At 35.9% G+C, this 392666-nt stretch carries 399 protein-coding genes, 1 tRNA gene, 11 pseudogenes, 6 riboswitches and 6 other annotated features; of the genes and pseudogenes, 304 read left to right on the top strand and 107 right to left on the bottom strand.

Features of this window, described 5'->3' with window-relative positions:
* Positions 1-143: 143 nt before the first annotated feature.
* Positions 144-363 (bottom strand) — a binding site (T-box leader).
* Positions 364-595: 232 nt separating this feature from the next.
* Complete coding sequence (locus tag C568_RS0107615; RefSeq protein ID WP_371388987.1) at positions 596-931, bottom strand: DUF3899 domain-containing protein; 336 nt, start codon at positions 929-931, stop codon at positions 596-598.
* Positions 932-1086: 155 nt separating this feature from the next.
* Between C568_RS0107615 and C568_RS36390 the strand changes: the two genes are divergently transcribed.
* The 6 genes from C568_RS36390 to C568_RS0107585 all read left to right on the top strand — a co-directional run bounded on the left by C568_RS36390 (position 1087) and on the right by C568_RS0107585 (position 6991).
* A complete protein-coding gene (locus C568_RS36390) occupies positions 1087-1299 on the top strand; it encodes a hypothetical protein (RefSeq protein WP_029427038.1) in 213 nt (70 codons plus the stop codon).
* A complete protein-coding gene (locus C568_RS0107605; RefSeq protein WP_018781160.1) occupies positions 1296-2930 on the top strand; it encodes a peptide ABC transporter substrate-binding protein in 1635 nt (544 codons plus the stop codon). The genes C568_RS36390 and C568_RS0107605 overlap by 4 nt, the downstream gene beginning before the upstream one ends.
* A 126-nt stretch (positions 2931-3056) precedes the next feature.
* The gene (gene opp3b / locus C568_RS0107600) at positions 3057-3986 is read left to right on the top strand and encodes an oligopeptide ABC transporter permease (RefSeq protein WP_003195920.1); all 930 of its coding nucleotides are present in this window, start codon (positions 3057-3059) and stop codon (positions 3984-3986) included.
* On the top strand, positions 3983-4999 hold the full coding sequence (gene opp3C, locus C568_RS0107595; RefSeq protein WP_018781159.1) for an oligopeptide ABC transporter permease: 1017 nt from the start codon (positions 3983-3985) through the stop codon (positions 4997-4999). The genes opp3b and opp3C overlap by 4 nt, the downstream gene beginning before the upstream one ends.
* A gap of 20 nt (positions 5000-5019) precedes the next feature.
* Positions 5020-6063 carry an ABC transporter ATP-binding protein gene (locus tag C568_RS0107590; RefSeq protein WP_018764007.1) on the top strand — a complete coding sequence of 348 codons (1044 nt, stop codon included), beginning with the start codon at positions 5020-5022 and terminating at the stop codon, positions 6061-6063.
* On the top strand, positions 6056-6991 hold the full coding sequence (locus tag C568_RS0107585; protein WP_018781158.1) for an ABC transporter ATP-binding protein: 936 nt from the start codon (positions 6056-6058) through the stop codon (positions 6989-6991). Before C568_RS0107590 ends, C568_RS0107585 begins: the two co-directional genes overlap by 8 nt.
* A 351-nt stretch (positions 6992-7342) precedes the next feature.
* On the opposite strand, the gene C568_RS0107580 is transcribed toward C568_RS0107585, so the two are convergent.
* Complete coding sequence (locus C568_RS0107580; protein ID WP_018781157.1) at positions 7343-8734, bottom strand: MATE family efflux transporter; 1392 nt, start codon at positions 8732-8734, stop codon at positions 7343-7345.
* Positions 8735-9383: 649 nt separating this feature from the next.
* On the opposite strand from C568_RS0107580, the gene C568_RS0107570 reads away from it, so the two are divergent.
* Entirely contained in the window at positions 9384-11030 is a 1647-nt protein-coding gene (locus tag C568_RS0107570) for a peptide ABC transporter substrate-binding protein (protein WP_006093963.1), read from the top strand.
* 33 nt (positions 11031-11063) lie between these two features.
* Here the strand turns inward: C568_RS0107570 and C568_RS0107565 are convergent, their stop codons facing one another.
* Positions 11064-11267, bottom strand: coding sequence for a hypothetical protein (locus C568_RS0107565; RefSeq protein ID WP_018781155.1), 204 nt, complete (start codon positions 11265-11267; stop codon positions 11064-11066).
* 620 nt (positions 11268-11887) lie between these two features.
* Here C568_RS0107565 and spx point away from each other — a divergent pair.
* Positions 11888-12283: a transcriptional regulator Spx gene (spx, locus tag C568_RS0107560; RefSeq protein ID WP_000258267.1), complete on the top strand. Its 396-nt coding sequence runs from the start codon at positions 11888-11890 to the stop codon at positions 12281-12283.
* A 311-nt stretch (positions 12284-12594) separates the two neighbouring features.
* Here the strand turns inward: spx and C568_RS0107555 are convergent, their stop codons facing one another.
* A complete protein-coding gene (locus C568_RS0107555) occupies positions 12595-13266 on the bottom strand; it encodes a TerC family protein (protein WP_018764011.1) in 672 nt (223 codons plus the stop codon).
* 366 nt (positions 13267-13632) lie between these two features.
* Here C568_RS0107555 and mecA point away from each other — a divergent pair, with 366 nt between their 5' ends.
* The 4 genes from mecA (at position 13633) to pepF (ending at position 19147) form a co-directional block, all read left to right on the top strand.
* A complete protein-coding gene (mecA, locus tag C568_RS0107550) occupies positions 13633-14310 on the top strand; it encodes an adaptor protein MecA (RefSeq protein ID WP_003195931.1) in 678 nt (225 codons plus the stop codon).
* An 83-nt stretch (positions 14311-14393) separates the two neighbouring features.
* Positions 14394-15938 carry a cardiolipin synthase gene (gene cls, locus C568_RS0107545; RefSeq protein WP_018781154.1) on the top strand — a complete coding sequence of 515 codons (1545 nt, stop codon included), beginning with the start codon at positions 14394-14396 and terminating at the stop codon, positions 15936-15938.
* 94 nt (positions 15939-16032) lie between these two features.
* On the top strand, positions 16033-17274 hold the full coding sequence (locus C568_RS0107540) for a competence protein CoiA (RefSeq protein WP_018781153.1): 1242 nt from the start codon (positions 16033-16035) through the stop codon (positions 17272-17274).
* A gap of 46 nt (positions 17275-17320) precedes the next feature.
* The gene (gene pepF, locus C568_RS0107535) at positions 17321-19147 is read left to right on the top strand and encodes an oligoendopeptidase F (protein ID WP_018781152.1); all 1827 of its coding nucleotides are present in this window, start codon (positions 17321-17323) and stop codon (positions 19145-19147) included.
* A gap of 47 nt (positions 19148-19194) precedes the next feature.
* On the opposite strand, the gene C568_RS34645 is transcribed toward pepF, so the two are convergent.
* From C568_RS34645 to C568_RS0107515, 4 genes are all read right to left on the bottom strand, one after another.
* Positions 19195-19368 carry a hypothetical protein gene (locus tag C568_RS34645; protein WP_006093954.1) on the bottom strand — a complete coding sequence of 58 codons (174 nt, stop codon included), beginning with the start codon at positions 19366-19368 and terminating at the stop codon, positions 19195-19197.
* A 229-nt stretch (positions 19369-19597) separates the two neighbouring features.
* Complete coding sequence (locus C568_RS0107525) at positions 19598-20491, bottom strand: ClpXP adapter SpxH family protein (protein ID WP_006093953.1); 894 nt, start codon at positions 20489-20491, stop codon at positions 19598-19600.
* On the bottom strand, positions 20491-20889 hold the full coding sequence (locus tag C568_RS0107520) for a globin domain-containing protein (protein WP_003195936.1): 399 nt from the start codon (positions 20887-20889) through the stop codon (positions 20491-20493). Before C568_RS0107520 ends, C568_RS0107525 begins: the two co-directional genes overlap by 1 nt.
* Before the next feature lie 321 nt (positions 20890-21210).
* On the bottom strand, positions 21211-21789 hold the full coding sequence (locus C568_RS0107515; protein ID WP_006093952.1) for a CYTH domain-containing protein: 579 nt from the start codon (positions 21787-21789) through the stop codon (positions 21211-21213).
* A 144-nt stretch (positions 21790-21933) separates the two neighbouring features.
* On the opposite strand from C568_RS0107515, the gene C568_RS0107510 reads away from it, so the two are divergent.
* The 4 genes from C568_RS0107510 to C568_RS0107495 are packed head-to-tail and all read left to right on the top strand — an operon-like array spanning position 21934 to position 24693.
* On the top strand, positions 21934-22305 hold the full coding sequence (locus C568_RS0107510; RefSeq protein ID WP_018781151.1) for a hypothetical protein: 372 nt from the start codon (positions 21934-21936) through the stop codon (positions 22303-22305).
* A gap of 30 nt (positions 22306-22335) precedes the next feature.
* Positions 22336-22974: a GTP pyrophosphokinase gene (locus tag C568_RS0107505; protein WP_016113795.1), complete on the top strand. Its 639-nt coding sequence runs from the start codon at positions 22336-22338 to the stop codon at positions 22972-22974.
* A gap of 18 nt (positions 22975-22992) precedes the next feature.
* The gene (locus C568_RS0107500) at positions 22993-23790 is read left to right on the top strand and encodes an NAD kinase (RefSeq protein WP_003195940.1); all 798 of its coding nucleotides are present in this window, start codon (positions 22993-22995) and stop codon (positions 23788-23790) included.
* Between the two features lie 15 nt (positions 23791-23805).
* A complete protein-coding gene (locus C568_RS0107495; protein WP_029427027.1) occupies positions 23806-24693 on the top strand; it encodes an RluA family pseudouridine synthase in 888 nt (295 codons plus the stop codon).
* Between the two features lie 34 nt (positions 24694-24727).
* Here C568_RS0107495 and prpE read toward each other — a convergent pair whose 3' ends face one another.
* Both prpE and C568_RS0107485 read right to left on the bottom strand, forming a co-directional pair.
* Positions 24728-25468 carry a bis(5'-nucleosyl)-tetraphosphatase PrpE gene (gene prpE / locus C568_RS0107490; RefSeq protein ID WP_018764017.1) on the bottom strand — a complete coding sequence of 247 codons (741 nt, stop codon included), beginning with the start codon at positions 25466-25468 and terminating at the stop codon, positions 24728-24730.
* A gap of 75 nt (positions 25469-25543) precedes the next feature.
* Positions 25544-26704 (bottom strand): FtsW/RodA/SpoVE family cell cycle protein, encoded by a 1161-nt coding sequence (locus C568_RS0107485; protein ID WP_018764018.1) that lies wholly within the window; start codon positions 26702-26704, stop codon positions 25544-25546.
* 484 nt (positions 26705-27188) lie between these two features.
* Here C568_RS0107485 and fabI point away from each other — a divergent pair, with 484 nt between their 5' ends.
* Together fabI and C568_RS0107475 are read left to right on the top strand one after the other, a co-directional pair.
* Positions 27189-27965 carry an enoyl-ACP reductase FabI gene (fabI, locus tag C568_RS0107480; protein ID WP_018781149.1) on the top strand — a complete coding sequence of 259 codons (777 nt, stop codon included), beginning with the start codon at positions 27189-27191 and terminating at the stop codon, positions 27963-27965.
* A 478-nt stretch (positions 27966-28443) separates the two neighbouring features.
* A complete protein-coding gene (locus tag C568_RS0107475; protein ID WP_018781148.1) occupies positions 28444-29583 on the top strand; it encodes a glycosyltransferase in 1140 nt (379 codons plus the stop codon).
* A 279-nt stretch (positions 29584-29862) separates the two neighbouring features.
* Here C568_RS0107475 and pseI read toward each other — a convergent pair whose 3' ends face one another.
* From pseI to pseB, 6 genes are read right to left on the bottom strand one after another with little or no spacing between them, the layout of a single operon-like run.
* Entirely contained in the window at positions 29863-30912 is a 1050-nt protein-coding gene (gene pseI, locus C568_RS0107470; protein WP_018781147.1) for a pseudaminic acid synthase, read from the bottom strand.
* Between the two features lie 15 nt (positions 30913-30927).
* The gene (locus C568_RS0107465) at positions 30928-31506 is read right to left on the bottom strand and encodes a formyltransferase family protein (protein ID WP_006093945.1); all 579 of its coding nucleotides are present in this window, start codon (positions 31504-31506) and stop codon (positions 30928-30930) included.
* Positions 31507-31523: 17 nt separating this feature from the next.
* Entirely contained in the window at positions 31524-32609 is a 1086-nt protein-coding gene (gene pseG, locus C568_RS0107460; RefSeq protein ID WP_018764022.1) for a UDP-2,4-diacetamido-2,4,6-trideoxy-beta-L-altropyranose hydrolase, read from the bottom strand.
* 5 nt (positions 32610-32614) lie between these two features.
* Entirely contained in the window at positions 32615-33352 is a 738-nt protein-coding gene (locus tag C568_RS0107455; protein ID WP_003195950.1) for a cytidylyltransferase domain-containing protein, read from the bottom strand.
* Positions 33353-33372: 20 nt separating this feature from the next.
* Positions 33373-34566: a UDP-4-amino-4,6-dideoxy-N-acetyl-beta-L-altrosamine transaminase gene (pseC, locus tag C568_RS0107450; protein WP_018781146.1), complete on the bottom strand. Its 1194-nt coding sequence runs from the start codon at positions 34564-34566 to the stop codon at positions 33373-33375.
* A 55-nt stretch (positions 34567-34621) separates the two neighbouring features.
* The gene (pseB, locus tag C568_RS0107445) at positions 34622-35587 is read right to left on the bottom strand and encodes a UDP-N-acetylglucosamine 4,6-dehydratase (inverting) (RefSeq protein ID WP_018781145.1); all 966 of its coding nucleotides are present in this window, start codon (positions 35585-35587) and stop codon (positions 34622-34624) included.
* Between the two features lie 663 nt (positions 35588-36250).
* On the opposite strand from pseB, the gene C568_RS0107440 reads away from it, so the two are divergent.
* The 3 genes and pseudogenes from C568_RS0107440 to C568_RS0107430 form a co-directional block, all read left to right on the top strand.
* Positions 36251-38950 carry a glycosyltransferase gene (locus C568_RS0107440; protein WP_018781144.1) on the top strand — a complete coding sequence of 900 codons (2700 nt, stop codon included), beginning with the start codon at positions 36251-36253 and terminating at the stop codon, positions 38948-38950.
* A gap of 161 nt (positions 38951-39111) precedes the next feature.
* A complete protein-coding gene (locus C568_RS0107435) occupies positions 39112-40347 on the top strand; it encodes a surface carbohydrate biosynthesis protein (protein ID WP_018781143.1) in 1236 nt (411 codons plus the stop codon).
* 359 nt (positions 40348-40706) lie between these two features.
* Positions 40707-40841, top strand: a pseudogene (locus tag C568_RS0107430) (sugar phosphate nucleotidyltransferase); the annotation flags it as partial.
* A gap of 262 nt (positions 40842-41103) precedes the next feature.
* Here the strand turns inward: C568_RS0107430 and C568_RS0107425 are convergent.
* Both C568_RS0107425 and C568_RS0107420 read right to left on the bottom strand, forming a co-directional pair.
* Positions 41104-42069, bottom strand: coding sequence for a CgeB family protein (locus tag C568_RS0107425; protein ID WP_003206191.1), 966 nt, complete (start codon positions 42067-42069; stop codon positions 41104-41106).
* A gap of 28 nt (positions 42070-42097) precedes the next feature.
* Positions 42098-42337: a hypothetical protein gene (locus C568_RS0107420; protein WP_003203888.1), complete on the bottom strand. Its 240-nt coding sequence runs from the start codon at positions 42335-42337 to the stop codon at positions 42098-42100.
* Positions 42338-42968: 631 nt separating this feature from the next.
* Here C568_RS0107420 and C568_RS0107415 point away from each other — a divergent pair.
* From C568_RS0107415 to C568_RS0107400, 3 genes and pseudogenes are all read left to right on the top strand, one after another.
* The gene (locus C568_RS0107415) at positions 42969-43280 is read left to right on the top strand and encodes a MerR family transcriptional regulator (RefSeq protein ID WP_231398656.1); all 312 of its coding nucleotides are present in this window, start codon (positions 42969-42971) and stop codon (positions 43278-43280) included.
* A 684-nt stretch (positions 43281-43964) separates the two neighbouring features.
* The gene (locus C568_RS0107405) at positions 43965-44186 is read left to right on the top strand and encodes a hypothetical protein (RefSeq protein WP_018764031.1); all 222 of its coding nucleotides are present in this window, start codon (positions 43965-43967) and stop codon (positions 44184-44186) included.
* A pseudogene (locus C568_RS0107400) lies at positions 44170-44452 on the top strand (SDR family oxidoreductase); the annotation flags it as partial. The gene C568_RS0107405 and the pseudogene C568_RS0107400, both read left to right, overlap by 17 nt.
* A gap of 90 nt (positions 44453-44542) precedes the next feature.
* Here C568_RS0107400 and C568_RS0107395 read toward each other — a convergent pair.
* Entirely contained in the window at positions 44543-45748 is a 1206-nt protein-coding gene (locus C568_RS0107395) for a glycosyltransferase (RefSeq protein WP_050774449.1), read from the bottom strand.
* 548 nt (positions 45749-46296) lie between these two features.
* On the opposite strand from C568_RS0107395, the gene C568_RS0107390 reads away from it, so the two are divergent.
* The 8 genes and pseudogenes from C568_RS0107390 to rfbD all read left to right on the top strand — a co-directional run bounded on the left by C568_RS0107390 (position 46297) and on the right by rfbD (position 53311).
* Positions 46297-47223, top strand: coding sequence for an NAD-dependent epimerase/dehydratase family protein (locus C568_RS0107390; protein WP_018781139.1), 927 nt, complete (start codon positions 46297-46299; stop codon positions 47221-47223).
* 109 nt (positions 47224-47332) lie between these two features.
* A pseudogene (locus C568_RS35240) lies at positions 47333-47971 on the top strand (glycosyltransferase family protein); the annotation flags it as partial.
* A 21-nt stretch (positions 47972-47992) separates the two neighbouring features.
* Positions 47993-48664: a class I SAM-dependent methyltransferase gene (locus tag C568_RS35235; RefSeq protein WP_050774450.1), complete on the top strand. Its 672-nt coding sequence runs from the start codon at positions 47993-47995 to the stop codon at positions 48662-48664.
* A gap of 582 nt (positions 48665-49246) precedes the next feature.
* Entirely contained in the window at positions 49247-49921 is a 675-nt protein-coding gene (locus C568_RS0107380) for a glycosyltransferase family protein (protein ID WP_018781138.1), read from the top strand.
* Between the two features lie 260 nt (positions 49922-50181).
* The gene (locus C568_RS0107375) at positions 50182-50931 is read left to right on the top strand and encodes a sugar phosphate nucleotidyltransferase (RefSeq protein ID WP_018781137.1); all 750 of its coding nucleotides are present in this window, start codon (positions 50182-50184) and stop codon (positions 50929-50931) included.
* Positions 50928-51494, top strand: coding sequence for a dTDP-4-dehydrorhamnose 3,5-epimerase (gene rfbC, locus C568_RS0107370; protein ID WP_018781136.1), 567 nt, complete (start codon positions 50928-50930; stop codon positions 51492-51494). Before C568_RS0107375 ends, rfbC begins: the two co-directional genes overlap by 4 nt.
* The gene (gene rfbB / locus C568_RS0107365; protein ID WP_018781135.1) at positions 51491-52462 is read left to right on the top strand and encodes a dTDP-glucose 4,6-dehydratase; all 972 of its coding nucleotides are present in this window, start codon (positions 51491-51493) and stop codon (positions 52460-52462) included. Before rfbC ends, rfbB begins: the two co-directional genes overlap by 4 nt.
* A 6-nt stretch (positions 52463-52468) precedes the next feature.
* On the top strand, positions 52469-53311 hold the full coding sequence (rfbD, locus tag C568_RS0107360) for a dTDP-4-dehydrorhamnose reductase (RefSeq protein ID WP_018781134.1): 843 nt from the start codon (positions 52469-52471) through the stop codon (positions 53309-53311).
* A 96-nt stretch (positions 53312-53407) separates the two neighbouring features.
* On the opposite strand, the gene C568_RS0107355 is transcribed toward rfbD, so the two are convergent.
* Positions 53408-54376, bottom strand: coding sequence for a hypothetical protein (locus C568_RS0107355; protein WP_018781133.1), 969 nt, complete (start codon positions 54374-54376; stop codon positions 53408-53410).
* Positions 54377-54791: 415 nt separating this feature from the next.
* Positions 54792-55439, bottom strand: coding sequence for an exosporium glycoprotein BclB-related protein (locus C568_RS30510; protein ID WP_018781132.1), 648 nt, complete (start codon positions 55437-55439; stop codon positions 54792-54794).
* Positions 55440-55685: 246 nt separating this feature from the next.
* Here C568_RS30510 and C568_RS0107345 point away from each other — a divergent pair, with 246 nt between their 5' ends.
* Entirely contained in the window at positions 55686-56363 is a 678-nt protein-coding gene (locus C568_RS0107345; protein ID WP_018781131.1) for a CotO family spore coat protein, read from the top strand.
* 66 nt (positions 56364-56429) lie between these two features.
* On the opposite strand, the gene C568_RS0107340 is transcribed toward C568_RS0107345, so the two are convergent.
* On the bottom strand, positions 56430-56924 hold the full coding sequence (locus C568_RS0107340; protein WP_003195957.1) for a CotY/CotZ family spore coat protein: 495 nt from the start codon (positions 56922-56924) through the stop codon (positions 56430-56432).
* A gap of 201 nt (positions 56925-57125) precedes the next feature.
* Here C568_RS0107340 and C568_RS0107335 point away from each other — a divergent pair, with 201 nt between their 5' ends.
* Together C568_RS0107335 and C568_RS0107330 are read left to right on the top strand one after the other, a co-directional pair.
* A complete protein-coding gene (locus tag C568_RS0107335) occupies positions 57126-57485 on the top strand; it encodes a DUF1360 domain-containing protein (protein WP_018781130.1) in 360 nt (119 codons plus the stop codon).
* Between the two features lie 113 nt (positions 57486-57598).
* The gene (locus C568_RS0107330) at positions 57599-57796 is read left to right on the top strand and encodes a hypothetical protein (RefSeq protein WP_003195959.1); all 198 of its coding nucleotides are present in this window, start codon (positions 57599-57601) and stop codon (positions 57794-57796) included.
* A 232-nt stretch (positions 57797-58028) separates the two neighbouring features.
* Here the strand turns inward: C568_RS0107330 and C568_RS0107325 are convergent, their stop codons facing one another.
* The 5 genes from C568_RS0107325 to C568_RS0107305 all read right to left on the bottom strand — a co-directional run bounded on the left by C568_RS0107325 (position 58029) and on the right by C568_RS0107305 (position 62590).
* Positions 58029-58496 carry a CotY/CotZ family spore coat protein gene (locus C568_RS0107325; protein WP_006093972.1) on the bottom strand — a complete coding sequence of 156 codons (468 nt, stop codon included), beginning with the start codon at positions 58494-58496 and terminating at the stop codon, positions 58029-58031.
* 162 nt (positions 58497-58658) lie between these two features.
* Entirely contained in the window at positions 58659-60722 is a 2064-nt protein-coding gene (locus tag C568_RS0107320) for an ATP-dependent helicase (protein WP_018781129.1), read from the bottom strand.
* 101 nt (positions 60723-60823) lie between these two features.
* Positions 60824-61246, bottom strand: coding sequence for a GNAT family N-acetyltransferase (locus tag C568_RS0107315; RefSeq protein ID WP_018781128.1), 423 nt, complete (start codon positions 61244-61246; stop codon positions 60824-60826).
* A gap of 1 nt (position 61247) precedes the next feature.
* Positions 61248-61766: a YjcG family protein gene (locus tag C568_RS0107310; protein WP_018781127.1), complete on the bottom strand. Its 519-nt coding sequence runs from the start codon at positions 61764-61766 to the stop codon at positions 61248-61250.
* Positions 61767-61858: 92 nt separating this feature from the next.
* The gene (locus C568_RS0107305) at positions 61859-62590 is read right to left on the bottom strand and encodes an alpha/beta hydrolase (RefSeq protein WP_006093975.1); all 732 of its coding nucleotides are present in this window, start codon (positions 62588-62590) and stop codon (positions 61859-61861) included.
* Between the two features lie 366 nt (positions 62591-62956).
* On the opposite strand from C568_RS0107305, the gene C568_RS0107300 reads away from it, so the two are divergent.
* The 3 genes from C568_RS0107300 to C568_RS0107290 all read left to right on the top strand — a co-directional run bounded on the left by C568_RS0107300 (position 62957) and on the right by C568_RS0107290 (position 65472).
* Positions 62957-63868, top strand: coding sequence for a DMT family transporter (locus C568_RS0107300; RefSeq protein ID WP_018781126.1), 912 nt, complete (start codon positions 62957-62959; stop codon positions 63866-63868).
* An 11-nt stretch (positions 63869-63879) separates the two neighbouring features.
* Positions 63880-64065 (top strand): PH domain-containing protein, encoded by a 186-nt coding sequence (locus tag C568_RS32700; protein WP_331271559.1) that lies wholly within the window; start codon positions 63880-63882, stop codon positions 64063-64065.
* Between the two features lie 288 nt (positions 64066-64353).
* The gene (locus C568_RS0107290) at positions 64354-65472 is read left to right on the top strand and encodes a glycosyltransferase (RefSeq protein WP_018781124.1); all 1119 of its coding nucleotides are present in this window, start codon (positions 64354-64356) and stop codon (positions 65470-65472) included.
* A 41-nt stretch (positions 65473-65513) separates the two neighbouring features.
* Here the strand turns inward: C568_RS0107290 and C568_RS0107285 are convergent, their stop codons facing one another.
* Together C568_RS0107285 and putP are read right to left on the bottom strand one after the other, a co-directional pair.
* Complete coding sequence (locus C568_RS0107285; RefSeq protein ID WP_029427011.1) at positions 65514-65903, bottom strand: Ig-like domain-containing protein; 390 nt, start codon at positions 65901-65903, stop codon at positions 65514-65516.
* A gap of 177 nt (positions 65904-66080) precedes the next feature.
* Entirely contained in the window at positions 66081-67547 is a 1467-nt protein-coding gene (gene putP, locus C568_RS0107280) for a sodium/proline symporter PutP (protein WP_018781122.1), read from the bottom strand.
* A gap of 305 nt (positions 67548-67852) precedes the next feature.
* Positions 67853-68091 (top strand) — a binding site (T-box leader).
* Between the two features lie 49 nt (positions 68092-68140).
* Positions 68141-68386: a binding site (T-box leader), on the top strand.
* Between the two features lie 52 nt (positions 68387-68438).
* On the opposite strand from putP, the gene trpE reads away from it, so the two are divergent.
* The 9 genes from trpE (at position 68439) to scfB (ending at position 76783) form a co-directional block, all read left to right on the top strand.
* The gene (gene trpE, locus C568_RS0107270) at positions 68439-69854 is read left to right on the top strand and encodes an anthranilate synthase component I (protein ID WP_018781120.1); all 1416 of its coding nucleotides are present in this window, start codon (positions 68439-68441) and stop codon (positions 69852-69854) included.
* Complete coding sequence (locus C568_RS0107265; protein WP_018781119.1) at positions 69851-70438, top strand: aminodeoxychorismate/anthranilate synthase component II; 588 nt, start codon at positions 69851-69853, stop codon at positions 70436-70438. The genes trpE and C568_RS0107265 overlap by 4 nt, the downstream gene beginning before the upstream one ends.
* Positions 70435-71460: an anthranilate phosphoribosyltransferase gene (trpD, locus tag C568_RS0107260; protein WP_018781118.1), complete on the top strand. Its 1026-nt coding sequence runs from the start codon at positions 70435-70437 to the stop codon at positions 71458-71460. Before C568_RS0107265 ends, trpD begins: the two co-directional genes overlap by 4 nt.
* Positions 71461-72222 (top strand): indole-3-glycerol phosphate synthase TrpC, encoded by a 762-nt coding sequence (gene trpC, locus C568_RS0107255; RefSeq protein ID WP_018781117.1) that lies wholly within the window; start codon positions 71461-71463, stop codon positions 72220-72222.
* On the top strand, positions 72219-72827 hold the full coding sequence (locus C568_RS0107250; protein ID WP_018781116.1) for a phosphoribosylanthranilate isomerase: 609 nt from the start codon (positions 72219-72221) through the stop codon (positions 72825-72827). Before trpC ends, C568_RS0107250 begins: the two co-directional genes overlap by 4 nt.
* A gap of 2 nt (positions 72828-72829) precedes the next feature.
* Positions 72830-74023 carry a tryptophan synthase subunit beta gene (gene trpB, locus C568_RS0107245; protein ID WP_018781115.1) on the top strand — a complete coding sequence of 398 codons (1194 nt, stop codon included), beginning with the start codon at positions 72830-72832 and terminating at the stop codon, positions 74021-74023.
* A gap of 3 nt (positions 74024-74026) precedes the next feature.
* Positions 74027-74788, top strand: coding sequence for a tryptophan synthase subunit alpha (trpA, locus tag C568_RS0107240; protein ID WP_018781114.1), 762 nt, complete (start codon positions 74027-74029; stop codon positions 74786-74788).
* A gap of 308 nt (positions 74789-75096) precedes the next feature.
* A complete protein-coding gene (scfA, locus tag C568_RS30505; protein ID WP_016113838.1) occupies positions 75097-75246 on the top strand; it encodes a six-cysteine ranthipeptide SCIFF in 150 nt (49 codons plus the stop codon).
* Between the two features lie 127 nt (positions 75247-75373).
* Positions 75374-76783, top strand: coding sequence for a thioether cross-link-forming SCIFF peptide maturase (gene scfB, locus C568_RS0107230; protein WP_018781113.1), 1410 nt, complete (start codon positions 75374-75376; stop codon positions 76781-76783).
* Positions 76784-76954: 171 nt separating this feature from the next.
* On the opposite strand, the gene C568_RS35230 is transcribed toward scfB, so the two are convergent.
* Together C568_RS35230 and C568_RS35225 are read right to left on the bottom strand one after the other, a co-directional pair.
* Complete coding sequence (locus C568_RS35230) at positions 76955-77170, bottom strand: hypothetical protein (RefSeq protein WP_029427008.1); 216 nt, start codon at positions 77168-77170, stop codon at positions 76955-76957.
* On the bottom strand, positions 77094-77282 hold the full coding sequence (locus tag C568_RS35225; protein ID WP_331271558.1) for a DUF4240 domain-containing protein: 189 nt from the start codon (positions 77280-77282) through the stop codon (positions 77094-77096). The genes C568_RS35230 and C568_RS35225 overlap by 77 nt, the downstream gene beginning before the upstream one ends.
* 161 nt (positions 77283-77443) lie before the next feature.
* On the opposite strand from C568_RS35225, the gene C568_RS0107220 reads away from it, so the two are divergent.
* From C568_RS0107220 to C568_RS36385, 3 genes and pseudogenes are all read left to right on the top strand, one after another.
* Positions 77444-78940, top strand: coding sequence for an L-lactate permease (locus C568_RS0107220; protein WP_018781111.1), 1497 nt, complete (start codon positions 77444-77446; stop codon positions 78938-78940).
* A 100-nt stretch (positions 78941-79040) separates the two neighbouring features.
* Positions 79041-79724, top strand: a complete 684-nt coding sequence (locus C568_RS0107215) for a DUF2278 family protein (RefSeq protein ID WP_018781110.1) — start codon at positions 79041-79043, stop codon at positions 79722-79724.
* A gap of 504 nt (positions 79725-80228) precedes the next feature.
* Positions 80229-82098 (top strand): annotated as a pseudogene (locus tag C568_RS36385) (GMC family oxidoreductase).
* 175 nt (positions 82099-82273) lie between these two features.
* Here the strand turns inward: C568_RS36385 and C568_RS0107205 are convergent.
* A complete protein-coding gene (locus tag C568_RS0107205) occupies positions 82274-83116 on the bottom strand; it encodes a hypothetical protein (protein WP_081623622.1) in 843 nt (280 codons plus the stop codon).
* 173 nt (positions 83117-83289) lie between these two features.
* Between C568_RS0107205 and C568_RS0107200 the strand changes: the two genes are divergently transcribed.
* Positions 83290-84090, top strand: a complete 801-nt coding sequence (locus C568_RS0107200) for a zinc ribbon domain-containing protein (RefSeq protein WP_003206219.1) — start codon at positions 83290-83292, stop codon at positions 84088-84090.
* Positions 84091-84109: 19 nt separating this feature from the next.
* Positions 84110-85369: a TcaA 3rd/4th domain-containing protein gene (locus C568_RS0107195; RefSeq protein WP_018781108.1), complete on the top strand. Its 1260-nt coding sequence runs from the start codon at positions 84110-84112 to the stop codon at positions 85367-85369.
* Between the two features lie 326 nt (positions 85370-85695).
* Here C568_RS0107195 and C568_RS0107190 read toward each other — a convergent pair whose 3' ends face one another.
* A complete protein-coding gene (locus C568_RS0107190; RefSeq protein WP_018781107.1) occupies positions 85696-86127 on the bottom strand; it encodes a hypothetical protein in 432 nt (143 codons plus the stop codon).
* A gap of 636 nt (positions 86128-86763) precedes the next feature.
* Between C568_RS0107190 and C568_RS0107185 the strand changes: the two genes are divergently transcribed.
* The gene (locus tag C568_RS0107185; RefSeq protein ID WP_018781106.1) at positions 86764-88098 is read left to right on the top strand and encodes an FAD-dependent oxidoreductase; all 1335 of its coding nucleotides are present in this window, start codon (positions 86764-86766) and stop codon (positions 88096-88098) included.
* A gap of 186 nt (positions 88099-88284) precedes the next feature.
* Positions 88285-88695 carry a DUF3908 family protein gene (locus C568_RS0107180; RefSeq protein WP_003203224.1) on the top strand — a complete coding sequence of 137 codons (411 nt, stop codon included), beginning with the start codon at positions 88285-88287 and terminating at the stop codon, positions 88693-88695.
* A 268-nt stretch (positions 88696-88963) separates the two neighbouring features.
* Here the strand turns inward: C568_RS0107180 and C568_RS0107175 are convergent, their stop codons facing one another.
* From C568_RS0107175 to C568_RS0107155, 5 genes are all read right to left on the bottom strand, one after another.
* A complete protein-coding gene (locus C568_RS0107175; RefSeq protein ID WP_018781105.1) occupies positions 88964-90529 on the bottom strand; it encodes a SagB family peptide dehydrogenase in 1566 nt (521 codons plus the stop codon).
* Between the two features lie 22 nt (positions 90530-90551).
* Complete coding sequence (locus C568_RS0107170) at positions 90552-92501, bottom strand: TOMM precursor leader peptide-binding protein (protein WP_006094000.1); 1950 nt, start codon at positions 92499-92501, stop codon at positions 90552-90554.
* Positions 92501-94420, bottom strand: a complete 1920-nt coding sequence (locus C568_RS0107165) for a putative thiazole-containing bacteriocin maturation protein (protein ID WP_018781104.1) — start codon at positions 94418-94420, stop codon at positions 92501-92503. The genes C568_RS0107170 and C568_RS0107165 overlap by 1 nt, the downstream gene beginning before the upstream one ends.
* A 357-nt stretch (positions 94421-94777) precedes the next feature.
* On the bottom strand, positions 94778-96022 hold the full coding sequence (gene odhB / locus C568_RS0107160) for a 2-oxoglutarate dehydrogenase complex dihydrolipoyllysine-residue succinyltransferase (protein ID WP_018781103.1): 1245 nt from the start codon (positions 96020-96022) through the stop codon (positions 94778-94780).
* 156 nt (positions 96023-96178) lie between these two features.
* Positions 96179-99064: a 2-oxoglutarate dehydrogenase E1 component gene (locus C568_RS0107155; protein ID WP_018781102.1), complete on the bottom strand. Its 2886-nt coding sequence runs from the start codon at positions 99062-99064 to the stop codon at positions 96179-96181.
* A gap of 882 nt (positions 99065-99946) precedes the next feature.
* Between C568_RS0107155 and C568_RS0107150 the strand changes: the two genes are divergently transcribed.
* The 17 genes and pseudogenes from C568_RS0107150 to C568_RS0107070 all read left to right on the top strand — a co-directional run bounded on the left by C568_RS0107150 (position 99947) and on the right by C568_RS0107070 (position 116684).
* Positions 99947-100153, top strand: coding sequence for a helix-turn-helix transcriptional regulator (locus C568_RS0107150; RefSeq protein WP_018764075.1), 207 nt, complete (start codon positions 99947-99949; stop codon positions 100151-100153).
* A 70-nt stretch (positions 100154-100223) separates the two neighbouring features.
* Positions 100224-100550, top strand: coding sequence for a permease (locus C568_RS0107145; RefSeq protein ID WP_231398654.1), 327 nt, complete (start codon positions 100224-100226; stop codon positions 100548-100550).
* Positions 100551-100596: 46 nt separating this feature from the next.
* Complete coding sequence (locus tag C568_RS0107140; protein ID WP_006094007.1) at positions 100597-100782, top strand: DUF3976 domain-containing protein; 186 nt, start codon at positions 100597-100599, stop codon at positions 100780-100782.
* A 220-nt stretch (positions 100783-101002) separates the two neighbouring features.
* A complete protein-coding gene (locus tag C568_RS36070) occupies positions 101003-102406 on the top strand; it encodes a 3D domain-containing protein (protein WP_018781101.1) in 1404 nt (467 codons plus the stop codon).
* 316 nt (positions 102407-102722) lie between these two features.
* The gene (locus C568_RS0107130) at positions 102723-103376 is read left to right on the top strand and encodes a hypothetical protein (RefSeq protein ID WP_018781100.1); all 654 of its coding nucleotides are present in this window, start codon (positions 102723-102725) and stop codon (positions 103374-103376) included.
* A 445-nt stretch (positions 103377-103821) separates the two neighbouring features.
* A complete protein-coding gene (locus C568_RS0107125; protein WP_018781099.1) occupies positions 103822-106044 on the top strand; it encodes an arylsulfatase in 2223 nt (740 codons plus the stop codon).
* 49 nt (positions 106045-106093) lie between these two features.
* On the top strand, positions 106094-107338 hold the full coding sequence (locus tag C568_RS0107120; RefSeq protein WP_018781098.1) for an anaerobic sulfatase maturase: 1245 nt from the start codon (positions 106094-106096) through the stop codon (positions 107336-107338).
* A gap of 243 nt (positions 107339-107581) precedes the next feature.
* Entirely contained in the window at positions 107582-107851 is a 270-nt protein-coding gene (locus tag C568_RS0107115) for a DUF1292 domain-containing protein (protein ID WP_006094014.1), read from the top strand.
* 593 nt (positions 107852-108444) lie between these two features.
* Positions 108445-108720 (top strand): TIGR04197 family type VII secretion effector, encoded by a 276-nt coding sequence (locus C568_RS0107110; RefSeq protein ID WP_018781097.1) that lies wholly within the window; start codon positions 108445-108447, stop codon positions 108718-108720.
* A 40-nt stretch (positions 108721-108760) separates the two neighbouring features.
* Complete coding sequence (locus C568_RS0107105; protein ID WP_006094028.1) at positions 108761-109123, top strand: DUF3958 family protein; 363 nt, start codon at positions 108761-108763, stop codon at positions 109121-109123.
* An 8-nt stretch (positions 109124-109131) separates the two neighbouring features.
* A pseudogene (locus C568_RS34140) lies at positions 109132-110729 on the top strand (EndoU domain-containing protein).
* Between the two features lie 33 nt (positions 110730-110762).
* Positions 110763-111110 carry a hypothetical protein gene (locus C568_RS0107095; protein WP_018781095.1) on the top strand — a complete coding sequence of 116 codons (348 nt, stop codon included), beginning with the start codon at positions 110763-110765 and terminating at the stop codon, positions 111108-111110.
* Between the two features lie 584 nt (positions 111111-111694).
* On the top strand, positions 111695-112267 hold the full coding sequence (locus C568_RS0107090) for a recombinase family protein (RefSeq protein ID WP_006094033.1): 573 nt from the start codon (positions 111695-111697) through the stop codon (positions 112265-112267).
* 2031 nt (positions 112268-114298) lie between these two features.
* Positions 114299-114502 (top strand): hypothetical protein, encoded by a 204-nt coding sequence (locus tag C568_RS0107085; RefSeq protein ID WP_018781094.1) that lies wholly within the window; start codon positions 114299-114301, stop codon positions 114500-114502.
* A complete protein-coding gene (grrM, locus tag C568_RS0107080) occupies positions 114499-115623 on the top strand; it encodes a cyclophane-forming radical SAM/SPASM peptide maturase GrrM/OscB (protein WP_018781093.1) in 1125 nt (374 codons plus the stop codon). The genes C568_RS0107085 and grrM overlap by 4 nt, the downstream gene beginning before the upstream one ends.
* 443 nt (positions 115624-116066) lie before the next feature.
* On the top strand, positions 116067-116402 hold the full coding sequence (locus C568_RS0107075) for a hypothetical protein (protein WP_018781092.1): 336 nt from the start codon (positions 116067-116069) through the stop codon (positions 116400-116402).
* A gap of 93 nt (positions 116403-116495) precedes the next feature.
* Positions 116496-116684, top strand: a complete 189-nt coding sequence (locus C568_RS0107070) for a hypothetical protein (protein ID WP_018781091.1) — start codon at positions 116496-116498, stop codon at positions 116682-116684.
* A 119-nt stretch (positions 116685-116803) separates the two neighbouring features.
* On the opposite strand, the gene C568_RS0107065 is transcribed toward C568_RS0107070, so the two are convergent.
* Both C568_RS0107065 and C568_RS0107060 read right to left on the bottom strand, forming a co-directional pair.
* The gene (locus C568_RS0107065) at positions 116804-117202 is read right to left on the bottom strand and encodes a hypothetical protein (protein ID WP_018781090.1); all 399 of its coding nucleotides are present in this window, start codon (positions 117200-117202) and stop codon (positions 116804-116806) included.
* Positions 117203-117217: 15 nt separating this feature from the next.
* The gene (locus tag C568_RS0107060; RefSeq protein ID WP_018781089.1) at positions 117218-117529 is read right to left on the bottom strand and encodes a hypothetical protein; all 312 of its coding nucleotides are present in this window, start codon (positions 117527-117529) and stop codon (positions 117218-117220) included.
* Positions 117530-118008: 479 nt separating this feature from the next.
* On the opposite strand from C568_RS0107060, the gene C568_RS35210 reads away from it, so the two are divergent.
* From C568_RS35210 to C568_RS35205, 10 genes are all read left to right on the top strand, one after another.
* Positions 118009-118206: a hypothetical protein gene (locus tag C568_RS35210; RefSeq protein ID WP_018781088.1), complete on the top strand. Its 198-nt coding sequence runs from the start codon at positions 118009-118011 to the stop codon at positions 118204-118206.
* A 945-nt stretch (positions 118207-119151) separates the two neighbouring features.
* A complete protein-coding gene (locus C568_RS0107045) occupies positions 119152-119361 on the top strand; it encodes a helix-turn-helix domain-containing protein (protein WP_018781086.1) in 210 nt (69 codons plus the stop codon).
* A gap of 29 nt (positions 119362-119390) precedes the next feature.
* Complete coding sequence (locus tag C568_RS0107040) at positions 119391-120209, top strand: MarR family transcriptional regulator (protein ID WP_006094050.1); 819 nt, start codon at positions 119391-119393, stop codon at positions 120207-120209.
* 99 nt (positions 120210-120308) lie between these two features.
* Entirely contained in the window at positions 120309-121046 is a 738-nt protein-coding gene (locus tag C568_RS0107035) for a BRO family protein (protein ID WP_224795964.1), read from the top strand.
* Between the two features lie 95 nt (positions 121047-121141).
* Entirely contained in the window at positions 121142-121819 is a 678-nt protein-coding gene (locus tag C568_RS0107030) for a hypothetical protein (protein ID WP_018781085.1), read from the top strand.
* Between the two features lie 75 nt (positions 121820-121894).
* A complete protein-coding gene (locus C568_RS0107025) occupies positions 121895-122581 on the top strand; it encodes a hypothetical protein (protein WP_018781084.1) in 687 nt (228 codons plus the stop codon).
* 13 nt (positions 122582-122594) lie between these two features.
* On the top strand, positions 122595-123257 hold the full coding sequence (locus C568_RS0107020) for an HGGxSTG domain-containing protein (protein ID WP_006094060.1): 663 nt from the start codon (positions 122595-122597) through the stop codon (positions 123255-123257).
* 583 nt (positions 123258-123840) lie between these two features.
* A complete protein-coding gene (locus C568_RS0107010; RefSeq protein WP_018781080.1) occupies positions 123841-124935 on the top strand; it encodes a response regulator aspartate phosphatase in 1095 nt (364 codons plus the stop codon).
* The gene (locus tag C568_RS36065; RefSeq protein WP_018781079.1) at positions 124932-125066 is read left to right on the top strand and encodes a hypothetical protein; all 135 of its coding nucleotides are present in this window, start codon (positions 124932-124934) and stop codon (positions 125064-125066) included. The genes C568_RS0107010 and C568_RS36065 overlap by 4 nt, the downstream gene beginning before the upstream one ends.
* The gene (locus C568_RS35205) at positions 125047-125295 is read left to right on the top strand and encodes a hypothetical protein (RefSeq protein ID WP_158319619.1); all 249 of its coding nucleotides are present in this window, start codon (positions 125047-125049) and stop codon (positions 125293-125295) included. Before C568_RS36065 ends, C568_RS35205 begins: the two co-directional genes overlap by 20 nt.
* A 561-nt stretch (positions 125296-125856) precedes the next feature.
* On the opposite strand, the gene C568_RS0106995 is transcribed toward C568_RS35205, so the two are convergent.
* The 3 genes from C568_RS0106995 to C568_RS0106980 all read right to left on the bottom strand — a co-directional run bounded on the left by C568_RS0106995 (position 125857) and on the right by C568_RS0106980 (position 127961).
* A complete protein-coding gene (locus C568_RS0106995; RefSeq protein WP_006094065.1) occupies positions 125857-126639 on the bottom strand; it encodes a helix-turn-helix domain-containing protein in 783 nt (260 codons plus the stop codon).
* Positions 126640-126796: 157 nt separating this feature from the next.
* On the bottom strand, positions 126797-127717 hold the full coding sequence (locus C568_RS0106985) for a tyrosine-type recombinase/integrase (protein ID WP_006094066.1): 921 nt from the start codon (positions 127715-127717) through the stop codon (positions 126797-126799).
* 171 nt (positions 127718-127888) lie between these two features.
* Positions 127889-127961: transfer RNA gene (locus tag C568_RS0106980), tRNA-Val, on the bottom strand.
* A 304-nt stretch (positions 127962-128265) separates the two neighbouring features.
* Here C568_RS0106980 and C568_RS0106975 point away from each other — a divergent pair.
* The 9 genes from C568_RS0106975 (at position 128266) to calY (ending at position 134938) form a co-directional block, all read left to right on the top strand.
* Positions 128266-128808 (top strand): hypothetical protein, encoded by a 543-nt coding sequence (locus C568_RS0106975; protein WP_018781076.1) that lies wholly within the window; start codon positions 128266-128268, stop codon positions 128806-128808.
* 118 nt (positions 128809-128926) lie between these two features.
* On the top strand, positions 128927-129148 hold the full coding sequence (locus C568_RS0106970; protein ID WP_006094068.1) for a hypothetical protein: 222 nt from the start codon (positions 128927-128929) through the stop codon (positions 129146-129148).
* Positions 129149-129308: 160 nt separating this feature from the next.
* Entirely contained in the window at positions 129309-130577 is a 1269-nt protein-coding gene (locus C568_RS0106965) for a D-alanyl-D-alanine carboxypeptidase family protein (protein ID WP_018781075.1), read from the top strand.
* Positions 130578-130712: 135 nt separating this feature from the next.
* Positions 130713-131288, top strand: a complete 576-nt coding sequence (gene sipW, locus C568_RS0106960) for a signal peptidase I SipW (RefSeq protein WP_016113886.1) — start codon at positions 130713-130715, stop codon at positions 131286-131288.
* Positions 131289-131491: 203 nt separating this feature from the next.
* Positions 131492-131539, top strand: a complete 48-nt coding sequence (locus tag C568_RS36380) for a hypothetical protein (protein WP_371388584.1) — start codon at positions 131492-131494, stop codon at positions 131537-131539.
* 244 nt (positions 131540-131783) lie between these two features.
* Entirely contained in the window at positions 131784-132620 is an 837-nt protein-coding gene (locus tag C568_RS0106950) for a DUF4047 domain-containing protein (protein ID WP_231398652.1), read from the top strand.
* A 161-nt stretch (positions 132621-132781) separates the two neighbouring features.
* The gene (locus C568_RS0106945) at positions 132782-133372 is read left to right on the top strand and encodes a CalY family protein (RefSeq protein ID WP_006094072.1); all 591 of its coding nucleotides are present in this window, start codon (positions 132782-132784) and stop codon (positions 133370-133372) included.
* Between the two features lie 73 nt (positions 133373-133445).
* Positions 133446-134114 (top strand): TasA family protein, encoded by a 669-nt coding sequence (locus C568_RS0106940; protein WP_018781073.1) that lies wholly within the window; start codon positions 133446-133448, stop codon positions 134112-134114.
* A 230-nt stretch (positions 134115-134344) separates the two neighbouring features.
* A complete protein-coding gene (calY, locus tag C568_RS0106935; protein WP_003196030.1) occupies positions 134345-134938 on the top strand; it encodes a biofilm matrix protein CalY in 594 nt (197 codons plus the stop codon).
* A 96-nt stretch (positions 134939-135034) separates the two neighbouring features.
* Here calY and C568_RS0106930 read toward each other — a convergent pair whose 3' ends face one another.
* Both C568_RS0106930 and C568_RS0106925 read right to left on the bottom strand, forming a co-directional pair.
* Complete coding sequence (locus C568_RS0106930; protein WP_003196031.1) at positions 135035-135358, bottom strand: helix-turn-helix domain-containing protein; 324 nt, start codon at positions 135356-135358, stop codon at positions 135035-135037.
* Positions 135359-135440: 82 nt separating this feature from the next.
* The gene (locus tag C568_RS0106925; RefSeq protein ID WP_003196032.1) at positions 135441-135572 is read right to left on the bottom strand and encodes an anti-repressor SinI family protein; all 132 of its coding nucleotides are present in this window, start codon (positions 135570-135572) and stop codon (positions 135441-135443) included.
* 366 nt (positions 135573-135938) lie between these two features.
* Here C568_RS0106925 and C568_RS0106920 point away from each other — a divergent pair, with 366 nt between their 5' ends.
* The 11 genes from C568_RS0106920 (at position 135939) to C568_RS0106870 (ending at position 149782) form a co-directional block, all read left to right on the top strand.
* Positions 135939-138320, top strand: coding sequence for an immune inhibitor A domain-containing protein (locus tag C568_RS0106920; protein WP_018781072.1), 2382 nt, complete (start codon positions 135939-135941; stop codon positions 138318-138320).
* A gap of 328 nt (positions 138321-138648) precedes the next feature.
* On the top strand, positions 138649-140016 hold the full coding sequence (locus tag C568_RS0106915) for an aldehyde dehydrogenase (protein WP_018781071.1): 1368 nt from the start codon (positions 138649-138651) through the stop codon (positions 140014-140016).
* A gap of 235 nt (positions 140017-140251) precedes the next feature.
* Positions 140252-141235, top strand: a complete 984-nt coding sequence (potA, locus tag C568_RS0106910; RefSeq protein ID WP_006094076.1) for a spermidine/putrescine ABC transporter ATP-binding protein PotA — start codon at positions 140252-140254, stop codon at positions 141233-141235.
* Complete coding sequence (gene potB / locus C568_RS0106905; protein ID WP_018764143.1) at positions 141232-142077, top strand: spermidine/putrescine ABC transporter permease PotB; 846 nt, start codon at positions 141232-141234, stop codon at positions 142075-142077. Before potA ends, potB begins: the two co-directional genes overlap by 4 nt.
* A gap of 6 nt (positions 142078-142083) precedes the next feature.
* A complete protein-coding gene (gene potC / locus C568_RS0106900; protein WP_003206425.1) occupies positions 142084-142884 on the top strand; it encodes a spermidine/putrescine ABC transporter permease PotC in 801 nt (266 codons plus the stop codon).
* A gap of 35 nt (positions 142885-142919) precedes the next feature.
* A complete protein-coding gene (locus C568_RS0106895) occupies positions 142920-143969 on the top strand; it encodes a polyamine ABC transporter substrate-binding protein (RefSeq protein ID WP_003196038.1) in 1050 nt (349 codons plus the stop codon).
* 225 nt (positions 143970-144194) lie between these two features.
* The gene (locus C568_RS0106890) at positions 144195-144842 is read left to right on the top strand and encodes a phosphatase PAP2 family protein (protein WP_006094077.1); all 648 of its coding nucleotides are present in this window, start codon (positions 144195-144197) and stop codon (positions 144840-144842) included.
* 324 nt (positions 144843-145166) lie between these two features.
* Positions 145167-147362 (top strand): MMPL family transporter, encoded by a 2196-nt coding sequence (locus C568_RS0106885; protein ID WP_018781070.1) that lies wholly within the window; start codon positions 145167-145169, stop codon positions 147360-147362.
* Between the two features lie 283 nt (positions 147363-147645).
* Positions 147646-148062 (top strand): hypothetical protein, encoded by a 417-nt coding sequence (locus tag C568_RS0106880; RefSeq protein ID WP_003206419.1) that lies wholly within the window; start codon positions 147646-147648, stop codon positions 148060-148062.
* Between the two features lie 100 nt (positions 148063-148162).
* Positions 148163-149086 carry an RluA family pseudouridine synthase gene (locus tag C568_RS0106875; RefSeq protein WP_018781069.1) on the top strand — a complete coding sequence of 308 codons (924 nt, stop codon included), beginning with the start codon at positions 148163-148165 and terminating at the stop codon, positions 149084-149086.
* Positions 149087-149176: 90 nt separating this feature from the next.
* A complete protein-coding gene (locus C568_RS0106870; RefSeq protein WP_018764147.1) occupies positions 149177-149782 on the top strand; it encodes a DUF1648 domain-containing protein in 606 nt (201 codons plus the stop codon).
* 368 nt (positions 149783-150150) lie between these two features.
* On the opposite strand, the gene C568_RS0106865 is transcribed toward C568_RS0106870, so the two are convergent.
* The 4 genes from C568_RS0106865 to C568_RS0106850 form a co-directional block, all read right to left on the bottom strand.
* On the bottom strand, positions 150151-150981 hold the full coding sequence (locus C568_RS0106865; RefSeq protein ID WP_018781068.1) for a CAP domain-containing protein: 831 nt from the start codon (positions 150979-150981) through the stop codon (positions 150151-150153).
* A 458-nt stretch (positions 150982-151439) separates the two neighbouring features.
* Positions 151440-152768, bottom strand: a complete 1329-nt coding sequence (locus tag C568_RS0106860) for a (Fe-S)-binding protein (protein WP_018781067.1) — start codon at positions 152766-152768, stop codon at positions 151440-151442.
* Entirely contained in the window at positions 152765-154177 is a 1413-nt protein-coding gene (glcD, locus tag C568_RS0106855) for a glycolate oxidase subunit GlcD (RefSeq protein ID WP_018781066.1), read from the bottom strand. The genes C568_RS0106860 and glcD overlap by 4 nt, the downstream gene beginning before the upstream one ends.
* A 177-nt stretch (positions 154178-154354) precedes the next feature.
* Complete coding sequence (locus C568_RS0106850; protein WP_018781065.1) at positions 154355-155470, bottom strand: CdaR family transcriptional regulator; 1116 nt, start codon at positions 155468-155470, stop codon at positions 154355-154357.
* A gap of 137 nt (positions 155471-155607) precedes the next feature.
* On the opposite strand from C568_RS0106850, the gene C568_RS0106845 reads away from it, so the two are divergent.
* The 9 genes from C568_RS0106845 (at position 155608) to C568_RS0106805 (ending at position 163939) form a co-directional block, all read left to right on the top strand.
* Positions 155608-156579, top strand: coding sequence for a YncE family protein (locus C568_RS0106845; protein WP_018781064.1), 972 nt, complete (start codon positions 155608-155610; stop codon positions 156577-156579).
* Complete coding sequence (locus tag C568_RS0106840) at positions 156576-157250, top strand: response regulator transcription factor (protein WP_018781063.1); 675 nt, start codon at positions 156576-156578, stop codon at positions 157248-157250. Before C568_RS0106845 ends, C568_RS0106840 begins: the two co-directional genes overlap by 4 nt.
* A 1-nt stretch (position 157251) precedes the next feature.
* Positions 157252-158652 (top strand): sensor histidine kinase, encoded by a 1401-nt coding sequence (locus C568_RS0106835; protein WP_003206404.1) that lies wholly within the window; start codon positions 157252-157254, stop codon positions 158650-158652.
* 313 nt (positions 158653-158965) lie between these two features.
* Complete coding sequence (locus C568_RS0106830; protein WP_255258758.1) at positions 158966-159655, top strand: FadR/GntR family transcriptional regulator; 690 nt, start codon at positions 158966-158968, stop codon at positions 159653-159655.
* A gap of 171 nt (positions 159656-159826) precedes the next feature.
* Positions 159827-160546 (top strand): (Fe-S)-binding protein, encoded by a 720-nt coding sequence (locus tag C568_RS0106825; RefSeq protein ID WP_003206400.1) that lies wholly within the window; start codon positions 159827-159829, stop codon positions 160544-160546.
* A gap of 16 nt (positions 160547-160562) precedes the next feature.
* The gene (locus C568_RS0106820; protein ID WP_006094085.1) at positions 160563-161984 is read left to right on the top strand and encodes a LutB/LldF family L-lactate oxidation iron-sulfur protein; all 1422 of its coding nucleotides are present in this window, start codon (positions 160563-160565) and stop codon (positions 161982-161984) included.
* A complete protein-coding gene (locus C568_RS0106815; protein WP_018781062.1) occupies positions 161984-162694 on the top strand; it encodes a LutC/YkgG family protein in 711 nt (236 codons plus the stop codon). The genes C568_RS0106820 and C568_RS0106815 overlap by 1 nt, the downstream gene beginning before the upstream one ends.
* Positions 162695-162747: 53 nt before the next feature.
* Entirely contained in the window at positions 162748-163530 is a 783-nt protein-coding gene (locus C568_RS0106810; RefSeq protein ID WP_051091453.1) for a prepilin peptidase, read from the top strand.
* A gap of 64 nt (positions 163531-163594) precedes the next feature.
* On the top strand, positions 163595-163939 hold the full coding sequence (locus C568_RS0106805; protein WP_018781060.1) for a cyclic-phosphate processing receiver domain-containing protein: 345 nt from the start codon (positions 163595-163597) through the stop codon (positions 163937-163939).
* Here C568_RS0106805 and C568_RS0106800 read toward each other — a convergent pair.
* The 7 genes from C568_RS0106800 to phaQ all read right to left on the bottom strand — a co-directional run bounded on the left by C568_RS0106800 (position 163936) and on the right by phaQ (position 169570).
* On the bottom strand, positions 163936-164787 hold the full coding sequence (locus tag C568_RS0106800) for a formate/nitrite transporter family protein (protein WP_006094088.1): 852 nt from the start codon (positions 164785-164787) through the stop codon (positions 163936-163938). The genes C568_RS0106805 and C568_RS0106800 overlap by 4 nt on opposite strands.
* Before the next feature lie 314 nt (positions 164788-165101).
* Positions 165102-165899, bottom strand: coding sequence for a TerC family protein (locus C568_RS0106795; RefSeq protein ID WP_006094089.1), 798 nt, complete (start codon positions 165897-165899; stop codon positions 165102-165104).
* Positions 165900-165990: 91 nt separating this feature from the next.
* Positions 165991-166157, bottom strand: a riboswitch (yybP-ykoY riboswitch).
* 38 nt (positions 166158-166195) lie between these two features.
* Complete coding sequence (locus C568_RS0106790; RefSeq protein ID WP_006094090.1) at positions 166196-167515, bottom strand: TrkH family potassium uptake protein; 1320 nt, start codon at positions 167513-167515, stop codon at positions 166196-166198.
* A gap of 115 nt (positions 167516-167630) precedes the next feature.
* A complete protein-coding gene (locus C568_RS0106785) occupies positions 167631-167816 on the bottom strand; it encodes an alpha/beta-type small acid-soluble spore protein (protein WP_000241213.1) in 186 nt (61 codons plus the stop codon).
* A gap of 189 nt (positions 167817-168005) precedes the next feature.
* Positions 168006-168449: a MaoC family dehydratase gene (locus C568_RS0106780; protein ID WP_018764158.1), complete on the bottom strand. Its 444-nt coding sequence runs from the start codon at positions 168447-168449 to the stop codon at positions 168006-168008.
* A gap of 101 nt (positions 168450-168550) precedes the next feature.
* Positions 168551-169075, bottom strand: a complete 525-nt coding sequence (gene phaP / locus C568_RS0106775; protein WP_003196062.1) for a polyhydroxyalkanoic acid inclusion protein PhaP — start codon at positions 169073-169075, stop codon at positions 168551-168553.
* A gap of 42 nt (positions 169076-169117) precedes the next feature.
* Positions 169118-169570, bottom strand: coding sequence for a poly-beta-hydroxybutyrate-responsive repressor (gene phaQ, locus C568_RS0106770; protein WP_003196063.1), 453 nt, complete (start codon positions 169568-169570; stop codon positions 169118-169120).
* 198 nt (positions 169571-169768) lie between these two features.
* Here phaQ and phaR point away from each other — a divergent pair, with 198 nt between their 5' ends.
* The 5 genes from phaR (at position 169769) to C568_RS0106745 (ending at position 175040) form a co-directional block, all read left to right on the top strand.
* Positions 169769-170251, top strand: coding sequence for a polyhydroxyalkanoic acid synthase subunit PhaR (gene phaR, locus C568_RS0106765; RefSeq protein ID WP_006094092.1), 483 nt, complete (start codon positions 169769-169771; stop codon positions 170249-170251).
* 160 nt (positions 170252-170411) lie between these two features.
* On the top strand, positions 170412-171155 hold the full coding sequence (locus C568_RS0106760; protein ID WP_003196065.1) for an acetoacetyl-CoA reductase: 744 nt from the start codon (positions 170412-170414) through the stop codon (positions 171153-171155).
* A gap of 83 nt (positions 171156-171238) precedes the next feature.
* Positions 171239-172324, top strand: coding sequence for a class III poly(R)-hydroxyalkanoic acid synthase subunit PhaC (phaC, locus tag C568_RS0106755; RefSeq protein WP_003196066.1), 1086 nt, complete (start codon positions 171239-171241; stop codon positions 172322-172324).
* Positions 172325-172473: 149 nt separating this feature from the next.
* Positions 172474-173667, top strand: a complete 1194-nt coding sequence (locus C568_RS0106750; protein ID WP_018781059.1) for an NAD(P)/FAD-dependent oxidoreductase — start codon at positions 172474-172476, stop codon at positions 173665-173667.
* A gap of 23 nt (positions 173668-173690) precedes the next feature.
* A complete protein-coding gene (locus tag C568_RS0106745) occupies positions 173691-175040 on the top strand; it encodes a TrkH family potassium uptake protein (protein WP_018781058.1) in 1350 nt (449 codons plus the stop codon).
* 37 nt (positions 175041-175077) lie between these two features.
* On the opposite strand, the gene C568_RS0106740 is transcribed toward C568_RS0106745, so the two are convergent.
* The gene (locus C568_RS0106740) at positions 175078-175413 is read right to left on the bottom strand and encodes a DUF3905 domain-containing protein (protein WP_029426995.1); all 336 of its coding nucleotides are present in this window, start codon (positions 175411-175413) and stop codon (positions 175078-175080) included.
* Between the two features lie 173 nt (positions 175414-175586).
* Here C568_RS0106740 and C568_RS34640 point away from each other — a divergent pair, with 173 nt between their 5' ends.
* From C568_RS34640 to cbpA, 5 genes and pseudogenes are all read left to right on the top strand, one after another.
* Positions 175587-175739 carry a hypothetical protein gene (locus C568_RS34640; RefSeq protein WP_000240797.1) on the top strand — a complete coding sequence of 51 codons (153 nt, stop codon included), beginning with the start codon at positions 175587-175589 and terminating at the stop codon, positions 175737-175739.
* A 281-nt stretch (positions 175740-176020) separates the two neighbouring features.
* A pseudogene (locus C568_RS32670) lies at positions 176021-176540 on the top strand (2-aminoethylphosphonate-binding protein).
* Between the two features lie 28 nt (positions 176541-176568).
* Complete coding sequence (locus C568_RS0106720) at positions 176569-177351, top strand: DeoR/GlpR family DNA-binding transcription regulator (RefSeq protein WP_018781054.1); 783 nt, start codon at positions 176569-176571, stop codon at positions 177349-177351.
* 472 nt (positions 177352-177823) lie between these two features.
* Positions 177824-178453 carry a class II aldolase/adducin family protein gene (locus tag C568_RS0106710; RefSeq protein ID WP_003196074.1) on the top strand — a complete coding sequence of 210 codons (630 nt, stop codon included), beginning with the start codon at positions 177824-177826 and terminating at the stop codon, positions 178451-178453.
* Positions 178454-178576: 123 nt separating this feature from the next.
* Positions 178577-179200: a cyclic di-AMP binding protein CbpA gene (gene cbpA, locus C568_RS0106705; RefSeq protein ID WP_018764164.1), complete on the top strand. Its 624-nt coding sequence runs from the start codon at positions 178577-178579 to the stop codon at positions 179198-179200.
* A 41-nt stretch (positions 179201-179241) separates the two neighbouring features.
* Here the strand turns inward: cbpA and C568_RS0106700 are convergent, their stop codons facing one another.
* Positions 179242-180009 carry a divergent polysaccharide deacetylase family protein gene (locus C568_RS0106700; protein WP_006094099.1) on the bottom strand — a complete coding sequence of 256 codons (768 nt, stop codon included), beginning with the start codon at positions 180007-180009 and terminating at the stop codon, positions 179242-179244.
* A 552-nt stretch (positions 180010-180561) separates the two neighbouring features.
* Here C568_RS0106700 and C568_RS0106695 point away from each other — a divergent pair.
* Entirely contained in the window at positions 180562-180843 is a 282-nt protein-coding gene (locus C568_RS0106695; RefSeq protein ID WP_018781053.1) for an aspartyl-phosphate phosphatase Spo0E family protein, read from the top strand.
* A 29-nt stretch (positions 180844-180872) separates the two neighbouring features.
* Here the strand turns inward: C568_RS0106695 and C568_RS0106690 are convergent, their stop codons facing one another.
* A complete protein-coding gene (locus tag C568_RS0106690; RefSeq protein WP_018781052.1) occupies positions 180873-182369 on the bottom strand; it encodes a DUF3149 domain-containing protein in 1497 nt (498 codons plus the stop codon).
* A 238-nt stretch (positions 182370-182607) separates the two neighbouring features.
* On the opposite strand from C568_RS0106690, the gene C568_RS0106685 reads away from it, so the two are divergent.
* From C568_RS0106685 to C568_RS35200, 4 genes are all read left to right on the top strand, one after another.
* Entirely contained in the window at positions 182608-183054 is a 447-nt protein-coding gene (locus C568_RS0106685) for a MarR family winged helix-turn-helix transcriptional regulator (RefSeq protein ID WP_003206377.1), read from the top strand.
* 712 nt (positions 183055-183766) lie between these two features.
* A complete protein-coding gene (locus C568_RS0106675) occupies positions 183767-185461 on the top strand; it encodes a M3 family oligoendopeptidase (protein ID WP_003196081.1) in 1695 nt (564 codons plus the stop codon).
* 138 nt (positions 185462-185599) lie between these two features.
* Positions 185600-186133 (top strand): DinB family protein, encoded by a 534-nt coding sequence (locus tag C568_RS0106670; protein WP_006094103.1) that lies wholly within the window; start codon positions 185600-185602, stop codon positions 186131-186133.
* A gap of 276 nt (positions 186134-186409) precedes the next feature.
* The gene (locus C568_RS35200) at positions 186410-186526 is read left to right on the top strand and encodes a DUF6254 family protein (RefSeq protein WP_000018497.1); all 117 of its coding nucleotides are present in this window, start codon (positions 186410-186412) and stop codon (positions 186524-186526) included.
* Positions 186527-186534: 8 nt separating this feature from the next.
* On the opposite strand, the gene C568_RS0106660 is transcribed toward C568_RS35200, so the two are convergent.
* Positions 186535-187743 (bottom strand): ATP-binding protein, encoded by a 1209-nt coding sequence (locus C568_RS0106660; protein ID WP_026008420.1) that lies wholly within the window; start codon positions 187741-187743, stop codon positions 186535-186537.
* Positions 187744-188163: 420 nt separating this feature from the next.
* Positions 188164-188207: riboswitch (PreQ1 riboswitch) on the top strand.
* Positions 188208-188300: 93 nt separating this feature from the next.
* Here C568_RS0106660 and queC point away from each other — a divergent pair.
* Genes queC through queF form a run of 4 tightly spaced genes read left to right on the top strand, consistent with a single transcriptional unit; the run spans position 188301 to position 190692 of the window.
* On the top strand, positions 188301-188963 hold the full coding sequence (gene queC, locus C568_RS0106655) for a 7-cyano-7-deazaguanine synthase QueC (protein ID WP_018764167.1): 663 nt from the start codon (positions 188301-188303) through the stop codon (positions 188961-188963).
* Entirely contained in the window at positions 188963-189457 is a 495-nt protein-coding gene (queD, locus tag C568_RS0106650) for a 6-carboxytetrahydropterin synthase QueD (RefSeq protein WP_003196086.1), read from the top strand. Before queC ends, queD begins: the two co-directional genes overlap by 1 nt.
* On the top strand, positions 189450-190166 hold the full coding sequence (queE, locus tag C568_RS0106645; protein WP_018764168.1) for a 7-carboxy-7-deazaguanine synthase QueE: 717 nt from the start codon (positions 189450-189452) through the stop codon (positions 190164-190166). Before queD ends, queE begins: the two co-directional genes overlap by 8 nt.
* A gap of 28 nt (positions 190167-190194) precedes the next feature.
* Complete coding sequence (gene queF / locus C568_RS0106640; protein WP_003196088.1) at positions 190195-190692, top strand: preQ(1) synthase; 498 nt, start codon at positions 190195-190197, stop codon at positions 190690-190692.
* Between the two features lie 48 nt (positions 190693-190740).
* Here queF and C568_RS0106635 read toward each other — a convergent pair whose 3' ends face one another.
* Positions 190741-190926: a YkvS family protein gene (locus C568_RS0106635; protein WP_003196089.1), complete on the bottom strand. Its 186-nt coding sequence runs from the start codon at positions 190924-190926 to the stop codon at positions 190741-190743.
* Between the two features lie 232 nt (positions 190927-191158).
* Between C568_RS0106635 and C568_RS34635 the strand changes: the two genes are divergently transcribed.
* Together C568_RS34635 and C568_RS0106625 are read left to right on the top strand one after the other, a co-directional pair.
* Positions 191159-191317 (top strand): hypothetical protein, encoded by a 159-nt coding sequence (locus C568_RS34635; RefSeq protein ID WP_018781050.1) that lies wholly within the window; start codon positions 191159-191161, stop codon positions 191315-191317.
* A 94-nt stretch (positions 191318-191411) separates the two neighbouring features.
* Positions 191412-192014 (top strand): histidine phosphatase family protein, encoded by a 603-nt coding sequence (locus tag C568_RS0106625; RefSeq protein ID WP_018781049.1) that lies wholly within the window; start codon positions 191412-191414, stop codon positions 192012-192014.
* A 37-nt stretch (positions 192015-192051) separates the two neighbouring features.
* On the opposite strand, the gene C568_RS0106620 is transcribed toward C568_RS0106625, so the two are convergent.
* Complete coding sequence (locus C568_RS0106620; RefSeq protein ID WP_018781048.1) at positions 192052-192630, bottom strand: GNAT family N-acetyltransferase; 579 nt, start codon at positions 192628-192630, stop codon at positions 192052-192054.
* A 217-nt stretch (positions 192631-192847) separates the two neighbouring features.
* Here C568_RS0106620 and C568_RS0106615 point away from each other — a divergent pair, with 217 nt between their 5' ends.
* The 21 genes and pseudogenes from C568_RS0106615 (at position 192848) to C568_RS0106520 (ending at position 213977) form a co-directional block, all read left to right on the top strand.
* Positions 192848-193042, top strand: coding sequence for a hypothetical protein (locus tag C568_RS0106615; RefSeq protein ID WP_003196093.1), 195 nt, complete (start codon positions 192848-192850; stop codon positions 193040-193042).
* Between the two features lie 24 nt (positions 193043-193066).
* Complete coding sequence (locus tag C568_RS0106610) at positions 193067-193378, top strand: hypothetical protein (protein ID WP_003196094.1); 312 nt, start codon at positions 193067-193069, stop codon at positions 193376-193378.
* 545 nt (positions 193379-193923) lie between these two features.
* Positions 193924-194283 carry a class Ib ribonucleoside-diphosphate reductase assembly flavoprotein NrdI gene (gene nrdI / locus C568_RS0106605; protein WP_006094109.1) on the top strand — a complete coding sequence of 120 codons (360 nt, stop codon included), beginning with the start codon at positions 193924-193926 and terminating at the stop codon, positions 194281-194283.
* Positions 194270-194968, top strand: a pseudogene (locus C568_RS0106600) (ribonucleotide reductase N-terminal alpha domain-containing protein); the annotation flags it as partial. The gene nrdI and the pseudogene C568_RS0106600, both read left to right, overlap by 14 nt.
* 240 nt (positions 194969-195208) lie before the next feature.
* The gene (locus C568_RS34630) at positions 195209-196000 is read left to right on the top strand and encodes an HNH endonuclease (protein WP_018781047.1); all 792 of its coding nucleotides are present in this window, start codon (positions 195209-195211) and stop codon (positions 195998-196000) included.
* Positions 196001-196017: 17 nt separating this feature from the next.
* Positions 196018-197406 (top strand): ribonucleoside-diphosphate reductase subunit alpha, encoded by a 1389-nt coding sequence (locus tag C568_RS31735; protein ID WP_018781046.1) that lies wholly within the window; start codon positions 196018-196020, stop codon positions 197404-197406.
* Positions 197407-197587: 181 nt separating this feature from the next.
* Positions 197588-198556, top strand: coding sequence for a class 1b ribonucleoside-diphosphate reductase subunit beta (nrdF, locus tag C568_RS0106590; RefSeq protein WP_003196100.1), 969 nt, complete (start codon positions 197588-197590; stop codon positions 198554-198556).
* Positions 198557-198971: 415 nt separating this feature from the next.
* Complete coding sequence (locus tag C568_RS0106585) at positions 198972-200321, top strand: APC family permease (protein ID WP_018781045.1); 1350 nt, start codon at positions 198972-198974, stop codon at positions 200319-200321.
* A 223-nt stretch (positions 200322-200544) separates the two neighbouring features.
* A complete protein-coding gene (locus tag C568_RS0106580; RefSeq protein ID WP_006094111.1) occupies positions 200545-201843 on the top strand; it encodes a Glu/Leu/Phe/Val family dehydrogenase in 1299 nt (432 codons plus the stop codon).
* Between the two features lie 18 nt (positions 201844-201861).
* Positions 201862-202152 (top strand): SAV0927 family protein, encoded by a 291-nt coding sequence (locus tag C568_RS0106575; protein ID WP_006094112.1) that lies wholly within the window; start codon positions 201862-201864, stop codon positions 202150-202152.
* A 27-nt stretch (positions 202153-202179) separates the two neighbouring features.
* Complete coding sequence (locus tag C568_RS0106570) at positions 202180-202428, top strand: hypothetical protein (RefSeq protein WP_003196104.1); 249 nt, start codon at positions 202180-202182, stop codon at positions 202426-202428.
* Between the two features lie 137 nt (positions 202429-202565).
* Entirely contained in the window at positions 202566-204695 is a 2130-nt protein-coding gene (locus C568_RS0106565) for a sigma 54-interacting transcriptional regulator (protein WP_018781044.1), read from the top strand.
* Positions 204696-204898: 203 nt separating this feature from the next.
* The gene (locus tag C568_RS0106560; protein ID WP_018781043.1) at positions 204899-206392 is read left to right on the top strand and encodes an aldehyde dehydrogenase family protein; all 1494 of its coding nucleotides are present in this window, start codon (positions 204899-204901) and stop codon (positions 206390-206392) included.
* Positions 206393-207775 carry a putrescine aminotransferase gene (locus C568_RS0106555; RefSeq protein WP_003196107.1) on the top strand — a complete coding sequence of 461 codons (1383 nt, stop codon included), beginning with the start codon at positions 206393-206395 and terminating at the stop codon, positions 207773-207775.
* 99 nt (positions 207776-207874) lie between these two features.
* A complete protein-coding gene (locus C568_RS0106550) occupies positions 207875-209062 on the top strand; it encodes a CaiB/BaiF CoA transferase family protein (protein ID WP_006094115.1) in 1188 nt (395 codons plus the stop codon).
* 13 nt (positions 209063-209075) lie between these two features.
* Positions 209076-210293 (top strand): acyl-CoA dehydrogenase family protein, encoded by a 1218-nt coding sequence (locus tag C568_RS0106545; protein WP_018781042.1) that lies wholly within the window; start codon positions 209076-209078, stop codon positions 210291-210293.
* Between the two features lie 127 nt (positions 210294-210420).
* Positions 210421-210798, top strand: a complete 378-nt coding sequence (locus C568_RS0106540; protein WP_018781041.1) for a GntR family transcriptional regulator — start codon at positions 210421-210423, stop codon at positions 210796-210798.
* On the top strand, positions 210798-211496 hold the full coding sequence (locus C568_RS0106535) for an ABC transporter ATP-binding protein (protein ID WP_003206361.1): 699 nt from the start codon (positions 210798-210800) through the stop codon (positions 211494-211496). The genes C568_RS0106540 and C568_RS0106535 overlap by 1 nt, the downstream gene beginning before the upstream one ends.
* Positions 211493-212284, top strand: coding sequence for a hypothetical protein (locus tag C568_RS0106530; RefSeq protein WP_018781040.1), 792 nt, complete (start codon positions 211493-211495; stop codon positions 212282-212284). The genes C568_RS0106535 and C568_RS0106530 overlap by 4 nt, the downstream gene beginning before the upstream one ends.
* A gap of 14 nt (positions 212285-212298) precedes the next feature.
* Entirely contained in the window at positions 212299-213201 is a 903-nt protein-coding gene (locus C568_RS0106525) for an ABC transporter ATP-binding protein (protein WP_018781039.1), read from the top strand.
* A complete protein-coding gene (locus C568_RS0106520) occupies positions 213201-213977 on the top strand; it encodes an ABC transporter permease (protein ID WP_003196114.1) in 777 nt (258 codons plus the stop codon). Before C568_RS0106525 ends, C568_RS0106520 begins: the two co-directional genes overlap by 1 nt.
* Positions 213978-214007: 30 nt before the next feature.
* Here C568_RS0106520 and C568_RS0106515 read toward each other — a convergent pair whose 3' ends face one another.
* Positions 214008-215465 (bottom strand): alanine/glycine:cation symporter family protein, encoded by a 1458-nt coding sequence (locus tag C568_RS0106515; RefSeq protein ID WP_018781038.1) that lies wholly within the window; start codon positions 215463-215465, stop codon positions 214008-214010.
* Positions 215466-215693: 228 nt separating this feature from the next.
* Between C568_RS0106515 and C568_RS0106510 the strand changes: the two genes are divergently transcribed.
* Complete coding sequence (locus C568_RS0106510; protein ID WP_029426983.1) at positions 215694-216707, top strand: CPBP family intramembrane glutamic endopeptidase; 1014 nt, start codon at positions 215694-215696, stop codon at positions 216705-216707.
* Positions 216708-216766: 59 nt separating this feature from the next.
* On the opposite strand, the gene C568_RS0106505 is transcribed toward C568_RS0106510, so the two are convergent.
* Together C568_RS0106505 and C568_RS0106500 are read right to left on the bottom strand one after the other, a co-directional pair.
* On the bottom strand, positions 216767-216949 hold the full coding sequence (locus C568_RS0106505) for a DUF3913 family protein (protein WP_003196117.1): 183 nt from the start codon (positions 216947-216949) through the stop codon (positions 216767-216769).
* A gap of 96 nt (positions 216950-217045) precedes the next feature.
* Positions 217046-217504, bottom strand: a complete 459-nt coding sequence (locus tag C568_RS0106500; RefSeq protein WP_003196118.1) for an Lrp/AsnC family transcriptional regulator — start codon at positions 217502-217504, stop codon at positions 217046-217048.
* Between the two features lie 126 nt (positions 217505-217630).
* On the opposite strand from C568_RS0106500, the gene C568_RS0106495 reads away from it, so the two are divergent.
* From C568_RS0106495 to C568_RS0106485, 3 genes are all read left to right on the top strand, one after another.
* On the top strand, positions 217631-218053 hold the full coding sequence (locus C568_RS0106495) for a carboxymuconolactone decarboxylase family protein (RefSeq protein WP_018764186.1): 423 nt from the start codon (positions 217631-217633) through the stop codon (positions 218051-218053).
* On the top strand, positions 218053-218622 hold the full coding sequence (locus C568_RS0106490) for a cysteine hydrolase family protein (protein WP_018781036.1): 570 nt from the start codon (positions 218053-218055) through the stop codon (positions 218620-218622). The genes C568_RS0106495 and C568_RS0106490 overlap by 1 nt, the downstream gene beginning before the upstream one ends.
* A gap of 112 nt (positions 218623-218734) precedes the next feature.
* The gene (locus tag C568_RS0106485) at positions 218735-219133 is read left to right on the top strand and encodes an SseB family protein (protein WP_018781035.1); all 399 of its coding nucleotides are present in this window, start codon (positions 218735-218737) and stop codon (positions 219131-219133) included.
* Between the two features lie 353 nt (positions 219134-219486).
* On the opposite strand, the gene C568_RS0106480 is transcribed toward C568_RS0106485, so the two are convergent.
* Positions 219487-220395: a S66 peptidase family protein gene (locus C568_RS0106480; protein ID WP_018781034.1), complete on the bottom strand. Its 909-nt coding sequence runs from the start codon at positions 220393-220395 to the stop codon at positions 219487-219489.
* A 117-nt stretch (positions 220396-220512) separates the two neighbouring features.
* Between C568_RS0106480 and C568_RS0106475 the strand changes: the two genes are divergently transcribed.
* Positions 220513-221610 carry an NAD(P)H-dependent flavin oxidoreductase gene (locus C568_RS0106475; RefSeq protein ID WP_006094124.1) on the top strand — a complete coding sequence of 366 codons (1098 nt, stop codon included), beginning with the start codon at positions 220513-220515 and terminating at the stop codon, positions 221608-221610.
* Between the two features lie 17 nt (positions 221611-221627).
* Here C568_RS0106475 and dltD read toward each other — a convergent pair whose 3' ends face one another.
* The 5 genes from dltD to C568_RS0106450 all read right to left on the bottom strand — a co-directional run bounded on the left by dltD (position 221628) and on the right by C568_RS0106450 (position 225946).
* Positions 221628-222803: a D-alanyl-lipoteichoic acid biosynthesis protein DltD gene (gene dltD / locus C568_RS0106470; RefSeq protein WP_018781033.1), complete on the bottom strand. Its 1176-nt coding sequence runs from the start codon at positions 222801-222803 to the stop codon at positions 221628-221630.
* Positions 222800-223039 (bottom strand): D-alanine--poly(phosphoribitol) ligase subunit DltC, encoded by a 240-nt coding sequence (dltC, locus tag C568_RS0106465; protein WP_018781032.1) that lies wholly within the window; start codon positions 223037-223039, stop codon positions 222800-222802. Before dltC ends, dltD begins: the two co-directional genes overlap by 4 nt.
* A 70-nt stretch (positions 223040-223109) precedes the next feature.
* On the bottom strand, positions 223110-224276 hold the full coding sequence (gene dltB, locus C568_RS0106460) for a D-alanyl-lipoteichoic acid biosynthesis protein DltB (protein WP_018781031.1): 1167 nt from the start codon (positions 224274-224276) through the stop codon (positions 223110-223112).
* The gene (gene dltA, locus C568_RS0106455) at positions 224273-225787 is read right to left on the bottom strand and encodes a D-alanine--poly(phosphoribitol) ligase subunit DltA (RefSeq protein WP_018781030.1); all 1515 of its coding nucleotides are present in this window, start codon (positions 225785-225787) and stop codon (positions 224273-224275) included. The genes dltB and dltA overlap by 4 nt, the downstream gene beginning before the upstream one ends.
* 12 nt (positions 225788-225799) lie before the next feature.
* The gene (locus C568_RS0106450; RefSeq protein ID WP_006094128.1) at positions 225800-225946 is read right to left on the bottom strand and encodes a teichoic acid D-Ala incorporation-associated protein DltX; all 147 of its coding nucleotides are present in this window, start codon (positions 225944-225946) and stop codon (positions 225800-225802) included.
* Between the two features lie 314 nt (positions 225947-226260).
* Between C568_RS0106450 and C568_RS0106445 the strand changes: the two genes are divergently transcribed.
* From C568_RS0106445 to C568_RS34620, 5 genes and pseudogenes are all read left to right on the top strand, one after another.
* Complete coding sequence (locus C568_RS0106445) at positions 226261-227439, top strand: M20 metallopeptidase family protein (protein WP_018781029.1); 1179 nt, start codon at positions 226261-226263, stop codon at positions 227437-227439.
* Between the two features lie 246 nt (positions 227440-227685).
* On the top strand, positions 227686-227838 hold the full coding sequence (locus C568_RS34625) for a hypothetical protein (protein ID WP_018781028.1): 153 nt from the start codon (positions 227686-227688) through the stop codon (positions 227836-227838).
* A complete protein-coding gene (locus C568_RS0106435) occupies positions 227831-228277 on the top strand; it encodes a flavodoxin (RefSeq protein WP_016113977.1) in 447 nt (148 codons plus the stop codon). Before C568_RS34625 ends, C568_RS0106435 begins: the two co-directional genes overlap by 8 nt.
* A 23-nt stretch (positions 228278-228300) precedes the next feature.
* Positions 228301-229073: pseudogene (locus tag C568_RS31730) on the top strand (hypothetical protein).
* A gap of 97 nt (positions 229074-229170) precedes the next feature.
* Positions 229171-229332, top strand: a complete 162-nt coding sequence (locus C568_RS34620; protein ID WP_016113979.1) for a hypothetical protein — start codon at positions 229171-229173, stop codon at positions 229330-229332.
* Here C568_RS34620 and C568_RS0106420 read toward each other — a convergent pair.
* The 4 genes from C568_RS0106420 to C568_RS0106405 all read right to left on the bottom strand — a co-directional run bounded on the left by C568_RS0106420 (position 229329) and on the right by C568_RS0106405 (position 232241).
* Entirely contained in the window at positions 229329-230237 is a 909-nt protein-coding gene (locus tag C568_RS0106420) for an aminoglycoside phosphotransferase family protein (protein ID WP_018781027.1), read from the bottom strand. The two genes, C568_RS34620 and C568_RS0106420, sit on opposite strands and share 4 nt — an antisense overlap.
* A gap of 229 nt (positions 230238-230466) precedes the next feature.
* Positions 230467-230616: a hypothetical protein gene (locus C568_RS34615; RefSeq protein ID WP_003196135.1), complete on the bottom strand. Its 150-nt coding sequence runs from the start codon at positions 230614-230616 to the stop codon at positions 230467-230469.
* Between the two features lie 18 nt (positions 230617-230634).
* Entirely contained in the window at positions 230635-230808 is a 174-nt protein-coding gene (locus tag C568_RS0106410; protein ID WP_016113981.1) for a hypothetical protein, read from the bottom strand.
* Positions 230809-230882: 74 nt separating this feature from the next.
* The gene (locus tag C568_RS0106405) at positions 230883-232241 is read right to left on the bottom strand and encodes an MATE family efflux transporter (RefSeq protein ID WP_018781026.1); all 1359 of its coding nucleotides are present in this window, start codon (positions 232239-232241) and stop codon (positions 230883-230885) included.
* 193 nt (positions 232242-232434) lie between these two features.
* Here C568_RS0106405 and bacA point away from each other — a divergent pair, with 193 nt between their 5' ends.
* Positions 232435-233229, top strand: coding sequence for an undecaprenyl-diphosphate phosphatase (gene bacA, locus C568_RS0106400; RefSeq protein WP_003196138.1), 795 nt, complete (start codon positions 232435-232437; stop codon positions 233227-233229).
* 27 nt (positions 233230-233256) lie between these two features.
* On the opposite strand, the gene C568_RS0106395 is transcribed toward bacA, so the two are convergent.
* A complete protein-coding gene (locus C568_RS0106395) occupies positions 233257-233811 on the bottom strand; it encodes a thioredoxin family protein (RefSeq protein ID WP_018781025.1) in 555 nt (184 codons plus the stop codon).
* Between the two features lie 67 nt (positions 233812-233878).
* Positions 233879-234322 carry a YrvL family regulatory protein gene (locus tag C568_RS0106390; RefSeq protein ID WP_018781024.1) on the bottom strand — a complete coding sequence of 148 codons (444 nt, stop codon included), beginning with the start codon at positions 234320-234322 and terminating at the stop codon, positions 233879-233881.
* A gap of 509 nt (positions 234323-234831) precedes the next feature.
* On the opposite strand from C568_RS0106390, the gene C568_RS0106380 reads away from it, so the two are divergent.
* From C568_RS0106380 to C568_RS0106370, 3 genes are all read left to right on the top strand, one after another.
* Complete coding sequence (locus C568_RS0106380) at positions 234832-235251, top strand: MarR family winged helix-turn-helix transcriptional regulator (protein WP_003206336.1); 420 nt, start codon at positions 234832-234834, stop codon at positions 235249-235251.
* A 172-nt stretch (positions 235252-235423) separates the two neighbouring features.
* A complete protein-coding gene (locus C568_RS0106375; protein ID WP_016113985.1) occupies positions 235424-235579 on the top strand; it encodes a hypothetical protein in 156 nt (51 codons plus the stop codon).
* 715 nt (positions 235580-236294) lie between these two features.
* Complete coding sequence (locus tag C568_RS0106370) at positions 236295-237638, top strand: TrkH family potassium uptake protein (protein ID WP_006094139.1); 1344 nt, start codon at positions 236295-236297, stop codon at positions 237636-237638.
* Between the two features lie 33 nt (positions 237639-237671).
* Here C568_RS0106370 and C568_RS0106365 read toward each other — a convergent pair whose 3' ends face one another.
* Positions 237672-238034, bottom strand: coding sequence for an imidazole glycerol phosphate synthase (locus tag C568_RS0106365; protein ID WP_080740370.1), 363 nt, complete (start codon positions 238032-238034; stop codon positions 237672-237674).
* Positions 238035-238389: 355 nt separating this feature from the next.
* Here C568_RS0106365 and ytfJ point away from each other — a divergent pair, with 355 nt between their 5' ends.
* Positions 238390-238791 (top strand): GerW family sporulation protein, encoded by a 402-nt coding sequence (ytfJ, locus tag C568_RS0106360; protein ID WP_018764198.1) that lies wholly within the window; start codon positions 238390-238392, stop codon positions 238789-238791.
* A 115-nt stretch (positions 238792-238906) separates the two neighbouring features.
* Positions 238907-238996, top strand: a complete 90-nt coding sequence (locus tag C568_RS30465) for a hypothetical protein (RefSeq protein WP_016113989.1) — start codon at positions 238907-238909, stop codon at positions 238994-238996.
* Between the two features lie 351 nt (positions 238997-239347).
* On the opposite strand, the gene C568_RS0106350 is transcribed toward C568_RS30465, so the two are convergent.
* Positions 239348-239587, bottom strand: coding sequence for a YkuS family protein (locus C568_RS0106350; RefSeq protein WP_003196153.1), 240 nt, complete (start codon positions 239585-239587; stop codon positions 239348-239350).
* Between the two features lie 193 nt (positions 239588-239780).
* Positions 239781-240020 carry a DUF3911 family protein gene (locus C568_RS0106345; RefSeq protein WP_016113990.1) on the bottom strand — a complete coding sequence of 80 codons (240 nt, stop codon included), beginning with the start codon at positions 240018-240020 and terminating at the stop codon, positions 239781-239783.
* Between the two features lie 57 nt (positions 240021-240077).
* On the opposite strand from C568_RS0106345, the pseudogene C568_RS36210 reads away from it, so the two are divergent.
* The 21 genes and pseudogenes from C568_RS36210 to C568_RS0106245 all read left to right on the top strand — a co-directional run bounded on the left by C568_RS36210 (position 240078) and on the right by C568_RS0106245 (position 258732).
* Positions 240078-240274 (top strand): annotated as a pseudogene (locus C568_RS36210) (hypothetical protein).
* 157 nt (positions 240275-240431) lie between these two features.
* Positions 240432-241328, top strand: coding sequence for a branched-chain-amino-acid transaminase (ilvE, locus tag C568_RS0106340; RefSeq protein WP_003196156.1), 897 nt, complete (start codon positions 240432-240434; stop codon positions 241326-241328).
* Between the two features lie 16 nt (positions 241329-241344).
* Positions 241345-241573 (top strand) — a binding site (T-box leader).
* 73 nt (positions 241574-241646) lie between these two features.
* Entirely contained in the window at positions 241647-243347 is a 1701-nt protein-coding gene (gene ilvB / locus C568_RS0106335) for an acetolactate synthase large subunit (protein ID WP_018781022.1), read from the top strand.
* Entirely contained in the window at positions 243344-243856 is a 513-nt protein-coding gene (ilvN, locus tag C568_RS0106330; protein ID WP_016113993.1) for an acetolactate synthase small subunit, read from the top strand. Before ilvB ends, ilvN begins: the two co-directional genes overlap by 4 nt.
* 27 nt (positions 243857-243883) lie before the next feature.
* Positions 243884-244894 (top strand): ketol-acid reductoisomerase, encoded by a 1011-nt coding sequence (gene ilvC, locus C568_RS0106325; protein ID WP_006094145.1) that lies wholly within the window; start codon positions 243884-243886, stop codon positions 244892-244894.
* Position 244895: 1 nt separating this feature from the next.
* Entirely contained in the window at positions 244896-246416 is a 1521-nt protein-coding gene (locus C568_RS0106320; protein WP_018781021.1) for a 2-isopropylmalate synthase, read from the top strand.
* 85 nt (positions 246417-246501) lie between these two features.
* Complete coding sequence (gene leuB, locus C568_RS0106315) at positions 246502-247566, top strand: 3-isopropylmalate dehydrogenase (RefSeq protein ID WP_003196166.1); 1065 nt, start codon at positions 246502-246504, stop codon at positions 247564-247566.
* Positions 247566-248960 carry a 3-isopropylmalate dehydratase large subunit gene (gene leuC / locus C568_RS0106310; RefSeq protein ID WP_006094147.1) on the top strand — a complete coding sequence of 465 codons (1395 nt, stop codon included), beginning with the start codon at positions 247566-247568 and terminating at the stop codon, positions 248958-248960. Before leuB ends, leuC begins: the two co-directional genes overlap by 1 nt.
* Positions 248938-249516, top strand: coding sequence for a 3-isopropylmalate dehydratase small subunit (leuD, locus tag C568_RS0106305; protein WP_018781020.1), 579 nt, complete (start codon positions 248938-248940; stop codon positions 249514-249516). Before leuC ends, leuD begins: the two co-directional genes overlap by 23 nt.
* A gap of 351 nt (positions 249517-249867) precedes the next feature.
* The gene (gene hisZ, locus C568_RS0106300; RefSeq protein ID WP_018781019.1) at positions 249868-251130 is read left to right on the top strand and encodes an ATP phosphoribosyltransferase regulatory subunit; all 1263 of its coding nucleotides are present in this window, start codon (positions 249868-249870) and stop codon (positions 251128-251130) included.
* Positions 251106-251741, top strand: coding sequence for an ATP phosphoribosyltransferase (gene hisG / locus C568_RS0106295; RefSeq protein ID WP_018764206.1), 636 nt, complete (start codon positions 251106-251108; stop codon positions 251739-251741). Before hisZ ends, hisG begins: the two co-directional genes overlap by 25 nt.
* A gap of 14 nt (positions 251742-251755) precedes the next feature.
* Complete coding sequence (hisD, locus tag C568_RS0106290; protein WP_018781018.1) at positions 251756-253045, top strand: histidinol dehydrogenase; 1290 nt, start codon at positions 251756-251758, stop codon at positions 253043-253045.
* On the top strand, positions 253045-253629 hold the full coding sequence (hisB, locus tag C568_RS0106285) for an imidazoleglycerol-phosphate dehydratase HisB (RefSeq protein WP_006094150.1): 585 nt from the start codon (positions 253045-253047) through the stop codon (positions 253627-253629). Before hisD ends, hisB begins: the two co-directional genes overlap by 1 nt.
* Positions 253630-254259 (top strand): imidazole glycerol phosphate synthase subunit HisH, encoded by a 630-nt coding sequence (hisH, locus tag C568_RS0106280; RefSeq protein ID WP_006094151.1) that lies wholly within the window; start codon positions 253630-253632, stop codon positions 254257-254259.
* On the top strand, positions 254232-254951 hold the full coding sequence (gene hisA / locus C568_RS0106275; RefSeq protein WP_018781017.1) for a 1-(5-phosphoribosyl)-5-[(5-phosphoribosylamino)methylideneamino]imidazole-4-carboxamide isomerase: 720 nt from the start codon (positions 254232-254234) through the stop codon (positions 254949-254951). Before hisH ends, hisA begins: the two co-directional genes overlap by 28 nt.
* On the top strand, positions 254945-255703 hold the full coding sequence (hisF, locus tag C568_RS0106270) for an imidazole glycerol phosphate synthase subunit HisF (protein WP_018764211.1): 759 nt from the start codon (positions 254945-254947) through the stop codon (positions 255701-255703). Before hisA ends, hisF begins: the two co-directional genes overlap by 7 nt.
* Positions 255700-256005 carry a phosphoribosyl-AMP cyclohydrolase gene (gene hisI / locus C568_RS0106265; protein ID WP_016114006.1) on the top strand — a complete coding sequence of 102 codons (306 nt, stop codon included), beginning with the start codon at positions 255700-255702 and terminating at the stop codon, positions 256003-256005. Before hisF ends, hisI begins: the two co-directional genes overlap by 4 nt.
* A gap of 12 nt (positions 256006-256017) precedes the next feature.
* A complete protein-coding gene (hisE, locus tag C568_RS0106260) occupies positions 256018-256341 on the top strand; it encodes a phosphoribosyl-ATP diphosphatase (RefSeq protein ID WP_006094152.1) in 324 nt (107 codons plus the stop codon).
* 12 nt (positions 256342-256353) lie between these two features.
* Positions 256354-257376 (top strand): histidinol phosphate phosphatase domain-containing protein, encoded by a 1023-nt coding sequence (locus C568_RS0106255; RefSeq protein ID WP_006094153.1) that lies wholly within the window; start codon positions 256354-256356, stop codon positions 257374-257376.
* Between the two features lie 69 nt (positions 257377-257445).
* Positions 257446-257610 carry a DUF4025 domain-containing protein gene (locus tag C568_RS32645; protein ID WP_003196190.1) on the top strand — a complete coding sequence of 55 codons (165 nt, stop codon included), beginning with the start codon at positions 257446-257448 and terminating at the stop codon, positions 257608-257610.
* A 150-nt stretch (positions 257611-257760) separates the two neighbouring features.
* Complete coding sequence (locus C568_RS0106245; RefSeq protein ID WP_006094154.1) at positions 257761-258732, top strand: 2-hydroxyacid dehydrogenase family protein; 972 nt, start codon at positions 257761-257763, stop codon at positions 258730-258732.
* 30 nt (positions 258733-258762) lie between these two features.
* Here C568_RS0106245 and pssA read toward each other — a convergent pair whose 3' ends face one another.
* A complete protein-coding gene (pssA, locus tag C568_RS0106240) occupies positions 258763-259470 on the bottom strand; it encodes a CDP-diacylglycerol--serine O-phosphatidyltransferase (protein WP_026008425.1) in 708 nt (235 codons plus the stop codon).
* 379 nt (positions 259471-259849) lie between these two features.
* Positions 259850-261736 (bottom strand): LTA synthase family protein, encoded by a 1887-nt coding sequence (locus C568_RS0106235; protein ID WP_018781016.1) that lies wholly within the window; start codon positions 261734-261736, stop codon positions 259850-259852.
* A gap of 207 nt (positions 261737-261943) precedes the next feature.
* Here C568_RS0106235 and C568_RS0106230 point away from each other — a divergent pair, with 207 nt between their 5' ends.
* The 12 genes from C568_RS0106230 to C568_RS0106170 all read left to right on the top strand — a co-directional run bounded on the left by C568_RS0106230 (position 261944) and on the right by C568_RS0106170 (position 273384).
* Positions 261944-262336 carry a DUF3888 domain-containing protein gene (locus C568_RS0106230; RefSeq protein ID WP_018764216.1) on the top strand — a complete coding sequence of 131 codons (393 nt, stop codon included), beginning with the start codon at positions 261944-261946 and terminating at the stop codon, positions 262334-262336.
* An 88-nt stretch (positions 262337-262424) separates the two neighbouring features.
* Positions 262425-262607: riboswitch (Lysine riboswitch) on the top strand.
* Between the two features lie 331 nt (positions 262608-262938).
* Entirely contained in the window at positions 262939-264255 is a 1317-nt protein-coding gene (gene lysA, locus C568_RS0106225; protein ID WP_018781015.1) for a diaminopimelate decarboxylase, read from the top strand.
* 106 nt (positions 264256-264361) lie between these two features.
* Positions 264362-264470: riboswitch (SAM riboswitch) on the top strand.
* A gap of 69 nt (positions 264471-264539) precedes the next feature.
* Positions 264540-264683, top strand: coding sequence for a YezD family protein (locus C568_RS32640; protein WP_003196202.1), 144 nt, complete (start codon positions 264540-264542; stop codon positions 264681-264683).
* Between the two features lie 86 nt (positions 264684-264769).
* Positions 264770-265474, top strand: a complete 705-nt coding sequence (locus C568_RS0106210; RefSeq protein WP_006094159.1) for a phosphoadenylyl-sulfate reductase — start codon at positions 264770-264772, stop codon at positions 265472-265474.
* Between the two features lie 45 nt (positions 265475-265519).
* On the top strand, positions 265520-266656 hold the full coding sequence (gene sat / locus C568_RS0106205; RefSeq protein ID WP_018781014.1) for a sulfate adenylyltransferase: 1137 nt from the start codon (positions 265520-265522) through the stop codon (positions 266654-266656).
* A gap of 12 nt (positions 266657-266668) precedes the next feature.
* A complete protein-coding gene (cysC, locus tag C568_RS0106200) occupies positions 266669-267262 on the top strand; it encodes an adenylyl-sulfate kinase (protein WP_018781013.1) in 594 nt (197 codons plus the stop codon).
* Between the two features lie 11 nt (positions 267263-267273).
* Positions 267274-268896 carry a nitrite/sulfite reductase gene (locus C568_RS0106195; RefSeq protein ID WP_018781012.1) on the top strand — a complete coding sequence of 541 codons (1623 nt, stop codon included), beginning with the start codon at positions 267274-267276 and terminating at the stop codon, positions 268894-268896.
* An 11-nt stretch (positions 268897-268907) separates the two neighbouring features.
* A complete protein-coding gene (locus C568_RS0106190) occupies positions 268908-269120 on the top strand; it encodes a DUF3906 family protein (RefSeq protein WP_006094165.1) in 213 nt (70 codons plus the stop codon).
* A gap of 249 nt (positions 269121-269369) precedes the next feature.
* Positions 269370-270146, top strand: coding sequence for a uroporphyrinogen-III C-methyltransferase (gene cobA, locus C568_RS0106185; protein ID WP_018781011.1), 777 nt, complete (start codon positions 269370-269372; stop codon positions 270144-270146).
* A 1-nt stretch (position 270147) separates the two neighbouring features.
* Positions 270148-270900, top strand: coding sequence for a sirohydrochlorin chelatase (locus tag C568_RS0106180; RefSeq protein WP_006094168.1), 753 nt, complete (start codon positions 270148-270150; stop codon positions 270898-270900).
* A complete protein-coding gene (locus C568_RS0106175) occupies positions 270875-271492 on the top strand; it encodes an NAD(P)-binding protein (protein WP_018781010.1) in 618 nt (205 codons plus the stop codon). The genes C568_RS0106180 and C568_RS0106175 overlap by 26 nt, the downstream gene beginning before the upstream one ends.
* Before the next feature lie 176 nt (positions 271493-271668).
* Positions 271669-271914, top strand: a binding site (T-box leader).
* Positions 271915-272025: 111 nt separating this feature from the next.
* The gene (locus tag C568_RS0106170) at positions 272026-273384 is read left to right on the top strand and encodes a sodium-dependent transporter (protein ID WP_018764225.1); all 1359 of its coding nucleotides are present in this window, start codon (positions 272026-272028) and stop codon (positions 273382-273384) included.
* Between the two features lie 84 nt (positions 273385-273468).
* Here C568_RS0106170 and C568_RS34610 read toward each other — a convergent pair whose 3' ends face one another.
* Together C568_RS34610 and C568_RS0106160 are read right to left on the bottom strand one after the other, a co-directional pair.
* Entirely contained in the window at positions 273469-273633 is a 165-nt protein-coding gene (locus C568_RS34610) for a hypothetical protein (protein ID WP_006094174.1), read from the bottom strand.
* A 206-nt stretch (positions 273634-273839) separates the two neighbouring features.
* Positions 273840-275081, bottom strand: a complete 1242-nt coding sequence (locus tag C568_RS0106160; protein ID WP_018764227.1) for a murein hydrolase activator EnvC family protein — start codon at positions 275079-275081, stop codon at positions 273840-273842.
* 497 nt (positions 275082-275578) lie between these two features.
* Between C568_RS0106160 and gltP the strand changes: the two genes are divergently transcribed.
* From gltP to C568_RS0106115, 9 genes are all read left to right on the top strand, one after another.
* Positions 275579-276850, top strand: coding sequence for a glutamate/aspartate:proton symporter GltP (gltP, locus tag C568_RS0106155; RefSeq protein ID WP_003196226.1), 1272 nt, complete (start codon positions 275579-275581; stop codon positions 276848-276850).
* 65 nt (positions 276851-276915) lie between these two features.
* Positions 276916-277434: a DUF402 domain-containing protein gene (locus tag C568_RS0106150; RefSeq protein ID WP_018781009.1), complete on the top strand. Its 519-nt coding sequence runs from the start codon at positions 276916-276918 to the stop codon at positions 277432-277434.
* Positions 277435-277584: 150 nt separating this feature from the next.
* A riboswitch (SAM riboswitch) is annotated at positions 277585-277689 on the top strand.
* A gap of 94 nt (positions 277690-277783) precedes the next feature.
* Entirely contained in the window at positions 277784-279100 is a 1317-nt protein-coding gene (locus C568_RS0106145; RefSeq protein WP_006094179.1) for a Na+/H+ antiporter NhaC family protein, read from the top strand.
* A gap of 200 nt (positions 279101-279300) precedes the next feature.
* A complete protein-coding gene (locus C568_RS0106140) occupies positions 279301-279657 on the top strand; it encodes a lmo0954 family membrane protein (protein ID WP_006094181.1) in 357 nt (118 codons plus the stop codon).
* A 44-nt stretch (positions 279658-279701) separates the two neighbouring features.
* Positions 279702-280364 carry a PspA/IM30 family protein gene (locus tag C568_RS0106135; protein WP_003196232.1) on the top strand — a complete coding sequence of 221 codons (663 nt, stop codon included), beginning with the start codon at positions 279702-279704 and terminating at the stop codon, positions 280362-280364.
* 108 nt (positions 280365-280472) lie between these two features.
* Positions 280473-281213 carry a cell wall-active antibiotics response protein LiaF gene (liaF, locus tag C568_RS0106130; protein WP_018781008.1) on the top strand — a complete coding sequence of 247 codons (741 nt, stop codon included), beginning with the start codon at positions 280473-280475 and terminating at the stop codon, positions 281211-281213.
* Positions 281213-282265, top strand: coding sequence for a sensor histidine kinase (locus tag C568_RS0106125; RefSeq protein ID WP_003196236.1), 1053 nt, complete (start codon positions 281213-281215; stop codon positions 282263-282265). Before liaF ends, C568_RS0106125 begins: the two co-directional genes overlap by 1 nt.
* Position 282266: 1 nt before the next feature.
* Positions 282267-282899, top strand: coding sequence for a response regulator (locus C568_RS0106120; RefSeq protein WP_003196238.1), 633 nt, complete (start codon positions 282267-282269; stop codon positions 282897-282899).
* 270 nt (positions 282900-283169) lie between these two features.
* Entirely contained in the window at positions 283170-283433 is a 264-nt protein-coding gene (locus C568_RS0106115) for a DUF3992 domain-containing protein (protein ID WP_003196240.1), read from the top strand.
* Between the two features lie 27 nt (positions 283434-283460).
* On the opposite strand, the gene brnQ3 is transcribed toward C568_RS0106115, so the two are convergent.
* Together brnQ3 and C568_RS0106105 are read right to left on the bottom strand one after the other, a co-directional pair.
* Positions 283461-284816: a branched-chain amino acid transport system II carrier protein BrnQ3 gene (gene brnQ3 / locus C568_RS0106110; RefSeq protein ID WP_006094185.1), complete on the bottom strand. Its 1356-nt coding sequence runs from the start codon at positions 284814-284816 to the stop codon at positions 283461-283463.
* Between the two features lie 57 nt (positions 284817-284873).
* Positions 284874-285134: a binding site (T-box leader), on the bottom strand.
* Between the two features lie 43 nt (positions 285135-285177).
* Positions 285178-286716: a bifunctional metallophosphatase/5'-nucleotidase gene (locus C568_RS0106105; RefSeq protein ID WP_018764232.1), complete on the bottom strand. Its 1539-nt coding sequence runs from the start codon at positions 286714-286716 to the stop codon at positions 285178-285180.
* Positions 286717-287022: 306 nt separating this feature from the next.
* Between C568_RS0106105 and C568_RS0106100 the strand changes: the two genes are divergently transcribed.
* Positions 287023-287232, top strand: a complete 210-nt coding sequence (locus tag C568_RS0106100) for a hypothetical protein (protein ID WP_016114037.1) — start codon at positions 287023-287025, stop codon at positions 287230-287232.
* A gap of 35 nt (positions 287233-287267) precedes the next feature.
* Here the strand turns inward: C568_RS0106100 and C568_RS0106095 are convergent, their stop codons facing one another.
* Positions 287268-288044, bottom strand: coding sequence for a class I SAM-dependent methyltransferase (locus tag C568_RS0106095; RefSeq protein WP_018781007.1), 777 nt, complete (start codon positions 288042-288044; stop codon positions 287268-287270).
* A 126-nt stretch (positions 288045-288170) separates the two neighbouring features.
* On the opposite strand from C568_RS0106095, the gene C568_RS0106090 reads away from it, so the two are divergent.
* A complete protein-coding gene (locus C568_RS0106090) occupies positions 288171-289007 on the top strand; it encodes a hypothetical protein (protein ID WP_006094191.1) in 837 nt (278 codons plus the stop codon).
* A 53-nt stretch (positions 289008-289060) separates the two neighbouring features.
* Here C568_RS0106090 and C568_RS0106085 read toward each other — a convergent pair whose 3' ends face one another.
* Positions 289061-289258, bottom strand: a complete 198-nt coding sequence (locus tag C568_RS0106085) for a hypothetical protein (protein ID WP_016131282.1) — start codon at positions 289256-289258, stop codon at positions 289061-289063.
* 308 nt (positions 289259-289566) lie between these two features.
* Between C568_RS0106085 and hmpA the strand changes: the two genes are divergently transcribed.
* Positions 289567-290775: an NO-inducible flavohemoprotein gene (gene hmpA / locus C568_RS0106080; protein WP_018781005.1), complete on the top strand. Its 1209-nt coding sequence runs from the start codon at positions 289567-289569 to the stop codon at positions 290773-290775.
* Between the two features lie 21 nt (positions 290776-290796).
* Here the strand turns inward: hmpA and C568_RS0106075 are convergent, their stop codons facing one another.
* The gene (locus tag C568_RS0106075; RefSeq protein WP_018781004.1) at positions 290797-291309 is read right to left on the bottom strand and encodes a Crp/Fnr family transcriptional regulator; all 513 of its coding nucleotides are present in this window, start codon (positions 291307-291309) and stop codon (positions 290797-290799) included.
* Between the two features lie 373 nt (positions 291310-291682).
* Here C568_RS0106075 and C568_RS0106070 point away from each other — a divergent pair, with 373 nt between their 5' ends.
* Positions 291683-291907 carry a hypothetical protein gene (locus C568_RS0106070; RefSeq protein WP_018781003.1) on the top strand — a complete coding sequence of 75 codons (225 nt, stop codon included), beginning with the start codon at positions 291683-291685 and terminating at the stop codon, positions 291905-291907.
* Positions 291908-292199: 292 nt separating this feature from the next.
* Here C568_RS0106070 and C568_RS0106065 read toward each other — a convergent pair whose 3' ends face one another.
* The 3 genes from C568_RS0106065 to C568_RS0106055 all read right to left on the bottom strand — a co-directional run bounded on the left by C568_RS0106065 (position 292200) and on the right by C568_RS0106055 (position 294748).
* Positions 292200-293000 (bottom strand): sulfite exporter TauE/SafE family protein, encoded by an 801-nt coding sequence (locus C568_RS0106065; RefSeq protein WP_018764237.1) that lies wholly within the window; start codon positions 292998-293000, stop codon positions 292200-292202.
* Positions 293001-293117: 117 nt separating this feature from the next.
* Positions 293118-294116 (bottom strand): inorganic phosphate transporter, encoded by a 999-nt coding sequence (locus tag C568_RS0106060; protein WP_006094199.1) that lies wholly within the window; start codon positions 294114-294116, stop codon positions 293118-293120.
* 11 nt (positions 294117-294127) lie between these two features.
* Entirely contained in the window at positions 294128-294748 is a 621-nt protein-coding gene (locus tag C568_RS0106055) for a DUF47 domain-containing protein (protein ID WP_000231447.1), read from the bottom strand.
* Between the two features lie 312 nt (positions 294749-295060).
* Between C568_RS0106055 and C568_RS0106050 the strand changes: the two genes are divergently transcribed.
* Positions 295061-297100 (top strand): transglycosylase domain-containing protein, encoded by a 2040-nt coding sequence (locus tag C568_RS0106050; protein WP_029426973.1) that lies wholly within the window; start codon positions 295061-295063, stop codon positions 297098-297100.
* 70 nt (positions 297101-297170) lie between these two features.
* Here C568_RS0106050 and C568_RS0106045 read toward each other — a convergent pair whose 3' ends face one another.
* The gene (locus tag C568_RS0106045; RefSeq protein ID WP_018764239.1) at positions 297171-297608 is read right to left on the bottom strand and encodes a hypothetical protein; all 438 of its coding nucleotides are present in this window, start codon (positions 297606-297608) and stop codon (positions 297171-297173) included.
* Between the two features lie 146 nt (positions 297609-297754).
* Here C568_RS0106045 and C568_RS36060 point away from each other — a divergent pair, with 146 nt between their 5' ends.
* Complete coding sequence (locus tag C568_RS36060) at positions 297755-297883, top strand: hypothetical protein (protein ID WP_006094209.1); 129 nt, start codon at positions 297755-297757, stop codon at positions 297881-297883.
* Positions 297884-298008: 125 nt separating this feature from the next.
* Here C568_RS36060 and C568_RS0106035 read toward each other — a convergent pair whose 3' ends face one another.
* Positions 298009-299262 carry an ATP-binding protein gene (locus C568_RS0106035; RefSeq protein ID WP_006094211.1) on the bottom strand — a complete coding sequence of 418 codons (1254 nt, stop codon included), beginning with the start codon at positions 299260-299262 and terminating at the stop codon, positions 298009-298011.
* A 134-nt stretch (positions 299263-299396) separates the two neighbouring features.
* On the opposite strand from C568_RS0106035, the gene C568_RS0106030 reads away from it, so the two are divergent.
* On the top strand, positions 299397-300242 hold the full coding sequence (locus tag C568_RS0106030) for a DUF72 domain-containing protein (RefSeq protein WP_006094213.1): 846 nt from the start codon (positions 299397-299399) through the stop codon (positions 300240-300242).
* A 428-nt stretch (positions 300243-300670) separates the two neighbouring features.
* The gene (locus C568_RS0106020) at positions 300671-301804 is read left to right on the top strand and encodes an RNA-guided endonuclease InsQ/TnpB family protein (RefSeq protein WP_018781000.1); all 1134 of its coding nucleotides are present in this window, start codon (positions 300671-300673) and stop codon (positions 301802-301804) included.
* 391 nt (positions 301805-302195) lie between these two features.
* On the opposite strand, the gene C568_RS0106015 is transcribed toward C568_RS0106020, so the two are convergent.
* The 4 genes from C568_RS0106015 to deoD all read right to left on the bottom strand — a co-directional run bounded on the left by C568_RS0106015 (position 302196) and on the right by deoD (position 305869).
* On the bottom strand, positions 302196-302390 hold the full coding sequence (locus tag C568_RS0106015; protein ID WP_003206602.1) for a DUF3924 family protein: 195 nt from the start codon (positions 302388-302390) through the stop codon (positions 302196-302198).
* A gap of 131 nt (positions 302391-302521) precedes the next feature.
* The gene (locus C568_RS0106010; protein ID WP_018764243.1) at positions 302522-303052 is read right to left on the bottom strand and encodes a tyrosine-type recombinase/integrase; all 531 of its coding nucleotides are present in this window, start codon (positions 303050-303052) and stop codon (positions 302522-302524) included.
* A gap of 107 nt (positions 303053-303159) precedes the next feature.
* Positions 303160-304974, bottom strand: coding sequence for a sensor histidine kinase (locus C568_RS0106005; protein ID WP_018780999.1), 1815 nt, complete (start codon positions 304972-304974; stop codon positions 303160-303162).
* A 187-nt stretch (positions 304975-305161) separates the two neighbouring features.
* The gene (gene deoD / locus C568_RS0106000) at positions 305162-305869 is read right to left on the bottom strand and encodes a purine-nucleoside phosphorylase (RefSeq protein ID WP_000110708.1); all 708 of its coding nucleotides are present in this window, start codon (positions 305867-305869) and stop codon (positions 305162-305164) included.
* Between the two features lie 429 nt (positions 305870-306298).
* Between deoD and C568_RS0105995 the strand changes: the two genes are divergently transcribed.
* A complete protein-coding gene (locus C568_RS0105995; protein WP_026008428.1) occupies positions 306299-307081 on the top strand; it encodes a hypothetical protein in 783 nt (260 codons plus the stop codon).
* Positions 307082-307086: 5 nt separating this feature from the next.
* Here the strand turns inward: C568_RS0105995 and mprF are convergent, their stop codons facing one another.
* Positions 307087-309669 carry a bifunctional lysylphosphatidylglycerol flippase/synthetase MprF gene (gene mprF, locus C568_RS0105990; protein ID WP_003206592.1) on the bottom strand — a complete coding sequence of 861 codons (2583 nt, stop codon included), beginning with the start codon at positions 309667-309669 and terminating at the stop codon, positions 307087-307089.
* 219 nt (positions 309670-309888) lie between these two features.
* On the opposite strand from mprF, the gene C568_RS0105985 reads away from it, so the two are divergent.
* The 14 genes from C568_RS0105985 to C568_RS0105920 all read left to right on the top strand — a co-directional run bounded on the left by C568_RS0105985 (position 309889) and on the right by C568_RS0105920 (position 323610).
* On the top strand, positions 309889-310278 hold the full coding sequence (locus C568_RS0105985; RefSeq protein ID WP_003196277.1) for a hypothetical protein: 390 nt from the start codon (positions 309889-309891) through the stop codon (positions 310276-310278).
* A 23-nt stretch (positions 310279-310301) separates the two neighbouring features.
* Complete coding sequence (locus C568_RS0105980; RefSeq protein ID WP_018764247.1) at positions 310302-310793, top strand: DUF3907 family protein; 492 nt, start codon at positions 310302-310304, stop codon at positions 310791-310793.
* Positions 310794-311143: 350 nt separating this feature from the next.
* Positions 311144-312058 carry a superoxide dismutase gene (locus C568_RS0105975; RefSeq protein ID WP_003206588.1) on the top strand — a complete coding sequence of 305 codons (915 nt, stop codon included), beginning with the start codon at positions 311144-311146 and terminating at the stop codon, positions 312056-312058.
* A gap of 109 nt (positions 312059-312167) precedes the next feature.
* On the top strand, positions 312168-313289 hold the full coding sequence (locus tag C568_RS0105970; protein ID WP_018780998.1) for a D-alanyl-D-alanine carboxypeptidase family protein: 1122 nt from the start codon (positions 312168-312170) through the stop codon (positions 313287-313289).
* The gene (spmA, locus tag C568_RS0105965; RefSeq protein WP_016114058.1) at positions 313282-313878 is read left to right on the top strand and encodes a spore maturation protein SpmA; all 597 of its coding nucleotides are present in this window, start codon (positions 313282-313284) and stop codon (positions 313876-313878) included. The genes C568_RS0105970 and spmA overlap by 8 nt, the downstream gene beginning before the upstream one ends.
* Complete coding sequence (spmB, locus tag C568_RS0105960) at positions 313875-314405, top strand: spore maturation protein SpmB (RefSeq protein ID WP_018780997.1); 531 nt, start codon at positions 313875-313877, stop codon at positions 314403-314405. The genes spmA and spmB overlap by 4 nt, the downstream gene beginning before the upstream one ends.
* 288 nt (positions 314406-314693) lie before the next feature.
* Positions 314694-315422: a 23S rRNA pseudouridine(2605) synthase RluB gene (gene rluB, locus C568_RS0105955; protein WP_018764251.1), complete on the top strand. Its 729-nt coding sequence runs from the start codon at positions 314694-314696 to the stop codon at positions 315420-315422.
* A 186-nt stretch (positions 315423-315608) separates the two neighbouring features.
* Positions 315609-316130, top strand: a complete 522-nt coding sequence (gene resA, locus C568_RS0105950; RefSeq protein ID WP_003206580.1) for a thiol-disulfide oxidoreductase ResA — start codon at positions 315609-315611, stop codon at positions 316128-316130.
* A gap of 149 nt (positions 316131-316279) precedes the next feature.
* Positions 316280-317905, top strand: coding sequence for a cytochrome c biogenesis protein ResB (locus C568_RS0105945; RefSeq protein WP_029426968.1), 1626 nt, complete (start codon positions 316280-316282; stop codon positions 317903-317905).
* Positions 317906-317919: 14 nt separating this feature from the next.
* Positions 317920-319077: a c-type cytochrome biogenesis protein CcsB gene (ccsB, locus tag C568_RS0105940; RefSeq protein ID WP_018764253.1), complete on the top strand. Its 1158-nt coding sequence runs from the start codon at positions 317920-317922 to the stop codon at positions 319075-319077.
* A 355-nt stretch (positions 319078-319432) separates the two neighbouring features.
* Positions 319433-320149, top strand: coding sequence for a DNA-binding response regulator ResD (gene resD / locus C568_RS0105935; protein WP_026008430.1), 717 nt, complete (start codon positions 319433-319435; stop codon positions 320147-320149).
* Positions 320149-321924 carry an ATP-binding protein gene (locus C568_RS0105930; RefSeq protein WP_018780995.1) on the top strand — a complete coding sequence of 592 codons (1776 nt, stop codon included), beginning with the start codon at positions 320149-320151 and terminating at the stop codon, positions 321922-321924. Before resD ends, C568_RS0105930 begins: the two co-directional genes overlap by 1 nt.
* A gap of 415 nt (positions 321925-322339) precedes the next feature.
* A complete protein-coding gene (locus C568_RS0105925) occupies positions 322340-322912 on the top strand; it encodes a cob(I)yrinic acid a,c-diamide adenosyltransferase (RefSeq protein ID WP_018780994.1) in 573 nt (190 codons plus the stop codon).
* 83 nt (positions 322913-322995) lie between these two features.
* Positions 322996-323610, top strand: coding sequence for a peptidoglycan DD-metalloendopeptidase family protein (locus C568_RS0105920; protein ID WP_018764256.1), 615 nt, complete (start codon positions 322996-322998; stop codon positions 323608-323610).
* 29 nt (positions 323611-323639) lie between these two features.
* Here C568_RS0105920 and C568_RS0105915 read toward each other — a convergent pair whose 3' ends face one another.
* Positions 323640-324323: a hypothetical protein gene (locus C568_RS0105915; RefSeq protein WP_018780993.1), complete on the bottom strand. Its 684-nt coding sequence runs from the start codon at positions 324321-324323 to the stop codon at positions 323640-323642.
* 266 nt (positions 324324-324589) lie between these two features.
* Positions 324590-324727: riboswitch (FMN riboswitch) on the top strand.
* 163 nt (positions 324728-324890) lie between these two features.
* Between C568_RS0105915 and C568_RS0105905 the strand changes: the two genes are divergently transcribed.
* Positions 324891-325469 carry an ECF transporter S component gene (locus C568_RS0105905; RefSeq protein ID WP_018764259.1) on the top strand — a complete coding sequence of 193 codons (579 nt, stop codon included), beginning with the start codon at positions 324891-324893 and terminating at the stop codon, positions 325467-325469.
* A gap of 117 nt (positions 325470-325586) precedes the next feature.
* Here the strand turns inward: C568_RS0105905 and C568_RS0105900 are convergent, their stop codons facing one another.
* A complete protein-coding gene (locus C568_RS0105900; protein ID WP_003206564.1) occupies positions 325587-325835 on the bottom strand; it encodes a ferredoxin in 249 nt (82 codons plus the stop codon).
* Positions 325836-326154: 319 nt separating this feature from the next.
* On the opposite strand from C568_RS0105900, the gene C568_RS0105895 reads away from it, so the two are divergent.
* The 12 genes from C568_RS0105895 to C568_RS0105840 all read left to right on the top strand — a co-directional run bounded on the left by C568_RS0105895 (position 326155) and on the right by C568_RS0105840 (position 336263).
* Positions 326155-327216, top strand: a complete 1062-nt coding sequence (locus C568_RS0105895) for a helix-turn-helix domain-containing protein (protein WP_018764260.1) — start codon at positions 326155-326157, stop codon at positions 327214-327216.
* Positions 327206-328753 carry a RecQ family ATP-dependent DNA helicase gene (locus tag C568_RS0105890; RefSeq protein ID WP_018780992.1) on the top strand — a complete coding sequence of 516 codons (1548 nt, stop codon included), beginning with the start codon at positions 327206-327208 and terminating at the stop codon, positions 328751-328753. Before C568_RS0105895 ends, C568_RS0105890 begins: the two co-directional genes overlap by 11 nt.
* Positions 328734-329297: a CPBP family intramembrane glutamic endopeptidase gene (locus C568_RS0105885; RefSeq protein WP_018780991.1), complete on the top strand. Its 564-nt coding sequence runs from the start codon at positions 328734-328736 to the stop codon at positions 329295-329297. Before C568_RS0105890 ends, C568_RS0105885 begins: the two co-directional genes overlap by 20 nt.
* 22 nt (positions 329298-329319) lie before the next feature.
* Positions 329320-329802: a LysM peptidoglycan-binding domain-containing protein gene (locus C568_RS0105880; RefSeq protein WP_006094243.1), complete on the top strand. Its 483-nt coding sequence runs from the start codon at positions 329320-329322 to the stop codon at positions 329800-329802.
* Between the two features lie 137 nt (positions 329803-329939).
* On the top strand, positions 329940-330713 hold the full coding sequence (locus C568_RS0105875) for a metallophosphoesterase (RefSeq protein ID WP_006094245.1): 774 nt from the start codon (positions 329940-329942) through the stop codon (positions 330711-330713).
* Positions 330714-330742: 29 nt separating this feature from the next.
* Positions 330743-331642 (top strand): MerR family transcriptional regulator, encoded by a 900-nt coding sequence (locus C568_RS0105870; RefSeq protein ID WP_018764264.1) that lies wholly within the window; start codon positions 330743-330745, stop codon positions 331640-331642.
* A gap of 77 nt (positions 331643-331719) precedes the next feature.
* Positions 331720-332322: a genetic competence negative regulator gene (locus tag C568_RS0105865; RefSeq protein WP_006094247.1), complete on the top strand. Its 603-nt coding sequence runs from the start codon at positions 331720-331722 to the stop codon at positions 332320-332322.
* 259 nt (positions 332323-332581) lie between these two features.
* Positions 332582-333865, top strand: a complete 1284-nt coding sequence (gudB, locus tag C568_RS0105860) for an NAD-specific glutamate dehydrogenase (RefSeq protein WP_003196304.1) — start codon at positions 332582-332584, stop codon at positions 333863-333865.
* 124 nt (positions 333866-333989) lie between these two features.
* Positions 333990-334181 (top strand): hypothetical protein, encoded by a 192-nt coding sequence (locus C568_RS0105855; RefSeq protein ID WP_018764265.1) that lies wholly within the window; start codon positions 333990-333992, stop codon positions 334179-334181.
* Between the two features lie 140 nt (positions 334182-334321).
* Positions 334322-334558: a DUF3961 domain-containing protein gene (locus C568_RS0105850; protein ID WP_026008432.1), complete on the top strand. Its 237-nt coding sequence runs from the start codon at positions 334322-334324 to the stop codon at positions 334556-334558.
* A gap of 78 nt (positions 334559-334636) precedes the next feature.
* Complete coding sequence (locus C568_RS0105845) at positions 334637-335167, top strand: peptidoglycan recognition protein family protein (RefSeq protein WP_018764266.1); 531 nt, start codon at positions 334637-334639, stop codon at positions 335165-335167.
* A 112-nt stretch (positions 335168-335279) separates the two neighbouring features.
* Positions 335280-336263 (top strand): YpdA family putative bacillithiol disulfide reductase, encoded by a 984-nt coding sequence (locus C568_RS0105840; RefSeq protein ID WP_003206546.1) that lies wholly within the window; start codon positions 335280-335282, stop codon positions 336261-336263.
* Positions 336264-336291: 28 nt separating this feature from the next.
* Here C568_RS0105840 and C568_RS0105835 read toward each other — a convergent pair whose 3' ends face one another.
* Positions 336292-337266: an asparaginase gene (locus C568_RS0105835; RefSeq protein WP_003196313.1), complete on the bottom strand. Its 975-nt coding sequence runs from the start codon at positions 337264-337266 to the stop codon at positions 336292-336294.
* Positions 337267-337472: 206 nt separating this feature from the next.
* Here C568_RS0105835 and C568_RS34605 point away from each other — a divergent pair, with 206 nt between their 5' ends.
* The 5 genes from C568_RS34605 (at position 337473) to C568_RS0105800 (ending at position 341441) form a co-directional block, all read left to right on the top strand.
* On the top strand, positions 337473-337646 hold the full coding sequence (locus C568_RS34605) for a DUF5359 family protein (RefSeq protein ID WP_003196311.1): 174 nt from the start codon (positions 337473-337475) through the stop codon (positions 337644-337646).
* A 133-nt stretch (positions 337647-337779) separates the two neighbouring features.
* Positions 337780-338457 carry a (d)CMP kinase gene (cmk, locus tag C568_RS0105825; protein ID WP_006094252.1) on the top strand — a complete coding sequence of 226 codons (678 nt, stop codon included), beginning with the start codon at positions 337780-337782 and terminating at the stop codon, positions 338455-338457.
* 355 nt (positions 338458-338812) lie between these two features.
* A complete protein-coding gene (gene rpsA, locus C568_RS0105815; RefSeq protein ID WP_006094253.1) occupies positions 338813-339961 on the top strand; it encodes a 30S ribosomal protein S1 in 1149 nt (382 codons plus the stop codon).
* A gap of 12 nt (positions 339962-339973) precedes the next feature.
* A complete protein-coding gene (gene fni / locus C568_RS0105810) occupies positions 339974-341023 on the top strand; it encodes a type 2 isopentenyl-diphosphate Delta-isomerase (RefSeq protein WP_006094255.1) in 1050 nt (349 codons plus the stop codon).
* A 226-nt stretch (positions 341024-341249) separates the two neighbouring features.
* Positions 341250-341441, top strand: a complete 192-nt coding sequence (locus tag C568_RS0105800; protein WP_080740238.1) for a response regulator transcription factor — start codon at positions 341250-341252, stop codon at positions 341439-341441.
* 53 nt (positions 341442-341494) lie between these two features.
* Here the strand turns inward: C568_RS0105800 and C568_RS32630 are convergent, their stop codons facing one another.
* Complete coding sequence (locus C568_RS32630) at positions 341495-341629, bottom strand: YpzI family protein (protein WP_003206535.1); 135 nt, start codon at positions 341627-341629, stop codon at positions 341495-341497.
* A gap of 118 nt (positions 341630-341747) precedes the next feature.
* On the opposite strand from C568_RS32630, the pseudogene C568_RS0105790 reads away from it, so the two are divergent.
* The 31 genes and pseudogenes from C568_RS0105790 to C568_RS0105635 all read left to right on the top strand — a co-directional run bounded on the left by C568_RS0105790 (position 341748) and on the right by C568_RS0105635 (position 368928).
* Positions 341748-342358: pseudogene (locus C568_RS0105790) on the top strand (YphA family membrane protein).
* On the top strand, positions 342351-343244 hold the full coding sequence (locus C568_RS0105785) for a YIEGIA family protein (protein WP_003196321.1): 894 nt from the start codon (positions 342351-342353) through the stop codon (positions 343242-343244). Before C568_RS0105790 ends, C568_RS0105785 begins: the two are co-directional and overlap by 8 nt.
* Positions 343241-343426, top strand: coding sequence for a capping complex subunit for YIEGIA (locus C568_RS0105780; protein ID WP_016114087.1), 186 nt, complete (start codon positions 343241-343243; stop codon positions 343424-343426). Before C568_RS0105785 ends, C568_RS0105780 begins: the two co-directional genes overlap by 4 nt.
* A gap of 124 nt (positions 343427-343550) precedes the next feature.
* Complete coding sequence (gene der, locus C568_RS0105775; protein WP_003206531.1) at positions 343551-344861, top strand: ribosome biogenesis GTPase Der; 1311 nt, start codon at positions 343551-343553, stop codon at positions 344859-344861.
* Positions 344862-344879: 18 nt separating this feature from the next.
* Complete coding sequence (locus C568_RS0105770; RefSeq protein WP_006094267.1) at positions 344880-345902, top strand: NAD(P)H-dependent glycerol-3-phosphate dehydrogenase; 1023 nt, start codon at positions 344880-344882, stop codon at positions 345900-345902.
* A gap of 116 nt (positions 345903-346018) precedes the next feature.
* Positions 346019-346270 carry a stage VI sporulation protein F gene (locus C568_RS0105765; RefSeq protein ID WP_018764271.1) on the top strand — a complete coding sequence of 84 codons (252 nt, stop codon included), beginning with the start codon at positions 346019-346021 and terminating at the stop codon, positions 346268-346270.
* A 564-nt stretch (positions 346271-346834) separates the two neighbouring features.
* Positions 346835-347038: a DUF2768 domain-containing protein gene (locus C568_RS0105755; RefSeq protein WP_016114089.1), complete on the top strand. Its 204-nt coding sequence runs from the start codon at positions 346835-346837 to the stop codon at positions 347036-347038.
* Between the two features lie 109 nt (positions 347039-347147).
* Positions 347148-347858 (top strand): hypothetical protein, encoded by a 711-nt coding sequence (locus C568_RS0105750; protein WP_029426962.1) that lies wholly within the window; start codon positions 347148-347150, stop codon positions 347856-347858.
* 247 nt (positions 347859-348105) lie between these two features.
* Complete coding sequence (gene spoIVA, locus C568_RS0105745) at positions 348106-349584, top strand: stage IV sporulation protein A (RefSeq protein ID WP_016114091.1); 1479 nt, start codon at positions 348106-348108, stop codon at positions 349582-349584.
* A gap of 352 nt (positions 349585-349936) precedes the next feature.
* Positions 349937-350209 (top strand): HU family DNA-binding protein, encoded by a 273-nt coding sequence (locus C568_RS0105740; RefSeq protein WP_001043860.1) that lies wholly within the window; start codon positions 349937-349939, stop codon positions 350207-350209.
* Positions 350210-350331: 122 nt separating this feature from the next.
* Complete coding sequence (gene folE / locus C568_RS0105735; protein WP_003206523.1) at positions 350332-350901, top strand: GTP cyclohydrolase I FolE; 570 nt, start codon at positions 350332-350334, stop codon at positions 350899-350901.
* 383 nt (positions 350902-351284) lie between these two features.
* The gene (locus C568_RS0105730; protein ID WP_006094290.1) at positions 351285-352040 is read left to right on the top strand and encodes a heptaprenyl diphosphate synthase component 1; all 756 of its coding nucleotides are present in this window, start codon (positions 351285-351287) and stop codon (positions 352038-352040) included.
* 30 nt (positions 352041-352070) lie between these two features.
* On the top strand, positions 352071-352784 hold the full coding sequence (locus C568_RS0105725; RefSeq protein WP_006094292.1) for a demethylmenaquinone methyltransferase: 714 nt from the start codon (positions 352071-352073) through the stop codon (positions 352782-352784).
* A gap of 32 nt (positions 352785-352816) precedes the next feature.
* Entirely contained in the window at positions 352817-353779 is a 963-nt protein-coding gene (gene hepT / locus C568_RS0105720) for a heptaprenyl diphosphate synthase component II (RefSeq protein WP_018780988.1), read from the top strand.
* A 125-nt stretch (positions 353780-353904) separates the two neighbouring features.
* Positions 353905-354351, top strand: coding sequence for a nucleoside-diphosphate kinase (ndk, locus tag C568_RS0105715; protein WP_003206516.1), 447 nt, complete (start codon positions 353905-353907; stop codon positions 354349-354351).
* Positions 354352-354878: 527 nt separating this feature from the next.
* Positions 354879-356051, top strand: coding sequence for a chorismate synthase (aroC, locus tag C568_RS0105710; RefSeq protein ID WP_018780987.1), 1173 nt, complete (start codon positions 354879-354881; stop codon positions 356049-356051).
* The gene (gene aroB, locus C568_RS0105705) at positions 356051-357142 is read left to right on the top strand and encodes a 3-dehydroquinate synthase (protein ID WP_018780986.1); all 1092 of its coding nucleotides are present in this window, start codon (positions 356051-356053) and stop codon (positions 357140-357142) included. The genes aroC and aroB overlap by 1 nt, the downstream gene beginning before the upstream one ends.
* Positions 357139-357490, top strand: a pseudogene (gene aroH / locus C568_RS36205) (chorismate mutase). Before aroB ends, aroH begins: the two are co-directional and overlap by 4 nt.
* Positions 357491-357504: 14 nt before the next feature.
* On the top strand, positions 357505-358617 hold the full coding sequence (gene hisC / locus C568_RS0105695) for a histidinol-phosphate transaminase (RefSeq protein WP_018780985.1): 1113 nt from the start codon (positions 357505-357507) through the stop codon (positions 358615-358617).
* A 331-nt stretch (positions 358618-358948) separates the two neighbouring features.
* On the top strand, positions 358949-360232 hold the full coding sequence (gene aroA, locus C568_RS0105690; RefSeq protein WP_419763029.1) for a 3-phosphoshikimate 1-carboxyvinyltransferase: 1284 nt from the start codon (positions 358949-358951) through the stop codon (positions 360230-360232).
* 121 nt (positions 360233-360353) lie between these two features.
* Entirely contained in the window at positions 360354-361616 is a 1263-nt protein-coding gene (locus C568_RS0105685; RefSeq protein ID WP_018780983.1) for a tetratricopeptide repeat protein, read from the top strand.
* Between the two features lie 73 nt (positions 361617-361689).
* On the top strand, positions 361690-362226 hold the full coding sequence (locus tag C568_RS0105680; RefSeq protein WP_003206504.1) for a ReoY family proteolytic degradation factor: 537 nt from the start codon (positions 361690-361692) through the stop codon (positions 362224-362226).
* A 164-nt stretch (positions 362227-362390) separates the two neighbouring features.
* Positions 362391-362852 (top strand): YpiF family protein, encoded by a 462-nt coding sequence (locus tag C568_RS0105675; RefSeq protein WP_018764280.1) that lies wholly within the window; start codon positions 362391-362393, stop codon positions 362850-362852.
* Between the two features lie 139 nt (positions 362853-362991).
* On the top strand, positions 362992-363504 hold the full coding sequence (qcrA, locus tag C568_RS0105670) for a menaquinol-cytochrome c reductase iron-sulfur subunit (RefSeq protein ID WP_003196349.1): 513 nt from the start codon (positions 362992-362994) through the stop codon (positions 363502-363504).
* Entirely contained in the window at positions 363505-364179 is a 675-nt protein-coding gene (qcrB, locus tag C568_RS0105665; protein ID WP_000932700.1) for a menaquinol-cytochrome c reductase cytochrome b subunit, read from the top strand. It abuts the gene before it with no gap.
* 57 nt (positions 364180-364236) lie between these two features.
* Positions 364237-365004, top strand: a complete 768-nt coding sequence (gene qcrC / locus C568_RS0105660) for a menaquinol-cytochrome c reductase cytochrome b/c subunit (RefSeq protein ID WP_003206500.1) — start codon at positions 364237-364239, stop codon at positions 365002-365004.
* Between the two features lie 124 nt (positions 365005-365128).
* Positions 365129-365719: a DUF1405 domain-containing protein gene (locus C568_RS0105655; RefSeq protein WP_029426955.1), complete on the top strand. Its 591-nt coding sequence runs from the start codon at positions 365129-365131 to the stop codon at positions 365717-365719.
* A 27-nt stretch (positions 365720-365746) separates the two neighbouring features.
* Positions 365747-366433, top strand: coding sequence for a lipoprotein intramolecular transacylase Lit (lit, locus tag C568_RS0105650; protein WP_018780981.1), 687 nt, complete (start codon positions 365747-365749; stop codon positions 366431-366433).
* Positions 366434-366511: 78 nt separating this feature from the next.
* Positions 366512-367300: a sporulation protein YpjB gene (gene ypjB / locus C568_RS0105645; RefSeq protein ID WP_018780980.1), complete on the top strand. Its 789-nt coding sequence runs from the start codon at positions 366512-366514 to the stop codon at positions 367298-367300.
* A 104-nt stretch (positions 367301-367404) separates the two neighbouring features.
* Complete coding sequence (locus C568_RS0105640) at positions 367405-368088, top strand: zinc metallopeptidase (RefSeq protein WP_018764284.1); 684 nt, start codon at positions 367405-367407, stop codon at positions 368086-368088.
* 201 nt (positions 368089-368289) lie between these two features.
* The gene (locus tag C568_RS0105635) at positions 368290-368928 is read left to right on the top strand and encodes a uracil-DNA glycosylase (protein WP_018780979.1); all 639 of its coding nucleotides are present in this window, start codon (positions 368290-368292) and stop codon (positions 368926-368928) included.
* Between the two features lie 105 nt (positions 368929-369033).
* Here the strand turns inward: C568_RS0105635 and C568_RS0105630 are convergent, their stop codons facing one another.
* A complete protein-coding gene (locus tag C568_RS0105630) occupies positions 369034-369915 on the bottom strand; it encodes a YitT family protein (RefSeq protein WP_018780978.1) in 882 nt (293 codons plus the stop codon).
* A gap of 384 nt (positions 369916-370299) precedes the next feature.
* On the opposite strand from C568_RS0105630, the gene C568_RS0105625 reads away from it, so the two are divergent.
* The 17 genes from C568_RS0105625 to C568_RS0105545 all read left to right on the top strand — a co-directional run bounded on the left by C568_RS0105625 (position 370300) and on the right by C568_RS0105545 (position 385794).
* Entirely contained in the window at positions 370300-370641 is a 342-nt protein-coding gene (locus tag C568_RS0105625) for a nucleotide pyrophosphohydrolase (RefSeq protein ID WP_044880798.1), read from the top strand.
* Positions 370641-371441 (top strand): 4-hydroxy-tetrahydrodipicolinate reductase, encoded by an 801-nt coding sequence (gene dapB, locus C568_RS0105620; protein WP_006094307.1) that lies wholly within the window; start codon positions 370641-370643, stop codon positions 371439-371441. The genes C568_RS0105625 and dapB overlap by 1 nt, the downstream gene beginning before the upstream one ends.
* A 14-nt stretch (positions 371442-371455) precedes the next feature.
* Positions 371456-371851: a methylglyoxal synthase gene (gene mgsA, locus C568_RS0105615; protein WP_006094308.1), complete on the top strand. Its 396-nt coding sequence runs from the start codon at positions 371456-371458 to the stop codon at positions 371849-371851.
* An 11-nt stretch (positions 371852-371862) separates the two neighbouring features.
* The gene (gene bshB1, locus C568_RS0105610) at positions 371863-372567 is read left to right on the top strand and encodes a bacillithiol biosynthesis deacetylase BshB1 (protein WP_003196368.1); all 705 of its coding nucleotides are present in this window, start codon (positions 371863-371865) and stop codon (positions 372565-372567) included.
* Positions 372564-373709 carry an N-acetyl-alpha-D-glucosaminyl L-malate synthase BshA gene (gene bshA / locus C568_RS0105605; protein ID WP_018764288.1) on the top strand — a complete coding sequence of 382 codons (1146 nt, stop codon included), beginning with the start codon at positions 372564-372566 and terminating at the stop codon, positions 373707-373709. The genes bshB1 and bshA overlap by 4 nt, the downstream gene beginning before the upstream one ends.
* Positions 373696-374889, top strand: a complete 1194-nt coding sequence (locus tag C568_RS0105600) for a CCA tRNA nucleotidyltransferase (RefSeq protein ID WP_018780976.1) — start codon at positions 373696-373698, stop codon at positions 374887-374889. Before bshA ends, C568_RS0105600 begins: the two co-directional genes overlap by 14 nt.
* Positions 374874-375854 carry a biotin--[acetyl-CoA-carboxylase] ligase gene (locus C568_RS0105595; RefSeq protein WP_018780975.1) on the top strand — a complete coding sequence of 327 codons (981 nt, stop codon included), beginning with the start codon at positions 374874-374876 and terminating at the stop codon, positions 375852-375854. The genes C568_RS0105600 and C568_RS0105595 overlap by 16 nt, the downstream gene beginning before the upstream one ends.
* A gap of 383 nt (positions 375855-376237) precedes the next feature.
* Complete coding sequence (gene panB / locus C568_RS0105590; protein ID WP_006094312.1) at positions 376238-377074, top strand: 3-methyl-2-oxobutanoate hydroxymethyltransferase; 837 nt, start codon at positions 376238-376240, stop codon at positions 377072-377074.
* The gene (gene panC, locus C568_RS0105585) at positions 377074-377922 is read left to right on the top strand and encodes a pantoate--beta-alanine ligase (RefSeq protein ID WP_006094313.1); all 849 of its coding nucleotides are present in this window, start codon (positions 377074-377076) and stop codon (positions 377920-377922) included. Before panB ends, panC begins: the two co-directional genes overlap by 1 nt.
* A 13-nt stretch (positions 377923-377935) precedes the next feature.
* Entirely contained in the window at positions 377936-378319 is a 384-nt protein-coding gene (panD, locus tag C568_RS0105580; RefSeq protein ID WP_006094314.1) for an aspartate 1-decarboxylase, read from the top strand.
* Positions 378320-378688: 369 nt separating this feature from the next.
* Positions 378689-381481 (top strand): ATP-dependent DNA helicase DinG, encoded by a 2793-nt coding sequence (dinG, locus tag C568_RS0105575; RefSeq protein WP_018780974.1) that lies wholly within the window; start codon positions 378689-378691, stop codon positions 381479-381481.
* Positions 381482-381894: 413 nt separating this feature from the next.
* Entirely contained in the window at positions 381895-382065 is a 171-nt protein-coding gene (locus C568_RS32625; RefSeq protein ID WP_000412180.1) for a YpmA family protein, read from the top strand.
* Positions 382066-382072: 7 nt separating this feature from the next.
* The gene (locus C568_RS0105565) at positions 382073-382549 is read left to right on the top strand and encodes a cell wall elongation regulator TseB-like domain-containing protein (protein WP_003206481.1); all 477 of its coding nucleotides are present in this window, start codon (positions 382073-382075) and stop codon (positions 382547-382549) included.
* 19 nt (positions 382550-382568) lie between these two features.
* Positions 382569-383756, top strand: coding sequence for an aspartate transaminase AspB (gene aspB, locus C568_RS0105560; RefSeq protein ID WP_003206480.1), 1188 nt, complete (start codon positions 382569-382571; stop codon positions 383754-383756).
* A 144-nt stretch (positions 383757-383900) separates the two neighbouring features.
* Positions 383901-384608: a DNA replication protein DnaD gene (gene dnaD / locus C568_RS0105555; protein ID WP_016114116.1), complete on the top strand. Its 708-nt coding sequence runs from the start codon at positions 383901-383903 to the stop codon at positions 384606-384608.
* Positions 384609-384623: 15 nt separating this feature from the next.
* Positions 384624-385271 (top strand): endonuclease III, encoded by a 648-nt coding sequence (gene nth, locus C568_RS0105550; protein WP_006094317.1) that lies wholly within the window; start codon positions 384624-384626, stop codon positions 385269-385271.
* Positions 385272-385275: 4 nt separating this feature from the next.
* Positions 385276-385794: a YpoC family protein gene (locus C568_RS0105545; protein WP_018780973.1), complete on the top strand. Its 519-nt coding sequence runs from the start codon at positions 385276-385278 to the stop codon at positions 385792-385794.
* A 23-nt stretch (positions 385795-385817) separates the two neighbouring features.
* On the opposite strand, the gene C568_RS0105540 is transcribed toward C568_RS0105545, so the two are convergent.
* Positions 385818-388502, bottom strand: coding sequence for a PBP1A family penicillin-binding protein (locus tag C568_RS0105540; RefSeq protein WP_018780972.1), 2685 nt, complete (start codon positions 388500-388502; stop codon positions 385818-385820).
* Between the two features lie 65 nt (positions 388503-388567).
* Positions 388568-389170: a Holliday junction resolvase RecU gene (recU, locus tag C568_RS0105535; RefSeq protein ID WP_018780971.1), complete on the bottom strand. Its 603-nt coding sequence runs from the start codon at positions 389168-389170 to the stop codon at positions 388568-388570.
* Between the two features lie 103 nt (positions 389171-389273).
* Between recU and C568_RS0105530 the strand changes: the two genes are divergently transcribed.
* The 3 genes from C568_RS0105530 (at position 389274) to C568_RS0105515 (ending at position 391335) form a co-directional block, all read left to right on the top strand.
* Positions 389274-390299, top strand: coding sequence for a DUF2515 domain-containing protein (locus tag C568_RS0105530; protein ID WP_018780970.1), 1026 nt, complete (start codon positions 389274-389276; stop codon positions 390297-390299).
* Between the two features lie 433 nt (positions 390300-390732).
* Entirely contained in the window at positions 390733-390975 is a 243-nt protein-coding gene (locus C568_RS0105520) for a hypothetical protein (protein ID WP_003206610.1), read from the top strand.
* A 33-nt stretch (positions 390976-391008) separates the two neighbouring features.
* Complete coding sequence (locus C568_RS0105515) at positions 391009-391335, top strand: YppE family protein (RefSeq protein WP_006094321.1); 327 nt, start codon at positions 391009-391011, stop codon at positions 391333-391335.
* Between the two features lie 23 nt (positions 391336-391358).
* Here C568_RS0105515 and C568_RS0105510 read toward each other — a convergent pair whose 3' ends face one another.
* Positions 391359-391550, bottom strand: a complete 192-nt coding sequence (locus C568_RS0105510) for a YppF family protein (protein WP_006094322.1) — start codon at positions 391548-391550, stop codon at positions 391359-391361.
* 175 nt (positions 391551-391725) lie between these two features.
* Here C568_RS0105510 and C568_RS0105505 point away from each other — a divergent pair, with 175 nt between their 5' ends.
* The gene (locus C568_RS0105505; RefSeq protein WP_018780969.1) at positions 391726-392190 is read left to right on the top strand and encodes a YppG family protein; all 465 of its coding nucleotides are present in this window, start codon (positions 391726-391728) and stop codon (positions 392188-392190) included.
* Between the two features lie 151 nt (positions 392191-392341).
* Positions 392342-392666 (top strand): CotD family spore coat protein (locus C568_RS0105500; protein ID WP_018780968.1); only part of this gene is annotated, 325 nt, incomplete at its 3' end.

Genomic DNA, 392666 nt, shown 5'->3' with positions numbered 1-392666 from the left:
AGCTCCAGCGGCAAGAATGATGGGTGGCTTCGCGCCTTTCTGCGAGGCAAAAAACGCCTCTACATCAGGAGCTCCATCCCCCTCACATTCTAAGCGAGCCGCTTCCGCTTTTAAATACAAAAAAGCCCATTCATCCCAAATGATCTAGGGACGAATGGACCGCGGTACCACCCTAATTATTTCACAAATAGTGAAATCTCTTTTATCCATTATAACGCCTGGATATAACGCCAAAGCCTACTCCTAAGTTGTTTCGGTTTGGTGCTCAAAAGCCCATTCCATACTGTACAATTACTTGTTCTCACCAACCACAAGCTCTCTGAAATTGCTGCAATATGTACTCTTCTTTCTCATCGCATGCATATGAATTTATTATAATATGGCTCTGTTTTTAACAGCTGAGCGAGCCACTTGCGCTTTTTGAGTAATCCAGCTCCAGTGGCAAGAATACTCGGTGGCTTCGCGCCTTCCAGCGAGGCAAAAAGCGCCTCTACGTCAGGAGCTCCATCCCCCTCGCATTCTGAGCGAGCCACTTGCGCTTTTTATAACAAAATGTTTTGCAAGTAATTATATCATATGGAAAAACGTTTGCAAACTACATCAAAATAGTAAAGCTAATGATCGTAGAGATGAGGCCTAAAAGAACACCTGTAATGCAGATGGGGTATGTCCATGTGAAAGAATACGTTTTATATATTCTTTCTTTTTTATCTATTGCTGATTCTTCTTCTTCAATTAAAGATTCTACCTTTTTATTTGTTCCAAATACTTTTTGGAAAGCGTACATTGTTATGTTGAAAAATCCACTTTGAAATAGAAATAAAAAACCTCCTAAAATAACAAAAAATAATGCAATGTAAAACATGATATTGACAAAATTCAACAAAAATTGAGCTGAAAATAGGAATGCACCAATGCTAGAAACGATTATTGCTAACAATATTAATATACAAGTGTGAGAATAAAGTCTATTCAAAATGTTCCCCTCCGTCAAAATATTACTAGAATTATTATACTATAAAAGTTATAATGAGTACTAGGGATAATTATTTGAAAATTATACGCAATTTTGTATTTTCTTTCAATATGATGGGAGCAATGTTGAGTACCTCATTTACAAAAAATAAAAAAAATAAACATTTTATTAAAAATTTTAACAAAAAAACAAAAAACTATATTCACAATCGTCACATTATATGTATAATGAAAATTGTAGAAACTTGGAGATTATTCTTTCAATTCTGCTTTTTAGCAAGTGGGGGTACAGGAGGTGCAATTAGGGGAGGTAGTATAATATGAAGAAAAAGATACCACTAATACTTGCATCGACATTGACGGTCAGTATGCTTGGTGCTTGTAGTTATCAGCAAGAAGATACGAAAGCGAGTACGAAAGAAGGCAGTGCTTCAGGCAAACAAGTACTAAATTTACCTGAAGCTGCTGAAATTCCGACAATGGATACAACATTATCAACAGATGCGGCATCTTCTAACATAATGAATAACACAATGGAAGGATTATATCGCCTTGGAAAAGACGATAAACTCGTTCCAGGTGTGGCAAAGTCTTATGAGAAAACGGAAGATGGTAAGAAGTACGTATTTAAATTACGTGATGATGCGAAGTGGTCTAATGGGGAACCTGTAACAGCTAAAGACTTTGTATATTCTTGGAGACGAGCTGTCGATTCAAATACAGGTGCAAAATTTGCTTACATATTATTCGATGTAAAGAATGCAGAAAAAATTAATAAAAAAGAGTTGCCAGTTGAAGAACTTGGCGTAAAAGCAATTGATGATCACACACTAGAAGTGGAATTAGACAACCCTGTTCCTTACTTTGTTAGCTTAACGGTATATCCAACATTCTATCCATTAAATGAAAAGTTCGTAAAAGAACAAGGGGATAAATTTGGATTAGAATCTAATACGACGCTCTATAACGGTCCGTTCGTCTTAAATGAGTGGAAACATGAACAAAGTTTCCAGCTTAAGAAAAATGAGACGTACTGGGACAATAAAGTAGTGAAGCTGGAAGAAGTAAACTTCAATATTCTAAAGGATCGTTCAACTGCAATAAATTTATATGAAACAAATGCAATTGATCGTGTCGTATTGACATCAGAATTTGTAGATAAATACAAAAAAGATTCTGATTTCAAGACAATTAAGAAACCTTCCACACAGTTTATTCGTTTAAACGAAAAGAACATGTTCTTAGCGAATAAGAACATCCGTAAAGCAATATCAATGGCCTTTGAACGTGAAAATATCGGGAAAGTTATTTTAAACGATGGTTCACAGGGGATGTACGGTTTTGTTCCGAAAGGTTTAGCGAAAGGACCAAATGGAAAAGACTTCCGTGAAGAAAATGGAAATCTGATCAAAGAAGATATAAAAGAGGCTCAAAAATATTGGGAAGCTGGTAAAAAAGAACTTGGTGTTGATAAAGTAGATTTAGAGTTGCTGAACTTTGATACAGATGATGCTAAGAAAATCGGTGAGTATTTAAAAGGGCAATTTGAAAAGAATTTACCAGGCTTAACAATTTCAATGAAAATGCAGCCATTTGCACAAAAATTAAAACTTGAAGCAAGTGGAGAATATGCAATGTCGTATGCAGGATGGGCCCCAGATTATATGGATCCGATGGCATTCCTAGATATGTATACAACAGGAAATCCGCAAAACAAAGTCAACTATGCAAATCCAGCATATGACGAATTAATTAAGAAGGCAAAAGTAGAGACAGATGTACAATCTCGTTGGGATGCACTGTTGAAAGCTGAAAAACAATTGTTGGATGATGCAGCAATTGCTCCAGTATATCAACCAGGAAAAGCATATTTACAACGCAGCTCTATTACAGGGTTGCTAGAACATAAATATGGTGGCGAATTTAGCTACAAATGGGTTGAAGTCAAAAAATAAAAATGGTTTCCATCATGAATAAGGGTATATGCCTATGATGGGCATATACTCTTATTTAAAAAAATAAAAGTAAGAATATTTCAAACTATCTTATTGCTTTTGAGAAAAATGGGGAGGTGCTTGATTATGGGACGTTATGCATTAAAACGTTTCGTGTACATGGCTTTGACGTTATTTTTAATCACTACGCTGACATTCTTTTTAATGAAATTACTGCCGGGTTCTCCGCTTAAAAACCAAGAGAAATTATCTCCGGCGCAGAAAGAAATCATTTTAGAAAAATATGGTTTGAATGATCCGGTGCCAGTGCAATATGCGCGCTACTTAGGGAACTTAGTAAAAGGTGATTTAGGAGTATCATTCCAGTACGATAACCGTCCTGTAACGGATATGATTGTTGATCGTATTGGACCATCAGCACAGCTTGGTTTCCAGGCGATCGTATTAGGAACATTTATAGGTCTAATTTTAGGGATTATCGCAGCACTTCGTAATAATACATGGGTCGACTACGGGGCAACCATTATTTCTGTACTCGGAATGTCGGTACCATCCTTCGTATTCGCAGCGTTACTACAATATTTTGTAGGGGTAAAACTTGGTTGGTTCCCAGTTGCATTCTGGAAAGGTCCTGAATTTACAGTCATGCCAACGGTTGCTTTATCGATGGCAGTTACTGCGACAATTGCACGTTTCGCTCGTGCGGAGTTAATCGAAGTAATGCAAGCAGATTATATTTTAACAGCAAAAGCAAAAGGAATTAGTCAAGGTGTCATTATTATAAAACATGCACTTCGTAATGCATTGATTCCGGTTGTTACAATTTTAGGACCAATGGTTGCGGGATTAATTACAGGGACGCTTGTTATTGAGCAAATCTATGCTGTACCTGGACTTGGGGAGCAATTCGTTAAATCGATTCAATTGAATGATTATACGGTTATTATGGGAACGACAATTTTCTATAGTGCAATCTTTATTTTAGTAATTTTCATTGTTGATATTTTATACGGAATAATTGATCCTCGTATTCGTTTAGCGGGAGGGAAAAAATGATGAAAGACGTACAAAAATTATCTCCAGATTTATTTCAACCAGCCAATCGAAGCAATGTTGATAATGAAGTCATTGCCCGACCAAGCTTAACGTTTTGGCAAGATGTAAGAAGACGTTTGTTTAAACATAAAGGAGCAATGTTTGGTTTTGTATTGCTTGTCATCATTGCGCTTTTAGCAATTTTTGGACCGATGGTAAGTAAACATTCCTATAAAGACCAAGATTTAGGACGTGCAAAAATGCCGCCGAAAATTCCAGTGATAGAAAATATTCATTGGTTACCATTTGATGGTACAGATCAATATGGTGTTGATCAATATGAGAAACGTGATATTAAAGAGTATTTCTGGTTCGGTACAGATGATCTTGGACGTGACCTTTGGACAAGAACATGGGAAGGAACACGCGTATCATTATATATCGCTCTTTTAGCAGCGGCAATTGACCTAGTAATTGGGGTTGCATACGGAGGTATTTCAGCGTTCTATGGTGGACGAGTGGATAACATTATGCAACGTGTTATGGAAATTATTAACGGTATTCCATATTTAATCATTGTAATCTTAATGGTAATTATTATGGATCCAGGTATTTTATCAATTACATTCGCGATGGCAATTACAGGTTGGATTGGAATGTCGCGGATTGTACGTGGACAAGTATTAAAATTAAAAAACCAAGAGTATGTATTAGCATCTCGTACATTAGGTGCAACAAACACACAATTAATTGTGAAGCACTTAATTCCGAACGTAATGGGACCAATTATCGTTATGACAATGTTTACAATTCCTACAGCGGTGTTTGGTGAAGCATTCTTAAGCTTCATTGGTCTTGGTATTCAGCCGCCAACTGCATCACTTGGTTCTCTTGTAAATGATGGATATAAGTCAATTCAAACATATCCACATATGATGTTCATCCCTGCGGTTGTCATCAGTATGTTAATTTTAGCATTTAACTTAATGGCAGATGGATTACGCGATGCGTTAGATCCAAAAATGCGTAAGTAAACGAGGGAGGAGAAGTGAAAATGAAAACATTGTTAGAGGTAAAAGATTTACAAGTCTCCTTTGATACACATGCTGGTGAAGTACAAGCTGTTCGCGGAGTTACATTTGATTTGAAAAAGGGAGAAACATTAGCGATTGTAGGAGAATCTGGTTCTGGGAAATCAGTTACTTCGAAAGCGCTAATGGGACTCATCCCAAATCCTCCAGGACGTATTAAAAATGGAGAAATTGTCTTTGATGGTCGTGACTTAACAAAATTAACGGAAAAAGAAATGCAGCAAGTACGCGGGAAAGAGATTGCAATGATTTTCCAAGATCCGATGACATCACTAAATCCAACGATGACAATCGGTAATCAAATTATGGAAGGTCTTATTAAACACCAAGGGATGAGCAAAGCGGATGCGCGTAAAGTTGCGTTAGAACTGCTTGATCTTGTTGGAATTCCAAATCCAGAAGCGCGTTTAAAACAATACCCACACCAATTCTCTGGTGGTATGAGACAGCGTGTTGTTATTGCGATGGCATTAGCTTGTAATCCGAAACTATTGATTGCGGATGAGCCGACAACAGCACTTGACGTTACAATTCAAGCACAAATTTTAGAGCTTATGAAGGACATTCAACAGAAAACAGAAGCGGCGATTATTTTCATTACGCATGATTTAGGTGTAGTAGCAAACGTTGCGGACAGAGTTGCTGTTATGTATGCAGGTAAAGTCGTTGAAATTGGTACGGTTGATGAAATTTTCTACAATCCAAAACACCCGTATACATGGGGATTAATCGCATCTATGCCAAGTTTAGATGGCTCAGAAGCAGAGTTATATGCAATTCCTGGAACACCTCCAGATTTATTAAAACCGCCAAAAGGGGATGCATTTGCACCACGTAACCCACAGGCACTAAAAATTGACTTTGAAATGGAACCACCATTCTTTAAAGTTAGTGATACACATTATGCGGCAACATGGTTACTTCATGAGCAAGCACCAGAAGTACAACCGCCAGAAGTCGTTCAAAAACGAATTCTTCAAATGAAAGCAGGTGAACAACATGACTAATCAACGTGAAAAATTAATTGAAGTAAAAAATGTAAAGCAGCACTTCAACGTTAGTGGTGGTGTTGTAAAAGCGGTCAACGACATTTCATTTGATATTTACCGCGGTGAAACATTTGGACTTGTAGGGGAATCTGGTTGCGGAAAATCAACAACTGGAAGAACGATTATCAGGTTATATGATGCAACTGCTGGAGAAGTGCTGTTCGACGGTGAAAATGTACATGGTAAGAAATCACGAGCAGAATTAAAGAAATTTAATCGTAAAATGCAAATGATTTTCCAAGATCCATACGCATCATTAAATCCTCGTATGACAGTTGGGGATATTATTGCAGAAGGCATTGATATTCACGGTTTAGCAAAAAGCAAAAAAGAACGTATAGATCGTGTGCATGAATTATTGAACACAGTTGGGTTAAATAAAGAGCATGCCAATCGTTTCCCGCATGAGTTCTCTGGTGGACAACGTCAACGTATCGGAATTGCTCGTGCACTTGCGGTAGAACCGGAATTTATTATTGCGGATGAACCAATTTCAGCACTTGACGTATCCATTCAGGCGCAAGTTGTAAACTTACTGAAACAACTGCAAAGAGAAAAAGGCTTAACATATTTATTCATTGCCCATGATTTATCGATGGTAAAATACATCAGTGATCGCATTGGTGTTATGTACCGTGGACAAATTGTTGAATTAACAAGCAGTGATGAGCTATACGAGAATCCAATTCATCCGTATACCAAATCACTATTATCAGCAATTCCGCTTCCAGATCCGGATTATGAACGCAATCGTAAGCGTATCGTATATGATCCATCTCAGCATCAATATGGTAATGAAACGCCTACTATGCGAGAAATTCGCCCTGGACATTTTGTTCTTTGTTCAGAAGCAGAATACAAGAAATATAAAGAAATCTATCAATAATAGAAAAGAAGCGGCTGGAGAGGTCGCTTCTTTTTTATATACATACAAATAAGAAAACTGATATAAACCTTTTCTTATTGGATGGGAGAGAGGATTCGCCCAAGCATAGAAGCGGTCAGGTCCTTTTTTCGCCCCATGCCGAGTGAAAACAAAAGGAGAGAAGGAAAAGCTGGAGTAGAGATTTCAGCAATAGAGTGGGGGATGGAAAAATAGTAAATGAAATTTTATCGGCGCAAGTCCAAATATATCGACCGTTCCTCAAAATATATTGGCGTTCCGATAAAGAACAGCACAAAAACAGGTTGGAGAAGGCTTTCTCCAACCTGTTTTTTCTGAATATTAACATTAATATTAAGCTTGAACAGGAGCTGATTCTTCAGAAGTCTCCGGTTTAACAAGGGCATAATTTTCCCATGCTCTGCTTTTCCAGCGGAAGAACATAATGATGGCACGTGTCCATTCATCAATTGCAATGGCTAACCAAATGCCGGGCAGTCCCATGTGCAAATAAAATACAAAAAAGTAGCCAAGTGGTAAACTCATTAATACCATTGAGAATGCGCCAATTAAAACTGGATATTTTGCATCACCAGCAGCCCGCAAGGAATTAATGATGACAATATTCATCGTTCGGCCTGTTTCTAGTAGAATGCTTAATAAAAGAACGGTTGCGCCTAAAGCGATGACATGAGGATTATCTGTAAATAACCCCATTAACTGCGTGCGAAATGTTATGACGAGAATGACCATACATAACGTAACACCAATGGCCCACTTTACACTTTTCCATACACGTACATATGCTTCGTCTTTCTCATTTCCACCGACTAAACGCCCAACAATGATCGCTGTTCCCATTCCGATGGCGATAGCGAATAAGTAAGTAAACATTGAAATATTTGTTGCATACTGTCTTGCAGCTAATGATTCTGCTCCTAAGTATGTCGCATAATATAAAAAGACAATTTGACATGCTTGGTACATAACTTGTTCAAAAGCCGATGGAATACCAATCTTTAAAATCTTGCCGATATATTCTTTTGATAAGGTAATGTAGTAGTTCAACTTCACGCGATATTCCATGACGCGGTATAGTAACCAGAAGAAGACAATGAGTGCGATTAAACGGCTGAAAGATGATGATATAGCAGCACCTTGAACGCCCATTTCTGGAAAACCGAATTTCCCGAAAATAAGTACATAGTTTCCAGCAATATGAAAAATGTTCATTCCTAATGAAATCAACATTGCTTGTTTTGTAAATCCATGAACACGAATAATGGCAGCCAGTGAATTGATAATGGCTTGAAGAAAGATTGCTCCTCCAACAATTGATAAATAATTTTGTGCGTAAGTTAATACGTCACCTTGTAAATTCATCGCCATCATCATATTTTTCGAAAATAAAAGAAAACCGGCGCTTATGATGAGCCCGACTCCTAAGTTTAATGTTACCGCTAAAGCTGATATTTTGGATGCTTCCATATATCGTTTAGAACCAAGGTATTGAGAAACAACAATTGCGGCCCCGTTTCCGATTACTTCTAGTACTAATATTGCGATATGAAGGTATTGATTCGCTGCCCCAACACCTGATACCGCGTCATCTGATAGTGCACTTAGCATAAAAGTATCAGCAATCCCCATTAACATAAAAAGAAAAACCTCTAAAAAAATGGGCCATGTTAAGAAAAATAAATTTAATTTTTCTCCCTGCCCTTTTTTGGACGTAGTCACTGTCATATCATCCCCCACTTTACCGATATCCTTTTTGCAGCAAAATGTATCTTAACACACTTCAGCAACACTTGCATTCATTTTGCAGCTTGGTTATTGAACTACCCCCACCTTCACTTCATTTAGAGGAGGGGGTCTTCTCGGTTGAAATGATAAATATATATTTCGAAAAAATAGGACATATATAAGTACAAATTGAAAAATCAATAAAAATCCTTTTTTTGGTTGGGAGAGAGCGTCCGCTCATGCGTAGAAGCGATCATCCCCTTTTTTCGCCCCATGCCGCATGAAAACAAAAGGAGAAAAGGAGTGGAGATCTTCTTTTATTTTCAAAGCTGTGACTTATATGTTGAAAGATCAAAATGGTGCATATTAGAAGGGAATAATTATACAAAAGATATTATGTGATATAAAATTAATTATACTCTGATAATTTAGATAATTATTAAAACAGGTATATTTAGTATTTCAGGCAGGAAAATAAGTAATATAAAACGTTTACAGAAAATGCTATGGTAACAGAAAATTTTAATAAGATAGAAAAACAAATATACAAATAATATATTTATATGTATAATATGAATTATTAGAACATATAAATATTTCTTTCTGTTTGAAAATGAAAGGGCTAACATTTTTTTAGGGGGATGGAAGGATGAAGAAAAAAGTACCAGTTTTAGTAGCGTCGACATTAGCGATGAGCATGGTTTTAGGAGCATGTAGTTATCAAAAAGATGAGTCGCAAGCGAAAGCAAAAGGGGAAAGCGGCAATAATAATGCGAAACAAGTTATAAATTTAACTGAAACACAAGAAATTCCAACGATGGACACAGCATTATCAGCTGATGCAGTATCATCGCGAGTGATGAATAATACGATGGAAGGGCTATACCGCCTTGATAAAGGGGATAAACTCGTTCCAGGTGTAGCGAAATCAAGTGAAAAATCAGCAGACGGGAAAAAGTATACTTTTAAATTACGCGAAGATGCGAAGTGGTCAAATGGAGATCCTGTAACAGCGAAAGACTTTGTATATGCTTGGCAACGAGCAATTAATCCAGATAAAGCAGCAGTATCAGCATATATTATGTTTGATGTTAAAAACGCACAGAAAATTAATAAAAAAGAAATGACACCAGATCAATTAGGTGTAAAGGCCATTGATGATTATACATTAGAAGTAGAATTAGAGCATCCAGTTCCTTACTTTGAAAACTTAATGATTTATCCACTGTTTTATCCTGTAAATGAAAAGTATGCGAAAGAGCAAGGGGACAAGTTTGGTCTAGAGGCAAATACAACACTATATAATGGACCATTTGTATTAAGTGACTGGAAGCATGAAAGAAGTTTCCAAATAAAGAAAAATCCATCATACTGGGACAATAAAGAAGTGAAGCTAGAAGAAGTGAATTTTAATATTGTAAAAGACATGGCAACATCGATTAACTTATATGATACAAAAGCGATAGACCGTGCTAACTTAAGATCTGAGTTTGTTGATAAATATAAAGGGGATAAAGATTTTAAAACGGCAAATGAAGCTACTGTATCCTATCTTCGTTTCAATCAGAAAAATGAAGCTTTAGCAAATAAAAACATACGTAAAGCAATTTCTCTCGCCTTTGAACGTAAACCACTTGTTGAGACGATTTTAAACAATGGCTCTACTGAAGCAACAGGATTAATTCCAAGCAAATTTATTACAGGGCCAAATAAAAAAGACTTCCGAGCTGAAAATGGGGAGTTAGTAAAAGCAAACGCGAAAGAAGCGAAGAAATATTGGGAAGCTGGTAAAAAAGAATTAGGAAAAGATAAGATTGAGATTGAGCTATTAAATGAAGATGTAGATTTATCTAAGAGAACAGGGGAGTACTTAAAAGGAGAGTTAGAAAAGAACTTACCTGGTTTTACATTGAAAATTAAGCAGCAGCCATTTGCGCAAAAGCTTAAACTTGAAGAAAGTGGAGATTATGAAATGACATTTGCTTTATGGAGTCCAGACTTCCCAGATCCAGTAACTTACCTTGATATGTTTATAACAGATGGCACGCAAAATAAAATGAAATACTCTAATCCGAAATACGATGAAATTATTATGAAAGCGAAGACTGACGGTAGCGATGTACAAGCGCGCTGGAATAGTTTACTTGAAGCAGAAAAAATCCTTATGGATGATGCAGCAATTGCTCCTGTATATCAACGTAGCACGGCTTATTTACAAAAAGGAACAGTTAAAGATATTTATAAGCATAATTATGGCGGAGATTTAAGCTTCAAGTGGGCATCTGTCGGAAAATAATTTAAAAAGAAGCAGGGAATTTCCTGCTTCTTTTTAGTATGTTCGTTTTTTATAAATCCCTTTGCCGCCAACTTGCTTCCATCCAGATTGTACTTCCGCACTTTTATTAACAAATTTCATTTTCTCTTTCCCACCAAATAGCTTTTCACCGATGCTATTCGTAATGACACCAATCAATGCTGTAATTCCGATGACGAGGGCAGCGACAATTGCAAAATCAATAAAAAAAGCAACCATATGAAAATTCCCCCTTTGCCTGTCTGTATCATTATTGTATGAGAAAAAAAGTTAAAAAGAAAGAAAAGTTAGAAAATAATTATTTTACTTAAAAATAGTCTAGACAATAATAATGAGGTTTGATAAAATCAACAAGAACAAACGTTCCTTTTTCGTGGCTGTTTTACATAGCGGTAAGTCTTACATTTCACCATTGTTTTATCAGAAAAAGGTAATAAAGCGCTATCGGAAACATGTGGTGAAGTACATTATATGAAAGAGAGTCTATCAAAAAAATAGTTCTAAAGGCGTATACGAATGGGATATAGGGCTTATGTCTTCAAGTATTTATGCCAGCTTTACTGGTCCTAAGCAACAGTTAAAGACATATGGTGTTTTCCCTATTAATAAGGAAATTTACTGTGTATTTCTTTCTGAATCTATTGTATAATGATTATAGAAGTTACTTATTTAAAGTAATTGTTGTTTATTAAAAGTTGCTTGCTCATAAGTTGTTGTTTACATCGAAAGCAATTTTTCATTTTGTTGTAAGACAAGTCATAGTGAAGAATTGCTGGGAAATAGAAATTCAAACTGTAATTAGTACAGAATCTGTACTCTTTAAGGAGAGTGAGTCTTGTATGGTAACACTATATAGTTCTCCAAGTTGTACGTCTTGTAGAAAGGCGAAATTATGGCTAGAGGAAAATCATATTCCCTATACAGAACGTAATATTTTCTCAGATCCATTAACGATTGAGGAAATTAAAGAAATTTTACGCATGACAGAAAGCGGAACGGATGAGATTATTTCAACTCGTTCGAAAGTTTTCCAAGAGTTAAACGTTAACTTAGAATCTTTACCACTTCAAGATTTATATAAGATGATTCGTGACTACCCAGGCATTTTACGTCGTCCTATTATGATTGACGAAAAACGTCTTCAAGTAGGTTATAACGAAGATGAAATTCGTCGTTTCTTACCACGTACAGTAAGAACATTTCAGTTACGTGAGGCACAGCGTCTTGTAAATTAACAATAAAAGTTTTGTATATGAAAACCTTCTACTTTACAGTAGAAGGTTTTTGCATACATATATTCATTATTTGTCTCAGTATTTGTAGATAACTCCATTTTGATTTTTCGACATATTAGCTGCGGCTATGAAAACAAAAACAGTTCTCCACTTATTTCCTCTTTTTGTTTTTTACATGGTATGGGGCGAAAAAAGGAACTGACCGCTTCTATGCATGGCCGGATGCTCTCTTCCACCCAAAAAGAATGGTTTAATTTTGGTTTTTTAATTTGGATTTATATAAATCTATATCAAATCAAGAAATACAAGTTTTACTTTACATTCCCTAATTTGATATGCTGAACAATAAACCCGATTGTTAATACTGTGAAAATAAAGAGGAAGGGTATACTTGTTGCAAAGGCCGGGTTATGCTGGAAAAAGTTCGCAAGTCTCGCTTCATGGGTGATCATTCTGCCAGCCGTGTAAGCAAGAACTGCTCCTCCGCAATAAATGAGAAAAGGAAACCGCTCCATAAATAGTAAGATGAGTTTGCTTCCCCAAATAATAATAGGGATAGAAATTAATAATCCGATAATTACGAGTGTAAAATTCCCATGAGCCGCTCCAGCAATCGCAAGGACATTATCAAAACCCATAACGAGATCGGCAAATACAATTGTACGGATTGCTTGAAATAATGTCGTTTTTCCTTGTATAGAAGAAAGATCATTATTATTGTCGGTTAGTAAATTTACGGCAATCAGTGTAAGTAGGATGCCGCCAATAAGTTGTAAGAAGGGAATATCGAGTAAGTATACAGCAAGTATTGTAAGGAGAATTCGCAGCACGATTGCTAGGACCGTACCAATAAAAATAGCTTTATTCCGTTTAGATTCAGGTAAGTTTCGGCTTGCAAGCGCAATTACAATTGCGTTATCACCGCCTAGTACAACATCGATACCGACAATCATTAGTATAGATGTCAAAAAATCTAACTCCATCATTTTGCCTCCATTTATTCTGTTTTAATCAGTAATATAGGTGCAGTTGTATGTATGAAACGAAAAAGCTTGACCAGCTCTATTACAATTGTACGGCGCTAGGTGGAATTGTATGTCCGATTTTTTATTAAGAAGGAATGAGGGAATTTATATCGCAAGTGTATATAATGGAATATATAAGAGGAAGGAAGTATGATGTATTAGCATAGAATAATCTAGGCGAATGACTGTTTTTCTAAAATGAAACGATTTTATTTCCATTCTGGAGAATCTTATCATAAAATGAAAGTACAAGAATCTATTGATTTGTCATATGAGTGGGGAATCCCTTCATAACAATTCCGAATAGGAAGGGAGAGTTGGATTTTGGACATTGAAAGAATTAACGATCATACGATGAAGTTTTTTATTACGTACGTTGATATAGAAGATAGAGGGTTTAATCGAGAAGAGATTTGGTCCAGTCGTGAACGAAGCGAACAATTATTTTGGGAAATGATGGATGAAGCTCGCGATCATGATGATTTCTTTATTGATGGGCCACTATGGATCCAAGTACAGGCGATGGATAAAGGCATTGAAGTACTTGTAACGAAAGCACAGCTTTCAAAAGATGGACAAAAATTAGAATTACCAATAGGTCTAGATAAAATCATTGATATTCCTCTAGATGAGCGGATTGAATCACTATTTCAACAGGAGTTAGAGGAAGAGATGGAAGCGGGAACAAACTTTAACGAAGATGGAACATTTGGTTTTTTAATTAAATTTGATGATTTTGAAGACGTTATTTCGTTAAGTCATCGTCTTATATTTGAAGATATAAAAGATGAATTGTATTCGTTTGAAGACCGCTATTATGTATATGTTGAATTTGATGAAGTGCTACACGATGAAGAAGAAATTGACCGTATTTTAAGTATTATTTTAGAATATGGGGAAGAGTCTACTTTAACGGTTCACCGTGTAAGTGAGTACGGTAAACAGGTTGTTAAAGAACGCGCACTTGAGACGATTCGCAGTCATTTTTCTCCTAAAACGTAGGCCGATTTCAATATTATGAAATCGGCTTTTTATATGATGGGTATGATAAGAGTAGAAAAGCTATGTAAGTAAGGGGGGTAGGAATGAAAAATACATTAAAGTTACTTTTCTTTTTTCTAGGTTTATTCGCAGTGTTTGTTTCGTTACGAATGTTTATTGATGTAGCATTTTATTCGGATGTTATAGGCATAAAAGATATTTCGTTTTTAGGAATTATAAGTATTGTATTTACTATTTCTGCATTTTTAATTGGCTGTGTTATTTTCTTGGAAAATCGGCATCCATCTAAAACATTGACATGGTTAATTGTACTCGGTATTTTTCCTGTATTTGGTTTCTTTGCGTATTTATTGTTTGGACAAAACTTCCGCAGAAAACGAATGTTTCAAAAGAAGGCTCTTTTGGATGAACAAGCTTTCTTACAGTACAAAGGACATGAAGATTATCAAGAACGCATTTTACAGAATCATAAACATCAAGAACTGCTATTTCATTTAGCGGATCGGCTTGGTGCGTTAAATATTTCATTTCAGACAGAAACAAAAGTGTTAACGAATGGGGATGAAACGTTTCAAGCGATTTTAGCAGGATTGCAAAAAGCGAAGCATCATATCCATATGGAATATTATATTGTACGTGATGACAAGCTTGGTACACAAATTAAAGACATTTTAATTCAGAAGGCGCAGGAAGGTGTTACCGTCCGTTTTTTATATGATGCGGTTGGAAGTTTTAAGCTGTCAAATGCTTATATTGATGAATTAAACGATGCAGGTGTCGAGATGATTCCTTTCTTTCCAGTGCGTTTTCCGATTTTGAACGATAAAATTAATTATCGAAATCATCGAAAAATCGTTGTCATTGATGGGAATGAAGGTTTTGTGGGCGGACTGAATATTGGTGATGAGTATTTAGGGAAAAATAAATATTTTGGATTTTGGCGAGATACGCATTTGTATTTACGAGGTGAGGCCGTTCAAAGCCTGCAGCTCATATTCATACAAGACTGGTTTTATATGACAGGGGAAGCAGTATTAGCACCTGAATATTTACAGGCGGAAGCAGTGGATGGAGATCATTGGGGTGGTGTCCAACTTGTCGCAGGTGGGCCAGATAATAAATGGGAGACAATTAAGCATCTTTATTTTGCAATGATCGCTTCGGCAAGGAAGTCTATATGGATTGCTACACCTTATTTTATTCCAGATGATGATATTTTATCTGCATTAAAAGTAGCAGCTCTTGCGGGCATTGATGTCCGTTTATTAATGCCGAGTAAACCGGATAAACGAACGGTGTTTTATGCATCAAGGTCTTATTTTCCAGAGTTATTAGATGCAGGGGTAAAGGTATACGAATATGAAAAAGGTTTCCTTCACAGTAAAATTGTCATTGTCGATTCTGATTTAGCATCAATTGGGACAGCGAATATGGATATGAGAAGCTTTCATTTAAACTTTGAGGTGAATGCCTTTTTATATGATACGGATAGTATTCGAAAGCTTGTTAAGGATTTTGAGGAGGATTTACAAGAATCCAGTGAAATTCATGTGGATCATTTTCATAAACGTCGCCTTCATAGGCGAATTGTAGAATCGGCATATCGTTTATTATCACCTTTATTATGAGGAGGATGTTCTTACAAGGACGTCCTCTTTTTATCTAAAAAGGAATTTGTAATAAATTGTAGAATACAAAGCGTTATAGAAAGGATGTGGTATTATGTTTGTTGCAAGGAGAGAAAATGGAGGGAAAGTTCACCTTCTTGAAAGCTGCAATGAAAAGGAGCTACTTGCAATGCGAAAGAAGGAACGCTTTTTTTGCCCGATTTGCAGGCGAGAGGTGCAGCTCAAGTTAGGGAAGCAAAAGAGATGGCATTTTGCTCATAAAAAATTAAATCAGTGCCTCGTTTCATCTGAGCCTGAATCCGCTTATCATATGCGCGGGAAGGAACAGTTATATAGATGGCTCAAGTCGCAAGGATTTCATGTAAAAATCGAACATTACCTCCCAGAGATTCGCCAAAGACCCGATCTGTTTATTGAAATGAAAGGAAGACGGATTGCAATTGAATATCAATGTGCCTCTTTATCCATTGAGCAGTTATTAAAACGAACGCGTTCCTATTGGGAAATAGGGATACAAATCATTTGGATATTAGGTGGAAATCAACTGAAAAGGCACTCTGCTTATTGGATCTCATTATCCTCGTTTCATTTTCTCTGCATACAATCTTATCCTCAGCCTTCACTTCTCTTTTTTTGTCCAAATAAAAAATCATTTCTGAAATGCGAACTTCTTACCCCGTTTTCTGCAAAGGTTTATTTTTCACAGATCATGTATTTCCCGGTACGTACCGTTACTTTTGAGAAACTCTTTTGCCAAGCACCAATTACGAAAGAACGATTGGAGCGGGAATGGCAGAATAAAAAGACCTACTTTCGAACGAATGTCCTTCCAATATGGAATTATAGTCATAAATTACTTTTACATCTTCTATATCAATATCACCTTTCTCCCTCTTGTTTTCCATCTGAAATTGGTGTCCCTCTTCCATCTGCATTTGCATTTCAAACACATCCTTTTGTATGGCAGGCTTTTATTTGTATAGACTTTATTGGCAAATTTAAAATTGGAGAATATTTTTCATTACATGCTGTTTTTTACTATGTAAATAAAAAGCGTAGTATTCAGAGGCGCACGTTACCATATTTTTCGCAACATGTATGGCAATTGGCAATCATAGAGTATGTAACGTTTTTATGTAAAGCGGGAATGATTGAAAAGGTGGATGTGCATAAGTACCGAAAAATAAGGCGATTTATGATGCCGAAAACAGAAGGGGAAATCAAAGAATACGATGCGATTTGTTTGTCGCATGCGCTATCTTTATTCGAAACAAAGTACAACATGGGAAAAGGAAAAGCGGATATAATAAAGGAGTATCCTGAAGGAATTACATAAGCAGAATCGAATTGTACTAGTAGAGATTAAAAGGGGGTTTTTATTGATGTCTAATCAAAAAACAGCAAAAACATTGCCAGACCGCAGTGAGATTGAAGAAATGAACACATGGCGTTTGGAAGATGTTTTCCAAACTGATGAAGAATGGGAAAAAGAATTTCAAGCAGTAAAAGAATTACTACCAAAGTTAACTGAATTTAAGGGGAAACTTGGTGATTCTGCGGATTCATTATTAGCGGCTTTACAATATGAAGATGAAGTCTCAATGAGATTAGGAAAATTATATACATATGCTCATATGCGTTACGATCAAGATACAACAAATTCTGCTTATCAAGCGCTAAATGATCGAGCAACAAACTTATATTCTCAAGCGTCCAGCAGCATGGCGTATATCGTTCCTGAAATTTTAACAATTTCAGAAGAACAATTACAGTCGTTCTTACAAGAAAATAAAGAATTAAGTGTGTATGAACATGCGTTAGAAGAAATTACACGTCAGCGTCCGCATGTACTGTCAGAGGCGGAAGAAGCATTGTTAGCAGAAGCATCTGAAGTTATGAGTGCATCAAGTAATACATTTGGTATGCTTAATAATGCGGATTTAAAATTCCCATCTATTAAAGATGAAAATGGTGAAGAAGTAGAAGTAACACATGGCCGTTATATTCAATTTTTAGAAAGCGATGATCGTCGTGTTCGTCATGATGCATTCCATGCTGTTTTTGAAACGTATGGGAAATATAAAAATACATTTGCAAGCACACTTAGTGGTGCAGTGAAACGTAATAATTTCAACGCGCGCGTTCGTAAATACGATTCTGCACGCCAAGCTGCGTTAAGCAATAATAACATACCTGAAACAGTATATGACCAACTTGTCGAAACAGTAAATGATAACTTACATTTATTGCACCGTTATATTGATATTCGTAAACGTGCACTAGGTCTTGATGAACTGCATATGTACGATTTATATACACCACTTGTACCAGAAGTGAAAATGAATGTGAAATATGAAGAGGCACAAGAGATTCTGTTGAAATCTTTAAACGTCCTTGGTGATGAGTATGTTGAGATTTTGAAAGAAGCATATGAAAATCGCTGGGTAGATGTATATGAAAACAAAGGAAAACGAAGCGGTGCGTATTCATCTGGTGCATATGGAACAAATCCGTATATTTTAATGAACTGGCATGATAATGTAAATAATTTATTTACACTTGCACATGAGTTTGGTCATTCTGTGCATAGCTACTATACAAGAAAAACACAGCCACATGTATATGGTGACTATTCCATATTCGTTGCGGAAGTTGCATCAACTTGTAACGAAGCAATTTTAAATGATTACTTATTAAAAACGACAGAAGATAAGAAAGAACGTTTATATTTATTAAATCATTATTTAGAAGGATTCCGCGGAACTGTATTCCGTCAAACGATGTTTGCTGAATTTGAACATATCATTCATAAAAAGGTACAAGAAGGCCATGCAGTAACGCCAGATATGTTAACAGAGATTTACTATGATTTAAATAAAAGATACTTTGGCGATGCTTTAGTCATCGATAAAGAAATTGGTTTAGAGTGGTCTCGTATTCCGCACTTCTATTACAACTATTATGTTTATCAATATGCAACAGGATTTAGTGCGGCAACAGCCTTATCAAAGCAAATTTTAGAAGAAGGACAACCAGCAGTAGAACGTTATATTAACGAATTCTTAAAAGCTGGAAGCTCCGACTATCCAATTGAAGTATTGAAAAAAGCAGGAGTAGATATGGCATCACCAGAGCCTGTTAAAGAGGCATTACAAGTATTTGAAGAGAAGTTAAATGAATTAGAAGCGCTATTATTTGAAGGTAAATAATAGCGAAAGAGGGAAGGCGAGAGTGGAATTTCTCGCCTTCTTTCTTTTTAAAAACCTTTGAACCGCTTTCTATGATTGAAATAAGAGAGGCCAATAACAATGACTGCAAACAAAAGTGGCAAGGCAATCATCTTTGGAAATGCTTGTAATAGTGAAAGAATGTACAGAAAAAAAGAAATACAAATGCCAAATAGTAGAAAAAAGATATGTGTTTTTTTCATGAAATCCCTCCTAAAAAGCTTCTTTTCATAGCTTATTCAGTAATGAAAACGTTTAGAATGTGACAAAAGTGTGAAATTCGACAAAAAGGCTTGTCATCTGACGTCGAATCTTGTAATATAATAAGCGTGAACGAATTCACATACAAACATATACCCCTTTGTTTGAACGTGAAAATTTCTCCCATCCCCTTTAATATTTTTATAAGCCGTAAAGAAAAAGACCTGGTGTTTACACCAGGTCTTTTTCTTTTGCAATCCATTTCCAATAACGTTCGCATTTCACTTCAATCATTCGTACTTTTCTTTTCAATGACAATTTTTTTAGTTCTCGTTCTATTTCTTGCTCTGAGCAGTTATAAATAAATGCAATTTCTTTTGATGACATAAATTGGACCATTTCTAATAAGAATTCCAGTGGTGGTAAAGGTGCTGGCTCAATGTCACATTTTACAATTTCTTTTAAGAGTTGTACGTACACATCATACGAATAAATTCCTGCAATTTTAATGCCCTCTTCATCTGAATTTGCATGAAAGAATACGAGAGAAGGGATTTCGGTAATGTGCATTTCGTTTGTGAACTTTAAATCGCACTGAAATGCTTTTTTTGCACTAATCGAATGCAAATCTTTTTTAAATTCCTCTACATCAATGCCGCTTTGCTGTGCGCATGCAAGTAGTGATTGCAAATCTGGTTTTGATATATTTTCAAGAAAAATGTATTCTTGAAGTTTCCGTAAAAATTTCGAACCTGCTTTTCGACCTTGCAACTCAGCTGCTTTAATTGCCATAGAAACTAAATACGGTGTAGATGAGGCGTCCTGCATATGTACTTTTCCATCGCATGAAAAGCCGTGCAAACTTGTTGTCTTTTCCCACACAAATCGAATATTAGCAGGTTTATTCCATTTGTGTGGGGAGGCGATTGCCCCTTCCACTTTGCCGGTTAATATGTGCCGAATCGAAAAATATTTTCCGTATTCGAGCCATAATTTAATGATGACTGGTTCGATTTCCCAGCAATCTTTGCAAAGTGGATCAATAAACAAATAGGCTTCCACAGATTTATGTTCGCATTTGGAAAGAGAAGGAATGCGCATATGCTTTGCTTCCTGTTTATCCATTACGCTTCACCTGTTTCGTTTGGAGTGTTGACCATATGCTGCGCAGTTAATGCTAAACGTTCAAAAACAAATTCTCGAATCTGCCCTTGTACTCCTGTATCTTCCATTGCTTGCTCCATACATGCTAACCAGGCTTTCGCGCGCTTTGGTGTAATCTCAAAAGGGAGATGGCGTGCTCTTAGCATAGGGTGACCATGTTCCTCTGTATACAAATTCGGCCCACCTAAATACTGCGTTAGAAATTGCTTCTGCTTCCTGGCTGTTTCTGTCAAATCGTCTGGGAAGATGGGAGATAAGTCAGGGTGTTTACTGACATAGGAATAAAACGTATCGACTAATGCTGCAATGCCTTGTTCACCGCCAATTGCTTCAAATGGTGTCATCGGTTGCTTGTTCATCCTGTATAAACTCCTTTTTCCATCAAATGTATATCTATTGTAGCAATGGATTGTCACGAAGAGCAACTAAACAGCTCTTGTGTAATCCTTTGCCCATTTTTTCCTTAAGATAAAGCTAAATATAAGTGCAACATTGGTAAAGGTGAACCATTAGTAGGAAAAGCACCTACTGATGGAAGTTCCATTTTACCCAGCTACTCACAATCAGTAACCTTCCTTTTCATAGAAGAAAAAACAAAGAGGGAAGGACTGACCGTAAGAGCCCGATTGGTGAGGGCTTTCCATCAGTGAGAAAAAACTTCTACTAATGGAAGTTTCACTTTAGCGTGCTTTGTTTTGTTTGGCAAGAAAAAAGCGTTGCACTTTATTTTTTGTATGGCGAACAGGTATATGGTATTTGTTCAATAAATTGAGGAAATCAGCTTTGCCCGCTGCTTCATCTTGTACTTCATATTCAAGTTCATAATCATCGTGATTGTAATAGAAACTATGATCAAATACAAGTGTGCCGCCCTTAAATGTAGTTTCTGCTCGTTCTGTTGTTAAGCTTCCCATATAAGCTAAAGTAGAAACAGGGATTTGCAGGGCATGTAGTTGATCTGCTACAGGGCCTGGAATGAGCCCGTTTGTTTCCATCATTAGTTGTGCTTCTCGTGCTGTTAAAGGTTGATGAGTTTCCAGTAACCCAATTTCAGCTGGTTGTTTTAAAGTTAATGTATAAGCTCCGTCTTTATGACGAATACGAAGAGCAGAGCCTGCTGCTTTTAAAGAAAAATGAGGTGTTTCAAAATAATGATTCACTTGTTTTGTAAATGATTCGATAGAAAACACATCGCATAATGCTTGAAATTCTTCTTCTGTGACCATATTTTTAAATTCAATTTCAATTTCTTGTGTCATTGTATAAGCTCCTTCTTAAGAGTAATTCTTTAGACATTATCGCTTTTTCGCAAATTTGGTTCAATGTTTTATTTGTTTGCGTCTATGTTATGATACAATAATAGTGTGAAGTAAGACAGGAAGTTGATATGGAGGAGTTAGAGCATGCAAAATAAAATCCAAGTTAAGAGCGTAGAAGAAAGAGAGAATGCTCTTATTTTTTGTGCGGAAAATATTGAAATACAAGTGGAGGAGTTAAAGGTGCGTAATCACGTACTTGTAGACTCAGATCATTTATCATTTTTATATATTTTAGAAAACGAATCAGCATTCATTTATGTAAGTATTCCGCATACATGTTGGGAAGCAATGCACAGTGCAATGAAGAATGATAAAGCAATGTTTGTTCGTGTAAATAATACTGAAATTGAATTAGCACAATTGAAAGAAGAAGTGGAATATTTAATTGAAAATATTGAAGGTAATGCAAATTACGGAGAAGAACTTGTAACGACTGTAGAAAAGGTATTTCTATAAGCAAATGGATTGACTTTGGTGGTGGTTGAAATGAATCGTAATTGGGAAGAATTTTTAGCGCCGTACCACCAAGCGGTGGCAGAGCTAAAAGTGAAATTAAAAGGAATGCGTTCTCAGTTTACAATGTTAACCGAACACTCTCCGATCGAGTTTGTAACAGGTCGGGTAAAGTCGGTTGCAAGTATTATTGATAAGGCGGAAAAGAGAAATGTACCGCTTGACCGACTCGGAGAAGAAATGCAGGACATCGCTGGTCTTCGGATGATGTGTCAATTTGTTGATGAGATTAAGCCTGTTGTCGAATATCTTCGAAAACGAAATGACTTTGAAATTGTGGAAGAACGAGATTATGTGACGCAAAAGAAAGAAAGTGGTTATCGTTCATATCACGTTGTAATTAGTTATCCTGTTCAAACGATTTGTGGAGAGAAAAAAGTATTAGTTGAAATTCAAATTCGAACATTAGCAATGAATTTTTGGGCAACAATTGAGCATTCTTTAAATTACAAATATAGTGGGCGTTTTCCAGAAGATATTAAAGTGCGCCTTCAGCGTGCGGCAGAAGCAGCATTTTTATTAGATGAAGAAATGTCTTCGATTCGTCTTGAAATTCAAGAAGCACAAAAGGTTTTTTCGCGCAAACAAGAAGCGAAAGAATCCGAATCATAAACTAAAGGGTGTTGGGCGATGAAATTTGCAATTATGTCAAAGGGAGATCAATCATCAAACGCACTTGCAAGTACAATGACAGGTTACTTGCAAGATTTTGGGTTTACAATGGATGAGGCGGAACCCGATATTGTAATTTCTGTTGGGGGGGATGGGACGCTCTTATACGCGTTTCATCGTTACTATAATCGATTAGATGAGACAGCTTTTGTTGGTGTACATACGGGACATTTAGGGTTCTATGCAGATTGGTTGCCAACAGAAGTAGAAAAACTTGTGATTGCAATTGCGAAAACACCGTTTCAAGTGGTGGAATATCCGCTTTTAGAAGTCATTATTCGCTATGTGAATGGAAGTAAGGAATCACAGTATTTAGCAATGAATGAAGCGACAGTAAAAAGCGCAGAAGGAACATTAGTAACAGAGGTGGAAATTCGCGGAGAATATTTTGAAACGTTCCGCGGGGACGGTCTTTGTATTTCTACTCCTTCTGGAAGTACAGCCTATAATAAAGCGCTAGGCGGAGCAATCATTCATCCTTCGATTGAAGCGATACAAATTGCGGAAATGGCTTCGATTAATAACCGTGTGTTCCGTACAGTCGGTTCACCGCTTGTTTTACCGAAGCACCATACATGTGTTTTAAAGCCATCGGCAGGAATGAATTTACAAATTACGGTCGATCATTTAACGATGGTTCATCAAGACGTAAAGTCAATTCAATACCGCGTTGCAAACGAGAAGGTGAGATTCGTTCGTTTTCGCCCATTCCCATTTTGGAAACGTGTTCGCGATTCGTTCGTTGCGGGTGAATAGAGAGGATTTATGTATTTGAGAAGATTTACATTAAAATGGTGTATGACAGAAGCAGAGAAGGGAATGCTCATTCGGGAATTTCTAAAAACGAAAGGGATTTCTAAAGCTGCTTTGACAGATATAAAGTTTCAAGGTGGGGCAATTGAAGTTGACGGTAAGCATGCGACGGTTCGGCACGTATTACAGGCCGAGGAAGTATTGCAAGTGTTTTTTCCGGTTGAGGAGAGAAGTGAAGGAATGCTGGCTGAAAATATTCCACTGACTGTCCTGTATGAGGATGAATCCGTAATGGTAATCAATAAAGAACCATACATGTCAACCATTCCGTCAAGGGAACATCCGGCAGGAAGTGTTGCGAATGCGCTTCTTTATCATTATGACAGGCAGAATCTTGCAAGTACGGTGCATATTGTAACGAGACTGGACCGTGATACGTCAGGACTTATGCTTATTGCGAAAAACCGTTTCATTCACCATCTTTTATCAAAACAGCATCAGCAAAAGCAAGTGCAACGAACATATGAAGCAATCGTTCATGGAGAATTGCTAGAAGAGTCGGGAACGATTGATGCGCCAATTGGAAGAAAAGGCGATAGCATTATTGAACGAATGGTATGTGAAGACGGTCAAAAAGCAGTTACGCATTTTCAGGTGATGGAGAGATTTCCTGATAAAACAAGAGTCTCACTGCAGTTAGAAACAGGAAGAACACATCAAATTCGTGTACATATGGCATATTTAGGCCATCCGCTATTAGGGGATGACTTGTATGGGGGGAGTAAGTCGCAGATGAAACGACAAGCGCTCCATAGTACGAGTTTAACCTTCTATCATCCTATTTTAGAAAAACAGATGAAATTTCATGCGGATGTGCCAGAAGATATGAAAGAATTATTAAAATAAGCTGCCTTCACATGAGGGCAGCTTTATTTTTTAGTTATGTAATTGGACGAAATTTCTCAGGCACAAACGGCATCGAAGAAGGAACTGAAATCGTCTCCATCTCTGGATAACGCAGCCCTGTTAGTTTCCCGCCAAAAACAGCTCCTGTATCAATATTTACCGTATGATTGACAAAACGAGGTTCTGCCACAGGAGTGTGACCATACACAATCCAAGCTTCTCCTTCATAATGCTTCGCCCAATCACGGCGGACAGGTGAACCATCAGGATGTTTTTCTCCAGTAATGTCCCCATATAATACGAAAGTTTGGACTTTCTTATCACTTCTTCCGATATAATCTTGGCGAATACCAGCGTGACAGACGATGAGTTTTTTGTTATCAAGCACATGATAGAGAGGTGACTGTTCGTAAAGATCGATAAATTTTTTCTGTACTATTTTTTGTTCGCGAGTTTGAAGGGCTTCATATTCAGCGACGGTTGTTTCTAATCCGTGTGCGATTGTTACGTTACGTCCGATGAAAAATCGGTACAACTTATTACAATGATTTCCCGGAGCGTAATAAGCTTCTTTTTTATTTATTACAAGCTCCCATACAATTTCAATCATTTTTAGGGATGCCGGGCCACGGTCAGTAATATCTCCGACAAAAGCAAGTTGTCTCTTCTCTGGATGGACAGGAAGACCGCTATCCCAGTTATAACCGAGCTGCGCTGTTAATGTTTGAAACTCTTCTAAACAGCCATGGATATCTCCGATAATATCGTACTTCATTTCACAACCTCCATCTTATTTTTACTTAGTATACCTAAATTGGATATAGAAAAAACCATACCCGCTGGATATGGTCTAATCAAACATAAACGTTTTTGTTCGCGATCGTACGTTCAGTACAAAGCCAATCGCAATCATATATGTCAGTAAGGAACTACCGCCATAACTCATAAGAGGAAGGGTAATCCCTGTAATCGGAAGTAATCCAATTGTCATCCCAATATTTTGGAATACTTGGAATGTAAACATTCCAATCGTTCCTGCACATAAATAGCTACCGAATGGATCATTACTTTCTAAAGCGATATGAATCATACGATAAATTAATAGGAAGAACAGTGAAATAACAACGCTTGCTCCTAAAAATCCAAATTGCTCAGCAATGTTTGTGAAAATAAAATCGGTATGCGGTTCTGGGAAGTATACTTGACCATTCTCCCAGCCTTTACCGTGTAATTCACCTGATCCGGTTGCTAAAACAGCTTGCCTTAACTGATATCCTTGTGTTTCATATTCATAAGGTGCTAACCAGCCGTAGAAACGATCTAATTGATATTCTTTTAAAATATGTTCTTTAAAGAATGCTGTATGCGCAAAGTAAGTGTACGTTAACGCAGAACCAGCTGCTATAACAAGTGTAGCTAAACCGAAAATAAAGCGCCAGCGTATACCTGAAACTAAAATCATCGCGGCGAGCATCGCTGAAATAACCATTGTATTTCCTAAGTCTGGTTCTTTCGCAATTAAAAGTAGTGGTGGTAAACTTGCGCCAAATATTTTGCCGAGTAAAATGAGATCCTCACGCGGCGTCCGAAACGGATACTTTTCATTATGATTGACGATAATGCGGCCAACGACAATGATTAAAAATAACTTCATAATCTCGGAAGGCTGGAAGTTACCAAGGCCTGGAACACTGTACCAAGCAGTAGCCCCTTTAATTGTTACAGCTCCAGGAACTTTTAATTCAAGTCCAATAAGTAAAATCATCGCAAATCCATACAAGTACCAAGCGATTTGTTTATATCGGTCAAAATCAATAACCATAATCGCAAAAATTGCGATGGCCCCAATGAAATACCATTGAATTTGTTTCGCAACAAAGTTTACCTGTTGTAAAGCCGGTGGTAAAGATGGTTGTGCACTTGCGATAGCAAAACAACTCACAGCCCCGATTACGAGTACAATCAGGATTAATATGTAATCTATTCGATATTGAGAATTCTTATCTTTCAACGTACGTAGTCCTTTCTATTGCTCTTTGCGTAATACAAAAAAAGACGCTATTACCATATTAGCGGATTTTGGATGGTTTGCAAATATGTTGTTTGGATTTTGAGTGTGAGATGTTAGATTATATAGATATAAATTGAGAAACTGAGATAAAACCTTTCTTTTTTAGATGGGAGAGAGCGTCCGACCATGCATAGAAGCGGTTAGGGCTTATTTTCGCCCCATGCCAAGTTTAAAACAAAGGGAGGGAGTGAGAGCGGTTCCTTTTTATTCTTCATAGCCGTGATTTATCCAGCAAGTACTTTTAAATAGAGGAAATAAAGATTGAGCTTTCGTAGTAGCAGGAAAGTGAAAGAGCAAAAGAGAAGTAAAGAACCAGTTATACTAATAATTTTGTTTTGCCTTATTTTAAATTTGTGATATGATATAAATATATTACCAGGTACTAATAACTGATATTATTTAATAAATTTAGGGGGATAAATAAATGAATCTTCTCAACTTAAAAGGAAAAAACATTATCGTAATGGGAGTTGCGAACCAACGAAGCATCGCTTGGGGTATCGCTCGTTCACTACACGAGGCAGGAGCAAACTTAATTTTCACATATGCAGGTGAGCGTCTAGAAAAAAACGTACGTGATCTAGCAGAATCATTAGAAGGACAAAAATCACTTGTGTTACCATGTGATGTAACAAACGATGAAGATATCGCGCGTTGCTTCCAGTCTATTAAAGAAGAAGTTGGAGTTGTTCACGGATTAGCACACTGCATCGCATTCGCAAACCGTGATGACTTAAAAGGTGAATTTGTTGATACATCTCGTGATGGATTCTTACTTGCACAAAACATTAGCTCATTCTCATTAACAGCTGTAGCAAGAGCTGCGAAGCCATTAATGACAGAAGGCGGCAGCATCGTTACATTAACATACCTTGGTGGAGAGCGCGTTGTAGCAAACTACAATGTAATGGGCGTTGCAAAAGCATCACTAGACGCAAGCGTAAGATACTTAGCAAACGACTTAGGGCAGCACAACATTCGCGTAAACTCTGTATCAGCAGGACCAATCCGTACGCTATCAGCAAAAGGTGTTGGCGACTTCAACAGCATCTTAAAACAAATCGAAGAACGCGCACCACTTCGTCGTAACGTAACACAAGAAGAAGTTGGTAACACAGCGCTATTCTTATTCAGTGATTTAGCAAGCGGAGTTACTGGTGAGAACATTCATGTGGATTCTGGGTATCATATTTTAGGGTAATGAAGAATCAGAGTTGAAATTAGATGTAATATTTTAGGTGGAAAAGCACCACACATGTTCATCAAACTAAGATAAGCTTATATTCATATAACATAAAGAAAAAACGCTATCCTTTTTGCAAAAATATGCAGAAAGGATAGCGTTTTTCTATTATGCTTCAGATGGGAGAGCAAGTGTTGAGGAAGTAATAAAAAGGATTACTTAAATTTGATAATTGTATATACGTATGAAAAGTATAAAATGTCTAAGTAAACCGAACCGGATGTAGGTGATTTTCTCAAGATGACGGAAATAAACTTTAATAATCATTCATCTTATTGTAGCGGTTACTTGAAGCGAAAGGCATAATCTCGTCTTATTATTTTATGTGAAAATAAATGGTGAAATATTTTTGTTTGCGAAAATATATATTTATAAATTATTGAAGAAAACGAGTTGAAATGATAAGATGAAAAATTTAAATCAAGGAGGGAGAGCGGTGTCGAAGAGTGCTGGTGCTCCAAAAAAGAAAGGCGTTTTATTTGTGATGAATCCTATAGGTGGAGGAGTAGAACATTATCAAAATATGTATATTGAACAGAATCAGCATAAGTATAGAATTTATAAGATGACGTTTAGAGCTGGAATGTTTTGTATAGAAGATATGAATCAGGAACACCCCCTGTACTATGATTTAGAGTTACATAATTATGATGAAACGAGTTTTCGATCGCTACTCAAGTCAATGGATATTGAACTAATTTATATCAATCATCTCATTAAATTCCCTATATTTAAGTTTATAAACCTTATTCAATATTCTGGGATTGAGTATATTTATTTTATACACGATTTTTTTTGTGTATGTCCTCTAGTTAACTTGATTAAAAGAAATGGCCCTTACTGCAATAATGAAACAGATGTGAATATATGTAAGGCATGTTTGGATGGAGGGAGAGAAACAGATATTCAAACTTGGAGAAAAAATTTCGAGTTTTTTTTATCAAATGCCCAGAAGGTAATCGCTCCAAGCAACAGTGCAAAAGAAATTATAAAAAAACATTTTCCTGACATTATTATAGATGTACAGGAACATCCTTTATCTCCTAATATCTACCATACATATACCTCTGAATTTGCAAATGAAAAACAGCTTAATGTTGCCTTCGTAGGAAATATATACAAAAATAAAGGATCACACATTTTATATAAACTTAAAATGGAAATTGAAAGGAGGAAGCTACCTTTTTGTATAAAAGTAATTGGGTTAACAGATAGGCACAAAAGAAGATTTGTCAGTCCAAGCGGACATTTTGTTGTAACAGGACCATATGATAATAGGGAATTTTCTAATCTGTTGGCAACACATAAAATAGCTATCGTTATAACTTCTTCGATATGTCCAGAGACATTTTCTTATACAACTAATGAGGCTATGTTTTCAGGGTATCCTGTCATTGCATTTGATATGGGAGCGCCAGCGGAGCTAATCAAAAAATATAACGGGGGATGGATTTTGAAAGAAGTGAGTGGTAGGAGTATCTTACAATTGTTACAAAAGCTCTTAGTAAATCGCAGTGAGATTTTAGAAAAAGCGGGTAATCTATCAGTAGTCTGTCAAAATAAAGGGATTTTCTAATTTTTTCAAAAGATGCATTAAGATATTATCGTGTTTTGTAACTCGAATTCAAAAATGATAATTGTGTATGTAGAAGAGTCGCATTAAATCGTTCTATTGTTGATAAAGATGTTTTTAGATGCTTTTTTTAATCATATTAAGTGAAGGGGGCTGTTTTACAGGAAATGAGAATAGCCCCCGTAGGAAATATTTCATAGGTAAAAAAGAGCGATGAAATTTATGCGAGAATTTGATTTACAGAGATAGGAAGTTTACTTTATGTTTTTAAGAGGCTTTTCGTTAAATCAAATCCCAACTTACAGGTGTCCCCTTAGCAATATCTTTTTTTACTTTTTTTCCTAGTAAAATAGGGAGGTATTTTGGTGCTAAACCATAACCAGGTCGAATAGCTTTTATATTTTCTGTTGTTAAAAGATCCCCAGCTTTCATATCTTGTGCTACATATAGAGAACGTCGAAACTTTAATGAGCTTTTTTCCATATCAGTCGGTCCATAATAAATTTTTCCTAGTGACTTCCATGCCCTTTCTGTTTCAACAACAAGAGAATTTAGTTCATCAGCTTCCATTGAAAACGCGGAGTCTACTCCTCCATCAGCTCTAGATAAAGTGAAATGCTTTTCGATTACAGTTGCGCCCATTGCAACACTTGCGATTGCAGCTCCCACTCCTAATGTGTGATCTGATAAACCTACTTCACATTGAAATAATTCTCTCATATGGGGGATTGTATGAATATTAGTGTTTTCTGGAGAAGCAGGGTAAGTACTTGTACATTTCAATAAAATAAGATCTTTACAGCCCGCTGATCTGACAGTCGTGACAGTCTCATCTAATTCTGAAATTGTAGCCATACCTGTTGAGATAATAAGAGGTTTTCCGGTAGAGGCAGCTTTGCGGATTAAAGGAATATCAGTATTTTCAAAAGAAGCAATTTTATAACAAGGGACATTGAGAGATTCTAGAAAATCAACTGCTGTTTCATCGAATGGGGTGCTGAATGGGGTGATACCTAATTCTGTACATTTATCAAAGAGTGGTTTGTGCCATTCCCATGGTGTGTAAGCTTGTTGGTATAGTTTATAAAGTGTGTTTCCTTTCCATAAGCTGTTTGTATCTTCTATTTTAAAATCTTTGTTATCTATATCAAGTGTCATAGTATCGGCTGTGTAAGTTTGAATTTTTAGAGCATGTGCGCCAGCTCTTGCTGCAGCTTCAACTATTTGCAATGCACGTTCTAATGACTGGTTATGGTTTCCAGACATTTCAGCAATGATAAATGGTTGGTGGTTGCGACTGATTTTCCTTCCATTAATTTCAATTTCATTCATTTTATCTTCTCCTTTTTAACCATTCATTTTTGCTTTACCGATTATATCTTTTACTGACGTATTCCATCCATTAGTAAGTAAATGCAAATATATTTTTTTATCTTTTAATCTATGATAACTACCGCCAGAAGGTTGCGGTTTCCTCATAACTTTTCCAGAATAAATGAATTTCCAATTTTCAATGAAAAGTCGTTCTATTTCTTGGCATAGTCTATCGTAGGCGGTTTTTAATGTATCATTTTCTTTGTAGGGAACTTCCGATTGAGTGATAATATCGCCCGTATCTAACCCGTTATTCACATAATGAATTGTAACCCCTTTAGGTGTATCTTCAAGGAAACTCCATAAATTTGGATCAGCACCCTTATTCCAAGGAAGATAAGAGATATGCAAATTAATAATTTTGTTATTAAATTTCTCAATAATAGAAGGAGGAATCATATATCTGTATCCATAGCTGACGATAAAGTCAATATTAATAAGAATAGGTGAGTGAATGTCTATTCTATTTTCATAGAAAACAACACTATTTCCAGATGATTTAAGAAAACTGTACAAATTATTACATTTAGATCCTAATAATAGAATGTTCATAATATCTTCCTTAACATTTAATATTGTAAAATCTTTGATACTACACGTGTTTTTCCAAAAGCGTCTACAATCTCCAATGCTTTTCTAGAAGATCCCTCTAAATCAAAGTTTCCGCTCCTAACAATCTCAAGGGCATTACAAATATCCTTCTCGTAAATTTCTTCTGATTTTCCAATGTAAAAATCAATCCCTAAATCTCCTACTGTTTTACATATTTCAACTTGATTATGTGCTACTGAGATTAATAGTGCGGGTAATCCTAAACAATATCTTTCCCAAGTGGTTGAACCTCCAGCACATATGGCTAAATCCGCTTCATTCATTAATCTAGACATATAATCAATATTATGATGAAAGACCATATTTGGATGCTTTTTGCATAAATTTTGGATGAAATCTTTTTGAGGATTTGATCGACCGATAACTACATGAATAAGAAGCTGCGTATATTCTATTGCTTCTAGAGCTTTGATTACTTTGGAAGTTTCATTAGTGGGATCACTTCCACCAAAAAATATGAGTATTGTTTTAAGGGGATTTGTTCTTTTTCTTACATTTTTTCGTTCTTTTAAAAATTCGGATCTTAGCAATGCATATTTGGGGCCTAATAATTTTATACAATTTATAGGGATTAATTCTTCGTATCTTTGATCTATGTTTGCATAATAATTTTGATCTAGCAGTAGATCACATATATGTAACCTATCTGCTAAATCATCTATAACCATTATATAGTGGGCGAACTCCTTTAACTTTTCTTCCCACTTTTTATCTAAAGCATAATGATCTACAATGAGCCAATCAGCAAAGCGAATGCTTTTACGTATCATTTCTATTGTTTGTTGAGCATCAACTTCCCAGCTCGTTTGAAGCCATTGAGCATGTTTAGTATTACAATTATTTCTTACTAACTTCATTTTGGGTAACATATATACTGTGTGTCCCTGAGATTTTATAAAGTTACACATATGACCGTCCAATTCCCTAGATATAAAGGAGATCTGATGTCCTTGATTTTTTAACTCTTTTGCTAAGGTTAAACATCGCATAACATGCCCTGTTCCAATCTCTATAGAAGCGTCAACACGAATGAGTATGTTCATGTAAACTATATCCCTAATTTTTTTTGTTCTATATGGCTATTAATATAAAACAGGTCTGGTTCTTGTTTTAATAAATTTAAAATATCAATGAAAGAAAATTGGGGATTAACTGGATATAGTTTTGTAATAATTTTTTTTATAAAGATAAAGTCTTCTTTCGTATCTACAGTCCAGCGATGTTTACTTTCATCTAAGTGATTCTGGACATTGAACAGTTTAAACGTTTTAGGGGTGTTATATATATATGCAGTCACATGCTCGCGATAGGATGGCTGATTTGCTTCTTCATATGTTTGTTTTAAAATTCGGTAGGGCATAACTTCTGTATCTAAACCTCTTGGATAAGTACGGATTAATGTGTTAGATACATAATCATATTTATTTTGATGTTCTAAATAGCAATTAACTATCTTATCAATAATATCAGGATCAATAACGGGACAATCTGAAGTTAATCGAACTACAACATCTACAGAAAATTGTGTTGCAGCTTCATAATAACGTGATAATACATCATCTGCTGATCCACGATAATAAGGAACAGAAAGTTGTTCGCAAAGCTCAATGATTGGATTATCATTTTGATTTGTAGTAGTCGCTACAATAATTTGGTTAATTGTTTTTGCTCTTTTTACTCGTTCAATTTGATATTCTAATAGTGTTTTATCAAGAACTTTCTTCATTATCTTCCCCGGAAGTCTAGTTGAGCCCATTCGAGCTTGAATAATAGCGGCAACTTTCATTTCATCACCTTTTTATTCACTTATTTTTTATAGAAATTGATTACCTTTTTAACTGCTTGAATGACATCATTAGCGTCTTGTTCACTCATTTCTGAAAATAATGGTAGAGTAATGATACTTTCATATAATTTTTCAGCATTAGGGCAAATACCTTTTTGATAACCTAATTTTTGATAGTAGGGTTGTAAATGAATTGGAATGTAGTGAACATTGACACCAATATTTTCTTGCTGTAACGCTTGAAAGATTTCTTTTCGATCAACTTTTAGCATTGGTAAATTTAACTGAATGATATACAAATGCCAACTTGAATCAACATGATCTAATTGTTTTGGAAGAATAACTTCAGGTAAATCTTTTAGTGCCATATTATACATTGATACATATTGTTTTCTTTTAGCAATAAAAGAATCTAATTTTTGCAGTTGTGATAATCCAAGAGCAGCTTGAATATCTGTCATCCGATAATTATAGCCAAGAAATTGCATTTCATAATACCAAGGCCCATGATTTTCAGTTAGGTTATTAGGGTTACGGGTGATTCCATGGGTTCTAAACTGAAGAAGTTTTTGATAGTAGTATTCATTATTTGTTGTAATGATTCCGCCCTCGCCTGTTGTAATATGTTTGACGGGGTGAAAACTAAACATGGTCATATCACTAATTGAACCAATTTTTTTCTTTTTGTAAGTAGCGCCTAATGCATGAGCTGCATCTTCGATTACTGTTAGGTTATATTCTTGGGCAATTTTTGAAATTTTTTCAAGTTCAACTGGCTGTCCAGTAAAATGTACAGGTATAATTGCTTTTGTTTTATTTGTAATCTTATCTTTTATTAAATTAGGATCAATATTGTAAGTGTCGGATTTTATATCCGTAAATACCGGAACGCCACCTTGATAAAGGACACAGTTAGAACTGGCAGCGAACGTCATTGATGTCGTGATGACTTCATCATCATTGGATATCCCCGCTGCAAAACAGGCGCCATGTAGGGCGGCTGTTCCACTTGAAAATGCTACGGCGTATTTCGCACCTACATATGCTGCCACTTGATTTTCAAATTGTTTTATTGTTGGACCGGTTGTAATAAAATCACTTTTTAAAACGTTGATTACGACTTGAATATCATCTTCATCAATGGATTGCTTGCCGTATGGCAAATAATGATTCCGTACGGGTTTTCCTCCATGAATTGCTAAACAATACTTCATGATCCTTAATACTCCCTTATATGTTGTTTTGATTTATTTAGACTGTTTTTTTATCTTATTCACTAATTAACCGTTTTAACTCTTCTTTTGTTAACCAATGTTCATTTTTGTCGCTTGTATAACTAAAACCTGCTGGAAGCGGTTTGCCTTCACTTATATACGCTTTATCCCACCAATTAAATTCTGGTTGAATGATATAATAATCTTCAAATTCTAAAGTATGACGGGCATCATCTTCAGTTATCATAGCCTCATGAAGCTTCTCGCCTGGACGGATGCCTATAAACTCAATTTTACATTTAGGTGCAATTACTTTTGCCAAGTCTGTTACTTTCATGCTGGGGATTTTAGGGACAAAAATTTCCCCGCCCTTCATTCGCTGAAGGTTATCAAGAACAAATTGTACTCCCTGATCAAGTGTTATCCAAAATCGTGTCATACGTTCATCCGTTATAGGGATTTTCCCGGTTTTTTTTATGCTTTTAAAAAATGGTACTACACTGCCTCTGCTGCCTACTACATTTCCGTATCGTACCACTGCAAATCTGGTGTCCTTTTTCCCTGCATAAGCATTTGCTGCAACAAAAAGTTTATCTGATGCTAATTTCGTTGCACCGTATAAGTTAATTGGAGAGGCAGCTTTATCTGTGCTCAAAGCAATGACACGTTTCACACCACAATCCATAGCAGCTTCAATTACATTCTGAGCGCCATAGATATTTGTTTTAATTGCTTCAAACGGATTGTACTCACATGCACCGACATGCTTTAAAGCAGCTGCATGAACTACAATATCCACCCCAGCAAAAGCACGGTATAAACGAGCTTTATCACGTACATCCCCAATAAAAAAACGAATACGCGAATCTGTATACTCTTGAGCCATTTCGTATTGTTTCAATTCATCACGACTAAAAACAATAATCTTGTTTACACCAAGTTCTAGGGCTTTTTTTATAAATCTCTTTCCGAAAGAGCCTGTTCCACCTGTAACTAAAATTGTTTTTCCTGTTAAATCCATTTTTTTCACAGCCTTTTTTTATTGAATCCATTTTCACTATCTATTACTATGAATATTTCGGGAAAACGTTTGGGTATCATCTCTACATTTCCTTATAATTTTCCCGAAATGGTGAATAAGCCTAGATTGAAGTCTACTTTTAACTGTTTTGTGATTTATTTCTTGGTTCAGGAAATGATAAATATGTTAAATAGTTTTTTATATTATTGAGAGGCTAGAAATCAAAATCTTCGTTTTTAGATATAAGAGGTATCTTCAGGTTTTCTAATCAAAAAGTGTTACATGTTCATAAGCTGTTCAAGTTCAGAGAGGGATTATGTATTTAATATAGAGATAATGCACCATCTTTTTTCAAGCTAGACTATGTAACTATACAAAAAGACAAACAAAACATAGCATAGTAAAAGTAAAAGCCTAAATCTGCTTTCTATTGTTCGATCGCATAGTTTATACCACTAATTAGTAATTAATAAAAACATCGATCGTGTACAACTAGTTGATTAAAAACTTAAATAATAGAAATGTATCTTCAGTAATAAAAACACGTAATTCAAAGAACTTTGAAATAGATGTTGAATGGCGCAATTAATAAAAAAATATATATCTTTTAATTTTAATAGTTATTTTTTGGTTTTTTGAATTATATAAGCGAGGGTGAACAATGTGTTTCAAGGGTTTTTAAATTTTAAAGGGCAAGAAATAATAATGACCAAGGACTTGTTTAGAAATATTAAAAATGATTTCACCTATGAATTTTGGATAAAGCCTCAAAAGGAAATTCAATTAAATGAGGAATCGGATCAAGGAAAACATGGAATTTTTGGTCAAAGATATATTATTGGTCCAGGGCATCCTGTAATTGAACGAAAAGATGAATCGGGTGCCGGAGTATCGGTTGGAACGAATGGTATAACGGTATATGAACACAGTCACAATTATTTACCTCCTCTACTCACATATGAAATAAAAATAGACGATTGGACTCATATAGCTATTGTTTATGAAAATAAAACTCCAAATTTATATGTGAATGGAAGTTTTGTAAAAAGAGGATTAAAAAGTACTAAGACTAATGTCTTTGCCTCAGGAAGTATTGGAGGATGTGGAGCATACGGATATTTTGAAGGGAAAATGAATAGTTTGAGGATTTGGGGTTATTCAAAAAACGAAAAAGAGATTAAGCTCCATATGGATAAATGTTTAAATGGTGACGAACAAGGATTGATTTTAAATTGGAACTACGAAAAGCCAACATATATCCAATCTATTTCGAATACAAACGAGGAAGCTGATAAACCATCTTTTTTAAATGATTCTATTCGTAATCAATTTAGTTTAGAAACATTAAATGAATCAAATTATATTGAATATAATAATGAATTACTTGAAGATACTGAAGTGGATGTGATTATACCAATATATAATGGCTACGAATTTACAAAGAGATGTATAGAAAGTATATACAATAATATAGACATTCGTTGTAATTTATTTTTGATTAATGATGCTAGTACAGATCAACAGATATATCGTTTTTTGGAAAGCTTGAAATCTAACAAATTACCTCAAAGCTTAAAAAAATTAGTGGTTATACACAATGATAAAAACTTAGGATATGTACAAAGTATTAATAAAGGCTTACTTTTAACAACAAATCACCCCATCTTATTAAATAGCGATACAGAAATTCCACCTCATTGTTTTCGGCGCTTAATCAACCCTATTTTAGTAAATGATAAAATTTCATCCGTTACCCCTTTCTCAAATAGTGCTACGATTTGTTCCTATCCTAATTTTGTTCAAGATAATGAATTGCCATACAATATGACTGCAAATGAAGTCGATGCTTATTTTTCAAAATATGTCATTAACAAAGGGATAGTAATCCCAACAGGTGTAGGCTTCTGTATGGCATTAAATAGAAATGTTATTCATGATATCGGAATCTTTGATGATGAGGTTTTTGGCAAGGGGTATGGCGAGGAAAATGATTGGTGTATGGGAGCACGTCATAAAGGATATCAAAATATATTGATTCCAAATGTGTTTGTTTATCATAAACATGGTGTAAGTTTTAATCAAATAGATGGAAGTAAACAAGAGCTAATGTCAAGTAATTTAAAAAAACTACTTAACCGATACCCAGATTATAATAAAATCATACAAGACTTTATAAGGCTGGATCCAATAAAAAATATAAGAGAATTCATGAAAAGCATAATGGTTGCCGATAAATATTCTTATAGAAAGGGCAGATTATTTATCGATCATGGCTTAGGTGGTGGTGCCTCAATCTATCAAACTAACTATATAAAAACATTAGAAGATGATGAGAGAATATACACGTTAACACCTGGGACAGATTATGTGATTTTAACTGATCATAATCATTCCGAACCAATAAATTATAATCTTAAAATAAGTAAACTAACTGAAATGAACTTTAAAAAATTATTAAGTGCTCTAAACATTGATTTGATTTTTATTAATCATTTATTTAAGTATCCCATTGAAAAAATGTTTCGTTTAATAAAACACTCACTTGTGGATTATTATTTTTACATTCATGATTTTTATTGTGTTTGCCCAAGCTATAATTTAATAAATCATCAAAAGAAGTATTGTAATGCTGAAACAAATGTAGATATCTGTCAGGGATGTATTGCGAAAATATTTCCGAAAGAAGCTATTCATATTGAAGGTTGGAGAGAAGCGTTTTATTCTTTTTTAATGGGTGCGAAAAAGGTAATTACCCCTAGTCATAACACGAAAGATATTATTCTAAAATACTATAAAGATATTGAGATAGAAGTAAGAGAGCATGTTATTAATCCAAAAATATCATACTCCTTTAAGGAGGAGTTTTTAAATAAAAAAGTTTTAAATATTGCTTTTATGGGAGCCATTGATTATCCGAAAGGATCAAGTATTATATATGAGCTAAAGGATTTAATTGTTAAAGAAAATTTACCAATAAATATAAAGGTGATTGGTATAACAAATATTCATTTTAATCCACACAAAAGTGCTGAAGGAAAGTTTGAAGTCACAGGAAGATATCAGGTGGATAATTTATCTGATATATTAGCTCAAAATGAAATAGCATTGGTTATTAATCCGTCCATTTGCCCTGAAACATATTCCTATACAACAAGTGAAGCAATGTTATCGGGATACCCCATTATTACATTTGATCTAGGCGCCCCTGCTGAACGAGTAGAAAAATATCAGTGTGGATGGATTCTTGACAACATGAATAGTAATGAAATATTAAATTTATTAAAAAACTTATTAAAAAATAGAGAACAAATCCACGAAAAAGCAAAGAAATTAAGAGATTTGCGGGAAGGAAATGAATTTTAGGATAAGGTCCACATATCTAATAGATTTGTAGTGAAAATAGGGATCTTTTATGTAATAAATGCCATTATTGTCTTTGTGCTATCTTTTATAAGAAAGAATATAATAAATGATACTGAAGACAAGGTTATTTTCGATTGAAAAAATAAGAAGGGGTGATGGTTATGTCACAAAAGTTTCTCTACTTACCAATCGAATCAAAAACAAGGGAATTAGACGCAAAATTACTCTTAACCTATTATGCAATTAAAGGGAATTATCGAATTATTCTGGGAACGCACACACCTATTCTCTCTCACTTGGAGTTATTACCTAAGGGCATCATTTGTTCAAAGGGAACTCCTTATGGTGATGCAAGGAAAGAATATATGACTCGTGCATACAAACTAGGCTATTCTATTGTTGAATTGGATGAAGAAGAAGGATTATTCCTTAATAGTAATAATTATAGTCGTCTTGGAAAAGATGATACGTATGTTAAAATACTTGAGCATGTATATTGCTGGGGAGATGCTCATAAAGAAATAGTTACAAATACTTTTCCTAAATTTAAGGGAAAATTTCATTTAACTGGTCATCCACGGTTCGATTTACTCAAGAAAAAGTTCCGGGGGTTATATAATGATGAAGTGAAAATGATTGAACAGCGGTTTGGAGACTTTATTTTAGTAAATACAAGATTTACGCAATATAATCACTTTATAAGAGGGTTCAATCCTAACGAACATTATATAAAGAAAGTATACGAACATTTTATCCAATTAATTAAAGAATTAAGTGAGAAATATCCGAATCTCAATATTGTTGTTCGTCCTCATATTCATGAAAATGTAGATAGTTATCGAAAAGAATTGTCGGATTATAAAAATGTGTTTGTTGCCCATGATGGTAATGTGGTTATGTGGATTTTGGCCTCAAAAGTCGTGATACACAATCGTTGTACGACAGGCATTGAAGCTTTGTTACTTGATAAACCAGTCATTGCTTATATGCCAATTAATTATGAGAAAGAGAAGAAATATTTACCTAATGCAGTTACCTATAAATCAGTGAATAGTAGTGAAGTATTCAACTTAGTCGATTTCTGTTTATCTAAAGGAGAAATAGGTGAAGAAAAAAGGAGTCTATCAAAAAATTATTATGGGTCCATGGATGTAGAAAATTATGCTTATCAAAATATTATCCGTTTATTAGATACAATCAGTTTCACGGGTGAAAGTTCCATTGAGGAATCTTCAGTAAGAGCGCTCTCTACAATAAAAGGGGATCATACGTTGACTTCAGAGGAAGAAATAAAAAGTTTCTTTGAAAAATTGGATTTAATAGAAATGAATAAAAATGAAGTGAGTGTTCGAACATTAGCTCCTGATTTATTTGAAATAATATCTAATAACAGTTGAGTCCTTTTTTCTATGAGGCTTAACGTAACTTCCTTAGTTAGATAAAAACCCTTGGTAACAAGGGTTTTTATTATTTCATATAATGAAGAATCAAAGTTTCTAAAGCGTGTTTTTTTATAATAAATCAATCATAGCATTTAGTTTTGAAACCGTTGTTAGAAAGAAATTTACGATTGTTAATTCAATGAGCCCTAAAGAATTGTATTAATACAGCAAAGGAATTTTATTAGTACAATGGGGGTTTTGATGAGGGATACGGGAGATGACCTTTAGATACTTTGGAAATATGAATATTACTCTATTTTTACTTAAAACATCGGGGTACGTTTTAGATTGTTAGAGAAGAAGGGAGCAATTTTATGAAAGGGATTATTTTAGCTGGAGGTACAGGATCGAGATTATATCCTATCACTAGAGTGACCGATAAACATTTGCTACCTGTTGGACGTTATCCAATGATTTATCATTCAGTTTGTAAGCTAAAAGAATGTGAAGGTTGTATCTAAGTTTTTTGGTACATTTTTTATATGTTTGAAATCTTTTCGTTTATATATCCCGAGAAAGATAGGTTAATGAAATGCTTTATAAAAAGAAAAATCATCGATAATATAACCGATGATTTTTCTTTTTTATAATGTGGAAAGTAAGAATTGTCCCCAATAAATTTTGGTTTAAACACAGATTGTTTAGAGTGTAATGAATGGATATTAGATATTATTTTTTTTGATGAGTTATATTTGTTATAGAACATGATTTTTATGATTGAATAGTCTTCACCATTTCTTTTATTCTTTGGCAAAATGTATGCTGTCCTATAACTATTTTTTGAGCTTTTTGAGCAATAATCTCCTTCTTTTTTTTATCATTCATATAGGTAATCACTTTACACAGGCAATCTTCATAATCCTGATAAGATATCATTTCTTCTTCAGTAAAGAAAGAACGAAGATTAGGCTTTTCCTCTATTAATTGAAAAGCTCCACATGCTGCAATATCAAACGTTCGATTATTAATGCTTTCATTCATAACCTTGGACGTATTCTGATTATATAAGAAATTGTTACTTCGATGAGGGTTTAATACAATGCTAGCTCCGTTATAAAAATAAGAAACCTTTTCTGGATTCATCCATGTATCTTCAATCATAACCCTTGCGTTGTTTCTCCAGACCTTTTGTAGTCTATTACGCCATCCTTTTCCAATTAGTGTTAGGGCATAATTTGTATTCTTTAGAAGGAAATGAATAAGGTTTACCCTTGTCTGATATGGATATCCTACAAGAAGCAAGTCACTTTTATATACATGCTCTACTGAGCGCGGTTTAAAAATGGAATGATTCGTACCTAACGGTAAATAGTGGGCATTCTGATGAACGAGTTGGTACTGTTTTAAAGCTCCAGTATCGATGGTAAAGATATAGTCGAACCTATCAATGATTTGATAAGTCTTATCAAAATAATAAGGGTCTTCAGTCATCCAACAAGCCAATTGAATACCATTCTCTTTAAAATACTGGATAGCTTGTATAGAGAGATTGTCTCCTAATATTGTTAGGACTACTTGTGGCTGAAACGTGGTAACAATTGATCTTATATTTTCTATTGGCTCTGATGGATGAAAGCAGGTCCATTTATATCCGTTATCACTAAGCGCAGTTTTCATACTTTGATCTAAATAATCATAAATACCAAGATAACCAGAAGAAATATACAATAACTTCATTACATATCACCAATTGTATTCATCATTTTTAATCTTTTGCTGTTATGATGCTTTCAACACACTTACAATTAATTTGTATAACATTTGTAACGTTTGGAGATGGTAGAGCCTCTTCTTCTAATGTAACGATACCAGTTTTTTTATTAAAGTTTGTTAATTTGGCTGGTCCATAAACAAAACCTGATTTACCTACAACTGTTATAATCGTTCCAAGTGGTATGTTGGAGAATTGACGGCAGATGCTACTTTTACATATCCATAGAAACATAAATAAATCTTCCTCCTTTGTTAATATTTGATAACGTATATACTATTATATGCAAATAGATAGAGTTTCGTGAAAATAGTACTTTCATAAATTAAAACGTTTATTTTTAAGGATATATTCACTAGCATAGCGCATGAAAAGGTATGACTGGGAGCAGTATAATGTTCATTTGAGTAGTATAGGAAATTCAGCAGTTATTAATAAAAGGGGAAACGGGATTTTAAAATAAAATGAAGAAAATGCAAGAAATTGTCATAAAGTAACATGAAAAAGTAGGTAACACAGTGTTATTTCTATAAAATCCATATAAAGATTTATATGAAAAAATCCATTTTGATCAATTTTTTCAAAATGGATTCTTTTGATGCAATGTAAATAGGGGAAGGTGTTTTTGGTTACATTTTATTGAAAAGCTATATTGGTGTAAGATTTATGAATTCCGCAATCGGGCACGATTCTTAAATAAGAAGGCGTTTTATATGAAGGGCGTTATTTATATAAACAGCAAAAAGTTTAAAAAAGCTACTTGAACCTAACACGGTGTCAGGTTGTATAGTAATGTCGCCGGCAAAATTAACTCGTGCGAAATGAGGGGTTGATTCTGAATGGAAAAACCTGGAAAGTTGGAGAGTTGGCTAAGCAAACCGGACTTACGGTACAGATGCTCCATCATTATGATAAAATTGGGTTGTTTTCTCCCCCGCAGTCTTCTGATAAGGGACAAAGGCTCTACACTGAAACAGATATTGCAAAGCTGCAACAAGTTATGTCACTTAAACAGTTAGGTTTTGCTTTGGCTGAGATTAAAGAGATGATAGAAAAGCCAAATTTGAATCCGGTCGAAGTCATAAAAGTACAACTAGAAAGTGTAAAAGAGCACATTCGGATACAAGAACAATTGTGCAGTCTATTACGCCATCCTTTTCCAATGAGTGTGATTTGATAGTTAGTGTTTTTTTAAGGAAATGGATGAAAGTAAGTCCATTCATAGCCATTATTGCTTAGCTCAGCTTTCATACTCTGATCTAAATAATTGTAAATACCGAGTTAATCGGAAGAGATATACAATAGCTTCACTATACATCAACAATTGTAGTGGTCATTTTCTAATCACCTGTTGTTATGATGCTCTCAATATCGTCACAGCTAATTAGAATAGTAGTCGTAAAACCTGGAGATGGTAAACCTTGCTCTTCCAATGTAACTATGCAATTTCCTATATTAAGGCTTATAAACTTGGCTGGTCCATAAACAAAACCGGACTTACCTACAACTGTTATAATAGTTCCTGGCAATATGCCGGAGAACAACAGCAGGTGGCAGATACTACTGTTACATGCCATGGGAAAATATTCCCTCCTTCTTATTCATTAAGTTAATATTTAATAACACTTATACTATATGTTTATAGGTATATTTTTGTGCAGAGAACATCCTAGTGAATACACCCTCTTATACCAATTCAAATTTATGCTTTTAGTTTATATTACCTAATGCAGATAATTAAAAAGCGAGGGAGTATGTCTTTAACATGCCCTGCTAGTGGCTATATGTTTTCGGGAAAGCTTCATACACTACTAAAGAGTAAAAGTCCAATTGAGAGATTATATATATTGATGAATTCTATATGAATCAACTTACTATATACAGGATTGGTTTTGAATTCAAAGGTTGTAATCATTTTTACTTGTTAAACAAGTCTGTATTAGTAGGTAAAGCAATGGAAAGTGTACGTATTCAATCTTTAAATGAATGGGAACTTTGTATGATGGATGACAAGTCTAATAAAGAAACATTACATGTCATTAAACAATATTTGGGTGATTCAAGACTCGCTAGACACAAGTAAAAGGTATTTAGCGAACGACTTAGGATAGCATACATAATATTCGTGTGTCCCCTGTGGCAGTAGGAGAAATCCGTACGTTATCAGTAAAAAGGATTGGTGATTTCAACAGCATCTTAAAACAAATCGAAGAGCGCGCACCATTTCGCCGTAACGTAACACAAGAGGAAGTTGGTAATCCAGCTTTATTCTTATTTAGTAACTTAGCAAGTCGTGTTGCTGGTGAGAACATTCATGGGGATTTTGGGTATCATATTTTAGGTAATTAAAAATTAAATATAAAATATAAAATGATGAAAAAACACCTTCTCCCCCCCATGAAATGGGGTATAAAAGGTATTTTTTATTTCTTATATGAACTAATAAAATTTCGAGTTATTTTCAACAACCTCCGCTATATGTGGTGGTAATTGTTTGATTTTAGATTGGAGACGTTTCTGAGCAGCGCGACCTAAATTACGTTTATTTTCGATATAATACGCACATATGGAAATTTCATGATCAAAAAGGTAGTCGTAGACGTGGTAATCTACAAAAAGAATATCTTCTTTTGGGAATGGAATTTCTTTTCCTTGTAATGCATACATCAAGCTTAAATTATTTTTAGCTTTCAGTCGATACATTCTTGCAAGGTGGGACAAAGGTTCCGCTCTACAGGGTCTGTACTCCCAAGCATTCTGAAGATAAGTAGTAGCAAGAGCAAAAAATTGTTCCTCCTGATGGATGAAGGTATCTATTGTAGATTGATCAACTTTTGATTTATTTTTTTCTGACTCTGTAATTAATTGTTCACGTTGGAAAGAAGCCGTATTTGCCAAACGTTCATAACAGAGACCTATTCGTAAGAGGGCATAAAATACTTCTTCCGCCCATCCGCCCGCTTCAACTCTTTTTTTATACCATTTGATTGCTTCATCTAATTCATTGAGAATGGATAATGTTTGTGCTAAGTAAAACATGTATCTGATTTTTAAATCGGGCGGGGTTGCTTCATCGTGAATTCCTTCTAATAGCAACCGTTTATCTCGTTCAAATTTATCACTCTTACTCCCACCGTCTCCTTGGTCATTGATAATTAGACTATCGAGTTTTTCAACTGTATCAAAGTAAGTAACTTGATCAGCCTTTAATTTAGAACGATCTAAATCCCAATATTCATGTGTAACTCCAACGGATCGCCATGGCAAAGATGTCTTAAGTAGACGAGAAAGCCAATATTTTATTTGAGGATCATATTGCATAGTCAAATAATGGTCCTTATCTAACTTACATTTATCAAAATGTGGCTTAACTTCTAAGACCATATCAGCATCGAGTAACAGCAAATAATCTGCCTCTGGATAAGTTTTTTGCGCCAAAGATACAGCCAAGCTTCGATTATATCCAAAATTTTTAAAAGGTTCATGGTGCACAGTACCAGGTATGTTATTTTCTCTGCACCAGTTTTCAATAATTTCAGGTGTTCCATCAGTCGAACCCGTATCACAAATAGAAACAAAATCAATGATAGATTTAGTCGGATTTAAACATCTTTCTATAATTTTTGATTCATTTTTTACAATCATACAAAGACATATTTTCTTTTGCGATTTTATGTGTTTTGTTGTTTTTGATTTGTTTTTAGCCACTATTTTCCCCCCTATTTTTGTTCAAAAGGTTTTATTCGTTCAACAACATCTGATTTTATATACTTTGAACAAATGCTAATAAAGAGTTATAAATTCTCTAAAGTATTGCTAGTAACTCTCAGTTTTACAAATTCTCCTCATTTTAATCATTCGCCTTGCAAGCTAATGGGGCGCTATTGGGTATGTGCAACTTCATATACGTAATTAATTACAATAGTAAAGCATGTAAGTATTTTGTTTTACTTTATGTGTGAAACCATATTAGGCATGCGCTAGATTTATCATATGCAGTCGGATTTAATTTTGTGAGTCTCTTTAATTCGGCATTGAATAGTTATAAGGCTTACTGTATCAAAAAATATATAGTCAACATAAATTGTAACAACATTGATTTTATAGAAATAATCATTCAATTAATTGAATGAAATGAATATTTTCAGTTGTCTTATATGTAAGGGAATATAACTTTTTGGGAGGGGAAATATTTGAAAGTTTTAGTCACAGGTGGAGCTGGCTTTATTGGTTCACATATTGTTGAATTCTTATTAGAAAACAATATAGATACAGTGGTTGTTGATAATTTAGTTACTGGGCATAAGTATAATATTCCATCAAAAGTTGCTTTCTATCATTTTGATATAAGGGATCCAAATATCGATAAAATTTTCATGGTTGAAAAACCTGATTTTGTAATACATCAAGCAGCACAAGTATCTGTACAGGAATCTGTAAAACAGCCATTTTACGATTGCAGTGAAAATGTCATGGCTACTGTTAATATTCTTCAAGCTTGTATAAAGTACAATGTAAAAAAAATTATTTATGCATCAACTGCTGCTGTATACGGTAATCCCCAATACTTACCTATTGACGAGAAGCATGATCTTAATCCTGTATCATTTTACGGTTTATCAAAATTGACCAGTGAAGCATATATTCAATTATTTGCAAAGCTTTATGGTTTAAAATATACAATTCTCAGATACTCCAATGTTTATGGTACAAGGCAGAATCCAGATGGAGAAGCTGGTGTCATTTCCATTTTTATGGATCGCTTATTTAAGAATGATAGTCCAATTATATATGGTGACGGAAATCAGACACGAGATTTTATCTTTGTTAAAGATGTAGCACATGCTAACTTCTTGGCATTTAGAAATGCTGACAATCAAATATGTAATATTAGTTCGAATCAACAAATTTCAGTTAATGAACTGCTAGATACAATTTGCAATTTAATGAAAATAGAAGATAAAAGAATATACAAAGAGGAAAGACCAGGGGATGTTATTCATAGTTATTTATCAAATGATAAAGCTAGAAAATATTTGAATTGGCACCCGAAATTTTCATTGCTTCAAGGATTGGAAGAGGTCATTTCCTTATTTTGTAAAAATACAAGGATTGTATAAAATAAGTTAAAGTTCATTTTATATAGTATTAACTAATATGTTAATACAGGGGATTTTCATATCATGTATAAGGAATAAAATAAATTTTAACATACTAAGGGGTGATTAAATGAATGATAAGAAAATATGTTTCATATCTTGTGTTAACGATTCTATTGAATACAGTATAGCTTTAAAACATATCAAACAATTAGAAATACCTGAGGGTTATGAAATAGAAATTGTGACCATCGAAGGAGCTCAAAGTATGACGTCCGGCTATAATCAAGGAATGAAAAAAAGTGATGCTAAATATAAAGTATATTTACATCAAGACGTTTCAATTATTAATAAAAAATTTATATTTGATATAATTGAACTATTTAGGAAAAATGCTAAATTAGGAATGATAGGAGTAATTGGTTCAAAAACAGTACCAAAAGGAGTATGGTGGGAAAGTAATCAACCTTATGGAGTGGTCTATCATACTCCAGCAGGAAAAGGACAATTGTCTTTAACCGGAAGGTATAATGTAGAAAATGAATATGAAAAGGTAAAAGCGATTGATGGATTAATTATGGCTACGCAATATGACCTTTCTTGGAGAGAAGATTTATTTCAAGGATGGCATTTCTATGACATATCTCAATGTTTTGAATTTATTAATCATGGTTATGATATAGGAGTCCCTAAGCAAGATGCACCGTGGTGCATACATGATTGCGGTATTATCAGTTATGAGGGATTTGAAAAAGAAAGACAAATATTTCTTAAAAATTATCCGGACTTAATACATCATGAATGGAAAAAAAATAATAATGTTTTAAGTGAAATAAATAATTATAATCCTACTGTGATAAGCATGTCAGCATGGGCCGGACATCTGAATTTTGGATATGATTTAGTAAGATTTATGAAGCCTAAAAAAATTGTTGAATTAGGTACACACTATGGAGCCTCGTTTTATAGTTTCTGTCAGGCTGTGAAAGATGGAGATTTATCAACTAAATGTTTTGCAGTTGATACTTGGAAAGGTGATCAACATTGTGGTTCTTATGGAGAAGATGTTTATCAAACAGTTAAAGGAGTAGTCAATAAATTCTATCCTAATATAGCGACCTTAGTTCAGAATACATTTGATGAGGCTTTAGAAATGTTTCAAGATGAAACAGTTGATATTCTTCATATTGATGGGTGTCATTCTTATGAAGCAGTTTCACATGATTTTCAAACATGGTTACCTAAAGTAGCGGATAAGGGTATTGTTTTATTTCATGATATTGCTGTGATGGATAGGGAATTTGGGGTTTATAAATTGTGGAATACTTTAAAAACCCAATATCCTTCTATTGAATTTAGACATTCATTTGGATTAGGAGTTCTATTTCCAAAGGGACATAGTGAAATTTTTAAAACTGTCTTAGAGAACAAAGAAATATTACAGCGAAATTATGAAATGTAAAGTAGAATATATTTAATTACTGGGGCTTTCTTATATCTGATGAGAAAGCCCTTTTCCTATGATAGGTATTCTAAAACTTAGTAAATAGTTATTTTTTACATAACATGATGATGAAAAAACTTTCTTTATTTTCCGCTTTCAACTAGATTGCTTGTACGAAAGACATATATATGTAGGTAGTAAATATAATGTGTAAGGAAAATAAAAGATAGGAGTTGTTTAAAGGCATTTGGAGATCCATATGGTTATTCTGACGTAGGATAAGTTAGAGCGTAAAAAGCAGTGTGTAGCAAGTATTTTTCTTTATATAAAAGATGAAATTAAATAATTGTTTATCAAATGAAGCTAAATGATGGCTAGAACAATAGTCAGATCTAATTTCACAGTAATCAAGGTGTTGAAGTGGTTGAGGAGAATAAAAAATACTGTTTCTAAATAATAATGTAGCTGTTACACTCTGTTTACTTTCAAAATTACATGCAGCTTTAAACAGTGATGAAAAGTACTGAAGCTGTTGCTTCGGTACAAATTATATTTTCAACTGGCTCTTAAGCGGTAAATTTAAGGAGAGTGAATTGGATAATGAGTGAAAATACATTTTTATTTGTTACTTGTGTAAATGATGATCAACTATATGAAAAATGTAAGAGGCATATACAATGTTTGTACGTTCCAGAAGCGTATACGATAGAATTCTTAGCGGTTCGTAATTCTAAGAGTATGACACAAGGATATAATCAAGCAATGCTACATGATGCCAAGTATAAAATTTATCTACATCAAGATACATTCATTATTTCCCCCTATTTTTTATTTAACGTATTATCTTTATTTCAAAATGACTCTTCATTAGGTATGTTTGGAATGATTGGATGTAAAAATATTCCTGATAGTGGGGTATGGTGGGAGGGAAAAGAAATGGTTGGGAAAGTTATTGAGGAGAGAAGAGGAGCTTTTCGCACTCTTACGTTTGATCAGTACGAGCATCGTATACCTTATGTGCCCGTGCAAGCGGTAGATGGTCTGTTAATGGTTACACAATATGATTTACCTTGGCGGGAAGACTTGTTTACGGGCTACCACTTTTATGATATTTCGCAGTGTTTAGAGTTTATTAAGAAAGGATATAAAGTAGGGGTAGCAAGTCAATTAGAACCATGGTGTATACATTATTGCGGGGATGACTTTGATGCGCTTTCATATGAAGCGTATAGAAAGGTATTTATACAAGAGTATGCCTTTTTTATAAAACCATAGATAGCAAGAGCTTAAGTGTAAGTGTGCCAATATTTCAGATGGTAAACAGGGGAGTGTATAAGTTCTTGTTGTTTAGTAGTCCCTTAACAGAAAGTAATCAACTTTAAAGCAAGGAATTAGATAAAGAGGAATATAGAAAAGCATTATGCACATATATAGGGTATGCAGAGAGTTTACAAGGTTAAATTGATAATGTATGAAAATTGAAGGGTGTAGTGTATGAACCAAAAATACAAATGGTTTGAAGGGGGAGGGATAAAATGAAAGGGATTATCCTTGCCGGTGGAACTGGATCTCGATTGTACCCGATTACAAAGGTCACAAATAAGCATTTGCTTCCCGTCGGTCGCTATCCAATGATTTATCACTCGGTATATAAGCTTCGGGAATGCGGGATTACAGATATTATTGTCATTACCGGGAAAGAACATATGGGTGATGTAGTCAGTTTTCTTGGCAGTGGAGCTGATTTTGGGGTGGCCTTCACATATCGTGTACAAGAGAAAGCGGGAGGAATTGCTGAAGCACTTGGGTTATGCGAAACGTTTGTGGGAAATGGGAAGATGATTGTCGTTTTAGGTGATAATGTTTTTTCTGACAGCTTGAAACCGTATGTAGAAAATTACAGAAAGCAAGGGGCAGGAGCCAGAATTTTATTAAAAGAAGTAGATGACCCGCGTCGTTTTGGGGTTCCTCATATTCAAGATGGTAAGATTGTATGCATTGAAGAAAAACCGGCTTCTCCAAAGAGCAACTATGCTGTAATCGGAATTTATATGTACGATAACAGTGTGTTTTCGATGATCAGCCAGTTAAAACCCTCTGATCGAGGAGAATTGGAAGTAACAGATATTAATAATGAGTATTTGGCAAGAGGAGTACTTACCTACGATACGCTGAAAGGATGGTGGACGGATGCCGGAACGCACTCTTCACTGTATAAAGCGAATACATTAGCGCAACATGTAGATTTTGGTGATGAGTTTAATGGAGGGGGAGGGAAGAGTTGAAGACGATTCCTGCATCTCTTTCTGATGTTAAGTTCATTGAGCCGAGTGTGTTTCATGATGCGCGCGGGTATTTTAAGGAAAGTTATAATGAAAAGGTGCTGAGGCATCTCGGTATTCACCACAAATTTGTACAGGACAATACATCGTATTCAAAGGAAGCGGGTGTGATAAGAGGGCTGCATTTTCAGCTAGAACCAAGAGCTCAAACAAAGCTCGTACAGGTTATACAAGGTGCGATTTTCGATGTGATTGTGGATTTGAGGAAGGGATCTCCAACCTATAAGAAATGGCAATCATTTTTGCTAACGGGTGATAATCATCGACTGTTACTTGTACCAAAGGGATTTGCACATGGTTTTTGTACACTCGTTCCTCACACAATTGTACATTATAAAGTAGATGAATTTTACGAAGCGTCATGCGATAGTGGAATCGCATGGGATGATGAAGAATTTGCTATTTCATGGCCCGTTAGTAACCCAATTTTATCAGAAAAAGATGGCATGTTGCCTAAATTTACAGAAACAACTCATTACTTTCAATTTAAGGAGACATTGACATGAATGTACTAGTCACAGGAGGAGCAGGATTTATCGGTAGTAACTTTGTCCGTTATTTTCTCAAGAAGTATCCTGATTGCCATGTTATTAATTATGATTTGTTAACATACGCTGGCAATTTATCTAGTATCAAGGATATAGAGCCTCATAGTAATTATACCTTTATACAAGGGGATATAAGAGATGCTAAGAAAATTCAAGCTGTAATGCAAGATTACAAAATTGATAGTATTGTGCACTTTGCAGCGGAATCGCACGTAGACAGAAGTATACAGGGTCCTATGCAATTTTATACGACAAACATAGTAGGAACAGCTGTATTATTGGAAGCTGCTAAAACTTTCGGTATTCAGCGATTCCTTCACATTTCAACAGATGAAGTGTACGGATCTCTAGGAGAAAATGGTCATTTTACAGAAGAGACTCCTGTCTCACCAAATAGCCCTTATTCTTCTAGTAAAGCCAGCTCGGATTTAATTGCTCTTTCTTATTTTGAAACGTACAAACTTCCTGTAATTGTTACACGCTGCTCTAACAATTACGGTCCATATCAATATCCAGAGAAACTCATTCCGCTTATGATTACAAATGCAATGGAAGATAAGGAACTTCCTGTATATGGGACGGGACAAAACGTGCGGGATTGGCTTCATGTATTCGATCATTGCACGGCAATTGATTTAGTTTTGCATAATGGGAGAGACGGAGAAATATATAATGTTGGAGGCAATAATGAAAAGAGAAACATAGAGATTGTGGAAACGATTTTAGAAAAGCTCGGAAAATCAAAGAGTATGATATCATTCGTTCCAGACCGCCTTGGTCATGATTGGCGGTATGCGATCGGTTCGTCTAAGTTACAGGTGGAACTGGGATGGAAGCCGATATATTCGTTTACAGAAGGCTTGGAGGATACGATAGATTGGTATAGGAAGAATGAGCAATGGTGGAAACCACTGAAAAGTAGGTGAGATAAAGTGAAAGTACTCGTTACAGGAGCAGGAGGTCAGCTTGGTAAAGAATTTATTGCTTATTTTACAGAAAAAGGGGATACACTCTATAGTTTTACAAGAAAAGAATTAGATGTTACAGATGCAACATCGGTTTTCTCTACTATAAAAAATCTAAATCCAGATATCGTCATTCATTGTGCTGCGTATACAAAAGTAGATGCTGCTGAAGAAAGTTGGAAAGAAGCATATGCTGTAAATGCATTGGGGACAAGGAACATAGCGGTAGCTTCGGAAGCAATAGGAGCGAAACTTGTTTATTTTAGTACTGATTATGTATTTGATGGAATGCAAGCGCGTGATTATCACGAATTTGATCAAACAAATCCTCTTAATGTATATGGTGCTTCCAAGCTAGCGGGGGAAGAAGCAGTAAAAAACTTTCACAGTCGGTACTTTATTATGAGAACATCATGGCTGTATGGCGGGGAAGGTCCAAATTTTGTGCGGACAATGCAGACGTTGGCTCAGACAAAAAAGGAGATAAGTATTGTGTGTGATCAAATTGGGTGTCCTACTTATACAAAAGATCTAGTATGTAAAACCGGCGAAATGATACAAACGAATCAGTATGGAACCTACCATGTGTCAAATCGGGGGGAATGTTCTTGGTTTAAGTTTGCTACTCGTATTTTTCAGGAAATGGGAGCGGATGTTAAAGTCATCCCTGTGAAAACAGAAGAATATGGAGCGAAAGCAGAAAGACCACGCTATTCGGTTTTACAGCATCTGTGCCTAGAATTGAATGGTTTTGTTCCTATGAGGCAATGGGAGGAAGCGCTGAGAGAATATATAATAGAGATTTCATAATGACAGATGAAAAAGCATTCAAACACGAAACAGGCTGTGGAGAAGACTTTCTCCACAGCCCGGAAATGGTAGCTCTACTAAGGAGCCGTCATTTCGTTAATCCAGCCCGCATGGATCATCGCAAGGTCCGCCGGTAGGTTGAAATACGATATTGTCAACAAAGGCCGATGCTCCTGTTCCGCCTACTACAGCAGCGTTTTGGAAAGTGACACAAGCAGCGGTAGGATCTGTCAATCCTTTATCAGTAGGCACACATATAACAAGAGTGAAATGTTGGAAGCCTGATTGAGGTGCAGGTGAAGCTGGTACAATGTGTGGGATCTGCTCTGAAATAATTTCCGAAATAGTAGGTGGACAATCCTCAACAAGTTCTATGAAAGATACGGAGGCTACGAGTATTGCATTATCCCTTATATCCGCGGCAAAGGAAAGTGTATAGCAACACCCTGGGTGAACATCGATTCGTTGGTTGATAAATGCACCTGGTTCAAGTTGCACGGCTTGGATGCGGAGTGCTGGATTCTCAGCGTGTGGTTGACCACCGGTTGGTGAAAGCAAAATGCCGCTGTGAGCGTCTGACTTATTTACTACAAGGGCACCTGTCAGTGATTGATTCCAACCTGGAACCGGATCTACTTGCCCAGTCGGTGCATTATCAAATCCAGGATTGTTGAGTAAGTTATTACATGGACAACACCCTTGCCCCGTCGGTCCAGTCGGCCCGGTCGGTCCAGTCGGCCCGGTCGGTCCAGTCGGTCCAGTCGGCCCGGTCGGTCCAGTCGGTCCAGTATTACCTGTTCCAGCTTGCCCCGTCGGTCCAGTCGGCCCGGTCGGTCCGGTCGGTCCAGTCGGCCCGGTCGGTCCGGTCGGTCCAGTCGGTCCAGTATTACCTGTTCCAGCTTGCCCCGTCGGTCCAGTCGGCCCCGTCGGTCCGGTCGGTCCAGTATTACCTGTTCCGGCAGGTCCAGTCGGTCCAGTCGGCCCAGCTGGTCCGGTCGGTCCGGGTTGAGGTAAAGGGAATAAACAATTAAGTGGTATGCAATTATGTTGATTAAACCTATCCAAATTAATTCCTCCTAATCTTTTGTATGAAATTTAATAAAAATATAAACATCCATACATTGTATGAATAATAGAAGATAATGGTACTGGGTACTCTCTACGAAATAGGGGCGCTTTAAAAAAAATCATGTCTTAATCCGAAATAGTTCTAAATTACTTTGTTTTCTTGTGAGGTGACTAAATTTGATTGTTTTACAAGAATTACACATGCACTTTAGGAATATTGGAATCTTCGTAGCCTCTTGATTGTTCTAATCATAGCCACAGACAGCGATAAGAGAACAGATAAAGAAAAAAGCATCTCTTTTTTCATACCTACCCGCCAAGTCAATAGTTCAATCTTTACTGGATTAGAATCTCCCTCTTTTGTCGAAAAGGTGTAACGATGTCTTTTGATTTTGTTGGTGAGATGATTAAATTAAAGAATTGAAATGCCAGCACTTGCGTTGCCTGTAAGAAGAGAAGCAACAGAACCAGTACCGCCTAATAAAGAAAAGACCATTAGCAAACGATCTCCTGGATTCACCTGTAAATTTATTCCGGTTGCATTACCATCAGCATTTAAGAAAGCTCCAATTCCTACGATGTCTGGAACCAATGTCACCAAAGGCCCGAATGGATTAAATATGTTGGTATTCTTGTTGACAGCGCGATTGATGTATAATTGTGCTCGAACGGTTGCAGTAGAAGGCACAGTAAACCCTGTCGCGGTGTAGTTAGCAAATATTGAATCAAGAATTCCAACACGAGGTACGGTAAATGCTTCCTTGACTAAGCCCAACAGGTTTATATCATCACCTAATACGTTCAAACCAGAAATAGCAGTTCCAAATCCAATGAAACTCGGAATACCAATTAACCCAGGGCCCATAACAGTCATGTTAGCTGGCGTCAGTCCAGATGAAAATGCAACTATAGCACCACCACCAGTTGGCCCGGTTGGCCCCGTCGGCCCAGCGCCAGTCCCAGCCGGCCCCGTCGGCCCCGTCGGTCCAGTCGGTCCGGGTTGAGGTAAAGGAAATAAACAATTAAGCGGTATGCAGTTATGTTTATTAAACCTATCCAAGTTAGTTCCTCCTCATCTTTTGTATGAAATTTAATAAAAATATAAACATCCATACATTGTATGAGTGATAGAAAATAAGGGTACTGCGTATTCTTGAAAATAGGATGCCTCTTTTTGTCACATTGTAGCTTAAAATATTTCTATAAAAAATGATGTCTATTCCTTATTATTGATAAATTTAAAAGCAAGTTCTTCACTTTTGGGAATATACTTTGAAGAGAAGTGTTGTTGACAGGAGGGAGAACCTTGACTAAAAAACAAACTGAGGAGATAAAAAACCAGCCGCTTCTTTATACGGCGGAACCTAATTTGGAGAAAGGTAAGTTAAGTATACAACAAACGTTTATTATTAAATTGAATCACAGCGTTTCTGAACAAAAGGAGAACGTGCAAAATGTTGTGAAAGAAGACGAAGTAGAACAGTTGATTCAAGAAGAAACTGTTACATCGGATGAAGAGGTAGATCAACAAGTAAGCTCAGATATTGCAGAAAGTATTGAGTTAGCGGAAGTAGCAGAAGTGGAAGAAGTGGAAGAAGTAGAAGAAGTGGAAGAAGTGGAAGAAGTGGAAGAAGTAACAGAAGTAACAAATGTGGCAGAGGGACTAGAAGAAGCTGAAAAATTAACAGAAGTGATAGATGAGGAAGCGGAAGAAAAAAAGGATGGGAAATCTCAAGTTTTTTTTAAGGATTTGACGAGAAAATCGTTTAAAGATATGAACAATGAAGAGAAAATATATTTTTTTATGCATAGACCGCATTACATTCCAAATGTAAAATGCCGTGTCATAGCAGAGAAGGATATATACGTAGGATTTATTACCAATTACGAAGATGGTTATGTATCTATTAATTCACCACAAACATTTGAAACATTTCATGTGAAGTTTGAAGAGATTGTATCGATTCAAATTATGGGGATATAGAAAAGGTGGTAGTAATACCTACCACCTCATAGTTTTTTAGTTTTACAAATTGTTCTAATCAAGCGATTATACGCCTGGAACATTTACATCACGTAAACATTGAATAGCACAGAAACAATTTAAATCAACTGTGATGGATAAATTTGTAGAGATTAATTGTGGTATTGTTTGTTTTAAAAACGCACAAACAATATCCTCAGGTGTTTGGGACGTTTCTCGTGTAAGTGTAGGTGGAACTAATATCCGTAATACGGCACAGCAATCATCTACACTCTCTACGCGGAAAATAGGAGAACGTGCACAGATATCATCATTTGGTGTTGTAGGATCATTTTCTAGGAAGAATACTGAAGAAAAAAGTTCGCCTTCTGTAGTATATAACAAAAAAGGGCGAGTGTTTGCGAATTTAGCACCTTGATTTGCTCCTAAAAATGGAGCGTCACAGCCTGTCGGGCAAGCGGAAGAAGCACAATCTTGTAATTCATCGATAAATTTTACCACGTCACATACGCAGTTTGAGCGGTGATGGTGATGATCATGTCTTTCATCTTTACAACTCATGAATTTCACTCCTTATATTTAGTTTTCATTTACACTATTAGAGTATTGAAATAGGAGCAAATCGGTTACGGTTCATAGGATGTTTTTTTTTCAAGGATAAGCCTTTATTTGTCCTCATTTAAAGGAGAGTAAAATCTTCCGTTTGTTGGATACTGCGATATGCTTTATGTTTCGGTAAATGGAAATAAGGAGATGGGAAGAATGTTCTTCAATAGTTGGTTTTTATTCTTTATTTTTTCGTTAGCTGTGTTTCGGTTTACGCGTCTCATTGTATACGATAAAATTACCAGCTTTATACGCTCTCCTTTTATTGAAGAAGTACAAATTCAAGAACACGATGGAACTATGTCTACATATATGAAAGTGAAGGGGACTGGAATTCAAAAATGGATTGGTGAATTGTTAAGTTGTTATTGGTGTACAGGTGTATGGATTAGTGCATTTTTACTTCTCTTTTATCATTGGATTCCTAAAGTTGCAGAACCTGTATTAGCGTTGTTGGCACTCGCAGGGGCAGCAGCTATTATTGAAACGATAATTGGGAGATTTGTTGAAGAATAGGGATTTTTAACTGATGATTAGTCGGAAAATCGGACTTTAATAACATAAAAATAGGTGAACAGAAAGGAAAGGCTGTTCATATAGTGAATAGATAGAATTGCACAGCAGAGGAGATGTTTGTTATGGAAGATAACCTGCAACCAAATCCATATGATATGCAACAGTGGCAGCAAATGCAACAACAGTTACAGGAAGAACAAGCGCAGCAACAACAGCAAGCGCAGCAATTACAGCAACAAGGCTTCGTAAAGAAAAAGGGTTGTAATTGTGGTAAGAAAAAGAACATTTCTAATCAACAAAATCAAGGTTGAAAAAACACTCATGTTATCGTGAGTGTTTTTGTTTTGTATGAAAATATATGAAAAGGAATTTTTGTAATAAGACAATGAAGCTATATTGCATCGGAGAGTTATATACCTTTAAAGCAGGGCATATAGCGAAGGGTTAATTTTGCGGACATATTGAGATACTATGGTGAAGAATCGGGAAGTTAATGGACAAGAAAAATTATATGTTAAAAGGTTATACTATGCTGTTATATATTCAGCAGTTTGTAACAAATGCATCACGTAAACATTGAATACCACAAAAGCAATGCAAATCAACCGTGACACAAGAAGAGGTTGCACGTAATTTAGCATGCGGGATCGTTAAATAAGTACAGACGGAATTTGGGCTCTTGTCAGGTTCTTTACCTATAATAACGATTAATGCCCGAAGTACAGCGCAGCAATTTTCATCTACACTTTCTACACGGAAAATAGGAGAGTGGCAATTTTTATTTGCAGAAGGAACATATGCTTCAAATGGGTCTCCTGATTTTGTGAATAAAATAAATGGACGTGTGTTTGCTGCTTTTGCTGTATATTGCGGACGGAGGAATGGAGCATTATATTGTGATAAATAAGCAGTGGATGCACATTCTTGTAATTCATATATGAATTTGACGATATTACATACACAACTTTCATCAAAGTATGTATCATGCTCGTCGCTAGAATTACAGGTCATATTGTTCACTTCCCTATCCTCAAGTTTTTACTATTAGAATATGAGTCGAGAAGAGTTGATATTACGGGGGACAAAGGTGAGGTCTAGGAGATTTTTATAAATTGTGTTGGACAATAAGCAGATATTACTTGAGAAAGATATGAAAAAATCCAGCACCACATGTTAAGGTGTTGGATTTTTTGGTAAGTCTTTCCGGGCAATATATAAAAATCTCGATACATCTAATTTTTTTCCTCTAAAAAATTGCGGGGAGGAAATATAAAGTTCTTCTTTTGCACGCGTGATGGCGACGTACATAAGCCGTCTCTCTTCTTCTAACGCTTCAGATGTGTCAGTTACGCGGTCATTTGCATCTTTTAAAGAAGACGAATGAGGCAGTATGCCATCGCTTGCTCCGAGTAAAAAGACACACGGGAATTCCAGTCCTTTTGCATTGTGAATGGACATAAGAGATACGGCATCTTTTTGTTGCATTGTTTTTAATGCTTCCATTTCTTTTTGGCTTTGAATAGCTGCACTAATAAATTCTAAGTAAGCAGGAATATCAGTAAAACGAGTTGCTGATTCCATAAGTTCTTCAAGCATTTCTTCTTGGATGTCTTTATGCATCGTAAAGGAAGAACGGTCATTACTTTGTAAGTACTCTAAGTATTTACCTTTACCTTTAATAATTTCTTTTAGTGCTTTCTTTGGTTCTAATTCTTTAATGAATTTAATGAAGTCAATTCGTTCGTTTATTTTTTTGACTTGGAATGGTTTTAAACTCGGGTTCAGCAATAGAAAATGCAGGAGGGAAGGGAATCTTCCTTCGCCGTATTTCCATTGTTCACGTTCAATAAATGAGATACATTCATCACGGCCGATATACATCGTCGGCAATATGCTTGAGAGCGATTCGATTTGAAACGGTTCATATGCGAGACGTAGCTGATCGAGTACGGGCTTAATTAAAGAATGCTCATAGAACGATTGGCTTGCACCGTGTTTAATAAACGGAACTTTATGAATTGTAAGCTGGTCAAGTAAAGAACGGCTGACAGAATGTGTACGATACAGCAAACAGAAGTCTTTGTATTCTCGTTCGCCACTCGCTACTTTATCTTGAATGAGTTGCAGGATTTGATTTGCTTCATCAAGAGTAGTTGCAGGACGCGCATAAAATGGCTGTATACCTTCTTCATGAACGGAATATAATTCTTTTTTAAAGCGTTCTTGATTGAGTTTAATCACTTCGTTTCCAAGCCCCACGATAAAAGGATTAGAACGATAATTTGTATTTAACGCAATAATGGTTGTATTATCAAATTCTTTTGGAAAGGATAAGATAATTTGATGGCTTGCACCACGCCAGCCATATATCGCTTGATCGTCATCTCCCGCGATAAATAAATTATTTCGCGGCGAAGCTAACAGTTTTACAATCTCATATTGCGCATACGACGTATCTTGAAATTCATCGACTTCAATGTAATGGAATCTATTTTGTAATTGTGTTAATAAAGGTGCGTTATTTTCAAGCATATAGAATGTTTCTAGTAAGATATCGTCAAAGTCTATATATCCATATCTTTGTTTTACATCTTCATAACGTTCATACACTTCACGAAATTCTTGTTCAACGGGTGTTTTTGCTTGGACATCTTTTGGACGATTTAATTTGTTTTTTTCGAGTGAAATCATTGCGAGCATCGTTTCAGCGTCATAATCGTCTTTTAAGCGCAATTCTTTTAAGATTTTTTTTATCATAATTTGTTTATGTTTTTCATTTGCTAAGATCTGCTGGTTGTATCCTTGACTGCGAAGTAATTTTAAAAAGACGGAATGGAATGTACCTGCGACAACATAGCGGCTTGCAGCATGGTTCATACCAGGTAAGTTTGCTACACGGCTTCGAATTTCTTCAGCAGCTTTTTGTGTAAACGTAAGCAGTAAAATGTTGCGTGGATGAACATTTTTTACATTAATTAAATAGCCAACGCGAGTTGTTAAAACAGATGTTTTCCCGCTCCCAGCTCCAGCTAATGTAAGAACGGGACCTTCTGTCGTTCTGACTGCTTCTAATTGTTTTTCATTTAAATGGACGCCTTGCTGTTCCAAAGCACGGAAATAAGCAGCATCCGCATCCTTTTCCATAATTAAATGGGAAGAGGTTTTTGGAATATGATATGTTGCTTGCGGAACGTCAGCGTGTGTTAATGATTTTTGTGAAAACTTTTCTTGAGTCATATATTCACCTTCAAAACTATAGCATCAACTTTTAACTTTAGCGGAAGAAAAAGAAAATAGCAATGTAAAAAACAGGAGGGGGTTACCTCCTGTTTAGAAAATCATAATTCTTTTATCATAACAACATGTGGTATATCAGCTTCTATAAATACATCAGAAACGGTTTGATATCCGAGTTTCTTATAAAAGGATTCAGCCTGTGTTTGGGCATGGAGTTTCAATTTTGGTAGCGACTCTTCCTTCGCATATGCTTCGAGCGCGTCCATAATGATTTTTCCGATTCCTTTTTTGCGATGAGAAGAGAGGACGCATATCCGTTCTATTTTCCCGATGCGATCAACGATGCGAAAGCGACCTGCCCCAACTGGAATATCCTCATCATATATAACGATGTGTTTAGAAGTTTCTTCAAATTCATCGTATTCTTCTTCGGCAGACACATGTTGTTCTTCAACAAAGACTTGTTTACGTACAGAGAATGCATCTCTTAGCTGTTCGTCTGTTTGTACGATTTGTGCTTGCAAATTAGTTGTTCCCCTTTCCAATATGGAATGTTTCATATACTGTCCATGTTTCATTTTCTAATTGATATAGAAGGTGGAAACGGTCGATTGGTTGCTCGTAATAAAAGTCTTTCATACGTAAGCGGCCTAGTACATCAGCATGCTCTGCATCTGATAAGTGTTGTCCAATTGTTAAGTGTGGTACAAAAGCGTACTCGCGTTCTTGCGTGAAGAATCCTTTATGCATTTCTTCGTTTAAGAATGTGAGTTCAGGTGTTTTATCTACTTTAAAATAAATAACATTATTAACAGGTGCAAATGAGCTTACCTTTCCAACATGAAGGGTAAACGGATTTGTTTTGTTTGCAATTGCATGTAGTTCTTGTACAATCGTTTCTAATTGTTCATCTGGTGCCTCAAAGGGTGTTTTTAATGTGATATGTGGTGGAACCAATGCATAATGCGGATCGTAACGCTTACGCAATCCGTTTGCTTTATCTTGAATCATTTTTGATGGAAAAATCACAATGCCTAGTTTCATCTTTATATTCCTCCCTTTGTAAGTCTAGTTAGATTTCGAGAAAATAAATCTCTTTTTCTATTATATCAAATAATTCTGAACACTGCTTCCTATTATTTCATTGATAGAATATAAGAAAATGCTTTTGGTAAATCATTTTGCCAATATTTCCACGTATGATTGCCTTCAAATTCTTCGTAATGTGTGATGAAGTTTCTTTCTGTAAGTAATGCATGCAGCTCGCGATTTGGCTCTACAAAATCAGAAACTTGTCCATCCGTTCTTTTTACAGCGGTTTCTTCCGTCCCAATTACATGATAAATTTCCAATGCGTGTGGTTCTGTAAAATCTTTTGCGAGGCTAAGCACTGTTTCATCAACAAATGGTGATTGCATAACAACTTTCCCAAATGTATGCGGATACATAAGTGCTGTCATAAAGGACACTGTACCGCCTAGAGAATCCCCGATTAATACACGACCTTTGCCCATTTGGTATGTTGGATAATTTTCATCGATATACGGAACGAGTTCGTGGGCGAGGAAACGAATATATGCGCTGTTTTTTACATCGTTTGGAAAGTATTTTTCTTTACGATCGTGAACATTTTTATATGGAATACCGACAATAATTGTTCGGTCAATTTCTTCATTTTCACGAAGACGTTCAATTACGCGGTGCGCTTTACCAAGCTGAAAATAATCTCTCCCGTCCTGTGCAATTACAACGGTGTGTTTGTGCAGCGGCGTGTAATTAGCTGGTAAATAGACGAGAAGTGTAATCTCTTCTTGAAGTGATGTACTGTAAAATGAAAGTTCTTCTATTCTCCCTGTTGCTTGATTCATATATGATCCCCCTAAATAAAAATATGCTGTAGTTGCCCTGTGAGGGTAGCGCAGGTAGTGAAGATGTAAGGATGCATCTACTACTGTGCTTCTCATTTTCTATTTTACCATAATGGTAAGAAGAATCTAAAAAATTAGTATTTATATGATGGAAGAAAGATTGAGGTAAAAGCTTTTTTTTAGACGGAAGAGAGGGTCTGGCGCTGGTTAGAAGCGATTCAGCCCACATCCCAAGTGAAAACAAAACGAGGCAGTAAGTGTGGGTTCCCTTTTGTTTTTCGCAACGAAGATTTATATGTTGAAAGATTAAATTGGGTTTATATATAATGAAGTGGGGATTTTTAAAGAGAGAGGGGTAAAGCAACTTTGAAACAAGAAAAATCAATTGCACTACCATTAGCAGTTTCCATTATAGCTATTTCATTTGCAGCTGTTTTCGTTAAGATGTCCTCAGCACCATTTTCAATTTTAAGCATGTATCGGTTATGGATTATTGTAATCTTTATGCTTCCGATTGTTTGGAAAAAACGCGAAGAATTTCGCAGAATTCAAACGCGAGATTGGTGTTTTTTAATAGGATCAGGATTCTTTTTAGCACTGCATTTCCTTTTATGGTTTGCATCTTTAAAGTTTACAACTGTTGCTAGTTCGACTATCATTTTAGCGCTTCAGCCAATCGTATCATTAGTTGGAGGTTTTTTTCTGTTTAAAGAAAGAACGACGTATTCAGCCATTGCCACAATGGGGATTGCTATCCTTGGTGTAATGTGCATTGGATGGGGAGATTTAGGGTTAAGCAGAGAAGCGATATTCGGGGATATTTTATCCTTTTTAAGTGTAATTGCAGTTGTTGGTTATTTATTCATTGGGCAAACAACGGTAAAAAAAGTTTCGCACTGGATTTATAGCTTTACCGTGTTTGCATTTGCGGGAATATTTATCGCTATTTATAACGTAATCATGAGTGTGCCGTTTACAGGATATTCTACGTGGGACTGGTGGATTTTCAGTTTGCTTGCGATTGTACCAACCGCTTCACATATGATTAATAACTGGCTATTAAATTATGTGAATGCCACAACGATTTCAATGAGTATTTTAGGAGAGCCTGTTGGAGCATCGGTACTTGCGTTTTTCTTGCTTGGTGAGAAGTTAAATATGATGCAAATTATCGGAAGTATTCTCGTATTGTTCGGTGTATTTATTTTCTTGTTGCAGCAGCAAAAGCGCGTGCAGAAAGAACCAGTACACAGCGCAGCAGTTACGCAAGAGCTGTAGTGTATTTATAGATAGTTAGTAAGCTGCTAGGAGAATTCCTAGCAGCTCAGGCACTGTCTTTTGACAGACTTGAAATACTTCATGGTCCTCAATTTGAAACAGCCATTGTTTTCCCTCGAGATAAGCAACAATTTGTTTCTTTGCTAAAAAGCATTCATCCGCAAATTGAAGTAGAAAATCATATAATGAACGATTGATAAGAGTGGTCTCAAGGGCCACTCTTATTTTTATTCACTCAAGATACAGGGGAAAACGAGGAAGAGAGGCGGGGGATGAAGACTTCCCACTGATTAAAGTTTCACTTTATATTTTGATATTAAAACTTAATATTTACTGGCTATATGGGATGTGAAGTTGATACTTATATTAATTGCATGAAAAGTCGAATAACCAAAACGAAATTTTCATAAATAGTAAAAGGAATCATATTTGTCTTTTATGTAAAATTTATGTAATTTGTTCTCAGAAGGGAGAGCGGAAAGAAAATGGAATTAATTAGATGGGCTGTTGAACTAGGAGCTTCAGTACATGGTAATACACCCAATGAACTATTACCTGCATTAGAATATTATTATGATCGAGATCATTTGAAAGCCTTTTTGCTTGCAGGTATTCTTCTTGAAATGGAGTTGTCACCGAGTCAAAGAGAGGCTGTTGAGCTGAAAAAATGTATATCAGCGTACTATGCGGGATTGTATAAGGTTGGGAAAAAATATGCCGATAAACTTCTGGCTGAGCATCCTGAAGTAGTTCTTTACCAAAATAATGTGGAAGCATTTGAAGCGTATTTCAACAGTTATTATGACTATTGTCTTTACATATGGCCATATACGTATGGGAGTTTTATAGATGTTGCTAGAGCTTTAAAGTGGAAGTTAGAACAGCAGGGGAAAACGGCAATTATATCAGAAACATTATTAACAAACGCGAATAATACAATAGTTTTTGGTGCACATTCATATGTCCATACTCCTGTTAAGATTCCAGAAGATGTGATTATTTATAATTTAGAGCAGCTATATGATGGGTGTCCGTATGATAATATTATTTATCGTAATATATTAAAAAACAGGATAGTGTGGGATTACAGTCCTCAAAATATTGCTTGGTTGAAAAAGAAAGAATTAGGAAAAGAAGTGAAACGTGTCAAAATGAAGTATGCTCCTACTTTAAAAATTAAAACAGATACTTTTATAAAGCCTATCTCTGAAGATATTGATGTATTGTTTATCGGTGCTATGAATGGACGCCGTCAAGCAGTTTTTGATCAGTTAAAAAAGCTTGCACCAGATTTAAATATTATTTTTAAAAGCAATGTATGGGGAATTCTCAGAAATGAACTTATAGTAAGATCCAAAATTATTTTAAACATACACTACTACTTAACTGGTATTCTTGAAACACCGAGAGTTTCTCACGCTGTCGCGAATCATAAATTTATTATTTCTGAATCTAGTAGCCCTGAAGATGAAGTAGAGTGGCCGGGAATTGTTTTTGTTTCTCATGAGAATATCGCTGAGACCGTTCTTGATTATCTCCACAAGCCAGAGGAACGCAAGATGTTAGCAGAAAAGGCACATGATTATTTTAAATCACAAGACTAAATAAAATTGAACGCCCCCACTTTAATAAAGTGGGGGCGAGTTCAATTCGGATTTGTCATATAAGGCTGAACATGAACAACACATAAATCTCGAAATTTCCCTTCAGCAGTTGTTACAATCATGACTGCTCGTCCAGGGTTTCTTCCAGTTATGATTGCTTTGTCATCATCTGCATGGACTGTTATGACGTCAGGATTCATATTTGTCCATATAAGCCCTTGATTTGTTGCTTGAACTGGGAGAACAGAAGCAGATAATTCAGCGCTTTGTCCTACTTTTATTTTTAATTTATTTTTTTGTATATGCACACCAATTACAGATACAACAGAAGGAGCGAGTGAAATTTGAGGTTTTGACTGTATGTTTGGACAAGAAGAATTTGTAATAAGTGATAGTTTTTTTGAATTTTGGTGTTGTAGTGATGCCATTATTCTAAAGTCTCCTTTCTGTATAAGTGTTGATACTCATACTATAACGAAGTAGTGTTATGGTAGATTTAACGAAATATAAAGAAATTGTTAATTTCAAGGAGAGAATTGTCGAACAATGAATAAAAAAAGGAACCTCCGCTTTTATGATGAAAGCGGAGGTTCCTTTTTTAAAAAATATTATGCAGTTTTCTCAAATTCCTCGAACTGCTTTTCAACTTCTTTTGAAGGTTTTGTTAGTAAACTAACGATAACAATTGCTAGTAAGCTTGCTGTGAAACCTGGAATCATTTCATATAGGAAATCTTTTAAAAACTTAAATTGTGTCCACGTGATAACAGTTGCAGCACCAGCGATCATTCCAGCTAACGCGCCCCATTTTGTCATACGTTTCCAGTATAAGCTTAGTAAAACGACAGGACCAAATGAAGAACCAAATCCAGCCCAAGCATAGCCAACAAGCGCTAGGATTGTGTCGTTTTGTTTAAATGCTAATCCACAACCAATAAGTGCGATAACAAGAACGGCCATACGACCAACAAATACAAGCTCACGATCAGATGCAGAACGTTTAAAGAATGTTCGATATATATCTTCCGTTACTGCACTTGATGTAACAAGAAGCTGAGAAGAGATTGTACTCATAATAGCCGCTAAAATAGCTGCTAATAAAAATCCAGTAATTAGTGGATGGAATAAAATGTTACCTAGTTCAACGAAAATTGTTTCTGGGTCAGAGAGCTTTAATCCCGCTTTTGAATAGTAAGCGATACCGATAAGACCAGTAAACATAGCTCCTACTACAGAGAAAATCATCCAGCTCATACCGATTCGGCGTGCGCTTTTGATTTCTTTGACAGAAGAGATGGCCATAAAGCGAACGATAATATGAGGTTGTCCAGCATAACCAAGACCCCAGGCGAATAATGAAATAATACCTAATACGGATGTTCCTTTAAAAATATCTAATAGCGCTGGGTCAATAGATTTAATTGTATCAAATGCTGGTCCAAGGCCGTTTACATTCATAATTGTTACGACCGGAACAAGGATAAGAGCAACCACCATGATGATTCCTTGAACGAAGTCTGTCCAACTTACAGCTAAGAAGCCACCAAATAATGTGTAAGCTACAACAACGCTTCCAACAATAAGTAGTCCAACATGATAATTTAAGCCAAATGAATTTTCGAATAGTACAGCACCTGAGACGAATCCTGAAGCTACATAAAATGTGAAAAAGATCATAATAACAAGTCCAGAAACAAGACGTAGCATATGAGATGCATCATGGAAACGATGCTCTAAAAATTCTGGAATAGTAATAGAATTGTTTGCAATTTCTGAGTAGGTACGTAAGCGAGGAGCGACATAGATCCAGTTTGCGTATGCGCCAAGTGTTAGGCCAATCGCAATCCAGCTACTACTTAATCCAACGCTAAACATTGCACCGGGTAATCCCATTAACAGCCAGCCGCTCATATCAGCTGCTCCCGCACTTAATGCTGTTACTGCGGGGCCTAGTGTACGCCCGCCAAGCATATAATCTGTTAAGTTGGATGTTTGTTTATAGGCAAAATAGCCAATGACTAGCATCCCGAGCATGTAGATAGAGATAGAAATTAAAATTAACATCTGCGTACTCATGTAGTTCCCCTTCCTTTTGTAATGTCTTTTGATGAACTTTGCATAATTATAATCTATCATGATTATTTCAGAAAATCCATATACAAATACGAATTTTCTGAAATGTAAGCGTTTTTTGACATTGGTTCATTTTTCGAATATATAATTTTCTGACAAAAAACCTTAATTTTAATAGGGTATTTATTATATTTACATAGAAATAGGTTGTTTTGTCAATATAATATTGAGCTGAGAAATAAATAAAAATTTTTAAAAAGTATTGACTTATGAAAAAGGAACGGCATATAATGATTTCAACTTAAAAAATGCAAGCGTTGATGAAGAAGAGTACGTATTATGAACATGTCAGAGAGCTGATGGTTGGTGCGAATCAGTATGGAATTAATATGGAATGGCCTTCGGAGCTTCCAAACCGAACCGAAAGAAGTAGGCTTTGGCGACATGATCTCATCGATACAAGAGACACGTATTAACTTTTGATACGGCAAAGTGCGTTACATTTGTAACGAATTAAGGTGGCACCACGGGAGTACCCGTCCTTTCTATAGGATGAGTACTCCCTTTTTGTGTATAAAAATAAATGAACTGAATAAACTAAATCGTTTAAGTAAGAAGAGTACGTATATTGGAGACGTTCCAGAGAGCCGGGGATAGGTGGGAGCCCGGTGCGGTGCCATATGCGGAATGGGCTTACGAGAGGTATGCTGAACAGATTCTAAATAAGTAGGCAACCCGGGTTCCGCCGTTACAAGGATAAGGTATATATTTGTACCTGAATAAAGAGGGATGCTTCTGCATCCAATAAGAGGTGGTACCACGGTAAATTTATCGTCCTCTGCATATTCCGATATGCAGAGGACTTTTTTTATTTTCAATAGTGAGGTGACAGACATGATAACGAAAGAACAATTTAATATGCAAAAGAGACAAGGAAAATCATTTTTGGTAATTGATGAAGAAGAAGGAGATAGTGTAACGCCAATTGCTTTATATCGCCAGATGAAAGGTGAGAAAAAATTTTTACTCGAAAGCTCGCAGCTTCATCAAGATAAGGGACGTTATTCTTATTTAGGATGTGATCCATACGGAGAAATCAAAAGTAGTGGCGCGGCGGTAGAGATTACGATAAATGGTAGAACGAAGCAGATAGAAGAAAATGTATTACAAGCATTGGAAAAAGCCCTTGCGCCATCAGAGGTAGAAAGCCCATTTCCATTTTGCGGAGGAGCAGTTGGATATATTGGTTATGATGTTATTCGGCAATATGAAGACATTGGGGAAGAACTGTTTGATCCGGTCGATATTCCGGAAGTTCATGTATTACTGTACCGAGAGTTTATTGTATACGACCATTTACGCCAGAAACTATCGTTTGTATATGTATGCAGGGGAGAAGATACGGACTCTTTTGAAGAAGTTCACGAGAGATTGCAGGCATATAAACAAGATGTCTTACATGGAGAAGAACAAGTGAAAGAAATACAGCCTTCTCTATCCTTTACTTCTTCTATAACAGAAGAAAAGTTTTGCGAAATGGTGGAGAAGGCAAAAGAATACATTCGAGCTGGTGATATTTTTCAAGTTGTATTATCTCAGAGATTGCAAAGTGAATTTATAGGCGATTCATTTGCATTATATCGAAAACTTCGGATTGCAAATCCATCACCGTATATGTTTTATATTGATTTCCAAGATTATGTTGTACTTGGTTCCTCACCAGAAAGTTTACTTTCTGTACGAAATGAAAAAGTGATGACAAATCCAATCGCAGGAACAAGGCCACGCGGAAAAACAAAGCAGGAAGATGAAGAGATAGCAAAAGAGCTCTTAGCAAATGAGAAAGAGCGTGCAGAACATATGATGCTTGTAGATTTAGGAAGAAATGATATCGGGCGGGTGAGCGAAGTCGGTTCTGTTGGGCTAGATAAGTATATGAAAGTAGAAAAGTACTCACATGTCATGCATATTGTATCTGAAGTTTCCGGAACATTGCGAAAACAAATGGATTGTTTTGATGCACTAGCCTACTGTTTGCCGGCTGGCACTGTATCCGGGGCACCGAAAATTAGGGCGATGGAAATTATAAACGGATTAGAAACGGAAAAAAGAAATGTATACGCCGGAGCAGTAGGATATATGGCTTTTTCTGGAAACCTTGATATGGCGCTTGCGATTCGCACAATGGTTGTAAAAGACCAGACAGCATATGTGCAGGCGGGAGCAGGTATTGTCTATGATTCAGATCCAATTGCTGAATATGAAGAGACATTAAATAAAGCAAAGGCGCTTTTGGAGGTAATGAAATGATTGTACTCATCGATAACTATGATTCATTCACTTATAACTTGTATCAATTGTTAGGGGCATATGAGGAAGAGATTGTTGTACTGCGAAATGATAAAGTGACGATTCAAGAACTCGAAGAAATGAAGCCAAAAGCAATTATTCTTTCACCAGGACCAGGAAAACCAGAGGATGCAGGGATTTGCACCCAGGTGATTCAACATTTTTATAAACAAATTCCGATCCTTGGCATTTGCCTTGGACACCAAGCGATTGTTTCAGCATTTGGCGGGGAAATTGTAAGAGCAGAGCATATAAAACATGGGAAAACATCACGTGTAAAGCATAATGGCACATCGATATTTTCATATGTCACGCAACCGTTAACTGCGATGCGCTACCATTCACTCGTAGCGGCGAAGCATACGATTCCAAAATGTTTTGATGTATTAGCAACAGCGATGGATGATGGGGAAATTATGGCAGTTCGCCATAACTATTATCCACTCTTCGGATTGCAGTTTCATCCAGAGTCAATTGCGACTGAAGAGGGCGGAAAATTAATCCGTGCATTTTTATCCAGTGTGAAAGAGGAGGAGCGAGAATGAATAGTTATCTTCGGAAATTAGTAGATGGACAGAACTTAACGGAACAGGAAATGTATGAAGCAGGCCTTGTGCTCTTAAGTGAAGATATATTAGAAAGTGAAATTGCAGCTTTTTTAGCATTGTTAAAGGCAAAGGGTGAAACTTCTGATGAAATATATGGCCTCGTTCGTGCTCTTCGGGAAAAGGCATTACCATTTGCAAGTCATATAAAAGGAGCAATGGATAATTGCGGGACGGGCGGAGACGGTGCACAAACATTCAACATTAGTACAACATCTGCTTTCGTACTTGCCGGGGCTGGTGTGAAGGTGGCGAAACATGGGAATCGCGCGGTTTCTAGTAAAACAGGGAGTGCGGATTTATTAGAAGAACTTGGTGTCAATATTGCATGTACGCCAAGAGAAATTGACTACTTATTAGAAAAGGTTGGTATCGCATTTCTATTTGCACCAGCTATGCATCCAGCACTTAAACGCATTATGAAAATAAGAAAAGAGCTAAATGTACCGACCATTTTTAATCTAATTGGTCCTCTTACAAATCCGATTGATTTAGAAACGCAGTTTGTTGGCATATACAAACGAGATATGCTAATGCCTGTAGCAGAGGTATTGCAAAAGCTTGGTAGAAAACAAGCGCTTGTTGTAAATGGGAGCGGATTTTTAGATGAAGCATCTCTGCAAGGGGAAAATCATGTAGTGATTTTAAAGGATAACAAAATTATAGAAGAGAGTATTATTCCAGAAGAATATGGATTTTCTCGTGTGAGCAATGAAGAAATCCGAGGTGGAAATGCAAAAGAAAATGCGAATATTACACTGCAAGTACTAGAGGGGAAAAAGAGTGTATACCGTGATACGGTTCTACTCAATGCAGGTCTTGCACTTTTTGCAAATGGAAAAGCAGGGACAATTGAAGAAGGCATTCATATTGCAGCTCAAAGTATTGATTCTGGAAAAGCGTTATCAAAATTGAATCTATTAATTAGTGCAAGTAATAAAAGATTAGAGAGGGTGAATTAAATGGAAACCATTTTAGAAAAGATTGTTCAGCAGAAGAAAAAAGAGGTAGAAGCGTTGTATAAAACATATACGCCGGTGAAGAAACAACGGAAGTCACACTCTCTTATAGAAGCACTGCAGAAATTTACAGTGATTGCTGAAGTGAAGCGAGCTTCTCCATCTAAAGGTGATATTCATTTACATGTAGATGTACCAAAGCAAGTAAAAATGTATGAAGAGTGTGGCGCCGGAGCAGTTTCTGTTTTAACGGATGAACAGTTTTTTAAAGGATCTTTTCAAGATTTAGAAACAGCACGAGCAAATAGTAATATTCCGCTTCTATGTAAAGATTTTATTATCGATACAATTCAAATTGATCGGGCATATGAAGCTGGAGCGGATCTCATTTTACTTATCGTTGCTGCACTATCAGAAGAAAAACTACGAGAGTTATATGCATACGTGCAAAAAGTAGGATTAGAGGCAATTGTAGAAGTTCACAATGAGACAGAATTAGAGGTAGCACTAGCATTAAATCCTCATGTGATTGGAATAAACAATCGGAATTTGAAAACATTTGAAGTGGATTTGAGTACGACAGAAAATCTAGGGAAACGATTGAATGAAGAAAATATGCTTTGGATTAGTGAGAGTGGTATTCATACGGAAGAAGATATCGTACGTGTGAAGCGGGCAGGTGCAAAAGGAATTCTTGTTGGGGAAGCGCTGATGACTGCACCTTCTGTAGGAGACTTCTTTCAATCACTGAAGGTGACAACGTGAAAGTAAAGATTTGCGGCATTACCGATGTAGAAACAGCAAAGAAAGCGTGTGAATACGGCGCAGATGCTATTGGATTTGTATTTGCGAAAAGCAAAAGGGAAATTACACCTGAAAGAGCAAAACAGATTATTGATGAGCTTCCAGCTGATGTAATGAAAGTTGGTGTTTTTGTAAATGAATCGGTAGAAGTCATTCAGAAAATTGTAAATGATTGTGGTTTAACACATGTACAACTGCATGGGGATGAAGGAAATCATCATATCAGAAGATTGAATATTCCGTCTATAAAAGCGATTGGTGTACATTCGAGCGAAGATATAGAGCAATCACCAGACTATGAAGCTGATTTTCTCTTATTTGATAGCCCGAAAGAAAAGTTTCATGGTGGAAATGGCAAAATATTTTCATGGAAGTTGCTAGATGATATGCCAAATGAAATTCGTAAAAAGTGTATTTTAGCTGGTGGATTACACATTGAAAACATTAAAGAAGCGATTGAAACTGTTAAGCCGTATATGGTAGATGTCAGCAGCGGAGTAGAAACGGATGGCAAGAAAGATAGCGAGAAAATAAAACAATTTATTAGAAAAGCGAAGGAGTGTTAAACATGCAATATGCATATCCAGATGAAAAAGGTCACTACGGTATATACGGAGGACGTTACGTTCCAGAAACACTTATGCAATCTGTTTTAGAATTAGAAGAAGCGTATAAAGAAGCGATGCAAGATGAAGCATTTCAACAAGAATTAGAGCATTATTTACAAACGTATGTTGGAAGAGAAACACCACTTTATTTTGCTGAGAATCTGACAAAGTATTGCAGCGGGGCAAAGATTTATTTAAAGCGTGAAGATTTAAATCATACAGGAGCTCATAAAATTAACAATACAATTGGGCAAGCGCTTCTTGCAGTGAGAATGGGTAAGAAAAAGGTTGTAGCTGAAACAGGAGCTGGACAGCACGGGGTTGCAACGGCGACGGTATGCGCCTTACTCGGTTTAGAGTGCGTCATTTTTATGGGAGAAGAGGATGTAAAACGTCAAAAGTTAAACGTCTTCAGAATGGAACTATTAGGAGCGAAAGTGGAAAGTGTCGCAGCAGGTAGTGGAACATTAAAAGATGCAGTAAACGAGGCGCTTCGTTACTGGGTTGCACATGTGCACGATACGCACTATATTATGGGATCTGTTCTTGGACCGCATCCATTCCCGCAAATTGTACGTGATTTTCAAAGTGTAATCGGGAAAGAAACGAAGAGACAATATGAAGCGCTAGAAGGGAAATTACCAGAAGCAGTTGTTGCTTGCATCGGCGGTGGAAGTAATGCAATGGGAATGTTTTATCCGTTTGTACATGATAAAGAAGTTGCTCTTTACGGCGTAGAAGCAGCAGGTAAAGGGATTCATACAGAGAAGCACGCAGCAACATTAACAAAAGGAAGCGTTGGCGTCCTTCATGGTTCGATGATGTATCTCCTTCAAAATGAAGAAGGACAAATTCAAGAGGCGCACTCCATTTCAGCAGGGCTCGATTATCCTGGAGTTGGGCCAGAACATAGTCTGCTAAAAGATATTGGCCGTGTCTCTTACAACTCAATTACAGATGACGAAGCGCTAGCTGCATTCCAGTTACTAACGAAAAAAGAAGGAATTATCCCGGCATTAGAAAGTTCACACGCAGTGGCGTATGCATTAAAACTTGCGCCTACAATGAAGCAAGATGAAGGACTTGTCATTTGTTTATCGGGCCGCGGTGATAAAGATGTTGAAAGTATAAAACGTTATATGGAAGAGGTGTAAACGATGGGAGTAGAAAGAATTACAGCAGCGTTTCAAAATGGAAAAAAAGCATTTATTCCTTATGTAATGGGAGGAGATGGAGGTCTAGAGAAGTTAAAGGAGCAAATTCGTTTTCTAGATGAAGCAGGGGCGAGCATCGTTGAAATTGGGATCCCATTTTCTGATCCAGTTGCAGATGGACCAACAATTCAAAGGGCAGGAAAACGAGCATTAGATAGTGGAACAACGCTCGGAGGAATCTTTCAGGCACTAGCGGAAGTCAGACAAGAAGTAAATATTCCATTCGTACTTATGACATACTTGAATCCTATTTTAGCATTTGGTAAAGAACGTTTTATCGGAAGTTGTCTAGAAGCTGGTGTAGATGGAATTATTGTTCCAGACTTGCCATATGAAGAACAAGATATTATCGCACCGCACCTTCGTGATGCGCATATCGCACTTATTCCGCTTGTAACAGTAACGAGTCCAATCGAACGAATTGAAAAGATTACGAGGGAGTCACAAGGGTTTGTTTATGCGGTAACGGTAGCGGGGGTCACTGGGGTTAGACGTGACTTTAAGCAAGAAATTCATAGCTACTTAGAAAAAGTAAAAGCACATGTACATCTTCCAGTAGTTGCTGGATTTGGAATCTCAACGACTGAGCAAATTGAGGAAATGATTACGTTATGTGATGGAGTGGTTGTGGGAAGTAAGGTGATTGAGCTTTTAGAAACAGAAAAAGAAGGGGAAATTTGTGAACTGATTGCTGCAGTGAAATAAGAAGAAGAGGCTACCTGTTAAGGGGCCTCTATATTATATGAGCAAGTTTCAAGCCATTAAGACCTTGCACATTAGTGGGGGATTCTTCATCTCCCACTAATTATTAGTTGAGCGAATTGGCTTTTACGGTCAGTTGATTCCCCAACTGACATGAAAATATCAAGAATGATTGACGTAAACCAAAGGTGTTGTTAAAATTATTACTGGAATTAATGTGAAGTATTTCACAAATTGTAGTTTTAAATGTGAAAACATTCACAAAAGTTGAGTTTGTTTCTTAAAAATATTTTTAAAAGGAGTTATACGTCATGAAAAGAATCGTAACACTAAGTACTCGTAAACTGACAGATACAGTAAAACATGGTGGTTGTGGTGCATGTCAAACATCTTGCCAATCAGCTTGCAAGACATCTTGCGGAGTTGCAAATCAAAAATGTGAAAACATAATGAACAGATAGAAAATGAGAAACGTACCGCCCAACTGCTTCCCAGATGGGCGGCCATTTTTATCCCGCATGAACAAGAAGTAAAAGCCCCATTAACGGAAGTTTTACTTTATAGATAAAAGGAGTTTGATTATTAAATATGATTCATCAATATAAATTAAACGGATACAACATCGTACTCGATACCTACAGTGGATCAGTACATGTTGTTGACGACCTCGCTTATGAAATCATCACGCTTTATGAGACTACTGCTGCAGAAGAAATCATAACAATGATGCTAGAAAAATACGTACATGATTCCGATATCTCTGAGAAGGACATTCGAGAAACCATTGCAGATATCGAAGAGCTAAAAAATGATGGGGAACTCTTTACTGAGGATGAATATAAGAGTCTCTCAATTGATTTAAGAAACCGCCAAACTTATGTAAAGGCCCTCTGCCTCAATGTTGCACATACATGTAACTTATCATGCGAATACTGCTTCGCCAGCCAAGGAAAATACAATGGAAGCAGAGCGATTATGAGTTATGAGGTTGGCAAAAGAGCTATCGATTACCTATTGGAAAACTCCGGTCATCACCGAAACCTCGACATCGATTTCTTCGGGGGAGAGCCGCTCATGGCCTGGAAAGTTGTAAAACAGATTGTCGCTTACGCAAGAAGTAAAGAAAAAGAGTACAAAAAAACGTTTCGCTTCACCTTTACTACAAATGGCATGTTACTAAACGATGAAATCACTGATTTTTTGAATAAAGAAATGTACAATGTCGTATTGAGTCTTGATGGAAGAAAAGAAGTCCACGATCACCTTCGTAAAACGGTAACTGGAAAGGGGAGCTATGATTATATCGTTCCGAAGTTCCAAGAATTCGTCAAAAGCCGTGGAGATAAAGAATACTATGTGCGTGGAACCTATACTCATAACAACGTTGACTTCACCAATGACATTTTTCATATCGCAGATCTTGGTTTTGACAAGCTCTCGATGGAACCGGTCATCTGTAATCCACGGGAACCATATGCACTCACCGAAAAGGACCTTCCAGATATTTATAACCAGTACGAAATTCTCGCCAAGGAAATGCTAAAGCGTGAGGAGGAAGGTAATGGATTCACTTTCTACCATTACATGCTTGACCTCTCAGAAGGCCCTTGCATCCAAAAGAGAATTTCTGGCTGCGGCTCAGGAACCGAATATTTCGCTGTCACACCATGGGGCGAGATTTTTCCTTGCCACCAGTTCATCGGGGATAAAGAATACAGTATGGGAAACATCTGGGATGGGATTACAAAACAAGAGATGCAATGTCAATTTAAAGAGAGCAACTGCTATTCGAAGCCAGAATGTCAGGACTGCTGGGCAAAACTTTACTGCAGTGGCGGTTGCCCTGCTAACGCGCTGCACGCAACCGGCTCCATCAATGGAATCTACGATTTCAGCTGTGACATCTTCCGTAAGAGAGTAGAATGTTCCATGATGGTTAAAGTAGCCGAATCCATGGGAACTATGAAAAAAAGCAAACAAGCCGTGGCACAGGCATAAAGATATTATAAGGCTGAGAGATAAGTCAAAATTTGATTTATGCTCAGCCTCTTTGAAAATCTTCTTTTTCGTTTAGACAAAAAAAACCACTGATTAAAGTTTCACTTTATAAAATGGAATTCATTATGTAAATTACACCATTTCATATACAAGTATTTTGAATTTATTCAGTTAATAAAATAAAGGATTTTCACCAAAACGTTCCCAAAGTTTTGGAAAACGTTTTGCTAATCCTTCTTCATCGTCTTCTTCCCAATCGAACTCAATTTCAGGCATAGATGAATCATGTCCATTTTCATCTAATAAGGAATCAAATGTATCCCAAATATCGTCGTCCCATTCTGTATCTCCCGTTTCTTTTAAGAGCAGTTTGGAAATGGATTTCATAATCTGCAATTTCGCCCGTGGGCTGAGAAGTTAAGTGTTCCACCAGCCATTCGCTCGTTTCCTCTTTTTGATTCATTTCTGAAATCAGCTGCCAAAATTGTTCTTTGTTCATCGTTATCGCTCCTTTTAAAACGTAATTTTCTTGTAGTGTATCATTTTTTCGATCATTCACTTGATAAAGAATAGTGAAAAACTGTTATAAAACGAATTGAATATTCTGGCATCTGTTGTATAATAGTTACAATTGTATCTTATAAGAAACGAGATGATGGTATGGCTGTATGGTTAGCCCTTATTCCAATTATGATGATTTTCATTTGTTTATTTATTTTTAAACAAACATCGCTGAAAGCCTCGCTGATTTCTTATGTTGTATGTACTGGAATCGTTTTACTAACGCCAATGTTTCGACTGCAAATGGGAGAGGTCATGCATGCGACAATTAAGGGCGGGTTAATTTGTTTTATTGTAGGGTATGTTCTGTTTTTTGGTATTCTTTTATTTCACCTCATGAACAAAATGGGGTATATCGATCAAGTTGCACGTTTTATCGAACAAGTTACACATGATCGATTATTACAAATGCTCTTAATGTGCTTTGGAATTTGTCCACTTATCGAATCAGTGAGCGGATTTGGAATTGGTTTTATGGTGGCAGCTCCTATTTTTCTTTCGCTTGGTTATAAACCGTTCCAAGCAGTCTTGTTATCGTTTATCGGTTTATTGGCGAGTTCCTGGGGAGCGATGGCAACAGGGACAATTATTGGATCGCAGCTTATCAATATGCCATTAGTAAACTTAGGATCTAGTACAGCATTACTCAGTATTCCTTTTTTTGCATACTTTGTCTTACTTTCTTTGTATGTAGTTGGTGGTTGGCAAGCGGTGAAGGAAAAATGGAAGGAAGGGTTCGGTTTTTTTCTCTTATTTTCTATATCAATCTATCTGTCTAATGCATACGTAAGCGTTGAACTAGCCGGGATTTTAAGTTCCATCGTAACGATTACATTTGGCTTTCTTATCATTAAGATGACAGCGAGGCAAGGAAAGGGGTTTTTATCGGAGCATGCTGCCACGACGCAGCGAGAAGTTTCTATCGTGAAAATTATAAGCCCTTATTTATTTTTAACAGTTTGTATTTTACTTTCTCGTCTCATTCCGTCGTTACATAATATGCTACAATCTTACGCGATTCTTGATTTACCATCGTATTCTTACAAACTAGCGTTATTATATTCACCGGGATTTTGGCTTGGGGTTACATGTTTATTTACCATCGTTTTTTTCCGTATTCCTTCTTCTATTATAAAACAGTCTTTATCGCAAACGATTAAACAATGGATACCGTTTGCGATTACAACGACAATGTTCATTGCGATTTCAGAATTGATGGGTGCCGCGGGTATGCATACATTATTAGCAGAAGCAGCAGGAAGTACATTTGGAACATTATTTGTCTTCGTTGCCCCGTTCATCGGTGCAATTGGTGGTTTTTTAACGGGAAGTAACGCAGGATCAAATGCGATGTTTATTAAACTACAAATGCAAACGGCGCAGAATGTAGGACTTCCGTGGCAATATGTTACGACTTTGCAAAATACAGCATCATCCGTAGCGACAATTGCTTGCCCGTCACGGATTACGCTTGGGGCCTATTTATGTAATATTCCATTTCGTGAGAATGAACTACTAAAGAAGACAACGCTTGTGATTTTTGGAGCGGTGTTAATTGTGGTGGTGGAAGTTGCAGGTTGGTATGTATTGCGATGAAATATTTGATGAAATCCGCTACTTTAGGAGGATTTTTGTTTGTTAGTGGATAATTTATAAAAGAACAAGTGTTTCCATTACATGAAGAGGAGATGATCCCATGCCCTTAAAAAACTATGGCGTTTTAAAAGGTACCGCACTACAATCTATGATTGGAAAAGGGAAAACACCTCATTATCAAGTTCATTTGCAAGATGAATCGGGAGTAGATTACCGGATTGCAATTAATGTGAAATCGCAGAGCTATCCATCAGAAGTATTATATTTTGCAAGTGAAAATATTAAATCAGAAGCTATTACGATTTTACCGACATTACCTTTTGGTTTTACAGAAGTGAAAAATAATGAACCAAAGGTGGCTTTAGATTATGTGCAGGGAAATTTATTTGAATCAAAACAGATGATTCCTTTGCCGCCAGAAAAATCGGGAGCTGACAATGATTTAAATGAAAAAATAGAACATTATATGAAACGAGCGATAGAGGAAAAGGCAATTATTTATGCATTTGGAGAACGATGGGGTCCAGAAAATGATACACCTGATCGATATTTTCATTTTAAACCTGGTAATGGGATACATGATATTCATATGAATCAAGGAAATGTGGAAAAGTGGCAAGGGGATGATGGCACATGGCAAGATGGTGGCCTATTCATCCATTTTGAGAAAAAGCAGCAATGGGTTGGCATTTTCCTCGCATTTCAGTCGCAGTCTTGGTGTACAGACGAAGAGGGACATGCGCGGATTCCGGTGGAGCATTGCAACTATAAGAGCAAAAATTAATTAAAACAGCTAGTTCATCTCGAACTAGCTGTTTTAATTTTGTGGCAAATAAAGCTTATGATGTTTCAGTTATAAAGTGTATTAGACTGAACTTTATTGATACAATCATATTTTGCCGTCTATTTTCACCATATCTCATAAAATAAAAATTTAGATTCACTATTATATGTTACGAATAGATAATAGGTTGTATTAAAATATTAGACTAAATAGCGGATATGTTATTTTTATATGGGAATTAAGGACAATTCTGAGAAAGCATACTTAATAAAATAAGTATGTATACATGCTTGCATAAAGCTTTCAAAAGAGAAAAAGGGTTACTCCTTGATGAATAAAGGAGTAACCCTCTTTGCTTATTACGTATAATGATGTGCTATGTTAACTTCACATGAATAGGGCATACATTTATGCTTTTTTGGGGACAAGTAAAGACAATGGCACAAGAAAACTAGCTCGTTTTACATTTAATGTATTAAATACAATAAAGGAGCTTGATTATTCATGTCATCAAAAAATAGAAACTTCTTCAATCCTTGCGCATTTCCTGTTTCGATGTCACAACCGATCATATCTATGCCATCAAAAAATAGTAGTTTCTTCAATCCTTGTGTATTTCCTGTTCCGATTTCAGAACCTATAAAACCAACAAATCCTAACATATCTGATTATGTCGTGATTGGTGCTGGAACTGCCGGAGGGGTAATCGCCAAAGAATTAACGGATGACAATAGTACTTCTGTACTAGTGCTTGAAGCAGGAACGAATATGACGAATGAGCTAAGCAGTGGTTCCATTGAAAAAGCAATTAATTTAGCCAGTGATAATAAATTTACATTTAATATTACTTCTAATATAGAGCAAAGCATTAGACGTCCACTTCTTTCACAAAATGGTCGGGTAATTGGGGGAAGTTCAGAAATTAATGACATGTATGCAGTGCGCGGGAGTAAAGAACTTTATGACAAGTGGGCAGAGATCGTTGGTGACCAATGGAGTTACAACAAGATTCGTTCTTTATTTATACAAAATGAAACCTATACAGGAGCGACACAAAGCTCTAACGAGAGGGGATCTGAAGGTCCTATTTTTGTTAGACAACAACTTATTCCTCCTCATGGGCTGATTGAAACGTTGACTAACGCAACGGCACAGGTTTTGGGTATCGATATTGTTGAGGACTATAATACAGGTGTAAGAGATTGTACATTTTACAAATCGCAATATACCCAACAGGAAAAAGATGGTCAATTTGTCCGTTCATCAACAGCAACAGGATATTTAAATGACCATACAGTCAGTCAAGGAGACCAGTTCCATCCAGATGAGTTTGGAGTTGGTGGAAGAAAGTTGGTTATTTTAGCTAAAACAACCGTTAACAAAATCTTATTTAAGAAAAAAGATGGACTGAACATTGCGGTTGGTGTTGAATTTGTCAAGGACGGTGTTTCACATAGAAGGTTTGCAAGAAAAGGCATTATCGTCTCTGCAGGATTTTTTTCCTCAGTCATTCTACAACGCTCAGGAATCGGTAAATCGGACGATTTGGCTAAAGCAGGTATACCAACATTGATAGAGAGTCAAAATGTAGGTTACAATCTTCAAACTCAAGCTTATGTTGGATTGGGAGTTAGGGTAGACACATCCCAACTAGCACCTAGGGCAATTGGCTGATCCTGATCAGCCAATTGCCCTAGGTGCTTTTAAAGCAGAAAATCCAGAGAGCCTTGAAGGTCGTCGTCTCCAAATGTTTGGAGCGCCCGTAGCTTTATTTCTCCCTATTCAAGATGTGCTCAGAAATGGTTAGAATTTTGATATCTCCAGTGGTACCAATATCATGAGTTTCGGTATTTTAGATCTTAACCCGAAAAGCAGGGGTACGATTATGGCAGCACATAGCGATCCTGAAGCTCCTCCATCAGTTATCTTCAATCCGTTGCAAAATCGTGATGATATAGAATATTTGGTGGATCAATATATAAACACTTACAATATTGTTAAGCAGGCTCAAGTAACACCAAATAGTGGCATACATGAGGTTGTCTATCCTCCGGAATATATTTTTAATTTACCTGAATCAGACAAACGAAAGCAACTTGAGAATTATGTCCATGCGTCTTATTCGAACTTCTTTCATTTTGGAGGGCAATGTAAAATGGGGCGGACGATTCAAGAAGGGGTAGTGGATGGATTCCTCAATGTTTTTGGCACCCAAAATCTTAAAGTTGCTGATCTTTCCATTTCACCAATTTTACCAGATGGTAACACTTCCATCCCTGCTCAGATGATTGGTTTAAATGCGGTACGATTTATTCGGGAGGACCCTCATCCTTACGTATTAGATGATAAAGAATTTGAGGATTATAAAGGATAGCACTCATATTTTAACGTTTTTATACGCTAAGAGACTATCAAACCTCAATGAGAAAATAGGTTAGAAATATTTGTTGTCGTACATGAGGTCATTTAGAGGTCTTATCAAATAAAAAAGTACATCACAAAATATAGGAGTGATGTACTTTTTTCTATAATGTGCAACATGTCATAAATCAAAATGAGCTAGCTGTTTTAATTTTGTAGAAAATAAAGCTGATACATACAGCGATACATGAAAATAGTATGGCGATACTAGAGAAAGCAAGTACATACATATTATATTTCACTACATTTCCTATTAGTTGATTACTATCATAATGAAATAGACCTGCTATTGCATTGAAGAGGAAAAGAACGATACATATAGTAATTACACCGTCTAATGAACCTTCTATATCCGGCTTGCTCAAGGCAATATGTGCAGAGATACAAATCGCGATAAAAAGAAAAAGCCAAAACAAAGGATTAAATAAGTTGTTAACTGTAAAGAGACTTTTTAATAAGAGAATGGCTGATAATAAAATATTTTGTAACATATCGATATTGATAGAAGCGGTTTGAGTATTTGTTTCAAGAGCATGTATAAAGACCGAATAAGATTGTGGTACGAAATAATACATAAGAAGGATTAAGGCGGCCATTCCCGAGAAAATAGGAGCAATTCCGATGAAGAAATTTCCTATTCGTTGATATATACTTCTTTGATTATATTGATGCCTGACATAACCTAAATAACCGTTATTTGTATTGGTTGGAAAGAGCTGCATTGCCACAATTTGATGCCTAAATACGACACACATAATCGCATGTCCTAATTCATGAATAGGAACACCAATCCAAGCTGATAAAAGGAAGCCTTTTCTACCAAAAGCCCTCGTCCAATACGTTCGTGTAAGAGATTCTAAATATCCTAATAGAAAACCAACTAAAATGATAACACCAAGTAATGAAAATAATTGTATTAAGCTTGTAAGGAATATATGAAAAATTGAGTATGCTAGTTCCATATTCTTCATCCAATCTATGTATTTTACTACTGTTTATCATACCACTTTGTGAATAGATTACTAGAATAGATAGAGTGGAAATGTATAGCATATATAGCTTTTTCTTGTAGGCATGTTTTCTGTCCTTATACATATATTGAATTTGTAGCAGCTTAGAAGATACATGCAAGGGAGATGGTAGGATGATGTGTCCAGAGTGTAAAACTGAGCATGCAAGTGAAGCGAAATTCTGTGGTAATTGTGGACATTCACTTATGGAGCAAGCTGTAGAGCATCATGCAGAACAGGGAGAACAGCAGTTGTCCCAACCAGCACCTGTACAGGAAAACCGTTCGAATGAAACGGTAGAGCAAGCAAAGCAATTTGCAAGTGATTACTTTCAGTTTTTTAAGAATGCATTAAAAGCTCCAACAGCAATTATGAAAAGTGGACATATTGAGGTAAGGAATGGGATTACAAGTCTTGTTCTTATTTGTTTCTTTTTTGCTTGTATGTTTTACCGGCTGATGAGTGCAACGGCATCAATTGCAACTGGAATTATAAGTAGGGCTGGATTTGTACCTGAAGAACAGCCTTCTTTTTTTGGGGAATCAGCTAAGGTCTTTTTATTTTTATTAATTTTATTTCTATTTGTTGGGGGTATAATTTTTGTAAGTGGAAGGCTCATGAAATCATCTTTTTCTTTTTTAGAAGCATTAGGGGTATGGGGAACAATTTCAACACCGGTTGTCGCTATACTTATTCTTGCATTGTTATTTAGCTTTTTGTTAGGCTTCCTATCTCCACTATTTTTAGGATTCGCTGTAACAGGGATGACGATTTGCACAATTGTTTCCATATTAAAGTTAGACAGAGGTGGATTAGATCCAGTGTATACACTTATTATCGCAAATATTTTGATTTCAATTGCGAGCTGGATTGTGCTTTGGTCCTATATAAAAACAATACTTGATACCTTAACTGGAGGTTTAACAAACTTCTAATGAAAAGGTGGATGAATGGATGAACGTTTGTGCAAAATGCGGTTCACAGGTAATGGATGGCGTGCAATTTTGTCAAAAGTGTGGGGCTAGAAGAGATGAGCACCAGCGAGTAGGGAACGAAAAGGAACCACAGATACGAAAGAAAATGAGCAAGGGGAAGAAAATATGGATTGGGCTTGTGATTCTTTTTATTGTCGGTTTTGGCGGAGCATACCTGTATGGAACAAAGTATTATTCTGCAGAAGCACAAATTGATAGAATGGTTACGATTTTACAAGACAGAGATACGGAAAAATTCATTGATATTGTTACAACAGATGACCCACAATTTGTAGTAGATAAAGAGAGTGTAAGACCGTTGTTTTCGTATATAAAAGAATATCCGTCCTATGTTAATGATTTAAAAGCTTCTATACAACAGCAAAAGAAGAAGCAAAATGATGTAGAAAAAGTCGATTTTGTATTAACGAAGGATGGAAAATACCTCTTTCTATTTGATCGATATAAATTGAAAGCAAAAACCTATTATGCAACGCTCCTTACGAATGAAAAAGATGCGTTGTTAAAAATAAATGGAAAAGAGTTAGATAAGACAACTGATAAAATGTTTGAAAAGCAATATGGACCATTTTTCCCAGGTATTCAAACGTTTCAATCAGAGTTTAAAAATGATTATGTGAAGCTAACGCGTGAAGAAAAGGTTGTACTTATGAAACAAAATCAAAATAATGTAACAGTTGACTTATCGTTAAAAGGTCACTACATTACCATTCAAACAAATGTAGTGGGAGCAACATTATATGCGAACCAGAAACCGATTACGACATTGGTGGGGGAAGAGTTTAAGTGGGGACCAGTAGCTACAGATGGAAGCGTCTCTATTTATTTAGAAAAAGAAGGTGCAAATGGAAAAGAACAAACAAAGGTGGAAAATATATCAACAAGTCAATATTATACACTTTCGTTTCAGAAGAAGCCTGAAAAACAAGAAACATCTTCTTCTCCATCAACTGTGACAACAAAATATGTATATAACGGATTTTTCTTTCCTGATAGTCATATTCGTAAGTTAACAAGCGCAGAGCTAAACATTTTAACAAAAGAACAATTGCGGATCGCGAGAAATGAAATATATGCTCGGCATGGGCATGTTTTTCAAACGAAAGATATGCAATCATACTTTTTAAAGCAGTCGTGGTATCGTGAAAATCCGTATTATACAGGAGAGTTGAATGATGTGGAGACGTATAATATTGAGCTTATGAAGACAAAGGAGTAGGCATTATCACTTTTTATGTTGTAGAAATGAAAGGTACATCAGCGATAATGGTGATGTACTTTTTTTATTTATCCCGCATTAACGGGCAGTAAGACCACCACCTCAAGATTTAGAGAGAAACGAGGAAGATAGGTGGGGGGCCAACTGCCCGTAAAAGCCCGATTGATGAGGGCTAATAATCAGTGGGGGAAGAAACCCCCCACTGATTAAAGTTTCACTTTATGTGTTTGTATTTCATGTAACAAATCCTTTTATGTGTCATGGTAATGATTACATTATTCCGGTTGAAAAATATAGAAGAATTTAAAGGCAAGATTACCTCTTTGTTATTTCTGTAATGGCATGAGGGAAGTTCTAGCTGGTTCGCGAGAAAAAAAGATATGAAAGAGAAAATTGACTCTGCTTGCTCTGCCAGTTGTACTAGCCTGGACATCGGCTAAAGAACTGGAAGAAAGTATGGCTTCCGAATTCGGTGGAACTGTAATCTCCAGTCTACTGTTTAATTTTTTTGATGTTACAACTGTTATTGTGTCGTAAGAGAGGTTGATAATCTTTAGAATACCAAGTGGATAGACAGCATCGTCAGGCTGAGAGGTGGATGCAAACAGGGTGGATTTCCAAATTTCTTGAAAAAAGGTATCGCTATCAGCCGACCAAGCCTGTGCACCGTAAAGTGTTGCACTAATACTGAATTCTTGTTCCAGTGGTTGGACAACTTTGGGTTCAGCAGGAGTAGAGATAAGAAAATTACTGCACATTGATTCTTTTCACCTACTTTCCATTGCGATTGTTATAGCATATTAATAATTAGGTTTATGGGACACGACGCTTTACCTATAGTGTTCAAAGGATGTTTAAAAATATATGAATATAAATTGAAAAACTGATAGAAAACCATTCTTTTTTAGGTGTGAGAGAGGATCCGGCCAAGCAAAGAAGCGGTCAGAGCCTTTTTGAGCCCCATGCCAAGTGAAAATAAAGGGAGAAAATGAGTGCAAGGCTCTTTTTGTATGTATAGCCGCGATTTATATGTTGGAAATCAAAAATATATGAATACAAATTGAAAAACTGACAGAAAATCATTCTTTTTAGGTGTGAGAGAGGATCCGGCCAAGCAAAGAAGCGGTCAGAGCCTTTTTGAGCCCCATGCCAAGTGAAAATAAAGGGAGAAAATGAGTGCAAGGCTCTTTTTGTATGTATAGCCGCGACTTATATGTTGGAAAATCAAAATGTATATACAAAGGTATGCGTTATTATATTTGGACGAAGTGGTTTCATTTATAAACAAAAGGGAGAAAACATATACTTTGTATAAGCTACTTATAGAAAAAAGGATTTATTTACAGTGAATCTGGAGAATGTAAACGATAGAGACTGTACAAAGGAGTGATTTTGTGAACTATGTAATCATTGGCGGAGATGCAGCTGGCATGAGTGCGGCTATGCAAATTGTTAGAAATGATAAAGAAGCAAAAGTTGTAACGTTAGAAAAAGGTGAAATATATTCATATGCGCAGTGTGGACTTCCGTACGTTATTAGCGGTGTGATTGCTGCTACTGAAAAATTAATTGCACGAGACATTAGCACATTTCGTGATAAGTATGGAATTGATGCGAAAACACACCATGAAGTAACGAAAATTGATACTGAAAACAAAATTGTGCATGGTATACATACAAGTGAAAACGAGGCATTTCAATATAAATATGATCGCTTGCTAATTGCGACAGGAGTTAGACCTGTTATGCCGGACTGGGAAGGAAACAACCTGCAAGGTGTTCATCTTTTAAAAACAATTCCGGATGCCCATAGAATATTGGAGACCTTACAGGAACAGAATGTTGAGCAAGTAACCATTATTGGCGGCGGGGCAATTGGTCTTGAAATGGCTGAAACATTTGGAGAGCTTGGGAAAAAGGTGCGAATGATTGAGCGAAATGAACATATTGGCACAATTTATGATGCCGATATGGCAGCATATATACATGAAGAAGCAGCAAAATATAATATTGAAATTTTAACAAATGAAAATGTAAAAGCATTTAAGGGGAAAGAGAAAGTTGAATTTGTTGAAACAGATAAAGGAACGTATAAAACGGATCTCATTCTAGTATCAGTTGGCGTGCAGCCAAACACAGAGTTTGTTAACGGAACAGCGATTCGTACGAACAAAAAAGGGGCTATAGAAGTAAATGCTTATATGCAAACGAATGTGGAAGATATCTATGCAGCAGGAGATTGTGCAACGCATTATCACATCATAAAAGAAACGCATGATCATATTCCAATCGGTACAACTGCAAATAAGCAAGGGCGTCTTGCAGGATTGAATATGGTTGATAAACGAAGAGTGTTTAAAGGCACTCTCGGTACGAGCATTATTAAATTTATGGGACTCACTTTAGCGAGAACGGGTTTAAGTGAAAAAGAAGCAAGCGGATTGAAAATACCATATAAAACGGTGAAAGTAGATGCAACCAGTATGGCTGGCTATTATCCAAATGCAACGCCGCTTTATGTGAAATTAGTGTATCGTTCTGATACAAAACAACTATTAGGCGGACAAGTGATCGGAGAAGAAGGCGTGGATAAACGAATCGATGTTATTGCAATGGCGCTCTTTCATAAAATGAGCATTCATGATTTAGAAGATGTCGATTTAAGTTATGCACCGCCATATAACAGTGTTTGGGATCCAGTTCAACAAGCAGCGCGGCGAGCGGAATAGTACTTCTTATAGAAGTGCTATTTTTTTATTTCGAAAACACCGAATTATAAAAAATATATATAAAATCATATTTGTCCTTGAAAAATGTAGTACGTATCTATTATATTTTCATATAGTATTTATTTTTTACATACATAAAAATACGATAGAAACAAGCTAGTAATGAATGATGATGGAGGATAAGAAATGGCAATAAATATGAGAACAGTAGAAGAGTGGATTGCAGAGTCAAACGCAAGACATGAGGAGGACTTTGGAGAAATTGTCCAAGAAATAAAGGAACTATGCATTGCGATTGATAACGCTACATTAATTTACCCGAAAAATGTATTTTGCTTTGGAAAAAAAGCGGAAGTGTTCTTCTTTTTCCAAGATCATGTTGTCATTGGTCAGGTGCAAGAAGAGTATATTAAAGTTGAAAAATTAAAGTATGAGAATATTACAGATATAAGCCTAAAAACAAATGATAAAAATACAACATTAGAGTTGAAGTTCTCTAATGGGAATTCTATTATGCTAGATAGTTTAAATGATAACTGCGGAACGAAGAATTGGTTGTTTGCAAGACAGATTAAGAGTATCTTTAAAGTAATTTAGTAGTGAAAGCAGGTCTTATATAAATCCAAATTAAAAACGACAAAACCCCTTCTTTTTAGGTAGGAGAGAGCATCCAGCCATGCATAGAAGCGGTCAGATCCTTTTCCTGCCCCATGCCAAGTGAAAACAGAGGGAGAAAGCGAGTGTAAGGTACCTTTTGTTTTTCGTAGTAGCAATTTACATGTTGAAAAATCAAAATGGATTTATACAAAATTCCTTCAAAAACACGCCCTTTGCCAGCACAGTGTACTGAGCGCAGGGCGTGTTTTTAGCTATGCAAATATCCTTTTAACCAAGTGCGATGGCGATAGGGACCAACTGGAATTTGAATAAGGGTCGTTTTTCTTTTTGTATCAGTTTCATACAGTTTGTCACATAAGTTTGCATCAAATCCTAAGAGCGGGTGACCTCCCATATCCATAGCTGAGGCTGCTAAGACAAGTTTTTGGACGAGCATTCCAGCTTCCATTTGTTGAATTCGATATCCTCTATAACCTAAATCGTTTTTTAAATAATCTTTATTTCCTATTACATGTAAACAGAGTGGTACTTGAAAGAGATTTACATTGTCCATTGTCATACCGGATTGTAAAGGATAGCGGAGATCTCCTAATTGAATTTTTTCTAATGTATGAGCATTACTGTCGTAGGAATAGGCACCATTTGGCAAACCGTCTACGTTATAAAAGCATCCGTATAGTGAGACACGTGATTTTTTCTTTATATGTGCTCCGTCTAAATCATTTTGATAAGGAAAGGAAAGAGTTGCTTCTTGAAGCAAAGTAGCTAGTTGCGTATCGCTTATTTTCCTTAAGACAAAATCTAAATCAGGTGAATAACGTTTTTGACAAGCTGTTGCGAAATCGTATGATAATCGCTCTACTCTGGGGAGTGTCAAAGTTTGTGTGTGATGTGGAACAGTTGCCTCTTCTGTCACAGTTCGAAATTGTTCAGTTGAATCTAGCATAGATGCTGCATTCATTGTTGTTATTAGAGGGTGATCAGTAAAGTTCTTTGAGCGAACAAAATGTTCATGCTCTAAAATAGGAAGCTGCTGTGAGAGTTCATAAGAAGTAACGTTTGCGCCTGTATTATTTGGATGAAACCATTCTTCTGCAGGGTGGTTAGATAATGGGATAACTGCATACACACTTTCTTCTTGCTCCGATAGTCCGAGTAAATGATTAATGGCTCTATCAAGAAATTGAAAATATACACCAGATGTATAGCCGAATTGTTTAGAGACTTCTAGTAATTGGCCGATGAGGACACCAGTATCTAGACCTTGGAGACGATAGGAAAAGTTATTATATTTAAAGAAATTTTTCCAAAACATTGTTGATACAAAGGCGGTGCCGAAGCAAGCAGATAGATTGCAGCGATTTCCAAGTGCCTCCGTGAGATAAGAGTCAAAATTTCCTTCACGCAGTAATACGAGACGATGATGTGCTGCGTCATAATGATAGATTCCCTGTGGACAATGATACATTTTTAAATACAAATATAGTTCATTTGGATATAGAGCTCCTCCAGAAGGAATAAATCTTCGGTATATATTTGTTGTATTTTGTTCTTCTAAGCCGAGGGAAGGCTGACACAATTGAGTTAGGCCAAATGTATACCAGAGACAATGTCCGATTTGCTCGAGAGTGGGTTCTTTAGACAGATTTTGATCTCGCAATGTTAGCGGTACCTCTAGAGAAAGAGGAATGACAGGTAGATTACGGTATAGTTTATAGGGAAGGGGGGCATCAGCCCAGTTAATTTCCTTGTCTTGGGGCATGATTTCATCAATGGAAAAATGCAAATGGTGTAGAAATGTTTCTAGTTGCATCAATCTACCTCCTTATTGTGACTTATGGAAACGGATGAGGATGTGGATTAAGTTGTTCAAATGTAAGTGGCTCATTGGTATATCCAAGTTCCAGTGGTACGGTAAGTACTCTTTGTAGTCCTGTTGTGCGAGTAAGTTGATGTCCAAATGTCATTGGTAACATACCAGGAATTAGTACTTTCACACAATATAATCCGTTCTTTCGTATGAGAGGAACAGTTTGGTCAATGACGATGACTTCAAGGCCTGAGTGATGTAGTCGATCTAAAAGATGGCGAAGGTCCGAAGTTAGATCCCTATCGATAGATCTTAACTGATTCATTTGTTGAAATGTTTGTACAGACCGATTGTTATTCAATAAAAATTGAAGGCGTTCTTCGGCTTCTGGTAAACCATATACCATACTATGATCATCCATTTGGGTGACAAGATAGGGATCACGTAAACATTGTTCGTATTTTTGTTTACTTGCTTCAAATTTTTCATCCATTGTAAGTAACATACCCGCTAATTCATGGATAGCATTTTTAACAGCTCGCATTGGTTCCATGTGGGCACCACCTGCACAGACGAGATTCATTCCATCTTGTTTTGTATTTTTTGCAATTGCCCATATACTTGGAATACCATGCTCCATCGTTGCATCAAAAACATGTAAATCATAGCCTGTAATCGTGCGCATTCGTTCAATCATCAATTGTAGTTCCACGTCGTCCGCAGAAGCTAGATCAAGGCGGGGAAGTGGTAATTGTGCATACCAAGTTAGCAAGAAAGCATCGCGTTCGACTATTTCTAAAATGCCATGGAAAATCGCTTCTTCTAAACTACCTCCAATTGCACAGCCGTTTGAAGTTTCATAAACAAAAGCGTCCCTGTGTCCTAGGCTATAATATGCAATCGATTCTGGAACTAAGATGGGACGATTTTGTGATAAAGAATAACCCCATACCCAGTCTTGAGGATAATCAGGATCAAACGGTTTAAATGGGAAATCTGTTTTTTTATAATGTTCATCTGTATGTACACCGATTGTGAGAGGATTGATGGCTGTATCTTCTAACTCTCGGTAGCTACCATGAACATTTGTCCGTTTCCCGCGAGGGGTCATTCCACAATATCTCTCTAACCCTTCTAAAATAGCAGTTGCTTCGCTCGCCTTGAATGAATGTGTTCGGCCTGCAACTCCTTCATTTCCTAAAAGTAACGGCATATTTACAATAACATCAGCAAATGGTAATAAGGAATGCTGCATTTTCCCATTTAAAAGTCCAGTCCGATAATCTAAATAATCTTTAGTCAAAAATGTATTTAAATCTTCAATAGAACGACAACGATAACTGTCATTGCCAGTTTTAAAACTTGATTGGAGTGAAATGTAGGCATCCGTTGCAGTGTCATCAGGTAATGTGCTACACATTGGGCATAGAGGATCAGGAAGAAATGAATGACGTGAACATTGAAAGGTTTGCATGTTAAGTAAAATTAGTTCTTCAGCTAAAGAGGTATGCCCTTTTGTTACTATCTTCTCCGTTTCAGCATGAATAAGCTGACACATTTGTAGTAACCCAGTTTGCGTTGCACATACATCTCGCTGTATGGCATCATCTGTTTTTAAGGAATATTTCCGCTGTAGCTCCCACATTTCTTTTTGGTCAAAGCCAGCTATGAAACGCCGTGCATCAGCACAATGGGAGCACCCTGCCTTATCGGGTCTAACATAAGGACCAATGATACCCTCACCAAATGAAGTAAAGCCCCGAAGCCATGGAATGTTAGCGGAGCGAAATATTTCTTCAGCTTCATGATGTATAGAGGGAGGAGAACCATCGTGTAATACGAGAGCAAGATAGATATTTTCTGGGAGTTTTTCTTCAAGTGTATGTTGATGAATAATTGGATAGTGAGCGGATAATTGTTGATTTACATAGTCTGCTAGTATGCCATCTCCTATGATTAATATTTTTCGATTCATCATTCTACCTCCTCTTTGATTACCACACCAACTACACCGCCTAATCCTTCTTTTAAAAAGGGTTCAATTGCTAGGTCGAGGACGAAGGGATGAAGTTTATGCTCTTTTAAATTTTGTAAGGCTAATTGCAAGGATTCTAATTGTGGCATTTCTTCTTCTTTTTGTATTTCAACCCTAAACGATTCTGCACTGTGTAAAAGGATAGAGGAGTCCAATAATATATTGGATTTATAGGGAACTTCTTGATTTTGGACATGAAGTAGTACTTGTTGTAATGCATTTCTTAGTGCTAATGTTATATTTAAGTCAGTACTACCGTACCACTGGTTGTGTACACCGATCCAAACCACAGGAAAACCTAGCACATCTTCACCAATTCCTACCATTGGTTCCCCATGTATCGCGGAGAGTGCACGTAAATAAAATTGGCAGTGTTTGTCGTGAATCTCTGTTAATTGTAGTTGTGTAATTTCTTCTGTTTTGGTCAACTGCCTCATTTGTAATGTGTGTGTTAAATGATTTTGTAGTGCACGGTACACGCCCTCTAACATTGTTTCCCCAGCCCCAATTCCAATGAATCCATCTTGTTCAGGAATAAGGAAATGAACCATTTGAGTTACATATGTTTCAATTCCGGTTAGACCTGCTTCGCGGCGTGCTTCATCATGAGTCAATCCGCCGCAAATTATGGTAGGCAGGAGCGTAGTAGGTCCTTCTGATAATGGATTCGGAACTTGAGCATAGCACTGAGATAACGGTAATTGTTTTAGGTCTTGTTCATCCCATATGTGAAAAATTCCAGATTTGTTTGAGGTTAATTGGTCAAAAAAGCGAAAAAGTTCATTCGAAGGGCTTTGGTTTGAATGTCTTTTGAGAGTTTCATCAATGTCTTGTATCGTTTCTATTGTAAAGTTTTTTGTTGTTATAAGTGGATGTTTGATGAAAGTGTGCCAGCTGCCTTCTAGCGTTTCAAAATTTAGTAAAAAGAATTGTTTATTTTGCTCTCTATTTGAAGCGCCTGTAATATTTTTGAATAACTCAAAAACGATAATGTTTGCTAACATAGCCCCAGCGATTGGAGAGAAAGGCTCTAATAGTTGATCTTTTTGAAGGGCAGTCTCATGTACGCGTCGCCATGCAGATTCCCAGCATTCTTCAGATTCTGTAGTAATGACAGGACCAGCTAAGCCTACTTGCTCCAAACATAAAGCAGGAAGAAAGTTTTTCTTTTCTTCTCTACAAATCGCGTGGATCGCTCTTAATTTTTCAATATTTCCATTTTGAGATACATATAGAATCCAATCAAAATGTTGAAAAATTTCCTGCAAGGAACGATCTATCGTTGTATCTATTTCTTGAACAAGTACATTTTGATCAGCATCATGGGCTTTTTGTACAATCTCAATTAATCGAGAGCGATTTGTTGCGGTAGAGTCGGTAATAAGACAGTGAAACTCAGGTAAACCAGATTCAAGTAAAGAATAAACTAATGAAGTGAAAATAGAGCCAGATCCAATTGCTAAGACCTTCGCTTGTCGATACATTTGAAATTTCAAGGCACCTGAATGAGAGGAAGTCTCTAAAAAATCGATTTGCGATGCGTATCTCTCAAGTAAGGCATCCTCTAACTGGTGAGGGGAATCTTGACTTACATCACGTACAAAACCATTTTCGTGCAAAAGTTCTCCAAGCTCAAAAACTCTATTTTGATAAGGGAGGGGGAGTCCGCTTGTTAGTTCTTCCAAAGTATGTTCTCCATTAAACATAGGCATTAATTTTTCAATCCATTCATAGATACCATTACCTTGCATTCGGAATGAACTGGAGTTGTTTCGAAAATAGACACCCCCGTTTGAATCGGGGAGGAAAAAGGTATCCTTGTTCATTTTTAGCTTTGTGGAAGCTGTGAGAGTACTCATTGTGTTCCTCCTTATCAGTAAATTTGTTCTAGACATACGTTATCAGTGTATGTATTGTGAGTTGTCCTTTATGAGTTCTAAAAGATTATTAGTATTTTAGCGTATCCGTGTAATATATAAACTCATTTTGATTTTTCGATATATAAGTCGCTGCTACGAAGAAGAAAAGGGGATCGCTACTTGTTTTCATTTGTTGACATGGGGCAGGAAGGGGATCTGATCGCTTCTATGCATGGCCGGATGCTCTCTTCCCCCTAAAAAGAAAGGGTTTATGTCCGGTTTTTAATTTATATAAAAAAAGCTACATGAAAGAATCAATCGATTCTTTCATGTAGCCAGTATGATTTAGAAAGTCTATCAACCTTCTAATAATAATGATTTTGGATCTTCAAGCATCTCTTTAACAGCAACAAGGAAGCTAACTGCTTCTTTACCATCGACGATGCGGTGGTCGTAAGATAGAGCAATGTACATCATCGGACGGTTTTCCATACGTTCTGCATCGATTGCAACTGGTCTTACTTGAATTTTATGCATTCCAAGAATACCTACTTGTGGGCTGTTTAGGATTGGTGTTGACATAAGGGAGCCGAACACACCACCGTTTGTAATTGTAAATGTACCACCTTGTAGTTCTTTTAATGTAAGTTTGTTATCGCGTGCTTTTTTACCTAGTTCACGAATTTCGCTTTCGATTTCAGCAAAGTTCAATTGGTTTGCATCGCGTACAACTGGAACAACTAATCCATCTGGAGCTGCTACAGCGATTCCGATATCATAGAATTTTTTAATGATAAGCTCGTCACCTTGGATTTCAGCATTTAACAATGGGAATTGTTTTAACGCTGCAACAACTGCTTTTGTGAAGAATGACATAAAGCCAAGACGAACATCATGTTTTTTCTCGAATGAATCTTTACGTTCTTTACGTAATTCCATGATTGCAGTCATATCAACTTCGTTAAATGTTGTTAACATTGCAGATGTTTGCTGAACTTCTACAAGACGTTTTGCAATTGTTTGACGGCGGCGGGACATTTTTACGCGCTCAACTGGTTTTTCAAATTCAGTTTTTACAGCTGGTTTTGGACTTGTTTTTTCTTGTTTTGGCTCAGCTTTTGGTGCAGCAGCATGTGCTTGTACATCGTGTGGTCTTACACGGCCAAGTGGATCAGTGCTGCGTACTTCATTTAAGTCGATTCCTAATTCACGTGCCATTTTTCTAGCAGCAGGTGATGCGATAGGGCGATCTGTATTTGGAAGACCTTGTAAAGCTGTTTTTGGAGCCTCAGCTTTTGGTGCTTCAGTAACTTCTTGTTTTGGTTGTTCTGGAGCTGCTGCTGGAGCAGGTGTACTTACTGCAGCGCCGTTTGCATCTAAAATTGCAATGATGTCGCCAACTTCAACTGTATCTCCAGGCTCTCCTAGTAGTTGTGATACAATACCTGAATCTTCTGCAATGATTTCAACATTGACTTTATCCGTTTCAAGCTCAACAACGCTGCCACCTTTCTCAACTTTGTCGCCTACATTGATAAGCCATTGTGAGATAGTTCCTTCTGAAATAGATTCTGCAAGCTCAGGTACTTTAATTTCGATCATTTTAAATGTCCTCCCCTTATTTGCCTAACGGTGTGTGTTTTGTCTTCTTTTTTCTTCGGTAATCTCAAAGTTTCCAGCTTGATTGGGCAGAAATTCTTTACGTTCTCGGGTGTAAGGAACTCTGCCCGCATGAGCTAGAGCAAATCACTTTCGTTTTTAGTTGCTATAAACTTCTATTTCTTGTTTATCTTGACGAAAGTTATACTTTGTATCTAATGCGTGTGCAACGATAAGTTCTTGTTCTGCTCGGTGTGCATGTGGATCGCCACCTGAAGGACTTGAACGGTCTGGGCGTCCAATGTAGCCTGTTTTTAATTTATCGCCAGCAAGTTCAAACAGAATTGGAGCCATGTAATGCCATGCACCCATGTTTCTTGGTTCTTCTTGTACCCAAATAATTTCTTCTAAGTTTTTAAAGCGTTTCATAATAGATTGAACTTTTTCAGCAGGGAATGGGTACAATTGCTCAATACGAACAATATGAACTTCATCTAAATTGTACTCATGTTTCCCGGATTCAATCTCTGCCGCTAAATCAATTGCCATTTTACCAGTTGTTAAGACAAGACGTTTTACTTTGTTTGGTTTTATGCCAAGTTTTTCTTGCTCTAACGCAGGTTGGAAACGTCCTTCACTTAACTGGCTACCTGATGAAGCTGTAAGTGGGTGACGCAATAAGCTTTTTGGTGTCATGATTACTAATGGACGAACAGCCTCCGTACCAAGGATTGATGCTTGACGGCGCAAGATATGGAAGTATTGTGCCGCGCTTGTTAAGTTTGCAACAGTCCAGTTATTTTCTGCAGCTAGTTGTAAGAAACGCTCTGGACGTGCACTAGAGTGCTCTGGTCCTTGACCTTCATAACCATGAGGTAAAAGAAGAACTAGACCTGATTTTTGTCCCCATTTTGCTCTTCCTGATGAAACATATTGATCAAATAATGCTTGCGCAGTATTTGAGAAATCACCGTATTGCGCTTCCCACATAACTAAAGTTTCTGGAGCGAATACATTATAACCGTATTCATAGCCGACAACAGCAGCTTCTGATAACGGACTGTTATGAACAGAGAACGATGCGCGTATATTTGGCAGGCGATGTAATGGTGAATATGTTTCGTTTGTTTCTGTATCATGCAGTACGATATGACGGTGTGCGAACGTACCACGCTGTGAATCTTGACCAGTTAAACGAATTGGCGTACCTTCTTGTAAAATAGAAGCGAATGCTAAAGATTCAGCAAGTGCCCATTCAATTTTACCGTTCTCTTCAAGAGCATCTTTACGGCGCTCAAGAATCTTCTTCACTTTCGGATATACGTTAAAGCCTTCTGGCCAAGTTAAAAGCCCTTCGTTAATTGCGCGAAGTGTTTCAAGTGGAAGACCAGTATCAATCGGCTGAATTCCTTTCGCAACAACGTCTGGAACTTTAACGTGAATTGCTGCGTCACTTGTATCTGCTGGTGGTACTTGTGCATATTCAGCTTTTAACTCTTCTTGTATAAACTGAGTAATTGTTTCAACCTCATCTGCATTTAGAACGCCTGCAGCTTCTAATTGGCTTGCATATAAAGCTCTTACAGTTGGATGATTTTTAATTTTTTTATAAACTTGTGGTTGCGTAACTGCTGGATCATCCATTTCGTTATGACCGTAACGACGGTAACCGATTAAATCGATTAAGAAGTCTTTTTTGAACAGCATACGATATTGAATTGCAAGGTTAGCAGCAGCAAGACAAGCTTCAGGATCATCAGCATTCACGTGAACGATTGGAATATCGAATCCTTTCGCAAGATCACTTGAATATTTCGTAGAACGAGAATCATAGCTATCAGTCGTAAAGCCGATTGCGTTATTCGCGATAACATGAATTGTTCCACCAGTTTGGTATGCATTCAATCTGCTTAAGTTCAATGTTTCAGATACAATACCTTGCCCAGGGAATGCAGCATCACCATGAACTAAAATTACGAATGATTTTGAAACGTCTTGTTCAGGATAACCAGCTTGTTTACGATCTTCTTGAGCAGCACGTGCATAACCTTCAACAACTGGGTTAACAAACTCAAGGTGACTTGGGTTATTTGCTAATGTAACGCGTGTGCTAGCTTCTTCAGATCCGACAACTTGTTCTCTACCTAAATGGTATTTCACATCGCCAGTCCAGCCGACACTACTATTTATTACATCTTGTGATTTATCAGATTCAATAGTTGCATGTTTGAATTCTGCGAACATGTGACTATATGGTTTTTCTAATACATGAGCGAGTACGCTTAGACGACCGCGGTGAGCCATACCAATCATGACATCGTTTACGCCGCCTTTAGCACCTTCTAAAATAATTTCATCTAGTACAGGTACAAGCATATCAACGCCTTCGATGGAGAAACGTTTTTGGCCAACGAATGTTTTATGCAAAAATTGCTCGAAACCTTCAACAGCTGTTAAGCGTTTTAAGAGAGCAGTTCGTTTTTTATTTGTTAATGGTTGACGCAGGGAATTTGATTCCACCATTTGATGCAACCACGCGCGTTCTTCACTATCTTGTATATGCGAGAATTCATAGGCTAAAGATTTTGTGTAAACATCTTTTAATCTATGAATTACATCAAAAGCTGTGTGAACATCATTTGGTGCATCTGCCCATACTGTTTTAGCTGGAATCGCTTTCAAATCTGCATCGCTCAATTCATTCATTGCTTTCTCGATGAGAGATTGTCCATCAGCAGGCTCTTCCATTGGATTAATATGAGCCGATGTATGACCGAATGAACGGATATGCTCAACAAGTTGAACGACTTTAAGAATTTTTTCAATGTTTCCTGTGTTTTGAGGAGAAAAATTTGTTTCCTTGTTGTCCCCTGTTACGACATCTGCTTGGAATGGAGGAGCTCCAAAAGTTTCAAAAAGCTCTTGTAATTCCGGATCAACAGAACCTTCTCCTGTCACGTAACGATCATACTGTTCAATAACATAGCCAAGGTTCGGACCATGGAATTTGGCCCAAGGGTTTGTCGTTGTATTCTTCCTCGTCATTTGTTTAAACCTCCCAATGCATGTAATCCTTCTTTCATAATGCGAAAGAATGCATTTTGCTCTTTTCATAATTGATCAACCAGTAATGAATGTAAATGTTATCTTTACTCTTATGTTATTACGATAATTTACATAATACCAAACATTATTACTTATCCGTTTTGTAAAAAAACATTCACAATTACTTATCACCCAAGTTAATCTTTCATGTTATAAAGTAATTTTAAGGAAAAAATAGGTGATTTCATCTGTTACATCCGCACTTGGAACGAAATCTTCCATATGAAAATATAAAATGAATTGTAAGAATGTTTCGTTAAAATATGGTTTGATTTATGTATATTAAAATAATAAGCGCTTTCAAGAATATTATACAACAATATAACAGGATATAGTATAAAAAATAAAAAATTATGAATTTATTGTTAACTTTATTTCAATAGTGTTAAATATTGAAAGGAAAAAAGAAAAATTTGCTTGTAAGTGATGATTATGATTTGAAAATGGTTCATAAATCGTTAGTTTTTGCAAATATAGCAGAAAATAGCTTAAAAAGGGTAGCCAGCTTCATTCGTATAGGAGAAAAAATGTAATATTTTAAAAAGATAAAGTGCAGATAACAATATTAATTTTTCTCATTACAGAGGGATAAATATAATGAAAACCATCTATACAAATAAAGTTAACTATATGTTAGAGATGGAACATATCGTGATGTTCGCTCTCTATAGGATTCCATTTTAGTTATGACAATAGTCGTGATCAAAAAGAAAAGGCGGGAGTAAGAAGGGTTGGAAAAGTTATGTAAATAATGTAAAGGATACTTGACGTAAAGGTTGCTTTACATTTATACTCTGTTCAAGGAGGAGGGGGGGATTTTCCTTGGAAAACAAAATGGTAGAATACAGAAAAAAATTGGGACTGTCTCAAGAGAAGTTAGCCGAAAAACTTGGTGTTTCTAGACAGACGATTATTTCAATTGAAAAAGGAAAATATGATCCATCACTTCCTTTAGCATTCGAAATTGCGAAAGCATTTCAGACAACCATTGAGAATGTATTTATTTATGAAGGGAAAGAACGGGAATGATAGAGAAGGGGGAATATTAATGAATTATTCACAGAAGTACTTTTTGATTATTGGAATGTTTTTTTAAATTATGAGTGGATTCATGATATTGGCAGGGATTATGACACATTCTGCGCCGCCAACTCCGACTTATACATTAGCATCGATGATGATTATGTGCTTTTGTTTAAGTTATCTTCACCCACAATTTAAAGAGAAAGACGAAAGGATGAAGTTAATCCGTCAAAAAGGGATGTTTTATTCTTTCTTTGCATTATTGATATATTTCATTATTTTTTCAATTGGGTTACATTTAGAAATCATTATATTGACAGCTGGAGAATTACTTAATATGTTAGCTGCTTTAACAATTAGTACGGTTTTTATTTCGTTTGTTGTTTTATCTAAAAGATATTAAGTGGAAAATAATGAATTATAGGTCTTACATATAGGAAGGAGAAAAAATGCAATTTCTTTATGCGTTTGGTATAAGTATTATTTTAATGCTATTCATGTATTTCTTCGTTCGCAAAGATATTACGAAAGATAATACGCTGACAAAGAGAGGTTTTTATAAACTGATTGGATGTTTAGTGGCGATGTTTGTGGGGATTATTGTGTTGGTGGTATTGGTGAGTAAGAAATTATAAATAGAAAAACCCTGTTTTATAAGCTAGTAAAAGAGGTAGAAGATAGCAGGAATAAAACAGAATCAAGTCCAGTATGCAATAAGTTTGCATCTGGATTTCATTCTGTTTTATTTTTATTACATTTTTGTTACTACTCTTATTCTTATCTTAGAAACAATTATACTTATACATAGTATGACAATTTAGTCAATGGTCAAATTTAGGAAAAAGGAATGAATTTATGAAAAAACAAATTACAGCACTTTCTTTAGCTATGGTTCTGGGCTTCGGTTTCCAACCGATTGCTAGTTTAGCAGAAACATCAAATAACATAACGCAAGATTCTACTCAACAAGCTGGATGGAAATTAGAAAATGGTGAATGGTTTTATTATGAAAATGGTAGTAAAAAAACAGGTTGGTTGAAAGAAGGAACGAATTGGTATTACTTAGATGAAGCAGCTGGCGGAGCGATGAAAACAGGTTGGTTGAAAGAAGGAACGAATTGGTATTACCTAGATGAAGCAGCCAGCGGAGCGATGAAAACAGGTTGGTTGAAAGAAGGAACGAATTGGTATTACTTAGATGAAGCAACCAGCGGAGCGATGAAAACAGGTTGGTTGAAAGAAGGAACGAATTGGTATTACTTAGATGAAGCAGCTGGCGGAGCGATGAAAACAGGTTGGTTGAAAGAAGGAACGAATTGGTATTACTTAGATGAAGCAGCTGGCGGAGTGATGAAAACAGGTTGGTTGAAATACGGAGTGAATTGGTATTACTTAGATGCGGCAGCTGGCGGAGCGATGAAAACAGATTGGTTGAAATACGGAGAAAATTGGTATTACTTGGATGAAGTAGCTAGCGGGGCAATGAAGACAGGCTGGTTGAAAACAGGTGGTAGTTGGTACTACTTGGATGCGGCAGCCAGCGGAGCGATGAAAACAGGTTGGTTGAAATACGGAGAAAATTGGTATTACTTGGATGAAGCAGCTAGTGGGGCAATGAAGACAGGCTGGTTGAAATACGGAGAAAATTGGTATTACTTGGATGAAGCAGTTAGCGGGGCAATGAAGACAGGTTGGTTGAAAACAGGTGGTAGTTGGTACTACTTGGATGCGGCAGCCAGCGGAGCAATGAAAACAGGTTGGTTGAAATACGGAGTGAATTGGTATTACTTGGATGCGGTAGCTGGTGGAGCGATGAAAACAGGCTGGTTGAAAGAATGGAGTAGTTGGTATTACTTAGACGAAGCAGCCGGTGGAACGATGAAAACAGGTTGGAATAAGATTGACGAAAAAATGAATTATTTCAAAGATAGTGGAAAATGGATAGGAAATACGCGTGAGCTAACGGTTAGATCAACAGCATACTCAAACGACCCAGCAGAAAATGGTGCAAAGCCTGGTGAACATGTTTATACGAGTATGGGAGATGATTTAACTGCTAATCCAAATTTAAAAGTGATTGCTGTGGATACTTCAGTTATTCCACTTGGCTCGAATGTATATGTAGAGGGATATGGACCAGCTGGAGCTAGGGATACTGGTGGAGCTATTAAAGGGAATAAAATAGACGTATTTATACCTTCAAAGCAGGGAGTTTGGAACTGGGGAGTTAGAACAGTAAAGGTATATGTATTACCTTAAAGTCATTGTAGTTAATGTACATATTGTAAAAAATCATTATTACTATAGTAATATGTTTTTATTAGAAACAGCTTTTTCAAGCGAAGACTTGAAGAAGCTGTTTTGTTTAGTGTTGACGCACCAAATTCTCTATTTGTAAAGTCATAAGAAAATCAGGCTTCTTCGAAATATGTGCATTTTGTAGTTACAATCTTTTTCCTTCAAAATCTGATGAATATATTTTGAAGATTAAGAATATTCATAAAACTAACATCTCGTTTATCTCTGAAAATTAATAAAATATTAATATAAAAGATGAAAAAAGAGAGGATACCTTATGAAACTATTGAAATCAAAAGCATTATGGGGAGCGGTTGGAGCGATTGTTGTTGCTTCCACTATAGCTTACAATGTAGGTACGATTCCTGGTGATGCAGAAGTAAATGGTAAGGTTACTACATATAAGAGTCTAGTTAGTAATATCGAACAGAAAGAGAATTCACTGGATAAGACAGAAAAAGAATTAAAGACTACAAAAGAAGGTTTGGACAAGGTGAATGCAGAGTTAAAGCTTCGCTCTGCGGAATTCGAAGGGGCTAAAAAATTAGTAGAGAACAAGACAAACATCGAGAATGAAATTAAGAACAAGCAATCTGAACTGGATGGTAAAAAGTCAGAGATAAGCAAACTAGATGGTGATATCAAAGCTAAGAAAGCTGAGCTGCAGAAGCTTACGGAAGGTGTTGTATTGAAACAGCAAGAGCCTAAGAAACTTGGTGCAGGCTATTGGTCTGTAGGAAAAGATATTCCTGCAGGTAGATATAAGATAACTGGTAAGAGCAACCTCTTTGTATATAGTTCATCTGGAGGTACAAAGGTGAATGTGATTTTAGGTGGAGGAGACTTTGGACTAGAAAGTTATGTGGTTGCTATAGTCGATGGAGATATTATCGATACTCGCGGCGGTGCTACATTTCAAGCGATTCAATAATTGTGATCAGGAGAGTAGTCTCGTGGCTACCAATAGCTTACACTGAACGATATAAATCCTACGTAATGTGACTGTACCTCTTTTTCATGTTCTAGACAAAACAAAACGCCACTTATATTTATAGTTATCAATTTAACCTAAATAAGCCAGATGTTTTTCGACATCTGGCTTATTTGGGCATTCATTTTATGTTGGTATTTCACAATTATATACAGTAGTTGATGTGGTGAGCCGTACCATAAATAAGTGAGTTTTAACGGGGATATATTTAAAAGTACACGATGATTATCAGAATAAAAAAGGATAGTCGAAGGAATCGTCATGTAAAAAAAGCTTCTTTTTTTAGTAGTTACTCATTATGAAATCGTCCCCTTAATAAATTTCTTAATATATACTATTCATTGTTTACAAACCTTGTACTATGAAAGGATAGGTGGTAATGGGGATGAGGACAGGGGTTGAAAGTTCCGACAAAAAGGCTGCTCTCAATGTAATATATATTGTTCTAGATGATGTGGGTTACTCGGCTTTAGGTTGCTTTGGTTCAGAGATTGAAACGCCTAATATTGATTCGTTAGCGGAAAAGGGTCTGCGGTACAATAACTTTAATGTAACTCCTTTGTGTTCTCCTACTCGCGCTTGTCTTCTAACAGGTCGTAACTGCCACTCGGTCGGGGTCGGATTAATAACTGAAGTAGACTTTGGACCTCAATACCCGAATAAACGAGGGAGAATTTCAGATACTGCTGCTACTTTAGCTGAGATCTTAAAGCTGAATGGGATGGCTACATATATGGTTGGAAAATGGCATCTCGTTCCTGGTCATGAAGTGGCATCAAGTGGTCCTTTTGAAAATTGGCCACTTTCAAAAGGATTTCAACGATATTATGGCTTTTTATTAGCTAAGACTGATCAGTATGCGCCGGATTTAGTATACGATAATCATCGTGTACAGAAGCCTGATAAATCAAATTATCATTTATCAGAGGATCTGGTTGATAAAACGCTGGAATTTTTGATTGATCATACTTCTGTTACTCCAGACCGTCCCTTCTTTCTGTATTTAGCCTTCGGGGCACAGCATGAGCCTCATCAAGTACCAAGAGAATTTATAGAGAAATATAAGGGAGTTTACGATAAAGGATGGGATGAGATAAGGGAAGAGCGATTTGAGCGACAGAAGGAGATGGGAGTCATTCCGCCTTATACAGAACTCGTTGAACGCAATCCAGGGATTAAGCCGTGGGACGAACTGACAGCGAAAGAAAAAGAACTGTTTATCAAATTTCAACAGACCTATGCTGGCTTTCTAACACACACTGATCAGCAAATTGGTAGACTGCTCTATTTTCTCAAATTAAAAAACAAACTAGATAATACCATAATTGTTTTACTTTCTGATAACGGAGGTAGTCAGGAAGGAAGCTGGAATGGTTCTATTAATGATTCTGCATACTTAAATGGAATCCAGGAAAGTGTGGATACGATGTTTGATCATATAGATGAAATAGGAGGACCTTTCACGAGCCCCAATTATCCTAAAGGATGGGCGCAAGCTTGTAATACACCTTTTAAATATTATAAGCAAAATACCTTTTTTGGAGGGACGCATGTTCCCCTCATCATTCAATGTCCTCAAAGTATTCCAGACCCTGGATCAATTCGCTCCCAATTTTATCATGCTATTGATATTACTCCTACTATACTAGACCTCCTAGATATTGAGGCTCCTGAGGTGTATGAAGGTGTTCCGCAGATGCCGCTTCATGGTATAAGTATGCTAGATACATTTACAGAACCGAATGTCCCATCAAAGAGAAAAACACAGTACTTTGAAATGCTCGGACACCGGGCTATTTGGCAAGATGGATGGGTTGCCGTTACTTATCATGAAACAGGTATACCTTTTAATGAAGATCATTGGGAGTTATACAATGTAAACCAAGATTTTTCGCAAAAGTATAATCTAGCAAAAAAATATCCAAGGAAATTAAAAGAGCTTCAAACGATATGGTGGGAGGAAGCTAAGAAGTACGGTGTTTTACCATTAAATTACAATCCGTTTAGGAAAGGGTATGAAGGCTTGCAGGAAGGGAGAACAATATTTATCTTCTATCCTGGAATGGCTCATTTGCCATCAAGCACTGCTCCAAAAGTAACATTTTCTTCTTATTCAATTACAGTTCCAACCTTTCGTTCAAGTCGTACAACAGAAGGTGTATTGATTGCTCATGGAAGCTATTCAAGTGGTTATACAATATATATAAAAGATAACTACCTATTTTATGAATATAATTACGTTGGCACTGTCTATAAAATTCAATCTTCTGCCCAAGTACCTGTTGGATATTCAACTATACGATTTGAATTTAAAAAAGAACTATTAAATCAAGGAACGGGCATTCTTTATATCAATGATCAGCAGGTTGGCACACTTTATATGCCTCGTACATTACCATTTCTTATTTCTGCTGAGGGATTAGATATAGGCCGGGATCGATTAACAGCCGTGAGCTCTAACTACCCAGTGCCGGAATTTCCGTTTAGTGGACAAATCGAGAGAGTGGTCATTGAACTGCATGATGACCAAGAATATAGCCAGTTTTTTAAACAGAACAAAAGAGATTCCATCCATATTAATATAAATGGGAAAATTATTTCTCGTTAAATGACCTGTGAAGATTGGAAGTATCCATTTAGAGGAAAGAGGTAATGGAATGGGTAGGTGCAACAGTTTTCATATTCTGGTGAAACCAACGGGTCCGATATGTAACCTGGATTGTAAGTACTGTTATTATACTGAAAAGGAAATTTATTTTCCTAATGAGCATTCCTTTCGAATGTCTGATTCTGTTTTAGAGTCGTATATTAAACAGTATATCGCCTCCCAAGACACGCAAGAAATTGTCTTTGCTTGGCAGGGAGGGGAACCAACATTAATGGGATTAGATTTCTTTCATAAGGCTATATCTCTTCAAAACAAGTATGCGGACGGTAAACAAATCACAAATACGATTCAAACGAATGGAACATTATTAAATGATCGTTGGTGTGAATTCTTTTCAGTTCATCATTTTTTGGTTGGTCTAAGTTTAGATGGACCCGAGCATATTCATGATATGTACCGAATTGATCGCGGGGGGAAACCCACATTTGAATTGGTAATGAAGACAATTGTCATGTTAAAGAAACATGGCGTAGAATTTAACATACTTACTTGTGTTACGAGACATTCCTCTTATAGACCTCTAGAAATCTATCGTTTTTTTAAGCAGCAAGGCATTCAATATATACAGTTTATCCCTATTGTAGAAAGAGAGGTGAATCAAGGAGCGGCAGAGCTGTCTCTGCGTCATGCAACTCCTCCTTCTCTATGTAAGGAAGAAGCGCAACAGACAGTAACTCCTTGGACAGTAGAACCAGAAATGTATGGAGAGTTTCTAATTCAAATATTCACTGAGTGGGTGCAGCATGATGTAGGGGCGATTTATGTTATGAATTTTGAATGGGCATTAGCTTCCTGGATCGGAATTCCGTCACCAGTCTGTATTTTTGCAAAAGAGTGTGGTAGAGCGGTCGCTATGGAACATAATGGTGATCTGTTTTCTTGTGATCATTACGTTTATCCTGAATATCGATTAGGAAATATTACAGACGGATTAGTAAATATGATAAATTCCCCATCACAGCTTGCCTTTGGTAAGAAGAAGCGAGATACACTGCCCTTAGTGTGTAGAAATTGCGAGGTTCGATTCGCTTGTCATGGTGAATGTCCTAAAAATAGATTTCTAGTTTCAAATCAAAATGAGCCAGGATTAAATTATCTATGTGCATCCTATAAGAAATATTTTAAGCATATTAACCCTTATATGAAAATGATGAAACAGCTGTTACAAGATGGTTTCCCTGCTTCCTATATAAAAGAAATAATTATGGATCAAGGAGGTCTTTCGAAAATCTAAAATAGGATATTTCTAATTTTTTGAAACCGTTGGGACTTTAATTACTTTAGTTGATCCAATTATCTAATACGAAATATGTTAGTTTATATTCACGAATGATATCTTTTTGGATGGGTATTTACGCTGAAGCAGCAAGAATTTGTTGTTTTTTGCGCATTGATTTGATTTTTTATGGAAAGATATGTTAGTAGGTATGCGATTTGAACGCTCTATTTTTTAGAGTATGAAAGGAGGAGTACGCATATGGAGGAAATTGAAGTAGGCGAAATTTTTACCCTTAGCGATGAGAGTGATCAGGAGCAGGAAGTTGAAGTGCTGGGAACGATGAATGTCGAAGGAGCAGAATACATTGCTGTCGGCTTTGTAGAGGACCTTCAAAAGGAAACAGATGAAGACATTGATATCTTCTTTTTAAGAGTAGAAGATGATGGTGAATTGTCATACATCGAGAGTGACAAGGAGTTTGAAAAAGTGTCTGCTGCGTTTGAGGAAATGATGGATGAGCAAGATTAATATTGGTTGGACAGAAGAGAGGGATAAATATATGCCCTCTCTTTGTGTATATATGGTTGAAAAATATTTCCTAAATGGCTAAATCAACGAATAAATCATCGCATAAAAATAGCGTTCTACCAATTGGTAGAACGCTATTTTACCGTATTTTATGACCCCGGAGAGGCTCGAACTCACGACCTCCACCCTGTCAAGGGAACCTTTCAGTTAACTGTAGAGGTTTAGGATCAGTAAAACTTATATGTATCAAGGCTCTCAAGTTATTATCTTCATTGAGAACCACTTCAATTAGAGTTTCTTACGGAAAATACTAAAGGAGTTATATTCATTGGTCAAGTACTTTTTGCAACAACCTCCACAGGGGAAATTTTTGAGTTGTACTTCTCAGGTGATTTGTAGCTTTCTATGTAGATAGTATATTTATATTGGTTTCTTGTACAATACGTACTATTAAAGATGAAATAAAGAATCTAGGTGAAGAGGTTAGATTCACCTTAACTATATATCCTTTTTCATTACCAACATCATTCCTAATGGAGAAACTTAGAAAAATGGTATAATTCTCCATGAACATAGTAGAAAGGATTTAAACAATGGGACAATTTCAAAGTAATTTTCAAGCGGCACAACAAATCGCTACGCAGATGAGAGTAGCTTCGGATACAATCCAAAGTGCGACAAATCGTTCTATAAAAAAGGCGACGCGTACTACGCTATCTGTTAACTCCAAAGCACAAGAAGCGAACCAACAAGTTTTAGATTTAACGAAACAATTTTCTGCCGCCTTTCAACAAGCGGTTGATAATATTCATTCGGTAGCTAACGAGTTTGAGAGAATGGATAACGAACTTCAACATACTTTTCGCTAATGTGACAACCTACGTAAAGTAAAACGATAGGAGGAAAAAGATGAGTCAAGATATTGAAGAACAAATCCATCAATTAAATCAAAAATTACAAAGTATATTCGAAGAACAGGATCGGAATCAATCTGCGATTCAAACACAGGAACAAGCGGAAACAGATTTTCACGAATGGAAAAGTCGAAGCAATCGTTTATTTAATCGAATTTTCGAAACTTGGCATGGGGATAAAGAGTTATCTCATTTTTTTATGAATATGCGTCAAGAAGCAGGGCACATTGAGCGAAAACTTACATTCGAATTGGAAAACCAAAAAGAAACGTTGCTTAAAGAAAGACGAGACCTTAGTGATTTAGAAAACGACCTTTCCTATCAGCAACAACAATTAGCAAGGGAGGTCAATGCATGAGTTTAAATATGTATTTGGGAGAAGTACAAAGCCAAACTCAAAGCATGAACGCTGTATGTACCGCTACCATTCAAGGTATGGAACAAGCCATTCAGTCGATTGACGCTTTTGCAATTGATACTGTTTTACAAGGGCAGACTTATGATAGTGCGAAAGCATTTTTTGTACAAACCTTTCGTCCTTTAGCACAGGGAATCATTTACTTATGTGAAGAATTAATCCGTCAGAATGATGCCTTTCCAAGTCAATTTCAATCAAAGGTAGCTTCAACTGATGTAATTGAACAAGAAATATTAGAACAAATTCAAGAAATTGATCGAATGAAAGCAAGTATGGAAGCCATCATTCAAACTATACCAATTCCAGGTATGGACGCTATGGCGAATCTTTTCACTGCTATGAGGAAAAAACTGCAAGAAAAGTTAGATCACCTGTATGAGTTTAACCAAACATCTAGTAATAATTATAGTACAGCAATTCAATTAGCCGCTAGCATTGCGACGGGTTTGGCTGAAGTCCAAAGTGGGAAAGGTTTTAGTCCTGTAAGTGGTACATTTAGTACACAAGGATTGAATATGGAGTGGACAACCTCTATTCAATCGATTACAGAAGAAAGGGCACGTCAGGCTGAAAACCATCTAAAGAGTAGTTCAATTGAAGAAGGGGCAATGTGTGGTAAGTTACCTGAAAAATCTACTTTCCGAAAAGTTATAGATGGCACTATAGAAGGTGCAGGAGAAGCAATTGGAGACACCATAGAAGGATTTAAAGCGCTTGGTAAGCGGGAAACGTGGGAAATGCTGCGTTGCATCCTATTGATACCCTCAGTACCATGTATAATGTAGTGTCAGACTCATTTATTAATGATGTAATAAATGGAGATGCTGAAAGTCGTGCGAAATGGGGAAGTTATGCTTTAACACAAGTTGCAGTAGGTGTTATTGGCGATAAAGGATTAAGTAAAGCAAGTAAATTGGGTAAAGTGACAACTAAAATAGCAAAAGATAAAATTCCAGAAGTTATTTCTCATACTATTGGTAATTTACAAATGGGGGATCGTTTTGCTTTTGCTGGTGGAAATAATATACGTTCTAGATTTGCTATACCTGATTTTAAACAAACTGAAGAAAAACTATCCACTTATCAGTTCGCTAATTCTGGTGGAAGAAACCATACTCCATCACTCTCTAATAGACAAATCATGTCTAGCTTAAGAGGAACAGAAAAATTCACGAGAAGAGGACTTAAGCATATTCTAGAGGGTGAAATAAATGGCATTGGTAAAGCAGTTGGCTATCACACTGAAGCATTAGAGAATACACCAGGAAAAATAGTTGCGGGAACAGAAAGAACAGTAAATAATCAGGGAGTATATAAAGCTAAGGTAGAAGTAAATGGAGTCCCTAAGACTGCAAATAGGGGATACTCTACATTTTTCCCTAAAGATTGGAGTCCACAGAAAATTGTAGATAATATAAATGAAGCATACAATAATAAAAGACTTGTAATCGATAATACATATAAAGGAGTAGGTCTAGACGGTATAGAAATTATCATGTATATAGCTGACAACGGGAAAATTATCTCTGCTTTCCCAAAAGAATAAATTCTATTTTTAATATAAGGGAGTATGATAGAAATGAAATATAAATATACTTTTGAAGTGCTTGATGATGAAATATTAATCATGAGGGTACCAAAGGAAATTAAACTTGTTGGAACCTTTTTATATGTTGAAGTTTCTGCATTTGGAGATTGGATTTTAGAAGAGATACATAGTGTTTTAAACGGGGAAAAGGATTATGGAGAAGTAAATGGCAACATTTGTGGTTTAGAAATTCGAAGAGATACAACTATTGTCCTAGACAATTTAGCTGAAGATGGTAAAGGTGAATTTTGTGAGATAGAAACGGTTGAATTAGTACATTTAATTAATATTTGGCTGGACAAACAAAAAGAGTTTAAAAAAGAGAAAACACAGGAGTAAAATAATTTAAAAGGCTGACTTCATACAGAAGTCAGCCTTTTAAATTATTTTACATACCACATACTATCTATAGCACGGATTTTCCAGACACCCGGCGAACCAAAATCCCGAAAACCTCCCCCTCGATAAATTCACTTTTGTGTATAACGAATCAGGCCTGCATCTTAAACAAGAGAAGCCGATTAGAATAACTTCTAGGTCACTATATAAGTGATTTAAAGGTATTCTAATTGGCTTTTTATTACTCGTAGGACACTCACAGGTAATGTTCCGAGGTGTGTTAAATAGGTAAACTCCAACCTCGATGCGATCCTTTTTAGCTAAACTCATATCAGAACTATATAGTAACCAATGTAGTGATAGCTCTATGTTGTGTAAATCTGAGGTAGCCAGCTCTGTAGTATACTCCAAGATTACATAAAACGATAAATAAGTGTAATCATTTAACTAGGGAAGCAAACCTTACCGTTAAGCCTTTTGTATGTTACATAAAGTTATTACATAAAAGATTACATAAAACATTTACACTTAGTGATCTCTCATGTTACATTAAAAGTACAATAAATGTAAGGGGGAGAAACCTGATGAGAATCGCTTATGCTAGGGTTTCAACTGATGAGCAGTTACTTGATAGACAACTGGAAGCACTCAATAAGTATGGCTATGATAGATTAATCCAAGAGAAATATACAGGAACTAAAAAAGATCGAGCAGGACTAACCCAGCTCATGGATACAGTACGAGAAGGTGATACCGTTATTGTAGAAGCTATTAGCAGACTAGGGAGAAACACTCTTGATATCCTTACAACTGTTGAGGAGTTAAATAATATGGGTGTTACTTTCATATCATTAAAGGAAAATATGGATACTTCAACGCCGACTGGAAAAGCTATGTTCTCTATGATGGCAGTAATTAGTCAACTTGAAAGGGACTTAATAGCAGAACGAACAAAAGAAGGACTGGCAAGCGCAAAGAAACGGGGAGTTAAACTAGGTAGACCTCAACTCGATAATGACAAAATAAGGGTAGCTTTACAGATGTATGACTCTGGAGAATATTCCATCAAGGACATTGTTAGTCAAGTGGGGATATCTCAAGGTAAGCTATATAAAGAGATTAATAAGAGAAAATTACAAGAAGGAACTACGAGATAGGTGACAATTAAGTTGCTACCTCGCTGTTTCTTTTTTTGTTTGTATGCGAGTACGGACAATGTAGCTGCACCTCATAGTGGTAGGTATTGGCTACACAAGTACTGCTCATTAGACTACTTCTGAGAAGGTGACAAGTTGTCACTCTCTACTAGAGCTACACCTCTGTAGTGATCCTGCTGGCACATACCAATAGTTATACTCCTGTAGCTGTACCTTTATAGTGATACCACACGAGAGCGTACCATGTAGTTATACCATGAGAGAACGACACTATGTAGTCATCTTAGAAGGTAACAACATTTTACCATCTCATATGTATGTACTTGTGAGGTGAAACCTTGTGAAGGCTTGCCTCGTTAGTCCAGCTCGTGGAGAGGATCGTGTGAGGTTAAGGTTATTGGGAAAGGTTTGAGTATCGCCTCATCAGGTGCTCACCAGTTACCCATTCCACAAGGTTAATCTATATCCGGTTTGTTAAATATATAAATATCATAACATCCAGGTATGTATATATATTCGATAGTAGCCATATTTAGAAAGTATACCTATGAGTAAATTATATCGTATTTACTGAATGTGATTACAGAGGAGTACAACCAGTTAGTTTTTACCTCGTTAGCCGCCATTTGAGGGGGAACCTCTTGAGTTTTCACCTACCTTGCTTACCACCTAGAGTTATAGCTTATAAATTGAATTTTAGAGTTAAAAATTTTTTAGAACTAAATTTTCGAGTAAAACTTTGGTGATTAAAACAGGGAGGAGGAAGCATGGTAGAACACACCTCAGGGGATTTGTATAGTTTTGCCTACTGAATACCAGCTCAAGGGAAGACTAAAAAAGTTGTAGCCTCACAGTATCCTATACAGGAAACTAGAAGTTAAAGCTTATTGGTTGATCTAATTTAGTTAGTGTTCGTAAATAAAGATAAATAACTTACGAGCTGGCGCTCTTAGGTTAACCTAATTAGTGACTCTTAGGTGTATCTAATTATTTAAACCTATTAGTCCATCTCATAGATAAATAAATATAAATGACCTTATGAGGTGGACTAATTAGTAATACTCAGTAAACGAAAATAAAAAAGAACTACTGAGGTGACCAAGTTAGTTAAACTAAAGGATTTCGTCTCGTAAGATATTTGAAATATTTTATATATACGAGATGGGAATAAATTAGGATTAACTCCACAAGTAAGGCTAGTCGATTCTCGACAAGAAGTAACCTTGTGAATTTACCTTAAAGGCTTTCCTCCTCAGATATTTTATTTTTTTGTTTGAGGAAGTACGATCTACTTTAGTTGAACCCATATAAATTACATATGAGTAAAACTTGGAGCTGTGCTGATGAGTAAACTGTATGGTTTGCTTAGTTGGTATAGCTCTTTTTGTTTGCTACTTGAGATGGGATTAAGGAGGGGGAGTCGAATTAGGTACCACGAGATAGCTATGTAGTCTATAAGAATAAAGAAGGTTTTTCTGATTGAAATAGGGTTAAACCTTAGAGCTGCAAGGGATTGGTCTACTTTGAATCGACGCATTTTTTTTTCGCGTATTTGAAGAATCGACGCATTTTTTTTACATAATTAACTAGGTTAACTAATTTAATAAAGCTTTAATGCTACTATGGAAGATATTTATTTTCGTAAAATAAAACCAAATTGAATTGTTGAGAACATCCAAAGAAAATACATGAAGTTGTCCAAAAAAGAACTTGTACAACGCCTGAACCTTGCAGAAAATAATTCAAAATGGGTAGCGAAATATTTCGGAATTTTTAAGAGGTGATACAGGTAAAGTATCACCTCTTATTCAATTAAATGGCCCTTTTGTTGAATAAAAACCTCCAAATAATACCGGATATTTATATTATTTTTGTATGAGATTTTGAAGAAATGTACTTAAACTATAGAAGCAGTTTAATTTAAGTACAATACTTCACAAAGGTCGGTTCCTAATTAATTTCCATAGTTATACCATAAGGAAAAAGCACATAACATGGAGTAGTGACTAAAAAGGAAGGAGTGAATAAAACTTGGATGAAAAATTCTATGATCCAAACTTCCCTGTAAAACGTCGGGATGAATTACTTAAACAATTAGAGAAAATTAGTAAGGATAAGGGACTTTCATTTTCTTTTACGACTTCTTCGTATTCTTCAGACCCACGGTGGAGTAACTGGAACGATACTTTTACTGACCATGGCCACTGGTATAAAACATGGGGAAATTCTATATGACAGTTAATTTAATTGTCATTCAGCCTTCTTCGCTTTGTAATCTGAATTGTAGTTATTGCTATGTTCCCGAAAGACAAAATTCAATGATCATTGAAGATTCTACACTGGAAAATATATTTTCAAAAACTCTAAGCAGCACGATTGTTAGTGACCATATCGAGTATCTATGGCATGCAGGAGAACCTTTAACAGTAGGAATATCCTTTTATGAGAAAATAATCGATTATATTAAGAAGTATAATATTGAAAATCGGAAAGTGATCAATTCCGTTCAAACGAATGGCACTTTACTATCAGCAAAATGGTGTGAATTTTTTAAAGAGAACCATTTTAAAATTGGTATAAGTATGGATGGTCCTGAATTTCTACATAACCAAAATCGTAAGGATTGGTCTGGTAAAGGGAGTCATCATATAGCCATGCGCGGTGTCAATCTTTTAAAAGAGTACGGACTTGATTTTGGAGCAATATGTGTTCTTACTAAAGAAAGTCTCCATTATCCGGAGGAAATTTTTTATTTTTTTTATGAAAATGACTTTAAATGGGTCGGATTTAATGTAGAAGAAATTGAAAATAGTAACCATTCAACATCTCTTAACTCCGAAAAATTGGAAAATATTACTCGGATGTATAATTCTTTTATGTCACGTCTTTTTGACTTATGGCAACAACATCGTGATAAAATCACGATTCGAGAATTTCAAAATATGTGCTCTGCTATAAATATCAAACTCAAAGACCGTCATTTTTATTGTGTTCCTGACGAAATACAAAAGCTGCGTATCGTTACGATTCAAAAGAATGGTAGTATTACAACGAATTCTCCTGAATTTGCGGGTAGCAGCAATAAAGAACTTAATAATTTTATAGTTGGAAATATAAACAGTCTGGATTCTTTCGAGCATATTATAAACAATGATATTTATTTGAAACTACAAGTTGAAATTGAAAATGGCGTTAAGAACTGCGCTGATACATGTCTTTATTTTGATTTATGTGGGGGTGGATCTCCTTCAAACAAATACTTTGAGAATGGTTCCATCTCTAGTACAGAAACAATCACTTGCATCCTTCACAAGCAAATACTCGCTTCTGTTGTCATCAATAAGTTGTCGGAATGATCATTTATCCATGATTCCGGGAGACTTTTGATTTTAAAAACGAAAATGTAATGAGGTCATATGTTGTACAAAAAGGATAGATGAACAGGGATTAAACCTGCTTGCATCTATCCTTTTCTTTTTACCCTATATAATATGTGACATTATAATTGAATACTTAATTATAGGGTTTTGTAATTATCTTCCTGACTTTTAATAAAAAAATCAGAACGGGGTTATACGTGTTATAGGTTTTAAAACTAAATAACTTTATTATCATTTTACACAGTCATCTTCGTAACTTTTCGGCTATCGAGGTGTAAGATCCTCGGTTTGAACGAGTTTTTTCTATTAAATATTAGTGCAGTATTACCTCAGCAGACCAATCGTAAAAAATGACTATAAGGTTGTTTCTTTTTAGTTCAGACAACTCTATAATCGTTTATATTGGGAGGTGACATAAAGTGATTCCTGTCTTGGAATATGAAGATTTGTGGGGCACTACCTTAAAAGTTGAATATACATTAGGTTCAATAAACTTTTTTATTACTGATGAGTATAGGAGACTTATTCATCTTGTATTCTTAGAAAGGGACGCTCATAAATTTATAAGTATTCTACATGGTAATAAATCTATGGATCTTATAGATGACGAGGGAAAAATGATGAAATTTCAAGCGTTAAATGATGGTTGTTTTGGGATTTCTATAGTATCTAAGAAGACAAGAGGTGGATTTCGATTTAATAAGATTCAAACTCAAGGGTTAATAAATTGTTTTCAAAGTATATGTGATTTATAAGTATGACTGAGGTGACATCTAGAAAGGGATTCAATGCGGTACTTGTTCTGGATTTTATAAATAAACATTAAAATGAGAAAGGGAGTTTTAACTATGAAGAAAGTAAAATCGGTAGCGTTTAACATAGCAGATCCTATGGAGTTTGACCTATATCACTACGCAGCTAAGCAGCAGTATTTTAGCACTTACATAAAAAGATTAATCCAAAGAGATATGGAAGATGGAAAGAGAATCATGCTTGAGATGGAACAAGCTAACGAGATCTACTCGAAGAAAAACTAAGGAGCTTACCTATAGAGGTGGGCTCTTTTTTATACTCGAAAGAATCAGACAAGCATAATCCCGTCCTAAATTTAGAACGGGGTTAAAAATATAGTTGTTTAATTTTTGATGTAAACGGCTCACGGGAATGTGATTCCGCGAATTGTACGAAGCATCGCGGCAACCTCATTAACCATACTGTGGGTCTTTTCAATAGTGTTACAACTAGCCATTGTAATTTCTAAGAATATTTCATTTTCCATAGGAAAATGGGTAACGTAAAGCATGCAATCGTCTTTATAACCTACTACCCAACCTTTTTGAGGATAAACTGTTGGTGGAAAATGAAAATGAGGAGAATCACTTCTACTAACATTAGAAAATCCCATTTTTTCCAAGTTACCTGCAATAATACTCCGCACTCTGCCAACTTTTGTTTTACCAGAAAGTAATTGCCCAGATACTCCCGCCGAGGAGGGGGACGAACCGAAGCTACCAACATGCCGAGTCGAGATATACGTGATTAATGGTACTGCCATAGAATTCCCTCCTAGTTAATCAATAATATAGCTTGGATATTCTATTCGCCGGGCTATAAGCTCAACAGCATGAACCACACTTTGGGCATCTTCTAGAGTGTTTCCAGAACCAACCATAATTTGATAGTATCGATTTGGTCCTGAAACCATAAAAAATTGTATTATGACAGTAGCACCGTTTGTTTCGCTTTCACCAATAACACCTTGTTGATAAAAATTTACATTTGTAAATCTTGAACGCATCATCTCGTCTACAATCAACTGCTTAAATTTCATAAGGTCATGAAGTATAGGTCGTTGATATCCTTGAGGATATACTACCGGCATAAAATTCCCCCCATTAGAGTTTCAACTTTTCAATTGAATATATTCGATATGAAAGTACTTTATGTATGGATATGGCGTATTAGCCCATCCCTTTTGTTCAAGTAACAGGTGGTTTTCTTGAATGTGATTTGTATATTGATTTTCAACAATCGGGCGCTTTAATTCTAAGGTACAGCAAAGAAGATCCTTAGAGGGCTATTAGAAAAAACTGCTTAGGTGAGGGGGCACGATTCGCTCAGTCCTTACCGAAGGAGGTACTCAAGAGAAAGAGTACATCAACGAGGGGAACTTGAATCGCTTAATTATAAAGTCAAAACTACCTAGTGCATAACGCTTCGAAAGATGGGTATTTAATGAAGTACTACCAAGCTTACGACAAAATAAAGGTTATGTAGTTGAGACTAGCGAGACTGAGTTTATCGAGAAACACTTTACAGGGTTATCTGATAATCTAAAGAGAATGATGGTTATGGAGTTAAATGAGAATAAAAAGAAGTTACACGAAGAGATTAAGCAAAAGAACGATATCATCTCAGTATTACAGCCAAAAACAAACTTCTGAGTACATAATTCTTGAGTATAAGGGAGATCAATCGGTTAGTGGTGTCATGTTAATGTTCGAAGATGATATGTTAACTGGAAAAGATAAATACGAATTTGAGAAGGAGAGCCAATAGGTTCTCTTTTTTTTGCATTCTCGAGTGAACCACGAGGTGTGACTTTTAGGTTACCGCTGTTGAATTTCAATTACCGTATTTAGATTACTAATTCAAAACAGTAGAGCGACACGAGACAGCAACCTCAAAAGTTTTTCTCATATAGTTTCGCTCAGAGACCACTTAACGTTTCAAACACCTAAAGGCAATACATGAGTAAAACTATTCGAAAAGTTTTCAATAAGTATAAAACCAGTAGTACCAAAGGTTTGGCGATTCATGAGTCGGACGCAGAGGGTAAGTTCGACAGGGAATGACTTGAAAAATGTGACACTTGTAGTGATTACTGTATGAGGACAAAATTTAAGAGTTTTGTCACAGTTTTTCTATTTATATATATGAAGGACCAGAAAGAGAAAAAGCTATATCTCACAATATAGTATTCTCTGATATGCAACTCTTCTGGTAACTACAGTTATGAAGGGGAAAAATGAGGAAAATTATTTTCCTCCAAAGAATGCTAACTCTTTTGTCACACAAGACTCATATTAGTTTATGTAAGGTGAATTTAAGAGTCTTGTAACACTTTCCGTACATCTTTTATGAGGACAAAAATTTAAGAGTTTTGTCACAGTTTTGCTATCTACACTTATGAGGGCACAAAAAAAGACTTTTTCTAATTTAATGCTTCGAGGTGGATTCTAACTAGCTTATAAATAAATTATTTGTAGGTTGGTAGAGTTCATCTCTAGGGATATATTGAGTTGCTTCTTATTAGCGGATGCTGATTGAGGTTTATCACCTTTCTTCCTCATGAGTTCGCTGTGAAGCTTTTTGTTGTAAGTTACCTCCATTGCTTGGTTAGTCAGTTCGATCCCCCTTGAGCTGGCTCCCTTTTTGGAGAGTAGTTGGTAAACAAGCGAAACTAAACAAATTAACAACAAATAATATATAGGAGGCTACGAGATGGGATTCTATGTAGATATCAAAAGATTAACTTGCAAGAGAGGAATCACATTAGATCAACTCAGTGATAAAACAGGGATTCACAAGGCTAATCTTAGTAGAATGGCTTACGGAGAACCTGTAACAATGAGAACGGTCAATAAGATTGCTATAGCGTTAAACATTAAAGAAGCTAATGAATTGCTAACATTTAGAAAAGAAGAATACTAAAAAAGGGAAAGCAGGGAGGAGAAAACTAAATGGTTACTACAGAAATGACAGGTAAAGAATTAGTCGAAGCAGGATATGAACTTGTGAGTCTAGCTCAAAAGGAAGCCCGAAAGAAATACCTAAATAGTATGAGCCAACGAGATGGGAGACATTTTATCATGATGAAACGAGATAATTTCAAAGTAATCAAAGAGAATTTAACTTTACAGCAGCATGGAGTATTACTTTATTTAGCAACTTGTATGAAAATTAATCGAGGTGGGAAATTGTTCACTGAGAAAGGTGATCTACTAACAGTTAAACACTTGGTAGCAAGCTTAGATAAAACACGTTCTCAAGTTAATAAAACCCTATCAGAATTAGAATCTAATGGATTAATCACTCGTGAGACGGTAGGGAAAACAACTTATGTAAATATGACTGACGCAGTATTTGTTTGTGAGAAATTAAAAGAGGAATACAAGGTAGTTAAAATCTTCAAAGCTCACCTACAAGAGAAAGCAAAGTCTATCTCGTTAAATGCTCTAGGGTTGTTTGGAATGATGCTTTCTTATATGAGTTGGAATACTAACTTAATTGTTGAGAATCCTGATGAGGAAGAAACTAGTAGGATTGTACTCTTAAAGCGTAAGCACCTAGAGGGGTTGCTTGGACTGTCTCGGCCTACTGTTAAAAAGTTAATGGACGAGTTAGGGAAGAATCGCTTGATTGTAGAGATTAAGTCGGTCACAGAAGCTATCTGTTTAGATCCTAAAGCAGTAAGTCGTCAAGCTAAAAAGATTACTTTGGAGGAACTACTGGATAATATCGAGAAAGCCTCCTTCTCTAAAGATAACTTCAAGAAATAAAACTACAGAATTCATCACCGTAACATTACCACAGAGAAATTTCAAAAGTAAAACCCTAATAGTATCACCTTAAGGGAAAAACAAAGGAGATAAATCATGATGAATAACTTACTAGTGTTTGACCATGAAGAATTAGGACAAGTTAGAAGTATCAAACAAGGAGAAGAAATTTACTTTGTAGCTAAAGATGTATCAGACATTTTAGAGTTTAGGGACGCATACACCGCTACTAGAGGGCTGGACGATGATGAAAAGCTCTTACACACAATTTATGTAGCAGGTCAAAACAGAGAAGTAACACTTATTAACGAGTCAGGTCTCTACGGTTTAATTCTAACGAGTCGCAAGCCACAAGCTAAAGCCTTTAAGAAATGGATTACCAGTGAGGTGCTACCTAGTATCCGTAAAGATGGTGGCTATCTTGTAACAACTGAGGAAGATGATGAACAAGCTATCATGGCTAAAGCGTTATTGCTAGCTCAGAGAACACTCGAAAGAAAGAATGTACAACTTAAGCAAGCTGAGGAGACTATTAAGATACAAGTTCCAAAGGTTGAATACACTGACAAGGTTCTTTCCACAGAAGGATACTACACAGCAACCGAGGTAGCAAAGATATTTGGTATGCGATCACCTCAAGGGTTGTATAACAAGTTAGTGGATAAGAAAATTATCTATAAGAGCAGAAAAAAGAATTACCTCCACAAAGCAGAGTATTCATTCCTAAGAGATGAGAATTACATCAGATACCAAACTACAGCGTTCGGACTTCAAATGTTGTTCTCCGAGTTGGGACGCTATTGGATTGCTCAACAGTTAGGAATTATTACTCAGTAATCCCCACGTAGTACAACTTCTAAAATATTAATCCTCATAATTCCCCATGAGGTGGCGAACCCAAACTAATTAAAACTAAGGAGATGTGATCATTTATGGTAAACAAATTATTCGGCTCAAACAAAAAGGTTAAAACTGTAGAGGCTGCACAGAGCGATTTAAATAAAGTTGATGAGCTAGTTGTTTCCTTGGAAACTAAACGGAATGAGCTACAAAGTACTATCTCTAAAATCAACAATGCTATGAATATCATCGAGGCAACTATTCTGATTGACCCTAGCAACGCAAACTTAAATACAAAAGCAAAAGGTGAGAAGCAACTAGGGGAGTTAAACAACGAGGTTCAATCAGTGCAAGCTGAGCTAGATAAAGCTAGAGAACAACGCCAGGAAGCACAGCAAGCCTACGTACACTCAAAAGGTGAGCAAGTGAAGAAAGAACATATTGAGGCTTCTGCTAAGGATAAAGCTACTTATCACTTATCAGACTTTGCAGAGCGACTAGGTAAAGATTGCTTTGCAGGTAAAGGCTACGAGGATTTAGGCTTGGCATTCGGCTTTGGAGAAACTAAGTCATTCCATCCAGATAGTGAAGAGTTCAAGTACATTCAGGAGTTAGGTAAAGAGATTAATAGCGAGTCAGATAAGAAAGGTGAGGCGATTGTTATTGAAGCTCTACAAGCAATGTTGACCGTCCTCAATAAGCATGGCATTGAGTTAACTGAGAAGGGTAACAGCTTAATGAAACACTTTAAAGCAGAAACTAACAAATAATAACTGACAGCAACTCTGCCTTGCTGGTGGCACTGGTGAGGCAGGCAATCTATTAAACTACAGAGGTGAAAACACATGAGTTACAAACGACACGAATTGAATTTAATCGAGTCCTTTTCAGAAGGTATTAAACAAGGTGAAGACCTAGTGAAAGACGCTGAATTGTTCTCGGTAGGCACTCACAGAGGTCAAAAGTATGAGGTAGTAGATCTACAGAGGTTAGCCAATAATTTTAATGCTGAGGAGCAGATACCTATTCAGTTAGATCACTCAGAGTCAATCAAGGATACTGTAGGCTTTCTTGAAGAGGTAAAAGTTCAAGGGGATAAGCTTATTGGCAAACTGCGAGTAATCGATGAGTTCACTAAAGAACGTATCTCCAAAAAGTTAATGAAGAAACTCTCTATCTCATTCTACACAAACAATGAAGGTAAACCTGAGAAGATACGTGAGGTTCCTCTAGTGGCCTTCCCTCAAGTTAAAACCGCTCAACTATTCCATGAGAACGGCAACTCGATAGCTGATCTACAGCGTAAAGCTGATATTCTCTCACGAGAAGCAAATCTACTATTACAATACTCAGAGATACGAAATAAGGCTCAACGATTGGAGTTAGGGCTAAAACAGTTAACTAAGGAATTCAATAAGCGAGAAGCACCTAAGAAGCCGACAACTCGTGAGATTGAAGCTGCCAAGAAGGCTCAAGAAGAATTTGACAAGTTCTATGCAGAATACACAAGTAATCTACATTGGAGTAACTAACGAGGTGATACTAATGAATAAACCAGCACCAAGAAAAGGAGCTAGACCATCTAAATTAGATGATCCAAGACTGAAAGCTTTAGCTGAGAAGGTTGCGGTTGCCAAGGAGAAAGACAATCAGGAAGCTCTCAAGAAACTCCGTAGCCAGCTCAAGAAGGAACCGACTATATGCGGTGCTATCAAGGGTGACGGTAGGTTGTGCCTGAGAAAGCCACACATTAAAGAGGATGGTTCTACTAATGGAAAATGTCCGTTCCATGGCGGTAAGTCTACCGGGCAAAAAACTGAGGAGGGGAGGAAGAAAGCTATGGCAAATTTAAACCCCAGAGCTAACCTTATTCACGGAGCTTACTCAAAAGAATTCAAAGAGATGCTATCTCAAGGGGAGACTGACTTGTACAACGGGTTAATGGATTACTACATTGAAAACTATGAGGTCGATCCGTTTAACCTTGTACTCGTAGACCGATTTGCTATCAATACTGTTAAATCTATGAGAATGGACTCTAAGGACTTCTTGCGAGATAGCAAAGCTTACAACGATACTGAGGTAAAACTTATCCGTTTCGCTGAGTCCCTAGGATTGAACCAAAAGTTTAAGCAATCTAAGGAACATAAAGATAACGCTAGTAAAGTAGATCTTAATGCGTTATTTGACATGGGAAATGAACAGTAAGTAAATATATGAGATGGCGACCCACTAGGCACACTTTGCAGGTAGAAAAACAGTCGTCCTCAGTGTTAAATCCTAGGAAATTAGTGAATTTGACTACAAGAGAGAAGCTTTCAAGCCTCACAATAAATACAAACAAGCTACTAAGCGAGCTTAAGGAGGAGATGCTTATGAGCAGACACATTACTTACCTAGCTCTGAGGAGGATATCGATTCTGTGAAGCAAAAGCTACTTAGCGTGTATTCTAACATATTTAACTCTATAGTTATCCCGCTCAGATTAACTGTAAGTGAAGTAACTGAGCTAGAATACCAAGGAGGCCAAGCTGAGGAGAAAGCCAATTTACGTCTCCTAGAGAGTGAGTATGGAGAGTTGTAATGCTAAAGAGGAGAGCCTAAAAGGTTGCTCCTTTCTTTGTGTGCATGTGATCTTGGGGAAATAAGGTTTGTAGCTAAGGAGTTATATTTAAAAATATTTTATTCTGAATATTCTTGAGAAATAGAAATATAGCCTTTTTTGTTTATTCAAATTTTGCTATTGTTTATTATAGGGAGTTTTTATATAAAAAGGATGAGGAGGTTATTTATGAACGTTCAAACAAAGGGGAATGAGCAAGTAATCCAATTATTAAACGAATGGTATTTAGAGATTCGCTCGAGACATTTAGATAAAGCAAGGGATTTAAAATTAAAAGTGGAGGCGAAAGTTAATGAGGTTAAAGACAACTCAGAGTTATTGCAGCATTACTTACTTCTCGATTTTCGATACAATTACTTAATTGATAACTTGAGAGTATCTAAAGATAGTTTTGATGAAATCGACCTTTATGGTGTACCAACAAATAGCTCGCTAGCGTACTATTATCATTTTTTTAAAGCTATCCACTCTAATGCAATTGGTGAATATACTTTAGCTAAAGAGCACTATGAGAAAGCTGAATCTCTTCTAAGGAATATTTCTGATGAACTTGAACATGCAGAGTTTTACTATAAATTAGCTACATTCCGTTATCATGTTTATCAAGCGCTGTTAGCAATTACTCATGTAACGAAAGCTAAAGAGATATTCTCTAAACATGATGGCAATGAGTTAAATCTTGCTTTTTGTAATAACCTTTATGGACTAGCTTGTGTTCATTTAAGAGAATGGGAATTGGCTGAGGAGCATTTGACTTCTGCAATGAATACTTTTCAAAAGATAGAGGAAGAGCACTTTATCCTTATGGTTCGCCAAAATCTAGGTTTAATGTATGCAAGTCAAAACCTCTCTTCATTGGCTATTCGTTATTTATCTGAAGTTAATGAAAAAATGCCAACGAATTACAGAGCTCTATTTGTTGAAGCTAGAGAGCAATTTAAATTAGGTCAAACAGAAATTGCTTTGGAGCTTATCGAAAAAGGTTTAACAATATGTAAACAACTAGAAAACAATGAGTATCAGTACCGATTGATAATTTTAAAATCTATGGTTCAAAATATACCAGCTCAAGAGTTAGAAAAAGTAGTTTTAGCAGGAATGGATTACTTTAAAAGAGAACAACTATGGGAGTATGTTCAAGAGTATACTGAAGTAGTGGCTGTGCAGTACCACAATGAAGGTAACTTTGAACAAGGAAGTAAGTACTTTTATTTAAGTTATGAAGCTAAAAAAGAAGTTCACAAGAAGGAGGCACTAAAATGAAGAAAGTGATACTTGGTTTAATGGGAATTGTAACAATTTTGACGCTAACACTTGGAGTATATACTACAGTAGATGAGCAGCAAACTACTACCCTAGTGAAAACTATGGCAGATGGAAACACTGGAGGTTGATCTCTTTAATAAAGAATTAACAGAAGCAGGGAGAAATCCTTGCTTTATTTTTGTGCAAAATCAGAAGAGGAGTATCATTAAATTAGGATATCCGAGGGGGATTACTGTAGGTGAACGCTCCTTTGCTTTTGTTTGGTTTTCGGTTAATCTGTTAACTTCTTGCCAGCGTACATGTGAGTTAGCATTTTATCGATCTTATCCGCTTTGTCTATTGTATGTATCTTGTTGAGTTGAATAAAAGCGGTATAAAACCTTTTAGCGTCCTCAATTGTATCTAGTTCATAGAAGTCTTTGACTTTACCGTAAAACTTTTGTTGTTTACTTTCCAATGGCTCACCTCGTTTCCTTAGTGGCTTGAGTAGATCATAATCTAAAGGTTCTAGAACCATCAATAGATAATTGGAAAGTTTTTTAATTTATTTTCATAAGAATGATAAAATAGACGAAATTTTATTAGAGACATCTATAAGTTTGACTGTGGAGTTTTCTTTTGGTTGGATACAAATCGGTTGCTCTCATAAAGCGTCTTATAAGTCAATGTGAGAGGTTGTTCTCTCTGGTGTGGCATTCCAGCAGACAATGAAACGAGTACAAATATCCTTAGAAGCCGTACAAGCTCGAACAAGAACCTGATAGTTTACCACCCTTAGCATGCAATCAAGAATATACTTAATAGCACCACCTCAAGGGTTAATGCTGAGAAGGACAGAAACCAGTTGCTAGGGATTATTACTTATCAGTAATAACAATGTGTGAAACGCTAGTGACTCGATAGAGGGCGCTCTTCAGGTTAACCTTGTAGGAAATCAAACAGCTCACACTTAAGCCTTCTTTGCCCAACAGACATCATCTTTGCGAGAACGCCAAACAAGTAGCCTTTGAAGCCTTTTCTAATTTTGTTCATCTTCAGAGCAAATACAGATTGTTTAAATGCTGAGATTGCTATCTCGGTTGTATCAACTAAATCAGGTGCATACTTGTAAGCTGCCAATTTAACTTTTCCCCACATAGCATAGATTTCCTTAGCTGTATAAAAGAAAGGGGATACTGTATTGATAAATTCCATCGGTACACATGAGTTAGTCAAATAAGATACATCTAACTCGTCGATATTAACAGATGCGCTATTACGTATCTTTAATTCTTTAGAGCTTTTAGCTTTAAGTGTAATGGCTTCTTCTTCGTGAGATGGCTCCTCAAGTTGCTCAAGAGTAGGCTCAGCAACTTCTTTGCAAGATGCCAACGCATGGTGACGCTCGAAAGGATTAATTACACAGATAAACGCTGAGTAGCCACCACTAACAGGTTTAAACTGCTCAATACGAGTAATGATTCCTAATTCGCTGAAACGTTTGAGGGCACGCTGAACAGTACGCTTAGAGTATCCTGTTAGGTCTGCTAATGTATTATTCTTCAGGTAGCTAACTCCAACGAACTTACATGAGTAGTTTGATAGCTTTAGAAGTATCACTCGTTCGCTGTCCTTTAAATTATATTCCTTAAGAGTGCGATCAATAGTTTTGTCCATCTCAGCAACAGACTGAAAGCTTTCATATTGTCTTAATTTCTTCATGCTCTTTTCCTCCTATGTAATTAAGAAGGAACACCCCTTGAGCTAGTACCAATGAGCATGATACAATAGCAAACAAGGAAGCTCCTTCGAGTTTCTTTAGTAGCTGTAGAGAACCCTGTTCGGTCGCCAAACTAGCAGGGTTCTCTTTTTATTTGTCTTAAATCTCAAGTGAATTAAGTGGATTGAACTTATCGTTTTGCTCTCTCAAGGCTGTTCCCCAAAGAGAAAGATACCTCTCAGTCATTCTCAAATTGCTATGTCTTAGCATTCTTTGGAGAGTAAAAACGTCCATTCCAGCCATTAAGCAACGATGAGCAAAAGTATGACGAAAAGTATGAGCTGATAAGCGAACATCTGAGAAGTTCATTACTTGTTTGAGTCTTTTAAATATGAGCTTCACTGAGTTAGGACTCATCTGTTTCCCTTCTCGTGTGGTGAACACGTACTCGGGTAACCTGCCTAGTTCACGCTCCATGAACACTTTGTACTCACAAAACTCCTTTACAAGCTTGTTTGTAAGAGGGACAGTTTGTTGCTTGCGAGCTTTACCGAATAGGGTTACTGTTTGGTTTACTAAGTCCAACTCACTCCAGCGGATATTAATAAGCTCACCAAGCCTTGAGCCAGTTCCTAAAAGGAAGATAATAATGGTATGGTCTCGATAAGCATAGAAGCTTTTATTCCTAGTTTTGAGTCTCCTATAGTAGCGAAGCATTTGCTTGATATGTTCATCTTGGAAGACCTCAATTTTTATGTCCTCTTTAGCCAGTTTCATTTTACGAATAGGGTTTTCTTTCTCGCTGATAATGTCCTCATGTTGTAAATAATTAAAGAAAATCTTGAGATGGTGAAGCTTGGTATTTCTAGTTACTACGTTGTTCCCTCTTGTCTTTTGGCAATACATGAGGTAGCTCTTAACAGTTGCTTCTCTAATGTCTCGTGTATCAATGAGTTCACGCTCAGAGCAGAACTCTTGGAACTCATGTAGGGTAGCCATATAAGATTGAATTGTACGAGGAGACAGATTAGCGAACTCTTTTTCCTCTTTGAAATCCTTCATAGCAAACTTAAGTAGCATTTTCTTATCAGTCCTTTCTTAGTTTTATAGAAACAAAAAAGAGGACTACCTCTGAGCCAGCTGATTAGCTGACTAGAAGTAGTCCTCTTTTAACTTGTGGTGTCTGATGGAGACCTCCACAGTTTTAGCTTTTGAGAATGTCCTCTCAAGCCTTGATACTATTAAGTTTTATGATCCCGGAGAGGCTCGAACTCACGACCTCCACCCTGTCAAGGTGGCGCTCTCCCTGCTGAGCTACGGGATCATGATAAAAGTGATAATTCATATACGTCTGATAATTCTGTTGATTTTATTATACAAACTTAAGTGGCACCTTACAATAGTTTTTAACTACAATGTTTAAAATGGAACCTGGTAGAATAACACATTTATATTTTGTTTGGAGCACATTTTCATGTAGTTTAATAGTAAATAGTAAGAGAATTACTCATTCATGAAGCTGAAGTGATTTTTTGCGTTTCATCAAGTTAAATATTAATTTTATCCTATAATACAATTTAAAATTGATATAATTTAAAATAGGACATAATTTGAAGGGGCGTGTCACTTTGTTTAGAAGGAGCGGAAAAGGAATTATTCTTGTTGGGTATTTTGTTTTATTTGGATTAATATTCGGTGGCATTATGTTGTTTTATAAAACAGATAAGAAAGAAATGAATGCTGAAAAGACTGAGCAAATCGAAGAGGTAGATAAATCAAAAGATATTGGAATGAAGATAAGAGAAACGCATAGTGATTTAAATACGATTACTGGTTGGGAAAGGTATGAAAATCTAGAGAAGACCGATGCTCCAGATTGGGAAGTGAACGAATGGGGATTCAAGTTAATTGATACCACTTTAAAAGAAGCTGCTTCGTTGACTAAAGGCAATTTAAAGGAAGATTTAGACCGAGCTAGAAAATTGCTTCATATTTCAATTCAAAATCATGATACAACAGCTTTAGTATATGTTCACCGTATTTTACATGATCTTGATATCGGACAAAACAGATTGGAAGCGAGAGATGTGTTTAACAGTGCAAAAGCTGGTGCTGGTGATGCTAGTGCAATACCTACTTATGAGGATTATATTAAGCAACATAGCAAATAAATATTAAATTTATATTTGTTTTGGTAGGATCTTCTTTTTACAATTTCGTGGAAATAGGGTATAACAGAAACAGAAAATAGGTTTATAAATACTTTATAGATTAAAGAGGTATATACAAATGGTAAGAAAATCTTTCAAGATACGTGTATCTAGAAATAGAACGATCTCAATAAATGGTGCGATTCTTGATGTTGATGTCTCTCATGATGAGTTTTTAGATGAGTTTATTGAATGGGTAGATTCAAAAGGTTGGTCCTTCATGGGAATGACCGATGAGATTACAGAAGAGGAAGCAGGGAATAATTTAATAGATTTATTGGCTGATGAGAAGGACAAGTAAGAATGAGTCCTTCTTATTTTTATGCGTATGATTATGTCTTTTCTTATAAAATTATGATATAGTGAAAAACGGCAATTAATTTTCCATTTAAATACCAATTTAATGTTGGATTGGTAGAATTAGTATATAAAGCAAAAGAAAATAGAAAAGGGAGAGTCATATGGTAAATTGTAAGAAAATTTCGGTTTTTATTATGGTGATTTGTTTATTCTTTTTAACGCCTATGACATTGTACGCTGAAACTGGAACTGAACCAGTGCCGGCACCTGGTCCGGGTCCAAATGTGTTTGGGCAGTTTGCAGTTTCAATTGATGCAAAAACAGGGGATGTTTTGTATGACAAAAATGCACATCAGCATGCATTTCCGGCAAGTATGACGAAAGTATTGACTGCTATTTTATTAATGGAGCATACGAAGCCAGAGGAGCAATTTACGTTTTCACAACCTGCATTAGATCAGGAAAAGAGTAATTATCAACTTGAATTTCAGGTAGGTGAAACAATCAATCGTAATACAGCACTAACAATTTTAATGGTATTAAGTGCAAATGATGTTGCGTATGCAATTGGTGAACGTATTGGCGGAAGTATAGAAAACTTTGCGAATATGATGAACGAGAAAGCGAAGCAGTTAGGAGCAAAGGATAGTCATTTTGTAACGCCGAATGGTTTACATGATCCGAATCATTATACGACGGCATATGATATGGCAATGATCACGAGAGGGGTTCAACAATACCCTGAGATTTTACAAGCTATGAATACGAAACGAACAACGGTTACAACATCTAGACAAACGGTTTCTATTTTTAATAAGGCTACTTATTTCGAAAATCCATATAGTATTGGTGGAAAAACAGGTTTTACAAATGAAGCACACAATACACTTGTATTATTAAATGAGAAAGATGGTAATCGTATTGTCAATGTTGTGATGGCGTCACAAAGACCAGAGATTTACGAAGATATGCGTCAAATTGCAGATCATTCTTTCTCACAATTTGCTAAGCAAATGGTTTTAGATAAAAATAATTGGCATCAGAAAGCAACATATTTAGATAAAAATATAGATTGTGAACTTGAAAAAAGTGCAGAATTGATGTTGAAGAAAGATGAAGGTAAGAATGTAAAAGCAGTCTTTAGAACGGCTCCGGTTGATAAAGAAAAACTATATCAAAAGGGGATTCATCGCGGGGATGTAATTGGAATAGTAGACGTGACGAAAAACAATCAAAAGATTGAAAGTATTAATGTTCTTTCTAAGGAAGATGTTACATTTGCAATGCCGAAAAAAAATATAAAGCCAGCTGAACCTACGTATCCTTTTGGGTTGATGGTAAGTATTGGAGCTGGAATTATTGCTTTAATAATAATCGGTTTATATGTGGTAAGACGAGCTAAAAAGAATGCAGTTTCAGAAGTGGAATAGGCAATGATCAATTGCCTATTTTTTATTGCGTTTTTCATTCGTTCATTATAGTATTGACTTGAGTTCTTTTTTAAGAACAACTTAGGATATCCTAGTTTTTACGTGCATATACATAATAAAGAGGAGGAGATAATGATGAAACTAGTTTGGAAGATTATGAGTAACGTCATCTCATTTGTTTTATTTGCGTTAATGGTTTTTTTAGCGTTTATTGTCATCTCATCAAAAGCAAGCGGCGGGGATCCGACTGTAATGGGATATCAATTTAAAACAGTACTATCTGGATCGATGGAACCAACATTTTTAACAGGGTCAATTATTGCAATCGAACCAACGAAAGATGGATCTAAATATAAAAAAGACGATGTAATTACTTTTAAAGAAAGCGATAAAAAAATTGTAACTCACCGTATTATTGATGTGAAAAACGTAAATGGGAAAGTAATGTATGAAACGAAAGGTGACAATAATAATGGGCCGGATTTAAAACCAGTCTTAGCAGAAAATGTTATTGGGAAATATGGAAATATTACAGTTCCATATGTGGGGTATTTGTTGAATTATGCGAATTCAAAAGCAGGAGCAGCCTTACTTTTAATTATTCCAGGCATATGTTTACTTGGGTACTCTGCAATTTCTATTTTTAGTGCAATCCGTAGCATTGATAGCGAAAAGAAAAAGAAATCTGCAGATGTAGGACAATCTGTATAATTCCGTTATTTTCTTCATTTTAGAGATTATAAATATAAAGATATTATTGGGGAAACCTTCAATACCAGTTAATAATGATGCACTTTTGGAGTTATTAAAGGAGAAGGGAATTAAGGCGGGAAACAAGAATACATTTAAAGTGAAATTTGAGTTTGTAGATAATGGAAAAAAATTAAAATCGATTCCAAGGAGATACGCTTGAGCTGAAATGGACATTTGATGCACAGCAAACAGTTGGTAGCGAGAAATAATTATATAAATAGGCTATCAAATTGATAGTCTATTTATATATATTATTTTCGAACTATTATACGGAGATATGTATACGAGAGATTAGATTGATAGAATTAGGTTTTTTACCATGCAAAAAGGCCATATGCCACAAAAATGTAAAAAAATTCTATATTTTTTATTTGATTTTCGGATTTTATTCTATATAATGAAATTATGTTCTTTATAGAGAATTGAATGCGAGTAATGGGAGAGGTTGGAATGATGAAATCATCAAAAAAAATAAAAACAATACTCATGTTACCATGTATGTGTTCAATAGCTTTCTATATGGGATCACAAGTAGTTACGTATACAGAGGCTGCTTTTGTAAATGAGACAAAAATACATTCTACTGTTTCAACTGCAATTGTATTTCCAAAAACGATTGATACTTTGGTGAAAGAAACGCAACAGCATGAGAATTTGATTTTAAATGGAACTGAAGGAATGAATAAGGAAACGCAAGCTGATTCTGTAGAAGTACTCGAACAAAAAGCGCAGCAATGGAGAGAACAGTTTGAAAAAGTGAAAGTGGAACGTGAAGCCTTGCAACACATATATACAGAAATAGAAGATTATTATAAGCAATCAGTAGAAAATGTAAGAGTAAATGATAGCGATTCAAGTAAGCAAGTGCTTCAATATGTACAAGCGGGTTTTACTAAAGTAGGGAGTATTAAGGATAATGTTGATAAGCAAATATCAGTACAAAAAATGGAAGAATTTATTCTAACCCTACAAAAGAAAATAGAAGAGAAAAAAGCGCAACAGGTTAATAACACGTCTGGAAAAACAGAGCAAGAACAAGTCGTACCTTCTTCTGAGCAAAAAGAGTCAAACAGCCAGGAAGAAATAAAGCAACCATCAAACCCTACGCAAGAACAAGTCGTACCTTCTTCTGGGCAAAAAGAGTCAAACAGCCAAGAAGAAACAAAGCAACCATCAAACCCTACACAAGAACAAGTCGTACCTTCTTCTGAGCAAAAAAAATCAAACAAACAAGAAGAAATAAAGCAACCGTCAAACCCTAAACAAGAACAAGTCAATCAAGCTCAATAAGCGAAAAAGACCAATCCAGTATTATAACAGCCTGAAGAGAATAAAGAAGAAGTGCAGAAACAAGATTCAAGCGCTGTACATGAAAACCACTGATTTTTGGGTTATACCTTCTACAAATGTAGAGGTTAACATAAAAAAATGAAGTTCAGGGGGAATATGGAATGGGAATTAAGAAAAAATTAGGAATGGGTGTTGCATCAGCTGCGTTAGGACTATCTTTAATTGGTGGAGGAACATTTGCATACTTTAGTGATAAGGAAGTATCAAATAATACATTTGCAGCAGGTACATTAGATCTTTCTGTAGATCCAACTACGATTATTGATGTTGATAATATTAAGCCAGGGGATAAAATGACACGTGACTTTAAGCTTGTCAATAATGGTTCATTAGATATAAAAACTGTGAAATTATTAACTAATTATAATGTAATAGATTCAAAAGGAGATAATTCAGAAGACTTTGGTAAGCATATCCGTGTGAATTTCTTCTGGAATTGGGATAAATTAAGTGAGCCTATTTTCTCAACGACATTGGCAGATTTAAAGGCTATGTCTCCAGATGCAGTGGAAGAAAGTATTTTTGCAGGTTGGTTTGCTGAAAAGGGTGGTTTGAAGCATGGTGATTCCGATTATCTTTGGGTACAATATGAATTTGTAGATAATAAGCAAGATCAAAATCAATTCCAAGGTGATAAACTTGAGTTGAAATGGACATTTGAAGCAGAACAAACAGAAGGGTCAGAAAAATAATAGGATTGATAGAAAAAAGGTAGGTTTTTCCTGCCTTTTTTTCATACCAATTCTTGTTATATGAGGGATGCACATGAATAAGAAGTGGTTATTTATCATGAGTATATGTCTGATTCTAGTAGTTTTCATTGGTATTACAAAAAATATTGACCAAGTGTATGCAGAGGAGCGGCGAGAAATAGATATAAGTCTTGAGCCCAAAGAAGTACTATTTCATGTTTCAAATATGAAGCCAGGAGACTGGGCAAATCGAAGTATACGTATTAGTAATGAAGGAACAAAGAAATTATCATATAGTATAAAGAGCGAGGCTTCAGAGGGGTCTACGAAATTATATGAAGCTCTTACGGTCACTGTAAAAGATAAACAAGGAGTGCTGTACGAGGGAAGTCTAAAAGAACTTCAAAGTATGGAAAAGCGTACATTAGCAGTTGATAGAACTGACGAGCTTATCTATACGATACATGTTCCTAAAGAGTTAGGAAATGAGTATCAAGGATTACAAACAATAGTAAAATTTATTTTTTATGCAGAGGGACCAACCGGCAATGGTGAGGGTACCGAAAATGAAATGGGAATCAATCAAATGCAACCTCCTGCATCCATAAATTCTAATAGTAACTGGCAGCTACCACGTACAGGTACGCAGCAAAGCAGTATGATTTTAATAGGGTTTGGCTTAGTATGGTGTGGATTATATTTTTATAAAAAGTATATTCAAATGAAGTATCGGAAGGATTAAGTCTTTTTAAGGACGAATAGAGAATAGTTTCAAAATTAATATTATTTTATAGTTGCAATTACACCTCTACGTTCTTTATAATGAACATAAGGTAGCTTTTAAAGAACAGATAAATTCAAGGGGTATTGTACATACATTGGCCGTAGAAAAATAACAGGCGTTCTATTGGTTATACCTCTTATCCTACATTAAGAGATAACAATAAAAAAAATAGCTAGGGGGAATTTACAGTGAGTTTAAAGAAAAAATTAGGTATGGGAGTCGCTTCAGCGGCATTGGGATTATCTTTAATCGGTGGAGGAACATTCGCTTACTTTAGTGACAAAGAAGTATCGAACAATACGTTTGCAGCGGGTACATTAGATCTTACTTTGGACCCTCAAACAATTGTAGATATTAAGGACCTTAAACCAGGCGATTCTGTTAAGAAAGAATTCTTATTAAAGAACAGCGGCACGTTAGCAATTAAAGATGTTAAATTAGCAACGAAATATTCAGTTACAGATGCGAAAGGCGATAACGCTGGGGAAGATTTCGGTAAGCATATTAAAGTGAAATTTATTTGGAACTGGGATAAACAAAGCGAGCCTGTATATGAAACAACATTAGCAGACTTACAAAATGCTGATCCAGATCTTCTAGCAAAAGACATCTTTGCTCCAGAGTGGGGTGAAAAGGGTGGCTTAGAAGCTGGAACAGAAGACTACCTATGGGTACAATTTGTATTTGAAGAAAATGGTCAAGATCAAAATAAATTCCAAGGCGATAAATTAAACTTAGAATGGACATTCAATGCAAACCAAACTGAAGGCGAAGAGAGATAATCAATAAGGAAATAACAGACAAAAAAGCGGGGATTCCCCGCTTTTTTTGTAACTAAAAAAAGAGTGCCCCCCAGTATGCACTTCTTTTCGTATATATTATTTCTGATTTCTCTTCCATTTTGTAAACTCTAAAAATTCACGAAACTGTTCTTTTGATACACCGGAGTTCATGGCTTCTTTGACGAGATGTGTCCATTCCGAATCCAATTGATTTTCGGATGGTATTTCGTCATGAAGGAGCGTATCCACGGGAATTTGCAGAACATTAGCAATTTTTTCAAGAAATTGAATGGAAGGGTTCTTTTGTAAATTACGTTCAATGGAACTAATATAAGACTTTGCAACACCTGCTTTTTCAGCAAGTTCTGTTAAAGAAATCCCTCTTTGCAACCGAAGGCGTTTTATACGTTCTCCTATCATCTTTGTGCACCTTTCTGTAAGTATGTAGTCGGCTTATGATGTCATTATTATAACACAAATTTCGTTAAAAAGAACGCCTCTGCTAGTTTCTGGTAGGCTGGTTCATACGTTGGAAAAAGTGTTCGATATCTTGAATAGCAATCCCAGCATCTAAAGCTTCAAGCATTAAATCAATCCAATCCTGATCTAGCGTATCTGCCTTTTCTTTGTACAAAGTGTATTCCTCCCTAATATGTAATGAATCGTACAAAATAAACAACCTTTTAAACACATTATAATATTTCGAAAAGTTAATTTGGTAAAAATAATGTTAATTTATTGTATATTTTGTAGGTAAAATCAATAAAAAGTTATTGTTTTGTCATTCTATAAAGAAATTGTAATAGTTTTATCAAAAATTATCAATATCTTCAGAAATAACTGATATATGGAGAAATATTTTGTGGAAAACATGTAATTTTTACAAAAATGTTACGAAAGTTACAAAATAGCACAAAAACAAACAAAATATTGAAAAATTACTGAATTTTTATTATTATCTAAATATTGGTACATATTTTATTGGGGGAGGAAAAAAGGGATGAAAAAGAAACCGTTTAAAGTGTTATCAACACTTGCTGTAGCAGCTGTTCTTAGTTGCTCATTTGGGGCTGGTAGCCAGTCTGTTTATGCAGAAACACCTGCAGTACCTACAAGTCCAATTGATGATCATTTAATTCCAGAAGAGCGCTTAGCTAATGCTCTTAAAAACCGAGGAGTGATTGATTCATCAGCTTCAAATGAAGAAACAAAGAAAGCTGTCGAAAAGTATGTAGAGAAAAAGAAGGGTGACAAACCTGGAAAAGAAGAAACAACTGGGGATTCTGTTACAAAAGAAGCGTCTGATTTCCTGAAGAAGGTTAAAGATGCAAAGGCAGATACAAAAGAAAAATTAGAAACACCAGCAAATGGTAATGGAGCTGGAGCAGTTCCCGCTAAAGGCGCATTAAATGGTAAAGTGCCAACTACTTCTGCAAAGGCAAAAGAGTATAATGGAAACGTTCGTAAAGACAAAGTACTTGTTTTACTTGTAGAGTATGCTGACTTCAAACATAACAATATTGATAAAGAACCTGGTTATATGTATTCTAGTGATTTTAACCAAGAACATTATCAAAAAATGTTATTTGGTGACGAACCATTTGCATTAGATGATGGAAGCAAAATTGAAACATTTAAGAAGTATTATGAGGAACAATCTGGCGATAGCTATACAGTAGATGGAACAGTTACAAAGTGGTTAACAGTTCCAGGAAAAGCTGCTGATTACGGCGCAGATGCTGGAGATGGTCATGATAATAAAGGACCACTAGGACCTCGTGACCTGATCAAAGATGCATTAAAAGCAGCGGTAGATAGCGGTCTTGATTTATCAGAATTCGATCAATTTGATCAATATGATGTAAATAAAGATGGCAATCAAAATCAACCAGATGGCTTGATTGACCACTTAATGGTTATCCATGCTGGTGTTGGACAAGAAGCTGGTGGTGGCAAATTGGGTGATGATGCAATTTGGTCACATCGTTGGACAGTTGGTCAAAAACCATATGAAATAGAAGGTACAAAATCAAAAGTACCATACTGGAATGGGAAAATGGCAGCGTTTGACTACACAATTGAACCAGAAGATGGAGCAGTTGGTGTATTCGCGCATGAGTATGGTCATGATTTAGGTCTTCCAGATGAGTATGATACAAAATATTCTGGCGGCGGCGAGCCAGTTCAGTCATGGTCTATTATGAGTGGCGGTAGCTGGGCAGGTAAAATTGCTGGAACAACGCCAACAAGTTTCTCTCCGCAAAACAAAGAGTTCTTCCAAAAAACAATTGGTGGAAACTGGGCGAATATTGTGGAATTAGATTATGATAAGTTAAACCGAGGAATTGGTTATGCAACATACTTAGATCAAAGCGTAACAAAAACGGATCGCCCAGGTCTGATCCGTGTTAATTTACCGGATAAAGATGTAAAAGGAATTCAGCCTGCGTTTGGTAAGAAGTACTACTATAGTACAAAAGGTGATGATCTTCATACAACATTAGAAACACCTTTATTTGATTTAACAAATGCAACAAATGCAAAGTTTGATTACAAATCATTATATGAAATTGAAACAGACTATGATCTCTTAGAAGTACATGCAGTAGCAGAAGATGGGTCGAAAACATTAATCGATACAATTGGTAATAAAAATGTAAAAGGTGGTGCAGATACCACTCTTGGAAAATGGGTAGACAAATCTTATGATTTAAGCCAATTTAAAGGTAAGAAAGTGAAGCTTGTATTTGAATATATTACTGATGGTGGTTTAGCATTAGATGGATTTACTCTTGATAATGCAACATTAACAGTAGATGGTAATGTTGTATTCTCTGATGATGCAGAAGGTACACCAAAATTCAAACTAGATGGCTTCGTTGCTTCTACTGGAATTGAAAAGAAAAAGCACAACTACTATGTAGAGTGGAGAAACTCTGCTGGTGCTGATGAAGCGTTAAAATATGCTCGCGGTCCAGTATATAACACAGGTATGGTTGTATGGTATGCAGACTCAAGCTATACAGATAACTGGGTTGGCGTGCATCCAGGATACGGATTCCTTGGTGTAGTTGATTCTCATCCTGAAGCAATTGCAGGAACTTTAAATGGTAAGCCAACATTTAAAGATAGCACACGTTATCAAATTGCTGATGCAGCGTTCTCTTTCGATCAAACACCAGCATGGAAAGTTGTATCACCAACTCGTGGAACATTTGAATACAGTGGACTACCAGGTGTTGCGAAGTTCGACGATTCTAAAGCTTATATTAATAAGCAAATTCCAGATGCAGGACGCATTTTACCAAAACTTGGCCTGAAATTTGAAGTAGTTGGCCAATCGGATGATAAGTCTGCAGGTGCAGTTCGCTTATATCGTTAATTTATGAAGAAGCTGTTGAAGGTTTTCCTTTCAACAGCTTTTTTTATGAGCAAATGTATTTTATATGAAATGCAAACTCGTATATAATTAAACTTTAAGAATAGGAAAATGTTAAGTAAAAGGTGGAATATATATTGAAGAATCAATATACAACCTTTTTTTAAGGTGGTAGAGAGGATCCGTCCAAGCATAGAAGCGGTCAGATCTTTTTCCTGCCCCATGCCAAGTGAAAACAAAGAGAGAAAATGAGTGTAGGTCACTTTTTGTTTTCATAACAGTAATGTATATGTTGAAATGGCAATGTAAATATAGAAGGTGGGGATAGTAGATGGATATCACTTCTATTGTGAACGAGCAAAAGTCATATTTTTATAAAGGTCACACAAGAAATATAGAAGAAAGAAAGCAACATTTAAAAAGATTATATGAAGGGATTCAGCGTTTTGAATCTGATATTTTTCAAGCGTTAAAATTGGATCTAAATAAATCAGATCATGAATCATTTACGACAGAGGTTGGATACGTATTAAAGGAAATTTCATTTTTAGTGAAACATCTTTCTTCATGGAGTAAGCCGAAGCGCGTTCGTACCGCACTTACACATGTTGGTTCGAAAGGAAAAGTGGTTCCAGAGCCTTATGGTGTTACCCTTGTAATGGCTCCGTGGAATTATCCCTTTCAACTTGCGGTTGCACCCCTTGTAGGGGCAATAGCCGCTGGAAACACGGTTGTATTAAAGCCGTCAGAATTGACACCTAATGTTTCTAGTCTTCTTGCAAATATGTTACAAGAGTTATTTCCGGCTGAACTTGTTGCGGTTGTTGAAGGCGGTATTGAGGAGAGTACAGCACTGTTAAAAGAGCCGTTTGATTATATTTTTTTCACCGGTAGCGTTGGAGTGGGTAAAATTGTTATGGAGGCGGCAGCTAAAAGTTTGATTCCCCTTACGTTAGAGCTTGGTGGAAAGAGCCCATGTATTGTGCATAATGATGCAAAGTTAGAAATAGCAGCAAGGCGCATAGTTTGGGGGAAATTCTTGAATGCGGGACAAACATGTGTTGCACCTGATTACATATATGTTCATTCTTCTGTAAAAGAACAATTTATTGAAGCACTACGAATTGAAATTAAAAATCAATATGGCGAAAAACCACTGCAAAATGAAAATTACGTTCGGATTGTCAGTAAACGTCATTTTGAAAGATTATGTTCTTTCTTACAAGATGGTAGGGTTGAAATTGGTGGGAAATATAATGAGGAAACTCTGCATATTGAGCCTAGTATTATAACGAATATTACATGGCAGGATTCCGTTATGGAAGATGAAATTTTCGGTCCAATTTTGCCGATTATAGAGTATGAGAAAATAGAAGACATTATGGAAAGAATTCAGCGACAACCTAAATCATTAGCTTTATATGTATTTTCAGAGAGTAAAGAAATTCAAAGACAAATTACACGTAATGTCTCATATGGCGGTGGGTGTATAAATGACGTTGTATATCATCTTGCTACGCCATATCTACCCTTTGGTGGTGTTGGGAGCAGTGGATTAGGAAGTTATCATGGAAAACAAAGTTTTCGCACATTTTCACACTATAAAAGCATTTTATCCCAATCTACAGTATTTGATATGAAAATTCGTTATTCTTCTACAAAAAGTGCTTTAAAATTCATACGAAAGTTGTTAAAATGATGATGGTGTTTATCAGTAGGCGTAGCCGTATGATAAAAACCCCTTCTCGCCTGAAGGGGTTTTTCTGTTCGACATATGTATCATGCGAAAATGAATCAAACATACTACATAAAGAATAGATGAGGACGCTGTTAAACAATCGTTTTTGTTTGGATCGAAACAAAAGAATTGATAGAAAACTAATATTTATTCATGAATATAAAGATTAAAAATTTGAGGTAGATAGGACGGGAAAATGAAAAAGATTATTAAAGTTGAAGCAGTAGAAAAACATTTTGGAGATCAAGTGATTATACCACCTCTTTCTTTAGATATTAAAGAAGGAGAATTTTTAACAATTCTTGGACCGAGTGGGTGTGGGAAAACAACGTTACTTCGTATGATTGCAGGTTTTGAAACTCCTACAAAAGGGAATCTCTTACTTGACGAGGATAGAATTAACGATTTACCACCTTATAAGCGTCATATGAACCTAGTGTTCCAGCATTATGCATTATTTCCACATATGACGGTGGAGAAAAATATTTGTTTTGGTATGAAGATGCAAAAAGTATCAGCGGCAGAACAAAAAGAACGTGCAGAAGAAGCGATGCGCTTAACGCAGCTCCTTGAATTCCGTAATCGTAAGCCTGCAAAACTTTCTGGTGGACAACAACAGCGTGTTGCAATTGCAAGAGCAATCGTAAATAATCCGCGTGTGTTATTACTGGATGAACCACTTGGAGCGCTTGATTTTAAGTTGAGAAAAGATTTGCAGCGTGAATTGAAAAATTTGCAGCGTAATTTAGGAATTACGTTCATTTATGTAACACACGATCAAGAAGAAGCAATGAGTATGAGTGATCGAATTGTTGTTATGAATAAAGGACATATTGAGCAAATCGGAACGCCAAAGGAAATTTATAAAGAACCGAAAACGTTGTTTGTTGCGACGTTCATTGGTGAAAATAATATTATAAAAAATGGGGAAAGCTACGTAGCAGTGCGCCCTGAAAATGTAAAAATACGTTCGGTTGAGCAACCGATTTTAAAAGAATACCATCTTGGGCATATTGAAGATGTTGAATTTGTTGGAAATATGGAAAAGCTTTATGTACGCGATGAAAAAACATCAGAACTATTAATGGCATATCAAACTGCCGAAGAAGCAGCGCAGTGGAGTATCGGTGATAATGTATATGTAGGCTGGGAGCAAGAGGATGAGGTGACCTTAAATTGAAAAAAGGGAAACTACTCGCATTACCTACAGTTACATGGTTGCTAATCTTCTTTTTATTTCCGCTTGTATTCGTATTAGCATTTGCGTTCTTACAGCGTGGAGCATACGGGACAGTGGAAATGCAATTTACATTAGATAATATATCGCGCGTGTTTGATCCGTTGTATATGAATACATTATGGGAAACAGTGAAAATTGCAGTTATTACAACAGTACTTTGCTTACTCATTGGTTATCCATTTGCATATACAATTACAATTGTTGATCGTAAATATCGTTCTATTCTTCTATTATTAGCAACGATTCCGTTTTGGATTAACTTTCTTGTGCGCTCATATGCATGGATTGTTATTTTACGTTCACAAGGTCTTGTAAATACATTATTGCTGAAGTTAGGCATTATTAATGAACCTTTAAATTTATTATATAATACACCATCTGTAATATTAGGAATGGTATATTCTTTACTTCCATTTATGATTTTACCAGTGTATGCAGCGATTGAGCAGCTTGATAAACGTAAGTTAGAAGCAGCATATGATCTAGGGGCAACACCAATGAAGGCATTTTGGAATGTGACATTGCCAATGACGATGTCAGGGGTCGCTACTGGTTCGATTCTAGTATTTGTTTCATCTATCGGAATGTTTGTTGTATCAGACGTCATGGGTGGATCAAAAGTAGCATTGATCGGAAACGTGATTCAAAACCAATTCTTAGGTGCGCGTGACTGGCCATTTGGATCTGCATTATCAATTATTGTTGTTCTGTTCTCTGTTCTGTTAATTTACTTATATTATCGTGCGACGAAAGTATATAAATACGGAAACGGAGGGGAATAGACAAAGATGAAGAAGTTTTTAGTATCTTATTCTTGGTTGATTTTATTGTTCTTGTATTTTCCAATGATGGTTCTAATGGTATATTCTTTTAACGATTCGCGTATTAACGCAGAATGGGAAGGATTTACCTTCCATTGGTATACAGATTTGTTTCAAAAGCAAGATGTCATTGATGCATTTGTAAATAGTATTACAATTGCAATCGTGACGACAGTTGTGACAACGGTTCTTGGCGTGATTTTTGCTGTTGCATTACATCGTTATAAATATCGTTTTGAAGGAGCAATTAATGGTCTTGTATATTTACCGATTCTAATTCCGGATATCTTAATGGGATTATCATTACTCATTTTATTTAGTCAAATTGGGATGGAACTTGGACAAGTTACCATTATTATTGCACATATTACATTTAGTATTTCGTTTGTTGTTGTGATTTTAGCAGCACGTCTTTCTGGTATGGGACGTGATTTAGAAGAAGCGGCGAATGATTTAGGTGCAACCCCATGGCAAACGTTTCGTTATGTAACGTTTCCAGGAATTGCACCTGGGGTTATTTCAGCGGCATTATTAACATTTACATTATCAATCGATGATTTTGTGATTAGTTTCTTCGTGTCTGGACCAGGATCAACAACATTGCCATTATATATTTACAGTATGGTGAAACGCGGAGTAACACCTGAAATTAATGCTCTTTCTACAATATTAATTGTTGTTATTGTTGGATTAATGGTTGCATCGGAAATATTCCGTAATAAAGGTGCAGATGGTGAAGAAAACTCTGGAGGACATCTTCCATTATAAGAGAGAATTACAAAGAACGAGGAGGCAATGAATCGATGAAATGGATGAAAACAATAGCTGGTGCAGCAATTAGCTTTAGCCTTGTTGCCGGTGTACTTGCTGGCTGTGGTGAAAAGAAAGAGGAGCTAAATATTTATAGCTGGGCTGATAACTTTGATGAGCAAGTGTTAAAGGATTTTGAAAAAAAATATAACGTGAAAATTAACTATGATAAATACGCAAGTAACGAAGAAATGCTTGCGAAATTACAAGCTGGTGGTGCAAAATATGATTTAATTCAACCGTCAGATTACATGGTTAAAACGATGGCAAAAATGGATTTATTAGAGCCATTGGACAAGAAGAACATTCCAAATGTAAAAAATCTTGTTTCAAATTTTAAAACACCTTCATTTGATCCAGAGAATAAATACTCGCTTGTATACACTTGGGGTGTAACAGGAATTGCTTACAATAAAAAGTATGTAAAAGAAGCGCCAACAAGTTGGAGCGACTTATGGAATGAGAAATATAAAGGACATGTTACTTTATTAAATGATTCTCGTGAAGTGTTAGGAGTGGGTCTGAAAAAGAACGGATTTTCAAACAGCACACAAAATGATGCAGAGTTAAAGACAGCAGCTGCTGACTTGCAAAAATTACTTCCTAACTTACTTGCATTTGATACAGATAATATTAAACAAAAGTTTATTACAGAGGATGCTTGGATTGGAACAGTCTGGTCTGGAGATGCAGCGTTCATTGCAAAAGATAATAAAGATGTAGAGTATGTTGTTCCAAAAGAAGGCGGTACAATTTGGGCGGATACATTAGCAATTCCAAAAGGTGCGAAACATAAAGATCTTGCCGAGAAGTTTATGAACTACTTAATGGATGAAAAAGTAAGTGTAAAAAACTATGAATCCATTGGATATAGTAATCCAAATGAAAAAGCATGGGAACTTCACAGTAAAGAGTATCGTGATAATCATATGATTTTCTTATCGAAAGACGAATTAGCTCGTACAGAGTGGCTTGTTGATGTAGACAATAAATTAAAAGAGTATGATCGTTACTGGACAGAGTTAAAAACAAAAGGAAAATAGAAACAGAGAACTGAATCTTTTAGGTGGGAGAGAGGGTACGGCCGGGCATAGAAGCGGTCGGATCCTTTTTTCGCCCCATGCCGCGTGAAAACAAAGGGAGAAAATGAGTGGAGATTCCTTTTTATTTTCATAGCCGCGATTTATGTGTTGGAAAAACAAACTGGATATATAATAAAATGCGGTTTCTAAATAGGAACCGCATTTTTTCATAATAGGAGGAAAAATTTGAAACGAAAATTACATCGATATGGGCTTGCTTGTATTCTCTTGTTGTTTGCTGCATTTGCTCTCATTGCTTGGAGAGTACAAGCAGATGGTGTAACAACACTTGATATATATGTGAAAGATCTTGTAAGAGGATTACAAACAGAAAGTTCACTTGTGTTTTTTACATATTTTACAAAAATGGGATCTGCAATTGGGATTATAAGCACGCTTATTCTTAGTCTGTTCGTGTTTTGGAAGAAACGTTACTATGCCGCGATGATTGTGTATCCTACGGCCGTGTTAATGACACATCTTGTGAATAAAGGAATAAAAGAAATGATGAAAAGAGATCGTCCGAGCTTAAATGAAGCGCTTGATGCCCTTGGATATAGTTTTCCGAGCGGCCATGCTATGCTATCAATGATTACGTATGGATTTCTTGCTTATATCATTGCTGCAAACGTAAAAAATGTGGCTGGGAAAGTTGTTATTACGATTGCGATGGCATTGCTAATCATATGGATTGGATTAAGTAGGATTATTTTATCTGTACATTATCCGACTGATATTTTAGCTGGCTATTGTTTAAGTGGTATGGCATTAATTATCGCTATTTATTTTCATCGCTTATTTTCGGAGCGATTTGGAACGAATCAAGAGAGATGAGACACGTCCGAAAAGGCTCAGATTACTGGGTTTTTCGGACGTTTTTTTTCATACCAAATTCTCTAATTGATTATGGTAATATGTGCTAAAATATATATAAATCCAAATGAAAAAACCGACATAAACCATTTTTTAGGTGGAAGAGAAGATCCGTCCGTGGATAGAAGCGGTCAGATCCTTTTTCAGCCCCATGCCAAATGAAAACAGAAAGAGAAAACAAGTAGCGGTCACTTTTTGTTCTTCGTCGCAGCAACTTATATGTCGAAAAATTAAAATGGATTTATATAGAAAGATTCACTAATTATATAAAGTAGGTGAAGATGTGTGAAGACAAATGTACATAAAATAGATAAATGGGGGAATTTCGGTAGTTTTCTTTATCAACTTCGCTATACAGTCATAATTACATTAGTTGTGTTAGCGATAGCACTCGGCATTTTCGCACCAAAACTTCCAGGGGTATTAGGGGGCGATGGTTTCCAAACAAAAGGAGACTATCAAACGACAAAAGCAATTTTAGATAAAGATTTTAAACAGTCTCAAGATACGCTCCTTCTTGTTTTCCAGAAGAACAAAGGAATTTCAAAAGAGGATTTTCAAAAAAGAATCGAAGACATTACAACAAGAATTCAAACGAAAGAAACGTATGATTCATTCCATCATCCATTAGAAAATAAAGAAATGTTACAAGACGATATTGCGTATGCGACAATTTTATTTTCCGGGAAAACAAGTAAAGAACGGAATGAAAAGACATTACAATTTGCAAAAGAAATAGAAAAGGAAAGTAACGATACTTTGAAAGTATCACCAACAGGTTTTCCAAAGATTAATGAAGAAATTAATGAGCGGACACAAAATGATTTGAAAGTAGCAGAAATGATCGGATTGCCAATTGCCTTTCTTGTACTACTATTTTCATTCGGTAGCTTGCTTGCTTCCATCTTGCCGATTTTAAATGGGGCGCTGAGTGTTATTAGTACAATGGGCATTTTATATTTTATTGGTGTAGATAAAGAGTTATCTATTTTTGTATTAAATGTTGCACCTATGATTGGGCTTGCGCTATCAATTGACTTTGCATTGCTGTTTGTGAATCGGTTTCGAGATGAAGTGGCATATCGGACAGTAAAAGAGGCGATAGCTGTCACATATCAAACAGCGGGGCGTGCTATTGTATTTTCAGGGTTATGTGTTTTTGTTGGTTTATCCGGTTTGTTTTTCTTTGAAATTGATTATATTCAGTCTGTTGCGATTAGCGGGATGATTGTTGTTGTAATGAGTATGTTATTTTCACTTACACTTCTTCCGGCATTGTTATCGTTAATAGGGAAGCGAATCTTGAAAAGGGATCAAACTGCACCTCGCACTTCAAATATGTGGCGTAAGTTCGCTCAATTTGTTATGAAGCATCCTATTATGATGATTATCGTTGTTACATTGTTTATTATTGTCTGTTTGTTGCCGCTCCGTACTGCTAATCTGCAATTTCCTGGTGTAGAAGCATTGCCAGAGAAAAGTGATACACGAATTGCATATGAAAGGTATGAAGAGTCATTTAACAAAATTGTAAAAACACATGCTGATGTTACACTAGTACTAGAGATGAAAAGTAATGTCATAGAGAAAGAAAATTTACAGAAGTTAGAAGATGTTATTCAAAAACTGAAAAAAGATAAGCGTGTATATAAAGTAAAAAGTCTATATGACGAACTAAACGGTATGAAACCTGAACAGCTTGCTACATTGTTACAATCCCCACAGCGTACGCAAGTGGAACCTATACTGGAAGCATATACAAAAGGAAATAAAACAACTCTTCAAATTTCCTTGGATACAAAGCCGAGAACGGAAACTGCGAAGCAATGGGTTCGTGATTTTAAAGACACGTATAAAGATGACAGTATTACGTATTATTTAGGTGGTATGACAACATTTCAACAAGAGTTAGAGGATGAAATTAAAGATAAAGTTGTGGTTGGGATGTCTGTCATTTTCGGTTCCACTTTCTTTATTTTGCTCTTTGCATTCCGATCTATACTTATTCCAATTAAGGCCATTGTGATGAATGTACTTAGTTTAAGCGCAACCATTGGTATTGTGATTTGGCTATTTGAAGGTGGGCATTTTGGATTGGAAGAAAGTTCAGTTTTATTCGTGTTACCAATCTTTATATTCGGCCTTGTGTTCGGTTTAAGTATGGATTATGAAGTATTTCTTATTTCTCGTATTCATGAATTGTATGAAGAGACAGGAGATAATGATACGGCAACGTTAGAAGGACTTGTATCAACGAGTCGTATCATTACATCAGCTGCTCTCATTATGATTGTTGTAACAGGAGCATTTGCATTTACTGATATTTTACCAGTAAAGCAAATGGGACTCGGTGTGGCACTTGCTATTTTTCTTGATGCAACAATAATTCGACTTATGCTTGTACCAAGTTTAATGAAAATGTTCGGAGATTGGAACTGGTGGCTGCCGTTCCGAAAGAAAAAAGTAAAATCATCGGATTAAAAAAGCGCTCATCTTGTAGAGAGACCACTGAAAAACGGAAGTTTTTCAGTGGTTTTTTTTGATCCGCCATTCTTTCCATATATATTCATTTTGATTTACTGACATATCAATTGCAGATATGAATACAAAAGTGGATCTTCTCTCATTTCCTCTCTCACCCAAAAAGAAAAGTTTTTTAGCAGTTTCTCTTATAGGATGAGCGCTTTTTTTTTATGAATAGCATCACCCTCTTTTTGCAAATAGTATGTGGTAAGAACAATACATATAAAAGCAGGTGAAGACAATGTTTCGCTATTTTAAATTTAAGTTAAATGATACTGTACAGTTTGCAGAAAATGATGGGCACATGTATCGCATTGTCGGCTATAGACTAGAAAAAGGGTTTTACCCAAAAGATGAATGGACTCATATTATTTATGAATTACTGAGGGAATTTGATGGGTACACAATGGATGCTGAAGAAGAGGAACTTGTGAAAGTAATTCAAGTGGAGGAAGAATATTATAAAATACATGAGATGTCCGGTTATCGGTACCCGGTGAAAATGAAATCGAAGCCAAAAGTTTCTCAGGAAGAAACGATAGATGATTTATTAGATGCTTACAATGACTACAAGCGATTAGCAGATTTTTTTAAAGATTTATCTTATGAGCAAAAAGCAGAACAAATGTTACGAGAAATGAAGAAATTACGTGCTTAGAGGGCAGTCTATGCAATAGACTGTCTTTTGCTTTAAACAATGCATAATGAATCATTTTCCGTTACAATAGTAGAATCAATAGAAATAAGGTGGATAAAGCATGGAAATGAAAAGAAAGGGAGAATGGTGTGAAATTACGGTTCCTGCTAAATGGAGCGGTATCAGCATTGATTCTTTGTTAAAAGAAGAATGGGGCGTCCCAAAAAAACTATTACATCAACTTCGTATGGAAAAAGGTATCATCGTCAATGGAGAACGAAAACGATGGAGTGAACCTTTAGCAGAAGGAGATAAATTGCAAGTTCATATGTTTATCCAGGAAGAATATGGTGTCCAGCCGGAGTTCGGTGATTTAGAAATGATATTTGAAGACGATCACGTATTAATTGTAAATAAACCTGCGCATATGGATACGCATCCTTCTAGCAAAGGTGGAACAGGAACACTTGCAAACCTTGTTGCTTTTCATTTACAAATGCAAGGTGTGGAGACGAAAGTACGGCATATTCATCGATTAGATAAAGATACAACGGGTGGCGTTGTATTTGCAAAGCATGGGATAGCTGGTGCTATTATGGATCGGTTATTAACGGAGCGTAACATTAAAAGAACATATTTGGCATTGGTGGAAGGGAAAGTAAAAAAGAAGCAAGGGATAATTGACGCAGCGATTGGAAGAGATCGACATCATGCAACAAGACGCCGAGTTTCTTTAAAAGGCGATCAAGCGGTAACGCATTATCGGGTAGAGAAATATTTTAAGCATCAAGATGTAACGCTTGTAACGTTACAATTAGAGACAGGAAAAACACATCAAATTCGCGTTCATATGAGTCATAGTGGTCATCCACTAATTGGTGATACGTTATATGGTGGACAATCCACATATATGTCAAGTCAAGCCTTACATGCTATGCGGATTGCATTTTTACATCCAATTACAAAAGAAGAGATAACAGTAGAGGTTCCACTTCCTAGCTATTTAAATAACATCATGAAATCTTTCCAAACGTCGAACAAGTAAAGTTTTTTTGTTTAGTTGAGAAAGATATTTTTTGCAGGAAATTTTTTGTGAAAATCGAAGCCGTAAATAGAAAAGAGAGGTGAAGATTACTTGGTAAGATATAAATATATTATGGGTATATTTTTTGCTGGCCTTCTATTTACGTTGTTTCTATATCCAAATTTACCGAATTATCTAGCGGTGCACTGGAATCAGAATGGTGAACCAAATGAATATGCGAGGAAGCAAGTGGTGGTATTATTTATTCCTTATCTTATTGTTTTTTTTCATGGTCTGCTGTATATAATCTCACGTTACGTATATAAGTTTAATGAGAATGACCACTATATTGTGATGAGATTTAAAGAGAATGTATCGCTATTTTTATTGTTTATTCATATGTTTATTCTTGCTATTGGCACTGGAATAGATATACCATTTCAAACGGGTCTTATAATAGGGATTAGCGCGTTTCTTTTTATGGTTAGTAAAGGATTTAAAAAAGGAAGAAAAAAAGAAGAGGAGCCGATTGTGTTACAGAAAATACGTTTGTTTAGTCAGCGTATTTTTCAATACATGTCGCTTATCATATTAATTTGTTTGTTTTTGAAACTACAATGGGGATTGTATCTACTAATCGGTGTGATTAGCTGTGGGTCTATTGCTTTTATGTGTTGTATTTTGTATTCATATATACTAGAAAATTATGAAACATAAAGTAAAACTTTAATCAGTGGGAGCTTCTTTATCTCCCCCCGCTGATTATCGGCCCTCACCAATCGGGCTTTTCCGGGCAGTTGATCCCAAAACCTAACGTCTTGTTTTCGCTGAATTTTGAGGTGGGGGTCTTACTGCTCGCGAATAGAGGGAAAAAAGGAGTCTTCTATAATAGGAGACTCCTTATATATATAAATCCATTTTGATTTTCCAATATATAAGTCGCGGCTATGAAGACCAAAAGGAGACCTGCACCCATTGTCTCCTTTTGGTTTCACATGGCATGGGACAGAAAAAGGATCTGACCGCTTCTATGTGCGGCCAGATCCTCTCTCCCCCTCTAAAAAGAAAGGTTTTAATTCATATACTTACTTCGTAATAAATTGTTGTGTCCAGTAGTTTCCACTTTCAACATAACCAACACCGATGTGAGTGTAACCGCTATTTAAAATATTTGCACGGTGACCTTCACTATTCATCCAAGCTTGTACAACTTCTTCTGGTGTACGTTGGCCTTGTGCGATGTTTTCACCTGCAGATTTATAAGAAATACCGAACTTCTTCATCATATCGAATGGAGATCCGTATGTTGGGCTATTATGATCGAAGTAGTTATTTTTTTGCATATCTTCAGATTTAGCACGTGCAACTTTACTTAATTCAGCGTCAACTTTTAATGCTGGTAAGCCTTGTTTTGCACGCTCAGCATTTGTTAATTCAACAACGCGTTGTTCAAATTCGCTTAAAGAGCCTTTTGCTTCTTCAGCTGGCTTATTTTCAGCCGGTTTTTGTGCTTCATTGTTATTAGTATTGTTATTAGTATTGTTGTTGTTGTTTTCAGCCGGCTTTTGAGCCTCTGGTTTTGCTGTTTCTTCAGCCGGTTTTTGTTCTACCGGTTTAGTAGTTTCAGGTTTAGTAACCTCTGGTGTAGTAGGTACGTTTGGTTGCTGACCAGGAATGAAGCAGTTCCCTTGTTGGAATTTTACTTGATTCCATTGTGCTAGAGAGTTAATTCCCATAGATTGTAAGTATTTTTGTAATTCTTGTTGATTCATATGTTGCATAAAGACTTTAGAATGCTGAATATTTTGAACCTTTATTGTAGATGGTTGTACCGTTGCTGCCTCGGCACTAAGAGTAGATGCTCCGAATGTAAATGCAGTTGCTGCTGCTACAGATAATAAAACACGCTTTTTCATGATATGTGTCCCCCTATGTAAAAGTTTTTTAACTGTTCTCACACAGATTTATTTTTGACAGCCTGTCCGACTGACAAATTCATCGTAGCATACAAATTGCCGGAAAAAAGATGGAAAAAAATACATAGACTATAAAATTACCTATTTTATCCTAGATTTAAATAAGAGATGAAATGCGAGAAAACTAGATTGTAAAAGGAAATTTCAGCATTTTCTGCCTTGCTTATAAAGGTGATATTTTGGGTGAAATTACCTATTTAGGAAAGATGAAAACCATTCACACCAAGGGTTTTACCATTTTTTTGAGGAATATAATGGATGCTTTTTTACAAAGTTGTAATCTTTTTGTTGTTCTTTTTTTATAGACGGTAACATATTTTTAATCTTGTAGCGAATAAAAAAGCGGCTATCTCTTTACATAGAAGAAAGAGATAGCCGTTTTCACATCGTTACATATATTACGAGTTTGATTCAATTGCTTCTAATAATAAATCTACAATATGAATACCTCTCATTTTATGAGAAAGCTTTTCACGTTCAATGCCGAGTTTCATTTGTAGTAAGCACCCTGGATTTGCAGTGACAATTGTTGTTGCATCGGTTTCATGAACACGTTCCATTTTGTAATCTAAAAATTCCATGGATAATTCCGAATGTACAATATTATAAATACCAGCAGAACCACAGCAACGATCCGCTTCTTTCATTTCACGATATGTCACACCTTGAATTGCTTGTAAGAGCATACGAGGTTGAGAAGATGTCCGCATGACATTACGCAAGTGACAAGAGTCTTGATACGTAATAATTTGCGGAGGAAGGCGTAAATCAGTTCGTTTATGAAAATCTAATTCTACTAAAATAGCAGTGATATCTTTTATTTTCGTAACAAATTGTTTTGCGCGTTCTGCCCATTTTGGATCATCTTTTAATAAGTAGTCATAATCTACGAGATACGCGCCACAACCACCGGCGTTTGTAATAATATAATCAATTTTTAAATCTTCAAAGGCTTGGATGTTTCGTTTTGCAAGCTCTTTTGCGCCACTTTTTTCCCCAGCATGACCATGTAGTGCTCCGCAGCAACTTTGTTCTTTTGGAATCACAACATCACAGCCAGCAAGTTGAAGGAGTTTCATCGTAGCGTTGTTTGTTTCCAAAAACATTGTATCCATTAAACAGCCAGTAAAGAAAGCAACACGTTTTTTCTTTCTTGTTTCAGCTGGTAAAAATTCAGGGCGATTTTTCATTTCTTTCATCTTAGGTACTTTTGGTAAGACGAGATCCATTGTTGCGAGTGTTTCTGGGAACAACTTCATAATGCCTGTTTTATGTGTTAACGTTTGTAAGCCAGAGCGTTGATAAAAACCGATTAGTCCTGTTAATGTTCGCATGCGGTTTTGGTGCGGGAATAAGCCTTCGAATACAATTTTGCGAACAGCTTTGACGGGCATAGAGAACTTTTTATTTTGATTCATAATATCGCGTGCTTCTTCTAATAAATGTCCGTAATTTACGCCAGATGGGCAAACAGGTTCACAAGCGCGGCACCCAAGGCAAACATTTAATGTATTTTCAATATCTTCATCCGGCTCAATTAATCCATCGACAACGCCCTTCATTAAAGCGATACGACCACGCGGGGAATGAGACTCTTTATACCCAGATTGAATATAGGTAGGACAAGTTGGTAAACAAAATCCACATCGCATACAGTTTAATAATTCATCTTCATTCAGGCGTTCTTTAAATGCTTTTTGAATCTGTTCCTTATTTAATGTTGTCATCTTTCTACCACCACTCTTTTACGAGAGTCCTTGGCAAACATTTTTCCAGGATTCATAATGTTATGTGGATCGAAAGCTTGCTTAATACCTTTCATAGCAGCGATGCCTTCTTTTCCTAATTTCAACTCTAAATAAGGAGCTTTCATGGCACCAACGCCATGTTCACCTGTAATGGTACCACCAAGTTCAATTGCCTTTTCGAAAATTTCTGCAAAGGCTTGTTCAGCACGGTGCATTTCTTCAGCATTACGAGCATCGGTCATACATGTTGGATGTAAGTTTCCATCACCAGCATGCCCAAATGTACAAATAGAAATATCATATTTTTTAGCGATGGCATTAATTGCTTCAACCATAGGAGCAATTTGAGAACGTGGTACAGTAGCATCTTCTAAAATTGTGGTAGGTTTCAGTCTTGCTAGAGCAGAGAGCGCACTGCGACGCGCTGTACGGAGTGCATCTGCTTCTGTTTCATCCTTTGCAATACGAACATCAACCGCATGCATAGAACGGCAAACTTCAGCCATTTTTTCAATATCGCGGTTCACAACTTCAGGAGAGCCATCTTGTTCGATTAGGAGAATTGCTTTTACATCTGTTGGTAAACCAATCTGTGCAAATTCTTCTACCACTTCAATTGTTGGTTGATCTAAAAATTCAAGTGTTGCTGGAATAATTTTATTGGCAATAATTGCTGATACAGCACGAGCGGCTTCATTGATGTCTTGATATAATGCAAGCATTGTTTTCTTTGTTTCAGGCATTGGAACAAGTTTTAAAATGGCTTCTGTTACAACACCAAGTGTGCCTTCAGAGCCGATGAATAGGCGAGTTAAATCATAGCCAGCTACATCTTTTGCTAATTTACCACCGGTGCGAATGATATCACCATTTGGCAAGACAATCTCAAGGCCCATAACATAATCTCGTGTTACACCGTATTTTAAACCGCGTAAGCCACCGGAATTTTCATTGATATTCCCACCGATTGTAGAAATCTTCATAGAGCTTGGATCTGGTGGATAAAATAGCCCTTTTTCTTCCACTGCTTTAATAATATCAAGTGTAATGACACCAGCTTGCACGGTAATTGTTAAGTTTTCTTCATCTATTTCTAAAATATGATTCATATGGCGGAAGATAAGAACAACTCCGCCTTCAAGTGGACATGTTCCTGCGCAAAGATTTGTTCCAGAGCCTCGTACGTAAACTGGAACTTTATGATCGTTACATACTTTTAATATTTCAGCTACTTCGTTCGTGTTGCGTGGTGCGACAACCGCATCGGGCATCGCTTGGAAATTTGGAGTTGCATCGTAACTATACGTTAAACGTCCCATGTTGGACGTATCTACATTATCTTTGCCAACAATGGATACGAATGAATCAATAATATGTTGTTCTAACATTAGAAAATCCCCCTCAAACTGTTAACTTGTTTATCCTATTCATAAGAGTTTGACTCATTTCATCATTCAGTGACTATTTACTGAATGATGAAAATAAGAATATACACGTTGTAACAGTGTTTTCATTATAATCATAAAAAAGTAGGGGATTTCTTTCTATGTATAATCAACTGAAGATTAATTGTTTTTGCTGTCTTTTTTTGTATGATTATCTAATAAAAGAAGTGCAAAGTATAAAATAATTAAATCTTTAAATTGTTTTGGGTCAAGTCCTGTATAATCTTCTATTTTTTTAAGTCTGTAATGTAATGTATTAATATGAATGTGTAACAGTTCTGCTGTTTGTTTATAGGATTGATTATGATCGATAAATAAGCGTAGTGTTTGCATGAGTTCAGTTGCAGGTAGCAAGTGATAAATGGTGCGTTGAAGAAATTCTTCACGAGTGTTAGCGGTAATATCTTGTAAACACATTTCTAAACGTAAATCTTCATTAAATATAATGCCTTGTGTTTTAAAGGCAACCGAAAGCGCACGCAATGCTTGTTCGTATGATACATGCATTTCATTTGGCATTACTGTTTGTCCAATACCAATATATAGTATAATCGGAAATAAAGATTCACAATCGTGTTTCAATCTCTTTAAAAATTGAAAAGTTCTTTTCTTTGCTTCCATTGTTGTAAACAATATAAAACGGTCATTTCCCCAGCGTACAAATAGTTCCTCTTTAGCTAACAAGTTACGAATATGCTGCCAAATTTTCCGTTGTAGCATTGTATCATCTTGATCAAATGAAAATAAAATAAGTTGTTTTTTCTTATGTAAATCGATACCGAGTGTTTTCGCACGGTCGAGAAAACTAGGAGACCAATCATTGCTTTGCAACCAATCAAAAACAAAAGCTTCATAGGAACGTTGCTCGAGTTCTAGTTGTTCTAAAAAATAATTTTCATGAATTAATAATTCGGTCATTTTTCGTAATATTTCCCCGTATTGTGAAATGTTTTCGGGTTCACCTGTAATGCCAATAACGCCAATTACTTCATCATGGAAAAGGAGAGGCAGATTCATTCCTGCTTTTACCCCTTGTAAATATCGTTCATCTTCTTTTGTAATGATGACAGTTTTCTTTTCTTTCGCACAGCGAAGGGCGCCTTCATGAAATTGTCCAATTCGTGCTGGATTTGTGCTAGCGATAATTGTGCCTTGTATATCAATAATTATAATATTTTCAGTAATTAGCCTTCGAACTTCACGGACAATTTTGTTTGCTAAATCGGGAAAAAGCATAATTTGCACACCTCTATTTCTATTTGTTGTACATTATATATGTAGTTTTATTAAGACTAGGAAGATTTCACACTTTCCTCACAAATATTTGCTATTTTACAATTATAACGAAATCATCTAAAGATGGAGGGAATCTTTTGAAGAAATACTTTTTTCTGCTATGTTTTTTGTTTCTGTTAGCAGGATGTCAGGGGAATTCATATACACCGATTGCTAAAAATAAAAGTATCATCATAACAACAAATATTAAAGAAGGTAGCGTTAGTTTTATTGATGAAAAGTCGAAAAAGACATTAACAACATGGGAATTAAAAGAACCTATTACAGGAATCGTGCTGCTGCCAAGTGGGGAAGACATACTTGTATATGGTAAGCAGTTAGAATATGCATATATATACTCGTTAACAGAAGGAAACGAAGTGAACAAATGGAAAACGGGAAAAGGAATTACGAATGTCATCGTATCAAATGATGGAAAACAATTATTTATGGCTGATCAAAATGAACAAAAAGTACGATTATTTACAATAAATGGAAAAGAGACAGGGAGTGTTTCGGTAGGGAAAGGCCCGCTAACAATGGTGCAGAATGATAAACAATTACATGTATTAAATTTTTATGATACACAGTTATCAACAATTGACTTAGACCAAAAGAAAGTTGTGCATTCATTTATGGTACCACCAGCATCAACAGGGGCAATGGTCAGCGCTGATGGAAAGGAAATATGGATTGGTGGACATGGAGATGGGAAGCAAGTGAATGAGAAGGTATTGGTTTATTCTTTAGCAGATGGACAGATGGTTCGCTCTTTACATGCACCATTTATGCCAGTTAGTCTTGCGGGAGATGAAAAATTCGTGTATGCATTAAGTCATGGATCAAATACATTAAGAAAATTTGATGCGCGAACATATCAAGAAGTAGGAGCTCTTGAGGTAGGATCTAATCCATTTGCTTTTTTGAAAAGTGGGAAAGAAGGTTATGTAGCTAGCTATGATAGTAATGAAGTGTATGTAATTGATATTCAGAAAATGAAAGTGAAACAAACGATTGCGGTTGGAAAGGGACCGTTTCAACTTACGCAGCGAGAAGGGAGAGAGAGATGAACAAACATAAAGTATTACTTGTAGATGATGAAAGTGATATGAGACAGCTTGTTGGCATGTATTTAGATAATTTCGGATATGAATGGGGAGAAGCAGAGAACGGAAAAGATGCGCTTCATATGCTTGATACAGATCATTACGATTTTGTTATTTTAGATATTATGATGCCACAGATGGATGGAATTTCAGTCTGTAAAGAAATTCGAAAAACATCGGATGTACCAATTATTTTTTTAACAGCAAAAGGAGAAGAATGGAACCGCGTTAATGGTTTACGGATGGGAGCGGACGATTATATTGTAAAGCCATTTAGTCCAGGTGAGCTCATTGCTCGTATGGAAGCTGTATTAAGAAGATATACGAAGCAAGAACAACAAGAAGAAGAACTTCAATTTGGTCCAATCGTAATTAACGAAAAAAGTCGTCGAATTGAAATAGACGGAGAGCCTATTTCTCTTACTGTAAAAGAGTTTGATCTACTTTATTTTCTTTGCGGGCATAGTGGACAAGTGTTTAGTCGTGAGCAATTACTTGAAAAAGTATGGGGATATGATTACGCAGGAAGTACGAGAACGGTAGATACACATGTGAAAACGATGCGTTTAAAACTTGGAGAAAGTGGAAACTACATTCAAACAGTTTGGGGTGTAGGTTATAAATTTGAGGTGTAACATGTTTACGATGGTACAAAAGCTTTGGCTTACGGTGGTATGTGCAGTATGTGTGACAGTTTCTTTTCTTTATTTCGTGTCCTTATATTCATATGAAAAGTTATATGTTCAAAACATTGAAGATTCGTTAGTAATGGAAGGGAAAAGGCTCGTATCTCAATATAAAAAGGACGAGGGTACGTTAGCGTTTGGAGAGAAAGTTCAGGCATTTGATCGTATCTCGAGTGCGGATGTACTTTTCGTTAGTAATCCTCGTGATTTAAGTGCTTGTATACCTTTTGATGTACATCATCATTCCCTTATTAGTGAGAGTGATAGACAAACATTGTTAGATGGAAAGACCGTTACGAAGGTTGGATATGAAGAACATTTCGAGCGTAATATTATGGGAGTTGTTATTCCTGTTTTAGAAGAAAAGAAATTAGTTGGGATTGTGTACTCATATATTCCATTAAAGAGTATTAAAGATTTAATCTATGATATGGGACTTATTTTAGCTCCATTAGCTTTCGTTATGATTTTACTTACAATATGGATTGGTAGAAAAATTATTATTGCGATTACAAAACCGCTCTCACAAATGGAACGAGTTGCAAATCATATGGCAACAGGAGATTTTTCTGAGCGTATTACGATTTCGTCGGAAGATGAAATAGGACGTTTAGGGAAAGCGTTTAATAAAATGGCAAATTCATTAGAAATGGAAGATGTCAAACGTAAGGAATTTTCAGCAAATGTTTCTCATGAACTGCGGACGCCGCTAAGTTATATTAAGGGGTATAGTGAAGCGATATTAGATGGAGTTGCAAAGGGACAGCAACAATCAAAATTTACACAGCTCATTCATAGAGAAGCTGGTCGTATGCAACGGCTTGTTCATGATTTATTGGATTTGGCGCAACTTGAAGGAGACCATTTTCCATTAAAAAAACAACCGATTGTATTTGCGCAGCTTATTGAAGATGTATTAGAAACGTACGAATTGAAATGTATGGAAAAAGAGCTGTATATTTCAACGGATCTTGATCCAGATATTATTGTAACGATTGATGAGGATCGGATGCAACAGGTGCTTCATAACTTGCTAGACAACGCTATTCGTTATACAAATCAAAATGGAAACATTTCTATACAATTGAAGAAAAAAGATAGGCAGTGTGAATTAAAAATAAAGGATACGGGAATTGGTATTGATGCTGAGCATTTAGAGCAGCTTGGCGAACGTTTCTATCGGGTTGATAAAGGGCGAAGTCGCAGGCATGGTGGAACAGGTCTTGGTCTTGCGATTGTCAAACAAATCGTGCATATCCATGATGGAGAATGGCGAGTCGAAAGTGAAAAAGGAAAGGGAACAACGGTTATTATAAAATTACCTGCGAATGAAGAAGGAAGTATGTTTTAGTTGTCAATTTCCCCACTTAAACGTAACACGTTTTGAAGTGGGGGTCTTACTATCCGTGAATAGAGGGGGAAATAGGAAATGAAGGCGAATAATACCAGATTAAATACCAGTTACAACCCGCTACTGGGTATAATAACCATCAATTTCCTCTATATAACAAAAATTTGGCTATTTTATGAACAAAACATTTGTACTTCTTACTAATTCGTTCTAAAATGGTTATGGATGCTATGTTCTTATAAATCGTTTGAATTGTTGTTTGGATGATACTGAGGTGATTTAACTGGAGTACAAATCTATTAAGCCGAAAAAAATTTACGAAGAAGTATCTGAAGCCATTTTAACGATGATAAAAAATGGTACATTAAAACCTGGTGACAAACTTCTTCCTGTTCATCAATTAGCCGAGCAGTTTCAAGTTGGCAGATCTGCAGTTCGTGAAGCGCTTAGTGCCTTGCGAGCTATGGGGTTAATTGAAATGAAACAAGGGGAAGGAACATATGTGAAGAACTTCGATTCTTCAGCATTGACAAAACCTTTAAATAACATGTTGTTAATGAAGAAGGAAGATATTTTAGATTTATTGGAAGTACGAAAAGTGCTTGAAGTCGGGGCAGTTCGGGCAGCAGCAGTAAAACGTACAGAAGATAATTTGAAAAATATGAAGCATTGGTTAGATGAAATGGAAAAAAGCATGGGGAATGAAAGGGCTGGTGAAAAAGCGGACTTTCATTTTCATATGGGAATTGCAGAATCTTCACATAACAACATCTTACTCGAACTTATGAATCATGTTTCGGAAATGATTGCTGAGACGATTGGTGAGTCGAGACGCATTATTTTATATGGTGAACAAACAACAGCAGAACGACTTTTAGAAGAGCATCAAGTTATTTATGATGCGGTATTGAAACAAGATGTGGAATCTGCACAGCAAGCAATGCTAAATCATTTAACAAATGTAGAGCATATTGTCACAGGTAGACAAGATATAAATTCGTGATTTAGTCTTTCAAAATTTCATTTTTCTGATAGAATAGAGAAAGATTGAGTAAGCGTTTTCTTTTTAGGGAGAGGTTTAGGTAGGTCAATTATGCCTAGCTTCTTCTTTCTGTTAAGTCATCTGATGACCATATGATTGTTGGCGAAGTTGTAATGAGGGGGAATTATAATTATGAAAGTTACTTTGTTTGTTACTTGCTTAGTTGATATGTTTGAAACAAATGTTGGTAAAGCAACGGTTGAATTGTTGGAGCATTTAGGGTGTGAAATTGAATTTCCAGAAGCTCAAGTTTGCTGTGGACAACCAGCATATAACAGCGGTCATGTAGAAGCAGCAAAAGAAGCGATGAAGCATATGATTGAAACTTTCGAAGATGCAGAATATATCGTTACACCATCTGGTTCTTGTGCGACAATGTTTCATGAGTATCCACACGTTTTTAAAGATGATCCGAAATGGGCACCTCGTGCACAAAAAGTAGCAGATAAAACATATGAATTAACACAATTTATTGTTGATGTGTTAAAAGTTACAGATGTTGGTGCGCACTTAGAAGGAACAGCGACTGTTCACAAATCTTGTCATATGACACGTTTGCTAGGAGTAAAAGAAGCTCCAGGGATTTTACTATCAAATGTAAAAGGGCTAACTGTAAAAGAACTACCAAACGTACAAAATTGTTGTGGTTTTGGGGGAACGTTTTCAGTTAAAATGACACCAATCTCTGAACAAATGGTAGATGAGAAAGTGGATAGTGTGATGGAAACAGGTGCTGATTATTTAATTGGTGCTGACTGTGGGTGTTTGTTAAACATTGGCGGACGTATTGAGCGCTTAGGTAAAGAAGTAAAAGTAATGCATATTGCTGAGGTATTGAATAGTCGCTCATGAAGGGGGAACATAAGCTATGTCTATGAAAATCAGTGAGAAAAAATTTAATGATCGCGTTGGCGATGGAATTCAAGATTCATTTATGCGCGGGGCAGTATCTTCTGCACAAACGCGTTTATATACAAATCGCTTAAAAGCAGCCGATGAATTAGGAAACTGGGAAGAATGGCGTGAACTTGGTGAACAAATTCGTCAGCATACGTTAGAAAACTTAGACTACTATTTAATGCAACTGAGTGAAAATGTATCTAAAAGAGGCGGGCATGTTTTCTTTGCAAAAACGAAAGAAGAAGCAGCACAGTATATTCAAGAGGTAGCAAAGAAGAAGCAAGCAAAAAAAGTTGTAAAATCAAAGTCGATGGTAACGGAAGAAATTAGCATGAACCATGCACTTGAAGAAATTGGCTGTGAAGTATTAGAGAGTGACTTAGGTGAGTACATTTTACAAGTAGATAACGATCCACCATCTCATATCATTGCACCAGCACTTCATAAAAACAGAACGCAAATTCGTGATGTGTTTAAAGAAAAGCTTGGGTATGAAAATTCTGATGATCCATATGAAATGACAAAGTTTGTTCGTAAACAACTTCGTGAAAAATTTATGGATGCTGAAATTGGGGTAACGGGATGTAACTTTGCAGTTGCAAATACAGGCTCTCTTTGTCTAGTAACAAACGAAGGAAATGCTGACCTTGTTATGTCTATTCCCAAAACACAAATCGCGGTAATGGGTATGGAACGTATGGTTCCAACTATGGAAGAACTAGATGTTCTTGTTGGTTTACTGTGCCGCAGTGCGGTTGGTCAAAAATTAACAAGTTATGTAACGGTAGCAGGACCGATTCAGGAAGAGGAAGTAGACGGACCAGAAGAATTTCATTTAGTTGTTGTTGATAATGGACGTTCTACAATTTTAGGTTCTGAATTCCGTCAAGTGTTGCAATGTATTCGCTGTGCAGCTTGTGTAAACGTATGTCCTGTATATCGTCATGTTGGGGGTCACTCTTATGGATCCATCTATTCTGGTCCAATTGGGGCAGTATTAACACCACTTTTAGGTGGATATGATGATTATAAAGAGCTTCCGTATGCTTCTAGTTTATGCGGAGCGTGTACAGAAGCTTGTCCGGTAAAAATTCCATTGCATGACTTGTTATTAAAACATCGCCAAGTCATTGTTGAGAAAGAAGGGCGAGCGCCACTTGCAGAAAAATTAGCAATGAAGATGTTTAGTATGGGTGCGTCTTCCGCATCTTTATACAAAATGGGATCTAAAATTGCTCCGGCTGCTATGAGTCCATTTACGTCTGGTAATCGTGTAACGAAAGGTGTAGGGCCGCTGAAAAACTGGACGGATATTCGCGAGTTCCCAGCTCCAAGTAAAGAAAGATTCCGTGATTGGTATAAAGATCATAAGAAAGGCGGGAATGACTGATGACAGGGACAATTCAAAACCGTGATTCCTTTTTAGACAACATTGCGAAAGAACTTGGGCGTGCGCGTAAAACAGAAGGAGTACAGCGTCCAGTATGGAAGAATAATGTAAACGTAGAAACGTTGAAAGATTATTCAGAGGAAGAATTGTTAGCAGTATTCAAAAAACAATGTACCAACATTCATACGACTGTAATTGAAGCAACAAAGGATGAACTGAGTGCAGTAGTTCGAAAAGTAATTACTGAAAACGGCGGTGGACCTATTTTATTATCGGGGGACGAACGTTTTGATATGTACGGTTTGAATGCTCTATTTTCTATAGAACTTCCGAACGAAAATGTTGAAGTAAACACTTGGGATCCAGAGAAAAAAGAAGAAAATATTCGCTTGGCTGAAAAAGCAAATATCGGTATTGCTTTTAGTGATTACACATTAGCAGAATCCGGTACAATTGTCGTGCAAAGTCATAAAGGACAAGGTCGTTCTTTACACTTCTTGCCTACGATTTATTTTGCAATCATTCCACGTGAAACAATTGTACCACGTATTACACAAGCGGTTCATGATATGAATACGCGTGTAGAGAATGGAGAAGAAGTTGCATCTTGTATTAACTTTATTACAGGTCCAAGTAACTCAGCTGATATTGAAATGAATCTTGTTGTAGGTGTACATGGACCATTAAAAGCATATTATTTTATAGTGTAAAATGGGGAAAAGCAGGCTAAGAAATGGCCTGCTTTTTTATTAGAACAAAGATAATGCGAAATGGAAGTGTCGCTCTCTTTTTGCTATATTCTTTTGGGGAAGGAGAGGATGGTGTGATATTTTATTTATATGCTTTTTTAATAGGAACGGTGCTAGGTTCTTTTTATACGGTTGTAGCAGTACGCATTCCTATTGGACAATCTATTATTGCTCCTCGTTCTTATTGTGACTATTGTCGTCATACGCTAAGGCCGAAAGAGCTTATTCCAATTATTTCTTTTTGTTTACAAAGAGGTCGCTGCATTCATTGTAAAATGAAAGTACCCTTTATTTATACATTGTTTGAGGTGATAACAGGGGGAGCATTTCTTTTTTTTACGTATGTGATTGGAATGGATAAAGAACTAATTCTTATATGGACGTTACTTTCTTTACTCATTATCATTACAATGACAGATTTGTTCTATATGTTAATCCCGGATGTAATTTTATTCTCTTTTGCTTGTTTATTTGTAATAGAACATATTTTTATTTCACTCGTTCCTTGGTGGGAGGGCTTGATTGGTGCAGGAACGATATTTATTGTGTTATATCTCGTTCAAATTCTATTTCCGAATGGACTTGGAGGAGGTGATGTGAAATTACTTTCGCTACTTGGATTTATAATAGGGGCGAAAGCAATTTTTATTGTGCTTTGTTGTGCCTCTAGTTTGAGTCTTTGTTTCTTTGGAATTGGTATGTTACTCAAGCGTATTACATCAAGACAACCATTGCCATTCGGACCGTTTATTGCACTTGGAACAATATGTTATTTGGCTATGATATATCTGGAATAAAGTGAAACTGTAATCAGTGGAGGTATTACTGTCCGCAAATAGCGGGATAAAGGAGAAGTAGAAAATGAAAGTGTATATGGATGATCAAAGACCTTGCCCCTTCGGTTATGTCTTAGCGACAACAGTCGAAACTGCTTTGAATTTTTTGCACAATTCTGATGTAGATATTATATCGCTCGATTATAATATGGGATGGCGTCAGAAAAATGGTTTGGATTTTTTAGAAGTTTTTTGTACGGAAGGCCTTTATGTACAGGAAATTCATTTACATACAAATGATTCAATTGGTATGCAGTACATGTTAGAACGGATAAATAAAGGAAAAGAAACGAGAGAGATTTCCTCAAATATACAGGTGAAATGCACTGGAAGTAAAAAAGCTCCAAGGGGATCCTTGGAACTTTTTTAGTGTTTCATCTGTGCTTGTAAAGGGATGATTTCTTCTTGTTGAACTGCTTCTAAGTTATCTTCTGCCGCTTTAGGTTCTGGATTTTTTTGAGTTAAATAATGATATACCATACCAACGAATACGGATCCGCCTATAATGTTGCCAATTGTAACCGGAATTAAGTTATGGATAGCACCAGCGAAAGAAATTGTATCAGGATGTGGTGATACTAAAGATAGTGCAAATAATGATAAGTTTGCAATACTATGTTCATAACCGGATAAGAAGAAAGTAAAGACAAGAAACATCATAATAAGTATTTTTGCTGTATCTCCTTTTACTTGAGAAGGTAGGAAACATGCAAGGCATACGAGCCAGTTACATAAAATCGCTTTGAAAAATAATTGCATTGTAGGTGTTCCCATTTTTACTGCAACGACTGTACTCATTAAATGTCCATGATTGATTGATTGGAAAATACCAGTTGCGTAAAATAACAATGCAAAAAATACTGCACCTGCTAAGTTACCTACATAACAAGCGATCCAATTACGAAGTGTATCGCCAATTGTTGTTTCCTTTCGCAGAGTTGCGACTGTAAAATACATTGTATTTCCTGTAAATAATTCAGCTCCGCCATATATAATTAATATAAGTGCAATTCCAAAAAACATAGAAGATGCTAAATATGTTGCGGGTGAATTTACAACATTGAAGAAATTCCCTAATTTAAAACATAGTACAATAGTAAAACCAATATAGATGCCAGCTAGTGCAGCGCGAATGAAATATTGCATTGGATTTGCATCCAACATTTGTTTCTTTTTCTGCGCAAGTTGTACAACGTAAGCTAATCCTTGTTCTAGCATAATAATACGCTCCTTTAGTACATTGTCTATAAGTACTCCTCATATGAATAAGGTACACGTATTTACTCTTAGTTTCAATAAGTTTGTGCAATATTTCACAAAAAGGACATACCTTCTGAATGAAAGCGTTAACAAATCGTGGTATCATATCATATGTTTGTAAAAATAGAGGGAAATGGCAACTTTTTATGTAATAAAATGAAACTTCTATCATTTGGGTGTTATCTTTCAAGGATGGCAAATGGATTAGTTATCCTCTATCTATTTTTGAAGGGGGGACTATTTAGTGTCAGGTAAATGAAAAAACGCTGTTGTTACAGCGCTTTTTCATCCAAATTCTTTTGTGTATTTTGGACACTTGTATCTTTAGATAAGAACCAACCACCCATTGCAATTCCAATTAGTACAATCCAAAATCCAATTTTCCATGGTGCTGATTCTGGGAAACTGTGTGGAATAACATTTAAAGCAGGGTGTGCTAACGTATAAACTGCTAGTTTCACACCAACCCAACCAACAATTAAGAATGCAGCAGTTTCTAACCCTGGTTTACGTTTTAATATTTGTACGAAAGCAGATGCAGCAAATCGCATAATGATTAAACCAATGAGCCCACCTGTAAAAATAACAAGAAATTGTCCTGTATCAAGACTACCAATTGTACCAAGGCCTGTTTTTGGTAAAGTCATCGCTAATGCAACAGCTGCTAAAATAGAATCAACGGCAAACGCAATGTCGGCAACTTCAACTTTAAATACTGTCCACCAAAAGTTTTCTTGTTTTTTCTTTGTTTCTTTCTCTTCAGTTTCTTCATGTGTATTCTTTTTAACATATGTTTTGAATAAATGGTTACCAGCGATAAACATTAAATAAATCGCCCCCAGTGCTTGCACTTGCCATACGTCGACTAAGAAAGAGATCATAAACAATGATCCAAAACGGAACACGAAAGCTCCTGCTAATCCGTAAAATAATGCTTTTTTTCGTTTGTCTTCTGGTAAATGTTTTACCATAATGGCAAGGACTAGAGCGTTATCTGCTGCTAAAATTCCTTCTAGTGCAATTAAGATAAGCAATACCCAACCATACTCCAATAATAATGATACATCCATGTACATTCTCCTCTCAATTGTATAAATCCTAAACAAGTGAAGAGGTTTCCCCACTGTTTAGTTTCCCCATACTCCAACCTATCAACGACGGAAGGAATTGGAAAAGAATACAAAAAAGACCTCTGCCGTTGATAGGCAAAGGTCTTGCTAGACATATGTAATAAAAATGCCAACAAAGCCGGAAGAACTGAGTTCTACGTAATGACGACTTTGTTTCCAAGAATATATTCTTGGACGCTACTCCCCTTTGGAAATATGCTATTGTATTTTCATTATATGGATAATGTAAATGTTTGTCAACCTGTTAAAATGTCTTCGTTTGGATATTTTATCTTTCTTTGTTTTTTATGTGCAAAAGAAAATGCTAATGTTAAAGGACCCATTTTTCCAAAAAACATCATAAAGATAATGGTTATCTTTCCGATTATTGTCAATTTTGAGGTAAGTCCCATACTGAGACCAACAGTCCCAAATGCCGAAAATACTTCAAAGGCACTCATTAAGAGGGGAACTTGTTCGGTGATACTTAAAATTAATATGGCGAAAAAAATAAATGAGATTGAAATGACTACAATGGCAAGTGATTTTACAATCAAACCATCTTTTATTGATTTTTTAAAGATGACAATGTCATCTTGCTCTTGTAAAAATTTAAGAACCCCGAGTAGCATAATTAAAAAGGTTGTTAATTTAATGCCGCCACCTGTTGAAGCACTACCAGCTCCAATGAACATGAGCAACATCATTAGTAAAAGAGATGGTTTTGTTAATTGTGCCATGTCTACAGTATTAAAACCAGCTGTACGTGTGGAAACAGCTTGGAAATAGGCTGCTAGTCCTTCTTCAAACGGTGTAAATCCTTTCATAGAAATTGGATTATGGAATTCAAATATAAAAATTAAAATTGTAGCAGCAATATTTACAATAAGAGTAGATGAGAGCATAAGTTTAGAGTGTAATGTAAGGTTCTTAAAGTTGCGTTTTCTTTTTATATCCACTATGACTGTGAAACCAATTCCGCCTAAAATAATGAGAGAGGAAATGACTATGTTGACGAGTATACTATGAGATTGTGACATTAAATTATCAGTCCAAATGGAAAATCCGGCGTTGTTAAATGCTGAAATGGCATGAAAAAAACTATAATATAGTCCGTTAAAAACACCGTATTTTGGAACCCATTCAAAAGCAAGAAGAAGAGTAGCGAAACATTCAATGGTAAAAGAAAATAGAAATAATGATTTTGCGAGACGAATCACTCCGCCGATATTTGTTTGATTTAATGCTTGCTGTAGTAAAATTCGATTTTGGAGACCGATTTTTCTCCCGAGCATAATCGCGATTAATATAGCAAAGCTCATAATGCCGAGACCGCCAACTTGTATGAGTGTTAAAATGACAAGTTGCCCAAATAGGGTGAACACTTTTCCGGTGTCAACAACGCCAAGTCCTGTAACTGTAAATGCAGAAACAGTTGTAAATAATGCATCTAGCCAAGAAATTGAAGTTGTAGTGGAGATAGGCAGTTTTAATAGGCATGTTCCGATAATGGATAGTGCAATAAAAGATAACGTAAGTACACGAGGAGGACTCATTTTAATATTAATCCGTTTCATAGTATATACCTTTCCTTTCGGCTTGCTCTTTGTAGTATGTCAAAAAGAATTACAATGTATGTTGAAAAGGAAAAGAGGCAGAATATATCTGCCCCTGAATCAATTATTTATAGAATTATCCACGTAATTGTTGTTGTGCTAAGGAAACGAGACGTTTTGTTACTTCGCCACCGACAGATCCGTTAGAACGAGATGCTGTATTCGAACCTAAGCTTACACCAAACTCTTGTGCAATTTCATATTTAAATTGTTCTAGCGCTTGCTCAGCACCAGGAACAAGTAATTTATTTGTTTTTACCATTGATAACACATCCTAATTTATATTCCAGTTTATTTGTTTTTAATGAGCAGTAAAGGAATGTTTTGCTGATACAAGCTAGCTCACTGTATAAACTGGTATCGTTAGTGTATGTGTTATATGTTTGGTCATACACGGAAGTAATCGGTGAGATTAGAAGTTATTGGATACGAAAAAAGAGTAGCATGTGTGCTACTCTTTTTTCATTATTGTTGCTGTACCTTCGACAACTATATCATTCCATTGATTATATACATTTGTTTGCAACGTAATAATTTTTTTATCATCACGTTTTTTGATAACTTCTGCGACTACGCGTAAGGTATCACCAATTTTTACAGGTGCACGAAATGATACATTTTGTGATAAATAAATTGTGTTTTTTCCTGGTAATTTTGTTCCGAGAATGGTCGAAATAAATCCTGAAACAAGCATACCATGTGCAATTCTTTCTTTAAACATTGTTGTTTTTGCAAAAGAGTCCAGAATATGAATTGGATTTACATCCCCGGTCAGTTTTGCAAAAGTGATAATGTCTTCATTGGTAATCGTTTTTGTTAAGGATGCTTGATCGCCAACTTGAATCTCATCATAATGAAGCTCTGGAACAGACTGCGCTTCTTGAAATGGATTCATTTTTTCCTCCTTCTTTTCCATATCGAAAAATGTAAGCCATCTTGATGCAATGGGAGGAAGAAAGAGTTTAGTTTGTTCTGCGGTAAGCTGCCACATTTTCCTTACTTGATGGAAGTAAATAGATTTTTTGAGTTTTCCTCGAACTTTTTTACGAGTTCCAGTTGTGTAGATTTGAATTCTTCCAAAAAACCTTCTAATTGTTTTTGACCCTCGTCACGTTGAAGTTGTTGTTGTTCAATGAATTGTTTTGTTGTTTCTTCAAACTTGCCGTTCGTTTGAGTAAGAATCGATAAAGATGTTTTTGTTGGAGACACAGTAAGTTGATGAATATGATTAGAAAGTTCGTTCCATTTTTCTTGCCATTCGTTAATTTGTTCATTTAAGGAGTTGCCTGTGAATTGCTTCACGTATTCTGTATATTGACTATTAAATTGAGTAGTGAATTGTTGTAGTTCTTTTTCGAGTTCATCTACTCCTGCTGTTAATTTATGCAAAGCATCCTGCTGTTGTTTTAAAGTTTCTAAAGTAAGTTGCTCCAATTGTTTCCCTGCTGAAGAGAAAAGGGAAAGAGAATGTGACCAATTTTTCCAAAATGCATCGACCAGTTCGTATGGTTTAGTTTCCATGGTTTGACCTCCAAATATTTTTTTGCATATTGTGAACGCAGATTATTCTGCTGTACCACCAGGTGAAGATGAAGATTTTTTTTCATCCTTTTCTGGAGAAGTAGAAAATGGAAAGAATGCATTGGTGTATAACGTGAAGAATGTTCGCAACATATTTTGGTAATGTTCAAAAGAGGTCGCGCATGTTGCTAAATATTGCTCTCCATATTCTGTTAAAGAATAAATTCGCTTTGCTGGCCCTCCTTCACTTGTATCCCAAGTGGAAGATATGAGGTTTTCTTTTTCTAGCTTGCGCAAGGTTCTATAAACATTACCTTGGTCAACGGAAGAAAAGCCAATATCCATTAGCATTTGAATCAGTTTGTAACCGTGAAGACTCCAGTCTTTTAGACAGAGAAGTAAGAAGGGAACTAAGAAGTTTTTTGGCATGGAGTTTGGTTGTTTCGCTTGGTTTGTTTCCAAACTTTCTTGTTGTTCTGGTTCATTATGTAGCATGATTGTGCATCACCTCATGAATCAGTTAAATGGAATTTTTTGCTTATAAGTGCAATTTACACCTATCTGTTTTCTATGTCAATACATTTGTTGGAATATAGAAAAAAACAAAATACAGACTTGAAGTTTTATTCAGAATATTGGAAAATAGTGAATAGGTTGAATTGTTTCAAAAACGAATAGAGGAGTGTAGGAGAAGTGATTGATCAAAAATTCGATCCACTACAAGCATGGAAAGAAGCTTATGAACAGACCGAAACATTTTGGGGAAAAACGCTCAATGAAACAATCAAAACAGAAGAATATTCTGCTTGGATGGGAAGCGTTCTAGATTTGAATTTGTTTTATCAGAAGATGTTGAATGATGCAACAAAAGGCTATTTAGAAAAAGTGAACATGCCAACCCAAGACGATATCGCAAGAGTAGCTACGCTTGTTATTAACTTAGAAAATAAAGTTGATAACATCGAAGAGTTTTTGGAAGAAAAAGCAGATTCTTTAGGACAATCTCCTACGCTAAAACGTGATGTAACAAAAGTGAAACAAGATATTCGTACATTAGAAGATAAAGTGGATAAGATTTTAGGATTACTTGAAAAACAAAATGAAGTGTTAGCAAAATTACAGGAACCAGAGAAAGAAGTGGCGAAAGCGCCTCTGAAACCAGAGAATAAAAAGTAGTTAAGAAGTGTTGTTTATACGTTCAAAAAGGGAAAGGGAGAACCTCTTTTACGAATGGTATGAACAGCTGAAAATAGTTTGTATGTAGAATATCGTTTTAAAATATGTATCAAGGTGATGCATTCTTATATCTAACAAATTCAATAAAGGGGGAATAGAAATGGTTCAATTAAATGGTAAAGTAGCAATCGTAACAGGTGGGGCAAAAGGAATTGGTAAAGCGATTACAGTAGCATTAGCAAAAGAGGGAGCAAAGGTTGTTATTAACTATAATAGCAGTAAAGAAGCGGCTGAAAATCTAGTGAATGAATTAGGAACAGAAGGTCATGATGTATATGCAGTTCAGGCAGATGTTTCTAAGCTAGAAGATGCGAAGCGCCTTGTAGATGAAGCTGTGAATCATTTTGGTAAGGTAGATATTCTTGTAAATAATGCTGGTATTACAAGAGACCGTACTTTCAAAAAATTAAACCGTGAAGATTGGGATCGCGTAATCGATGTAAACTTAAGTAGTGTATTTAATACAACGAGTGCGGCACTTCCTTACATAACAGAATCAGAAGAGGGTAGAATCATTAGCATTTCTTCTATTATTGGACAAGCTGGTGGATTTGGACAAACAAACTATTCAGCAGCAAAAGCTGGTATGTTAGGATTTACAAAGTCATTAGCGCTAGAACTTGCGAAAACAAATGTAACAGTGAATGCGATTTGCCCAGGATTCATTGATACAGAAATGGTAGCAGAAGTGCCGGAAGATGTTCGTCAAAAAATCGTTTCTAAGATTCCAAAGAAACGTTTCGGACAAGCGGATGAAATTGCAAAAGGTGTTGTATACTTGTGCCGTGATGGAGCGTATATCACTGGTCAACAGTTAAATATTAACGGCGGATTATATATGTAATGAAGCAAGGAGAAAGTGCATATCCATAGCAGGAGTGCACTTCTTTCTTGAAGAAGGAAATCAGTTAAAAAGGAGATAGGAAAATGACTACATTCGTAACAGAATGGGAAAAGCAATTGGAACTATACCCAGAAGAATATCGAAAAGCATATCGTCGTTTTAAAAGAGCGAGTGAAGTTTTACTGCGTGAACCAGAGCCACAAGTTGCTTTAACTCCAAAAGAGGTCATTTGGACGAAAAATAAAACGAAGCTGTATCGTTACATTCCAAAGCAGGAAAAAACACATTCAGTTCCCATTTTATTGATCTATGCGCTAATTAATAAACCATATATTATGGATTTGACACCAGGAAATAGTTTGGTGGAATATTTAGTAGATCGTGGTTTTGATGTGTATATGCTTGATTGGGGCACATTCGGTTTAGAAGATAGTCATTTAAAGTTTGATGATTTTGTGTTCGACTATATTGCAAAAGCAGTTAAAAAAGTAATGCGAACTGCAAAAGCGGACGAGGTATCTCTACTCGGATATTGTATGGGTGGTACGCTAACATCCATTTATGCGGCACTTCACCCACATATGCCGATTCGAAATTTAATTTTTATGACAAGTCCATTTGATTTCTCTGAAACCGGATTATATGGTCCATTATTAGATGAAAAGTATTTTAACTTAGACAAAGCAGTTGATACATTTGGAAATATACCGCCGGAAATGATTGATTTCGGAAATAAAATGTTAAAGCCAATTACAAACTTTGTTGGTCCGTATGTTGCTTTACTTGACCGCTCAGAAAATGAGCGCTTTGTTGAAAGCTGGAAGCTAATTCAAAAATGGGTTGGAGATGGTATCCCATTCCCAGGTGAATCGTATCGACAATGGATTCGCGATTTTTATCAAAATAATAAATTGGTTAAAGGTGAGCTCGTGATTCGAGGTCAAAAAGTAAAACTTGAAAACATTAAGGCAAATGTCTTAAATATTTCTGCAAAACGTGATCATATTGCATTGCCATGCCAAGTAGAGGCGTTGCTGGACCATATTTCTAGTACAGACAAACAGTATGTGTGCTTGCCGACAGGACATATGTCAGTTGTATATGGTGGAACGGCTGTAAAACAAACGTATCCTACAGTTGGAAATTGGCTTGAGGAACGCTCTAATTGAAGTGGAAAAGTGATTAATATGGCTTGAACACATATCTTTTTTGTTCATACGAATGAAATGGAAAATCCAGCTAGCATAGGCTAGCTGGATTTTTTTATGTAAAATAACAAAAAATAAAAGGGAGGAAATTCAATTGTAGGAGAATAGTTATGAAATTAGCATTAGGGAAGTTATACTGGAATGAAGAAGCTTGTATGCCTTGTTATCCGATATTAGAAAATGATATGATATGTGATGTGCTTATGGTTGGAAGCGGAGAATCAGGCGCTCAAATTGCATATTTTTTAACAAAATTAGGAATGAGTGTCACGTTGATTGATAAACGAAAAATTGCACACGGAAGCACAGTTGCTAATACAGGATTACTACAATTTGTTCATGATAAGTCATTGACATCTTTGATTCATACATTTGGGGAAGCAAAAGGGGTGCGAGCTTATCAGCTTTGTTACGAGGCACTGCGAACATTGGAACAGGTTGTTCCAATGTTAGATATTGATCCTTGTTTTATTCCGAGAAGAAGCTTATATTATGCAAGTCAAAATGAAGATATTTCATTCCTTCAAGAAGAGTATCGTACATTACAACGTTACGGATTTCCTGTTGAGTATTTTACAGAATCTGATATTAAGAAACGATATTCATTTACAAAACCGGCAGCATTATATACAGGGGGGGATGCAGAAGTGAACCCGTATATGTTAGCTCATGGTCTTATACATAAAGCAAACCAGCTAGGTGCTTCTATTTTTGAAAATACAGAGGTTGTGCATATTAAGCCTGTTCAAAAAGATTTGGTTTCTTACACAAAAATAGGTAAGAAAATTGTAGCGAAAGCAGTGATTATGGCTACAGGATATGAAACACTATTTGGGAAAAAAGAAGCAAATACAACGGTAGAAACCTCTTATGCTATTGTTACAAATGAGCAAGAGCATTTTAATGGGTGGCACGAACAATCATTAATTTGGGAAACTGCTCGGCCGTATTTGTATTTTCGTACGTACAAAAATAGAATTATTGTAGGCGGATTAGATGAAGCGATGCAACTTCAGAAATTTGGTGATACAAAGTTATTGCATAAACGAGAATTGCTAACTAAAATTATACAAGAGATGTTTCCAAATATTTCAAATACAAGAGCTGAATATTATTGGGCTGCTGCATTTGGCGGAAGTCATGATGGTCTTCCTATTTGTAAAGAAGATGATAAAGTCTCTAATTTGTATTATGCATTACCGTATGGGGGAAATGGAACTGTATATGGAATGGTATTTGCAAAACTATTTCAGCAGTTATTTACAAATAAAGAAAATGATGATTTTTCTTTGTTTAATCGATAGAAAAAAGGTAGCGAAGTGATGGGATGAGAGATATAAAGAAATTTTTGCAAAAATTGCGTCCGGTACAGCTTATTGTTTTATTTTATTTCATAGCAGTAATTGTTTCTGTAATTTTATTAAGTTTACCATTTGTCATTAAGCCAGGTGTAAAATGGACTTTTATAGATGCGTTATTTATATCTGTTAGCGCTGTTAGTGTTACGGGGCTTTCAGTGGTTTCTATTCCAGATACGTTTAATACGGCAGGTATTATGATTTTAGCGCTCGTATTACAATTAGGCGGTTTAGGAATTATGGCACTTGGTACATTTGTTTGGATGATAACAGGTAAGAAAATAGGTTTGCAGCGAAGACGATTAATTATGGCAGATCATAACCAAGGAAATTTATCAGGGCTTGTTGAGTTGATGCGGTCTATTTTAATTTTGATTATTTCGATAGAAGTGGTTGGGGCGCTTCTATTAGGAACAAGATTTTTACTCTATTTCCCAAGTTGGAAAGAAGCGTATTTTCATGGTTTTTTTGCCTCTATTAGTGCAACAACGAATGGTGGATTTGATTTAACTGGTCAGTCGCTTATTCCATATCAGAAAGACTATATTGTACAAATAATTCATATGCTTCTTATTATTTTAGGAGCAATTGGCTTTCCTGTGCTAATGGAAGTAAAACAGTATTTGAGTAAGGAAAAACATCAATTGTTTCGTTTTTCACTATTTACAAAATTGACAACAACGACATTTTTCTCGCTTATTATTGTGGGAACAATCGTTATTTTTTTATTGGAGCGAAATCAGTTTTTATTAGGGAAATCCTGGCATGAAACGGTATTTTATACGTTGTTTCAATCCGTTACAACGAGAAGTGGTGGATTAGCGACAATGGATATACGTGACTTGTCACAGCCGACGCTTTTATTTATGAGTGTTTTAATGTTTATTGGTGCTTCTCCAAGTTCAGTTGGAGGGGGAATACGTACAACGACGTTTGCTGTGAATATTCTTTCCCTATATACGTTTGCAAAAGGTGAAAGAACGGTACGTGTTTTTAAACGGCAATTGCATGAGGAAGACGTTTTAAAAGCGTCCGTTGTTATGACTATGGGGATTTTATTATGTGCTTCTGCTTTATTTATTTTATCGATGACTGAAAATGCACCATTTATGAGTTTAATTGTTGAAGTATGTTCTGCATTTGGAACGACTGGGTTATCAACAGGTATCACTTCTGATTTAACAACTGCTGGAAAACTTGTATTAATTGTTCTCATGTTTATTGGTCGTGTTGGTATTTTAACATTTATTTTAGCAAGTGGTGGAAGGGAACAACCACCTCGCTATAAATATCCCAAAGAGAGAATTATTATTGGATAACATGAAACCATTCTACCTATAAAGGTAGAATGGTTTTTTAATCGTTAATACCAAATTGAGGGTGCATAAATGAATCTTCAACCCCGTCTGTTTTGTTTCGTAACACTTCTTGATTTTCTTCTGAAATCCATCCGATATCATTTGTTGGATGGATCCATTCTTCGCCAGCCATAATGGCCGGATCAACTTCATCACTCCAATTGTTAAGTGGGCTATTTTTAGAATTGTATTTACTATCTCCAATTACAACATCGTATTGATTAATAAAGGGGTGTTGCATTTGTTTTCCTGTTCCTTTAAAGGAGGGGAAATTCATTTGATGCGGCAAGGTTTCATCTAAAATGGGTGAATGAATTTGTTGTTTTTTCTTCAAAGTAATCGTTCCTTCTTTATTATAGTAGGAAATATGAATTTCCTGTTCAGATATAGTGTTTCCATATATACGTTGCTTTGTACTTGTTAACACTTCCCATCAATAATTTTTGAAAGTTTTCTCAAACTAATATAGAAAGTAAGATGTCATTACAGTGAAGGAAGGTATTGTAAGTGGTAAAACGAAAAGTAAAACAACATGCGGCAATGAATCATAATAAAACTCCAAAAGAAAGCCTACCGGATGCGGAATTTGCGGTAGAGTATGAAAATGAAAATCCAGCGAAATATGCAAATCGCAATTCAAAAAAGGGTAAGCAAAAATGAGGCGTTTTTTACAAACGCCTCATTTTTTTGTGGAATTTTTAATCTTTTCTTAATTAATTGTAAATTTTCTGTTTTTTTGTTGTGAAAAAATATGAAAAAACATTGAAGTAGCAACGTATTACACAAAAACAAACAACAAACAAAAGATTAATGTTAGTTTAATACTGTTTTTACACTTGGCGTTTATATTGGAGTTGTACATAAGAAAAATAAAAGGAGAGAGAAAAAGTGAAAAAACACTCTGTAAAGCTGTAGCAACCGGGGGAATATTTTCTTTATTAATGGGATGTGGTACTAAGAAAGAAGAAACTGCTGGGGCGAAAGTGAAAGATGACAAACTGTCTGAATCATTAGCAGTTTACACAGCAATTGAAGAAGAACTTGTACCTATTTATCTTGATTCCTTTAAAAAGAAATACCCAGATGTGAAATTAAATATTGTTCGTGATTCAACAGGGGTTATTACAGCGAAATTGTTAGCAGAAGGGAAAAATACACAAGCAGATGTTGTATGGGGAACAGCAGCTTCTAGTCTTTTAGCTCTAGAAAAGAAAGAAATGTTGAAAGAATACTCTCCAAAAGGTGTAGATCGTGTACTTCCGCAATTTAAAGATGATAAAAAGCCAGAAAAATGGATTCGCGACGATTAAAAATGATTATAAACTTCCGGATGGTTTCCCAAAAGATGTAACAGACAAGTTATATAAAAATAACGATTTTAAATGGGCGGCTGATAATCGCGATAAAACTTTAGAACGTTGGGAAAAAGAATTTGGGCAAAAAGCAGAACCGAAAAAGTAAGTGGGAGAGAGAAAAATGAGGTGAAGTTATGTCTATTGTTGGAGAAGAGAGAAAGCGTAGTATTCTTGAAAAAGTAGAGTTTAAGGGAAAAGTGAAAGTTTCAGAGCTAGCAAGTGAATTTTCAGTATCAACAGAAACCATTCGCAGATATTTAGAAGAGCTTGATCGGGAAAAGAAGTTGAAGAAAGTATACGGGGGAGCGGTTCAACTTCCGGGAGCAGGGATAGAGCCCCCTATGCTAGAAAGAGAAATGCTATATATTGAGGAAAAGAAAAGAATTGGCTATAAAGCAGCAACTTTTGTAGAAGATGGAGATGTCATTGTTATCGATGATGGAAGCACGCCCCTGCAAATGGTCCCGTATCTCGTTCATCGGAAAAACTTAACTGTTGTGACGAGTTCATTTCCTGTTGCAACCCAATTCATTTCTTCTATAAATAAAAAAATGTTTGATGGTGAAGTATTATTTATTGGAGGAAAGGTATCTCCAAAACACTGTCGTGTATCAGGAGCTATTTCACAGCAAGTCATTCGTCAGTTTCATTTTCATAAGGCGTTTATTTCAATTGATGGATTGTTACCTAGTTTTGGAATCTCGAGTTTTGAATTGGAAAAAGCTAAGTTATCAGAAGCGATGATTCAATTAGCGGAAAAGGCGTTTATTTTATGTGATCATACAAAACTGGGGGTAAAAGGAAATTATCGAATCGCCGGTTTTTCTGATATTGGGCACGTAATTTGCGATAAAAAAATGCCTCATAGTTTTGAAGAATTTATTACAAAAAATAATATTCGCTGGACGATTAGTTAAATATAGATTTCCAATCCGAAGGTTGTAGGGCCTACTGTTTTATTGATTTACACATAGATGAGAGAGGTACTTTGAAAAGTTTTGTATCAGTGCAAAAAAAATGGACACATTTTTCGGTTTCCTTCATATAATTTACCAACAGAAAAAAAGTTGACTAGAGGAAAGAAGGGGAAAAGGTGTCGGAACGCTTGTATAATAAACTTATATTGTATACAAATATGTTACAAAAGATCGGCATTATTAATGAGCAAGAGAAGAGTGAGATGCTTCAAATGATGAACAAAAAGGCTCTGTGAAAGAGCTTTTTTTGTTGTGTAACACGTGCCTAATTTTCAGGTAGATGAAGAAATTGTATTGACAAAAAGAGATTCTCATGTGATAATTCAATTAAATTTTTGGAATAATCAAAAAATACTTCTTTTACATAGAAATGGCTAAACCATTACAGTAATATTCTCATGGGGGTGACGAAATGTTATTTTTTTTAAAGAAGTGGAAAGAGTTAAGAGATGTAAAAATGGAATTGGCTCTCCGTGATTGGTTTTATGGTACAAAAATTAGTTTATCTATGCGGACATCACAAGAACCATTAACATTTTTAGTAAATATTGAAGGAAGAGACAAAGGGTTATTTGCAGAAGAGGATTTTATTGTAGTAAATAGTATGTGTGAGCCTGTCTTTGCAAATGATGAAAAACCAGCAGTTGAATCGTTTATGCATGCAGATATTTATAAAAAAGGTAATGCGGAGTGTATTTTGCAAGTTCAAACTGTAGATAGTCATTTAATATCAGAGTTATATGGAAAAGAAGGAGCAGTTACATTTGAAAAACGCACTGTAGAACGTGTTTTTGGAAAAGAAGGAATTACAGAGATTACGATTCCGATTGTAGAAAATGAAAAGAAGTTTGCTGATTTATTAGAGAATCATGTTCCTAATTTTATAGAAGGTGGCGGTGCTATACTTGTTCATAATTACGGAATGATTGTATGGGGAAACTCGCCAGAAGAGACGAAAAAATGGCTAGAAGGGTTAGAGTATTTAATGAATTATCACGTGAAATTATTGATGATTAAAGGAACTAAGAGTTCAGTTATATAAAGAGAATAATTCGTCACGTGCAAACTAATAAATGAAAGCGTTTTAAAAAATAATTTCACTCATAAAATATGGGTCTCCTTATTATATATAGATTACATGTCGTCATGTGAGGAGGAACGTATTTTGCGAGTTAAATATCATTTTCTGCCGAAACAACAGGTGACATTTTGTAAGGATAATGATTCGGGGGAACAGGCGTTAAAAATTATGGACGTGAAGGGATATAGAGCAATCCCTGTACTTGCAGAAGATGAGAAGAGATTTAAAGGGATCATTTATAAAGTAGATATTTTAGAACGTAAATGTAATGAGGGTTTAGAAGATGTATGTGTGAAAGATATTATGGAAGATAAATCTGCATTTATTTTTGAAAAGGATTCTTTTTTTCGAGCCTTTTATGTAATTAGGCGTCTTCCATTTTTAGCTGTATTGAATGAGTACAATGAATTTGTTGGCATTTTAACACATTCTAATATATTTGATGTCATTGAAGATTCATTTGGGATGCAAACGGGTGGTTATATAATAACAATCGCAACGCAAGATTGTAAGGGGACAATTAAGGAGTTAGGAACGTTGCTCAGGTCTTATCATATTGGTGGATTATTTACATTGGACAATGGTGATCAATATATTCGTCGTGTTATTGTGAACATTACAGATGACTTAAGTGAAAAAGCATTAGAATCATTAATTGCAAAAATAGAGAAAAAAGGATTTCGCGTGAGTCATGTAGATTATATATAAGGTAGTAGTATGAAAAATAGAGAGCAGCATATAGCTGCTCTCTATTTTTGTTTGGAGACAGGTGGTGGTGAGAGGACAAGGTCGGATAAGAAAATAAAGTCTGCATGTTCACGTACTTTAGGAATGGTGGACTCAATAACACGAGAAGTAATTTCCCCAGGAGGGCCGACATGACCAATTGCTACTACGACAGGTTTTTCTTTAATTTTTTGTAGAAGTAACTGTGCTTGCTTTGTAATATGAGATGATGTATAAACATCATCAAAGAATAATTGATTTTCTACAATAGGAACTCCTAATTCCTTTCCGATTTTTGGTACTACGCTATTGGGATTTGTTTTACTATCTAAATAAAATAGGCCATGTTTTTTACATACTGATAGTATGATTCGCATAATTCTTTCATCAGCTGTTACTTTAGAACCCATATGATTATTCATCCCAATTGCATGTGGTACTTCTTGAATCGCTTGTTCGACCCGACTTTCAATTTCATGATCACTTAAATCAGTTGTAATGGCTTTAGGACCAAGCCATTCTTTTTTTCCTTTAATAGGCTCCATTGGCATATGAATAATAACTTCATGCCCTTTTTGATGTGCAGCTACTGCATCTTGTTTTGTAGATGGAAGAAAGGGCATAACAGCTACAGTAAGTGGAATGGGAAGTGATAACATCCTTTCAGTTCCCTTCATATTATTTCCAAAGTCGTCGATTACAATGGCAACTTTATTTGTATGGGCATACGTTTGAAAAGGAAAAATGACAGTAGATAATAAAATGAAAAAAATAATGATATGTTTACGCATATAAAAAATTCCTTTCTGAATGGGTGATTTGTTATAAATAAAGCTTTATCAAATTTCTAGTTAGTGAAACAAATTAGATATGTAATTTGCATGAACTGCACTAAAATCCTGATTGGTAAGTGCTAATAATCAGTGGGGATGAAGAAAGTTCGCACTGATTAAGGTTTACCTTTATAGAAAATTTATCTTTTTTAATAAAATAAGGTACTGTATTTGTGAAGATGGAAACGCAAATCTATAATTATGATTTGCGTTTTTTACATAAATTAAACGAGAAAAATGTCGAAGTACTGGAAATCAAAAATGTAAAAGTAGAGTTTATTTGTCGTTTGGAAAAAATACCATGAAAAAAATGTCTATTATTGCGAATGTATTTACAAAGATAGAATAATTTGTAATAATTCTCAAAGTGAGGATAAAGATTTGTAAATTACAGGGAGAAAATGTTAGAATTTCTGAGTATTCTAATTCGGTTACAATATACATTTGTAGTCTGAATGTATGGAGTGAAAATGAAGTAGAGAGTATGGAAGAATAATGAGGGGGATATGGATGTTTACAGCAAAACGGGAGTACACAATGGAAAAACTTTCGCGTGATATTCATATGAAGCGTGAAGAAATGATTCATTTAGGTTTAACAAACGGATTAAACAGTACTGAAACAATTCAAGTGAGTCAAGAATTGGACAAGCTTATTGTACAGTATCAACGATATAAAGAACAAAAAACACCAAGATGGTTAGCATTTATGAAGGTACCCTTTTTTCAAATAGAATATGAAGGAAAATCAAGTGCTTTTTGGAAAATGTTTGTGACTGCTTTTATGAAATAAACATAATTACCCTCCGCAGAGAAGGATAATTATGCTGAATCTAATGGAAGCTTTATATGAACTGTGGTTCCTTTATTTTTTGTGCTATCAATCACAATTTGTCCATCATACATTTCTATAATTCGTTTGCATATGACAAGACCAAGACCTGTTCCGGTATCTTTACTGGTAAAGAACGGATGAAAGAGGTGTTTTTGAATATGCTTTGGAATACCCTTTCCTGTGTCAATAATGTGTAATTGTGCGTGCTCTTTATTACTGGTTACCTGAATTGTTAATACATCACCAGATGACATAGCTTCAATTGCATTTTTTGTAATATTTAAAACCACTTGTTTCATATGATCTTTTGAACAACGGATATGAACAGGATGGTCTGGTAACTGCAAGGCGAATATAATATTATGCAAATTTGCTTCGGATCGAATAATTAATGAGACCTCTTTGATAATATCCCTTACATCATACTTTTTTTCGATAATCGCTGTTGGTTTACCAAGAATAAGAAATTCGCTAACAATTTCATTGATACGTTTTATTTCTTGTTCGATAACAGAAAAATAAAATTGGTCTTGTTCTTGTATATGTTTTTCCTTTAAGAGTGTTACAAGACCTTTAATTCCAGTAAGTGGATTACGGATTTCATGAGCTGTACTAGCTGCAAAAGTACCAACTAATTCAATTTTTTGTATTTCATTTTGTTGTCTCTCCAATCTTGTTTGTCGTTTCAGCAAAATATATTGAACGAGTAAAAATAAAATTGTCATTAAAAATAAAGTAACCAGACATTCTACCGCAACGGTTTTGTATAAAGTTGTTTTATGAATAGGTAATGGAGAAACAGCAACTTTCCATTTTAATTTTTGTAGTGGAGTAGAAATTTTGTTTGTATGTTGCCCAGTTGGTTCGTTATTATCATCTGTTAAAAAGACTACATCATGCTCATCGGTTACTTCAAAATGATATTGTGGTTTAATAGCATTTAAAGCAGACGATATATAATCAAAGCGTAAACTAGCCAACAATAAACCAGAAATTTGTTTGTGTTTTGTAAAAATGGGTGTGGCAATCATAATAGCTTGGTGTCCAAGAACCCGATCTGTAATGACAGATGATACAGTTGTTTTTTTTGATTTAAAAGCTTCTGCTATATAATACCGATCTGCAACCTGAATTGGTGTTGTTAAACCTTTTGATGCTACAGTAATTAGGCCGTTTTTATTTGTATAATATAATCCAGAAAAACGCTCGTCTTTTTCATCGGTATCGTGTAATATTTGCTGAATTCCGTTTGTATTTTCTGTTTCTGTATTTACGACCATAGCAAGCATCTCTAAGGCGGAAATTGCTTCGCCAATACGGTGATCTAAGTAGTCCTTATATAAAAATAAAACAGTATGAGCAGCTTGTTTGTTTTCCTGTTGCATTTGGTAGGTGTGATAAGAATAGAAAGTTGCACCGATTCCCAGTGTCGGTAATATAACAAGCAGTATATAAAAAGTTATGCTTCGTAATTTTCCATTCAAGATTGCTACTCCTTTTTTTTATTATCATTATATATAAACTGTGTTAAAATTGTCATGTTTTTATTTCATGTGTGAAAGTTAGTACTTAGCATGTGGGAAAGAGTAAAAATGAGAAATGATTGAGCGATCATTCGGAGACAAAGATGAACCATTGATAGCTATTTTGCTTTATGGAAAAACTTTTTATTTGGTAGATTGTCTCGAATTTTTGTGAATTTAAGTGAAGGGTTGAAATCGTATGAAGTTGAATGATGAGAGGGAAGAGATTTCTCAATCTTTGAAATTGTTTATTGCATTATCGCGTGTGCACCGCTTTGTTATGGATGCTACAAATAAATCAATACAAAGTAACGGACTAAATCCAACTGAGTTTGCTGTATTAGAATTGATATATCATAAAGGTAGTCAGCCGCTTCAACAAATTGGAGAGCGTATTTTAATTGCAAGTGGAAGTATTACGTATGTTGTTGATAAGTTAGAAAAAAAGGGGCTTGTGAAACGAATTCCATGCCCGAATGATCGCCGTGTTATATATGCACAGTTAACAGGAGAAGGAGAGACCTTCATCGCTTCTATTTTTCCAAAGCATGAAAAAGTTATACAGGATTCCTTTGGAATGTTAACAAAAGATGAGAAAAATGAGCTGTTATCTTTGCTTAAAAAAGTTGGGAAATATGAAAAGTGATAGAAAACCTTTCTTTTTTGATGGGAGAGCGCGACCGGCCATGCGTAGAAGCGGCCAGATCCTTTTTCAGCCCCATGCCAAGTGAAAACAAAAGGAGAAAATGAGTAGTAATTTCCTTTTGTTGTTCATAGCCATGACTTTATGTGTTGGAAGTTAACAAAGGGTTATCTCGCAAAGTCCCGAGTAGTGATGGGAATTTCAATTTATATAAGTACAAATTGAAAAAACGGCAGAAAACCTTTCTTTTTTTGATGAGAGAGAGCGACTGGCCATGCGTAGAAGCGGCCAGATCCTTTACCTGCTCCATGCCAAGTGGAAACAAAGAGAGGAAAAGAGTGCAGGTCATCTTTTGTTATTCATAGTAGCGATTTATATGTCGAAAAATCAAAATGGTTTTATATAACATGTTAAAAAAGCTTTCGATGTAAAATGGTCAAAGGCTTTTTTGATTATCCCGCTATTTACGGGCAGAAAAACCTCTTCCTCAAGATTCAGAGAGAAGCGAGAAAGATAGGTGAGGGTTTGAAGGATAAAGAAAAAACTCACGGATGGAAGTTTCATTTTATATAGGTAGTAATTTCATTCACCGTTCTACAAGAAGTATGGATGGAATGTTACAGTTTCTAATGGATTCTGTTGAAGAATAAAAGGAGATTCAGAAAAGGAAATGGAATTATAGTAAGGGTACATATAATTGAGAGGAGGCATATTCATGTCATTTAAGAACTATGAATATACACGCCCAAATACGGAAGAGTTGCAAGAAAAATTCACTGTAGCTTTAGAACAGTTTGAGAATGTAAAGACGATAGAAGAGCAAAAGCAAGTAATTGGTGTAATTAATGAGATTCGCAATGATTTTGGTACAATGGGAAATATTTGTTATATCCGCCATTCTGTTGATACAACGGATCCCTTTTATAAGGAAGAACAAGATTTTTTTGATGAGTATTCTCCGATTGTACAAGGCTATGTAACGAAATATTATAAAGCATTGATGAATTCTCCGTTTCGTGATGAACTGGAGGCTTATTATGGGAAACAATTATTTGCTTTAGCAGAATGTAATTCAAAAACATATTCAGATGAGGTTGTGAAAGATTTACAATTAGAAAATAAATTATCTTCGCAATATACACAACTTTTAGCGGCTGCAAAAATTGATTTTGAAGGAGAAGAGAGAACATTATCACAACTTGGACCTTTTATGCAACATACGGATAGAGATATGCGTAAAAGAGCAAGTGAAGCTTATTATGGTTTTTTAGAAGAGCATGAAGAAGAGTTAGACAGTATTTATGATGAACTTGTAAAAGTAAGAACGAAGATTGCGAAAACACTTGGTTTTAAAAACTTTGTTGAACTTGGATATGCAAGAATGTATCGCACAGATTATAATGCGGAAATGGTTGCCAATTATCGTAAACAAGTACTAGATTACATCGTTCCAGTTGCGACAGAATTACGAAAAAGGCAGCAAGCACGCATTGGTGTAGAAAAGCTTGCTTACTATGATGAGAATTTTGAATATGCAACAGGTAATCCGACTCCAAAGGGAGATGCAGAGTGGATTATTAATCATGGGAAGACAATGTATAAAGAATTATCAAAAGAAACAGATGAGTTCTTCAACTTTATGTTAGATAATGAATTATTAGATTTAGTTGCGAAAAAAGGAAAAGCTGGTGGCGGTTATTGTACATACATTGAAAATTATAAAGCTCCGTTTATTTTCTCGAACTTTAATGGAACATCAGGTGATATTGATGTGTTAACACACGAGGCAGGTCATGCGTTTCAAGTATATGAGAGTCGGAAGTTTGAAATTCCAGAGTACAATTGGCCAACGTACGAAGCGTGTGAAATTCATTCTATGAGTATGGAATTTTTCACGTGGCCATGGATGAAATTATTCTTTGAGGAAGATACGGATAAATATTATTTCTCTCATTTAAGTTCAGCACTTCTATTTTTACCATACGGTGTATCTGTTGATGAATATCAACATTATGTATATGAAAATCCGGAAGCATCTCCAGAGGATCGCAAAGCGGCATGGCGTAATATTGAGAGAAAGTACTTACCACATCGAGACTATGAAGACAATGATTATTTAGAACGTGGTGGTTTCTGGCAGCGTCAAGGGCATATTTATAGCTCACCTTTCTACTATATTGATTATACATTGGCTCAAATTTGCGCACTGCAATTTTGGAAGCGAGCAAGAGACAATAGACAAGAAGCGTGGGAAGACTATGTGAACCTTTGTCAAAAGGGTGGAAGTCAATCCTTCTTACAATTAGTAGAAATTGCGAATTTGACATCTCCATTTACAGATGGGTGTGTGCAAGGCGTAATCACTGAGATTCAAACGTGGTTACATGCAGTGGATGACACAAAATTGTAAAAATCAACCTTGTTTTTTTCACATTTTGTAATCGACACATTCATAAAACAATGAGATAATATAAGAAAATTCAGATTTATTCAAAGGTGTTTCTAAGTTGGAAACACCTTTTTTTACCAAAAAAGAGGGGGGAGAATTATGCTTCAATCTAATATGAATATTAGTTTGGAAACTTTGCTGCAATCGTTACAATCTACAAGAAACACACTATTATCAGAAATTGAGATGTTAAATGATACGGAAGTGAATGTAAAACCGCGCCGTGATAAATGGAGTATCATTCAAATTATGCATCATCTACACCTAATTGAACAATCTGTCACTTCATCCCTTGTGTATGCTTTACAGAAAAAAGACAAAAAAGTAGTTCCACTCAAAGATCTCCAACTTACTCTTGATCGAACATATAAACGAGAAGCACCTCAACAAATGCAACCAACAGAAACATTAATGAAAAGACAACAAGGAATTCAATTACTCGAACATTCACGCGCAGAATTATTGCATACGCTGCATAGTATTATAGACGAAAAAGAATTGTTCGAAAATTCGTTAAAACATCCTGTGTTTCAGGAGCTTAATCTATATCAATGGATTCAATTCCTTGATTTACATGAACAACGCCATCTTACACAGTTAAAAGAAGCAAAATATGCGATTTTGCAAAGGTAAAGAAAAATTCCCATTTACATGGGAACTATATTGAATAAATAAGAAGAAGCGAGGTAGTAATTATCTCGCTTCTTCTTATTTATCCCTGCTTTTCGAGGGTAGTAATATCCACTCCTTAAGATGCAGAAAAAGAAGATGGGTAGGGGATAAACCACTTATAAAATCCTAATTAATGAGGACTAATTATTAGTGGAGGATGAAGAAACTGGATTGATGCATATTTTTATCTTTTATTTTGGAATAATACATAAAGAGAACATAGAAGGAGTTGAAAGCATGTCACACAAAAAGAAAGAGCAAGAGCGTAGTTGGAAGGCACGAAAAGAAAATCAAAAACCGCATGGGAAAGTAAAGACTTTTGCGGAACTTGTTGATGAAACGGAAAAAACGTGATGATTCCATCACGTTTTTTGTATGAGTGGGAAAGTTAATAGAAAGGTTGTACCAATGTCTTTTTCACTTGAAATATCGATTTTTCCACCCATTGCTTTTACGATGCTGAATACGACCATCATCCCAAGTCCAGTGCCTTTTTCTTTCGTTGAATAGAAGGGAGAACCAAGACGTTTCAGTTGTTCTAGATCCATGCCAATACCAGTATCTTTTATGGCTAACTGTATCTGTGTATGACTCGGTATTAATGTGAGAATAAGATCTCCCCCTTTTGGCATGGCTTCAATACAATTTTTTAAAATGTTTAATAAGCATTGGTTAAATTTTTGTTTTTCTCCAGAAATACAAAAGATGTTGCTTTGCTTTGTGTAAGTTATACGAACATTTGTCAAATTAGCTAGTGGAGTAATGAGAGATACAGCACGAAGTAATTCATCTTCGATTTGTAATACTTGTTCTTTTTCTATACTTGGTTTTGCAAATGTTAGATAATCTGTGAGTACGTGATTTGCTTGTTCAATACCACGTATAGCAATTTCTGTATATAATTTTCGATCTTCTTCAGAGCATTCTTCGGATTGTAGGAGTTGTAAAAAACCTTTCGTTGAAGTTAAAGGATTACGAACTTCATGAGAGATAGAGGCAGCCATTTCTCCGATTAGGTGAAATTTTTCAGCGTTAATTAGTTCTTCTTGTAGGCGTATTTGTAATTGTAGTACGTTTAGTAAATAAAGAATAAGAATGGTACCAATGATGGTACATAATTCATACACAATAATATGAGGGAGGTAATATTCAGTGCTAGGAACTTCAGCAAGGAAAAAAGGAATCCAGCTAAATACGTATACAAAACTATATAAAATAGCAAGTACTACTTTTATATGATTGCTCCCTCTTTGAAAGAGTCTGTATGTGGCAAGGAGAATAATATATAAGCAAATGGAAGCTATAATAGATGGAAAAACTCCTATGCCTCCTAACAAAAAACGGTATATGTTTAATACAGCTAAAATCGATCCACCCGCAATAGGACCTCCTGTTAACGTACCGACAATTAATACAATATGACGCATATCAAATTGAAATCCATTATCCATCCTTGCTGCAAAAGAAATACAAAGAATTGTTGCAGCACTGCAAAATAATATAAATACGGTTGAATTTAACTTAGGTGAATGTTTCCCTTTTTGATTCCAAAATGAGTGATACATTAGCATCATAACGAGGATGGATAATATGTTTAAAAAGAGATAAATAATAAAGAGTTTCAGGTTTATCTCCTCCCTATTCTCATATGTATGGTGTTATATAAGTACAAATTGAAAAACCGACATAAAACCTTTCTTTTTAGGTGAGAGAGCATCCGGCCATGCATAGAAGCAGTCAGCGCCTCTTTCTGCCCCATGCAAAGTGAAAACAAAGAGAGAAAATAAGTAGCGGTCACCTTTTGTTCTTTATAGCAGCGACTTATATGTTGGGAAATCAAAATGGATTTATATAAGTATAATCATACTATTAAAATACAAGAAAATGAATCTTAAACTTACAAAAAAGACAGAAAAATCAGATGTTTTTCTGGATATGTGCAGTATGTTACAATATGTGTTGTTAATGAAAGAAGAAATTCCATGTATAACATGGGAGAGGTTCGCGAACTCCCTCTATAAAAAACTATGGAAACAACAATATCCTTAGGTATTGTTTTGTTTTTTTATTGTGACAGTTCAAGAACGTTCTTTCTTCTTATTCGTAGTAGAGAAGGAGAATGAGTGAGATGAAAAAAGAAAAAGCAGTTGTCGTTTTTAGTGGTGGCCAGGATAGTACAACATGTTTATTTTGGGCAATGCAGCAGTTCGCAGAAGTTGAAGCTGTGACATTTAATTATAATCAACGTCATAAGTTAGAAATCGACTGTGCAGCTGATATTGCGAAAGAGTTAGGAATTAAACATACAGTACTTGACATGAGCCTATTAAATCAACTTGCTCCAAATGCGTTAACGAGAACGGATATGGAGATTACACATGAAGAAGGTGAATTGCCATCAACATTTGTAGATGGACGAAATTTACTATTCTTATCATTTGCAGCTGTGCTAGCAAAACAAGTTGGAGCACGTCATATTGTAACGGGCGTATGTGAAACAGATTTTAGCGGTTACCCTGATTGTCGTGATGTATTTGTGAAATCGTTAAACGTTACTTTAAATTTATCTATGGATTATCCATTTGTTATTCATACACCACTTATGTGGATTGATAAAGCAGAAACATGGAAATTGTCAGACGAACTTGGCGCATTTGAGTTTGTTAGAGAAAAAACATTAACATGTTATAACGGAATAATCGGTGATGGCTGCGGTGAATGTCCAGCTTGTAAACTTCGTAAAGCAGGTTTAGATACGTATTTACAAGAACGCGAAGGAGCGAACGCATAATGGAACAGAATTTTTTTGGATTTCGCATTGTAGAAAATTTACAAAAAGTGGACAAGGACATTCAACGTGAACAACTGAAATATCATAATAAACGAGTGATGGTAAGTAAGGAATTTACATTTGATGCAGCGCATCATTTGCACTGTTATGAGGGGAAATGTAAAAATTTACATGGTCACACATACAAAGTTGTTTTTGGAATTAGTGGATATGTAAATGAGATTGGACTTGCTATTGACTTTGGAGATATAAAAGAAATTTGGAAAAATGAAATAGAAATTTATTTGGATCATCGTTATTTAAATGAAACATTACCAGCGATGAATACGACAGCTGAAAATATGGTCGTTTGGATATATGAGAAGATGGCAGAGGCACTTACAAAAGAAGACCGTGCAAATGAATATAAAGGAGCACGGGTTGAATTTGTTCGTCTATTTGAAACACCAACAAGTTATGCAGAAGTAAGACGGGAGTGGATGATCGGTGAGTAAAATTCCTGTTCTGGAAATTTTTGGGCCGACCATTCAAGGTGAAGGAATGGTTGTTGGACAAAAGACGATGTTCATTCGTACAGCAGGTTGTGACTATAGTTGCGCGTGGTGCGATTCGTCCTTTACATGGGATGGATCAGCGAAAGAACAAATTCGGCAAATGACTCCCGAAGAGATATGGAGTGAGCTTGTAGAAATTGGTGGAGAAAATTTTTCACATGTAACGATTTCAGGTGGGAATCCAGTGTTGTTGAAAAATATAGATGATTTTCTGTCTTTATTACAAGAAAAACAAATTCGCACCGCCATTGAGACGCAAGGAAGTAAATGGCAGGAATGGTTGCTTCATATTGACGAAATAACAATTTCGCCAAAGCCCCCAAGCTCACAGATGAAAACTGATTTTATTATGCTGGATTCTGTTATTGAAAGATTAGCAGGAAAAGATTTTAGCTTAAAAGTCGTTGTATTTGATGATCACGATTTTGAATATGCGATAAAAGTGCATGAGCGTTATCCGCATGTACCGTTTTTCTTACAAGTTGGAAATGATGATACGAAAACAGTGGATGATGCAATTCTTATTAGGAATTTACTACAAAAATATGAATGGCTCATTGAAAAAGCTGTTCATTGCAAAGAAATGAATGACGCAAAAGTATTACCTCAGCTTCACGCGTTAGTGTGGGGAAATAAACGAGGCGTATAAGGAATCGAATTGAAGGGATGTATGAAAAATGGCAGGAAGATTAGATGAAGATTTAAAAGATGTAACGTTACTTGGAAACCAAAATACAAAATATTTATTTGAATATAGCCCAAAAATTTTAGAGACATTTGATAATAATCATCCAAACCGTGATTATTTTGTAAAGTTCAACTGTCCTGAATTTACAAGCTTATGTCCAAAAACAGGACAACCAGATTTTGCAACGATCTATATTAGTTATATTCCAGAGCAAAAAATGGTAGAGAGTAAATCATTAAAATTGTATTTATTTAGTTTCCGTAACCATGGAGATTTTCATGAAGATTGTATGAATGTCATTATGAATGATTTAATCAAATTAATGGATCCACGTTATATTGAAGTGTGGGGGAAATTCACACCACGTGGTGGTATCTCGATTGATCCATATTGTAACTATGGTCGTCCTGGTACAAAATATGAAAAAATGGCAGAATATCGCATGATGAATCACGATTTATATCCTGAAACAATCGATAATCGTTAATGAAAAAGGATCTGTATGATACATGCAGATCCTTTTTTTTCTATTATATTACGCATGTTGATTGATAACTGTATAGTTTTTGTGATTTACAACTGTAAGAGGTTCCATATCTAGTTCTCTAAAATTCTCCATGATTGTTATATCGACAATAACGGAGTTTTTATTTACTTTTTGAACACGGCCTTGCATTCCACCTTTAAATTCGATAATATCTCCAGTTTCTGCGGTTTTCATAAGCAACTCTCCTTGTTACAGTTTTACCAAAAAAAGAACAATGTTGTTCTTTTTTATTTCCCTTTATTTTGAACTATATTCCCCTGTTTGTAAATGTTTCCATGAGAAAATTTCAAAAAATAGTCATTTTTCATAAGAAATGTATAAAGTATTTTTCTATTTTAGGAGAGGGAATTGATAAAAAAGTGCTTATATCAGTATATAGGGGTATAATAAACTGGGGGCGGTAAAAATGTTGTTTAAAATTGTTGGAAGTTTTATAATGATCCTTTTATTCTTATTTTCATATAAGCAATTAAAAATAATTCGTATCCATGAAACAGATGCATATTTTGATGGATTAGATGGTATGCATGCTTCTGTCACTCATGAGAGCGGTGCGGATATGTAAGGAAGTATGACTTTCTCTTTCTCCATGGTATGATGATAACAAGAAAAAGTGCATAATAATATAGGTGATGAGCGGTGAATGGAGAGTGGAGAAGATGCGAATTTCTTTTATTCGTCACGGTCGCTTGAACAATGTTACAGAATCAATGACAGTATCATCGTTCCACAAATGGATGGAGCGGTACGATTTAGACGGTATGGAAAAAAGTATGGACATACCAATTGAGACGGTTGAAGTAATCGAATCTGCGAAGCTTATTGTAACGAGTGATCAAAAACGTGCGGTACAGTCAGCAGCAGAATTAACGAATTCACTTTCTTTTATACAAAGCTCCCTTTTTCGAGAGGCAGAAGTACCATCTAGTTTCTTTGTTCCGAAATGGGTGAAGTGCAAACCGGAAGTATGGACATTTATTGGGCGTACATTATGGATGATTGGATATTCTAAAGGTGTTGAGTCTTATCGTGAAGTACAAGGAAGAGCGAAGCAAGCAGCTGATACATTAGTCGGATATGCGTTAGTACATGGGCAAATTGCGCTCATAGGGCATAGTTATTTTAATACGATGATTGGGGCTGAGCTACGTGCTAGAGGATGGTCTGGTCCGCCTATTTTTCATGGGAAGCCATGGAGTTGTACAGAATATACATTTCATGAAGCAATGAATGGAAATATATTGAATACGAATTTAACATAAAAGCACACGATTACAATAAAGAATCGTGTGCTTTTTTTTAAGAAACGAAAGCTTTTTTATATAGTGGTTTCACTAAATGAGCATATGGCTCTCCAACAAGCATAACCGTTTTATCCTCTTGGTAGCCAAGTTTTTTATATAAAGAGAAAGCTCGCTTGTTTTCTAAATTTACAAGTAATGCGATTTTCTCATAGCCTTTTTCATAGGCATCATTTTCTGCTGCTTTAATCAATCTTGAGCCGATCCCTCGTCCGCCATATGTGTTTGAAACGGATAATGTGTCAATATAATATTCATCGAGCTCAGCTTCTTTTTCTAGCGTAATAGATGAATCATGATGGATTTTTCGTAAGTGTTTTACAATGGGAGTATCTAGTTGTTTTGCATGGCTGCCATGATAGGCTACGATGATTCCAATTGCTTGTCCATCTTGTTCTTCAACGAAACAGTTCTCGTAGCTAAGTCGATTTTCTTTTTTTGAAAACCAAGTTTCAAGCCCTGTCAAGACTTCTGTTCCTGTTCTCCCACCTGTGATTTTTTCAGCAATTTCATGCAGAGCGTTATACAATAAAGGAGATATTGCCTTCGCATCTGTCTTTTTTGCTTTCCGAATCATATTATCCCTCCTAGTTGTCATTCTTATTGTAACATAAAATAAAGTTTCAACCAGTTATTCATCAATTTCTTGAATTTTATAGGATAAGCTTGAATATCGAATTGATTCAGTATAGATGAACCGTTATGGTAGTATATGATACTTGCTGTGAATGTAAGAAATTTAACATTGTCGACTTGTGAAAGATAGGATAAAATATTGCAGAGAGGTGAAATACATGGATAAACAATTAGCAAATACAATTTTAGATCAACTGAAAAATGGAGAGATAGAAGAGTATATTGTAACTAAGGATGTATTTTATACGTTTCGTGAGGTTGTAGTAAATCGAGAAGATTTTAAACATTTCAGTGGGAATGCACAGCACGGCGGGAAAATTATTTATACATATATAGAAACACCGCGTTCTTAATAGAAGGAAAAGGAGAGGAGAATTATGGGAGAATTTAAACAAGGTATTTTACCGCACTGGGACTACATGTGGAAAGATGGTACAGGAAAACGATTCGTAGGAATGGTTATGTTTCCTGAGAAACGTACAGAAGAAGTTATAGAAAAATTGAAAGTAGCATATGAGCAAGAAATTCACATTCGAGCAACTGTGAAATTTCAGCATATGAATCAATATGTAGAGGGAATGGTTGTATATTTTGATGAAGAAGCGCCAGTATTTACAATGCAAGATAAAGATGAAAATTTTCATCATTTATTTATAAAGGATATTTTACGTATTGAACATTGCGAATGAGCGGTGCTTTGTGTACAGTCTTTTTAAAATTCTCATCACACTAACGAATAAATTGGTGTGCCATAATAATTGTCCTTTTCATTACAATAATATGTTTTATTGTGTAACAAAAAAGAAAGTATATGTACTCGATTTAATAAATGTTTAATCCACAAGAGAGAGAATTCCTTACTTGTGTGATCTGAATAATGTGTAACCGGTTTCGAACAGATTATCTCGTGAATTCTGTTCTTTTTTATGTGATGCTGGAGAAATATATTTCTCCAGCATTTACTGTTTTTTGACAAAACATATTGATAACATTTTTGTAAATATGATTAAATTCGTTGACAACTTTTTCGAAAAGCACTTTATTGACATGAGTTTTAGAATGTTGTTTCATAGTCTTTGTATTGAAAAAAAGGACTTGTCATGTCGAAAAGTAAAAGTTAAAAAAAGAAAGAATTTATACATATATCTTGTGTCTTGTTTTGAAACGTAATACAATATATAGAGAAATCACGAAACGACATCTAGATATTAAAGAAAGAAGGGGAGGGTCGGAAATGTTAGTTGCATATGATTCTATGACAGGAAACGTGAAGCGTTTCATCCACAAATTAAATATGCCGGCCGTTCAAATTAATGACGATCTAGTATTAGACGAAGATTTTGTTCTTATTACGTATACAACAGGTTTTGGAAATGTGCCGGAACGTGTTTTAGAATTTTTAGAACGCAATAATGCAAATTTAAAAGGCGTATCTGCAAGTGGCAATCGCAACTGGGGAGATATGTTCGGAGCAAGTGCAGATAAAATCTCATCCAGATACGAAGTACCTATTGTATCAAAATTTGAGTTATCTGGAACAAATAAAGATGTAGAATATTTTAAAGAAAGGGTGCGGGAGATTGCGACACATTGAACTGAATAATGAAATCACGCAAATGCAAGACGGTTTCTACCAGCTTCATAAAGATAAAGAAGCATTAGAAGTCTTTATGGAAGAAGCGAGAGCGAATACCGTTCATTTTGATAGCGTGGCAGAGCGAATCGAGTATATGAACAAGCACGATTACTATTACAACGTTCTGGACGAGTATAAGTTGGAGGAAGTAGAGGAAGTATACAACGTTGCATACGGTGAAAACTTCGAGTTCCAATCTTATATGGCGGCATCTAAGTTTTATAAGGATTATGCATTAAAAACAAATAATCAAAAACAATACTTAGAAAGCTACGAAGATCGTGTATCAATTGTGTCATTATACTTAGGACGCGGTGATGTTAATAAAGCAAAACAATTTGCAAGCATGATTGTAAAACAAAACTACCAACCAGCGACACCAACCTTTTTGAATGCAGGAAGAAGCAGAAGAGGAGAAATGGTGTCTTGTTTCTTGTTAGAGATGGATGATAGCTTAAATTCGATTGGATTTAATATTAATACGGCGATGCAGCTATCAAAAATTGGTGGCGGAGTCGCTTTAAACCTTTCTAAGCTACGCGCACGCGGTGAGCAAATTAAAGGTATTGATAACGCAGCAAGCGGTGTTGTACCAGTTATGAAATTGCTTGAAGATTCGTTTTCATATGCGAATCAGTTGGGTTAACTTATGGCTCAACTATAAAACCGGGTCAATTGCTGGAACGCCTGAGTATATCTAGGTAGGATACTACGAAGAAATTACGTAGCGCCCCCTAAAAATCCAAGATTGCAGGAAATCAGCAGCCGAGCTCCTAAGTCTATTAGATAGGGAGAAGGTTCAACGACCAAGTGGCTATGTAGGTGACTATATAGCTCGAACCTGGCTTCTCAAACCAACCGAATTCAAAGGGTGTATCCAGTTATGGGGAGAAAAAAGAGCTTTATAACAAAAATATGTCCTATTTGTAAAAGTAAATATGAGGTTAATCAGAATAATAAAAGAGAGATGGAACGATCCAAAACGTGTGGAATATTAGAGTGTCGGAAGAAGCTTGCACTTATTAATACAAACTATAATTTAATATGTTTTGGATGTGGAAAATCATTTGTAGGAAAAAGGATAAATCAAAAGTTTTGTAGTAAGAAATGTCAAACTAAAAGATATAAATTAGTTTGTGTTATATGTGCGAGTGAATTTTATTCTGATAAAAGTGTAACAAAAACATGTTCGCATGAGTGTAGGTGGACATTGAATAGAAGTCAGCTTGTAAATTTAATATGTTCTTACTGTGAAAACCCTTTTTCTAGGCCAGCATATACTGTTAGAGATTCAAAAGTTTTTTGTTCAAAAAGTTGTAATAATAAATTTTTTGTGGAGCTGAATTACGGCACAACGAACAAGTATGGGAAAAACTGGTCCAGGATGCGAGAGTATATGTTTGAGTTTTATGATTTTCGTTGTCAAAGGTGTTTAGAAAAATATGATATAAATACACTAAGATTACATCACATTATTCCATTCCGTTTTTTTGAAAGCTTTAATCAAGCAAACCTTATAATGAATTTATTGCCACTTTGTGATTTATGTCATATTCATGTACATCAAAAATACGATGAGTGGTTAAACAAAGAATTTGGTGAGAAGAAGATATGGTCTGAACTCTATAGCGATATAGAGAGGATAGCAGAAATGACTATCCCCCATACGTTTTAAAGGTATGGAGTAACAATATGCAAAGAAAAGGTGCCGGAGCAGTATATTTAAACATTTTCCATTGGGATATTATAGAATTCCTCGATACAAAAAAAATAAATGCCGACGAGAAGAGCCGTATTCAGTCCCTATCAATCGGTATTATCGTTCCGAGTAAGTTCTTTGAGCTTGCAGAGAAAAACGAACCATTCCATGTTTTCGCACCTTATACAGTATATAAAGAGTACGGAAAACATTTAGATGATATAGATATTGATGAAATGTATGATGAACTGATGAGTAATCCGAATGTGAAGAAGAAGCCACTTGATATTAGTGCACGTGATATGCTCATTAAAATTGCTATGATTCAGCTTGAGTCTGGTTATCCATACTTAATGTTTAAATCAAATGCGAACAAACAACATCCGTTAAAGGATATTGGAACTGTGAAGATGTCAAACCTTTGTACGGAAATCTTCCAGTTACAAGAAACATCTGAAATTAATGACTATGGTACAGATGACATTATCCGCCGTGATATTAACTGTAACTTAGGATCATTAAACATTGTAAACGTAATGGAGAATAAAGAAATTCGTGAAGCAGTTCATGCAGGAATGGAAGCATTAACAGCTGTTTCTGATATGACTGTTATTCCAAACGCGCCGACTGTGAAAAAAGCAAATGATGAGCTTCATTCAGTTGGACTTGGTGCTATGAACTTACATGGATATTTAGCGAAGAATAAAATTGCTTATGAAAGTGCAGAAGCGAAAGAATTTGTTCGTACATTCTTTATGATGTTAAATTACTACTCCATTGAAAAGAGTATGGGTATTGCGAAAGAAAAGGGCGAAACATTTAAAGACTTCGATAAGTCGGATTATGCAAATGGCTCATACTTTGAAAAGTATGAAACAACAGACTATAGTCCTGTAACTGAGAAAGTACAGCAGTTATTTGAAGGAATCTATATTCCAACAAAAGAAGATTGGACAAGTCTAAAAGAGGAAGTACAGAAGCACGGTTTATACAACTCATATAGATTGGCTATCGCTCCGACACAATCGATCAGTTACGTGCAAAATGCAACTTCAAGCGTAATGCCGATCGTAAGTCAAATTGAGTCAAGAACGTATGCAAATGCGACAACATATTACCCAATGCCGTATTTATCAAAAGATACGTTCTGGTATTATAAATCTTCTTACGATATGAATCAGTTTAAACTAATTGATTTAATCGCAGAAATTCAAGAGCATATTGACCAAGGAATTAGTACAATTCTTTATGTAAATAGCGATATTTCTACGCGTGAATTAGCACGTTATTACATCTATGCACATAAAAAAGGTCTAAAGAGTTTGTATTATACAAGAACACGTAAGTTAAGCGTGGAAGAGTGCGTTGCTTGTACAGTTTGATGCAAACTATAATTGATTGATATACAAAATAAAGAGTAAGACATCATGAGCAGGGTTTTTCTGACCCTGCTCATGCTTAGTTATAAAATTTAAGACGTCTAACATGCGGTTAAGTTTTCATTACAAACTGAAAGCTTTACCGCATGTTAGAAAAGCTTATTGATAGAGAAGGGGCGATTCAATGCGCGCGGTAAACTGGAACAAAAAAGAAGACGATTTTAGTTTAATGTTTTGGAAGCAAAACATCGCTCAGTTTTGGACAGAAGAAGAAATTGCGGTATCTTCTGACAAAAATACTTGGGTGCAATTATCAAAAGAAGAGCAAATTGTGTATAAGCGTGTATTAGGTGGTTTAACACTTTTAGATACAAAGCAAGGCGGCGAAGGGATGCCACTTGTACTTGTTCATCTTGAGAATTTGCAAGCAAAAAGTGTATTAGCTTTTATGGGTGCTATGGAAGAAGTACATGCGAAGAGTTACAGTCATATCTTTACGACACTCGCAACGGAAGAAGAAATTGATGAGATCTTTGAATGGGTAGATAGCCATCCATTACTTGAGAAAAAAGCAGGTATTATTACAGGTTACTATCGTCGTTTATTGAAGCCACAAGTAACGAAAAAAGAATTATACATGGCTATGGTAGCAAGTGTATTCTTAGAAAGCTACTTATTCTATAGCGGATTTTTCTATCCGCTTTACTTAGCAGGACAAGGAAAATTAACAGCGAGTGGTGAAATTATTAACTTAATAATTCGTGACGAGTCAATTCACGGCGTATTCGTTGGTATTTTAGCACAGCAAATCTTCGCGGAATTTTCTGCAGAAGAACAACAAGAGGTGCAAAAAGAAACACAAGAGTTATTGATGGAACTGTATGAAATTGAAATGGCATATACAGAAGAAATTTATACATCCATTGGTCTTGTTGAAGATGTAAATCGCTTTGTTCGTTACAATGCGAATAAAGGGCTTATGAACTTAGGATTAGAACCACGCTTTGAGGAAGAAGAAATTAACCCAATCGTATTAAACGGTTTACGTACAGATACGAAAAACCATGATTTCTTCTCTGTAAAAGGGAATGGTTATGTAAAAGCAACAAATGTTGAAAAGTTATCAGACGATGATTTCGTATTCGATTTTTAATAGATAAGATTGAAAAAGCTGTCTTTCATATAAAGGCAGCTTTTTTGTTATGAATAGTTTACATAATGTTATTATCTCATGATAAGTTTTTATTCGCCGAATGATTAAAGTTTCACTTCATTTGTATTTATTGGTATGAGAGATTGAATAAGTTATGTCAAAATGAATAGAAAATTAACGAAGCAATTAGAAAAATAATCCCACCTGTAATTTCATTGGAGCATAAAAAAATATGGCTGTTTAGTAAATTTTTTAATAAAGACAATTTTGGCTTAAAAATTGCATGAATATTTAAAAAATAAAGAAAGGGGTTTTGTAATGCATTATATGACATATACGGTTCGTTGAAAGCGTTTTCTGTTTAGTTATCAATCTGTACATGAAAATTAGATAGAGAAAGTAGGAGGAATGATAGGTGGGAAAAGGAGTTGGGTTAAAACGTTCATTAGGACTTTGGTCAATTGTTATGCTAGGCATTGGGTATATGACACCAATGGTAGGATTTGATACATTTGGAATCGTTTCTGAAAAAACGGGTGGGCATGTTCCTGGAGCTTATCTTATTGCATTAGCAGGGATGTTATTTACAGCTGCAAGCTACGGAAAAATGGTAAAGGTTTTTCCTACTGCTGGATCTGCTTACACTTATACACAAAAGACAATTAGTGCAAGGCTTGGGTTTCTTGTTGGATGGTCAGCATTATTGGATTATTTGTTTTTACCAATGGTGAATGCACTATTAACAAGAATTTATATGTCGGCACTTTTTCCAAGTGTTCCAGATTGGGCATGGGTCATTGGTTTTGTTCTACTTATTACACTTATCAATATTATTAGTGTAAATGTTACTGCCAATTTCAACACGTTCTTAGTAACATTTCAAGTGCTAGTAATGGCTGTGTTTGTAGTTCTCGTTATAAAAGGATTGATAGCAGGAGAAGGAACTGGAGAAGTCTTTTCCATTCAGCCGTTTTTTCAATCAGATATACAAATATCACCGTTAGTTGCAGGGGCAACAATTCTTTGTTTTTCATTTTTAGGTTTTGATGCAGTAACTACATTTTCAGAAGAAACACCAAACGCAAAGAAGACGATTCCTCGAGCTATTTTTCTTACTGCTTTAATTGGCGGAATTTTATTCATTGTCACTACGTACTTTACACAATCCTTTTTTCCAGATGCATCCGTATTTAAAGATCAAGAATCAGCAGCTCCAGAAATTGCATTATACGTCGGAGGAAAATTATTTCAAACTTTCTTTTTAGTAGGAACATTTATGGGAACAATAGCATCAGGCTTAGCTTCTCATACAAGTGTATCGCGATTATTATACGTAATGGGGCGAGATAATGTAATTCCGCAGAAGATATTTGGATACATTCATCCTCGCTTGCGAACTCCAGTATATAACATTATTTTTGTGGGAATTATTGCGCTCTCTGCTATGTTTATTGATTTAGAAACAGCAGCATCTCTTATTAACTTCGGAGCGCTTATTGCATTTACATTTGTTAATTTATCTGTAATTGCCTACTATGTTATAAAGAAAAAAAGATATAAAACAACAAAAGATTTTTTAAATTTCTTAGTTATGCCTATTTTAGGTGCAGGTACAGTGGCTGTGTTATGGTTTAACCTCAATATTCATTCGCTTATTCTTGGACTTAGCTGGGCTGCCATTGGAATCGGTTATCTTTTATATATTACGAACATGTTTCGTTCAGCACCTCCGCAAATGCACTTTGAAGAAGTGCAGGAAATGTAAAATAATAAAAAACATCGGGATTTATCCGGTGTTTTTTATTTTGTAGAGGCTACAATTATGCAATAATGCATAAATCATTCAACTATTCATAAAGAACGTGAGACATTTTGTAAATAAGAGAAAGAGTTGAGGTTGAAACGATAATATAAACATTATATTTCCAGTTGGCACGATTATTGCTTTATAAAACTAGTAAAAATAAATAAATAAATGAGGTGTTATCGTGGCAATTCAATCAGAAAAAGAGGATGTAATACAATCTATTCAAGAAAAAGTTGAGTCGGAAAATGCTTTAGAGGAATTTCAAGCCATATTAAAAGAAGCACTCCATGTTTTGCATTATCCAGAGGAAGTATTCGAGTTTCTTAAGAAGCCGATGCGTTTTTTAGAAGTAAGTATTCCTGTTCGAATGGATGATGGAACAACAAAGGTATTTCAAGGATATCGTGCTCAGCATAATGATGCAGCAGGGCCAACAAAAGGTGGTATCAGGTTTCATCCAGATGTTACAGCAGAGGAAGTAAAAGCGTTAGCCGGATGGATGAGCTTAAAATGCGGAGTTACAGGACTTCCATATGGAGGAGCAAAGGGCGGAATTATTTGTGATCCGCAGAAGATGAGCTTTAGAGAATTAGAGTTACTTAGCCGTGGCTATGTAAGAGCAGTGAGCCAAATTGTTGGACCTACTAAAGATATTCCAGCTCCTGATATGTATACAAATGCTCAGATTATGGCTTGGATGCTGGATGAGTATGATCATATTAGGGAATTTGATTCTCCTGGTTTTATTACTGGAAAGCCGTTAATGCTAGGAGGATCACAAGGACGAGAAACAGCTACTTCTAAAGGGGTATTATACACGCTCCAATTAGTAAGTGAATTAAAACATATTCCAATTCAAAATATGCGGGTAATCATTCAAGGGTTTGGAAACGTTGGAAGTCATTTGGCAAAATATTTATATGATATTGGTGTGAAAGTAGTAGGAGTATCTGATGCTTTAGGTGGCATTTATAACTCAGACGGTCTAGATGTTCCTTATTTATTAGAGAATCGAGATTCTTTTGGTGTTGTATCGAACCTCTTTAGTAAAACAATCTCTAACCAAGAGTTGCTAGAAAAAGAATGTGATGTACTCATTCCAGCAGCAATTGGAGGAGTAATTACGAAACATAATGCAGAAAGACTTGGGTGTAAGATTATCATTGAGGCTGCAAATGGTCCGACAACGAAAGAGGCGATAACAATATTAGAAGAGAAAGATGTTTTAGTTGTTCCGGATATTTTAGCGAACTCTGGAGGTGTTATTGTTTCTTATTTTGAGTGGTGCCAAAATAACCAAGGATATTATTGGACAGAGCAATATGTAGATCAATGTTTAAAAGAAAAAATTACATCTAGCTTTTCTGATGTATTTAACACTTCAAAACGGTTTGGGGTAAATATGAAAATTGCTGCTTATATAGAAGGGGTTCGTAAAATTGTAGAAGCGTCGCGTCTAAGAGGATGGTTGCATTTTTAAGCTAAAGGGAGGAATCAAATGAAACTGGACATTTTATTAGAACAAATTGAAAAGCAACCAATAGGTTATTACTGTATTATGTCGAATCATCATCGCTATGATATAGCAGTCACGTATTCACAGCAATTTTTTGGAAAAGCAATGGTCACATCTATTCAAAATGGAAGAATGATTTTATTAAGTCAGGAAGATATCGAAGAAGAGCAATACTGGGCACCTAAGCTAGGAATTGAAATAGAAGATGTAGAAGATTTTCAAAGCTTTTTTCATATGATTCTCCAGTCACAAATGTTGGCAGAGCAATATTAATAGAATAAAGGAAGGGAATGATTTATTTTGTATTATGAAATAGTTACGAGTCCATGCTATGGAACAGTTGAAAAAGTTGCTATTGATAAGGACTCTCGAATTTATGAATGGGAACCACTGTTTGCGATTAAAAATATGAATGGCAAGTTGGAAGTAATTAAAATGGGATGTAGCGGAGAAGTACAATCTTTAGAAGTAGAGGCAGGAGATAAAGTAATCCCAGGGATGGTATTAGCGTATATTCAAGAAGATATTTTAATTAGTGGTAGTGATTAATTTTAGGGAGGAAGATGGAACTATCCATCTTCTTTTTTTATTAAAGTAAGTAAAAAGTATATATTATCAGATTAATTAAAAAAATCCGATTTTAATGATACAATACAAGTTAAGCAGTTTAAAGGAGGAGTAACAAAATGTTTTCCATTGCTCATGATAAAATTAGACCTATTGTTTCCATATCGATCGATCAATCTGAACAGGAATGGAATATAGACACTGAAAATATGAAAGAATCTTTTCTGTTTTTAAAAAGAGAAGATCAATTATCTGCATACGTCCATGTTAAGGAGCTGCTATCAAGAAGTGAGCGCTTAACGACTAAAATGTTACTTTCAAATGCTGTTTCATTAGATACAATATGTCATCTTAGCAAAAATATTTCCTTAACAGCTCTCTTTCAAATTATTGGGGCACCTATTGCCATAGTGAAAAATGAAAGAGGAGAGTTAATGGGATACATAAGAAGAGAAGATGTTTTTGCAGAACTATTTAAACAAGAAAATAAAAGTGTGGATCTACTGAAAATTATTTTAACTTCTATTCCAATGGGGATTTTTGTAGTAGACCGTGAAAAGAAAATTGTAAATTGTAATGAATCTGGTTTGAAGATGATTAAATCTACTCCTGAAAAAGTAATGAATGCACCAGCAGAACAGATTTTTAATGGGGAACATATTAACAATGTATTTGCAACAGGAAAAACGATTTTAAATCAATTACAAATAACAAATGAGATGGGAGTATTAGTTGACTACAGTCCTATACCAAGCTTCGATCAAAGAATCGAAGGAATGGTCATTATTGTGCAAGATTTACCGATGGTTGAGGATATGGCTATGGAAATTGAATATATAAAGGATTTAAATAAAGACTTACATGCAATTTTATCTAGCATTTATGATGAAATATTAGTAGTTAATCATAAAGGGGAATTAATCCGTTATAGTGAAACCGTTATCAATGATTTTTGGGGAAGAGATTTGAAGGATCTTTTAGGAAAAAATTTGTTAGACTTAGAGAAAAAAGGGTTATTTAGTCCATCAGTTACACGATTAGTGTTGGAACAACAAAAAAAGGTATCGATTGTACAAGAGACAAAAAAAGGTAGAAAGATATTAGCCGTTGGAAATCCTGTGTTTAATGAAAATGGAGAGCTTCATCGTATTATTATTGCCTCAAGAGATATTACAGAAGCAACGCGATTAAAGACGGAATTACATGAGATAAAAAAGATATCCGAACAATATAAGAAAGAGTTGGACAGTTTTAAAAATAAAGATCGCTTTCTTAAGAAACTTATTTATTGTAGTCCGAAAATGGAGCAAATTATTACTCAAGCAAAAAAAATAGCTGATTTTTCTTCAAATGTTCTTATTTCTGGAGAATCAGGTGTTGGGAAAGAAGTGATTGCACAAGCGATTCATCAACTTGGAAACAGATCTTCAAAGCCATTTTTAAAATTAAATTGCGGTGCGATTCCAGAGACATTGTTAGAAAGTGAACTGTTCGGCTATACGAAAGGTGCTTTTACTGGTGCTGATAAAAATGGAAAAGAAGGGTATTTTAAGCGGGCGGATCAAGGAATTTTATTTTTGGATGAGATTGGAGAAATGCCTTTACATCTGCAAGTAAAATTACTCAGAGTATTGCAAGAACAAGAGGTAATTCCAATTGGAAGCACAATACCTACGAAAATCAATGTTCAAATTATTGCCGCGACGAATAAACGTCTTGAAAAAATGGTGGAAGCGGGCACGTTCCGGGAAGATCTATTTTATCGCTTAAATGTCATCCCACTGCAAGTTCCACCGCTTAGAGAACGAATGGAAGATGTTCCACTACTCGCGTTTCATTTTTTACAAGAGTTAAATGAAAAATATAATAAAAACTATCATTTAACTCCTGATGCACTAAATTTACTAGAGTTTTATTCATGGCCAGGAAATGTAAGAGAATTACAGAATATGATTGAACGTTTAGTAGTATCGGCAGATGATTCAGTCATTGATGCTGAATTTGTTAGTAAATTCCTTAATCCTGGATATGATTTTAAAAAATCAAAGCCAGTGATTACAAGAGTTTTGCCACTACAAGAAGCATTGCATTCTGTAGAAGAACAATTAATTTTACTTGCAATGAAGCAGTATAAAACGACAACAAAGGCAGCAAAGGCTCTTGGGATAAGCCAGTCTTCTGTTAGTCGTAAATATCAAAAAATCATGAATGAAAAGGAAATAGCAATTGATACAATTTCGTATTTTTAAAGGAGAAAGGGGGGAGTCTACATAGACTGCCCCTTCTCTTTGTTGTAATTATGCAAAATGTAATAATCTATGCAAAAATGCATAACTTTGTATAGGTTATTTAAGGAAATCGTCAGTTTTTGTATGATTGCTTCGTATTTCAAGTGTTGGCACAATTATTGCTTATATAATATATGAATGATTGACAAAGGGGGCTATATACAGTGCTAGATTTAAAAATGTATCTAAACGGTGAATGGAGAGATTCTAGTAATCAAGAGAAAAGACCGATTATTAACCCTGCGAATGGCAAGGTTATCGCATATGCACCTGAAGGAACGATCGAGGATGCGAAATACGCGATTGAAGTGGCAAGAGCTACTTTTGATAGCGGAATTTGGTCAGAAACTTCTGCTGCGGAAAGAGCATCTTATTTATTTAAAATAGCAGATGAAATTGATAAAAATTTGAAAGAACTTGCGCGTCTTGAAACAATGGATAATGGAAAAACATATCGAGAGGCAGAAGGAGATATTGGAGATGCGGCAGCTTGTTTCCGCTATTATGCTGGGTTGATTACAAAGCCAGACGGACAAACGTATCATGTAGCTGATCCGATGCAAGCTATGGTAGTGAGAGAGCCAGTTGGTGTTTGTGGTTTAATAGTTCCTTGGAATTATCCGTTACTAATGAGTGTTTGGAAAATTGCACCTGCTTTAGCAGCTGGAAACACAATTGTATTTAAGCCTTCTGAGGTTACACCAATCACTGCAATGAAATTATTCGAAATAATGGAAAAAGTAGAATTGCCAAAAGGTGTTGCCAATATGGTAATGGGCGCCGGGCCAATAGTAGGAAATGAGATTGCAGCAAGTAATAAAGTTGATATGATCTCCTTTACGGGCGGAACAAAAACAGGAAAGCACATTATGAGAACAGCGGCAGATAATATGAAAAAGATTTCGCTAGAACTAGGCGGGAAATCTCCAAATATTATTTTTGCAGATGCAGATTTTGAAACAGCTGTTGATTATGCTCTGTTTGGTATTTATGCAGGTGCTGGACAAGTATGTTCAGCAGGATCAAGAATTCTTGTAGAAGAAAGCGTTTACGATAGATTTGTTAATCGTTTCGTAGAACGAGCAAAGCAAATTAATGTTGGACCTGGTGATAACCCAGAATCAGAGATGGGGCCACTTGTAAGTCAGGAGCATATGGAAAAAGTATTACGCTATATAGAGATTGGAAAAGATGAAGGAGCAGAAATTGTTTGCGGAGGAAAGCGTATACTGGCGGATGGGAAAGGTGATGGCTTCTTTATTGAACCAACGGTCTTTGTCAATGTAAAACCTGATATGCGTATTGTGCAGGAAGAAATTTTTGGTCCTGTTGTAGTAATCCAAAAATTTAAAGATGAACAGGAAGCAATTGAACTAGCAAACGGTACAGATTACGGCTTAGCTGGAGGTGTATTTACAGTTGATGGTGCTAAAGCGATGCGTGTAATCCGCAAGCTTCGTGCAGGAATTACGTGGATTAATAGTTACCACCCAACATACAACGAGGCGCCTTGGGGCGGATATAAACAAAGTGGTATCGGTCGTAGCTTAGGAACGTTTGGTTTAGAGGAATTCCAAGAAATTAAGCAGATTAATATAAATCTAGAAGTAGAACCAATTGGTTGGTTTGCAAATAAAAAGACTGTAGAGGTGAAATAGATGGAAACGAATGTGAAAAGTAAATCTAATGAACAAGATGTGAAGAATACGAGTGTAAATGATTATATTACAAAAGTACTGCAACTAATTGAAAAAGAGAAAGTTTCTGCAGAAGAGGCGAACTGGATCCAAAAAGAAACAGTAGATGGATTTAGAGAACACGTAAATCCTGGCTTCCTCGCATATAGAAAAACAGTAACAAAAGATGGGCAATTTGCAGCAGTAGAATGGTCTGATGAAGGATCTTGCTTCATGGATATCAATGGAAAAAAATATATTGATTGTTTAGGTGGATTCGGGATTTATAATGTTGGACACCGTAATCCGAAAGTTGTAAAAGCTGTAACGGATCAATTAAAGCGTCAAGCACTGCATAGTCAGGATTTACTAGATCCACTTCGTGCGATTCTTGCAAAAATTTTAGCGGATATTACACCTGGTGATTTGAAATATGCTTTCTTTACAAATAGTGGGACGGAAAGTGTGGAGGCAGCATTAAAACTAGCAAAAATGTACAGTGAACGAACAACTTTTATTTCCACAACACGTGCTTTCCACGGTAAGAGTCTTGGTTCTTTATCTGGAACAGCAAAAGGAATGTTCCGTAAACCATTCTTACCATTAATTCCAGGCTTCCGTCACGTCCCATTTGGTGATATTGATATGATGAGAAAAACATTTGAAACATGCGCTTTAGTTGGAGAAGATGTTGCAGCTGTTATTTTAGAACCAATCCAAGGAGAGGGCGGTATTATTTTACCTCCAGAAAATTATTTGAAACAAGTGAGAGAGCTTTGTGATGAATTCGGATCACTACTTATTTTTGATGAAGTACAAACAGGAATGGGACGCACTGGGAAAATGTTTGCTGCAGAATTATATGATGTTGTACCGGATATTATTTGTCTTGCAAAGGCATTTGGCGGGGGCGTAATGCCAGCGGGTGCAATTGTTGCTAAAGAAAAAGTATTCAAAAGCTGGTTTGAAAATCCATTCATGCATACAACAACGTTTGGTGGAAATCCACTTGCATGTGCTGCTGCAATTGCAACAATCCATGTATTATTGGAAGATAAATTACCAGAACGAGCTGCGGAAGTTGGGGAGTATTTCTTAAAAGGGTTGAAAAAGGCAGCGGAAGGACATGAAGACAAAGTATTTGAAATCCGTGGCCAAGGTTTAATGATTGGGATTGAATTCCATAAGGATGAAATTGGTTATGAAGTATCGAAGGCGATGTTTGATCAAGGAATTCTTGTTGCAGGAACGTTAATTAATTCGAAAACAATTCGTATTGAGCCATCGCTTACAATTAGTTATGAAGAAGTAGATACAGTAATCAATGCATTTAAATCAGTGTTGGCACAAGTAAAAGTACAATAATTTTTTACACAATAGCTTGTAAATACAAACCAGTAAAACCAACATGTCTCCTTTTTTTCTCATTGGTTTTGCTGGTTTTTACTATAGGAGGAGAAGGAGTTGGAGGGAGCACTACAAGGGATTACAATTATTGATTTATCTCGGGTTCTTGCCGGTCCTTTTTGTACAATGATTCTCGGTGATTTAGGAGCTGAGGTAATTAAAGTTGAGAATATAGGAAATGGTGATGATACAAGAGGATGGGGACCGCCTTTTGTAGAAGGAGAAAGTGCTTATTTTCTTTGTGCGAATCGCAATAAAGAGTCGCTTACATTAAATTTAAAATCAGAAATGGGAAAGGATATTTTGAAAAAGCTTGTTTCTCATGCTGATATCGTTGTGCAAAATTTCAAGCCTGGGACACTTGAAAGAATGGGACTTGGTTATGATGTGTTACAAGAAGTGAAGGGAGACATTATTCTAGCTTCTATTAGTGGGTTTGGTCAAAAGGGTCCTGCTTCACATCTTCCTGGCTATGATTATATGATTCAAGCAATGAGTGGGCTTATGAGTATAACAGGAGGAAAGGATGAAGAGCCTGCAAAAGTAGGGGTTGCAATTTCAGATGTTCTCACAGGTCTTTTTACGTGTATCGGGATTTTAGCGGCTCTGCAGCACCGAAATAGAACGGGAGAAGGGCAAGAAATTGATATTTCTTTATTTGATTCCCAATTAGCAGCATTAGTAAATGTAGCGAGCAATTATTTATGTACAGGTGAATTACCAGAGAGACTTGGCAATCAGCATCCGAATATTGTTCCGTATCAAGTATTTGAAGCGGAAGATGGTGATCTTGTTGTTGCGGTCGGAAACGATGAGCAGTTTCATAAGTTTTGTTTGTTGCTAGGTAGACAAGATTTATCCAGCTTAGAACGTTATAAAACAAATGCAAGTCGCCTTCAGCATAAAGATGAGCTCGTCAATATGATTGCTATTGAAATGAAGAAGAAAAAGAAAGAGGAATGGAAACAACTTTTGGATGAAGCAGGAATTCCAAATGGACCAATTCTTAATGTGAAAGAAGCGCTAGAAACAGAGCAAGCCGTGGCGAGAGATATGACGGTTCATATGAAACATCCAACAATTGAAAATCTTAAACTTGTAGGTTCACCATTAAAGCTTTCAAGGACGCCAGTACAGATGCAAAAATATCCACCACTCCACGGGGAACATACAGAAAAGATTTTGCGAAAATTAGGGTATTCTCAGGAAATCATTACGAGAATGACAAAAAATCAATGGATATAAGGAGGCAGTACAAATGAATTTTTCGTTAACAGAAGAACAACAAAGTGTTAGAAAAGTAGTGAGGTCCTTTGTAGATAATGAAATTATTCCATATATTAAAGAATGGGATGAAAAAGGACATTTTGAACAAAAAATCTTGAAGCGTTTAGCAGAACTGCAATTTATGGGCGTTTGTATCCCAGAACAATATGGCGGCGTGGGTATGGATTATAATACGCTGGCTATTGTTTGTGAAGAATTAGAACGCGGTGACACAGCTTTCCGTACAGCTGTATCTGTACATACAGGTCTAAATAGTATGACACTTCTGCAATGGGGAACAGAAGAACAAAAACAAAAGTACCTTGTTTCACAAGCGAAAGGTGAAAAAATTGGGGCTTTCGGTTTAACAGAACCAAATGCAGGGTCAGATGTCGTTGCGATGCAAACAACAGCAGTGAAACAAGGTGATCACTATGTATTAAATGGATCTAAAACATGGATTTCGCTATGTGATGTTGCAGATCACTTCTTAATATTTGCGAAAACAAATCCAGAATTAAAGCACCGAGGTATTTCTTGTTTTATCGTAGAACGAACATTTCCTGGAGTATCGACAAAAACGATAAAAGGAAAGCTTGGCATTCGAGCTGGCAACACAGGTGAAGTATTTTTAGATGAAGTAAAAGTACCAGCGGAAAACCTTCTTGGAGAAGAAGGTGAAGGGTTTAAAATTGCAATGGCTTCATTAGATAATGGACGTTTCACAGTAGCAGCAGGTGCGTGCGGACTGATTCAAGCAAGTTTGGAGGCAAGTGTAAAGTATTGTGAAGAGAGAAAAACATTTGGGAAAGAAATTGGGAAACATCAGCTTGTGCAGCAAATGATTGCGAAAATGTCTGCAAACCTTGAAATATCACGTTTATTGGTTTATAAAGCTGGGTGGTTAAAAAATGAAGGGAAACGTAATACACGTGAAACTTCTTTAGCAAAATGGATCGCTTGTGACGCTGCATTTGAAGCGGCAAATGATGCAGTGCAGGTGCACGGGGCATATGGATATTCAAATGAATTTCCAGTAGAACGATATTTGCGAAATGCAAAAGCTCCAGTTATTTACGAAGGAACACGTGAGATTCATACTATTATGCAGGCAGAATACGCACTGGGTTATCGCTCTGATAAGGAACTCCGTAATATGTTACCGAAGTGGCCTTTTGAAGAAAGTGAAGCAGAAATGGTAACGAAATAAAATAGGAAGGTAGTGCAACGAAGGTTGCACTACCTTTTTTTGTTATATTTTTAACTTACAAGTATTTACATCCCTTTTGTCTTAGTGTACTATTTAACTAGTACACTAAGACAAAAGGAGGGGAGAAATGAAAATTGAGTTTTCTCCTAACATACCGATTTATATTCAGATGATGGAATACATAAAAAAGGAAATTGTAACAGGTCATTTATTACCTGGTGACAAAATTCCCTCTGTACGTGAATTAGCGAGTGAGTTACAAGTCAATCCAAATACAATTCAGCGTACATTTCAAGAACTAGAGAGAGAAGGTATCGTTGTAACACGCAGAGGGATGGGGAGATATGTAACGAGTGAAGGGGAGAAAATTATGGAGCTGCGCAAAGATATGGCAAAAGAACTGCTTCATTCATTTATAAATGGCATGGATAATTTAGGATTTTCAGAAGAGGAAATTCTCTCGATTCTTCGTTCTTCATTAGATGAGAAAAGGGAGGGGAACTGATGACAGAGCTATTAAAAATAGAGAACTTATGGAAGCGATATGGTTTAAAAGCAGTGATTCGTGAGCTAAACATAGAGATTACAGAAGGAAAAATCGTTGGTCTTGTTGGAGATAACGGTAGTGGAAAAACAACATTATTGAAAATGATCTCAGGTTTGCAGCACCCTTCGGAAGGAAATATCACAATAGCAGGTGAGAAAGTAGGTTTAGAAACAAAAAAGATTGTTTCATTTATGCCTGATAGACCAGTATTTGATGAATGGATGACTGTAAAAGAGGCTTTATTTTTCTATAGAGACTTTTATCAAGATTTTGATATTCAAAAGGCGGTTGATACGATAGCTGAATTTAAAATACCGCTAGAAGAAAAAATTACAGTACTGTCAAAAGGAATGGTTGAAAAGCTACAGCTGATTTTAACATTTTCGAGAAAAGCAAAACTTTATATATTAGATGAACCACTTGGCGGAATCGACCCTGTTTCACGGGAGCATGTGCTAGAACTTATATTACAATTCTATCGTGAAGATTGTACTATCATCATTTCGACCCATTTAATTGGCGAAATTGAAAACATTTTTGATGAGGTTATCTTTTTGAAGGATGGTGAGATTGTACTGCATGAGAATGTAGAAGAGCTTCGTTTTCAGAGGGGAAAAGCTGTAAATGAGTTGTTTAAGGAGGTGTTCAGGAAATGAGTTCACTTCTTCGATATTTATATAATTGTAATAAAAAGAAGGTATGGATAATTTATTTTGGATTTATTACTATTTCATTAATTTTATTATTTAATATGAAGGGGTCCTCAGGGATAAGGGTTTCAAATAGACAAGATATAGCATTAATCATATTTATATTCTTATTTTGTATGACTGCATTTTCTATCTTCTTATTGGCGATCTCTTCTTTCAGAAAAATAGTAAGAGGGTCTATGATTCAATATGTTGCCATCCCATCAAAGAAATATATATATGCGAATTTATTATTTTTTATAATAATGTTTACTTTATTGTCGTTAATAGGAATTGCTTTTTTACATCTTCTTTCTATCAATATATATGAGAATAAAGCAAATGGAGGGGTACAACAAGCCATTAATAGGTTATACAATTATGGGCTTTTACACCATTTGTTCTCTATCTTCTTATGGATTATAGATTTAGTGAGTACATTAGTTTCTCTGTATTTCATAATCATAGTTGTAAAACTATTTAATGTGAAATCCTCATTAAATAAAATGTTATTTATAATTTTCTTTGTTGTTTTCGGTGGAATCCAGTTTGTTATAACTAATATGCTAGACAAAATAAATATATATGTATTTTCGATAAAAAATGTTGGAGTTATAGATAAAAATGGTTTTTTTGAAACATCTTTTTATTTTAATGATGCTTCAAATATTTCTTATTTAATTTTTAGTTTATTATTAACTTTTTTATTGATGGTAATAACAAGTCATATCATCGACAAAAAACTAGAAGTCTAAAGGAGGAACAATCATTGGGAAACGTAGTAGTGAAATTAGAAAACGTCCATAAAAAAATAGGGAAAAATGAAATTATTCGTGGTCTTTCATTTGAGGTTCGTGAAGGGGAAGTATATGGATTTCTTGGACCGAATGGAAGTGGGAAAACGACGACAATTCGGATGATGACTGGTCTGATTTCAATGACAAAAGGCGATATTACAATTTGTGGTCATAGCATTCAGACAGAACGTGAGAAGGCGTTAGAACAAATTGGGGCGATTGTCGAGAATCCGGAACTCTATGACTATATGACAGGAATGCAAAATTTAAAGCATTTTGCAAATATGGCAGTTAAGCCGATTAGTAAAGAACGAATTACTGAAATTGTAAAACTTGTAGAATTAGAACACGCTATCCATAAGAAAGTGAAAACATATTCACTTGGAATGAAACAACGTCTGGGGATTGCGCAAGCGCTTTTGCATAACCCGAAAATTTTAATTTTAGATGAACCGACGAACGGATTAGATCCGGCTGGTATTCGTCAAATTCGTGATTATTTACAACGATTAGCGAAAGAGGAAAATATCGCTGTCATCGTATCGAGTCATTTATTGAGTGAAATTGAATTGATGTGCGATCGTGTTGTTATTATTAAGCAAGGACAGTTTGTGCAAGAGTATAACTTACATGAGCAAGCAAAGCATGGTGAAACGGTTGTAGTGGCATTTGAGGTAGATCAAATTCAGAAAGCGAATGAAATTATTAAAGGTAAGGCACAAGGGAGCGTAGTTGAGACATCTGTAGCGAAAGAAAAGATTCCGCAAATTGTAAAACAACTTGTGCATGCTGATGTACTTGTATATGGCGTTACAGTACAAAATAAAACGTTAGAAGATGAGTTCTTAGCGATTACAGGGGGAGTGAGAGCGTAATGTTTAAATTAATTCAAAATGAATTGCTAAAATTACATGCAAAAAAAGGTATGTATATTTTAATAGGTGTAATTGCTGCATTAGAAATTTTAGGTGTCCTCGCAATATTAAAATGGGGTGAAGCTAAAGATTTTAATGGAACATATTTAGATTTTACGAAGTCAGATATTAGTTTAGTTATTTTATTTGCAACAATTTTCGGTATTACGATTGCTTCTCGTACGATTACAGAGGAGTTTCAAAAAGGAACGATTAAGCAATTATTAATTCGTCCGAGAAAAAGAATTATGATTTTATTTTCTAAATACATTTCTGTATTACTAACAATGTTATTTGTTGTCTTTGCTGGTATGTTAATTGCAATGATTATCGGTGCAATTGCAATGGACGGAGGGAAAACAGATTTAACGTTAAGCATATTGCTTAAATCAATCTCATATCAACTTCTTGCACCGTTCTTCTTTGCAACACTTGCCTTTTTCTTGGCAAATGTATTTAGAAAATCTGTGTTGCCATTAATTATTACATTGTTCCTATTTTTCCTACAAGGGCCAATTAAGATGGCACTTATGATGTTTGGAAAAGGTACTGTGAAATTTGTTGTGTTTTTCCATTTGAACTTAAGTATGTACGACAGCAACAAATTAATTAGTGGCGGCGCTGAACCACCATTTACAGAATTTAATTTCACAACATCTTTACTGCTAGTACTTGCTTATTTTGTAGTATTACTCGTTGCATCAAGTACATTATTCCAAAAGCGTGATGTACTATAATAGAAAAATCCCCGCTCGCGGGGATTTTTCTTAACCAACTTTTTCTTCTGTTTTTTCACGATCCCAGCATTCTGTATTTTCTAAACCAGGAATGCTGTCGGCGTAGAAGACAGGATCTTTTCCAGCCTCTTTTTGCTTCATATAATCTTTTAATGCTGCAAATGCGTATTTGCTTAAGAATATGATTGTAACTAAGTTGAAGATTGCCATAACGCCCATAAATAGGTCGGCTAAATCCCAAACAACTTGAATGGTTGCAACAGAACCTAGGAATACCATACCAATTACAGCGATGCGGTAAATCATAAGTGTTGTTTTGCTTCCTTTTAAGAACTCGATATTTGTCTCACCATAATAGTAATTTCCGATTAGAGAACTGAAAGCAAACAAGAAGATTGCTACAGCGACAAAGATTGGAGCCCAAGGACCAATATGTGCTTTTAACGCTTCTTGTGTTAACTGAATACCGTTTAAATCTGTTCCAGTATGAACGTCTGATAAAAGGATAATAAAAGCAGTACAACTGCATATTAATAATGTATCTGTAAAGACACCAAGTGTTTGAATAAAACCTTGTTTAACAGGGTGTGTTACATTAGCAGTCGCAGCTGCGTTTGGTGCACTACCCATACCAGCTTCATTGGAGAATAAACCACGTTTGACACCAAGTAAAACAGCTGCACCAAAGCTACCGCCCGCGATTTCTTTTATGCCAAATGCGTGTGCTAAAATTTCTTTTATCATTTCTGGAATCAATGTAATATTTGTCACGACAACAAATAGTGCAACTGCAACATAAATGATTGCCATAACTGGTACAATCATTTCTACAACACGTGCGATTCGTTTTACGCCACCAAAAATAATAACAGATAATAGAGCAGCTAATGAAACTCCAACTATTTTTGGATCGATATGAAAAGCACCATCGAATGCAGATGTTACGGTATTTGCTTGTACAGCGTTAAAGACTAAACCGAAACTAACTGTGATTAAAACGGAGAAAATCATACCCATCCAGCGTTTGTTTAAACCTTTTTCCATGTAGTATGCTGGTCCACCACGGAATGTTTTACCGTCTTTAATTTTATAAATTTGTGCAAGTGTACTTTCAACGAAAGCAGATGCGCCGCCAATCATAGCGATAAGCCACATCCAAAAGACAGCACCTGGTCCACCCGTAGAAATAGCAATTGCTACACCAGCTAAGTTACCTGTTCCAACACGTGATGCTGTACTCATGCAAAACGCTTGGAATGAAGAAACACCATGCTTTTCTTTTTGTGCTTTACGTGTAGAGGGGCTTGCGCCATCGCCTAGCAAACGGACCATTTCACGAATGTGACGGAATTGAACAAATCCAGCTCTTATTGTAAAATAACAACCTACAGTGATTAACAATGTAATTAAAATATAACCCCATAAATATTCGTTTGTTGTTGTAATAAACTTATGAATCGGAGTAATGACATTTTCAAAAAAATCCATGTGCGTAATCCTCCTTATTCCTATCATGATAATGTGTTTTGAAAAAACAGGTATAAAAAGCGACGTTTAACATTATAACAGAAAATCTTGCAAAGAGGAAATTACAAAATAGATTCCATATTATATATTTTAATAGGTATAGTATTTAAAGGCGAACTGAGAAAAATAGGAAGAATTTTAATGATATTCATATTAAAATATAAATATATCATCTTGGGGGTGTTTTTTATTCAATACGCATTTTCACGTATACGACTTCGGAATTTTTTTGCATGGATGATTTTGGGTATAGTAGTAATGGTGCTACCGCTATCCTTTGTGGGCGCTTCAGAAAATGTCATGGATGTTGCAGTGCAAATTTCGGTGTTTTTTGTATTTCCACTACTATGGTTATATTTAAAAACACGAAAAAATAATGTTATATTTACTAGCTTCTTTGATAAACCATCACGGTTAAACTGGAAGATAATCATAGTTGCAACCGCAATGGGAATGATTTTTGCATTCGGTGTATCTTTTATTCAATTTTACATATTAGCACATCTTGTTCCAGATTTCTTAATGGGTGTATTAAGTGATGATAGTGTAATTGATATGAGTAGCACATATACAAAAATCTTTAGCTTTATTTCAGCATGTATTTTTGCACCTATTATGGAGGAAGTTATCTTTCGAGGTTTCTTTTTACAGCGTATGACGTTTAAGTGGGGGATAAAACGTGCTGTAATTGTGTCCTCTCTTATTTTTGGTTTAGGACATTTTGATGTAGTCGGTGCTTTTGTATTTGGTGTTGTCATGTGTCTTCTTTACATAAAAACGAAAAATATATGGACGAATATTGCTGTTCATGCGTTGAATAATTGTATAGCAACTACCATCCAATTAACGAGTGGTGAAGGAACAGATGATGTCATTTCGATTGCTGAATTACAAGGACAAAGTAATTTATGGATTGGACTCGTTGTAATTCTGATCAGTTTATTATGGTTGGCACCTTTTATTCGTAAAAATTGGCGAACTGTAAAAGAAGTGGGGGTACCACCTCTTCGTTTTATCAATGAAGATAAGGCAGTTGTACCATTACAACAAAATAAAATGTATAGTCAAGTCATTTTAACGGATCAACTTATGGCTGTAGAGTTGCCAGATGAGGCTGTGAATCAGTTGAGATTAGAAGAGAATGATTATGTAACGGTTGTAGTAGAGAATGAAAAAATTATTATAACAAAGGCAGAACACTGATAAGAGTATAGGAAATGAAAAAGAGCAGCTCTCCAATATAAATGAGGAGAGCTGCTATTTTAATGGATAACAATTTCAACGTGGAAGTTGTTTCCGTTTTTTACATATTTAATATCTGTGACTGTACGAACCATTTTTAAAATTTCCACCTTTTCCCCAATTCGAGGGATGGTGGGAACATTATCCCAAATTCCAAGTAAATCATCTTCTTGTATCGTTTTTTCGTAAAACCAAATTTTCAATGTAATGCCCCTTTCTCGAACTTTATGTATTTTAATACATAATAAAACATTTTTATTCTTTTTGTAAGGGGTTTTTTATTATATTTTGAATAAAAATTAATTTTGTTCTTCTGGAAAAATATGTTCGATATCAGGAGTAAGGGATACTTCCGATAATACGATATGAGAAACAGTTGTTGCATATGAAGAAACATCATTAATAAACTCTTCAAGTTCAACTAATGAAGGAACAGAAATTTTAACGATATAACAAAGACTTCCAGTTACGCGATAGCAAAAGCTTGCCGATGGATACGATTGAATAAATTGTTGCATGCGCGTTGTATCACCATTTTTTAAGGTGATTTCTAAAATACAATCTAAGACGAGCCCGGCTTTTTTATAATCAATATCAATTGTATATTTTTGAATGACTCCTTCATTTTCTAACTTACGAACACGTTCTGCAGTAGAAGGCGCGGATAAGTTTACGCGTTTTGATAATTCTCGCATAGAGAGGCGACTATCATTATATAATTCATTTAAAATTTTACGATCTACACGATCTAATTGCATATGTAACTATACCTCCAGTAAAATAATAATTTTTGTAAAGAAAATATATAAATAAAGATTCATATGAAATGTGAAAAGGCTATACTTTATTTTACAATAAAACAGAAAGGAATAGGAGGAGAAATGATGGAGAGAATTTCATTATCAGATGTAGGAGAAACAAAGTTTCAAAAATTATTAGGGCATTGTCCAGATATACTACATACTTGGAGTGTATTAGAAAATACATTATATGAAAAAGGGGCACTTTCTGCAGAATTAAAAGAACAAGTACGTAGAACACTTGCTTTTGGAAATGAGTGTTTGTATTGCATGGCAAAAGGAAAGCCAGATGATGTGCAAAAGGTAGAAGAGATTAGTACTGCTGTAACCTTTGCACATGTATTTGTACATAATCGTTCAGCGATAGATGATAAGATGTTTGATGTGTTGAAACAGTATTGGAGTGAGGCAGAGATTGTAGAGCTCTGTGTATATATTTGCTTTATTACTGCTTCACAACAACTTGGATTTTTATTTCAATTACAGCCAGGAGAGGAGAAGGAATAATGCTGAAACAGTCAGCACTTGTTATTATTGATGTACAAAAAGCGTTTAATCTACCTTATTGGGGCGAGCGAAATAATCCTTTTGCAGAAGAGAATATGAAAAGTTTATTAGAAGAGTGGAGACGAAGAGATTTGCCGCTTTTTCATATACAACATGTAAACAAAGAAAATATAGAATCGATGTTTCATCCAAATGCAGAAACAAGTCAGTTTAAAGAGGAAGTACAGCCATTACAAGGGGAGATAGCTATTCAAAAGTGTGTGAACAGTGCATTCATGGGAACAAATTTAGAAAAGCAATTAAAAGAGAAGAACTGTAACTCGGTTATTATTGTTGGGTTAACGACGAATCACTGTGTGGAAACAACAACACGGATGGCTGGAAATTTAGGCTTTTCAACGTATTTAGTAAGTGATGCAACAGCTACATTTAATCGAAAAGGGCCGGATGGTTTACAATATTGTGCAGAAGAAATTCATAATATGACCCTCGTAAATCTTCATGAGGAATTCGCTACCATCGTTACAACATCGGAAATATTAGAGAAGGTAAGATTGGTTCAGTTGTAACGATGAATGATTGATACTATTTCAATAAAATATTTGAATAATTATGTAGAAAAAAATAAGAATATTTCGTATAATTAAAGTATAATTATTTTGAAAATAGGGGTGGCAGCATATGGAGCAAATTCCAGTAAAGAAAATAGAAACAGTACTCGTTTTAGCAGAAGAGGATAAACAAAAACAAAAGGAATTTTATGAATTGTTGCTAACAACTCATTTTTATGTTGCTGGATCTATAGAGGCGGATGATTCTGCATCAGAAGGAACACTTCGTTTGCGTTATTTCCAAGGAGAGGGTAGATGGATCGTACCGTTCTTTACACAATTGGAATTTGTGAAAGATGTGTTACCGGAAGAAACGCCCCTTATTACGATACGTGGGAAAGAATTATTTGAAAATCTAGATCAAGAAGCGACGGCGGTATTGAATGTTGGTACAGAGCTTAGCAAAACGTTTATTCCAGAAGAGGTTGCGGATATAGCATCTGGGTGTATATTTAATTATTATCAGTAAAAAAATTGTTGTCAGCACTCCTTATAGTCAACTCGGTATAAGGAAATATATATAAATACAAATTGAAAAATCGACATAAAACCTAATATGTAGGTGGAAGAGAGCATCCGACCATGCATAAAAGCGGTCAGACCCTCTTCCTGCCCCATGCTAAGTGAAAACAAAGAGAGAAAGTAAGTGCGGGTCACCTTTTTCTTCATAACAGCGACTTATATGTTGAAAAATCAAAATGGATATATATAGTAAAAAGGAAAAGCGATACACGCTCTTCCTTTTTTTGCTGTGAATGAAAAATTATATAGAGTATTTCCTTCTAACCTAATATAAAGTGAAATCTTAATCAGTGAGGATGATTAAAATTTCACACCTGAAGGGATAGAAAGTGTATTTCTTTCCGTGTCCATTGTGGCAGTAACACCGAGTGGTATTCCGACATTTGGCTGTATATGCCCGATAGGAAGGCCGAATAACACAGGAATATTGTATGGAGCGAGATAGTTATACAATATGGTTTGTAATGATAGAGACTGCTTTGAGGCTATACAATCATGGCAGCTGGTGAATACAACTCCTGCACATTCATTCAATTTTCCTGCTAAATGTAATTGATTGAACATGCGATCAATACGATACGGTTCTTCTTCAATATCTTCAAGTAATACAATTTTATTCGCTGTATAGATTTCATAGGGGGTACCCAGTGTACTTACTAAAACGGTTAAATTACCTCCAACTAATGGTGCGGAAACTGTACAAGTAGATGTAGTGGTAATGCATTCTGCTGCTGGTAAAATAGTTGAATACGGATAGAATAGTTGATTGAAAGAAGATGAAGAAAGAGAATTCACTCCTTTTCCTAATTCTTCAATCATAGGTCCATGGAATGTAATGAGTCCTACATATTGTGAAAAGGCAATATGTAAAGCAGTAATATCACTATATCCCCAAAAAATCTTCGGGTTGTTTCGAATGAGTTCATATTGAATATGAGGAAGGAGACGACCACTTCCGTATCCACCTCTTGCGCAAAAAACGGCTTGCACTTCAGGATTGGAAAAAGATTCATGTAAATCCTGAAGGCGGATTGCATCATTTCCAGCTAGATAGCCGTATTTCTCGTAAACACTTTGACCAATTATTACGGATAGGCCCATTGTTTCTAATACTTTTTTTCCTGCAAGAACGTGTTCTATTACTGGAGGGCCTGCTGGAGCAATAATCATTACCGTATCACCTTGTTGTAAGACATTTGGCTGAATCATTTAAATCTCCTCCTTCGTTTTCAATATATTCGTTTATAAGCAGTTCGATCCTTTTAAAAGAAGGGAAAAGTTTGTTGAGTCGAGAAGATATAAGAGGGCATAGGGAGGGGGAGAAGGATGTTTACAAGCAGAGTAAATGATGTATTACAAATAAAGTATCCAATTATTCAGGCTGGTATGGCAGGTGCAATTACGACACCAGAGCTTGTTGCGGCTGTGTGTAATAGCGGCGGCCTAGGGACGCTCGGGGCTGGTTATATGAGTCCGGAACAAATTCGTCAATCTATTTATAAAATAAGAGAGTTAACAGATAGACCGTTTGCAGTAAATTTGTTACTTACGAAAGAAATACAAATTGAGGAAGAAAAAGTACAAGTAGCAAGAAATTTATTAGAGCCGATACGAAAAGAATTAGGTATAGATGAGTATAATCAATCATTACAACTTCCGAAAAGTTATAAAGAACAATTGCACGTGTTAAAGGAAGAAAAAGTTCCGGTTATAAGCTTTGCATTTCACACGTTAGAACAAGAGGAAATTGTATCGTTGAAGAAAGAGGGCATAAAGATAATTGGAACAGCTACAAATGTGGCAGAAGCGAAGGTGCTTGCTGAATTAGAGGTAGATGTAATTGTTGGACAAGGTAGCGAGGCTGGAGGACACCGCGGGACTTTTATTGGGAAAGAAAAAGATTCTATGATCGGTACATTTGCATTAATTCCACAAATGGTAGCCGCAGTATCAAATATCCCAATTGTAGCGGCAGGAGGCATTATGAATGGACAAGGTCTTGTTGCAGCAATGGCACTAGGTGCAGAAGGCATTCAAATGGGAACAGCATTTTTAACAAGTGAAGAAAGTATTACACATAATGTACATAAAAAAGCGGTACTGCATAGTACAGATACGAGTACAACTGTAACGAGATCATTTTCTGGAAAATATGCAAGGGGGGTTCGAAATACATTTATAGAACAACATGAAGAAAAAGAAGAAATGCTCCCAATGTATCCAGTTCAAAATGTATTAACCGCTAAAATACGTCAAGAAGCTGCAAAACAAAACAAAGGGGAATATATGTCACTCTGGGCTGGACAAGCTTCTTCATTAGCAAGAAAAGAATCAGCTCAGCAAATTGTTGAACGAGTGTTGGGAGAAGTAAAGGTAACCGTAGAAAATTTACAAAGCATATATACAAAAAGACCACTTGAATAATTCAAGCGGTCTTTTTATTAGTTTGTTTTATAAAATTGCTGGATCGCTTCGTCGATGTATACCCAGCCTTTCCAGCCTAAGTGCATATGATCTTTTAAGAAGTATTTGTCATACTCATGGTTTGAAAAGTCAGCAATTGGATAGCCAGCTTGTTTAATTTGCTCATGAACTTTCTTATAGTATAATTCGCGTCGTTCTTTCGGGAATCCAGCATAATCATACCAAGGACCTTTTACAGGAACAGAAATGAAGAGTGGTTTTGCACCAGATTGTTTTAATAAATCGAGCGCAATTTGTAAATCTTCATATTCTGGAGAGTGATCATAAGCGTCATTTTTTAAGTAATCTTTGCGTTGCTTCAATTTCTTTTTAATTTTGCTATTGAAGTAATCATCTTCGATACCATACTGATTTGATTTTGATTCTAATTCACCAGTTTGATCCGCGTGTTTACGTGCTTCATTCCAGTTCATTTGTTTCAATGCTGGATCAAGTTGTTCTTTATGCGGTTTAATATCGAACATCACTGTAAATATGTCTTTGCGATCTAAAATATTACGGTAAAGATAAGCAAATGGTTTCGCTGCAATTGCTTTTATCTTATGTTTAGTATCATCATAGACAATGCCTTCTAAAGATGTTTTTAATAACGTCTCTTTTTTTACAATTTCAAAGTTCAATAAACGTTTTGCAATTTGTTTTTTCATTTCAGGCTTTAAATCATTGTTAAAAATGAAATGGTAGCCTTGTTGTTTTGAAAAGTTAGGTGCAAAGTGTGTTTCATCAATGCCTTGTGGTACAAACCATTGTGGTGAAAGAACAAAGACCATTTTTTTATCTTTTAATTGATCCATTGTAGATGCAAAGTTTAGCACATGGATAAGGTCTTGCGTTCCGCCACGACCAAGAAGAAATGGTGTGAATCCTTCAGGTTTTACCTTAAAGTAATTGGATGGATGAAAAGCATCCATTCTCGCAAATTCCGATGAACCATACATCGGAAGGTATTTCGGATCTTCTAACATTTTTTGCTGTAAAATCATACTTTGTATTTTCTCTGATTTTAGAGAAGTTGCCGCCTCTTCTACTTTCTTATCACTGACAAGCGGAAGTAGAAAGCGTGTTGGAATAAGTAAGAATACAGCAAAAAGGGCCAATGCTAAGAGCATCGGTCCAAAAGTTGCTTTTTTCATCGGATTTCTTCCAACTTTTTAATAATCATGTTTGGTGTTGCCCACTCATCACGATCAAAATCAGAAATAGATACTTCGATATCTAGACGTTCTTGGAATTCTACTAATAAAGATACTGTATCGAAAGAATCAAGGATACCTTCTTCAAATAATTGTACATCTGGATTTTCTTTTACAATATCATTTTCACAAACTTCTTCTAAAATATCTAATACTTGATCTTTAAATTCTGCCATTTTTAAAATCTCCTTTATATCCGAAATATATTATGTGTAACTTCTTAGCTGTAAGAAAAGAAGCTATTCATTAAAAGTATCTGTTAAGGTGACCAGAGAAGATTAGGAAACCGAAACATACGAAATGGAACGTAATCACTACTGCAAGAACATGCATGAATTTATTGTTTGGCCAAAATTTATGTTTCTTGTTTTTTCGTTCGAAAATATCAAACGAAATAAACAAAACAGTATGGTAAAGGCCGTAAATAATGTACTGGTAAACATGTTCACCTAGAATATGCCAAACGCCCATAATGAAAAAGTTTAAAAATGCACCGATATATGAAATCGTGTAGCGATTTTTAAGTAGCTTTTTCTTTGTTGCGAAAAAGACAAAGCGCATATAAATAAAATCACGGAACCAGAATGATAAGGTCATGTGCCAACGGTTCCAGAAATCTTTAATGTTACGACTAATAAATGGTTTATTAAAGTTTTCTGGTGTTTTAATACCCATCATATAACTGACACCAATTACGAATGCACTATAACCTGCGAAGTCGAAGAATAGGTATAAACTGTAACTATACATATAAATCGCATTAGAGAAAATGGTATCTTGATTCGCAAATACTGCATCAACAAAATGCTTCTGCAATAAATAAGCGATAATAAACTTATACAGGAAACCTTGGAAAATACGATTAATACCTGTATAGAGTAACTTTTGATATTCTTCAGCACTTGGTGGCTTTTGAATATCTTTTTGGAATCTACGATAACGATCAATAGGTCCAGTCGAGATAGCTGGGAAGAACAGAACAAATTCCCAGAAATTAAAGAATGAGAATTCTTTAATTAAACCGTCACGAATCTCAAATACCATTTGTACTGCTCTGAATGTTACATAAGACATACCAGCAAATACAATGAATTTTAATTCATGTACAAATGGTGCGATTTTTGCCAGAATTAGTGGCAAAATCGATAAAATAACAGCCATGTAAAACATGGACGTATTATTATTTTGTTTTCTTAATAATAAATAGCCTTTAATAAGGATGTATTGCCAAATGATAAATGCTGCTAACATCATTGCTTGCTTCGGTTTGTCAGAGAAAATAAGTGCAAGCATTACTAACGTTAGAACGGCATTATATTTACGCAACATTTTACCTTTTAATCCAGCTATGATAGTAGGTATTAATAAAATGCCCACTATAGCGAAAAAATAAAATGATCCATATGCGGTCATGCTGTAACCTCACTCAATAATTTTTTGCGATCTACCTTTCCATTTGGTGTCATTGGAATAGAAGATTGATACATGAATTTACGTGGAATCATGTAGTTTGGTAATCGCTCATTGAGTTCTTTTTTGATTGCAGATGTCAATTTGAATTCTTTTTCAAATGAATGCTCTCCAGGAACAACAACCGCTAATAAATAATCGTATTTTTCACCTTTTTTAATTGGAACAACAACTGCTCCTTCTACGTAAGAACACGCGCGAAGGTGATGTTCGATTTCTTCTAATTCCATTCGATAACCGTGAAGCTTAATTTGGAAATCAAGACGACCATTATAGAATAGAAGACCATTTTCTACATAGCCAGCATCACCTGTTTTGTAGGCGCGCTCACCATCAATCATTGTGAATACTTTTTCTGTTAATTCAGGGCTTCCTAAATAACCAACGCTTACGCTTGGACCGACAATTACGATTTCACCTTTTTCACCATCTGGTGCAATCGTGCCATCTTCTTTCATAATAAGAAGGCGACAGTCTGATTTACAGTAGCCAACAGGAAGAGATTTATATTTATCAACAACTTCTTGTGTAACGTGAATGCCTGTTACAGCAACAGTAGCTTCTGTAGGACCGTACGTATTCATAATTGCTGCTTTCGGGAAGCGCTCAATTAATTTTCTAGCTACTTCATTTGGTAATACTTCACCGCAGAATAAGAATGTTTTCATGTTTGGTAGCATACTTTCAGAGAAAGAAGCTTCCATTAAACACATTTCTGCGAAAGATGGTGTGGAAGTCCATACTTGAATATCCGATTGCTCTAAAGAAGCAAACAAGTCTTTTGGACGTGCAATCATATCTTTATCGATTGCCCAAAGTGTACCACCTGTTACTAACGATGGGTAAATGTCCATTACAGATAAATCGAATGAGAACGGTGCTTGGTTTAAGAATACTTGTCCTGTTTGTAAGTTGAAATCTTGGGCAGCCCATTTTGTAAAGCTAACAAGGCAATTATAAGTAATCTGCACACCTTTCGGGTTACCTGTGCTCCCTGATGTGTAAATAATGTAGAAGTTCTCATCATCTTTTACCGCATGCTCAGGGTTTGGCGTTTGCCCTTTATGAGTAAAGAAAATGTCTTTTAAGTTGTCTTCACATACGATGCGAACTGGTAAGTCAGTTACAGCAACTTCTACCGGAGATAGAAGTAATTTCGCACCAGAACTTTCAGCAATACGTAGCACACGATCAGCTGGAATAGATAAATCTACAGGAATGTAAGCATGTCCAGCTTTCACACACCCTAAAAAGTTGATGATCATTTCAGGTTGCATATGGCCATAAACCATAATTGGTGAACGATCATCTGGATACTCAGAAGAAATCCAGTGCGCCAATGCATCAGAATCTTCCTTTAATTGTTTGTACGTAATTTTCGCATCTCGCCAAACGAAAGCGGTTTGATCAGGCGTTTCTGTCGCCCACTTTTCGATTTGTTCTAATAACTTCATAACGTTCCCACCCTAAAATTCATTGTAAATAAATGTACTTGTGTTTGTATCATGGAATCCATACAACCAAAGTAGTGCAAATAAAATTGCAAGGTAATAAACCGTCTTTGCAAACCATTGTGTGAGTGGTCGAGACCATATCTCTTTTAATCTTTCCATGTCTTTCCCTCTCTTATGAAATAGTAACTATATGTAGGTATCATGTCCTACATCATTGTGAAAAAAACAAAATTCCACATTTTAGGTAAAATTAAGACAAAAAGGCTCTTTTTTGATAGTAGCACTAAATACTAAAAAAGAAAATCCCTAACTTAGCAATTATATTACATTCTATATGAATTTGTAATGGATTTGTCTTTTTTTAATGAGTTGTGAGTGTATAAATCGATTTTTTGAAAATGAAAATCTTACAAGGAAATTAAATAATCACAGTGAAATAAGAAATGTGAAGAATGAAAAGGAGGTTGTCAGGAATGGAGCGTTTGAAAAAGGTATGGCAGACATATGTGTCAGAGGAAAATATTATAAAGTGGCGGAGACATTTTCACCAATTTCCTGAACTATCATTCCACGAGGAAAAAACTTCACAATTTATATATGATACATTATGTTCATTTTCAGCTTTCGAGGTGACAAGACCGACGCGGTATAGTGTGATGGCAAAGAAAAAAGGAAAGAAGGCAGGCAAAGTAATAGCAATTCGTGCAGATATGGATGCCCTGCCAATTCAGGAAGAAACGTCTAAACCATATGCATCAGTTATTTCAGGGGTTATGCATGCATGTGGGCATGATGCACATACCGCTATTTTATTAGGTACAGCAGAAGCGATAGCAAATAAGAATGAGGATTGGGAAGGAGAAATTCGTCTTTTATTTCAACATGCTGAAGAAGTGTATCCTGGTGGTGGACAGGAAATGGTGAGAGCTGGTGTGATGGATGATGTGGATTATATTATCGGCCTACATGTAATGTCTGGATTAGAAACGGGGAAGGTTGGAGTTGTATATGGGCCTATGATGGCTGCTCCCGATGTATTTACGATTGAAGTAAAAGGAAGAGGTGGCCATGCTGCTAGGCCGGAAGAAACAGTAGATCCGATAGCAGTTGGTGCGCAAATCATTACGAACTTACAACATATTGTATCTAGAAATACAGGCGCTTTTATGCAAAGAGTTGTTTCCATAACACAATTTCACGGGGGAACAGCAGATAATATTATTCCTGATACAGCATATTTAATGGGAACAGTCCGGTCCTTTGATCAAAAACTAAGGAAAGAATCGGAAGAGATGATTGAACAAATTGCTAAGGGGATTGCAGAGGCACATGGTGCAGCGTATACGTATACATATCGCTATGGATATGACCCGGTTATCAATGATACGTTTATTACAAAAATAGTAGAAGAAAGTGCGGTAGAGTTGTTTGGAGAGGAGAGAATTGTAAAGCTAGCTCCTTCGATGGGAGGGGAAGATTTCTCGGCATATTTAAAAAAAGCGCCAGGCTGTTTTATTAAATTAGGAACTGGAAATGAGAAAATCAAAACTTGTTATCCTCATCATCATCCAAAGTTTGATGTGGATGAATCAGCTTTAATTAATGGGGCAGAGTTATTTTTACAGGCGACAATGAATTTACTAAAAGCTTAAGAGAGTACAAAAAAAGGCAACTGCGCTTATCGCAGTTGCTTCTATTTCTTTCCGTTAGAGAGGGCTGAGAAAGAACTATGCTCATTTATAGTATATGAATAGCTGGCGGACAAGCTTGTACCTTTTCATTATTTTTCAAAAATATAGTTATTGACTTTGATAATCATTTTCATTTAATCTAAAAGCATAGTTGAAATTGATAATTATTATCAATGTATTCGCAAGTGCAGAATGGATGAGGGAGAGATGAAAAAGATATTTCGCCTTAGGCAAAGGGAAATTAAAAATAAAGATATAAAATGGCAACGGCGTGTAATTCGTGCTGAATATGTAGAGGAGAGGAAAGGAAACAAGGAAGAAGAAGCGATACATAATCAAGGGAGAGATTCAGTTGAATAAATTTGTAATGATTTTTGCAAGTATGAGTGGAAATACAGAGGAGATGGCTGATCATATAGCTGGAGCGATTCGTGAAACAGGCAATGATATTGAAGTGATTGATATTATGACGACGCCAGAAGCGTCTATATTAGAGGAATATGATGGGATTATTTTAGGAGCGTATACGTGGGGAGATGGTGAGCTTCCTGATGATTTCTTAGATTTTTATGACGAAATGGAAGAAATTCATTTAGCAGGTAAAAAAGCAGCAGTATTTGGATCTTGTGATTCTGCTTATCCGAAATACGGGGCAGCTGTTGATATCTTAATAGAAAAGTTACAAGAGCGCGGTGCTGAAGTTGTAATGGAAGGGCTAAAAGTAGAACTAACGCCAGAAGATGAAGATGTAGAGAAATGTCTTCAGTTTGGTGCTGAATTTGTAAAACACCTTTCTTAATGGTGAGAGGGAGATGAAGATGGGTGCAGGGGAAAATATCAATTAAAACGATGACAGATTATCATTTATATGATTTTATGCGTTGTCCACATAAGTTTTATTTTCGCTATATAAAAAGAAGAGAACCTTCTTCGTTTGAATGGAAACAAATGGTTCAATCGATTGTAAATCAAATTATTATTGACTATTACACATCACCTGTAGAAAAACAAACAACAATGCTGTTGTTAAAACGATTAGAGAAACACTGGGATAAAGTGCGTATTGGAATGTTCGCTTCTAAAGCAGAATATTATATTGTTCTGGCAAAGTTAACGGACCATCTAATACAGTTTGTGAAAAATGATGCGGGTAAAACACCACCTTTATTTTTATATGAGAAGTTACAAACATATATGGACGAGTTAGGTGTGCACATTTCATTAACGTTTGAAGTGGGTGAATGGTCTACACAATCGTTTGTAATTAAAAAGTATGTTGTTGATGCAAATGAAGAAATGCTTGCTCTTTTTCAAAAGCTTACGGCAGTGTTTAGCTACAAAGTTTTTGGATTCTTCCCGAAAGAATTGAAGTTGTTAATTTAATAGAAGGAACTAGGTACGAATCTGTTCCAAAAGAGCAAGATATTATGGATGGAATGAACGATTTATATAGAATGAAAGAAATGTTACAGCAACCAGAATATTACACAGAACGTACATTTTGTTCTGAATGTATTGGATGTGCTTTTCGTAATGAATGCAAAGTAGACGAGATGCAAGATGCATTGATAGCGAAGAATACTATACTACATTAAGGGGTGCAAATTTGCATCTCTTTTTGGTATTGACATGAAAAGCTTTTCATCATTTACGGTATATACGTAGGGGAACTTATGATGGGAGGAATACTTAATGGGAAATGGAGTAAAAGTATTTCAATGGTTAAAAGAACAACAGGCTCCTTTTTGGGTCCAATTGCAAATTTTGCAGGCGTTTCAAATGTATAAATTAATTGTAGAAATGGATAAAAAATTAATGATATACGAGGAAAAGAAGAATAGGGAAAGAAGTTAACTCCTTCCCTGAAGTATAGTTTGTAAATGTTTTCGATTCTTCTGTATCTCCTGTTCGTTATTTGTTTCAAAGTTATAAACAAGGTTATGGAGTAATGGACTATACTGATAAAATTGAATGACACGCTTAAAGAAAGATAAATCATGATGGGGAGTGAGAGTACAGTACCGTTTATATATGGCATTTGTAAATTCACTACCAAAATTGTTATATAATCCAGCGAAGTCAAAGGCAGGATCTCCAATTTGAGCATCACCAAAATCGATAATACCAGCAATGCTTCTTTTCTCCCCATCAAATAAAATGTGATGATGTGTAAAGTCAGCGTGGATCATTGTTTTTTGGAAATTAGATGCATACATATGTTCAAAAAAATCCTCGAATAAACAATCAAAAGCTTTTTTTTCTAACAATGTAAGTGTGCAAGCAAGATGAACGTGTAATTTCGTTTGAATCTGTCGCCAATATGAGATAGATTTCTCAGTATCAAACCCCCATTTTACAGCATGTTCTATTGGGATGGTATGTAAAGAAGCGAGAAAGATAGCAAGCTGCGAGATAACTGTTTCACGTTCTTTTACAGTTAATCTTTCTATTGTTTGTACTGTTAATGGCTCCCCATGAATGAGTTTATAATAACTACAAAATGGAAGTGAATCTAATTCATTTTTATATAAGATGTGGTATTTTGGGACCTTTATCTCTTGTAACGATTGAGCAAGTATTTCGCATAGTTCTTTTTCGCGAGGTATTCGTTTTGCATACTGGGATTTACGTGGAAAACGGAAGAGCCATTCATTGTTAATGATAATGGCTACATTATCCCAGCCATTATCGTTTTGTTCATAAGAGTGTATAGGAATATTGGGTAGTGATTGCTGGATATCTCGCATATAAGATGTCATATGATTCTCTCCTTTTTTGTGGATATATGCATTAATATTATCAGAATTTTTAAACTCTGTGATAATATGGAATAAATATATTGAAAAAAGAGAGGGACATAATGTTTAAATGAAATGCAGTTAAGTTATAGAATGAAGATTATAAAAGAAGATAATACGTTTAAAATTGCGAAGCAACGGCAACGTGTAGAATAAAAATGTCCCCGAAAAGTGGGGACATTTTTTGTATTCACAGGTTCTCGTTTTGTTGCCCAATTTCTTTTTTTGCAATTTCTAGATTGCCTTGTTCGACTTGTTTATGCACATTTATAGAATCACCAGCATAACCTTTTTGTGTTTTTACAACTCTTTTAGAAAAGAGTGAGGATTGTTTAGTCATAATATAGTTCCCTTCCCATTAAAAGTAGACGAAAATGATGAGTACAAGTAATATTGTCCCGAAAATACCAATCCCAACTAAAAAGGAAGTATTTTTATATTGAGGCGGTTTATGAATATCTTGCCTGTATCCAGGTGAGATTTCAGGAGCAAACTCTTCATCGTAGGGCTGCTGTTTTTTCTTTTCATCCATAGATTTACACCTTTCTTTTTTATTATGTTACACGTTTAAAGAGGAACTATGCATGATGAAAAAAGCCGCTAGGATTAGCGACTCTTTTGTGATGTATATTTACGTTGTACTTGCAAGAGACGAACAAGCAGAAAGGTAGCTCCAAATGCTAGCCCTATAATAAGACCAATCCAATAACCTTTAGCTGCCCAAGAAGTATAGGTTGCTAATATATAACCTAGAGGTAGACCAATGATCCAGTAGGCAATAAGTGTCATAATCAAGGTAACATTCACATCTTTATAACCACGGAGTGCACCTTGCACTGGAGTAGCAATTGCATCGGAAATTTGAAATAAAATCGCAAAAATGAGAAACTCTTTTGCTAAATCATGAACAGCAATATCTGTTGTATAAATAGATGCAATTTGATCGTCAAAGAAAAAGAGTAAGATAGAATATAACAAGGCAAAAGCAAGTGCCAAACCAATTCCAATAAAACTGTATTGTTTTGCGTTTTCACAGCGATTTGCTCCAACTTCAAAACCAACTGCAATTGTCATAGCCATTGCTAAACTTAAAGGTGTCATATATAAAAGGGAAGCAAAGTTCATTGCTGCTTGATGTGCAGCGATTGTTGTTGTGCTAAAATTACTCATCATGAGTGTTACGGCAGCGAAAATACTCGTTTCAAAAAAGATGGCAAATCCGATAGGTACCCCAAGTTTTAATAATTCTTTCCAGCTTGAAATAGAAAGTCGGTATAAGCGCCTGAAGATACCAAAAGATGTAAACGGTTCTTTCGTACGGATAATAATAATCGTAATAAATAAAATGCACCAATATGTTGCGGTAGAAGCAATTGCTGCACCAACGCCTCCTAGTTTCGGAAAGCCGAAATGACCGAAAATAAATACATAGTTTAAAATGATGTTAATAGGTAAGGAAAGTAATGTAATAATCATTGTTGTACGTGTTTTTCCTAATGCATCAATAAACCCACGTAATACAGTATAGACAAATAAAGGGATGATACCAATTGCAATAATGCTTAAAAATTGAGAAGCAATGTGTTCGACCTGCTCTTCTAAATGCATGCCTTTTAGAATTGGTGAAACGGCAAAGAAACCAATGAGAATAACAAGTAAACTAACTCCGATTGCCAAATACACGGCTTGTATCACGATATGAGGAACATCCTCTTTTTGTTTTGAGCCAACAAGTTGAGCGATAATAGGCGTGGTAGCCATTAAGATTCCTGTTAATCCCGTACTAATCGGAATCCATATACTTGTTCCAATTGCGACCCCTGCTAAGTCAGTAGCACTTGCATGCCCTGACATTGTTGTATCAAAAAAACTCATTGCAAATAAAGACATTTGCGTTACAAAAATCGGGAAAAATAGTAATACAAATTGTTTTATTTTTTGTGAAAATGAATTGGTTTCTTTCATAAAAGCTCCTTTCTATGTAGGACCAAACTCTTTCTATCATACAATTTAATAAGAAAATAGAAAAGAAATACACATATGTGAATGTATTGTTATATTTTGAAAGAATGAAAAAAGAGATGCACTTTGAAATTGGATAAGGTATTATGATAAGGTGTGAAAAAAGTATATATAAGGTATTAAGGAGGCACTACTCGTGGCTGATTGGTTAATTGGTTTAATCATGGGAGCTGTTGAAGGATTAACGGAATTTTTACCGGTTTCATCAACGGGACATATGATTTTAACAGGACATTTAATTGGATTTGATGATGATAGAGCAAAAGTATTTGAAGTTGTCATCCAATTGGGATCGATTTTAGCGGTTGTCGTTGTATTTTGGAAACGTTTATGGTCATTAGTTGGGATTGGCAAGGTAACACAAGGACCATCTTTAAATTTATTACATATCATTATCGGTATGATTCCAGCAGGAGTACTTGGTGTTTTATTCCATAGTAAAATTAAAGAAGTTTTATTTGGACCAGGCCCCGTTGTTATCAGTTTAATCGTTGGTGGTATTTTAATGATTGTTGCTGAGAAATTTTCAAGACCAAGTACAGCGAAAACATTGGACGAGATTACGTATAAACAAGCATTCACAATTGGAATGTTCCAATGTTTAGCACTGTGGCCAGGATTTTCACGTTCTGGATCTACAATCAGTGGTGGATTATTAGCTCGTGTATCTCATACAGCCGCTGCTGAATATACATTTATTTTAGCGGTACCAATGATGGTTGCAGCATCAGGGTTAGATTTAATTAAAAGCTGGGACGTATTAAGTTCAGCAGATATCACATTATTTGCAACTGGTTTTATTACGGCTTTCCTTGTAGCAATGCTTGCGATTGTTTCATTCTTAAAATTATTAGCTCGTGTAAAGTTAACACCATTTGCTTATTATCGTTTTATTTTAGCTGCGGTGTTCTATTATTTCTTCATTATGTAATAAAAAAACTGCCATTTGGCAGTTTTTTTATTTTACTATTTTTTCAATCATATTTTTCATCACATGTTCCCAAAGTGAAGTGTCGTCAGCTAATGTAGCACGGAAATTAGCATACATGTCTTTCTGTTTTTCTTCAAATTGTGGATCATCTTTTTCAGGTAATGTAGCACGCATAGAAGTTACTAATTCTTGCACTTTTGGAGCACGTGGTCCCCAAACCGCTTGTTCTTTTCCATCCTTATCAATAAAAATAAAGATTGGAATGGCACGGGCTGTTCCATTTGTTAAATATTGATCCATTAACTCTAAATTTTCATCACGGATGAGTAATCTCATTTCAATATTGGAAACTTCGCAAATACGTTTCATAACAGGTACGCAAAGAAGAGCATCTCCGCACCAATCAGCGGATAGTACAATAACACGCCATCCGTCGTTTTGACGTTCTTCTAAAACAGGAAGCAATTCGTTCGGAATTAAAAAGTTATTATAAATATGTAGTAATTCATACTGGTTCACAGTCATGTTATTTACGTATGTATCAAAGGACATACCTTTATCAGCCCATTGTTGTAATGTCATATGTAACACCTCTTTAGTATATTTTTGTTTTTATTGTATCAATTTTTATCGTGAAATGCTTGTAATCTTACTCTTTCTTTTTGTTATCAGTAGGCCATACCTTATCCAAGATAAAAAAGAAAAGGACAATAAGTAGTTCAGCTTTATTGGAGATCGTTACACTTTCTATCCAATCATCTGCAGTATGAATAACGAGCCAATCAAGCGAGATTTCTATGAGGGAAAGCAGTAAAAAGGATAGCCATTTTGACATGTGCGTGAGCAGAGGGGTTAAAAGTACTTTGAAAAATAAAATCAAGAAACTACTAATTCCATCTAGTATAAGGGCTAATAAAAAAAAGAGAAGTAGTGCAGTTCGTGATGTATATTCTACACCAATGAGACGAAAAACTCCGACATACATAAAGAAAATGAGTGCAAAAGCAATAATTATAAGAAGGGTAATACTACTAATAACAATCGTTTTATCTTTTCCACTTAGATCTGAAAACTTTTCTTCGTCTGGATTCATGATATCCCCCCAAAAAGTTCATCTTATAAAGTGAAACTTTAATCAGTAGGGGGCTTCATCCCCCACTGATTATTAGCCCTCATCAATCGAGCTTTGCCCTCACCTAACTTCTTTGCTCTCGCTGAATTTTTGAGGTGGGGGTCTGACTGCCCGTTAATGCGGGATAAAAGGAAAAAAATTCATATTTTATTATATCATGAATACTTGATGGGAAGTGAAAACAAAAAAGGTGCGACGAATCGCACCCTTTTTGTGGCTGATGTAAGTTTCAGCATGTTAGAAAAGCAACCTGTATCATTTATTTCCAAATAGATAATAAATGATACGTGCTCTAGCGAATAACGGAGATTTTTTACTATTGGGTTTTGTTTTGGGAGTGTATCTATCAAATAAGTGAATACATTATGAGTGATTGTATGGGAAAAAAAGATGACAAAATGTAAAATATAAGGTAATATAATTCATAATGTTTTTATTTAACTATATGAAATAAAAGGGAGATGTAAACGGTGTCTCATAATCGCGAACAATTAATGGAGGATCTATCTGCAAATGTTTTTGCCATGTTTCGTTCATTGCGGAATGATATGGGAAAAATTTTTGGAGATTACATACCATGGAATGAATTTCTCGTGCTCCGTATATTAAATCGTAATGAAAAAGAGATGGTTTCTCGCGTAGCAAATGAACTACATGTATCAAACAGTCATATTACAGCTGTTACAGAAAAGCTAATTAATAAAGGTTTTGTAACGCGTTCACGTTCTACATCTGATCGTCGTGTTGTATATTTGGAAATTACGGAACAAGGAAAAGAGTTAGTTGCAAAAATGGAATTGGCAAAAAAACAGTATTTAAAAGAAAGGTTTTCGGCCCTATCTGAAGAAGAAATGCATCTAATGATATCTATTTCGAAAAAACTTATATAGAAAAAAAGCCAGATGAACTATGGCTAATCGAGAATCCTTCCTTGTTTTAGGGAGGTTTTTTTATTCATACTAAAATGAAAAATTGAAATTTGTTACATAGAAGAATGCGATGTGTATGATTGGGATAGGAAAGACATACTAACAATGATGGAAGATGAAAGGAGGAAGAAAGATGACGAATCGCAACGGGAGTCAAGGAAGTGGAAATCAAGGTTCACCAAAAACAGGGCAGTTTCAACAAGAGTTTAGTTCGGAGTTTATAACTGGTAATGATAATAAGGGAAAAGAATATCGTTCGAACAAAGGAAGTAAGTCAAAAAAGGAGTGAATAGATTCACTCCTTTTTTGTTAGGAAATTTGAATTGTATTTTAAGATAAGAAAATAGACCATCTTGTTAATACAAGATGGTCATGGAAGGGGACAATTTATGTCAATTTTAATTAGGGATGGAAAGCTGTTCGAGACACTGGGGAATGTCTCATTATTAGGGAGGAACAGCTTCGATAGATATAATATAAAAGATAGATGTGACCTCAATGTGAACTTGAAGTGAAAGGTATGGGAATTTTAAAAATTTCCCTCTTTTTAAATAATAGAGGGAAGGTAGAACATAGTTAGAGGTCCCATAGTCTAATGAATAGTGGATAAAAAATAGACCATCTCGTTAATACAAGATGGCCATGGAAGGGGACAATTTATGTCAATTTTAATTAGGGATGGAAAGCTGTTCGAGACACTGGGGAATGTCTCATTATTAGGGAGGAACAGCTTCGATAGATATAATATAAAAGATAGGTGTGACTTCAATGTGAATTCGAAGTGAAAGGTATGGGAATTTTTCAGTTGAAATCTATGGAAAAAAGGATTATGCTCAACTATATTATGAGATTATAAAGATTTATCCAAAATAATGAGTTTGCTCTAAAAGTATGAGGAATTGAAAAAAGTTAGGTGAAAAATTACTTTCCGTAAGATTTGGTTCGGTCAAAACGAACGATTAGTGTATGGAAAGAGGTTTTACTTTATTAAGGGAGTTAGTGATATGGAAGCAACAAAAAAACAAGGATTTTATAATCGTTTTATACGATTAAGTCCGCCGCAAATTTTAGCAATGGGCTTTTTTTGTTTAATTGTTGTCGGGGGAATGTTATTGAAACTACCATTCGCGACAAAAGAATCAATTAGTTGGGTAGATGCGTTTTTTACAGCAACCTCGGCAGCGACAGTAACCGGTTTAGGAGTTGTAGATACTGCTAGTACTTTTACAATGTTTGGTCAAATTATCATTATGTTGTTAATTCAGACAGGTGGTCTTGGATTAATGACAATCGCAATTTTAATTGTATGGGTGTTAGGGAAAAAAATTGGTTTACGTCATCGATTATTAATTGGAGAAGCGTTTAACCAAACGAATATTGGTGGTCTTGTAAAATTAGTGAAGCGTGTCTTTATTTTTTCTATTTGTATTGAATTAGTAGGAGTTGTTTTTTTATCCATTCGATTTATCCCGGAATTTGGTTTCGGCAAAGGTTTATATTATAGTATTTTTCATGTTATCGCCTCTTATAATAATGCGGGATTTGCACTATGGCCAGATAATTTAACAAGATATGTAGGAGATCCTATTATTAATATTGGAATTTGTTCTTTAATTGTTATAGGTGGTTTAGGTTTTACGGTGTTAATTGATATATGGTATAGCCGTAGTTTTCAGAAACTATCACTTCATTCGAAAATTATGATTGTTGGAACAGTAGCGCTTAATGTTATTGCGATGATTGTGATTTTTATATTGGAGTATAATAATGTGAAAACATTAGGATCACTATCTTTAGGTGAAAAGATATGGGCTTCATTTTTCCAGGGGATTACACCGCGTACAGCAGGATTTAATACGGTTGATTATGGAGGAATGGAAGAATCATCAATATTGTTTACGATGATTTTAATGTTTATCGGTGCAGGAAGTGTGTCGACAGGTGGCGGAATTAAGTTAACAACATTTGTGATTTTAATTACATCGGTTATTTCCTTTTTTAGAAAGAAGGAAGACTTTGTTTTATTTCATCGTACAATCAAAATGTCAACGGTAACGAGAGCGTTAGCGATTGTAGTTGCCAGTCAAATTCTTATTTTTACAGCAGTATTTTTATTAATGCTTACAGAAAACTTTAGTTTTATTCAACTTTTATTCGAAACAATTTCAGCGTTTGGTACAGTGGGGTTATCAATGGGAATTACGGCTAAGTTATCTGTAATTGGAAAATGTATCATTATGTTTGTTATGTTTTGTGGGTTAATTGGTCCGTTAACGCTTGTATTCTCTCTAGCGCGACCAGCTAAACAAAAAATTCGATATCCATCAGAAGATGTTTTCACAGGATAAGGTATCTCGCAAAAAGCGAGATACCTTTTTTCTTTAAAAAAGTGAGAACAATAAACCGATGATTGCAGCGCGGAATAACAGAGCAACAATAGCAGCAATGCCGCCCATAATAGCAGCGATGCCACCGGTTACAGTAGCTCCACGATTATAGGCATAAATACCTAGTAAAACAGAAACAAGTCCGAAGAGTGTAGGAAATGTAAAGAGTGATAATACAGCAAGAGCAAGAGCGATAAACCCTGCTGTGGATCCTGCTGTTTTTGATTTTACATCGTCTTTATCGTTATAGTTGATATGCTGAGGAGCAACCTCTGCTGCGTACTCTTCTTTATAGTCCCCTTCTTCGGTTCTATGTTGTTCATTAATTTTATCAGTCAACGTAAAGTCTCCTTTCATAGCAAGGTTCATTAGTAGTATGTATATCTTTTTCTTTTTTATCCGGCAAGAAATAGATAGGCATATCATTACTTTATTTCGCTATTTGCAGGCGGTAACACTCCCACCTCAAAATTCAGTGAAAGCACAGGAGTTAGGTGAGAGATAAACTGCCCGTAAAAGTCTGATTAGTGAGGGCTGATTAAATTTTCACTTTATCAGACTGAAGTGAAGGATATGTATATTGTTTTTAGATTCTAAGCTGAAGAAAGTTGATAATGGAACAGTGTTTTTTCATGAATTGTAAAACTTGGTATGAGTTCCTCTATTTTGGAAAGTATAAAAAAGAATTAAGAGGAAAAAGGTGGTTTAAATGATGGAACATCCAATTGAAAACTTAATGAAAACGGCAATGACAAATTTAAAAGAGATGGTCGATGTAAATACAATTGTCGGAAGCCCTGTTTCAACAGCGGACGGAAAGGTTGTTTTAACTGTTTCAAAAGTTGCCTTTGGTTTTGGCGCAGGGGGAAGCGATTTTAAAGGGGAAACGTCTGTAGGGAAAAGTTTGGCAGGACAAGGACAACAAAAAGAGGCGAAACAAGGGCATCCGTTTGGAGGTGGAAGTGGTGCAGGAGTTTCAATTGATCCTGTTGCGTTTTTAGTAGTAGGATCTAGTGGTGTACAAGTGTTACATTTACATAGTGGCACACACTTGATTGAAAAGGCTTTGAGTACAGTTCCAAGTACTATAGATAAGTTTGTAAACGGTCGTTAAAAAGTAAACTTGCATTTTTTAGGAATTATGATATATTAGAAAAAGTGTGTTCAGAAACGACAAATATAATTGGAATGTAAATATATATGATTTATGAAATAAGGGAGAGGTAGTTATGATTAATATCAAGAATTTTGCTGTCGGCTTATGTATGTTAGTAAGCGGATTTGTTGTGTATGTAGTAAAAGAAAAGGCTCCATTCTAAAACAGACAGATTGTGATGTCTGTTTTTAATTTGTTAAAATAAATATTGACGAATTTATTTTTAAGTGTTATGATGACATTTCGTGTCTCGGTTACAGCTAGTATATATTGGATATTTCTTGTAAATGCAATATGAAAAATTTGCGAAAGATCGGGTAATTTTACCAACAACTTTTGTGAATAGACCCAAAAAGTTGTATTTGTAAGCTTATACACATGCTAGTGTATCAGGAGCGGTCAGAGGAACCGTGTTGATGAGAGAGAGGTAGGGCTTTCATCCAGTATATGTTACTTTCCCGTTTAGGTGAATATAAAAAAAGAAGTCTCCTTGTTATAAGGAGGCTTCTTTTTTTTATAAACTACTTTCAATTCGTTGACAAATTTCATCGGTTGTTAAGCCACTTGCTTCAATAACGGGCCCTTTTATTACTGCATTACTAATTCCCATTACATTAGAATCTTGTCCAGTTACGACGCAACAATCGCACCCTTGCACGTCATTTTCAGAACGTAGTGAAATTACTTCATGTCCTTGTTGTTCTAAAGCTTGTTGAACATCGGTTAAAGAATTTTCAACACCAATTTTCGCCATACTCTTCACCTCCTACCATCTAGTAATATGCTCCATTTTTTAGGAAATATTTATGTTTTTAAGGAAAATATGGTAGAAATGTTGATGTATTTAATATTTACGAACAGGGAAATCCCCCTCCTAAAACAAAGAGGTGGGGGATAGCTGCTCAGAAAAGCCCGATTAGAGAGGGGAAGAAAAAATACGTAATGTATTAGTCGTTATATACACCTGTGAGCATTTGACTTACAAACTGATCATTTAATTGATCTTGAGCAGATTCATCATTTGATTGAATGTCAATTGAGGCAGTGAAGTTGTTATTCTGCTCTTCATTTGGAGATACCTCTACGTAATTGTTAAATTTACACAAACCTTTCGTATCCATTAAATCAAATAGTTGTAACATTTCTACTACCTCTTGTCTCGTTCCTTTAATTTGTACACATGCCATATTATTTTCCTCCTTCATTTGACAATTTGTTTTTTTAAATAGGATTATGAAAGCTGCATGAAAAATATGATTGTTATTTTTATACAATGTTATTTTGCTTATTTTCCTCCTTTTCAATCAAAAGTCGTTTTTATTCCCGAATATACGAAATCGGACGCCCGTTTATTGAATACAATAGATTCGCATCATTTGACAAAACTCCTTCTTTTAAGCAAATATTTTTTAGGATGAAAAATGGCGAAAAAAATTTTTGACATTTTGTAAACGTTAACAATGTTGATAAATCAATATAAACAAGGGTATATATAAATTAAAAATTATAAATTTTCTAAAAATTGTCTTGATTTATTTAAAAAGGAGAGTAAACTAGGAAACAATAAAAAATTCATAGAACATAGGGGGCGCTTTTAAGTGAATGAGCAATGGATTTTCTTAAATGGAGAATTTGTTCCAAAAGACGAAGCAAAAGTTTCAGTATATGATCATGGTTATTTATATGGCGATGGAGTGTTTGAAGGGATTCGTGTCTACAGTGGCAATGTCTTCAGGCTCAAAGAACATCTTATTCGTTTATACGAGTCAGCAAAATCCATTATGTTGGAAATTCCATATACGTTAGAAGAAGTGACAGATATTGTTGTTGAAACGATTCGTCAAAATAAGTTATCTAACGGATACATTCGTTTAGTTGTATCACGAGGTGCTGGGAATCTTGGGCTAGATCCTGATTCTTGTTCGAAACCGAATGTAGTTGTAATTGCGGAACAGTTATCTTTATTTCCGTCGGAATATTACGAAAAAGGTATACCGGTTGTGACAGTTGCCACACGTCGTAATCGCCCAGACGTATTAACACCACAAGTAAAGTCTTTGAACTATTTAAATAATATTTTAGTTCGAATTGAAGCGAAGCTTGCTGGTGTGCAAGAAGCACTTATGTTAAATGAACAAGGTTATGTTGCAGAAGGGTCTGGCGATAATGTGTTCATTGTAAAAGGAAATAAATTAATTACACCACCAAGTTCTGCAGGGGCATTAGAAGGCATTACAAGAAACGCTATTTTGGAAATTGGAGAAAAGCTTGGATATGACGTAAGAGAAGAATTATTTACAAGACACGATGTATATGTAGCTGATGAGGTATTTTTAACAGGAACTGCAGCTGAAGTTATTGCAGTTACGACAGTTGATGGAAGAACGATTGGGCTTGGGAAAACGGGTCCACATACAAATCGTTTATTAGAAGAGTTCCGTAAATTAGTTGTAGAAGATGGAGAGAAAATTTACGAAGAAAATAAAGTTGGATGATAACTCATTATAAAGTTGTAAAGCGTTGATAGGGAGGAGTAGTTGATTGTGAAGCCTCACAGAGAGTCGGTGGTTGCTGGAAACCGATGGTTCACATCGACGAACATCGCCCTTGAGTGCTAAACTGAAGCATTTGCCTAGGTTTAGACGGTAGCTCCGTTATTAGCTAGACTCATCCCCGAGTCACTGAGGCAAGAAGTATTCTTGCGAAGAAGGGTGGTACCGCGAAATCTTTCGTCCCTTCAGCACATAGCTGGAGTGTGGACGTAGGATTTTTTTATTGTAAAAAAACAATTTTAAAGGAGGTTCGTAAGAGCAATGTCTTCAAAAACGGAAGAAAAGATGGCAACTGGTGCACAGCTGTTGTTAGAAGCGTTAGGAAAGGAAGATGTAGAAGTTATTTTTGGTTATCCAGGAGGTGCTGTATTGCCGCTCTATGATGCAATTTATGATTGCGAAATTCCTCATATTTTAACAAGACATGAGCAAGGAGCGATTCATGCAGCAGAAGGGTACGCGCGAATTACAGGAAAACCTGGCGTTGTCATTGCAACAAGTGGTCCAGGTGCGACAAATGTGATTACTGGTCTTGCAGATGCAATGATTGATTCTTTACCGCTTGTTGTTTTTACAGGTCAAGTAGCTACAACGTTGATTGGAAGTGACGCTTTTCAAGAAGCGGACATTATGGGACTTACGATGCCGGTAACAAAACATAATTATCAAGTGCGCAAGGCATCAGATTTACCAAGAATTATTAAAGAGGCATTTCATATTGCGAAAACGGGTCGACCAGGACCGGTCGTTATCGATCTTCCTAAAAATATGGTAGTAGAAAAAGGTGAGCGATGTAGTAACGTGCAAATGGATTTACCGGGATATCAACCAAATTATGAGGCGAATCCATTGCAAATCAACAAATTATTACAAGCGATTGATACTGCTGAAAAACCGTTGATTTTAGCCGGAGCAGGTGTACTTCATGCGAAAGCTGCAAAAGAATTAACAGATTTTGCACGAATGTATCGTATACCTGTTGTTCATACACTTCTTGGACTAGGTGGATTTCCGCCAAATGATAAATTATTTCTTGGAATGGGAGGAATGCATGGTTCTTATACAGCGAATATGGCTTTATATGAGTGTGATTTACTCATAAATATCGGAGCAAGATTCGACGATCGTCTTACAGGAAATTTAGAGTACTTTGCTAAAGAGGCTACAGTTGCACATATCGATATTGATCCAGCAGAGATTGGAAAAAACGTTCCTACAGAAATTCCGATTGTGGCTAGCGCGAAACATGCTTTGGAGGCACTGGTCTCCTGTAAAAGAGGAAAAGAAAATCATAGTGCATGGCTATCGCTTTTAAAAAGCAGAAAAGAACAATATCCATTTTTCTATGATCAAGATTCTGAAGTGATTAAACCACAATCAGCAATTGATATGTTGTATGAAATTACAAAAGGAAGAGCAATTGTCACGACGGATGTTGGTCAGCATCAAATGTGGGCTGCTCAATATTATCCACTTGAAGACCCAGATAAGTGGGTAACATCAGGAGGGCTTGGCACAATGGGATTTGGATTTCCAGCTGCCATTGGTGCACAAATGGCCAGACCAAGAGAATTAGTTGTAGCGATTGTTGGTGATGCGGGTTTTCAAATGACATTACAAGAACTTAGTGTATTGAAAGAACATTCCTTACCGGTTAAAGTTTTGATTTTAAATAATGAAGCTTTAGGGATGGTAAGACAGTGGCAAGACGAATTTTATAATCAAAGATATTCTCACTCGTTGCTCTCTTGTCAACCGGATTTCGTAGCGCTTGCCCATGCATACGGCATAAAAGGGGTGCGAATTGAAAATCCGTTACTTGCGAAGGGACAGTTGCAAGAAGCGATTGATTTGCAAGAGCCTGTTGTAATTGATTGCAGGGTACTACAGTCTGAAAAAGTTATGCCGATGGTTGCTCCTGGAAAAGGAGTTCATCAAATGGAGGGGGTGAAGGGACAGTGAAAAGGATTGTTACGGCGACAGTTCGAAATCAAAGTGGGGTTCTGAATCGGATTACGGGTGTTATGACCAGGAGGCATTTTAATATTGAAAGTATTTCGGTTGGACATACAGAGTCGTCTGATATTTCACGGATGACATTTGTTGTTCATGTTGAAAACGAGCAACAAGTGGAGCAACTGATCAAGCAACTTCATAAACAAATTGATGTGTTAAAAGTATCTGATATAACAGAAGAAGCAATGATTGCAAGAGAGTTGGCTCTTATTAAAGTAGCGACAACAAGTGTATCGAGAGCAGAATTATATAGTTTAATTGAACCGTTCCGAGCCGCTGTAATAGATGTTGGAAAGGATTCCATCGTCGTACAAGTAACGGGTACACAAGAAAAAGTAGAAGCTCTTATAGAGCTAATGCGTCCATATGGTTTAAAAGAAATTGCAAGAACAGGTGTTACTGCATTTACGCGGAGTATGAAAAAACAAGATAAACAAATTATGTTAATTCATTAATCATTTTAATATAGGGGGAGAAAGAATATGACAAAAGTTTATTATGAGAAAGATGTAGCGGTAAATGTATTAAAAGGGAAGAAAATAGCGATTGTTGGATATGGATCACAAGGTCACGCTCATGCACAAAACTTACGTGATAATGGTTTTGAAGTAGTAGTTGGACTTCGGAAAGGAAAGTCATGGGAAAAGGCGAAAGAGGATGGTTTTTCTGTATATTCAGTGGCAGAAGCTGCAAAATCTGCGGATGTAGTAATGATTCTTTTGCCTGATGAACTACAGCCAGAAGTGTATGAAACAGAAATTGAACCGAATTTACAAGCTGGAAATGCACTTGTGTTTGCTCATGGATTTAACGTTCATTTTAATCAAGTTACACCACCAGAAGATGTAGACGTATTTCTAGTAGCGCCAAAAGGACCTGGACATTTAGTACGTCGGACTTTTGCTGAAGGCGGAGCGGTTCCAGCGTTATTTGCTGTATATCAAGACGCAACAGGAACAGCCATTGAAAAAGCATTATCCTATGCAGATGGAATTGGAGCAACAAGGGCTGGAGTATTAGAAACTACATTTAAAGAAGAAACAGAAACGGATCTATTTGGAGAACAAGCTGTACTTTGCGGAGGTGTTACTGCACTTGTAAAGGCGGGATTTGAAACATTAGTAGATGCTGGTTATCAGCCGGAACTTGCCTACTTTGAATGCTTACATGAACTAAAGCTCATTGTTGATCTTATGTATGAAGGCGGACTTGAAAATATGAGATATTCCGTTTCTGATACAGCGCAGTGGGGAGATTTTGTATCAGGACCACGCGTTGTAACAGAACATACGAAGAAAGCGATGGATGAAGTGTTAAAAGAAATTCAAGATGGCACATTTGCAAGAGGGTGGATTGCAGAGCATAAAGCAGGAAAACCGCATTTCCATGCAACGAATGCTAAGGAAAATGAACATCAAATTGAAGTTGTTGGGCGTAAATTACGTGAAATGATGCCGTTTGTACAACCGAAAGTAAAGGCGGGGGTTAAATAATATGAAACAGATTTTGTTCATGGATACGACGCTTCGTGATGGCGAACAATCACCCGGAGTCAATTTAAATGAACAAGAAAAGTTACAGATTGCCAGGCAGTTAGAAAAACTCGGGATTAATGTGATGGAAGCAGGATTTGCAGCAGCTTCTGAAGGTGATTTTCGCTCAGTAAAACGAATTGCGGAAACGATTCGAAATGCTTCCGTTATGAGTCTAGCAAGGGCGAAGGAAAGTGATATTCAGAGAGCGTATGAAGCATTGAAAGGTGCAGCATCTCCGCGGTTACACGTCTTTTTGGCAACGAGTGATATTCATATGAAATATAAGCTTTGTATGTCAAAGGAGGATGTATTAGATAGTATTCATCGCTCTGTAACTTTAGGGAAATCCTTATTTCCTACAGTGCAATTTTCGGCAGAAGATGCAACGAGAACGGCTCGCCCTTTTTTAGCAGAAGCTGTGGAAGTTGCGATTCGAGCTGGAGCGGATGTTGTTAATATTCCGGATACAGTAGGTTATACAAATCCAGAAGAATATTATTCTCTTTTTAAATATTTACAAGAATATGTTCCTTCTTATGAAAAAACTATTTTCTCTTGTCATTGTCATGATGATCTTGGTATGGCAGTAGCAAATTCATTGGCAGCCATTGAAGGTGGGGCACTGCAAATAGAAGGGACGATGAATGGGATTGGAGAGCGTGCAGGTAATGCTGCTTTAGAAGAAGTAGCAGTTGCTTTGCACATTAGAAAAGACTATTATGAAGCCGAGTCTTCTATAACACTAAAAGAGATTAAAGCAACAAGTACATTAGTAAGTCGGTTAACGGGTATGGTAGTTCCAAAAAATAAGGCGATTGTTGGAGCGAATGCATTTGCGCATGAATCAGGTATTCATCAAGATGGTGTATTAAAAGAAGTAACGACATATGAAATTATTGAGCCAGAACTAATTGGAGAAGCACAAAATTTATTTGTACTTGGAAAACATTCTGGTCGCCACGCTTTTACTGAAAAAATGAAAGAACTCGGTTATGAGTTTACGGAAAAAGAGCGAGATATAGCATTTAGTGCATTTAAGAGATTAGCAGATCGTAAAAAAGAGGTTACAGAAGAAGATTTACGTGCATTAGTATTAGGAGAAACAGCATTTTCAACACAGCAGTATAACATTAAACAATTACAAGTGCATTTTGTATCCAACAGTACACAATGTGCAACAGTTGCACTGGAGGATGAGGCAGGTAATGTGTACGAAGATGCAGCAACAGGAGCAGGTAGTATTGAAGCGATTTATAATGCAATTCAAAGAATTCTAGGACTTGAGTGTGAGTTAGCCGATTATCGCATTCAATCCATTACACAGGGACAGGATGCACTTGCTCATGTTCATGTTGAATTGAAAGAAGGAACACATCAAGTTGCAGGTTTTGGTGTTGCGCAAGACGTGTTAGAAGCATCAGCTAGAGCCTATGTACATGCAGCGGGAAAACTAAAGGCTTTGTTATTCCTTGCAAAGTAATGTTTCGATAAGTGGGGGGATACCCCTACTTATCGAAAGTGAATTCTGAATAATCAGTAAAATTATAAAAAAGGGGTGCTGATCATTGGAAAAACGTATTGTTTGTTTAGCGGGTGATGGTGTTGGACCAGAAATTATGGAGAGTGCCAAGGAAGTTTTACACATGGTAGAAAGGTTATATGGTCACCGTTTTTATTTACAAGATGAACAATTTGGAGGCGCTGCGATTGATTCGTTTGGGCAACCATTGCCGTCAAGAACATTAGCAGCATGTTTAGCGAGTGACGCTGTATTACTAGGTGCGGTTGGTGGACCTCGCTGGGATGAAGCGAAAGAAAGACCGGAAAAAGGATTGCTGGCGCTTCGAAAAGGGCTTGGTGTATTTGCTAATGTTCGTCCTGTCACTGTAGATGCAGCAACTGCTCATTTATCCCCATTGAAGGCGGCTGATGAGGTGGATTTTGTTGTCGTTCGTGAGTTAACGGGAGGGATTTATTTCTCCTTTCCAAAAGAAAAAACAGAAGAGGTAGCAACAGATACACTTACTTATCATCGTCATGAAATTGAGCGCATTGTTTCTTACGCTTTTCAATTGGCAAGTAAACGTCGTAAAAAAGTTACTTCCATTGATAAAGCAAATGTTTTAGAGTCGAGTAAACTTTGGAGGGAAGTAACAGAAGAAGTAGCACTTCGCTATCCGAATATTGAACTTGAACATATTTTAGTAGACGCAGCTGCTATGGAGTTGATTCGTAATCCGGGCCGGTTTGATGTCATAGTAACTGAGAATTTATTTGGGGATATTTTAAGTGATGAAGCCTCTGTATTAGCAGGGTCTTTAGGGATGCTTCCATCGGCGAGTCATGCAGAGAATGGACCTTCGCTATATGAACCAATTCACGGATCAGCACCAGATATTGCAGGGAAAAATAAAGTGAATCCAATTGCAATGATGCGTTCAGTTGCAATGATGCTTGGGCAATCTTTTGATTTAAGAAGAGAAGGAGAAGCGATTGAAGAAGCAATTTCTGCTGTTCTCCGATTGGGGAAATGTACAGCTGATATAGGTGGAAATGAAACAACATCGTCTTTTACAAAATATGTACTACAAGAAATGGAAGAACAAGCGCTAGTAGGGAGAGGGAGATAATGGCAAAAAGGTTACTAGATAAACTGTGGGAGAGACACGTTGTTACAACAAATGAAAATGGGTTAGATTTATTATATATTGACCTTCATCTCGTGCATGAAGTAACATCACCGCAAGCCTTTGAGGGCTTGCGGCTTGCAAATCGGAATGTTCGGAGACCAGATTTAACATTTGCAACGATGGATCATAATATTCCAACAAAAGATGTTTGGAACATTACAGATCGTATTGCTAAGCAACAATTAGATACGCTTCGTGAAAATTGTAAGCAATTTAATATTCCGTTGGCGGATATTGATGATGAAAATCAAGGGATTGTTCATGTTATTGGTCCAGAGCTAGGACTTACACAACCGGGAAAGACCATTGTATGTGGCGATAGTCATACGGCAACACATGGAGCCTTTGGAGCGTTGGCGTTTGGGATTGGTACAAGTGAAGTCGAGCATGTATTAGCAACTCAAACATTGTGGCAGAGCAAGCCGAAAGCGCTGGGGATTGAATTAAAAGGGAAATTACCTAAAGGAGTATATGCAAAAGATATAATTTTACACCTTCTGGCTACATATGGGGTAGCAGTTGGAACTGGATATGTGATGGAGTTTTACGGAGAAGCAATTACAAATATGGAAATGGAAGAGCGTATGACACTTTGTAATATGGCGATTGAAGGTGGAGCAAAAGCAGGGATTATTGCGCCGGATGAGAAAACATTTGCTTATGTAAAAGGGCGTGAGTATGCGCCGGAAGAGTTTGACTTGGCAGTGGCGAATTGGAGGGAATTCTATACTGAGCCAGATGCAATATATGATACTTATATTTTGGTAGATGTTGCTGAACTAGCGCCATATGTAACATGGGGAACAAACCCGAGTATGGGTATGCGTATTGATGAACAGTTACCAGAAACACGTGATAAAAATGATGAACGAGCTTTTGCATATATGGGGCTTCAGTCAGGACAAAGTGCATTTGAAATTCCAGTTCAGCATGTATTTATTGGTTCCTGTACAAATTCCCGTTTATCAGATTTAGAAATTGCCGCAGCTGTTGTAAAAGGAAAGAAGGTAAAAGAAGGAGTGCGAGCACTTGTTGTACCAGGATCCAAACGAGTACGAAAAGCAGCGATGGAAAAAGGACTGCATCGTATATTTGAAGAAGCTGGATTTGAATGGAGAGAGCCTGGGTGTTCTATGTGTCTGGGGATGAATCCAGATCAAGTGCCTGAGGGAGAGCATTGTGCATCTACTTCCAATCGGAATTTTGAAGGACGACAAGGGAAGGGTGCGAGAACACATTTAGTCAGCCCTGCGATGGCGGCCGCAGCAGCGCTTTATGGTCATTTCGTTGATGTGAGAAAGGAGAGTTATGATGGAGCCATTTCATATTCATAAAGGTACTGTTGCTGTACTAATGAACGATCACATTGATACAGATCAAATCATTCCAAAACAGTATTTAAAGAGGATTGAACGAACTGGTTTTGGGAAATTTTTATTTGATGAATGGCGTTATGAGGACGACAGAAAAGAGAATCCAGATTTCCCACTAAATGCACCTGGACGAAAAGGAGCAAGCATATTAATTACAGGTGAAAATTTCGGCTGTGGTTCATCAAGAGAGCATGCGCCATGGGCACTTGCTGACTATGGATTTCGTGTTATTATCGCGGGGGGATTTGCAGACATTTTTTATATGAATTGTACGAAAAATGGTATGCTTCCTATCATTATGGAAAAGGAAATGCGTGAAAAGCTGGCAGCTGTGGATCCAAGAGATGTGATAGAAGTTGATTTAGAGAATGAAGTGATTACAACTCCGCTACATCGTTTTCATTTTACAATCGAAAAGATGTGGAAAGAAAAGCTATTAAGTGGTTTAGATGAAATCGGAATCACGCTTCAATATGAACAAAACATTGAAGAATATGAACGAGAAACAGCTCGCTAATTTGTTTAGTGAGCTGTAATAAAAAACACAAAAAAGGTTTGAATTTTGTTTACATTCTGAATTCTGTGTTATATACTATGTGAAAATAAGAGGAGAAAGGGAGTAAGGATAATGTTTACATTACAATCTATCAATATGCTTACACAACTACATCATCATACATAAACCCTTGAACCTAGCGTGAACAACGTGTAGGTACAAGGGTTATTCCCGTTGTACCTACATCCTATGAAGGGGCCTTGTAGGTATTTTTTCTACAAGGCTCTTTTTATTTTGTTCGTGATTGTTCTAGTGTGCATACACTAGAAGGGGAAAGTTTGGTGAACAGAATTGAAAGGAGTGTAAAGCAGTATGACAAAATGGAAACGAGCAAATCCAGATGGAACAAGAGATTATGTATTTGAAGAGTGTACATTAATAGAAGAAGTTGAACAAAAATTACGACGTACTTTTTTAGAAAGAGGCTATGAGGAAATACGAACGCCTACGATTGAATTTTATGATGTCTTTTCTTTTCGGAATCGGCCGATAGATGAAGAGAAAATGTATAAGTTTTTTGACCAACAGGGACGCATTATCGTGTTAAGGCCTGATATGACAATTCCACTTGCAAGAGTAATAGGAACCCACGGTGAGGAAGCGCCTGTAAAATTAACATACAGCGGGAACGTGTTTCGAGCGAATGAATCACTATCTGGAAAATACAATGAAATCATTCAAACAGGTATTGAAATAATCGGGATTGATAATATACGTGCTGAAATTGAATGTATCGTAAGTGCAATTCATGCTCTTCAGGCTGTAGGGATTCAGGCTTTTACAATAGAATTAGGGCAAGTTCAGTTATACAAATGTATTGTTAAAAAGCTGTCATTTGGAGAAGAAGAGGAGTCGCTCTTACGTACGTATATTGAAAGTAAAAATTATGCAGAGTTATCCCGTTTTTTACAAGAAAAGAATTTAGATCGACGTGATGAAACTGTACAGTTACTTGAAAAATTACCAAGATTATTCGGAAAACTCGAAGTAATTGAAGAAGCGGAAAAGCTTGCTTCAAACTATGAGATGAAGCAAACGATCGCGCGGGTAAAAGAAATCTATAAAACGATTGAAAAATTAGGATATGGTTCGTATATATCAATTGATCTTGGGATGATTCAACATTTGCATTATTATACAGGAGTTATTTTTAGAGGTTATATATATGATGTTGGGGGAGAAATTGTTAGTGGCGGAAGATATGATGAATTGCTTGGTAATTTTGGAGAACCGATGTCAGCAGTCGGCTTAGCTGTACAAGTAAATCAAATTGTCCGGACATTACAAGAACAGCAAAAACAATTCAAACGAAAAAAATTAGATATGATCATTCATTATTCTTTGGATAGGATAGCAGAAGCAGAAAGACTATGTGGTTTACTTCAGAAAGATGGGTGGAAAGTGGAATTATCTATGTTTGAGAATTTGCAAGATACATTTCAGTTTGCGAAGAAGAAAGGGATTATAAAAGTGATCGAAGCGACTGGAAAAGCATTAGTGGAATATGTGTGGAAAGAAAAATGGGTGATACAGAAAGAAGGGGAAACTTCATGCGTAACATTCAAATTGCGTTAACAAAGGGGAGGCTTGAGAAACATGTCATTCCACTGTTTGAAAAGATTGGGATTGATTGTTCGGAACTGATGGATAAAGGAAGAAAGCTTGTATTCCAAAGCGCTAGTAGGAATGTTTCATTCATTCTAGTGAAAGCAGTAGATGTTGCAACTTATGTGGAACATGGTGTTGCAGACATTGGTATTGTTGGAAAAGATATTTTAATGGAATATGAGAAAGATATATATGAAATGGTGGATTTAGAAGTAGGATGTTGTAAGTTTTGTGTCGCTTCTATCCCAACATATAATCCGAAAGGCTATCGGAAAAAGAGAATTGCTACAAAATATCCGCATATTACTTCCACTTATTTTCGTGATAAGGGAGAAGATGTAGAAATTATTAAAATAGAAGGTTCGGTAGAAATCGCTCCACTTCTTGGATTAGCAGATGCGATTGTTGATATTGTAGAGACGGGAAAAACATTACAAGAAAATGGATTGATTGTATTTGAAGAAATGTATTCAATATCAGCTCGCATGATTGTAAATAAAGCTGCTTTAAAAACAAAAAAAGACGAAATATTCGATATTATCAATAATATGGAGTGTGTAATCACTGCAGATAAATAAAGGAGGGACCCTGGGTGGAGGTAATATCTGAAAACTACACGGAAGCGCTGAAGAGAATAAAACAGTTAAGAGAACAGGCTAATATAATAGAAGAAACTGTACAGATACGCGTAAGAGAAATTGTTAAGCGGGTGAGAGAAAGGAAAGATGAGGCGCTATTTTCTTATACAAAAACTTTTGATGGAATTGAATTACAAAAGTTACGTGTTGCAAAAGAAGAAATTGAAAAAGCGAGTGAATATGTAGAATCTTCATTTCTAGAAGCATTGCAATGCGCAAAGAAAAACATCATCTCATACCATGAAAAACAAAAAAGGCAATCCTTTTTAGATTGTGAAAACGAAGGTGTGATTCGTGGGCAACTGATTAGACCATTGCAAACAGTTGGTGTATATGTACCGGGAGGAACTGCATCTTATCCGTCATCGGTACTCATGAATGTATTACCTGCTAAAATTGCCGGTGTTCAGAAAGTTGTAATGGTAACACCACCAGGGAAAGAGGGAATAGATCCACATATTTTAGCAGCTGCTGAAATTGCCGGTGTAGATGAAATTTATACCGTAGGTGGTGCACAAGCTATAGCGGCATTAGCATATGGGACGGAATCGATTCCGAAAGTCGATAAAATTGTCGGTCCAGGGAATATATATGTGGCTTTTGCAAAACGTGAGGTATTTGGAGCTGTTCATATCGATATGATTGCTGGACCATCTGAAATCGTTGTAATTGCTGACAAAACTGGAAATGCGTCTTTTATCGCAGCAGACTTATTATCTCAAGCTGAGCATGATGTGAGGGCAACAGCGATTTGTATTACAACTTGTGTAGAACTTGCTAAAGAGATAGAAAGAGAAATAAAGCAGCAACTTCGAGTATTACCAAGAAGTGAAATAGCTCGTGAGTCGATAGAAAGAAACGGAGCAATTCTCGTTGTTCCTTCGCTAAATCACGCGTTTCAATTGTCGAATGAAATAGCACCGGAGCATTTAGAGTTGCATATAAATGAGCCGATGAATGCCTTGGCATATATTCAGCATGCGGGTTCGATTTTTATTGGACCGTATGCCCCAGAGCCTCTTGGAGACTATTTTGCAGGACCGAATCATGTACTGCCAACAAGCGGAACAGCGCGTTTCTTTTCGCCGTTATCAGTTGATGATTTTGTGAAAAAATCGAGCTTTGTATCATATACAAAAGAAGCGTTACAAAACGTTCAACACCATATTACAACGCTCGCCGATAAAGAGGGATTACACGCGCACGCGAGAGCAATTCAAATTCGATTTGAGGAGGAGAAATAATGCGTGAGGCAAGTCAAGTACGGGGAACGACAGAAACAAAAATTAAACTGAGTTTACACTTAGATGAAAGTACAGACGTTTCAATTCAAACAGGGGTTGGATTCTTTGATCATATGCTAACTTTGTTTGCGAAGCATGGCAGATTTGGTTTGCAAATTGAAGCAGAAGGTGATGTGTTTGTTGACGCTCATCATACTGTTGAAGATGTTGGGATTGTGCTTGGAAACTGTTTGAAAGAAGCATTGCAAAATAAAGAAGGTATTAACCGCTATGGAGCAGCATATGTACCAATGGATGAAGCATTAGGTTTTGTAGCGATTGATATAAGTGGACGATCTTATCTTGTCTTTCAAGGTGAATTGAAAAACCCTAAGTTAGGAGATTTTGATACAGAACTGACAGAAGAGTTTTTCAGAGCGGTTGCTCATGCAGCGAATATAACACTACATGCTCGCATTTTATATGGCAGTAATACCCACCACAAAATTGAAGCGTTATTTAAAGCGTTTGGACGTGCACTGCGTGAAGCGGTAGACAAAAATGACAAAATTGTTGGTGTAAACTCTACGAAAGGACTGTTGTAATTGATTGCAATTGTAGATTATGGAATGGGGAATATTCGCAGTGTTGAACAAGCGTTAACACGTATTGGGGCTGAGCATATTGTAACAGATGATAAAGAGAGGATATTACAAAGTGACGGTGTGATCTTACCAGGAGTTGGGGCTTTTCCAAAAGCGATGATCGCTTTGCAGGAAAAAGATCTTGTTTCAGTGATTCAAGAAATTGGAGTGCAAGGAAAACCACTCCTTGGCATTTGTTTAGGGATGCAGCTTTTATTTGAAGAAAGTGAAGAAATAGAGAGAACGAAAGGGTTAGGTTTGTTGCCAGGACTAATTCGAAAGCTGGAAGTTCCTTATAAAATCCCGCATATGGGTTGGAATCAATTAAAGAAGAAACGAGAAATTAAGTTGTGGAATGAAGTAGAAGATGGTTCATTTGTGTATTACGTTCATTCCTACTATGCAGATTGTCCAAGTGAGATTGTATGTGGCAGTAGTGACTATAAGATTGATATTCCAGGGATTGTTGCGAAAGGAAATATATTTGGGGCACAGTTTCACCCTGAAAAAAGCGGTGATATCGGAATACAAATGTTAAGAAATTTTAAAGGAGTGGTAGAATCATGGAAATCTTCCCAGCTATCGATTTAAAACAAGGACGGTGTGTTAGGCTTTATCAAGGAGAATTTAATAAAGAAACAGTTATGAATGAAGATCCAGTTGCTCAAGCATTATTGTTTGAAAAATTAGGAGCAAGAACATTGCACATTGTTGATCTAGATGGAGCGGTTGCAGGTCAATCAATGAATCTTTCCGTAATTGAGGATATATGTAAAGCAGTTCGAATTCCGGTTCAAGTAGGCGGAGGAATACGTTCTCTCGAAACGGTTGAAATGTTACTGTCAGTAGGAGTGAAAAAAGTCATTTTAGGAACGGCAGCATTATATGATCGTCCTTTTTTAGAAGAAGCAGTTCGTTTATATGGAGAAAACATTATTGTTGGTATTGATGCGAAAAACGGTTACGTTGCAACGAGAGGCTGGTTAGATGTATCTGAAATTTCTTATATCGACCTTGCGAAGAAAATGGAAAGTGTCGGCGTACAAACAATCATTTTTACAGATATTGCAAAAGACGGTACGTTAGAGGGTCCGAACTTTGAGCAATTGCAATTACTACAGAAGGCGGTGGCAATCCGTATTGTTGCATCAGGCGGCGTATGCTCATTGCAAGATGTACAGAAGTTAAACGATATGAATGTATATGGCGTTATTATTGGAAAAGCGCTATATAAAAAAACAATTGATTTAGAAGAGGCATTGCAGGTGACAAAGATATGTTAACGAAGCGAATTATTCCATGTTTAGATGTGAAAGGCGGCCGCGTTGTAAAGGGCGTGAATTTTGTAGGATTACAAGATGTTGGTGATCCTGTTGAAATAGCTGCTTTGTATAATAAAGCAGGTGCAGATGAAATTGTTTTTTTAGATATTACGGCGACGCATGAGGGGAGAAAAACAATTATAGATGTTGTAGAGAGAGCGGCGTCGAAAGTGTTTATTCCGCTTACAGTAGGTGGCGGGATTGCAACTGTTCAAGATATGTATGCCTTGCTAAGAGCAGGCGCGGACAAAATTTCACTTAACTCAGCGGCAGTACGAAATCCAAATTTAATTGAGGAAGGTGCCGAACATTTCGGTTCTCAATGTATTGTGGTCGCAATTGATGCAAGGGAAGTAAAAGAAAATAAATGGAATGTATATGTAAACGGTGGACGGATTGATACGGGAATCGATGCTGTACAATGGGCAAAACAGATAGAACAGTTAGGAGCTGGTGAAATTTTACTTACGAGTATGGATGCAGATGGGACGAAGGATGGCTATGATATTCGTTTAACAGAAACAATTTCAGAAGCTGTTTCGATTCCAGTTATTGCGTCAGGAGGATGTGGAAGCGCAGAGCATATTGTAAAGGTGTTTCAAAAAACATCGGTAAATGCAGCATTAGCAGCCTCTATTTTTCACTATGGTGAGGCAACAGTGCAAGAGGTGAAGCGAAAATTACAAGAAGCGAAAATTGAGGTGAGAATATGACACCTGATTTCTCCAAGGGATTGTTGCCAGCTGTTGTGGTAGAAGAAGAAACAAAAGAAGTTTTGATGCTAGCATATATGAATGAAGAAGCATATAAAAAAACGTTAGAAACGAAGAAAACATGGTTTTATTCACGTTCGCGGCAAGCGTTATGGAACAAAGGAGAAACGTCTGGGCACATGCAGTATGTTCAGTCTCTTTATTTAGATTGTGATCAAGATTCGATTGTAATTATTGTTAAGCAAGTAGGACCAGCTTGTCATACAGGAGAGAAAACATGCTTTCATTATAAAATTATATAGGGGGACCTGAGGATGGAAGACGTACTGAAGTCTTTATATGAAACCATTGAGCAGCGTAAAGAAAGTCCAATTTCGGAATCATATACAAATTATTTATTTACAAAAGGTGAAGATAAGATTTTAAAAAAAATAGGGGAAGAGTGTACAGAAGTGGTAATCGCTGCAAAAAATGATGATAAAGAAGAACTTATAAAAGAAATGGTCGATGTGATTTATCATTGCTTTGTTTTACTAGCCGCAAAAAATATTCCATTAGAAGATGTGTTAGAAGAAGTGAAAGAGAGACAAGGAAAGCTCTCAAAAACAGGAGAGCGTAAAGAAATTGATACGTTATAAGGGGGGGAAACTATGAAAGTGGATTATCACCTTCATTTAGAAGAGGGGCCGTATTCGCTAGGGTGGTTGGCGAGAATAAATCAATCAATAGAATATTATCAACCGTTAGAAGAAGAGCGGCATTCGATTGAATGGCTTATGAAAACACAAGAACGCTTGCAAAAAAGAGTACAAGAGGGTCCATTTACAATAGAGTGGATTGATTTCTATTTAGAAGAAGCACTGCGAAAAGGAATAAAAGAAGTTGGTATTGTTGATCACTTATATCGTTTTTATGAGGCGAAGGAATATTATGAGAAATATGTAGACATTAGTGAGTCAAAGCTCGGTCGTCTGCAGAAAGAATGGCTAGATCAAGTGCGAGTAGCATCGATTTCTGATTTTACAAAAGCAATCCAAGAGGCAAAGGAGCGCTGGAGAAAAAGAGGAGTAGTACTGCGTCTAGGGATTGAAGCTGATTATTTTATGGGTGGGGAAGATGAATTACAAAAATTATTGGCATTAGGAGATTGGGATTACGTAATTGGTTCTGTGCATTTTATTGATGGATGGGGATTTGATAACCCAGATACGAAAGAATATTTCGAAAACCATCAGCTAAGTACATTGTATGATGTATTTTTCACAACAGTTGAAAAGGCCGTTCGTTCGAGAGTGTTTGATATTGTAGCGCATCTTGATAATATAAAAGTATTTAATTATCGATTAGATGAAAATGTACAGATTCCACATTACGAAAGAATTGCTAAGGCATTAATAGAAACAAATACAGCAACGGAAGTAAATGCTGGATTATATTATCGTTATCCTGTTCGAGAGATGTGTCCAAGTCCACTTTATTTACAAGTGTTGGCAAAATATAAAGTGCCAATTACTCTTTCATCAGATGCTCATTACCCAAATGATTTAGGAAATTATGTCCAAGAAAATGTGAAAACATTACGTAATCATGGTATTTCTCATGTTGCTACATTTGAAAAACGGGTGAGGAAGATGCAACTGCTTGAAGAAGAATCGGTAATTGTTTCAAAGTAAAACATGATTTCGTGATGAAAACCTTTCTTTTTGCTCAAAATAATAAAGAATGATAAAGGAGGGTTTTAAATGGTAAAACAAAATAATAAACAGAGTATGAAAGTGACGAATCAAAGTTATACTTCCCAAACGAACGAGGAAGTTGATTCTGTAGTACAAGAACAAATTAGTGATACGGTAGCAGAGGGAACGATTGATGCAAAGCTGGGAAAACAATCTAGTGAAGAACAATAAGTAAAAGGGGAGATATCCATCTCCCCTTTTCTTATGAGAAAAAGTGTCGATTTTCAAAACTGTAATCAAATTTCTTGGCTTTTTTGACATAGATTTCTTACAATAAAATGTAAGGAAGTTCTCATTTTTAAATAGAAGAGGTGCTTAGTAATGGCGAAAATATTAGTAGCAGGAAATATTCCAGAAATCGGATTACAGTTATTACAAAATCATGAAATAGAAATGTATGACAAAGAAGAGTTAATCAGTACCGAAGAATTAGCAAAGCGAGTTAAGGATAAAGATGCACTGTTAAGTTTACTTTCTACAAAGGTAACAAAAGAAGTGATTGATGCAGCATCAAATTTGAAAATTATTGCCAACTATGGTGCAGGTTACGATAATATTGCTTACAAGTATGCAGCAGAAAAAGGAGTTGTAGTTACAAATACACCGAAAGTTTCAACAGAAGCAACAGCAGAGTTAACATTTGCTATTCTTTTAGCGGCTGCAAGACGAATTCCAGAAGGAGATACACTATGTCGTACAGTGGGATTTAATGGCTGGGCACCACTCTTTTTCCTCGGCCGAGAAGTATATGGGAAAACAATTGGAATCATCGGTCTTGGTGAAATTGGAAAAGCAGTTGCGAAACGTGCAAAAGCATTTGGAATGAATGTGATGTATACAGGTCCAAACCGTAAGTATGAGACAGAAAGTGAAATAGAAGCAACATATGTAACATTAGAAGAACTATTACAAACAGCAGACTTTATTACGATTAATTGTGCGTATAATCCAAGTCTTCATCATATGATTAATGAAGAACAATTTAAAATGATGAAGAAAACAGCATATATTATAAATGCAGCACGTGGTCCAATTATGAATGAACTAGCGCTTGCTCATGCGTTAGAGACAAATGAAATTGAAGGGGCAGCTCTTGATGTATTTGAGTTTGAACCGAAAATTACAGAGAGATTAAAGGGACTGAAAAATATTGTCCTTACTCCGCATGTTGGAAACGCAACATTTGAAACTCGTGACGCTATGGCTGAAATGGCAGTGCGTAACATTTTAGCTGTATTAGAAGGAGAAGAACCATTAACACCTGTAAACCAAAAGGAATTTGTTACAAAATAGAAAGAACCCTTCCAACTGGAAGGGTTCTTTCTATTTTTCTTTATTTGCTCGTTTTTTATGAGAAGGTCTTTGCCTAATAAATTGAGATAACATAAACAAAATATAAAGTGGAATAGCAATGAATAGAAATACTGAAATGTTGCCAAAACTTGTTTTATACATTGTATAAATACTGCCAATTAAAAATAGTGTAACAATGATACTGTATCGTGGAATTGGCACATCTTTTAAACTTGGGATGCGAATACGGCTTACCATTAAAAATGCAAACGTTACAAATACTGTAATGAGGACAATTTTTGGAATGGTATGTGAAAACAATGTTAAGAAGGCAACAAGTCCTCCTGCTGCAGTAATAGGAACGCCAGTGAAATATTTCATAGAAGTAGAGGAAGGCGTTACATTGAATCTTGCTAAGCGATATGCTCCGAACAGAGGGAATAGGCCTGCTATGTATAGTCCGATAATTCCGTAATTGGAAAAGGAAGTGTAGTACATTAAAACTGCAGGCGCAGCACCGAATGTTACAACATCTGCGAGTGAATCAAGTTCTTTTCCCATTTGTGAATCAACACGCAATAAACGAGCAACCCGACCATCAAGACTATCTAACATCATCCCGATTAGTACTAAAATAGCAGCTGGTTTATAATACCCTAAAGATGCATAGCCGATTGATAAAAATCCACTGTATAAATTTCCGAGCGTAAATAAGTTTGGAATTGCTGCTCTATACAAAATCTGATCCCTTGCTTTCTGTAATAAATTCTTAATTAGTGTATGAAAGTTTACTTGTTTTATCATAACATAAATTTCTTTCCACGTACGAAAAAATTCCCATTTTGTGAAAGATTTCATCAAGTGAAATCGTATTCAGTGATGTGGTTCATTAAGGCAGGCTTTCATGAGTAGTTTATCCCTTGTCTAACTTTTTTATCATTTTAACCGAGAAGACCCCCTCCTCTAAACGAAGTGAAGGTGGGGGGAGTTCAATTCTACTGAGCTTTGAGTTGGGGAGAGATTTTGTTAGATAAGATCATCATGTTTATGAAAGGGTAAAAATTTAATTAAGAAATAAGCAACCTCAAATTGTTATCATTTAAGGTTGCTTTTAGGGTTATTCAAATTCAGTTATCATTGTTCCCGTTTTGTATTTATTGTTAGGATCAAATCGTAATAAATCGCCATAGATAAGTTTATCAGAATAACTTAATTCTGTTTTTGATTTTTCAATATATGGCTGGCAAATTGCTAAATCAATAGATTCACCTGTGCTTTTTTTATAGCACATATTTTTTGTATAAACATAATCGTTTGTTACGAAACTACCATCACGCATAATCATAAGTGGATGCTCATTTTTTGCAAATAAATCGGTACCAAACTCAATGGATTGGTTTGTTTTGACACCAAGTAAATGGAGCAATGTTGGTTTTATATCGATTTGTCCAGATACTTTAGAAATAACTTTTCCTTCTTGACCAGGTACATGAATAATAAGTGGTACACGTTGCAATTGCATCGAATCAAATGGAGTTATGGATTCTTTACCGAGAAATTGTGCCATAGCAGCATTATGATTTTCAGAAATACCGTAATGATCTCCGTAAATAACAATAACTGAGTTATCGTATAACCCTTCATCTTTTAATCGATTGATAAATAGTTTCAGAGATTCATCTGTATAGCGAACGGTTGGGAAATAACGATTTAGTACACCACTCTCAGAATTATACTCATTAATATATTGATCTTCTGGATTTAAAAGAAATGGGAAATGATTTGTTAATGTAATAAATTTTGTATAAAACGGTTGTGGTAAAGATTTAAGCTTGGAGATCGATTGTTCAAAGAACTCTTTATCTTTTAGTCCCCATCCAACAGACATTTGTTCTGTTCCTGTATAATCATTTAGGTTAAAATAACGATCGTATCCGAGTGCTGGATACATTACATCACGATTCCAGAAAGTTTTATCATTCGAATGGAAGACTGCGGAATAATACCCATATTTTTTTAACTGCTCAGGAGTTGCTGTGTACTCATTGTTTGCATGTGTAAAGAATACAGAGCCACGGTCTAATGGATATAATGAATTTTCTACAATAAATTCGGCATCGGATGTTTTTCCTTGTCCAGTTTGATGATAAAAGTTATCGAAGTAATAACTATCTTTTATAAATTGATTTAAAAATGGAGTAATTTCTTTTCCATTTATTTTTTTGTTGATAACAAAATTTTGTGTAGATTCCATTGAAATTAAAATGACATTTTTTCCTTTTGCAACTCCAAATAAACTTTTATCAGCTTGTTTATTTTTTGAATTCACGTAGTTTTTAATCTCAGAAAAACCGTCTCCACTTGCAAATACACGCTCTGCAGAAGATTTAGACTGAAGTGTAATGTCAAATAGATGATATGTGTATAAACCAAGATTTTTCACAACGGTTTGACGATCAAAAGAGTGTGAAAATAACTGCGGTTTATGAACGATAGAAACAATAACTTGCAATGCTAACAGAGCTGTTATACCACTAAAAAAGCTTTGTTTTTCAGAGCGAGATAGTGGCGTATTATCACAAAATTTCGGGAACTTACGTAAAATAAACATTAGAATAATTGCATCCGCAAATAGAAGTAATGTCTTGTACGTAAATAGTTCTTTAATACTGGTTCCTAAATCAGCCATGTTATTTGTTTGGAATAAAACAGGGAATGTGACAAAGTCATTATAAAAACCGTAGAACATCGCGTTTCCAAATAAAATAAATGACAGCAAAAAGCTGATTCCAATAATAATTCGATTTCGATACTTTGATGCTAATAAAGCTAGACCAAAAAATAAAAGCAATGAAGCAATTGGATTAAACAAAAGCATCATTTCTTCAAAGAAGCTATCAATTTTAATATCGAAGGCTAGCTTGTACACTATATATGTTTTTATCCATAATAAAACGACTGCAACAAGTGCAAATCGTAATTTTGGAAACAAATGTTGTAGCATAACATACTCCTCTCCTACTGTAAGTGACGGTTCTAGTGATTGTAGTTCTAATGATAGAAGTTTCACTTTAAATATACGAACAGTCGTATATCTTTATGTACTATTATACGAAAACAAAGCAGAATTGTGGATAATTTTTATAAGAATTGGTTAGAAAAAGAGAAAACGGAGACAATAACCATATCGCATTTTGATACGGAGGTTATGATGAAAAAGTTATTTTGTTTCATATGTAGTGGTTTTTTATTCTTTTCTACCCCTACAGTTTTTGCTGCACAATATGATGCGCCATTATTAGAAGATGCTCTTTATTCCGTTTTGTTTCCGCAAATAAATGTAGCGATTGAGAAGCATTATGGGAAACAAAAACCGTATGAATGCCCGAAGATTGTTAGTTTGAAAAAAATGTATAGTGGTACATATTTATTTCAAGCGGTAATTGAAGTGACGAAATATGAAGCCATAGGTGGGAAAGTACTTCCGCCATTCGAAAAAATAAGAATTACGTTTAATAATGATGAGGGAGAATGGACTGTGAAAAAAATAGATATAAAGCGCTTACCAGATGATACGAAATTAAATTGTAAAAAAACAATGTGAAAAATTGTTTGACAAATAATTTATTCGTTTGGTATTGTTAATACCAATATAAGATGTTTGAAAATTAAATAGACTTACCTCATCTACTCTCAAAGGTAGAGGCCGCGATAGGAAAGAGTAAGCTATGGGAGATTTAGTGGAATCTGTGATCATAGATTGAAAGGGACTATTGCCGAAATATAAGAGTGACCACGTCATTCATATATTGGGACTGCATTGAATAAATGTAGTACTGTCATAAGATTTTATTTTATGGAGAGCTATTTGGAGATGTTGATGCGGTTTCTTATTTGAGAAGATAACAACTCGTTTATTTTTTCATGATACATTATTCCTAATAAGAAACGCGTGTGAACATTGTTCCGCGCGTTTTTTGTTTACCCCGCTTTAACGGGCAGTAGGATCTCATATCTTAACATTCTGAGAAAACAAAGAAGTTAGGTGGAGGATCAACTGCCCGTAAAAGCCCGATTGGTGAAGGCTAATAATCATTGGGGATGAAACTCCCACTGAATAAAGTTTCACTTTATCTAAAAACGCGCTGCAATGAATAGAAGAAGATTGGGGTTATGAGTTTTAGAGGAAATAAGGGAGGAATTCAAATGTATTTACACGGCACAAGCCGAATCAATGAGCAAGGACACTTAGAAATTGGAGGATGCGATACAACGCAGCTAACTAAACAGTATGGGACCCCACTTTATGTATACGATGAGGCTTCTATTCGGGAAAAATGCCGCGCGTTTCATCGTGCTTTCCAGGAAAGTGGATTCTCTTACCAAGTAGCGTATGCAAGTAAAGCGTTCTTGTGCATGGAGATGTGCCGAGTAGCTCGTGAAGAAAATATGTCTTTAGATGTTGTTTCTGGGGGCGAATTGTATACTGCTTTGCAAGCTGGTTTTCCTGCATCACGCATTCATTTTCATGGTAATAATAAGACCGAAGAAGAGATTGTCATGGCGCTGCAAGCAGATATTGGCTGCTTTGTGGTAGATAATTTCTTTGAAATGGAAATATTACATGACTTAGCACAGCAGTATGGAAAAATTGTAAATATATTAATTCGAGTTACACCTGGAGTAGAGGCGCATACACATGAATATATTACAACAGGGCAAGATGATTCGAAATTTGGTTTTGGAGTTTCGGCTGGTCAGGCAATGCAGGCGATTCGAATAGCGCTAGAGAAATCAAATTATAATGTGTTAGGTATTCATTCACATATTGGGTCACAAATTTTTGAAACAGCAGGATTTGTTCGAGCGGTTGAAGTATTGCATAATTTTTTAGAAGAGATAAGGGAGCAGACTGGTTATGTTGTAACGGTGTTAAATGTTGGTGGAGGTTTTGGTATTCGTTATACGGAAGCTGATACACCACTTACCCTTGAAACATATGTGCATGCTGTAACAGATGCAGTGAGAGAACAATTTACAAGAAATAATTATCCACTTCCTGAAATATGGATTGAACCAGGTCGTAGTATTGTTGGGGATGCAGGAACAACAATTTATACAGTAGGAGCTGTAAAAGATATCCCTGGCATTCGTAAATATGTGTCAGTCGATGGGGGAATGACAGATAATTTAAGACCAGCTTTATATGGAGCTCGTTATGAGGCGATGCTAGCAAATCGAGGGAAAGAAGAGGCTGAAGAAGTTGTTTCAATTGCTGGAAAGTGTTGTGAGAGTGGAGATATGCTTATTTGGGATATAGAACTGCCGCAAGTTGCTACAGCAGATTTGTTAGCGATCTCTTGTACAGGAGCATATGGATATTCTATGGCTAATAATTATAATCGTATTCGCAGACCGGCTGTAGTATTTGCAAAAGGTGGGGCATCACAAATTGTTGTTGAACGTGAAACATATGAAAATATAATTGGGAACGATCGCATACGTATAAAAGAGCTTGTGTAATGATAAAAGGAGTTGTTCAAATAGAGCAACCCCTTTTTAAAAATATAAAATATATCGGAAAACTAGGATTGAAAAAAATCAGAATTATGATAAAATACAAATACAAAGCTTATCAAGAGAAGCGGAGGGAACTGGCCCTACGAAGCTCAGCAACCTGCTTATAAGAAGCAAGGTGCTAAGTCCAGCAAAATGGCATCCATTTTGAAAGATAAGGTAAATATATTACCGAACAGTCTTTTCGAAATGGAAAAGATTTTTTTTATGAATAAAAAGGGGGGCTGTTCGTGGGAGTGCGTGGACATTTTGACGAAGTAGCTGAGAAAATTCAAACGATGCTTGCGGATATGAAATATGGTTCTATTACAATTGTTGTGCAAGATGGAAAAGTGATTCAGCTTGAAAAAAGTGAAAAGGTACGCTTAAAGTAAAAAGCGCTGACTAGAAAAACTAGAGGCGGTTTTAATCTATTTTATTAGGTTAAAACCGTCTTTTTGCGTTACAGGGGGGGGAGAACATGCTGACGTATGAAACGTGGAAAGAGGATTTCGTTTCTTTTTTTGAGAAAGATGAAACAAAAGGAGCGTTACAAGTATTAGAGTGGGCCTATAAACATTATGAAAATGAAATTGTATACGCATGTAGCTTTGGTGTAGAGGGGATGGTGTTGTTACATCTTATAAACCAAGTAAATCCATCTGCAAAAGTTGTATTTTTAGATACAAACGTTCATTTTCAAGAAACATACGATTTAATTAAACGGGTGCGCGAAAGGTTTCCGGATCTTGAAATTATTGAAAAGCAACCCTTGCTAACACTTGAGGAGCAAGCAAAAAAGCATGGGGATCGTTTGTGGGAACATAATCCGAATCTTTGTTGTAAATTAAGGAAAATTTTATCACTTGAAGAATCTTTATCGAATGGAAAAGCGTGGATATCAGGGCTAAGAAGGGAACAATCTGAAACGCGTAAACATACAAGGTTTATAAATCAGGATCACCGCTTCCAATCTATTAAAATTTGTCCGCTTATTCATTGGACGTGGAAGGAAGTGTGGCGTTATGTATATAAGCATGATTTGCCTTATAATCCATTGCACGACATGGGTTACCCAAGTATAGGGTGTGAAAAATGTACGTTGCCTGTGGGAGAGGGGCGAGATTCAAGGGATGGACGATGGGCTGGAAAGATGAAAACGGAATGTGGCCTTCATGATCAATAAGGACATGGTTGATTTTAAATATATGTGAAAGAGGCGGACAGGGGAATGAGTAAAACCAAAATATTAGTAAATCGTATTGATGAAACATATGAAATAAAGGGGATTACAAAAGAAATTGAATTGGACAAAATTGCTTTAAGTGATTTAGAGCTTATTGCAATAGGTGGTTATAGCCCGCTTACTGGATTTTTAGGGAAGAAAGATTATCAATCTGTTATAGAAAACATGCGTTTAGTAAGTGGTGATGTATGGAGTATACCTATTACACTACCAATAACAGAAGAGAAGGCGAAGCAATTAAAAATTGGTGAAGAGGTTCGTCTTGTCAAAGAAAGGACCACATATGGTGTGATTCAAATAGAAGATATTTTTACACCGGATAAAGACAAGGAAGCATTGCTTGTTTATAAAACGACTGATACTGCCCATCCAGGTGTGAAAAAGTTATATGATCGACCAAATGTTTATGTTGGAGGAACAATTACGCTTGTGAAGCGTTTTGAAAATGATAAGTTTGCTTCTTATCATTTAGATCCAAGTGAAACACGTGCAGAGTTTGCAAAACGTGGCTGGAAAACAGTGGTAGGTTTTCAAACGAGAAATCCTGTTCATCGTGCACATGAATATATTCAAAAGTCTGCACTGGAAATTGTAGATGGCTTATTTTTAAATCCGCTCGTTGGTGAAACGAAATCAGATGATATTCCAGCTGATGTACGTATGGAAAGTTATGAAGTGCTTTTGAAAAATTATTATCCGAGTGACCGTGTCTTTTTAAGTGTTTTTCCAGCAGCAATGCGCTATGCGGGACCACGTGAAGCGATATTTCACGCACTGGTTAGAAAAAACTTTGGTTGTACACACTTCATTGTGGGACGTGATCATGCTGGGGTAGGGAATTATTACGGTACGTACGAAGCGCAAGAGATTTTTACGAATTTTACAGTAGAAGAGTTAGGGATTGCACCACTCTTCTTTGAACATAGTTTTTACTGTACAAAATGTGAGGCGATGGCCTCTACAAAAACATGTCCGCACAGTAAAGAAGAACATGTTATTTTATCAGGGACGAAAGTAAGAGAAATGTTGCGAAATGGAGAAATTCCACCAAGTGAATTTAGCCGTAAAGAAGTTATAGAAATATTAATTCGTGGTTTACAAAAAGAAGTCGTTACAAAATAAGGAGAGAGTAGGATGGAAACAAATATCACTTGGCATACAGCATCTGTTTTAAAAGAGGAAAGACGAAAGAAAAGTGGTCACCACAGTTTTGTCCTTTGGTTCACAGGTATATCAGCTTCTGGAAAATCAACAGTAGCAAATGCGGTTGCCCGAAAATTATTTGAAAAAAATATTGGTAATTATGTACTCGATGGCGATAATATTCGTCATGGTTTAAATAAAGATTTAGGATTTTCCGAAAGTGATCGGACAGAAAATATTCGTCGTATTGGTGAAGTGGCGAAGTTATTTGTAGATCAAGGGACAATTGTATTAACAGCATTTATTTCTCCATTTCGAGTGGATCGCCAGCAAGTAAGGGATATTCTTGAAAAGGACGAATTTCTCGAAGTGTTTGTAAAGTGTCCAATAGAAGAATGTGAGAAACGTGATCCGAAAGGGCTCTATAAAAAAGCGAGGCAAGGTGATATTAAGCAATTTACCGGCATTGATTCGCCATATGAAGAGCCGTTTGGAGCAGAAGTGGTTGTAGAAACGCAGCTTTATTCGATTGAACAATGTGCAGAACAAATCATCGGTTACTTACAAGAGCGTAGCTTTATATAGGGGGAATAAAAATGAGTTATGACAAAGTGTGGGCAAACAATGAAAAGTTAAATGCTACAGAGAAAAAGAAATTAGAAAAAGATGGCTTAGAAATCTTTAAAGCTATTCCGTATTATGCTGAAAATGGATTTGATTCTATTCCGAAAGAAGAGTGGGATTCATTTAAGTGGGCGGGGTTATATTTACAACGTCCAAAAGAGGCAGGGTATTTTATGATGCGCGTTAATATTCCTTCTGGTATTTTAACGAATGAACAAGTGGAGGTATTGGCTTCAATTGCGGAAGATTATGGTCGTGATGTTCTTGATATTACTACAAGACAGGCGATTCAATTCCATTGGCTTGAAATTGGTCAAATACCAGATATTTTTAACCGCTTAGAAAAAGTAGGATTATCATCAGCGGGAGCTTGTGGTGATATTACAAGAAATATTATTGGGAACCCCCTTGCTGGTATTGATGGTGATGAACTATTTGATACAGCATCAATTGTAAAAGAGGTATATGATTTCTTTCAACATAATGAAGAATTTTCAAACTTACCTCGAAAGTTTAAAATGTCGATCAGTACAAACGTATATAATGCAGCAAATGCTGAAATTAACTGTGCTGCCTTCATTCCGGCTACAAAAGAGATGGATGGAAAAACGGTGGAGGGATTTCATTTACGAGTAGGCGGGGGGTTATCTGCCCGTCCGTATTTAGCACAAGAACTAGATTTATTCATACTTCCTGGGCAAGTGAAAACAGTTGCGATTGCAATTGCTACTGTTTTCCGTGATTTTGGATATCGTGAAAAACGACATTTGGCACGTTTGAAATTCTTAGTTGCGGATTGGGGACCGGAAAAATTCAAAGAAAAATTATTAGAATATACAGGACATTTACATGATAAGGGGAAGGGTGCTTTAAAAGGATGGAATGCTGGATATTTCTACGGTGTTCATAAGCAAAAACAAGGGGATTTATCATACGTTGGTTTTAACGTACCGGTTGGTCGCTTACACTCTGAGGAGTTCTTTGAAATTGCTAGAATTGCGAAACAGTACGGAAATGGTGAAATTCGTACATGTAACTCACAAAACCTCATTATTCCGAATGTTCCGAAAGGTAATGTAGAAGGACTGTTAAAAGAACCTTTATTTGAATCTATTTCTGCAAGTCCAAAATCTTTCATCGGATATGCGGTATCATGCACAGGTATTGAGTATTGTAACCTTGCATTAGTAGAAACGAAAGAAAGACTACGTAATATTGCAGATTATTTAGATACACAGTTTGCTTTAGATGTTCCGGTTCGTATTCATATGGTAGGATGTCCAAATTCATGTGGACAAAGACAAATTGCGGACATTGGTTTGCAAGGGGTGAAATTGAAAACGAAAGAAAAAGGAATTGTTGAAGCATTTGAAATTTATGTAGGTGGTACGTTATTAGATGGTGGTGTCTATAATCAAAAATTAAAAGGAAAGATTGATGGAGAAGACCTTCCCAATGTTCTTGTATCGTTTTTAACATATTTTAAAGAACATAAACTGCCAGCTGAAACATTTTATGAGTTTGTAGGACGCGTTGGTATAGAAGATTTACAAGGGGCCTTAAATCATATTTTAGAAGAAGTGATTGCATCTTAGGAGGGAGCAATATGGATTTGTATCGTTTTGAAGCAGTATTGGCAAATGGTGTTGTTCCTGTAGTGGTTGTTGCGCAAAGTGAAGAACAGGCTTTTAAACTTGTGGAAGTAGAATTAGAGAAGTATTTTTTACCGCTTCCAGAAGTGAAGGAAATCTCTCTATATGAAAAGAAGAAGATTCGAAAAGGTGCAGCATTTGTCATTCATGAGCAGGAGACAGTGTAATACAAATTGAAAAACCGATATCAAACCTTTCTTTTTAGGTGGGAGAGAGCATTCGACCATGCCTAGCAGCGGTCAGCTCCTCTTCTTGCCTCATGTCGAGTGAAAACAAAGAGAGAAAACGAGTGCGGGTTACCTCTTGTTCTTTATAGCAGTGATTTATATGTTGGAAAATCAAAATGGATTTATATAGTAACTTCTATTCGTAATAGGGATGGAAGTTTCACCTTATAGTAGAAATGAGGAGAGATGATGGGAAAAGTATATATCGTTGGTGCGGGGCCGGGAGATCCAGAGTTAATTTCTGTAAAAGGGGTAAAGTGTATCGAACGAGCGGATGTCATTTTATATGATCGTCTTGTAAATAAGGAATTACTTTCTTATGCAAAGTCAGATGCAGACTTAATATATTGTGGGAAGCTACCAAACTATCACACCATGAAACAAGAAACGATTCATGCTTTTCTTGTTAAATATGCGAAAAAAGGAAAAATTGTAACCCGTTTAAAAGGTGGAGATCCATTTGTATTCGGAAGAGGTGGTGAAGAAGCGGAAGCGTTAGCAAAGCATGGTATTCTGTTTGAAATTGTACCTGGTATTACAGCTGGGATTGCTGCTTCAGCATATGCTGGTATTCCTGTTACACATCGGGACGCGAGCGCAAGTTTCGCTGTTGTGACAGGGCATCGGAAAGAGGGGGCTGGAGAAGAAGTGAAGTGGGAAAGCTTAGCGAAAGGTGTTGACACGCTTGCTGTTTATATGGGAGTAAGCAATCTTCCTTATATATGTGAACAGCTTTTGAAACATGGAAAAGGAGAAGATACGCCAGTTGCTATTGTGGAGTGGGGAACTACATCATCTCAGCGAACCATTACAGGAACGTTAGGAACAATTGTAACGATTGCTGGAAAAGAGTGGATTCAAAATCCGAGTATGATTGTGATTGGAGAAGTTGTTCGTTTTCGTGAAAAAATTCATTGGTTTGAACGCCAGGCTGACATTACGTATCCAGTAAGCGGAGTGTTATAAAATGAAAGCTGTGTTATATATATGCCATGGAAGTAGGTTGCGAGAGGCGAAAGAGGAAGCGATAGACTTTGTTTCTTCTTGTATGAATCGTGTATCAGCTCCTATTCAAGAGCTATGTTTTTTAGAGTTAGCAAAGCCTTTTATTTCAGAAGGCTTTGCTGCTTGCGTAAGAAGAGGCGCAACAGAAATTGTTGTTGTTCCGGTCTTTTTATTAGCAGCAGGGCATGTGAAAGAAGATATCCCAAATGAGTTAAAAAAAATGAAAAATAAATATCCTCACATTGTAATGACTTACGGGAATCCGTTTGGTGTTTCGGAATCACTCGTATCGGCTGCGTATAAGGGAAGTGGCATTAAAGAGTATGAAAATGAAGTGACCCTATTGCTTGTTGCAAGGGGGAGTAGTGATCCTGAGACGTTACAAGGTATTAAGCGTATTGCTTTTTTGTTTGAACAAGAAGAGAAAGTTGGAAAGGTAGAAGTATGTTATTTAGCTGCAGCGGAGCCGCGATTTGAGGAAAAGTTAAAAGCAGTTGTAAACCGAGCTAATGAGAACATCGTTGTTCTTCCTTACCTACTATTTACAGGATTGTTAATGAAACATATTGAACGAGAGGTTCGCAATTATAGTTATTCGAGTATACATGTATGTCCTTATTTGGGGAAAAATCATGTATTTCAAGAAATGTTGATTCAGAAAACGGAAGAAATTTTAAGGGGAGATGAGCGTGTACCCACTTACAGTTCGAATTAGAAATAAACGAGTTGTTGTCATTGGTGGTGGCCGAGTGGCATCATATAAAATCGCGCCTTTACTAAAAGAAGGAGCGAATATAGTAGTAGTGAGTCGTGGTTTAGATAAGAGTTTAATGAAGCTTGTAGAATCAAAGAAAATTCACTGGTTTCAAAAAGACTATGAAAAAAGTGATCTAGAAGATGCATTTTTAGTAGTAGCAGCTACAAGTGATGCAATATTAAATGAGCATATTGCACAAGATGCATCATTAAACCAGCTTGTGAATGTGATTACTAATCCTGAAAGTGGAAATGTTCATTTTCCAGCAACTATGCATAGAGGAAAGCTCAATGTTGCCGTTTCTACTGGAGGTGCAAGTCCAAAACTTGCGAAAAAAATTCGGGATGATATTGCGATGAAATATGATGAGACATATGAAGACTATCTTGATTTCTTATATGAAGTAAGGATGAAGGTGAAACAATTACGACTAGAAAAAAGACAACAGAATATTTTATTGCAAGAAGTGTTGAAGCTTGAGTATATTCGAAACCAGCAGAAAAGAGGAAGGTTTTTACAAGAGTTAGCTGAAAGAGTATGTGTAGAATAGAATACACGTATTGCTTAAAATATAAATTGAAAAACTGAGATAAACCTTTCTTTTTAGGTGGAAGAGAGCATCCGGCCATGCGTAGAAGCGGTCAGATCCTTTTATATAGCCGGACAAATTAAATTCCTCTTTACAAATATAGCAATCTACTCTATAATCACAAGTAACTTCAATAGATGAAATCGATGAGCAAGAAGAGTACGTATATTTGATGCGTTCAGAGAGCTGGGATAAGGTGTGAGCCTGGTACGATAAAATATACAGAATGGGCTTGCGAGAGGTATGCTGAACTATTTAGTAGGCACCCCGGGTTCCGCCGTTACAAGGATAGGGTATCGGAATTTTTCCTGTACCTGAACAAGTGGGATTGTTTAATCCAATCGAGGTGGTACCACGGTATTATTACATATATCGTCCTCTACATGCATAGTAGCGTGTAGGGGGCTTTTTTATTTTCTAAAGGAGGTGTGCGAGTATGAAATGAAAGTGTATAATTAAGAAAAGTGGAAATGTTCAGAAAAGGAGAATTTACAATGAAAGAAACACAGCAATGGACATCGAAAATAGGTTTTGTACTCGCAGCAGCCGGAGCCGCAGTAGGACTTGGAGCGATATGGAAGTTTCCGTACGTTGCAGGTAATGGCGGAGGGGGAGCGTTTTTTCTAGTCTTCTTATTATTAACTTTATTTATTGGTATGCCTCTTCTTTTAGCAGAGTTTGTTATTGGTCGTAGTACACAAAAAGAAGCGGTTACTGCATATAAATTGTTAGTACCAAATAGTAAATTATATCCATGGATTGGTCGTATGGGTGTTGTCACTTGTTTTAGTGTATTATCCTTTTATAGCGTCGTAGGTGGATGGATTTTATTATATTTATATTATAGTGTGACAGGAAGCTTTTGGAGTGGGGCAGTTGAATATGGAAAATTGTTTGAACAAACAATTTCGAATCCTGCTAGCGCAGTAGGTGCTCAGTTAATCTTTATGCTTTGTACTATTTTTGTTGTAAGTAAAGGTGTAGAAAAAGGAATCGAAAAGGCAAGTAAGTATATGATGCCGCTATTATTTATTTTGTTTATTGCTATTATTATTCGTGCTCTTACACTTGATGGTGCATGGGCTGGTGTAGAGTTTTTCTTAAAACCGGATTTTTCAAAGCTAACAGCCGATACGATTTTATATGCGATGGGACAATCTTTCTTTTCACTAACAGTAGGTGCTTCGGTAATGGTAACATACAGCTCATACTTAAAGAAAGAGGAGCATTTAGCGAAATCAGCAACATCAATTGTAAGCTTAACGATTTTTATTACAGTGCTTGCGGGACTAGCAATTTTCCCGGCGATTTTCGCATTAGGGGTTAAACCGACAGAAGGACCAGGTTTATTGTTCATTATTCTTCCAGCTGTATTTGCGAAAATACCATTCGGACAATTTTTCTTTATTATGTTTTTAATTTTATTCTTCTTTGCAACCTTAACTTCTGCAATCTCGATGCTTGAAATTGTTGTTGCATCTGTAGCGAAAGATAATGAGAAAAAACGTCCTTCGGCATCATTTGTTATTGGATTACTAATTTTTGCGGTTGGAATTCCATCTGCACTATCATTTGGAATTATGAGTGATGTAAAAGTTTTCGGAAAAACATTTTTTGACTTAGTGGACTTTACGGTAAGTAATGTATTGCTGCCGTTAGGGGTACTAGCAATTTCATTGTTTGTACCGAATAAAATGAGTAAAGATTTACTAATGAAAGAATTAGAAGTTACAGAAACAAAGGGAAAAACATTATTTAACATTTGGTTTTTCTTACTACGTTATATAATTCCAATTACAGTAGTAATCGTATTTTTAAATGCAATTGGTATATTTAAGATGTTTGCAAAATAAAAAGGCGAGGGGAGATTCCCCTGCCTTTTTTATTTTATCCCGCTATTCACGGACAGTAATACTCTCGCTGATTAAAGTTTCAATTTATTGTGATGCAGATGTTTTTAATAAACGAGTATATGTTTTATAAGCTGTAGCAATTGATATAACGGAACCAATTAAAAATAGGATCGCACTACCAAGCGTAAATAATCGGCCAACATATGTTTCTTGGGCTTCTTGTAGTTCTGCTTGTTGTTCTGTATTCATGTGTATCCCCCCTAGATGAATAGGCATTTTGTTTTAGTTTATGTAAAATGCCTATAAAGTGTTAAAAATAATTTTGGGGACAAAACCATTGCTTTCGGGATAAATAGAAGACTCGGTATGTACCGAGTCTTCTATTTATCCGCCAGTAAAACCCATGCCTCAAAATTTCCACATGCGGAGGAAAAAACAATGATTAAAGTTTCACTTTATAATCCGATATAACTAGAAGGATCAACTGCATTTGTTTTACCCACGTTCCATTCGCCAATATGAAGTTCAAAATGTAAATGTTGTCCGAAAGATTGACCGGTGTTTCCCATAAATCCTAATTGTTGACCTTGTTTTACAGTTTGTCCATTAGATACAGAACGGCTGCTCATATGAGCATATACTGTTGTATAAGTTTTTCCGTTTATACGATGTGATAAGTAAACGACGTTTCCATAACTGGATGATAATTCGGAACGAATAACAACACCGTCTGCAGCGGCGATAATTGGAACTGTTCCAGCGGCTGCGATATCAATGCCTTTATGATTATCTAGGGAACGAGCGCCGAATCCAGAAGTTTTTGAACCAGCGGCTGGCTTAATAAATCCACCTTTGTTCGTATCTTGCGGTGTTGGTGCAGATTGTTTTTTTGCGTCCTCTGCCTTGCGTGCCTCTTCAGCTTTACGAGCTTCTTCCGCTCGTTTTTCTTCTTCAATTGCTTTTTGAACCGCTTGTCGTTGATTTTCTAAAATGCTTTTCGATTCTTCTAATCCCTCAATCTCAGAATCTACTTTGGATACTTTCGTATGTAAATCGTTAATGAGCGCTTGTTGCTGCTGTTGATTCGCTTGCAATTCTTGTTGCTTATGTTCTAATTTTTGTTTGGATTCCTCTAATTGCTGTTCCTTTTTCTCAACAGCCTCTTTTTCTGCTGTTACAGCCTCTTGATCACTTGTTTGTTTTTTTACAATATCGGTATCATTATTTAAAATCAAACTTACGGAATATATATTGTCAACAAGATCTGCGATGTTATTTGAATTTGTTAACACTTCCGTAATGATATTTGTGCGAGGTTTTTCTTGCATAGATTGCAGTCGTTGTTTAATGACATCTTGACGTGTATCTATGTTGATTTGTAATTGCTCAATATGTTTCTTTTTCTCAGCAATGACTTGTTGAGTCTTGCTAATTTCTTTCTTTGTATCATTTAAATCAGCTTCATTTTTATTAATAGAAATAGTTAGTTCATCAATCTTTTTTTGTAATTCTTGTATTTCTTTTTCAATTTGTTCTTTCTCTGCTGATTTATTTTGTAAGTCGCTTTGTTGTCCTTCTAATTCTGATTCAATTGTAGATAATTTATCTTGATTTGTTTCCGCGTGTACTGGTGAAAGTAACGGAGAAACAAAAATAGTTCCTGCTGCTAAAACGCTGAAAGTTGCAAATTTTTTCATTGTTGTCTAGCTCCTTTCCCTATGAATGTATATATCATAAGAAGAAGAAGGGTGTCTATTGTTGTAATCATACTGTAAAGAAAATTTTATAAAATTGCTAAGTATTGTCGGAATTAAGAATATTTTAGGAGAGTTTGTCGTCTAATTGTAAAGTTGAAATTGGTATTAAGAATCGAATTTTTTAATTTTAGCAGCACATAAAATGAATAAAAATGATTTCATTTTACACAATAAAGCTTTGTTTTAAAATCTATAAGTGAATAGTGAGGAATCGTTCTCATGTTAGGTTTTCTGACATGAGTTTTATTTTTGTCAAGAAAATTATTTGTATTCACACAAATTTATTTTGTTGTCAGATTTCATTTTTTGATTTATGATTTTTAACAGGGACAAAATGTAGTGAATTGTCGAATAATATGTAATACTCTTAATTTCTTAGTTTCATAGAACAAGAGAAGGGGAGAGTTAATGCATCTAAGAAGGGGGTTGCAGCAAGTATGAAAAGGATAGGACTTGCATGGCAAATTTTAATAGGTCTTGCGCTTGGTATTGCAGTTGGGGCGATTTTTTATGGCGATAGCACAGTGGTAGGATACTTAAAACCAATTGGTGATATTTTCATCCGATTAATTAAAATGATTGTTGTACCAATCGTCGTAGCGAGCATCATTGTTGGGGTTGCAGGAGTTGGTGATGTTAAAAAGCTAGGTCGATTAGGCGGAAAGACAATTATTTACTTCGAAATTATTACAACGATTGCGATTGTTGTTGGCCTACTGGTAGCGAATATTTTTCAACCAGGAAAAGGCGTGAATATGGATCAATTAACAAAGACTGATATTTCTAAATATGCAGAAACGACAGCTCAAGTGCAAAGTCATTCGTTTGCAGATACATTTGTAAATATCGTTCCGACGAATATTATGAAATCATTGGTTGATGGCGATATGCTTGCCATTATTTTCTTCTCTGTACTATTTGGTTTAGGAGTTGCGGCGGTTGGTGAAAGAGGACGACCGGTTCTTCAATTTTTCCAAGGCGTAGCAGATGCAATGTTTTACGTAACAAACCAAGTTATGAAGTTCGCACCATTTGGTGTATTCGCATTAATCGGTGTTACAGTTTCTACATTTGGTTTAGCTTCATTAATTCCGTTAGGGAAATTAGTAATCGTCGTTTATGGATCCATGATTTTCTTCGTCGTAGTTGTATTAGGACTTACGGCAAAATTATTCAGGATTAATATTTTCCAATTCTTCAAAATTTTAAAAGATGAGCTGATTTTAGCGTATTCTACTGCGAGCTCAGAAACGGTTTTACCGAAACTGATGGAGAAAATGGAGAAATTCGGTTGTCCGAAAGCAATTACATCTTTCGTTATTCCAACTGGTTACTCGTTTAACTTAGATGGATCGACGCTATACCAAGCGATTGCGGCAATTTTCTTAGCGCAAATGTACGGTATTGATTTATCCATTACACAACAAATTACATTATTACTTGTATTAATGGTTACATCTAAAGGGATTGCCGGTGTACCAGGAGTATCATTCGTTGTACTATTAGCGACACTTGGTACAGTAGGTATTCCAGCAGAAGGTTTAGCATTTATCGCAGGTATTGACCGTATTTTAGATATGGCTCGTACAGCAGTTAACGTTGTAGGTAACTCTTTAGCAGCTGTTGTTATGTCTAAGTGGGAAGGTCAATATGACGATGCAAAAGGACAAGCCTATTTAAAAGAGATTTCAGAGAAACAAGCAGCGTAATAATTGTCGTAAAAGCCCTCACATAAGATGTGGGGGCTTTTTTGCATAGTAAAGGAGAGAGAATAATGAAACGGAAATACGGAGATGGTTCGTCCTGGGAACGGCTAATAGAGAAAACATATGAAGTGAAGATCATAGAGCAAGGAATGTTAGGGATACTGCATACGCCCAAAGTGACAGAGCCTAGTTACAAGCAATATAATAATCAAGAACTTTGCATTGTAAATGATGGATACACATGGGTGCAGTATTTTATAAATGATAAGAACTTTGCGATTACAGCTATGCTCGATGAAAAGAAGAACTTAGTGCAGTATTATATTGATGTGGCAAAAAAATTTAGAATAGATGGGCGAGGTATGCCCTATTTCGACGATTTATATTTGGATGTAGTGTTATTACCTAACGGTGAGGTATATTTACTGGATGAAGATGAATTAGAAGAAGCGTATATAGCTGGAGATATTTCTGAAGAAGAACATAATGTAGCGTGGGATACGGCCAAATGGCTTATGGAGGAAATTGAAAAAGAAAAGCTTCCTTGGATTGCAATTTTAGAAAAAGAAATTCAAAAATTAAAATGACTATTTTCCTTTCTTTATGCTGATTTATTCGTGTTTTTGTATAAATATCAAAAAAATACCAACTGTTTTTATACAAATAATAATTGACTTTTGATTTGTAAGCGAGTAAAGTTAGGAAAGAAATTATTATTAAAAATAAAATATGAAACCTTCTTATAAAGAGAGGCGGAGGGACTGGCCCTACGATGCCTCGGCAGCGGACTCACGATGGAGTGCTGTGCCAAATCCAGCAAGCATGTGCTTGAAAGATGAGGAGAGTGTTTCTTATAGAATTATAAGACCTCTTCTTTTCGGAAGAGGTCTTTTGTTATTGAATAGAAAAGGTTTAGAAATAGGGAGAGATGTTATTTTGAAACAAACGAGAGGGAATGGTTTGGCGTTATTACCGCTTGGAATATTTTTGGGGCTATTTATTGGTTCTGGCATTATTACAGGTGATTTCTATAAATTGCCGATACTTGTTGCGATTTTAATAGCTGTAGGAACAGCGTTAGTGATGAATCGTAAGGAAAGCTTTACAGTGAAAGTTGAACGGTTTGCCAAAGGGGCTGGTAATCCGGATATTATGATTATGGTGTTGATTTTTGTACTTGCTGGTGCGTTTTCTGAAACAGCAAAAGGAATGGGTGGAGTTGACTCTACAGTTAATTTAGCACTGTCTATTTTACCGCAAGGGTTTATCGTTGCTGGGATTTTTGTTATAGGGGCCTTTATTTCACTAGCGATGGGAACTTCGATGGGAACTATTGCAGCGTTAGCACCAATTGCTGTAGGGATTAGCCAGCAAACAGATATTTCTATTGCGTTAACGATGGCAACAGTTGTCGGTGGGGCAATGTTTGGTGACAATCTATCATTTATTTCTGACACGACAATTGCAGCTGTTCGTTCGCAAGGAACAGAAATGAAAGATAAGTTTAAAACGAACTTTTTAATTGTACTGCCAGCTGCAATTATAACGATTGTACTATTAGTAGTTATTACATTAGGGAATCATACAGAAATTAAAGCTCATATGTTTGATTGGGTGAAAATTTTACCATACGCAGGTGTACTTGTTACAGCGTTGCTTGGATGGAATGTGCTCATCGTATTAACAGGTGGAACTGTATTATCTGGCATTATCGGCCTAATAGATGGAAGTTATACATTAGCGAGTTTCTTTAAAAGTGTAACGACTGGCATTGGCGGTATGATGGAGTTAGTATTACTAGCAATTTTAATCGGTGGAATGGTTGAACTCATTCAATATAATGGTGGTATTCAATATTTAATGGATATATTAACACGTAATATTCGTTCGAAAAAAGGCGCGGAGTTTGGAATCGCCGGTTTAGTGAGTATGACGAATATGTGTACAGCGAATAACACAATTTCTATTATTTTCACAGGACCGCTTGCAAAAAATATTGCCGATCAATATGAAATTGATCCACGAAAATCAGCGAGTGTGTTAGATCTTTTCTCTTGCTGCATACAAGGATTAATTCCGTACGGTGCACAAATGTTAACAGCAGCAGGATTTGCCGCATTATCTCCAATTGAACTGTTACCATATGCGTTTTATCCAATTTTAGTTGGAGTATGTGGTATAGTCTCCATTTTAATTGGTTTTCCGCGGTTTTCGAAGGTAGCGGAAAAAAAAGAATATCATAAAACAGCGTAAAGAAGAGGATGTCTTATATAAGGCATCCTCTTTTCTTTATGAAGCGTATATACGCTTTGTTTAACTTTATATGCATCTTAATGTAGGGCTGACCCGGAATAGGTCTTAAGTCTGATTCGAAAACGGTTCTTAAGCTCGTTATGGAAAGTCAAAAAAATAGTTAAGATAAGAGTATCAAATCGAAGGGAGGCAAGCACAAGATGAAACAATTTTTAGCGTTTATCGCGGCCGGTATTTTGGCTTTGATTGCTCTTGGTAGTCTTGCTGGTATTGTAGGATTCGCAATTGGAGCAGGGATTGTGTACTGGAGCTATAAATCATTTGTGCGAGCACAATCATTTTTTGGAAAGTTAGTTTGGGGTATTGGCGGTTTAATCGGCTTGTCAATTGCCCTTTCCCATTCCCCAGCATTAATCGGTATCGTAGCATTAGTAGTTCTATACTATGGATACCGTGAGTGGAAAAAAGAAAAAGATGTAGTAGTTGATTCTGCTTCAGAAGGCTCTAAACGATATAGCAACTTTGAAGATGAGTGGAACAAGTTAATGAAAAACTAATATAAAACAATTTAAATCATAAAGTAGAAGAGAGGAAGATTATAATGAAACAATCTTTATTCGGACGTGTACGCGATGCAATTTTAGCAGATTTTCATAATGTTTTAGATGAGAAAGAAAGAAAAAATCCAATCGCTATGTTAAATCAATATTTACGCGATAGCGAGCGTGAAGTAACAAAAATTGAAAAATTAATTCAGCGTCATAAAACACTAAAATCTAATTTTGCTCGTGAACTTGAGCAGGCTCGTTATTTCGTAAATAAGCGATCAAAACAGGCGATAATTGCACAAGAAGCAGGGGAAATGCAATTGCATGAACGTGCATTAGAAGAAGTAGCATATTATGAAGGGCAAGTAGCTCGACTAGAAGAAATGTATGCAGGTGTAGTGGAGCAAATTGATGAGTTAGAACGACGTCTTTCTGAAATGAAAAATAAACTAAAAGAAATGAATGCAAAGCGTATGGAATTAATGGCACGTGAAAACATGGCTCATGCGAACCGTCGCATGAATACAGCTCTTCATAAAATGGATGAGAACAACCCATTCTTACGATTTGAAGAAATTGAAGATCACATTCGTGATTTAGAACTTCGCATGAATGAAGATCATGAGCGTGATACATTTGATATGAAAATTGCAAAGCTTGAGCGTGAAATGAAAGAAAAGGATGAAGTATCCTTAACAAAAGAAGTAACAAAATAATTGTAGTACATTATAAAACGAGCTTATGATATAGTGATAGAAGAAAAGGTGTTGGAAAGCAATACCTTTTTCTTCTATTTATATGTGACAAGAAGGAGGGGAGCTGAAATGAAGAAACAATTTTCAAAATCACAACTAGTGGGGATGCTCCTCATCATATTTGGATTTGGTCTTTTTCTTGATATGATTCTCGGACATTTTGAACCGGGTGCTCTTATTTTTGCATTTATTATGATTATGTTCGGAAGACATTATCGGAAAAAGAATCGCTATGTGAGAGGTAATGTGTTTTTATTTGTCGGAGGACTTATTTTTTTATTCTTCCTGTTTTCATCAGCAGCCTTCGTACTTGTTGTAGTTACTTGCTTAGCTTTCATCGGTTATCAGCTTATACAAGGACAGCAGAAGCCAAAAACTGTACAGGTAGAAATTAAGGAAAAAGGATATATAGATGAAGAAAAACAAATCTATCGTACAGAACCATATCTTAAAAATATGATGGTAGGTAACGTAAGAATGATGGATCATATTTATGAATTAGAGGATATTAATGTCCAGTACGGAGTCGGTGATGTTGAAATTGACTTGACGACGGCGATGATTCCTGAAGGAGAAACGATTATCGTTATTCGTGGCGTTATTGGTAACATTCGTTTGTATGTTCCGTACGATATTGAATTATCTTTAAATCATTCTGTTATTGTTGGTAGAGTATTACTTCCAGGACATGAAGAGACAGGATTTAATCGAAATGTTACATTCAAAACAGAACAGTATAGGGAAGCTCCTCGGCGTATTAAAATAATTTCTTCGCTTGTCGTAGGCGATACGGAAGTGAGGAAAGTATAATGAAAAAGCAAAAGAATATTTCATGGATGTATATTCGTTACTCTATGTTATCTTCTGTTAGTATTGCAATTATTTGTACGATTGTATATGTATGGAAAAGTAGAGAAGATGTATACGATTTATTGTGGAAAGAATCCATTGCTTCTGTTCCAATTAGCTTGTTCATTATGAGCACAAGTCTTCTTATTGGAGGAATTGTTGGATATGCAATTGGTTACTATATGCAGCAGCGTATTCAAGGTTTAAATACTTTTTTATTTGAAGTAGAGCGAGGTAATTTTCCAAAAGACGTTTCGTTTACTGCAGAGGATGAATTTCATGAAGTAGAGAGAAAGGTAATTGCGCTTGCTAAGCGATTAGAGGAACAAGCCGGATTATTTCAAAAAGTAACGAATGAACGAGCTCATTGGAATGAAGAGATGAGACAAGAAGCTATTTCTCAAGAAAGGCATCGATTAGCTAGAGAACTGCATGATTCAGTGAGTCAGCAGCTTTTTGCAATGTCTATGATGATGTCAGCTATTAATGAACAGGTGGCTCAAATTCCAGAAACAACAAAAAAGCAATTGCAGCTTGTGGAAAATATGGTCGTAAATGCACAATCAGAAATGAGAGCATTGCTGCTTCATTTACGTCCTGTACAACTTGAAGGTAAAAAATTAACAGAAGGTATAGAAGAGTTACTAACAGAGCTTTCAAGAAAACAGCATATGAAAATTGAATGGTTGATTGAGCCAATTCAATTGAAAAAAGGTGTGGAAGATCATTTATTCCGTATTGTGCAAGAAGCTTTATCCAATACGTTACGGCATGCGAAGGCAAAGAAAACAGAAGTTCGTCTTCGTCAAATCGATCAATATGCAATTTTAAAAATCATTGATGATGGTGTTGGGTTTGAAGTAGGTGTCAATAAAGCTGGATCATATGGTCTGAGGTCTATTCAAGAGCGTGTTCATGAAATTGGTGGAACACTAAAGGTACTAAGTTTTCCGAATAAAGGTACACAAATTGAAGTGAAAGTACCAATTATAATAGAGAGAGAGGGGGAGTAGCATGATTAAAGTACTGCTTGTAGATGATCATGAAATGGTGCGGATGGGTGTATCAGCGTATTTATCAACTCAGCCGGATATCGAAGTGGTTGGCGAAGCTGAAAATGGGAGAAAAGGTTCAGAATTAGCATTAGCATTAAAGCCAGATATTATTTTAATGGATCTTGTTATGGATGAAATGGATGGTGTTGAGGCAACGCGTGCCATTATTCAAGAATGGCCGGAAGCAAAAATAGTTGTCGTGACAAGTTTTTTAGACGATGAAAAACTATATCCTGTTATTGAAGCAGGTGCAACGAGCTATTTATTAAAAACATCAAGAGCGAGCGATATCGCAGATGCAGTACGAGCGACTTATGATGGGGAAACAGTACTTGAGCCGAAAGTTACTGGGAAAATGATGTCCCGTATGCGTCAAAAGAAAGAACAGCCACTTCATGAAGATTTAACAGAACGAGAGTTTGAAATCTTATTATTAATTGCAGAGGGAAAGAGTAATCAAGAAATTGCGGATGAGTTATTTATTGCATTAAAAACCGTAAAGACACATGTAAGTAATATATTAAACAAGTTGAATGTAAGCGATCGTACACAGGCTGTTATTTATGCATTTCGACATCAATTAACGAAATAAAATGTGGCTTCCACTGTATATGACTTGTTTCATTGGTGGAAGTTGCCTTTATTTCGCTATTTACGGGCAGTAAGATCTCCACCTCAAAATTCAGTGAAAGCAAAGAGGCTAGGGGTGGAGCAACTGCCCGTAAAAGCCCGATTGGTGAGGGTTAATAATCAGTGGGGGATGAAGAAAACCCCACTGATTAAAGTTTTACGTTATTGATGCATTCATTTGTAAGCGTTATCATTCGATTAGAAATAGTACATATAAAGGGGGAGATTGTGTATGTTAGTTCAAACAGTATTTGAAATGGGTAAAAATAAAAAGTTAGGAAACTACGTGAATGCATTGCAAGCACTTAAGGTGCAATACGATATTGAAACAGGTTGTATTGCGATAATTGAAGCGACAGAAGAATATTATTTATTTCTAGTAAAACAAACAGATTGCTATGATGTTGTGAAAGTAGAAACAGTTGATACAAACCTTGAGTATTATACGAAAGCGTATAAAATAAGTAGTTTCAATCATACTTCCTACCAAGTGTGAAAAACTCCCTTAATCGGGAGTTTTTCACTAAGACACTTTAGGTTCAGAAGGAGTTTCAGTTAGTGGTATTGGTTTTGTGCTCTTTAATTTTGCGACTACAAGCCCGATTGTTGCTCCAGCAATCGCTGGTAATAACCAACCAATTCCTTCATTATAAAATGGAATGAATTCAAAGTAAGAGGTAATGAATGTAACAGATACATTTCCTTGCTTTAGCCCATCAAACATACTTATTACTGCAGCCCCGATTAAAGCACCAACATAAACAGAACGGTAACCACCAAAGTACTTATGGAGTAATGATAATAGTACGAGTACGATAGCAATTGGATATACAACTAGTAAAATTGGAACAGAGATTGCAATGATTTTTGTTAAGCCTAGGTTTGCTACTAGAAGTCCTAATACACAAATGATACCTGCTATCCCTTTGTAAGAAAATTTTGTAAATAATGTTGAGAAATATTGGCTACATGCTGATACAAGTCCAACGCATGTTGTTAAACAAGCCAGTGTAACGATAACCGCTAATAAGGCAAGGCCATATGGGCCGAATAACTGTTGTACAATAACAGTTAGTAATTGACCGCCATTTTTTGCATATCCAAGTGAAACACTAGTTACACCTAGCCAGCCAAGTGCTCCATATACGAGTACGAGCCCTGTAGCTGCAATAAGTCCTGCTTTTGTCGTTGCAATTGCAACAGCTTTACGATCTTCTACACCTTTTGAGCGAATTGCATTCACGACGATAATCCCAAATGCAAGTGCCGAGATTGTATCCATTGTTAAATATCCTTCCATAAATCCTTTGAAAATAGGAGAAGTTTGATACTCTTGCATCGCTGGACCTGAATTTCCAAGTGGTGTGAAAACACTTTTTGCAAACAATAAGAAAATAGAGAATAGTAAAATAGGTGTTAGCACATTTCCGATACGATCAACGAGTTTAGAAGGATTTAAGCTAAGCCAAAATACGATAGTGAAAAAAATGACCGTATATATAAATAAGGATAAGCTACTAGTACGAATTGTTTCTGGTAAGAAAGAACTAACACCCATTTCGTAAGCGACGTTAGCGACACGTGGAATTCCCATGGAAGGGCCAATTGCAATATATACAACTACTGTAAATAAAATTCCAAATAAAGGGTGGACATGACTTGCAAGTTGTTGCATTCCATTTCCTGAAAGAGAGATTGCAATAACAGTTAATAACGGTAAGCCAACTCCTGTTAGTAAAAACCCGAGCATTGCTGGCCAGAAGTTTTCACCAGCGTTTTGTCCAAGCATTGGAGGGAAAATTAAATTACCTGCTCCAAAAAATAAAGAAAATAGCATAAGACCTGTGAAAAAAACATGTTTTTTTGATACAGTGTTCATTGTGTTTCCTCCTTTTATAAAAATTCATTCGTAAGAACACAAAAAACTCGCCCCTTAAAAAGGGACGAGTTATATTTACCCGCGATACCACCCTAGTTCATACACGTAGAAATACATCTATATGTATGCGGCTTTGCAACGTACAACATGATACGTGTTCCTTGTAACGGGGGACGACCGGTAAGAACTTACTACATCCTTCGGTTCTACTTCTCGGAGATGATTTTCGGTTACGAGCTGTACGTTGGCTTTCAGCAAGATGCCAACTCTCTGGGGAACAGCTTTATATAACGTACTCGTTCTCGTCAATGAATTTTGTTCAAGTATTCTGACAGTATTTTTACATGTTTTTTTCATAAAGTCAATAGATTTTCTGTAAAAAATTTTGAGGGAGTGTATCTATATGAGAAATAGAACGAATAAAATTTGCAAAAGCTTCCTGATCTGTCGGGCCTTCGGAGCGATTTCTGCCCTCTTTAAATGTCAAAAATTTATCTCCTCCATTTGCTAAGAAAGAATTGACTACTACAGAGTATATTTGATCATCGCGTAATGGTGTTCCGTCATCTAATGAAATTGTTTGGACGATGTTATTTTTCCAACTATAACGAATCCCTGAAATTTGTAGCATGCGAGTTTCTTCTTTCCATTGCTCTTGCAAGACGTTTCGAATTTCTTTTCCAGACAAATACATTTTAATTAATTTGTTGCCGAATGGTTGTATGAGGAAGGTATCTTCCCATGTAATTGTTCCTTTTTTTAAATTATGCCGGATGCTCCCAGGATTTACAAAAGCAATATCCGCCTGCATAGTTTGGCGCTGGGCTATTGCGAGAACTGTTCCTAAATTTGATTGGCCGTGTTCATTTTGATTACGAGTTAACTCATGGTCCGTTATTCCGAGTTGTTCCTCTACTTTAGATTGGATTTTTGAGGCGTAAGAATCTATCCAGTTTCTTGTGTGTAAATCAGGAGAAATTGCATTTTGATAGACAGGGACAATTGTTGCCGCTTTTTTCGTAATATCTTTCGTTTTACGATTTAATGTAAAGGTGACGTTTGAAAATGCTTTTCCGTATGAGTAGGCTTGAACAAGCAATTTGCCGTTCACATTTCCATTTATATAGGAGTGGGTATGGCCACCAAAAATGATATCAACATCAGGATCTATTTGATTAGCTAAATCAGCTAAAGGTCCATTTGTATTACTTTCTGTCGTATTACCACCTAGGTGGGCAAGAATAACAAATGCATGAATGCCTTTCTTTTGTAGTTGATACACATAAAGATTAATCGAAGAAGCTTCATCTAAAAAACGAATAGAAGACATATCGTTGTACATTGTTAAAAAAGGAGTATCGTTTGTAGAAACGCCGATGAAGGCGATTGGAATCCCATCAATCCATTTAATTATATAGGGGGGGAAGAGTGGTTGATTCGTTTCACTGTATACAATATTTGCGGATATATAAGGAAAGGAGCTACCTGAAAATGAACTTGTTTGTGTAACGGATTCGCCATTAATTAGTTGTTGCAGAGCAATGGGACCCCTATCGAACTCATGGTTTCCTATTGTACCAACATCAAATTGAAGATTATTTAAAAACTCCATCGTTGGTTCATCATGAAAAAGTGCTGAAATCGGAGGACTCCCACCAATCATATCTCCTGTATGAACAAGTAAGGTGTTAGGGTTTTTATCGCGGTAGGATTGAATGTAAGCAGATATGTAATCAGCACGCCCTACAGCTTTATCGTGCAACGCTGAAGTCGTATTTAATTGGCCGTGGAAATCATTGAGGCCGAGAATTTGCACGGATACGTCGGTAGGTGGAGAAGAAGGGGATAGAAAAGAAAAAATTAGTTTGATAAGAAAAGGGAGTAATAAGAAATAGTTCATATTGACACTCCTCAATTAAAATTATTTTAGGGTGTGGATTTTTACTTACTGCCCGTAAAGACCCGATTGGTGAGAGTTGATAATCAGTGAGGGATGAAGAAAAGCCTTACTGATGGACGTTTCACTTTATTGTATGAGAAGTGGAAGGGAATCTTTTGTAAAAAGTACGTAAAAGTATAGAGGTTATGTAAAATTTTTTTGAGAAATATGACAATTAGAACAGGAAGGCAGGAATCTTTTTTATTAATAGAGAATAATACTACAATCCACTTGCTGGAAAGAACAAACCAAAAAGAGGTGACGGAAATGCTTGCGATGGGTGTATTGTTCGGAATTATAGTAATTTGTGGTTTCATATGGTTATATTATTCGCGGTCATTTAAACAAGCAGAAGTGTTACTTTTTCAAAAAGGAAGTTTGTTGACAAGTCAATCCAGATACTTAGTATGTCCAAAGTGTGGAAGTGCACAGGCCAGAAGTGGAGGGTATCAAGAATGTTGCAAAATTAGGTTATGAAAGGAGAAAGCCTCATAAAATTATGTGAGGCTTTCTTAAAATTTTGTGGCACTCCAAATAGTCCAACGATCTTGTTCAATAATCGGAGCTATATTGTTTAGTTTAGAGTGAATGTGATGGAGTAATTGAGAAAGTTCATTGTCTGTTAATTCGTATAAAATGGATCGGCCTGTGCGTGGTGATAAATCTTGTAATAATGTTTCAATAGAATCATGGATTTTTCGCACTTCCCACATTGTTTGAAGGGGAAGTGGATACATGCCGTTTTGTGCGATTAGTTGTTGTATGTGCGTTGCTTTTGGTCTTCGCTTTTCCTCTATTTGAATGAGTTTAGGATAGATGGAGAAGAAATACCCACGAATATGTTCTGGGCTTCCAGGAATTGTACAATCTTCAATGGTACGATCTTGAAGAATGAGCATTCCATTTTTCTTTAAGATACGTGAGGCCTCTTGTAAAAATTTCGGGATGTCTTGTAAATGATGGATAACAGCACGAGAAACCACAATATCAAAAGTTTCATTAGCAAATGGCATATGGTGGGCATCACCATGAATAAATGAGATGTTTGGGACGGAAGCGCAATTTTCTGTTGCCGCTTGCAACATTTTTTTTGAGAAATCGAAGCCGATGACTTTGCTAGCTCTCATAAGAGCCAGTTCTTTCGTATAAATACCACCACCGCAGCCGATATCAATTATGTTTTTACCACTTACATCAATTATATTTTGAATCATTTCACACCAAGAGGAATCTGCTTTTCGCGTGGCGTAGGTGTACTTATTATGAGCATCATGAAAATTAATGGACATGTGAAAACCTCCCTTCGTATTTAGTATATCTTATTTCATCATACATAACGTTTTTGTTTCATTTTCAAGAACAATAAGCTTTTCTTATTGTTCTAGATAGGAGGGAAAAAGTTGAAAAGAAAATGGATGTTTTTCTTACTATTTTTTTTATTAGCATCGTGTAGTCAAGTTGAACAAAAAAAGGAGAAAAAACAAGTAGAAGAGACGGTGAATCCTATGCAGGAAAGTATACAAGTAACAATTATACAAAAAGGAAATCTTGAAAAGGTTTTAAAGCAAGAGGAAGCAAAGAAAGTGGTAGATATTATTAATAAAGCTGAGAAACAACAAATAACAGGGGGTTTTGGAGAACCAGAGTACGAAATCCAAATTGAGAAAAACGGAAAGAAGAAAATATATCGTGCATGGCTAAGAGGGGAATCTCGCCAAGGGTGGCTGCAGGATGAAAAAGAGACGTATATGCTTACAAAATCTGATACAGAGCAACTTTTATCTATACTTCCAGGTGCTACTGAGCAACAAAATGATGATACAAAAGTGAACGCTTTAATAGAAGTGACAAAAAAGGACATGCAAATTACTGCTTTTCATATTAAAACAGATGAGAAAAAAATAAAATACACAGTATTTTATACAATCTCGGATTCTTTATATAAAACTTTAGAAAAAGAAGGGGAGTATTATTTTCAATTGATCTTTCCTGAAAAAATGCAACAGGTAGTCGGAAAGAAAATGAGTGAAACTATTGCAGGAGAAAAAGTTAGAGAAGGATATAAACAATATGAAGTGAATCTTACTGTACCTATAGAGGGGGCATCAACTTCCCAGTTAAAAGCATTAGAAACTTATTATGATCATTATGATTTACAAGTATTGAATCATAAAAAAGAAAAAGTAGGTACGTTTCAAAATATTATTCAAATTGTAAAAGAGTATGGTGAAAAAATGAATTTGCAAAGATAGTCAAAAACTTTCCTAGGAAATGATAATAGAGTGAACCTAAAAGGTTCACTCTATTATTTTGTTTTGGTAGACGGCTCATTTAACGATTTTCGTGTAATAAGATAGGAAATCATAAGAGCAGAAAGAATAATAAGAATAATAAAGAGATGCTTTGGTAACAAATCTAATAGTAAGACATAGCCAACTGTATAAAAGATTAATGCCGAAGCTAAAAAAGAAAGGGCACTAATCATGAAAGATTGTAATCTCATTTTTGTCTACCTCCTTTCGTTATTAGTTTTGGCTAAAATTGGATGAAATAAACGTCATTTTTAATAATTGAACACGCTCTACAAAAAAAGAAATAAGCTATCCAAAATTTTGGTTAGCTTATTTCTTTTTTGGAAAAATATAAAGGTGTATATTTAATTCGTTAGTTTAGTAACAAATAGCGGGATAAATCTAAATCGTTCATATATTTTTCACAAAAACACCATGTTTATAGTGATTAAAATCACAACCTTCCATTTTGGCTTCGTTTACAATAACAATAGACAAGGAAATAGAGGAGTGGGATACAATGTTAAGTGAAAAAACAATGGAAATTGTAAAATCAACAGTACCATTATTACAAGAAAAAGGTGTTGAAATTACGACACGCTTTTATCAAATTATGTTCTCGGAACATCCAGAATTATTAAATATTTTCAACCATACAAATCAGAAAAAAGGAAGACAGCAACAGGCTTTAGCAAGCGCAGTGTATGCAGCAGCAACGTATATTGATAATTTAGAAGTTATTATTCCTGTTGTAAAACAAATTGCTCATAAACATAGAAGTTTAGGAATTAAAGCTGAACACTATCCAATTGTAGGGAAATGTTTACTACAAGCAATTAAAGAGGTTGCAGAAGCACCACAAGAAGTGTTAGATGCTTGGGGAGAAGCGTATGGTGTAATTGCTGATGCATTTATTAGTGTCGAAGCAGGAATGTATGAAGAGGCAGCGGAAAAAGAAGGTGGATGGAAAGATTTCCGTAACTTTATCGTTGTAAAAAAAGAGAAAGAGAGCGACGTAATCACATCATTTTATTTAAAACCAGAAGATGGAGGGAAGCTATCTTCATTCTTACCTGGTCAATATGTAACGATCCAATTAAATATAGAGGGTGAAACATATACACATAATCGTCAATACAGCTTATCAGATGCTTCTGGCAAAGACTATTATCGTATTAGTGTAAAACGAGAAACAGCTACAGAGACACCGGATGGAAAGATATCTAATTATTTACATGATCACATCCAAGAAGGAGATATTCTTCCATTAAGTGCACCAGCAGGAGATTTCGTATTAGATATGGATTCAAACTTACCGGTTGTGTTAATCAGTGGCGGTGTTGGTATTACGCCGATGATGAGTATGTTAAATACATTAATTGAGCAAGCTTCAAATCGTAAGGTATACTTTATTCACGCAGCATTAAATAGCAATGTGCATGCGATGAAAGAGTATGTACAGCAAGTAGCGAGCGACTATGAACAAGTAGAAGCATACACTTGTTACTCTTCGCCAACAGAACAAGACCTACAAATGAAAAACTTTGATAAAGAAGGTTTTATTGATTTAGATTGGCTGCAATCTATCATTCCTACGTCTGAAGCAGAATTTTACTTCTGTGGCCCGGTACCATTTATGAAGCATATTAATGCGGCTTTAGTAGAATGGGGAGTTTCACCTGAACACATTCATTATGAATTTTTCGGACCGGCAGCAAGCTTATCATAAGGCAAACAAAAAAACGAGGTGTTAGTTTACCTCGTTTTTTGTTTGTTCTCGTAACAAGCGATTTACTGTTTCACGGCGTACACCGATAAGTTGTCCAATTTCTGTTTGTGTTAATATTTCATAAATAAGAATTTCTCCTAAATAGAGTGCGAACCACTCTTGTAGACGGTGGAGACGTTCTTTTGGAGAAACAGTTGTTAATTGATCGATTCGTTGCTGCATCATTCGCAATTTCGTTTGTAGTTGCATGGCGATGTCAGCATATAATTCTGGATTCTCCTGTAGTTTTTCGTACCATGTATTACATACAATGGGCTGGACCTCTGTCTTAATTAAAGCGATGGCTGTACCATGATATTCTTTCGGTGAAATTAAAGAATGGTGAGGAATTGTCTCACCAGGAACGATAATATTAAATAAAAATGGCGTTCCGTCTTCTTGTAACCGAACGACCTTTAATAGACCAGTTTTAATAAAATATAAAGGTCCTTCTTCACCTTGACGAAATAGTATATCCCCTTTATGTAGAATCAATGTTAGCACCCCATTATTTAGTTCTATTAGTTTATTGTAAGTGATATACATATAAATTTAAATACAAAAGGTGATGTATATATCCATTTTGATTTTCCAATATATAAATCGTTGCTATGAAGAACAAAATGTGACTGCACTCGTTTTTCTCTTTGCTTTCACTTGGTATGGGGCAAGAAGAGGGGCTGATTGCTTCTATGCATAGTCGGATGATCTCTCTCACTTACAAAGAAAGGTTTTATGTCAGTTTTTCAATTTGTATTTATATTGTTATAAACAGCAATTTTATTGACGAAACGTATGCTATTACAGTAGTATACTATTTAGTGTGTAATAGTACTAGCAATGAATACGCTGTAGGGGGTTTAGTATATTGTTAGATGCGAAAATGACTGATATGAAAATTCCAGCTAATGCTGTCATACATGTGGAAGAGATGAAAGGTGGAGTCGTTCTATCAGTTGAAATAGATAGTCAAATTATTTATACAATGGCTTATGACGAAGAAACGGATAGCTACGCTGAATTGTATGATAGAAATGATAAACGAGCACGTCAAGTCCATGAAGATTTTATGGGGTGGTCACTCCTTCACTAAAAGATGTCAATATGACATCTTTTTTTTGTTGAATCGATTGATTATACGAATTTATGTAATAAATAGATAAAGTTTGTAATAATTGATTTTGCATTGTTAGCATATTGTAAAGGCAAAGTGTCTTTTTTTTCGCTATCATAGGGGTAACAGCCCAGCTATAGGAGTGTGATCACCATGGACAAATTACATGTTTCAAATTTGATGTTGTTGTGTGTGTGTACAGTATTATGTTTTATTTTAGGGATGTTTTTGTATTCCTGCGTATGAAAAAACGCATTCTAAAAAGAACGCGTTAGAGGAAAGAACTGATAATCAGTTTGGTTCCAAGAATAATTAATGTGATACGCAATAAATTGATAATCGCATTACCGCTTAATTTTGTATTAATGTAAGCTCCGATTTTTCCGCCAATCCAAGCGCCTGGAATAAGAATCAATGCATAAATCCAGCTTACATTGCCAAGAGAAATATGAGTCAAAGAACTTACAATTGCTGATAAAAAGACAATAAACATTGAAGTTGCAACAGCAATTTGTGCAGGGAATGCAAAAAGAAGCATCATTGCTGGAACGAGCAATACACCGCCACCAATTCCAAATAATCCAGATATGAAACCAACTACAAATGCGATAATAATCGAAAGAAACGGTGGGAATTGATAATAAACGGTTTTACCTTCAGAATCCGTGAAAGATCGTTTAATAACAGTTGCATTTGAGAGGGAAAGAGGTTTCAATTTATCACGTAACAAAAGAAGGATAGATACAAAAATAAGGAAAATTCCAAAATATAAAGAGAAAGAATCCTGATTCAAAAATTTGTTTGCCCACGATCCAATAATCCCTCCAGGACCGCTCCCTATAAATAAAATAAGTCCACTTTTATAATCTACTCGCTTATGTTTCATATAAGTAAGAGTAGAGGAGAGACCAGTGAAAACTACGGTCACAATTGATGTTCCAACTGCGAGTTGTGGTGATAAACTATGCAGTCCAATTAGTAAAGGGACGATGATAATTCCTCCGCCAAGTCCTACTAGGCTTCCGACTGTTCCTGCGATTAATCCAATGAAAAGTAACATGATATATTCCAAAATTGCCAACTCCTCTGTATAACTAATCCAACATTCATTATACACACTTTTTGAAAAGAAATAAGATTGTTCACAAAAAAGTCGTCTTCCTAGAAAAATAAGGAAGACGACTTTTGATTAGAAAATTAAATGTAATAGATAATAGAATAGAGCAGCTAATGAAGCTGAAATTGGAAGTGTAATCACCCAGGTAATTAACATGCGCTTTGCAGTTCCCCATTTTACACCTTTTACACGATGTGAAGCACCTACCCCTAAAATAGAAGAAGAGATAACGTGCGTTGTACTAACTGGTAAATGAATAAATGTTGCTCCGAAAATGACAAGAGATGATGATAAATCAGCAGCTACACCGTTTACAGGACGAATTTTCATAATTTGTCCCCCAACAGTTTTAATAATTTTCCATCCACCGACAGAAGTACCAAGACCCATTGCAAGAGCACATGAGAATTGAACCCATAAAGGAATATCTCCAGAATTATGAAGGCCATTTGTCATTAATGCCATTGTAATAATACCCATTGCTTTTTGAGCATCGTTTGTACCATGTGTATAAGCTTGTAGTGCTGCGGTAAACACTTGGAATAAACGGAAGTTTTGATTCGTTTTCGTTAAATTAAAGTTTTTAAAGACAACTTTAAAAATACTATACACGATAAAACCAATAACAAATGCAACGATTGGTGAAATAATTAAAGCTTCAATAATTTTAATAAATCCTTTGAAATTAATTGCACTTAGACCAGCAGCAGCAATTGCAGCACCTGCGATTGCACCAATAATTGCATGCGAAGAACTACTTGGGATTCCATAGTACCAAGTAATTAAGTTCCAAACAATTGCAGCAAGCAGAGCGGCTAAAATAACATATGATCCATGTTCTAAAGCAAAAGGATCAACAATGTCTTTTGTAATTGTTTTTGCTACACCTGTAAATGTCATTGCACCTAAAAAGTTCATAATAGCTGCCATGATAATGGCTTGTCGTGGCTTCAAAGCTTTGGTAGAAACAGCTGTCGCAATGGCGTTCGCTGTGTCATGGAATCCATTAATAAAGTCGAAAGCTAAAGCACAAATGACTATTAAAACAGTTAAAATCAAGACTGTATCCATGATCAAACTCCTTACGCGTTCTTCATAATAATTGTTTCTAATACGTTTGCAACGCTTTGACAGCTATCAGCAACTTCTTCTAGCTCTTCATAAATCTCTTTGAATTGAATGATCTTGATCGGATCTTTTTCACGAGAGAATAAATGTTTAATGGCGTGACGACGAATATCATCACACTGTGATTCGTAATCCTTAATTTTAATTGCATTTGTGCGAATGTCCACTAATTTCTTATTCGACATAAGTTCAACGGAATTTGCAATTTCAATCGCACATTGATTAATTGCCTCCACAAATTTAATCATGTATTCATCTGCCTCTGTAATAGAATACATTTCGAATAAACCTGCACTGTGGTCTAATCCGTCTAGTACATCATCCATGCTCATTGCAAGTTGCAGGATGTCTTCACGTTCAATAGGAGTAATAAACGCTTTGTTTAGCTCCATAATGATTTCATGAATAAATGAATCACCTTTTGACTCATATTCTTTCATGCGCATAGAAAATTCTTTTAAATCGCTAGCATTTTTAATTTTATACTCCACGAAAAATTGCGCGCCTTCTTTTAAATTTTCAGAAACATTCATTAACATTTCAGAAAATTTATCTTTTTTAGATTTAAATACCATTATTGTTACCCCCACGAAAAGTAATATATGTAAAATATATTGGCTAGTCAATTCTAACAAAAAACTGTCGGTTTTTAAAACATTTTATCGAAAAGTTTACAAAAACTTAACATAATACATATTGATGCATTAATAATATTAATAACGACTAATGAATATCTTACTTGTAGAATGTCCTTTTCTTGCAAAAAGTATGAATGAGAAAGAAATACTTTACACTTGAAGAACTATTACGTTATTATAATAAATTCAAAAGGAGGGAGTTTCTTCCTTTTCCTGATGAAAGTGTAAATAAATGAAGGAAGTGAATAAATGAAATTGAACAACACTCATTTCAAGAAAATGCTTGAGTGGTTCAACAAGAGGAAGAAATTGCGCAATATATTATTAATTTTTGGCGGTTTTTTCGTTACCCTATTTATTGCGGTAAATATAATGATCTCCATTCAAGACATATCTGCATTAAAACAGGCTGTTCCGCAGCCAACACTTATTTATGATACAAATAAAGAAGTGGCAGCAAAGCTATCTTCTTCCAAGGCGGAAGGTATTAAAAGAAAAGATATTCCCGATATTATGATTCAAGCGGTTGTAGCAGTAGAGGACAAAGAGTTTTTTAGCCATCATGGTATTGACTATAGTGGGATTATGAGTGCCCTATTAAAAAATATTACGGCGGGAGAAGTAGTTGCTGGTGGCAGTACAATTACACAACAGCTTGCGAAAAATGTATTTTTAACACAAGAACGTACATTTTCACGGAAGTTTAAAGAGTATTTTTTGACGAAGAAGATAGAGCGTACGTATACAAAAGATGAAATTATTGAAATGTATATGAATCAAATTTATTTTGGTGAAGGAGCTTGGGGGATAAAAAAAGCAGCGAAATCATATTTCGATAAAGAAGTAAAAGATTTAACAATAGCAGAAGCTGCGACAATAGCAGGATTAATTAAGGCACCATCAACCTATTCACCATATAAAAATTTTAATAAGTCAATTGAAAGACGGAATGTTGTTTTAGCACTAATGAAAGAGCAAGGGTATATTACAGAAAATCAATACAAGAAAGAGCAAGAGACAGGCCTTGCATTACGACGAGGTGTTGATGATAAGTATAAAGGAAAATATTCGCAGTATGTGGATTATATTGTACGTGAGGCAATGGAGAAATATGAATTGACGCAAAATGAAATTTTAGCTGGTGGATATCGTATTTATACAGAACTTGATCCGAAAAAACAACAAGCAGTAGAAGATGTTGTGAATAATGATAATTATTTCCAAGGGAGTAACGCTGATCAGCTTATGCAAACGGGCGTTGTTTTGATGGACCCGAAAACTGGTGGTGTACCCGCACTAGTCGGCGGGAGGGGGACGTATCAATTTTTGCAATTTAACCATGCAACGCAATTAAAAAGGCAACCTGGTTCAACCCTAAAACCTTTTGCCGTATATGTACCAGCATTAGAACAAGGATATGAAGTGTATGATGTTTTAAAAGATGAGCCGCTTAATATAAAAGATTATGCGCCCCAAAATAGTGATCATGCTTTTCATGGTGATGTTACAATGTATGAAGCGATTGCTAAGTCCTATAATGTACCAGCTGTTTGGTTGTTAGAACAAATTGGATTGGAAAAAGGTTTGAAGTCATTAGAGCGTTTTGGTATCCCACTACAAGCAGAAGACCGTACTCTTCCTATTGCTTTAGGGGGAATGCATACTGGAACTTCTCCGTTTGTAATGGCTCAAGCTTATGCTACTTTTGCTAACGATGGTGTACAAGTTGAAGGGCATGCAATCCGGGAAATACAGAATGCTGAGGGAGAAACAGTTGGGAAATGGTATAAAAAAGAAACCCGTGTAACGAGTGAGAAAGTTGCTCAAAAAATGACGTACTTATTAAAGGGTGTTGTTGAAAAAGGAACGGGTGAAAAAGCAAAGGTGAAAAATATTGATACTGCTGGAAAAACGGGAACCACTCAGCTTGTGGATGGTCCAAGCAGCGGAGCGAAAGATTCTTGGTTTGTTGGCTATACACCGGATTTAGTGGGAGCTATTTGGATAGGATATGATAAAACAGACAGTGAGCATTATGTGCCAGGTGGTAGTCAAATTACAACGACAATGTTTCGAGATATTATGAAAAAAGCTGATGAAAACCCTAGTCAAAAAGCATTTCAATTATCACTTATATCAGAGGCTGACTATTCGAAACAATTAAAGACAATTGAAGAAGAAAAGAGAAGAAAAGAAGAAGAGAAAAAGCGTCAAGAAGAAGAAAAACAGAGAAGAGAACAACAAAAAGAATGGATTGATAAAGTAAAAGAGTGGATTCCATTTTTGTAAAAATAAAAAGAGGCGAATGATTATATTCGTCTCTTTTTTTATGAAGGGAAAAAAATTTTTAGCAGGTGTATTATTGTTCATTGAGACGAATGATTACGTTGGAATGGGATTGTGAAGTGTAAATAATGGAAATTGTTCCTTTGCTAATTGGCTCATAAGGTAGGTCTTCTTCGTATTTTCCAATATTTTTATTGTGAATGGATAATGTAATTTCATCGATTTTCTGATTTTTATATTGTTCTTTAATTTTTTTAGCAATCTGATTCAGGTCATGATGGGAAGCAGCTTTTGTAATAATCATTCCTTTGATAACTTTTTTTTCTTTAGATGAGGAAGAAGATAGAGGGACTGTATTTTGTTTTGCATATAGTAGCTCATATGGAGCTATATTGCTGTTTTCTGCTGCTTTTGATGTAGCCGTATATTCTAAAGTTAAAAAGAATGCTGAGCATAAAAATATACATGACATAAGGGAAATCCAAAAGCGTATTGACAATAAGACGTTCATTTTCATCCCTCTTTCATATCATTGTCTTCTTTACCTATCATACAAAATAAGCGTTAAGCTAGAGTAAATTTGAAGTAAAGAAACGTAAAGAAGGAAATCAAATATTTAAGATGAGATGAATAGCATCTAGTTATTCCTTATTGTGTATGTATGTTAGATTTGGAATGGAGGAAGAGACAGCAGTTAGAAAAGTGAAAAAAGAAACAGGAATAGACATCGAACGAATTAAGCTTTGTGGCATTTCTCATGAAAGAGGAATAGATAATACATATTGATTAGGGGAATGGATTGGCGGAGAGCTAATGACGTGTGCTGAAAGTTTACAAATCGCATATTTTGAATATATTTATTTGATTATATCAGTGGGGCTTCATCCCCACTGATTATTTTTAGGGAGATGCTATAAGCCAGCCCCTTTTTGTGCTAATGGAATTGAGATGATAAATGTTGTTCCGTTTTCATTACTAGAAACTTTTAAAGTTCCATTGTGATTTTGAATGATTTTTCTTGTTACTGATAATCCGAGTCCAGTTCCTGCATCTTTTGTAGAGAAGAATGGATCAAATATATAGTCTTGAATCGCTGGAGGAATACCAGTTCCATTGTCTTGGAAAGTAATGCGAGCAAAATTATCCAAACGATGACTAGTGATTTGAATGGACAAAGGTTTATCGCTTTTTGCATCCACAGCATTTTGAAATAAGTTTAGGAAAACTTGAACGAGCTCATGTCGATCAATATTCACTAATATGTCTTCTAAATCGGAGGATAAATTATATTCAATAGAAATGTTATGCAAAAATACTTCACTAGCTAGTAGCTGTTGGATATATTCACGTAAAAAAGTATTGATGGGAAATGGTTCTCTTTTAAATTCGTGTGCTTTTGAAATAGATAAAAATTTCGTGATGATACTATTGGCACGATCTAATTCAGGAATGAGTAAATTTTGAAAAAGCTCTTTATTAGAAGGTGAAACACTTTCTTGTAAAAATTGTAAATAACCGCGTACTGTTGTAAGTGGATTACGAACTTCATGTGCAATTCCAGCTGCAATTCGACCCGCTAATGCAAGTTTTTCAGCATCACGTTCGGTATTTAAATAATGAAAGACACTAATCACACGGAAGATCTCTCCATTATAGTCACGAATAATTCGGTTATTAGAAATTCCATAATTTGTATCTAACACTTCTTCGTTATAAATTTCTTTTCCGCTTCTTAATGTTTCTAATGCCTTAATTTTTTCTTCAGGTAGGTTTAATAACTGTTGAATCGGTTTGCCGATGATATCGCTCCGTGATATTCCCAAATCATCTACTGCAGATTGATTACATAATGTAATGATGCCTTTATTGTCAATAAAGGTGACATGATGCGAAAATGCATCAAAAATATGAACAAAGTGCTTTTCAAGTTGCTCAAATAGAAATAAGGAATCGCAAGTTAGTACAAGGTTTGATTCTCTCTCTTGCTTTGGTATGCGATTGATGGAATGAGAAGTCCCTTTTTTATGTAACTGTAAACCTAGTTGTGAGTTTTTATATGTAAAATGATGTGGTAGTTGATTCACCAACTGCTCATAAAACTGTACTTTTCTTTCTAATTCTTTTATTTGCTTTTCATGAGATAAAGTAGTATCCTCTTGAATCATAAATAAATAACTCCTCAATTTAAAAATTCTTCCATCTAGTATATCATATTTTATAAAGATGCTCTTGAAGAAGATTGAAACTTTGTTAATTAGGTGTGTACAGATTTATAGAAATGGGATAAGGAGGGGGAAAGGTGATTTCTATTGGATTAACAGGATGGGGAGATCATGATTCTTTATATGCAGATTCCTATGAAAATAGAAATAAATTGCGAACATATAGTGAGTATTTCCCTATTGTTGAAGTAGATAGTTCATTTTATGCTATGCAACCGGTTCGAAATTATATGAAATGGGCGGGGGAAACGCCAAAAAATTTTTCGTTTGTTGTTAAAGCGTATCAAGGGATGACGGGACATATGCAAGGAGAGATTCCATTTTCAAATATTGATGAGATGTTTGAAATATTTAAACAATCGATTATTCCGCTTCAAGAAGCGCATAAATTAAAGGCGATATTATTCCAATATCCACCTTGGTTTGATTGTCAGAAGAAAAATGTAGATTTACTTCGTTATACAAAAGAAAAGATGGAAGGCTTACCGTGTGCCATAGAGTTCCGAAATCAAACGTGGTTTCATCCTAGTATGCATGATAAAACGTTGCAATTTTTAGAACAGGAAGAATGGATTCATACGATCTGTGATGAACCACAAGCTGGCATTGGTTCTGTTCCACTTGTATTAGAAGCAACTCATCCTGAAATGGCACTGATACGCTTTCATGGTCGTAATATTCATGGATGGCTTGATAAAGGAGAAAATTGGCGAGCAGTTCGCTGCTTATATCGTTATAATAAACAAGAGCTAGAAGAATGGACAGAGCGATTACATACATTGCAGAAAAAGACAAAAAACATATATGTACTATTTAATAATAATTCAGGCGGGGATGCTGCTGATAATGCAAAACAACTCATGGAGATGATGCATATTACATACGGCGAACCAAAACCGGAGCAACTCAATTTATTTGAATAAACGCAAAAAAGAAAAACACTGTACAAACAGGGGGAATGTACAGTGTTTTTCTATATGAAAAAGAGGGGTAACAATGTTACTGAGCGTTTGGTTGATTCATCAATTGTTGGCTTCTTAATAAATGATAATGGTTATCATTATCGTTGTCAATATTTTTTCGTAAATAAAATAAAAAACTTGATGTTTATGCGGAAATAGCCTGGTGTGGGTTTTGAATAAAGTTTAACAGTACTCCAACAGAAGTCCCATTCCTCAAGCACGTGTAGGGCATAGCCCGGGTGGTAGGGAGGGGATGAATGTTGGTCGTGCATAGCACGAAGTTTCTATTTCCTTTTTATGTAACTTTGTGTATACTAGCAGAAAAGGGAACGTACATTCTGTTTCGTGTTTAGGAATCTGAAAAACTATATCGAAAAAAGGGGGAGGGGATGACAATGTTGCTAAGCCAAAAATACGAGATTTTCCCAACCAAAGAACAAAAAGAAACGTTAGATCGTTGGCTACAATATTGTCGTCAAGCTTATAACTCTGCTTTTTTAGATAAACAAAGAAAATATAAGGAAAACAAACAATTGTATACACGTTCTGACATGCAAAAACAACAAGTCATCGATAAGAAGAGGTATCCTTTTCTAAAAGAAGTGCCATCACAGCCTTTACAAGAAGTATTTTTACGACTCAAAAAGGCATATGATGGCTTTTTTCGTGGGGATGTGGGTTATCCAAAATTGAAACAGTATAAAGACTATAATAGTCTCACTTTCCCTCGATTTGGATTCAAACCGAATGGGAAACACCGCTTTGCGATGTCATTTGCAGAGAACGGAAAATTATATAACAAACGATTAGGGGAAATGGATATCCATCTGCATCGTCCAATAGAAGGAACCATTAAACAATTGATTATAAAACGCCAATCTAAGAGATGGTACGCTATTTTTAGTGTCGAAAGACAAGTTGTACCTTCCTCTATTACGATAGAAAGTGCGATTGGTATAGATGTGGGACTGAATAAATATGCTGCTCTTTCCAATGAAACTGTATTTGAAAATCCAAGATTTCTTCTGCAAAAAGAAAAGCTACTGAAGAAAGCGCAGCGTAACCTTTCGAAGAAAAAGAAAGGCTCTGCGAACTATAAGAAACAAATAGAACGGATTCGGAACCTTCACGAAAAGGTAACGAACCAAAGAAAAGATTTTTTGCATAAATTAAGTTATCATCTAACGCAAGTGTATTCGGTGATTTGTATAGAAAATCTCGATATCCGAAATATGGTTCGGAATCGGAAAGTATCGAAGTCGATTTCGGATGCGGGCTGGGGTGCTTTTCGCAGGATGCTTTTGTATAAGTGCAAGAAATTTAGAGGCCTACTTGTGAAAGTAGATCCAGCATACACATCGCAAGATTGTTCTGGTTGTGGAAATCGTGTGAAAAAATCACTTTCTATTCGGACGCATATTTGTGCAAAGTGTGGAACGGTATTAGACAGGGATCATAATGCAAGTCTAAACATGTTGCGAAAAGGGTTAGAACAATTACTTGTGAGAACGACTGAAGACTGAAACTGTAGGGCAAGGTTGTGTCCAAACAGTATAAACGACGCCTGTGGAGAGTATGTAAGACTGCTTGGATTCTCAAGCAGCAAACACTCTATGAAACAGGAAGCCCCTTCTTCAAACGACTCGTAAGAGTGTTAAGGAGGGGTCATTCACTTGAAAGTGGTAAACAAGCTGAAGAAATATTAAGGAATTAACGTGCAGACGTAATAGCAACCGGAAGGCCTTTATTAGTAAATCCATTTTGGAGCGTCAACGCATCGAAAAGTTTAAAAGTTTAAAAGTTGAAATAGATGGTCCTGGTGTATATAAGAAGTATTGGTACGCTTAATGTGTATTTAAAACAAAGCTTAACCGTTTGCAATAAAGTTGTATGGTTTATAAAAAAGAACAGCGATTAGCGCTGTTCCTTTTTTATTACATATTGTTGTAAATCAAAAGGAGTGATTTCTTGAATAAACTCCTTCGAGATAAGTGATTGAACGAGTGTACTTTCTGAGATTGTAGCACCTGTTTTCTTTTGATAAGCCTGTTTTAATAAACCAAGTTTTTCTGCTATTTCTTTTGGTAATTCAATTGTTAATGTGTTCATAATTTCTCCCCCTTGTTATTAGAGTACCACTACAATATAGGAGAAACAAGAAAAGAGAATATGAAACATAAAAAAGGTTACCAAGTTTAAAGTTGGTAACCTTTTTTATGTATAAGAACCATGGCTGTTTTTTATGCAATACCGATATATTTTAAAGTTTTTGATGGGGTACTATGATCAAAGAAGTGTTGTAAAAATGCAATATCAACACCAGATTTATATGCACAATATCCCCAAGTTTTTCGAAGTGTATGTGAGCTAATCCCTTCTAAACCAACTTCTTTTGCAGCTTTGTTTAAAATATACCATGCATGCTGTCTTGTAATGGATTTTGTTCCTTTTTGAGACTTTAATAATGGTTCATTTCGTTTCCATGTTTTACGTTCTCTCATATAATCTTCGATTGCATGCTGTAAGTCTTCGTTTACAGCGAACCATTTATGTTTTTTAACTTTTTCATTGTAAAATAAAATGGAGTGACGAACATTTTCATTCTCATCGATGACATCACCAACTTTTAATTGTAAAATCTCGCTTACTTTTAGACCGGAATTTACAGCTAATACGAATAATAAGCCATCACGTTTCGAAGATTGTAAAAGTATATTTTTGATTTTTTCTAATTGTTTTTCGTTTTGAATAGGTTGTCCTGCTTGTTTCATTTCACGCACTCTCCTCTTTTATATGTGTAAAGGAAAGGATTAACTTGTTTACTACTATAAAGGGAGAGTGTGAATTTCATGTGAACTCCTCGTGAAATTAAGACAAATTATTTGACTTCTTTTATTTTTTGTAAATCAAAATAAAAGACGACACTATCATTGGTATTATATACACCATATTTGGCATGGTGTAGTTCCAAAATGTTTTTTACAATTGATAAACCAAGTCCAGTTCCTCCAGTATGGCGGCTACGGGAAGCGTCTAGACGATAGAAGCGATCCCATATCTTTTGTAAACTTTCCTCTGGGATTGGATTACCGGTATTCTCAATTTCCACTTTTACTTTTTCTTCATTTTCTATAACACGAATACGAATTTCTTTACCATCAGGTGTATAGCGAATTGCATTGCTGAGTAAATTCACAACAACTTGCTCAATGCGATTGCGATTTGCTTCAACATATATAGAGGGATTTGCATCGATTTCTACTTGTAATTGTTTTTCTTCCATACTAAATAATAGCTTCGTATACACTTGTTGGACAAGTTCACCAAGTGAAAAAGTATTCATTTCTAGTTTATACGTGCCAGATTCTAGTTTTGCTAATTCTAGCATTTCGACGATGAGTCGATTCATGTTTTCTGTTTCTTCTAAAATAACATCCGTATAGTATGTGTTATCTTTGCTGACGCCATCTTTAATACCTTCTGCAAAGCTTCTAATAACACTCAGTGGTGTTTTTAATTCATGAGATACGCCAGAAATAAATTCTTTTCTAGTTTTTTCTAATTGGCGTTCTCGTTCGATATCTTGCTGTAATTTTGTATTCGCAATGTTTAATCGATCGATTCGATCTTTTAAGTTTACTGATAATGTATTAATACTACTAGATAAACCGCCAATTTCATCATCTACTGAAACGGGTAACTTTTCGGTGAAATCAAAATTAGCCATTTTTTTTGTGACTCGGTTCATTTTAATAAGCGGTTTAACAATGATTTTTGAATAATAAAAGGATAATAAAATAATAACGAGAAATACGACAATTAAGGCATAAACGTAATAATCTTTTAAAACGAGCATTGCTTCATTAACAGGCTGTAAGGAGGTCATCGTAAAAGCAAATTCTTTAATTTTACCTTTTTCAATAACTGGCTTTACAAAAACTTGACTTTTTCCATTCTCCTCTTCTCCGATTGTAAATGTTGTCAATTCATTTGAATTTGTTTTACCTAGTATCACAGATAGTTCCCAGCGCTGAATTCCTTGCAATGTCTCTAAATTATTTGCGAGACGAAGGTCGTTTTTGGAAGGAAGGTGTATTTTGGATACAATCCCTTCAAATGTATGGACGACAGGTTTTATGTCTTTTGCATATTTATTTTTCTTAGCGTTTGTCCAATCAATATTGAATAATTCAAAGTCAGAAATGATGTTATCATTTTTCCATGTATTATAACGAGTCGTAATCTTAACAGGTATAACTATATCTTTTTTGAAAATTCCATCTATGAGAATAACATCATTACTTTTTAACTGTAAATTCATAAACTTCGTATATTCATCGATTGTTAAAATATTGTTGAGTGGAATGGAATACGATTTATTTGATTTATCCACAATCTCAATATAGTAATTATTTTCATCTTTTATAATTCCATTTGGATCTAATAAAACGACGTCAGCGTTTGTTTTTTCATGAAATTCTTGTTTGAGTTTTCTTATTTCCTCAAATGTTCCCTCACTTTTTTCATAACTTGATAAAAACTTTTCAAAGGCAGTTTGGACAGTTTGAACCTTTTTATTAATATAAAATGTTTCTAAAAACAATGATTGCCCAACGAAAAAAAGGAGGAAGGTAACAGTAAATAATGTTGATGTTAATAAAAATAGTTTAAAGACAATGCTTCTTTTTTTCACTTCTTCACCTCATAAAAGAATACTCGCATAAATATTTTCTCTATTATAACAAACGATAAAAGAAAGTAGATGCTGAAAATCTGTCTCTATCTGAAATAGTTTTTTATTAAAAGTCATATAAAGTAATTATTTGATTTAGAAAACAATAAAAAGAACTCGCCAGACGTATGACAAGTTCTTTTGTGTATTATTGTTGAATTGCCGCGTCTAAAGCGATTTCAATCATTTCATTAAATGTAGTTTGACGCTCTTCAGATGTTGTTTCTTCTCCAGTGAAGATGTGGTCACTTACTGTTAATACAGATAATGCATTTACACCGTATTTCGCTGCTAATGTATAAAGAGCAGTTGTTTCCATTTCTACAGCTAACACACCGTATTCACCAAGTTTTTTCACCATGTCCATGCTTTCACGATAGAATACATCTGCCGTTAAAACATTACCAACGCGAACATGTAATCCTTTTTCTGTTCCTGCATCATATGCTTTCTTTAAAAGATCAAAGTTTGCAGCTGGTGCAAAATCAAATCCAGGGAATGTTAAACGGTTCATGTTAGAGTCTGTACAAGCCGTCATTGCAATAATTACGTCACGTACTTTTACATCTTTTTGAATCGCGCCACATGTACCTACGCGAATTAAGTTTTTCACTCCATAGCTTTGGATTAATTCGTTAACATAGATAGAAATAGAAGGAACACCCATGCCTGTCCCTTGAACAGAGACACGTTTTCCTTTATAAGTTCCAGTGAATCCTAACATACCACGTACATTGTTATAGCAAGTTACATCTTCTAAAAATGTTTCTGCAATATATTTTGCACGTAGTGGATCACCAGGTAGTAAAATAGATTCAGCAATTTCACCTTGTTTTGCTTCAATATGAACGCTCATAAAAATCCTCCTTGTTATGTATAGATATAAATCAACATCACCTGCATTATACACTAGGAATCCTACCAATTAAAATCTTTTTCTTATTTGTAGTATATGCAAGATTCAACGTTTTCAATAGGTTGTTATTTATTACATAGCGGATTTTTGTAAAAAAGAAATATATAAATACAAGTTGAAAAACCGATATAAACCTTTTCTTTTTAGGGGGGAGAGAGCATCCGACCATGCATAGAAGCGGTCAGACCCTCTTCCTGCTCCATGCCAAGTAAAAACAAAGAGAGAAAACGAGTGCGGGTCACCTTTTATTCTTCATAGCAACTACTTATATGTTGGAAAATCAAAATGGACATATGTAGAAAGAAGATGTAGCAATGTTCTTTTTATAGGTGAAATAGTCAGAATTATGTTACAATTTATAAAAAAAGTATGGCAGGTGATTGTTTGAAAAATCTTGTCATTGGGCTAATTGCGTTACTATTTATTGTAGCTGGTGGATTTTACATGCAAAAGTATAAAGGAACGACAGAAACAGCAGGGGACATTCGAGAGGTAAAATGGGATATAAAAAATAGAAAGGGAAATGAAAAAATAGATATTACATTTCAACTGTTTAATAAAAATAACAACGAAATTCGTGGAGTTAATGATCGTATTAGAGCTATTATCGTGGACGAGCAGTTAAAGGGAATTCAGCGAATCACTCCTGCATTTGCTGGAAATGGTTCATATAAGCTATCCTCAGGCAAAACGAAAGATAAAGCATATACGATTTTCTTATATGAGGATCATGGTAAAACAGAACAGTTCTTTTCTAGGAAGAATTTTGGGGAAGAGGAAAAAGAGAAGAAACAAAAGAATGTAATAGAAGATACAGTGCTCACCAAAAAAATTGGTGATTACCAAATGTCGCTTTTATTTGGAGCGCTACATCCAAATGAAGCAGCTACATTGACATTTCAGCTGCAAATAAAAAAAGGAGAAAGTGTGAAATTTAATTCCAATACTGGAGAACAAGCGACGCTTTATATAATCGATGAAAAACGAGAACATTTTTTATATGCAGTCCCTGTAAATGAAGAAGAGCAATTGCAATATCGTATTACATTCCCAGAGCAAGGGACGTATAAAATATGGGGAACATTTTATATAAACGGAAAAAAGTATGAAAAAGAGTTTATACTCCAAGTTCAGAAACGAAAAAGCAGCTAGTGATGCTAGCTGCTTTTTCGTTTTCCTATTAATTTTGTTACGGCAAGCATTGTAATTGGCAAGGAATGATTTTTCCGGAATGCTAAATATTTTCCACTCCACGCCGGTTTATATTTTTCTTTAAAATGCCGTAAACCACTAAAACTATATGTATAACGAACGTTATTGAAAATTGCTGCAGCGACGCGCTCAGACCAAAAGGATTGTGTGGATAAACCAACATTAGAGAGCGGGGCCATACCGATGTTAAAGGAATGATAACTGTTTTCTTTTGCCCATTGGAATAAATGAATAAAGATTGCATCCATAATCCCGCCAGGTGCATCTGGATAATAACGCATTAAATCGATAGAAAGTTCACCAGTTTGATAAACAGGCATAAACGTTGTAAATGCAATGATTTTTCCCTCAGCATCAGATAAAGTTGCAATAGGGGCGCGACTTATATACTCACGATCAAAGTATCCAAGAGAAAAGCCTTTTTCTTTTTTTCCCCCAAGCCAAGCGTCTGAAACATTTTTTAATTCTTCATATAACTCGTCTGAAAATGGTGGTTGATGAATGGAAAAGGTATAACCTTCACGTTCAAAACGGTTAAAAGTTGCACGTAATCCAGCACGCTTTTTCCCTGATATAGTAAATGTATTTAAATCAACAACAGCTTCTTCACCAAGTTTAAAGAAGTTATAGCCAAAATCATGGTATAAACTCATCCATTTGCTTTCAATTTGATAGAAAACGCAAATATATCCAAATCGATCCGCTTCAGCTAAAAATTCTTGTAGTACGTTACGGAAAGAAGACGGATCCCCAATTGGATCGCCGAGTACAACAAGTCGTTTTCCTGTTGTTGAAAATAAAAGAAGTGCTTTTCCATCACTACTAAAGAAGAATTGTTTATCTCCTAAAAAACCTAAATGACTTAGTACATTTCCGCCATATTCATCTAAGAAGTTTTGCAGACGTTTATCGTTTGCTGATTGCTCAGGGAATACACTACGATAGCGATTCGCGATAAGAGAACCGATGAGTAAAAAAGTTGGAACAAAGAAAGCAGCTGCAAGTGCACTTCTCTTTACTTGCGTAATATTACGAACGACAAAATCGGGCTTGAAAGCTTCTTTTGCTCCTGCGAATAGGATGCCTAAGTTTTTATACAAGTATAATGTTAGTAGTAAAAATATAAATACTTTTACTACATCGGAAAGCGAAACTGACATTTTTTCACGTACAAATCTTTTGCGAAGCATATATAATACGGCTAGCACGATTAGTAAAATAAAGGTTTCTTCAATATCGATTCCTTTCAATGTATTAAAAATGGCTGCTCCAATTAAAGAAACAATAGTCATATAGTAGGAACGTTTTGTTCCATAATAAATACCTCTTGATAGAATAAGGAGCAGAATTCCAAATGTTAATGATAAGCTAAAAGAAAATTGAATAAGATGTTTTGGAGCTAAAATGTGTAATGCGTGAGCACGATTTATACTCGTCGGTAAAATGGTCGATAAGATGACCATTAGGCCGGTAAAGACTGTTAAAGCAGCTGATGCCCATGGACCTAGCTTTCCTAAAAAATCACGTTGTAATGTCCAAATGACACCTGTTGTTTCTAAGGCGGGTGCAATAAATGGTTTATCTTCAATCTTTTTTAGGGCAGCTCCGGTCATTTCAAAAGCGGCAAAAATTAACCCAAGACAAAATGGTAAAATATAGTATACGAGGCGGTATAATAACATGGCAGGTAATAATACGCCTGTATCGATACCGTATTGTCCTAATCCAGTTAAAAAGACAAGGTCAAAGGAACCAAGACCACCGGGTACAAGACTAACAACCCCTGCTAATGCTGCAATAACATAAACCCCTAAAAATTTCCGGAAATCGATGTCAATTCCAAATAATATTAAAATAACATACATGACGATGCCGGCAGAAAGCCATTCCACTAATGAAACAAGTGAATATAGAACGGTTGGGTTCTTCTCTTTGATTTCTTCCTGTCCTTCTATGTGTTGCTTTTTTCGATTTTTAATTTTGGAAAATCCAATATATAGCGGTACAAAAAGAGCAAAAAAGATGAGGACAGGCCATAGCCAAGGTTTTTCATGTAAAATAAAACTTGTATCTAGTATTCCTATGAGACCGAGGAATGAGAGAAGGGATAATCCATTTATAAAAGCAGTTGTCATCCAAGCGATGCTTTTGATAAGTTTACCATTCTCTTTTACGTGAGGCCGATATAACATTGTCCGTATACCTGCTCCAACAAGTCCACCAAAACCGATAAATCCATTTAAGGTGTTAGCAATCCAAGAAACACGGAAAATCTTTTGAACAGGTACATCTGCTTTTAAATAGCGGAGCATAACAAAGTCATAAAAGAACATTGTTGAAACAGCAAACGCACCGAGCGTAATAGCTAAAAAGACTCCTCCAGTCGGAATGTTTTTAATTGTTTCAATTGCTTCTCGAAATGAAATACCTGACAATTCTTTCCGAGCTTGAAAGAATACAATTGTCAAGACAACAAATGGGAAAATAATTTTTCCGATTTGTAAGAAACGTTTCCACGAAAACGACATAAATACAACTCTCCTTGCATAAGAAAACTGAGACAATATTCTTATTATGACAAACTTCATGAAAAATAAAAAGGTAAATTGCAGGATATAAAAACTATTTTTTATATAAATATAGAAATGTTATATATTTTTTTGCTAAGAATTAATAATAAATTAAAGTTTTGTTTATTCAGAAAAGTGAGTTAAAATAGAACGAAATAAGGAAGAGGGGGAAAGCGGATGGTTATAGTAGGTTACGCAGGCCATGAGCTAGAAAAAGCACAACCTAATACATCAGAAGATTTCTTTAATCGATCCGAAGTAACTTATATTTTGGGTGAACAAGAAAAAACATTTTCTGTATTATATGTCCGTTATTTTGAAGAAATTTTACAAGGAATTACTCCGTTTGAAGGAAATCCAGTTTTTAAAATAGAAGAACAAGACATATATTTACGTGATATCGTTGCTCTAGCTTGTTTTATTAAAAATAAAGAATTTCGTGGGCAAAAGCGTGTATATATTAACAGGATAGAAGATTTTCAAAAAAATTTTGATGATAAAACAGTGGTAAAAGTACAAGACATAATGGCTGAGTTACATAAAAATAAAAAAGTAGAAATAGCGTAAAATGGAAAAGGAGAGAAAAGGATATGTCTAATTCAATGGTTGAAAATCAAACGCATCAAGTTTCTGAATTTTTAGAAGAAGTTATTGATTTAATGACTGATTTTGTTAATTATCATACATTACCTTCTTTATTAGAAGAGTCACCAGAAGGGAATAAACATTATTATGAAGGTTTATTATCATCATTAAGACGACTCCTTGTATTTTGTGAAGAAGGCTTGGATGCGTGCCTTGTTTTATTGAGTAGTCAACCATTTCGAAAAACGGCTGCTGAGAGAACATTATATAAAATCTATCATCAAGTAATTGCTGAATTCTTTTCGCCAAAAAGTGATCAGTGGTATGAAAATAGTCGCTCGGCATATACAGGGAAAAATTCCATTGCTTTTCAACAAATACCGCCTAGCTCAATTGAAAAAGTAATGCAAGAATTAGAAGGAAAGTTTCAAACAATGCGTGAGGAGCTGGAATATTACGAAACGGACTATCAAACAAAGATGTTACACAAGTATTAATAAAACCATTTTCTTTAGGTGTGAGAGAGGATCCGGCCATGGATGGAAGTGGTCAGATCCTTTTTCAGCCCCATGCGAAGTGAGAACAAAAGGAGAAAGTGAGTAGGGGTTCCTTTTTATTTTTATAGCCGCGACTTATATGTTGGGGAATTAAAATGGATGTATATAATAAGATGAGGGAACTACTGTCTTTGATTGTAGGGATGAATAGCTCTAGTATATGTTTTATATAAGTATTAGAGAATACTCAAAGAAGCTAGAGAAAGACTAGCTTCTTTTGCTGTTTTGTACGGTATATACGATGCGGGCGCTGAATATAGTTAAAGTGGATAGCATAGAGGAGGTGTCGTATGAATCAGCAAGGTGTATTTACGGATTATTTTCATGAAGTAGAAAATTGGTGTGAAAGCGTTCTTCACGTATTAGATAGTCGTGCAACTGAAGTTTATGACGTCCATATGCTTGCTTATAAAATTCAAATGCTATTAGACCGTATGAAAGAAAATGAGTATGAAACAGATGCTGAATTCCTGTATGAGATAAGTGATGATGTGGAACACATCCAGAATCATTTACAAGAAGTATTTATGCAAGAAAATGAGCAATATGAGTTATATGAAAGAACGTATACTGAGAGATCTGTTCCAATTGGGGGTCACACGCTTCCTCCGTTACCCTATCCATATAATGCACTGGAACCATATATTTCTCGAGAGATTATGATGCTACATCATGATAAACATCATCGGAGTTATGTGGAAGGGCTGAATAAAGCAGAAAAAATGATGGAAGAAGCAAGGAAAACAAATAAGTTTGATTTAATCAAGCATTGGGAAAGAGAAGCGGCTTTTCACGGTTCAGGTCATTATTTGCACACGATATTTTGGAATAACATGAAAAAAGATGGAGGGGGAAGTCCAAGAGGTGCATTATCTCGAGAAATCGAGAAAGATTTTGGGGGTTTTTTACGTTTTCAAAAGCATTTTACAGAAGCTGCATCGAAGGTAGAAGGATCTGGCTGGGCTATTCTTGTGTGGGTACCTCGTTCGGGAAGATTAGAAATTTTACAAAGTACCCTTCATCAATTATTCACACAGTGGGATACGATACCGTTACTTGTGCTTGATGTATGGGAACATGCATATTATTTGCAATACCAAAATCGGAAAGATGAGTACATTAAAAATTGGTGGAATGTTGTGAATTGGTCCGATGTGGAAAAGCGATTTGAAAGTGCGAAACAGCTTGAGTGGACACCGTATTAGACGCATATTTGTGCGTCTTTTTTGCTGGTATAGAAAAGAATATTTCGTTCATATTTTAAGGGGCCAAGCATACACTTGTACAAAAAGTGCCAAAAGGACGTGGGGGAATATGAGACGAACTTGGATTGTAATTGCACTTATTATAATGTGTGCAAGTGTTATACCGATTCATACATATGCACAAATGAATGATGTAAGCGCCCATAATGCCATATTGATGGAAGAACATTCAGGACGTGTGTTATATGGAAAGTTAGAACATGAATCACAAAAAATTGCTAGCATCACGAAAATTATGACTGCCTTACTCGCTGCCGAATCAGGGAAAATGAAAGAAGTTGTACCTATTAGCGATAAGGCTGTTCGAGTAGAGGGGTCGGCAATTTATTTACAACCTGGAAAAAAAGTACCGCTAGAGGATTTAGTTTATGGTTTAATGCTTCGTTCCGGTAATGATGCAGCACAAGCAATTGCTGAAAATGTTGGGGGAAGCATAGAGGGGTTTGTTTATTTGATGAACGAAAAAGCGAAACAAATAGGAATGAAAGATACACATTTTTCAAATCCACATGGTCTAGATGGGGATGGAACGCACTATTCGTCTGCATATGATATGGCACTTTTAACACGTTATGCAATGGGAAATGAAACGTTTCGGAAAATTTTTGGAACAAAAACATATCAATCGAAAATGTGGGATTATCCATGGAAAAACAAGCATAAACTTGTAACTTCTTATTATGAATTTGCAACAGGAGGCAAGACGGGATTTACAAAAAAAGCAGGGCGTACACTTGTTACAACAGCTTCGAAAGATGGATTAGATTTAATTGTAGTGACACTTAATGCGTCTAATGATTGGGACGACCATATGTATTTGTTTGATCAAGGGTTTAAGCAATATGAGTTAACGAAGGTTCTAGGGAAAGGAGCGCTCTCTGGACTGCAGGAAAAGAAGTATACAAATCATGTTTATATAAAAAATGATTTCGCTATACCGCTAACGAAAGATGAGAAGAAACAGGTTATCCTAAAGGTTGAACTTGATAGGAGTGCAAAATTAGTAGATGGAGAGAAAGTCGGTAAGACAATAGTTTATATTAATGAAGAAAAAGTAGGGGAACGTAATTTGTTTTATAGTAAGCGAAAGTTGGTTGCTACAACTGGAGTATATTGGAATGATGTGATAGAAATCTTCTCTCATATGTTAGGTGTTGGAACAGATGGTTAACCTCGTATGGGTGGCGATGGCGGTTATTGGGATTGTATATGCGATGATAAACGGAACGATGGAGGAAGTGAATAAAGCAGTCTTTGAAGGGTCAAAAGATGCAGTAACCATTTGTATTGGGCTGATTAGTGTTTTAGTCTTTTGGCTAGGGTTAATGAAGATTGCTGAAGAAGCGGGCTTATTAAAGAAATTAGTCTCATTTTTTATGCCAGTTGTAAAAAGATTGTTTCCAGAAGTACCAAAGGATCATCCTTCGATGGGATTTATTTTGTCAAATATGATGGCAAACTTTTTTGGGTTAGGAAATGCAGCGACGCCACTTGGTATTAAAGCAATGGAACAACTTAAGGAACTGAATGGAGGAAAGGATTCAGCAAGTCGTTCTATGGTGACATTTTTAGCTTTGAATACATCTGCAATTACATTGATACCGACTACTGTGATTTCAATCCGAATGACGTATGAATCGGCGAATCCGACTGAAATTGTTGGTGTTACGTTTATTGCACAAGTACTATCGATGATTGGGGCTATTTGGATTGACCGCTATTTTTACCGCAGACGGAGTAGAAAGGGGCGGAAAAAGTGAGTATTGTTAATACAATTTCATTATGGGTGATACCTTGTGTGATTGGTTTTATTCTATTATATGGCACGATAAAAAAAGTTCCAACGTACGAATCATTTGTAGAAGGTGGGAAAGAAGGAATCCAAATTGCTATTTCTATTTTACCATTTATGGTGGGGATGCTCGTATCCATTTCTATTTTCAGGGCATCTGGGGCTTTAGATGCCATGATTTCTGTAATGAAGCCAGTGTTGGATATGATTCACGTGCCAGCAGAAATTGTACCACTTGCGCTCATACGCCCCATTTCTGGTTCGGCAGGATTAAGTATTACTACAGATTTAATTGCTACATATGGACCAGATTCATTTATTGGTAGGCTCGCTTCCACAATGCAAGGAAGTACAGATACAACGTTTTATATTTTAACAGTGTACTTTGGAGCTGTTGGTATTCGTAAAATGGGTGATGCTTTAAAGGTAGGGTTGTTTGCAGATTTAATTGGGATTATTTGTTCTATTGTGTTTGTTTCTTTATTGTTTCAGTAATCGGTATTCATTTTTTGAGTTAATTCGCTTATAATACGTATACGACCACTATTAAGGGTAGGCTTAATAGTGGTTTTTTTGTGGAATATTTTTGACAAAATAATGAACTTTTGTTGTGAACAACTATATGAGGGTAAACAATAAAAAAGAATTGAAACCGAATTCGGCCTTTATAAGTTTAGAAACATAGCTATGTTGTTTACGATATGTTAGGCTGGCTGCTATATGTTCTGGCGGTTGCCAACTCCTTCTAATGAAGGTAAGATAAATTTGAGGTGAATAATGGAAATGGAACGATTACAAAAAGTGATTGCGCAAGCAGGAATTGCATCAAGAAGAAAAGCTGAAGAACTTATTCAGCAAGGAAAAGTTAAAGTTAACGGTAAAGTAGTGACTGAGTTAGGAACGAAGGTAACTCCTCAAGATAAAGTAGAAGTAAATAATATCCCTCTTGAAAAAGAAGAACCTATTTATTTCTTACTATATAAACCAACTGGCGTAATTTCGAGCGTATCAGATGACAAAGGAAGAAAAGTTGTTACAGACTTTTTCCCTGAAATCACACAGCGCCTATTCCCAATTGGTCGTTTAGACTATGATACGTCTGGCGTACTTCTTATGACAAACGATGGTGATTTTGCAAACATATTGATGCATCCAAAATATAAAGTTGAGAAAACATATGTTGCAAAAGTAAAAGGCCCATTAACAGGAGAGAAAATTCGCATGCTAGAAAAAGGTGTTGTATTAGAAGATGGAAAGACAGCACCAGCACGTGTGAAAATCCTTTCTTGGGATAAGCGTAAAGAGATGGCAATTGTACAATTAACGATTCATGAAGGACGTAATCGTCAAGTTCGTCGTATGTTTGAAGCGCTTGGCTGTAAAGTAATGAAATTAAAACGTGAACGTTATGCTTTCTTAGAAGTAGGAAGTCTACGCCCTGGTGATGCAAGAGAGTTATCACCTCATGAAGTAAAACAATTACGTGCGCTTGCTTCTACAAAGCCGAGATAAGTGGTAAAGTGAAACTTCCATCCGTGGGGGAGTTTTATCCCCTATGGATGATTAGTTGAACCGACCGTTTTGGTGAGTGATTATGGAGGCATATATATTAAAATAAACAAATGCTTGAAATAAAGGACAAGTTAGTAGTTACAGAAATTTTTTACATATAAATTCATCAAAGAGAGGGGAGAGAGTATGAAGAAGAATCGCTTACTATTTCGCATTCTCATTTTGCTTATTTTAAGCGTGGCAGTAGGATTCACACTTTATCAAGGTTTTTTTGTTGATAAGGAAAAAATGCAAATCGGGAAAAAAGCACCTAACTTTGTTGTTTCAGATTTAGAAGGAAAAAAAATCGAGCTAAATGACCTGAAAGGAAAAGGGATATTTTTGAATTTTTGGGGAACGTGGTGCAAACCGTGTGAAAAAGAGATGCCTTATATGAATGAATTATATCCTAAATATAAAGAAAAAGGCGTTGAAATCATCGCATTAGATGCAGATGAAACGAATATTGCGGTGAAAAATTTTGTGAATCAATATGGATTAAAGTTCCCTGTTGCGATTGATAAAGGGCAAGAAATAATTGGTACATATGGCGTTGGTCCACTGCCAACAACATTTTTAATTGATAAAGAAGGAAATGTAATCGAGAAAATTACTGGTACACAAACAAAGGAACAAATGGAGGAATATTTAAAGAAAATTACTCCTTAGTAAAGAAAGCCTTTACATAACGAATAGTAAAAGAGTTTGATAGATGAAGGTGCTTTGCTTCGTCTTAGTACCTATCTTGAAAATTCTGAGTATTGTGGTAACTTGCATTTGGAAGATACAATGATAAATAGAAACAAGAGGCGGTGAGAATATTGGAACAGATAAAGTGTGAATGTGGACATGTAAATCCAATAGGCACAATTTTTTGTGAAGCTTGCGGGAAACCTTTTGAAAACAAGGAAGATACGAGGTTATTAGATATGCGATATGAGGGGAGTGCCCGGCGCTCTCTTATTCATACGAGAACGATAGTAGATAAAGTTTGGAGTTTTTTTTCTTCCGTAAAGGTGGGGGTATGGCTCATTGTTATCACTCTATTAGCATCAGCAGTTGGAACCATATTTCCGCAAGAAATGTATATACCTCCAGGTGTTACACCAAGTGAATATTATGAACAGGAATATGGTTTTCTTGGACAACTATATTACCAATTGGGTTTTAATAAATTATATAGCTCATGGTGGTATATAATTTTAATTGCGTCGATTGGTGTGTCACTTGTGATATGTAGTTTAGATCGTGTAATTCCGCTTTATAAAGCTTTAAAAAAGCAGGGTGTAAAAAGACACCCAAGTTTTTTAAAGAGACAACGATTGTATGGGACAGGTTCTCCAAAAGAGGGGGATTTAGAACAGATTCAAGCCAATTTAAAGAAAAAAAATTACAATGTAAGAATCGAAGGCGAAAATATTTTAGCGGAAAAAGGAAGATTTTCTCGCTGGGGTCCATATGTGAATCATATCGGTCTTATCATTTTTCTATTCGGAGCAATGCTACGTTTTCTTCCGAGTATGTATGTGGATGAAGCACTGTGGCTACGTGATGGGGAAACAAAAGAGATCCCAGGAACTGATGGGAAATATTATTTGAAGAATGAAAAGTTTATAAAAGAAGTTTATGACAAGAGTAAAGATGATAAAGTATTTAATGATGCGATTGAGCGTGTAGGCGATAAAATGATCGCTAAAAACTACCAAACAAATGCTGTATTGTATAAAGCTGTAGAAGAAAATATAGCTGGACAAAAACCAAAGTTAGAAAAGGTAAAGGAATCTAAAATTAAAGTGAATGAACCGTTAAAATTTGATCAGTTTGCTCTATATCAACTAGATTTTAAAGAAAATGAATTTGGTAGTATGTCTTTTTCTTTACAGAAAAAAGACAATCAGAAAAAATGGAAACCCATTAAAGTTAACTTAGAAAATCCAAAAGAAACATACGATTTAGGAGATGGGTATTCTATAAAATTATTAAGTTATTTTCCTGATTTTTATTTTGATGAGAATGGTCAGCCCAATACAAAAACAAAGATTCCGAACAACCCAGCTTTCGTTTTTAAAATGTTTACACCAGAGACGCCAGAAGGAGAAGTGAGTTTTGTAGGTATACAACAAAACATAGAACCAGAAGGAAATAATCAATATAAAATGACCTTTGCAGGAGTAGAAATGCGAAATGCAACGGGGCTTATTGTGAGAAAAGATTTGACACTATGGATTCTTGGAATCGGAGGATTTATCTTCATGGTTGGTGTGATTCAAGGGATGTATTGGAATCATCGTCGTATCTGGATACAACGTGTTAAAGATGAATGGTGGATTGCTGGCCATACAAATAAAAACTGGTTTGGCTTGCGGAAAGATATTGAGAAAGTGCTTGAAGGAACAACAATTCCACAACCATACGACAAAGTAAATGATCAAAAAATTAGTTAAGGTGGGGAGAATATATGGTGCAAATCAGCAGTAATTTCTTATTTGCCGCTTTCATCTTCTATTTAATTGCAACACTGTTCTTCGGGGGGGCGATTAAAGAAAAAGGTCGGAAGTGGGCAAATATAGGTATAACCATAACAATTTTAGGATTTGTCGCTCAAACTGTATACTTTGTAACAAGGTGGATCGCTTCAGGGCATGCACCAGTAAGTAATTTCTTTGAGTTTGGTACATTCTTCGGCATGATGCTTGTTGGTGCTTTTATTGTTATGTATTTCATGTATCGTGTAAGCATAGTCGGATTATTCGCTTTACCAGTAGCCCTTTTGTTAATTGCATATGCAAGTATGTTTCCGAGAGAAATTTCACCGCTTATTCCATCGTTGAAAAGTAATTGGCTACATATTCATGTAACAACGGCCGCAGCTGGGCAAGCTATTTTAGCAATTAGTTTTATTACAGGTGTCATATATTTGCTTAAAAATGTAGATCAGTCAAAAAGGACGAAACGGACATTTTGGTTAGAAACAGTTGTGTTTACACTCGTTTGCGCTGTCGGATTCATAGCGGTAACAACAGTTTATTCGGCAACGAAATATGAAGCAAAGTTTCAATGGGTGGATAAAAATGAACAAAAAGTTGAGATGAAATATAATCTGCCTGCACTAGTTGGACCCCATGAAGGGAAGTTAATAACAACTGGAAAACTTGAACCGATTGCAGAAATGCCTGCTATAATAAATGCAAAGAAATTAAATACAGTAATTTGGTCACTGCTTGTTGGAACGGGACTATATCTTGTATTAAGATTAATTTTACGAAAAAGAGTATCAGCGGCCCTTCAGCCAGTAGTGAAAAATGTTAACAGTGATTTACTTGATGAAATTGGATATCGATCTATTGCAATTGGATTTCCAGTCTTTACGTTAGGAGCGTTAATTTTTGCGATGATTTGGGCACAAATTGCATGGACGCGCTTTTGGGGGTGGGATCCAAAAGAGGTATGGGCACTCATTACATGGCTCTTTTATGCTGCAGTTTTACATTTACGTCTATCTAAAGGTTGGCATGGTGAGAAGTCGGCATGGCTTGCGGTAATTGGATTTGCCATTATAATGTTTAACTTTATAGCTGTAAACTTAATTATTGCTGGTTTACACTCATATGCGTAAGGTTTTTTCTCTTTTTTAGAGGGGACATACCGTTCAGTTAAGCGTAATAAAATAGGAAAGTGGTTGTCACTTTCCTATTTTATTTTTGTCAATTTCTTTTCTTTTTTGAGAAAAACATGGCAAAATAAAGGTTGATTTTGTAAAATGATGTCGAGGACTAAATGTCCTGTTCAAAAAAAATACATATTTTTGGAAAAGAAATGAACAAACTTTATTATTCTTGTGAAGTATAATTGTTAAGGTGGAAGTTGGACGCTTTAGAATTATCTATTATGAGATAAAAGTAAAAACAGTATTATATCGTAGAAGGGTAGGTGTGAACCGTTGTCATGTTTTTTTCGGGCAGCGGGAAGCAATGGAAAATGAACCAAGAATTTTAATTGTGGATGATGAAGATCGTATTCGTCGTTTATTAAAAATGTATTTAGAAAGAGAACAATATACAATCGATGAGGCTGACAATGGTGATACAGCCTTAGAAAAAGCATTGCAAAATGACTATGATTTAATCTTATTGGATATCATGATGCCTGGAAAAGATGGAATTGAAGTGTGTAAAGGGATTCGCGAGAAAAAAGCGACACCAATTATTATGCTGACAGCTAAAGGTGAAGAAGTAAACAGGGTGCAAGGATTTGAAGTTGGCTCGGATGATTATATCGTAAAGCCGTTTAGTCCACGTGAAGTAGTCCTTCGTGTAAAAGCGGTCTTGCGACGTTCTGTGACAACAACATTCTTTACACAAGATACAACAACAAAAGATATTATTGTATTCCCGCATTTAACAATTGATAACGATGCGCATCGCGTTACTGCTGATGGTGATGAAGTCAATTTAACACCAAAGGAATATGAATTGTTACTATTTTTAGCAAAGGCTCCTGATAAAGTATTTGATCGTGAGCAATTATTAAAAGAGGTATGGCAATATGAATTCTTTGGAGACCTGCGTACAGTAGATACGCACGTAAAGCGTTTACGTGAAAAATTAAGTAAAAAATCAGCTGATGCAGCGAAGATGATCGTAACTGTATGGGGTGTTGGTTATAAGTTTGAGGTTGTGAACGACTGATGCTTTGGAGAAGTGTAGTAGGAAAGCTATGGATGACCATATTGCTTCTTGTTTCATTTGTTCTTGGCTTTGTTGCCATTTTGCTTTCGCAGTTTTTTGATAATTACTATATTGAAATGAGTGAAAACAGGCTTACAAAAGTAGCGACAAGTGTTTCGGAATTAATTGAAGAAGGTGCAGACGAAAAAACGATTGAGAATATCGCGTATAAGTTTGCTGATCCGCTCTCACGGATTATTATTGTGAAGGGGGATCATGAAGTTTCTTCTTCACCGAAACAAGAAGGATTGGTAGATCTTACAATAGAAGATCTGAAAAAGGATAAAGATTTAGCAGCTGTTTTTATAGATAAAAAAGAAAATAAAGAAAAAATAAAAAAAGTGTCTGATGACAAAACGAAGAAGAACTCTGAAAATGATATTATGATTGTTGGCAAGCCGCTGCAATCATCAAATCATAGTGCGGTGTTTGTGTATCAATCATTGCAAGTTCCGAAACAGGGTATGGAAAAAGCGACAGATTTTATTTTTTTATCAGCGGGAATTGCGATTATTTTAACAACATTCTTTGCATTTTTCTTATCGACACGAATTACAGCTCCACTTCGTAAAATGCGTGAAGTGGCCTTTGAAGTAGCGCGCGGGAAATTTGATACGAAAGCACCTATGGTTTCGCAAGACGAAATAGGAGAGCTAGCAACGGCGTTAAATCAAATGGGAAAACAATTAAAGTTTAACATTAATGCACTACAGCAAGAAAAAGAACAACTTTCTAGTATCTTAAGCAGTATGGCAGATGGAGTTGTAACGCTGAATCAAGAGTGTGAGGTTGTTGTTATCAATCCGCCGGCGGAGCATTTTTTACAAGTTTGGCAAGAAGAAAAAGAGTTGGAATTAAGTAGGAATTTACCGCCGGAACTTGTTGAGTTGTTTCATCTTGTAGTAGAAAGTGAGCAACAGCAAGTCATTGAAATTAATTTACAAAAGGGTAACTACGTTGTCCTTATGACGCCGCTATATAATCAAACAAAAATTCGCGGTGCTGTGGCGGTGCTTCGTGATATGACAGAAGAGCGTCGCCTTGAAAAAATGCGTCAAGATTTTATTGCGAATGTGTCTCATGAATTGCGCACACCGATGGTTATGCTCCAAGGGTATAGTGAGGCAATCTTGGATGATATTGTTCAAACAAAAGAAGAAATAAATGAATTTGTACAAATTATTTATGATGAGTCAGTTCGTTTAGGTCGCCTTGTGAATGAGCTTTTAGATTTAGCGCGTATGGAAAGTGGTCATGTTGAATTGCATATATCTGAAGTGGATATTCATCCATTTGTTGAGAAGATTGGACGCAAATTTCAAGGGATTGCAAAAGAAAAAAATGTGCGGTTAACAGTTGATTTCCGTAATCCAATTGAGCAACATTCGTTTGATCCAGATCGTATGGAGCAAGTATTAACGAACTTAATTGACAATGCAATCAGGCATACAAATGCAGGTGGTCATGTTGAGCTTATTATTGATACGAAAAATAATGGACTCATGTTTGAAGTGCAAGATTCAGGTGCGGGTATTCCTGAAGAAGACATTCCGTTCTTGTTTGATCGTTTTTATAAAGCTGATAAAGCAAGAACACGTGGGAAAACAGGTGGTACTGGTTTAGGGCTTGCAATTGCTAAAAACATTGTACAAGGGCATAATGGTAAAATTTCTATATCAAGTGTCGTTGGAGAAGGAACAATATTCTCTGTATATTTACCAGGTCAATCAATATAAGTGATATTGTTGTGAGTGAATACTGAAGTTCTAGTATTTTTTATTCTTTTTGAGTTTATAATATTTTCTCAATGGAATGAAGAATATTAGAGCTTTTTGTTTTATTGTACTATTTGTAGATGGTAGTCTCTCTATGAAAGTTGATTGAAAGACAAGAAGCTTAGACTAAGGAAAGAATAAATCCATGTTGATTTGCTGGCATATAACTCACGGCTATGAAAATAAAAGAAGGTCTCCGCTCATTTTCTCCTTCTGTTCTCACATGGCATGGGGCTAAAAGGTACTGACCGTTTCTACGCATGGTCGGATGCTCTCTCCCATCAAAAAAAGAAAGGTTTAAGTCGTTTTTTCAATGTATACTTACATTTGATGGATCGTGTAATGAATAAAAATTAAAAAGAGAGGTGTAGAATATTTGAAACTATATACGAAAACAGGAGATAAAGGACAAACGAGTATTATAGGTGGACGAGTTGATAAAGATCATATTCGTGTAGAAGCATATGGAACAATTGATGAGGCGAATTCTCATATTGGATATGCGATGACTATGCTTCAAGAAGAATGCTTTCAAGACATACATGAGGAGCTTGAAAAGATTCAGCATGAATTGTTTGATTGCGGTGGGGATTTAGCAATTGTGCAGCAAAAATCACCTTATAAAGTAACAGAAGAAATGGTCATATATTTAGAGGGACGAATTGATCACTACATAGAAGAAGCGCCGCCATTAGAGTGTTTTATTTTACCTGGCGGGAGCCCAGCATCTGCGGTGACCCATGTTGCACGTACGGTAACGCGGAGAGCTGAGCGCTATATTGTATCATTAGGAAAGCAAGAGGAAATAAATGAAGTTGTATTACGATATGTCAATCGATTATCTGATTATTTATTCGCGATAGCTAGGGTGATAAATGCTCGCCTTATGGTGAAAGATGTTGAATATAAACGAAGTGCAATTGTTTTTCGTAAAAAGGAAGTGGAGTAATTCACTTTCTTTTTTGTATACTTTTTTCCGTAATATACCACAATAGAGAAAGTGTGGCGGTTATTAAAAAACGGAGGATGTATATGAAAGGCTTAAAAGTCGGGATACTTGTCTTTGGATTGTTTTTTAGTTCTCAATTATATGGTTATGCTGAGGACGGACGATGGACATGGCCGGTAGATGGAAGAATTAGTGACTATTTTGGAACAAGAAATGGAAAACACTATGGTATTGATATAGCTGCTCCAATCGGAACACCGATTGCAGCTATTCGAGGTGGAACGGTGACAAAATCCTATTTTTCAAATAGTTATGGAAATGTAGTGTTTATTAAGCATGGAGAATATGAGGCCGTTTACGCCCATCTAAATAAGAGATATGTATTTCAAGGGAATCATATTACAAGAGGTGAGGTAATTGGTGAAGTGGGAAACACAGGTGAATCACGAGGTGCACATCTGCACTTAGAAGTTCATAAAGGTGCTTGGACATTTGGGAAAAGAAATGCAATGAATCCATTGTTTGTTTTAAATGAAGAAAGGGATCAAGTGGTTTCATCATCGATGTATATTGTGCAAAAAGGGGATACATTGGTCAGTATTGCCCGTAAGTTTGGCATGACTGTTCATGAGATAAAAGTAAAAAATGCATTACAACAAGATCGAATTTATCCAAATCAAAAATTATATATGAATTAAAAAAAGGGCTAGTAGGACTAGCTCTTTTTTTACCAAAAAATAAAGACACATATAAATCCAGAAATGGCTAAATAGCTATAATAATAAAAGACCTTTGTCCTTGTTTTTTCCTTCGTTCGAAATAATACAATGGTTGGTTCGATTAGTCCAATTGTAAAGCAAAGTAGACCAAGGAGCATACAGCCGATAGAAAACGAATACAAGGCAACTTGTACTTGAAATGGAATTATCCACTTTAATAAAAATGCAATAAGTGCTGTATAACAAATGCTGCCTATATATTTGTTTAAAATTGTATTGGAACGAAAACCAGGAAGCTTTTTCAAAAAGGATCGGGAAACAACTTCTGTTTGTAAAGAAGTATGTTCTTTAATTATTTTTTGGGCCTCTTTCCCTTTATGAAAGAGAGAGAGAATCCAATTTCGTTTTCCTTGGAAAACAAATTGTGATGTTGTTAAATAGTGATCAATTTTCACTTTATCCCAACTTTTCCACAGATGACGCTCGCGTAGCTTTAGTTTACTTTCTGTTGTTTTATCATACTGATATACACTAATTCCTTCTTTGTCAAAAGTAGCATAGTATGTTTCTCTTGAAAATGTGCCTAAATCAATTGGACAGTAGAAAAGTAATTCCTTTTTTAAATAAAAGTATTCTTTTCTTAAGTTTTTTTTCATCGTTTCTTGAATAGAGTGTCTTTTTTCTTTCTTCATGACATTTCCTCCGTATTAAGAAAATGCTCTTATCTTAACAATTCAACATCTTATCACTTTTCTGTATGAATGACTAGGGAATTACGCAGGAAAAAGTCAGATTGTAAAAAATATGGATTGTGTTGTCAAATAATTCGATAGCTTTTTTATTGAGTATTAATAAGACAAATCTTATATAGAACGATGCTTACTATTCGTAAGTTATAAACATTTTTATTCACAACTGTATGATGTTGTTGTATAATGGTGAAGAAAATAGAATATCGGTCTATCTTCGGGGCAGGGTGAAAATCCCGACCGGCGGTGATGAACAGTTGCTTTTCGTTCTAAGCCCGCGAGCCGTTAAGGCAGGATTTGGTGAGATTCCAAAGCCGACAGTACAGTCTGGATGGGAGAAGATGGAGGTTCAAGCGTTCAAAAAAGATAGCTCTTTGAACGTCTGTTTGATGTGCCTAAAAATTCTCCCTTTGTGTAAACCACAAAGGGTTTTTTCGTATCATGAAAAAATAGGCATAGCAGAACCTTTCCACTTTCCATGAGATGATCGATGGAAAAGGAGAGAGAATGATGAAACAAAAAAACAATGTAGTACAAATGGTGAGTGTAGCGATGCTTAGTAGTATTGCGTATTTGCTTATGATGTTGGATTTTCCATTTCCAGGACTTCCGCCATTTTTAAAAATTGACTTTAGTGATGTGCCAGCTTTAATTGCAGCGATTATTTTTAGTCCGATTGCAGGTGTAGTTGTAGAAGGGATAAAAAATATCCTTCACTATGGGATTCAAGGAAGTTTAACCGGAGTTCCGGTTGGAGAGGTAGCTAATTTCATTGCGGGATGTCTATTTATTGGTCCAGCGGCATTCTTATTTCGTAAGCATCGCACAGTAAAAAGTTTAACAACAGGGTTAATGTTAGGAACGGTTGCTATGTCTATCATTATGAGTGTGTTAAATTATTTCATTATTTTACCAGCGTACACTTGGTTTTTAAATCAGCCTGCTATGTCTAGCAGTGGTATGCGACAAATGATTGTAGCGGCAATTCTACCATTTAATTTAATTAAAGGAATTGTTGTAACAGTTGTGTTTGTAGCGCTGTTTTCACGTTTAAAAGTATGGGTATTTGCAAAAATGAAAAATGCATAGAAATTTTGGCCATCAGAGGAGAGGATATCGCTGATGGCTTTTTAAATTGTAAGTTAGATGAATAACAAAAAATCCCCCTCATAAAATGAGGGGGATTTTTTGAAGTTAATAAAAAGACTATTCGAATTTTAAAGCGTCGCCATCGAATGATTCGTCAGCAACTTTAATTGAGTCAGTTGGACAACCTTCAAATGCGTCCATCATGTCGTCAATTAATACATCTGGAATTTCAACGATACCTTGGTTATCATCTAATGTTACAAATGCAATACCTTCATCATCGTAATCATAAATGTCTGGTGCAGCAGCTCCGCAAGCTCCGCATGCGATGCAAGTGTCTTTATCAACAATTGTATATTTTGCCATATTCTTTTCCCTCCTGATAATATGTATGTGAAAATATTCGCTATAAAAATTATAACCTTATTGTAAAACGGTTTTTCAAACTTTTCAACATAAAATTATAATGATAATGCTTATCAATTAGAGTGTCAACTTATTTTTGATTTATTTCACAAGATTTTCAAAATGCCTAAATGCTGTACAGTTTGATACAATAGAAAATATAAAGTGAAACTTCTATCAGTGGGGTTCTCTTCATCCCTATCGATAGAAAGCTTTCACCAATCGGGCTTTTACTGTCAGCAAATAGCGGGATAAATGTAATTGAAAGGTGGAAGCGGTGATGCAGTTACAATATACTTTACTATATTGCATAAAACAATTAAATGGTGAACGAACTGTTTCTTCCATTTATCACCTTTTAAAAGGAAAACGTTCTTCACAAACACTACAAGACGGAAATATATTTCACATTTCTTTTCTTTTTGGAATATACAAATCATTACAACGTTCTGATTATGATCAGGAAATTGAACATGTATTGCATAAAGAATGGATTCAGAATGTACATGAAAATACGTACATTTTAACTGATGCTGGAAAGGAACAACTGGAAACTTGGAAAAAAACACTTTCTTTTCCACAGTATTTACATGGTTTACACTATGGTGATCTTGGCGAGCTTTTTTGGAAACGACTTTCATTAATTATTCAAACTGTGTCAAATTTACAACAGCAAAATGCGAAATTTATTCCTATTCAACAAGATACAGAGATCATGATGTGGGTCAAGCAGTTCCTCATCGGGATACCGTATACAAGAAGTGAACTTGCGGCAGGTTTGTGGAAAGAGATACATATGCTGTTGAAAGATACTTTGCCAATAGAAGCAACGATTTTTACATATCGACTAACTGGGTATGAACGGATTGGATATACATTAAAACAACTTGCAGAAATTACAAATCAAGATGTATTTCGCATCTATCTCTTATTTTGGGGTACCATTCATTTCTTTATTCAATCTGTTCGAGAGAATGAAAAAGAGTTTCCGTTATTAACAAAAATTATTTCTTATCCGAATGAAAGGGCAGATTTGTTTAGTTTATCCACGCAGAAAACATATCAGCTTTGGAGACAAGGGCTCTCTTTAGATGAAATTGCAACGATTAGAAATTTAAAGGTTGCAACAATAGAGGATCATTTTGTTGAAATTGCATTACGAGAACGAGATTTTTCTATTGAAATGTTCATGGGGAAAAATAAAATTAAGCATGTGCAGCGCATTATTGAAACATTACAAACACGTAAGTTGCGTGTATTAAAGCAAGCGGTAGGAGAAACAGTTTCTTATTTTGAAATTCGTCTTGTGTTAGCACAGATGGAGGGTGTAAATGAGACTTGAGGATTATCTGTATAAGTGGTTTGGTTATAACGAATTTCGTCAAGGACAGAAAGATGTTATTGTGGATTTGTTGCAAGGAAAAGATGTTGTGGCGATGCTTCCAACTGGAAGAGGAAAATCAATGTGCTATCAACTTCCAGGTCTTATGCGAGATGGAACAGTACTGATTGTTTCTCCATTACTATCCTTAATGGAAGATCAGGTAGCGCAGCTTAAATATATAGTAAAGGATCGTGTGATTGCGTTTAATAGTTTCCGTACATTAACTGAGAAAAAAGAAGCGATAAAAAGATTATCTTCTTATAAATTTGTCTTTGTCTCGCCTGAAATGCTGCAAACTGAAGCAATAATAAGAGAACTAAAAAAGATTCATATTTCGCTATTTGTCGTTGATGAAGCACATTGTATTTCGCAATGGGGTTACGATTTTCGAACAGACTATAAAAAATTAGATCAAGTTATAGCGGCTATTGGACATCCTCCGGTATTAGCATTAACAGCTACTGCAACAAAAGAAGTATTACAAGATATTATAAAAAGTTTAAAACTTACGAATGTAGCAGAGCATGTGTATTCGATTGATCGTCCAAATATTGCAATGGAAGTACAATTTGTACAAACAATAGAAGAAAAAAAGGAAGCGCTTCTCACGCAAGTTACTTATTTACAAGGACCAGGAATTATTTATTGTTCTAGCAGGGCTTGGACGGAGCGCCTGACAGAATATTTAAGGAGTAAAGGTATAGCAGATGTTGCATTTTATCATGGTGGAATGGAACATGAAGAGCGGATGTTAATTCAGCAACAATTTATGAATGATCAACTGCAGCTTGTTATATGTACAAGTGCATTTGGTATGGGGGTAAACAAGCCGAATACAAGATATATTATTCATTTTCATTATCCAGCAAATATTGCTTCTTATTTACAAGAAATCGGTAGAGCGGGAAGAGATGGAGAGATGAGTATTGCGATTCTACTTTGTAGTCCATTGGATCATGATCTACCAGTTTCTATCATTGAGGATGAATTACCAAATAAACAGCAAATTCAATTTTTATTTTCCTTACTACAAGAGAAGATGTTCCAAACGAAAGTATTGCCAATGGAAGATGTGGAAGAAATTTGTTATAATGCCGCAAGGTTTAGTGAGCAGCATTGGCGTTTTGTACGTTATCATTTAGAAAAGATGAAAATCATACAACAGAAGAAGCTCATTATGGAATCCTTGTCAGATGAGAAAATGAAAAAATTGATGTTAGAAGTGGACGGGCGTCTTCGGAATAAATATAGGCAATTAGAAAATATGAAATCGTGGCTCCAGTTTAAAGGGTGTAGACGGGAACAAATGCTACATCAATTTGGATATAAGAAGGAAGCTGAGGTAAAAAACTGCTGTGACTACTGCGGTATTTCCAAAGAAGATTATAAAAAAAGACGAGCAAGACAATCAATTTTCGACTATAATTGGGAAGCGGAGTTACAATTGCTCTTTGGTATGAGAGAACGGAGGAATGATGGACATTCAAAGGCGTAGTATTGAAGACATAGGTCCGAAAGAAATACGGCTTAACCTCTATATAACACAATTAATAATTATAGGTGTTGGCTGCGCATTAGCCTATATATTATTTCCAAATAGGAATGAATTTTATGATTTGTGGAAATGGGAACCTGTTTCCATCCTTATAATAGGTAGTGGAGTTGCGGGTGGTGTCATCTTATTTGATTATATTGCAATGCAAGTGTTCCCAGAATCGTGGTTTGATGATGGTGGAATTAATGAGCGGATGTTCCAAGGGATTTCTGTTATACAATTATTAGTTATTACGTTTGTTATTGGATTTGCTGAAGAATTTTTATTTCGGGGTGTGTTACAGACGCATTTCGGACTTGTAATTGCTAGCCTTATTTTTGCTGTTTTACATATTCGATATGTGATGAAGCCATTCTTATTTTGCTTTGTATGTATGATTAGTTTTGTATTTGGATATGTGTTTCAATGGACAGGAAATTTGTTTATAACAATTTTTGCACACTTTCTTGTTGATTTTATAATGGGACTTCAATTAAGAAAATAAATGAAAGGTGGTGGTGAACAGCATGAGGAAACAAATTCCCGATTTTGAAGAAGAATTGGAAGAAGAGCAAACAGAAGAAGGTTTACCGCCGCGAAGTGAGGTTCATAGAAATAAAGAAAAGAAAAAATCTAAATTTAAGATTAACCACTTTTTTGTTCGAGTTTTAACATTTTTATTTATTTTGTTACCACTTAGTATTTTATGGTATACGGATAAGTATATCGAAGTAAAAAGTGCAAAAGAGAATGATGTCCCTGGAACAAATGCGTTTGAAGTGATTTTTTTCGATTCAAATAAACATGGCGAAGGAAAAAAGAAGCAGCCAGAAAAATTTGAAACGCATATTGTAAAAGCAGGTGAGACATTTGAAAGTATTGGGAAACAGTATTTTCCCAATGAAGATGGGGCTACAATCATTAAACGCTATAACAATTTACAAGACAATCAGTTAGAAGTGGGAAAAGAATTGAAAATTCCTGTCAAAAAGAAAACGGAGAAGGAATAGTATCTGTAAAATAATGGTTATATGAGTGATTGAAAAGGTGAATGAAGTCTTTTGTATCGGATGAGATTTTATTCATCTTTATTGCAATATAGCTTGATAAAATTACATTTTGTTGAGAGGGAAGTTGAGAAAAATATATGTTGTGGATTTTAGGTGGCACGTTCATATGTATTGGCTTTATTTGTCTTTTTATGATGTATAGAGAAGCATTGCGTAATACATTGCTAGAACACACTTTATCATTTGTAAATTTCCCGGAAAGCTTTGGAAAGGTCAGGATATTTTTCATTTCAGATATTCATAGGAGAATTGTTTCGCCTTCTTTAATTGAAAATGTAAAAGGAAAAGCTGATTTTGTTATTATTGGCGGTGATTTAGCTGAGAAAGGTGTATCGTTATCACAAATTGCTGCTAATGTTCAAACATTAAGTAAAATTGGTCCTATATATTTTGTATGGGGAAATAATGATTATGAAATTGACTATCATGAACTAGATGCGTTATTACTAGAACATGGTGTGAAAATTTTAGATAATACAAGAGTGCTGTTTGAATCAGATTCTGGCGACAAGCTTTGCTTATTAGGGGTGGATGATGTTGGATTAGAACGGGATCGTTTAGACTTGGCACTAGCAGATTGTCAAGAAAATGGCTTTCGTATTCTTATTAGTCACAATCCTGTTATTGTAAACAAAATGTCTGGACAAGAACAAATTTCCCTCGTATTAAGTGGTCATACCCATGGGGGACAAATTCGTCTATTTCATTTTAAACGATATCTAAAAGGCGGCGTATATAAGTATCCGAATACAACTTTATTTGTGAGTAATGGGTATGGAACGACATTGATACCACTACGTTTTCGAGCTCCAGCCCAAACGCACTTAATTACGTTGCAAGGAAAAAAATAAGAGATGTTCGGTTTAAAGGTGGGAAAAACATGCCAACTTTAAAAGGGAAATATAATATAAAAGCTGTTTCGAATATGCTTGGAATTCAGCCGAGTACGCTGCGGGCTTGGGAGAGACGATATCATATTATTGCTCCAAAGCGCAATGATGCTGGGCATCGCCTATATACAGAAGAGCATGTGAGAATTTTAAAATGGTTAATGTATAAAGTGAATGAAGGATTTACGATTGGTCAAGCAGTCCAGTTATTAGAGAGCAATCGATTGCAAAATCACAATTTAGTTGAAGTAGCGTACAGTACAGAAGTGTTTTTAGTAGACGATATCCTTCATTATTTGTTAAAATTTGATGAAAAGCATGCCCGTGAATTATTAAACGAGGCATTTGTTATTTATACAACAGAAAAAGTAATCACTCATATATTTGTTAAGATTATTGATAAATTGGAGACTATGCGGAGAAATGATGAGATAACAGCTGTACAAGAGCGGTATATAGATTCATTTTTATGTTCACGCATTGGAATGATTTATCATAATACGCATACTAATTTTATTTTGCCAAAAGCTTTGGCTATATGCGCACCAGGAGAATTGAATACATTAAACCTTTTTGTTTTCACAATATATTTACGTTTGAAAGGCTATCAAGCAACATATTTTGGGACAGGCCTAGAGGAAGATGAGATTCATACAGTTATTAAGCAATTTGCACCCAAATATGTGTTTATATCATGTTCAAAAGAGCGATATTTGAAAGGCGCACTAAATTTGATTAAGAAGTTGCAAAGTCAGAATTCAAAGATCTGCATAGGGCTTGTTGGATTTGCAAGTCAGTTTGTTTCAGATGAAGACAAGATTGGACTTCAAAATGTGTTCGTTGGTGATACAAAAAAAGAATGGGATAAATGGTTAAATACGTCGGAATAGTTGTTCGAAAAGAACCATCTATTTTCTATTTCATATAATAAAAATTAGATACAATGGTTACGTAGGGAGGTTACAAGATGAGGCTGGAACGTTTAAATTATAATAAAATCAAAATTTTCCTAACGTTTGACGATTTATCTGAGCGAGGATTGACGAAGGAGGATTTATGGAAAAATGCTCCGAAAGTGCAACAATTATTTCGCGATATGATGCAAGAAGCAAATAAAGAACTTGGATTTGAAGCGGATGGTCCAATTGCGGTTGAAGTTTTTTCTTTACAAGCACAAGGAATGGTTGTAATTGTCACAAAAGAAAATCACGAAACCGATACAGAAGATGAGTTTCGTGATGAGTTTATCGAGATGCAAGTAACTCTAGATGAGAGTGAACATATATTGTATGAATTTGCAACGTTTGAAGATGTGATTACGTTGGCAAATCGTTTGTATAATCTCGGTGTAACCGGAGGGAAACTCTACACATGGGATGGGCGTTTTTATCTTTGGATGGAAGAAGAAACACCATTATTAAAGGCAGATATTATTGCGATTTTGGCAGAATACGGTAATTCTTCTACAGCAACAATTTATCGTATTATGGAATATGGAAAAGAATTAATGGATTCTCAAGCAATTCAGCAAATATACAAGTATTTTGTCTTAAAACAAAACCTCAGCTAGTAGAAATAGCTTGAGGTTTTGTTAGTATTTTGCGATATTAGATAGACTAAAATACATTGTGATATAAAAAACATTTAAATATTTAAGTATTTTACTTTTCTAAAAGCGATAAAAGGACTATAATAATAGTGAAAACGCTTGCAATAAAGAATAGTTTGTATACATTTGTTAGCGTTTTCTATTGCATTCCAAATTTAACGGTGTATACTAGGCAATGAAGGTTTACTAAACAAGTGAAATTACAGGGGGTTTACTTACTATGGTAGCCGAAAAGGGAGCTCAAACACAAACACAACAAAGGGAGCAACATTTTGAATTGTTGAATTCAACACAAATTGTTATTAACGAAGCCCTAGAAAAGTTGGGTTATCCAAACGAGGTATATGAATTACTGAAAGAACCAATTCGTATGATGACAGTGAAAATTCCAGTTCGTATGGATGACGGGACTGTTAAAATATTTACAGGATATCGCGCACAGCACAATGATGCTGTTGGTCCAACGAAAGGTGGAATTCGCTTCCATCCAAACGTAACAGAAAACGAAGTGAAAGCACTTTCTATTTGGATGAGTTTAAAATGTGGTATTGTTGATTTACCATATGGTGGAGGTAAAGGTGGTATCATTTGTGATCCACGTGAAATGTCTTTCCGTGAATTAGAAAGATTAAGCCGTGGATATGTACGAGCAATTAGCCAAATTGTTGGTCCAACAAAAGATATTCCTGCTCCAGATGTATTTACAAACTCACAAATTATGGCATGGATGATGGATGAATATAGCCGCATCGATGAATTTAATTCGCCTGGATTTATTACAGGGAAACCGCTTGTATTAGGTGGATCTCATGGGCGTGAAACAGCAACTGCAAAAGGTGTAACAATCTGTATTCGCGAAGCTGCGAAAAAACGCGGTATCGATATTAAAGGCGCTCGCGTTGTTGTCCAAGGGTTTGGGAACGCTGGTAGCTTCTTAGCTAAATTTATGCATGATGCTGGTGCAAAAGTAATTGCGATTTCTGATGCTTACGGTGCACTACATGATCCAAATGGATTGGATATCGACTACTTACTAGATCGTCGTGACAGCTTCGGAACAGTAACGAAATTGTTCAACAATACAATTTCAAACAAAGAGCTATTAGAACTTGATTGTGATATTTTAGTTCCAGCTGCAATCGAGAACCAAATTACAGAAGAGAATGCTGCGGATATTAAAGCGAAAATTGTTGTAGAAGCAGCAAATGGTCCAACTACATTAGAAGCAACTAAAATTTTAACAGAACGCGGTATTTTACTTGTTCCTGATGTATTAGCAAGTGCTGGTGGTGTTACTGTATCTTACTTCGAATGGGTGCAAAATAACCAAGGTTACTACTGGTCAGAAGAAGAAGTAGAACAACGTTTAGAAAAAGTAATGGTAAGATCATTCGATTCTATTTACGAAACATCACAAGTTCGTAAAGTAAACATGCGTTTAGCAGCCTATATGGTTGGTGTACGTAAAATGGCAGAAGCTAGCCGCTTTAGAGGCTGGGTATAATAGAATAAAGAGTTTAGAGAGAACGTGGTTTCCTTCAAGGAAACCACGTTTTTTTATTGAAGTACATAATAAGGATCATAGAAAAGGTGGAGATAAAATTGCAAATGAAGATTGATGTGAGTGAGTGGATGAATTGGAAAAGAGAATCGTATATTTAGAAGAAAGGTTAAAGAAAAGGAATTCTAGTGAAAGGGCGAGTGTACTGCAAATATTTGGAGAAGGAATTATGTCTTTGTTGTTTGGAGTATGTATTGTTGGGCCAGTGATAGCTATCGTCTGGGGAATTATAATATTACTTTTAAAGTGGTTCGGTTAAATAATTACTGTTAATAGGTGTAATATTGTTAAAAGTGGATGATCGATTACAAAAAATAAAAAAGAACACTTGTTCCAACAGAACACTTGTGCTATACTCTCTTTAGATAAACAAAACGGAAACAAGATAAGGAGAGATTAATAATGAAAATGACAGCAGACCAAAGATTTATGATGCCAACAGATGTTATGGAACGGGTAGAGGTTTTACGAAAAAAACATGTAAAACGTTCCTCTTTGTTACAATCCGTAAATAAATTTTTCGGTTTAGATACAAAAGAAGACTGTGTTTGGTTTTATGGGTTTTATGGAACGGCTGTAAGTATTTTATTATTTATGGTATTTACTTCGAATATTTTTGATTTTCTCTTTGTGTAAGAAATGTGCTATATAGATATCGAGGTTGAATACATATATAAAGAAGAAAGGTAATTTTCTAGAGCGGAGTTGATAGACATGGTGATGTTCCCTATAGAGCGAAATTATATTGGGTACGGAAGCTCCCGACCAGGAATCCGCCTTTCGAAGGTGAGGTTCATTGTAAGCCATGATACGGGGAATCCTGGCAGCAATGCGATAGGAAATCGAGATTACTTTAACGAAATACAACCGAAAGCATCGGCGCATACTTTTATAGATGATACAACCATTTTAGAAATTATCCCAATTGATGAGGTAGCGTATCATGTAAGATATAATGTACCAACAGACAATGATTTGTTTGGTTATGATGCGAACAAAGCAGCAATTGGTGTTGAAATGTGTTATGGAGGTAATGTTAACTTTTGGGATTCTTACACGCGGTTTACATGGTACCATGCTTATTTATGTCATACATTCAATTTAAATCCTAAAAAGGATATTGTATCTCATAAAACACTTGATCCTACGAGGAAGATTGATCCAGAAAATGTATTGGGACAACAAGGAATACGATTTAGGCAATTTTTAGCGGACGTCTATCGAATGTACGTATCGTTTAGATGACAAATATATGAAAAATGAATACAATAAAGATAGGTGCCTACTGCTGAAAGTAGGTTTTTTCTTGTTTTGTAATAAATAGAGATTGAGGCAGAAGACTAGGAGTGAACCGAGTATGCAAAAAGAAACAGCTATTATAATCGGGGGCGGACCGTGTGGATTAGCAGCAGCGATTTCACTGCAGCAACAGGGAATCAATCCACTAGTAATTGAAAAAGGAAATATTGTGAATGCGATTTATCATTATCCGACTCATCAAACGTTTTTTTCCTCTAGTGAAAAGTTAGAGATTGGTGATGTTGCTTTTATTACAGAAAACCGCAAACCAGTTCGTAATCAAGCGCTTGCGTACTATCGTGAAGTGGTAAAGCGTAAAGGTGTGCGAGTAAATGCATTTGAACGCGTAGAACAAGTGCAAAAGGATGGGAACTTCTTTAGAGTAAGTACGACGAAGCGTGATGGAAATACGGAAACATACGCTGCGAAATATATCGTAGTGGCAACGGGATATTATGATAATCCAAACTATATGAACGTTCCTGGAGAAAAATTGGAGAAAGTATCTCATTATTTTAAAGAGGGACATCCTTATTTTGACCGAGATGTAGTTGTAATAGGAGGGAAAAATTCAAGTGTAGATGCTGCGTTAGAACTTGTAAAAGCTGGAGCACGTGTAACGGTGTTATATCGCGGGGGAGAATATTCGCAGAGTATTAAGCCGTGGATTTTACCTGAATTTGAAGCGTTAGTACGTAATGGTACGATTCAAATGCAGTTTCATGCTCACGTAAAAGAAATTACCGAACATACGCTTACGTATACAAGCAACGGAGAGTTATTTACAATTCAAAATGACTTTGTATTTGCGATGACGGGATACCACCCGGATCATAGTTTCCTAACAAAAATGGGAGTAGAAATTGATAAAGAAACAGGGCGTCCGATATTTACAGAAGAAACAATGGAAACGAATGTGGAGAATATCTTTATTGCGGGTGTTATTGCAGCTGGAAATAATGCGAATGAAATTTTTATTGAGAATGGAAGATTTCATGGTGGAGCAATTACACAAACAGTTGTATCAAGAGAACAAAAATAAGCTGTCGAATTTTTCGACAGCTTATTTTTTAATCGTGCATAAACATTTGTTGGATTTTATCTTGAGAATGAGTACATTCTAAAGCAACAAGTAGTTTAATACGAGCTTTTTGGGCATTTAAACCGTATGTGAAAACAATTCCCATATCTTTTAATTGTTTTCCTCCACCCTCATAGGAATATACGTCTTGGACAATTCCATTAAAGCAGCGAGAAACGAGAACAATTGGAATCCCTTTAATTATTAAGCGTTGTAAACTAGAAAGCGTTCGTGGTGGTAAATTACCTTGACCAAGTGCTTCGATTACAATCCCATCGACCGGTAGGTTTTCAATTGCTGCTAATAATGTATCATCCATACCAGCGTATGCCTTTAACACAACAACATTTTTAGAAATTTGCCCAATCATGTATGTTTCATGATTTACGAGAGCGTGATGGAAGACAACGCCGCGTTTTGTCACCATACCGATTGGTCCGTATTGAGGGCTTTGGAATGTTGCAACATTACTTGTATGTGTTTTTGTTACATTTGTTGCACAGTGAATTTCGTCGTTTAACACGACAAGAACACCTTTTCCAAGCGCTTCGCTGCTACTTGCAACCTTTACAGCTGATAAAAAGTTATATAAACCGTCAGCACCCAATTCATTGCTAGAGCGCATTGCACCTGTTACAACGATTGGAATGTTCGCTTGTACAGTTAAATCTAAAAAGTATGCAGTTTCCTCTAATGTATCTGTACCATGTGTAATGACAACGCCATGGATATCTTCATGTTTTACTCTTTCGTCAATGATGATTTGTAATTGTAACATCTCGCTAGGAGTCATATGAGGAGATGGAAGATGAAAGACATCTTCAACGATTAAATCAATATCATCCGCTAAATTTGGAATGAATTTTAAAAGAGGATTTTGTTCCCCTGGTTGTACAACCCCAGTTTCTTTATCTTCTTCCATTGCGATTGTTCCACCTGTGTGTAAAACTAGGATTTTTTTCAATGCTTATACCCCTTTCTAGTCAAAAAATACATTTAGAACATACCATGTTTTTACTAGATTCGACAATGGAAATGTATAAAAGTTTGTATTAGAAATGAAAATAAAGTTGACTACTTTATTTTGGAAATAATTGAAGGGAATGGATTCTTAATTTTTTTATCGTGAGTTGTTAGAATGAGTGAGAAAAATGAAAAGAGGATATTTCTTTGAAAAAAATTGAGGGAGCTTTAATTCGTATATTATTGATTCAATTTATTTGTCTCTGCATTATTCAATTGCTTTTCATGCAAGAATCCACAGTGAAATATTTATCAAAAATCGTTTATTATGAAGGAGTTACAAGTGAAAATATAACTGATATTTTACAAGTCAATAAGTAGTTTTCATTTTCTTCTAGTAAGGATTGTGCTACAATAATTGAGGGTTTAATCGGTATGAAACAAGCGTAGAGAAGCAGGGGATTTGTACCTGCTTTTCATTTTGTTTTATAAGTGAAAAAAATGAGGTGTTACAGTGGATAAACGAATTTCAATTGCGATAGATGGTCCAGCAGCTGCTGGAAAAAGCACAGTTGCAAAGGTTGTTGCGAAAGAACTTTCTTATGTCTATATTGACACAGGTGCAATGTATCGTACGCTTACATACGCTGCTCTGGAACAAAATGTAGATATTGAAAATGAAGAAAGTTTAATGGAAGTTTTAAAAAATGTGAATATTGATTTTCAGCAAGGTGAAAATACACAACTAGTTTTCTTAAACGGCAAGGATGTATCTGAAGCGATTCGTACACCGAATGTAACAAATCGCGTATCAATTGTTGCCAAGCATCGTCTTGTTCGCGAAGAGATGGTGCGCCGCCAACAAGCTCTAGCAGAAAAGGGCGGGGTGGTAATGGATGGTCGTGATATTGGTACGCATGTGCTACCTAATGCGGAAGTGAAGATTTTTATGCTTGCTTCTGTTCAAGAGAGAGCGGAGCGTAGACACCTTGAAAATGCGAAGAAAGGCTTCGCTTCTAGTTTGGAGCAATTGAAAAAAGAAATTGCCAAGCGTGATAAATTAGATTCAGAGCGCGAAGTTTCTCCGTTAAAAAAAGCGGATGATGCATTGGAGTTAGACACAACTTCTTTATCAATTGAAGAAGTTGTCCAAAAAATCATGGATATTGTTTCTGGAGCGTTTGCAAAATAAAGAAAGAGGGAATCCTCTTTCTTTTTTTTATTTTAAAAATATTAGTATAACAGAGAATAGTGAAACACTTCCCTTGACAAATAAGTCAATTTGTAAGAAGTTAGTAAAAGAAGAGAAACTGTCAGAATATATTCGCTATTATATTTTAAAACATACTTTATTCAAGGAGATTTTGCTGTATACTATTTATATAGGCTTCTATATCTTCTATGAAGTGTATAGCAAAAAATAGGTTGTTGTATGTATTGGAAGCGAGTATATGCTAAAAATTTCTTATAACATGCAAATGAAAACATTTGTTTTCATTTCGTATATACATAAAAAAGCTTTGTCAATTCTGTAGGGAGGTATTTCCATGGTAGAAAAAATGAATGAAGAAGTTGTGGATTCAAAAGCATTACAAGTGGGTGACGTTGTTACAGGTTCTGTAACAAAGGTTGAAGAAAAACAAGTTCTTGTAAATGTTGGATACAAAACAGATGGCGTTATTCCGATTAGTGAATTAGCTAACGTTCATATTGAAAAAGCGAGCGATGTTGTAAAATTAGATCAAAATCTTGAATTAAAAGTTATTAAATTAGAAGATGATGATCTTGTATTATCGAAACGTGCTGTTGATGCAGAAAAAGCATGGGTAGAGTTGCAAGAAAAATTCACTTCAGGTGAAGTTTTTGATGTTACTGTAAAAGATATTGTGAATGGTGGTTTAGTTGTGGATCTTGGTGTCCGTGGATTTATTCCAGCTTCACTTGTAGAAATGCACTATGTAGAAGATTTTACTGATTATAAAGGAAAAACATTAGCGGTGAAAATTGTTGAATTAGATCGTGAAAAAAATCGTGTTATTCTTTCACATAAAGCAGTTGTAGAACAGGAATTAGAATCAAAGAAAAAAGAAGCGATTTCTTCTTTAAAAGAAGGAGACGTTGTGGAAGGTACAGTTCAACGATTAACTGACTTTGGTGCTTTTGTGAATGTTGGTAATGTAGATGGTTTAGTACACATTTCACAAATTTCTCATGACCGCGTTGAACAGCCTTCTGATGTGTTAACACAAGGACAAAGTGTAAAAGTCAAAGTATTATCGGTTGATGCAGATACGCAGCGTATTTCTTTATCGATTAAAGCGGCTCAGCCAGGACCTTGGGAAAACGTTTCTGCTGAAGTTAAAGCGGGTGATATTCGAGAAGGTATAGTGAAACGAATTGTTACATTTGGTGCTTTCGTTGAAATTTTACCAGGTGTAGAAGGACTTGTGCATGTATCGCAAATTGCAAATCGTCACGTGAAAAATCCAAATGAAGTATTAGAAATGGGACAAGAAGTGAAAGTGAAAGTACTTGAAGTACATGCAGCAGAAAAACGTATTTCTTTAAGTATAAAAGAAGCTGTTGAAGAAAATAATGAAACAGAAGATTATAGCCAATATGAGCCGACTTCTGAGTCTGCAACTTTCCAATTTAGTGATATTATTGGTGAACAACTGAAAAAATTAAAGAAATAAAGAGGGGTACAAGTGGTAAGGGCAAAACGAAAATTAGAACATATTGAATACGCTCTTTCCACCGGACAGTCTCGTATACATGGCTTTCATGACATTGCTTTTGTCCATCAAAGCTTGCCAAATTCAAGTTATGAAAGCATTACATTTGAAACGGAAATCGGCGAACTTTCATTAAGTTCGCCGATTTTTATCAATGCGATGACTGGTGGTGGTGGAGATCACACATTACATATTAATGAACAGTTAGCACACGTGGCTAAGCAGCATAACCTTGCGATGGCTGTCGGTTCTCAAATGGCTGCGTTAAAAGATGAAAAAGAAGCATCTTCTTATCGAATTGTTCGAAAGGTAAATCCAAATGGAATCGTTTTTGCAAATTTGGGTAGTGAAGCGAGCGTTGAACAGGCAAAACGAGCGGTTGATATGATTGAAGCGAATGCTTTGCAAATTCATTTGAATGTCATTCAAGAACTAACGATGCCAGAAGGTGATCGGGATTTTACAGGCGTATTAGAGCGGATTGAACAAATTGTTACAAGTTCTCCGGTTCCAGTTATAGTAAAAGAAGTAGGTTTTGGTATGAGTAAAGAAACGGTACAGCAGCTAACTAATGTTGGTGTTACGGCTGTAGATGTTGGTGGTTATGGTGGCACAAATTTTGCTGCAGTTGAAAATGAGCGAAGGAAGCGAATGCTTTCTTATTTTAATGATTGGGGCATTCAGACGGTAGCTTCGATCATAGAAGCATCCTCTACAAATAAAAACCTCTCTCTTATTGCATCTGGCGGTATACAAACTGCGCTTGATGTAGCAAAAGCAATTGCATTAGGGGCACGGGCGACTGCTTTTGCTGGGTATTTTTTACGTATATTGATGAATGATGGTACCCAGAAATTAATGGATGAAATAGAACTTTTACATACGGATTTACAATTTATAATGACGGCTCTTGGAGCGAGAACACTCTCTGAGCTTCAGCGAGTGCCGCTTATTGTGAAGGGTGACACGTATCATTGGTTATCGCAACGTGGGATTGATACGACGTGCTATAGCAATAGGTAATGTTTTTTAAGTTTTTTTGCAGGTTATTTATAAATCAGAATAAGATAAGAATAAAAAATCAACCGAAAGAATCAACCGTTCGGTTGATTTTTTTTATGTACCCGCCTCGTACAATGAAGAGGAAAGGGGAAGATGAAATGAATAAGATTATTGAAGTGGATAAAGTAACGAAGTGCTATGAAACTTTTAAAGCACTATCTTTAAAAGTGAAGAAGTAACAAATACAGTGCTAAGTCAGAGAGAATTAGAGGTGTTAATTGTTCTAGCTACTGGAGCGACAAATAAAGAGATTGGTGAGAAACTCTTTATTTCAATTTCAACGGTTAAAACACACATTATTAATATATATACTAAGCTCCAAGTTTCTAATCGTGTAGAAGCAATAAAGAAAGCGTTGGAGCATGGATTAATAACATAATGAATTGTGGGAAAATGAAAAAACAGCCGATGTCGGCTGTTTTTTCATTTTGTTTAATGCTGATTTTGCTTGCGAGCTTGCTCTGGTGTATCAAGCCCAGTTGCTCCAGGATATTGCAGCGATTGGTCGCGGTCAGACTCGACACGGCGCGATTGTTTTAGTTTCTTTTCTTGGCGGTCTTTTCCCATCGTTATCTACACCTCCTTAATAGAAAGTGTTGCTGTTATAAGAAAAACTATGCAAAAAGAAGAAAAGGATTAGTTTTCATAAAAAGTTCCCATAATGGAAATGATAGGAGGAGAAAATATGGATGGAAGTTATTTTTATTTTTTAGCGTGGGTGGGCTGGGTTGTTACAACGTTTTTTTTGAAAAAAGATGAAATTCGTTGGAAAGTTAGTGCTGCTATATTAATATTTATTATTTGTTCACAGATAGCGGTATCTATTGCTTCTTTCACTGTATCATTAAACGCTCTTATACTCGGTATTATTTCCTTTTTGGGGATTGCTCTATATTCTGTGTGGAAAAAAATGTATGCCTTATTGTCGGCACTTATCATTGCTATGCTATATACAAGCTTTCATTTATTAGAGGTGTATGATCCGATTTGGATTGTTATTGATCGGATTTTTATGTTAAGCGGTGCTCTTGTATATGCATCAATTTTATTACATCGAGATCGTTTATTGCGTCTATGTTCTTTATATGCCGGAGCACTACAAGGAGAAATATTGGTAACATTTATTTTTCGCAGGCTTCATTTTCCATACGAATTTGGTGGTTTGACATTCTTTGATATCATTGCTGTTTCTACACTACTGGTTATGATGATGTCTTATATCGCAAAATTATCGGCGTATAGAGGACAATTTAGAAAAAAACATGTAAAAGAAAGGCAAGGGTAATACATGACTGAATATACACCAGCCATTTTATGTGGCGTCATTGCTGGAACAGTAACGCGAATTTTGATGCTTCGTACAGATACGAGGCAGTATCCGACACGTTTACATGGAAAAATCATTCACATTGCTATGGGATTAATTGCAGCAGCTTTAGGAGCAATTGCTATTCCATCCATTTTGAAGAAGGATTTTTCAGCGATTACTTTCTTAACATTAGCTGCGTCTCAATTTCGAGATGTTCGAAATATGGAAAGGAATACACTGCAGCAATTAGATGGGTATGAGCTTGTACCGCGTGGAAACACATATATTGAGGGAATAGCTCTTGTATTTGAAAGTCGCAACTATTTAGCGATGTTAACAGCATTTGTGACAACATTTACATATATAGGGTTTCATTCGTGGATAGCTGGTGTAGTTGCTGGCACAGCGGGATTCTTTATTGCCAAAATATTGATGTCTGGTAAAAGGTTACGTGATCTTGTAGACATTGAGCATGTCCCTCTCCGCTTTGAGGGAGCAGGACTATATATTGATAATATTTATATTATGAATATTGGATTGCCCGCAAGGCAAGAAGAAATTATGAAGTATGGAATGGGCTTTATTTTAAAGCCTAAGTCTATTGACGCAAGAATAACAATTTCCAATCTTGGACAACGACAAGCAATCTTACATGATGTATCGGTTGCATTAGGCATATTTAGAGATTCTGGAACCCCGGCGTTAGTCCCCTTAGCTAAGCGCGATTTAGAAGATGGAAGAGTAGGGGTATTTGTACTCCCGCAAGATCAAGATGTAAAAAAAGCGATTGCAGTAATAGGGAATGTACCAACATTAGAAAGTGCGGTTCATATGTCATCAGAGGCCCCAAAAGGAAGGGGAGATATACGATGATGTTAGAAAGCTATATTCTTGCTGTAATTACAACGACGCCAGAAAAGTTTGCTGGGGGGGCACCTTTATTTACTTGTGACTCAAAAGAAGAAATGGAATTTGTAGCAAATAATTTAGAAGCGATTTTAGACGGTATCGCACACCGCTTACAAGAGAATGTATATATTATTGTGAAACATTAGTAACGTGTGCTATAATATGAGATGTTTTGATACGATGAGAAATATTCTGGAATGCAAATCCCTTCTTGCACAAAGAAGGGTTTTTTACATAATAAACAGAAGCAAGTTGAAAGGATGAAATTATATGCCGAAACCAGTAGTGGCAATAGTAGGACGCCCGAACGTAGGGAAATCTACTATTTTCAATAGAATTGTTGGAGAGAGAGTTTCAATTGTAGAAGATATCCCAGGCGTAACGCGAGATCGTATTTATAGTGCGGGAGAATGGTTAAATCATGAATTTAACATTATTGATACAGGTGGAATTGATATTGGAGACGAGCCGTTTTTGACACAAATTCGTCAACAAGCAGAAGTTGCGATTGATGAAGCGGATGTTATCATTTTTATGACAAATGGCCGTGATGGTGTAACAGCTGCAGATGAAGAAGTAGCAAAGATTTTATATCGTTCTAAAAAGCCGGTTGTACTAGCGGTGAATAAGGTTGATAATCCAGAGATGCGTAATGATATTTATGATTTCTATGCATTAGGATTTGGTGAGCCATTCCCAATTTCAGGTACACACGGATTAGGTTTAGGTGATTTATTAGATGAAGCAGCAAAGCATTTCCCTAAGATTGAAGAAGAGGCATATGATGACGAAACAATTCGTTTCTCATTAATTGGGCGTCCAAATGTAGGGAAATCATCACTTGTAAATGCATTGCTTGGTCAAGAGCGTGTAATTGTAAGTAACGTAGCAGGAACGACCCGTGATGCTGTTGATACACCATATAGTAAAGATGGTCAAGATTACGTTATTATTGATACAGCGGGGATGCGTAAAAAAGGGAAAGTATACGAGAGTACTGAAAAGTATAGTGTACTTCGTGCATTGAGAGCGATTGAACGATCTGACGTTGTTTTAGTCGTTTTAGATGGTGAAGAAGGAATTATTGAACAAGATAAAAAAATTGCTGGTTATGCACATGACTCAGGAAGAGCAGTAATTATTGTTGTGAATAAATGGGATGCAGTTAAAAAAGATGAAAAGACAATGAAAGCATTTGAAGAAAATATTCGTGCGCATTTCCAATTCTTGGATTATGCACCGATTGTATTCTTATCTGCGAAAACGAAAAAACGTACACAGACATTATTACCAGTTATTAATGAAGTTAATGAAAGTCATAGTATTCGTGTACAAACAAACGTATTAAACGACGTGATTATGGATGCTGTTGCAATGAATCCAACACCAACGCATAATGGACAACGTTTGAAAATCTTCTACGCAACGCAAGTCGCGGTGAAACCACCAACATTTGTTGTATTTGTAAATGATCCAGAATTAATGCACTTTTCATATGAGCGCTTCTTAAAGAATCGTTTGCGTGAGTCGTTTGGCTTCGTAGGAACGCCAATTCGAATTATTTCTAGAGCAAGAGACTAATGGAGAGGATGTGATTTTATGAAAAAAATCACAGTAGTAGGAGCAGGTAGCTGGGGCACAGCGTTAGCGATGGTATTAGCTGACAATGGTCATGATGTACGTATTTGGGGAAATCGTTCGGAGCTCATGGATGAAATCAATATGAAACATGAGAACAGCCGGTATCTCCCAGGAATTACATTGCCAAGCACAATCGTAGCCTACTCTTCTTTAGAAGAGGCATTAGTAGATGTAGATACAGTACTTTTAGTCGTGCCAACGAAAGCGTATCGAGAAGTATTGAAAAATATGAAAGATATTGTTTCACAGCCAATTACTTGGATTCATGCAAGTAAAGGGATTGAACCAGGAACTTCAAAACGTATTTCAGAAATGATTGAAGAAGAAATTCCAGCGCATCTTATTCGGGATGTTGTTGTCCTATCAGGACCAAGCCATGCGGAAGAGGTAGGGCTTCGTCAAGCGACAACTGTTACTTCAGCTGCTAAACGTATGGAAGCAGCTGAAGAAGTACAAGACTTGTTTATGAATAGTTATTTCCGAGTATATACGAATCCTGATATTGTCGGAGTAGAGCTCGGTGGGGCATTAAAAAATATTATTGCACTAGCCGCGGGTATAACGGATGGCCTTGGATTAGGTGATAATGCAAAAGCAGCTCTTATGACACGTGGTTTAACGGAAATCGCTCGTTTAGGAAGAAAGATGGGTGGTAATCCGTTAACATTTGCTGGTTTAACGGGAATGGGTGACTTGATTGTAACTTGTACAAGTGTCCATAGTCGAAATTGGCGTGCGGGAAATATGCTTGGAAAAGGGTATTCATTAGAAGAAGTATTAGATAGTATGGGTATGGTAGTTGAAGGTGTACGAACAACGAAAGCTGCATATGAGATGGCTGAGAAAATGAAAGTTGAAATGCCAATTACGGCAGCCTTATATGATGTACTATTCAATGGAAATAATGTGAAAGATGCAGTAGGGTCATTGATGGGGCGTGTTCGTAAACATGAAGTTGAAGCGATACCTGATTTATTGTAAATAAAAGCTGTATGCGTGAAAAAAGCACGTATACAGCTTTTTATTTTTCTGGGTTTTTTCACCATTTATTTCTTTTTGCATACGATGGATTGTAACTTGAAGAGAGGGTGAAGAAAATGGATAATAACATTTTCAATAATATTGAAAAAGAAGCGAAAGTAAATAAAGACGATATTTTTAAATTAGCATCATCTGTACAAAATGCAAATTTACGCGATGAGAAAATACTACGCCAATTAATCCATCAGGTCGCAGTAATGGCAGGGCGAGAGGTACCAAAAGAGCAAGAAGATCAAATTGTAAAAGCGATTATTAATAATAATATGCCAACAGACTTTAGCTCGTTAAGTAAAATGTTTAAAAAATAAAGCATGAGAAACAAAGGGTTCGAGGATTGCATACGATAGCTATGAAGAAATGGGATTGGAGCTGTTTGTGGGCGTATTTGGTCAACCGAAGCGAAGATGATACATTCGCTTCGGTTTTATTTTTGTTTTTTATTTACATTTATCCATTTTGATTTTCCAATATATAATTCGCCATTATGAAGAACGAAAGGTGACCTACACTCATTATATTTATTTGTTTTCACTTGGCATGGACAGGAAGAGGGTCGGACCGCTTCTATGCATGGTCGGATGCTCTCTTCCGCCAGAAAAGAAACGCTTTCTGCCGCTTTTTCAATTTGTACGTATACATAAATATTCTCCAACATATAAGTCTCAGCTGTGAAAATAAAAGGGAGTCTCCACCCGCTTTCTCCTTTTGTTTTCACTTGGCATGGGGCAGGAAAAGGATCTAACCGTTTCTATGTATGGCCGGATGCTCTCTACCAGCTAAAAAGAATGGTCTTATATTATTTTTCTATTTGTTTAAAATTTTTAATTTGTTAAAATAGTATAAAAATAGATTGATAATTAAGGGGTGGGTATATGTCTGAAGGACTTATAAAAATGTGGTTTTCTTTAGGAGCAATGGGATTCATGTTTATTGCAGTAGCTTTTATTTTATTAAGTAGGCATAAAATAAAGAATAAAATTTTGAAAGGTATTACAGCGCTGGTTGCTTATACACTTATGGTTGTATCTGGGATTGTTATTTTCCTCGTTGTATTTAGTGGGCCAGTCGAACAATAAGAATGAATAATCGCCACTCTTTGTTTTCAAATAGATTGTGGGGAGGTAGGTGGAAATGAATAAACAAGATTTAATAGATGTGAGCGAGAAAATAAAGGATGGATTGACTGTGAAAAAAAACTATATTATTTTAATATTTTGTTGTATAAGCCTTTTGTCAGGATGTATGTATCCTAGAGAAAATATGAAACAGAATGCTGTCCCTTATGAAGATCAGCTGCAAGCTGTACAAAAGGCAGTCAATACATATAAGGAACAAAATAATGGTTTATTGCCAATTAAAACGCGTGATATGAGCACACCAATTTATCAAAAATATCCAATTGATTTTCAAAAAATTGCACCACGTTATATACAAGAAGCACCTGGAAATGCATATGAAAGTGGTGGTGTATATCAATATGTATTAGTAGATGTAGAAACAAATCCAACGGTAAAATTAATCGATGTAAGAATGGCAGAACAAATTCGGGATGTTAAGTTGAAATTGCAAATGTATCGTGATGAACATCAATATCCTCCCTTTAAAAAGGTTATTGCAGATGGTGTTTATGAGCTAGATTTCAAAAAGATGGGATATAAAGATGTGCCTCAAGTGACAAGTCCATATTCTGGAAAAGGATTACCGCTTGTAATTAATGAAAAAGGGGAAATTTTTGTTGATTATCGAATGGATTTATATGAAATGTTACAAAGAAACGGAGAAAAGTTGAAAGAGGGGGAAGATATTCGTAATATGCTTTTAAAAGATACACCATTTGTGCCCGCATACTCTTTACCGTATACAGTAAGAAACGGAGAACCAATTTTTTTTAAATGATAAGTCATGAACCTTTCTTCTAGCGAATAAGTTCTAGAAGAAAGGTTTTTTCATGTATTACAACTTATGATGCAAACAAAAAGTTTTTTTTAAATAGTCATATGAATTTAGGACAAAATCATATGATATATTGTCCACACTTCTAGAATATTTTTATGTTATTTCATATGATAGGAGACATCAGTGAAGGATATTGTATGTGAATACAAATTGGATTATTCCCAAAAATTTTGAGGGAGGGAATCACTTGGAAAAGGTCGATATTTTTAAGGATATTGCTGAGCGCACAGGCGGTGATATTTATTTAGGGGTTGTAGGAGCTGTTCGAACAGGAAAATCAACGTTTATTAAAAAATTTATGGAGCTTGTTGTTATTCCAAATATCGAAAATGATTCAGATCGTCAGCGAGCACAAGATGAATTACCTCAAAGTGCTGCTGGACGTACAATTATGACAACAGAACCGAAATTTGTTCCAAACCAAGCGGTTTCCATCCATGTTGATGACGGTCTTGAAGTAAATATTCGATTAGTAGATTGTGTTGGTTATACGGTTCCTGGAGCGAAAGGGTATGAAGATGAGAATGGCCCACGCATGATTAATACACCTTGGTATGAAGAACCCATCCCGTTTCATGAGGCTGCTGAAATTGGAACGCGTAAGGTGATTCAAGAACATTCTACTATTGGGGTTGTCATTACAACTGATGGAACGATTGGAGAAATTCCAAGACGAGATTATATAGAAGCAGAAGAACGTGTTATCAATGAGTTAAAAGAAGTGGGTAAACCGTTTATCATGATTATTAATACAGTACAGCCGTATCATCCAGATACAGAACAGTTACGTCAAAGTTTATCAGAGGAGCATGATATTCCTGTATTAGCAATGAGTGTGGAGAGTTTAAGAGAAACAGATGTTTACAATGTACTTCGTGAAGCTTTATTTGAATTCCCTGTTTTGGAAGTGAATGTGAATCTACCAAGCTGGGTTATGGTATTAAATGAGGGACATTGGTTACGTCAAAGTTATCAAGAAGCTGTTCAAGAGACAGTTAAAGATATAAAAAGGCTTCGTGATGTAGATCGTGTTGTTTGGCAATTTAGTCAATATGAGTTTATTGATCGAGCGAGTTTAGCTGGGATTGATATGGGGCAAGGCGTTGCAGAGATTGATTTATATGCACCAGATGAATTGTACGATCAAATATTAAAAGAAGTTGTAGGTGTAGAAATTAGAGGGAAAGATCATTTATTAAAGCTTATGCTTGATTTTTCTCATGCAAAAACGGAGTATGATCAAGTTTCAGAGGCTTTAAGAATGGTCAAACAAACAGGATATGGCGTAGCTGCGCCGGCCTTAGCTGATATGAGCTTAGATGAGCCAGAAATTATTCGTCATGGATCGCGGTTCGGTGTGAAATTAAAGGCGGTTGCACCGTCTATTCATATGATTAAAGTTGATGTTGAATCTACATTTGAGCCAATTATTGGTACTGAAAAGCAAAGTGAAGAGCTTGTCCGCTATTTAATGCAAGATTTTGAGGATGATCCGCTTTCTATATGGAATTCTGATATCTTTGGACGCTCGCTTAGTTCAATTGTTCGAGAAGGAATTCAAGCAAAATTGTCTTTAATGCCTGAAAATGCTCGTTACAAATTAAAAGAAACGCTAGAAAGAATTATTAACGAAGGATCTGGCGGATTGATTGCCATTATTTTATAAGGCCCCCCCTGCGAGCAGGGGGTTTTTGCTTTTTTATCCCGCTATTTGCAGGCTGTAAGACTCCAGTCTCAAAATTCAGAGAAAAGGGAGGAAGATAGGTGGAGAGGAGAAAAGAAATAGCCATTATCTAATATTTTGTAGCATATTGTCAAGTTTCATCGTTTTTTCACATTTTCGAGGTAACAATTTCTTTAAAAATATTGAATTATACAGGAGAATCGTATAATATAGGCGTTGATAATGATTTATCTACATCTTTGTAGTATAGAATTTGTAAAAATTGCCTACAAATGAAAGTAAGACTCATTTTATGATCATTATACAGTCTTATCTTTGGGAGGAGGTGAATGGCATGAACAAGACAGATTTAATCAATGCTGTTGCAGAAGCAAGTTCCCTTTCTAAAAAGGACGCAACAAAAGCAGTTGACGCTGTTTTTGATTCTATCTTAGAAGCTTTAAAACAAGGTGATAAAGTACAATTGATCGGATTCGGTAACTTCGAAGTTCGTGAGCGTGCGGCTCGTAAAGGACGCAACCCACAAACTGGTGAGGAAATTGAAATCGCTGCAAGTAAAGTACCTGCATTCAAACCTGGTAAAGCGTTAAAAGATGCGGTTAAATAATCCTTACATATTAACAGGGAAGAAGAGTTTCCTTTTTGGAAACTCTTCTTTTTGCTTTTAAAATCATAAATATGCTAGAATGTGTTCGTATCACTTTTAGGTTTTTCGGGAGGGTTAAGCGGATGGCAAAAGTTAACTTAGAACAAATCGAGCAAGCAGTGCGTCTTATTCTAGAGGCAATTGGAGACGATCCAAATCGTGAGGGAGTACTTGATACACCGAAACGTGTTGCGAAAATGTATGCAGAAGTATTTTCAGGTATGCATGAAGATCCAAAGGAGCATTTGCATAAAGTGTTTGGAGAAGAGCACGAGGAGCTTGTATTAGTAAAAGATATTCCATTTTATTCGATGTGTGAGCACCATCTTGTTCCGTTTTACGGAGTTGCTCATGTTGCATATATTCCACGTGGTGGAAAAGTAACAGGTTTAAGTAAATTAGCTCGTACTGTAGATACAATTGCACGTCGTCCACAACTTCAAGAACGTATTACGTCAACAGTGGCTAATTCTATTATGGAAGTGCTAGAACCACATGGTGTTATGGTAGTTGTTGAAGCGGAGCATATGTGTATGACAATGCGCGGTGTGAAAAAGCCTGGTGCAAAAACGGTAACTACAGCAGTGCGCGGTGTGTTAGAAAATGATGCAGCGGCACGTAGCGAAATTTTGTCTTTTATTAAGGCAAAGTAAAGGAAAGCGGGAAACTGCTTTTCTTTTTTATTTATATTATTTTACTTTTGATTCCGGTTGTTTGTAGGAAATACTGTCTGTATCCAACAAAACTAGGTGGGGATTATTGCCTGTGAAATCTAAATTCTTATAATGAGCAAGGAGAAATGAGAATTCCATTTTAATGTGTGTTTATGGAGTGAGAGATATAGTCTTTAAAAAATTACATATATTTTGATAGCTGTCCATAAACTTATAGGTGAATGAGTTTTTGTTTTTTATGCGTATTGTATGAATAGAAATCTAACATATAGTTTATCTTGATTCCCCAAGTTTTGGTTATAGAAAATAGAATGTATGTGTTATAATAGGTTTTATGAATTAGAAAACAAGGGTGATTTTTTGTGTGTGACATCTACGGAGGGTATGCGGATATAAAGGAGCAGTTGCTATCAAAACTGCGCCATCCTTATTTTATAAACTATATTGAAGAACCATTTATTGATGAAGAAAAGGTAGTGCTTTTATACGCTGCTTTAAAAAATGCAAATTTACATAAAGAACAGATTGATCACTATGTTTTAACGATTATGCTTGTACAAATCGCTCTTGATACACATGAAAAAGTATCAAACAAAGCAGATGAAGAAACAAGTGGATTTCATAAGCGTCGTCAGCTTACAGTACTTGCAGGTGATTACTATAGTGGACTGTATTATTATTTACTTTCAATGAATTGTGATATTGTATTAATTCGTGCACTTGCCGAAGGGATTAAAGAAATTAATGAACATAAAATTATGTTATATCAGAGGGCATATGAAACAGCTGATGAAGTAGTCAAAAGTGTTATGACAATCGAATCGGCACTTTTACAAAAAACATGTGATCATTTTCATTTATCACATTGGAAACCGTTTATAGCATATATGCTAGGGAATAAGCGTCTTCAAAAAGAGTATCAATTGCATGCTAAAAGAAAAACTGCACCTGTTTTTCAAGCGGTTCAAGCAACTCTATCAAATGATGATGACAGAAATGTGGAAGCGGTCTTTACAGAGTGGTTGAAAAAAATGGATGAACAAGAAAAATCATTTCTTCAAAGCCATAAAGAAATTGATGAGATAGTTTCCGCTTTAAAAGATAAATTGAAAACATAAGCAATTTTATATTGGAAGAAGGGTAAGCGCATGCAACAATCAAAAGAAGAAAGAGTACATGACGTATTTGAAAAAATCTCTGATAAATACGATGTAATGAATTCAGTTATAAGTTTTCAAAGGCATAAAGCATGGCGAAAAGAAACGATGCGAATTATGGATGTACAACCTGGAAGTAAGGCGTTAGATGTGTGTTGTGGGACTGCTGATTGGACAATTGCACTTGCTAATGCTGTTGGTCCAAACGGAGAGGTACATGGTTTAGACTTCAGTGAAAATATGCTATCTGTCGGTAAAGAAAAGGTAAAGGCATTAGGATTGACGCAAGTGGAGCTTCTGCATGGAAATGCAATGGAACTTCCATTTGAAGATAATACATTTGACTATGTAACAATTGGGTTTGGATTACGTAATGTTCCTGATTATATGCATGTATTAAAAGAAATGACGCGAGTAGTAAAGCCAGGCGGGAAAGTGATTTGTTTAGAAACATCTCAACCAACGATGATTGGTTTTCGCCAGATGTATATTTTATATTTCAAATACATTATGCCTTTGTTTGGCAAAATGTTTGCAAAAAGCTATAAGGAATATTCATGGCTTCAGGAGTCTGCTAGCACATTCCCAGGGATGAAAGAATTAGTGAAGATGTTTGAATCGGCAGGACTTGAGCATGTGCAAGTGAAACCATTTACTTTTGGTGTAGCAGCTATGCACTTAGGATTAAAACCGAAATTAAAATAGAAAAAAGACGTTTTTAGGTTAAGGTGAACAATATGAAGTTACAACTTATGTACTCTTTTTTACGATCGGATATTGATGTAATAGAAAAAGAATTAAAAAAGGTTGTTGCCTCAGAGCAACAACTAATAGAAGAAGCGGCATTACAGCTTATCGAAGCTGGTGGTAAACGAATTCGTCCTGTATTTGTGCTACTTGCGGGGAAATTCGGAGACTACAAGTTAGATGCAATTAAACATGTTGCAGTTGCTCTAGAGCTCATCCATATGGCTTCGCTTGTTCATGATGATGTAATTGACGCAGCGCTCTTACGAAGAAGTAGTGCAACTGTAAATGCAAAATGGGGAGATCGTATTGCGATGTATACGGGAGATTATTTGTTTGCAAAGTCTCTAGAGTGCATTACGAATTTAGAAGTTCCAGAAGCTCACCAGGCATTATCATATACAATTTTGGAAGTGTGTAAGGGTGAAATCGAACAAATTAAGGATAAGTATGATTATAATCAAAATTTAAGAACGTATTTACGACGGATTAAGAGAAAAACAGCATTGTTGATTGCGGCTAGTTGTCAGTTGGGAGCTATTGCTTCTGGGGCAAGTCGTGATACTGTAAATCGTTTGTTTTGGTATGGTTATTTTGTTGGAATGTCGTATCAAATTATTGATGATATTTTAGATTTCGTTTCAACAGAAGAAAAATTAGGAAAACCTGCTGGTGGAGATTTATTGCAAGGAAATGTCACACTTCCAGCTTTGTATGCAATGGAAGATCCAAAGCTTCGTGCAAAAATTGTATCCGTACATGAAAATACAACTGCAAGTGAGATGAAAGAAATTATTCACGATATTAAAACAAGTCCAGCAATTGATCGGGCATTTGCATTTAGTGAACGTTATTTACATAAAGCATTAGAGGTAATAAAACCTTTGCCACGTGGACAGGCAAAATATGCGTTGCAAAATGTTGCAAAGTATATTGGAAAACGAAAATTTTAATGACTTTCTTTTACAAATAAAAAAATCTCTCTATTTCAAAACTATTGCACAATTGTGATAAGGGTGTTAATATGTGTGTGGGGATATACAATTACATACATAATTCAGAAGTGGAGAGATTTTTTATGGAAAAAACATTTCTAATGGTAAAACCAGACGGCGTACAACGTGCCTTCATTGGGGAAATTGTAGCTCGCTTTGAGAAAAAGGGCTTTCAATTAGTTGGTGCGAAATTAATGCAAGTTACTCCAGAAATTGCAGGAAAACATTACGCTGAGCACACAGAAAAACCTTTCTTTGGTGAATTAGTAGATTTCATTACATCTGGTCCTGTTTTTGCAATGGTATGGCAAGGGGAAGGTGTAGTAGATACTGCTCGTAATATGATGGGTAAAACAAGACCTCATGAAGCAGCACTAGGTACAATTCGTGGCGATTTTGGTGTAACAGTTGCGAAAAATATTATCCATGGTTCTGATTCTCTAGAAAGTGCAGAACGTGAGATTGGTATTTTCTTTAAAGAAGAAGAATTAGTAGACTACTCAAAATTAATGAATCAATGGATTTACTAATTATTTTAAAATAATTTGTAAACGCTTTAATTACTGTGGTAATAGTGAAAAGTGCAAGGAGAGTGTAAATACTCTTCTTGCACTTTTTTAGTTTCAAATAGTTTCAAATAGTTACGAAGTAAGGCTCGGTATGATATATTGATACATAAAGTAAAACCTCTATGAAGGAAGAATAACTTTTGAACAAGACATAAAATCTTTCTTTTTAGGTGGAAGAGAGCATTCGCTCATGCGTAGAAGCGGTCAGCCCCTCTTCGTGCTCCATGCCAAGTGAAAACAAAGCGAGAAGTGCGGGTCACCTTTAGTTTTTCATAGCAACGAGTTATATGCTGAAAAAACAAAATGGAGTTATATAGTAGAAAATAGGGAAATCCTATATCTTCACTATATATACATACAACTTGAAAGACGACATAAAATCTTTCTTTTTAGGTGGGAGAGAGCATCCGCTCATGCGTAGAAGCGGTCAGATCCTCATCCTATCATTAATGTGGGATAAAATAATTACAAGAAAAGGGGAATATCCGATGCGATACATCACAGCGGGTGAATCTCATGGTTCGCAGCTTACGACAATTTTAGAAGGTATTCCAGCAGGATTATCTTTAGTAGCAGATGATATAAATGAAGAATTAGCAAGAAGGCAGAAAGGTTACGGACGTGGCAGACGTATGCAGATTGAAAAAGATCAAGCACAAATTGTCAGTGGTGTTAGACATGGACTCACGCTTGGATCTCCAATTGCACTCGTTGTCGAAAATCGAGATTTTACCCATTGGACAAAGATTATGGGAGTAGATCCGTTAACTGAACAAGAAGCAAAAGAAATGAAAAGACAAATTACAAGACCGAGACCTGGTCATGCTGATTTAAATGGTGCAATTAAATATGGACACCGTGATATGAGAAATGTACTTGAACGCTCTTCAGCACGTGAAACAACAGTTCGAGTTGCAGCAGGAGCTGTTGCGAAAAGACTTTTAGCAGAGTTAGGTGTAAAGGTTGCTGGACATGTAATTGAAATTGGCGGTGTGCAGGCAGAAAAGCTTACATATGACTCAATAGAACAACTACAAGAAATTACAGAAGCATCCCCGGTTCGTTGCTTAGATGAGGAAGCATCTAAAAAGATGATGCAGGCAATTGATGATGCAAAAACAAGTGGAGATTCTATTGGTGGAATTGTTGAAGTGATTGTAGAGGGAATGCCAATTGGAGTAGGGAGTTATGTGCATTATGACCGAAAACTCGATGCGAAATTAGCAGCGGCAGTAATGAGTATAAATGCTTTTAAAGGTGTGGAAATTGGCATTGGATTTGAAGCGGCACATAAGCCAGGAAGTCAAGTGCACGATGAAATTCTTTGGGATCAAGAAAAAGGGTATACGAGACGAACAAATCATGCTGGTGGATTAGAAGGTGGCATGACAACAGGTATGCCGGTTGTCGTACGCGGCGTCATGAAACCCATTCCAACGCTATATAAGCCGCTTCAAAGTGTTGATATTGATACGAAAGAATCTTTTTCAGCAAGCATTGAACGTTCTGATAGTTGTGCTGTACCAGCAGCTAGTGTTGTGGCGGAAGCAGTTGTTGCATGGGAACTAGCAGTAGCTCTAGTGGAACAATTTGGAGCAGATCGTATGGATTGTATTCGTGAAAATATTAAGAAACATAATGAATATGCGAGGGAATTTTAATGGAGAAAATACATATTCAGACGCAGTCTAAAGAGTATGATGTATATGTAGGAAAAGATGCGTTGTCACATTTGACAGCGCTTGTTCGAAATATGGAACCGACTGTTTCTAATGTAATGGTCATTTCTGATGAATCTGTCGCATCATTTCATTTAGAAGAAGTTATGGATGCATTGCAAGTAGAAAAACATGTTTTTTCATTTGTTGTTCCAAGTGGAGAGAAAGAAAAATCATTTGAAAACTTTTATGCGGCTCATACGTCAGCGCTTGAAAATGGGATGGATCGACATTCTTTAGTTATTGCACTTGGAGGAGGAATGATCGGTGATTTAGCTGGTTTTGTTGCGGCGACATTTATGCGCGGTATTCGCTTTATTCAAGTTCCAACAACGTTACTGGCACATGACAGCGCAGTTGGTGGAAAAGTTGCCATTAATCACCCTCTAGGAAAAAATATGATCGGAGCGTTTCATCAGCCAGAAGCAGTTCTATATCATACACCATTTTTAAATTCATTACCGGAAAAAGAGTGGCGTTCAGGATTTGCTGAAGCGATTAAACATGCTTTTATCGGTGATGTTGAATTATATCATTGGTTAAAGCGAGAAGTGAAAACATTAGAAGATGTACGGGATGAAAAATTAATTTATATATTACAGCGAGCAATTCCTGTAAAAGCAAATATTGTAGCGCAAGACGAAACTGAAAAAGGTGTGCGTGCTCACTTGAATTTTGGACATACATTAGGACATGCTCTTGAAAAAGAGATGGGGTATGGGAAAATTACTCATGGTGATGGAGTAGCAATTGGTATGTTATTCGCGATATTCTTAAGTGAACAAATTTATAAAGTAGACCTTGGTTATAAGGAAATTAAGCGGTGGTTTTCTCAGTATGGTTATCCACATATGCCAAGGAATCTAAATATAGAACGTCTTGTGCAAGTGATGAAGCAAGATAAAAAAGCGAACGCAGGAATAATTCGTATGGTACTTATGCAGGAATATGGGGTAGTGAATGTCGTATCTATTTCAGATGAGACTGTCCATACTACATTAGAAGCATTCCAAAGAGATGAGGAATCTATTTGATTCGCGCAATTCGCGGCGCGATTACAGTCGAACATAATGAAGCTGAGGAGATATTGACTGCAACAGAGCGTTTAGTGAAGAGAATAGCAAATGACAATGGAATCTATCCGGCTGATATTGTATCGGTGTTAATTTCTACAACAGCTGACATAAATGCATGTTTTCAGGAAGCGACTTGGAAGGCTTTACTTATTACCGGTGATGTGTGTAAAAGAAATAGATGTACCGAATGCTTTGCAGAAGTGTATTCGCGTGATGATGACAGTCACGACAAGACAGTTGCAGCATGAAGTAGAGTGTATGCATGTAGAAAAGGCGATTGTACTGCGGTCTGATCTAGTAAAATGACAGGGGGAATCAAAATGAGAGTAAAAGAGCAATTGTTAACTTTGAAAGCATATGTACCTGGCAAAAACATTGAAGAAGTAAAAAGAGAATATGGATTATCTAAAATTGTAAAATTAGCATCTAATGAAAACCCGTTCGGCTGTTCAAAACGTGTAACGGAAGCTTTAGCTTCATTAAGCACACAATATGCTTTATATCCAGATGGAGCAGCTTTTGAACTTCGTGAAAAAGTAGCCGCACACCTTCATGTGAAACCAGAGCAACTTTTATTTGGTAGCGGTCTGGATGAAGTAATTCAAATGGTTAGTCGCGCTTTATTAGAAAAAGGTACAAATGTTGTGATGGCAAATCCAACATTTTCACAATACTATCACCATGCTGTAATTGAAGGGGCAGAGGTTCGTGAAGTGCCACTTAAGGACGGTATTCATGACTTGGACACGATGCTAAAGCAAATTGATGAACAAACGCAAATCGTATGGATTTGTAATCCGAACAATCCAACAGGAACATATGTAGAAAAGCAAAAATTACTTTCATTTTTAGAGGCGGTTCCGAAGTCAACACTCGTAATTATGGATGAAGCATACTATGAATATGCAGGAGCGAAAGAGTATCCACAAACATTGCCACTTCTTGAAGAGTATGAAAATCTCATGGTGTTACGTACATTTTCAAAAGCATATGGCTTAGCTGCTTTTCGTATTGGTTATGCTGTAGGGAATGAAAAACTCATACAGCAATTAGAAGTAGCAAGATTACCATTTAATACATCAGCTGTTGCACAAGCTGTTGGTTTGGTAGCGATAGAAGATCAAGAATTTTTACAAGAGTGTGTGAAGCAAAATGCTGAAGGATTAAATCAATATTATACGTTCTGTAAGGAGTACGACGTTTTTTACTATCCATCACAAACAAATTTCATATTCTTAAAGCTTGGGATTCCTGGTAATGAAGCATTTGAAAGATTAATGAGAAAAGGGTATATTGTTCGTTCAGGTGCTGCGTTTGGCTTGCCAGATGGTATTCGTATTACTGTTGGTTTAAAAGAAGAGAATGATGAGATTATTGAATTGCTGACGGAACTTGTGAAAGAGCAAAAAAAGAAAGAAGAAACATATTCTTAAGAAAAGGCGCGGCTCCCATTATAGGAGTCGTTTTCTTTAGGCTATACATATTTGCACGATGAAGAAGGAAAGCAGTACAATAAAGATATATACATACAAATTGGAAAACCGCCATAAAACATTTCTTTTTAGGAGGGAGAGAGGATCCGGTCGTGCATAGAAGCGGTCAGAGCTTTTTTCAGTCAGTCCCATGCCAAGTGAAAACAAAGAGAGAAAATGAGTGGGGATCTTCTTTTGTTTTTATAGCCGCGACTTATATGTTGGAAAATCAAAATGGATATATATAGATGATATAGGTGTACAAAAGTATATATTATTTTTAATAGGGGTGATAAAAATGAGGAGACTCATAAGGCGGAAAAATGGTTTGAATGGAACGATTGCTGTGCCTGGAGATAAATCTATTTCACACCGCGCTGTGATGTTTGGAGCGATAGCAGAGGGAACAACAAAAATTTCAAATTTTTTATTAGGAGAAGACTGTTTAAGTACGATTGCTTGCTTTCGGAAATTAGGAATAATGATTGAGCAAGATGGTAACGATGTCATTGTATATGGAAAAGGATTAGCTGGATTACAGGAACCGAAAGAGGTGCTAGATGTAGGGAACTCAGGAACCACTATTCGTCTCATGCTTGGTATTTTAGCGAATGCTCCTTTCCATTGTACTATAATTGGGGATGAATCTATTGGAAAACGTCCTATGAAACGTGTTACAGCCCCTCTTCGTGAAATGGATGCACAAATTGAAGGTCGGGAAGATGGACAATATACGCCGTTGTCGATTCGTGGAGGAAACATAAAAGGTAGACACTATCATTCTCCTGTAGCAAGTGCGCAGGTAAAATCAGCTATTTTACTTGCAGGATTGCAAGGAGAAGGGGTGACATCAGTAACAGAACCGTTACAATCTCGTGATCATACGGAAAGAATGCTGCGTGCATTTGGTTGTGAAGTGAATGTAGAAGGGCGAACTGTTTCTTTACAAGGGGGGCAATCGCTTGTAGGAACGGAGATAGAGGTTCCAGGTGATGTCTCTTCAGCTGCCTTTTTCTTAGTAGCGGGTGCAATTGTACCAAATAGTAAACTTGTATTGAAAAATGTTGGTTTAAATCCAACAAGAACAGGGATTCTGGATGTGTTATCAGAAATGGGAGCGCTTATTTCAATTCGTAATGTTCGAAATGAAGAGTTTGAACCATGTGGAGATATTACAATTGAAACTTCTGAACTGAAAGGAATTGAAATTGGCGGTTCACTTATTCCAAGGTTAATTGATGAAATTCCTATTATTGCTTTACTGGCGACACAGGCGACAGGAACAACAATTATTAAAGATGCAGAGGAGTTAAAAGTAAAAGAAACGAATCGCATCAATACGGTTGTTGATGCGATTCGAAAACTGGGAGCGGAAATTGAAGCGACACCAGATGGTATGATTATTAATGGGAATCAGAAGTTACAAGGGAATATTGTTAATAGTCATGGGGACCATCGCATTGGCATGATGCTTGCAATTGCGTCTTGTATAGCAGAAGGAGAAATGCAAATTGAAAATGGTGATGCAGTTGCTGTATCCTATCCGAATTTTTTTGAGCAGTTAGAATCTCTGTGAAGCAAAAGGATCTTTTCAGTTTGGGAAGATTCTTTTCTGCTTCTTTGAGTTGCTTACATGGCAACAGTTGTTTATGATTAATGAACAGAAGAGAATATTATAAGAATTAAAGGAGACATTTATGCAAAAGTTTGAACAGGCTGTTTCTTATATTGAAAATGGGGAAGCGGAAAAAGGATTAACACAATTAAAAGAATTGGTAAAACAAGGGACAGATGAAGAGAAGTATGATATTGCTCGCTACTATCATACGCTTGGATTTATTGATGAAGCGTTAGCGATTACAGAAGATTTACGTTTGTTATATCCAGAAGAAAGTGAGTTTACAATATTTTTAGCAGAATTATATATTGATTTAGATAAAGAAGATGAGGCAATTGAAGTGCTTCATGATATCTCTGAAGACGATGAACTGTATGTTCAATCTTTACTACTTGTTGCGGATCTATTTCAAATGCAGGGCTTCGATGATGTTGCAGAGCAAAAACTATTAAAAGCAAAAGAAATGATGCCAGAAGAGCCTGTTATTACTTTTGGACTAGCAGAACTTTATAGCAGTAAAGGTGAGGAGCAAAAAGCGATTGCTTATTACCAGTCATTACTTTCTGATCACAAAGTAATGGGAGGTGTTGTAATTGCCCTTCGCTTAGCTGAAACGCTAAGTGCAATTGGAAACTGGGAAGAAGCAATTACGTATTATGAAGAAGGATTAGAAGAACAAAAAGATATTCATTCTTTATTTGGGTATGCATTTACACTTTATCAAGGTGAAGAGTATCAAAGGTCGATTGGAGCTTGGAAAGAATTAAAAGAACTAGACCCAGAATATGCATCCTTATATATGTATTTGGCTAAATGTTATGAAAAAGAAGGAATGCTTCAAGAAAGCTATGAAACACTTCATGAAGGAATTAAAATTGATGAATTATCTGTGCCTCTTTATGTAGAACTTGCAAATATTGCAGCGAAGATAGGGAAATTAGCAGAAGCAGAAGAATTGCTTCAAAAAGCATTACAGATTGATCCAGGACATTTAGGTGCGATATTAAAATATGCATATATCTTAAAAGAACAAGAGAAATATGAAGAACTAATTGTTGTTGTAGAAAATGCAATGGATAGTGGAGAACAAGATACACAATTACTTTGGGATCTGGCATTTGGGAAAAAACAATTAGAAATGTATTCTGATGCATTAAAGCACTATGAGAGTGCATATACTTCTTTTAAGAATCATCCGGATTTCTTGGAAGAGTACGGTTATTTCCTATTAGAAGAAGGGTTGCGAAAAGAAGCGAAAGAAGTATTTACACGCTTACTACAACTGGATCCAACACAAATTCACATCGAAGAATTGTTATATAATTTAGAGGATTTTTCATAAGTTGGAAGGAAAGTGAATGCTGCTTCTTGAATCTAAATAAGAAAAGAGAAAGACAGAGGAGGGACTGAGCGCTATGAATACCCCTGTTTCTGTAAACGAGAAGAAGGATTTTGTAAAATGGTTTTTAAACAATTATCAACTGAAACAGCGTGAATGTGTATGGATTTTAAATTATTTAATGAGTCATGATCAATTAATGCACAAAGTCCACTTCGTAGAACATGCAAAATATTGCCCTCGTGGTTTAGTGATGTCAGCAAATTGTGTGAAAGATACACCGTTTCACTTCTTTAAACAAAATGTTATGACGACGGATGCAGAAAAATCATTTCATGACATTCGTTTAAATCGAGATGAGGATATTTATATTCAACTTAATTTTAAATCATCGTTCCAAAATGCAAATTATGTAGCAGTATTAGAAGAAAATCCGTACTTGCCAAAGCATATTGAAGTAAATGAAAAAGATCGTTTACTTGCAGAACGATTTTTAGAAGAGAGTGTATTTTCATTTCGAAGAGATCGACTTTTAAAGCAAATTGATGAAGCGCTGGACAATCAAGATAAGGAAGCTTTTTGTAAGTTAACAGAGGAATTGAAAAGTTTGTAGGGAATGATAATTTTCTTTAATTTTGACAAATTTCTAACTATTTAAAGAAAAACTACCTAATATAGGTAGTTTTTCTTTTTTTACCTGTTTTAGTATGGTTTAATAGATATAAAGTGAAAGTTCTGTCATTTAGAATGAGATAATGGGCAAAGGAGGGAATTATGATGAAATGGGCTGTAAAAGATGCGGAGCAATTTGAACAAGCTAGAGAGTATGTGGATACTGGTATTATACCCCTTCTTTCTATTTCAGTAGCAAAAGAAATGAAGAGTGTTGTAGCGCAAGGGGAATTTATTGAAACTTTAAGCATGGAGTTAGAAAGAGAATATAAAGGAAGAGTGCTTTTGTTACCGCCGTTTACGTACTTAACGGAGCAGCAAAAGCAAGAGAAAGGGCGTTTACAAGATTGGACAAGTCATTTGCAGGAGCAAGGATTGAAACATATTGCTTATGTTACAAGTGACTTTGCATGGAAAGAGGGTGTAGATACGTTACCAGGTCATTTGTTTTGGTTACCTGCTTTATCGCTAGAGGAATTTAGTGATCAAGCGAAAAGAGAAGTAATTCATGCGCATGTAAAAAATATAATGGAATTATTGACAGAAAAGTGGGAAAATAAAAAATAAGCAGATAGTTCTTATGATTATGAGTAGTATGATATTGACCTGCGCATGTGGGTATTATATCATGATAGTGTCCTAGTTTTTATTTTTTTATACTGTTTTGTCACGAGGGGACAATTTCTGATAGAGGGGGGAAATTTTCGTGAGCGAGAAAGAACATCGTGTGTCAAGAAGACAATTTTTAAACTACACGCTTACAGGTGTAGGAGGTTTTATGGCAGCTGGAATTTTAATGCCAATGACGCGCTTTGCACTTGATCCAGTTTTAAGGAAAGAAGCGGGGGGAGAGATGGTTGCTGTTGCGCAAGTTAAAGAGATTACAACAGAACCAAAACGCTTTGACTTTAAGGTAAAGCAGGTTGATGGATGGTACAAGTCCGAAGAACCAAAATCTGCTTGGGTGCATAAAGATGAAAGCGGAGACATTGTAGCGTTTTCTCCAGTGTGTAAACATTTAGGGTGTACGGTTAACTGGAATTCAGACAAGTCGCATCCTAATCAATTTTTTTGCCCATGTCACGGGGGACGTTACACAAAAGATGGCATAAACATAAAGGGAACGCCGCCTCTTGCTCCACTTGATGTGTATGAATCCAAAGTGAAGGATGGAACGCTTTATTTAGGAAAAGCAAAGCCAAGAGGGGGTGCGAAATAGATGTTAAATAAAATTTATGATTGGGTGGACGAACGGTTAGATATTACACCGATATGGCGTGATATTGCCGACCATGAAGTACCCGAACATGTAAATCCAGCACATCACTTTTCTGCATTCGTCTACTGCTTTGGAGGACTTACGTTTTTTGTTACTGTAATTCAAATTTTGTCAGGAATGTTTTTAACAATGTATTATGTACCGGATATTAAAAATGCTTGGGAATCGGTTTATTATTTACAAAATGAAGTTGCGTATGGACAAATTGTACGTGGCATGCACCATTGGGGTGCCAGCCTTGTAATTGTAATGATGTTTTTACATACACTTAGGGTTTTCTTCCAAGGTGCATATAAGAAACCTCGTGAATTAAATTGGATTGTCGGTGTTCTTATTTTCTTTGTTATGCTAGGTCTTGGTTTTACCGGATATTTATTACCATGGGATATGAAAGCGTTATTTGCAACAAAAGTAGGGATTCAAATTGCGGAGCAAACACCGCTTATCGGTCCTTATATTAAAACATTACTTGCTGGTCACTCCGAAATTGTCGGGGCTCAAACATTAACTCGCTTCTTTGCTATTCACGTCTTCTTCTTACCAGCAGCACTTCTAGGCTTAATGGCCTTCCACTTCATCATGATTCGCAAACAAGGTATTTCTGGTCCGCTATAAGTAAGAGATTGCTAATTTGAAAGAATAGGAGAAAAACTGAATTGAAGGAGGGAGATTATGCATCGCGGCAAAGGGATGAAGTTTGTGGGAGATTCACGAGTACCTGTAGCACGTAAACCGAATATCCCGAAAGATTATTCTGAATATCCAGGGAAAACAGAAGCGTTTTGGCCGAACTTCTTGTTGAAAGAATGGATGGTTGGTGCGGTTTTTTTAATCGGTTATTTATGTTTAACGGTGGCGCACCCGTCGCCACTTGAGAGAATGGCGGATCCTACAGATGCAGGATATATACCACTTCCAGACTGGTATTTCTTATTTCTGTATCAGCTTTTAAAGTACTCATATGCATCAGGCTCATTTACTGTAATCGGCGCGTTTATTATGCCAGGGATTGCATTTGGAGCATTACTATTGGCGCCATTTCTCGATCGAGGTCCTGAAAGACGTCCATTGAAACGGCCAGTTGCAACTGGATTCATGCTTTTAGCAATTGCTTCTATCATCTTTTTAACATGGGAGTCTGTGGCACATCATGACTGGGAAGCTGCCAAAAAACAAGGTGCAATTGTGAAAACGACACCAGTAGATAAAAATGATGAAGGTTATAAATTGATGCAAAAAAATACATGTTTAACATGTCATGGTGATAACTTGCAAGGTGGTGCAGCGGCGCCAGCGCTGCAGAATTTAACGTTAAAACCAGAAGAAATTGCAAAGATTGCGAAAGATGGAAAAGGTGCGATGCCTAAAGGAGTATTTAAGGGCACAGATGAAGAGTTGAAGAAGCTCTCAGAATTTATTACGAAATATAATAAAAAATAATTGAAGGCTGACTACGAATTTGTAGTCAGCTTTTCTGTTTGTAACACAAAGTTTGCTATAATAAAAGCATAGCGTTTTAGAGAATAAAAAAGTTACTTTGTTTGAAAGGTGTTGTATATACATATTGGTCTACGTGTATGCGTTATTAAGACAGCGTTCGGTTTTACTACTTTTGTTCATCATTAACATTTTAGGGACAATATATGGTTTTATTTGGTATGGAGATCAACTGATGGAAACTTCATTGATATTCTGGCCATTTGTTCCTGATAGTCCTATTGCAAGTTTCTTCTTTGTTTTTGTATTACTGGCCTTTTTGTGTAATAAAAATTGGGGACTAATAGAAGCTTTGGCAATCGTTTCCTTAATGAAATATGGCATTTGGGCTGTTGTTGTAAATGGCATTGTGTTTATGGCTAAGGGCAATCTTGAGTTTATAAGTTATATGTTGGTACTTTCTCATTTTGCAATGGCTATACAAGGTTTATTATATGCCCCGTTTTACCGTATAAAAAAGTGGCATTTTATTGTAGCAGGTATATGGACGTTACATAATGATGTAATCGACTATTTGTTTTGGCAAATGCCGAGATATGGTATTATGCATTTGTTTGTAGAACAGATTGGTTACTTTACATTTTGGTTAAGTATTGTTGTATTAGCTATTACATACTATTATTGTTTGAGAAAAAATCGAAAACAGTTTTCGTTATGAAATTAAATGAGGAATTGGAGAAAGAAAATGAATAAAAATAAGATAGGTGTAAGAATATTCGATCGTTTGATAACTACTATTGTCTCATACTGTATAGCATTTTCTATTTTTGCTATTGCAACTACAATTGTTGTATATGGGAAATGGTTATATTATGCAGATATACATTTTTTAAATATACCAGATTTAGCAAATATGACAGAATCAGAAATTAAGAAGAACTATGATGTACTGATGACATACCTTTCTCCTTTTTATCATGAATCATTACAATTGCCTACACTAGATATGTCAACAAATGGAAGGATTCATTTTGTTGATGTGAAAAATATTTTAGTGAAGATTCAATACGGGATGTGTATGGCGCTCAGTATTGCTTTATTGGGCGGGGGGTATTTATTGCGTAAACGAAAGATGAAGTTTTTATTACATGGCGCAATTTTGACCATTATATTTCCGATTGCGCTTACTTTGCCTATTGCAATTAATTTTGAAAAGAGTTTTGTACTATTCCATAAACTTCTTTTTAGCAATGATTATTGGCAATTTGATAGTGAAACAGATCCTATTATTTTAATGCTACCAGAACAGTTTTTTATGCATGCAGCATGTGTAATTTTAATATTGATTTTATGTGGGAGTGCTTTTTGTTATTGTATGTATAGATATTTATTAAAAAAGCGGAAGTCTTCAATGGAAAATCTTTATTCATAAAATATTTTTCGGTTTCGTTCTGTTCTATTCTTGTCCACCTTAACATATTTTGTACTAGTAGTTATAGGGGGGACCGGAATGAAGAGAGTCTTAATTGGAATGATAGCATTTCTGATTATATTGTTTCCAGTACGTATATACGCTGAAAAATGGAATGAGTTAACGGGGCTATTAGATGATTCCTTGCAACTTGTAAAACAAGAAGAATATAAGAAAGCAACGCAAGTATTGCAACATTTTTCAGAACAATTTGTATTGCGGGAGAATGAAAAGGAAAATAAACTAACACCCATGCATTTTCGGGTAATCTCTTTAGCGTATGACAGGGCACAGCGATCGCTTGAGGAAGAAAGTTTGGAGCAGCAAATAAAAATAGATGATGTATTGGCACTACAATTGGTGGTAGATGCGGAAGTATCTAAGTATCAACCGCTTTGGATAGAACGAGAAGGACGTGTTATGGGGGCTTTTGCTAAAGTTGAAAAGGCACTTCAAACAGAAGATGATGAACGATTCCAACAATCATTAAATACATTTTTGCATGAATTTGATGTGATTTATCCAAGTTTAATGATTGCATTGCCGGAAAATCAATCACAGCGTGTAAATGCGCATTTATCGTATTTGGATGAATTCCGTAATGTGATGTTAAAAAATAAAAGTGGACAAATGCAAGTAGGGATTATAAAAGGAGATTTACAAAAAATATTTCAAACAGCAAAGAAAGATGAAGTGGACTCTTCTCTCATATGGTTTATGACAATTACAGGTGGACTTATTTTCTTTACATTAACGTACGTCGGTTGGAGAAAATATAAGGGAGAGAAAGCGAAGCGTACCAGTGGGATACATTCTAAAAATCGATAAGATCACTAATATAGACAAGGATTGTAAGGTTTCTTTATTGACAATATATAAAGAAGAAAATAGAATGGATAGTACTATAATTACGACTTCAATGGAGGTTCATAATGGCTTTTTATTTAGTTTATTTCGCGATCATTATGATCATACCGTTGTATGCACAGTCAAAAGTACGCAGTGCTTATAGCAAATATTCACAGGTGTATTCAACATCGGGTATGACAGGAGCGGAAGTAGCTCGAAAAATTTTAGATGAAAATGGTTTGTATAACGTAGCTGTAGAAGAAACACCAGGGCATTTGTCAGACCACTATGACCCAACAGCCAAAACGGTTCGATTGTCAACTGATAACTATTATGGTCATTCAGTTGCTGGAACAGCTGTAGCAGCTCATGAAGTAGGGCATGCGATTCAAGATGCGAAAGATTATAAGTTTATGCGTTTTCGTCATTCTTTAGTTCCAGTTGCAAGCTTCGGATCGAACATGTCATGGGTGTTCATTATGATTGGTATATTTGCATCGATGACAAAGCTATTGTTACTAGGGATTATTTTAATGGCAGCAGGTGTAGTTTTCCAGCTCGTTACATTGCCGGTTGAGTTTGATGCTTCAAAACGCGCAATGCAGCAAATTGAAGCACTTGGAATTGTATCAACAGACGAATATGGGCAAGCACGTAAAGTATTAAATGCAGCAGCTTTAACATATGTTGCAGCGGCGGCAGTAGCGGTATTTGAATTGCTTCGTCTAGTATTAGTTTATACAGGGATGCAGCGTAGCGATGATTAAAGACTATCGATTTCGATAGTCTTTTTCTTTATCCCGCTATTTGTGGACAGTAAGACTCAAGCCTTAAGTTTCAGAGAGAAGCGATGAATTTTGTTTTATAATTTGTTTATTATTGTAAATTGATAACAAGTAGCATAATGAAATTTAAAGAGCAAGTTATAATAGTAAGAAGCATAGGTAAAGTGATTATGAGTGAAGGTGATGGAAATGCAATATCCAGATTCATTAGTACTGCATGTGAAAAAACTTAGTGCTCCCTATCCATTAGAAGGTTTTTTATGTGGACAAGGTCCTGAAAAGCCGAAACTAATGCTTGTTGGAGAAGCGCCAGGAGAAACAGAAATTCATAATGGCATTCCGTTTAGTGGAAGAGCAGGTAAGGAGTTAATGGGATTTTTAGAACGTATCGGCCTTACAAGGGAAGAAGTATATATTACGAGCACTGTACGTAGCCGGCCTTATATATGGAGAGAGAAAAGAGAGCGGAGCGGGCAAGTTGCTCAGAAGAAATATAATCGAACTCCAAATCAGGGAGAAATACTTATACATGCTCCTTTGTTAGATTATGAGATGGAGCACGTGCAAGCACCGGTTATTGTCACACTTGGAAATATTGCATTAAAGCGTTTAGTGGGACCAGATAAAAAAATTACTGATGTTCATGGACAATTATTGCAGCAGCCAGTACGAAGACTAAAAAATAATCAAAGTACAGATTTTATATGGACCGAGAAGATATATAATATTTTTCCGACATTTCATCCAGCATCAATTTTTTATAATAGAGGCTTGTTGGATTTGATTTATGAGGATTTAGAAAAATTAGGGAAGTATATATAGTAGAAGTTTTCTTTATAGGGGTTTACAACTTAAAAAGATATCGGGTTCGATAGCTTTTTAAGTTGTGTATTTGGAAAGTGTAGTAATGTTAGAGATCTAGCATGTTTAATTATGTAATGGATTTTTATTTTCGTCTAATGTAAAGCCTTCACCAACTACATCATGTACATCACTTACTGCAACAAATGCATGAGGATCTACTGAAGTAATAATATTCTTTAGTTTTACGATTTCATTTTTTGCCACAACACAATAAAGTACGTTTCGCTCAATCTTTGTATAAGAGCCAACTGCTTTTAAAAAGGTTGCCCCGCGCTCCATCTCGGATAAAATCTTGGCAGCAATTTCGTCGTTTTTATCTGAAATAATGGTTGCTCCTTTTGCTGCATATGCTCCTTCTTGCATAAAGTCAATGACTTTTGCTCCGATAAAGACCGCAACTAACGTATACATGCCCTCGCGATAAGATAGATATGTAAGAATGGAGATGACAATGACAACAGCGTCAAACATAAACATTGTTTTTCCCATGCTCCAGCCAACATATTTATGAGCTAATCGAGCAATAATATCGACGCCACCCGTTGTTCCACCGTATTTGAATATAATTCCGAGACCAATCCCAATAAATGCTCCAGCGAACAGGGCTGCTAATGTCATATCATTTTGCAAATTTAAATGTAAATTTAATGATTCGTAGCGCTGAAAAATCCATAGAAATAAGGAGACGCTAAATGTTCCGATTAATGTGTATAAGAAAGTTGCTCGGCCGAGTAATTTCCAACCGACAAAAAAGAGAGGGATGTTTAAGATTAAGTTTGTATAAGATGGATCAAGCGAAAAGAGAAAATAAAGCAATAACGTAATTCCTGTAAAGCCACCTTCTGCTAAGTGATTTTCAATATTAATATTTACGATGCCAAAAGAGAAGATAGCGGAACCAATCAAAATAAATATAATGTTTCGAATCTTTAAGTTGGTTTTCATGTAGCAAGCCCCCTAATATGTAATTGTTACTTCGCTCCGTTGAAATAGCTAATGACGAAGAAAAACGATAAGAATAGTAAGTCATTTGTATGATTGTAATTGGTAAGAGGTAACCTTTTACAAGAAGAACATTTGCAAAAGAAAGTTTCACTTTACCCCGCACTAACGGTTGGTAAGGAGTAAGGCGAGAAGAAAAGACTAACCAACCGTAAGAGCCCGATTGGTTCAACTAATCTTTTGCAAGAAGAACATTTGCAAAAGAAAGTTTCACTTTATTATAGTCTATCCAAAAATACGTGGCAAATAGGGACGAAAGAGGAATAATATTTGTCAAATCGCCATGAATTGGCTAACATGAAAGAGGAAGGATTAGAGGTGAACAACATGGAACAAAAAACGATGAAAGATATGCAGAAAGAAGTAGATGCATATATTAGTCAATTTAAAGAAGGTTATTTCAGTCCGCTTGCAATGATGGCTCGTTTGACAGAAGAAATGGGTGAACTTGCAAGGGAAGTGAACCACTATTACGGTGAGAAGCCGAAGAAAACGACTGAAAAAGAACGAACAATTGAAGAAGAACTTGGAGATGTATTATTTGTTATGATCTGCATGGCAAATAGCTTACATATTGATTTAGAAACAGCACATAACATTGTAATGGATAAATTTAATACACGTGATAAAGATCGCTGGACACGTATTGAAGAGGGAGAGAAAGAATAATGAAAGATATTAAAGTGATTATTGCTGGACCAAGAGGACGTATGGGACACGAAGCGGTACTTCTAATGGAAAGAACACCACATTTTCAATTAGTAGCAGCAGTTGATTATAAGCATGGTGGTGAAATGATTTCAAATCTTCCTGGAATGCCTACATTACATGCACCAATCTATGCGGATTTACATACTTGTTTAAATGAAGTAGAAGCGGATGTATTGCTAGATTTAACGACACCAGAAGTCGGCAAAGAACATGTTACACTCGCTGTTGAACATGGTCTTCGTTCCGTTATTGGTACGACAGGGTTTACAGAAGAAGAACTTCAGCATTTAACAGACACTGCGAAAGAAAAACAGGTAGGTACTATTATTGCCCCAAACTTTGCAATTGGTGCAATACTTATGATGAAGTTTTCTCAAATGGCAGCGAAATATTTCCAAGATGTTGAAGTGATTGAACTACATCATGATCAAAAATTAGATGCACCATCAGGTACAGCTGTAAAAACGGTAGATTTAATTCGTCAAAATCGTGAACCAAAACAACAAGGTCATCCAAATGAAACAGAACAATTAAAAGGAGCACGTGGTGCAAATGTAGATGGTATTCATATTCATAGCGTGCGTTTACCAGGGCTTATTGCGCATCAAGAAGTATTGTTTGGCGGAGACGGACAAATGTTAACAGTTCGTCATGATTCATTCAACAGAGCATCATTTATGTCTGGAGTAAAATTAGCTATTGAAACAGTAATGAATCTTGACCATCTTGTATATGGATTAGAGAAGATCATCGATTAAAGGGGGGAAGACGGATGAAGATTGCCTTAATTGCACATGACAAAAAGAAAGATGATATAGTTTCGTTTGCATACGCATATAAACCAATTTTTGAACAACATGAACTTTTTGCTACGGGAACAACAGGCCTTCGCATTATGGAAGCGACAGGACTTACAGTCACAAGATATCAATCTGGTCCTCTTGGCGGCGATCAAGAAATTGGTGCAATGATTGCAAAAAACGATTTAGACATGGTGATTTTCTTTCGGGACCCGCTAACAGCACAACCACATGAGCCAGATGTAAATGCATTGCTTCGTTTATGTGATGTGTATGCGATTCCGCTTGCAACGAATATGGCAAGTGCTGAGATGTTAATGCATGCATTAGAACGAGGAGATTTAGACTACCGAAAGTTACGAAAATGAGGGAACAAATTATGAGAGGATTACATATATTAGCGTTTGGTGCCCATGCCGATGATGTTGAAATCGGCATGGCTGGCACTATTGCCAAATATACAAAACAAGGATATGAAGTTGGCATTTGTGATTTGACAGAAGCCGATTTATCCTCAAATGGGACGGTTGAACTAAGAAAAGAAGAAGCACAAGCAGCTGCTCGTATCATGGGAGTGACAGAGCGAATCAATTTAGCAATGCCAGACCGCGGTCTGTATATGAAAGAAGAATATATAAGAGAAATCGTAAAAATTATTCGGACATATAAGCCAACGCTTATTTTTGCACCATACTATGAAGATCGCCACCCAGACCATGCGAATTGTGCGAAACTCGTGGAAGAAGCTGTGTTTTCAGCAGGTGTTCGTAAATATATGCCAGAAATGTCACCACATCGCGTACAATCTTTTTATTATTATATGATTAATGGTTTTCATAAACCGAATTTCTGCATTGATATTAGCGAACATCTTTCTGAAAAGATAGCCGCGTTAGAAGCCTATGAAAGCCAATTTACAGCAGGAAGTGATGGTGTGAAGACACCTTTAACAGAAGGTTATGTCGAAACAGTAATCGCTCGTGAGAAAATGTTTGGAAAAGAAGTTGGAGTTATGTATGCTGAAGGATTTATGAGTAAAAAGCCAGTTTTATTACATGCTGATTTAATAGGGGGATGTAAATGAAATTGAAAATAGGTATAACATGTTATCCTTCTGTTGGTGGTTCTGGGGTTGTAGGAACTGAATTAGGAAAACAATTGGCTGAACGAGGTCATGAAATTCACTTCATTACTTCTGGAGTTCCATTCCGATTAAATAAAGTATATCCAAACATTTATTTTCATGAAGTAACGGTAAATCAATATTCTGTCTTTCAATATCCACCTTACGATTTAGCATTAGCAAGTAAAATGGCAGAGGTTGCACAGAGAGAAAACTTGGATGTTTTACATGTACACTATGCAATACCACATGCAATTTGTGCATACTTAGCAAAGCAAATGATTGGAGACGATATTAAAATCGTTACGACGTTACATGGAACTGATATTACTGTACTTGGTTCAGATCCTTCTCTAAATAATTTAATACGGTTTGGTATTGAGCAATCTGATGTTGTTACAGCTGTATCTCACTCGTTAATTCAAGAAACACATGAGCTTGTAAAGCCAAATAAAGAAATTCAAACTGTATATAATTTTATTGATGAGCGTGTCTATTTTAAGAGAGATATGTCCCAACTAAAAAAAGAGTATGGCATACGTGAAGATGAAAAGGTATTAATTCATATTTCGAATTTTCGCAAGGTCAAGCGTGCACAAGATGTTGTCCAGTCATTTGCTAAAATTGTAAAAGAAGTGGCAGCGAAATTATTACTTGTTGGTGATGGGCCAGAATTTTGTACAATTTTACAGTTGGTGAAAAGCTTACATATTGAAGAACATGTTTTGTTTTTAGGAAAACAGGATAATGTTGCTGAGCTTCTTGCAATGAGCGATTTAATGTTGCTTTTATCAGAAAAAGAAAGCTTTGGCCTCGTTTTACTAGAAGCAATGGCGTGTGGTGTGCCATGTATTGGTACGCGTGTTGGAGGTATTCCAGAAGTTATTCAACATGGTGAAACGGGATATATATGTGAAGTTGGAGATATCAAAGGTATAGCTAAGCAAGCGATACAATTGCTTAAAAACGACGATCTCCATCAAAATATGGCACAGCGCGCCATGGAAGCTGTATATGAGCAATTTCGTTCAGAAAATATTGTTTCACAATATGAGGCAATTTATTATGACATACTAAGGGATGACAAAAATGAAACGATTTAAACAAGCTGGAGCAATTATTGAGACATTGAAACAACATGGGCATGAAGCATATTTTGTTGGGGGAAGTGTGCGTGATTTTATTATCAATAGACCAATTGGTGATATTGATATCGCAACATCAGCTCTTCCAGAAGAAGTGATGCATTTATTCCCAAGACATGTCCCTGTTGGGCTTGAACATGGTACGGTTATTGTTGTTCAAGAAGGTATTCCGTATGAAGTGACAACATTTCGAACGGAGAGTGATTATGAAGATTTTCGCAGACCAAGTAGTGTTCAGTTTGTTCGTTCATTAGAAGAAGATTTAAAACGACGAGATTTTACTATGAATGCGATTGCGATGAATGAAGAAGGAAACATCATTGATTTGTTTGCGGGGCAAGAGGCAATTCGTAAACAAGAAATTGCAACAGTAGGGAATGCTGCGGATCGCTTTCAAGAAGATGCACTACGTATGATGCGGGGTATTCGCTTTGTTAGTACTTTAGGATTCTTTTTAGAGGAACAAACGAAACGTGCGATTGAGGAGTATGGACATTTACTGGAACATATAGCGATTGAAAGAATTACAGTTGAGTTTGAAAAGCTGTTGACGGGTAAATATTGTGTAAATGGGCTTCAACAACTAGTAGAGACGAAACTAGTTACGCACTTACCATATTTACAAATGTCAGAAGAAAGAATTTTAAAAGCTATGCAATATAACTGGGATTTTTTTGAAACCGATATCGAGGCGTGGGCATTTTTCTTATATTGTATTGGTGAAGAACATCCATCAGTTTTCTTACGTCAATGGAAATTTTCAAACAAAAAAATAAAAGATATTGTAGCTGTTATATTAGCAATCCGCTCTAGAAAAACAAAGTCTTGGGATGCAGTTTTTCTATACAAGACAGGTTTGCATACTGCTTTAATGACGGAAAGAGTATATCAAGCTATTATAAAAAAATATGATATATTTTCTGTAAATCAGGTACAGTCATTATTTGATTCATTATCCATTCATAATCGTCAGGAAATGAAAGTAAGCGGTAATGATTTGTTAGGTTGGACAGAAAAAACGCCAGGACCATGGGTGGCAGAAGTGTTGCAAAGAATCGAAGAAGAAATTTTACAAGAACGATTAGAAAATGAGAAAGAGAAAATAAGGGAGTGGCTACAAGGATGCAATCTACTATAAGAAAACAATTGCTGCAGATTTTTTCTGCAGCAGATGGCGAGTTTGTATCTGGTCAAACAATTAGTGACAAGCTTGGCTGCTCAAGAACAGCTGTTTGGAAACATATGGAGGATCTTCGGAGCGAAGGATATGAACTAGAAGCTGTGCGCCGTCTAGGATATCGGATTGCTAGTAAGCCAGATAAAGTAACAGCGAATGAAATTCAATTAGGCTTACAGACAGAATTTATAGGGAGAACTGTTTATTTTAAAGAATCTGTAGAGTCTACGCAGCATATTGCAGCAAAACTTGCTTATGAAGGGGCGGCGGAGGGAACAATTGTCGTTGCGGAAGAGCAAACAGCAGGACGCGGCCGTTTGAGTAGAAAATGGCACTCACCAAAAGGGACAGGGATTTGGATGAGTATTATTTTACGTCCAGCTATTCCCGTTCATCATGCTCCTCAGCTTACTTTATTAGCAGCAGTTAGTGTAGCACAAGCAATTGAGAAATGTACAAGTGTGAATGTGGGAATTAAATGGCCCAATGATATTTTAATTGAAGGAAAAAAAGCTGTCGGTATTTTAACAGAGATGCAGGCTGACCCAGATAAGATTAATGCTGTTATTATGGGAATTGGAATTAATGCAAACCAAGGGCAAGAACATTTTGCAGATGAGATTAAAAAAATTGCAACATCTTTAGCAATTGAATCAGGAAAACCAATTGTGCGAGCAGAGCTTATGCAACAGATCTTTTTACAAATGGAAAAGTTATATCAAGAATATGTAAAAAATGGTTTTTCGGTTATTAAACTACTTTGGGAAAGTTATGCAATAAGTATTGGAAAAGAAATTACGGCCCGAACGATGAAAGATACGATTACAGGTGTAGCAAAAGGAATTACAGCGGATGGTGTACTTATGTTAGAAGATGATAAAGGTCAACTTCATCATATTCATTCTGCTGATATAGAAATTAAGTAAAGAGAAGTTCCTGCTTGGGAGCTTCTTTTTATTTGTACATTGGATGACAGTAAAAATAGAATTGTTTACTGTTATATTCGTTGTTATTCTTGAAATTTCACATACTGTAATAGGAATAGAAAATTATTTTTTCAAAAAAATGTAGCAATTTTATTTCGTAGTTTGCTATAATTAGTTCGAATATGGGCAGTATCTGAGTGAACTGCACCATTATTTCAAGCAATGAAGAAAAATAATTTGGATTCTGCCTTGATCCAACAACGGACTGGGACAGAGGGATGAATTTTGCCGACTAACACAACCCATCTGCCCTTTTTTGGTCAGATGGGTTTTTTATATGATTTCGGCCATCTCCTCTCTCCTGAATAAAGGAGGAGTAGTTTTTGAAAACGACAACAGATTTTTTAAAAATGAAAGAGAACGGTGAGCCGATTACGATGCTTACTGCGTATGATTATCCATCTGCAAAGCTCTCAGAAGAAGCTGAAGTTGATATGATTTTAGTAGGGGATTCCCTTGGAATGGTTGTACTTGGATACGATTCTACCATTCCAGTAACGGTAGATGATATGATTCATCATACGAAAGCAGTGCGCCGCGGAGCAAAGGAAACTTTTATTGTAACGGATATGCCGTTTATGTCTTACCATGTATCTTTGCAAGAAACGATGCATAATGCGCGCCGCATCGTGCAAGAGAGCGGAGCACATGCAGTGAAAGTAGAAGGAGCGGATGAGGTAGTATCAATCATTCGCTTCTTAACGAATGCAGGAATTCCTGTTGTATCCCATCTTGGTTTAACACCCCAATCTGTAGGTGTATTAGGTGGCTATAAAGTGCAAGGAAAAGATGCTGAAAGTGCAAAGAAATTGTTAGAAGATGCTAAGAAATGTGAAGAGGCTGGTGCAATGGCAATCGTTTTAGAATGCGTACCAATGCAACTAGCAGAGCTTGTATCACAGCAGCTGACGATTCCTACAATAGGTATTGGTGCAGGTAGTAAAGTAGATGGTCAAGTACTTGTTTATCATGATCTCATTTCGTATGGAGTGGAGCGTGTTCCGAAATTTGTGAAACAATATACATCAGTTCAAGAAGAAATTGTACGCGGAATTGCGCAATATGTTGCTGAAGTAAAAGCAGGACAATTTCCGGAAGAACAACATTCATTCACAATGAAAGAGGAAGAATGTGTAGCATTATACGGAGGGAAACAGTGATGAAAATTGTAACAACAGTGCAAGAGATGCAGCAAATTGCTAGTGAAATTCGTGCAAGTGGTAAAGATAGCGGTTTTGTTCCAACGATGGGATATTTACACGAAGGGCATGCAACTTTATTACGTCAAGCAAGGGAAGAAAATGAAGTTGTTATTTTAAGCGTATTTGTAAACCCATTACAATTTGGACCAAATGAAGATTTAGATCGCTATCCTCGGGATATCGAGAGAGATGAGAAAGTAGCAAAAGAAGCCGGGGTGGATTATTTATTTTATCCGAGCGTAGAAGAAATGTATCCTGCAGAACAGACAACAAAGGTTGCAGTTATAAAGCGTACAGACGTATTATGTGGTAAGCAAAGACCGATTCATTTTGCAGGTGTTGCGACTGTATTGATGAAACTATTTAATATTACAATGCCAAAGCGTGCCTACTTCGGTATGAAAGATGCACAGCAAGTCGCTGTTATCCAAGGATTTGTACGTGATTTCAATATTCCAATCACAATTGTACCTGTTGATATCGTTAGGGAAGAGGACGGATTAGCAAGAAGTTCTCGTAATGTATATTTATCAGAAAAAGAACGTGAGGAAGCACCACATTTATATCAAAGCTTATGTATAGCGAAAAAACGAATTGAAGCTGGAGAGCGTAATCCACAAATCATTACATGTCTTGTGAAAGAATATATTGAGGAAAATACACAAGGTATCGTCGATTATGCAGATCTATATGCGTACCCAACTTTGACGGAAGTTGAAACAATTGGTGGGCGTATTATTCTTGCAATTGCAGTGAAGTTTGATAATGCACGTTTAATTGACAATATTACATTAACGGTTGAATAAGGGGGAGTCATCTATGTTTCGCACAATGATGAGAGCGAAGTTACATCGCGCGACTGTAACAGAAGCAAATTTAAATTATGTAGGTAGTATTACAATTGATGAAGATTTAATGGACGCAGTGGAGATTGTAGAAAATGAAAAAGTACAAATTGTAAATAATAACAATGGAGCTCGCTTAGAGACGTATGTAATTAAAGGAGAACGTGGCAGCGGTGTTGTTTGTTTAAATGGTGCAGCTGCAAGACTTGTACAACCTGAAGATAAAGTTATTATTATTTGTTACGGTCTCGTAGCGACAGAAGATGTAGATAAACAAGTACCAAAAATTGCGGTGTTAGATGATAACAATCAAATTGTTGAAATGTTAGGTGCTGAAAAAGCAGGTACGATTTTATAAAATGAAAAGCTATCTCATATGAGGTAGCTTTTCATTTTATCTTGCTATCACGGCAGTAAGACATCTACCTCAAGATTCAGAGAGGCGCGCAAATAGGTGAGTGAGGATAATAGCATGTAAAATCCCGCAGATGGAAGCTTACTTTATGTAAATACACGTAAAAAAACGGTTCGGAAAAATTATTCATTAATAAAGAAGATTAAAGATTTTTTTGAAACTATATACTCGAATGAATAGAAAGAGTCCTTTTTTCAATACCAGGCTCTTCTATTTTTTGTCCATCTTTTCATTAAGATGATATAAAACGTGGTATAGTAACAATATATGAATTTTTGTTGTTTGAAAGGGTAAGAAATTGAGGTGTTACATATGAGTAAGCGTTATGTCGTTGTCGATTTAGAGACGACAGGGAACTCCTGGAAAGATGGGAAGGACAGAATTACACAAATTGCAGCTGTTGTAGTAGAAGATGGAGAGATATTGGAAATCTTTTCGTCTTTTGTTAACCCGAAGAGAGAGATTCCTCCATTTATTACAGAATTAACAGGGATTGATGAAAATCTCGTGAAACAAGCCCCGCTATTTTGCGATGTAGCGCCGATGGTAGCCGAACTATTACAGGGTGCTTATTTTGTTGCACATAACGTTCACTTTGATTGGAATTTTTTGAAGGAAGAATTAAAACAGGCTGGATATGGAGAAGTAAACTGTCCAAAAATTGATACGGTTGAATTGGCACAAATTTTATTGCCGACAGCTGATAGCTATAAATTGCGTGATTTAGCAAAAAAACATGAATTGGAACATGATCAACCGCATCGTGCGGATAGTGATGCTCTTGTGACAGCGGAATTATTTTTACAATTTCTAAATCAATTAGAAAAACTACCGCTTGTCACATTACAATCTTTATATGAACTAAGCGATGTATTCCAAAGTGATATAGCGAATATCATTTCAGAAAATATTTTAAATAAAGTGATGCTTGGTACAGAAGATGCAAAGGAATATGAAGTATATCGAAATATTGCGCTTCGAAAACGAAATTATTCATTAGAAATCGGTGATGATTGTTTATCTAAGTTTGATGCTTTTTTACACAAGTCAATGGGACAACTTGAGCTAAAGATGCCAAATTTTGAACAAAGAGAAAGTCAGCAGCGAATGATGAAGGAAATATATACAGCATTAAGAGATTCTCGTTTTTCATTAATTGAAGCAGGAACAGGTACAGGGAAGACACTTGCTTATTTACTTCCAAGTATTTATTTTGCAAAGAGAAGAGAAGAGCCAGTTGTTATTAGTACGCAAACGGTACAACTGCAACAACAAATGATTGAAAATGAAATTCCTTTATTGGAAAGTATATTACCATTTCCATTCGAAGTGGCTCTTTTAAAAGGAAGAAAACATTATCTTTGCTTACATAAATTTGAATATGCATTGCAAGAAGAAGAGAAAAACTATGATGCTGCGCTTACGAAAGCAAAAGTATTAGTATGGTTATTGCAAACGGAGACTGGTGATCGTGACGAGCTTAATATTCCAGAAGGCGGGAAGTTACTGTGGGATCGCATTTGTAGTGATACGTACAGTCCGGGCGGCATGCAAAGCAACTGGTTTAGTCGCTGCTTTTATCAACGAGCAAAAAATAAAGCGTTATTTGCAGATATTGTTATTACAAATCACGCTTTACTATTTCAAGATTTTGTTAGTGAAGATCCACTTTTGGCATCTTGTGAACATATTATTTTTGATGAAGCTCATCACATCGAAGAAGCAGCGACTAGGACACTTGGAGAGCAGTTTTCATGCATGTACTTTCAATTAATCTTATCACGCTTTGGTACGTTAGAGACGGACGATGTGCTATCAAAGGTATATGAATTGATGAAAAAATCTCATCATTCGTCACGCTCAGCTTTTCGAATGGTGAGTCATAGGTTAAAGGAAATTAAATTCGATGCTGATGAATTATTTCAAATGTTACGTACATTTATATTTCAGCAAACAAAGCAAGAACAAGGGGCAAATAATATGCCGCTTATTTATCGATATAACGCGGACCAAGAGGATGGAAAGCTATGGAGAAGTATAGCTGAGTTAACAAATCGCTTCGTATATGAATTGAGAAAAATACTTACTGCGCTAGAGCAACAAGCGGACTTATTACAAAGTAAAATCGAATGGGAGATGCATGTTGTTACAGGCGAGTTTATGCATTTAATTGAATTATTGCGTAAAATGGTCGACTCATTGCAGCTGCTTATATTAGAAAAAACAGAGTATGTGACATGGATGGAAACGGAAACGAAAGGTACAATTCATTCCACTGTGTTATATGCACAACCTGTCCATATAGGAGAAAGGTTTGCGGATGAGTTCTTAACAAAAAAGCGAAGCGTTATTTTTACTTCGGCGACTTTAACTGTTAATAATACATTCGATTATATACAGGAACAACTTGGATTATATGACTTTGCACCAGACACATTAACAGTTCCATCGCCGTTTCATTATGAGGAACAAGTAAAGCTAATGGTTTCTACTGATGTTCCTCTTATTAAGCAAGTAAGCGAGGATGTGTATATAAGAGAAGTATCACATCATATTATGAAGATTGCTAAAGCGACAAATGGAAGAATGCTCGTTTTGTTTACATCCTATGAAATGCTAAAGGAAACATATACAAATTTAAAACAAGCGGATGAATTAGAAGACTTTGTATTACTAACACAAAGTGTTCATAATCGTAGCCGAAGTCGTTTAGTTCGGAAATTTCAAGAGTTCGACAAAGCAATTTTGTTAGGAACAAGTAGTTTTTGGGAAGGGATTGATATTCCTGGAGATGCATTAAGCTATCTTGTTATTGTTCGGTTACCATTTACACCGCCTCATCAGCCAATGATGGAAGCCAAAAGTGAATGGTTGAAAAATAAAGGAGACGACGTATTTACGAAACTGGCACTTCCGCAAGCAATTCTTCGTTTTAAGCAAGGGTTTGGACGATTAATTCGTACAATGACGGATACTGGAACGGTGTTTGTTTTAGATCGTCGTTTAACCAACTCTTTCTACGGAAAAAGATTTATGCAATCTATTCCAAATGTTCCTCTTTATGAAGGGTCGTTAGAAGAACTGTTAGATCACTTAGAAGAATAAAGCGGATAAAGTGAAACTGTAATCACTGAGGGTTCCTTCATTTCTCACTGATTCTTCGTCTTCGCCAATCGTTTTTTGACGGGTAGTATATCCTACCTCACTTTTGTTGTTTTTTAGATAACTTTGAGGTAGGTGGAATTACTATCGGTAAATAGCTAAAGGAATAACAGTAAGTGAAAAAATATGCCTGAAGTACGACGTACTTCAGGCATGAAATGTGGGTAGGAGGAAATTTATTTTTTCTTACTTCTTGTATACAAATGTTTCGGTTTTCAATTTGAAACCTTTTTTTGCTGAACATGTCCTGCTATAATAGATGGGTGATGAAGCAGGGGTTGTAAAGAATGTACTCTTATTGTAACCGTATTGCGTTCTTCTATAATTAGAAATTTTTGTGTAACGGAGGAGTTTTCATGGAGAAGAAAATCGAAGTGCTATCAACGACGCGTATTAAATATTCGTCTGACTTATATAAAATTGTTGATAGTTTGAATCGCACTTTAAAAGAGCAGGACCTCATGTTCGGATTGGCATTAGACGAAAACGAAAAAGAAACAGCAGTATTTACGATATACAGAACGTAGTGATGCAATGAAGAAGTGGATCTTTGCCATCATTATCGTTATCGTTGCCATTGGATTATATGGGGTGCATGTTTATAATGCGACAATGGAAAAGAAAATTCCGAAAGAGTCAAAAGTTGTAGAAATTGCAAAAGAAAAAGCAAAGCTTACGAAAGTAAAAACGGTTGATTATTATAACGGGAAATCTTCATATGCAGTCGTACAAGGTGTAGATGAAAAAGGAGAACAAATCATTGTTTGGGTACCTGAGAAAAAAGGGAATGTTCTAGTACGTAAAAAGAACGAGGGCATTTCTGAAAAGAAAGCTTTACAAATTGTGGCTGGGGAACGTAAGCCCAAAGAATTGGTAAAGGCAAAATTAGGTGCTGAAAACGATGTTCCGTTGTGGGAAATTACATATATTGATCAAGAAGGTCGTTATACGTATTATTATCTAGAATTTCAAGATGGGAAATATGCTGGATATTACAGCATTGAAAAATAGATGCAGGGGGAAACCACAAATGAAATTAGCAAAGCGAGTAGCTGCTTTAACACCGTCTTCAACTTTAGAAATTACAGCAAAGGCACAAGCATTGAAAGCTGAAGGCCATGATGTAATTGGATTAGGAGCAGGAGAACCTGACTTTAATACGCCAGAGCATATTATGGATGCTGCACATAAAGCAATGTTAGAAGGACATACGAAATATACACCAACTGGTGGATTAGCAACATTAAAACAAGAAATTGCGAAGAAATTTACTCGTGATCAAGGATTAGCGTATGATCCAACTGAGATTATCGTATGTAATGGAGCAAAACATGCACTTTATACACTATTTCAAGTGCTACTTGACGAAGGGGACGAAGTTATCATTCCGACTCCTTATTGGGTAAGTTATCCAGAACAAGTAAAGCTTGCTGGTGGTAAGCCAGTTTATGTAGAAGGACTAGAAGATAATCAGTACAAAATTAAGCCAGAGCAGCTACGTGAGGCAATTACAGAGAAGACGAAAGCTGTTATTATAAATTCACCGAGCAATCCGACAGGGATGATTTACAGCAAAGAAGAATTACAGCAGCTTGGAGAAGTATGTTTAGAGCACGACATTTTAATTGTTTCTGATGAGATTTATGAGAAATTGGTTTATGGCGGCGTGGAATATACTTCAATTGCCCAGCTTTCTAATGCATTAAAAGAACAAACACTTATTATTAATGGTGTATCTAAATCGCATTCCATGACAGGATGGCGTATTGGCTATGCAGCGGGAAATAAGCAGCTTATTAAAGCGATGACGAACTTAGCGAGTCATAGTACGTCAAACCCTACTTCAATCGCTCAATACGGCGCAATTGCTGCGTATGCTGGGTCGCAAGAGCCTGTGGAAATGATGCGTCAAGCATTCGAAGAACGATTAAACATTATTTATGATAAATTAATTCAAATTCCTGGTTTCACTTGTATTAAACCACAAGGTGCATTTTATTTATTCCCGAACGTAAAAGAGGCTGTAGCGTTAGCTGGATATGAAACCGTTGATGAGTGGGCAAAAGCATTGTTAGAAGAAGAGAAAGTAGCTCTTGTTCCAGGAACAGGGTTCGGTGCACCAAACAATGTTCGTTTATCCTATGCGACATCTCTTGAACAATTAGAGAAAGCGTTAGAGCGAATTAATACGTTTATGAGAAGTAAAGTACAGGCTTAAAAGGCTAATTACTTTCATTTTTACCACATAAGTTACTTTGAACAAATGAAGATGACCTCCCTATCTATAGGGAGGTTTTTTGACGAATTGTGGTAAAAGAAAATTATAACAGGTGTGTTATACTAGAAAGCGAGGTGTATGGTCATGAAGAAAAAAATGATGTTACAATGGTTTGAACAAGGCAGCGTCGCAATTCCAAAATTGCTTATGATGCATTATAAAAAACTAGGCTTAAATGAGATGGAATTTATGGTTGTACTCCATGTGCATACTTTTCTAGAATCGGGTAATTCTTTTCCAACTCCTTCAGAGATTGCAGAACGAATGACAATAACAGAAATGAAATGTATGGAAATCATTCAAGCGTTAATTCAAAAAGGCTTTTTAGCATTAGAAGGTAGTCAAAAATCTGAAGCTATGATGTGCGAAAGTTATTCGTTGCAACCACTTTGGGAAAAAATCTTGCATTTTTTAATGAATGAAACAATAGAAGAAGAAAAAGAAGAACAAAAGAAACTTCAAGTGAATTTATATACAATTTTTGAACGGGAATTTGGGAGACCATTATCGCCTTTTGAATGTGAAACATTAGCGATGTGGCAAGATCAGGATCAACATCATCCGAATTTAATTCAAGCAGCTCTTCGAGAATCTGTAATGAGTGGGAAACTTAATTTTCGATATATTGACCGTATTCTCTTTGAGTGGAAAAAGAATGGAATTAAGACAGTTGATCAAGCGCAAGATCAAGGGCGAAAATTTAGAGCGAATCAACAACGCTCGCAGCAAGTAACGAAACAAGAGACCAAATATACGGGGAAAGTGCCTTTTTATAATTGGTTGGAGCAGTGATATAGGAGGAAAGGTATGTTAAACAAGACACAAATTCGTTATTGTTTAGATACAATGGCAGAAATGTATCCAGAAGCACATTGTGAATTAAATCATGATAATCCATTTGAACTTGTAATTGCAGTTGCATTATCTGCACAATGTACAGATGTCCTTGTAAATAAAGTAACGAAAAGTTTATTTCAAAAGTATAAGACACCTGAAGATTATTTAAATGTGTCCTTAGAAGAGTTGCAACAAGATATTCGTTCAATTGGATTGTACCGGAACAAAGCGAAAAATATTCAAAAGTTATGCCGAATGTTGCTTGAAGACTATAATGGAGAGGTACCACAGGATCGGGATGAACTAACAAAGCTACCAGGGGTTGGTAGAAAAACTGCAAATGTAGTTGTTTCTGTAGCATTTGGTATCCCAGCTATTGCTGTTGATACACATGTGGAACGTGTAAGTAAACGCTTGGCTATTTGCCGTTGGAAAGATTCCGTTCTAGAGGTAGAGAAAACATTAATGAAGAAAGTGCCAATGGAAGAGTGGGGAGTTACGCATCACCGAATGATTTTCTTTGGACGTTATCATTGCAAAGCACAGCGGCCGCAATGTGAAGAATGCCGGCTACTAGAAGTGTGTCGTGAAGGTAAGAAGCGAATGAAGGGGAAATAAAAAGATGGAACAAGTTGTACAAGTACCGGATGAATTTCGATGTACTCCCTTTTTTGAAGGGGATATAGATAAGATTATCTATCATAAAGATCAATCTTTTATACAGTTGCTAAAAAGCCATTATTTCTTATTTGATATAGGAAAACAATATGAGCCATGGAATGAAATAGAAATGGGAATTCCAGCTGTATTAGATATATGGAAAGACAAAAAAGAGGATATATCGATATTTTTTCGGGATCGAAAGCGAAATGAAGCAAAAAGGCCAATGATTCACTTTGCAGCTCATTTATTATCGAGTTTATATTGGTTAAACGGAAAACCAGTGTCAGGGTTAAAGGATATTAAAAACAAGATTGATGAGCTACAAATAAAACCGATTAACTTTATGGAACGTTATTCATTTATTACAAAGCAACCAAATCACTATCATTCCTATATTCAATTGGCACAGTTGTATGTAGAAATAGAAAAGCTGTATGCAAAAAAAATCATACAAAAAAAGAAGTCACCATCTCGTTAGAGAAAGGTGACTTCTTTTTTGTATTATTGTGTTGGATTAACTTCTCCGCCACCTGTTGTTGGTTTATCTGGTGTATCTGGTTTATTTGGTGTATCTGGTTTATTTGGTGTATCTGGTTTATTTGGTGTATCTGGTTTATCTGGTGTATCTGGTTTATCAGCTTTTTCTTTATCGGCTTTTTCTTTATCAGCTTTTTCTTTATCGGCTTTTTCTTTATCAGCTTTTTCTTTATCGGCTTTTTCTTTATCAGCCTTGTCTTTAGCTTCTTTATCAGCCTTGTCTTTAGCTTCTTTATCAGCCTTGTCTTTAGCTTCCTTATCAGCCTTGTCTTTAGCTTCCTTATCAGCTTTTTTCTGCTCATCTTGTTGCTTCTTAGCATCCTCTTCAGCTTTTTTCTTAGCTTCTGCACTCTCGCCAGGAACAGTAAAGGATACGCCAGCGGCATCACTTGTTCCCGTTCCTTTTTTCGCTACTACTGAGAAGCTGTAAGTTACACCTGGTTTCACTCCGCCAAGGGAAGCACTTGTGCCACTCACAGATAGGCCACCGCTAGAACCGTCGTTTGCTTTATAGCTTGCAGAGTAAGCTTCAGCGTCTGAAGGACCAGACCAGTTTAATGTAATTGTATTAGATGACGCATCATAAGATGGCGTTACACCAGTTGGTGGATCTACTTTGATCTGTTTAACAGCATCCTTTTTTGCACCTTTCACATAGAGTTCTTCATTTACACGTTCTACAGAAGAAGGTTGTTCAAAACGAGATGTATCTGTAGCAAACTTACTCATCATTTCTTTGAATATTTGCTGTGCAATTCGGACTGAAGGTGATTTATCTGCAATATAGTTTTCTTCAGAATCTTTTTCATATCCTGTCCATACTGACATCGTATATTGCGGTGAATAACCTGCAAACCAACTATCTCTGTTAGCACTTTCTGGAATATTATATTTTTTTAATGTATCTGGATCATAGTTCTGTGTTCCTGTTTTACCAGCAACATCAATTCCTGATACATAAGCTGTTGGACCTGTACCACCAGAACCTGGTTTTACAACATCACGAAGAACATCAGTAATCATATATGCTGTGTAGTCTTTCATTGCTCGTATTTCTTTTGGTTTAAAGTTTTTCTCTTTTCCATCAGGAAAGACAACTTTTGTTACGAAATGTGGCTTGTTATAATTTCCTTCGTTACCAAAAGCGGCATATGCACCAGCTACTTGTAATGGAGAAGCGCTGTTACTACCAATTGCTGTTGATTCATATACTGGCTCTTGGAAATTCATTCCAAGTCCTTCGGCAAATGCTTGTGATTTGTCTAACCCAACTGCTTGTGCTGTTTTTAAAGCAGGGATGTTTAATGATTTTTTCAATGCTTCACGTAAAGATACATCACCTTTATAGCTGTTTGTAGCATTTCGGATTTTTTTACCGTTGGAATACGTATATTCTGAGTCATTTAATTGATGGTATGTAGACCATTGCATATATTCAATAGCAGGACCATAGTCAAAAATTGGTTTCATAGTCGAACCTACTTGGCGCTGCATATCAACGGCCATATTATGTCCTTTAAATGTCGTTTTATTTTCTTTACGGCCAGCACCAATTGCACGAACCTCACCATTTTTTGTATCCATGAATACGAAAGAACCTTGGAAACGATCGTTTGGATAGTTAATAATATCCCCATCCAGTAATTGTTCAGCGTATTCTTGTGCCTTTGTATCAATTGTCGTATAAATCTGTAATCCGTCAGATCCAATATTTACATCGGGCATTTCTTTTTCGATTTCTTTTACGACTGCATCTAAAAAGGCTTGATAAGGCATTTCGGTTACGTCTTTAGATGGAAGAAGTCCTTCTGTTACAGGAATTTTTATCGCTTCATCCATTTCTTGTTTTGAAATAAAGCCATGTCGATTCATTAATGTTAATACAACGTTACGACGTTTTGTTGCTCGATCGATATTTTCTTTCTTTGTTGGATCATAAATGTTTGGACCTTGAGGTAATCCAGCAAGCATCGCTGCTTCGTGTAATTTTAAATCTTTTAAGTCTTTGCCATAATAGGTTTTCGCTGCTGTTGCAACCCCGTAGGAGCGATTACCAAGGTTGATTTTGTTTAAGTACATTTCTAAAATTTCATGTTTGGAATATTGTTGCTCTAATTTATAAGCTAAATACCATTCCTGTACTTTACGTTTTGATGTTTTTTCCATCGTTAGAAAATAGTTTTTAATTACCTGTTGGGTAATTGTACTACCGCCTTGAGAACCAAAACCACCTGTGACATTTTCAAGGATTGCTTTTCCAGTACGCTTAACGTCGATTCCGTTATGTTGATAGAAGCGAGCATCTTCTGTCGCTAGGAATGCGCTTTCTACTACTTTCGGAACTTGATCGTAAGTAATATTCGTTCGCTTTTCGGCACCATATTCATAAAAGAAATTCTTGTCTTTATCATAAAATTTAGTTGATAGCGGATTGACAAGTTTTGCTTTATTTAGCTTTGGAGCATCTTGTACCATTACAAAAAAGGCGGAAACTCCAGCTATAAGACCAACAATGCCAAGAAGTAGGCAACCAATTAAAAATTTCTTAAAAAAGGAACTTTTTTTCTTTGGTTTCTCCGTTTGGTTTGTTTCTTGTTTTTGATGTTGTGCATGTTTTCGTTCTGTACGAGAACGATAATTTTCTGACATTATACTTTCTCCTACCTTTCATTTTTTCCCCAAAAGTCGAAAAAAGAGCCTTATTGTTGACTCTATCACGAAAAATAAGCCATGTCTAGTACACGAATATAATCAATTCGAGGATGATAACCGCATGATAACAAGTATCCGTGCTCTTCGATTTCATGTTTCGTAATCGATTTGCGTCCACCAGCATCTTGGCGATTCCAAAATGAAACGACATGTTTTGCATCAAGTAAATAAAACTCGTCATAAAGTGTAAATTTAATAATAACAAATGCAATTCCGTTATGAGCTATTACTTGTTCCATATGCTTAATTTGATGAAGATGGAAATTTTGTAGCGGAAAACTTGTTTTATTTTTTGTTTCTTTCGCTTCGAAGTCAATGTATTTCCCCTTGTATACACCGTTGTAGTCTGTTGTAGAAGGCTGTTTAAAATAAGCTTCTTTCACAACCGCCGCACTTCGAGCGGGGTAATCCACTTTTACAATTTGAAGAGGAGTGGGTTTTTTATGTACGCATGCAATATTATGGGTTAAATAATATTGATTTGTTTCATTTAGTTCCTCTTCCAGAGACATACCTCTATTGCTATAAGTATGTTTTTTAAATTGTGTTTTTTGAGGTTGTAACGCTTGATTATACCTTTTTCCGTTTGGATAACGAATGGTCATAGTTTGTCCACCCCAACTTACCTAGAATTACTTACAAAGGTGATTATATCAAAAAAAACAAAAAAGATGCGATTTTTTTCAAGAGAGATGTGGTGATTCCTGTATGCATATGCAGAATGAGTATGAGAAAATAAATAGAGAGCGCAGTGGACTTTCTTGTACAATAGAAGAGAAACAATTAATAGTATATATAAAACAACAGACGGCTCTAGCAAATATAGATAATATTTCACGCACACAGGCTTATCAAGAATATTACTTGAGAAATAAAGAAATCCGATGGTCATTTTTGGCGAGTATGGTTTCGAGAAATTCTGGGTGGAATATGACAGATTTAGCAGGGGAATATTATCCGAATATTTTATCTGAAAGAATGAGGAAGCAACTGTTCCTTACTTATGAAAGTGCAAATTGGCTTATTTTTTCAGATGCATACCCACAATTGTTGTTATACGAGTACAGCAAGAAAATGAATAAACCAATCTTTCATTTATTACAGTTTTTTAACGTATCTATTTTTATGGAGAAGGAATGGAATGATTTTTGGAATAAAAGAGATCTCACACGTCTTATTACAGCACTTATTATTAATGAACAAAATAGGATTCAAAAACCGATTATTGAACACCCATATTTTCAAAAGCACGTATTCCAAACTTTACTGTTTAAATTTCAAGAGCTCTTTCATTTTAGTGCTGTAATTTTTCCGACTACAAAAGGGCAACTATATGGTTTTTCGGTTTATCAATTTGAAACATTACAAAAACGTATAGAACTCGGAAAGAAATTAGCTTGGCTATTATTTCATCCTAAATATGAAACGTTATTTTACGATTTCTCCTTGCGAACGTTTCCTACAGGATCAAGAATGGATTACGAGCGGTACTTTATAATTCCAAAAGAAAAAGATACACCGCAGTTAAGAGATGCTTTCTCAATTGTTTTACATCACCATAACGTAACGAAAGATTGGTTCCATAAAAAAATGGATATTGAGGCATTGTTTTTCTTTCAGGAACTGAAAGAAGAAGTTAATATTACAGAATGGTTTTTACAAAAACAACAACAAATACATCTTTTTTCTTCATTGAATAGCTTTTTTAAAAGGAACAATGACTTCATGATATAATAAGAAAAGTCCCGCTCTCTGACAGGGAGTCGGGACGAATGGATTACATAAATCGATTCATGTTTTTATACAGTTTCAATAGGGCAGTATGATTCCAATTGAAATGTAGGGAAAATTGAGGAAGCTAGGTAAGAGAAATAGACCCGCCGATTAAAGTTTTACTTTATGTAGCAGGAAAGTTCGGACCATCTAGCTTCGGATTTCCAGTTTCAGGTTTATTTTGCTGTGTGTTTTGTTTTTTCTTCTTCTCATTTTTATTTTTATTTTTAGCCATGGTAAGCACCTCCCTTTTGTATTGTTACCATTTCTATAAAACTCATACAAACCGATTTCTTTGCCGAATATCAACTAGTTTTGTCAGTCGTGCAGGAGTGGTAAGTGACCCGTCGAAATAACATGACAAAGGAAAAGCAAAGAAGGAGGCGTTTTATAAATGGCGATGGTTCAGAAGGAAAATGTAATGAAAAAAATGGATCAAATGTTAAGTGCTCTTGATTTGCTGGAAATGAATGTTTCACTTAGAGTTAATCATTCTTTAAAAGATAAACGTGAAGATATATGTAATCGAGGAGAAATAACAGAAATGCACATTCAACATATGGAGGATAAATTATTACATCACGAAGAAAAAGGAAGTTGGCTTCAAACGTTTCAAAACGTCATAGTAAGTGCATAAGAGGGTGGAAATAAATTGGATTATGGAAAATTAATGCAGTCTTCAATAAAATTAATACAGTACAATGATGAAACGATTATAAAAAAAAGAGAAGAGAAAGAGTTTGATTTTTATCAAGATATGAAGCCTTTTGTGGATATGGTTGATCAAGAGTTAGAAGTGTGGAAAGAATTAGCTTATCAATGGATAAAACATGAAAAGCCTAAGTATATACATGTGCAACAAATTGACCAAGTGTATGAGAATTTACAAAATAATGCACTGCAATGTTTTGTAAATAAGGGAAAAGGTAAGCGGTTTTATGAAACACATCAGGCGATTTTATACACGTTGCAGAATATAATAGAACAATGTAAGTGACAAGAGGGAAAACCCTCTTGTTTTTATGATTCTACAGTTGTATGTGTGGGTTTCGCCCCATTTATTTCTAATTCACGTATTAATACTCGGTATTCTGAGATGCAGATTTTTCCTTCTAAATAGTGATGTCTAGCAAAATCAAGCAACTCATTCATATCCTCTGTAGAGTACCCCTTTTTTTGAGCAAAAGCTTGTTTTAAATCCCCTAATATCATGTTGATTCCTCCCCAATGAGAATCTTCTTCTTCATTATCATAACATGAAAAGGCTTACTTTCTTATTTTTTTAAAAATTTAAACTTCCGACAAAAATAGACATTTATAAGGTTACACATTTTATTTTATAGGTACATATTCTATATGTAGAAACTTAGTTAGAGGGGGAGAATGCATGTTTCAGCAATCTAATGTATACCAACACATCAATTCGTATACACAACCGGATTTTTATCAATATAATGAAGATCCATATTTACGCTATAATATGCACCCATTTGCACCTTATTATGGAAATCAAGCGAATTATTATCAGCCATTTGAAGTATCCTTTATGAATCAGCAATCACAGTCCTATATGAATCAACAATCTTATGTACCACAGCAACCACAATCCTTTATGAATCAGCCATCAATGTTTTACCCACCGAAACAGCCTTTTCAACCATATCCAACGATGAATAAACAAAAGCAACAACAGCAGCCAAGTCAATTTTCTAGTTTCGTATCTCAATTTAAGACGTCAGATGGTAACTATGATGTGAATAAAATGATGAATACAGCAGGCCAAATGATGAATGCTATGAATCAAGTCACTGGGATTGTAAAACAAGTTGGCGGCTTTTTTGCTAAAGGATGATAGTTGCGTGTCCAAGTTATCATATTTAAATGGCTATTATATAGACAAATTTCCATTAAATAAATGGGTATATATAACAAGCGGCTTTTACCCCTTTCTCATATTGTAAAGTGTAGTCAGATTTTTTAATGAGAGAGGAGAGAAAAAAACTATGTATCATTGTCATCCTTGTTTTGGAGGGCATAAACCTGTAGGACCTATTTGCACAACACCTCCTGTCGTTCATCCAACAAAGCAATGTGTAACGAACACTTTTTCCACAACGGTGGTACCACATATTCACCCAACACATACAACACATGTTCATCATCAACAAGTTAAAAGTCAACATTTCTTCCCGCAAACAGTTTCAAATGTGAATGTTGTAGAACCTGTTGCACCAGGATTCGGTGGACCTGGAGTTGGAGGATTCGGTGGACCTGGAGTTGGAGGATTCGGTGGACCTGGAGTTGGAGGATTCGGTGGACCTGGAGTTG

Origin of the sequence: Bacillus sp. 95MFCvi2.1, assembly GCF_000374965.1 — a bacterium.
GTDB classification, from domain to species: Bacteria; Bacillota; Bacilli; order Bacillales; family Bacillaceae_G; genus Bacillus_A; species Bacillus_A pseudomycoides.
Note: the sequence above shows the minus strand (reverse complement) of the source record. Positions and strands in the feature narration are given on the sequence as shown.

Excerpts from the sequence above, each read along its gene's own strand:
- C568_RS0107025 (WP_018781084.1), top strand. The coding sequence starts at position 121,895 with ATGAGTTACAAACGACACGAATTGAATTTAATCGAGTCCTTTTCAGAA.
- glcD (WP_018781066.1), bottom strand. The coding sequence starts at position 154,177 with ATGTTAGAACAACATATTATTGATTCATTCGTATCCATTGTTGGCAAA.
- trpD (WP_018781118.1), top strand. The coding sequence starts at position 70,435 with ATGAATAGTTATCTTCGGAAATTAGTAGATGGACAGAACTTAACGGAA.
- C568_RS0105565 (WP_003206481.1), top strand. The coding sequence starts at position 382,073 with ATGAAGAAGTGGATCTTTGCCATCATTATCGTTATCGTTGCCATTGGA.
- C568_RS0105530 (WP_018780970.1), top strand. The coding sequence starts at position 389,274 with ATGCATATGCAGAATGAGTATGAGAAAATAAATAGAGAGCGCAGTGGA.
- leuD (WP_018781020.1), top strand. The coding sequence starts at position 248,938 with ATGGAGCCATTTCATATTCATAAAGGTACTGTTGCTGTACTAATGAAC.
- opp3b (WP_003195920.1), top strand. The coding sequence starts at position 3,057 with ATGGGACGTTATGCATTAAAACGTTTCGTGTACATGGCTTTGACGTTA.
- C568_RS0106825 (WP_003206400.1), top strand. The coding sequence starts at position 159,827 with ATGAAAGTTACTTTGTTTGTTACTTGCTTAGTTGATATGTTTGAAACA.
- sipW (WP_016113886.1), top strand. The coding sequence starts at position 130,713 with ATGAAACTAGTTTGGAAGATTATGAGTAACGTCATCTCATTTGTTTTA.
- C568_RS0105880 (WP_006094243.1), top strand. The coding sequence starts at position 329,320 with ATGAGGAAACAAATTCCCGATTTTGAAGAAGAATTGGAAGAAGAGCAA.
- C568_RS0106345 (WP_016113990.1), bottom strand. The coding sequence starts at position 240,020 with ATGGCATGTGTACAAATTAAAGGAACGAGACAAGAGGTAGTAGAAATG.
- C568_RS0105915 (WP_018780993.1), bottom strand. The coding sequence starts at position 324,323 with ATGAAGAAAGAAAAAAGACACTCTATTCAAGAAACGATGAAAAAAAAC.
- dapB (WP_006094307.1), top strand. The coding sequence starts at position 370,641 with ATGAAAGATATTAAAGTGATTATTGCTGGACCAAGAGGACGTATGGGA.
- cls (WP_018781154.1), top strand. The coding sequence starts at position 14,394 with ATGAAAAATACATTAAAGTTACTTTTCTTTTTTCTAGGTTTATTCGCA.
- C568_RS0105520 (WP_003206610.1), top strand. The coding sequence starts at position 390,733 with ATGGCGATGGTTCAGAAGGAAAATGTAATGAAAAAAATGGATCAAATG.
- C568_RS0106970 (WP_006094068.1), top strand. The coding sequence starts at position 128,927 with ATGGTAAGAAAATCTTTCAAGATACGTGTATCTAGAAATAGAACGATC.
- C568_RS0106195 (WP_018781012.1), top strand. The coding sequence starts at position 267,274 with ATGAGTTATGACAAAGTGTGGGCAAACAATGAAAAGTTAAATGCTACA.
- C568_RS0106720 (WP_018781054.1), top strand. The coding sequence starts at position 176,569 with ATGTCTATTGTTGGAGAAGAGAGAAAGCGTAGTATTCTTGAAAAAGTA.
- C568_RS0106150 (WP_018781009.1), top strand. The coding sequence starts at position 276,916 with ATGAAACGGAAATACGGAGATGGTTCGTCCTGGGAACGGCTAATAGAG.
- deoD (WP_000110708.1), bottom strand. The coding sequence starts at position 305,869 with ATGAGCGTTCATATTGAAGCAAAACAAGGTGAAATTGCTGAATCTATT.
- C568_RS0106090 (WP_006094191.1), top strand. The coding sequence starts at position 288,171 with ATGTTTTTCTTACTATTTTTTTTATTAGCATCGTGTAGTCAAGTTGAA.
- C568_RS0107105 (WP_006094028.1), top strand. The coding sequence starts at position 108,761 with ATGAGTCAAGATATTGAAGAACAAATCCATCAATTAAATCAAAAATTA.
- trpA (WP_018781114.1), top strand. The coding sequence starts at position 74,027 with ATGGGAGTAGAAAGAATTACAGCAGCGTTTCAAAATGGAAAAAAAGCA.
- C568_RS0107265 (WP_018781119.1), top strand. The coding sequence starts at position 69,851 with ATGATTGTACTCATCGATAACTATGATTCATTCACTTATAACTTGTAT.
- C568_RS0106035 (WP_006094211.1), bottom strand. The coding sequence starts at position 299,262 with ATGATTCAAGAGGATACTACTTTATCTCATGAAAAGCAAATAAAAGAA.
- C568_RS0107020 (WP_006094060.1), top strand. The coding sequence starts at position 122,595 with ATGAATAAACCAGCACCAAGAAAAGGAGCTAGACCATCTAAATTAGAT.
- ilvB (WP_018781022.1), top strand. The coding sequence starts at position 241,647 with ATGTCTTCAAAAACGGAAGAAAAGATGGCAACTGGTGCACAGCTGTTG.
- C568_RS0106045 (WP_018764239.1), bottom strand. The coding sequence starts at position 297,608 with ATGAACGTCTTATTGTCAATACGCTTTTGGATTTCCCTTATGTCATGT.
- C568_RS0105885 (WP_018780991.1), top strand. The coding sequence starts at position 328,734 with ATGGACATTCAAAGGCGTAGTATTGAAGACATAGGTCCGAAAGAAATA.
- C568_RS0107405 (WP_018764031.1), top strand. The coding sequence starts at position 43,965 with ATGAATCAACTTACTATATACAGGATTGGTTTTGAATTCAAAGGTTGT.
- C568_RS0105725 (WP_006094292.1), top strand. The coding sequence starts at position 352,071 with ATGCAACAATCAAAAGAAGAAAGAGTACATGACGTATTTGAAAAAATC.
- C568_RS32630 (WP_003206535.1), bottom strand. The coding sequence starts at position 341,629 with ATGGGAAAAGACCGCCAAGAAAAGAAACTAAAACAATCGCGCCGTGTC.
- C568_RS0106635 (WP_003196089.1), bottom strand. The coding sequence starts at position 190,926 with ATGAAAACCGCAGAAACTGGAGATATTATCGAATTTAAAGGTGGAATG.
- C568_RS0105595 (WP_018780975.1), top strand. The coding sequence starts at position 374,874 with ATGCAATCTACTATAAGAAAACAATTGCTGCAGATTTTTTCTGCAGCA.
- C568_RS0107435 (WP_018781143.1), top strand. The coding sequence starts at position 39,112 with ATGTCACAAAAGTTTCTCTACTTACCAATCGAATCAAAAACAAGGGAA.
- C568_RS0106180 (WP_006094168.1), top strand. The coding sequence starts at position 270,148 with ATGAAAGCTGTGTTATATATATGCCATGGAAGTAGGTTGCGAGAGGCG.
- C568_RS0107585 (WP_018781158.1), top strand. The coding sequence starts at position 6,056 with ATGACTAATCAACGTGAAAAATTAATTGAAGTAAAAAATGTAAAGCAG.
- C568_RS0107555 (WP_018764011.1), bottom strand. The coding sequence starts at position 13,266 with ATGGAGTTAGATTTTTTGACATCTATACTAATGATTGTCGGTATCGAT.
- C568_RS0107525 (WP_006093953.1), bottom strand. The coding sequence starts at position 20,491 with ATGGATAAACAGGAAGCAAAGCATATGCGCATTCCTTCTCTTTCCAAA.
- C568_RS0105785 (WP_003196321.1), top strand. The coding sequence starts at position 342,351 with ATGACTGAATATACACCAGCCATTTTATGTGGCGTCATTGCTGGAACA.
- spx (WP_000258267.1), top strand. The coding sequence starts at position 11,888 with ATGGTAACACTATATAGTTCTCCAAGTTGTACGTCTTGTAGAAAGGCG.
- grrM (WP_018781093.1), top strand. The coding sequence starts at position 114,499 with ATGACAGTTAATTTAATTGTCATTCAGCCTTCTTCGCTTTGTAATCTG.
- C568_RS0107070 (WP_018781091.1), top strand. The coding sequence starts at position 116,496 with ATGAAGAAAGTAAAATCGGTAGCGTTTAACATAGCAGATCCTATGGAG.
- C568_RS0106780 (WP_018764158.1), bottom strand. The coding sequence starts at position 168,449 with ATGAATCCATTTCAAGAAGCGCAGTCTGTTCCAGAGCTTCATTATGAT.
- C568_RS0106860 (WP_018781067.1), bottom strand. The coding sequence starts at position 152,768 with ATGACAACATTAAATAAGGAACAGATTCAAAAAGCATTTAAAGAACGC.
- C568_RS0105975 (WP_003206588.1), top strand. The coding sequence starts at position 311,144 with ATGAATCAGCAAGGTGTATTTACGGATTATTTTCATGAAGTAGAAAAT.
- C568_RS0106685 (WP_003206377.1), top strand. The coding sequence starts at position 182,608 with ATGAAGTTGAATGATGAGAGGGAAGAGATTTCTCAATCTTTGAAATTG.
- C568_RS34645 (WP_006093954.1), bottom strand. The coding sequence starts at position 19,368 with ATGAAAAAAACACATATCTTTTTTCTACTATTTGGCATTTGTATTTCT.
- C568_RS0107065 (WP_018781090.1), bottom strand. The coding sequence starts at position 117,202 with ATGGCAGTACCATTAATCACGTATATCTCGACTCGGCATGTTGGTAGC.
- potA (WP_006094076.1), top strand. The coding sequence starts at position 140,252 with ATGAAAAAGATTATTAAAGTTGAAGCAGTAGAAAAACATTTTGGAGAT.
- C568_RS0106500 (WP_003196118.1), bottom strand. The coding sequence starts at position 217,504 with ATGCAATTAGATCGTGTAGATCGTAAAATTTTAAATGAATTATATAAT.
- C568_RS0107340 (WP_003195957.1), bottom strand. The coding sequence starts at position 56,924 with ATGAGTTGTAAAGATGAAAGACATGATCATCACCATCACCGCTCAAAC.
- C568_RS0105970 (WP_018780998.1), top strand. The coding sequence starts at position 312,168 with ATGAGACGAACTTGGATTGTAATTGCACTTATTATAATGTGTGCAAGT.
- gudB (WP_003196304.1), top strand. The coding sequence starts at position 332,582 with ATGGTAGCCGAAAAGGGAGCTCAAACACAAACACAACAAAGGGAGCAA.
- C568_RS0106530 (WP_018781040.1), top strand. The coding sequence starts at position 211,493 with ATGAGTTCACTTCTTCGATATTTATATAATTGTAATAAAAAGAAGGTA.
- C568_RS0106010 (WP_018764243.1), bottom strand. The coding sequence starts at position 303,052 with ATGAAACAAGCAGGACAACCTATTCAAAACGAAAAACAATTAGAAAAA.
- pseC (WP_018781146.1), bottom strand. The coding sequence starts at position 34,566 with ATGAAGTATTGTTTAGCAATTCATGGAGGAAAACCCGTACGGAATCAT.
- C568_RS0105740 (WP_001043860.1), top strand. The coding sequence starts at position 349,937 with ATGAACAAGACAGATTTAATCAATGCTGTTGCAGAAGCAAGTTCCCTT.
- C568_RS35200 (WP_000018497.1), top strand. The coding sequence starts at position 186,410 with ATGTCACACAAAAAGAAAGAGCAAGAGCGTAGTTGGAAGGCACGAAAA.
- hisA (WP_018781017.1), top strand. The coding sequence starts at position 254,232 with ATGGAAATCTTCCCAGCTATCGATTTAAAACAAGGACGGTGTGTTAGG.
- prpE (WP_018764017.1), bottom strand. The coding sequence starts at position 25,468 with ATGAAGTACGATATTATCGGAGATATCCATGGCTGTTTAGAAGAGTTT.
- C568_RS0107290 (WP_018781124.1), top strand. The coding sequence starts at position 64,354 with ATGGAATTAATTAGATGGGCTGTTGAACTAGGAGCTTCAGTACATGGT.
- hisB (WP_006094150.1), top strand. The coding sequence starts at position 253,045 with ATGCGTGAGGCAAGTCAAGTACGGGGAACGACAGAAACAAAAATTAAA.
- C568_RS0107045 (WP_018781086.1), top strand. The coding sequence starts at position 119,152 with ATGGGATTCTATGTAGATATCAAAAGATTAACTTGCAAGAGAGGAATC.
- C568_RS0105630 (WP_018780978.1), bottom strand. The coding sequence starts at position 369,915 with ATGAAAACCAACTTAAAGATTCGAAACATTATATTTATTTTGATTGGT.
- C568_RS0106490 (WP_018781036.1), top strand. The coding sequence starts at position 218,053 with ATGCTGAAACAGTCAGCACTTGTTATTATTGATGTACAAAAAGCGTTT.
- C568_RS0106050 (WP_029426973.1), top strand. The coding sequence starts at position 295,061 with ATGAAATTGAACAACACTCATTTCAAGAAAATGCTTGAGTGGTTCAAC.
- potC (WP_003206425.1), top strand. The coding sequence starts at position 142,084 with ATGAAGAAGTTTTTAGTATCTTATTCTTGGTTGATTTTATTGTTCTTG.
- C568_RS0107570 (WP_006093963.1), top strand. The coding sequence starts at position 9,384 with ATGAAGAAAAAAGTACCAGTTTTAGTAGCGTCGACATTAGCGATGAGC.
- C568_RS0105640 (WP_018764284.1), top strand. The coding sequence starts at position 367,405 with ATGGCTTTTTATTTAGTTTATTTCGCGATCATTATGATCATACCGTTG.
- rfbB (WP_018781135.1), top strand. The coding sequence starts at position 51,491 with ATGAATGTACTAGTCACAGGAGGAGCAGGATTTATCGGTAGTAACTTT.
- C568_RS0106495 (WP_018764186.1), top strand. The coding sequence starts at position 217,631 with ATGGAGAGAATTTCATTATCAGATGTAGGAGAAACAAAGTTTCAAAAA.
- C568_RS0106575 (WP_006094112.1), top strand. The coding sequence starts at position 201,862 with ATGAAACTGGACATTTTATTAGAACAAATTGAAAAGCAACCAATAGGT.
- dnaD (WP_016114116.1), top strand. The coding sequence starts at position 383,901 with ATGAAGAAAAAAATGATGTTACAATGGTTTGAACAAGGCAGCGTCGCA.
- C568_RS0105675 (WP_018764280.1), top strand. The coding sequence starts at position 362,391 with ATGAAATGGGCTGTAAAAGATGCGGAGCAATTTGAACAAGCTAGAGAG.
- C568_RS36390 (WP_029427038.1), top strand. The coding sequence starts at position 1,087 with ATGATGGGAGCAATGTTGAGTACCTCATTTACAAAAAATAAAAAAAAT.
- C568_RS0107155 (WP_018781102.1), bottom strand. The coding sequence starts at position 99,064 with ATGACGAGGAAGAATACAACGACAAACCCTTGGGCCAAATTCCATGGT.
- C568_RS0106625 (WP_018781049.1), top strand. The coding sequence starts at position 191,412 with ATGCGAATTTCTTTTATTCGTCACGGTCGCTTGAACAATGTTACAGAA.
- C568_RS0106370 (WP_006094139.1), top strand. The coding sequence starts at position 236,295 with ATGGAAGCAACAAAAAAACAAGGATTTTATAATCGTTTTATACGATTA.
- C568_RS0105980 (WP_018764247.1), top strand. The coding sequence starts at position 310,302 with ATGTCTAATTCAATGGTTGAAAATCAAACGCATCAAGTTTCTGAATTT.
- scfB (WP_018781113.1), top strand. The coding sequence starts at position 75,374 with ATGATTCATCAATATAAATTAAACGGATACAACATCGTACTCGATACC.
- lysA (WP_018781015.1), top strand. The coding sequence starts at position 262,939 with ATGTATTTACACGGCACAAGCCGAATCAATGAGCAAGGACACTTAGAA.
- C568_RS0106950 (WP_231398652.1), top strand. The coding sequence starts at position 131,784 with ATGAAATCATCAAAAAAAATAAAAACAATACTCATGTTACCATGTATG.
- C568_RS0107515 (WP_006093952.1), bottom strand. The coding sequence starts at position 21,789 with ATGACACAAGAAATTGAAATTGAATTTAAAAATATGGTCACAGAAGAA.
- C568_RS0106795 (WP_006094089.1), bottom strand. The coding sequence starts at position 165,899 with ATGGATGTATCATTATTATTGGAGTATGGTTGGGTATTGCTTATCTTA.
- C568_RS36065 (WP_018781079.1), top strand. The coding sequence starts at position 124,932 with ATGAAGAAAGTGATACTTGGTTTAATGGGAATTGTAACAATTTTGACG.
- folE (WP_003206523.1), top strand. The coding sequence starts at position 350,332 with ATGGCAAAAGTTAACTTAGAACAAATCGAGCAAGCAGTGCGTCTTATT.
- C568_RS0106235 (WP_018781016.1), bottom strand. The coding sequence starts at position 261,736 with ATGCTACAACATTTGTTTCCAAAATTACGATTTGCACTTGTTGCAGTC.
- pseB (WP_018781145.1), bottom strand. The coding sequence starts at position 35,587 with ATGGATTTAACAGGAAAAACAATTTTAGTTACAGGTGGAACAGGCTCT.
- panC (WP_006094313.1), top strand. The coding sequence starts at position 377,074 with ATGAAAATTGTAACAACAGTGCAAGAGATGCAGCAAATTGCTAGTGAA.
- C568_RS0107190 (WP_018781107.1), bottom strand. The coding sequence starts at position 86,127 with ATGTGCAGTAATTTTCTTATCTCTACTCCTGCTGAACCCAAAGTTGTC.
- mprF (WP_003206592.1), bottom strand. The coding sequence starts at position 309,669 with ATGTCGTTTTCGTGGAAACGTTTCTTACAAATCGGAAAAATTATTTTC.
- C568_RS0105755 (WP_016114089.1), top strand. The coding sequence starts at position 346,835 with ATGTCTGAAGGACTTATAAAAATGTGGTTTTCTTTAGGAGCAATGGGA.
- C568_RS0107420 (WP_003203888.1), bottom strand. The coding sequence starts at position 42,337 with ATGTTTCTATGGATATGTAAAAGTAGCATCTGCCGTCAATTCTCCAAC.
- C568_RS35210 (WP_018781088.1), top strand. The coding sequence starts at position 118,009 with ATGAGAATAAAAAGAAGTTACACGAAGAGATTAAGCAAAAGAACGATA.
- C568_RS0106105 (WP_018764232.1), bottom strand. The coding sequence starts at position 286,716 with ATGAACTATTTCTTATTACTCCCTTTTCTTATCAAACTAATTTTTTCT.
- C568_RS0107110 (WP_018781097.1), top strand. The coding sequence starts at position 108,445 with ATGGGACAATTTCAAAGTAATTTTCAAGCGGCACAACAAATCGCTACG.
- C568_RS0105985 (WP_003196277.1), top strand. The coding sequence starts at position 309,889 with ATGGTTATAGTAGGTTACGCAGGCCATGAGCTAGAAAAAGCACAACCT.
- C568_RS0106700 (WP_006094099.1), bottom strand. The coding sequence starts at position 180,009 with ATGCGTAAACATATCATTATTTTTTTCATTTTATTATCTACTGTCATT.
- C568_RS0106945 (WP_006094072.1), top strand. The coding sequence starts at position 132,782 with ATGGGAATTAAGAAAAAATTAGGAATGGGTGTTGCATCAGCTGCGTTA.
- ccsB (WP_018764253.1), top strand. The coding sequence starts at position 317,920 with ATGGTGCAAATCAGCAGTAATTTCTTATTTGCCGCTTTCATCTTCTAT.
- C568_RS0106940 (WP_018781073.1), top strand. The coding sequence starts at position 133,446 with ATGAATAAGAAGTGGTTATTTATCATGAGTATATGTCTGATTCTAGTA.
- C568_RS35230 (WP_029427008.1), bottom strand. The coding sequence starts at position 77,170 with ATGAAATCCATTTCCAAACTGCTCTTAAAAGAAACGGGAGATACAGAA.
- C568_RS0106880 (WP_003206419.1), top strand. The coding sequence starts at position 147,646 with ATGTTTCGCTATTTTAAATTTAAGTTAAATGATACTGTACAGTTTGCA.
- C568_RS0106100 (WP_016114037.1), top strand. The coding sequence starts at position 287,023 with ATGCTTGCGATGGGTGTATTGTTCGGAATTATAGTAATTTGTGGTTTC.
- C568_RS0106230 (WP_018764216.1), top strand. The coding sequence starts at position 261,944 with ATGAAAAAGTTATTTTGTTTCATATGTAGTGGTTTTTTATTCTTTTCT.
- C568_RS0106475 (WP_006094124.1), top strand. The coding sequence starts at position 220,513 with ATGTTTACAAGCAGAGTAAATGATGTATTACAAATAAAGTATCCAATT.
- C568_RS0106520 (WP_003196114.1), top strand. The coding sequence starts at position 213,201 with ATGTTTAAATTAATTCAAAATGAATTGCTAAAATTACATGCAAAAAAA.
- C568_RS34615 (WP_003196135.1), bottom strand. The coding sequence starts at position 230,616 with ATGACTAAACAATCCTCACTCTTTTCTAAAAGAGTTGTAAAAACACAA.
- scfA (WP_016113838.1), top strand. The coding sequence starts at position 75,097 with ATGAAAAGAATCGTAACACTAAGTACTCGTAAACTGACAGATACAGTA.
- panD (WP_006094314.1), top strand. The coding sequence starts at position 377,936 with ATGTTTCGCACAATGATGAGAGCGAAGTTACATCGCGCGACTGTAACA.
- C568_RS0107395 (WP_050774449.1), bottom strand. The coding sequence starts at position 45,748 with ATGATTGTAAAAAATGAATCAAAAATTATAGAAAGATGTTTAAATCCG.
- leuC (WP_006094147.1), top strand. The coding sequence starts at position 247,566 with ATGGCAAAAAGGTTACTAGATAAACTGTGGGAGAGACACGTTGTTACA.
- C568_RS0107465 (WP_006093945.1), bottom strand. The coding sequence starts at position 31,506 with ATGAACATTCTATTATTAGGATCTAAATGTAATAATTTGTACAGTTTT.
- C568_RS0106675 (WP_003196081.1), top strand. The coding sequence starts at position 183,767 with ATGTCATTTAAGAACTATGAATATACACGCCCAAATACGGAAGAGTTG.
- C568_RS0106545 (WP_018781042.1), top strand. The coding sequence starts at position 209,076 with ATGAATTTTTCGTTAACAGAAGAACAACAAAGTGTTAGAAAAGTAGTG.
- qcrB (WP_000932700.1), top strand. The coding sequence starts at position 363,505 with ATGTTAAATAAAATTTATGATTGGGTGGACGAACGGTTAGATATTACA.
- C568_RS0106485 (WP_018781035.1), top strand. The coding sequence starts at position 218,735 with ATGGAGCAAATTCCAGTAAAGAAAATAGAAACAGTACTCGTTTTAGCA.
- odhB (WP_018781103.1), bottom strand. The coding sequence starts at position 96,022 with ATGATCGAAATTAAAGTACCTGAGCTTGCAGAATCTATTTCAGAAGGA.
- C568_RS0106555 (WP_003196107.1), top strand. The coding sequence starts at position 206,393 with ATGGAAACGAATGTGAAAAGTAAATCTAATGAACAAGATGTGAAGAAT.
- C568_RS0106615 (WP_003196093.1), top strand. The coding sequence starts at position 192,848 with ATGGATAAACAATTAGCAAATACAATTTTAGATCAACTGAAAAATGGA.
- C568_RS0106405 (WP_018781026.1), bottom strand. The coding sequence starts at position 232,241 with ATGAAAGAAACCAATTCATTTTCACAAAAAATAAAACAATTTGTATTA.
- hmpA (WP_018781005.1), top strand. The coding sequence starts at position 289,567 with ATGTTAAGTGAAAAAACAATGGAAATTGTAAAATCAACAGTACCATTA.
- C568_RS0106480 (WP_018781034.1), bottom strand. The coding sequence starts at position 220,395 with ATGATTCAGCCAAATGTCTTACAACAAGGTGATACGGTAATGATTATT.
- pseG (WP_018764022.1), bottom strand. The coding sequence starts at position 32,609 with ATGAACATACTCATTCGTGTTGACGCTTCTATAGAGATTGGAACAGGG.
- C568_RS0106410 (WP_016113981.1), bottom strand. The coding sequence starts at position 230,808 with ATGGATGAAAAGAAAAAACAGCAGCCCTACGATGAAGAGTTTGCTCCT.
- C568_RS0106115 (WP_003196240.1), top strand. The coding sequence starts at position 283,170 with ATGTTAGTTCAAACAGTATTTGAAATGGGTAAAAATAAAAAGTTAGGA.
- pseI (WP_018781147.1), bottom strand. The coding sequence starts at position 30,912 with ATGAATGAAATTGAAATTAATGGAAGGAAAATCAGTCGCAACCACCAA.
- C568_RS0107095 (WP_018781095.1), top strand. The coding sequence starts at position 110,763 with ATGAAATATAAATATACTTTTGAAGTGCTTGATGATGAAATATTAATC.
- trpC (WP_018781117.1), top strand. The coding sequence starts at position 71,461 with ATGGAAACCATTTTAGAAAAGATTGTTCAGCAGAAGAAAAAAGAGGTA.
- C568_RS0105685 (WP_018780983.1), top strand. The coding sequence starts at position 360,354 with ATGCAAAAGTTTGAACAGGCTGTTTCTTATATTGAAAATGGGGAAGCG.
- C568_RS0106660 (WP_026008420.1), bottom strand. The coding sequence starts at position 187,743 with ATGCTAATGTATCACTCATTTTGGAATCAAAAAGGGAAACATTCACCT.
- C568_RS0106670 (WP_006094103.1), top strand. The coding sequence starts at position 185,600 with ATGCTTCAATCTAATATGAATATTAGTTTGGAAACTTTGCTGCAATCG.
- aspB (WP_003206480.1), top strand. The coding sequence starts at position 382,569 with ATGAAATTAGCAAAGCGAGTAGCTGCTTTAACACCGTCTTCAACTTTA.
- dltA (WP_018781030.1), bottom strand. The coding sequence starts at position 225,787 with ATGAAGTTATTAGAACAAATCGAAAAGTGGGCGACAGAAACGCCTGAT.
- C568_RS0105845 (WP_018764266.1), top strand. The coding sequence starts at position 334,637 with ATGGTGATGTTCCCTATAGAGCGAAATTATATTGGGTACGGAAGCTCC.
- C568_RS0105780 (WP_016114087.1), top strand. The coding sequence starts at position 343,241 with ATGATGTTAGAAAGCTATATTCTTGCTGTAATTACAACGACGCCAGAA.
- C568_RS0105625 (WP_044880798.1), top strand. The coding sequence starts at position 370,300 with ATGGAACAAAAAACGATGAAAGATATGCAGAAAGAAGTAGATGCATAT.
- C568_RS0106395 (WP_018781025.1), bottom strand. The coding sequence starts at position 233,811 with ATGACATTACAACAATGGGCTGATAAAGGTATGTCCTTTGATACATAC.
- C568_RS0105865 (WP_006094247.1), top strand. The coding sequence starts at position 331,720 with ATGAGGCTGGAACGTTTAAATTATAATAAAATCAAAATTTTCCTAACG.
- C568_RS0107195 (WP_018781108.1), top strand. The coding sequence starts at position 84,110 with ATGAACGTTTGTGCAAAATGCGGTTCACAGGTAATGGATGGCGTGCAA.
- C568_RS0107125 (WP_018781099.1), top strand. The coding sequence starts at position 103,822 with ATGAGGACAGGGGTTGAAAGTTCCGACAAAAAGGCTGCTCTCAATGTA.
- C568_RS0106750 (WP_018781059.1), top strand. The coding sequence starts at position 172,474 with ATGAAATTAGCATTAGGGAAGTTATACTGGAATGAAGAAGCTTGTATG.
- C568_RS30465 (WP_016113989.1), top strand. The coding sequence starts at position 238,907 with ATGATTAATATCAAGAATTTTGCTGTCGGCTTATGTATGTTAGTAAGC.
- C568_RS0107120 (WP_018781098.1), top strand. The coding sequence starts at position 106,094 with ATGGGTAGGTGCAACAGTTTTCATATTCTGGTGAAACCAACGGGTCCG.
- hisF (WP_018764211.1), top strand. The coding sequence starts at position 254,945 with ATGTTAACGAAGCGAATTATTCCATGTTTAGATGTGAAAGGCGGCCGC.
- recU (WP_018780971.1), bottom strand. The coding sequence starts at position 389,170 with ATGACCATTCGTTATCCAAACGGAAAAAGGTATAATCAAGCGTTACAA.
- cobA (WP_018781011.1), top strand. The coding sequence starts at position 269,370 with ATGGGAAAAGTATATATCGTTGGTGCGGGGCCGGGAGATCCAGAGTTA.
- C568_RS0106320 (WP_018781021.1), top strand. The coding sequence starts at position 244,896 with ATGAAACAGATTTTGTTCATGGATACGACGCTTCGTGATGGCGAACAA.
- C568_RS31735 (WP_018781046.1), top strand. The coding sequence starts at position 196,018 with ATGCAAAGAAAAGGTGCCGGAGCAGTATATTTAAACATTTTCCATTGG.
- C568_RS0107175 (WP_018781105.1), bottom strand. The coding sequence starts at position 90,529 with ATGCAACTAGAAACATTTCTACACCATTTGCATTTTTCCATTGATGAA.
- C568_RS0106620 (WP_018781048.1), bottom strand. The coding sequence starts at position 192,630 with ATGATTCGGAAAGCAAAAAAGACAGATGCGAAGGCAATATCTCCTTTA.
- C568_RS0106835 (WP_003206404.1), top strand. The coding sequence starts at position 157,252 with ATGTTTACGATGGTACAAAAGCTTTGGCTTACGGTGGTATGTGCAGTA.
- aroC (WP_018780987.1), top strand. The coding sequence starts at position 354,879 with ATGCGATACATCACAGCGGGTGAATCTCATGGTTCGCAGCTTACGACA.
- C568_RS0107510 (WP_018781151.1), top strand. The coding sequence starts at position 21,934 with ATGCAAAATAAAATCCAAGTTAAGAGCGTAGAAGAAAGAGAGAATGCT.
- C568_RS0105600 (WP_018780976.1), top strand. The coding sequence starts at position 373,696 with ATGAAACGATTTAAACAAGCTGGAGCAATTATTGAGACATTGAAACAA.
- C568_RS0106445 (WP_018781029.1), top strand. The coding sequence starts at position 226,261 with ATGGAGCGTTTGAAAAAGGTATGGCAGACATATGTGTCAGAGGAAAAT.
- C568_RS0105635 (WP_018780979.1), top strand. The coding sequence starts at position 368,290 with ATGGAAATGCAATATCCAGATTCATTAGTACTGCATGTGAAAAAACTT.
- C568_RS0105900 (WP_003206564.1), bottom strand. The coding sequence starts at position 325,835 with ATGGCAAAATATACAATTGTTGATAAAGACACTTGCATCGCATGCGGA.
- C568_RS0106895 (WP_003196038.1), top strand. The coding sequence starts at position 142,920 with ATGAAATGGATGAAAACAATAGCTGGTGCAGCAATTAGCTTTAGCCTT.
- rpsA (WP_006094253.1), top strand. The coding sequence starts at position 338,813 with ATGGTAGAAAAAATGAATGAAGAAGTTGTGGATTCAAAAGCATTACAA.
- brnQ3 (WP_006094185.1), bottom strand. The coding sequence starts at position 284,816 with ATGAACACTGTATCAAAAAAACATGTTTTTTTCACAGGTCTTATGCTA.
- aroB (WP_018780986.1), top strand. The coding sequence starts at position 356,051 with ATGGAGAAAATACATATTCAGACGCAGTCTAAAGAGTATGATGTATAT.
- C568_RS34620 (WP_016113979.1), top strand. The coding sequence starts at position 229,171 with ATGGGAAATGGAGTAAAAGTATTTCAATGGTTAAAAGAACAACAGGCT.
- C568_RS35205 (WP_158319619.1), top strand. The coding sequence starts at position 125,047 with ATGGAAACACTGGAGGTTGATCTCTTTAATAAAGAATTAACAGAAGCA.
- C568_RS0106745 (WP_018781058.1), top strand. The coding sequence starts at position 173,691 with ATGAGAGATATAAAGAAATTTTTGCAAAAATTGCGTCCGGTACAGCTT.
- qcrC (WP_003206500.1), top strand. The coding sequence starts at position 364,237 with ATGCATCGCGGCAAAGGGATGAAGTTTGTGGGAGATTCACGAGTACCT.
- C568_RS0106850 (WP_018781065.1), bottom strand. The coding sequence starts at position 155,470 with ATGCTTTTTCCCGATTTAGCAAACAAAATTGTCCGTGAAGTTCGAAGG.
- C568_RS0106820 (WP_006094085.1), top strand. The coding sequence starts at position 160,563 with ATGTCTATGAAAATCAGTGAGAAAAAATTTAATGATCGCGTTGGCGAT.
- C568_RS0106815 (WP_018781062.1), top strand. The coding sequence starts at position 161,984 with ATGACAGGGACAATTCAAAACCGTGATTCCTTTTTAGACAACATTGCG.
- C568_RS0107310 (WP_018781127.1), bottom strand. The coding sequence starts at position 61,766 with ATGAAACTAGGCATTGTGATTTTTCCATCAAAAATGATTCAAGATAAA.
- C568_RS0107180 (WP_003203224.1), top strand. The coding sequence starts at position 88,285 with ATGGCAATAAATATGAGAACAGTAGAAGAGTGGATTGCAGAGTCAAAC.
- C568_RS0105905 (WP_018764259.1), top strand. The coding sequence starts at position 324,891 with ATGAAACAAAAAAACAATGTAGTACAAATGGTGAGTGTAGCGATGCTT.
- C568_RS0107580 (WP_018781157.1), bottom strand. The coding sequence starts at position 8,734 with ATGACAGTGACTACGTCCAAAAAAGGGCAGGGAGAAAAATTAAATTTA.
- C568_RS0106540 (WP_018781041.1), top strand. The coding sequence starts at position 210,421 with ATGAAAATTGAGTTTTCTCCTAACATACCGATTTATATTCAGATGATG.
- C568_RS0107035 (WP_224795964.1), top strand. The coding sequence starts at position 120,309 with ATGAATAACTTACTAGTGTTTGACCATGAAGAATTAGGACAAGTTAGA.
- C568_RS0105870 (WP_018764264.1), top strand. The coding sequence starts at position 330,743 with ATGCCAACTTTAAAAGGGAAATATAATATAAAAGCTGTTTCGAATATG.
- C568_RS0107425 (WP_003206191.1), bottom strand. The coding sequence starts at position 42,069 with ATGAAGTTATTGTATATTTCTTCTGGTTATCTTGGTATTTATGATTAT.
- putP (WP_018781122.1), bottom strand. The coding sequence starts at position 67,547 with ATGAGTACGCAGATGTTAATTTTAATTTCTATCTCTATCTACATGCTC.
- C568_RS0105510 (WP_006094322.1), bottom strand. The coding sequence starts at position 391,550 with ATGATATTAGGGGATTTAAAACAAGCTTTTGCTCAAAAAAAGGGGTAC.
- liaF (WP_018781008.1), top strand. The coding sequence starts at position 280,473 with ATGAAGAAACAATTTTCAAAATCACAACTAGTGGGGATGCTCCTCATC.
- C568_RS0106140 (WP_006094181.1), top strand. The coding sequence starts at position 279,301 with ATGAAACAATTTTTAGCGTTTATCGCGGCCGGTATTTTGGCTTTGATT.
- C568_RS35225 (WP_331271558.1), bottom strand. The coding sequence starts at position 77,282 with ATGAACAAAGAACAATTTTGGCAGCTGATTTCAGAAATGAATCAAAAA.
- C568_RS0107145 (WP_231398654.1), top strand. The coding sequence starts at position 100,224 with ATGAGTGGATTCATGATATTGGCAGGGATTATGACACATTCTGCGCCG.
- C568_RS0106800 (WP_006094088.1), bottom strand. The coding sequence starts at position 164,787 with ATGCTAGAACAAGGATTAGCTTACGTTGTACAACTTGCGCAGAAAAAG.
- C568_RS0107170 (WP_006094000.1), bottom strand. The coding sequence starts at position 92,501 with ATGAATCGAAAAATATTAATCATAGGAGATGGCATACTAGCAGACTAT.
- C568_RS0106160 (WP_018764227.1), bottom strand. The coding sequence starts at position 275,081 with ATGAAAAAATTTGCAACTTTCAGCGTTTTAGCAGCAGGAACTATTTTT.
- pepF (WP_018781152.1), top strand. The coding sequence starts at position 17,321 with ATGTCTAATCAAAAAACAGCAAAAACATTGCCAGACCGCAGTGAGATT.
- C568_RS0107040 (WP_006094050.1), top strand. The coding sequence starts at position 119,391 with ATGGTTACTACAGAAATGACAGGTAAAGAATTAGTCGAAGCAGGATAT.
- nrdI (WP_006094109.1), top strand. The coding sequence starts at position 193,924 with ATGTTAGTTGCATATGATTCTATGACAGGAAACGTGAAGCGTTTCATC.
- C568_RS0107090 (WP_006094033.1), top strand. The coding sequence starts at position 111,695 with ATGAGAATCGCTTATGCTAGGGTTTCAACTGATGAGCAGTTACTTGAT.
- C568_RS0107220 (WP_018781111.1), top strand. The coding sequence starts at position 77,444 with ATGGCTGTATGGTTAGCCCTTATTCCAATTATGATGATTTTCATTTGT.
- bshB1 (WP_003196368.1), top strand. The coding sequence starts at position 371,863 with ATGAGAGGATTACATATATTAGCGTTTGGTGCCCATGCCGATGATGTT.
- C568_RS0107330 (WP_003195959.1), top strand. The coding sequence starts at position 57,599 with ATGTTTGTTATGGAAGATAACCTGCAACCAAATCCATATGATATGCAA.
- C568_RS0106170 (WP_018764225.1), top strand. The coding sequence starts at position 272,026 with ATGAAAGAAACACAGCAATGGACATCGAAAATAGGTTTTGTACTCGCA.
- C568_RS0105840 (WP_003206546.1), top strand. The coding sequence starts at position 335,280 with ATGCAAAAAGAAACAGCTATTATAATCGGGGGCGGACCGTGTGGATTA.
- C568_RS0107375 (WP_018781137.1), top strand. The coding sequence starts at position 50,182 with ATGAAAGGGATTATCCTTGCCGGTGGAACTGGATCTCGATTGTACCCG.
- C568_RS0107010 (WP_018781080.1), top strand. The coding sequence starts at position 123,841 with ATGAACGTTCAAACAAAGGGGAATGAGCAAGTAATCCAATTATTAAAC.
- C568_RS0106450 (WP_006094128.1), bottom strand. The coding sequence starts at position 225,946 with ATGGAAAGATTAAAAGAGATATGGTCTCGACCACTCACACAATGGTTT.
- C568_RS0106350 (WP_003196153.1), bottom strand. The coding sequence starts at position 239,587 with ATGGCGAAAATTGGTGTTGAAAATTCTTTAACCGATGTTCAACAAGCT.
- C568_RS0107380 (WP_018781138.1), top strand. The coding sequence starts at position 49,247 with ATGAGTGAAAATACATTTTTATTTGTTACTTGTGTAAATGATGATCAA.
- gltP (WP_003196226.1), top strand. The coding sequence starts at position 275,579 with ATGAAAAGGATAGGACTTGCATGGCAAATTTTAATAGGTCTTGCGCTT.
- C568_RS0106610 (WP_003196094.1), top strand. The coding sequence starts at position 193,067 with ATGGGAGAATTTAAACAAGGTATTTTACCGCACTGGGACTACATGTGG.
- C568_RS34635 (WP_018781050.1), top strand. The coding sequence starts at position 191,159 with ATGTTGTTTAAAATTGTTGGAAGTTTTATAATGATCCTTTTATTCTTA.
- C568_RS34630 (WP_018781047.1), top strand. The coding sequence starts at position 195,209 with ATGGGGAGAAAAAAGAGCTTTATAACAAAAATATGTCCTATTTGTAAA.
- C568_RS32645 (WP_003196190.1), top strand. The coding sequence starts at position 257,446 with ATGGTAAAACAAAATAATAAACAGAGTATGAAAGTGACGAATCAAAGT.
- ypjB (WP_018780980.1), top strand. The coding sequence starts at position 366,512 with ATGAAGAGAGTCTTAATTGGAATGATAGCATTTCTGATTATATTGTTT.
- C568_RS0107505 (WP_016113795.1), top strand. The coding sequence starts at position 22,336 with ATGAATCGTAATTGGGAAGAATTTTTAGCGCCGTACCACCAAGCGGTG.
- C568_RS0105995 (WP_026008428.1), top strand. The coding sequence starts at position 306,299 with ATGGCAGGTGATTGTTTGAAAAATCTTGTCATTGGGCTAATTGCGTTA.
- C568_RS0106915 (WP_018781071.1), top strand. The coding sequence starts at position 138,649 with ATGGATATCACTTCTATTGTGAACGAGCAAAAGTCATATTTTTATAAA.
- ytfJ (WP_018764198.1), top strand. The coding sequence starts at position 238,390 with ATGGAACATCCAATTGAAAACTTAATGAAAACGGCAATGACAAATTTA.
- C568_RS0106515 (WP_018781038.1), bottom strand. The coding sequence starts at position 215,465 with ATGGATTTTTTTGAAAATGTCATTACTCCGATTCATAAGTTTATTACA.
- C568_RS0107335 (WP_018781130.1), top strand. The coding sequence starts at position 57,126 with ATGTTCTTCAATAGTTGGTTTTTATTCTTTATTTTTTCGTTAGCTGTG.
- resD (WP_026008430.1), top strand. The coding sequence starts at position 319,433 with ATGGAAAATGAACCAAGAATTTTAATTGTGGATGATGAAGATCGTATT.
- C568_RS0106840 (WP_018781063.1), top strand. The coding sequence starts at position 156,576 with ATGAACAAACATAAAGTATTACTTGTAGATGATGAAAGTGATATGAGA.
- C568_RS0105875 (WP_006094245.1), top strand. The coding sequence starts at position 329,940 with ATGTTGTGGATTTTAGGTGGCACGTTCATATGTATTGGCTTTATTTGT.
- phaC (WP_003196066.1), top strand. The coding sequence starts at position 171,239 with ATGACTACATTCGTAACAGAATGGGAAAAGCAATTGGAACTATACCCA.
- C568_RS34625 (WP_018781028.1), top strand. The coding sequence starts at position 227,686 with ATGAAAAAGATATTTCGCCTTAGGCAAAGGGAAATTAAAAATAAAGAT.
- C568_RS0107030 (WP_018781085.1), top strand. The coding sequence starts at position 121,142 with ATGGTAAACAAATTATTCGGCTCAAACAAAAAGGTTAAAACTGTAGAG.
- C568_RS0107565 (WP_018781155.1), bottom strand. The coding sequence starts at position 11,267 with ATGGTTGCTTTTTTTATTGATTTTGCAATTGTCGCTGCCCTCGTCATC.
- resA (WP_003206580.1), top strand. The coding sequence starts at position 315,609 with ATGAAGAAGAATCGCTTACTATTTCGCATTCTCATTTTGCTTATTTTA.
- C568_RS0106210 (WP_006094159.1), top strand. The coding sequence starts at position 264,770 with ATGCTGACGTATGAAACGTGGAAAGAGGATTTCGTTTCTTTTTTTGAG.
- C568_RS0105545 (WP_018780973.1), top strand. The coding sequence starts at position 385,276 with ATGGAACAAGTTGTACAAGTACCGGATGAATTTCGATGTACTCCCTTT.
- opp3C (WP_018781159.1), top strand. The coding sequence starts at position 3,983 with ATGATGAAAGACGTACAAAAATTATCTCCAGATTTATTTCAACCAGCC.
- C568_RS0106805 (WP_018781060.1), top strand. The coding sequence starts at position 163,595 with ATGAAAGTGTATATGGATGATCAAAGACCTTGCCCCTTCGGTTATGTC.
- C568_RS0107500 (WP_003195940.1), top strand. The coding sequence starts at position 22,993 with ATGAAATTTGCAATTATGTCAAAGGGAGATCAATCATCAAACGCACTT.
- queD (WP_003196086.1), top strand. The coding sequence starts at position 188,963 with ATGGAACAGAATTTTTTTGGATTTCGCATTGTAGAAAATTTACAAAAA.
- phaQ (WP_003196063.1), bottom strand. The coding sequence starts at position 169,570 with ATGCTACATAATGAACCAGAACAACAAGAAAGTTTGGAAACAAACCAA.
- queF (WP_003196088.1), top strand. The coding sequence starts at position 190,195 with ATGGCAGGAAGATTAGATGAAGATTTAAAAGATGTAACGTTACTTGGA.
- sat (WP_018781014.1), top strand. The coding sequence starts at position 265,520 with ATGAGTAAAACCAAAATATTAGTAAATCGTATTGATGAAACATATGAA.
- C568_RS0105890 (WP_018780992.1), top strand. The coding sequence starts at position 327,206 with ATGAGACTTGAGGATTATCTGTATAAGTGGTTTGGTTATAACGAATTT.
- C568_RS0106085 (WP_016131282.1), bottom strand. The coding sequence starts at position 289,258 with ATGAGATTACAATCTTTCATGATTAGTGCCCTTTCTTTTTTAGCTTCG.
- queC (WP_018764167.1), top strand. The coding sequence starts at position 188,301 with ATGAAAAAAGAAAAAGCAGTTGTCGTTTTTAGTGGTGGCCAGGATAGT.
- C568_RS0105515 (WP_006094321.1), top strand. The coding sequence starts at position 391,009 with ATGCAGTCTTCAATAAAATTAATACAGTACAATGATGAAACGATTATA.
- C568_RS0106785 (WP_000241213.1), bottom strand. The coding sequence starts at position 167,816 with ATGGTAAAAACAAATAAATTACTTGTTCCTGGTGCTGAGCAAGCGCTA.
- hepT (WP_018780988.1), top strand. The coding sequence starts at position 352,817 with ATGAAGTTACAACTTATGTACTCTTTTTTACGATCGGATATTGATGTA.
- C568_RS0107590 (WP_018764007.1), top strand. The coding sequence starts at position 5,020 with ATGAAAACATTGTTAGAGGTAAAAGATTTACAAGTCTCCTTTGATACA.
- C568_RS36070 (WP_018781101.1), top strand. The coding sequence starts at position 101,003 with ATGAAAAAACAAATTACAGCACTTTCTTTAGCTATGGTTCTGGGCTTC.
- C568_RS0107605 (WP_018781160.1), top strand. The coding sequence starts at position 1,296 with ATGAAGAAAAAGATACCACTAATACTTGCATCGACATTGACGGTCAGT.
- C568_RS0107205 (WP_081623622.1), bottom strand. The coding sequence starts at position 83,116 with ATGAAGAATATGGAACTAGCATACTCAATTTTTCATATATTCCTTACA.
- trpB (WP_018781115.1), top strand. The coding sequence starts at position 72,830 with ATGCAATATGCATATCCAGATGAAAAAGGTCACTACGGTATATACGGA.
- C568_RS0106020 (WP_018781000.1), top strand. The coding sequence starts at position 300,671 with ATGACAATGTTGCTAAGCCAAAAATACGAGATTTTCCCAACCAAAGAA.
- C568_RS0107165 (WP_018781104.1), bottom strand. The coding sequence starts at position 94,420 with ATGAGTACTCTCACAGCTTCCACAAAGCTAAAAATGAACAAGGATACC.
- ilvC (WP_006094145.1), top strand. The coding sequence starts at position 243,884 with ATGACAAAAGTTTATTATGAGAAAGATGTAGCGGTAAATGTATTAAAA.
- C568_RS0105895 (WP_018764260.1), top strand. The coding sequence starts at position 326,155 with ATGCAGTTACAATATACTTTACTATATTGCATAAAACAATTAAATGGT.
- C568_RS0106420 (WP_018781027.1), bottom strand. The coding sequence starts at position 230,237 with ATGACATCTTATATGCGAGATATCCAGCAATCACTACCCAATATTCCT.
- C568_RS0106125 (WP_003196236.1), top strand. The coding sequence starts at position 281,213 with ATGAAAAAGCAAAAGAATATTTCATGGATGTATATTCGTTACTCTATG.
- C568_RS0106810 (WP_051091453.1), top strand. The coding sequence starts at position 162,748 with ATGCGAAATGGAAGTGTCGCTCTCTTTTTGCTATATTCTTTTGGGGAA.
- C568_RS0106120 (WP_003196238.1), top strand. The coding sequence starts at position 282,267 with ATGATTAAAGTACTGCTTGTAGATGATCATGAAATGGTGCGGATGGGT.
- rluB (WP_018764251.1), top strand. The coding sequence starts at position 314,694 with ATGGAACGATTACAAAAAGTGATTGCGCAAGCAGGAATTGCATCAAGA.
- lit (WP_018780981.1), top strand. The coding sequence starts at position 365,747 with ATGAATAAAAATAAGATAGGTGTAAGAATATTCGATCGTTTGATAACT.
- cysC (WP_018781013.1), top strand. The coding sequence starts at position 266,669 with ATGGAAACAAATATCACTTGGCATACAGCATCTGTTTTAAAAGAGGAA.
- C568_RS0105770 (WP_006094267.1), top strand. The coding sequence starts at position 344,880 with ATGAAAAAAATCACAGTAGTAGGAGCAGGTAGCTGGGGCACAGCGTTA.
- C568_RS0107325 (WP_006093972.1), bottom strand. The coding sequence starts at position 58,496 with ATGACCTGTAATTCTAGCGACGAGCATGATACATACTTTGATGAAAGT.
- C568_RS0106135 (WP_003196232.1), top strand. The coding sequence starts at position 279,702 with ATGAAACAATCTTTATTCGGACGTGTACGCGATGCAATTTTAGCAGAT.
- C568_RS0106535 (WP_003206361.1), top strand. The coding sequence starts at position 210,798 with ATGACAGAGCTATTAAAAATAGAGAACTTATGGAAGCGATATGGTTTA.
- bshA (WP_018764288.1), top strand. The coding sequence starts at position 372,564 with ATGAAATTGAAAATAGGTATAACATGTTATCCTTCTGTTGGTGGTTCT.
- hisC (WP_018780985.1), top strand. The coding sequence starts at position 357,505 with ATGAGAGTAAAAGAGCAATTGTTAACTTTGAAAGCATATGTACCTGGC.
- C568_RS36060 (WP_006094209.1), top strand. The coding sequence starts at position 297,755 with ATGTATGTTAGATTTGGAATGGAGGAAGAGACAGCAGTTAGAAAAGTG.
- C568_RS0106695 (WP_018781053.1), top strand. The coding sequence starts at position 180,562 with ATGTTTACAGCAAAACGGGAGTACACAATGGAAAAACTTTCGCGTGAT.
- C568_RS0105540 (WP_018780972.1), bottom strand. The coding sequence starts at position 388,502 with ATGTCAGAAAATTATCGTTCTCGTACAGAACGAAAACATGCACAACAT.
- C568_RS0105930 (WP_018780995.1), top strand. The coding sequence starts at position 320,149 with ATGCTTTGGAGAAGTGTAGTAGGAAAGCTATGGATGACCATATTGCTT.
- hisE (WP_006094152.1), top strand. The coding sequence starts at position 256,018 with ATGGAAGACGTACTGAAGTCTTTATATGAAACCATTGAGCAGCGTAAA.
- C568_RS0106245 (WP_006094154.1), top strand. The coding sequence starts at position 257,761 with ATGGCGAAAATATTAGTAGCAGGAAATATTCCAGAAATCGGATTACAG.
- C568_RS0105920 (WP_018764256.1), top strand. The coding sequence starts at position 322,996 with ATGAAAGGCTTAAAAGTCGGGATACTTGTCTTTGGATTGTTTTTTAGT.
- C568_RS0106865 (WP_018781068.1), bottom strand. The coding sequence starts at position 150,981 with ATGAAAAAGCGTGTTTTATTATCTGTAGCAGCAGCAACTGCATTTACA.
- C568_RS0106965 (WP_018781075.1), top strand. The coding sequence starts at position 129,309 with ATGGTAAATTGTAAGAAAATTTCGGTTTTTATTATGGTGATTTGTTTA.
- C568_RS0106565 (WP_018781044.1), top strand. The coding sequence starts at position 202,566 with ATGTTTTCCATTGCTCATGATAAAATTAGACCTATTGTTTCCATATCG.
- C568_RS0106930 (WP_003196031.1), bottom strand. The coding sequence starts at position 135,358 with ATGATAGGAGAACGTATAAAACGCCTTCGGTTGCAAAGAGGGATTTCT.
- C568_RS0107520 (WP_003195936.1), bottom strand. The coding sequence starts at position 20,889 with ATGAACAAGCAACCGATGACACCATTTGAAGCAATTGGCGGTGAACAA.
- C568_RS0107140 (WP_006094007.1), top strand. The coding sequence starts at position 100,597 with ATGCAATTTCTTTATGCGTTTGGTATAAGTATTATTTTAATGCTATTC.
- C568_RS0106190 (WP_006094165.1), top strand. The coding sequence starts at position 268,908 with ATGGATTTGTATCGTTTTGAAGCAGTATTGGCAAATGGTGTTGTTCCT.
- C568_RS0106365 (WP_080740370.1), bottom strand. The coding sequence starts at position 238,034 with ATGAAAGGAGACTTTACGTTGACTGATAAAATTAATGAACAACATAGA.
- C568_RS0107455 (WP_003195950.1), bottom strand. The coding sequence starts at position 33,352 with ATGAAAGTTGCCGCTATTATTCAAGCTCGAATGGGCTCAACTAGACTT.
- C568_RS0106255 (WP_006094153.1), top strand. The coding sequence starts at position 256,354 with ATGAAAGTGGATTATCACCTTCATTTAGAAGAGGGGCCGTATTCGCTA.
- dinG (WP_018780974.1), top strand. The coding sequence starts at position 378,689 with ATGAGTAAGCGTTATGTCGTTGTCGATTTAGAGACGACAGGGAACTCC.
- C568_RS32625 (WP_000412180.1), top strand. The coding sequence starts at position 381,895 with ATGGAGAAGAAAATCGAAGTGCTATCAACGACGCGTATTAAATATTCG.
- C568_RS0107540 (WP_018781153.1), top strand. The coding sequence starts at position 16,033 with ATGTTTGTTGCAAGGAGAGAAAATGGAGGGAAAGTTCACCTTCTTGAA.
- C568_RS0107320 (WP_018781129.1), bottom strand. The coding sequence starts at position 60,722 with ATGACTCAAGAAAAGTTTTCACAAAAATCATTAACACACGCTGACGTT.
- hisG (WP_018764206.1), top strand. The coding sequence starts at position 251,106 with ATGCGTAACATTCAAATTGCGTTAACAAAGGGGAGGCTTGAGAAACAT.
- C568_RS0107115 (WP_006094014.1), top strand. The coding sequence starts at position 107,582 with ATGGAGGAAATTGAAGTAGGCGAAATTTTTACCCTTAGCGATGAGAGT.
- dltD (WP_018781033.1), bottom strand. The coding sequence starts at position 222,803 with ATGAAAAAAGCAACTTTTGGACCGATGCTCTTAGCATTGGCCCTTTTT.
- C568_RS0105765 (WP_018764271.1), top strand. The coding sequence starts at position 346,019 with ATGGATAATAACATTTTCAATAATATTGAAAAAGAAGCGAAAGTAAAT.
- spmA (WP_016114058.1), top strand. The coding sequence starts at position 313,282 with ATGGTTAACCTCGTATGGGTGGCGATGGCGGTTATTGGGATTGTATAT.
- nrdF (WP_003196100.1), top strand. The coding sequence starts at position 197,588 with ATGCGCGCGGTAAACTGGAACAAAAAAGAAGACGATTTTAGTTTAATG.
- C568_RS0106060 (WP_006094199.1), bottom strand. The coding sequence starts at position 294,116 with ATGGATACAGTCTTGATTTTAACTGTTTTAATAGTCATTTGTGCTTTA.
- C568_RS0106920 (WP_018781072.1), top strand. The coding sequence starts at position 135,939 with ATGAAAAAGAAACCGTTTAAAGTGTTATCAACACTTGCTGTAGCAGCT.
- C568_RS0107200 (WP_003206219.1), top strand. The coding sequence starts at position 83,290 with ATGATGTGTCCAGAGTGTAAAACTGAGCATGCAAGTGAAGCGAAATTC.
- C568_RS0106875 (WP_018781069.1), top strand. The coding sequence starts at position 148,163 with ATGGAAATGAAAAGAAAGGGAGAATGGTGTGAAATTACGGTTCCTGCT.
- C568_RS0105505 (WP_018780969.1), top strand. The coding sequence starts at position 391,726 with ATGTTTCAGCAATCTAATGTATACCAACACATCAATTCGTATACACAA.
- C568_RS0106790 (WP_006094090.1), bottom strand. The coding sequence starts at position 167,515 with ATGAAACGGATTAATATTAAAATGAGTCCTCCTCGTGTACTTACGTTA.
- fabI (WP_018781149.1), top strand. The coding sequence starts at position 27,189 with ATGAATCTTCTCAACTTAAAAGGAAAAAACATTATCGTAATGGGAGTT.
- C568_RS0106015 (WP_003206602.1), bottom strand. The coding sequence starts at position 302,390 with ATGAACACATTAACAATTGAATTACCAAAAGAAATAGCAGAAAAACTT.
- C568_RS0106710 (WP_003196074.1), top strand. The coding sequence starts at position 177,824 with ATGTTATTTTTTTTAAAGAAGTGGAAAGAGTTAAGAGATGTAAAAATG.
- trpE (WP_018781120.1), top strand. The coding sequence starts at position 68,439 with ATGATAACGAAAGAACAATTTAATATGCAAAAGAGACAAGGAAAATCA.
- C568_RS0106995 (WP_006094065.1), bottom strand. The coding sequence starts at position 126,639 with ATGAAGAAATTAAGACAATATGAAAGCTTTCAGTCTGTTGCTGAGATG.
- dltC (WP_018781032.1), bottom strand. The coding sequence starts at position 223,039 with ATGGCAGAATTTAAAGATCAAGTATTAGATATTTTAGAAGAAGTTTGT.
- phaP (WP_003196062.1), bottom strand. The coding sequence starts at position 169,075 with ATGGAAACTAAACCATACGAACTGGTCGATGCATTTTGGAAAAATTGG.
- C568_RS0106390 (WP_018781024.1), bottom strand. The coding sequence starts at position 234,322 with ATGAATCCAGACGAAGAAAAGTTTTCAGATCTAAGTGGAAAAGATAAA.
- C568_RS0107305 (WP_006093975.1), bottom strand. The coding sequence starts at position 62,590 with ATGAATCAAGCAACAGGGAGAATAGAAGAACTTTCATTTTACAGTACA.
- nth (WP_006094317.1), top strand. The coding sequence starts at position 384,624 with ATGTTAAACAAGACACAAATTCGTTATTGTTTAGATACAATGGCAGAA.
- hisI (WP_016114006.1), top strand. The coding sequence starts at position 255,700 with ATGACACCTGATTTCTCCAAGGGATTGTTGCCAGCTGTTGTGGTAGAA.
- C568_RS0107060 (WP_018781089.1), bottom strand. The coding sequence starts at position 117,529 with ATGCCGGTAGTATATCCTCAAGGATATCAACGACCTATACTTCATGAC.
- dltB (WP_018781031.1), bottom strand. The coding sequence starts at position 224,276 with ATGACCGCATATGGATCATTTTATTTTTTCGCTATAGTGGGCATTTTA.
- C568_RS0106095 (WP_018781007.1), bottom strand. The coding sequence starts at position 288,044 with ATGTCCATTAATTTTCATGATGCTCATAATAAGTACACCTACGCCACG.
- der (WP_003206531.1), top strand. The coding sequence starts at position 343,551 with ATGCCGAAACCAGTAGTGGCAATAGTAGGACGCCCGAACGTAGGGAAA.
- C568_RS0106985 (WP_006094066.1), bottom strand. The coding sequence starts at position 127,717 with ATGCTACTTAAGTTTGCTATGAAGGATTTCAAAGAGGAAAAAGAGTTC.
- C568_RS0106375 (WP_016113985.1), top strand. The coding sequence starts at position 235,424 with ATGACGAATCGCAACGGGAGTCAAGGAAGTGGAAATCAAGGTTCACCA.
- C568_RS0107215 (WP_018781110.1), top strand. The coding sequence starts at position 79,041 with ATGCCCTTAAAAAACTATGGCGTTTTAAAAGGTACCGCACTACAATCT.
- C568_RS0106055 (WP_000231447.1), bottom strand. The coding sequence starts at position 294,748 with ATGGTATTTAAATCTAAAAAAGATAAATTTTCTGAAATGTTAATGAAT.
- C568_RS0106760 (WP_003196065.1), top strand. The coding sequence starts at position 170,412 with ATGGTTCAATTAAATGGTAAAGTAGCAATCGTAACAGGTGGGGCAAAA.
- C568_RS0105680 (WP_003206504.1), top strand. The coding sequence starts at position 361,690 with ATGAATACCCCTGTTTCTGTAAACGAGAAGAAGGATTTTGTAAAATGG.
- C568_RS0107130 (WP_018781100.1), top strand. The coding sequence starts at position 102,723 with ATGAAACTATTGAAATCAAAAGCATTATGGGGAGCGGTTGGAGCGATT.
- C568_RS34610 (WP_006094174.1), bottom strand. The coding sequence starts at position 273,633 with ATGAATACAGAACAACAAGCAGAACTACAAGAAGCCCAAGAAACATAT.
- mgsA (WP_006094308.1), top strand. The coding sequence starts at position 371,456 with ATGAAGATTGCCTTAATTGCACATGACAAAAAGAAAGATGATATAGTT.
- ndk (WP_003206516.1), top strand. The coding sequence starts at position 353,905 with ATGGAAAAAACATTTCTAATGGTAAAACCAGACGGCGTACAACGTGCC.
- hisZ (WP_018781019.1), top strand. The coding sequence starts at position 249,868 with ATGACAAAATGGAAACGAGCAAATCCAGATGGAACAAGAGATTATGTA.